Here is a 453,599-nt window from a genome sequence, read left to right as displayed (position 1 = left end):
AATTCTTCGCCACGCTGGCCAGGCGCTCGGCGCAGCGGCTGGCCTGGTCGCCATCGCGTGCCTCCACCATCACGCGCAGCAAAGGCTCGGTGCCGCTGGCGCGGATAAGCACGCGCCCCGTATCGCCCAATTCGGCCTTGACGGCCTCGGTGGCTTCCTCCAGCTGGGTGTTGCGCTTCCAGTCCTGGCCCGGCTGCAGCCGCACGTTGAGCAATACCTGGGGAAACAGCTGGACCGAAGACAGCCACTGCGACAGGCTCTTGCCCGAACGCACGCAGGCCTGCAGCACCTGCAGCGCGCTGACCAGGCCATCGCCAGTGGTGTGCTTGTCCAGCGCCAGCAGATGGCCCGAGCCCTCGCCCCCCAGGGTCCAGCCCTGGCGGTGCAGCTCCTCCAGCACATAGCGGTCGCCGACCTTGGCGCGCACAAAGCCCACCCCCTGGGACTTCAGCGCCACCTCCACGGCCATATTGGTCATCAGTGTGCCCACGGCACCCGGCACGGCCTCGCCACGCGCCAGCCGGTCGGCCGCCATCAGGTACAGCAGTTCGTCGCCGTTGTAGAGCCGGCCAGCCGCATCGACCAGCAGCAGCCGGTCGGCATCACCATCCAGCGCCACACCGAAGTCGGCCTTGTTCGCTCGCACGGCCAGCACCAGGGCCTCGGGATGGGTGGCACCCACGCCTTCGTTGATGTTCAGTCCATCGGGCGCACAGCCAATGGCCACCACATCGGCCCCCAGTTCATGGAAGACCTTGGGGGCGATCTGGTAGGCCGCGCCATGGGCCGCATCGACCACGATCTTCACACCCTTGAGCGTGAGCGCATGGTCGAAGGTGCTCTTGCAGAACTCGATGTAGCGCCCTGCCGCGTCTTCAAGGCGCCGGGCCTTTCCCAGAGCGGCAGAGTCGACCCATACGGGATCTTCGGTCAAGGCCTGCTCGACCTCTTCCTCCCAGGCATCGGGCAGCTTGGTGCCCTGTGCGCTGAAGAACTTGATGCCGTTGTCGTAATAAGGGTTGTGGCTGGCGCTGATGACCACGCCCAGGCTGGCGCGCTGGGCGCGCGTCAGATAGGCCACGCCCGGCGTGGGCAGGGGGCCCAGCAGCATCACGTCCACGCCGGCAGAGTTGAACCCGGACTCCAGCGCGCTCTCCAGCATGTAGCCCGAGATCCGCGTGTCCTTGCCGATCAGCACCATGGGACGGGCTTCCTTGCGCCGCAGCACACGGCCCACGGCATGCGCCAGACGCAGCGCGAAGTCGGGGGTGATGGGCGAACGGCCCACCAGGCCGCGAATTCCATCGGTACCAAAATATGTGCGTGCCATAGTGCTCCTTTGTTGTTCAGTCGTTGTCGTGCATGGTCTGCCAGACCGTCAATGCCGCCACCGTATCGGCCACGTCGTGCACGCGCACCACGCGCGCGCCACGCTCCACCGCCAGCAGTGCCGCCGCCACGCTGGGCACCATGCGCTGGCCCTGTGGACGGCCACTGACCTGCCCGAGCGAGCCCTTGCGCGACCAGCCGGCCAGCAGCGGGAAGTCTAGGCCCAGCAATTCATGCTGGCGTGCAAGCACGGAAAAATTCTGTGCCACGCTTTTGCCGAAGCCGATGCCATAGTCCCAGACGATGCGCTCCCGCGCCACGCCCCGGGCCAGCAGGGCATCGCTGTGCAACTGCAGGAAATCGCGCACGGCGGGCACGGCATCGCCTTGCATGGGCGTGGTCTGCATGTCCTGCGGCGTGCCATGCATGTGCATGAGACAGATGCCGCAGCTCGGGTGCGCGGCCACCACCTGCTGCGCGCCCGGCTGGCGCAGCGCCCAGATGTCGTTGACGATGTCGGCCCCCAGATCCAGCACGGCCTGCATGACCTCGGGCTTGTAGGTATCGACGGAGACAGGCACGCCCAGTTGCACTGCGCCCTGTACAACAGGCAGCACGCGCCGCAACTCCTCATCCAGCGGAACAGCCGGTGAGCCGGGCCTGGTGGACTCGCCGCCAATATCGAGGATGTGCGCGCCCTCACTGACCAGTTGCTCTGCATGCCGCAAGGCCTGCTCCACCGTGTTGTGCCGCCCGCCGTCGGAAAACGAGTCGGGCGTCACATTGACGATGCCCATGACCAGTGGACGCTGAAGGTCTAGAACAAAGCGCGAAGTCTGCCATTGATGCGGCATGGGATTTCCTGAAGGTAGGCGCCTGCCGGACCGGGTTCATCGCTGGCCGTTGCGGGCAATTGAACACATCCTGCAAGCAAAGCAAAAGGGCCCCTCAGGGCCCTTTGCATGGGATTGACCGATTCTGCGGCAAGCAGCTCAGGCCGTGGTGGGCGCAGGGTCGGCATCCACTGCCGGCGTGCCGCCGGACGAGTTGCCACCGTCGGACGACGGCGGGTTGCGCGGCACCCAGTCCTTGGGAGGACGCGGCTCGCGGCCGGCCATGATGTCATCGAGTTGCTCGGCGTCGATGGTTTCCCAGTCGAGCATGGCCTTGGCCATGGCATGCATCTTGTCGGAGTTGTCCTCGATCAGCTTGCGCGCCAGTCCGTACTGCTCGTCGATGATGCGGCGAACCTCCTGGTCCACCTTCTGCATCGTCTGCTCGCTCATGCTGTTGGTCTTGCTCATCGAGCGGCCCAGGAAAGGCTCGCCTTCCTGCTCCGCATAGACCATGGGACCCAGCGCGTCGGTCATGCCGTAGCGGGTGACCATGTCGCGTGCGATCTGCGTGGCCCGCTCGAAGTCGTTGCTCGCGCCCGTGGTCATCTGGTTCATGAACACTTCTTCGGCAATGCGTCCACCGAACAGCATGGCGATCTGGTTGAGCATGAACTCCTTGTCGTAGGAGTAGCGGTCCTTCTCGGGCAGGCTCATGGTCACGCCCAGCGCACGGCCGCGCGGGATAATGGTGACCTTGTGCACGGGATCGCACTTGGGCAGCAGCTTGCCGATCAGTGCGTGGCCTGCCTCGTGGTAGGCCGTGTTGCGGCGCTCTTCCTCGGGCATGACCATGCTCTTGCGCTCGGGGCCCATGATGATCTTGTCCTTGGCCTTCTCGAAATCCTGCATCTCGACGGTACGCGCATTGCGGCGCGCGGCCATCAGGGCTGCTTCGTTGCAGAGGTTGGCCAGATCGGCACCCGACATGCCGGGCGTGCCGCGGGCGATCACGCCCGGATTCACGTCCTGGCCGACAGGGATCTTGCGCATGTGCACATTGAGGATCTGCTCGCGGCCGCGGATATCGGGCAGCGTCACATACACCTGGCGGTCGAAACGGCCGGGGCGCAGCAGCGCCGCATCCAGGATGTCGGGACGGTTGGTCGCAGCCACGACGATCACGCCGAGGTTGGTCTCGAAGCCGTCCATCTCGACCAGCATCTGGTTCAGGGTCTGTTCACGCTCATCGTTGCCACCGCCCAGGCCTGCGCCGCGCTGGCGGCCCACGGCGTCGATTTCATCGATGAAGATGATGCAGGGTGCATTCTTCTTGGCGTTCTCGAACATGTCGCGCACGCGGGCCGCGCCCACGCCGACGAACATTTCCACGAAGTCGGAGCCCGAGATGCTGAAGAACGGGACCTTGGCTTCACCAGCGATGGACTTGGCCAGCAGCGTCTTGCCGGTACCCGGAGGACCGACCAGCAGCAGACCACGCGGAATACGGCCGCCGAGCTTCTGGAACTTGTTGGGGTCCCTCAGGAAGTCCACGACTTCCTTGACCTCTTCCTTGGCTTCGTCGCAGCCTGCAACGTCGGCAAAGGTCACGGTGTTGTTGTTCTCGTCCAGCATGCGCGCCTTGCTCTTGCCGAAGCTGAAGGCACCGCCCTTGCCGCCGCCCTGCATCTGGCGCATGAAGTACACCCACACGCCGATCAACAGCAGCATGGGCCCCCAGCTGACGAGCAGGGTCATGAGGACCGAGCCTTCTTCGCGGGGCTTGACGTCGAACTTGACGTTGTTGTTGATCAGGTCACCCACGAGCCCGCGATCCAGGTAGGTGGCGGTGGTGCGCACCTTGCGGTCATCGTTGGTCGTGGCCACGATCTCGGTGCCGCCGGGGCTTTCCTGGATGGTGGCGCTCTTGATGCGATTGCTTCGCACCTCTTCCAGGAACTCGGAGTAACCGACATGGGACGCGCCAGCGCCGCCACGGGTGTCAAATTGCTTGAACACCGTAAACAGCACCATGGCGATGACCAGCCAGACGGCAATTTTTGAAAACCACTGATTGTTCAAGCGGGGCTCCAATGGGGGATACAGATAAAACGACTTCCAGCGTGCTCGAAGCGTATTTGCGGTCCATTTTAGGTGTTTCAAGCTGGCTGGTCGCCTATATCCCTCTATAGCAGCCATAGCTTGAATACGGTCTTGACCCGGGTCAGGGCAGCGCCGGGCGGCTGCACAGGGCTACTTGAGCCCCATGCCCACCAAAAACGTCTCCGAAGACTTGTCACGCGAGGACTTGGGCTTGATCGGCTTGACCACCTTGAAGGTCTGCCGGAACAGCGCAACCAGGTCATCGTAGGCCCCGCCGTGGAAGAGCTTCACCACCAAGGCGCCTTCAGGTTTCATATGGTGGATGGAAAAATCAACCGCCAGTTCGACCAGCAGCGCAATGCGCGCCGCATCCGTCGTGCCGTTGCCCGACAGGTTGGGAGCCATGTCGGAGACCACCACGTCGGCCTTGCCCCCGCCCAGGGCCTCCTGGAGCTGGGCCAGAACCGGCTCCTCGCGGAAATCGCCCTGGATGTACTGCACGCCCTCAATGGGCTCCATGGGCAGCAGATCCAGCGAGATGATGCGGCCGTTGAGAGCGCCGACGGCCGCCCCGTTGGGCGACAGGCAACGGCGCACATACTGGCTCCAAGCCCCGGGTGCGCAGCCCAGGTCCACCACCGTGGCACCCGGCCGGATGAGCTTGAGCTGCTCGTCGATCTCCTTGAGTTTGTAGGCCGCGCGCGCGCGGTAGCCGTCCTTCTGGGCGGCCTTGACGTAAGGATCGTTGACGTGGCTGTTGAGCCAAGCCTTGTTGACCTTCTTGCTTTTTGTTTGGACTTTCATGCTGGATTCTTTCAGCCTCGATAATACGGCCATGCCCCAAATTCAATTGACTCCCGCCGAGCGCCGGGAACACCGCGCCAACGCACACCACCTGGACCCCGTGGTCCTCATCGGGGGTGACGGCCTGACGGCTGCCGTGCAAAAGGAGGTCAACGCCGGCCTTAACGCACATGGCCTGATCAAGGTCCGTGTCTTCAACGACGACCGCGCCGCACGCGAGCAGATGTATCTGCAGCTGTGCGACGAGCTTGGCGCTGCACCCATTCAGCACATCGGCAAGCTGCTGGTGCTCTGGCGCCCCATGCCGGAAAAGGAAAAAGCCATCGACGAGAACCGCATGCCCGGCCCTCGCGATGTCAAGCTGCTCAAGTTCAGCAAGCGCTCGGGCCAGAAGCCCGAGGTCAAGCAGATCCGCGTGCTGGGCAACCAGCGCCTGACGGCAGGTGGCCAGGTCAAGCGCGCCAAGCCCAAGCAGAAGTCGGTCAAGAAGCGTCAGGCAGACTGAGTCCGCCGCATCCATGACCGTAGCATCCCATGCCGCCAGCGTGGCCCAGGCCGCGCAACCGCCCTCCGCCTCCCCCTCTGCGCAGCAGCGCTTCGTGATCTGCATGAAGTGGGGCAAGAAGTACGGTCCGGAGTATGTCAACAGGCTCTACGCCATGGTGCGTCGGCATCTGAAGGGCGATTTTCGCCTTGTCTGCCTGACCGATGACGGCGTGGGGATTCGCGACGAGGTCGAATGCCTGCCGATTCCTCCGCTGAACCTGCCCGCGGGCATTCCGGAACGCGGCTGGAACAAGCTCGCCACCTTCAGTGCCGACCTGCACGGCCTGCGCGGCACGGCGCTGTTTCTTGACGTGGACGTGGTCATCACCGGGCCGCTGGACGATTTTTTCACCGAGCCCGGCGAGTTCCTGATCATCCACGACTACAAGCGTCCGTGGCGCATCACGGGCAATTCCTCGGTGTACCGCTTCGAGCTGGGTGCCCACCCCGAGGTGCTGGACTACTTCCGCACGCATTTCGAAGAGATACGCCGCAACTTTCGCAATGAGCAGGCCTATCTGTCCGACATGCTGCACAAGCAAGGCAAGCTCAAGTACTGGCCGCAGGCCTGGTGCCCCAGCTTCAAGTACCACTGCATTCCCGCATGGCCGACGAACTACTGGAAGCCGCCCTTCGTGCCGGATGGTGCGCGCGTGGTGATCTTCCACGGCGAATGCAACCCGCCTGACGCGTTGGCCGGCCGGCGCAATCGGCGCTTTCGCTATATCCGGCCTGCCACCTGGGTGGCCGAGCACTGGCACGAGTGAGCAGCTCGACCCACAAAAAACGCCCGCGCTTGCGGGCGTTTTTGTTTGGTATGGTGCCGAACCGGCAGGACCGGGATCAGGCCGTGGCCCGGGTGTTCGCTTGAGACGAACGGCCTATGCGCCACAGCACGACGAGCGCACACAGCCACTGCAGCGCATACATCACCGTGCCCACGCTGTGCCACAGCTTGAGGTTGTCGCGTGCAACGATGCGCGGCGACACGCCGTACTGGACGACAAATGCCAGCAGCATGCCTGCGATCACAAAGCCCAGGCAGGCCTTGGCCCAGGGCTGCAGGACCGACTCCTTGCTGCGCCGGGACAGGACCAGCAGCACGGCCGCGCAGGCGATGGACACCCAGGTCTGCGCGGCAAACAGCTTGGCAGCCATGAAGCCCGCGACAGCCGGCGTGGGCAAGTGGGCGAACAGCATGGGTACGGCCATGAAGCCGATGGCCGACAGGCTGCCCCACCACAGGGCAGCGGCCAGCAGGGGGACGCGCTCGTACAGGTTGCTCATGGGCTTAAGCCTTCCTCAACGATCGAGGCACAGGCACCGACGCATCAGAGGTAGCGCACCGACACCACTTCATAGCGGCGCTCGCCGCCCGGTGCCTGCACGACAGCGGTATCGCCTTCTTCCTTGCCGATCAGCGCGCGTGCGATGGGGCTGGAGACGTTGATCAGGCCCAGCTTGAGATCGGCCTCGTCCTCGCCGACGATCTGGTACTTGACCGTGTCGCCGCTGTCCTCGTCTTCGAGTTCAACCGTTGCACCGAAGACCACGCGGCCGCCGGCATCCACGGCGGAAGGATCGATGATCTGGGCTGCGGACAGCTTGCTCTCTACCTCGGCAATGCGGCCCTCGATGAAGCCTTGGCGGTCCTTGGCGGCCTCGTACTCGGCGTTTTCGCTCAGATCGCCCTGGGCACGGGCCTCGGCGATGGCCTGGATGATGGAAGGACGCTCCACGGTCTTCAGACGGTGCAGCTCGTCCTTGAGTTTCTCGGCTCCGCGCTTGGTGATGGGAATGGTGGCCATTGAAAAGTCTCCATGTGCAGCAAACGCCGCGCGTTGCGCGGCTTCTTTGGCACAGGCGGGCCGGCAGTATGGCGGCAGGGCCTGCGCCCCAAAAGCAAACCGCCGCACGTTGCCGCGCGGCGGTTTCATCAAGTCATGTGGTCCATTATGCCGCGTTTGACCACCAGCTTCGGTGGGAAAACCCGGCGGCACTGTCGGACAGTGCCGCCGGCTGCACCTCGTCAGAAACGAGGGGCGGCAGTGCGGAAGGATCAGGCCGTCTGCAGCTGGGCGTGCAGTTCCTGGACGGAGTGCACATCCATGTTGCCCATGGACTTCATGCCTTCGACGGCGGCTTCGGCACCGAAGATGGTGGTGAAGGTGGTCACGCGCGCCAGCAGGGCGCTGGTGCGGATGGCGCGCGAGTCGGCGATGGCGTTGCGGCGCTCTTCCACCGTGTTGATGACCATGGCGATCTCGCCGTTCTTGATCATGTCCACGATGTGGGGGCGGCCCTCGGTCACCTTGTTGACGAGCTGCACTTCGATACCTGCCTCGGAGATGGCCGCTGCCGTGCCGCGCGTGGCGCACAGCACGAAGCCCATGGCAGCCAGTTCCTTGGCCACGGCCACGGCGCGCGGCTTGTCGGCGTTCTTCACGGTCAGGAAGACCTTGCCCTGGGTGGGCAGTGCCACGCCGGCGCCCAGCTGGCTCTTGACGAAGGCTTCGCCAAAGGTCTTGCCCACGCCCATGACTTCGCCGGTGGACTTCATCTCGGGGCCGAGGATGGTGTCCACGCCCGGGAACTTCACGAACGGGAAGACGGCTTCCTTGACGCTGAAGTACGGCGGCGTGACTTCCTTGGTGATGCCTTGCTGGGCCAGCGTGTCGCCGGCCATGCAGCGCGCAGCCACCTTGGCCAGCTGGATGCCCGTGGCCTTGGAGACGAAGGGCACGGTGCGCGAGGCACGCGGATTGACTTCCAGCACGTAGATCACGTCGCCATCGGCCGTTTCCTTGATGGCGAACTGCACGTTCATCAGGCCGACCACGCTCAGCGCGTTGGCCATGGCAGCCGTCTGGCGCTTGATCTCGGCCACGGTCTCGGGCTTGAGGTAGTAAGGCGGCAGCGAGCAGGCGGAATCGCCCGAATGCACGCCGGCCTGCTCGATGTGCTCCATCACGCCGCCGATGAAGACGGCGCCTTCGCGGTCACGCACGCAGTCCACATCGCACTCGATGGCGTTGGACAGGAAGTGGTCCAGCAGCACGGGCGAGTCATTGCTGACCTTGACGGCTTCGCGCATGTAGCGCTCCAGGTCACGCTGCTCATGCACGATTTCCATGGCACGGCCACCCAGCACATAGCTGGGACGCACGACCAGGGGGTAGCCCAGGCCGGCCGCCTTTTCCAGCGCTTCGGGCTCGGTACGGGCCGTGGCATTGGGCGGCTGGCGCAGGCCCAGCTCATGCAGCAGCTTCTGGAAGCGCTCGCGGTCTTCGGCCGCGTCGATCATGTCGGGCGTGGTGCCGATGATGGGCACGCCTTCCTTTTCCAGGCCCAGGGCGAGCTTCAGGGGCGTCTGGCCACCGTACTGCACGATGACGCCGACCGGCTTCTCGACAGCCACGACTTCGAGCACGTCTTCCAGCGTCAGCGGCTCGAAGTACAGACGGTCCGAGGTGTCGTAGTCGGTGGACACGGTTTCGGGGTTGCAGTTGACCATGATGGTTTCATAGCCGTCCTCGCGCATGGCGAGCGCGGCATGCACGCAGCAGTAGTCGAACTCGATGCCCTGGCCGATGCGGTTCGGGCCACCGCCCAGCACCATGATCTTTTTCTTGTCCGTCGGCTCGGCTTCGCACTCCTCGTCATAGGTGGAGTACATGTAGGCCGTGTCGGTGGCGAACTCGGCAGCGCAGGTGTCCACGCGCTTGAACACGGGGCGCACGCCCAGTGCCTTGCGCGCCTCGCGCACGGCCTTGTCGGTGCTGTGCAGCAGCTTGGCAAGGCGGCGGTCGGAGAAGCCCTTTTGCTTGAGCGTGCGCAGCGTGGTGGCGTCCAATGCAGCCAGCGCGGCATCGCCCTTTTCCTCGTAGACCTTGTCCAGTTCGAGTTCGATCTTGACGATCTCTTCGATCTGCACGAGGAACCACTTGTCGATCTTGGTGATGTTGTGCACTTCGTCCAGCGTCCAGCCGGCAGCAAAGGCGTCACCCACATACCAGATGCGGTCCGGACCTGGTTCGCCGAGTTCCTTTTCGAGGATCTCGCGGTCCTGGGTCTTTTCGTTCATGCCGTCCACGCCGACTTCCAGGCCGCGCAGCGCCTTCTGGAAGGATTCCTGGAAGGTGCGGCCAATGGCCATGACCTCGCCCACGGACTTCATCTGCGTGGTCAGGCGGTTATCGGCAGCCGGGAACTTCTCGAATGCGAAACGCGGGATCTTGGTGACCACGTAGTCGATCGAGGGCTCGAACGACGCAGGCGTCTTGCCGCCCGTGATGTCGTTCTTGAGTTCGTCCAGCGTGTAGCCCACGGCCAGCTTGGCAGCGACCTTGGCGATGGGGAAGCCCGTGGCCTTGGAGGCCAGCGCCGAGGAGCGCGACACGCGCGGGTTCATCTCGATGACGATCATGCGACCGTCCTTCGGATTCACCGAGAACTGCACGTTGGAGCCACCCGTGTCCACACCGATCTCGCGCAGCACCGCCAGCGAGGCGTTGCGCATGATCTGGTATTCCTTGTCGGTCAGCGTCTGCGCGGGCGCCACGGTGATCGAGTCGCCGGTGTGCACGCCCATGGGGTCCAGGTTCTCGATGGAGCAGATGATGATGCAGTTGTCCGCCTTGTCGCGGACGACTTCCATCTCGTACTCCTTCCAGCCGAGCAGCGATTCCTCGATCAGTAGCTCATTGGTCGGCGACGCTTCCAGGCCGCGCTTGCAGATGGTCTCGAACTCTTCGGGGTTGTAGGCAATGCCGCCGCCCGTGCCGCCCAGCGTGAAGCTGGGGCGGATGACGGTGGGAAAGCCCATTTCCTTTTGCACGGCCCAGGCTTCGTCCATCGAATGGGCGATGCCCGAGCGTGCCGAACCCAGGCCGATGCGCGTCATCGCATCCTTGAACTTGAGGCGGTCCTCGGCCTTGTCGATGGCCTCGGGCGTGGCGCCGATCAGCTCGACCTTGTACTTGTGCAGCACGCCGTTGCGCCACAGGTCCAGCGCGCAGTTCAGCGCGGTCTGGCCGCCCATGGTCGGCAGGATGGCGTCGGGACGCTCCTTGGCGATGATCTTCTCGACCGTCTGCCAGGTGATGGGCTCGATGTAGGTGACGTCGGCCGTGGCCGGGTCGGTCATGATCGTGGCAGGGTTGCTGTTGATCAGGATGACCTTGTAGCCCTCTTCGCGCAACGCCTTGCAGGCCTGCACGCCGGAGTAGTCAAACTCGCAGGCCTGGCCGATGACGATGGGACCGGCGCCAATGATCAGGATGCTTTTGAGGTCGGTGCGCTTAGGCATTTTTGTGTTTCTCCATCAGCGCCGTGAAGCGGTCAAACAGGTAGGCGATATCGTGCGGGCCGGGGGAGGCCTCGGGGTGGCCCTGGAAGCAGAACGCAGGCTTGTCCTTGTGCTCAAGGCCTTGCAGCGTGCCGTCGAACAGGCTGATGTGCGTGGCGCGCAGCGTGTCGGGCAGGGACTCCATCTCCACCGCAAACCCGTGGTTCTGGCTGGTGATGCTCACGCGGCCGTTGTCCAGGTCCTTGACGGGGTGGTTGGCGCCGTGGTGGCTGTTGGCCATCTTGAAGGTCTTGGCGCCAGCGGCCAGGGCCATGATCTGGTGACCCAGGCAGATGCCGAAGACGGGCTTGCCGGACTCCACCAGCTCCTTGGTGGCGGCAATGGCGTAGTCGCAGGGCTCCGGGTCGCCAGGGCCGTTGGACAGGAAAACGCCGTCGGGGTTGAGTGCCAGCACATCCTTGGCGGGCGTCTTGGCCGGCACCACGGTCAGCTTGCAGCCGCGCTCGGCCAGCATGCGCAGGATGTTGAACTTCACGCCGAAGTCATAGGCCACCACATGGAAACGCGGGGCCTGCTGCTGGCCGTAGCCTTCGCCCAGCTTCCACTCGGTTTCCGTCCATTCGTACTGTTGGGCAGCGCTCACTACCTGGGCCAGATCCAGGCCCTTCATGCTGGGGGCCGCCTTGGCCGCAGCCAGTGCCTCGTCGATGCGCGCCTGGGTCACTTCTTCGCCAGCGGCCAAACCGACGATGGCGCCGTTTTGTGCGCCCTTGTCGCGCAGCAGCCGTGTGAGCTTGCGCGTGTCGATGTTCGCAATCGCCACCGTGCCGCTGCGCGTTAGGTAGTCGGGCAGGGTCTCGGACTTGCGGAAGTTGCTGGCCAGCAGCGGAAGGTTCTTGATGATCAGGCCCGCCGCATGGACCTTGCCAGCCTCGACATCCTCTGCGTTGACGCCGTAGTTGCCGATGTGCGGATACGTGAGCGTCACGATCTGCTGGCAGTAGCTGGGGTCGGTGAGGATTTCCTGGTAGCCGGTGATTGCCGTGTTGAAAACGACTTCACCAACCGTGGTGCCTTGCGCACCGATCGAGTTGCCAACAAAGACCGTGCCGTCTGCGAGCGCCAGGATGGCGGATGGGAATGCTCCCTTGAGAGACAAAAGCACTGGGTTCTCCGGTTCTAATTACGGTTACGCCCAGCGTGCCGCACGGACGGGTCCGTGCGGTTTACAGCTTGTCTGCAGGGGGTGGCGAGGAAGCGTCGCTAGGCGTATTGTGGAATGCTTGAAAGCCGCCCATTATAGGCTGGTCGCGCTTCAGCCTCCTGACAGGAGGCGGGATTACCCTTGACGTGAGCCGGCACTCACGCTGCTTGCGTGCAGGCATATCGCCGCTGCCGCAGCCACGTTCAGAGACTCTTCACCACCCGGCTGGCCGATGCGCACATGCTGCGCCGCCTGCTGCATCAGCGCCTCGCCAACGCCCTGCCCTTCATGGCCCATGGCCCAGGCACACGGCCAGGGCAGAGCGGCGCTCTGGATCAGTTCACCTTGATGGGAACTGGTCACAATCAGGGGCAAGCCAAGCGCATTCAGATCCTCGGGTGACGCCGACTCCACCAGGTGCAGCCCGAAATGCGCGCCCATTCCGGCGCGCAGCACCTTCTGGCTCCACAGCGCAGCCGTGCCCTTCAAGGCCACGATCTGGCCGAAGCCGAAAGCGGCCGCACTGCGAAGAATGGAGCCCACGTTGCCTGCGTCCTGCACACGGTCGAGCACCACGGTGGCCACGCCGGCACGCACGGCCGCCGACGCCTGCCAGTCCATCAGAAAGCCGATGCGCGCCGGAGACTCCAGTCCGCTGACCTCGGCAAACACGGCATCGGACAGCACCACGCACTTGCCTGCGCCCTGCACCCACTCCAGCGGCACCTGAGGCCAGAAGGACTCGGCCACCACGGCCACGGCGGGCTGCATGCCGCGCGCCAGGGCAGCACGGCACAGATGGTCCCCCTCCAGCCAGACACGTCCTTGTTTGCGGTAGGCCCCGCTGTCCTGGGCAAGCCTTCGCAAATCCTTGACCAGGGCGTTGTCACGGGACTGGATCGATGTAGCGGCAGGTTGTAGGCTCATGGCAAGGCTTCCGGGCAAAGAGAACAGCGAAGAACAGCGCCACGGGCGCAGAAAGCGAAGGCGCTCAGGCCGACAGCAGCAAGGCCTGCGCGCCCTGCGCCGCAGCGGCCACGCGGGCGGCTGCCAGCGGCTCGGCCCTGCGGGCAATGCTCACGACATGGGCCACGGGCGCGAAGGTTCGTCGGTGCTCCTGGCAGGCGCCATGCAGGCGCAGCGCGGCAAGATGGGCCGCCGTGCCATAGCCCTTGTGGCCGTCGAAGCCGTATTCCGGGTATTGCTCATGCAGGCGCTGGCACCACCGATCCCGCGTGACCTTGGCAAGAATGGAGGCCGCCGAGATGGACTGCACCAGGGCGTCGCCCTTGACGATGGCCTCGGCCTGCACATCCAGCACGGGCAACTGGTTGCCATCCACCAGAACCAGTACCGGCTTCAATCGCAGGCCCAGCACCGCGCGGCGCATGGCCAGCAGCGTGGCCTGCAGGATGTTCAGGCGATCGATCTCTTCGACCGAGGCCTCGGCAATGCTGCAGCACAGCGCCTTGGCACGGATCTCGTCATAGAGTGCCTCGCGGCGCGCAGCCGTGAGCTTCTTGGAATCGTTCAGGCCCTCGATGGGATGGAGATCGTCAAGAATGACAGCGGCGGCCACCACGGGGCCGGCCAACGGGCCGCGGCCCGCTTCGTCCACGCCCGCAACCAACCCCGGCGGATGCCAGGGCAGGCACGCCTGTTCAGGCGGCAGTGGGGGCAATGATTTTCTCGATCGCATGGGCGGCCAGTTCGGCAGTATCGCGCCGCAATTCATGGTGCAGCGCTGTGAAGCGCTGTACCAGCGCTTCGACGGTTGAAGGGGAATGCTCGCAGGCCTGCAGCCATTGCAGCACGGCCGCGCTCAGCGCCTGGGGCGTTGCCGCATCCTGGATCAGCTCGGGCACGACGAAATCGCCGCACAGGATGTTGGGCAGGCCCACCCAGGGCTGCAGTTGCTTGCCACGCATCAGACGCCAGCTCCACGGGTGCATGTTGTAGCCGATCACCATGGGCCGCTTGTACAAGGCGGCTTCCAGCGTGGCCGTGCCACTGGCTATCAGCGTCACGTCACAGGCTGCCAATGCGTCATGGGACTGGCCGCACACGATGTGCAGCGACGAAGCCATGCCGGCTTGCGCGGCAATGCGCTGCAGCTCGTCGAATTGCGAAGGCACAGCAGGCACTACTATTTTAATAGCTGGCAGCGCCTTCCGAACCAAAGCTGCCGCCTGAAAGAAGCGGGCAGCCAGGTAACGTATTTCAGAGCGCCGACTGCCGGGCAGCACGGCCAGCACCAGACCATCTTCGGGCAGCCCTAACCGGCGGCGCGCAGCTGCGCGGTCGGGCTGCAGCGGAATCACGCTGGCCAGGGGATGGCCCACGTAGGTCGCGTCTATGCCATGGCGGGCCAGCAACTCGGGCTCAAAGGGGAAGATGCACAGGACATGATCGGCCGCGCGGCGGATCTTGTCGACGCGATCGGCACGCCAGGCCCAGATCGAAGGACAGACGAAATGCACGGTCTTGATGCCCGCAGCACGCAGATCGGTTTCCAGCCCCAGGTTGAAGTCCGGCGCGTCGATGCCGACAAAGACGGCCGGCCGCTGCTGGAGCAGTCGCTGACGCAGCTGGCGTCGGATATTCAGAATCTCGGCCAGCCGGCGAAACACTTCCCAGCTGTATCCATGCACGGCCAAGCGCTCGCTGGACCACCAGGCTTCAAAGCCGCGCTGCTGCATCTGCAGCCCGCCGATGCCAAAGGCCGAGGCCTCTGGCCAGCGGGACTGCAGCCCCCCCAGGAGCAAGGACGCCAGCAGGTCGCCAGAGGTTTCTCCGGCGACCATGGCAATCGATGGACTCAGGCGCGCCGATGGCGCCGCGTTCTCTGTCATGCCGTCCTTTCGCGCGCCAGATCAGCGCGCAATGCCCCGGGTCGAAGCCGCCAGGAAATCCAGCATCAGCGATACATCGGCCGCGGCCTCGGGCAGTTCACCCTCCAGCGAAGCAATGGCTTCTCGCGCAGCTTCAAGGGTCAGTCCCTGGCGGTACAGCAGACGGTGCATCTGCTTGACGGCCTGAATGCGCTGCGGCCCGAAGCCGCGACGGCGCAAGCCTTCGATATTGAAGCCGCGCACGGCCAGCGGATTGCCATCCACCATCATGAAGGGCGGCACATCCTGCGAGATATGGCTGGCAAAGCCGGCCATGGCATGGGCGCCCACCTTGGTGAACTGGTGCACACCCGTCAGGCCGCCCAGGATGACATGGTCGCCCACGTGCACGTGGCCGGCCAGAGTGGCGTTGTTGGCCAGGATGGTGTGGCTGCCGACAACGCAGTCATGGGCCACATGCACATAGGCCATGATCCAGTTGTCGTCGCCGATGGCCGTGACGCCCTGGTCCTGCACGGTACCGGTGTTGAAGGTACAGAACTCCCGCACCGTATTGCGATCGCCGATAACCAGCCGGGTAGGCTCGCCTGCGTACTTCTTGTCCTGGGGCTGCGCGCCCAGGGACGCGAACTGGAAAATCCGGTTGTCGCAGCCAATGCGGGTATGGCCTTCGACAACGCAATGCGCGCCGATGGTGGTGCCGGCGCCGATTTCCACATGCGGTCCGATGACGGCATAGGCGCCGACCGACACCGACGAATCCAGCTGCGCAGCGGAATCTATCAGTGCCGTGGGATGGATGCGTTCAATGCCAGCCATGCGCCCGTCAGCCCACGTTGCGCATGGTGCACATCAGCTCGGCTTCGCAGGCCACTTCGTCTTCGACGCGAGCCACGCCCTTGAACTTCCAGATGCCGCCGCGCACACGGTCGATGGTGATCTCCAGCACCAGCTGGTCGCCCGGCTCCACGGGACGCTTGAAGCGCGCTCCGTCGATGCCCACGAAGTAGTAGATGTTGTTCTCATCCGGAACCTGGCCCATCGCATCGAAGGCCAGAAGGCCGGCCGCCTGCGCCAGCGCCTCCAGGATGAGCACGCCAGGCATGACAGGGCGGCCCGGGAAATGGCCCATGAAATAGGGCTCGTTGAACGTGACGTTCTTGATCGCCTTGATGCGTGTATTGCGCTCAAGCTCCGTGACCTTGTCCACCAGCAGGAAGGGGTAGCGGTGGGGCAGTTGCTTGAGAATTGCGTGAATATCCATCATTGCGTTCCGTTATGGCCTTGATCCGCCGATTGCTGCAGTTGCCGCTCCAGGGCCTTGATGCGATCGCGCATGGAGTGCAGCTGCTTCAGCGTCGCAGCATTTTTTTCCCATTTGGCGTTTTCATCCACGGGAAACATGCCCGTGTAAACACCTGATTGTGTCAGCGAACGGGTCACTACCGTCGCTGCCGAAATATGCACCCGGTCAGCCAGCTGCAGATGGCCCAGCACGATGGCCCCGCCTCCCACGGTGCAATGCGCGCCAATGCGCGCGCTGCCGGCCACCCCCACGCAGCCGGCCATGGCCGTATGCTTGCCGACGTGCACGTTGTGACCGATCTGGATCAGGTTGTCGAGCTTGACCCCATCCTCTATCACCGTGTCGTCCAGCGCACCCCGGTCTATGCAGGTATTGGCGCCGATTTCCACATCGTCGCCGATCCGCACGCCGCCGAGCTGCTCGATCTTCACCCATGCGCCGTTCTCGGGCGCGAACCCAAAGCCGTCCGCCCCCAGCACCACGCCGGAATGCAGCAGACAGCGCGCGCCCACATGGCAGTTCTCGCCAATGGTGACGCGCGACTTGAGCACGGTGTGGGCACCGATCGTGGCACCCTCCTCGACCACGCACAGCGGGCCAATGGTGGCCGATGCATCAACGATGGCGCTCTCGTGCACCACGGCGCTCGGATGGATACCGGCCGGCGCCACGGACCTGCAGTTTCGCTTCCACCACTGCGTGGCCCTGGCGAAATACGCATACGGATCAGGGACCACGATGCAGGCACCCCGCTGCTGCGCCAGCTCGCGCATGGCGGGCGCCACAATAACGCAGGCCGCCTCGGAGGCGGCCAGTTGCTGGCGGTAGCGGGGGTTGCTCAGAAAACTGAGATCCCCGGCCCCGGCAGAGTCCAGCGGTGCGATGCGGGAGATGGACATCTCCCTTTCGCCACCGACCAACTCGCCACCGAGTGCATCGAGGATCTGGCCCAACAATACGCTCACGGCATGCAGCCCTGGACAGCTGGCTTACTTGCCGCCGCCGTTCAGCGCCTTGATCACCTTGTCAGTGATGTCGTACTTGGGGTTGATGTAGACGGCTTCCTGAAGGATGACGTCGTACTTCTCGGATTCAGCCACTTGCTTGACCACCTTGTTGGCGCGTTCCAGCACCTGGGCCAGTTCTTCGTTCTTGCGGGAGTTCAGGTCTTCCTGGAACTCACGGCGCTTGCGCTGGAACTCGCGGTCCTGATCCACCAGTTGGCGCTGGCGCGAGACGCGCTGGCTTTCGGCCATAGTGGGAGCTTCACGCTCGAACTTCTCCGAAGCGCTCTTGAGCGAGTTGCCCTGGTCAATCAGCTCCTTCTCACGCTTGGAGAATTCCTGCTCCAGCTTGGACTGCGCAGCCTTGGCAGTCGATGCTTCACGGAAGATGCGATCCGTATTCACAAAGCCGGCCTTGAACTCCTGGGCGTGCGCGGAAACGGCCATGGCGCCAAGCAGCACAGCCAGGGAAAAATGGCTAGATAGAGATTTCATTAGAAAGAGGTTCCGATTTGGAATTGCAGTCGCTGGATTTTATCCCCGGTCTGCTTGCGGATGGGTTGAGCAAAGGCCAGGCGCAGGGGACCCAGCGGGGAAATCCAGCTGATGCCCAGGCCCGTGGATGCCCGCAGCTCCCCGAGATCGAAGTTCTCGTTGGCTCCGTAGACATTGCCCACATCGAGGAATGTAAAAAGACGCAAAGTCCTGTCATTGCCGGCACCAGGGAACGGAACCATGAACTCGGCGTTCAATGTCACCTTCTTGGAGCCGCCAAGCGCCAGGTTTTCCTTGGTGTCGCGCGGACCCAGCGAGCCCTGCTCGAAGCCACGCACCGAACCCAGGCCGCCCGAGAAGAAATTCTTGAACAGCGGGAACGGACGGCCATTGAGGCCCTTTCCGTAGCCCAGTTCACCGTTCAGTGCCAGCGTGTACTTCTTGCTCAGAGGGATGTACTGCTGGATCTGGTAGTTGGCTCGCACATAGCGGGCCTCGCCACCCACCGACCACTCGGTGTTCAGGCGCTGGTAGAGACCGGAGTTGGGCGCCAGCGCGCTGTCACGGCTGTCGCGCGACCAGCCCAGGGTCAGCGGTATGCCCGTGTTGGAGTAGCCGTACTTGTCGGCATAGTCCTTGTACGCCTGGGGCAGGTAGGTGCCGGGCTTGATTTCGGAGCGTTCAACGCCGCCGCCGAAGTAAACGGTGTCGATCTCGCTGAAGGGAACGCCAAAGCGGACGCTGCCGCCCGAGGTGACGATCTTGTAGGCCGCATCGTCGTAGTAGGGACGGTCAGTGCGGTAGTACAGGTCGTAGGTGCGCGAGATGCCGGTGTCCGTGAAGTACGGGTCCGTGGTCGACAGCACCATGGTGCGGCGGTACTTGCTGGTGTTCACGTCCACGCCCAGGTAGTTGCCCGAGCCGAACACGTTTTCCTGCTTGATGCCGAAGGACAGCGAAACCTTTTCAGCGCTGGAAAAACCAGCGCCCAGCTGCAGCGAGCCGGTGGGCTTTTCAGCCACCGAGATGACCAGATCCACCTGATCAGGCGAACCCGGCACTTCCTGGGTTTCGACGTTGACTTCGGTGAAGAAGCCCAGACGGTCCACCCGGTCGCGCGACAGGCGAATCTTGTCGCCGTCGTACCAGGAAGCCTCGTACTGGCGGAATTCGCGGCGGATCACTTCGTCGCGCGTGCGGTTGTTGCCGCTGAGATTGATGCGTCGCACATAGGCGCGGCGAGAAGGCTCGGCGTGCAGCACCAGGGCCACCCGGTTGGTCGCACGGTCGATGTCCGGCACGGCCTCGACGCGCGCGAAGGCAAAGCCGAAGTTGCCGAAGTGCTCGGTAAAGGCCTTGGTCGTTGCCGTGACCTGATCGGCGTTGTAGGGCTCGCCGGGCTTGATCTTGACCAGGGACTTGAATTCGTCGTCGCGGTCCAGGTAGTTGCCTTCCAGCTTGACGCCGGAGACCACGAAACGCTCGCCTTCATGGATGTTCAGGGTCAGCGAGATGGTCTGCTTGTCGGGCGAGATCGCCACCTGGGTGGAGTCCACGCGGAATTCCAGGTAGCCACGCTGCAGGTAGTAGGAGCGCAGCGTTTCCAGGTCGGCGTTGAGCTTGTTGCGCGCATAGCGGTCCGACTTGGTGTACCAGCTCATCCAGTTGCCGGTGTCCTGGTCAAAAAGGTCCTTGAGCGTGGATTCGCTGAAGGCCTTGTTACCGACGATATGGATCTCGTTGATACGGGCGGGATCACCTTCGGTCACCGTGAAGGTCAGGTTGACGCGGTTGCGCTCGATGGGCGTGACCGTCGTGACGACTTCGGCGCCATACAGGCTGCGGTTGATGTACTGGCGCTTGAGCTCCTGCTCCGCGCGGTCGGCAAGTGCCTTGTCGAACGGACGCCCCTCGGCCAGGCCCACATCGCGCATGGCCTTTTGCAGGGTTTCCTTGTCGAATTCCTTGGTGCCGGCGAAGTTCACTTCGGCGATGGTCGGGCGTTCTTCAACGACGACGACGAGCACGTTGCCGTTGGCTTCCAGGCGGATGTCCTTGAACAGGCCCAGTGCGAACAGCGAGCGGATGGCGGCTGCACCCTTGTCGTCGTCATACTGGTCACCCACGCGCAGGGGGATGGAAGCGAAGACCGTGCCCGGCTCCACGCGCTGAAGACCTTCGATGCGGATGTCCTGTACGCGGAAGGGCTCCAGTGCCCAGGCTGCATTGGCAGCCAAAACCATGGCAGCCAGGGTCGATGCAGCGCGCACGCCCAGGCGATTGATACGTTTAGTCATGAATGGATTTGCCGCCGCTGCGGCTTGCCGAAAACGGCTGAAAAGTTAGCCCCAAAGCCGGTTGATATCGTTGAAAAAGGCGACGGACATCATCATCATCAAAACCGCCACGCCTGCACGCTGCAAGCGTCCGGCCCAGACTTCCGACACGCTTCGGCCAGTCACGCCCTCCCAAAGATAATACATCAGGTGCCCACCATCGAGCACCGGCAGGGGGAGCAAGTTGAGAACCCCCAGGCTGATGCTGATCAGCGCCAGGAACGAGAGATATTGGACCAGGCCCATGCTGGCCGAACGCCCCGCGTAGTCGGCAATGGTCAGGGGCCCGCTGATGTTCTTGAGCGAGGCCTCGCCGATCACCATGCGGCCCATCATGCGCAGTGTCAGCGACGACAGCTCCCAGGTGCGCTGCACGCCGGCCCACAGACCCTCCAGCGGACCGCGCTGCACCAGCGCCATTTCCGGGGCGCTGCCGATGTAGGCGCCGATGCGGGCGATGCTTTCCTTGCCGTCTTCCGATCGGCCCAGGTCGGGCAGCACCGGGATCTGCAACTGCCGCCCCTCGCGCTCCACCAGCCAGATCTGCTGCTGGACCTGGCCCGATGCGCCCATCTTGCGGATGAGATTGCGCAACTGCGTGCCATCGTCCACCGAGGTGCCACCCACGCGCAAAACCAGATCGCCCTGGCGCAGGCCCGCCTTCTCAGCGGCACCACCGGCAATCACCTTGTCCAGCACGGGCTGCGTCCAGGGGCCAAGCAAGCCCAGGCGCTCGAAGAAGGCGGCATCGGGCTCGCCCTGAACCTGACCAGCCAGCGCGAGCCGCAGTTCGGACGGGGCGGTGCGGCGGGCCTGGAGCACCTCCATGCGCACGGACTCGTCATCGAGCGCTGCACGGGTCAGCGTCCAGCGCAGATCATTGATGGAGCGGACCTCTTCCCATTCCTGGTCACCCAAAGCCATGCGCAAAACGCGATCGCCGCCTTGAACACCCGCCATTTGCAGCACCGTGCCTGCTGGCGGTGTTGCCAGCCGTGCAACGGGCTCCTGCATGCCGACCCAATTGACGATGGCCAGCAGCGCAATGGCCAGCACGAGATTGGCCACGGGGCCTGCGGCCACGATGGCTGCACGCGCACGCAGCGGCTGGGTGTTGAATGCCAGATGGCGTTGGTCGGCAGGCACCTCGCCCTCACGCTCATCGAGCATGCGCACATAGCCGCCAAGGGGCAGTGCACCGATGACAAATTCCGTGTCCGAACCCTTGCGCTTCCATCGCAGGATGGGGCGGCCGAATCCGACGGAAAAGCGAAGCACCTTCACGCCGCAAGCCACGGCGACGCGGTAGTGGCCCCACTCATGCACGGCAATCAGCAAGCCCAGTGCGACCACGAATGCGACAACGGTCAGCAACAATTGATACTCCTTTGAATCCAATGCGCCTCTGGATTCCGCCGCAGGCCCATCAAGAAAACCATCCTGACCTGCGAAGCCGGCATCACAGCTGCCACTGCCGCGCCACGGTCTGCGCGATTTCGCGCGCCTGCGCGTCCAGGGCCAGCAGGTCTTCCAGGCTGCCCAGTGTAGGCGGCAGCAAGGTCTCGAGCGTGCGCAAATTCACAGCGTGGATACGGTCAAATGCCAGGCGCCGCTCCAAGAAGGCGGCAACGGCGACTTCGTTGGAAGCGTTGAGAACCGCCGTGGTTCCCTCGCTGGCGTGCAGCGCCTGCCAGGAAAGGTGCAGGCCCGGAAAGCGCACGGCATCCGCCGCCTCGAAGGTCAGGGCCGACAGCTTGGCGAAATCCAGGGGCGCCGCACCGCTGGCGATGCGGCGGGGCCAGGCCAGGCCGCAGGCGATGGGCACGCGCATGTCGGGCGTACCCAGTTGCGCGAGCACCGAAGCATCCTTGAACTGCACCATGGAGTGCACGATCTGCTGCGGATGGATGACGACCTTGATCTTGTCAGGCGCCATGTCGAACAGCCAGCGGGCCTCGATCACCTCCAGCGCCTTGTTCATCATGGTGGCCGAGTCCACGGAGATCTTGCGCCCCATGGAGAAATTCGGGTGCGCGCAGGCCTGCTCCGGCGTGATCTCGGACAGGGTGGACGGATCGCGCAGGCGAAAAGGCCCGCCCGAGGCTGTGAGCAGCAGACTGTCCACGCGATCGGGCCAACTGGTGCGGTCTTCGGGCAGGCACTGGAAGATGGCCGAGTGCTCACTGTCAATGGGCAGCAGCGTTGCGCCGTGGCGCTTGACGGTGTCCATGAACAGTGCACCGCCAACCACCAGCGCCTCCTTGTTGGCCAGCAGCAGACGCTTGCCGGCGCGTGCGGCAGCCAGGCAAGGCGCCAGGCCCGCCGCACCGACGATGGCCGCCATGACGGCATCGGCTTCAGGATGCGAGGCGATCTGCTCCAGCGCGTCAGGCGACTGCAGCACTTCGGTGGCCAATCCATTGCTGCGCAGCTGCTCAGCCAGCAGCCTTGCATGCGGCGCGCTGGCCATGACGGCGTAGCGGGGCTTGAATTCGGCACACTGGCGCAGCATCAGGTCCACCTGCGTGGCCGCGCTGAGCGCAAAGACTTCGTAGTGATCGCGGTGGCGCGCCACCACATCCAGCGTATTGGTACCGATGGAGCCTGTGGAGCCCAGGACGGTGATTTTCTGCTTCATGAATGCGCGAAAGAGGAAAGCATCAGGGCCAGCGGCAGGGTCGGCAGCAGGGCATCGACGCGGTCGAGGACGCCGCCATGACCGGGCAGCAGGCCACTGCTGTCCTTGACGCCGACGCTGCGCTTGACCAGGGATTCGACCAGGTCGCCGACCACGCTCATCGCGGCCATGAAAACAACCGCCAGCAGCAGGAACCAGGCCCCGCGCGCCAGCAGCAATGAATAGAAACTGGGCACGGCCACCGCGTAGTGGCGGTCGGCCCAGACCCAGACCAAGGCCAGCACCAGAACGCCTGCCATGCCGCCCCATACGCCTTCCCAGCTCTTGCCGGGGCTGATCGTGGGAGCCAGCTTGGATTTGGTGAATTTCAGGCCCAGGGTCCGTCCTGCGAAATACGCGAACACATCGGCCACCCAGACCAGCACCAGCACCGACAGCAGGAAGTTGATGCCCATCATGCGCGCCTGCACCACGGCGACCCAGGCCAGCCACAAGGCCAGCACTCCGCCGACCAGGCGCACAGGCGCTGCAATGCGAGGCCAGCCAGCCACGCCGGCACGCAGCAGCGCCCCGCCACCCAGCACCCAGGCAGCACCGGCAACAATCCAGAGCGCTGACAGCGGACGCTCCAGCCAGCCGGCAGCCCAGGCGCCCAGGCACATCGCCGTGCAGATGGCGCCTATGCCGATGGCGCCCGCGGTGCCAAAGCCGTTGAGACGCCCCCATTCCCAGGCACCTGCCGCCATGAGCACGAGCACGACCACGGCGAACGGAATACCCGTGGGATAGAACAGCGCAGGCAACAGGATGGCCAGCAGGATCAGGGCGGTGATGACTCGCTGCTTGAGCATGGCTCCCCCTTGTTCAGGACGTCTGCGGATGGGACGACGTCGGTTGTGATTGTTGTACTTGCGCGGAAGTCTGGCCGAAGCGCCGCTCGCGTGAAGCGAAAGCCGCGATGGCCTCGTCCAGGCAGGCCTCATCGAAATCAGGCCACAAGCTGTCACTGAAGAAAAGCTCGGAATACGCAGCCTGCCACAGCAGGAAGTTGCTGATGCGCATTTCCCCGCCGGTACGGATCAGCAGATCCGGGTCGGGCACATGGGCCAGCGCGAGCGCGCGGTCCAGGCTCTGCGGGGTGATGGGCTCGCCCTTCTCTGCCAGCCGGGCAGCTGCCTGTGCAATGTCCCAGCGTCCGCCGTAGTTGAAGCAGACGTTGAGAACCAGGCGATTGTTGTGCGCAGTGACGGTCTCGGCCTGCGCAAGGCCCGCGCACACTTTATCGCCCAGGCCACTGCGGTCACCGATGAAATGCAGGCGCACGCCGTCGCGGCTCAGTTGCTGCACTTCCTTGGCAAGCGCATTGGCCAGCAGGCCCATGAGACCGGAGACCTCCTCTTCGGGACGGTTCCAGTTCTCGGAAGAGAAAGCGAAGACGGTCAGGACCTGCACGCCGCGCTGAACGCAGGCGCGGGCGCAGCGGCGCAGTGATTCCACGCCCTGCTTGTGGCCGGCCAGTCGCGGCAGAAAGCGGCGATTGGCCCAGCGTCCATTGCCATCCATGATGACGGCAATATGGCGCGGCACCGCGCCGGAGTCTTGTTTGGTCAAAGGTACGGACCCTGAGGCAAATGAGGCAGGACGCCTCAGACCGCCATGATGTCTTGTTCCTTGGCCGCCACCAGCGTATCGATCTCGGCGATGTGCTTGTCGGTCATCTTCTGGACATCGGCTTCGCAACGCTTTTGATCGTCTTCCGAGGCTTCCTTGTCCTTGACCAGCTTCTTGACGGCTTCGTTGGCATCGCGGCGCAGGTTGCGCACGGCGACCTTGGAAGCTTCGCCTTCATTGCGCGCCAGCTTGGTCATTTCCTTGCGGCGCTCCTCGCTCATGGGAGGCATGGGCACGCGGATCAGGTCGCCCAGCGAGGCGGGGTTCAGGCCCAGATCGCTTTCGCGGATGGCCTTCTCCACCTTGGCCGACATGCTCTTTTCCCAGGGCTGGACGCTGATGGTGCGCGCGTCAAGCAGGGTGACGTTGGCCACCTGGGACAGCGGCACCATGGAGCCGTAGTACTCCACATGGATGGAGTCCAGCAGCGATGGATTGGCACGACCGGTGCGCACGCGCGCAAGATTGTTCTTGAGCGCTTCGATGGACTGGCCCATCTTGGACTCGGTGGTCTTCTTGATGTCTGCAATCGTCATGTTCTTGTTCCTTGAAGAGCTGTGTAACGCGGTATCAAAACGCTCAAGCGTACACCAGCGTGCCCTCGTCCTCGCCCATGACCACGCGCTTGAGCGCGCCGGGCTTGACGATGGAGAACACCCGGATCGGCAGCTTCTGATCGCGGCACAGCGCAAAGGCGGTGGCGTCCATGATGCCCAGGTTGCGCGAGATGGCCTCGTCGAAAGCCAGCTTGTGGTAGCGGGTCGCGTCGGGGTTCTTCATCGGGTCGTCGGTGTAGACACCGTCGACCTTGGTGGCCTTGAGCACCACCTCGGCGCCGATTTCAGCGCCACGCAGCGCGGCGGCCGTGTCGGTCGTGAAGAACGGGTTGCCGGTGCCGGCAGCGAACACCACCACCTTGCCCTCCTCGAGGTACTGCAGGGCCTTGGGGCGCACATAGGGCTCCACGACCTGCTCGATGGCAATGGCCGACATCACGCGGGCTGTCAGCCCCTGCTTGTCCATGGCATCGGCCAGGGCCAGGGCATTCATGACCGTGGCCAGCATGCCCATGTAGTCGGCGGTGGCACGGTCCATGCCGACCGAGCCGCCAGCCACGCCGCGAAAGATGTTCCCCCCACCGATCACCACCGCCACCTGGACACCAACCTTGGTGACCTCGGCAATTTCGGAAACCATGCGCTCGATGGTCGCACGGTTGATGCCGAACGAGTCATCCCCCATGAGTGCCTCACCGGACAGCTTGAGCAGGATGCGCTTGTGGGCCGGTGTGGCGTGGGTCATGGTGTTTCTCCGAAGTGGTGGATGATGATGGATGGTGAAGGAAACGGTTCGGTCGCCCGGAAGGATCAGGCGCCGGCCTTGGCGGCAGCCACCTGGGCAGCCACTTCGGCAGCGAAGTCGTCGACCTTCTTTTCAATGCCTTCGCCGACCACGTACAGGGTGAAGCCCTTGACGTTGGTGTTGGCGGCCTTGAGCATCTGGGCCACGGTCTGCTTGCCGTCGGCAGCCTTCACGAAGACCTGGTCGGCCAGCGAGACTTCCTTCAGGTACTTCTGCACCGAGCCTTCGACCATCTTGGCGACGATGTCGGCAGGCTTGCCGGACTCGGCAGCCTTGGCGGCAGCAACGGTACGCTCCTTCTCGATCAGCTCGGCGGGCACGTCGGCGCTGGTCACGGACACGGGCTTCATGGCGGCCACGTGCATGGCGACATCCTTGGCAGCCGTGGCATCGCCGTCGAACTCGACGACCACGCCGATGCGCGAGCCGTGCAGGTAGGAAGCCAGGCTGGAGCCTTCGAAGCGCTTGAAGCGGCGGAAGGACATGTTTTCGCCGATCTTGCCGATCAGGCCCTTGCGCACGTCTTCCAGCGTGGGACCGAAGCCGTCCTGCTCATAGGCCAGTGCGCTCAGCGCGGCCACGTCGGCGGGGTTTTGCTCGGCGACCAGCTTGGCGGCGGCGTTGGCCATCGCGATGAAGCTGTCGTTCTTGGACACGAAGTCGGTTTCGCTGTTGACTTCGATCATGGCACCCTGGTTGCCATTGATGAAGGCAGCGATCACGCCTTCGGCGGTCACGCGCGAGGCAGCCTTGCCAGCCTTGGTGCCGAGCTTGACGCGCAGCAGCTCTTCCGCCTTGACCAGGTCGCCTTCGGCTTCGGTCAGGGCCTTCTTGCACTCCATCATGGGCGCGTCAGTCTTTGCGCGCAGTTCAGCCACCATGCTTGCGGTAATTGCAGCCATCGTATTTCTCCAATGTCAGTTCGATTCGTTACAGGATTTCGGCTTAAAAAAACGGGGCTACCCTGAGCCCCGCTTTTTATTCGGCGACGAGGTCGCTCAGCCGGACAAGCTCAATCAGGCAGCGGATTCTTCCACTTCCACGAACTCGTCACCGCTCTCGCCGGATGCGGCCTTGACCACGTCGGTCAGTGCAGCAGCGCGGCCTTCCAGGATCGCGTCGGCGATGCCTTGGGCGTACAGTTGCACGGCCTTGGCAGAGTCGTCGTTACCGGGGATGACATAGTCGATGCCTTCGGGATTGTGGTTGGAGTCAACCACGCCGACCAGGGGGATGCCCAGCTTCTTGGCTTCGGCCACGGCAATCTTGTGGAAGCCCACGTCGATCACGAAGATGGCGTCGGGCAGGCTGTTCATGTCCTGAATGCCGCCGATGTCCTTTTCCAGCTTTTCCAGTTCGCGAACGAACATCAGCTGTTCCTTCTTGCTCATGGCTTCCAGACCGGCTTCCTGCTGGGCCTTCATTTCCTTCAGACGCTTGATGGACGTCTTGACGGTCTTGAAGTTGGTCAGCATGCCGCCCAGCCAGCGCTGGTCAACGAAAGGAACGCCAGCGCGCTGGGCTTCGGCAGCCACCAGCTCGCGGGCCTGGCGCTTGGTGCCGACCATCAGGATGGTGCCGCCGTTGGAAGCCAGCTGCTTCACGAACTTCTGGGCGTCCTGGAACATCGGCAGCGACTTTTCCAGGTTGATGATGTGGATCTTGTTGCGGTGGCCGAAGATGAAGGGGGCCATCTTGGGGTTCCAGAAACGGGTCTGGTGACCGAAGTGAACGCCTGCTTCCAGCATATCGCGCATAGTGACGGACATATGAATACCTCAAAGGTTAGGTCTAAAATCCAGCCCGACAATTGCCCCCTGGATACAGGAAGCAACACCTTGAAGGGACTGGTTTGCGATTGACTTTGCAACGGGGGTTGCAAGCATGGGCAGGCATTCATGACGAACACCTCGCACCCCAAAGCCATCACCTGATCTCCGGCAATTCCGAAGAAAATCAGGGTGAACCCCTAGCAAAGCCGCAAGATTCTAGCATACGCCATCCCAAGACTGAGGCTTCGCACCCAACGAGCGCTCACACCCCGCATAGCCACGGCTGCCGCATCCGCCACACACTCCTGTAGTGATAGCTACATCCGCTTGATAATTCAGGCACTTCAGCAGATTCCACCCCAAAATGAACATCGCGATTGTGGGCGCCGGCAGCATTGGCGTTGCGACAGCCCACGCACTGGCCCAGGTCGGGCACGAGGTCACCGTCTACGAGCGCCATGGCACGGTGGCCGAGGAAGCCAGCTTCGGACATGCCGGCTGGCTGGGCCCCAGCCTGCTCCAACCGTGGAGCGTCCCCGGCCTCTCCACCACAGAACGCTCACCCACGCTTCCCGGCCGGCAGGCTTTGCCACGCCCCGGCTCCGGAAACCTCGCAGCCCAGCTGCGCTGGCTATGGCAATGGCGCCAGGCTGGGCGGCGCCTGCGCAAAGCCGGCGAACCCACAGCCACGATGGCGGCACTGGAGACACTCACCCAGCGCAGCCAGCAGTTCCAGCAATCGCTGTGGCGGCAGTGGGAGCTGGACCCGGAATATGTCTCCGGCAGCCTGGTGCTGCTGGGCAGCGAGGCCGACCATGAGCAACTGAAACCTGCACTGGCAGCGCTGGCCGAGGCCGGCACGCGCTGCGAGGCACTGGATGCCGCCCAGACCCGCCTGCGTGAGCCCGCGCTGGGCGAGGAGACCGCACTCGCAGGCTCCTTGTATTTCCCGCAGGCTGGCGCCGCCAACGGCCGCCTGGCCACGCTGATGCAAAGGCAGGCCGCACAGTCCGCAGGAGCACGATTCGAGACGCAACGCCTTGTGCAGCGACTGCAGCCCGGCGGCGCCGGGCGCACCGCTCGCCTGCAGCTGCAAGGCGAAGACACGCCCCGGTCGCACGATGCCATCGTCGTCTGCGCTGGCGCCGAGGCCGCAAACCTGCTCGCGCCGCTGAGCCTGCGCCTGCCCATGATCGCCCTGCGCGGCTATGGCATCAGTGCTCCGCTGCGCGAACAAGGCTACGCGCCCCGCCACGCCATCGTCGACTGGAGCGAGCAGATGACCCTGGTGCGCCTTGGCCAGCGCATGCGGGTCGTGGCCGGCGCTGAACTGGGCAGCCACGGCCCCATGCACGAGGCCACGCTGCAGCGCATGTACCACCGACTCAACATGGTCTTTCCCGGCAGCGCCGTGCTGACCTCGGGCGTTCAGATCTGGCATGGCACACGCATGTGCACAGCCGATGGACTGCCGTTGCTGGGCGCCAGCGGTTTGCCCGGCATCTGGCTCAACCTGGGCCATGGCAGCTGTGGTGCCGCCATTGCCCAAGGCTGCGCCAGCATGCTGAGCGACCTGATGGACAACCACACCAGTTTCCTGGACAGCGCATTGCTGGATCCGCGCCGCTTCGGCTGACCGCTGCGGACACCCCGCCCTGCGGCTGGCGGCTATGCTCAGGCCATGCTGCGCATTCCCACATCCACCGCATTGCCACTGTTCGATACGGTGGCCACACGCACCCTGGAACAGCAGGCCGCGGCCCGACTGCCCGAACACTGCCTCATGCAGCGCGCAGGCATGGGGCTGGCACGCCTGGCACGCGCCATCGCCCCTCACGCCAACCGCATCTGGATCGCCTGCGGCCCTGGGAACAACGGCGGAGACGGCTTGCAGGCAGCCGCCTGGCTTCAACAGCACCTGAACACGATGCCGGCACGATCCCGCAATTGCCGCATCCTGGTCAGCTGCGTGCGCGAACGCGACCGCATGCCCGCCGACGCGCGTGCCGCATGGGATGCAGCCCACAAGGCCGGCGTGCAATGGATCGCCCACATGCCCCCTGACATGGGGCCTCAGGATCTGTGCATTGATGCCTTGCTCGGCATCGGCCTGCGCCGACCCGACACGGCAAGCCCACCCACCCGAAAAGATGACCGATTGCTGCCGCTGCTGCGCAACCTGCAGTCCGGCATCAGCCCCGTCCTTTGCGTGGACATCGCATCCGGCCTGGATGCCGACACCGGGCAATACCTGCCTGGATTCGAGCCCATGAACCTCCCGGTCAGCGCACGGCATACGCTGGCTCTGCTGACACTGCATCCCGGCCTGTTCACAGGAAGCGGCCGCGACGCCTGCGGCCAGATATGGTGGGACGATCTGGACACAGGACTGGCAAGCAGCGCGCCACCCTTCGCCATCTCACCGTGCGCACAACTTTTCTCCCCGGAAGCCCGCGCCCCGCGTCCGCATGCCAGCCATAAGGGGAGCTTTGGCGACGTGGCCATTCTGGGCGGAGAGGGGCTGGAACACCGCGGCCTGTCCATGGCCGGCGCCGCCTGGCTGGCCGCACTGGCAGCCTTGCACGGCGGGGCGGGACGCGTGATGCTGGCACTGCTCGATGCCTCGCACGGGTCAGGCCAGGCTATCTCCCCCTGGCCCGAAATCATGTTGCGCAGCCCCGAAGCACAAGACTGGCGCGGCGCCACCGTCGTGTGCGGATGTGGCGGCGGCATGGCGGTGCGCGCCTGGCTGCCCCAAATTCTGGATCAGGCGCCCAGGCTGGTACTGGACGCAGACGCACTGAACGCGGTTGCCGAAGATGAGTCGCTGGCCCTGCTTCTGAAAGAACGCAGCCGACGCAGCCAGCACACGGTGCTGACACCGCACCCGCTGGAGGCCGCCCGACTGCTGAAAATGAGCACTGCCCAGGTCCAGGCCCAGCGACTTTCAGCAGCCAGGCAACTGGCGCTCCAATTCAACTGCACTGCGTTGCTGAAGGGCTCGGGCACCGTGATCGCCGGACCGCAGGGCGACGGCAATGCATCGCCGCCCTGCTGGATCAACCCCACAGGCAACGCCCGGCTGTCCACCGGAGGAACCGGAGATGTTCTCGCCGGGCTGATTGCCGCGCTATGGGCGCAAGGGCTGGACCCCGCGCAGGCCGCAACACTGGCGGCCTGGCTCCACGGCCATGCGGCAGACCAATGGCCTTCGCAAATGCCGTTCAGCGCCAGCGCGCTGGCCCAGCGGCTGGGCCAATAGACGCCCTCAGGGCTTGCGCCGGGGCTTGGATGTCTTGCCTGCCACCTTGGACTTGACGGCCCCCAAGGCCTTCTTACCCAAGGCGCGCAGCGCCTGCACCGGCGATGGCGGCGGCAACTGCGGCAGACCGTGGTCAGCATCGACGGCGACAGACTTGCGCGCTTCAGCCGCCCTGCCCCTGCGGGAGGCGCGTGCCGCAGGTGCGGAGGAACCCGGCACCACGGCCGGCTCACTCACGTCGCTTTGACGCACTGGCGCGGCCGGGCGGGACTGGGCACTCGCATATTCAGCCTCCAGCGCGGCCAGGTTCACGCCCTTGACCATGGCCTTCTTGGACGCCTTGCGCCCCTGCTTGCCGGAAGACACCGCGCCGTCGGATTCAGACCGGGCTCCGCCGGCACCGCCGGAGTTACGCTGCGCACGCTTTTCCTTGGCGTCGCGGCGCCCCCATTTTTCGCCCTGATGGGCTTCCGTGCGCGCCGGCGCCCTGCCGGAACGACCCGAAGCCGGCTGCTCTTCGCCGTCGCGCACCAGGCGGAAATCGATGCGCCGGCCATCCAGGTCCACACGGCTGACCTGAACGCGCAGCCGCGTACCTATGCCGTAGCGGATGCCCGAGCGCTCGCCCCGCAGTTCCTGGCGCGCCTCATCAAAGCGGAAGTAGTCCCCCCCCAGCTCGGTGATGTGGACCAGACCCTCCACATACATGGCATCGAGCGTGACGAAGATGCCGAAGGTGGTGACCGCAGAGACCACGCCTGCGAACTCCTCCCCCAGATGCTCACGCATGTACTTGCACTTGAGCCAGGCCTCGACATCTCGGCTGGCCTCATCGGCGCGGCGCTCGTTCGCGCTGCAGTGCAGGCCTGCAGCCTCCCAGGCCTGGACCTCGGCGGCAGGCGCGCGCTTGCGCGGCTTCTGGCCGGGTGCACTGACACGCGAGGCCAGACGCTTGGCCAACTTGGCTTCGGCCTCTCCAGGCGTGGGCAGCTCGGGCAGGCGATAGTGCGTGCCTTCAAGCTCGGCCTTGATCACGCGGTGCACGAGCAAGTCGGGATAGCGGCGAATCGGACTGGTGAAGTGCGTATAGGCATCGAAGGCCAGCCCGAAGTGGCCCGAATTTTCAGGCGTGTAGAAGGCCTGCATCATCGAGCGCAGCAGCATGGTGTGGATCTGCTGGGCATCAGGCCGGTCCTTGGTGGCATTGGCAATGGCCTGGAATTCGGACGTGGCCGGATTCTCGCCAAGCGCCATACCCACTCCCATGGCCTTGAGGTAGTTGCGCAGGATGTCCTGCTTCTCCAGCGAGGGCTTGTCGTGCACGCGGAACAGGCCAACGCGGCCGCTGTGCTCGATGAAGTCCGCGCTGCAGACGTTGGCGGCCAGCATGGCCTCCTCGATCAGCTTGTGCGCCTCGTTGCGCGTGCGCGGCACGATCTTCTCGATGCGGCCGTTCTCGTCACAGACGATCTGCGTCTCCGTGGTCTCGAAGTCCACGGCGCCGCGTGCTTCGCGCGACTTGAGCAGCGCCTGGTACACCCCATGCAGATTCAGCAAGTCGCCCACGCGATCGGAGCGCTTGGCAGCCTCCGGGCCACGCGTATTGGCCAGGATGGCAGCCACCTCGTTATAGGTGAAGCGCGCATGGCTGTGCATCACCGCGGGGTAGAACTGATAGGCATGGATATCGCCCTTTGCAGTGATCAGCATGTCGCAGACCATGCACAGGCGATCCACATCGGGATTGAGCGAGCACAGGCCATTGCTGAGCTTCTCGGGCAGCATGGGGATCACACGGCGCGGGAAATAGACGCTGGTGGCACGGTCATAGGCATCGATATCGATGGCACTGCCCGTGGTCACGTAGTGACTCACATCGGCAATCGCCACCAGCAGGCGCCAGCCCTTGCCGCGCCCAACCTTGGCAGGCTCGCAGTAGACGGCGTCGTCGAAGTCGCGCGCATCCTCGCCATCGATGGTGACCAGGGGCACATCGGTCAGATCGATGCGATTCTTGCGATCGGCAGGCCGCACCCTGTCCGGCAGGGCCTTGGCCTGTGCCAGGCAGGCATCGGAAAACACATGGGGCACGCCGTACTTGCGCACCGCAATCTCGATCTCCATGCCGGGATCGTCGACCTCACCGAGCACTTCAATGATGCGCCCCACGGGCTGGCCGAACAGTGCAGGCGCCTCGGTCAACTCCACCACGACCACCTGCCCGATCTTGGCCGAACCCGTCGCGTTGGCAGGGATCAGGATGTCCTGGCCATAGCGCTTGTCTTCGGGAGCGACCAGATACACGCCGCTTTCCTGCAAGAAGCGGCCAATGATGTTGTGCGCAGGCCGCTCGATGATCTCGACCACGCGGCCTTCAGGCCTGCCGCGGCGGTCCTGCCGCACGATGCGAACCTTGACACGGTCCTTGTGCAGCACCGCACGCATTTCATTGGGAGGAAGGAAGATGTCGCCTTCGCCGTCATCACGGATGACGAAGCCATGTCCGTCGCGGTGCCCCTGCACACTGCCCCCGATTTCGTCGTTCGCGTCGGCACTTTTTGCGTGAGGGTTCATTTTCTTGGTATACAATCTAAATCTTTCCTGAGATGCCCAGGTGGCGGAATTGGTAGACGCACTAGTTTCAGGTACTAGCGGGTAACTCCGTGGAGGTTCGAGTCCTCTCCTGGGCACCAAGTTTAACGACAACCTGCAGAGGTTGCGGTGAACTGAGGAACTATCTTCGCAAGAAGGTGGCTCCCTGGCTTCATGACTTGGCCGATCACAGTCTCAAGAAAAAAATCGAAGATCAGGACTTCGCTGCAAAAAAATGCAGTAGAATTTCAGCTTCAGCAAGCCCAGGTGGCGGAATTGGTAGACGCACTAGTTTCAGGTACTAGCGGGTAACTCCGTGGAGGTTCGAGTCCTCTCCTGGGCACCAAACATGAAAAGGCCGTTACACATGCAACGGCCTTTTTCTTTGCCGTTTCCGAAAAGCGAGGTCACGCGCCTCTCGCCAGAAAAATTTCACGAAAATCTTTGCAAACCTGCCCGGCACATCGCTTTCGCGCTATATAATTTGCGTACTCTGAAATGCCCAGGTGGCGGAATTGGTAGACGCACTAGTTTCAGGTACTAGCGGGTAACTCCGTGGAGGTTCGAGTCCTCTCCTGGGCACCAAACATGAAAAGGCCGTTGCACATGCAACGGCCTTTTTCTTTGCCGATCCCGATAGTCGACGGGCCCGCGCTTCACACCGCAAAAAGTTCACGAAAATCTTTGCAAGCCGGCCCGGCACGTCGCTTTCGCGCTATATAATTTGCTTACTCTGAAATGCCCAGGTGGCGGAATTGGTAGACGCACTAGTTTCAGGTACTAGCGGGTAACTCCGTGGAGGTTCGAGTCCTCTCCTGGGCACCAAACATGAAAAGGCCGTTGCACATGCAACGGCCTTTTTGCTTGGGTGCGTACACGGATGCCTCCATCCCAAGCACCATCAGGTATCGGCAGGGCCAAAAAAAAAGGGAGCCGACGGCTCCCTTTCTTGACGATGAGGGTCTCAACCCCACCCCGTCACTTGCGCAGCAGTTGCTTGAGCACGTTCTGCAGGCGGCGTGCGGTGGCGTCATCGCGTGCCGATGCCAGCACCCGCGCGGCATCGCTGCCCCAGGTTTCCTGCGGGGCCGGATCGTTGCGGCGCGTCAGCAGTTGCAGCTGCAGGGCACGGCGGGCGCTCAGATGCTCTGCAGGCGTGGGCACGTCGGCAGCCATTTCAAGGCGCAGCAGGGCTTCACCCGCATCACCCTTGGGCGCCTGGGCCAGTGCCTGCGACCAGGCGTTGCGCACTTGCGCAGACACGCGACCGCCGAGCTGCTGGGCCGCCGGAATCTGCGTAGCGTCACGCGATTCCCAGGCCGCCATCAGCTGGGTCAGCGCTTCGCCATGGGCCTGGGCCGCGAGCTTGCGCAGAGCGTCCTGCGCATGCTCCATGGCTTCACGCTGGGCACGGAAGGCCGGATCGGCCAGGCGCGGACCGCGCTCTTCACGCGGTTCGCGGCCAAAGCGGCCATTGTCACGGTTGTCGCGTCCGTCCCTTCCATCGCGGCCACGGCCACCGTCGCGGCGGTCGCCAGGACGGGCAGCGCGCGCACCACCCTCTTCCTTCTTCATGCCGGGACGATCATCCCCGCGCACGGCAACCACGGGGCGCACCGGCGCCGGCTTCGCTTGCGATTCTTCCGAGCCGGCCGCAGCCACTGGCGCCTGTTCCGGCTGGGCAGCGTTGACGGAGGCATCGGCACGGCCGCGCAGCGCCTGCTCCAGAGCCTCCACCGCAGCGCGGATTTGCTGCACGTCACCCGATGTGTTGGCAGCTTCCACGGCCTGCGAAGCCTCCAGTACGCGGCGGTCATGGTCGCTGAGCTGCACGGCTGCGGCCCGGGAACCACGCTCGCTGCCCTTGCGGTTGAAAGCCTCGTCCAGGGGCTTGCGGAAGGCGTCCCACAGCTTTTGCTCGTGCTTGCGATCCAGCGGCACGGCCTGTGCCTCGGCCTGCCAGCGCTGCTGCAGTGCCTTGACGGCATCGATGCGCAGGCTGGGTGCGGCGCCCAGCGCCGTGGCCTCGTCGATCATGGCGTGGCGGCGCTGCAGGCTGGCCTTTTGCGCAGCATGCAGCGGAGCCTCGGCCAGGGCCATGGCCTGCTTGAACTGGGGCTGCAGCTCGGCAAACAGTTTTTCACCGATATGACCGCTCTCGCGCCAGCGTTCAGCGAACTGGCGCAATGCGCGGGCCGCACCCTTGAGATCTTCGCTGGCGGCCTGCTGCGCTGCCCAGGCCTTGATCTCTTCGATCAGCGCCAGGCGCTGTGCCTTGGACTGGGTGGTTTCCGTGCGCAGCTTGTCGTGCCAGGACTCGACCACCTTGTGGGCCGCGTTGCAGGCTTCGTCAAACTTCTTCCAGAGAGCGTGGTTGGCCGCGCTGCCCTGGTCGGCCAGCTTCCACTGCTCACGCAGGCTGCGCAGGGATTCCTGGATCTTGCGACCGCCCAGCGCCTGGCCTTCAGGACGGTTCAGCAGAGCTTCCGCCTTGGCAACCAGCTCCTCACGCAGCTTGTCTGCGTTCTGGCGCGGCCAGCCTTCGGCTTCGCCTGCTGCCAAGAGGGCCTCGTGCACCTTGGTGACCAGTGCGTCGTCCACCAGACGACCATGGGCCTTGATGGCGGCACGCACGGCTTGCACGGCAGCGGAGCCAGCCTTGCTTTCGCCAGCAGCCGTCTCGGCCTGGAGCTGTTCCAGCGCCTGGGTCAGGGCAGCGCTGGCGGCAGCCACCTGCTCAGGCGACGTCTTGGCCTTGGGCTGCGCTGCGCTGCGGCCGGCAGGCGCTGGCTTGGACGGCTCGGCGGCCGCTGCCTCGGGAGGCAGGCCACGCGCCACACGCAGTTCATCGGCCCACACGGGCACGGTGGGCAGCGGGGCTGCTTCGTCCGCTGCGGCGGCCTCGGTCAGCGCAAGGGCAGACTGGAAGGCATCCCAGACAAGGATCAGCTGTGCGCTGGCGGCTTCCAGCTGGGGCGGGAAGCGTCCATCCACGCTGGCCCAGTTGGCATCGCCGGTGAGCTCGCCGGCCTGCTCCTGCCAGCGGGCCACGTCGGCGCGCAGGTTGTCGAGCACAGCCTGGGCGTCGCGCCATGGCTTGGTGGACAGGACTTCGATGCGCTGGGCCAGCAAGACAGCCACTTCGCGCTGGACCTGCACGCGATGCTGCAGTTCCTCGATGGCCTTGACGCGCTCGGCCAGTTGGGCCTTGTACTGCGACAGCGGCTCACGCGACAGCGGGGCGCCTGCCTTGGCGGCGTCGCGCTGCCAGGCGATGGCGTCGGCGGCATTGAAGGGCGATGCGACCAGCAGTGCCTGGGCCTTTTCAGCCCATTCCACTGCGATCTTTTCCTGGTCCTTGGTGCGGCGGATTTCATCCAGACGCTCACGCACGGCGCGGGCCGCGCTCTTGTCGCGCGCGCTCAGCTCCTTGAGGACGTCCTGCAATTGCTCGACCGAAGGCTGGGTTGCCAGCCAGTCGCGGATGCGCGAGGCGCGATCACCCGAGGTTTCGGCGGAGAAGGCACCGCCCGTGAGCACATCCAAGGGGTGTTGTTCAGGATTCTTGGCAGAAGCAGGGCTCACTTCAGGTGCATCGGACATGGTGCTGCGGGGGGAAAGAGAAGACATGAATCAATCGTTGAATGCCTGGCTGCCGCGGGCCGCCAGACGCGGCCGGCCGGGCTGCATGCGGGCATGCTAGCCGGGCCGGGAAAACCATATTCTCGCCGTTATTTGAAGCGGAGCCAAAACCGGGCTACTGTGCGGACAGGCTGAGCAGGGCGCGCGGGCTCCATTCCTGGTCGTCGGAATCCAGTTTCGGGGCCCCGAGAAACAGGCGCTCGAGCGGCAACTGCTGCTGCGCCAGATAGTCGCGAACGGCCACGCCGCGCGCCAGCGCCAGCTCGCGCATGGCATCGTCGGGCACGGTGATCTGCTCCAGCAGCAGGCTGCGCATCTGGTCGGTGGGCAAGTCCTTGGCCATGCCGATGACATTGCGCGGCTTGGCAAAGTCGGCACGGCTGTAAAGCGCCTTGGTCAAAGCCGGCACTTCGGCAGCAGGCAACTCGGTCACCGATTCTGCCGATTTGCCCTCGCGCAGCACCTGGCGGCGTTTCTGGGCCAGCAACAGGCGGTCGAGTTCGGCCTGCTTCCAGGCCTCCTTGTCCTGGGCCTCGCGCGCCTCGCCGATCACGGTGAGCCTGAGGGCCGGGCGCTCCTTGAGGGAGGCGACCACCTTGTCCAGGCTTTCGCGGGCCTTGGCATCGATCTGGGATCGGCCCGGCGCAAAGGCCACCACGCCCGACTCGCTGCTGCCACCAAATGCGCCCGACAGCAGCGAGAACGGCGAGGTGACGGCCTTCATGATCAGGTTGCCGATGATCTTGAAGATGACTGGCGCCAACCTGAATTGCGGGTCGTTGAGCGAGCCGCTGACCGGCAGGTCCAGGTCGATGACGCCGTTGCGGTCGGCCAGCAATGCCACGGCCAGGCGCACGGGCAGCGAGGCCGGCGCACCTTCGACGGCTTCGCCGAAGGTGAGCTGGTGCAGCACCAGCTTGTTGCGCGCCGTGAGCTGGCCATCGGGCTCGATCTTGTAGCTGACATCCATGCTGAGCTTGCCGCGCTCGATGCCATGGCCCGCGTACTTGATGGAGTACGGCGACAGCGGCGGCAGCTCCAGATCGCGCATCTGGGCGCGTATGTCCAGGGCCAGCGGCTTGGCCAGCGGATTGATCTGGCCGGTGATCTCCAGCGAAGCCGTGCCCTGGGCGCGGCCGCGCAGCTCCACATCCGCCAGTTGCGGCCCCTGCTCCCCGGCCGGCTGTTCGGACGAGAAGGCGCTCAGGCGGCCGGCCAGCTCGCTGAGGTCAGCCGAGTAGTTGGGCTGGATGAAGTAGTCGGAGAACTGCACCTTGCCGCCCGTCAGCACGATGGGGCCGATCTTGATGACCGGTGCAGGCCCGGAAGCGGCCTTCGGCGGGACGGGCTCGGCAGGAGCCGCCGCGCCATCCGCAGCCGGCGCGGTGTTTTGCTCCAGGGACTGCTGAGACTGGGCCGACTTGACGATGTCCTGCAGATTGATGCGGCCATTGCGCTGCACGATCACGCGTGCAAAGAAGTCGCTGAGCGCCGTCTCGCGCACGCTCAGGCGCAGTGGCTGGGCGGGCTGCATCTGCAGGTCCAGGCCACGCACGGCCAAGGTTTTCCAGGCGACGAGTTCATCGCGCAGGCCCAGGCCCAAGGCAGCCGATCGAGCCTTGGCCCGGTCGGCCGTGGATTCGCTGAGCACGGCTGCCACGGCGCCTGCGGCCGTGCTGGGTGCGCCCTGCCCCGCAGCCTCACCCCCGGCTTGCACGGGCGAGGCCAGCGCGGAACGCATGCGCAGATCCACCAGTTCGACATCGCCCTGCACCATCAGCTCGGGGCCGGCAGGCTGGCTGGCAAAGCGCAGCTGACCCAGGAAATTGCCATCGGCGCGCACCAGCTCCACATTGAGCATGTCGGCAAAGTAGGGCTCCAGCGCGTGCAGCGGCAGGCTGCGCGCCTGCAGCCTGCCCTGAAGCGACAGTGGCGCCAGTCCCAGATCGCCGCGCAGGCTCAGCGATCCTGCCTGGACACGCCGGCCCGAGCCGACCTGAGCGGACAGCTCCAGCGGCGTGGGCGCGGACTTGGCCGCCAGCGGCTCGATGGCGCCCAGGCGCAGGCGCAGTGAACTCAGATCCAGGGACACGGTGCGCGCCGAATCGGCGTTGCGCACGGGCGCTTCGTCACGCAGCGCAACGGCGCCACCGTCCACTTCCACGGCCTGCAGCCTCAGACCCCAGGGCCTGGGCTTGTCCTTGGCGGGGTCCGGCGTCGCAGGAGCCGAGGATGCGGGTGGCAGCCATTGCTCATACATCCACCGGCCCTGGGCGTCGCGCGACACGCCCAGCTGCGGCTTTTGCAGCGCCAGGCGCCCCACGGAAACCTGCTGGCTGGCCAGATTGACCTGTACCTGCTCCAGCTGCAGGCGCGCGATGTCGACCGGCGCGGCCTTGTCCTTGAGGCTCAACTGCTCCACGCCCAGTTCGGCCACCTGCACCACCATGGCGGAGCCGCTCCAGCCCAGGCCGGCGTCGGTGCTCAGCAGGCCGGTCAGCTCCGGCTTGAGATGGGCAGACAGATACGGCGCCGCCAGTTGCAGAGGCAACTGGCGCGCGGAGACGGCCAGTTGCCCCTGCCTGTCGGTCATGGCGCCGCTCAGCCTCAGTTCGGCGGGTTTTGCACCCTCTCCTGCCGCTGCAGACTGCACCTGCATGCCGGCATCAAATTGCAAAGGCTGCTCCAGCGGCCAGCGGACATCGCGCACTTCCAATGACAGCTGGCGCGCCTGCAGCGCCGCACCCGACTGGCCTGCGCCGGGCGACGCATCGCGCCAATGCACCGTGGCATCGGAAATGGCCAGCCTGTCCAGGCTCACCCTCCAGGGCTGGGGCGCATCGGAGGCAGGCTTTTCCACTGCCGGCCTGGAATCGGAGGCAGAGCGACTGCCCATCGCCATCCAGTTGATGCGGCCTTGCGCATCACGGGCCGCGAAAATCTCTGGAGCGCTCCACTGCACGGACTCCAGCTCCACCACCGACTGCAGGGGCTGCACGTTCTTGAGCACGGCCGCCAGGCGCTCGAAACGCAGCAGGGGCGCCTCATCGCGGTCAAGCAACTCGGCACCGGACAGGCTGACCTCGCCGGTGATCCGCACCACGGCCTGCTCGGCCTGCTCAAAGGAGATGTGCAGATTGGTATCCAGCACGCCGGAGCGCGGCTTGACGGGGGCATTGGCGGGCACATAACCCAGGTAAGGCGTCAGGTCCACGCCCTGCCAGCTCAGATCGACGGCCGTCTGGCGCTGGTCGGTGAAAGGCGTGCTCTGGGCACTGGATTCAAAGCGGCTGCCGTTGAGTGCGAAGGACAGGTGCGGCAGCACCTTGATCTCGCGCTTGGACTCCAGATTGCTGATGAACGGCAGCTTCAGCTGCAGCTGATCCAGCATGTGCTCACGCTGCTGGACATCGTCCTGCAATTGCACGCGGCCGTCGCGCAGCGCAATGTTGTACAGCGCAAAGCCCAAGGGCTTGGCCGGCGGCGTATCGCTGGGCTCGGCCAGCCGGGCCAGCACATCATCCACATCGAAGTGCCCCAGGCTCTGCTGCGTGAGGCGCAGCACCGGCGCATCGACCTCGATGGCATCCAGGACAGGCGCCAGCCTGAAGAGGGACTGGATACTGGCATTCACATAGATGCGGTCGACCTGCAGCTGTGGCGACGACGGCGCGGGTTCTGCCTGCCCTGCGCCCGCCGTCTGGCTTTTGGCAATGCGCAGATCACGCAGGGTCAGCTCCAGCGACCAGGGCCGGAACTCCACTGCCCCCACATGGACCTGGCGACCCAGCTTGGCCGATGCCTGCTTTTCCAGCTGGCTTTTGGCGACAACGGGCACCAGCGCCCACAGCAGCAGCCACAGCAAAAGAAACGCTGCAAAGGCGATGGCCAGCCTGCGCAGCCAGCGGTGCTTGAAGAGAAATTGCATGGGGCTCTAATAACTAGTACGGCGCCATCCTGGACAGAGGACGCAGCGGTGGCTGCATTGCATCAGAAATTGGGCTGGCAGCAAGACCTCAACCCGCATCACCGCACATTTCTTGACGTTGCAGTCACCCTGGAACGACAAAGCCCGGAAGCCTTGAACCGGCTTCCGGGCTTTACGGCAGGCACAAGTCCTGGCCGTTTTCCGCAGTCAAGGAGAGGATGGTCCTTGCTGCTCGGAAGCAAGAGATTGCTTCCAGGAAGGCCGCGGAAGAAGACTTGAACGACTGTGCCCGAACCATCGAACACCACTTTTACCCGTCTTCCACCTTGGCGAGACGACTGCAGGAGCAGTCGCCTCCAATATAGAAGGACGCAGGCCAGGCCTGCCAGTGCTTTTGCATTTCATTGCAATTTCATGAAGCCCTGTACAACCGCCGCAAGCGCCCCACATCGGTAGCACGCAACCTGCTCTCAAACACTCAGAAACTGTGTTTGCATCCATGGTTTATTATTATTCATCGATCTAACAAACACACTTCATAGTGTTGACCGTGTATTTGGTGAACTCCTAGAATCCGCCAGCGCTCGAATAGAGCGTTTTTTGTTTCTGCTGCCTCACGACTGAGCAGATCCCGCAGGCCTACAACGCAATGGTGCACCAAGCGCCAGCCTCCCGGATCCGCAGCACCCAATCCAGGGTGTCAGCCTCACCGGCCTTCGCTTCGGCGAAGGCCGTTTCGGGTTGGTGCCCCTAGAAAGGAAAAAGCTATGCCAGCGTCAGGAAAATTTTTCGCCGCCGCGCGAACGTTCGCCATCGATGTGGCCAACGGTTTTCTTGCCATCATCCACAACAGCTTCGCCCTTCTGGGCCTGGCTGTGGCCTTCCTGGCCATTACCTTGTTCGCCCGTCCCGACCTGCGCGATGCCGGAGAGAGCCAGCTGCGCTCCTGGCTGACCGCTCGCCAGATGGCCGAGCTGGGTGCGCCCGTCGAACTCGCGGCCAGCGACCGCGCGACGGCGACCAACCCGAAGAACCTGCCCAAGGATCAGGCGGCCGTGGCCTTCTGGCTCAGCAAGAAGTACCGCGTGGCGCCCGAGCCCATCGCGGCACTGGTCAGCGAGGCCTACGACCTGGGCAAGGTCAACCGCCTGGACCCGACGCTGATCCTGGCCATCATGGCCATCGAGTCCAGCTTCAATCCGTTCGCGCAAAGTGCTGTCGGCGCGCAGGGCCTGATGCAGGTGATGACCACTGTGCATACCGACAAGTACGAGAACTTCGGCGGCCAGAACGCCGCGTTCGACCCCGTCAGCAATCTGCGCGTGGGCGTGCGCGTGCTCAAGGAGTGCATTGAGCGCGCCGGCTCCATCGAAGGTGGCCTGCGCTACTACGTGGGCGCGGCCAACCTGCCCACCGACGGCGGCTATGCCGCCAAGGTGCTGGCCGAGCACCAGCGCCTGCGCATGGCCGCCGGCCTGCGTGCCGTGCCGCTGATGACCGCCAAGATCGAGCAGCCCAAGCAGGCCGTCCAGATCGCAGCCACCAAGCCGGCCACATCCACGGCCGAGGCAGCCGGACCTGCGGCCTCGGCAGCGTCCGCTGGCACCCCGGCAGTGCCGGTCAGCTCGAGCAGCATGTCCGCGCGCACCGAACAGGTGGCCCTGCAGACACAGGAGCCGGCGCTGTAACCGGAACCACCGACATGGCGCACGAAGCTGGCTAAGGCCAGCTTTTTTCATGCCTGCCTGCACCCGCTGATCTGCCAGGCAGGCGGCTTTGCCAACGCCCCTCGCCTGTCTTCGGCTCCATCAGCTCAGCTACACTAGCGGGGTACGCAACTGGCGATAGGCGCAGCCGCTTCACGCACCGCTGCCGCTGACGTGGAAACCAGCAGAAGGCCTGAAAAGAACCACCTTCTGTGAACCACCGGGGAGCGTACCGCCCAGCCTCCATGCGCACGCGGGATCTGGAGTGTTCCGCCGTTCGCCTGGGCAGCCCTTGGCCTCAAGGGAATTTCAAGTTCACAGGACTGCCATGTTTCAACGCACCAATACCGTCGAGAAGGTCGACGCCGAAGTCTTTGCCGCCATCCAGGCCGAGAACCTGCGTCAACAAGAACATATCGAGCTGATCGCCAGCGAGAACTACTGCTCGCCCGCCGTGATGGAAGCCCAGGGCTCCCAGCTCACCAACAAGTACGCAGAAGGCTATCCAGGCAAGCGCTACTACGGCGGCTGCGAAAACGTCGACGTGGTCGAGCAGCTTGCCATCGACCGTGTCAAGAAGCTGTTCGGCGCCGAGGCAGCCAACGTTCAGCCCAACTCCGGCTCCCAGGCCAACCAGGCCGTGCTGATGGCCTTTGCCAAGCCCGGCGACACCATCATGGGCATGAGCCTGGCCGAAGGCGGCCACCTGACGCACGGCATGCCGCTGAACATGTCGGGCAAGTGGTTCAACGTGGTCTCCTACGGCCTGAACGCCGAAGAAGCCATCGACTACGACAAGATGGAAGCGCTGGCGCGCGAGCACAAGCCCCGCATCATCGTGGCCGGCGCATCGGCCTACGCCCTGGCCATCGACTTCGAGCGCTTCGCCAAGATCGCAAAGGAAGTCGGCGCCATCTTCTGGGTGGACATGGCCCACTACGCCGGCCTGATCGCCGCGGGCGTGTACCCCAACCCCGTGCCCCACGCCGACGTGGTCACCACCACCACGCACAAGAGCCTGCGCGGCCCGCGCGGCGGCGTGATCCTGATGAAGGCCGAGCATGAGAAGGCCATCAACAGCGCCATCTTCCCCGGCCTGCAAGGCGGCCCGCTGATGCACGTCATCGCCGGCAAGGCCGTGGCTTTCAAGGAAGCACTGTCTCCCGAGTTCAAGGCCTACCAGGAGCAGGTCGTGAAGAATGCCAAGGTCGTCGCCGAAACGCTGACGGCCCGCGGCCTGCGCATCGTCTCCGGCCGCACGGAAAGCCACGTCATGCTGGTGGACCTGCGCGCCAAGGGCATCACCGGCAAGGCGGCCGAAGCCGCGCTGGGTGCCGCCCACATGACGATCAACAAGAACTCCATCCCCAACGACCCCGAAAAGCCGATGGTGACCAGCGGCATCCGCGTGGGCACGCCCGCCATGACCACGCGCGGCTTCAAGGAAGAGGAAGCCCGCCTGACGGCCAACCTGCTGGCCGACGTGCTGGAGAACCCCAGCGACGAAGCCAACCTGGCCCGCGTGCGCGCCCAGGTGGCCGAGCTGACGGCCCGCTTCCCGGTCTACGGCGCCTGATTTGAGCGCATAGAGGCCTGCCATGAAGTGCCCGTTCTGCAGCCACCCGGACACCCAGGTCGTGGAGACCCGTGAGGCCGAGGATGGGGGCTTCATCCGCCGCCGCCGCCAATGCGGCGGCTGCGACAAGCGCTTCACCACCTATGAGCGGCCCGAGGTCAGCTTCCCCGCCATCGTCAAGAAGGACGGGCGGCGCATCGAGTACGAGCGCGCCAAGCTGCTGGGTTCGTTCAAGATTGCGCTGCGCAAGCGTCCCGTGAGCACGGAGCAGATCGATGCCGCCATCGAGCGCATCGAGGAACGGCTGCGCAACCTGGGCGAGCGCGAAGTGCTCTCCAGCCGCCTGGGCGAGATGGTGATGCGCGAGCTCAAGCTGCTCGACAAGGTCGGCTACATCCGCTACGCCAGCGTCTACCGCAGCTTCGAGGACGTGGACGACTTCAAGAACGTCATGGATGAAGTCCGCAATCCCGGCTGATCAGGCCGGCAGGACACAAGAAAGCCGCCCTTGGGCGGCTTTCTTTTTGGCGTCCTGGCAGCGCTTTCAGGGCGCCGCGGCAGGAATCGGCGCCAGGCCTGAATCGACGTCGCCGCACTGGGCGCGGTGGCGCAGGGCGTGGTCCATCACCACCAGGGCCAGCAACGCTTCGGCGATGGGCGCGGCGCGGATGCCCACGCAGGGGTCATGGCGACCCTTGGTGATGACTTCGGTGCTCTGGCCCTGGGTGTCGATGGACTCGCGCGGCGTGATGATGGAGCTGGTGGGCTTGATGGCGATGCGCACCTCCAGATCCTGGCCCGTGCTGATGCCGCCCACGATACCACCGGCGTTGTTGCTGCGAAAGCCTTCGGGGCTCAGCGAGTCGCCGTGCGTGGTGCCGCGCTGGACCACGCTGTCGAAGCCCGCGCCGATCTCCACGGCCTTGACGGCGTTCAGGCCCATCATGGCGTAGGCGACGTCGGCATCGAGGCGGTCATACAGCGGCTGGCCCAGGCCCACCGGCATGCCACTGGCCTGCACGCGCAGCGCGGCGCCGCAGGAGTCGCCCGACTTGCGCAGCGCATCCATGTATTCCTCGTAGCGGGACACATCGGCCACCGGCGCAAAGAAGGGATTGTTGCGCACATGCTCCCAGCTCTCGAAGGGCAGCGACAGCTCGCCCACCTGGGTCATGCAGGCGCGGAACTCGGTGCCGAATTTTTCCTTGAGCCACTTCTTGGCCACGGCGCCGGCCGCCACCGTAGGCGCCGTCAGCCGTGCGGAGGAGCGGCCGCCGCCGCGCGGATCACGGATGCCGTACTTCTGGAAGTAGGCGTAGTCGGCATGGCCGGGACGAAAGCTTTGCGCAATGTTGGAGTAGTCCTTGCTGCGCTGGTCGGTATTGCGGATCAGCAAAGCGATCGGCGTGCCCGTGGTACGGCCTTCGTAGACACCCGAGAGGATTTCCACCGCGTCCGGCTCGTTGCGCTGCGTCACGAACTTGCTGGTGCCGGGGCGGCGGCGGTCCAGGTCGTGCTGGATGTCCGCCTCGCTCAGTGCCATGCCAGGCGGGCAACCGTCGATGACGCAGCCGATGGCCGGGCCATGCGATTCGCCGAAGTTGGTGACAGTGAATAGGGTTCCGAAGGTGTTGCCGCTCATAGGCCGATGATTATGCCCGGGTCGCCCCCAGGCGCCGCTCCCGCTGCAGCGGTGCATTGCGCAGGCTGCCATCTCCTGCAAAGAAACAATAAAACTATCAAATTACAAATATTGATAGCTAGAATTGCAGAACATTGTTCTTCAACCGCCTGCGGACCATCCCTCAGGCACCAGCCGCAACTTGCGGGAGATTCGTGAAATGCAGACCTCTTCCGGCTCAACGCAACGCCAGGATCGCAGCGATCCTGCGAGCAGCACTCCACCGCCCTCACCCATCCTTCAACAGGATGCCGGTGACCAGAATCTTCACCCCACCCTGATGACCATGCTGCTGGTCTCAGCCAGGCCCGATGATTTCAGAACCCGCAACCGGCTTGCCCAGGCCAAGCAGTACATGCGGGCCCGGCTGGATGACCCCGAGCTCAAGCCCCTGCAGGTGGCCCAGGGCCTGGGCATGTCGCTGCGCAGCCTGGCGCGCCTGTTCGCCACCGAGGGACTGACTCCCAGCCGCTGGCTCTGGAACGAGCGCCTGGCCCAGGCCCACCTGCTGCTGCAGGCCGACAATGCGCGGCGCGTGACCGATGTGGCGATGGCCTGCGGCTTCACCAGCTTCTCGCACTTCAGCCGCGTCTTCAGGCAGACCTATGCCGTGCCGCCCAGCGCCTTGCTCAAGCCCCGGCGCAGCAGCGTGCATTGAACGGGCTTGCGCCCGGCCGTAAAAAAACCAAGGCCTGCGCCGCGTTCTGCGGTCGCAGGCCTTGCTGCATGGGCAGGGGCGGTCTTGCCGCGACCGGATGATCAGTCCGCGCCCTGGCGCTCGCCTTCGGGCCAGTCGCGGATATAGGCCTTGAGCATGCGGTTCTCGAAGTTCTGGCTGTCCACCACGGCCTTGGCCACGTCGTACAGGCTGATCACGCCCATCAGCATGCGCTTGTCCATCACCGGCATGTAGCGCGCATGGCGGTCCAGCATCATGCGGCGCACCTCGTCCATGTCGGTTTCCATGGTGCAGGTCATGGGAGCGTCGTCCATGGCCGAGCGCACCAGCGTCTCGCCCACGCCGCCGTGTTTGACGAAGCCCTGGATCACTTCGCGGAAGGTCAGCATGCCGACCACGTCGCCGTGCTCCATGACCACGAGGGAGCCTATATCGCGCTCGGACATCACCTGCACCGCGCTGGCCAGGCTTTCGTCCGGCGACACCGTGTAGAGGGTGTTGCCCTTGACGCGCAGGATGTCACTTACTTTCATGCCGTATCTCCAAGATTGTCTGTGTCGCCGTGGTTGCGGCAAGCCCATGTCTGCCGGGAAATATAGCCCACAATGCCCGCTTGCCTTGACAACCATGGAGACAGGAATGCCCGGCTACTCGGATCCCGGCTTTGACACTCTGGCGCTGCACGCGGGCGCACAGCCCGACCCCGCCACCGGTGCGCGCGCGACGCCCATCCACCTCACGACCTCGTTCGTCTTCGAGTCCAGCGACCATGCGGCCTCTTTGTTCAATCTGGAGCGCCCCGGCCACGTCTACAGCCGCATCTCCAATCCCACGAACGCCGTACTGGAGCAGCGCGTCTCGGCCCTGGAAGGGGGCGTGGGCGCCATCGCCGTGGCCAGCGGCCAGGCGGCGCTGCACCTGTCGGTGGCCACGCTCATGGGCGCGGGCAGCCACATCGTGGCCAGCACGGCGCTGTACGGCGGCTCGCAGAACCTGCTGCACTACACGCTGGCGCGCTTCGGCATAGAGACCACCTTCGTCAAGCCCGGCGACATCGACGGCTGGCGCGCCGCCGTGCGGCCCAATACCAAGCTGTTCTTCGGCGAGACCGTGGGCAACCCGGGCCTGGACGTGCTCGACATTCCCACCATCAGCGCCATCGCGCATGAGGCCGGCGTGCCGCTGCTGGTGGACTCCACGCTGACCTCGCCCTGGCTGATGAAGCCTCTGGAGCATGGCGCGGACATCGTCTACCACTCGGCCACCAAGTTCCTGTCGGGCCACGGCACCGTGGTCGGGGGCATCGTGGTGGATGGCGGCAGCTTCGACTGGGAAAAGTCGGGACGCTTCCCGGAGCTGACCGAGCCCTACGACGGCTTCCACAACATGGTGTTCAGCGAGGAAAGCAGCACTGGCGCCTTCCTTCTGCGCGCACGCCGCGAAGGCCTGCGCGACTTCGGCGCCTGCATGAGCCCGCACACGGCCTGGCTGATCCTGCAGGGCATAGAGACGCTGCCGCTGCGCATGGAGCGCCATATCCGCAACACCGAGAAGGTGGTGCAATTCCTGGCCAGCCATCCGCTGGTGGGCCGCGTGGGCCACCCGCTGCTCGATACCCATCCCTCGCACCAGCTCGCCAAGAAGCTGCTGCCGCGCGGCGCAGGCTCGGTGTTCAGCTTCGACATCAAGGGCAACCGCAACCAGGGCCGCAAGTTCATCGAGACGCTCAAGGTCTTCAGCCACCTGGCCAACGTGGGCGACTGCCGCAGCCTGGTCATCCACCCTGCCAGCACCACGCACTTCCGCATGAGCGACGAGGCGCTGGCCCAGGCCGGCATCGGCCAGGGCACGATACGCCTGTCCATCGGGCTGGAAGACGCAGACGACCTGATCGACGACCTCAAGCGCGCCCTCAAGGCGGCCGAGAAGGCCGCGTGAATCGGCAAGGGAGACACCAACAATGAAGATCGATGTTCACGGCCACGCCATCTACGCCTATACCGGCGGCAAGGCCTTCAATCCCGCACAGCCGACGGCCATCCTCATCCACGGCGTGCTGTGCGACCACAGCGTCTGGGCACTGCAAAGCCGTTACCTGGCCAACCACGGCTGGAACGTGCTGGCCATAGACCTGCCGGGCCACTGCCGCAGCGCAGGCGATGCGCCGGCCAGCGTGGAGGCGGCGGCGGATTTCATCGGCCAGCTCATGGATGCGGCAGGCATCGAGAAGGCTGCGCTGGTAGGCCACAGCTGGGGCAGCCTGATCGCCATGGAAGCGGCCGCGCGGCTGGGCGCGCGCGTCAGCCACCTGGTGCTGGTGGGCACGGCCTACCCGATGAAGGTCTCGCCCGCCCTGCTGGACTCCGCACTGAGCGCGCCAGAGCAGGCCATCCGCATGGTCAATGTGTTCTCGCGCGCCACGCTGGCGCCACCCAGCGGCGCAGGCAGCTGGGTGTTCGGCGCCGGCATGGCGCTGGGCCGGCGCGTGCTGGCCAGCAATGACCGCACCAACCTGCTGCACGCCGGCTTCAAGGCCTGCGACAGCTATGCGGGCGGCGAGGCGGCCATGGCGGCGCTGCAATGTCCGGTCCTGTTCGCCCTGGGCGAGCAGGACCAGATGACGCCGCCCAAGGCCGCCAAGGGCCTGATCGAGGCGGCCCGGGCCGCGCAGCGCCAGGTCAGCATCGTGCACCTGCCCAGCGGCCACAACCAGATGACCGAGGCGCCCGACCAGACGCTGTTCGCCATCCGGGATTTCCTGGCGCGCTGAGACCGGCCGGGTCCTGCCCGCAGGGCAGGCAGGCACGCACTCACGCACTCACGCACTCACTCACGCGCCGCGCGCGGGGAAGATGCTCTTTTTCACGAGCGCGTGCACGCCCCAGTTGCCATCCACCACCTGGGTGATGCCGAAGTCCACGGCAATCGACATCAGCGAGATGGCCTCGTCCTCTCCCAGCCCCTGGGTGGTCATGAGGAAGTGGCGCATCTTGTGATAGGCGTCGCGCAGAGCCAGGTCCACGGAAGACTTCTTGAAGATCTGGTTTTGCGCATCCGGCCCCAGCTCCGCCAGGTAGTTGGCGTAGCTGAAGCCGTGCAGCAGCCATTCGTCCTGGGTTTCGAGCAGCGGATAGGCCAGCTCGGCCAGCGGCGTTCCAGGCAGGTCCGCCTTCTTGTGCAGGATCAACTGGAAGGTGCCGGTCAGCGAGCACTCGATGGCCGTGCCGCACAGCTCGGAGTCCCCCTGCGAGGCATGCGGATCGCCCACGGTGAAGTTGGCCCCTGGCACGGCCACGGGGAAATACATGGTCGCCCCCTTGCCGATGCGCCAGTTGTCGATGTTGCCGCCCGTGTGGTTGGGCGGAATGGAGCTGGCCATCTCCACCTCGGCCGGCGCCACGCCGATGGTGCCGAAATGCGGGCGCACGGGAACGCGGATATTGCGCAGCACGTTTTCGTTCTTGCTGATCGTGCGGTGGTCCACGGGCACGCCCGGATAGTCGATGGTCGGGTGGACCACGCCGAAGGGGTCGGTCTGCGGCGTCCAGCGGTAGTTGTAGACGGCGCGGGCCCAGTTGCGCTCGCCGGTCGCATCCACCTCGTAGATGGTGACCACCTCGCGCTTTCGGGGCTCGGTGAGCGTGTCGCCATAGTGAAAGCCCCAGTTCGCCGCCGCATTGCTGCCGAAGGTCCGGCCCTTGAACTGCGGGTTGCCCGAGGGGCGCGGCACCACATCAATGATGCGTACTTCCAGCACATCGCCGGGCTGGGCGCCCTTGATGCGTACCGGCCCCGTGCAGATGTGCACGCCCTGGCCTCCACCTGCGCCGTTCTTGGCATCCATGGGACCGGCGCCCCGGCGATCGACGTTCTTGCGCTGGCTGTCCCAGTGGAACACGCTCTCGGCGCCAGGGTCGCCCCGGACCATGCGTTCGGCATCGTCATTGGCATGGTGGGTCAGCGTCTCCATGGTCACGTAGTCGCCCGATTCGACTTCGACCACCGGCTTGGCCGATCTGCTGAAGTAACCCCAGAGCACGGTGCTGGCAGAGGCGGGAATGTAGTAGTGGCTGGCCATGCCCTGGCCGGCCCGGGCGCCAGGCGCACCCTGGGCAAAGGCCCGGGACGGTGCCATCGCACCGCTGATGGCGCCGGCCGAGACCGCGCCGCCACCGACCACCATGGCGTCGCGCAGGAAGGAACGGCGTGCAACCTGGAATTCCTCGCGGATCAGCGTCTCATCGGCTGGCGAAGCACCGTGCTGGCAGCCCGGGCCGCAGATATGTTCTTGGTGGGGGATGGTCATCGAAAATACTCCTGCTGTTGTGGATCGGTGCCGGCAGCGCCAGTGTCCAGGCGAGCATGTCCAGGCCGGTTGTTCCTGCGCGCACAAAAACTTGTCGCGGCTGCCATCCGGTGCGCCGGGCTTGGACAGGCAGTACGCGGCAGTTCATAGTTCGCCCCTGATGCACGACGATCCAAGACGCTTTTCCACCCACGCATTTCCCGATGCCTTGCGGCAGGCTGCGCTCAATGAGGCGCTGTCCAGGGCAGACATCCATGGCGAAGCGCCCACGCCACCGGCCACCCACCTGGCGCTGCGCAGCTCGCCACTGGGATCGGTATTCATTACGCTGGCCACCTCGCCACTGACGCTGCGGGCCGTGGCCAAGCGGCTGCGCGGCCCGGGCCTGCTGCTGTGCGCCTTGCTGCAAGGCAGCGCCGATGCGGTGGTCGAGGACGCCGCGTTCCCGCTCAAGGCCGGCTCCGCGCTGCTGCTGGAGTCAGACCGGGACTGGCAGCTGCAGTTGCCCGGCGACGGCCGCCTGCTGCTTGCGCGGCTGGAGTCCTCGAGCTTTCTGCTGCGCCTGCTGCGCTCGTGCCCGCCCGAGGCCAGGCACATCGGCGGGACAGGCGGTGTGGGGGCCATGTGCATGGCAATGGCGGCCTCACTGGCAGAGCAGATCGACACACTGGCACAGGACGATCTGCTGTCCGTGGAGGCCACGCTCACCGACATGCTGGTCACCTGCCTGACACCGCGCGCCGGCAATCCCGACCAGGAGCAGGCCGAGGCGACCGAGCCGCCCAGCGCCGTGCAGCTTGGCCATCTGCGCCGCATCTGCCGCGCCATCGAAACCCGGCTGGGCGATGCCGAGCTGTCCATCGATGCCATCGCCGAAGCCGAGGGGCTGTCCACGCGCTATCTGCAAAAGCTGTTCAAGGGAGCGGCCACCAGCTTCAGCACCTACCTGCGCGAACGCCGGCTGGAGCGCTGCCGCATGGATCTGAGCAACCGCTCGCTGCAGCATTGCTCCATCGCCGAGCTGTGCTTTCGCTGGGGCTTTGGCGATGCCGCCAACTTCAGCCGTGCCTTCACGGCCCGCTATGGCCTGTCCCCCAAGGCCTATCGCGCCAGTCCGGCGCGCGTGCAGGATGCGCCGCCCGGCCAGCGCGGACGCCCCTCGCCCGCCGAGAGCGCTGCGCAGGGTGCAGAACCGGCCGCAGCGCGCCTGGCGCACAGCCCGTTCCAGGCCCTGCTGCGCGACCATGCACGCTACGCCCAGGCGCTGGCCCTTGTGCCCAAGCGCTCGGCGCACGCAGACAATGGCGGTGCGTCGCCCCAGCACTACTACCTTCCGGTCTCCGACAAGACCGTGCACTGGGGCTATCTGAGCCGTTCACTCAAGCCCGTGCTTTCGGTGCGCTCGGGTGACGTGGTGACCATGGAGACGCTGACCCAGCATGCCTCGGACGACTGGGAACGCATGATCGAAGGCGATCCGGGCGCCGAAAGCGTGTTCCACTGGACCGCAGCCCAGAAGGCCGTGGACCGGCGCGGCGCGGGCCCGATGGACGCCTCGATCTACGGCCGCGGCGCGGGCGAGGGCTTCGGCGTGCACATCTGCACCGGCCCCGTCTATGTGCATGAGGCCGAACCTGGCGACCTGCTGGAGATACGCATCCTCGACGTGCAGCCACGCCCCAGCTGCAGCCCCGCCCACCACGGCCGTGTCTTCGGCAGCAACGCCGCCGCCTGGTGGGGCTTTCACTACCGCGACCAGATCACGGAGCCCCGCCAGCGCGAAGTGGTCACCATCTACGAAATCGACCACGCACTGCCCGAGGAGCCCACGGCCCGCGCCGTCTACAACTACCGCTGGACGCCGCAGACCGACCCCTTCGGCGTGGTCCATCCGACCATCGACTACCCGGGCGTGCCCGTGGACCCCGCCAGCATCACCCGGCGCTTTGGTGTGCTGGACAAGGCACGCGTGCCGCTGCGTCCGCATTTCGGCATGCTGGCCGTGGCACCGCGAGAGGCCGGCCTGATCGACTCCATACCGCCGAGCTACTTCGGCGGCAACCTGGACAATTGGCGCGCGGGCAAGGGAGCCACCCTCTTCCTGCCCGTATCGGTGCCCGGCGCGCTGTTTTCGGTGGGAGACCCGCATGCATCCCAAGGCGATTCGGAACTGTGCGGCACGGCCATCGAATGCTCGCTGACCGGCAGCTTCGAGCTGCGGGTGCACAAGCGCGCCGCGCTGGACAACCGCTTCCTTGCAGAGCTGGACCACCCTTTCCTGGAGACCGGCTCCGAATGGGTGATACAGGGCTTCAGCTTCACCGACCACCTGGCCGAACTGGGCAGCCAGGCGCAGTCCCAGGTCTATCGCAAATCATCGCTGGAAGGCGCCATGCGTGACGCTTTCCACAAGGCAAGGCGCTATCTGATGCTGGCCCACGGGCTGGACGAGGACGAGGCCGTATCACTGATCTCCGTGGCCGTGGACTTCGCCGTGACGCAGGTGGTGGACGGCAACTGGGGCGTGCACGCCGTGATCAAGAAGAAGCTGTTTCCGCCGGAGCTCTCGGCGTCCGCCCAGGCGGGCCACTGAAGCCCACCCGGGATCAGACCCGTGCCAGGAAGCGGGCGATGCGCTGAGCAATGCGCTCGGGCTGCTCGCGGTGGGGGACGTGGCCGCCACCGGCCACGATCTCCACCTCCACAGGGCCGCGCGCCCGGTCGCGGATGCGCTCGGGGTGGACCAGGGAGCCGAACTCGTCATGCTCGCCGTGGATGGCCAGCACCGGGCAGCGCACGCGCTCCAGCGCCTCGTCCAGCCGGTAGTCGGCAAATGGCTGCGACAGCCAGGTATCGACCCAGGCAGACAGCACCCAGGCGGCCTTGTCGCCGTGGTATTTCTCCAGGCGCGCCAGCTGGCCGGGCCGGGCGAAATCCTGTTGGGCCGCACGAATGCCCTGCAAGGTGCGATCTTCCACGAAGGCCTGGGCGGACTCCGTGACCACCGCCTTGCACTGCGTGCCGTATCGGGCCGCCACCATGGCGGCCATGCCGCCGCCCACGCTGTGGCCCAGCACGATGAAATCCCCAAGGCCCAGCCCCTGGTGCACTGCCGGAAACACGGTCTCTGCCTCCCGGGCCACAAAGCCCGGCCCCAGCGTGCCCGGATAGGGGTCGGACTGGCCAAAGCCCAGCCGGTCGTAGGCCAGCACATCGCGGCGCGTGGCCTCGGCCAGTTGCTGCGGGAAATCACGCCACAGCGCCACCGAGCCCAGCGAGTCGTGCAGCAGCACGATGGGCGCGCGGGCCAGGGACTCTTCGCCGGCCGCCGGCGCCTGCCAGCGCCTGACGTAGATGCTGCCCTGGGGCGTGGAAATGCGGGTTTCGCTCAGGGATGCGGGGATGTCGGTCATGCAGGAGGAAGGCATCGAAAAACTCCATGCCGGTCAGCGCCGGCCCGGCAGACATCATGCGCCCGCATGCCGCCAGAGGGCGACACCGTGGCGACGCGCAGGGCGGAATGCGGCAGCTTTTGTCTCTCTCGGGGCAGCTTTTGCGAACCTGGGCGCGCGGGTTCCTCCGATGGTGAGCGGCAAGGCAGCAGCGTATAAGTTGACCCTACCCCATGCTTGCGAAGGCCTGCCATGTCACACGCTTCCGCTCCCCTGCCCGGCGCCGCACAGGCTGCCGTGGACCCGCGCCAGTTCAAGAGCTTTGCCGAGTTCTATCCGTTCTACCTGCAGGAGCACAGCAACCGCACCTGCCGGCGCCTGCACTTCGTGGGCTCCACGCTGGCGCTGCTGTGCCTGTTCGCGCTGTTCCTGACCGGCAATTTCTGGTTCCTGCTGGGCGGCCTGCTGTTTGGCTACGGCTTTGCCTGGATAGGGCATTTCGGCTTCGAGAAGAACCGGCCCGCCAGCTTCAAGCGCCCGCTCTACAGCTTTCGCGGCGACTGGGTGATGTGGCGCGACATCCTGACGGGCCGCATCCCGCTCTAGACCGGAGCCTGCGGCCTTTGCTCCAGCAGATCGGCCAGCGTCATGCCTGCCAGCCCCGTGCGATCCCACAGCGGCTGCACGGCCGGCGACGGCGCCAGCAGCAGACGCTGCACCAGCGGCTGCAGCGGCGTGCGATGGGGCTCCACCAGCAGCATGTAGCGGGGCTCGGGGCCTTCGCTGGCCGCCACAGTGCCGGGGGCCTGCACCGTGCCCACCCAGTCCAGCACCGACAGCGCCTGCAGCACCGGATCGATCTGCTGCCAGTCCACACGCAGGCGCCGCGCCAGATCGCTGGCGTACAAGCCCTTGGCGGGCGACTCGCGCTCCTGTGCGAGGTACTGCAGGATCTCCACGGCCATCTCGAACTGCCAGCCCTGCTGGCCCGGCATGCGCTGCACGCCCGCCATCACGATGGGCAGGTAGGCCGTGACCACGGCGCCCAGCAGCACGATGACCCAGGCCATGTAGATCCAGATCAGCAGGATGGGCAGCGTGGCGAAGGTGCCGTAGATGACCGAATAGGTAGGCACCGAGGCCAGGTACAGGCCCAGCGCCTTCTTCGCCAGCTCCATGCAGGTGGCCACGAACAGGCCGCCCACCCAGGCATGGCGCCAGCGCACCGCCGTGTTGGGCACGTAGTGGTACAGGCCCGCCATGCCAGCGGCCAGCGCCAGGTACTCGATGGAATCGAAGATGAAGCGCAAGCCTTCGGGCAGCGCATTGACCAGCCCGCGCGAGGCCGACATCACATAGGACGACAGCACCAGGCTCAGGCCCAGCACCAGGGGGCCCAGCGTGATCGCCGCCCAGTAGATCAGCACGCGCTGGCCCAGGGGCCGCAACTGGCGCACGCGCCAGATGTTGTTGAGCGTGCGGTCAATGGTGAGGATCAGCGCCACCGCCGTGATCACCAGAATGGAAAACCCCGCCATGCCCAGCTGGCTGGCCTTGGAGGCGAACTGCGTCAGATAGCCCAGCACCTGGCGCGCGATGGTTTCGGGGATCAGGCTGTCGATCAGCCAGCGCTCCAGCACGATCTGCACGCGGGAGAAGATGGGAAAGGCCGTGAACAGCGCCAGCGCCACCGTGAAGAACGGCACCAGGGCCAGCACCGTGGTGAAGGTCAGGCTGCTGGCGGTCACGCCCAGCCGGTCCTCGCGAAAGCGTTCGCGCAGCGTGTGTGCGGTATTGCGCCATGGAAAGCAGCGCCAGCGTTCGCGCCACGATCTCGGCACCGCAGGCTCGGGCGGCTCGGCCAGGGACAGGCCGCGCTCCCGGGCAGGAACGGGAAGCGCCAGGGAGCCATCCTCCAGGCCATCGACGGGCTCCTTTTCGGGGCCGCCGCTCATCGCCACATCTCCGCCGCAAGGCGCATGTCTGCAGCGGGAGCGGCCATCCAAGCAATCACATGTTCAAAGGTCAAGACCATGGCCGATATGATGCCACCCCGATGACTGATTCCATTTCTAGCCCCGGCGCCGACGTCGCCGCCACCCGCTGGCTGGCGGTCTCCAGCCTCATGGGCCTGATCGTGCTGAGCCTGGCCTGGGAACTGTGGCTGGCGCCCATGCGGCCCGGAGGCTCCTGGCTGGTGCTCAAGGCCCTGCCGCTGGCGATTCCGCTGATCGGCCTGCTCAAGCACCGCATGTACACCTACCGCTGGGTCAGCCTGCTGGTGTGGATCTATTTCACCGAGGGCGTGGTGCGCGCCTGGAGCGACCCCGCGCCCGGGCGCTGGCTGGCGCTGCTCGAAGTTTTCCTGTGCCTGATGCTGTTCACCGCCTGCGCCCTGCATGTGCGCTGGCGCCAGCGCAGCGCGCGCCGCGCGGCCCAGGCGGCCGGCGGCTGAGCCCCCCGTTTTCATGCCTTCACGTCTTTGAAAGAAGTTGCAACATGACTGCACTGCTTGAACGCCTGCGCCAGATCGTCGGCGAAGCCCATGTCCTCACCGAGGGCGACCTTGTGGCCTACGAACAGGATTGGCGCCGCCGCGTGCGCGGCAAGTCCCTGGCCGTGGTGCGCCCGGCCAGCACGGCAGAGGTGGCCGCCGTGGTGCGCGAATGCGCGGCCGCAGGCACCAGCATCATCCCGCAGGGCGGAAACACCGGCCTGTCGGTGGGCTCCACGCCGGACGACAGCGGCACGCAGGTCGTGCTCAGCCTCACGCGCATGAATGCCGTGCGCAACATCGACCGCGACAACCTGAGCTTCACCGTCGAGGCCGGCTGCATCCTGCAAAGCCTGCAGGAGCTTGCCGAGAAAGAGGGCCTGCTGTTCCCGCTGTCGCTGGCCGCCGAAGGCAGCTGCACCATTGGCGGCAACCTGGGAACGAACGCGGGCGGCACCCAGGTGGTGCGCTACGGCAACACGCGCGAGCTGTGCCTGGGCCTGGAAGTGGTCACCCCGCAGGGCGAGATCTGGGACGGCCTCAAGGGCCTGCGCAAGGACAACACCGGCTACGACCTGCGCGACCTGTTCATCGGCAGCGAAGGCACGCTGGGCATCATCACCGCCGCCACCATGAAGCTGTTCCCCCAGCCTGCGGCCCAGCTCACGGCCTTCGCCGCCGTGCCCTCCATGGAAGCGGCCGTGCGCCTGCTGGGCATGGCGCACCAGTACCTGGGCGCGGGCCTGACGGGCTTCGAGGTCATGGGCCAGTTCGCGCTGTCGCTGGTGATCAAGCACATGCCCCAGCTGCGCGTGCCCTTTGCCGGGCTGATCGGCGCGCCGCCCTACTACGTGCTGGTCGAGAATTCGGACAGCGAGTCCGAGCAGCATGCGCGCGAGCGTTTCGAGGCGCTGCTGGAGCTGGCCTTCGAGGACGGCTGCGTGCTCGACGCTGTGGTGGCCGAAAGCCTGTCGCAGGCCCATGAGCTGTGGCACATCCGCGAAAGCATTCCGCTGGCCCAGGCCGAGGAAGGCCTGAACATCAAGCACGACATCTCCATCGCCGCATCGCGCATCCCCGCCTTCGTCGAGCACACCGATGCCGTGCTGCAACGCGAGATCCCTGGCGTGCGCCTGGTCAACTTCGGCCACCTGGGCGACGGCAACCTGCACTACAACGTGCAGGCGCCCGAGGGCGGTGACGCCAAGGCCTTCCTCAACGAGCGAGAGCACTTGGTCAACCACCTCGTCTATGAAGCCGTGGCCGAATTCGGCGGCTCGTTCTCGGCCGAGCACGGCGTGGGTGCGCTCAAGGTGGACAAGCTGCAGAAGTACCAGTCACCCGTGGCGCTGGGCATGATGCGCGCCATCAAGCAGGCGCTGGACCCGCAGGGACTGATGAACCCGGGCTGCATCCTGCCAAGGCAAGCCTCCTGAGCGCAACGCCGCCCCTTCTGGGGCAGCGCCGGGTTTGCACGCGCCGTCCTGAGCCAGGAGCGGCCCGTGCCTGCCTTGTCAGGAAACCGGTTTGGCCTCGATATTGGCCATCGTCTTGTTGACCTGTTCGGGCCAGGCGATGTCGGCGCCGGCCGCATCGGAGAAGTCGGACTGTTTGCCGCCGGTGAGCAGCCACACGCGCAGGGCATTGCGGGCGGGATCGATCACGATGGCGCCCATTTCCTCGCCGCCCTGGTGCGGGCGCAGGCCGACGATGCTCCAGACATCTCCTTCCTTGGTCAGCGGGCCCACGGTACGCATATTGCTCAGCAGGGTCGGGTAGCTGGTGCCCAGCAGCGCCTTGAGCCGGTCGGCCAGCACGCCCTGCTCCAGGTAGTTGGTGCCGTCGTAGGGATACTTGCCCACGTACTCGGCCAGGCTGTCCAGGCCGGGCTCCCCCGCCTTGGCGGTGGAGGGCATGCGCGTGCGCGCGGGAAACGCCAGCACCAATTCCGGGGCTGGTGCAGCCACATCGAGTGCGACGGACTGCGCGGCCTTGGGAGTCGGGACGGAGGGAGAACGCGGATCGCAGGCTGTCAGCGCCAGCATGGCGACACCCAATGCAACGGCGGCCTGCCAGGGGGAGAGCATGGAAGACATGCGCAAGCTCCTTGTCAAAGCGGATGCGAAAAAAGCGGTGACGCCGGTGCGAAAGCCTGGGCAATGCACCGGCACCAGTCTGCGGGCATTTTCGCACCCGGGGCGCCAGACCTTGTTTCAAGGGGCATGGATACCGTCGGACAAGGCGCCGTATTCATCAAGGGATAATCCGGAAGATGAACACGACTCCTGCGCCCCGCCCAGCCCGCTCCCAGTACGAAGATTTCATGCGCCATGTGTACGAGCACGGCGTGTCCAAGACCGACCGTACCGGCACGGGCACGCGCAGCGTGTTCGGCCACCAGATGCGCTTCGACCTGTCCGAAGGCTTTCCGCTGGTCACCACCAAGAAGGTGCACCTCAAGTCCATCATCCTGGAACTGCTGTGGTTCCTGCGCGGCGACAGCAATGTGCGCTGGCTGCAGGAGCGCGGCTGCACCATCTGGGACGAATGGGCCCGCGAGGACGGCGACCTGGGCCCGGTCTATGGCGTGCAATGGCGCAACTGGCCGACGCCGGACGGCGGCCACATCGACCAGATCGCCGAAGTGGTCAAGCAGCTCAAGAGCAACCCGGACAGCCGCCGCATCATCGTCAGCGCCTGGAACGTGGCCGACCTGCCGCAGATGGCGCTCATGCCCTGCCACGCCTTCTTCCAGTTCTACGTGGCCGACGGCAAGCTCAGCTGCCAGCTGTACCAGCGCAGCGCGGACATCTTCCTGGGCGTTCCCTTCAACATCGCCAGCTACGCGCTGCTGACCCACATGCTGGCCCAGCAATGCGACCTGGAGGTGGGCGACTTCATCTGGACCGGCGGCGACTGCCACATCTACAACAACCACTTCACCCAGGTCGAGACCCAGCTGGCGCGCCAGCCCTTCGCCTACCCGACGCTTCAGATCAAGCGCCGGCCCGACTCCATCTTCGGCTACGAGTACGAGGACTTCGAGGTCGTCGGCTACCAGCACCACGAGCCCATCAAGGCCCCCGTGGCCGTCTGAGGCAGCAGAAAGACCCGCCCGATGGCCATCCATCTCATCTACGCACGCGCCGCCAACGGCGTCATCGGCAAGGACAATGCCATGCCCTGGCACCTGCCCGAGGACCTGGTGCACTTCAAGCAATTGACCCAGGGCTCGGCCGTGGTCATGGGCCGCAAGACCTGGGACTCGCTGCCGGCCCGCTTCAGGCCGCTGCCCGGGCGCACCAACATCGTGGTCACGCGCCAGGCGGACTGGGCGCCCGAGCCAGCCGCCCCGGGCGTGCTGCATGCCACCAGCCTGGAGCAGGCCCTGGCGCTGGGCCGCCAGGCATCCGCCGACGTGTGGGTCATGGGCGGTGCCCAGATCTACGCCCAGGCCCTGCCGCTGGCCGACAGCATCGAGGTGACTGAAATCGAACGCGACTACGAAGGCGACGCCTTCGCGCCCACGCCGGGCCCCGAGTGGCAGGAAGTCTCGCGCAGCGGCCATGTGGCAGCCAATGGCCTGCCCTACAGCTTTGTGCGCCTGCAACGGCGCTGACACGGTCCTGTCGCAAACGGGGCTGGCGGGCACGGCGGGTCTGTGCAAATAATGTCGGTTTTCCAAGCCTGCGCCGTCTTTTGCATCTTTCCGCCATGAGCCTCGTCCAGCCCCTGCCCCCCGGTCCGCTCGACATCGTCGGCGACATCCATGGCGAAGCCGAAGCGCTGGAGCATCTGCTGGGGCACCTGGGCTACGACGTGCTGGGCCGCCACCCCCAGGGCAGGCGCCTGGTCTTCGTGGGCGACTTCTGCGACCGGGGTCCAGACAGCCCGGGCGTGCTGGCCCGCGTGGTGCCCATGCTGGAGTCGGGCCATGCGCTGGCCGTGCTCGGCAACCACGAAATCAACCTGCTGCGCGAGGATGCCAAGGACGGCTCCGGCTGGTTCTTCGACAGCCGCGTGGCCTCCGACACACCCAAGTACGCCCCGTTCGCACGCATGCCGCTGTGCGATATCCCCGACACCCTGGCCTTGCTGGAGCGGCTGCCCATCGCCATGGAGCGCGAGGACCTGCGCGTGGTCCACGCGGCCTGGCGCCCGCAGCAGATCGCCATGGCGCGCGAGCTGCCGCCGGGCAGCGCGCGCAGCGCCTATGACCACTTCGAGGCCGTGGCCGCCCAGCAGGCCCAGGTCAACAAGGTGGCCGAGCGCATGCGCGCCGAGCGCCGGCAATGGCCGCATGACCTGGAAGACCGCAACTGGCTGCCGCCCTTCCTGCCCGCGCACAGCGAGAGCGAACTGGCCAAGGCCATGGTCAATCCGCTGAAGGTGCTGACCTCGGGCGTGGAGCGCGAATGCCGCAATCCCTTCTACGCGGGCGGCAAGTGGCGCTTCGTCGAGCGCGTGGCCTGGTGGAACGAATATGAGGATGCCCAGGCCGTGGTCGTGGGCCACTACTGGCGGCGCCTGAATCGCGGCGGCCCGTCCTTCCACGGCGCCCAGGCCGAGAACCTGTTCGGCCAGACGGGCCCACTGTCCTGGCACGGCCGGCGCGGCAATGTGTTTTGCGTGGACTACTCGGTCGGTGGCCGCTGGAATGCCCGCCTGGCGGGCGAGGACCCGCAGCAGCGCTTCAAGCTTGCCGCCATGCGCTGGCCTGAGCGCCGCCTGGTGTTCGACGACGGTGCCCAGGCGGACAGCGAGGAGTTCGGCGTTGCGGCGGCCGCTGCCGCATAGCACGCGCCAGATACGCGGCGCTTAGCGTCAGCAGCAGCGAGCGCGGTGCGCCGTAGCAGTTGTTGCCCGACACCGTGTTGAACGAAGGCACGTAGCAGCGCCTGTCCAGCAGGTTGCTGGCGTTGGGCGCCACGCCCAGAGGGTGTCCGCCCCCCTCCGAAGAGAGGGGGAAGCGGCGCAGCCGCTCAGGGGTGCCTCAGAACGTTCCGCGCAGCGTCAGCATCACATTGCGAGGCTCGCCATACCAGTTGTTGCCGCCGCTGGTGCCCACTGTGCGGTAGTAGACCTTGTCGAACAGGTTGTTCAGGTTGAGCACGGCCTGCCAGTTGCGGTTGATGCGGTACTGCACGCTGGCATTCCACACGGCATAGCCGCCCTGGCTGAACTTGAAGGGCACGGCCGCGCCGTCGAACTTGCCCGTGTCAGGATTGAAGGCATTGGCCGAGCCGCTGACGAAATGCGCGCTCTGGATATTGGCGCCACCGCCAATCGTCCATTGCGACAGCTCGCCGGGCAGGCGGTAGGTGCTCCACAGCTTGAACAGATGCTTGGGCGTGACGGAGTGGTAGATGCCTTCGATGCCCGGCGTCTTGTTGTGGTTGCGGTTGAAGGTGTAGCCGGCAAACAGCTGCCAGCCGCGCGCCAGCTCGCCCGAGATCTCGCCTTCCACGCCCTGGCTGACCACCTTGCCCTTGCTCAGCCAGCAGCAGTTCAGGCCCGCGTCGCCGATGTCGGTGTTGGGGTAGGAGGGATCGGCCACGGCCTCGCCATTGCGCTCTATGCGGTACAGGGCCATGGAGGCCATCAGCCGGCCCTCGTTGAACTCGCCCTTGGCGCCCAGCTCGAAATTGCGGCCCTTGATGGGGTCCAGCGGCGTGCCGGGCAAGGGCCCGCCCAGATTGCTGGCCTGGGACTTGTGGATCTCGGCGACGCTGCCGTAGGCCGTCCAGCGGTCGTCGATGTCGTAGACCAGGCCACCGTAGGGCGTGAAGATGCCGCTCTCGCCATAGGACGACACGATGCGGCTGGTGAGATTGCCGGCCCGGTCGAAGCGCAGCCAGGGCGTCTGCGTGTCGTAGCTGGCGCGGCGCGCGCCGACGATGGCGGTCAGGCGGTCCGTCAGGCTCAGGTTGAGCCGGCCGTACAGGCCCTTCTGCGTGGCGCCATAGCCCGCGAAGCTGCGCGTCTTCCAGACGAAGCTGGGCAGGGGAATGGCGCCCGGGTCGAAGCCGAACACACTGATCCCCCCCGCCGGCGTATCCACCTCGGAGAGAAAGGTGTCCTGCCTGTCGCGGATCTTGACCCAGTCCGCGCCCAAAAGCAGCCGGTGCCTGCGCCCCAGCAAGGAGAACGTTCCGCTGACGTTGGCATCCAGCGCCTTCTTGGTGGAATAGAAATCGTTGGAGAACCCGCTGAGCGCCGCGCCCAGGCCGGTCGAGGGGTCCACCGCCCCGGACATGTCCGCCAAACGGCTGTCGCTGTCGACCTTGACGTAGTTGGCATGGGCACGGACGCGCCAGTCGCCTTGCAGCCGTTGCTCCAGCTGCGCAAACAGTTCCTTGTTGGTTCTGTCGTAGTGGCCCCAGCCGGCCATCAGCGCCGTGCTGCGCGGCAGGTGCAGATCGTCGCCATTGGCCGCGCGCGGCAGGCCGCTGCGCCAGGGCAGGCTGGCCGACTTGTCGTAGCTGCCGCCCAGGGTCAGCTTGGTCGCAGGCGTGAGATCGGCTTCCACGATGCCGTAGAGCAAGGTGTTGCGCGCATCGGCGTAGTCATAGAAGAACTCGCGGTCGCTGTGCGCCAGCACGGCGCGGCCGCGCACCCGGCCATCGGCGGCCAGCGGGCCCGCCACATCAAGTTCGGCACGGCGCTGGTTCCAGCTGCCCACCGAGGCCGAGGCCAGCACCTGCGGCTGTGCCGTGGGGCGCTTTCTCACCAGGTTGATGGAGCCGCCGGGCTCGCCATTGCCGCTGTACAGGCCGTCCGCGCCGCGGATCACCTGCACGCTGTCGTACATGGCCATGTTGGGGTCGAAGGTGCCCTGGCTGAAGGCGTCCACCGCCGCTCCGTCGATCTGGACATTGCTGATCTGGAAGCCCCGCGCATAAAAGCTGTTGGCCGTGCCGCCCAGGCCACCCGAGCCCGCGTAGTCCACCGTCACGCCCGTGGTCTGCTGCATCACGTCGCCCACGGAGACCAGGCCCTGGTCCTCGATGCGCTGGCGCGTGACCACGGAGATGGACTGCGGCGTCTCGCGCACGCTCTGCCCCTTGCCCAGCGACACGCGCGAGGCCGCATAGGAGCCCGAACCCTCCGTGGTATCGCCAGCGTGCGCCTGGGCCGTGACCAGCACCGTGCCCAGCGCAGCATCGGCTGCCGGCGACGGCTCCCTGGCCGGTGCCTTCAGCGTGTAGGCGCCCGGTACGGCGTCGATCACGGTCACGCCGGTGCCGGCCAGCAGCCGGTCCAGCGCCTGGCGCGGCGTGAAGCGGCCCTGCAAGGCCGGCGAAGTGCGGCCTGCAACGATCTGCGGATCGAACAGCACCTGGTGCTGGGCCTGCTGCGTGAACTGGCGCAGCGCGCCGGCCAGCGGCTGGGGCGCAATGCTGAAGGCCAGCTCCCCTGCCTGGCCCGCCTGCCCCGCCTGCACGGACGATGGCTGCTGCGCCTGCACCGCCGGCTGCGCCAGCGCAACCAGGGCTGCGGCCACCAGCGACGGCATCCTTGCCCGCCGCCATGGCCTGCCCCTGTGCTGAAACTCTCCTCCCCAAATGCCCGCGCCCATGGCGGCGCTGCCGTGTTCTTTTCCTGCTTGCATCCCTGCTCCTGCTGCACTGTGTCCATTGCCCGCTGTCGCGGTGTGCGCGGTGGGTGGCAGGCAGACAGTTGAGCGTCCACCCGCCACGCGCGTGCGCGGCCGTCGCGGTTGTTGGCTGAGCTGTGCACTGGGCAGCGGCCTGGCTGGCAACCATGGAGGCGCGAGAAAACCCGGCCTCCATGAAGGTAAAACCCGCCTTCGCGCCAAAGTGGGAATGTGGCGAGACCAGGAAAACGGGTAATTTACATTTATTTACAAAAGAAGAGAAAGAGCACTCAGTGCGCCGAGATCCGCCAGCCGCCTTGCGCATCGCCCTGCACACGCACCGGCAACAAGTGCGGCAGCGAGCGCAGAAACACCTCGGGCTTGCCGGTCAGCGCCACGCCGGACACGGACAGCGCGGCCAGCCGCGCATCGCCATCCACCCGTACGGGCCGGCCCAGGTAGCGGGCCAGATCGGCTGCCACCTGGGTCAGCGGCGCCTGCTGGAACACCAGCTGGCCGCTGCGCCAGTCACCCACGGTGTCCGCGCCCGCGGCCAGCGGCTGCCGTGTGCCGTCGCGGGCATCGACGGACATGCCGGCGCCCGCGCCCAGCAGCAGGCGCCTGCCGTCCGCCGCATGGCGATCGGGGCGCAGCTCCACCTTGCCCTCCAGCACCTTCACCACCAGCGCGGGCGGCCCGGCGCGCACATTGAAGGCCGTGCCCACCACGCGGACCTGGCTGGCGCCGCTGTCCACGGTGAAGGGCCGCGAGCGGTCGGCGGCGACCTGGAAGAAGGCCTCGCCCTGGTCCAGCACCGTCTCGCGGCGGCGCGGGTAGTAGCGCACCTGCAGCCTGGAGGAAAAATTCAGCGTGACCCGCGTGCCATCGGGCAGTTCGGCCTCGCGCACCTCGCCGGGGCCGGTGGCCATCTCGATCACATGGCTTGCGTGGTTGTCCCAGGCATACCAGCCGCCGCCCAGGGCCAGCGTCGTGACCAGAGCCACCGACAGCAACGCCGGCATCAGGCCGCGGCGTGTACGCTGACGTGCCGGCGCGGGCAAGTGGGCCTGTGTCTGCGCACGCGGCCCGCTCGCCCTGGCTTGCGGCGCAGCAGCCGCGTCGCAGGCCAGCACCGGCCTGGGCAACTGCTGCAGGTCCAGCACCGTGCGCCCCAGGCTCTCGAAGATGCTGCGGTGCTGCGGGTCGGCGGCCAGCCAGGCGTCGAGTTCGCGCTCGTCGGCGCCGGTCCAGTCGGCTTCACGGCGGCGGGCGAAGTAGTCGGCGGCGCGGGCGTGCAGTTGCAGGCGTTGCGGGGTCAGCGTCATTCCCGGCCCTCCCCGTCCGTCGCGGCCTGCGCCAGCAGGCCCTGCATCAGGCGCATGTCTTCGGCGCTGCCGTACTGCACGCGCAGCTCGCAATAGGCCATGGCCAGCGTCACATGGTTGTGCACCATGCGGCGCGAAATGCCCATGCGCTGCGCCACCTCGGTCTGCGTGAGCCCGTCGATGCTGTGCAGCACGAAGGCCTCGCGGCGACGCTCGGGCAGCTCGGCCATGGCCTGCTCCAGCCGGCACAGGCGCTCGCGGTGGTGCGCCGCCTGAAGGGGGTCCGACCCCTCGCCGGCCGGCAGTTGCTGCGCCAGTTCCATGTGTTCATCCAGCGAGACCGATTCGCGCCCCGGCGCGCCCGCCGAGCGGCGCCAGGCGTCGTGCGAGACATGGCGGGCGATCACGCGCAGATAGGGCTCCTGCTCCTCGGGCGGCAGGGCCTTGCCCGAGGCCGCATAGCGCACGAAGACCTCCTGCACCGCATCCTCGGCATCCTCGCGGTTGCGCATCTGCCGGCCCAGCAGGCGGCGCAGAGGCTGGTGCCAGCGTGCATACACGCGGGCCAGCAGGGAGGGGGCGGCATCATCGTCCGCGCCAGGCACGCGCGCGCTCACGGGCAGGCTCCCGGCACGGCGGTCAGGACGCAGGCAGGCACGCCAGCATGGGAAACGGACAGGACGAAGAAGAACGGCACGGGCGGCGATTGTACTGAGAATGGTTCTCATCAACACCCTTGCGGCCGGCACGCGCCATGCGATGCGGGTGCTGCGGATGCCTTACCGGCCCGCTGCCCCATGCAGCGCCACCAGCGTGGGCACCACCCAGTGCGGCGCAGGCTGCGCCCCGTCGAAGCACTGGTCCTCGGACGGCACGGCGATGACGGTCATGCCGGCCTGCCGCGCCGCATGTGTTCCCGAGACCGAGTCTTCGAACACCAGGCAGCGCCCGGCCGGCACGCCCAGGCGTTGCGCCGCGAAGTAATAGATGTCGGGCGCGGGCTTGCCGCGCACCACCTGCTCGGCCGAGACGATGGCGTCGAACGCCGGCCGCAGGCCCAGCGCATCCAGGGTGTGGTGGCACAAAGACAAAGGAGAGTTCGAGGCCAGCGCCACGCGCCAGCCCAGGGCGCGGCAGGCGCCCAGTGTTTCGCGCACGCCGGGCAGGGCCTGTCCATGCGCGCTGACCAGGGCCGCCACGCGCGCGACCACGCGGCTCTCCAGCTCGCGCTGGCTGGGCCCCTGCCAGGGCCGGTGGGAATACCAGTGCGCGGCAACCTGCGCCGTGGTCATGGGCGCCGTCACGCGGGACATCTCGGCCGTGATGTCGATGCCGACCTCGGCAAAGGACTCGCGTTCGGCACGCTTCCAGAAGGGCTCGGAGTCTATGAGCAGGCCGTCCATGTCGAAGATGGCGGCGCCGAATCCGGCCTGGCCAAGACCTGCGAACGAGGGAGCGGCTTCAGGGATTTGCATGGCGCGCATGCTAGCGCAGGCGGCAAGTGAAAGCAGTTGCTGTTAGCCTGTGCCGGCTGGCGATGGATGCAGGTGCATGCGATTGCCAGCCCTTCACAATCCTTAGCGAGCCCGCAATGACCAGCCCCCTGTACACCGCCTCCATTCCCGTCCTGCAGCAGATGCTGAAGGCCCTGTCCGACGTGCTCAAAAAGGCCGAGGAACACGCCGCGCAGAAGAACATCGATCCCGACGCCCTGCTGCAGGCCCGCCTGTTCCCCGACATGTTCCCGCTGGTGCGCCAGGTGCAGATTGCTGCGGACTTCGCCAAGGGCATCGCCTCGCGCCTGGCCGGCGCCGAGGTGCCTTTGTGGCCCGACACGCAGACCAGCTTTGCCGACCTGCAGGCGCTGATCGCCAAGGCGCTGGACCATGTGGGCTCGTTCGCGCCCGAGCAGTTCGCGCAAAGCGAGTCCCGCGAGATCGTGCTGCGCCCCGGCACGCCCAAGGAAAAGAAGCTGACCGCCAGCGCCTACTTGCTGCACTACGGCTTGCCGCAGTTCTTCTTCCATGTGACCACCGCCTATGCCCTGCTGCGCCACAACGGTGTCGAGGTCGGCAAGCGCGACTACATGGGCAGCTACTGAGCGTGCCGTGGCCGGTCTGCCCAGCGTTTCACTGCGCCGCCAGATCCCGGCCTCGCGTCTCCGGCAGGCACATGGCAAACAACACCACCATCACGTAGCCCGCCGTGGCGCAGATGCCGATGGCCGTGCCCAGCGACAGGCCCAGCCGGTCGCTGAACACGCCCACCAGCGCAGGGAAGGTGGCCCCGATGCCGCGGCCGAAGTTGTAGCAAAAGCCCTGGCCGGAGCCGCGCAGTTCGTTGGGGAACAGCTCGGCCAGGAAGGCTCCGGCGCCGCTGAAGATGCCCGACATGAAAAAGCCCAGCGGAAAGCCCAGCACCAGCATCCAGGCATCGGTGATGGGCATCAGCGTATAGGCATAGGCCAGGCTGCCGGCGCCGATGGCGAACAGCGTGAAGGCCAGGCGCCGGCCCAGCCGGTCGGAGGCGTAGGCACCGCACAGGTAGCCTGCAAAGGCGCCAAAGATGAACATGAACTGGTAGCCGCCCGAGCCCAGCACCGTCAGGTGGCGCTCGTTCTTCAGGAAGGTGGGCAGCCACACGGCAATGGCGTAGTAGCCGCCCTGCATGCCGGTGAACATCAGGCTGGCCAGCACCGTGGTCTTGAGCATGCCGCCCTTGAAGATGTCCAGGAAGTGCCCGCTGCGCTCGCCCCGGCCCACGGCGGCGCGGGTCTTCAGGTAGACCTCGGGGTCCTTGACGGAACGGCGGATGAACAGGATCAGCAGGGCCGGCAGCAGGCCCAGCAGGAACATGGCCCGCCATGACATCTCGGGCGGCAGAAACGAGAACAGCGCCATGGACACCAGCACGGCCGCCCCCCAGCCTATGGCCCAGCTGCTTTGCACCAGCCCCACCGCCTTGCCACGGAAAGCCGGCCGTATGGTCTCGGCGATCAGCACCGAGCCCACGGCCCATTCGCCGCCAAAGCCCAGCCCCTGCAGCGTGCGGGCCAGCAGCAACTGGCCCGGCGTCTGCGCCAGGCCGCAGGCGAAGGTGAAAAGGGCGAACACGAGGATGGTCCACTGCAGCACGCGCACACGCCCGTAGCGGTCCGCCAGGATGCCGGCCATCCAGCCGCCGATGGCCGAGGCCACCAGCGTCGAGGTGCCGATCAGGCCGACCTCGGTCTTGCTCATGCCCCACAGCGACAGCAGGATCGGGGTGACCAGGGGCAGCGTGTAGTAGTCGAAGGCGTCCACGGCATAGCCGCCGAACGAGGCCGTCAGCGCCCGCTTTTCCTTGGGCTCGAGCTGGCCCAGCCAGTGGCCCCGGGGCTGCTCTGCGGCCAGGGTCCTTGCGTTGTCAAGGCTTGTCATTTGTTGTCTCCTTGCACTTCGGCTGCGCGAAGCGTCTTGCATTCAATGGCACTCCATCGGTTGTGATCCGGGCCTGGCCGGGCGGCCCTCCCCCGCCCGCGCCATGCCCCCTGCTGGCGGCGTGTCAGGCCGCCGTTCCGTAGCCGCCGCCCCCCGGCGTGCAGACTTCGAAGATGTCGCCCGGCTGCATGTGCACGGCGCCGATGTGGTCCAGTTCCTCCACCTGACCATCGGCACGCAGCACACGGTTGATGCCCGGCTGCCCCGGCTGGCCACCTGCCATGCCGAAGGCCGGATTCAGGCGCCCGTTGGACAGGATGCTGGCCGTCATGGGCTCCAGGAAGCGCACGCGCCGCACGCCGCCGTTGCCGCCGTGCCAGCGCCCGCCGCCGCCCGAGCCGTCGCGGATCTCATAGCTGTCCAGCATCACGGGGAAGCGGAACTCCAGCACCTCCGGATCGGTCAGGCGCGAATTGGTCATGTGCGTCTGGACGACGCTGGTGCCGTTGAAGCCGCGCTCCACCCGGCCCTCGGCGTCCAGCACCGCGCCCGCGCCACTGCCGCCGGCAATGGTTTCGTAGTACTGGTGGTGCGCATTGCCGAAGGTGAAGTTGTTCATGGTGGGCTGGCTGCCCGCCATCACGCCCAGCGCGCCGAACAGCGCGTTGGTGATGCAGGTGGAGGTCTCCACATTGCCCGCGACCACCGAAGCGGGCGGGTTGGGGTTGAGCATGCAGCCCTGGGGGATGATGACTTTCAAAGGCTTGAGGCAGCCCGCGTTGAGCGGGATGTCGTCGTCCACCAGCGTGCGGAACACATAGAGCACGGCCGCCATGCACACGGCGCGCGGCGCATTGAAGTTGTTGGTCTGCTGGACGCTGGTGCCCGAGAAATCGATGACGGCACTGCGCTCGGCCGTATCGACGGTGACGGCCACGCGGATCTGCGCGCCGTTGTCCAGTTCCAGCGTGAACTGCCCGTCCCTGAGCCGCGTGATGACGCGGCGCACCGACTCCTCGGCGTTGTCCTGCACATGGCCCATGTAGGCCTGCACCACGGGCAGGCCGAACTGCGCCACCATCTTGTGCAGCTCCTGCACGCCTTTTTCATTGGCCGCGATCTGGGCCTTCAGGTCGGCCAGGTTCTGCTGCGGGTTGCGGCTCGGGTACTCGCCGCCTTGCAGCAGCTCGACCATCTCCTGGGCGCGCAGCACGCCGCGATCGACCAGCTTGAAGTTGTCGATCTGCACGCCCTCTTCCTCGATGCGCGTGGAAAACGGCGGCATGGAGCCCGGCGTGATGCCGCCCACATCGGCATGGTGGCCCCGGCTGCCGACGTAGAAGGTCGGAGATGCCTCGCCGGCGATATGGACCGGCGTGATGACGGTGATGTCCGGCAGATGGGTGCCGCCCTGGTAGGGGTCGTTGAGCACGTAGACATCGCCCTGGGCCATGCGCCCGGCGTTCCTGCGGATCACCGTCTGGATGCTTTCGCCCATGGAGCCCAGATGGACGGGCATGTGCGGCGCGTTGGCGATGAGATGGCCCCGGGCATCGAACAGCGCGCAGCTGAAATCCAGCCGCTCCTTGATGTTCACCGAATAGGCGGTGTTCTGCAGCTGCAGGCCCATCTGCTCGGCAATGTTCATGAACAGGTTGTTGAAGACCTCCAGCAGCACAGGGTCCACCGTCGTGCCGGCCGCGTACTCGACCTTGCGCGGCACCACCCGGTCCAGCACCAGGTGATCCAGCCCGGTGAGCCTGGCCGACCAGCCAGGCTCGATCACGGTGGTGGCGTTGCGCTCGGCGATGATGGCCGGGCCGGCAATGACGTCGCCGGGCCGCAGGTCCTCGCGCACCACCAGGGCCGCGCCATGCCAGGCGCCGCCGGTGTACATGCGCACGGTTTCGCGGCGCGGATGCTCGCGCGGCGGATGCTCCGGCTGCAGCGGCTCGCCGGGCGCATCGCCCGCAATCACGGCTTCGACCGACACGGCTTCCACCACCAGGCCCTTGCCCGCCATCAGAAAGGCGAAACGCTGGCGGTAGGCCGACTCGAAAGCCGACTGAATGCCCGGCAGGGAGCCAAAGGGCACGACCAAGGCGGAATCGGAGCCCTCGTAGCGCACATGCACGTTGTGCCGCACCTGCACAGGGCCTGCGCCGACCTGCCGGCGCTCCAGCTCCGCCTGCGCGCCCGTGCCCAGCGCATCCAGGCATTCGGCGATCAGCGGCAGGGCCTCGGCAGTCAGCGCCAGCTCCATGGCCTGCTCGCGGATCACGGTCTGGTCCGCCAGGCCCATGCCATAGGCGCTGAGCACGCCGGCCAGCGGATGCACGAACACGCGGGACATGCCCAGCGCATCGGCCACCAGGCAGGCATGCTGGCCGCCCGCGCCGCCGAAGCACTGCAGCGTATAGCGCGTGACGTCATAGCCGCGCGCCACGCTGATCTTCTTGATGGCGTTGGCCATCTGCTGCACGGCGATGCGGATGAAGCCCTCGGCCACGTCCTCGGGAGTGCGCCCCGTCTGCCGCGCCAGTTCCTCGAAGCGGACACGCACGGCCTCGCCGTCCAGTCGCTCGTTGGCGGCAGGCCCGAACACGCTGGGAAAGTAGCGCGGCTGGACCTTGCCGACCATCACGTTCGCATCGGTCACGGCCAGGGGGCCGCCGCGGCGATAGCTCGCCGGGCCGGGATGGGCACCCGCGCTCTCGGGTCCCACGCGGAACCGCGAACCGTCGTAGGCCAGCACCGAGCCGCCGCCGGCGGCCACGGTGTGGATGCTCATCATCGGCGCGCGCATGCGCACGCCGGCCACCTGGGTCTCGAACTCGCGCTCGAAGGCGCCTGCATAGTGGCTGACGTCGGTGGATGTGCCACCCATGTCGAAACCGATGACCCTGTCGTGCCCGGCCAGGCCCGCCGTGCGCGCCATGCCCACGATGCCTCCGGCCGGCCCGCTCAGGATGGCGTCCTTGCCCTGAAAACTGCCCGCGTCGGACAGCCCTCCGCAAGACTGCATGAAGAACAGCCGCACTCCCGGCATCTCTGCAGCCACCTGCTGCACATAGCGGCGCAGGATGGGAGACAGGTAGGCATCGACCACCGTGGTATCGCCCCGGCTCACGAACTTCATCAGCGGACTGGTCTCGTGCGAAGTGCTGACCTGCGTGAAACCCAACTGCCGCGCAATGCGCGCCGCCATCTGCTCATGCCGCGTATGGCGGTAGCCATGCATGAAGACGATGGCCACGCTGCGCAGGCCGCGCGCATGGGCTGCGGCCAACGCCGTGTGCAGGTGCAGCCCGTCCAGCTCGCGCAGCACCTTCCCATGGGCATCCACACGTTCCACGGCCTCGACCACCTCGCTGTAGAGCAGTTCGGGCAACTGGATATGGCGGTCGAACAGGCGCGGACGGTTCTGGTAGGCGATGCGCAGCGCATCGCGAAAGCCCCGCGTGGTCACCAGCAGCGTGGGCTCGCCCTTGCGCTCCAGCAGCGCATTGGTGGCCACCGTGGTGCCCATCTTCACGCACTCCACCTGATCGGCGGGGACCGGCTCGCCCGGCGCCAGCCCCAGCAGGTGGCGGATGCCGGCCACGGCCGCGTCCCGGTACTGCTCGGGGTTCTCCGACAGCAGCTTGTGCGTGACCAGGCTGCCATCGGGCCGCTTGCCCACCACATCGGTGAACGTACCGCCACGGTCTATCCAGAATTGCCAGCGCCTGTCATGGGGAATGGAGCGTTCTTGCATGGTGTCGGAACCCGTTTGTCTCGAAGTTGAAGTCAGGAAAACCGTGGCCTGGAGCACGGCCCTCCGCCGGTGCCCACCACTGGCGTCCAATCTAAAAGTGACCCTGGACCGCGTCCATCGAGAAGTTTTCGCCCCCTCTGTTCACGAAAACTGAACAGGAGCGGCCCCTTGCCGGCCAGCGACGCAAAGAAAAAGGCCCGCCGAAGCGGGCCCCAAGCCAGGCAGGCAGGCCGTCAGAACGCGGCCAGATGGCTGTTGCGCAACTCCGTCACCAGCATGTGGCCCGGCTCGTGCGTGATGGCGAATGGCAGGGCCGCCGAGCGTATGGCCTGCTGGGGCGTCACGCCGCAGGCCCAGAACACGGGAATCTCTCCCGGCCTGAGCGCCATGGGCTCGCCGAAGTCCGGCCTGTCGATGTCGGCAATGCCTATCTGCGCGGGATCGCCCAGGTGCACGGGCGCCCCATGCACGCTGGGAAAGCGCGAAGTGACCTGGATGGCGCGGATGGCGTGGGCCGCCGTCATGGGCCGCATGCTGACCACCATGCTGCCGCCGAAGCGGCCGGCCCGGCCGTTGGGAATACTGGAGATGAACATGGGCGCGCCCCGGCCTTCATCGATGTGGCGCACGGGCACGCCCGCCTCGCGCAGCGCATCCTCGAAGGAGTAGGAGCAGCCGATGACAAAGCCCACCAGGTCGTCGCGCCACAGCTCCGTGAGGTCATTCACCTGCTCGGCCCTGTGACCATCGCGAAACACCCAGTACGAGGGCAGGTCGGTCTTCAGATCGATATCGCCCAGTTCGGGCACGCGGCTGCTGCCGGGCTCGGTCACGCCGATCAGCGGGCAGGACTTGGGGTTGAGGCGAGCAAAGCGCAGGAACTCCTCGCTGCACTCGCGCGGCAATATCGCCAGGTTGCCCTGGGTGTAGCCGGGGCACTGCCCTGCCGTCTGCCCGCGAAAGCGGCCGGCGCGCACCTCCTGTCGGAACTCGGTCGGATGGGTCCAGTGCGTCATGGGTGAGCCTCTATTGAGTGGAGATGCCTCCCAATGTAAAAAGCAGCAGGCCACCGGTCCACTCAGGAATTGTGCGCAGCCTCTCCCAGAAAAACTGAACAGCCACCGCAGCCCGCGCAGACCCCCATGAACATCCGCTTTCTGGAAACCTTTGTGCTGCTGGCACGCATCGGCAGCGTGCGCCGCGTGGCCGAACTGGTGCATGCCAGCCCCGGCGCCGTCTCCATGCGCATACGCGGGCTGGAGTCGGACCTGGGCGTGACCCTGTTCCACTGGGACCGCAAGACGCTGCAGATCACCGACGCCGGCGCCCGCTTGCTGCGGCATGCGGAGGCCGTCATTGAAGCCGCACGCACCCTGGAGCGTGCCGCCAGGTCCGACGACGCCATCGGCTGCCGCCTGCGGGTCGGCGTGCTGGAGACGGCGGTACACACCTTCCTGCCCGAATTCGTCAAGGCGATGGGTGCCAGCCTGCCGCATATCGAGCTGGACCTGACCGTCGATCTGAGCACCCACCTGTCGGAGCAGATGATGCGGCGCGACCTGGACCTGATCGTGCGCACCGGCAGCGGCGTGGACCCCCAGTTCGCCGTGGTCGAGAACCTGCTGGAGGTGCCCGTGCACTGGATTGCCAGGCGGGGCCTGGTGCCCAGGAAGGATGGACTGCACAAGGCGCTGGGCAAGCAATTGCTGACACAGATGCGCGGCACCGGCCCCTACGAGCAGGCCGTGGCCATGGCACAGCAACTGGCCGTGCAAAGCGGCATGGTCTCCAGCGATCTGCGCATCTCGGGATCGCCCTCGCTGGCGGCCCTGGTCTCGCTGGTGCGCGAGGGCCTGGGCGTCGCCATCATGCACGGCATGCTGGTGGCGCCGCAGCTGGCAAGCGGGGAGCTGGTGGAACTGGATCTGCCCACGCCACCCTCCTTTCGCATCACCACCTGGTACCCCAAGAGCCCGCCGCCCGGCGTCACCGACACCGCCCAAGTGCTGCGCCGCGTCTGCAAGAGCTACTGCAAGCGGGTCAGCCCGCATCTGGTGCGGTACATCGGCTAGGGCGCGGATGCCGGCGGCGGCTCCTGCCCGTGCAACAGCGCCAGAAAGCTGGCGGCCGCCTGGCTCAGCGGCCGGTCGCGGCGCACCAGGCTGCCGTAGGACTGCAGGTTGCGGCGCATGCGGTAGGGCAGGATGCGGACCATGCCGTGCTCGGCATGGTCGCGGGCCACGGCCTGCGGTATCACGGCCACCAGATCGGAGTTGCGCACCAGGTTCATGGTGGTGAGGATGGAGCCCGTCTCGATCAGGCCGCGCGGCAGCGGCAGGCCGTGGGCCTGGAACTCCTGGTCGATCAGCGCGCGCATGGGACTGCCCGGCGGCTGCAGCACCCAGCCATAGGCCTGCAGCTGCGCAAAGCCCACGCTGCGGGCACGCGCCAGCGGATGGCTGCAGCCCGCGATGATGGACAGGGCCTCATCATCGAGCGAGCAAAACCGGTGATCCGCGTCGGACGGCCCGGCCGGACGGCCCACCACCACCTCCAGCACCCCGTCCTGCAACTGCGCCAGCAGCCGGTCGCTGGTGTCCACGGCCACCTCGATGGACAACAGCGGCCACTGGCGCTTGAGCGCCAGCAGCGCCTGCGTGAGGCGGCCCGGCGAGGCTGCCATGATGCTGCCCACGGCCAGCCGCCCCGCGCTGCCTTCGCGCAGTTCCTGCAGCTCGCGGTTCAGCGCCTCCATGCCGCCGCGCAGGTGGCGGAAGTAGCCCGTCACGCGCTCGCCGGCGGCGTTCAGTTGCAGGCCGCGGCCCACGCGCTCGAACAGCGGCAGGCCCAGCGCGCCTTCCAGCTCATGCAGCATCTTGGTGGCCGCCGGCTGGCTCAGGCCCAGCCGGGCTGCAGCGCCGCGCAGCGTGCCCTGCTCCTCTATGGCCAGCATCAGCGCCACCTGCCGCATGCGCAGGCGGTTGAGCAGTTGCGGCGTGCTGTCCCTGCGGTCGATGGAGCCCATGGAAGTACCTTTGAATTGATTGCCTGGAGTTATCCATTCATCAGCAATTTTCAGTTTACGGCAATCAATTGCCTGCCTAGCATGGACCCACAACAAAAGCACCGGAGACAAGACATGCAACGCCGCATCCTGCTGGCCGCAGCCGCCCTGCTGCCCTCGCTCGCCACCGCTCAAACCCCGCCAACCCCGCCCGACTGGCCCGCGCGGCCCGTGCGCATGCTGGTGGGCTCGGCCCCGGGCGGCGGCACGGATGCCATGGCACGCGCCGTGGCCGACCGGCTCGCGCCGCTGCTGCGCCAGCCCGTGATCGTGGAAAACCGCCCCGGCGTCTCCAACACCCTGGCCGTGGACATGACGGCCAAGTCCACGGACGGGCACACCATGGTGATGGGCGTGGTCACGGCCCATGCCATTGCCCCGCACCTGCTCAAGCTGGGCTACGACAGCAACCGCGACCTGGTGCCCGTGGCCTATGTGGGCGCAGTGCCCAATGTGCTGGTGGTGGGAAACAACCTGCCCGCGAACTCGGTGCAGGAACTGGTCGCCCTGGCCCGCAAGGAGCCCGGCAGGATCAACTTCGCCAGCAGCGGCACGGGCAGCACCCAGCACATCGCGGCCGAGATGTTCAAGGACGCGGCCGGCATTGAACTGACCCACGTGCCCTACAAGGGCAGCGCCGCCGCCCTGGTGGACCTGGTCAGCGGCCAGGTGCAGATGAGCTTCGACACCATGCCTTCGGTGATCGGCCAGATCAAGGCCGGCAAGCTGCGCCCGCTGGGCGTGACGTCGCCGCGCCGCAACGCCCAGCTGCCCCAGGTGCCGACGCTGGCCGAGGCCGGCCTGCCGGGCGTGGAGATAGGCGCCTGGTACGGCATCTACATGCCAGCGGCCACACCCCGCGCCGTGCAGGCACGGGTGCACGACGAGGTCAACAAGGTGCTGGCCATGCCCGAGACGCGCACGCGCCTGGAGGCCGTGGGCGCCGAGCTGCAGCCCATGGGCCAGGCGGAGTTCATTGCCTTGCACAACGCCGAGTACCAGCGCTTTGGCGAAATCATCCGCAAGAACCACATCAAGATCGACTGAGCCGCACATGCCCGCATCCGAACTTCCCGTTGTCGCCCTGACCCTGGGCGATCCCGCCGGCATAGGCGCCGAACTGATCGCACGCCTGCTGGCGCGGCCCGAGGCCATGCAAAAGGCCAACATCGTGCTGGCCGGCGACCCCTGGCTGTGGCAGCAGGGCCAGCGCATCGCGGGCCTGCAGGTGGCCACCACACCCATCGCCAGCATGGCCCATGCACGTGGCCGCACCGATACCGCCCTGCCCGCCTTCCTGGCCCTGGACACGGTGGCCCCCGATGCCGTGCACCAGGGCCGTGCCGAAGCCGCAGGCGGGCGCTCGGTGCTGCAGGTGCTGGACCGGTGCATGGACGCGGCCCAGGCCGGCCAGATCGACGCCATCTGCTTTGCGCCGCTCAACAAGCAGGCCATGAAGCTGGGCGGCCTGCGCCATGAGGACGAGCTGCACCACTTTGCCGAGTACCTGGGTGTGACTGGCTATTTCTGCGAATTCAACACGCTGGGCGATCTGTGGACCTCGCGCATTTCGTCCCATGTGCCGCTCAGGGACGTGGCCGGCTATCTGAGCCAGGAGCGCATCGCCCAGGCGGCCGAGCTGATCTACCGCGCGCTGCTGGCCAGCGGCATGGCGGCCCCCAAGGTGGCGATTGCGGGCTTCAACCCGCACAACGGCGACGGCGGCACCTGCGGGCGCGAGGAGATCGACATCATCGCGCCGGCCGTGCGCGCGCTGCAGGCCCGCGACTGGCCCACGCCCGACCCGTTCCACGGCCCCTTCCCGGCCGACACCATCTTCCTGAAGGCCCAGGCCGGCGAGTACCAGGCCATCGTGACCATGTACCACGACCAGGGCCAGATCGCCATCAAGCTGCTGGGCTTCTCGCGCGGCGTGACCGTGCAGGGCGGCCTGCCGATCCCCATCACCACGCCGGCCCACGGCACGGCCTATGACATCGCGGGCCAGGGCCGGGCCAGCGTGGAGGCCACCTGGCAGGCCTTCCTGATCGCCTGCCGCATGGGCGCCGCGCGCCTGTCCTGACTGACTTCACTCCCCCGCCCTCACCATCATGAAAATCAAATCCGTCCGCGCCCGCGTCTACGAATGGCAAGGCAAGACCGTGCCGCCCCAGGGCAACTTCTGCTCCAACGCCATGGACCTGCTCTATGCGCCGCAGGAGACCATGTCCACCTTCCGCTTCCATTCCTGGACGGTGGTGGAGATCGAGACCGATGACGGCATCGTCGGCCTGGGCAACGTGGCGCTGGCGCCGCGCATCGCCAAGGCCATCATCGACGAGTACCTGGCGCCCCTGGTCATCGGCCACGACCCGTGGGACTACGAATACCTGTGGCAGCGCATGTACCGCGCCACGCACGCCTGGGGCCGCAAGGGCGTGACCATGGCCGCCATCTCGGCCGTGGACCTGGCCATCTGGGACATCCTGGGCAAGAGCGTGAACAAGCCTGTGTTCAAGCTGCTGGGCGGGCGCACCAAGGAAAGGATTCCCTGCTACTACAGCAAGCTCTACCGCACCGACCTCAAGGCCATGCAGCAAGAGGCGCAAAAATTCCTGGACCAGGGCTTCAAGGCCTTCAAGATGCGCTTCGGCTACGGCCCGGCCCATCTGCAGGAAGGCGTGCGCGAGAACCTGCGCTCGGTCGAGGCCGTGCGCGAAGTCATAGGCTACGACTGCGACCTGATGCTGGAGTGCTACATGGGCTGGAACCTGGAGTACGCCAGGCGCATGCTGCCCAAGCTGGAGAAGTTCGAGCCGCGCTGGCTGGAGGAGCCCGTGATCGCCGACGACATCGACGGCTACGCCGAACTCAGCCGCCTCAGCAGCATTCCGATCTCGGGCGGCGAGCACGAGTTCAGCCTCTACGGCTTCAAGCAGCTGCTGGACAAGAAGGCCGTCAGCGTCGTGCAGTACGACACCAACCGCGTGGGCGGCATCACGGCCGCGCACAAGATCAATGCGCTGTGCGAGGCGTTCAGCGTGCCCGTCATCCCGCATGCGGGCCAGATGCACAACTACCACCTGACCATGAGCACGCTGGCCTCGCCCATGGCCGAGTACTTCCCCATCTTCGACGTGGAAGTGGGCAACGAGCTGTTCTGGTACATCTTCGACGGCGAGCCCGTGGCCGAGAACGGCTTCCTGCAGCTCAGGGACGATGTGCCGGGCCTGGGCCTCACGCTCAAGACCGAGTACCTGGACCAGTTCCGCATCGTCGAATGAGGGAGCACGCCATGCCCGGAATTTCTCGGCCGCGCTACAGCGGCATCTTCCCCGTGGTCCCCACCACCTTCCACGAGGACGGCACGCTGGACCTGGCCAGCCAGAAGCGCTGCCTGGATTTCATGATCGACTCGGGCGTGGACGGCCTGTGCATCCTGGCCAACTTCTCCGAGCAGTTCCTGCTGGCCGATGACGAGCGCGAGGTCCTCACGCGCACGGCGCTGGAACATGTGGCGGGCCGTGTGCCCGTGATCGTCACCACCACGCACACCTCATCGCGCGTGTGCGCCGAGCGAAGCCGCCGCGCGCAGGACATGGGTGCGGCCATGGTGATGGTCATGCCGCCCTACCACGGCGCCACCTTCCGCTTCGGCGAGCCCCAGATCCAGGGCTTCTTCCAGGCCGTGTCCGATGCCATCGCCATTCCCATCATGGTGCAGGACGCGCCCGCCGCAGGCACGCCGCTGTCCCCCGCCTTCCTCGCGCGCATGGCCCGCGAGATCGAGCAGGTCTGCTACTTCAAGATGGAAACCGCAGGCGCCGCCGGCAAGCTGCGCGAACTCATCGCCCTGGGTGGCGACGCCATCGAAGGCCCCTGGGATGGCGAGGAAGCCATCACCCTGCTGGCCGACCTGCAGGCCGGCGCCACGGGCTCCATGACGGGCGGCGGCTTTGCCGACGGCATACGCCCCATCATCGAAGCGCACAGAAACGGCGACCCCGACACCGCATTCGCCCTCTACCAGCGCTGGCTGCCCCTGATCAACCACGAAAACCGCCAGGCCGGCTTCCTGGCCGCCAAGGCGCTGATGAAGGCCGGCGGCGTGATCGCCTGCGACGCGCCGCGCGCGCCCTGGCCGCCCATGCACCCCGAGGTGCGCCGCCAGTTGCTGGACATTGCGCGGCGGCTCGATCCGCTGGTGCTGCGCTGGGGGGGTTGAGGCAGTTGAGGTCTCAGCAGAAGAAAACCGCCGCCTGTGCATGGGCTATGCTGCCGCTCTGTGCCTGCCAGCCCCACCGATCAGACTGCCGCCCATGTCCGCAACCTCTTTGTCCCCGTCCAACGTCGAACTGGACGACGCGCTGTATGCCAGAGTCCTGTCCTGGAGCGACGCCCAGGCCCTTGCCCAGCAGACCGTGAGCTTCTTCATGGCGGAGGGCGAGCACACCATCGGCATCGACATGCAAGTGCTCAGCGCAACGCAGACATCGGCCGACACGCCCGGCATGCTGCAGTTCTCCCTGGTGTTTCGCGGTCCGCGCCAGCCGCAGCTGCCGCAGCGCACTTACCGCGTGCGCCATGCGCAGCTCGGTGACTACGCCATCTTCATCACGCCCATTGCGCAGTCGGCAGGCCATGTCGATTACGAGGCCTGCTTTTCCCATGCCGTCTGATCCGTTCGTGCCCGAGTTGCCGCCGCTGTATCTGGAGGATGTGCGGCTGCGCCTGGCCGAAGAAGCCGACTACGCTTTTCTCCGCGCCCTGTACCGCCAGGTACGCGCTGCCGAACTGGCGCCCGTGCCCTGGAGCGAAGCAGAAAAGCATGCCTTCTGCGATTCGCAGTTCGCTTTGCAGGACCAGCACTACCGCAGGCACTACGCACACGGCGCGTTTTTCGTGATCGAGAGGGCAGGTCTGCCTATAGGCCGGCTCTACCTCAATCTCGCACCCGGGCCGTTGGGAGTGATGGACATCTCGCTCGACGCCGCTGTTCAAGGCCAGGGACTGGGCACGGCCCTCATGCAATGGCTGGCCGGCTGGGCAGATCAAGAAGGGCGCGACATGCAGCTGTTCGTGGAAGCCAACAATCCAGCCCGGCGCCTGTATAAGCGCCTGGGCTTTGTCGAGCAGGACCAGGAAGGCATCTACCTGCGCATGCGCAGGACCGCGGCGCTCAGCCGCGGTTGAACACGGCTTCCAGCAGACCGCCTCGCGCGTCGCTGGGGCTCAGGAAGACGGCGTGGCTTCCCAGAGCCGGATGAGAGATTTCCCAGGTGTCCTGCAGCAACGCGCCAGGGCGGGACAACTCGAACAGTGCGCTGAAAGAGCGGTCGCCATGCAGTGTGTGCGGCAGCGCCGCCAACGAAACCAAACGTAACTCGGAAACTTCTCCTGCTATCGAGAAGCTATGGCCCAGCAGCGGCTGAAAGTGGCTGCGGCGCAACTCCATGCCAGCCGCACAGGCGATCACTGGAATCCCGGAAACGGCCGCTGCAGCGGGAAAGGCCCCTGCAACCTGCATGAAAGCACGGCGTCCTGTCTTCATCGTGGCCCTTCCTGCCCAAGCAACAGAAGCAAAATATTTTTGCTGCGAAACAGCTTGCCATACTAAACTATTTTGCAATTATTAACGTTTACTAACCCCACCCTGTCATGGCTCAACCCTTTGTTGGGGAAATCCGCATGTTTGCCGGCAACTTCGCGCCGGCAGGCTGGATGTTCTGCGAAGGGCAGCAAATGCCCATCTCGGAATACGAAACCCTTTTCACTCTGATCGGCACGACATACGGCGGTGATGGCCAAAGCACCTTCGCCCTGCCAGACATGCGTGGCCGCATCCCCCTGCACGCAGGCAACGGATTCCCGCTGGCTCAGGCCGCTGGAGTCGAAGACGTCACGCTGACCGTCAATCAGATTCCAGCCCACACGCACGGCGTTCCCGCGTCCTCGGGCACAGGCTTTCTGGCCTCGCCCGCCGACGCAGTGTTTGCCAAGCACAGGGATCACAAGGCCTTTGTGAACGGCGTCCCCGCCACGCCCATGGCTGCATCGATGGTGAGTTCGGTAGGAGGGTCGCAGCCGCATACCAATATGCCGCCCTTCCTTTGCGTGAACTTCATCATCTCGCTGTTCGGCATCTATCCCTCCCCCACCTGATGTCTACCCCCTTTCTCGGAGAGGTTCGCGTCTTCTCCTTCAACTTCGCCCCCAAAGGCTGGGCTCTTTGCAATGGGCAGTTGCTGCCCATCAACCAGAACCAGGCACTGTTCTCGCTGCTGGGCACCACCTACGGTGGCGACGGGCAGACCAACTTTGCACTGCCCGACCTGCGCGGCCGCATGCCCATGCACATGGGAGCCGGCCATACGCTGGGAGAGAGAGCAGGCGAGCAAACCCACACCCTGACCCTGCCAGAGATACCGCAGCACAGCCACGCCATGGCCGCTTCCGGCACCACGGGCCAGGCGACATCGGGCAACGGCAACCTGCCCGCAGCGGCGCGCGGCCACTATGCGCAAAGCGGCAATACGACCATGCCCGCCCTGTTGGCCAATGTGGGCGGCAGCCAGCCACACCTCAATATGCCGCCCTATCTGGCACTGAGCTTTTGCATGGCCATGCAAGGCCTCTTTCCTTCTCCGACCTGAAGACCATGTCCGATCCCTTCGTCGCCGAAATCCGCCTTGGCGGGTTCAACTTCGCACCCAAGGGCTGGGCCTTTTGCAATGGTCAGCTCATACCGCTTTCTCAGAACACGGCGCTGTTTTCCCTGCTGGGAACGGCATATGGTGGAGATGGCAAGTCCAACTTCGCGCTTCCCGACTTGCAGGGCCGCATGCCCATGCACCCGGGCCAAGGACCTGGACTGTCACTGCGCGATCTGGGCGAATCCGGCGGTGTTGAAACCGTGACGCTGCAGGCATCGGAAATTCCCGTCCACAGCCATCTGGCCCGAGCGGGCACGCCTGCGGATCCCGCTGTAGCAAGCCCGGCAGGCGCCGTCCTGGGCACCGCACCGACGCGCCCCTACATCGCGCCAGCCTCCAACACCTCTGCGGTCACCATGGCTCCCCCTCAAGCTGCGGGCGACAGCCAGCCACACAACAATCTTCCGCCCTACCTGGTCATGAACTTCATCATCGCCTTGCAGGGCATCTTCCCCGCACGGAGCTGAGTACACCTATGCGCAGTTCCATTGCGGCCTTGACCCTGTTGACCTTGACCACGGGGGCTCAGGCCGATCCCCTGGTGCAACGCGAGTTCTCTGGCAGGGACAACCGCTTCATAGAAATGCCCGGGGCCGGCTTTCGCGCCATGGCCACAGGCAAGCGCATCAGTTTCGACGCGCAAGGCATGAGCATCGACCTGCCCGGCCGGGCCACCAGCGTGCAAGGCCGGTCGGTGGCCGCATCCGGCGTGGCCCGGAGCCTGAGCCTGCGCCCGGATTCGCGCCTGCGCTACAGCTTCGAGAACGCATCGATGTCGGCCCCGCAGGGCCTGCACCCTTCGCCCACGCTCTACCACTGGCTGGTCGGCGAAGCCGCGCAATGGCGCACGGGCCTGCGCAGCTTCGGTGCCTTGGGCTACCGCAGTGTCTGGCCCGGCATTGATGCCGTTTTCCAGGGCGAGCCCGGCGGTCTGAAGTACCAGTTTGAACTGGCTCCTGGTGCCGATGCCGCACAGGTCTGGCTGCGCGTGGAAGGTGCGACGGATGCACGCATCCTGCCCACGGGAGCGCTGCAGTGGAGCATAGGCAACGACCTTTTCACCGACGATGCACCGCTGGTCTACCAACCCCGGGGCAATGGCCGCGTGGACGTGCCCGCCCGCTATCGGCTGGAGCAGGTGGACGCCACCACCTGGCGCGTGGGCTTTGAGCTGGGCAGCCATGACAAAGGCCTGCCGCTGGTCATCGATCCGGCCTGGACCGGCTACTCGGGCCTGGTCGGAGGCAACTCGGCCGACCAGGTCAACGCCGTGGCGCGAGACAGCGACGGCAACACCTACGCTTGCGGCGTGACGCAATCGTCCGACCTGCCCAACGCGGGCAGCAGCAAAGGTGGCGAGGATGCCTTCGTCGTCAGATTCGATCCCAAGGGTGTCCCCTTGAGCGTCACTTATGTGGGCGGATCGGGAGACGACGCCTGCAACGGCCTGGCCGTGGACATACAAAACCGCATCCACCTGGCGGGCAGCACGGAATCCACCGGCTTCCCCCTGCTTGGCACAGATGCCAACCAACGCTTTCGGCGCAGCAAGAGCACGACGGATAGGGATGCCTTCGTCATGCGCCTGGCACCAGACGGTGCCGGCATTCTGTATTCGGGCCTGATTGGTGGAACGGGTGACGATCAGGCCAATGCCCTGGCTCTGGACACCCTTGGCCGGGTCTATGTGACCGGATTCACGGAAGGCAAAGGCTTTCCTGCCGTGAACGGGCCGCAGCTCAACCACGGCTTTGGCCCTGCGCAGTCAGAAATGCGGGATGCCTTCGTGGCCCGCATCGACGCTTCAGGCAGCGGGCTGGAGTACGCCGGATACATCGGCGGCGACGGCGGTGCCGACATCGGATATGCCATTGCCGTGGACGGCACCGGCGCGGCCTATGTGGCAGGCGCTACCGACTCTGTCTCGGGACTGCCGGGCGCCACGGGCCTCAGGACACAAATCAATTCGCGCGCCATCGATGGATCAGACGGCTTCGTCGCCAAGATCCGGGCCGACGGCAGCGCCTTCGACTACTTCACGCTGCTGACAGGCTCGGGGGCCGGTGCGGACCGTGCACTGGCACTGAACCTGATGTATGACGGCTCACTGCTCGTGGGCGGGGAGACCGGGTCAGACAACTTTCCTGCCGACAACGGCGGACTGCGCAAGGGCCTAGGGCCGCAGACCGCGCGCAGCACCGGCATGGACGGCTTTGTGCTGCGTCTGAATGCATCAGGAGACCAGGTGCTGGACGCCACCTACCTGGGTGGCAATGGCTACGACAGCGTGGAAGGGCTGGCCGGCGACGGCGTGCAGTGGTTCGCCACGGGCAGCACCAGCAATGGCGCAGGCTTTCCCGTCAAGGCACAAAGCGGCCTGTCCACCACGCCAGGAGGCAAGCAGGACGGCTTCCTGGTCAGCATCGCAACCAGCGATCCGAACAACTGGAACTATGCAGGGTTCCTGGGCACCTCGGAAAACGAGGCCATGCGCAGCCTGGCCGCAACCAATGTGCAGGGCAGGACCCTTCTTTCCGTGGGCGGCGCCACCACCACATCGGGCACCAACGGCCTGACCAACCCTGCGAACAGCGCTCTCAGCGCAAACGAGAGCCTTTCGAATGGTCTGGTATTTCGCATCGATCCTTTCGGCCCACCTGCGGCCATGGCGGTGCTCACTGGCTCTCAACAGTCCACCCGCATCCAGCAGCCTTTTGCCACGCCGTTGTCGGTCAAGGTCACCGACATCGACGACCAGCCGCTTGCCGGCATCATGGTGGACTTCAATGCGCCTGCCGCATCGGGGCCATCCACCACCTTTGCCACAAGAACCTCGGTCACGACCAACGACCAGGGCATCGCATCGCTGAGTGCCACGGCCAACCTGTTCGCCGGCAGCTATACCGTGACAGCGCAGGCAGGGGCGGCCAGCACCTCGTTCTCGCTGACCAATGACAAGAGCCCGCAGGCTGCACTGACGGCAAGTGCAGCACTGCAGACCCTGCCCTATGCCGGCACCACCACGCTGAGCGCCAACGGCGGCTCTGGCGCAGGCGCCATCAGCTACGCCGTAACTGCAGGCGCGGCCTATTGCACCCTGACAGGCAACACGGTCACAGCCACGGCTGTGGGCGATTGCACCGTGACGGCGACCAAGGCGGGAGACGCCAGCTACCTGGCCGCCACGACCACCGTGGACATCTCGGTGATCAAGGCCCAGCAGCCTGCGCTGACGGCGACGGCAACGCCCAGCACGCTGGCGGCCTTCAGCACGGCCGCGCTGTCAACCAGTGGCGGCGCAGGGTCCGGCGCCGTGGGCTTTTCCATCACGGATGGAGCCGCCTTTTGCTCCGTCAACGGCAACACGCTCACTGCGGAAGGCACGGGCTCCTGCACAGTGACCGCCACCAAGCTGGGCGATGCCAACTACCAGGACACGCTGGCCACCACCGTGGTGACCGTGACCCCTGCAGCCCAGGTCACCCTGAGCGTGCAGTCCACGCCTTCGACCCTGACCTTCGGCGCCACGGCAACCCTGGCGACCACTGGGGGTTCGGGCAGCGGCGCCGTCACCTACGCCGTGACGGGTGGTGCCCAGTTCTGCGCGGTGACGGGCAACCAGTTGAGTGCCATTGGCGCCGGCAGTTGCACCATCACGGCCACCAAGGCTGGCGACATCAACCACCAGGCCATCAGCGCCAGCACCACCGTCATCGTGGCCAAGGCTGGACAGACAGCACTGTCGGTGCAGGCCAGTCCTGCAGCCATCAGCTTTGGCGGCATTTCGCAACTGAGCACCACGGGCGGCTCGGGCACCGGCGCCATCGGCTTGAGCGTCGCGGGCCCCTGCAGCATCGCGGGCTCCACGCTCACCGGCCTGGGTGTCGGAACCTGTACGGTCACGGCCACCAAGGCAGCGGATGCCGACCATGAAGAGGCCACGGCCAGCACTTCGGTGACGGTGTCACAGGCAAGCCAGGTGGCCCTGTCCGTGGTGGCATCACCCGCCAGCATTCCCAAAGGCGACTCCAGCACGGTCACCGTCACTGGCGGCAGCGGCAGCGGTGTGCTCACGCTGGCGCTGACGGCAGGCGCTGGCAACTGCACGCTGTTCGGCAACACCGTCACCGGCACGGCCGTAGGCAGCTGCACGGTGACGGCGACCAAGGCGGCCGATGCCAACCATGCACAGGCCACCGGCTCGGTACAGATTGCAGTCGGCAAGGCAATCCAGAACATCACCTTCGATTTCTCGTCCCTGCGTTATCTGAGCCCCCAGGCCCTGTCGCTGGCAAACGCCGCCGCAACCAACTCCAACCTGCCGATCAGCTTCAGCAGCCTCACTCCTCAGACCTGTGTGGTCACGGGCACCTCGCTGCGGCTGATGCGCACGGGAGATTGCACGCTGCAGGCCAGCCAGGCCGGCGATGCCGAGTACGCCGCGGCAACGCCCGTGAACCAGACCTTCACGATCACCCTGCCCCCCCACTCTCTGAGCACCATCACCGGTACCGTGGGCGGAACGACGGTCTCAGCAGAGATTGCTGCGGGAAGCCCATGGGTCTTCACACCCATGGGAACAGGCCCGGCGCAGACTGCGGGCTTCATCCCGCTGCAGGGGCACATCAGGTCACCTGCCGACGCACCGCCTGCCAATCTTCAGTTCCCGCTGGGCCTGTTCGATTTCGCTGTCCACAACGGTGCGCCGGGATCCACGGTGAGCATCAAGCTCACGTTCCCGAACAATCTGCCCCGCAATGCACAGTACTGGAAGTACGGCCCCACGTCCGACAACGCAACGCCGCACTGGTATCACTTCACCGGCGCGCAGTTCAACGCCAGCGACAACAGCGTGACGCTGACGATTGAGGACGGCAGGAACGGCGATGACGACCTGGATGTGAACGCCTTCATCAGTGACCCGGGTGGCGTGGCCGTGCTGGCCGCCGCTGCCGGCGGCAGCCCCGCGGCCATTCCCACGCTTTCGCAATGGGGCCAGTGGACGCTGGCAGCGCTGATGCTGGGCGTCGCAGCCCTGGCCGGACGCCGCACGCGAATGCGCAAGCCGCGCTGAGTCGTATGCTGTAGCCGGGGGCTGCTTACGCGCCCCCGGCTACCCGAGTCAAGCCTGCACGATCCCCGACACATCCAGCGCATACATCTGCCGCTGGTGCTCGTGCACGGAGTCGATGCAGACCTGGCGCCCGTCACGGCTCCAGCGCGGGTGCAGGTCGCAGCGGTTTTCCTTGCTGAGATCGGGCGAGGCGTAGAAGCTGCCCAGGTCGTGGCGCTCGCCCGTGTGCATGTCGTACAGGAACAGGAAGCGCTCGTGCGTTCGGTCGTCGGGATAGGTGTCGCTGAGCAGCCAGCGCGTGTCCACGGGCGAGAAGCTCATGTGGCCGTTCTCCACCAGCACGCCTGCGCCCACCACCTGCACGTCACCGCCGTCCACATCGTCATAGAGGTGATAGTGGATCTCCCCGGCATGCGGGCCCCACACAATGATGTGGCTGTCGTCCTGCCATAGCGGATGCGAGATCTGGTATTCGGACTTTTCGTAGTCGAACGTGCCCACGGCCATCGGGTCGAAGTCGTCGGCCAGCTGGGGCAGCGGATGGTCCGAGCATTCGAGCAGGCGCATGTCGGAGCCGTCGGGCGCCATGGTGATGAGGCGGTGCAGAAAGCAGGTTTCGTCCTTGACGCGTTCGGTCCAGCGGTGCAGGAACAGGATGCGCGATGACGACGGGTTGACCTCGATATGGCTGACCCAGTGGATGGCCTTGTCCATTGATGTGCGGTGATGAAATGCCTTGAGGCGCGCATAGCTGGCCAGCAGCCTTGCCTCGCCCGTCGCGACCTCCATGCGCCAGATGCCGTCGTCCTCGGGCGCCAGGGGCAAGGCGAAGGGACCACCCTCTTCGCTGTAGCCGATGGTTTCGTGCGTGACGTACAGACGACGGTAGTCCACGCACAGCGCCCAGGCACTGCTGGGCGCCACCACATACACAGGCATGGGCAGGGTGCGCCGCGCGCCGCTGTCCACATCGATGACCACGGAGCCGAAGCCCGGATAGCGCCCCCCGGAATCTGCCGTCCTGTCGTTGTGGATCAGCTGGCGGCCCGCCAGCCCGTCAAGCCACTGCAGTTGGCTGCCCATCTGCCAGTTCCAGGCGCCGGTCTCGCCCACGGCGTGGAAGCGGTCACCGTTTTCGGTATCGAAGTAGCCGATGGACGCCCGCGCCTGGGGCGTGAGGTACTGGTCCATCCACGGCGTTTGCTGCGCCAGCACCAGGCGGTTGCTGCGGTCCCAGCTGGACTTGTTGTAGTAGCCGAAGAAGTGGTGCTGGCGGCCATCGCCCAGGCGGCGGCAGGGGACGAAGGATGCGGGGGTGTTCGAAGTCATGGAGCGTTTCATTGGGCGGAGATGTGGCCTTCGGCGATCACGCGGTCCCAGCGCTGCTTTTCGCGGGCAACGAAGGATTGCGCCTCAGGCAGGCTGTTGGCGACGGCGCTCATGCCCTGCTCTTGCAGGCCCTTGCGGAACTCGGGCGTGGCCACGACCTTTCGGATGTCGTCATTGAGCTTTTTGACGATGGCCTCGGGCACCTTGGAGGAGACGGCCACGGTGGTCCAGGAGGTGGCCACAAAGTCCTTGAGCCCGGACTCGGCCGCCGTGGGCACGTCCGGCAGGGCCGGCAGTCGCTGGCTGCCCGTGACGGCCAGCGCCTTGAGCTTGCCGCCGCGTATGTGCGACAGCACCGTGGGCGGGTTCTCGAACATGAGCTGGATCTGGCCGCCCAGCAGGTCGTTGATCGCGGCCGAGCTGCCGCGATAAGGCACGTGCACGATGGGCGCGCCCGCCTGCAGCTTGTACAGCTCACCCATCATGTGCACCGACGAGCCCACGCCGGCCGAGCCGAAGTTGACCGTGCCAGGCGCCTTTTTGGCCAGCGCCGTCAGCTCGGCCAGGTTGCTGGCGGCAAGGCTGGGCGTGGCCACCACCACATGCGGCATCTCGGCCAGCACGGTCACCACGCGCAGATCCTTTGCGGGGTCATAGGCCAGCTTGCTGTATACGCCATAGGCGGCATGCAGGCCGATGGAGCCCACCATCAGCGTGTAGCCGTCGGCCGGCTGATCGGCCACATATCGGCCTCCCAGATGACCGCCCGCGCCGGGCTTGTTTTCCACCACCACCGGCTGGCCCCAGAGCCGGCTCAGGCGGTCGGCCAGCATGCGTGCCTGCACGTCGGAGCTGCCGCCTGCAGTGAACGGCACGATGATGCGCAGCTGGCGCCCCGGCTGGGGAAAGCCATCCTGCGCGATGGCGGCGACTGGTGCCGTGCCAGCCAACGAGGCGGAGATGGCCGCAGCGAGCATGGCGGCTTTGCGGCCTGAGCTTGTCTTGATCATGGAATCCTTTCGATGGCGCTGCTGCGCCTGGGCAAACGATGCAATGAGGCCAGTGTAGAAAGCGGGGCATCTTTGGAAAAATGCATTTTTCCGTGGCCTCTATACAGAAAAGATATACATTGCCAGCCACCCCGAGCAGGACCGAATCGCCATGTCCAGACCCCTGAGCGCCCGAGAGATCGAGGCCTTCCGTGCCGTCATGCAGACCGGCACCACCACGGCCGCCGCGCGGCTGCTGCATACCACGCAGCCTTCGGTCAGCCGGCTGCTGGCCCAGATGCAGGCGGCCGCAGGGCTCAAGCTGTTCGACATGCACAAGGGCCGGCTGCGCCCCACGGCCGAGGCCGTGGAACTGTTCGCCACCGTGCAGCAGCATTTCCTGGGGCGCGAGCGCATAGAGCGCGACCTGGCCGCACTGCGCCAGTCCGGCGCCGGCACGCTGCGCATAGGCTGCACGCCGGCCCTGGGCCTGAGCGTGATCCCGGCCGTGGTGCGCAGCTTCGCGCAGCGCTACCCGGGCACCCACATCAGCCTGCAGACCCTGGGCTCCACGCCCTTGCGCGAGGGCCTGCTGCATGGCCACTTCGACCTGGTGGTCAGCACCATGGCGCTGAGCACGCCCGAGCTGGACGCCACCGTGCTGCACCGCAGCCGCGCCGTCTGCGTCATGCACCCGGACCATGCATTGGCCACGCGCACACGGCTGCATGTGCGCGATCTGCAGGGCCAGCTGCTGCTGACGCTCAACGCCGATGACGACATCTACCTGCAACTGCGCAGCACCATGCAGGAGCAGGGCATAGAGGCCGGCTCCACCATGGAGACCACCTACTCCTCCACCATCTGCACCCTGGCCGCCCAAGGGCTGGGGCTGGGCGTGGTCAACCCCTACGTGGCCTCGGTGTTCGCGCGCGACCTGCGTGTGCTGCCACTGCTGCCAGCCTGTGCGGTGGAGGTGGTGCTGGCCCTGCCGCCCCAATACGCCCCCACCGAAAGGGCTGACTGCTTCGTGCAGTTGCTGCGCGAGCAATTGCACGCCTATCCGCAGGCCCGCACGCCCTAAAATTGCGGCCGATTGGAGACAAGCGGTTTGCAAACGAGTACCCACGAGCCCATGCTCACCCCCGCCGAGCGCGAGGCCATCAATTCCGGCCAGTGGTTCTGCAGCCTTTCGCCCTCGCTGCGCCATGACATCCTGCGCCAGACCACGGTCCGGCGGCTCAAGGACGGGGCACTGATCTATGCACGCGGCGATGTGCCGCACAGGTGGTATGCCTGTGCGCAGGGCGCCGTGCGCATGAGCTCGACCAGCCTGTCGGGTCGGCAGACCACGCTGGCCTATGTGGAGCCGGGTGCCTGGTTCGGTGCCATGTCCACCTTTCTTGACGAGCCCCGCACGCGCGATGCCTATGCCCACGGCGACACCACGCTGCTGTGCGTGGACAAGGAGAGCTTTCACGCCATCCTGGCCACGCATGTGGAGTTCTACGACGCCCTGCTGCGCCTGCAGGCCCACCGCATACGCCAGACCTACGGGCTGGTGGAAGACCTCAACACCCTGCCCCTGCGCGCACGCCTGGCCAAGCAGCTGCTGCACCTGTCGCGCAGCTACGGCACACAGGTGCTGGACGACCCGCGCGAGCTGCGCATAGGCCTGCAACTGGTGCAGGAGGAGCTGGCCCAGTTGCTGGGCGCCTCGCGCCAGCGCGTGAACCAGGAGCTCAAGCGCATGGAGCGCGACGCCTGCATTCGCGTGGAAGCCCAGGGCCTGGTGGTCAGGGACCTGGTGGCCCTGCAGACCATCGTGCGCGAGGCCAGCCTGGCCGGCGCCTGAGGCCGGCGCCGGTTCAGCGCCGCCAGTCGATTCTTGCCGGGCGGCCCGGCAGATGCAGCGCAGCCGTTGCAGCAGGCGCCTCGGCCAGCAACCGGCCCTTGCGGAACACCTTCAGGCGCGTGGCGCGCAGCCGTATCGCCTCGGCCGCATCGCGCGCCTGCAGCAGCACGAAGCTGGCATCGCAGCCGGCCTCGATGCCATAGCAGTCAAGGTGCATCACACGCGCCGCGCGCGTGGTCACGGCGTCGAAGCAGTCGCGCATGCCGTCCTGGCCGGTCATCTGCGCCACATGCAGGCCCATGTGGGCGACCTCCAGCATGTCGCCCGAGCCCATGCCGTACCACGGGTCCATCACGCAGTCATGGCCGAAGGCCACGTTGACGCCTGCGGCCAGCAGCTCGGGCACGCGCGTCATGCCGCGGCGCTTGGGATAGCTGTCCTGGCGGCCCTGCAGCGTGATGTTGATCAGCGGATTGGCAATCACGGCCACGCCGCTTTCGGCGATCAGCGGCAGCAGCTTGCTCACGTAGTAGTTGTCCATGCTGTGCATGGAGGTGCAGTGCGAGCCCGTGACGCGGCCCTGCAGGCCCAGGCGCTGCGCCTCGAAGGCCAGGGTTTCGATGTGGCGCGACAGCGGGTCGTCGGACTCGTCGCAGTGCATGTCCACCAGCAGGCCGCGCTCGGCCGCCAGCTCGCACAGCAGCCTGACGCTGTCGGCACCCTCGGCCATGGTGCGCTCGAAGTGGGGAATGCCACCCACCACGTCCACGCCTTTGTCCAGCGCCCGCCGCAGGTTGGCGACGCCGCCGGGCGAGCGCAGCACGCCGTCCTGCGGAAACGCCACCAGCTGCAGGTCGATATAGGGAGCCACCTGGCGCTTGACCTCCAGCAACGCATCGACGGCCAGCAGGCGGGCATCGCTGGTATCCACATGGCTGCGGATGGCCTGCAGCCCCTTGGCCGCCGCCCAGTCGCAATACTCCAGCGCGCGCGAGATCAGCGCCTCGGCCGTGAGCAGCGGCTTGAGCTCGCCCCACAGCGCTATGCCCTCCAGCAGCGTGCCGCTGCGGTTGACGCGCGGCAGGCCGTGGCTCAGCGTGGCATCCATGTGGAAATGCGGATCGACGAAGGGAGGCGACACCAGCTGGTGCTGTGCATCGACCACCTGGTGGGCAGGCGCTGAAAGGCCCGCCGCGACCTCGACGATGCGCCCGCCCTGCACGGCGATGGACATGTCCTGGCGGCCGTCGGGCAGCGTGGCGTGAATGACGAGTAGATCAAGCATCTGCGTATTCTGCGGGCATGGCCGCGCACCCGCAGACTTGCCTGACCACGCTGAATGGCCTGGCAGCGGTCAGACCGAAAGCGCAAGGGATCAGGGGGAACTACTGGTAGCTGATGGTGAAGGTCGCCGCCGCATTGGCACTGCCTATGGTCACTTTCTCTTCGGTCTTGACATAGCGCGCCGTCAGCGGGATATCCAACCGCTCCTGCCCGTAGGCAACAGACCCTGCAAACCATTGATTCCTGTTGCCGGCGGCATTGGAGTCCGGGCCAAAGCCCAGTATCTGGTCATCCTTGCGGATCTGCACACCCACACCTTTTGCCACCGAGGTTTTCGACAGGGTCAGAGCATTCCCGATATTTCCAGGATTTGCCACATCCGTCAGGGTGACATAGGCGTTGGTCAACGAACCTGGAATGCCGCCCTTGCACAACAACGAGATGAGGAAGGAGCGGGGAGCACCGGTTGAGCCGATTGAGGTGAGTTTTTGAGCGACAGTCTGGGCCATGCGCACGGGCTCCGGCGCCTGTGGGGTACAAGTGGGCACCCTGGGCCGGAGGACGACGGGCGAGGAAAAGCTGTATTGAGCGAGAATCTGGCCAGATGCATCAGTCGCGCGTTCGTACAGGAAATCGCTGTCCAGCACGCCACCTGCAGTGATATCGCCATCTGCGGTCTTGATCAACTCAACTTTGACATCGGAAAATTGATATGCAAAAGATCCGGGGTGATCGTTGCGCGGCGGCCAGCCGGGCCTGGGCGATTCCGATTTCGGCATATGCACGGGGTGCAGGCAGTTGTTGCGCCAGGGCCTGGCGCACTTCAGCGGCATCACCCATGCCTATGGCAATCCAGAGCCAGGCGATCCAGCTGTCCTGGGAGGCGTAGTGGCCGGCCTTCTTCGGCGGGGTGCGCTCCACGCTTTGGCGGGCCAGTGCCACGGCAGCGCCAGTCTGGCCGTGCTCGGCCATGAACCGAGCATGCAGGGTTTCGGCCTGCATCAATGAGAAGATTTTCCATTCACGGCGCTGAGCCGAATCCGCAGTCACGGCATGTGCAGCTTGCGGCGCTGCCTGAAGCGCGGCCTGGAGCGCGATCACATTGGCCTGCAACTGGGCTTGCGCCGCTTCGGGGTGGCCGCTGGCATCCAGCAACCGGGCGAGCTTGATGCGCGCGTGCAGCAGCAGGAAATCGTCCGGCGCATCGGCGTCGGCGCGGCGGATGTCCACGGCTTGCACCATCCGATCAAGCCTTTGCGCCACGGTCTGATCAGGCGGTCCCCAGAACGCAAGAACTTCCTGCACGCTGGCCAGCACCCGGCGTGCAGGGCCTGGCACGTCCTGCAGGTCGGCCACCAGTCGCTGGCGCAAATTCGTTGCCTGCTCGGCGGTATCCGCCGTGTCGGCCATGCCTTTCAATGCAAGGGCACGCTGCAGATCACTCTGTGCCCGGGACTGCGTCATCGCCCAGGCCGATTGGTAAAGTGCTTTGGCGCGCGCCTCGGCCAGAGGATGGTCGTCCATGAGTTGCAGTTCCCCGGCGGCTTCCAGGTAGATCTCCACCCGTTGCTCTTGGGCAGACGGGGGCAGTTGGTCGGCCTGGGCCAGGCGGGCCTCGATCGCGGCCAGGTGCTGCTCCGGTACGTAATCACGGCGGGGAGACAGCTCCACATCCCACAGCGCAGCAAGAACCTGCCGCCCCTGCGGCGCAGCTTGATGAATGCCCATGACCATGGCCACCGGCAGCAGCAGGCAGGCCAGGTAGATTGCCAGGCCCGCTGCGCCTTCGGCCCAACCGGGCGCACGCGATTGCAAGGAGGGCAGCAGTGCGCCTGCAGCGGCCGCGCGCCGGACAAAGGGCCAGCGCGCAAAAGCGGGTTGCTGCAGCACGCCGAATGCGCGGTGTACGGCATCGGCCTCGCTGACCGGGGCCTGGCATGCCTCCTGTTGAGGAAGCGTGTGCAGGGTGCGATGCACGGCCCGCTCCAGTTGCATCACACGCCATTGCCATGGCAGCCCCATCAGCAGCACGCCGGTGAGGATGGAGATCAAGGGGTCCCGGCTGAACCAGGCCAGCCCACCCAGCGCGGCCATGCCCGCCAGTGCAAACACCAGCCGCATTGCGGGCAGGCGAGCGAACAGCAGGCTCTCCACCACGCGGCCGCCATCCAAAGGCGTGAGGGGCAACAGGTTGAATGCGTTGACGACCAGGGTCAGCAGCAGCAATTGCATGGTCCAGGCGGGTGGCTGCGGGAGCAGGCCCCAGCCTACGGCAGCCAGCGCTCCCACAGCCAGCAACAGCCCAGGCATGGGACCGGCCAGATAGACGCCCACTTTTTGCAGCGGCGTGGCATCCGCCTTTTCTCCGGTGGCCATGCCGCCCAGGCCAGGAATGAAGAAGACGGATTGACGCTGGTAGCCCGCCCAGCGCATGGCCAGCCAATGCCCTCCTTCATGCACGGCGATCACCACCAGAAGCATCCACGCCATGTCCCATGAAAACAGCACGGCGCCTGCTGCCAGGAACAGCGCCGCCGTGATCCAGAAACTGCGGTGGCGGTTGTGCGCCATGCCCAGCCCGCGCTGCACGGCTTTCTGGTAGCGAAAGCGCAGCGCCTCGGACACTTGCCGGACCTGCGGCCCATGAAGGCATGCGTCGGCAGATGGGCTGGCGGGCCCCGCCCTGTCTTCCTTGCGCACCTGGCGCAAGGCGCGCCAGGCCAGCCGCAGCGACTCGCGCCAGCTGAGCCGCCAGAACCCGGGCCCGGCAGGCAGCGCACGGCCCTGGGCCACCAGTGCAGGGACTTGGCTCCGGCCCCACTCATCCAGGCGCTGTACCGCCTGGTCAAGGCCCTGGACCACGGGAGCCCGGTCGCCGGACAGGCGCTCGGCGTAGGCGACCCAGGCCGATGCGGTATCGGGCTGGGCATCGTCCAGGTAGGTCCAGCCGGGCGGCGCAGGCAGGCTTGTCTGAGGTAGGCCATTGAAGCCCATCCAATTGCGCCCGTCGGCAAAGAATGTGAGCCAGGTCACGGAGCCCACGGTGCGGCCATGCCTGGCGCTTCCCGCCTGTTCGGCCTGGACCATCGCCCAGGCCCGCCCGTCGGCATGGACGAACAAGTCCACCTCCAGAGGAAGGTCGGGATCCATGGCCTGCGGATGCGTGCCCTGCAGGCTGGCACACCAGGTGAAGCCCAAGGCTTGCAACTCCGGCCGCATGGCATCCAGCACCGCCCGTGATTCGGGCTCCAGTGCCTGGCGCTCCACCACGGCCATGGGCGCAGCACGCAGGCGCAGGCGCATGCAGTTCAAAGTGGCCAGCAGCAGCGAGAGCGCATACAGCAAGGGAATCGCGCCCAGCAGCGCCAGCCAGGGCGCGGCTTGTGAGAGCCAGTTCATCATCTTGAATAGTCTTGTCGATGGAGTGTGACGGTTCTGATGTGCCCTCCCAAAAGCTCCTCCAGGCAGATCAGCATCGGGATCGTAGCCTTGCCACCCGTGATGCGACAATCAAATCAAAGGACCATTCTTCAAATGAAAATCGCCACCTGGAACGTCAATTCCCTGTCCGTGCGCCTGCCGCAGGTGCTGGCCTGGCTGCAGGCCAATCCTGTCGATGCGCTGGCGCTGCAGGAGCTCAAGCTCACCGACGACAAGTTTCCGCTGCAGGCGCTGCAGGAGGCCGGCTACCACGCGGTCAGCCATGGACAGAAGACCTACAACGGCGTGGCCTGGCTGACGCGCACGCCGGTGCACGACGTGGTGCGCAATATCCCGGGCCTGGATGACGAGCAGGCCCGCATCATTGCCGCCACCCTCGATGCCGAAGGCGGCCCGGTGCGCCTGATCAACGGCTACTTCGTCAATGGACAGGCGCCGGGCACCGACAAGTTCGCCTACAAGATGCGCTGGCTGCAGGCGCTGCAGGACTGGGTGAAAAGCGAGATGGCAGCCCATCCGCGCCTGGTGCTGGTGGGCGACTTCAACGTGGCCCCCGAGGACCGCGACTCCTACGATCCCATCGGCCTGAAGGACACGATCCACCACACGGTGGAAGAGCGCACGCATTTCCAGGCGCTGCTGCAGCTGGGCCTGACCGATGCCTTCCGCATGTTCGACCAGCCCGAGAAAAGCTATTCGTGGTGGGACTACCGGATGCTGGGTTTCCAGAAGAACCGGGGCCTGCGCATTGACCATATCCTGGTCAGCGAGGCCTTGCGTCCCAGCGTCACCGCCTGCATCGTGGACCGCGCGCCGCGCAAGAACCCTCAGCCCAGCGACCATGCGCCGGTCGTCGTGACATTGGGCTAGGTTTTCAGACTTGCGCTACAGCATGTACCGGCGCAGCCAGTGGATGGCCTCGATCTGCCCGCGCAGCATCAGGGACTGGCGATGCAGAACTTCGCTGAGTGGCGCCGGCAGACGGGACTGCTCAGCAGCCTCATAGGCGCTCAGCCATTGCTGCTGGCAGGACTCGGCCTGGTCCAGCACGTAGTCCGCGCCCTCTTCCCTGCCCAGCAGCCCGTCCCAGAAGGCGTTGCGACGCAGTGCGGCACGGCTGTCGCGCACGGGCAGCACCACGCCGCCGTTGGCGTCGATGGCGCGTTCCAGGTCATCGACCAGGACCTGGCTGGCATTGAAGTGGCGCGCCAGTACCTGGCCTATCAGTCCCTGGGGCATGGGATCCATGCATTCGCCCAACCGGACATGGGCCTGGCGACCCAGGGCCAGCACGGCATTGAGCAGCGCCGTGGTCTGCAGTTCCAGCGTGGAAGCCGCAGGCTGTGCGGGCGTGCGCCGGCGCGCCTGCAGCCAGGAGGCCTCCACGGCCTCACGCACCTGGTTCCAGTGCAGCAGGCTGCCGCCCCGTTCCTGCTCCCAGCGTTCTTCCAGCCGGGCTTCTGCGGACTCGAAATCCTGCTGCGCGTGTTCCGGCGACAGGGAAGCCTTCCAGCCCAGTGCATAGGCGGGCCGGTATTGGTCGTAGCCGCGCCCCGGCACGAAGTACGGCTCCAGGAAATAGCGGTCATGCCAGTACGCATCGACCGGCTCGCCGAGCTTGCGCGGTGTCGATGGGCACATCACGCCCGGGCGGGCGGGTTTGGCCTTTTGCCAGAGGTTGGAGAGGACTGTGGGCACGATAGGTCGGGACGTAGGCCGTTCCAGCGAAGAGGACTCCATTGTCCCCAGCCCGGGCGGCACGGCCCGTCAGCACCCCGGGCGCCGGCCTGTAGGAGTCGGACCCTTGCCAAGGCAAGGGCCCAGCCGCCCGCCGGCTTGCCTTACTCGAAGGCGTCCTCGTCCATGCCCAGCTCCTGCAACTTGCGGGTGATGGTGTTGCGGCCTATGCCCAGGCGCTGGGCGGCCTCGACCCGGCGGCCGTGGGTGACGGCCAGGGCCGAGCGGATCAGCTGCGCCTCGAAGCGGCGGGACAGCTGGTCCCAGACCTCGCCATGCCCCTGGGCATGGGTGTGCTCCAGCAGCTGGCGCGCCTGCTGCCCCAGCAGATGCACCCAGTCCAGGTCGGACGTGGCCAGTCCCCCGTCATGCGGCTGGGCCAGCGACGGGGCTGGCATGGCGATGCGGCCCACTCCCTCTTCCGCCACGGCCGGCGCATGCGACAGCACCACCGGTGCGGGCACGCCGGCACTGCCGCCGCCCACGGGTGGCGCGGCCTCGCCCAGCACCTCGGGAGGCAGGTCCTTGACCGAGATGACCTGGGCTGGCGCCATGACGGTCAGCCAGTGGCAGATGTTCTCCAGCTGGCGCACGTTGCCGGGAAAGGCGAACGACTGCAGCCGCTGCATGGCATCGACCCCCATGCGCTTGGGCTCCACGCCCAGCTGCCGCGCGCTTTGCTGCAGGAAGTGGCGTGCCAGCATGGGCACGTCTTCGTTGCGCTCGCGCAGCGCGGGCAGGCGCAGGCGGATGACGTTGAGGCGGTGGAACAGATCCTCGCGGAAGGCGCCGTTGCGCACGCGCTGCTCCAGGTCCTGGTGGGTGGCGGCGATGACGCGCACATGTGCCTTGACGGCCTGGTGGCCGCCCACGCGGTAGAAATGCCCGTCCGACAGCACACGCAGCAGGCGCGTCTGCAGGTCGAAAGGCATGTCGCCGATTTCATCGAGAAAGAGCGTGCCGCCCTCGGCCTGCTCGAAGCGGCCGCGCCGCTGGGTCTGTGCGCCCGTGAAGGCGCCGCGCTCGTGGCCGAACAGCTCGGACTCCAGCAGGTCCTTGGGGATGGCGGCGGTGTTGATGGCCACGAAGGGGCCGCCCGCCACGGGCGAGTGCTTGTGCAGCGCGCGCGCCACCAGTTCCTTGCCCGAGCCCGACTCGCCCGTGACCAGCACCGTGACCTGGCTCTGGCTGAGCCGGCCGATGGCGCGAAAGACGTCCTGCATGGCAGGCGCCTGGCCCAGCATCTCGGCCTGCAGCGGGGCCTGTGCCTCGGCCACGTCCTCGCGCAGGCTTTCCTCGACGGCGCGGCGGATGAGTTCCACCGCCTTGGGCAGGTCGAAGGGTTTGGGCAGGTACTCGAAGGCTCCGCGCTGGAAGGCCGAGACGGCACTGTCCAGGTCGGAGTACGCGGTCATGATGATGACGGGCAGGCCGGGCTGCTGGGCGCGGATCTGCTCGAGCAGTTCCAGGCCGGAGCCGCCGGGCATGCGGATATCGCTGACCAGCACCTGTGGTGGCTGGCGCGCCGGGTCGCTGGCATCGACATCGGACAGTGCCGTGAGCACGTCGCGCGCCTGAACGAAGCTGCGCGTTGCCCAGCCTTCCCGGCCCAGTGCCTTTTCCAGCACGAAGCGGATGGAAGGGTCATCATCCACGATCCAGATCGGTTTCATTGGTGGTGCTTCCTTCCCTTGTTGCAGTGTTGACTTCCGTGGGCCTCAAGGCAGGGGAATGAGGATGCGGAAATCCGTGCGGCCCGGCTGGCTTTCACATTCGATCAGCCCCTGGTGGCGCTGCACGAAGGTCTGCGCCAGCGTCAGCCCCAGTCCCGAACCGCCATCCCTTCCCGATACCAGCGGATAGAAGATCCGCTCCTTGATGGCATCGGGAACGCCTGGCCCGTTGTCGATCACATGCAATTCCAATGCCAACCGGTAGCGTTGGCGACCAAAAGTTACCTGGCGCGCCACACGGGTTCTCAAAATGATCTCGGCATCGCCGGCAGCGATGCGTTCGTGCAAGGCCTGCGCCGCGTTCTGGACGATGTTGAGCACGGCCTGGATCAGCTGTGCGCTGTCGCCCCGGAACTCGGGAATGGAGATGTCGTAGTCGCGCGTAATGGTCAGCCCTGCAGGATGCTCGACCAACACCAGCGAACGCACGCGCTCGCAGACTTCGTGGATGTTGACGTCACCGACCTCGTGCGGATGGCGGTGCGGCGCCAGCAGCCGGTCGACCAGCGCCTGCAGACGGTCGGCCTCGTGGATGATGACTTCGGTGTACTCGCGCAGCTCGGGCGCGTCCAGATCCATCTGCAGCAGCTGGGCCGCGCCACGGATGCCGCCCAGCGGGTTCTTGATCTCGTGGGCCAGGTTGCGGATCAGCTCCTTGTGCGCCTGGGCCTGCTCGCGCAAACGCTCCTCGCGGTCCTGGCGTGCCTGCTGCTCCAGCGGCCAGAACTCCACCAGCACATGGCCGGGCCGCTCGGCCAGGGAAACCGTGACGTGCACAGGAAGCGCATCGCCCCCCACGCGGTGCAGGCTGGCCTCGAAGCGCAGGGCGGCGAAGTCGTTGTCCTGGGCGCCGCGCAAGGCCTTGTCCAGCAAGGCCGGCTCGGTGAAGCAGGCAGCCAGCTCGCTGCCTTCGAGCATGCGGCGCGACAGGCCCAGTGCGTTCTCAAGGGCCGCGTTGGCGAAAAGCACGGCGCCTTGCTCGTCGAGCACGGTCATCAGCGTGCACAGCAGATCAAGCGCCTGATAGGAGGCCGGGGGCGCCGGCCGGTCGTCCTGGATCATGGCCGGGCTCGCATGGGCCGCTCGGGCCCGTCAGTTCTTGGGAAGTCGATCCAGTTCGCGGCGGATGCCGGCGACATCGCCTTCCTGCCGCGAGATGCTGCTCTTGAGCTGCTCGACACGTTCCAGATAGCCCTGGGGATTGCGCAACTCCAATGCGGTGCGCTGGGGATTGCCATCGTTGTACTCCTGACGCAGCTGTGTCAGCTTCTCCTGGGCGCGGGCCAGCTCGCTTTCGAGGATGGTCCGCGCATCGGAGTCGCGGGCCTTCTGGGCGCTGCTGTTGACCTTGGCCGGAGCGGGCGATCCTGCCGCAGGAGCGGCGGAGGTGCGCGGCGCTTGGCCGCCGCCCGAGGCCGCCGGCTTGCTGCCGCCATGGATCACCGTCACATGCCCGCCGTCCACCGGCTTGCAGTCCTTGGCCTTGGCCTGGCTGACGTTGTTGGTGTACTCGTTGCCGCAGCGGTAGATCACGTCCTGGGACCAGGCTCCTACCGACAGCAGCGGCAGCAGCAGCGACACAAACAGTTTCTTCATTCCATTCCCTCGGGTAGCCAGATCGGAAGGGCCCGGCTTGTCCGGGCAAGTATCGCTCCATCTTCCGGGCTGGACGTCATTTCTTGAGCGGGACAACCCCTTTTGGTTCCGCGCCCAGCATACCCAGGTCCTGGCCGAAAGCAAAAAAGGCGGCTTGCGCCGCCTTTTTGCCGACCCGCCTTACAGCGAGAAGTACATGTCGTACTCGACCGGGTGCACGGCCTGACGGTAACGGGTCACTTCGCCCATCTTCAGCTCGATGTAGGCATCGAGCATGCTGTCCGAGAACACGCCGCCCTTGGTCAGGAACGAACGGTCTGCGTCCAGTGCTTCCAGGGCCTGGTCCAGGCTGTGGCAGACCGTGGGCACCAGCTTGTCCTCTTCCGGGGGCAGGTGGTACAGATCCTTGGTCGCGGCTTCGCCGGGATGGATCTTGTTTTCCACGCCGTCCAGACCTGCCATCAGCAGGGCCGAGAAGCCCAGGTAGGGGTTCATCAGCGGATCGGGGAAGCGTGCCTCGACGCGGCGGCCCTTGGGGTTGGCCACGTAGGGGATGCGGATCGATGCCGAGCGGTTCTTGGCCGAGTAGGCCAGCTTGACCGGAGCCTCGAAGCCGGGCACCAGGCGCTTGTAGCTGTTGGTGCCGGGGTTGGTGATGGCGTTCAGGGCACGGGCGTGCTTGATGATGCCGCCGATGTAGTACAGCGCGAAGTCGGACAGGCCGGCATAGCCGTCACCTGCGAACAGGTTCTTGCCATCCTTCCAGACGGACTGGTGCACGTGCATGCCGGAGCCGTTGTCGCCCGGATAGGGCTTGGGCATGAAGGTGGCGGTCTTGCCGTAGGTGTTGGCCACGTTCCAGATCACGTACTTCATGACCTGTGTCCAGTCGGCGCGCTCCACCAGGGTCGAGAACTTGGTGCCGATCTCGTTCTGGCCGGCGCCAGCCACTTCGTGGTGGAACACTTCGACGGGAATGCCCAGCTGCTCGAGCAGCAGCACCATCTCGGCGCGCAGGTCCTGGGTGCTGTCCACGGGCGGCACGGGGAAGTAGCCGCCCTTGTTGCGCGGACGGTGGCCGCGGTTGCCGGACTCGAACTTGGCGCCGGAATTCCAGGGGGCTTCGTACTCTTCGATTTCGTAGAAGGTGCTGCCGGGTTCGGTGTTCCAGCGCACGCCGTCGAAGATGAAGAATTCAGGTTCGGGACCGAAGTAGGCGGTATCGCCCAGGCCCGAGGCCTTCAGATAGGCTTCGGCACGCTTGGCCACCGAGCGGGGATCGCGGTCGTAGGCCTTGCCATCGCCGGGTTCGATCACATCGCACTGCAGGAACAGCGTGGTCTCTTCAAAGAAGGGGTCGATGTTCGCGGTGGCGGGATCGGGCATCAGTTGCATGTCCGATGCTTCAATGCCCTTCCAGCCTGCCACCGACGAGCCGTCGAAGGCGTGGCCCGAGGTGAACTTGTCTTCGTCGAAGTGCGACACCGGCACCGTGACGTGCTGCTCCTTGCCACGGGTGTCCGTAAAACGAAGGTCCACGAATTTGACCTCGTTCTCCTTCACCATGTTCAACACGTCTGCAACGGTCTTTGCCATCAGATCTCTCCTGCCAATCTGGCTGATCAAAAAAGATAAATACTCTTAAGCAGTTTGCGTGCCAGGCTGCATCCATTGAGTGCATGCCCGCAGACTGGCACCTGCTTGGCGCGCCAGCCCCGTGATTCTGCCGCCTTGCGTGGGCGTTGTGGATGACATTGCAGCCTGGCCCGGCCCGAGTGCCCACTCACCAAATCGGTGCAGATTTGGATGAAGGGCCGTAAATCAGATATTGCGCACCAATTCAGGGCCAAGACTTGCACCAAATGAGTGCAGACCTTCCAGCAGCGTGGGCCAGGCCTTGGTGACGGCACCAGCTTCGCCCTTGACACCAAGTTCTATGTGCCGGCCGTGCTTGGAATCATCCACGCTGGGCAGGCTGAACACCTTGACGCCCGGGTGGTCGCGCTCTATGGCCACCATCAGCGGCGTCAGCGTGGCTTCCATGCCGCCGTAGACGATGACCGAATGCTCCCGCTGCACCGTGCTGTGGAAATGCTTGGCGTAGCGCTGCTCCAGCACCCACTCGACCATGGGCCAGGCCATGACCGGGAAGCCGGGCACGAAGTGCACCGTGCCGCTGGCGCCCGAACAGGAAAAGCCCGGGATCTTGTTGTAGACGTTGGGGATGATGCGCGCGCCTTCGGGGAAGTTGCCCATCTGCAGCCGGTGCAGGTTGTCGGCGCGCTGGGGCTCGTAGGGCTTGCCTTCCTCGGTGGCCACATCGCGCATGCGTTCGCGGATCAGGGCCACGGCTTCCGGGTGCAGGGCCAGCGGCACGCCCAGGGCCTCGGCTGCGCATTGGCGCGTGTGGTCGTCGGGCGTGGCGCCTATCCCGCCAAAGCTGAAGACCACGGCCTGCGATGCGAAGGCGCGGCGCAGGGCGTCGGTGATGCGTGCCCTATCGTCACCCACGTACTCGGCATGGGCCAGGGACAGGCCACGCGCGCCCAGCAGTTCGATCAGCTTGGGAAGGTGCTTGTCGGCACGCTTGCCCGACAGGATTTCGTCTCCGATGATGAGTGCGCCAACTTGAAGGGTCATGTGGTCTTTTCTTGCGGGGTGGGGGGAACAGGGGCTGTGCCGGAGCCTTGCGGCGCGTCGGGAGCGTAGGGAATGATGGGTGCTTCGGGCAGCGCCGGCTCCTCCTCGCGCATGCGCTGCAGCGCCGCCAGGCAGAAATGGGCAAACCACAGCGAGGAGAAGGCGAAGATCAGCGCATAGATCCAGATGGCCACCGGAATCAGTATCCAGAAGGCTGCAACGAAGACCACGCCCGAGGCCCAGACAATGGCCGGAGCCGCCCCCAGGTAGCCACAGACCACGCCCATGAGCATCAGCGCCAGGCGGTGGCGCAGGAACAGGCTGCGGCGTTCTGGCTTGCTGGCGTGGGCAGACAGCGCGTCGAAGGCCATGACGCGGTAGGTCAGCCAGCCCCAGATCAGCGGGGGGATCACCACCACCAGGGGAGGCACGAACCACAATGGAACCGATACCAGCAACGCGATCAGGGCGATCAGCGAGGAGCCGGCCGACCACAGCAGGCTGCCGATCAGGGTGGCACCCTGCCTGCGCTCGAGTGCCGGAAAGCGCCGTTGCGCCACCAGCTCGACCAGGGCAGGCGTCATGAACAGCGCCACCAGCAGCAGCGAGACCACGACCAGCACCGGCGTGACCGAGAGAACGACCAGCACCGGCGCCACCAGCTCGGGCAGCGATTGCACGCCCATCCAGGACCAGACCGTGTGCAGCCAGCCCACGCCCTGCAGGACTCCTTCCGTCCAGACCACGGCATCGGCCCAGAAGAAGTAACCCAGCAGCCAGGCCGTGATGGCCATGAAGAGCAGGGGAAACAGCGACCATGCAATCACCCGCTTATGCAGGCAATACGCCGTCGCACGCCAGAAGGAATCGAGTAGCAAGCCCATGCCGGCAAGCATACCCCGAGCCCAGCCTCAAGCGCGACCCATCAACCTTAGGAACCCACGCCATTGCTGGGCCCAAAAGCCCTGGCCGTAGTCGCGCAGCTGGCCCTGGGCATTGGGCTGGACCTGGTCGCGCACGCCGGTGGGATCGAAGCGCAGCTCGAAATTGGCGGTGCCGAACAGCATGTCCCACCAGGGCAGCAGCACGCCGAAGTTGTTGCCATGCGCCTTCTTGTTGCGCACGGGCGCCATGGGCTCGTGGCCAATGCCGATGGCGTGGTGGCGGCGGTGAAAGCGCGGGCTGATCCACAGCCGCTCGCCGATGGTGCCGAACCAGACGCGCAGGTTGGCATGCTGGAAGCTCTCGCTGAGCTGGGTGAAGGCCACGATGGCCACGAACTGGCCTGGAGCCACGCCGATGAACTGGGCCACGAGCACGATGATGGTGTCGCGGATCACATCGTCGAGCAGGTGATTGCGGTTGTCGCTCCAGACCGTCATCTGGCGCTGCGAGTGGTGCAGCGCATGCAGCTTCCACCACCAGCCGATGCTGTGCTGGCCCCGGTGTATCCAGTAGTCGAGGAAGTCGAAGGCCAGCAGGTAGATGATCAGGCTGACCCAGGCCAGATCGGTCACGCCGGGCCAGACACCGTCCAGGTGAAAGCTCGGCAGGCCCCAGACATGCAGGCGGCCCATGAGCTCGTCCCACAGCGGGTCCAGCGTGAAGAACAGCGCCAGCCTGAACAGGCCCAGCCGGTGCACCACGGTATAGATGATGTCCACATGGATGGCGCGCCGGTCGGTAACGGGCTCGACGGGCCGCCAGTACTGCAGCGGCGCGATCACGGCCACCATGATGAAGATCTGCAGCAGGCCCACCAGCAGCCAGCCTGTGGCGTCGTAGGCATCCTCCAGCAGGCTGGCCTGTCCCAGCCAAAAGAGCACAGGCTGGACAACGCCCTCGAACAGGCGCTGCTGCGCATTACCGAACCACTGAATCCACCAGTCCACACCACGCTCCCATCGCCCGCCGCGCTGCGCGCGCGGACGTCATGCGAATTTTGCTATCCAATCCCGATAGTCGGGATGCTCCCGCAGCGTGCGGAAACAGAACCCCTGCTTGAGCAGGCCCGTGATCAAAGGTTCCAGCACGGCCGGTGCCCAGGGGTCCTTGCGTGACCAGATGCCCAGATGGGCCAGCAGGATGTCGCCGCTGCGGATGTTCTTGAGCGCCTGGGCCAGCAGCTGCGCATTCGGGTAGCGGTCGCTGGGCAGCTCGTCGCCCAGAAAGCCTGCGCTGGACCAGCCCACATGCATGTAGCCGCCCTGCCGCGCGGCGTCCAGCAGCGCGGGCGAGGTCTTGCCGCCGGGCGCACGGAACAGCGGCAGGGGCTTGCGCCCGGTGATCTGCTGCAGCCGCTGTGCAGCCCTGCGGATCTCGTCGCAATAGCCTGCCGCATCGACCGTGAAGTTCTCGTTGGCGCGTGGCCCGGCCGAGGGGCGCACGCGAAAGCCCGTGACCGGACCGTTCTTCGAGGCACGCAGATCACCGCGCCAGTACATGTGGTCGTAGGTGTGCGAGGCGAACTCATGGCCTTCGGCGGCGCGTGCGCGCCACCAGGGCGCCCAGGTCTCGCCCAGGCTGCCGTCGCCTTGCTGCGTGCGCTCGTTGGCGGCAAAGAAGGTCACTGGCACGCCATGGCGCTTGAGCACCTCGGCCACCAGGTCGGCAATGCCCATGTGGCCCGTGTCGAACGTCAGGTACACGGTCTTGGCGCAGCCCGTGCCCTGCCCTGCGGCCATCGCGGGGCGCAGCAGGCTGAAGGCGGCGGCGCCAGCCAGCGATTGCGCAAAGAGTCTGCGGTCCATCAGCGCTGCGCGTGGGCCAGTGTCCAGACACCGTGGGGCGACTTGCCGACCTTGACCTGCTGGACCACCTTCTTTTCGACGGTGTCGATCACCGACAGCTTGCGCGCCCAGCGCGAGCTGACCAGCAGGTAGCGGCCGTCGGCGGAAACGTCCATGCAGTCCGGGCCTCCCGGGGCCGGGTAGCTGGCCACGACCTGGTTGGTCTGCATGTCGATCTTGCTGATGGTGTTGGCCACGCGGTTGCTCACATACAGGTGGCGGCCATCGCCGGCGGCACGCATGGCGTGGGCGCCAGCGGCTGTCTTGATGCGGGCCACGCTGCGCGGCTCGGGCCCGGTGATGTCGAACACTTCCACGCCATCGCTGCCGGTCAGGCCGATGAACAGCTTGGTGCCGTCCGGGCTGCCATAGAGATCGGCCGGCATGGGGCCGGTGGGCACGCGGGCCTTGATGGTCTGCGTGGCGATGTCGATGGCCACCAGGGCATCGCTGTCCTGCATGGTGGAATAGATGGTCGTGCTCCTGGCATCGATCCAGAGATGGCTGGGCGTCTTGCCCGTGGGCACGCGCTTGACCAACTGCGGGTTCTGGCCATCCCAGCGGTAGATGTCGATGTGGTTGAGGCGGTTGGCCGCCGTGACGAACCACTTCATGTCCGGGCTGAAGCGCAGGTGATAGGGGTCGATGATGTCGCGGATCACGCGCTGCACCTCGCCCGTGCGCGGATCGACCAGGGTCAGGGTATCGCCCAGCGCATTGGCCACGACCAGCGATTTCTCGTCAGGCGTGAGGTAGAGGTGGTGCGGCTCCTTGCCCGTGGGAATGCGGGCCGTCTCCTGCCAGGTGACCGGGTCCACGATGCTGATGTTGGCATCGAGCGAGTTGAGCACGAAAATGGGCGTGGGACCCTGGGTCTGCGGCGGCGGCGTGACACGCGCAACAGGCGCAACTGGCGCTACCGGGGCAGCAGAGGCCGCAGGCACGGAAGGCGCGGCGGGAACGGCAGCGGCCTGAGCCGATGCAGCCTGCGCCTGGACGGCTGCAGGCGTGGCTGAGGCCGCACGGGCCGATTTGGATCCGGGCAGGGACGCCACGGCCAGCCAGGCCAGCGCACCGCCGCCCACAACCAAAGCCACAGCCGCGCCCAAGCGCCCGACGGAAAGACGTTTCACAAAGCACCACCTTCTGAGAATCTGCGCAGTGTAGCCGCGCCATTCAGCCCTCGGACGCTCTAGGGCATCGGCTTTTGAAGCTGTGCAAAAAACCGACATTTACGCGACGTTGGCCCGAGATATCGCGACAAGCGCGCCAACCCATGACTTGCATCAAGGCATGACGACAACGCATGAAAACGCAGGCCACAACGACAAAGGGAGCCGGCTGGCTCCCTTTGCAGGCAAGGACCTTGAAAGCGCAACGGCTCTCAGATCTTCCACTTTTCCATGAGCTTTTCGGGACGCAGCGTGTCGTAGTGCTCGAAAGGCTGGTGGATCCAGGGGTTGGTCGGCAGGTAGTCCACCGAGTAGTCAGGCGTGAACGCGGACAGGCCCTTGGTCCAGATCACGGCGCTGCGCAGCTCGGTGATCGGCGGATAGTTGGTCTTGAGCATGGCGATCACGGCATTCAGCGTGTGGCCCGAATCGGCCAGGTCATCGACCAGCAGCACGCGGCCGGCAATCTCGCCCTTGGGCGTGGTGATGAAGCGCGCGATGTCCAGATGGCCCTGCACCGTGCCGGCCTCGGCGCGGTAGGAGCTGGTGGACATGATGGCCAGCGGCTTGTCGAAGATGCGGCTGAGCATGTCACCGGGGCGCAGGCCGCCACGGGCCAGGCAGAGAATGGTGTCGAATTCCCAGCCGGACTGGTGCACTTTGATCGCGAGCTTTTCGATCAGTCCGTGGTATTCGTCGTAGCTCACATACAGGTGTTGACCGTCTTCCGTCAGCATGGAATGGCTCCTGGTTCAATCTTGGGGTTCAAACGCCAGCAGTTCACTGGGCGGCGTAGGGGTTTTGCATCAGGATGGTGTGATCCCGGTCGGGGCTGGTCGAAACCATGGCGATGGGCACGCCCGTCACTTCCTCGATGCGCTCCAGATAGCGGCGGGCATTGGCCGGCAGCTTGTCGTAGTCGGTCACGCCCACGGTGGAATCGGTCCAGCCGGGGATGGATTCATAGATGGGCTTGCAGCGGGCGATCTCGTCGGCGCCCATGGGCAGCAGGTCGATCTTTTCGCCGTCCAGCTCATAGCCCACGCACAGCAGCAGTTCCTGCAGGCCGTCGAGCACGTCGAGCTTGGTGATGCACAGGCCCGACAGGCCGTTGACCTGGGCGCTGCGCTTGAGCAGCGCGGCGTCGAACCAGCCGCAGCGGCGCGAGCGGCCGGTGGTCACGCCCTTTTCGGCGCCCACGGTGCTCATGTGCCAGCCCGGCGTGCCTTCCTTTTCCCAATCCAGTTCGGTGGGGAAAGGACCGCCGCCCACGCGGGTGCAGTAGGCCTTGGTGATGCCCAGGATGTAGTGCAGCATGCCGGGGCCCACGCCGGAACCGGCAGCCGCATTGCCGGCGACGCAGTTGGACGAGGTGACATAGGGATAGGTGCCGTGGTCCACGTCCAGCAGCGTGCCCTGCGCGCCTTCGAACAGCAGGTTGGCGCCTTCGGCGTGCGCGGCGTTCAGCTCGCGGGAGACATCGGCCATCATGGGCTTGAGCAGCTCCGCATGGCGCATGGCCTCTTCGTACACCGCGTCGAATTGCACTTCGCCATCCTTGATGTACGGCTTGAGCGCGTCACCGAAGGTGAAGTTCTTCGAACCCAGCACGTTGACCAGGATGTGGTTATGCAGGGCCAGCAGTTCGCGCAGCTTGGTGGCGAAGCGCTCGGGGTACTTGAGGTCCTGCACGCGCAGTGCGCGGCGGGCAATCTTGTCTTCGTAGGCGGGGCCGATGCCACGGCCGGTGGTGCCGATCTTCTCGGTGCCGCCCTGCTCGCGCGCCGCTTCGCGCGCCACGTCCAGCGCCGAGTGGAAGGGCAGGATCAGCGGGCAGGCTTCGGACACGCGCAGGCGGTCGCGCACTTGCACGCCGGCCTTCTCCAGGCCTTCGATTTCCTCGAACAGCTTGGCGGCCGACAGCACCACGCCGTTGCCGATATAGCACTTCACGCCGGGGCGCATGATGCCGCTGGGAATCAGGTGCAGCGCGGTCTTCACACCATTGATGACCAGCGTGTGGCCCGCATTGTGGCCACCCTGGAAGCGGACCACGCCCTGGGCGCTTTCGGTCAGCCAGTCCACCAGCTTGCCCTTGCCTTCGTCACCCCACTGGGTGCCGACCACGACCACGTTGCGACCTTTGGTAGCTTTCATATTCAAATCCGATGAAATCCGAAGAAATTGACAAATGCGTCAGATGGCTTGCACGGCCCACTGCCCGGCAACCTGCACGAGCTCACGGTCGCAGTGGAACTCGTCCACTTCGCTTTCATGGCCTGGCAGCACGCAGACCACGGTCTCGCCCTGCCGGCGCAATGCCGCGATGGCGGCTGCCACCTGGGGATCGTCGCCCCAGGGCGCACGGATGGCAGCCTTGAGCGGGCGCTCGGGCACAACGGCCACGAGCTGCTTGATGTCCAGGCTGAAGCCGGCGGCGGGCCGGTTGCGGCCAAAGACCGCGCCCACCTCGTCATAACGGCCGCCGCGCACCAGCGCGTCGCTGGCACCCGGAACATAGATGGCGAAGCGCGTGCCGCTGTAGTAGGCATAGCCGCGCAGATCGGCCAGATCAAAGCTCACGTTCACGCCTTCCAGGCGCTGGGCAAGCCAGCGCAGCTGGTCCAGCAGAGGCTGCACGCCTGCCGTGCGCGCCAGCAGCTTCTCGGCGCGGTCCAGCACCTCGATGCCGCCGTACAGCTGCAGCAAGGCCATCAGGCCTTCGCGCGAGGCGATGGGGAAGTCCCGGGTGAGGCGCTCGAGTTCGCTCGCATCCTTGGCGGCCAGCGCGGCATGCACGCCGCGCAGCACCTGCATGTCCACCATCACGCCAGCCAGCAGGCTGCGCACGATGCGCACATCGGCCAGATCGACGTTGATGTCGGTGACGCCCGCGCTGCGCAGGCAGTCCAGCGCCAGGTGCAGTGCCTCCAGGTCGGCTTCCATGCCCTGGTGGCCGTAGATTTCGGCACCGAACTGCAGCGGCTCGCGCGTGGCGCGGGGGCGGTCAGGGCGGGCATGGACGACGGGGCCGCAGTAGCACAGGCGCGTGAGGCCCTTGCGGTTGAGCAGATGGGCGTCGATGCGAGCCACCTGCTGCGTGGTATCGGCACGCAGGCCCATGGTGCGGCCCGTCAGCTGGTCGATGAGCTTGCAGGTCTGCAGGTCCAGCGCCTCCCCTGTGCCGGTGAGCAGGGATTCGAGGTACTCCAGCATGGGCGGCATGACCAGTTCATAGCCATAGCCACGTGCGGTATCGAGCAGGCCTCGACGCAATTCTTCGATGTGCCGGGCCTCGGAAGGCAAGACATCGGCGATGTGATCCGGCAGGACCCAAGCAGACATGGAAAAAGGGGGAGGCTGTTAAAAACGTGATTCTACCGGCTGTTGCGGGCCAGCCCAAATTGGGGGTGTCCCAAGGCCCGCGAGGAGCGTTCGGTATTCCGAATCGATTCGGTGTGCGGGCGCCAGCGGCAGCGCAAGAAAAAACGGCGCCCCAACAGGGGCGCCGTGCATGGGCCGGGCGGCGTTGCCGCTCAGGCGTTCTTACTTTCCAGAGCTGCCGCCGTTGCGGTAGGCCTTGAAGAAGTCGGTCTGCGAAGGATCGAGCACAAGCACGTCGCTCTTCTTGGCAAAGCTGGACTTGTAGGCCTCCAGGCTGCGGTAGAACTGCGCGAACTGCGGGTCCTTGCCAAAGGCGTCGGCATAGGTGCGGGCGGCTTCCGCATCGCCCTCCCCCTTGAGCTTCTGGGCATCGCGGTAGGCGTTGGCGATGGTGATCTCGCGCTGGCGATCGGCCTCGGCGCGGATCTTCTCGCCTTCGGCGGCGCCGGTGGAGCGCAGCTCGTTGGCCACGCGCTTGCGTTCGGCCTCCATGCGGCGATAGACCGATTCCGTGATGGTCTCGGCATAGTCCACGCGCGTGATGCGCACATCGACCACGTCCACGCCCCAGGGCTTGGCGCCGCGCACGGTCTCCAGCACTTCGCGCTTGACGTCGTTCATCAGCGCGTCGCGCTTGCTGGACAGAAGCTCGCGCACGGTGCGGCGGTTGATTTCCTCCTGGAAGGCGTTGCGCACCACGCGGTTGAGCTGCATGGCACCGGCCGACTCATCCAGGCCCACGTTGCGGATGTACTCCGACGGATCGGAGATGCGCCAGCGCACGTACCAGTCGATGACCACGCGCTGCTTTTCGGCAGTGAGCATGGGCTCGGTGTCGGTGCTGTCCAGTGTGAGCAGGCGCTTGTCGATGTAGCGCACGTTCTGGAACGGCGGCGGCATCTTGATGTTCAGGCCCGGCTCGGTGATCACTTCCTTGATCTGACCCAGGGCATAGACCACGCCGAACTGGCGCTGATCGACGACGAACAGCATGGAGCTGAGCAGCGCCAGCGCCAGAAGAATGCTGGTGATGAAAAATCCAACTCGGTTCACTTGGGCTGCTCCTCAGCGTGCTTCGCGGTCACGGCTGCGACTGCTGTCGCGGCTGCGCGCATCGTTCGAAAGGCCGGGAATGGCGGCAGGCGCAGGCGCCTGGGTGCTGGGGGCAGCCGAGCCATCGGCTGCCGGCACATTGCCGCTCACGCCTTGCATGATCTTGTCCAGCGGCAGGTACAGCAGGTTGGAGCCCTGGCGCGATTCCACCAGCACCTTGGTCACGTTGCCGTAGATCTGCTGCATGGTTTCCAGATACATGCGGTCGCGCGTGACCTGGGGCGCCTTCTGGTACTCGGTGAACACCGAGCTGAAGCGCTGCGCATCACCCTGGGCCTGGGCCACGATGCGGGCCTTGTAGCCATTGGCCTCTTCCAGCAGACGTGCCGCCGAGCCGGCTGCGCGGGGCACCACGTCGTTGGCATAGGCCTGGGCCTCGTTCTTGGCGCGCTCGCGCTCCTGGCCGGCACGCAGCACGTCGTCGAAGGCGGCCTGCACCTGCTCGGGCGGACGCACGCCGCCTTGCTGCAGGTTGATGCCCACGACTTCCACGCCCACCTTGTAGCGGTCCAGGATGGTCTGCATCAGGTCGCGCACGCGCGGCGCGATCTGGTCTCGCTCCTCGGCCAGCGCCGTATCCATCTTCATCTTGCCGACGACTTCGCGCACGGCGGTCTCGGCGGCCTGGACCACGGCCTCGGACGGGTTCTTGCTCTCGAACAGCCAGGCACGCGCGTCGCTCAGACGGTACTGGACGGCGAACTTGATCTCGACGATGTTCTCGTCCTCGGTGAGCATGGCCGACTCGCGCAGGCCCGTGCTCTTGATGATGGTGTCGCGCCCCACGTCGGCCGAGCGGATCTGCGTCACGAACACCAGTTCATGGCGCTGGATCGGGTACGGCAGGCGCCAGTTGATGCCGGCACCCACCGTGCTCTTGTACTTGCCGAACTGGGTGATGACGGCCTGCTGGCCTTCCTGGACGATGAAGATGCCCGTGCCCATCCAGATGATGAAGGCAATGCCGGCAATCAGGCCCACGCCCATGCCGGCACTGCGCATGTCCGGCGGCTGGCTGCCACCGCCATTGCGCACGGGCGGCTGCCCGCGGCCACCGCCCGGCTTGCCCCCGAACAGGCCCGAAAGCTTGCGGTTGAGGTCACGCCACAGCTCGTCCAGATCCGGCGGCTGGCCACCCCCACCCGAGGAGGGACGGTTGTCACGGCTGTCGCGGTTGTCGCGTGCGGGTTCCGCAGGCGGCGGCGCAGCGGGACGGTCGGCATCGGGGCGCGAGGCATCGTCGTTCTTGTCGTCGCCACGTCCCCAGCGCGGATCATTCAGGTTGAACATCCCGCGAAGGCGCTGCGGCAGCATCGCCCAGCGATGGGCGCGTTGTGAAAGATTCATGCGAGAAGTCTCGGTTTCTTCGGTAAAGACAGGGACCCAATCGGCATTTTGCCCAATCAGGGCGCTAGCCCCTAGTATTCGGCGTCCTGCCCAGGGGGCATCGCGCCATCCACCTCCCCTTCGCCCCGCTCTTCACCACCATGCGCTTCGGCGTATTCCGCTTCTGCGCGCAGTGCGTGGTCGGCCAGCAGCTGCCGCAGCTGCGGCAGCCCCTCACCGGAGCGGGCGCTGACAAACACCCGTGAAACAGGTAGCCCGTCAAGCTCGTACTGGTCCTGCAACTGCGCTGGAAGCCGCTCTTCATCGACGGCATCGAGCTTGTTGAAAACCAGTACCAGAGGCACCTCCTGGGCACCGATTTCCTTCAGAACTTTCTGGACTTGTTGGATTTGTTCCGGGAAATTCGGATTGGAGGCGTCAACCACATGCAGCAGAAGATCGGCATCGATCGCCTCCTGCAACGTGGCCTGGAATGCATCGACCAGCCCGTGCGGCAGGTCGCGGATGAAGCCCACGGTGTCCGACAGGGACACCGATTGCCGGGCCTCGTTCAAATACAGCTGGCGCGTGGTCGTGTCCAGCGTGGCGAACAACTGGTCGGCCGCATAGGCCCGCGCCTTCACCAGCGCGTTGAACAGCGTGGATTTGCCGGCATTGGTGTAGCCGACCAGCGAGATGTTGAAGATGCCATGGCGCTCGCGCCGGCGGCGCTGCGTGGCGCGTTGCTTCTTGACCTTCAGCAGCCGTTCCTTGGTGCGCTTGATCGATTCGTCGATCATGCGGCGATCCAGCTCAATCTGCTTTTCGCCAGGGCCGCCGCGCCCGCCGATGCCGCCCATCTGGCGCTCCAGGTGGGTCCAGCGGCGCACGAGGCGCGTGGCCACGTATTGCAGGCGCGCCAGCTCCACCTGCAGCTTGCCTTCATGGCTGCGGGCGCGCTGGGCGAAGATCTCCAGGATCAACAGGGTGCGGTCGTTGACCGGCATCTGCAGATGGCGCTCCAGATTGCGCTGCTGGGCCGGGCTCAGGGCCTGGTCGAACAGCACTTCCTGGGCACCGTGCATCTGGGCGAGCATGCGGATTTCGTCGGCCTTGCCGCTGCCCACGAACAGCGCCGCATCGGGCACCTTGCGCTTGCAGGTCAGGCGTGCAACGGGACGCAGGCCGGCCGTGCCGGCCAGCAGGCCCAGCTCTTCCAACTCGCCATCGAAATGGGGAAAGCCGAAATCCACGCCCACCAGCAGCACTGGCGTTGGCGTGGACCGGTCAAAAGATTCAGAACTCAAGAAAAACCTCTCCCGAAGGGTGAGGAAGCTCCCCGGCTGTGCGGGGAGGCATCAGGGCGCAGCGAGCTCAAGCGCTGGCGTCGCTGCCGGCAGCTTCGGCCGTGGAGAAGTTCACGGCGCGGCCGGGAACAATGGTGGAGATGGCGTGCTTGTAAACCATCTGGGTGACGGTGTTGCGAAGCAGAACCACGTACTGGTCGAAGGATTCGATCTGGCCTTGCAGCTTGATGCCGTTGACGAGGTAGATGGACACCGGCACATGTTCGCGGCGCAGCGCGTTCAGGAACGGGTCTTGGAGGAGTTGGCCTTTGTTGCTCACGATATTCTCCGTGTTCGAAGAGTGTTGTTGTAAACCGACACCTTACCACAGTGTTTTGGGCCCCCTGTCTGCACAAGGGTTTTCCCCAAATTCCGTGGCTTGTTATTTGTCCTTGTCGGCGAAAGGATTATGAGAGGTTTTCAACTCGATCCGCAACGGCGTGCCGACCAAATTGAATTCCTTGCGGAACCGCCCTTCGAGGAAGCGCTTGTAGGCCTCCGTCACATGCTCGAGCGAATTGCCGTGTATGACGATGACCGGCGGGTTCATGCCGCCCTGGTGCGCGTAACGCATCTTGGGTCGGTAGATGCCTGTCTTCTTGGGCGTCTGGAACTGCACGGCTTCCATCAGCAGGCGCGTGAGCACCGGCGTGGGCATCTTGCAGGTGGCTGCCTTGTGCGCCTGGATGATGGAGTTCCACAGCGGACCCAGGCCCTGGCGCTTTTCAGCCGAGATGAAGTGCATGGGAGCGAACTTCAGGAAGGACAGGCGCGTCTCGATCGAGCGCTCCAGCATCTGGCGCTGGTAGTCGTCCACCGCATCCCATTTGTTCACCGCCAGCACCACGGCGCGGCCGCTTTCCAGCACATAGCCGGCAATGTGCGCATCCTGATCGGTCACGCCCTGCGTGGCATCGATGAGCAGCAGCACGACGTTGGCGCTCTCGATGGCCTGCAGCGTCTTGACGACGGAGAACTTCTCGATGGCCTCGAACACCCGCCCCTTGCGGCGCAGGCCTGCCGTGTCGATGAGTTCGAACTTCTGGCCGGCGCGCTCGAAGGGCACGGAGATGGCATCGCGCGTGGTGCCCGGCATGTCGAAGGCGACCAGTCGCTCCTCGCCCAGCCAGGTGTTGATCAGCGTGGACTTGCCGACGTTGGGGCGGCCGGCCACGGTGAGGCGGATGGGCTTCTGGGCCACGTCGTCGAAGGGGTCGTCTTCCTCGGGTTCGGGCAGGTTGAGCTGGCCCAGGGCCAGGTCGACCAGGCCGCGCACACCCTGTCCGTGCGCGGCGGAAACCGGCAGCACTTCGCCCAGGCCCAGTTCGTAGAACTCGGTCAGCTGCACGCCTTCCTTCATGCCCTCGGCCTTGTTGGCCACGAGCACGCAGGGCTTGCCCAGACGGCGCAGGTACTTGGCGATGTCATGGTCCTGGGCAGACATGCCCAGGCGCGCATCGACGACGAAGACCACGACGTCGGCCTCGGCCACGGCCTGCTGCGTCTGGCGCGCCATCTCCTTGAAGATGCCGCTGGATGCATCAGGCTCGAAGCCGCCGGTGTCGATCACGATGTATTCGTGCTTGCCCTGGCGGCCCTGTCCATAGTGGCGGTCACGCGTGAGGCCCGCGAAATCCGCGACGATTGCATCCCTCGACTTGGTCAGCCGATTGAACAGCGTCGATTTGCCCACATTGGGTCGCCCTACCAGGGCAATAACTGGCTTCATTCCCGAAAATACCTATCAATCCGGCCGGAAGCCGTACACAGTTCCGCTGCGGCTTACCACCACCAGCGTATTGGCAGCCGATACCGGGGGCGAGGCCACACCGGAGTCGTCCGTCTTCAATCGTGCCAGCGCCTGTCCGTCCGTCTTGGACAGCAGGTGCACCACACCATAGTCATCACCAAACACCACCGAACGGCCCAGCATCAACGGCGCCGTCAGGCGGCGGTGCTGCAACTGGTCGATGGACCACACGCGCGAGCCGTCGCCGCGGCGCCAGGCCTGGACGGTGCCATTGCTTTCGGCGCCGAACACGGTCTCGCCATCGCCGTCGATGCCGTCGGCACCCTTGGACGACTGGGTCCAGCGCACCGATGCATTTTGCGTATCCACACAGCCCACGGCAGCCTGGAAGGCGCGCGCGCAGACGCTGTCGCCGACACGGCTGACGCGGCCGACGAGGTCCACCAGGCGCTCCACGTCATTGGTGCCGCGCGGGCTGGCCAGCGGGGCCTCCCAGCGCACGGCACCTGTGTCGGGATCGATGCCCACCATGCGGCCCGACAGGCCGGCCACCAGGGTGTTGCCCACGGCGATCAGAACGCCGGGCTGGCGCAGCACCAGGGGCTCGCCCGGGCGCTGTGCGGTCCACAGCTTGCGGCCGTTGGCGGCATCGAATGCGGCCAGCGAGCGGTCGGCCGCCAGCACGAAGACGCGGCCGCCCGCCACCAGCGGCGGCGTGTAGGCGGCTGCGGGCAGCGGCTGATTCCACAGCTGCTTGCCTTGCGAGTAGACGATGACCTGGTTGCTGCGCGTGAGCACGGCCTGGCGCTGGGCGTCGCCACCCACGCCCGCAGTCAGCGGCTCGCCAACGGTGAAGCGCGACAGCTGGCTGCCATTGCGCGCATCGAGGGCCGTGACGCTGCCGTCCTTGGCCGCGATCAGCAGCGTGTCACCCTGCACATGGATGTCGGTGGCCAGCGGCACTTCGGCGCCCAGCTTGGCCGTCCAGGCCTGGTGCACTGCCAGCAGGCCGGGGTTGGCCCCCAGTTCCTTGGGCTTGGGCTTGGTGTCGCTGCTGAACCACGAGGAGACCGTGGAGCAGCCGCCCAGGGCACCGGCCAGCAGGCCCAGAGCCATCCAGCGCGCAACGCCACGCGGGCGCGAGATTGCCATCAGTTGATCTGCCGAAGTTTTCAAGGTTGCTTCTCCGAGGTCGAAGTCTTGGCCTGTGCCAGCACGGTGGGCGTGGCGCCCAGGGCGTTGAGCTTGAATTCGATCAGGCGTCCGTAGTCCACGCCCTTGTCCAGGAGCGCATGGGCGCGCTGGTAGGCGTCGATGGCCTCGGCCGTCTTGCCCTGGGCCGCAAGAATGTCACCGCGGCGGTCGGCCACGATGCCGGCGAAGGATTCGGGCATGCTGCCATCCAGCGCCTTCAGGGCTTCGTCGTACTGCTTTTGCTGCTCCAGCACGGCGCTCAGGCGCAGCTTGGCCAGGGCCTTGTAGCCTTCGTCGCCCTTGTCGGCCACCCAGGTCAGGGCTGCCTTGGCATCATCGAGCCTGCCTTCGTCCACTGCAGCCTTGGCCAGCAGCAGGCCGGCCTGGGCTGCCTGCGTGGTGCCGGCGTACTTGTCCTTGAGATCGGCAAAGGCCTGGCCGGCGCGCGCCGCATCCTTGCCTGACAGCGCCACATCGACGGCATGCGCCAGAGCGGCAGCCTGGGTGGCCTGGCGCTTTTCCCAGTACTGGTAGCCATTCCAGCCGGCAAAGCCGACAAAGATGACCACGAGCACACCCGTGATCAACGTGCCCCAGGTATTCCAGAAATGCTTGAGCTGCTCTATCTGCTCTTGTTCTTCGAGATCGAAATGGTTTGCCATGAATCGCCTGTGTCGCCTTGTGTATGGAGGACGCCGCTGGAGCGGTGGCCTGGAAAGCTGCGGATGACGGTCAAACCGCCGATTGTAGGGTGGCAGCCCATTGGGCCGCATCGGCCAGGGCTTGCTGCACCTGCTGGCCCGTGCCGTCGCGCAGCGACTTGACGGTGACCAGGCCCTGCTGCAGCTCGTCGGAGCCGAAGATCAATGCGAAATGCGCGCCACTGGCGTCGGCCTTCTTGAACTGCGACTTCATGCTGCCCAGGCCTTCGGCGCTGGCCGCATGCATCTGCACGCGCACGCCGGCCTCGCGCAGTTGCTGCAGGGTGCGCAGGGCCACGGGCATGGCCGACACGTCGGGAACGATGGCGTAGGCATGCAGCGTGGGCGCGGGGATGTCGGCGCCCAGCTCCTTGACGAGCTCCAGCACGCGCTCCACGCCCAGTGCCCAGCCCACGGCCGGCGCGCTCTTGCCGCCCACCTGTTCGATCAGGTAGTCGTAGCGGCCGCCGGCGCAGATGGTGCCCTGCGCGCCCAGCATGTCGGTGATGAACTCGAACACCGTGAGGTTGTAGTAGTCCAGGCCGCGCACCAGGCGCGGATTCACGGTCCAGGGCACGCCATTGGCGTCCAGGATGGCCTTGAGTCCATCGAAGTGGGCCAGCGAGCCCTCGCCCAGGAAGTCCAGCAGGCGCGGCGCCCCGTTGACCATGGCCTGCATGGCGGGATTCTTGGTGTCCAGCACGCGCAGCGGGTTGCTGTACATGCGGCGCCTGGCCTCTTCGTCCATCACGTCCTGGTGCTGCTCCAGGTAGGCGATCAGGGCCTGGCGGTGGGCCTGGCGCTCCTCGGGCTGGCCCAGGCTGTTGATTTCCAGGCGCCACTGCGTCAGGCCCAGCTGTTTCCACAGGGAGACGGCCAGCAAAATGAGCTCGGCATCGACATCGGGGCCGGCAAAGCCCAGGGCCTCGGCACCGATCTGGTGGAACTGGCGGTAGCGGCCGCGCTGCGGGCGCTCGTGGCGGAACATGGGGCCCATGTACCACATGCGCTTGCCGCCGTCGTACAGCAGGTTGTTTTCGATGGTGGCGCGCACCAGGCTCGCCGTGCCTTCTGGGCGCAGCGTCAGGCGCTCGCCATTGAGCTTGTCCTCGAAGGAGTACATCTCCTTTTCGACGATGTCCGTCACCTCGCCGATGCCGCGCACGAACAGTTGCGTGTGCTCGACGATGGGCGTGCGCACGTTGCGGTAGGCAAAGCGCGCCATCAGCTCGCGCACCTGCGCCTCCAGCCATTCCCAGCGAGCGGACTCGGCGGGAAGAATGTCGTTCATGCCTTTGACGGCGGAGAGTTTTTCGGGTTTGGCCACGTTGTTCTCGTTCGATGAATGCTCGGAAACAGGAGCAGACCCCGCCTTTTGCGCTCCATGCCCCCACGCGCATTCCGCGTGAGGCCCCATGAAACAAAGCGTGGTGTGCTATCTATTTTGCAATAACTGCAATGCCTGGCGCAGCCGCTCAGGCGGGTGCGGCAGCGGTGGCGCCATAGGTGCGCGCCACATAGTCTTCGACCAGGGTCTGGAATTCCTCGGCAATGCGCTCGCCGCGCAGCGTCAACGCCTTCTCGCCGTCAATGTAGACGGGGGCAGCGGGCGCCTCGCCCGTCCCGGGCAGGCTGATGCCGATGTTGGCGTGCTTGCTCTCGCCAGGGCCGTTGACGATGCAGCCCATCACGGCCACCTTCATGGCCTCGACGCCGGGGTACTTCATGCGCCACAGCGGCATCTGGCCGCGCAGGTAGTCGTCGATGCGCTTGGCCAGCTCCTGGAAGGTGGTGCTGGTGGTGCGGCCGCAGCCAGGGCAGGCCGTGACGCTGGGCACGAAAACGCGCAGGCCCAGGGCCTGCAGGATTTCGGAGGCAACCACCACTTCCTGCGTGCGCGCCTCACCGGGCTGGGGCGTGAGCGAGACGCGGATGGTGTCGCCAATGCCTTCCTGCAGCAGCACGGACAGCGCGGCAGCCGAGGCCACCGTGCCCTTGGTGCCCATGCCGGCCTCGGTCAGGCCCAGGTGCAGCGCATAGTCGCAGCGCTGCGCAAGGGCCCGGTAGACCGAGATCAGGTCCTGCACGCCGCTGACCTTGCACGACAGGATGATGTTGTCGCCGTTCAGCCCCATGGACTCGGCCAGGCGCGCGGAATCGACAGCCGAGGAGATCAGCGCCTCGAACATGACCTGGCGCGTATCCCAGGGCTGGGCGCGGCGCGAGTTCTCGTCCATCAGGCGCGCCATCAGCTCCTGGTCCAGCGAACCCCAGTTGACACCGATGCGCACGGCCTTGTCGTAGCGGGCTGCCGCCTCGATCATCTGGCCGAACTGCTTGTCCTTTTTCTCGCCCTTGCCGACGTTGCCGGGGTTGATGCGGTACTTGGACAGCGCCTCGGCGCAGGCCGGGTATTCGGTGAGCAGGCGGTGGCCGTTGTAGTGGAAGTCGCCCACCAGCGGCACGTACTCGCCCATGCGGTCGAGCTGCTCGCGGATGTAGGGCACGGCAGCGGCTGCCTCGGGCGTGTTGACGGTGATGCGCACCATCTCCGAGCCGGCCTGGGCCAGCTGGCGCACCTGTATGGCCGTCTCGACCGCGTCCACCGTATCGGTGTTGGTCATGGACTGCACGCGCACAGGCGCATCGCCGCCCACGGTGACGACATTGTTGCGCCAGACCACGCGGGCCTGGCGGGACTTGCGCGGCAGCGGCGAGGCAATCGCTATCGGCTGCTGCGTGGATAGGAAATCTTGCACGGTCACTTCACCTCAAAGCGGGCCACGTTGTCACGGGTGGTCTTGGCCACTTCCAGCAGTTCACCACGGACGCGCACTTCGGTGCCGCTGGCATTGCCGACGATGACAGACAGCGGCAGCGCACCTTCGGCGCCAACCGACTCACCTGCCGCCAGCGTCTTTTGCAGCACCACGCGGCCATTGGCATCCTTGACCTGCACCCACGATTGTGCGCTGGCCTTCATGACCAGCACGCCACCAGGCGTTTGCGCGGCCTGGGTTGCAGGAGTCGCCGCTGCGGCATCGGCGGGCACATCGCCAGGCACGCCGGCTGCGGGAGCCGCTGCTGCAGGCGCCTGGACGGCTGGCGTGGTTGCAGGCGCTGCAGGTGCAGGTGCTGCAGGCGCCGCCCCTTCGGAGGCTGGCGCCGTCACTGCGGGCGCCACAGGCTCCTGGGCAGCCACGGGCTCGGACACGGTTGCGGCCGGCGACACCAGGGCAGCGGCGTCGGAAGAGCCGGCCTGCGGCTCCTCGGCATCGCCTTCGTGCTTGGGCAGGAAGTACACGGCGGCGGCGGCCGCCAGCAGCAGCAGCACGATGATGGCGACCTTGCGCGAACCGTTTTCGCGGCCCAGCGGTGTTCCGGTGGCCTTGAAGGAGCGCTCCTTGAACGTGGCATTGATGCTGCCGCGATCATCGGCCAGGCTCTTGAGCTGGGTGCGCGGCAGCAGGGCCAGCACCGAGGCCGAGTCCACGCGCAGCGTGCGGCAGACGCTTTGTGCCAGGGCCCGCATGAAGACATGGTCCTGGAAGGCGGCATAGTCATCCGCCTCCAGGGCCTCCAGCTTGGGGGCCGGCACCTTGAGCGCCGCCGCCAGTCCGGCCAGCGACAGGCCTGCCGCCTCGCGCGCCTGGCGCAGCAGCGTGCCCGCCGTCATGGAAGTTTTGGCGTTCTCGCCTTGCGTACCTGCTTCGTCATGCACCGCCAACACCTCACTCATTGAATGCTCCACGCTCGTAGGCCAGCCATTGGCGGGACTCCGGGAAGCGCTGGTGCAGCTGGTCGGCCAGCTGCCGCATCGCTGCAGATTGCTGCAGCGCCCTCTCTATCTTGATGCCCAGCCACAGGCTTTCCGCGTTGGACTGGGGGCTGCTGTTGAGGCGGCGGATGTAGAACTGCGCCCTCTTGGCGTCGCCCCCCTGCAGCATCACATTGCTCAGGTGGTAGGCTATCACCGGGTTTGCGGCGTCGAGTTCATAGCCCTTGAGCAGCGCCTGCTGGGCCTCGACCAGCAGACCGGCCTGCTGCAGGCACAACCCCTTGGCCATCCATGTCTTGGGACGCTCCAGGTAGCCGGGCTGGGCCAGTGCCTTGTCCAGCCATTCCTGGGCCTGCACATACTGCTTGCGCTGGCACAGCAGCCACCCGTAGTTGTGCTGCAGGTCACCGTCCTGGGGGCGCAGCGACATGGCCTTGCGCAGGCTGGCATCGGCCTGGTCCCAGTCCTGGTTGCGCATGTAGATCAGGGCCAGCAGTCCATAGCCATCGGCGGAACCGGGGTCGGAGGCCAGCGCCTGGTTTACCTCTTCCAGGGCCACATCGATACGGCCGGCCTGGAAGTAGGAAGCCGCCAGCTCCAGGCGAATGGCCGCGCGGCGACGGGGATCGACCTCGGCGGCCGAGGCCATCGAGGCATTGGAGACGGACGAAGCATTGCCGGAGCCTGAATTCGCCGAAGGCACCAAAGGTTGCTTGCCGGCGCAACCGGCCAAGGCAAGGACCAGCACCGGCACTGCCCAGCGCATGCATCCACCGATACCCCCCGATCGCAGCCGCCGAGCCACTGACTTCATGAACTGTCCCTTTGTTCCGTAGGTCCTCTCAAGGCATCTGCTTGAGAACAATGGTGCGCTGCTTTGCCATGCGCTCGGCAGCGCGCGTGCGGTCCTTGACATCGCCAGCCAGCTGTCCGCAGGCTGCGTCGATGTCGTCGCCACGTGTCTTGCGCACCGTGGTCACAATGCCGGCATTGCTCAGCAGGCTGGCGAACTCCGTCACCCGCGCTGCAGGTGAACGCAGCAGGCCCGAGGCCGGGAAGGGGTTGAACGGAATCAGGTTGAACTTGCACCAGCTGCGGCCGTCGCCACGTGCGCGGACCAACTCTATCAGTTGGCGCGCATGCTCGGGCTGATCATTGACGCCATCGAGCATGCAATATTCGAACGTGATGAAATCGCGCGGCGCGAACTCCAGGTAACGCTCGCAGGCATCGAGCAGCTCGTGGATGGGGTACTTGCGGTTCAGCGGCACCAGCGGGTCGCGCAGCTCGTCGTTGGGCGCATGCAGCGACACGGCCATGGCCACGGCGCAGTCCTGCGACAGCCTGTCGATCATCGGGACCACGCCCGAGGTGGACACGGTCACGCGGCGGCGCGAGAGGCCGTAGCCATGGTCATCCAGCATCACGCGCAGCGCCGGCACCAGGGCCGTGTAGTTCTGCAGCGGCTCGCCCATGCCCATCATCACCACGTTGGAGATGACGCGCTCGCCACCCGTGCCCAGGCGCTTGCGCAGCGCATGCTCGGCATACCAGAGCTGGGCCAGGATCTCGCCCGTGCTGAGGTTGCGGCTGAAGCCCTGGTGACCCGTGGAGCAGAAGCGGCAGCCCACGGCACAGCCGGCCTGGGACGACACGCACAGCGTGCCCCGGTCATCTTCGGGAATGAAAACGGATTCGACGGCATTGCCGCCCCCCACGTCGAACAGCCACTTGACCGTTCCATCGGCAGACACATGCTCGGTCAGAACCGGCAGGGCCGTGATGTGGGCACGCGCCTTGAGCTTTTCGCGCAGGGACTTGGCCAGATCGCTCATCTGGTCGAAATCGCTGGCGCCTCGCTGGTGGATCCAGCGGAACAGCTGCGTTGCGCGGAAACGCTTCTCGCCGAGCTGTTCGCAATAAGCGGCCAGTCCGTCGAGATCAAAATCTAGCAAATTGGTATTCATGTCGGCAGGCCGGTGCCACGCCGCTCTCGGCTCTTCCGCGGCAGGCATGGCCTGCACCGGACAGACCATGACGGCCGCGGAAGACGCGGGGATCAGCGCGAGTAGACGTTCATGCCGGGGAAGAAGAATGCCACTTCCACGGCTGCAGTTTCAGCGGCGTCAGAGCCGTGCACGGCGTTGGCGTCGATGCTGTCGGCGAAGTCGGCGCGGATCGTGCCCTTCTCAGCCTTCTTGGGGTCGGTGGCGCCCATCAGTTCACGGTTCTTCAGGATGGCGTTCTCGCCTTCCAGGGCCTGGATCATCACGGGGCCGGAGATCATGAAGTCCACCAGGTCCTTGAAGAAGGGACGCTCCTTGTGGACGCCGTAGAACTGCTCGGCTTCGCCGCGCGACAGGTGCACCATCTTGGCGGCGATGACCTTCAGGCCGGCGGCCTCGAAGCGAGCGTAGATCTGGCCGATCACGTTCTTGGCAACGGCGTCGGGCTTGATGATGGAAAGAGTGCGTTCGATGGCCATTTGAATGGTTCCTAATCAGGGTTACTATGGATTTTTGTCAATTGGACAAAACCGTTGATTCTAGCTGTGCCATCAAAGTCCTTGATGACATGGTGCTGCCAAAGGGGAGGCTGACCGCCGTATTTCAGCGGCGCCCTCCCGGCTTGCGCTTGGCGTTCTGGCGTGCACGCGACAGGCTGTCGGAGCCGATGTAGCCCACCGATGTACGCATCGGATCGGGCTGCTGGCTGCCACCTGTCTTGCCCCGCCCGCCTGCACCGCCCTGCCCTCTGCCCTGGCCGCCGTCCGCCTTGCCACCCTTGGCAGCGGGCTTGGCACGCGGGCCGTCCAGCATGGCATTGGGTGCCGGGCGATTGCCGTCGAAATAGCGGCCGCCGCCTTCGCGGCGAACGGTGTTGCGGTCGGCCGGGCCACCACGGCGGCCTCCGGCCGCGGGCTTGGGTGCAGCAGGCGCACGCGCCTGCATGCCTGCCGCGGAGGCCAGGGACTGGATGTCGGCCTGGTCCAGCTCCACCCAGGCGCCGCGCTTGAGGCCGCGCGGAAGCACCATGGCGCCATAGCGGATGCGGATCAGCCGGCTCACGGCATGGCCCACCGCCTCGAACATGCGGCGCACTTCGCGGTTGCGGCCTTCGGAAATGGTCACGCGGTACCAGCAGTTGGCGCCTTCGCCGCCGCCATCCTCGATGGAGCCGAAGGCGGCCACGCCGTCTTCCAGCTGCACGCCATCGGTCAGGCGCTGCTTTTCTTCCTTGCTGAGCGCGCCCAGCACGCGGGCCGCGTACTCGCGCTCCAGACCGAAGCGCGGGTGCATCAGGGAGTTGGCCAGCTCGCCCGAGCTGGTGAACAGCAGCAGGCCTTCGGTGTTCAGGTCCAGGCGGCCAACGGACTGCCATTTGCCATGCTGCAGGCGCGGCAGCTTGCGGAACACCGTGGGGCGGTTCTGGGGATCGTCGTGCGTGACGACTTCGCCCACGGGCTTGTGATAGGCGATGACACGCGCCGGCGGCGGATCGATGCGAAAGCGGATGGGCTGGCCATTGACCTTGATCTGGTCGCCGAACTGGATGCGCTGGCCCACGTGGGCAGGCTCGTTGTTGACCGAGATGCGGCCTTCAAGAATGAGCTGCTCCATTTCAAGGCGCGATCCCAGCCCGGCCTGGGCCAGCACCTTGTGCAGCTTGGGCGAATCGACCTGGGGCAGCAGCACGCGCTTGGCAGGCGCGGCATCGTCGCGCTCTTCGGCGGCGTCGAGCTCGCCCGAGATGACGTCCGCAAAACCGTAGCCTTCGGCAGACCCTGAGTCGCTTGACTCTGATGCATCAGCCGTCACCAGCTCCTGCACGGTGTCTTCGGCAGGCACCGCCTCGGCGGCCGGGCGCGGCTTGCGCGCAGGCCTGGCGCCAGGCCGGGACTCGGCCTTGGGAGCGCGCGAGCGCGCGGGGCGGGCCTTGCGCTGTGCGCCAGCCTCGTCGGACGCCGGCTGGGCGTCCTGGTCCTTGGAGATATCACTACCCGTCATGGCTTTCCTTCTTCGGCCTGCAGTGCAGCGCCGTCCGTATCCGTTGTGTCTGTCGTATCCGCGGTGTCCGCTTTTTCCGCTGTGTCTGCGGTCTGCGCAGCTTCTGCGGCACTCGCGGCATCTGTCCCATCCGGTGTCTCAGCCTCGCCCGAGGGCGCCTCTGGCAAGAGAGCGGCAAGGGCGTCGTCCTCACCGTCCTCGACCAGATCCGGCAGCTCCGTCTCATCGGCCTGCAACGGCACCTGATCCAGCAATTCCTCGCCCACGTCCTGCTCGCCGATGACCGGTGGCACTTCGTCGGGACCCCAGCCTTCGGTCGGCGGGGCGTCACCGGCTGGCGCACTCTCTTGCACATCAGGCTCGCCCGACTCCTCCAGCGCCTTGAACAGGCTTTGCTGGGATTCGGGCTCCTCAAGCATGGGCAACTGGTCCAGCGACTGCAGGCCCAGGTCGTCCAGAAACTGGCGCGTGGTGGCAAACAAAGAGGGTCGGCCCACGGTTTCCCGGTGGCCAATCACCTCGATCCAGCCCCGGTCTTCCAGTTGCTTGATCAGCAGGCTGTTGACCGTCACACCACGTATGTCCTCGATATCACCGCGCGTCACCGGCTGACGGTAGGCGATGATGGCCAGCGTCTCCAGGGTCGCACGGGTGTAGCGTGGCGGCTTTTCAGGATGCAGCCGGTCCAGGTACACCCGCATCTCGGGCCGGCTCTGGAAGCGCCACCCGGACGCCACCTGTACCAGCTCCACGCCCTTCTGCGCCCAGTCCTTCTGCAGGTCCAGCAGCAGGTCCTTCAGCGTGTCGGAGCCCAGCACGTCATCGAACAGCGAGCGCAGCTCACGCAGCGTGACAGGCTGCGGCGCGCAGATCAATGCAGTTTCCAGGACCCGCTTGGCATCTACCGTATTCATGGCTCAGCGTCTCGGGAACAAAGGCGCGCGTGCCACCAGGGGTGGCAGCCAGGGTGCGCCGAATCAAAGAAGAGGAAGCAAGCGCTCCACAGATGCCATGCGAGAGATGGTCAGAGGCTTTCGGCGGGATTGTAGCTCAGCCCCCAATTTTCCAGCGCCTGCGCCATGTCGGCGGGCAGCGGCGCATGCAGCACCAGGGCCTGGCCCGTCATGGGATGGGTGAAGGCCAGCCGGAAGGCGTGCAGGGCCTGGCGCGTCATGCCGCCAGCGTCCTTGCCGCCGTAGACGGCATCGGCCACCAGCGGATGACCCAGAGAGGCCATGTGCACGCGGATCTGGTGGGTGCGGCCCGTATGCAGCGTGCAGCGCACCAGGCTGACTTCTTCGTTGCCGGCCAGCAGGTCGATGTCGGTGCGCGCGGTCTTGCCCGCATGCTGGGCCAGGTCGACCACGGCCATGCGCAGGCGGTTGCGCGGATCGCGGCCGATGGGCGCATCGACCTCGCGGTGCTTGCGCGGGCCCCAGGCCTTGTGGGCCAGCGCCAGGTACTGCCGGCTGACATCGCGTGCGGCGATCATGGCCACCAGCGCATCCATGGCGGCGCGGCTGCGCGCCACGACCATGAGGCCGCTGGTGTCCTTGTCCAGGCGGTGGACGATGCCGGCGCGCGGCACCTCGCGCGCCTTGGGGTCGCGCCCCAGCAGGCCGTTGAGCAGGGTTCCCGTCCAGTTGCCGGGCGCCGGGTGCACGACCAGGCCAGCCGGCTTGTTGACGACCAGCAGGTGCTCGTCCTCATGCACCACGTCCAGCGCCATGTCCTCGGGCTGGAAGGCCATGCTCTGCTGCGTGGGCCGCATCTCCAGCACCATGCGGTCGCCGGCCGCGACCTTGGCGGAAGGCTTGCCCAGCACACGCCCGTTGAGGGTGACCGCGCCCTGCGCAAGCAGCTGCTGCAGATAGCTGCGCGAGAACTCGGCCACGCATTCGGCCAGCACCTTGTCGGCGCGCAGGCCGTGCTGGGCGGGCGGCACGGTGATTTCGCGCAGCTCGGCGGCGGCGGCCTCGACCTCGCCACCTTCGGCGTCGGCCTCGTCCTGGTCCTCGACCGATTCCGGCCGCGGTTCGCCGGGCGCAGAAGAAACAAGCCCCTGCGGGGCAGGGGCTTGTCCGGTTTGCCTGGTGCTGCGGCTCATCAGCGCGAAGGCAGGTAGCGCGAAGGATCGACAGGCTTGCCCTGGCGACGCACCTCGAAGTGCAGCTTCACGCGGTCGGCGTCGGTGCTGCCCATCTCGGCAATCTTCTGGCCCTTGCGCACGGTCTGGTCCTCCTTGACCAACAGCGTCTGGTTGTGCGCGTAGGCCGTGAGGTAGGTGTTGTTGTGCTTGAGGATGATCAGGTTGCCATAGCCACGCAGGCCGGCGCCGGCATAGACCACGCGGCCATCGGCAGCGGCCATCACGGGGTCGCCGGCCTTGCCTGCGATGTCATAGCCCTTGTTGCGCGCCTCGTCGAAGCCGGCAATCAGGCTGCCCGAGGCAGGCCAGATGAAGTCCACATCGTCGGCGCCCTTGCCGGCTGCGGGTGCAGGAGCCGGCGCCGGGGTCGGCGCGGGTGCAGGCGTTGCGGTGGAGCTGCCAGACGATGCCGAGGATGCCACGGGCGGCAGCGGCGTTGCCACCACCGGCGAGCCGCTGGGCGTGGAAGAGGAGGACGACGACGAAGAACGTGTGCTGCCGCTGTCCGAACTTGCCATGGACGAGCTGGTCGGCGGCACGACGCGAACCACCTGACCGACTTCGATCAGGTTGGGGTTCTCCAGATTGTTCCAGCGCGCGATGTCCTTCCAGCTCTGGCCGGTCTCCAGGCCGATGCGGATCAGCGTGTCACCAGGCTTGATGGTGTAGTAGCCGGGCTTGCCGGCGTTCTCGACGCCGGGCAGCGGCTTGACGGCCGCCGATGGCGAGGAAGAGGTGGAAGTGGAGGTGGATGTTCCGCGGTCCTCCACGGGAGCCCTGTTCACTTGGGATGTGCAGCCTGCCAGAACCATGCCGGCCAGCACCACCGTTCCCCAAGCCCCAAGACTTCGCGATACCAACATAAGTTATTCCCTTCTAGGCGATGCCCGATTTTAGGGGGACAAAGTTCACGGCCTCCAAAATCGATTGCGTAAACCCGTGTGAACTCTTGTCAATCACCAGCAGTGCCTGCTTACCCCCCGTAACCACCATGGGCGCGACAAGCCGCCCGCCCACGGCCAGCTGGTCGCACCAGGCCGAGGGCATGCTCTCGCCGCCGGCGGCCGAGATGATGCCCGCGTACGGAGCGCCGCTGCCATAGCCTTCCATGCCGTCTCCAAAGATCAGATGGACATTGGTCAGGCGCCAGGGCCGCAGGTTGCTGCGCGCTTTCTCGTGCAGGCCGCGCAGGCGCTCGATCGAATAGACCTCGCGTGCCACGCGCGCCAGCACGGCCGCCTGGTAGCCGCAGCCGGTGCCGATCTCCAGCACGCGGCCCAGGCCCGACTTCGCGGCCTCCGAACCCAGCAGCAGCTCGGTCATGCGGGCAACCACGCTGGGCTTGGAGATCGTCTGGCCCAGACCGATGGGCAGGCTGGTGTCCTCATAGGCCTGGTTGACCAGGGCGCTGTCCACGAAGCGGTGGCGCTCCACCGCTCCCATGGCAGCGAGTACGGCCGGCGACTGGATGCCGGTGGCGGCCAGCCGTTGAACCATGCGCGCGCGCACGGCGGCCGAATCCATGCCGATGCCCGAGGGCTGTTGCGGGGCACGGGCGGCGGCGGTGGCCAGCGCGGAGCGCGCGGGCACCGCGCGCGAGGCCGGCGCAGGGTTCTGCACCGAGCGCGCCACCCACGAGGGAACTCCGGGACGGCGCTCGCTCACGGTTGCACCGCCCCGCCCTGGGCAGGCAGCACGGCCTGACTGGCCGATGCCAGCCTGGCCGCCGTCTGCGCCCAGTAGCCCAGGTTGTCATGGTCGGTCAGGTCCACCTTCAGCGGCGTGACAGACATGTGGCCGTGGGACGTGGCGTGGAAGTCCGTGCCCTCCGAGTCATCCATGGCCGCGCCTGCGCTGCCTATCCAATACATCATTTCGCCGCGCGGGCTCTCCTGGGTGATGACGCGCTCGGCCGCATGGCGGCGGCCCAGCCGGCACAGCTTGAGCGGCTTGAGCGCGGACAGCGGCATGTTGGGAATGTTCACGTTGAGCAGCCAGGGCGACAGGCCGATCAGTTCCTGCGACTGCATGTCCATGACCAGCTGGCGCGCGGCGGCGGCGGCAGCCTCGATCTCGGACCAGCCCTTGTCCACCTGGGAGAAGGCAATGGCGGGAATGCCGAAAAGAAAGCCCTCCATGGCCGCGCCGACGGTGCCCGAGTAGATGGTGTCGTCGCCCATGTTGGCGCCGTTGTTGATGCCGGAGACCACCAGGTCGGGCCGGTAGCCCAGCAGGCCGGTCAGGGCGATGTGCACGCAGTCTGCCGGCGTGCCGTTGACATAGCGGAAACCGTTGTGGGCCTGGTGCACGTACAGCGGTGCATTCAGCGTCAGGGCGTTGGACTTGGCACTGTTGTTGTGCTCCGGCGCCACCACCTCGACGTCTGCCACCGTGCGCAGCGCCTCGTACAAGGCCTGGATGCCGGGCGCCTGGTAGCCGTCGTCGTTACAAATGAGAATCTTCATGGATACAGCAGGGATTGCGGGCGATTGTAGGCGGGCGTCTCGTCGCCCGAGGGACAGGAGGCATTCCCGCCACACTCCTATCATCGGCCAGGCATTCAATCACAGGAGACAACCACCATGCACGCTTGGCTTTGCACAACGCCCACGGGCGTCGATCAACTGCAGTGGACGCAGCTGCCCACACCCGCGCCGGGCCCTGGACAGGTACTGCTCGAAGTGAAGGCGGCCAGCCTGAACTTCCCCGATCTGCTGATCGTGCAGAACAAGTACCAGATGAAGCCTGAGCTGCCGTTCGTGCCGGGTTCGGAATACGCGGGCGTGGTCCAGGCCGTGGGCGAAGGCGTGAGCCACCTGGCCGTGGGCCAGCGCGTGGCCTGCCTGTCGGGCACCGGGGGCTTTGGCACCCATACGCTGGCACCGGCCGCGCTGTGCATGCCGCTGCCCGATGGATTCAGCTTCGTCGATGCAGCGGCCTTCATCATGACCTATGCCACCTCGCACCATGCGCTGATCGACCGTGGCCAGCTGCGCGAGGGCGAGACCGTGCTGGTGCTGGGCGCGGCAGGCGGCGTGGGCACGGCCGCCATCCAGATCGCCAAGGCGGCAGGCGCACGCGTGATCGCGGCAGCCTCCACCGACGAAAAGTGCGCGCTGTGCAAGGCCCAGGGCGCCGATGCCACCATCAACTACAGCCAGGGCGACCTGCGCGCGGCCATCAAGGAGGCCACCGACGGCAAGGGCCCCGACGTGGTCTACGACCCCGTGGGCGGCGACTTCGCCGAGCCCGCCTTCCGCTCCATCGCCTGGCGCGGCCGCTATCTGATCGTGGGCTTTGCCGCAGGCCCCATCCCGGCCCTGCCGCTGAACCTGCCGCTGCTCAAGGGCGCATCGCTGGTGGGCGTCTTCTGGGGCGAGTTCTCCCGGCGCGAGCCCAAGGCCAACGCGGCCATGATGCAGGAGCTGGCCCAGTGGTACGGCCAGGGAAAGATCAAGCCCGTGATCGACCGCACCATGCCCATGGCTGAGCTGCACGCGGCCTATGCACGCATGGGATCGCGCCAGGTCCAGGGCAAGCTGGTCATGGTCAACGAGCAGTGAACCGGGCGCCGGCCATGCCACACTGGAGGGCATTGCATTCTGAAACAACTGCCCACCCATGGCCGAGCGCTCCGCTTCCGAACTGGCACGCGAAACCCTGCGGCAACTGGCGCTGAACCGCCTGCCGCCCACCCCGGAAAACTACACCCGCCTCTATGAGCAGGCAGCCGGCGAGCCCGGCCCCGCCAGCTTTCCCCAGGGGCCGCTGCGCCACGTCCATGCGCTTTTGCCTGCGCAGACGCCCGGACAGAAGCGCCTGCGCGACCAGTTGGGCGCCGCCATAGAACGCAGCGACTGGCAGGGCCTGCAGCAGGTCATCACCGCCTATGCCAACGCGGCCCTGCAGCCGCCAACCCATGAGGCCAGGCCCGTGGAATTGCCCGTGCCGCCGCCCCTGCAGGCTTTGCCCGAGGATCTGACGCAGCAGCTGGCGCGGCGCTTCGAGGCCTTCTTTGCGCTGCTGAACACCCAGGAAGCCAAGACCCGGCAACTGCATCAGCAGCTCATGGAACAGCTGCAGGCACCGCCCGTGGACGCCAAGGCCCTGGCGCGGCGCCTGCATGACCAGCACTACCAGCTGTCGTTCTCCATTGCCGACCAGCTCCAGGTCCTGCAGCTGGTGCAGGAGCTGCTGCAGACCCTGATCCAGCATCTGGCCCAGGACCCCACGCACGGCAGCTGGCTGGTGCCGCAGCTCACGGCCATCGAGCAGGCCATCACGCCGCCGCTGTCACCCGCGCCCCTGGTGGATGCGCGGCGCGAGCTGCAGACCGTGATCCACCGGCGCATGCAGCTGCAGGACGGCATGGCCGCCGCGCAGCAGGCGCTCAAGGACATGCTGGGCGGCTTCGTCCAGCATCTGGCAAAGATCACGAGCAGCAACGAAACACTGGGCTCCCGCATGGAGGAAGCCGCGCGCCAGCTGGACGGCATCCAGCGCCTGGAGGATGCCGCCCCGCTGCTGCAACAGGTGCTGGAGGCCACCCGCACCATGGCCGCCGGCAGCCGCGTGGCCCAGGAAGAGCTGCAATCGCTGCGCAGCCATGTCGATGCCTGCGAGGCGCGCATAGAGGCCCTGCAGCAGGAACTGGACGAGGCCGCGCGCCGTGCACGCCACGATCCGCTGACCGGCCAGCTCAACCGCCTGGGTGTGAGCGAGGCGCTGGACCGCGAGGTGGCGCGCGCCCAGCGCCATGGCCAGCCGCTGAGCGTTGCCCTGCTCGACATGGACGGCATGCAGGCCCTCAATGCCGAGCTGGGGCATGCCATGGGCGATGCCGCCCTCATCCATGTGGCCCAGCTGGCACGCCAGGGACTGCGTCCCGAGGACGTGGTGGGCCGATACGAGGGCCAGGCCTTCGTGCTGCTGCTGCCCCAAACACCGGAGACTGCGGGCGCCCAGGCGCTGCAGCGCCTGCTGCAGCTGCTGGAGCAGACGCCTTTGCCAGCCTCTTCGCAGACGCCAGGCCAGCCGGCCCCCCGGCCATTGAGCTTCAGTGCGGGCGTGGCCCAGCTGCAAAGCCACGAAAACGGCATGGACGTACTGCGCCGCGCGGATACCGCCATGCTGCAGGCCAAGGAGCGCGGCAAGCACAGCATTGCCACGGCATCAGGCGCACAATGGCAGCCAGTTGGAAATGCAGGCGCCGGCCTTTGATCCACCGAGGCCACGCTCCGTATCTCCCCGCTTTCTTGCGCCACCTGCCCCCGAACCGCCATGCCCCTGCCCTTCAGCGCCCCCGTCCCTGCACCGCGGCGCCAGTTTCTGGTCGCAGCGGGCCTGGCCACGGCGCTGGGCCAGCTGCCCGCATGGGCTCGCCTGGGCGAGCGGCCTGCGCACAACCCCTTCACGCTGGGCGTGGCCAGCGGCGACCCCGAACCCGACAACGTGCTGCTGTGGACGCGGCTGACGCCGCCGCTTGCACAGCTGGGCGAGACCGACACCACAGCCATGCCTGCGCTCAAGATCCGCTGGGAGCTGGCGCACGACCCGCTGTTCCGCCAGATCGTGCGCAGCGGCGAGGCCATGGCCCAGCCCGAATGGGGCCACGGCGTGCATGTGCAGGTGGGAGGGCTGGCGCCTGACCGCTGGTACCACTACCGCTTCATGCTGGGCCAGGCCGTGAGCAGCACGGGCCGCTGCCGCACGGCGCCCGCGCCCGGCAGCCTGCCCCAGCGGCTGCGCCTGGCCTATGCCTCCTGCCAGCGCTGGGAGCACGGCTACTACGCGGCCTGGCGCCAGGTGGTGCAGGACGCGCCGGACCTGGTGCTCTTCCTGGGCGACTACATCTACGAGTACGCCACGCCCGCCATGACGCTGGGCCTGGCCCGCACCCACAACCTGCGGGCCGCGCAAAGCCTGCAGGACTACCGGGACCGCTACGCCCTGCACAAGAGCGACCCGCTGCTGCAGGCAGCGCACGCCATGTGCAACTGGTCCGTGGGCTGGGACGACCATGAGGTGGAGAACAACTACGCCGGCGACCAGGGCCAGGGCGATGCCGGGCGCTTCCTGGCCCGGCGCATGGCTGCCTGGCAGGCCTTCTACGAGAACATGCCGCTGCGCGCCAGCGCACTGACCGGCGCGGGCGCCCAGCATGGCGGCGGCGGGCTGCAGCTGTACCGCAGCCTGCAGTGGGGCCGGCTGGCCCGGCTGCATTTTCTGGACGGCCGCCAGTACCGCAGCGCCCAGGCCTGCCGCGCCGAGGGAGCGGCAGACAAGGGCAGCGTGCGCCCTGCGCAATGCGCAGCCCTGTCGGATACGGCGCGCAGCTTCCTGGGCTGGACGCAGGAGCAGTGGCTGTACCGCCAGCTGGCCGAAGATGCCCGCCAGCATGCAAGCGAGGGGCCGCGCTGGAGCATCCTGGCCCAGCCCACCCTGGTGTCCACGCACCGGCCGCCCTCGGGATCGCAGGCCACGGACAGCTGGGACGGCTACCCTGCCGCGCGCCAGCGCCTGGTGCGCCACCTCACGCCGGGCGCCCAGCCCACGCCGCGCAACAGCGTGCTGCTGGGCGGCGACCTGCACCAGAACTATGTCTGCGCCGTGCACGCAGACCCCGAGGCCGCGCCCGAGCGGCGCAATCCCGTCGTGGCCAGCGAGTTCTGCAGCACCTCCATCACCTCGCGCAGCGGCACCACCCAGGCCAAGGTCGATGCCATCGTCGACCACAACCCTCAGGTGCTGTACGCACGCTGCGAGGAACGCGGCTACGGGCTGGCCGACATCACACCCGAGCGCTGGACCAGCGAGCTGCGCGCCGTGGCCAACCCGATGCGAGCCGACAGCCGCATCTACACGCTGGCCCGCTTCACCGTCGAGGACAGGCGGCCCGGCCCCGTAGCCAGCTGACAGGGCACTGACGCAGGGCACGACCAAAGGGCACTTTCAGCAGGCCTGGCAATCAGTGGCTATCCTGACATCGCCCCCCGGCATGCCGCCTATCGTATGGTGCGCTGCCTTGCCCCGCCCACCGGAAAACGGAAGCCATGCACCTGACTTTCAGCGCCTACTACACCCTGATCTTCGCCGCCCTCGTCCTTTTGCTGGGCAAATGGCTGGTACGGCATCTGCGCCTGCTGCGCGAATTCAACATCCCCGAGCCCGTGGCCGGCGGCCTGGTCGTGGCCGTCGCCCTGTTCGTGCTCAACCAGACCCTGGGCTGCACCTTCAGCTTCAGCAGCGAGCTGCAGATGGCCTTCATGCTGGTGTTTTTCTCGTCCATCGGGCTGAGCGCCAATTTCGCCAAGCTGCGCGAAGGCGGCCGTTCGCTGCTGCTGTTCCTGGCCGTGGTCGCCGTCTTCATCAGCCTGCAGGATCTGGTCGGCGTGAGCCTGGCCAAGATGCTCGGGCTCGATCCGCTGTTCGGGCTGATCGCAGGCTCCGTCACCCTGACGGGCGGCCATGGCACGGCAGGTGCCTGGGGCCAGGTTTTCGAGCGCGAATACGGCATCCAGGGCGCGGTCACCCTGGGCATTGCCTGTGCCACCTTCGGACTGGTGATCGGCGGCCTGATCGGCGGCCCGCTGGCCAAGGCCCTGATCACGCGCCGCAGGCTTGCCGTGCATGACCCCGCAGCCGCCCCCGAAAAACAGCCCCCGCTGGGCGAAAGCGCAAGCCACGGCGGCTTCGAGAACCCCGAGCAGACGCGCCTGATCACCACCAGCGCGGCCATAGAAACACTGGCCCTGTTCGCGGGCTGCCTGGGCTTTGCCGAGTTCATGACGCAGTTCACCGCCGGCACCCTGTTCTCCCTGCCCACCTTCGTCTGGGCGCTGGCCGGTGGCGTCCTGATCCGCAACACGCTGGACTATGTCTTTCACTTCCAGGTATTCGACCGGGCCATCGACGTCTTCGGCAATGCCTCGCTGTCCATCTACCTGGCCATGGCCCTGCTGTCGCTCAAGCTGTGGGAGCTGGCAGGGCTGGCGGCACCGCTGATGGTGATACTGGCGGCCCAGACGCTGGTCATGGGCCTGTATGCCGCGCTGGTGACCTTCCGCATCATGGGCAGCAACTACGATGCAGCCGTGCTGGCCGCCGGCCACTGCGGTTTCGGCATGGGTGCCACGCCCACGGCCGTGGCCAATATGCAGGCCATCACCAACCAGTACGGCCCATCGCACAAGGCCTTTCTCATCGTCCCTATGGTGGGCGCCTTCTTCGTCGACATCGTCAATGCCACCGTGATCCAGCTGTTCATACGCTGGCTGCACTGACCACCACGAACACCGAACGCACCATGCCCCTGCTGCGCCGTGCCCTTGCCGCCACCCAGGCGCTCGTCCTGACCCTGCTGCTGGCAGGCTGCAGCCTGCCGCCCCTGGCCGGCCGCAGCGAATCCGCGGCACTGCCGCCCGAGGCCGCCCAGGCCACGCTGCTGGGCCAGGCGCTGGCACCGCTGCTGGACCAGCATCCGGGGCTCACCGCAATCCACGCGCTGTCCGACGCAAGCAATGCCTACGCCGCGCGCGCCCTGCTGGCCCGCGTGGCACAGCGCACGCTGGATGTGCAGTACTACATCTGGCGCGGCGACACCACGGGCCATCTGCTGCTCGACGAACTGCGCCGCGCCGCCGACCGGGGCGTGCGCGTTCGCCTGCTGCTGGACGACGGCGGCACGGCAGGACTGGACACCCAGCTCGGCGCCCTGGACCAGCATCCGCAGATCGAGGTGCGGCTGTTCAACCCCTTTGCGCAGCGCACGCCCAAGGCGCTGGGCTATGTCACGGATTTCTCGCGCACGCAGCGGCGCATGCACAACAAGAGCTTCACGGCCGACAGCCAGGCCAGCATCGTGGGTGGACGCAACATCGGCGACGAGTACTTCGCGGCCACCGACGGCGTGCTGTTCGCCGACCTGGACGTGGTGGCCATGGGGCCGGTGGTGGCCGACATTTCACATGCTTTCGACCAGTACTGGGCCAGCGCGTCGGCCTATCCCGCGGCCAGCCTGCTGCCGCCGCTGCCCGACTATGCGGTGGCGCGCGCCTACGAGGCCCTGGCCACCGAAGTGCAGCGCCCCGAAGCCCAGGCCTATGTGCGCGCCGTGGCGCAAAGCCCGTTCACGCGCGAGCTGCTGGCCGGCCGCCTGCCACTGCAATGGGCCCGCGCCACCCTGGTCAGCGACGACCCGGCCAAGGTGCTGGGCCAGGTGCCCAAGGAGGGCCTGCTGATCACCCAGCTGACCCCGGCCATCGGCCAGCCACAGCGCCAGCTGGACCTGGTCTCACCCTACTTCGTGCCCACCGAGGCCGGCGTGCGCGCCCTGGCCGGCCTGCGCCGCCAGGGCATTGCCGTGCGCGTGCTCACCAACAGCCTGGAGGCGACCGACGTGGCCGTGGTCCATGCCGGCTATGCCCGCTACCGGCGCCCGCTGATCGAGGAAGGCGTGCAGCTGTACGAGCTGCGCCGGCAGATCGGCAGGCAGGACGACGAACCCAGCCCAGGCCCGCGTTCGCCCGCAGCGGCATCGGCAGGGAAAGCGGGGGTGGGTTCCGGCAGCCGCCCCGGCAGCTCGGGCTCAAGCCTGCATGCGAAGACTTTTGCGGTCGATGGCGAGCGCATCTTCGTGGGCTCGTTCAACTTCGACCCGCGCTCGGCCCACCTCAACACCGAGATGGGCCTGCTGATCGACAGCCCCGAGATGGCTTCGCAGATGAGCCGCATGCTTGACCAGAGCCTGCCGTCCGCCGCCTACCACGTGCAGATCGATGCACAGGGCCGCCTGAGCTGGACCACGGAAAGCGGCACGCCGCCTGCGCCACTCACCACCACCACCGAGCCCGGCAGCAGTGCATTCAAGCGCCTGATGCTGCGCGTGCTGGGCTGGCTGCCCATCGAGGGGCTGCTTTGATGCCGGGCCCGGCCGCTCAGTCCAGCCGGATCGACGGGCGCAGGCGCGAATTCATCAGATCAATCAGCCACAGCAGCCCGCCGCGCCAAAAGCCGTAGATGCGGGCCTGGTGCGAGCGGTACAGCATGATGTGGCTCAGCATGGCCATGCGCCCGCGGATCACGCCGCCGTTGAACAGGCCGAATTTGCCCAGCGATCCATAGGCGTCGTAATGGGCCAGCGACACCAGGGCGCCAAAGTCGCGGTAGGCAAAGCCTTCGGGACGGAAACCCGGCTCCTTCAGCAGGCGCGGCAGCGTCTCCACCAGATAGCGGGCCTGCTGGTGCGCCACCTGGGCGGTGGGCGGCAGCGGCACGCTGGCCCCGGGCAGGGTAAAGCTGGCGCAGTCCCCCACGGCGTAGACATGGGGGTCGCTGGTCTGCAACTGGCCGTTGACCTTGAGCTGGTTGCCTTGCGTGGTCTCCAGTCCCAGCTGCGCCAGGAAGGCCGGGGCCTTCACGCCCGCTGCCCAGACACGCAGGCCTGCGGGGACGAACTCGCCGCTGGCCAGCACGAACCCCTCTTCGCTGGCCGACTGCACGCGGCCGTTGACGATCACCGAAACGCCCAGGGCCTGCAGGCGCAGGCGCGTGGCTTCGGAAATCTCTTCAGGAAAACCGGGCAGCAGGCGCGGCCCGGCCTCGATCAGCACGATGCCGAAGCGCGCGGCCTCGCCCAGCGCGCCATAGGCGCGGGCGCTCTCGGCCAGCTGCACCAGCTCGGCCGCCAGCTCCACGCCCGTGGCGCCGCCGCCCACGATGGCCACGCGCAGCTGCTCGCCGCTGGTCATGCAGCGCACCATGCGCAGGCGGATCTCGCTGTTGAAGGCATCGGCCTTGCGGCGCGAGTCGATCATGAAGCAGTGCTCGTCCACGCCCGGCGTGCCGAAATCATTGGCGCCGCTGCCCACGGCGATCACCAGCCTGTCGTAGGCAATGCGCCGGCCCGGCACGATCTCGCGGCCATCAGGCGCCTCGATGGGGGCCAGCAGCACCTCGCGGGCCTCGCGGTCCAGGCCGCACATTTCGCCGGGCTGGTAGGCAAAGCTGGCGTCGCTGGCCTGGGCCAGGTAGGTGGTCTGCTGCTGGGCCAGGTCGCGCGTGCCGGCGGCAATGGTGTGCAGCATGGGCTTCCAGACATGGGCCGAATCGCTGTCCACCAGGGTCACGGAGCCGATGGCGTCCGTGCGCCCCTTGCCCAGCGCCGTCGCAATCTCCAGCCCCGCCACGCCACCGCCCACGACGACGATGCGCGCCCCGCCCGATCCCGTTGCCGAACCCGCTTCTTGTTCCTTGCCCATTGCTGCTCCCTGCCGGAAGGCCCGGCCGGCCGCACCATGCGCCGGCTTGCAGGACATTCGCTTCCAGACAGTCTTGATTCTTGTCAGTTTGGGTAGCAGGCGACTTGCTAGGGGTAAGCCCCAGATCTGCAACAGATATCTGATAGAAGACCGCCGATCGCGCAAGGCCCAGTCTTGTGCAGGACCGCGCTGCAGGAAAAACATCATCCTTGCCGGATGGCCAGCCGGACCTGATCATTACGCTATCAACACAAGAGCATTCACACCGTACTTCGCGCAGTCTTGCCGACGACATGGCGGCCTGCATCTGAAGACCTGCACGAATGTCCCGCCGCAGAGCCCGCGATTTGCGATTGTCAATATACGAAACGTATATTCCCCGTATGATCGCCACCCCATGGGAATCGTCAAAATATCCGACCAATTGCACGACCAGATCCGCCTGTCCAGCGCGGCCCTGGGTCGATCCATCAACGCCCAGGCCGAGCATTGGCTGCGTGTCGGCCAGCTGGCCGAACACCATCCCCATCTCGACTACGCAGGCATCTGCGCCCTGCTGCTGCAAGAGGCCGCGGCCACGCTGAAGCTGGGCGAGCCCGAAGCGGCGCCGGCTCCCGCCGATACGGCAGCACGCCGCCCGCGCCCCGTGCGCCTTTCGGGAGGCCTGCAATGAGGGGCGCCAAGCTGCGCAGCGTTCCGCTGCACGATGCCCTCGATATCGGGCAATCACGCAAGGCCGGTGGCCTGGCCGCCCGCGTCCTGCAGATGCTGGTGCCCCACGTGCAGCCGGGCGTCAGCACCGAGCACCTGGACAAGCTCTGCCATGACTTCATCGTCGATGAACTGCGCTGCGTGCCCACCAACGTGGGCTACCACGGCTTTCCGAAGACGGTCTGCACCTCGCCCAACCACGTGGTCTGCCACGGCATCCCCGACGCCCGTCAGATCCTGCGCGAGGGCGACATCCTCAATGTCGATGTGGCCGTGACCACGCCCGAGGGCTGGATCGGCGACACCAGCCGCATGTACTACGTGGGCCAGCCCTCCAACCAGGCGCGCCGCCTGGTGGAGACCACCTACGAGGCCCTGCTGGCCGGTATCCGCGCCGTGCGCCCCGGCGCCACGCTGGGCGACATCGGCCATGCCATCCAGACCGTGGCCCAGCGCGAGCGCTTCAGCGTGGTGCGCGAGTACTGCGGCCACGGCATCGGCAAGGTCTACCACGACGACCCTCAGGTGCTGCATTACGGCCAGCCCGGCCAGGGCATGGTGCTGGAGGCCGGCATGATCTTCACCATCGAGCCCATGCTCAACGCCGGCAAGGCGGCCACGCGCGAACTGGCCGACGGCTGGACGGTGATCACCAACGACAAGTCGCTGTCCGCCCAGTGGGAGCACATGGTGGTGGTGACCGACACGGGTTTCGACGTGCTCACGCGCTGGCCCGAGGGCACGGGCAGCTACGCGGCCATCTGAGCATGGCGTCCAACTACCTGTACCTGGGCCTGGCCATCGTCGCCGAGGTGGCGGCCACCTCCTGCCTCAAGCAGTCCGAAGGCTTCACGCGGCTGTGGCCCAGCGTGGTCACGGTCCTGGGCTACGCGCTGGCCTTCTACTTCCTGTCGCTGACGCTGCGCACCGTGCCCACGGGCGTGGCCTATGCGATCTGGTCGGGCGCGGGCATCGTGCTGATCTCCCTGGTCGGATGGCTCTGGCAGGGCCAGACGCTGGACCTGCCCGCGCTGGCGGGCATGGGCCTGATCGTGGCGGGCGTGCTGGTCATCCAGCTGTTTTCCAAGACGGCCGGACACTGAGCCGCTGCCCGCCCTGCGGCCTGGCCATCAGCCCGTGATGGCCTGGACCGATCCGGCCTGGCGGCGCAGCTCGAACTTCTGGATCTTGCCCGTGCTGGTCTTGGGCAGCTCGCCAAAGACCACGGCGCGCGGCACCTTGTAGCCGGCCAGGTGCTTCTTGCAGTGGGCCACGATGTCTTCGGCCGTGGTCTGCGCGCCGGCCTTCAGCTCGATGAAGGCGCAGGGCGTCTCGCCCCACTTGGGATCGGGCTTGGCCACCACGGCGGCGGCCATCACGGCCGGGTGGCGGTAGAGCACGTCCTCGACCTCGATGGACGAGATGTTCTCGCCACCCGAGATGATGATGTCCTTGCTGCGGTCCTTGATCTGTATATAGCCGTCCGGATGCTGCACGGCCAGGTCGCCCGTGTGGAACCAGCCGCCGCGGAAGGCCTCGTCCGTGGCCTGCGGGTTCTTCAGGTAGCCCTTCATGGCGATGTTGCCCTGGAACATGATCTCGCCCATGGTCTGGCCGTCATGGGGCACGGGCTCCATGGTCTCGGGATCGAGCACGCTGGCCGAGCGCTGCAGGTGGTAGCGCACGCCCTGGCGTGAATTGAGGCGCGCGCGTTCGCCGATGTCCAGCCCATCCCAGGCTGCGTGCTTGGCGCAGACCGTGGCCGGGCCGTAGACCTCGGTCAGGCCGTAGACATGGGTGATGTCGAAGCCCAGCTGCTCCATGCCCTCGATCATCGACGCCGGCGGCGCCGCGCCCGCCACCATGGCCTTGACTCCGGCGGGCACGCCCTCCTTCATGGCGGCCGGCGCGTTGACCAGCAGGCCGTGCACGATGGGCGCGCCGCAGTAATGCGTGACGCCGTGGTTGCGGATGGCGTCGAAGATGGCCTGGGCCTCCACCCGGCGCAGGCAGACATTGACCCCCGCCCGTGCCGCCACCGTCCACGGAAAGCACCAGCCGTTGCAATGGAACATGGGCAGGGTCCACAGGTAGACGGCGTGCTTGGGCATGTCCCACTCCAGCACATTGCTGATGGCATTGATGGCCGCCCCCCGGTGGTGGTAGACCACGCCCTTGGGGTTGCCCGTGGTGCCGCTGGTGTAGTTCAGCGCAATGGCGTCCCACTCGTCGGCGGGCAGCTGCCAGTCGAAACCGGCATCGCCGCCGGCCACGAAATCGTCGTAGTCCAGGCTGCCCACCTGCTCGGCGGCCGGGCCGTACAGCGCGTCCTCGACCTGGATCACCAGCAGCGGCGCGCTGCGCTGGCGCAGCTTCAGCGCCTTGGCCACCACGCCCGTGAACTCCGGGTCCACGATCAGCACCTTGGCCTCGCCATGGTCCAGCATGAAGGCGATGGTTTCCGCATCCAGCCGCGTGTTCAGCGCATTGAGCACGGCCCCCGCCATGGGCACGCCGAAATGCGCCTCCACCATGGGCGGCGTATTGGGCAGCATTACGGCCACGGTGTCGTTCTTGCCCACGCCCGCCTTGTGCAGGCTGCTGGCCAGTTGGCGGCAGCGCGCATAGGTCTCGCCCCAGTTGCGGCGCAGCGTGCCGTGGACCACGGCCAGCCGCTCGGGATAGACCTCGGCCGTGCGGGCGATGAAGCCCAAGGGGCTGAGCGGCGCATGGTTGGCGCTGTTGCGGTCCAGGTGCTGGTCGTAAATGTGGGTCATCGTGGTCTCCGGTTCGCTGGGGTTCTTGGTGTGATGCAGGTCTGCCATTGCAGACTGGCGAAACCTGAAGATATAGCAAGACAGGCTTACACAAGCTTGATGCGAGACCACCGGGCGCGCCACCGCACAGGCCCGGATAACCAAAGCGGCATGCATGGTCTTTGCAGGGCATCACAACTTTCAGAATTTCATGGAAATTGAAAATACTCATGCAAAACAATCACTTGACCAGCCTGCAGACGCACCTCCGACTGTCCCCCAGGCGACTACACAACCACAGTCCTCTATAAGACATCATTTATCAGATGACTCGGCCGCACGGCCCCGGCTTCACTCGTAGAATCGCCGCTTGGATTCGCCGGCCAGCGCCGCTGGAAGGCGAACAAGGAGTTCCTAGAGGAGTCGCCTGGCAACGCTCCAGGCATCGTTGGAGACGAGCCTGCACCCCACCGGTGCAGGCTTTTTTTTGCTTCAGCGCAGGCTCAGGGACTGGCGCTTCCAGGCCGGGTCCTGCCAGCGCTGGAACAGCGGCAGGGCGGACACATCGCCGGTCACGCGCTCGGTGGCCAGGCCGTCCAGCCGCACCACTTCGAAGCTCTTGCGGTAGCGGCCCTGGCCACGGGCCTCGCGCGCCACCAGCATCAGCTGGCCGCCAGGCACCCAGCCCGCCCATTCGGCCACGCCGGTCTCCGGCGCGGTGGCGGCGGGGGGAAGCACATCGGCCAGCCAGCCGCCTTCGGTCTTGCGCAGCACCCACAGTTCGCGCCAGCCTTCCAGCGGCTGCACGGCCAGGGCCACGGCCGTGCCCTCGCGGTTGGTGCTGGCCGATGCAGCCCACACCAGGCCATAGGTGCAGCGGCGCAGCAAAGGGGCCTTGGCGCCGTGCTGGGCGTCCACCAGCAGCACGCAGGTTTCGCCGGCAGCACCGGGCTCGGTCAGCAGCGTCGGGCGGGCTCCGGCAGCAGGAGCCGCAGCAGCAACAGGCGCCAGCGCCCAGCGCACGGCGCTCACCCGCATGGCCGCGTCGTTGTAGGCGCTCTGGTCTTCATCGGGCAGCTCGGACTTGCTGACGCCCGTGAACTCGGCCAGCGCCCGGGCGGCCGATGCAGCCACGGCAGGGTCGGCCATGCGTTTGCGCGCCTGCTGAAAGGCCAGCGCGCCCCACACGCTGGCGCGGCGCATCTGCACGCGGCCGCGCAGGTAGGGCGGCAGGCCGGTCACATCCACGCGCTCCAGCACATCGGCCTGCCAGGCGTACAGGCGGGCGCGCTCATGGGCCGGCAGATCGGGGTCCACGCATTCGGGCCGTGTCAGCGCCAGGGCGGCGCGGGCGCGCTGCGGCGCGTCGGCGGCCGGCATGGCGAGCACGCGGCGGAAGAATTCCCCTTCGTAGCAGACCTGCATGCGGCCTTCGACCTCATGGGTCGCAAAGCGCAGGCCGTAGCCGCTGGCCACATCCAGGTGGGCCGACAGCGTGGCGCCCGAGGTCTTGCCGGGCGCAGCGGCGGAGGCGCGCCGCGCCAGCCGGTCGGCAAAGCCGCCCAGTGCGTCGAAGGCCTGCGCGCCTTCGGCGCCAGCCAGGGTCCTGGCGGGCGCGGCCTGCAGGTAGGCGGCCGCCAGGCCGATGCCCAGCGCCTCGGCACCGGGCGTATCCTGCACGAAGCGCAGCACGGCCAGCAGCGCGGGGGCATCGGCCTCGGTCAGGGCCACACGGCGCACATCGCTGGCGCGGATGAAGCCGCCGCGCTCGCGCTTGTGGTCCCAGACCTGGAGGTAGTCCAGGCGTTCGCCCCTGATCTCCAGCACCTCGCCCTGCCACAGGCTGGCCTGCTGCTGGGCGCCATCGCGCGGCGCGGCGCGCAGGCTGGCCTGGTCCTGCACCACGATGGCGCTGCCCATGCCGGTGGCCAGCGCTGCGGCGGCCAAGGTCGATACGGTCAGCATGGCTTATTGCTCCTGAACGGCTGCGTTGGCATCTTCGGCCGCCACGGAGGCTGCGCCGGCCTGTGCATTGCGGCTGCCGCCCAGCAGGGCCGCGCCGATGAAGTCGCCATTGGTCGGCGGGGGCGCGATGATGACCTGGATCTTGTCCGAGAGCTTGTCGGCCAGCGTCTTCTGGATGAGCAGCGGGTAGCGCGTGACCAGGGTGCCTTCGCGCGCCATCTGCTCGGCGTTGACCTTGCCCAGGCGGTCCATGCGGAAGGCCTCGGCCTCGGCCAGCTTCTGGCGTGCATCGGCTTCGCCATTGGCCTCGATGCGGCGGGCCTGGGCGCTGCCCTCGGCAGCTTTCACGCGGGCCACGCGCTCGGCCTCGGCCTCCAGCTGGCGCTGCTCGATCTGGCGCTGCTTGAAGGGCAGCACATGCTTCATGGCCTCTTCCTGGGCACGCGCCGCAATCACCTGCTCGCGTGCGGCGGCTTCGGCGGCCACTTCGCGGCGCACCTTGTCGGCATTGGCATCCAGCTCGGTTTCCTTGACGCGCTTGTCCTTGAGCTCCAGCGTGTAGCGCATCTTCTCGGAGGCCAGCTCCTCGGCCAGCAGGCTGTCCATGCCGCGGCGGTACTCGGCGGGCAGGTCCACCTTGCCGATCTGGATGCTGCGCAGCGTCACGCCGTCGGCCGCCAGGCGCGTGCGCAGTTCGGTTTCCATGATCTGGGCGATCTCGGCGCGCTTGGTCGAGAAGATCTCGCGCACGGTGTAGCGTGCGAACACCTTGTAGACCAGGCCCTGCACGGCGGGCTCCACGATGTCGCCGCCTATGTCCAGAGGCAGGTTGCCGGCCTTGACGGCGGGCGATGCGGGATCAAGCGCATAGCGCACGTTCAGGTCCAGACCCAGGGACAGGCCCTCGACCGACTGCAGGGGTGCGCTGCCATTGGCCTGGCGCATGGCCTCCGGACGGTAGCTCTGGTCGCGCAGGGAGAACACGCGCACCGTGTGCAGGCCCGGAACCACCCACACGCTGCCATCGCGCCACAGGCTGACGGAGCCCGTGAACTGGTTCAGGCGCACGCCCAGCGTGCCCTGCTCCAGGTGCTGCACGGGCGGGTTGCGCACCACCACCAGGCCGGTCGCCACCACCACGGCGCCGATGGCCAGCCAGCGCACGGTACGTGCCGTGGGCAGCAGGACTGCCCAGTCCACGGGCTGGCGGCGGGGCGCGTTGCCCGGCAGCGTGCCGGCGTCGGCTGCAGGCTCGGAGGAATCGGCGGTGCCGGCTCCGTCCAGGCGGGCGGACTTGCGGCCCGTCAGGGCCTGCATGATGCGGTTCCAGGTGGCTTTCATGGTGTTCTCTCTCTCGGCTGTGATGGCTGTTGTTGGCTGTTGTTGGTTGTTTCTGAGGCACCGGAAACAGGGGTGGCTCATTGAGGACCGATTGTTCGGATCCACCCCGGAAGCAACAACGCAGCGCACGGACCAAAGCGCTCACACCGGCGGCGCAAACGCTCCGGCCCCGGAAGAAAAACTCACACCCGGGCCGGCGCAGGGCCGAGATAATCCCGCGAACACCGCCACGGCGGCCTCCCCCGACCCCACCCCTGCACAGCCCCATGACCCGTATCGCCGTGATCGAAGACGACCTGCCCACCAGCAACCAGTTGGCGGGATGGATACGCAGTGCGCGCAGCGGCATCGTGATCGACCAGTGGTTCACGCGCGACGAGGCCGAGGCCGCCCTGGCGCGCGAGCACTACGACGCCGTGGTGCTGGACATCGAGCTGGGCCGCGAGCGCCATGCCGGCGTGGCCCTGATCAACGCCATCAACAAGCTGGGCCAGGGCACGCCGGTGCTGGTGGTGTCGGCCATGCCGGCCGCCATCTACCGCAGCATCATGAAAGCGCTGGACGCCTGGGACTACCTGCAAAAGACCACCTTCGAGGAGGCGGACTTCATCGAGACTTTCCTCGACATCCTGCGCACCACGCAGCGCGCGGCGCCCGTGGCCGCGCAGGCCGCCGCAGCGCCCGCAGGCGATGCCCTGGTGCTGGACCCGCTGTGGCAGCGCACGCCCACCTGGCGCGGCGAGCGCATCAACCTGCCGCTGACGGCCCAGCGCATCCTGGCCACGCTGCACCAGCGCAGCGGCGAAGTGGTGTCCTACGACGAGCTGTTCGAGGTGGTCAAAAGCGGCCGCAACCGCGACAACGTGCGCAAGCACGTCAGCACCATCCGCGAGGCCCTGCGCGAGGTGGACCCGGGCTTCGAAGGCATAGAGAACGTGCCCATGCGCGGCTTTCGCTGGGTGGGCCAGGCCGGCGCCGCCGCCCGCGCATGAAGCGCCTGCTCAACCCCAAACTGGAGCTGCCCCGGCTGGAAGTTCCGCGCCTGGGCCTGGCCGCCTTCCGCCAGCGCATCCTGCTGCGCGGCGTGTTCGTGCTGCTGGCCGTGGCCACGGTGGCGCTGAGCGTGGTGGTGCTCAAGGACGAGAAGGAACGCGCCTGGCAGGCCTACCAGCACGGCTTTGTGCGCAGCCAGGCCGAGGTCATGGCGCGGCTGCGCCATCCTTCGGGACGCTTGGCCCTGCTCAATGCCGGACACCTGGGCCAGGGCGTGACGCCGCTGGCGCCGCTGCTGCTGCCCTACGCGGCCATCGACTTCGACGATCCGCAAAAGTCCCAGCAGGCCGTGGAGATGGCCGGCTGCTCGGTGCAGTATCCCGATGGCGCCTCGCTGTGCGCGGCCATCGGCAACAATCCCTACGCAGGCGGCTTCATCTATCTGGTGGGCAGCTTCTTCGCAGGCGAGCTGACACCGCGCGAGCGCGGCTCGCGCGAGCCCGCCCAGGCGCACCGCGCCCGCATCACGCTGGACATGCGCGGCAGCACCTACCGCTGGATCGCCCCCTATGAGGCCATGCCGCAGCAGGGCAGCAGGGCCGGCAACGGCGAGCACGGCCGGCTCACCGGCTTTGTGGACAACGGCACGCCCCAGCTTGACGCCCGCGCGCGGCCCGTGCGCGATTTCCGTGGCTGGCTCTGGCAGAACGGCCATTGCCGCGACCTGCCGCCTGGCGTGCAGGGCCATGCGGGCAATGACAAGACGCCCCCTGCAGCCGATTGCCTGCGCCGCACGCACTACTCCATCCGCCTGCCGGTCGAGCTGTTCCGCGAGGCCCTGTTTCGCAGGGACGTGCGCCCCGTCTGGCCGCCCGAAGACCTGGGCAGCATGCGTGTGCGCGTGGAAATGCTGGCCCCGGGCGAGGCGGCCGCGCCCCTGTTCGACAGCAATGCGCCGGGGGCGCAGCTGGCCGCCTCGCTCAACGACATCTCGCGCAGCCTGCTGCCCGGCGAGCGCGTGCAGATCCGCAAGGTGGGTGCCGACGAGGCCAGCGCCATCACCCTCAAGGGCGTGGATGTGCAGGCCGCGCCGTCGGCGCCCTGGCTGCTGCGCCTGATCAGCTGGCTGCCGCTGCATGCGGCCGGCGTCTCCGCCGCCACCATGACCCCGGCCGTGCCCACGGGCCAGGACATTCTGGACACGCCCACGGGCAACTACACCGTCAGCTTCACCGGCCACCCGCGCGATGTGGAGCAGGGCCTGGCCGCCGTGGCCACGCGCCTGTCCTGGTACCTGGGCGCCATGCTGGCCGCCATTGCGCTGGCCTGGCTGATCGTCGAGCTGGGGCTGATCCGCCGCGTGACCGCCCTCACCCGGCGCGCCGCCGCCGTGTCGTACAACGTGCAGGACGGCCATGTCGGCCCACGCCTGGGCGACCTCGAAGTGTCGGACCTGCGTGGTTCCGACGAGCTGGGCATTCTGGCCGGCGGCCTGGCCGACCTGCTGCAGCGCGTGAAGGACGACCTGCAGCGCGAGCAGCTGCGCGCCCAGCAGGAGCGGGACATGTGGCATGCCGTGGGCCACGAGATCATGTCGCCCCTGCAATCGCTGATGGTGCTGTACGGCCCCGACGACCCCGGCCACCGCTATGTGCAGCGCATGCAGCAGGCCGTGCATGTGCTCTACGGCACGGCATCGCCGGCCGAGGCGCTGCAGGCCGCCACCGTGCCGGAGGGCCGGCTGGACCTGGACGCCTTCCTCAGCCACGTGGCGGCCAACGCGCACTATGCGGGCATTGCCGATGTGGTCTACGAAGGCGGGAACAAGAGCGGGAGCGCGGGAGCCGCCGGCGCCGTGATCGTGCGCGCCGACGAATTTGCCCTGGAGGACGTGGTCACCCACATCCTGCGCAATGCCGACAGCTACCGTCCGGCCGGCACGGCCATCACGCTGTCGCTGTCGGCCTCCGAGTCCACCGCCAGCGCCACGCTGCACAACCAGGGCGCCACCATTGCGGAGGACCTGCTGGAGCGCATCTTCGAGCTGGGGGTGTCCGCGCCCCAGGAGCCTTCTGCCGCCAGCGGCGCCGAGCACCGGGGACAGGGCCTGTTCGTGGCCAGGACCTACATGGCCAAGATGGGCGGCACGATCAGGGCCCACAACACGCGCGATGGCGTGGCCTTCACGCTGACCTTCCAGCGCCTGGGCTGAGGGCCGGGCGCTGCCGGCCAGTGCCCCCGGGGCACGGCCGGATGGCCCCGCGAAGGCACAATACGCGGGTGTCCATTCCCCAATCGTTCATCCAGGAGTTGCTCGCGCGCGTCGACGTGGTCGACATCGTGGGCCGTTACGTACAGCTCAGGAAGGGCGGCGCCAACTTCATGGGCCTGTGCCCTTTCCACAGCGAGAAGTCGCCTTCCTTCACCGTCAGCCCCAGCAAGCAGTTCTATCACTGCTTCGGCTGCGGCAAGAACGGCAACGCCATCGGTTTTCTGATGGACCATGCCGGCATGGGCTTCGTCGAAGCGGTTCAGGATCTTGCCGGCCAGGTCGGCCTGCAGGTGCCGCAGGACGACATCAGCCCGGCCGAGCGCGAGCGCCAGGCCGCCCAGAAGCAGAAACAGGCCACTCTCACCGACGTGCTGGAAAAGGCCGGCGAATCTTTCCGCAAGCACCTGAAGGCCTCCCCCCAGGCCATCGAATACCTCAAGCGCCGCGGTGTCTCGGGCGAGACCGCCAGGCGCTTCGGCCTGGGCTACGCGCCCGCCGGCTGGCGCAACCTGGCCAGCGTCTTTGCGCATTACGACGATCCGCAGCTCGAAGAATCGGGCCTGGTCATCGTCGGCGAGGACGACGGCAAGCGCTACGACCGCTTCCGCGACCGGCTGATGTTTCCCATCCGCAACGTCAAGGGCGAGTGCATAGGCTTCGGCGGCCGCGTCTTCGGCGACGAGAAGCCCAAATACCTGAATTCGCCCGAAACCCCGGTGTTTCACAAGGGGCGCGAACTCTACGGCCTGTTCGAGGCCCGCACCGCCCTGCGCGACATGGGCTATGCGCTGGTCACCGAAGGCTATATGGACGTGGTGGCCCTGGCCCAGCTGGGCTTTGCCAACGCCGTCGCCACGCTGGGCACGGCCTGCACGCCCGATCACATTCACAAACTGTTTCGATTTACTGACGCCGTCGTTTTCAGCTTCGACGGCGACGGGGCGGGCCGGCGCGCCGCGCGCAAGGCGCTCGATGCGGCCCTGCCCTATGCCAGCGACACGCGCAGCGTCAAATTCCTCTTCCTGCCCGCCGAACACGACCCGGACAGCTTCATCCGCGAATACGGCAGCGAAGCCTTTGCCCGCTACGTGGGCGACGCGCTGCCGCTGAGCCGCTTTCTCATCGAGGCGGCCAGCGAAGGCTGCGACCTGGGCCAGGCCGAAGGCCGTGCCCACATGGCCAGCAATGCCCGCCCCCTGTGGACGGCCCTGCCTGACGGCGCGCTCAAGCGCCAGCTGCTGGGCGAGATCGCCGAACTCGTGCAGCTCGATGCGCGCGACCTCTCCGACCTGTGGTCGCAGGAAGCCGCTCGCAGCGGCCCGGCGCGGGGCTCCATGGCCGGCGGTGCTTCCCATCCGGGCCAGCAGGCCGGCCATGCACCGGCCGCGCCCGACTGGGGCCAGCCTGTCGAATACGGCGCGCCTTCGGGCTGGCACGAGCGTGGCGGCCATGGAAGCGGCGCGGGCGGCTGGCGCAGCGGCGAGCCCGGGCGCGGCGGCAAAAAGCCCTGGCCGCGCAAACCCTGGGACAAGAATGGCCGGGCCGACTTCAACCCGCCCCCCATGGGCCCGCGTGGCGCGCCAGCCACACGCACCGACCAGGCGGCACGCCTGCTCATGGCGCACATGGAATTCATGGAAGAACTCACCCACGAGGACTTCGAGGCACTGGCGCACTGCTCAGGCGAACATGGCGCCATGTTCCGCTGGATGGAGGCACAGTTCCAGGAATCCGGGGCCCGGCCCTTTGCCGTGCTGCGCGAACAACTGCGCGGCCTGCCTCACGAAACGCTGGCAGACAGGCTCATGAGCGGCCCCCACGCGCATCCCGAGGGCGAACTGCCCGAGCTGCGCCGTGAGTTGCGTGATGTCCTCAATCGCATGGTCATCGTCCACATCAAGGCCCAGATCGACGAAGCCTTGCGCGACATGGCACGGGACCCCAGCGCCGCCCAGCGCTATCGCGATCTCTTTGCCCGACAGCAGGCCCTGGAAAACCAGATGCGCACTTCCTCTTGAAATCGAGGTAAGCAGATATAATTGGGGGCTATCGGCAAGAGCGACAGCAGCACCTCCGGACCGGGCCCCGTGACGAACTCACGTGATTGCAGCAACTGCACGGCCCAATTTCCCGCAAGGACTGCACACCAAATGATCGCCCAGACATCTTGCCTGGAATATGTACGCTTCCCTGGCGGGCCTAGTCCGTCCGCGCGCGCTTAGGCGGCGCTTGTTTGAGTTTCCCTTTGTGTGTGTTCGCTCCCGACCGTGAGGTGCTCATGCCCGTTTCAAAGTCCGTGAAGTCCAAGCAGGCCCCCGAAGCTCCAGCGAAGCCCAAGACTTCGACAACCTCTTCAGCCCCGGCCGTCAAGGCCGGTGCCGGCAAAGCCGCTGCAGGACCGAAGAGCGCCGCATCTGCGGCCAAAGCAAAGAAAGATACCGACGTGGTAACCAAGTCCCAAGCCGAACTCAAAGCCATGGCCGACGAACTGCTCGCCGCCGCGACGCCCAAGCGTGGCCGCAAGAAGGCAGCCGAAGGCGACGACGCCCCCGCCCAGACAGAAAAGAAGCCTGCTGCCGCCAAGAAGGCGCCGGCCAAGGCCGCCACCTCCACCGCTGCAGCCAAGACTCCCGCCAAGCGCGGCCGCAAGCCCAAGGCCAAGGAAGCGGGCGACGACATGGACGACGCCGACCTGTCGGACATCGATGGCGACATCGATGGCGAAGTGGAAGGCGAAGTCGAGACCGAAGTGGAAGTCGAGGTCGAGGCCTCCTCGGCCCCGGCTGAAAAGGTCAAGCCCCTGCGCATGAAGATCAGCAAGGCCAAGGAACGTGCCTTGATGAAGGAATTCGGCCTGGACGAAACCGTCCTGACCGAAGAGGAAATGTCCACCCGCCGCCAGCGCCTGAAGGCGCTGATCAAGCTGGGCAAGACGCGCGGCTACCTGACGCACAGCGAAATCAACGACCACCTGCCCGACAAGCTGGTCGATGCCGAGACGCTGGAAGTCGTGATCTCCATGCTCAACGACATGGGCGTGGCCGTCTACGAGCAGACTCCCGACGCGGAAACCCTGCTGCTGAACAACACGGGCCAGTCCGCCACCACCGAAGAGGAAGCCGAGGAAGAGGCCGAAGCCGCCCTGTCCACGGTGGACTCCGAATTCGGCCGCACCACCGACCCCGTGCGCATGTACATGCGCGAAATGGGCACGGTGGAGCTGCTGACGCGCGAAGGCGAGATCGAAATCGCCAAGCGCATCGAAGGCGGCCTGATGGACATGATGGAGGCCATCTCGGCCTCGCCCGCCACCATCGCAGAAATCCTGGCCATGTCCGAGGAAATCCGCGAAGGCAAGGTCGTCATCTCCACCATCGTCGACGGTTTCGTCAACGCCAATGAGAACGACGACTACGTGGCCGAAGAAGACTTCGACGAATACGACGAAGAGGACGACGACGACGGCAAGGGCGGCTCCAAGGCACTGACCAAGAAGCTCGAAGAACTCAAGAACGAGGCGCTGCGCCGCTTCGACGCCATGCGCGAGAACTTCGACAAGATGCACAAGGTGTACGACAAGGAAGGCTACGGCACGCCCACGTACATCAAGGTGCAGAAGGCCCTGACCGAAGAGCTGATGACCATCCGCTTCACGGCCAAGACCATCGAGAAGCTGTGCGACCTCGTGCGTGCCCAGGTCGATGACGTGCGCAAGAAGGAACGCGAGCTGCGCAAGATCATCGTGGACAAGTGCGGCATGCCGCAGGAAACCTTCATCGCCCAGTTCCCGCCCAACCTGCTGAACCTGCAGTGGGTGGTGGAGCAGGTCGCGGCGGGCAAGCCCTGGAGCAGCGTGCTGGAGCGCAATGTCCCGCCCGTGCAGGAACTGCAGCAGAACCTGATCGACCTGCAATCGCGCGTGGTCGTGCCGCTGGACGAGCTCAAGCGCATCAACAAGCGCATGAACGACGGCGAGCGCGCCAGCCGTGACGCCAAGAAGGAGATGATCGAGGCCAACCTGCGCCTGGTGATCTCCATCGCCAAGAAGTACACGAACCGCGGCCTGCAGTTCCTGGACCTGATCCAGGAAGGCAACATCGGCCTGATGAAGGCCGTGGACAAGTTCGAATACCGTCGCGGCTACAAGTTCTCGACCTATGCCACGTGGTGGATCCGCCAGGCCATCACGCGCTCGATCGCCGACCAGGCGCGCACCATCCGCATCCCGGTGCACATGATCGAGACCATCAACAAGATGAACCGCATCTCGCGCCAGCATCTGCAGGAGTTCGGCTTCGAGCCCGATGCGTCCATCCTGGCGGCCAAGATGGAGATCCCGGAAGACAAGATCCGCAAGATCATGAAGATCGCCAAGGAGCCGATCTCCATGGAAACGCCGATCGGCGACGACGACGATTCGCACCTGGGCGACTTCATCGAGGACACCAACAACACCGCTCCCGTGGACGCCGCCATGCAGGCCGGCCTGCGCGACGTGGTCAAGGACATCCTCGACGGCCTCACCCCGCGCGAAGCCAAGGTGCTGCGCATGCGCTTCGGCATCGAAATGTCCACCGACCACACGCTGGAAGAAGTGGGCAAGCAGTTCGACGTCACGCGCGAACGCATCCGCCAGATCGAGGCCAAGGCCCTGCGCAAGCTCAAGCATCCGAGCCGCTCGGACAAGCTGCGCAGCTTCATCGACTCGCTGTAAGGCGCTGTGGATGCCGCCCCCCGGGCCGGCAACCGCCCCCCCCTGGAAAGCCCCGCACTCCCCTACGGGGCTTTTTGTTTGTGGCCGGCCATCTGCCGGGCAGGGCGATGGTGGCGCGATAGACTGCCGCCTTTGTCTGCAAGGGCATCAGCATGGCTCTCGAAATCGAACGCAAATACCTTGTGGCCGACCCCGGCGTCGTGACCGGCCTGACCGGCGTGCGCATGGCGCAGGGATACATCGCCGACAACGGCATGTGGGTGCGGGTGCGCATCGCCGGGGACGCCGGATTTCTCACGCTCAAGGGGCCGGCACGCGGCATGAGCCGCGCCGAATTCGAATACCGGATTCCGCTGGCCGACGCCGAGACGCTGCTGGCCCAGCACTGCGCGCATGGCGCACTCGAAAAGGTGCGCTACATCGTGACGGTGGACGGCTTCGACTTCGAGGTCGATGTATTCGAAGGCCCGCTGGCCGGGCTGGTCACGGCCGAGATCGAACTGGCCAGCGAGGATATCCAGCCGCCCTCGCCCGCCTGGCTGGGAGCGGAGGTCACCGCTGATCTTCGCTACAGCAACGCGCAACTGGCCAAGACCCGGCAGGTGCCTTCACCGGCCGTGCTGCCGGGCTGATGCAGGACGGCCTTGTGGACGCCCCGGGGCTACGGGGGGGGCTACACGGGGGCCACCAGGGGGCGACAGAGGCCGCAGGGACTGACTGCCGGAACTTCCTGCGCTGTGCAGCGGTTCAGCCGCCGGCCCGGTCCAGGGCCATCGTCTGCACGCGCAGTTCGCAGCCCTCGCGCAGCGGCTGCAGCCCGCCCACAGGCCGGAAGCCGTTCGCCAGGTACAGGCGCATGGCGGGAGAGTCGGCATCGGTCACACCCAGCCGCACACGCTGCATGCCCTTGTGCCAGGCCCAGGCGACGGCCTGGGCCAGCAGGGCTTGGCCCGCACCCCGGCCACGCACGGCGGGATCGACCCACATCTGGAAGAGATCGGCCACGCCGGGCTCGGGGGCACACAGCTTGCACCAGAGCAGGCCGCAGGCCTGGCCGCCGTTGACGGCGAAGAGCACCCTGTCCCAGCCGCCGGCAACGGCGGCCTGCAGCCGCACAGCCCAGTCCGCGTCAACCCTTGCGGCCTCCGACTCCCAGGTGCTGCCGAAGGCGTCGGGCGCATCGCGCAGGGCACGCAGGCGGATATCCCGGTACTGCGGCCATTCATGGGGTTCAACGGGGCGGATGGAGATCATGGTGCATCCTTAGGCAGACAAAAAAGGGTTGGCGTCGGGAGCCAAGGCGGCGCCCGGCCGGATGGTCCGGCCCGGGCCTCAGCGCCGGCCATGCCGGGCTCCGAGCACTGCCAGCATGCGGAAGAAGGCTGCGCCTATCTCTTCCTCGGAAACGCAGGCGTACCCCAGCAGCAGGCCACGCCGCCGGTGCGGACCCGCGTAGTAGCGCGACAGCGGCTTGACGAAGATGCCGGCCTGCCGGAGGTCCTCGGCGAGCACGACATCATCGTCCTGCCCGGGCAGCTGCATCACGAAATGCAGCCCCGCGCCGCTGTCCACCCAGGGCAGGTGGTCGGCGCCCAGATAGCGCTCGATCAAGGCCATCAGCATGCGGCGGCGCTTGCCGTAGAGCAGGCGCATCTTGCGGATGTGGGCGGCGTAGTGGCCTTCCACGATCAGTTCGGCGATGACCTGCTGCGGCAGCTGGTGACCCTCTCGGTACAGCTCTGAATGGATGCGGCGCAGCGGCTCGGCCAGGGTCGGGGGCAGCACCATGTAGCCCATGCGCAGTCCCGGGTAGAGGGTCTTGCTGAAGGTGCCTATGTAGATGACGGGCGCGTCCTCCTCCATGCCCTGCATGCTGGGCACGGGGCTGCCGGAGAACCGGAATTCGCTGTCGTAGTCGTCCTCGACGATCCAGGCACCCACCCGGCGCGCGTAGGCGATCAGCGCGCGGCGCCGCGCCATGCTCATGACGGCGCCCAGCGGGTACTGGTGCGAGGGAGTGACGAAGATCAGCCGCGGCACGGGCAGGCCGTCCGGCAGATGCATGCCCTCCTCGTCCACTGGCACGCTGTGCAGGCTCAGCCCGTGCTGCATGCGCAACACGTTGGCGATGCCCCAGTAGCCCGGCTCCTCCATCCAGACGCAGTCGCCAGGGTCGGCAAGGCTGCGCACCACCAGGTCGATGGCCTGGTGCACGCCTTCTGTGATCAGCACCTGGTCGGCTGCGCAGTTCACCGAGCGCGCCACGCGCAGGTGCTCGGCCAGCGCCTGCTTGAGCGCCTCCACGCCGCCGCGCGTGCCATAGGTGAGCAGCTGCGGCCCGGCGTGTCGCAGCAGGCGGTTGTGGATGCGCGCGTAGGCGGCGCGCGGGAACTGCGTCACGTCGGGCACGCCAGGCATGAAGGCGCCCCATTGCTGCTCCGAAGCCTGGGCGGTTTTCAGCAAGGCCTGTGCCTGCACGGACAGGCCGCCGCCAGGCGCAGGCGCTGCGGCGGCAGCGCGGCGGGCGGGTGCACGTCCGCCGCTCAGCAGCATGGCCGCAGGCAGGGTGTCGACCACCTGCGTGCCGCGCCCGACCTGGCTGCGCACATAGCCCTCCACCTGCAGCTGCTCATAGGCATGGTTGACGGTGTTGCGCGACACATCCAGCTCGCGGGCCAGGTCGCGCGAGGCCGGCAGGCGGCTGCCCGGCAACAGGGCCCCGCTGTCCACGGCCTGGCGCAGCGCCAGGTACAGGGCCCGGTTCAGGCGGACGCGGTCCCCGCCCAGCCCGCGCCAGTCCATCTGGAGGATGAGGTCCGCGCACACGGAGGGTTTTGCCATATCTGCGTTGCCTGCGTTGCCTGCGTTGCCTGCGTTGTGGAAGCGATGGTGGCGAACTCGATTGGCACCATCATCTTTTCAAAAGATGGCTCCATTCATGGAACCAATCGCCACTATAACCGTAAGCATTGCAGCCACCTCAACGGAGACCTTCCCATGTCCAGCGCCGCCACCAACGACACCACCAGAGCCTCGTCCGTCAACCAGCAACTCCAGAGCCGGCGCACCGCCGCCATGCCGCGCGGCGTGGGCGTGATGTGCGGCTTCCACGCCGTGCAGGCCGACAACGCCTTGCTGACCGATGCCGAGGGCCGCCAGTACATCGACTTCGCGGCCGGCATTGCCGTGCTCAACACGGGCCACCGCCATCCGCGCGTGGTGCAGGCCGTGCAGCGCCAGCTGGAGTGCTTCACGCACACGGCCTTCCAGATCGTTCCCTATGAAAGCGCGATTGCGCTGGCCGAGCGCATCAATGCACTGGCGCCCATCGACGGCCCGGCCAAGACCGCCTTCTTCACCACGGGCGCCGAGGCGGTGGAAAACGCCGTCAAGATCGCCCGCCATGCCACGGGCCGCTCGGCCGTGATCGCCTTCCAGGGCGCCTTCCACGGCCGCACCCAACTGGGCATGGCGCTGACGGGCAAGGTGGCGCCCTACAAGCAGGGCTTCGGCCCCATGCCGGGCGAAGTCTTCCACGCGCCCTTTCCCAGCGATGTGCAGGGCATCAGCGTGCAGCAGTCGCTGGACGCCATTGCCATGCTGCTCAAGACCTCGGTGGACCCGCAGCGCGTGGCAGCCATCATCGTGGAGCCCGTACAGGGCGAAGGCGGCTTCAACCCCGTGCCTGCCGCGCTGTTCACGGGCCTGCGCCAGCTGTGCGACCAGCACGGCATGCTGCTGATCGCCGACGAGGTGCAGACCGGCTTTGCACGCACGGGCAAGCTGTTTGCCATGGAGCACTACAGCGTGCGGCCCGACCTGATCACCATGGCCAAGAGCCTGGGCGGCGGTCTGCCGATCTCGGGCGTGGTCGGCCGCGCGGCCATCATGGACGCCCCCCATCCCGGCGGCCTGGGCGGCACCTATGCCGCCAACCCGCTGGCCGTGGCCGCGGCCCATGCCGTGCTCGACGTGATCGATGAAGAACGGCTGTGCGAGCGCGCCCTGGCACTGGGCAGCCAGCTGCGCTCGCGCCTGCAGGCATTGCAGACGCAGGATGCCGGCATCGCCGAAGTGCGCGGCCTGGGCTCGATGCTGGCCGTGGAATTCCACATTCCCGGCAGCGGTGCGCCGGACGCGCAGCGCGTGGCCGCCATCGTCCAGCGTGCGCAGCAGCAAGGCCTGCTGCTGCTGACCTGCGGCCTGTACGGCAACGCCATCCGCTTCCTCTATCCGCTGACGATTCCAGAGCCGCTGTTCGGCAAGGCGCTGGACATCATCGCCAACGCCATCACCCAGACCGCGCCCCAGCCGGTCGCGGCCTGAATCCATTCCACAGCCTGAGCCTTCCCGCACCATGAGTCTTTCACTGCAACGCCCCGATCTGTTCCGCCAGGCCTGCCTGCTTGCCCAGGGCTGGCACCCCGTGGGCTCCGGCCCCGCCATCGATGTCTTCAACCCCGCCACAGGCGAGCGCCTGGGCCAGGTACCCGCCCTGCAGGCCGGCGAGGCCGAGGCCGCCATTGCCGCCGCACAGCGCGCCCTGCCCGCCTGGGCCGCGCTGACGGGCAAGCAGCGCGCCGGCATCCTGCGCCGCTGGTTCGACCTGATGCTGGCGCACCAGGACGATCTGGCGCGGCTGATGACGCTGGAGCAGGGCAAGCCCCTGGCCGAGGCGCGCGGCGAGATCGCCTATGCGGCCTCCTTCATCGAATGGTTTGCCGAGGAAGGCAAGCGCGTGGACGGCGAGCTGCTGCAGTCGCCCAACGCAGGCCAGCAGCTGCTCACGCTGCGCGAGCCCATTGGCGTGTGCGCCGCCATCACGCCCTGGAATTTCCCGGCCGCCATGATCACGCGCAAGGCCGGCCCGGCGCTGGCCGCCGGCTGCACCATGCTGGTCAAGCCGGCCGAAAGCACGCCCTTCACGGCCCTGGCCCTGGCCGTGCTGGCCGAGGAGGCCGGCATTCCCGCCGGCGTCTTCCAGGTGCTGACCGGCCATCCGCAGGACATCGGCCAGGCGCTGACGCAAAGCCCCGTGGTGCGCAAGCTCAGCTTCACGGGCTCCACGGCCACCGGGCGGCTGCTGATGCGCCAGTGCAGCGACACGGTCAAGAAGCTGTCGCTGGAGCTGGGCGGCAATGCACCGTTGATCGTGTTTGACGATGCCGACATCGACCAGGCCGTGGCCGGCATCGTGGCCTCCAAGTTCCGCAACGCCGGCCAGACCTGCGTGTGCGCCAACCGCATCTATGTGCAGGATGGCATCCACGACGAACTGGCTCGCCGCCTGGCCCGTGCCATGGCGGGCTTCAAGGTCGGCAATGGGCTGGAGCCCGGCGTGACCCATGGCCCGCTGATCAACGAGGCGGCCGTGCAGAAGGTGGAAAGCCATGTGGCCGATGCGCTGTCCAAGGGCGCGCGCCTGCTGGCGGGCGGCAGGCGCCCGGTGCCGGGCCAGCTGTTCTTCGAGCCCACGCTGCTGGTCGATGTGAACGACAGCATGCAAGTCTGCGAGGAAGAGACCTTCGGCCCGCTGGCGCCGCTGTTCCGCTTCCATGACGAGGACGAGGTGGTGCGCCGCGCCAACGACACCATCTACGGCCTGGCCGCCTATCTGTTCACCAACGACAACCGCCGCATCTGGCGCGTGTCGCGCGCGCTGGAGTACGGCATGGTGGGCATCAACACCGGCCTGATCTCCAACGAGGTCGCGCCCTTCGGCGGCGTCAAGCAGTCCGGCCTGGGCCGCGAGGGCTCGCGCCACGGCATCGAGGAATACCTGGAGACCAAGTACCTGTGCCTGCAGACGGCATGAGGGCTGCCTGACGTCTGCAATGGCACCCGGCAGGGAAGACGGCATGGGCCTTCGACGGCAGCCTGGCTAGACTGGGCGCCATCAAAGGCCCATCCGATCTGCACCATGGACGCTTCTTCCGCCCGCCTCCCCTCTCCTTCCGAACCGCTGCGCATCGCCGTCATGGGCGCAGGCGCCGTGGGCTGCTATTTCGGCGCGCTGCTGGCGCGCGCCGGCCACCAGGTCACGCTGATCGGCCGTCCCGCCCATGTGCAGGCCGTGCAGCAGCATGGCCTGCGGCTGGAGACGGCGGCGCTGGACATCCAGGTGCCCATGCAGGCATCGACCGAGGCCAGCGCCGTGCGCGATGCCGATGTGGTGATGTTCTGCGTCAAGTCCACGGCCACCGAGGAGGCAGCCCGCGAGATGCAGCCGCACCTGGCGCCGGGCACCCTGGTGCTGACCATGCAAAACGGCGTGGACAACGACGAGCGCGTGCGCGCCGTGCTGGGCCCGTCCGTGGCCGTGGCCGCCGCCGTGGTCTACGTGGCCACGGCCATGGCCGGCCCCGGCCATGTGCGCCATTTCGGCCGCGGCGAGCTGGTCATTGCGCCGTCCGCACTCAGTGAACAGGTGGCCCTGCAGTTTGGCAAGGCAGGCATTGCCGTGCAGGTATCGCCCGACGTGCGCGGCGCGCTGTGGGCCAAGCTGGTGATCAACTGCGCCTACAACGCGCTGTCGGCGCTGTGCCAGCTGCCCTACGGCCCGCTGGTGCAGTCGCCCGGCGTGACGGACGTGGTGGACGACGTGGTGGCCGAATGCCTGGCCGTGGCCAGGGCCGACGGCGTGGCCCTGCCCGGCGACGTGCCCGCTGCCGTGCGCGGCCTGCCGGCCACCATGCCGGGCCAGTTTTCGTCCACCGCCCAGGACCTGGCGCTGGGCAAGCCCAGCGAAATCGATCACCTCAACGGCTACGTGGTGCGGCGCGGCGAGGCCCTGGGCGTGCCCGTGCCGCTGAACCGCACGCTGCAGGTGCTGGTCAGGCTGGCCCCTTCACGCATGCAGGCCAGCCAGGCGCCCCGGAACCCGCCTCAGAACTCGTAGTTGGCAGACACCCACAGGCGGCGGCCTTCCTGGTTGTTCGCGTAGCGGTTGCCAAAGATCACGGTGCCCTGGACCTGGCCCGGTACGTTGTAGGGCTGGTAGTCCACGAAATCCTTGTTGAACAGGTTGTAGATGGCCGCGTTGATGGTGAACTGCTTGCTCACGCGGTAGCTGCCGCCCAGGTGGAACTGGGTATAGGCCTTGTAGTTGCCCAGCGCGGCCTTGGCGGCCTGGGAGCTGGCGCTGGTGCCGGGGTCACGGTAGCGCTCGCTGCGGTACTCGGCGCGCAGCCACAGGTTCCACTGGGCACCCGGCTCCCAGTTCAGGCGGGCGTTGAGCGCGTGCCTGGGTGTGTCGCTCAGCGGGTTGCCACGGTTGGGGCCGCTCTTTTGCTCGCTCTTGGTGAAGGTGTAGTTGGCGCTGGCGTTCCAGCCGCGCGCCAGCGGCATGCGCGCACTCAGCTCCAGGCCGCGCGTGACGGCCTCGTCCACGTTGATGGACTGGCCGAAGGCATCCACCAGCGGCCAGTCGCCGAAGCTCACGCAGCCGGGGCGATTGGGCGCTGCCGCAAAGTCGCAGTTGATCAGGCCCGGGCCGCTGGTGATCTTGTCCTTGAACTCGTTGTTGAACACCGTGGCGCTGCCCGCAAAGCCCGTGGGGCTGTCGAAATAGACGCCCAGTTCGGTGGTGCGGCTGGTTTCGGGCTTGAGGTTGGGGCTGCCCACCAGCGGCAGGCGGCCCTGCTGGCCGAAGCCGTTGATGCCGGGCGCCAGCTGCTCCACGCGCGGCGTCTTGTAGCCGTTGCTGACGCCGCCCTTCACGGTCCACTGCGGCGCGGCATTCCACACGCCGTAGATGCGCGGGCTGAGCTTGCCGCCGAAGAGGCTGTGGCGGTCATAGCGCGCGCCCATGGTGAGCTTGAAGGCGTCGGTCAGGCTCCATTCGTCCTCGGCAAACAGGGCCTTCTGCGTGAAGGCGAACTTGTTCGGCGCCACGCCGTCCTTCATCTCGGCATCCCACCACTGGCCGCCCAGCGTGGTCAGGTGGGCACCCCAGGGCAGGACCAGCTTGCTGTCCAGCACCTTGCTTTCCACCTCCAGCGTGCGCGCGGCACCTGGCGTCGCGCCCGGGGTTCCCCGGGGAATGGTCCGGCCGATGGTCTCGGTCCGGTTGACCATGAAGCTGGTGTCCCAGGTTCCGAAGCCGTAGCGACCGGTATGGGCCAGCGTGAGCTGGTCACGGTTGTATTTCTGCTCGGGGCTGTAGCCTCCCGTGCCCAGCGTGCCCAACTGGCCCTGCGAGTTGTCATAGGTCTGGCGGCCCGAGTCCAGGTCCAGCGTGATGTCGTGGTACCTGTTGGGCGTGAGCGCCAGGCGCAGGCCCAGGTTGTTGATCTCGGACTTGACGGGGTTGCCGCCCATGATGGGAACGGCTGGCTGGCCGTTGGCGCCCGCATAGGTGATGTCCGAAGCGGCCCGGCGCTGGGTGCTGCCGCGGATCGACAGGCCCAGCAGGTCCTCCTTGATGGGGTCGCTCAGGTAGAACTTGCCGGACTTGATATCACCGAACTCCGACTCTTGCTGCAGCGTGTAGTCGGCGCTGACGCTGCCCGTCCAGGTCTTGCCGACCTTGCGCGTGATGATGTTGATCACGCCGCCCATGGCGTCGGAGCCGTAGAGCGTGGACATGGGGCCGCGGATGACCTCGATGCGCTCGATGGCACCGATGGGCGGCATGAAGCTGGTCTGCGTCTCGCCAAAGCCGTTGGGCGTGACATTGCCGGCCGAGTTCTGGCGGCGCCCGTCGATCAGCACCAGCGTGTAGTCGCTGGGCATGCCACGGATGCTGATGTTCAGGCCGCCGGTCTTGCCCGCGGGGGCGCCTACGTCGATGCCTTCCACGCTCTCCAGCGCGTCGGTCAGGCTGCCGAAGCGGCCCTTGGCCAGTTCCTCGCGCGGAATGACGGTGATGGAGGCCGGCGCCTCCTTGATGTCCTGCTCGAAGCCCGAGGCAGAGACCACGACTTCGCGCAACTCGGTGGCGGCAGCCGCATTGCTTTGCGATGGGGTCTGTGCCGATGCGGCACCCGAAGCACAGATGGCGGCCACCAGGAGGGCCAGAGGGGAAGGACGCGACGGAAGAACGCCGCGCAGATCGCGATACGACATGCAAACACTCCAGAAACGGAAAACGGGCTGTGAGGCCCGTGCAACTCGCTTTGAAATCTTTGGTTATGCGATGGGATGGGGATATGTAACGAAATTATATGAACATTGAGAATCATTTCCATTCTCATGATCACAATAGGATTTATCTGTCGCACGGATGCTACGTTCCTAGGAGCAGAAAGCGCTGACGGCACCAATGCTTGCGCTGGCGCAAGCTGCTCTCACCACCTCAATACACGTCACGCCGGTAGCGGCCGCTGCGCAGCAGCTGGTCCATTTGCGCCTCACCCAGCACGGCGTGCAACGCCTGGTCCACGCCCTGGGCCATGCCCTGCAGGCTGCCGCACACATAGATGGCGGCGCCCTGCGCCACCCATTGGCGCAGCACATCGCCGGACTGCGCCAGCAGGTCCTGCACATAGGCGCGCGGCGCGCCTTCGCTGCGATCGCGCGAGAAAGCCAGGTCCAGGCGCTGCAGCACGCCGCCCTCGCACCAGGCCTGAAGCTCGTCGCCATAGAGCCGGTCATGCGCGGCATTGCGCTCGCCGAACAGCAGCCAGTTGGGCCCCAGGCCTGCTGCGGCACGCGCACGCAGGTGGCTGCGCAGGCCGGCCAGACCCGTGCCGTTGCCGATCAGCACCAGCGGGCGCTGCAGGTTGTCTTCCAGCCGGAAATTGCGGTGCGCACGCAGCCGCAGGGTGATGGCTGCCCCCAGGGGCGCGCCCTGCGTGAGCCAGCCCGAGGCCAGGCCCGGCGAGCCGTCCTCGCGCCGCGCCTGGCGCACCAGCAGGTGCACGCAGCCGTCCTGGGCGATGGAGGCGATGGAGTACTCGCGCGGATGCCGCGGGTCCGCAGGAATGCAGACCTGCGCCAGGTCGCCGGACTCCCACAGCGCGGCCTCCGTTGCAGGGGGCTGCAGCTCGATGTGGAACACCGGCTCGCCTGCGCTGCCCGGGTTCATATGCCGGCGCGCGGCCAGCGTCCATTCGCTGAAGACCGGCGTCTCCCACGCAGGCATGTCGCCCAGGCTGCTGATCTGGGTCAGCTGGTGCTGCCAGGCGGTGAGCGCCTGGGGCGCGCCGTTGTCCATTTCGATGCGCTCGAACCAGGGGCTGGCGCCTGCGGCGCGCAGCCAGCCGTCCAGCGCGCGGCCAAAGCCGCAGAACTGCGCGTACTGCCGGTCGCCCAGCGCCAGCAGGCCGTATTGCAGATGGGACAGGCCCTGCGCCTGCGCCATGGAGTGCGCCAGGAACAGCGCTGCGTTGTCGGGCGGATCGCCCTCGCCATAGGTGCTGGCGATGAACAGCGCCCTTTGGGTCTGCGCCAGCAGCTTCACATCAACGGCATCGAGGGCGCACAGATGCACGCTCTCACCGGCCGTATGCAGCAGCCGCGCAGTCTCGCGTGCCAGCTCCTCTGCCTGGCCCGTCTGGCTGGCATAGGCCACAAGCAGGGGGAGCGCGCCCTCGCGCGCCGAGGCCAGCGCCGCGGCTTCGTGCTGCGCCCGCACGCGCTGGCGGCGCTCGCGCCACCAGATGGCGGCGCACATGGCCACATACAGCAGTACCAGGACAGCGGCTGCGAGTATGCGCAGCCCGGATTCGGACAGGGACATGGCGTGACCGGAAAATCTACACGGCGCAGAAAAGGATAGGGGCGCTCACGGCGCCAGCGCGGCAAACGCCGTGGTCATCGCCATGGCAGGGCCCTGCGCCGTGCGCTCGCACAGCAGTGCGGCCACTCCGTGCTGCTCGGCAAAGTCCAGGCCCGCACGCGGCCCCAGCACGGTGAGCACGGTGGCCAGGGCGTCGGCCTGCATGCATTCGGCATGCAGCACGGTGACGCTGGTCAGGCCGTGCGCCACGGGCTCGCCGCTGCGCGGATCGATGGTGTGGGAGTAGCGGCGCCCGCCCTGCTCGAAGGCATGCCAGTGGTCGCCCGAGGTGGCGATGGCCATGTCGCGCAACGGCAGCGCCAGCGGCGTGGACTGGTCCGCCATGCTGGCCACGGCCACGCGCCAGGGCTGGTTGCCAGGGCGCTGACCGCAGGCACGCAGCTCGCCGCCCACCTCGACGAGGAAATCGGTATGGCCCAGCGCCTGCAGGTGCTCGGTGACCAGGTCCACCGAATAGCCTTTGGCAATGCCGCTGAAGTCCACATGCACGGCGCCGGGCTGCAGCGCGCGCCGGCCCTCCAGGTCCAGCACGATGCGCTGGTAGCCCACGCGCTCGCGCACCCGCCGCAGTGCATCGGCATCGGGGATGCCGGCGCCCTGCGCCTTTTCCGCACGCGGGCCGAAGCCCCACAGCTCGACCAGCGGCCCCACGGTGGGGTCCCAGGCGCCGCCACTGGCCTGCGCCCAATCGAGTGCGCAGGTCAGCACGGTGAAGAATTCGGCAGGCAGCACATGCCAGCTGCCCGCCTCTGCGCGGTTGAAGCGCGAGATGTCGGAATCAGCCTCCCAGTTGCTCATCTGGCGCACGACCAGGGCCAGCGCAACCTCTATGGCCTGGCGCGCCTCATCGAGCGGGCGGAAACCCGGGTTATGCAGGCGCACGCTCCAGGTCGTGCCCATGGCCTCGCCGGTGAGTGTTTGCAGCGCGGCGGGGTCTGCCCGCCGCACGGCCTGCGGCGCGTAGCCGGAGACGGCAAAGGACGCCACGCCCGTGGACACAGGCGCGGCGAGGCCCCGGCCTGCGCTGCCCTGCAACAGGGCGGGCGCGAAGCTCACGCGCACGGGCGCAGGCGCGGGCGGGGCCCCGGGTGGGGACGCAAGGCTCAGGGCAGCACCTCGAACGTGCCCACATAGGACAGGCGGCGCTCCTTGGCCTGGGGCAGCGAGGTCTTGTTGTCCTGGGCGTCGGCATCCACCCAGTACATGCCGGCGGTGGGCCAGGTCACGCTGAACTCGCCCTTGGCGTCGGTCGTGGCCTTGATCTCGCCCTTGCTGTCGCGGTAGCGCGTGGCGCCGGGCACCAGCACGACTTCCAGGTTGGCGGCGGGCTTGCCGTCCACATGGAAGGCGAAGGTGGCCTTCTCGCCCTTGACCAGGTCGTTGGGATGGGTCACGGGCACCAGCTCCAGCCCCTTGCCCGAAGCCTTGACGGCGCTGGGCTTGCCCACGGTCACGAAGGTCTCGATGCGGCCCACGGACTGGGTCACCTTCAGGTCCTGCGCGTCGGCGGGCACATCGGCGGCGAACTTCTCGGGCGAGCCGCGCCAGCGGCGGTTCTGGCCCGTGGCCTTGTCCTTCCAGGAGGCGAACAGGCCGTCGTTGACGATGGTCAGGCGGTAGGTCCCGCTTTGCTGCAGGTCCAGGTCGAACACGCTGCGCAGCTTGCCGCGATGGGCATTCTGCGGCGCGACGGCCGAGCCGTCCGGTGCCGAGACAACGAGGTTGTCCAGGCCCAGCGGCACGTGGTTGAAGAAGAACAGGTCGTTGGAGACGGCGGCATCCACCGTGATCCATTCGGCCTTGGACAGCACCGTGGTCGAGGGCAGCAGCCACAGGTTGTGGGCCTGGGCGGACTGGAAGGCGCCGCAGGCAATGGCGAGGCTGGCCGCCAGACGGATGGCAAAGCGGGTCTTGGACTTCATGAAGATTCTCCTTGGTTCGTGGATGGGGCTGGCACATGGGTGCCCCGCAAGATGCGTGGCCCGCCCACATGCAGGGCCCAGTTCAGGGATGCCGGGCAAGGGCCTGGCCGGCCGCGCCGCCCCGCAGCAATGGCGTCACCCGCCTCGTGAGGGGGAAGACGCGCAAGGCCTCAGGGGGTTTCAATTTCAAGGCTTGAGCTCGACGCTGATCTCGCCCAGCTCGCTGCTGCCCTTGGCGCTCAGTTGCTCGGCCTTGGCGGCAGGCCACTTGAAGGGCACGGTGACCACTTCGCGGCCGCCGACTTCGCGCGCGGCCTCGACCACGAGCTTGTACTCGCCGGGCGGCAGCTTGGCGAGGGGGTTGGCGCCTTCGGTGAAGCTCAGCTGGTGCTTGCCCACGGGACGCGTGGGGCTGGTCACGCCATCGATGGGCAGCGTCAGGTCGCGGCCCGTGCGGCGCCACCACTGGCGCATGTCCTTGAGCCACTTCGTGCCTTCGGCATTGCGCATCTTCACGTCGTACCAGACCGACAGCGTGGCGGCCACCGAGGCGTCGGCGCGCTCGATCCACACGGCCACATAGGGGCGGTGGTACTCGGCGACATCCAGGCGCGGGACCTCCACGCCCACGTTCAGGCCGGCGGCAAAGGCCGGGGCCGCGCCCAGGCAGGCGCCAAGCGCCATGGTGTAGCGCAGAGAGAAGTGCGGATTCATAGGCAAGGCTCTTTCGGTTCTCAGTGGATCAACAGGAGGGCCAGCAGCATGGGAATCACCAGCCCCATGCCGACCATGGGCCAGGTGAAGGGACGGTTGCCCGCGTGCATCTTCAGGATGAACAGCCCGGTGACGGTGAACACCAGGCAGGCTGCGGCAAAGATATCGATGAACCAGCTCCAGGCAGCGCCCGTGTTGCGGCCCTTGTGCAGATCGTTCAGATAGGCGATCCAGCCCCGGTCGGTGCGCTCGTATTCGGCCTCGCCATCGGCCAGGGCCACGCGCACCCAGGCATCGCCGCCGGGGCGAGGCAGGGACACATACAGCTCGTCGGCCGTCCATTCGGCTTCGCGGCCCTCGGCCTCAAGCCCCCACTGGCCGCGCACCCAGTCCGCAAATGGCGCAGGCACGGGAGCACGGTCGCGCGACTGGCTGGCCTGCTGCCGGACCAGCTGCACGCGCAGCGCGTCCGGCAATGCCGCCTCGCCGCGCACGATGCGCGGCTTGGACTCGATCTGCCCCGCATGGTTGAGCGTGAACCCCGTGACGGCGAACAGCAGCATGCCGATCAGGCACAGCGCAGAGCTGACCCAATGCCACTCGTGAAGTGTCTTGAGCCAGTAGGAACGGCGCCGAGGGTCCGGTTTGGGGGATGTCATCGCAACAGAGGCAGGCGGCAGCACCACGCGGCCACAACCATCACGGCGGCGGCCACGGGGAGCACAGGAAAGAAAAAGGCCGGGGGATTCTACCGCCCACGAATAAGAATTGATCGCATTTACACAAGCTTTACCGGCTTAATCGACATCTGTGTCACGGCGCTCCATCTCCGCTCCTTGCCCCCGGGGCGCGCATGCCCCCATGCATCCCGGGACAGCGATGCACCGTCAGTGGGCCCTCGCCTGAAGCATCTGGCACCCATGCCGCCAGACAGCCTGCGTTATGTCAACTAGCTGACGCACATGCTTACATAATCTGCTTTTCTGATTCATTTGCGCCCACAATGGCGCGCGAACCCGATTGGAGACTGCATGCGCCTTCCGAGCTTTTCGCAAACCACTGCCAACGCCGCCCACTCCGGTGACGGCACGCGCCAGAACCGCCGCCAGCTGCTGGCACAGGGCGCAGCCCTGGCCATGCTGTGCTCCCCGCTGGCCCATGCCGCGCCGCCCGCTGCAACGCCTGCGGCCCATGCGCCGCGCGCTGCCGCCGGGGGCCAGCGCGTGGCCGCCAGCCTGCGCATCGTCATTCCGGCCAATGCCGGGGGCGGCTGGGACCAGACCGGCCGCGCACTGGGCGCGGCCCTGGTGGCCTGCGGCGCGGCAGATCGCGTGGAGTATGAAAACCTGGGCGGCAAGGGCGGCACCATCGGCCTGGCACAGTTTGTCGAACGCCATGGCCAGGACCCCGATGCGCTGCTGATCGGCGGCATGGTCATGGTCGGTGCCGTGGCGCTGCAAAAGCCGGCCGTGAACATGTCGCACGTGCAGCCGATTGCCCGCCTGACCAGCGACTATCTGGTAGTGGCCGTGCCTGCCGACTCCCCCATCCGCAATGCCAAGGACCTGGTCGCCGCGCTGCGCAGCGATCTGGCCCACCAGTCGTTTGCGGGCGGCTCGGCCGGCGGCGTGGACCACATGTTTGCCGGCCTGCTCACGCGCGCCGCCAAGGCGGCGCCCGAGCAACTGGTCTACAAGCCCTTTCCGGGCGGCGCCCAGGTGGTAGAGGCCTTGCTCAAGGGCGATGCGCGCATGGGCGTGTCCGGCTACAGCGAGTTCAGCGAAGCCCTGGCCAGCGGCAGGCTGCGCGCCATTGGCGTGTCTTCGCGCCGCAGCCTGTTCGGCCTGCCCTCGTTCCGCGAACAGGGACTGGATGCCGACATGGCCAACTGGCGCGCCGTCTTCACGGGCAAGCAGGTCAGCGCCGCACGCGCCCAGGCCCTGCTGGGCGCCGTGGAGCAGGCGACCCAGCACGAAAGCTGGCAGCGCGCCCTGCGGCAGAACCGCTGGGAGCCTTCGTGGCAGGCAGGCCGCGATTTCAGCGGCTTTCTGGAGCTGGAGCACACCACGGCCAGCGTCATGACCTATCTGCTCAAACTCAAGAGCTGAGAAACCGAAGTCCAGCGGGCAGGTTGCGTGGCGGGCCTGCAACACTGGTACGGAGATTCGCGTATTCCTCTAGCGAAGCGCATTGCCGCTGTGGGTTTTGAGCTACCAAACTTGTAGCAGAATGGATCCAGAGCTATAGTTCCCCGGGACTTGGCTCGGCGCGCGTCCCACCCGGATGCCCCCGCCGGCTCACACACACCATTGCGCAAGGAGAAGCGTCATGAGCTCCAAGGAAAACGCCGCCATCAACCAGCTGTTCGAGAAACTCGAATGCCGCTACGCGTTGCGCGTGCTGTGGGCTTTGCGTGACGGCCATCCTCAGACCTTTCGACTGCTGCAAGACAGCGTGGGCGGCATCACGCCCAACACGCTGAACACCCGCATCAAGGAACTGCGCGAATGCGGGCTGCTGGAGCATGGCTCCGACGGCTATACCGTGACGCTGGCCGGCCAGGACCTGCTCAAGCGCCTGTCCGATGTGCAGGCATTCGCCAACCGCTGGGTGGCCGCGCGCGCCAAGAAGTGATTCTTGCGGCCAGGCCCTTCGCCCTCTTGCCGCCGGACAGTCTTTTTCCCCCACCGTTTCTCTCTCAAGGAATACCACCATGGCTTTCACCACCACCGCATCCGGCCTGCAGTATGAAGACACCGTCGTGGGTGACGGCGCCGAGGCCCAGCGCGGCCGCAGCGTGACCGTGCACTACACGGGCTGGCTCTACAACAACGGCGTGCAAGGCGCGAAGTTCGACTCCAGCAAGGACCGCAACGATCCCTTCGTCTTCCCCCTGGGCGGCGGCATGGTGATCAAGGGCTGGGACGAAGGCGTGCAAGGCATGAAGGTGGGCGGCCAGCGCACCCTGATCATCCCGGCCGAACTGGGCTACGGCGCACGCGGCGCTGGCGGCGTGATCCCGCCCAACGCCACGCTGAAGTTCGACGTGGAGCTGCTGGCCGTCTGAGCCTGCACCCGCTGGCCCACGCAAGGGCAAGGCGCGAAGGCGCCTTGCCTTTTTTCATTTCCGGAGCGTCCAAAGAGCCCCCAGGAGCATCTGACCTTGCGCGGCAAGGACAGCGTGGGGGCGGCTTCTCGCTCAGGGGGCTTTGCCGAACAGCGCCTCGTGCAGCGGCACATAGCTGGCGGGGCTGGCAGCCTCGCGCAGGCGCGGGGCCAGCGCCACGAGCTGGTCGTAGCCCATGGCCGCCTCCACGGCCAGGTTGAGCCGGAATCCCTTGAGCCCCATATTGGCCGTGATGGCCACCGCCAGCGGATAGGCGTTGCGGTAGCGCACGGCCAGCGAAGGCTCGGATGGCGCAGACGCATCGCCGGCAGGCTGGGCCGGCGATGCGGCGGCAGCAGTGACGGCAGGCGCCGCAACGGCCACCACGCCCAGCCGGGGTTCGGCTGCATCGCGGGGCGCCAGCCATTCACGCTCCACCAGCGCCAGGATTTCGTCCTGGGTCACGCCCATGCCGGCAACGGCCTGCAGCACCTGCGCCACGCTGCGTTGGCCGTCAAACAGCAAAAAGGCCGAGCGCAGCCGGGGAGAGAGATCGGCATGGCGTTCCTTGAATGCCTGTTGGCCGGCGGACGTTTTCGCAAGATGCATGGCGGACGCAATTTTCTGCAGGGGATCGGATCGGACACGGCTCGCAGCGTGTCATGAGCCTCCGGCTCCCAAAAGCGGGTTTTCCAGCACGCGCGGGCTTCAGTTGGGCCGGGACTGATCCAGATCTGCCATCAAGACAAAAATTGGCAATTTCGTTGGCAATGTCGTCGGCCCATGGAGCCCATGCCGCGTCAGGCCACGCGCCCTGGCACGGAGCGCGCCGCAGCGCGCCGGCGCGGGTCCAGGCAGCTGACCAGCCAGGTCACCAGCAGGCCCGCCGGCACGCCGAAGACACCCGAGGAAATCGGCTGTATGCCCCACCACAGGCGGGCATGCAGCGCCTCGGGCAACACAGGCTGCAGCGCGGGCACGTGCGAGACCATGTAGTAGACGGTGATGCCCAGGCCGGCCAGCATGCCGGCCACCGCCCCGCGACGCGTGGTGCCGCGCCAGAAGATGCCCAGCACCATGGCCGGAACAAAGGCCGATGCCGCCAGCGAGAACGAGGCCGTGACCATGGGCAGGATGTCCGAGGAACGGCGCGAGGCCACGAAGGCGGCCGACAGCGCCACCACCAGCAGCGCGAACTTGGACAGGATCACGCGCTGCTCGGGCGAGGCGCGGCGCCGCCGCGCGCGAAAGTACAAGTCGCGCACCAGCGCATTGCTGATGGTCAGCAGCAGGCCATCGGCCGTGGACAGCGCGGCGGCCAGGCCGCCCGCCGCGACCAGGCCCGAGACCACGTAGGGCATGCCACCCAGCTCGGGCGTGGCCAGCATGATGAGGTCGGCGCCCATGCGGATCTCGCCGAACTGCAGGACACCGTCGCCATTGACGTCTTCCACGGCCAGCAACGAGGCATCGACCCGGGCCCACTGCGCCATCCAGGTGGGCAATTCGTCGAAGCGTATGCCCACCAGGTTGTTCATGACCTCGAACTTGACCAGCACGGCCAGGGCCGGCGCGCTCATGTACAGCACGCCGATGAAGAACAGCGTCCAGCCCACCGAGGCCCGCGCCCCCGACACCGAGGGCGCCGTGTAGTAGCGCGTGAGCAAATGCGGCAGGCCTGCCGTGCCGGCCATGAGACAGAACATCAGCGCCAGGAAGTTGCGCCGGCTGTCCTCGTAGACCTGACGCTCCTCGGCCGATCCATCGGGGTTGCCGGCAAAGGGCAGGCTGTGCAGCGGAATGCCGCCCAGCGGCTTCTCGCGCTCGCGCATCTCCTGCAGCTGGCGTGTCCACAGGGCGCGCGCAGTCGCTTCGTCGCGCGGCATGGCGGCCAGTTCGCGGCTGGCCGCCATGATGGCGCCAATGTCGCCGCTGCGCGTGCGCAGATCGCGTATGCGCTCGGACAGCTGCTGGCGCTCGGCGGCCAGCACGCGCGGCACGTCCTTGAGCTTGTCCTCCAGCACCTCGGCGCGCAGGCGGTAGGCGGCGACCACTTCCTGTTCGGCCGGCGAGTCCAGCAGGCGCTGCTCCATCTCCGCGATCTGGCCGAGCTGGGCCGTATAGGCCAGCGGCGCCACGGGATTGCCCATCTGCCGGTAGGCCAGCCAGGACACGGGGATCAGAAAGGCCAGCAGGATGACCACGTACTGCGCGACCTGGGTCCAGGTGATGGCACGCATGCCGCCCAGGAAGGAGCACAGCAGCACACCGCCCAGGCCCAGCATGATGCCGATCTCGAACTGCACGCCCGTCAGCCGCGAGGCAATGAGCCCCACGCCGTAGATCTGGGCCACCACGTAGGTGAACGAGCAGGTCACGGCAGCCAGCGCCGCGATCACGCGCGGCCAGCGCCCGCCGTAGCGCTGCTGGAAGAAGTCGGGAATGGTGTAGAGCTTCATCGCCCGCAGGTGCGGCGCGATCAGCATGGCGACCAGGCAAAAGCCGCCCGTCCAGCCCAGCAGGTAGGCCAGTCCGCCGGCCTGCCCCGGCACGCCGGCAAAGCCCTGCAGGTACAGCGCCCCCGACAGGCTGATGAAGGACGCCGCGCTGACCCAGTCCGCCGCTGCCGCCATGCCGTTGTAGAAGGGCGGGATGCGCCGGCCCGCGACGTAGTACTCCTCGGGATCGCTGGTGCGCAGGTACACGCCGATGGCCGCGTAGACCATGACGGTGAAGAACAGGAAGATGGGGCCTATCCAGTGGCGCGACAGGCCTTGCTGCTCGGCCCAGAACATGAGGGCCAGAAAGCCGAGCACGCCCAGCGTGTACAGGGCCACGATGCGGTGCAGCCGCCAGCGGGAGGCGGCCGTCAGCAGCGAGCGCTCAGCCATGGCCGGGAGGCGACGGCGGGGCGGCGGGTTCAGACGGGGCAGCGGCCCGGGCCTCGCGGCGCTCGAAATGGTCCATGGACAGACAATAGACGATGACGATGGCCAGGAACATCAGGACTGCCCCCTGGGCCGCGAACCAGTAGGCCAGCGGCCAGTCGGGGACCAGCGCCTGCAGGTCGCGTGCGTAGTAGCAGGCACCGAAGGAGACCGCGACCCAGACCGCGAGCAGCACGGCCTTGAGCCACAGATGGTGGATGTCGTGCAGGTCGGGGGCGAAGGTCTCGCCTTCGGACGGTCCCCCGACTGCGTCGTCATGCAAGTGCGCGTCCGGCGTATGCATGGCGACGCTGCCAGCCCTTACTGCACCAGGCGCTGCCAGGTGGCGACCACGCTGTCGGGATTCAGCGAGATGGAGGCAATGCCTTCGTCAGCCAGCCATTGGGCGAAGTCAGGGTGGTCGGATGGGCCCTGGCCGCAGATGCCCACGTACTTGCCCTGGTCCAGGCAGGCCTTGATGGCGCGCGACAGCATCTTGCGCACGGCGGGGTCGCGCTCGTCGAAGTCGGCGGCCAGCAGCTCCAGGCCGGAGTCGCGGTCCAGGCCCAGCGTGAGCTGGGTCAGGTCGTTGGAGCCGATGGAGAAGCCGTCGAAGAACTCGAGGAACTCGTCCGCCAGGATGGCGTTGGAGGGCACCTCGCACATCATGATGAGCTTGAGTTCGTTGTCGCCGCGCTTGAGGCCGTTGGCCGCCAGCAGCTGGGTGACGCGCTCGGCCTGCTTGAGCGTGCGCACGAAGGGAATCATGATCTGCACGTTGGTCAGGCCCATGTCCTCGCGCACGCGGCGCAGTGCCTCGCACTCCATGCGGAAGGCCTCGCCGAAGTCCTCGGAGATGTAGCGCGCCGCGCCACGGAAGCCCAGCATGGGGTTCTCTTCCTCGGGCTCGTAGCGGCTGCCGCCGATGAGCTTGCGGTACTCGTTGGACTTGAAGTCCGACATGCGCACGATCACGGGCTTGGGCCAGAAGGCGGCGGCAATCGTCGCCACGCCTTCGGCGACCTTGTCCACGTAGAAGGCGCGCGGCGAGGCATGGCCACGGGCCACGGACTCCACGGCCTTCTTGAGGTCGGCATCCACGGCGGGATAGTCCAGGATGGCCTTGGGGTGCACGCCGATGTTGTTGTTGATGATGAACTCCAGGCGGGCCAGGCCCACGCCCTCGTTGGGCAGTTGGGCGAAGTCGAAGGCCAGCTGGGGGTTGCCCACGTTCATCATGATCTTGGTCTTGATGGCGGGCATCTCGCCGCGCTGCACCTCGGTGACCTCGGTCTCGATCAGGCCGTCATAGATCTTGCCGGTATCGCCTTCGGCGCAGCTGACGGTGACCAGGGTGCCGTCCTTGAGCAGATCGGTGGCGTTGCCGCAGCCGACCACGGCCGGAATGCCCAGCTCGCGCGCAATGATGGCCGCGTGGCAGGTGCGGCCGCCACGGTTGGTGACGATGGCCGAGGCGCGCTTCATCACCGGCTCCCAGTTGGGATCGGTCATGTCGGTCACCAGCACGTCGCCGGGCTGGACCTGGTCCATGTTGGCGATGTCATTGACCAGGCGCACCGGGCCCGTGCCGATCTTCTGGCCGATGGCGCGGCCTTCGGCCAGCACATTGCCCGTGCCCTTGAGCGCGTAGCGCTGCTCGGCCTGGCCCTTGGCCTGGCTCTTCACGGTCTCGGGGCGGGCCTGCAGGATGTAGAGCTGGCCGTCCGTGCCGTCCTTGCCCCACTCGATGTCCATGGGGCGGCCATAATGCTGCTCGATGACCAGGGCATAGTGGGCCAGCTGCTGCACGTCCTCGTCGGACAGCGAGTAGCGGTTGCGCAGCTCATGGGCCACGTCGGTGGTCTTGACAAGCTTGCCGCTGGCGGCCTTTTCCTCGGGCGAGGCAAAGACCATCTGGATCAGCTTGGAGCCCAGGTTGCGGCGGATCAGGGCCTTCTTGCCGGCCTTGAGCATGGGCTTGTGCACATAGAACTCGTCAGGATTGACGGCGCCCTGCACCACGGTCTCGCCCAGGCCGTAGCTGGAGGTGATGAAGACCACGTCCTCGAAGCCCGATTCGGTGTCGATGGTGAACATCACGCCGGCCGCGCCCAGGTCGGAACGCACCATGCGCTGCACGCCGGCCGACAGGGCCACCACGTCGTGGGCAAAGCCCTTGTGCACGCGGTAGGAGATGGCGCGGTCGTTGTACAGGGAGGCGAACACCTCCTTCATCTTGTGCAGCACCGACTCGATGCCCACCACGTTCAGGAAGGTTTCCTGCTGGCCGGCGAACGAGGCGTCGGGCAGGTCTTCGGCCGTGGCCGAGGAACGCACGGCGAACGAGGCCGCCTCGTTGCCGCCCTGCAGGCGCACGAATTCCTCGCGGATGGCCTGCTCCAGATCGGCCGGGAAGGGCTGGTTCTCGACCAGGGCACGGATCTCGGCACCGACCTGGGCCAGGGCGCGGACATCCTCCACGTCGAGGGCGGCCAGCTTGGCACTGATCTTGTCGGCCAGGCCGTCGTGGGCCAGGAACTGGCGGAAGGCATGGGCCGTGGTGGCAAAGCCCGTGGGCACGCGCACGCCCTGCGGCAGCTGCGAGATCATTTCGCCGAGCGAGGCGTTCTTGCCGCCTACGGACTCGACATCGGTCATCCTCAGTTGTTCAAACGGAACGACGAGGGCGGTGGCCTCGAACAGTTGAGACATGGGAAAGCTCCAGAAGTTGAAAACCGTAGTGCGCCGCCCCGGCTGCCAAAGCCGGGCACGGCCGATCCACCCACGCAGGCGTGCGCGAGGCTTTGCTGTTCTGGTTGGAGGCCGGCAGCGAGCATGGATGGGAAATTGGGAATAATGGGCGCCATTGTAGGCGTTTGCCGTGAACCGACGGCAGCCCCCTGTCCAGAGCCCGACCACCATGCACACCCACACCATCTTCGTCATCTCCGATGGCACTGGCATTACAGCCGAGACCTTTGGCACGGCCATCATGGCCCAGTTCGACACCAAGTCGCGCCTGGTCCGCATCCCCTTCGTGGACACCATGGACAAGGTCCACCAGGCCGTGCGGCAGATCAACCATGTGGCCGAGTCGGAAAGCCACAAGCCCATCGTCTTCACCACCCTGGTCAACCAGGACATGCTCGACCTGATCGAGAGCCAATGCAAGGGCAAGGTATTCGACATGTTCGGCACCTTCGTGCGGCCGCTGGAGCTGGAGCTGGGCCAGAAGTCGCTGCACCGCGTGGGCCGCTTCGCCGACATCAGCGAAAGCAAGGAATACCTGGAGCGCATGGAGGCCATCAACTACACGCTGGCCCATGACGACGGCCAGACCCACCAGGACCTGACGGGCGCCGACGTGATCCTGGTGGGCGTCTCGCGCAGCGGCAAGACGCCCACCAGCCTGTACCTGGCCATGCAGTTCGGTCTCAAGGTGGCCAACTACCCGCTGATTCCCGAGGATTTCGAGCGCAAGCAGCTGCCGCCCGCCCTGGTGCCCTACCGCAAGAAGCTGTTCGGCCTGACCATCGACCCCCAGCGCCTGTCCAGCATCCGCAACGAGCGCCGGCCCGACTCCAAGTACGCCAGCCTTGCCAACTGCCGCTACGAGGTGGCCGAGGCCGAGTCCATGATGCGCCGCAGCGGCATCCAGTGGCTGTCCAGCACCACCAAGTCCATCGAGGAAATCGCCACCACGATCCTGCAGGAAGTCCTGCCCCAGCACCTGGGGCACTGAACCCGGTCTCAGGCCGAGGCGTTCCAGCGCAGCATGGGCTGCTGCGGCAGCGTCTCGACCAGGTAGTCCACCAGGGCACGCACCTTGGTAGGCACGTACTGGCGGTCGCGAAAGCATGCGAAGAAATCCAGCGTGGTGTCATCGAAGTGCAGCTGCCCCTTGCGCGCCGGGCCCAGGGCCAGCGGCTGCAGCAGCCCTTCGCGCATGTACCGGTGGGCGATGAAGCTGCCGATCCAGACGATGCCGCCACCGGCCACGGCCATTTCGGTGAGTGCATCGACATCGCTGGCGATGGCGGTCACGCGCAGCTGCGGGTCCACGCGCTTGCCGTCGCGCAAAAACGGCCAGCGCATGAAGCGGCCATCGGCCTCGCGCCGGTACAGCAGGCAGGCATGGTCGAGCAGGTCCTGCGCGGTCTGCGGCCTGCCGTGGGCCTGCAGGTAGGCCGGCGAGGCGCACAGCACGCGCGGCACGGCCGCCAGCTGGCGCACGGCCATGCCGGGCTCCAGCACATCGCGGTAGCGCACGCTGATGTCCACGTCTTCCTTGAGCACATCCACCTGCCGGTCCACCACCAGCAACTCCAGCTCCAGCCGGGGATGCCGCGCGGCAAAGGCCGGCAGCAGCGGCGCCAGCACATGGCGGCCAAAGGCGGCCATGCAGGCGATGCGCAGCCGGCCCTGCAGTTCGCCATGCAGCTGCGACAGGTCGGACTGCGCTTTTTCCAGCTCCTGCAGCACAGGGCCCACACGTGCCAGATAGCGCTCGCCGGCTTCGGTCAACGCCATGGAGCGCGTGGTGCGCGTGATCAGGCGCGTGCCCAGTTCGCGCTCCAGCCGGGCGATGTTCTGGCTGGCCGCTGCAGGAGAAATACCCAGCTGGCGCGCGGCCGACGCGATGGAGCCGCCTTCCAGGGCTTTGACGAAGGTCTCGATGGAGCGCAGATTAGGCACAAAAACCTATGGATGAAAAATCAATTCATCAATATAGCTTACGAGTGCACCAAGCTGCAGCCCTCTACACGGCGGCCCGGGCCTTGCCTACAGTTGCGCACTTGCCGCGCCGAATCGACAAGCGGCCTGACCGGATACGCCTTCATGCCCGATACCTCTGCCTCCATCGCTCCCGCAACCCCTGCGGCGCCGCGCAGCCGCAAGCTGCACCGCCGCTTCGCGCCCATCGTCTTTGCCTTCTACATGTCGGCCATCATGGCGTTTCTGATGTGCTGCGCCATCGTCGGCGCCAACAGCGGCCTGGGCGCCGACTACCTGCGGCGCGTGATGCAGACCTATGTGCTGGCCATGCCCGTGGCCTTTGTCTGCGTGATGGTGGTGCGTCCGCTGGTGGGCAGGCTGGTGGCCGCCACCGTGCATCTCTGAGGCGGCCCGGCCGGCTCTTTCCAGGGCCTGGGCCGCTCAGGCCAGTGTCTGCACTGCCAAGCGCGGCAAGCCCGCCACCAGCTCGCGCCATCCCGGCAGTTCGGCCAGGCCCGGTTTGCGCTCGCCAAAGAACATGGCCATCAGATCGCCCTGCGCGTCGAAGGCCTCGACCGAGGTGACCACGCCATCGGCCGTGGGCTTTTGCACGGCCCAGACGCTGGCGATCATGTCGCAGCGCAGATGCAGGTTGAAGCCCGGGTCCAGCACATTGATCCATTGCGCGCCGCCGGGCGTGCCCATGGGCTGGATATTGTGCACGGGGCCGGTATGGATCTGGATGCAGCCGCCGCTGTCCACGAAGACCATGATGGGCAGCCCGTCCACCGTCGCATCACCCAGCAACTGGGCCACGGACTCGGGTGCCAGCCGCGCGCAATGGCCGGGGACCAGACGGAAGGCTTGCTGGCGCTCCACGCCGAACCGGCGCAGCAGGTCGAAGAATTCATGCGTGTCCTGAAGGGCATCCCAGGCGGCGCTCAGGCCGTGCACGTCGATGACCTTGTCGGACTGCGGCAGCGCTCTGGGCCGGGCATGGCGAAACAGGTAGCCCGCGCTGGGCTCGGCAAAGCGCCGTACCAGCGCATCCCACGCTGCCATGTCGGTGGACTCGCGCGCATGGACCTTGTGCACGGCGCGGCCGTGGGCATTGAAGAACTGCAGGCTGTGCGTGGCCGGCCTTCCAGCCTGGGCGGGCTGCTCGGTCACGGCATAGCCGGCATGCCATTGGGCAAAGAACAGGCGCAGGTCGATCTCGCGGCCCAGCGCCAATCCCACGCCGCCGCTGGCCGAGAGCTTCTGGTACACGCCCGTCTTCTCATGCACCGTGGACTCATTGCGCGTGAGCGCCATCACGGTGCCGCAGTCCTGCAGCGCGCGCAGCACCTGCAGCCACTGCGCGCGCAGCGGCACGACCTGCAGGCCGCCGTCATGCAGGCCCGCGTGGGCGCCGATGGCGGCACCTTCGGGCAGGCCCATGGATTCGGCGGCCTCCTTGGCTCGCAGGCCGCTCTGGCGTGCCTGGGCAAAGCGCTGGCGCACGTCGGGCGCATTGACGGGAATCAGCAGGTCATCGCAGGCTGCGGCGGCGGTGGTGATCATTGCAGGGTCTCCAAAGGGGCATGCCAGAGCGCGTGGGCAACGGAGGGATGGCGGGTCTCGGCCGCCGCCTCGGCCCGGGGTGCGCGCTGCGCGGCGCTGGCCTCGGAGACCGCCTGCCAGCGCCGCTGCAGGCGTTGCAGCAAGGCCCGCATGTCCGGCGAAAAGCTGCTGTCGCCGGACAGGCCCTGCAGTTGATCGGCCACCTTGCCGGCAATGGCGGGCCGGTGGGCCTCGCAGCAACCGTGGCCGAAGCCGGTCATCAGCGCCAGCGTGGCGGCCAGCTGGGCCTCGCCTTCGGCCAGCAGGTATTCCTCGTCACGGGCAAGGCTTTCACTCTCGGTACGGTGCATGGGGCTCTCCTTGCGTTGCAAAACATCGTTGGGACACGGGTCGCGGCGCCTGGCCTTCAGGCGCCGGGCTTCAGAAATCCTTGATCAGCGAGACGCGCGCATGGCGCCCCGGCTGGCTGTAGGCGTCGGCAATCGCCGTGGTGGCCAGCAGGCCGCGCACATCGGACCAGCGCCAGTACTTCTTGTCGGTCAGGTTGTAGATGCCGGCGTTCAGGCGCAGGTCGGGACGGATGCGCCATTGCGCGCTCAGGTCCAGCACCGTGGCCGAGGGGCTGAGCCAGGCCGTGCTGCCGTTGGACACGTCGCCGGCCTTCTTGCCGCTCCAGTGCGAGACGTTGAACTGCACGCCCACGACAGAGCGCTCGTAGCGCACGCCCAGCACCAGTTGCTGGGGCGAGATGGTGTCCAGCGGCTTGTCGGACTGCGTGTCCTTGCCATCGGTGTAGCCGTAGGCCAGGCGCGTTTGCCAGTCGCCGCCGGCCCAGCGGCCCCAGTCGTAGTCGGCCTTGAGTTCGAAGCCGCTGATGCGGGCGCGGCCCACGTTGATGGACTGGTAGATGGCGGGGTTGGCCGCGTTGCCGGGCTGGCCCGCAACCAGTTGCTGGTCGACGATGAAGTCCTTGTAGCGTCCCGTGAACACGGCGGCGTCCAGGCGCAGCCTGTCCATGCGCCCGCGCAGGCCCAGCTCGAAGGTCTGGCTCTTTTCGGGCCGCAGGTCGGGATTCGGAATGTTGCGGTAGAACGCCACCGGGTTCTCGAAGAAGGCGTTGATCTGCCCGGCATTGGGCGCCCGGAAACCTGCCGCATAGTTGCCATAGACGGACCAGACCGGGCTGGCCTGCAGCATCACGCCCAGCTTGGGCGAGAGCGCGGAGTCCGAGTTGCTGACCACGGTGGGCACAAAGCCGTTCTGCCGGGGCTTGATGCTGTAGTGCTCGGCGCGCAGGCCCGGGGTCACGCTCCAGGGGCCGTTGTGCAGTTCGGCCTGGGCGAACAGGGCGGTGGCGCTTTCGGTGGTGTCGGGGAAGCGCTTGAGCGGGAAGCTCTCGCCCACGGGCGGCGTGATGCCGCTTTGCACGTTGACCACCTTGTTGCGGAGGTAGTCCAGCCCGTACGTGAACTTGCCGCTGGCCGAGGAACTCCAGCGCAGCAGGCGGCTGGCCTGGGCGTGCAGCTGGATCGCGTCCTCGTCATAGGTCACGTCGCGCTCGCGGTACGGCAGACCGATGCGCGTCTCGGTGACGAATTCGCGCGCGTCGGACTTCTGGTAGCTGGCCATCAGCTGCAGTTCGTCGGCCAGCGCCGTGCCCAGCTGCTGCCACTGGCCCTGCCAGCTGGCCCGCCAGCGCTTCATGTCGGTGCGCGAGTCGGAATTGGCCACGGTGGCCGAGCGCGCGGACAGCAGGGCGTAGTCGGCGCGCTTGTCCACGTTCTCGAAGGTGAAGACATGCTTGTGCACGGCGCTGGGCGTGAAGACCAGGCGGCCCATCAGCGATTCGCTGCGGTCTTTCTCGGGATTGGGCGTGGTGCGCGCCGCGCCCGTCACGTTGTTCGTGCCCATGTTCTCCAGCGCACGGGAGCGGCCCAGGCCCGCCGACAGCAGCCAGGCCCATTCGGGGCTGACTCGGCCCGCCACGGTGGCGCCCAGCTTGCGGCCGTTGTCCGAGCCGTCATAGCCGGCAGCCACGCGGCCGGCGATGCGCTTGTCCCTGCCCAGCAGATCGTCCGGCTGCACGGTCACGAAGTTGACCAGGCCGCCCATGCCGTCCGATCCATACAGCGCGGGCGTGGAGCCGCGCAGGATTTCCACGCGCTGCACCAGGCCCAGGTCCAGGTAGTCGCGGCCGAAGCTGTTGGCGCTGAAGCTGTAGCTGCGCGGCAGGCGCACGCCATCGACCAGCATGAGCACGCGGTTGCCATCCAGGCCACGGATGTTGAAGCCGCTGTTCTGGTCACGCCCGGCCGACGAGGCCGCCAGCGAGAAGCGCGCCGGGGCGCGCGGCACATCGATATTGGGCAGCAGGTTGACCATCTCGCGGATGTCGCTGGCCTGCTCGCGCTCCATGCGGCCGGCGTCGATCACGTCGATGCTCATGGGCAGGGTGTCAGGGTCCTGCACCTCGCGCGAGGCGCTGATCACCATCTCCTTGAGGGCCGGGGCACGGGTCCGTGCCCCGGACGCGGCCTGCGCCAGCAATTGCGTGTCGGCATCTCCGGCGTTTGCGGCATTTGCCGCGTCTGCGGCGGCCTGCCCCGGCCCCTGGGCCAGGGCAGCGGAGGCGCACAGCACCGCGCAGGCGGCGGCCAGGGGATGGCGCGCCCGCCGGGCGCATGATTGCATTGCGAAGTCGTAAGCCATTGCGAAGCCCTCTCTCTCTGATCAACATGGATGTGCGAGAGCTGGCTTCTGGTTGCAGCGGCTGGCGGTTGGCCCGCCAGCCGTTGGCGCGTCATGTGCTGGCTGGATGGAGAAAAATTATATGCGAATAGTTCTCATTCATTGATTTGATCTGGCGCATAGGCCCTGGAGCAATCCCTGCTGGCATACCGGGCTGCTGGACAGCCATCTGTGTGCCACCTGCGCCGGCAAGGCACGCGCCTGACAGCGCCGGAATGAAAAAAAGGCCCGGATGCCGAGGCATCCGGGCCCTTTCTCACGCCTGTTCAGCTCAGTGGCGGATCAGGTGGTCGAAGGCCGACAGCGCAGCCGTGGAGCCGGCACCGGCAGCGATGATGATCTGCTTGTACGGCACGTTGGTGCAGTCGCCTGCGGCGAACACGCCGGGCACGCTGGTGTGGCCCTTGGCATCGATCACGATCTCGCCGAAGCGGGTCAGCTCCACCGTGCCCTTGAGCCAGTCGGTGTTGGGCAGCAGGCCGATCTGCACGAAGATGCCTTCCAGCGCCACGGTCTTGACCTCTTCCGTCGTGCGGTCCTTGTAGGTCAGGCCGGTGACCTTCTTGCCGTCGCCGTTGACCTCGGTGGTCTGGGCGTTGAGGATGACGGTCACATTGGGCAGGCTCTTGAGCTTCTTTTGCAGCACGGCATCGGCCTTGAGCTCGCTGGCGAACTCCAGCAGCGTCACGCTGCGCACGATGCCGGCCAGGTCGATGGCCGCTTCCACGCCCGAGTTGCCGCCGCCGATGACGGCCACATTCTTGCCCTTGAACAGCGGTCCGTCGCAGTGCGGGCAGTAGGTCACGCCCTTGGTGCGGTACTTGTCCTCGCCGGGCACGTTCATGTTGCGCCAGCGCGCGCCGGTCGAGAGGATGACGGTCTTGGCCTTGAGGCTGGCGCCCGAGGCGGTCTGCACCTCGATCAGCCCGCCTTCCGTGGCAGCCGGAATCAGTTTGGACGCCGTCTGCAGGTTCATGATGTCCACCTCGTAGTCGCGCACATGGCGCTCCATGGCGGCGGCCAGCTGAGGGCCTTCGGTCTTGGAGACCGAGATGAAGTTCTCGATGTCCACGGTGTCCAGCACCTGGCCGCCGAAGCGCTCGGCGGCAATGCCGGTGCGGATGCCCTTGCGTGCCGCATAGATGGCAGCGGCCGCGCCGGCGGGGCCGCCACCGACGATCAGCACGTCGAAGGCGTCCTTGGCGGAAATCCTGGCCGCTTCACGCGAAGCGGCGCCGGTGTCGACCTTGGCGACGATCTCGGCCAGCTCCATGCGGCCCTGGCCGAAGCGCTCGCCATTGACGAAGACCGTGGGCACGCCCATGACTTCGCGCTGCTCGACTTCCTTCTGGAACAGCCCGCCGTCGATGGCGGTGTGGCTGATCTTGGGATTGAGCACGGACATCAGGTTCAGCGCCTGCACCACGTCGGGACAGTTGTGGCAGGACAGCGAGTAATAGGTCTCGAAGTGCAGCGGCACGTCGATATTGCGCACCTGCTCCAGCAACTCGGCCGATTCCTTGGACGGATGGCCGCCGACCTGCAGCAGGGCCAGCACCAGCGAGGTGAATTCATGGCCCAGGGGGACGCCTGCGAAACGCACGCCGCTGTCCACGCCGGGATTGGTGATCAGGAAGGAGGGCTTGCGCACCTGGGCATCGTTGTGCTCGACAACGGTGATCTTGTCGCTCAGCTCGCGGATCTCCAGCAGCAGCTCCTTCAGCTCGCGCGCACCCTGGCTGTCATCCAGCGAAGCCACCAGCTCCACCGGACGCTGCAGGCGCTCCAGGTAGGCCTGCAATTGGGCTTTCAGGTTGTTGTCAAGCATGTCGGACTCCTCTGGAAATACGAAATTCTGGGAAAAAAAAGCCCGGGCGCCAGGCACCCGGGCGTCTTCAACAGTTCAACTGTGAACAGGAAGCGGTGTACCGCTTAGATCTTGCCGACCAGGTCGAGCGAAGGAGCCAGGGTCTTGTCGCCTTCTTCCCACTTGGCGGGGCAGACTTCACCGGGGTGGTTGCGGACATACTGGGCAGCCTTGACCTTGCGCAGCAGGTCGACGGCGTTGCGGCCGATGCCTTCGGCGGTGATTTCCACGGCCTGGATCACGCCATCGGGGTCGACGATGAAGGTGCCGCGGTCAGCCAGGCCCTGGCCGGGACGCAGGACTTCGAAGTTGTTGCTGATTTCCCAGGTGGGATCGCCCAGCATCGTGTACTTGATCTTGCGGATGGTGTCCGACGCGTCGTGCCATGCCTTGTGCACGAAGTGGGTGTCGGTGGACACGGAGAACACTTCCACGCCCAGCTTTTGCAGTTCGTCGTAGTGGTCGGCCACGTCGCCCAGCTCGGTGGGGCACACGAAGGTGAAGTCAGCGGGGTAGAAGAAGAACACGGCCCACTTGCCCAGGACGTCCTTTTCGGTCACTTCGATGAACTTGCCATTCTTGAAGGCCTGCGTCTTGAAGGGCTTGATTTGGGTGTTGATCACGGACATTGCTGTTTCCTTTGTGGTTGGTGAGTGAACACAGGACGAAGTCTAGGCCCAGGCCATCGATTGATCCAATGAATTGATTGAATTCATCCGATTGCCAAAAACTATGTGAACATCCTTGTCTCCAGGCCTGCGGGCTTGACCAGCCCGCCACCGGCCTGAAGAGGCTATTTTGGGCCGAAATATGACAACGCAATGCAGCAACCCCGCAGCCGCGTCAGCATGCCGGCCCGCAAACGAGAACGCGCCTCATAAGCAGCCAATGCGTGATAACAGGGGTTTGCTTGATCTGACGCAGAAACCCTAGACAATCCACCCCTATAGCGGCCGCCGATCGGCGCGGTCCCCCACGTACAACAAAGGAGTTCCCCATGCAAGGCGACGCCCAAGTCATCACCTGGCTGCAAGCCCAGCTCAAGAACGAGCTGACGGCCATCAACCAGTACTTCCTGCACTACCGCATGTACAAGCACTGGGGCTTCGACAAGCTGGCCAAGAAGGAATACAAGGAGTCCATCGGCGAGATGAAGCACGCCGACTGGCTCATGGACCGCATCTTCGTGCTCGACGGCCTGCCCAACCTGCAGGATCTGGGCAAGCTGCAAGTCGGCGAGGACGTGCCCGAAGCCCTGGCTTGCGACCTGAGCAGCGAGAAAACCGCGCAGCAGACCATCAAGGACGGCATCGCCCACTGCGAAAGCGTGCGCGACTACGTCTCGCGCGACCTGCTGCAAAAGATCCTGGACGATACCGAGGAGCACATCGACTACCTCGAAACCCAGCTGGACCTGATCGACAAGGTCGGCATCCAGAACTATCTGCAGTCGCAGATGGACGAAGAGTCCTGAGCACCGGACTCAGGGGCGGCGGCACAGGCTGCGCCCCGCACGCGAAACGACGGGCCTGTGTGCCCGTTTTTTCATCTCCTGGCCCAGCTATCGGTCACTCGTCGGCGTATCGCAGCGGAAACAGAAGCAGAAAGGTCGTGCCGGTCTGCGCGGCCGACTGCACCTCGATCGTGGCGTCCAGCAATTCCGCCAGCCGCTTGACGATGGACAGGCCTATCCCCTCGCCTGCGCCGCTGCGGTAGCGGGCCGCCGCGACGCCGGGCCGTGGCTCGCCCCCGGCGCGGACCTCTGCGGAGGCCGCCGACGTCAGATGGCCCGAAGGGTCCAGGTCCGTGGCGTGCTTGAGGGCGGCAACCAGGGGCGCCGCCGGCTCCATGCCGGGGCCCGTATCCCCGATGGAGAGCATCCAGCGGCGCTGGTCCTCCCCATCACCAAGGGCCCACTTCACCGTGACGCCGCCCTCCTGGGTGTACTTGAGCGCGTTGAGCACCAGGTTCTGCGCGATGCGGCGCAGTTTCAAGGCATCCCCCTCCACCGGCATCGTCCCCGGCCCCTGCAGGTGCAGGTACAGGCCGCGCTCGTTGGCCAGGGCCTGCAGTCCCTCGCACAGATGGGTGATCACCTGGGCTGCGTCAAAGGAGGTCAGCTGGCGATGCTCGCGCCCGGCGTGCAGCTTGGCCAGCTCCGTCACGTCATCCAGCAGATGTCGCAGCGACTGGACGTTGCGGTCCAGCATGCGCAGGAGTTTCTCGCGCGACTGCGCCGGCGCATGCTGCATGCCCAGGCCATGCGTCACATTGGCCACCACGCCGACGTTGCTGCGCAGGTCATGCGCAACCTGCTCCCACAGTTGCGAGCGCTGCAGGTCCAGCGCGCTCAGGTCATGCAGCGCCGCTTCCAGGTCCCGGACATGGCCTTCGGCCTCCTGCTGCTGCAGGCGGAAATACTGGGTGCTGCTGTCCTGAACGTCGCGGGTATAGGTGGCGGCCCAGGCCTTGCGCGCAACGGGCATGGCGACGTGCGCATCAGGGCGCCCCTGGGCATAGTCCTCCAGCTGCGCCACCATGACTTCGTTGAGCAGCCCCAGCTCGCGCACGACTTCATGCAGGTCATAGCCCTGCTGCCAGCGGTGCAGGCCGTGGGCGGCGGCCTGCTCGCCATCGCCCGGCAGCTCGGCGGTGTCTGCCGGTGCACCACCCAGGGTCCGCAGTTGCTGCTCGAACGCGGCCAGCACGGCCGGGATGTGATCGTTCAGCTGGGTTCGGGGAAGCGCCTCACCAGCGGTCAGCGCCGGGTCCCGCCTGACGGCCTTGCGCCATGTCTGCAAGAGTCCTTCGCGCTGCGCCTCTAGGGCGTCTGCCAGTATGCAGAGTTCATTTCCTTGGCTTGTCATGGATCGGCATCCGGGCGGTCTGTGGATAGGGAAAAAATGCGCTGCGCCGATGATGGTAAGGCCAAAAACCCGGCCGATCAGGCACGGGCTGGCGTGCCTACAGGCCGGTGGGAAAGTGCACGCCCGCGCGCTGGGCCGCCTGCACGATGTGGGTGGCCATGGCCTGCTGGGCCAGCTCGGGATGGCCGCGGGACAGGGCATCGATGATGGCCGCATGCTCCTCGGTGGTCGCATGCCGTGCGCCCCGCTTGTAGAACGGCAGGCGCTGGCTTTCCTGCATGACCTCGCCGCTGCCGCGCAGCACGTCGGCGATGGCATGGTTGCCCGAGATAGTGGCGATCTGCAGGTGGAACTCGAAATCCAGTCGCGTGGCCTGCACGAAATCGGCCCGCTCTATGCTCTGCTGCATGGCCTGCAGATTGGCCTGCAGGGCCTGCACATCCTCAGGCAGCACCACCAGGGCCGCCAGGCGCGCCACAAAGCCCTCCAGCGCGTAGCGCAGCTGATAGACATCGGTGAGCGCATGCGAGTCGGCAAAGCGCCATGCGTCTGCGGCCGCAGCCTCGGGCGCCTCGGTCACGTACATGCCCTTGCCGGGCCGGGCCACGACCAGGCCCAGCCCCTGCAGCGTGGACAGCGCCTCGCGCAGCGAGGTGCGGCTGATGCCCAACTGCTCCGACAGGTCGCGCTGCGAAGGCAGGAGCGAGCCCACCGGATACACGCCGCCCTCGATCCACTCGCGGATCACGCGGGCGGCATTGCCGGCAACGGCGGTGCTGGCAGGGTTGCCGGCGGGTGTGCTGATGGCGGTGCTGGGTTCCATGCGTTGGCGGATCTCTGGCCCGGGGGCGGTGCGCCGATCTTAGCGACTGCGCGCCTCGCCCGCCGGTTCACGCGCCCTGTCCGGCGCTACTTGTTGACCAGTTTGGCGGGCACGGTATAGGTCAGGAAGGCCCCGAACAGCAGCACGCCGGCCAGCACGAACATGGCCGCATTGGTGCTCTGCGTCGCATCCTTGATGAGGCCGATCATGTAGGGGCTGATGAAGCCGGCCAGGTTGGCGAAGGAGTTGATCAGCGCAATGCCGGCCGCAGCGCCTGCGCTGGACAGGATGGCCGTGGGCAGGCTCCAGAACAGTGGCGAGGTTGCCAAGCTGCCGCCCGCGGCCAGCGCCAGGGCGGCCAGCGACAGGTAGACGTTGCCGCTGAAGATGGCCGACAGCATCAGGCCCGCCGCGCCCACGCAGAACGGAACGATCAGGTGCCAGCGGCGCTCGCGCATGCGGTCCGAGCTGCGGCTGACAAGGTTCATGGACACCACGGCCACCGAAAACGGCACGGCCGTCAGCAGGCCGATCTGGAAGGCACCCTCCACGCCCGACTGGCGGATCAGGCTGGGCAGCCAGAACGTGAGCCCGTACTGGCCCATGACGGTGCAAAAGCAGATCATGGCCATCTTGATGATGCGCGGGTCGGAAAACAGTGCGCGCAGCGTGACGTGGCTGTCGCTCTTGCTGGCGTTCTCGCGGGCGATGTTGCGCTCCAGCAGGGTCTTTTCCGCCTCGGTCAGCCAGCGCGCTGCGCGGATGCTGTTGTCCAGGTACCAGAGCACGGCCAGGCCCAGGATCAGCGAGGGAATGGCCTCGATCAGGAACAGCCATTGCCAGCCGCGCAGCCCCGCCACGCCCTGCATCAGGTCCATGATGCCGCCCGACAGCGGTCCGCCCAGGATGCCCGAGACCGGGATCGCGCACATGAACAGCGCCACCATGCGGGCGCGCCGGTACGAGGGAAACCAGTAGGTCATGTACAGGATCATGCCGGGGTAGAAACCGGCCTCGGCCGCGCCCAGCAGGAAGCGCAGCACGTAGAACTGCGTGGGCGTGGTCACGAACATCATGGCCGCCGAGATCAGGCTCCACATGATCATGATCCGCGAGATGGTGGCCTTGGCTCCTATGCGGTGCATCAGCATGTTGCTGGGCACCTCGAAGAAGAAATAGCCGATGAAGAACAGCCCCGCGCCCAGGCCGTACATGGCCTCGCTGAACTGCAGGTCGGCCAGCATGTGCAGCTTGGCAAAGCCCACGTTCACCCGGTCCAGATAGGCCGCCACGTAGCAGGCCATGATGAAGGGAAGCAGGCGCCAGGCCACCTTGCGGTAGACGGCTGCCTCGGCCGGCGTTTCGCTGGACAGCGCCGGGGCCGCGCCGGCGGCCTCGGCGGATGCGGGAAGTGATGACATCAGGAAGTCCTTGGTTGAAGGGTTGCGATCAACTGGTATGACCGGTCTGAAAATACGGAGCGAATGTTGCCCTTCCCGCCGGCCAATGCACACTCGCATTTACCCGAACCACCGCAAATGACGCGCAGGACATAGGCTGGCGTCACTCAGATTTGACAAAATCCCCAGGCAACAGCAAACTGGTAATACCAGTATGAAAACAAGAGGCAATACTTCGTGAGTACCTTGTCAGAGACCCGCCCCGCCCGCCTTCGCCTGCGCGTCCAACCGCTGACCGCCGAAGCCTTTGCCGAGTTTGGCGAGGTCATCGACAGTGCAGGCCACACGCCGCTGCTGATCAATGACGGCATGACCGAGCGCTACCATGCCCTGGCCCGCGTGGACACGGGCGGCAGCGAGGGCCACGCGCTGATCAACCTGTTCCACGCCCGCCCCTATGCGCTGCCCCTGCAGCTGACGAGCATGGAGCGCCATCCCCTGGGCAGCCAGGCCTTCATGCCGCTGGACGCCCAGCCCTTCATCGTGGTGGTTGCGCCCCTGGGCGAGCAGGTGGCGCCCGGCGACCTGCGCGCCTTCATCACCAACGGACGCCAGGGCGTGAACTACCGCCGCGGCGTCTGGCACCACTCGCTGATTGCCCTGAACGCGCCCGCGCGCTTCATCGTGGTGGACCGGGGAGGCCCTGGCGACAACTGCGACGTGGTGCCCATCGGCGATGCCGAAGGCGTTGTGCTGGAGCTGGACAGCGCGCAGGACTGAATGGCCCTGCCCCAATGAACAAAGCCGCCCGAGGGCGGCTTTGTTCATTGGGCGACGGCGGCTCAGGCAGGCACCAGGAAGTCGCGGCTGATGCCCTGACCCAGGTCGTGCACGCGATCCAGGAACTGCGTGAGATAGGCGTGCAGGCCCGTGGCCAGGATTTCGTCGATGCGCGCATAGCGCAGGTCAGCCAGCAGGCGGCCCGCCTTGCGCTGGGTCTCGCGCGACTGGTCGTTGGCCACGCTTTCCAGGTTGGCCACCACTTCCAGCATGCTGGCCAGCAGCGAGCGCGGCATGTCGCTGCGCAGCATCAGCAGCTCGGCCACGCGCTCGGGCGTGATCACGTCGCGGTAGACCTTGCGGTAGACCTCGAAGGCCGAGACGCTGCGCAGCAGCGCGCTCCAGTGGTAGAAGTCGAAGGGCGTGGCCCCTTTGCCCGACGCTCCGTTGCGCGCGCTGCCATGGTAGTCGCGCTCGATGGCGTGGAATTTCACGTCCAGCAGGCGCGCCGTGTTGTCGGCGCGCTCGATGAAGGTGCCCAGGCGCAGGAAGTGGAAGGCCTCGTCCTGCAGCATGGTGCCCAGTGTCACGCCGCGCGACAGGTGCGAGCGGTGCTTGACCCATTCGAAGAACTGGCCCGGATCGCGCTCCCAGTCCCCCTCGGCCAGCAGGCGCTTGAGTTCCAGCCAGGTCTGGTTCTGGGTCTCCCAGGCCTCGGTGGTCAGCGCCCCGCGCACGGCACGCGCATTCTCCCGCGCAGCGCGCAGGCAGGAGGCGATGGACGATGAGTTGCTCTCGTCGCGCACCATGAAGTGCAGCACGGCCTCTCGCTGCACCTCGCCGTGGCGGGAGGCATAGGCGGGGATCAGCTCGCTGATGGACAGCACGCCCTGCCAGGCCTTGCGCGCCGCCTGAGGCGCCTGGGGCAGCATGGAAGTGTCATAGGAGACGTTGAGCATGCGGGCAGTGTTCTCCGCACGCTCCGTGTAGCGGGACATCCAGTACAGATGATCGGCAGTACGGCTGAGCATTCAATGTCCTCCCTCGTTTGACTCACCGGCCCCGAGCACCCAGGTGTCCTTGGTGCCGCCGCCCTGTGATGAATTGACCACCAGCGAGCCTTCCTTGAGCGCCACGCGCGTGAGGCCGCCGGCCACCATGCGTACCTGATTGCCGCTGAGCACGAAGGGACGCAGGTCGATATGCCTTGGAGCGATGCCCTGCTCCACCAGGGTGGGGCAGGTGGACAGCGCCAGCGTGGGCTGCGCGATGTAGCCGCCGGGATTGGCGATGAGCGCGCGGCGGAAATCCTCTATCTCGCCGCGCGAGGCGGCAGGCCCGATCAGCATGCCGTAGCCACCGGCGCCATGGACTTCCTTGACCACCAGCTCATCCAGGTGGTCGAGCACGTAGCGCAGGTCGTCGGGCTTGCGGCACAGCCAGGTCGGCACGTTCTGCAGAATGGGTTCCTCGCCCAGGTAGAAGCGGATCATCTCCGGCACATAGGGATAGACCGATTTGTCGTCGGCCACCCCCGTGCCCGCCGCATTGCAGATGCTGACGTTGCCCGCGCGGTAGGCGCGCATGAGGCCGGGGCAGCCCAGCGTGGAGGTGGGACGGAAGACTTCGGGGTCCAGAAAATCATCGTCCACGCGCCGGTAGATCACGTCCACGCGCTGCAGGCCGCGCGTGGTGCGCATGTAGACCACGTCCTTGTCCACCACCAGGTCCTGGCCCTCGACCAGCTCCACGCCCATCTGCTGGGCCAGGAAGGCGTGCTCGAAGTAGGCGCTGTTGTACATGCCGGGCGTGAGCACCACCACCGTGGGCTCGGGCGTGCCGGCCGGAGCGCTGGCGCGCAGCGTCTCCAGCAGCATGTCGGGATAGTGGGCCACGGGCTCCACGGGATGACGGGAGAACAGGTCGGGGAACAGCCGCATCATCATGCGGCGGTTCTCCAGCATGTAAGACACGCCCGAAGGCACGCGCAGGTTGTCCTCCAGCACGTAGTACACGCCCTCGCCCTGGGCATTGGCGGCACGCACGATGTCGATGCCGGCGATGTGGGCGTAGATGCCGCCCTGCACGGCAAGGCCCCGCATCTCGGGGCGGTACTGGCTGTTGTTCAGCACCAGCTCGCGCGGCAGCAGGCCCGCGCGCAGGATTTCCTGGTCGTGGTAGACGTCGTGCAGAAAGCGGTTGAGCGCCGTCACGCGCTGCACCAGGCCTGCCTGCATGCGCTCCCATTCATGGGACGGGATGACGCGCGGAATCAGGTCGAAGGGAATGAGGCGCTCGGTGCCGGCGCCACTTTCATCCTTGTCGCCGTAGACGGCGAACGTGATGCCTACGCGCCGGAAGATGATCTCGGCCTCGGCGCTGCGCGCTCGCAGCGTCTGTTCGGACTGGCGCGCAAGCCATTGCGCATAGTCCTTGTAGTGCAGGCGCACATCGCTGCCGTCGAACGGCGTCATCGTGTACATCTCGTCAAATGGATGCATTCGTCACCTCCTGTCGCTGCATGTGTACGAGGTAAAGCAAGCTGCGGGCCAGCCCTCGTATCGCACCAGTGTAGCGATAGGTAACCTCAATCCGGACAAGCGGTATCCAGCATATGCCGGCTGCGCGGCCATCGGCACCCGTCCTATCCGCCCTGCCTCTGCGTGATGTGCCTGACGTGCGTGACATGCATGTCCCAGTAACGGCGCGCCCGCTCCCGCTCGCAGACCAGCTGTGCGGGATCGGCAGAGCGCCAATGCGCTGCGCCGCAGCGGGCCGACTGCACCACGCTGGAGCCGTTGGCCTCATAGCGCCGCACCACCTCGGGGACCGGGTGTCCATAACGGCTGCGGTATCCCGCCTGCACCATGGCCCAGCGCGGTGCCAGAGCCTGCACCAGAGCGGTGCTCGATGAGGTGCGGCTGCCGTGGTGCGGCACCAGCAGCCACTGCACGGGCGTGAAGGCGCCGGCCTGCGCCAGCGCCCTTTCCTGTGCAGCCTCGATATCGCCGGCCAGCAAGGCCTGCACCCCGGATGCCGAACGCAGCAGCAGCACGCAGCTGCCCGCATTGGCGTGGGCCAGGGCCTGCGCGGCCGGCAGCGGTTCGCCCGCGGGTGGATGCAGCACCTGCATCTGCACGCCATCCCACTCCCACTGCTGGCCGGCCTCGCAGCGGCGCACGGCGCCCAGGCCGGCCAGAGCGGGGTCCAGGATCACGGAGTCCGATCCCCAGACCTCGGCCTGCGGCTGCGCGGCATGCACGGCCAAGGCACCGCCCGTATGGTCGCCGTCGCGGTGGCTGAGCCACAGCGCATCCAGGCGCAGCCCCAGGGCCTGCAGCAGCGGCACCAGCACCCGTTCGCCGGCATTGCTATCCATGCCGTACTGCGGACCCGTGTCATACAGCAGGGCGTGCCGGGCCGTGCGCAGCAGCACGGCATTGCCCTGGCCTATGTCCACGGCCATCAAATCGAACTCGCCATGCGCCGGTGCGGCCGGCGGCCACCACAGGGCCGGCAGGCACATGGCCAGGCCCCAGCAACGCCATCCGGCCGGCACCGGAGCCACCAGCGCCAGGCCTGCACCCAGCGCAGCCAACCCCGCCCACAGCGGCGGCTGCGGCAGTTGCAACACGGCCCAGCCCCACCGGTCCAGCCACTGCAGCAGTTCCAGCAGCGGCGCCAGCGCCAGCGCCGCGCCCGTCCAGAACGGGGGCCACAAGGCCCCCAGCAAGGCCAGTGGCGTGACCACGAAAGTCACCCAGGGAATCGCGGCCAGATTGGCCAGCAGCCCCGACAGCGACAGCTGGCCAAACAGCATCAGCCCCAGCGGCGCCAGCGCCAGAGTGATGCGCCACTGCTCACCCCACAACGCCAGGGCACGGGCGGGCAGCGACGGCCGCACCGCGCCCTGCATGCGTGCATCGGTCGCCAGCAGCACGCCCACGGCGACAAAACTCAGCCAGAAGCCCGCCTGCCACAGGGCCCAGGGATCGAGCACGACAACCACGGCCAGCGCCAGGCACCACACGGCGGGCCAGGGCCAGCGCAGCCCTGTGACGCGCAACGCGGCCACCGTTGCCAGCATGCACACCGTGCGCTGCGCCGGCAGACCCCAGCTGAACAGGGCATAGCCGCCCGCCAGCAGCACGCCAGCCAGCAGGGCCGCCTGCGGCGCCGGGCACCACAGGCAGGCCCGGGCACTGCAACGCCACAGTCGCCCCACGACCAGCGCAGCCAGCCATGCGAACAGGGTGATATGCAGTCCGGAAATACTCATCAAATGGGCCACGCCGGTATGGCGGAACAGCGTCCAATCGTCACGCGCAATGGCCTGCTGATCGCCCATGGCCAGGGCGGCCACCACGCCCAGCATGCGCGGCGACTGCGCGGGGTCCATGCCTACGCGCTGCATGGCTTGCGCGAGTGCGGCTGCCCGGTTCACGATGGCCTCGCGCATCTGCTGGCGCCAGCGCTGCAGGGCGTAGGCGCCGGTGTCGGCCAGCAGGCTCGCCGCTGGCTGTTCGCGCACATAGCCCGTGGCCTGCACGCCCTGCTCCCACTGCCACAGCTCATAGTCGAAACCGTGGGGATTGCGCGCGCCATGCGGGCGCTTGAGCCGCACGGTCAGGTCCCAGCGCTGACCCGGGCGCAAGACGGGCAGCGACGCTGCGGCGCCCTTGGACGCCCGGCCCCGGGCTGCGTACCAGGACAGCTCGATCAACCCGGGAAACGGCGCCAGGGCCTCTTCGCTGCCCGCGATCTGCGCCTGCTCCACGGCCATGCGCCAGCGCACGCCCTGGGCCATGTTCTGGGGCAGCGATGCCACGACGCCGACGATGCGCAGGTCACGCCCTTCCAGCTGCGGCGACAGCGCGTGGCCCGCAAAGTCCTGGGCACGCCAGCCTGTCAGGCCGGCCGCCAGCGAGGCTGCGCAAGCGGCGACCCACAGGCCGCTGACCGCGCCGCGGCGGCCGCCGGCCCGGGCCCGCCGGACCTGTCCTGACAGACACAGCAAGGCCAGGCCCATCATCAGCAGATACATCCACAGCGGCCACAGCTGCGGCTGCGTGACCTGCCAGGCGGCACCGACCACGCAGCCGAGCAGCCACGGCGTCCACGAAGACGATGAAGGAGTGGGTGCAGGGGCCACAGCGCGCATCCAGGCATGCTAAAAGCAGGTGCCTCGAAGCCACCGTGCTCCGACTCAGATTCGGACAAGAATCAGACTGGCGCATGCCCAGCCCCTGACATGCCAAGGTGCACGGGGGCTGTGTCACACTGTCCGCCACCCCGGCACTGGCGCCGGATTTTTCTTGTCTCGAAGGAATCAACGATGAGCGTTTACGAACAACTGAAGGCCCTGAACATCGAACTGCCGTCGCCTGCCATCCCGGCGGCAGCCTACGTGCCCTATGTGCAGACGGGCAATCTGGTGTTCCTGAGCGGACATATCGCACGCAAGGACGGCAAGGTCTGGGCAGGCCAGCTGGGCCGTGATCTGCAGACTGCCGACGGCCAGCAGGCCGCGCGCGCCATCGCCATCGACCTGATGGGCACGCTCCAGCACGCCGCCGGCGGCGACCTGGGCCGCGTGCGCCGCATCGTCAAGCTGATGTGCCTGGTCAACTCCACGGGCGACTACACCGAGCAGCATTTGGTGGCCAACGGCTGCAGCGAGCTGCTGGGCCAGGTCTTCGGCGATGCCGGCACTCATGCGCGCAGCGCTTTCGGCGTGGCCCAGATCCCGCTGGGCTCCTGCGTGGAAATCGAGCTGATCGCCGAACTGGCCTGATCGGCATGCCGCCGCACGGCGCCGCCGTGCTCGCAGGCGGCTAGAAACTCTCCCATTGGCCATCCTCGGCTGCCGGTGCGGCGGGCCGGGGCGCCGAGGCCAACTTGGGCGCCGCCTCCCTTGCTGCGGCAGGCCGCGCGGCAACCGGCCCGACAGCCGCAGGCGCCACGGCTGCTGCCGGCCGCCTTGGCGCTGCGGCCGCGCTGTGCGCAGTGCGCACCGCCGGCGCAGCCTGCCTTGCGAGCGTCGTCGGCGAGGGCGCCAGGTGCGCCACCTTGAACACCGCCACCGTGCGCGACAGCTGCTCGGCCTGCTCACGCAGGCTTTGCGCCGCGGCCGCGCTTTGCTCGACCAGGGCCGCGTTCTGCTGCGTCATCTGGTCCAGCTGTCCCACGGCCTGATTGACCTGGGCCACGCCCGCGCTTTGCTCCGAAGAGGCCGCCGTGATCTCGCCGATGGTGTCGGCCACGCGCTGCACGGACTGCACGATGCCCTCCATGGTGGTGCCGGCATCGCCCACCAGGCGGGCGCCGTCCTCCACCCGTTCCACCGAAGCGCCGATGAGCTGGCGTATCTCCTTGGCAGCCGCCGCGCTGCGCTGGGCCAGCGTGCGCACCTCGCTGGCCACCACGGCAAAGCCCCGGCCCTGCTCGCCGGCGCGGGCCGCCTCCACGGCGGCGTTCAGCGCCAGGATATTGGTCTGGAAGGCAATGGAGTCGATGACGCCGACGATGTCGGCAATCTGCCGGCTGCTGTCGTTGATGCCTTTCATGGTCTCGACCACCCGGGCCACGACCTCACCGCCGCGCTGGGCCACCTGTGACGCGCCCGCCGCCAGGCTGCTGGCCTGCTGCGCACTGCTGGCGCTTTGCTGCAGCGTGCTGGTGAACTGCTCCATGGCGGCCGCGGTCTCCTGCAGGTTGCTGGAGGTCTGCTCGGTGCGCACGGACAGGTCGTGGTTGCCGGTGGCAATCTCGGCACTGGCGATGGCAATGCTGTCCGTGCTCTGGCGCACCTGCTGCACCATGCCCGACAGCGATTCGCTCATGGCCTGCAGCGAGCGCAGCAGGTCGCCGAATTCGTCAGCGCGCTGTGTCTGCCCCTGCGCGGCTGCGCTCAGGTCGCCTGCGGCAATGCGTTCGGCCAGTTCCCTGGCCTGGGCCAGGGGACGGCGGATGCTGGCAATCAGGAAATGGGCGCCGATGACGATGCACAGCAGCAGCACGCCCACGGCCGCAGCGGCAAAACCCACGGTGAGCCTGCGCGAGGCTGCCGTCTCTTCCTGGCTGCTGCGCACCACCTGCTCCTGCATCTGCACGAAGTCGCGCAGCGTCTGCAGATAGGCATCCACGGCAGGGTTGTAGGACTGCTTGACCAGGGCCAACGCCTGCTCCTGCCGGCCGTCGGCCTTGAGCTGGCGTGCCTGGGCACGCAGTTCGATCATGGTCTTGCGGGCTGCCGCAATCCTGGCCATCTGCGCCTTGTCTGCGTCGGACAGGGGCATGGCTTCCAGTGATTTCTGCACCTCGGTGATCCGCGCCGAGGTGGCGCTGATCACGTCCTTGAACTCGGCCTCGACGGCAGCATCACTGCTGACCACCAGGGCCTGGGTGCGGGCCGCATTGGTTTCGGTCAGCCCCATCCAGCGCACGGCGGCCTGGACCCGCGCCTGCATCTCCTGGGTGACAACCTCGGACCGGGCCTGGACCTGGGCCGAGCGATAACCCGACAAGCCGACCACGCCCACCAGCGCCACCACGATGGCGGCCACGGCAAGCCACAGCTTGTGTGCCATGCGAAGTCGCAGCATATCCAGTCTCCCTCATGTTGGAAGACTCCATGTTGAGGCCTGCAGCAGGGCCCGGAGGTCGGAAAAACCCAGAGAAAACCCCTGATCCACCCCTTTCGCGGAAGGCATTGCAGGGGCAGATGCGCTCTTTACTCCACGCGCGTCACGCTTTGCGGCTTGAAGCCCAGGTCGGCCGACTTGCCCTTGCGGCCGCGCGTGCCACGGGCATTGTTGAGACTGCGGATCTCCAGCGTCTCGCTGCGCTCCTTGCCGCCGCGGCCCAGGCCATCGATGCGGATGCTGCGCGTGTAGGCGGCAGCGCCCGCCAGGGTGTCCTTGTCCTCCAGGTCGAGCAGCATCAGCCCGCGGCCGCCCTTGGCCATGTGCTTGAGGCTGGCGATCTCGAAGGTGAGGATGCGGCCGCCCGTGGAGGCGCAGATCACATGCGTGGCCGGCAGCAGCAGGCCCGCGCCCTGCTCGCCTTCCTGCGGCTCGGCGCGTGCACCCATGGGCACGCCGTAGGCCGTGGACGGGGCGCACAGCGTCTCGCCGTCGGCCAGCGTCACGAAGGCCTTGCCCGCCTTCTGGCGCGAGACCATGTCGCCCACCATGGCCACGAAGCCGTAGCCGCCCGACCCCGACAGCAGCAGCGCCGTTCCTTCGGCTCCCGCGAAGTAGTACAGGATCTGGGTGCCGGCCTCCAGCTCGATGAGCGTGGTCACGGGCTGGCCATCGCCGCGCCCGCCGGGCAGCTGCGACACCGGCACCGAATAGACCCGGCCATTGCTGCCGAAGGCCAGCAGCTGGTCCACCGTGCGGCACTCGAAGGTGCCGTGCAGGCTGTCGCCGGCCTTGAAGCTGAGCGTGCCCGCATCGACGCCATGGCCCTGGCGCGTGCGCACCCAGCCCTTGTCCGAGATGATGACCGTCACGGGCTCATCGACCACCTTGACTTCGGCGACCACCTTCTTTTCTTCCTGGATCAGCGTGCGGCGCGCATCGGCGAACTGCTTGGCGTCGGCCTCGATCTCCTTGCAGATCAGGCGGCGCATGACGCTCTCGCTGCCCAGGATGTCTTCGAGCTTGCCCTGCTCGACGCGCAGTTCCTTGAGTTCCTGCTCGATCTTGATGGCCTCCAGCCGCGCCAGCTGGCGCAGGCGGATTTCCAGAATGTCGTCGGCCTGGCGCTCGGACAGCGCAAAGGCATCGATCAGCGCCTGCCTGGGCTCGTCGCTGGCCCGGATGATGGCGATGACCTTGTCGATGTTCAACAGCACGGCCTGGCGGCCTTCGAGGATGTGGATGCGGTCCAGCACCTTGGCCAGCCGGTGCTGGCTGCGCCGCGTGACCGTGGTCTGGCGGAAGGCGATCCATTCCTCGAGCATCAGGCGCAGGCTTTTCTGCACCGGCCGGCCATCGAGGCCGATCATGGTCAGGTTGATGGAGCTGGACGACTCCAGGCTGGTATGCGCCAGCAGCGCCGTGACCAGCTCCTGCTGCGGCACCTTGCCGGTCTTGGGCTCGAAGACCAGGCGCACGGGCGCATCCTTGCTGGACTCGTCGCGCACGCCATCGAGCACCGCCAGCATGCTGGCCTTGAGCTGGGTCTGTTCCTGGCTCAGCGCCTTCTTGCCGGTCTTGACCTTGGGGTTGGTGATGTCCTCGATCTCTTCGAGCACCTTCTGCGCAGAGACGCCGGGCGGCAGCTCGGTCACCACCATCTGCCACTGGCCGCGCGCCAGCTCCTCGATCTTCCAGCGCGCGCGCAGCTTGAGGCTGCCGCGCCCCGTGCGGTAGGCATCCTGGATGTCGGAGGCGCTGCTGATGATCTGCCCGCCGCCCGGATAGTCGGGGCCGGGGATGATCTGGAACAGTTCCTCGTCGCTGAGCTGCGGCCGCTTGATCAGGGCCACGCAGGCGTCGGCCACCTCGCGCAGGTTGTGGCTGGGGATTTCCGTGGCCAGGCCCACGGCAATGCCGCTGGCGCCGTTGAGCAGGGCGAACGGCAGGCGCGCGGGCAGCTGCTGCGGCTCCTGCGTGCTGCCGTCGTAGTTGGGCACGAAGTCCACCGTGCCCATGTCGATCTCGTCGAGCAGCAGGCCCGTGATCTTGGACAGGCGCGCCTCGGTGTAGCGCATGGCCGCTGCGCCGTCGCCGTCGCGGCTGCCGAAATTGCCCTGGCCATCGACCAGCGGATAGCGCTGGTTGAAGTCCTGGGCCATGCGCACCAGCGCGTCGTAGGCCGACTGGTCGCCGTGCGGGTGAAAGCGACCCAGCACATCGCCGACCACGCGCGCGCTTTTGACGGGCTTGGCCGCCGTGTTGTGGTTGGGGCCGCTGTAGCTCAGGCCCATGCGGTCCATGGCATACAGAATGCGCCGCTGCACGGGCTTGAGGCCGTCGGTGACATCGGGCAGTGCCCGGCCCTTGACGACCGACAGTGCGTATTCAAGGTAGGCGCGCTGTGCGTACTGGCCCAGGTCCAGGGCATCGCCGGCCGCCTGTTGGGCCAGATCCAGAGTGTTTTGATCGCTCATGAAGAAATTCGTGATCTCAATAAATGCAGTGAAGGCCGCTCATCGCGGCGATGGCAGCCCTGTGGACAAGGTCATCCGTATCCGGGGCGCTGTGCCAGGCTGTGCCGCCACCGCAGGCGCTGCCTGGCCCGCACGCTGGCGCCCGCCCTGCAGCTGCTCGTAGATACCGAGCACGGCCTTCACGTAATTGCGGGTTTCCTGATAGGGAGGAATGGCCTGCCCCGCACGCCGCACGGCACCCTCGCCCGCGTTGTAGGCGGCCAGCACCAGGTCCAGCCGCCCGGGGAACAGCCCCATCAGATGGTTGAGGTAGCGCGCGCCGGCCGGCACGTTGACGGCCGGGTCGGCCAGTTGCTGCTGCACGCTGCGCTGGCGGCTGGCCTCCACGCCGAAGCGCTGGGCCGTGGCCGGCATCAGCTGCATCAGGCCGACTGCGCCCTTGGGCGAGATGGCCTGCGCGTCAAAGCCCGACTCGACGGCAATCACGGCCTTGAGCAAGTCGTAGTCCACCCCCGTGTGGTCCGCCGCCTTGCGCAGATGGCCGCGCACGCTCTTGTAGCGCGGCGAGATGTCGAAGAAGCTTTGCATCCGCGTGCTCGCCTGCAGCCTGCGCCCGGCATCGCTGCCGCCGTCATCGTCGGCAGCGGCCTCGGCTTCCACCAGCGGGGGCTTGAGTCCCTGCTCGGTGCTGTCATACAGCGAGCCGCGGAAGTAGAGCTTGTAGCGCTCGTCCAGCGCCTGCGCGGCGAAGTGCGTGATGCCGCGCTCGTCCACGAAGGCCCAGAGATCGGCATGCGCGGGCTGCGCCCCCCCCCACAGCGCCAGGGCCGCGCCCAGCGCTGCAAGCGCACGCGCGGCAGCGGCGCGCGCAGGGTGCGGGCGGTGCGGAAGGTGCTGTGGGGCAGCCGGGCGCAGGGGCATGGGGATCAGATATCCACTTCGATGGCGTCGCCGTGCAACTCCATCAGCTCGCGGCGCGCCGCAGCCTCGCCCTTGCCCATCAGCTTGGTGACGACCTGCTCGGCCGCCGCAAAGTCCAGATTCATGAACTGCACGGGCAGCAGGCGGCGCGTGTCGGGGTTGAGCGTGGTTTCCCACAGCTGCTCGGCATTCATCTCGCCCAGGCCCTTGAAGCGGCTGATCTGGCATTTCTCGCGCGGCACGCCATCCTTCGCGGACTTGTCGAGGATGGCGGTCAGCTCGCCCTCGTCCAGCGCGTACATCTTGGCTGCTGGCTTCTTGCCGCGCGCAGGCACATCGACGCGGAACAGCGGCGGCAGCGCCACATGGATGTGGCCGGCCTCGATGAGCTTGGGGAAGTGGCGGAAGAACAGCGTGAGCAGCAGCACCTGGATGTGCGAGCCGTCCACGTCGGCATCCGAAAGAATGCAGATCTTGCCGTAGCGCAGGCCGGACAGGTCGGGCGTGTCATGGGGGCCATGCGGGTCCACGCCGATGGCCACCGAGATGTCGTGGATCTCGTTGTTGGCGAACAGGCGGTCACGGTCGACTTCCCAGGTGTTGAGCACCTTGCCGCGCAGGGGCAGCACGGCCTGGGTTTCCTTGTCGCGTCCCATCTTGGCGCTGCCGCCGGCCGAGTCGCCCTCGACCAGGAAGACCTCGTTCAGGCTCAGGTCGCGGCTTTCGCAATCGGTGAGCTTGCCGGGCAGCACGGCCACGCCCGAGCCCTTGCGCTTTTCGACCTTCTGGCCCGCCTTCTGGCGGGTCTGGGCGGCCTTGATGGCGATCTCGGCCAGCTTGCGGCCCCATTCCACATGCTCGTTGAGCCACAGCTCCAGCGCAGGGCGAACGTAGCCGCTGACCAGGCGCACGGCATCGCGCGAGTTCAGGCGCTCCTTGATCTGGCCCTGGAACTGCGGGTCCAGCACCTTGGCATTGAGCACGTAGCTGGCGCGCGCGAAGACGTCGTCAGGCATGAGCTTGACGCCCTTGGGCAGCAGCGAATGCATCTCGATGAAGGCCTTGACCGCCTGGAACAGGCCGTCGCGCAGGCCGCTGTCGTGCGTGCCGCCGGCCGTGGTGGGGATCAGGTTGACATAGCTTTCGCGCAGCGGCGCGCCATCCTCGGTGAAGGCCACGCACCAGGCGGCGCCCTCGCCTTCGGCAAAGCTGTCGTGGTTGCGGTCGGCAAAGCCCTCGCCTTCGAACAGGGGGATGACGGCCTCGCCATGCAGGCTTTGCTGCAGATAGTCGCGCAGGCCGCCCTTGAACTGCCAGGTCTGGGTGTCGCGCGTCTTCTCGTTGACCAGGGTCACCGACACGCCGGGCATGAGCACGGCCTTGCTGCGCAGCAGATGCATCAGCTCGCCCATGGGCAGCTGGGAGGATTCGAAGTAGCGGGCATCGGGCCACACGCGCACGGTCGTGCCCTGCTTGCGTTCGCCCGCGGCCAGCGGCCGCGATTGCAGGGGCTCGACCACGTCGCCGCCCGAGAAGGCGATGGTGGCCACCTTGCCCTCGCGGTGGATGCAGGCCTCAAGGCGCGTGGCCAGCGCATTCGTGACCGAGACGCCCACGCCATGCAGGCCGCCCGAGAAGCTGTAGGCGCCGCCCTTGCCCTTGTCGAACTTGCCGCCCGCATGCAGGCGGGTGAAGACCAGCTCCACCACGGGCGCCTTTTCCTCGGGGTGCATGCCGAAGGGGATGCCCCGGCCGTCGTCCTCGACGCTGTAGGAGCCGTCGGAATGCAGGGTGAAGCGGATTTTCTTGCCGAAGCCGGCCAGCGCCTCGTCGGCCGCGTTGTCGATCACCTCCTGCAGCACATGCAGGGGGTTGTCGGTGCGTGTGTACATGCCGGGACGCTGCTTGACGGGCTCCAGGCCCTTGAGCACGCGTATCGAGCCTTCGGAGTATTCGCTGGCGGAAGTGGGAGATGGTTTGACTGCCATGGGGGCGGATTGTAGTGCGCAGCCCGGCTCAGTGCTGGATACATTCACAGTCATTGACATTGACTATCCCGAAAAGGCCAGTGCCGCCAAGGGCTACGAAGTGCCGCGCTGGCGCATGGGCGACCCATGCGTCGCAGCGCAAAACCCGGAGTTTCGCTAAAGTTTGCCGCATGCACAAAAACAACCAACCCATGTCCATGGTGCAGATACTGCTGTGCGGGGGCGCAGTCGTGACGCTGTCCATGGGAATCCGGCACGGCTTCGGCCTGTGGCTGCAGCCTATCACCCAGGAGATGGGCTGGACGCGCGAGTCCTTCGCGCTGGCCATTGCCATCCAGAACCTGTCCTGGGGCGTGCTCGGCATCTTCGGCGGCATGCTGGCCGACCGCTTCGGCGCCTTCCGCGTGCTCCTGGTGGGCGCGCTGCTGTATGCGCTGGGCCTGGCCGGCATGGCCATGGCGCCCACGACAACCTGGTTCGCCCTGACGGCCGGCGTGGTGATAGGCGCAGCCCAGGCCGGCACCACCTATGCCGTGATCTACGGCGTGCTGGGCCGCCAGATTCCCGTGGCGCGGCGCAGCTGGGCCATGGGCGTGACGGCGGCGGCGGGCTCCTTCGGCCAGTTCTTCATGGTGCCCGTGGAAGGCAGCCTGATCTCGAACTTCGGCTGGTCCAACGCCCTGCTGCTGCTGTCGCTGTGTGCCCTGATGATCATTCCGCTGGCCTTCGGCCTGCGCGAGCCGGGCTTCACGGCCGGCAATACCCGGCCCGTGCGCGACCAGAGCGCAGCCCAGGCCGTGGCCGAGGCCCTGCGCACACCCAGCTTCGTGCTGCTGACGGCTGGCTACTTCGTCTGCGGCTTCCAGGTGATGTTCATCGGCGTGCACATGCCCAGCTACCTCAAGGACTACGGCCTGGCACCGCAGGTGGCCAGCATCTCGCTGGCGCTGGTGGGGCTGTTCAACATCGTCGGCACCTATGTGGCCGGCAACCTGGGCCAGCGCCTGCCCAAGCGCTACCTGCTGTCCACCATCTACTTCACGCGCTCGGTGGTGATCGTGCTCTTCCTGCTCGCGCCGCTGACGCCCTGGTCGGTCTACATCTTCTCGGCCGCCATGGGACTGCTGTGGCTGTCCACCGTGCCGCTGACCAATGCCACCGTGGCCCAGATCTTCGGCGTGCAGCATCTGTCCATGTTGAGCGGAATGGTGTTCTTCAGCCACCAGGTCGGCAGCTTCCTGGGTGTCTGGCTGGGCGGCTATCTGTATGACCACACCGGCAGCTACCAGGTGGTCTGGTACCTGGCCATCGGCCTGGGCGTGGCCGCCGGCCTGCTGAACCTGCCGATACGCGAAGCCCCGGTGGCAAGGCCGCGTGCGGCGCAGGCGGCGGCCTGACATGACGACAGCCACCACGCCCCGCCCACAGCTGCTGCGCAGGCTGGCGCTGTGGGCCGCCGTGCTGCTGGTGCTGGGCCTGGTCTTCATGCTCTATCTGCAGCCCGAGTTCATGCTGGGCATGGCCGACCAGCTCTGGGCCTGCTTCTGAAATTGAAGCGCGGCAAAGGCCTGGCGGCACAATGGCGGCCGCTTTCAATTCATTTCCGAGATTTCACATGCACGCAGCCACGCCGCCTTCGCCCTGGATCCAACGCTGGTCGCATCTTCTGGCACCCGAGGCCACCGTGCTCGACGTGGCCTGCGGCCCTGGCCGCCACATGCGCTGGTTCCATGCACGCGGCCATGCAGTGACGGGCGTGGACCGCGACGCCCAGGCCCTGGCCGGCCTGCAGGGCGTGGGCGAGCTGCTGTGCGCCGACATTGAAAACGGCCCCTGGCCCCTGCCCGGCAGGCAGTTCGGCGCCGTGGTCGTGACCCACTATCTGTGGCGCCCGCTGTGGCCGGCGCTGCTGGGCAGCGTGGCACCCGGCGGCGTGCTGCTGTACGAAACCTTTGCCCAGGGCAACGAGGCCTTCGGCAAGCCTTCCCGGCCCGATTTCCTGCTGGCGCCCGGCGAGCTGCTGCAGGCCTGCGCGGGCTGGCACATCGTGGCCTACGAGCACGGCCAGCTGGGCGAGCCCGATCGCATGGTCCAGCGCATCGCGGCACTGCGCCCCGATGCAACAGGCCGGGAACCCGTGGCCATGCTGGCGCATCAGAAGGCGTCAGGCTCTGCAATCGCCTGAATCCCTACAGGCGACCGCCTTGGGCCTGCCTCCGACACTCGTTAGAATGATCCTTTCCCGTTTTTTCTTGCGGACATGACATCCTCCTCCGTCGCTCTCACTGGCAGCATCGTTGCCCTCATCACGCCCATGCACGAGGACGGTAGTGTTGACTACCCGGCGCTGCGAAAACTCATCGACTGGCATGTGGCCGAGGGCACGGACTGCATCGGCGTGGTGGGAACGACAGGCGAATCCCCCACCGTCAACGTGGAGGAACACTGCGAAATCATCCGCGTGTCCGTCGAGCAGGCTGCGGGCCGCGTTCCCGTGATGGCAGGCTGCGGCGCCAACAGCACGCACGAGGCCATCGAGCTGGCCCGCTACGCCAAGAAGGTCGGTGCCGACAGCCAGCTGCAGGTCGTGCCCTACTACAACAAGCCCACGCAGGAAGGCCAGTACCAGCATTTCAAGGCCATTGCCGAAGCGGTGGGCGACCTGCCTGTGGTGCTCTACAACGTGCCCGGCCGCTCGGTGGCCGACATGCAGCACGACACCGTGCTGCGCCTGGCGCAGATTCCCGCCATCATCGGCATCAAGGAAGCCACGGGCAACATCGAACGCGCCCAGTGGCTGATCCGTGAAGTGCCCGAAGGCTTCGGCGTGTACTCCGGCGATGATCCGACCGCTGTGGCACTGATGCTGTGCGGCGGCCACGGCAACATCAGCGTCACGGCCAACGTGGCGCCGCGCCTGATGAGCGATCTGTGCAAGGCGGCCCTGGCCGGCGACGTGCGCACCGCCATGGACATCCAGATGCGCCTGATGCCTGTGCACAAGAACCTCTTCGTCGAGGCCAACCCCATTCCCGTCAAGTGGGCCGCAGCCCGCCTGGGCCTTTGCGGCCCGGCCATGCGCCTGCCAATGACACCCCTGAGCAAGAATCTGGAAGCCACCGTGGAAGCCGCCCTGAGCTCCGCTGGCCTGCTGTGAGGCGCCCCGCCCCACCGACCGAACGCACCAAGGATATTCGCGTGAAACAGCCCATTGCACGTCTGAGCCTGCTGAGCCTGGCCATCGGCCTGACAGCCTGCACGACCACGTTCCAAGAGAGCAAGATCGACTACAAGAGCGCCGGCAAGCAGCAGGCGCCCACCCTGGAAGTCCCGCCAGACCTGACACAGCTGTCCACGGACTCCCGCTACGCCGTGCCCGGCGGCGTGGTCTCCGCCGCCGCCATGGAAGCCAACTCCAAGGCGCAAAAGCCGGCAGAGGGCCGAACGGCCACCGCCGCCCTGGGCGATGTGCGCATCGAGCGCAATGGCGAGCAGCGCTGGCTGGTGATCAAGCGTCCGGCCGACCAGCTGTGGGAGCCCGTGCGCGACTTCTGGCTGGAAAACGGCTTCATCTTCACCACCGAAGACCGCCAGCTCGGCATCATCGAAACCGATTGGGCCGAGAACCGCGCCAAGATCCCGCAGGACGTGATCCGCAAGACGCTGGGCAAGGTCTTCGACGGCCTGTACTCCACCAGCGAGCGCGACAGGTTCCGCACCCGCCTGGAGCGCTCGGCCGACGGCTCCACCGAGGTCTACATCACGCACCGCGGCATGCAGGAGGTGTACACCAGCGCCCAGAAGGACCAGACCATCTGGCAGCCGCGCCCCTCCGATCCGGAACTGGAAACCGAATTCCTGCGCCGCCTGATGGTCAAGCTCGGCGTGAGCCAGGAGCAGGCCGACGCCGTGGCCAAGGCCAACACCACCACGGCAGCCGCCACCGGCAGCGTGCGCATGGAATCCGCCAACGGACAGCCCGTGCTGCAGATCGACGAAGGCTTTGACCGCGCATGGCGCCGTGTCGGCGTGGCCCTGGACCGCACGGGCTTCACCGTGGAAGACCGCGACCGCAGCCGCGGCATCTACTTCGTGCGCTATGTGGCGCCCGATGCCAAGGTCGAGCCCAAGGGATTCTTCAGCAAGCTGTTCAGCCGCTCGCCCGACGCGGCCGCGCCGGTCAAGTACCAGATCCAGGTGCGCAGCGAGGGCGACAAGTCCACGGTCACCGTGCTCAACACCCAGGGCCAGCCAGAGACCTCGGCCAATGCCCAGCGCATCGTGCGCGTCATCACCGACGACATGAAGTAGGCGATCCTCACGTCGGGATTGAGGCGGCAGCCGCCGCCCTCGCCTGCAGCCACCGCGCATTCACTTGCCGGTGGCTTTTTTGCATCCGGGCCGTCGTGCATAGACCATGGATATGCATGACCGGGCCCTGGTGGACGAAAAAAAACCGCAGCCCGAAGGATGCGGTTTTTTCGCAGCACAAGCCTAAGCCTGTGCCACCGGCGAAGGCCGGATTACTGCTTGGTGGCTTCCTTGGCGGCAGCGTCGGCAGCAGCCTTGGCGGCGTCTGCAGCAGCAGCGTCAGCAGCGGGAGCGGCAGGTGCAGCTGCGTCAGCGGCGGGCGCTGCGGGAGCAGCTGCGTCGGCGGCGGGAGCAGCAGGAGCGGCTTCTGCGGGAGCGGGAGCTGCCGGTGCAGGAGCTTCAACAGCAGGAGCGGGAGCGGGGGCCGGAGCCTCTTCCTTCTTGCCGCAAGCGGCCAGAGCTGCAGCAGCGATCACGGTAGCCAGGATCAGAGAGTTCTTCATCACAGTTTCCTAGAGAGTAGGTAAGAAGACAGTAAACAGGAGGCCCCGCCGTTGCGACACCGGATGCAGGCAACCGGAGCGCTACGGCCAAGCCGCGTCAAAACATTCATTCGACTCGCGTCAGATTATAGGGAGGTTTTCCCGAAGCTGACCGAAACTGACAGCCTCAGAACAATTCCGCACAAATCCTCTTGCAAAGTCCGGATGGGGCAGTGGATTGACTGCCTTGACATGCACTGTGTAACAAAAGCAGGTGGCTGTCAATTTACTGACGGACTCAAGACAATTCTTTACAAATCTAACGAAGTCCGCCCTTGTTCAGCAGCACGCTGTCAACAGTGAATGCCCGAACTTAGCATGCCTGTGGCGCAGCGTCTACCCGGTTCAGGACAGCTTGCCGCCACGCACCCAGCCTGCGTCAAACCACGAGGACAGCAGCTCCAGCGCATCGTCGCTGGCCTTGGCCAGATCGGTGCGCGACAGCGCGCGCGTGTCGGCCAGCTTGCGCATCAGCGTGGCATCGCGGCCACCGGCCAGATAGCTTTCTCCGTTGATGAAGATGTGCCTGGCGTCATACATCATGCGGGTGCGGCGGTCCAGGACCACGCTCTCGAACATGCCGTTTTCCTCGCCATGCTCGAACCACACATTGGCCTTGGGCTCGGTCATGTACTCGCCCAGAGCGCGCTCCAGCGCCAGCGGCTCGGCCAGCGCGCGTTCCAGCGACTTGCGGGCGAAATCGTGCAGGCTGGCGGGAATCTCGCCCGGGGCTTCGACGGCCGGCTGGTCGGGATCGCGGTAGACGACCGGCACTTCGGGCTCATCGGGCTCGTCGGACATGCGCAGCAGCAGCTCGCGGGCCAGCTCGTCGCGCGCGGGCGAGCGAAAGCCGATGGAGTACGTCATGCACTCGCCTTCGGCGATGCCGTCATGGGCCCACTTCGGGGGCAGGTAGAGCATGTCGCCGGGCTCGAGCACGAACTCCTCTTCCGGCTCGAAATGCGAGAGCACCTTCAGCGGCACATCGGGCTGCAGCGACAGGTCCTTCTGGCGGCCGATGCGCCAGCGCCGGCGGCCATGGGCCTGCAGCAGGAAGACGTCGTAGCTGTCGAAATGCGGGCCGACGCCGCCCTGGTCGGTGGCAAAGCTGATCATCAGGTCGTCCAGCCGCGCCTCGGGCACGAAGCGGAACTGCTGCATCAACTGGTGCACGCCGTCGTCGTGCAGGTCCACGCCCTGCACAAGCACGGTCCAGCCGGGCTTTTGCAGCGAAGGCAGGCTGCGGCGCGACAGCGGGCCGTGGCTGAGCTTCCAGCTGCCGCCGTCGTGCTGCTGGATCAGGCGCGATTCCACCCCGTCCTCGCCTGCCATGGCCAGCAGCCTGGCGCGCGGAATCAGGGGCTTGAAGCCCGGGATTGCCTGGCGCACCAGCAAGGGCTTCTTGTGCCAGTGGCGGCGCATGAATTGGGAAGCGGTAAGCCCGCCCAGCAGGGCAAGCGGGGTGTTGGTGTCCATGGAATGGTCCGAAATGAGCAGAAAGACAGGGCGGCATTGTCCTATGCGGCCATTGCCCTGTCCTGGCGCCAGCGCAAGCCGGCCCGAAATGGCCGGACGACGCTCAGCCCGCAGCCTTGCGCATGGCCCTGAAATCCGAGGGCGCCAGGCCCGTATAGGCCTTGAAGGCCCGGCTGAAATGCGCGCTGCTGCCAAAGCCGCAGTCCATGGCGACTTCGGTGATGGTGCGCTGCGCGTGCTCGGGCAGCAGCAGCTCGCGCATGCACAGCTCCAGCCGGCTGTGCTGTATGAAGGCGCCCAGGCTGGTCTGGCTGTCCGCAAAGGCGTTGTGCAAATGGCGCTTGCTGCAGTTGAGCGCGGCGGCCACGGACTCCACCGACAGGCCCGGATCGCGCAGATGGGCCACCACATGGGCGCGTATGCGGTCCTGCAGCGCCAGTTGCTGGGTGCCTGCCGTGCCCTGCCCGGCCAGCTCCTGCAGCGAAAGATGGACCATGTCCACCAGCAGCTCGCCCGCGCGGCGCGCCAGGTGCGGTGCCATGCCGGGCAGCTCCTGGTACGTGCTGCGCATGGTTTCCAGCGCGATGCGGGCAATGCCCGAGCTGCCGCCCACATTGCGCCCCATCAGCCCTTCCAGCCGGATGCCCCGTTCCACGATGGCCTGGCGCGGCAGCATCACGATGAGGTGTTCGGACCATTCGGGGTTGGTGACCTCGTACTCCTGCGCCGTGTCATAGATCACCCAGCTGCCCTTGCGCACGCTGGCCTCGCGGTTGTGCTGGCGCACGCTGGCCACGCCCTCCCAGGGCGCGACGATCTTCAGATAGGGGGACTCATGGGCGCGCAGGCCCTGCATGCTGCGCATGACGCGGTGGCGGCCCGCCTCCAGCCGGGTCAGCACCACATCGCCGGCATTGGCCACGCGCACATGGCCTTCGAACAGGCGATCGCCATAGACATCGGTATCCAGGCCAGCAAACAGGCGCGACATCCAGGCGTGCCAGGCCGACGCTGTCTCGCCGGGCGGCAGTCCGTCGGTGCTCAACACCATGGCATCGGTCATGTGCGGTCTCTCCTGCTCGCCGCACGGGTGAAGGATCTGTGTGCGGCCATGGACGTGATTATGGGAAAGTGCAGGCCCGTCGCGCCCCATGGCTTTCCCCGCGGACAGCCAGGACAAGGGTAAACCCCGGAGCCCGTGCACGATCCGTCATGCGCTTTGTGCGCCCAGCGGGCTGCCTGCGCCATCGCCTGCTTCTACGATGACCGGCACGCCCGGCTGCGCCAACGCCCAGGCCACAACCGCATACCAAGGAGACAGTCATGATCGAACAAACCATGCTCATCGCAGGCCAGGCCGCACAGGCCGGCAACGGCGCCACCTTCGAGCGCCGCAATCCGCTGGACGGATCGGTGGCCACGCGCGCCCCGGCCGCGACGCCGCAGGATGCCGTGCGCGCCGTCGAAGCCGCGCAACAGGCCTTCCCCGCCTGGGCCGCGCTGGGCCCGACCGAACGCCGCCAGATGCTGATGAAGGCATCGCAGGCGCTGGAGGCCAAGACCGAGGCCTTTGCCGCCGCCATGGCCGCCGAGACGGGCGCCTCTGGCATCTGGGCCGGCTTCAACGTGCACCTGGCCGCCAACATGTTCCTGGAGGCCGCATCGCTGACCACCCAGATCAACGGCCAGATCATTCCCTCTGACGTGCCCGGCAGCCTGGCCATGGCCGTGCGCCAGCCCGCTGGCGTGGTGCTGGGCATTGCGCCCTGGAATGCGCCCGTCATCCTGGCCGTGCGCGCCATCGCCACGCCGCTGGCCTGCGGCAACACCGTGGTGCTCAAGGGCTCGGAGCTGTGCCCTGCCACGCACGGCCTGATCATCGAGGCCCTGCAGGAAGGCGGCCTGCCGCCCGGCGTGGTCAACTTCGTGACCAATGCGCCCGAAGATGCCGGCGCCGTGGTCGAGGCCATGGTGGCCCACCCGGCCGTGCGCCGCGTGAACTTCACAGGCTCCACGCGCGTGGGCCGCATCATCGGCCAGACCTGCGCCAAGTACCTCAAGCCCGCCATTCTGGAGCTGGGCGGCAAGGCGCCCTTCGTGGTGCTGGACGATGCAGACATCGACGCCGCCGTGGCCGGCTGCACCTTCGGTGCCTTCGCCAACTCGGGCCAGATCTGCATGTCCACCGAACGCATCATCGTGGACGAGTCCGTGGCCGGGGATTTCCTGGACAAGCTCGTGGCCCGTGCCACCTCGCTGCCGCTGGGCGATCCGCGCAAGGGCCCCGTGGTGCTGGGCTCGGTGGTGGACATGGCCACCGTGGAGCGCGCCAACCGCCTGATCGACGACGCGCTGGCCAAGGGCGCAAAACTGCTGTGCGGCGGCAAGGCCACCAACACCCTGATGGCGGCCACGCTGATCGACGGCGTCACGCCCGAGATGGAGATCTTCCGCGAGGAAACCTTCGCCCCCGTCAAGGCCATCGTGCGCGTACGCGGCGAGGAGCAGGCCATCGCCATGGCCAACGACAACGAGTTCGGCCTGTCCTCGTCCGTCTACACCCGCGACACCGCACGCGGCTGGCGCGTGGCCGCGCGCATCGAGGCCGGCATCTGCCACGTCAACGGCCCCACCGTGCATGACGAGGCACAGATGCCCTTTGGCGGCGTGAAGAACTCGGGCTACGGCCACTTCGGCGGCCAGGCAGGCATCGACGCCTTCACCGAGACGCGCTGGATCACCATGCAGACCGCGCCCCGCCACTACCCGTTCTGATCGGCAGGACTCGCCGCCCGGCCTGCGCAGCAGCCGGGCCGCCGTGGGAAAATCGCGCCAACGCGGCCGCCGGCACGCCTTCGTCAAACAAGGGCGCGCGCGGCGGTCTTTCTTTTTCCCCACCGCGGCATGGGCCGCACAAGCTGCACACCATGGAAATCACAGAACAATGCGTGGTCGCTCTGACCTGGACCCTCAAGGACACCCTGGGCGAGGAACTGGACGTGCTCGATGAGCCCGTGGAGTTCCTGGTCGGCGGCGACGACCTGCTCAAGCGCATCGAGGAGGCTCTGCAGGGCCACGGCCAGGGCAAGGTCCTGAACCTGCACCTGGAGCCCGAGGAAGCCTTCGGCGACTACAACGAAAGCCTGATCTTCCTGGAGCCGCGCGCCCTGTTCCCGGCAGAGCTGGAAGAAGGCATGAGCTTCGAGGCCAGCGCCCTGCCCAAGGGCTGCAGCGCCGTGCCGCCCGACCTGCTCTACACGGTGACCGAAATCTATCCCGAGCATGTGGTGCTGGACGGCAACCATCCGCTGGCCGGCATCGCGCTGCGCCTGCACCTGAAGGTCGAAGGCGTGCGCGAAGCCACCGAGGAGGAAATCGGCCGCGGCTCGGCCGGCACCGGTTTCTTCCGCATCCAGCCCATGGCACCGGGCAACGACACGCTGCACTGAAATTGCCGCGCTGAAATGGCAAAGGGCTCCCTTCGGGGAGCCCTTTTGCATGGAGCGAGCCTGGTACTCAGCGCAGAAGCTGGTTGTTGTCCACGCGCACGCTCTCGCCTACGCGCAGCTGCGGATTGCTCTGGTAGTCGAACACGCGCGTGCTGCCGTCGTTCAACTGCACGGTGACACGGTAGACATCGCGCAGGTCGCCAGGGCCGGTGTTCTTCTCGATGGCATTGCCCGCCATGGCACCGCCCACCACGCCCGCAATGGTGGCGATGTCGCGCCCGCTGCCCTTGCCCACCTGACGGCCCAGCACGCCGCCGACCACGCCACCCACCACTGCCCCGGCACCTATGCCCGAGCCACCGATGCCGCTGGGCTGCTGGATCTGAACCAGTTGCACATTGGTCACGCGCCCCTGCTGCACATAGCCACCGCCGCCCGGATAGGCCGTGCCGGGCTGGCCGCTGCCGGGATAGCCCCCGCTGGGGTAGCCCCCGGCGGGATATCCGCCAGCGGGATAGCCACCTGCAGGGTAGCCGCCACCCGGATATCCGCCCTGCTGTGGATAGCCCGCGCAGGCGCTGAGCATCAGCGCTGCAATGCAGCTGGTGCCGATGGCGCCCAAGCGATGAATGGAAGGGGGCATGGAAATCTCCTGTGTACTGTCCGTGGATCGATCAAGGGCAGCCGCCGACCCGGCCTGCGGCTGCATACCACTGCAACGCCCCAGGCTGCATGTGCGCCGACCGGACTGAACACTTGCTGACAAAAATCAGCCCGCCGGCCCGGCCTCAATTGCGTGCGCGAATGCTGAGCACGTTGCCGTTGTTGCCATCGACATAGAGCTTCACGGGACGGCCATCGCTGGTCTGGCCCTTGACCTGGTAGAGGCCGTCTTCCCACTCGATCTCGCGCAGGTCGCGGTAGCCCAGGCCTTCCATGCGCTCGAAGACTTCGCGAATGCTCAGGCCCGGCCCCTGGAAGGCGCCGCGCACGGAGGCCACCGTGGTGGCCACGGCTTCGCCGGCCTGCACGGTCACCGAAGGACCGCCCGTGGCGGCGGCCTGGGCCTGCATCTGGGCGACCAGCCCGGCAGTGGCGATCAGAACAATGCCCAGGCCCGTCAGGCCATGGCGTGCAGCGCGGGAAATCAGTTGTCGGATGGAAGGCATGAGGTTCTCCTTGGCATGTGAAGGTCGGCGTCTGGGCCGGCGTCTGGGCCGGCGATTGGGTCGGCGATTGGGCTGGCGATGCATCTGAAAAGGCCGCATCTGCCGGCTGCTGCGCCTTCGTTTCCGGTGGATTGCGACGGCGTGCAGCCATTGTTCGATGCAGGCCATGAACGCAAGCTGAAGCAGCCGTTCATCCGAGGTTCATCCACGCTGGGCTATAAAGTTTTCCATGCCCACTCCATCCTTCTCCATTCCTCGCAGGTCCTGGATGCTGCTGGCCTCGCTGCTGCTGATGGCGGCGGCACTGGCCTCCTGGACCACGCCCTCGGATGCCGGCGACAGCGACCATGAACTCGCTCGCCAGGCCCTGCAGCAAGGCCGCGTGCTGCCGCTGCGCACCGTGCTCGACCAGGTCGAGCGCGACTACCAGGGCCAGGTCATCAAGGTCGAGTTCGAGCATGACGACGGCCGCTTCATCTACGAGATCCGGCTGCTGCAATCGGGCGGCCGCGTGGCCAAGCTCAAGATCGATGCACGCGATGGCAAGGTGCTGAGCTTCAAGCGCAAGGACTAGACGCAGATGCGAATCCTCGTGGTGGAAGACGAACCCACGCTGAGCAGCCAGCTCGTGCAGGCGCTGCAGCAGGCCGGGCATACGGTGGAGACGGCGGCCGACGGCGCAACGGCCCAGTACCTGGGCGAGGTCGAGGAGTTCGATGCCGCCGTGCTGGACCTGGGCCTGCCCGTGCGCGATGGCCTGACGGTGTTGCGCGCCTGGCGCGAACAAGGGCGGGTCATGCCGGTGATGATCCTCACGGCGCGCGGCGCCTGGCATGAGAAGGTGGCCGGCATGGATGCCGGCGCCGACGACTATCTGGCCAAGCCCTTCCACATGGAAGAGCTGATGGCCCGCCTGCGCGCCCTGCTGCGCCGGCTCAGCCCGCACGCCAGCGCCCAGTGGCAATGCGGCCCCATCGTGCTGGACTCGCGCCAGGCGCGTGTGAGCGTGGCGGGCCAGCCGCTCACGCTGACCAGCCATGAATTCAAGGTGCTGGCCCTGCTGATGCAGCGCGTGGGCCAGGTGATATCGCGCACCGAGCTGTCCGAACACATCTACCCGCAGGACAGCGACCGCGACTCCAACACCATCGAGGTCTTCGTCGGCCGCCTGCGCAAGAAACTGCCGGCCGGAAGCATAGAAACCGTGCGCGGAATGGGCTACCGGCTGGTGGAAGGCGCGCCCGCTGCATGAACGCACCACAGGAAAGACAGGTATCCCGGCTCGGTGATTCGCTGCGCCTGCGCCTGCTGGCCGGCACGCTGGCCTGGGTGCTGGCGGCCGTGCTGCTGGCCGGCTGGGGACTGCGCGGACTGTTCCGCGATCACATCGCGCAGCAGTTGCAGGCGCAGCTGGTGCTGCAGCTCGACCAGCTCAGCGCAGCCGTCAACAGCCTGCCCGGCGGGCGCATCGAAGTCGGACTGGCCGTGGGCGATCCGCGCCTGGCGCAACCGCTGTCGGGCCTGTACTGGCAGATCGACCAGGTGAGCGATGGGGCGGGCCCACCCGAGAAGGCCGGCCTGCTGCGCTCTCGTTCGCTGTGGGACCAGACACTGGACTGGCGCCAGTTCCGTGCCGATGCCGGTCGCCCGGATGAGCACCACGAGGACACGGCGTTGAGCACGGGCATGCTGCCCGATGGCCAGGGCCACCCGCTCGTGGCCGTGGCACGCCCCCTGCAATTGCCCGAAGCCGAGGCGCCGCCGTTGCGCCTGATCGTTGCGGCCGACAGCGCCCTGCTGGCCGAGCCCATGCAGCGCTTCACCACCATGCTGATCGCCGCACTGGGCACGCTGGCGGCCGGGCTGGCTCTGGCCGTGGTGCTGCAGCTGCGCCTGGCGCTGCGGCCGCTGCAGTTACTGCGCACAGGCCTGGCCGACGTGCGCAAGGGCGCCACGCCGCGCCTTGAAGGCCGGTTTCCGCAGGAACTGCGCCCCCTGGTGCAGGAGTTCAATCATGTGCTGGATGTGAACGCCGACATGGTCCAGCGCGCGCGCACGCAGGCCGGCAATCTGGCCCATGCCGTGAACACGCCCCTGTCGATTCTTGGCAACGCCGCCGCGCAGGAAAGCGGAGCGCTGGCCGAACTGGTGCGCGAGCAGGTGACCAGCGCCAGCCGCCAGGTGGACCACCATCTGGCCCGGGCCCGCGCCGCAGCGCGCCAGGCGACCGGCTTGCGCACGCCCTTGGAGCCGCCACTGGCCTCGCTGGTGCGGACCATGGAGCGCCTGCATGCCGGACGCGGCATCCGCTTCACGCTGAAGAGGGATGCGCAGCCTTGGGACTTTCTGGGCGACGGCCAGGACCTGATGGAAATCCTGGGCAACCTGCTGGACAACGCCGGCAAATGGGCAGCCCAGGCCGTGAGCCTGGAAGTCCAGGGCCTGGAGCACGATCAGGCCGGCGGCCCCTTGCTGCTGACGGTGGACGATGACGGCCCTGGCATCGAAGACGCCGACCTCGACCGCATCTTCGAGCGCGGCGAGCGCCTGGACGAGCGCAGGCCCGGCGCAGGCCTGGGCCTGGATATCGTGCGTGACCTGGTGCAGACCTATGGCGGCAGCATTGCAGCCAGCCGCTCGCCGCTGGGCGGCCTGCGCATGCAGCTGCACCTGCCCGGAGCGCGACGAGAGGCATGAGCGCGGGAGGCCGCAGGACAGCGGCTCACCCCCCTCTCAGCGCTCGCAGCACCTGCACCAGGGTGTCTGCCTGGGGAAACAGCCAGTCGGCCGCAGCACCCAGCGCCACGGCGCCCACCAGCGCGCCCAGCACCGGCTTCCAGCTCAGGCGCAGCGCGGCCAGCAGCCAGCCTTCGCGCTCCACCACGTAGAGCGTGCGCGCCATCAGCAGCGCAAAGGCCACCTCCACCGCCACAGCCAGGAACAGGTCGGCCCCAAAGACCAGCCACAGCAGCGACCCGGCGCCCGTGACCGCGACCAGCAGCGCCGCAAACACCAGCAGCACGGGCACCAGGACGACAGCACCTTCGTCCAGCCCATCGATGCCGGGCACGTCAAAGCCTTGCGACGCCGAGGAAGCGGCCTCGGACATGGCACCGCCGTCGTCCCAGCTGCCGCTGGAGCCACCGCCGCCATAAGAGCCGCCCTGCCCGCTCTCGAATCCGCCAGCCTCGGGCGTGCGGGCCGGTGAAGAACCGCTGCCGCCGGGCGCGGCATCGGGCACATCCGGCCCATCCCAGTCGCGGCGCAGCATGCACTCGGCCCACAGGCGTACCAGCAGCAGATACAGCAGATAGCCGCAGACCAGGGCCACGCCGTAGCGCAGCGCCATGCTGTGCACGCCCGCATGCAGCAAGGCCAGGCTCAGCAGCGACATGCCGGCCAGGCTGAGGCCGCCCGTCAACGCCGCATGCAGTCGCAGCCAGTGGCGCTGCTGCAGGCGGCGGCGCATGCGGTCTTCCTGCGTGAGCACCACGCGCGTCCACGACGCGGATGGGCGATGGCGCGTGCGCCGGGATGGCCTGGCCATGCGGACTCCTCCCTGAAGCGATGCCCTGGCAGCGCAGCTGCGGGCGATGTCTGGCGGAAAGCCTTATTGCTTGCCGGTGGAGCCGTAGCCGCCCGCACCGCGCTCGGAAGCCGACTCGAACTCCTCGACCACATTGAAGCTGGGCTGCACCACGGGCACGATGATCAGCTGGGCCAGGCGGTCCATGGGCTGCAGCGTGAAGGCCGTGGCCGAGCGGTTCCAGGCGCTGACCATGAGCTGGCCCTGGTAGTCGCTGTCGATCAGGCCGACCAGGTTGCCCAGCACGATGCCGTGCTTGTGGCCCATGCCCGAGCGCGGCAGGATCATGGCGGCGTAGCCGGGGTCCTTGAGGTACATGGCCATGCCCATGGGCACCAGTTGCCATTGGCCGGGCTCCAGCGTCAGCGGCGCATCGATGCAGGCGCGCAGGTCCAGGCCCGCGCTTCCCGGCGTGGCGTAGGCGGGCATGTTCTCGCGCAGGCGCGCGTCAAGGATCTTGATATCAACGTTCATGGAAACAATCTGGGGAGCGCCTCACGGCAGGCTCTCTTGAAAAGCAAAGCGCGCATTGTGCCCCGCGCCGTCACCCGGACGACTTGAGCCCGCTGCGAAAGCCTTTGACGATGGCATTGATGATGGTGAGCAGCAGGATGAAGGGGCCGATGCCCGGAATCACCACGGCCAGGATCAGGCCGATCACGATACCCAGCAACTGGCCCGGACCTATCTTGAAGACCGTCTTCTTGACGGCCTTGGCGGCGGAGGAGGCCTGGGCTTGCTGTGCCCGGGCCGCCTGCCGGCCGCGATCGGCCCTGCCACCATTTCTATCGCCGTTCCTGTCGCCATGCCTGTCGCCTGCAGACGGCTGGCGTCCCGGCAAGGCGGGCACCGAAGCCTGCTGCGCGGCGATGCGCGCCTTCTCGGCCGCAGCCTGCACCTGCTCGCGCACGCGCTCGACCACGGACTGGGACTGCGCGCCCGGCGTGGCCACCGCATCGGTGAAATCGCTGCGTCCCTGCGCCATCCAGCCGTGGGCCGCAGAGCGGTACAGGGGGCTGGCGCGCAGCAGCTCATCCACATAGCGCACATAGTCGCCGTGGCGGGGACCTTCGTAGGTGTTCTGTGACATGCGGGCCTTCGATGGTGTCAAGGGGCGGGTGGCAGGCGCCGGGCGATCTCGGCCACCAGCTGGCGCGCCAGCAGGGACTTGGAGGCGTGCGGCAGCTCCTGGGTGCCGGACTCGTCGATCAGCAGCAGGGCATTGTCATCCCGCCCAAAGGTTGCGGGACCGATATTGCCCACCAGCAGCGGCACCTGCTTGCGCAGGCGCTTGGCGCTGGCGTGCTGCAGCAGGTCATGGCTTTCGGCGGCGAAGCCCACGCAGTACAGCCGTCCGCTGCGTGCGGGCTCGGACTGCGCGGCGGCCGCCAGGATGTCGGGGTTCTCGACGAAGGTCAGCGTGGGGGTCTGGCCCGAGCCGTCCTTCTTGATCTTCTGGTCTGACGCCGTGGCCGGGCGCCAGTCGGCCACGGCCGCCGTGGCGATGAACACGCCAGCCTGGGGCAGTTGCTGCTGCACGGCATCGAACATCTGCTGCGCCGACTGCACGTCGATGCGCTGCACGCCACGCGGCGTGCGCAGGTGCACGGGCCCGGCCACCAGGGTCACCTGGGCGCCCGCCTCGCGTGCGGCGCGCGCAATGGCAAAGCCCATCTTTCCGCTGGAATGGTTGGTAATGCCGCGCACGGGGTCGATGGCCTCGAAGGTCGGGCCCGCCGTGACCAGCACCTGGCGGCCCTGCAGCAGCTTGGGCGTGAAGAAGGCGGCCAGCTCCTCCATGATTTCCTCGGGCTCGAGCATGCGGCCGTCGCCCACCTCGCCACAGGCCTGGTCGCCCGTTCCCACGCCCAGCACCAGTGCGCCGTCGGCGGCCACCTGCGCCAGGTTGCGCTGCGTGGCCGGGTGTGCCCACATCTCGCGGTTCATGGCCGGAGCCAACAGCAGGGGCACGCGGTCCATGGGGCGCGCCAGGCACATCAGGCTCAGCAACTCGTCGGAGCGGCCCTGCACCAGGCGCGCGATGAAGTCGGCGCTGCAGGGCGCGATCAGCATCGCGTCGGCCTCGCGGCTGAGGTTGATGTGGGGCATGTTGTTGGGCTCGCGCGCGTCCCACTGCGATCCGTAGACAGGGCGGCCCGACAGCGCCTGCATGGTCACCGGCGTGATGAACTGCTCGGCCGCCTCGGTCATCACCACCTGCACGGTGGCCCCGGCCTGTACCAGCAGGCGCACCAGCTGGGCAGATTTGTAACAAGCCACGCCTCCGGAGAGGCCGAGCACCAGATGTTTACCAGCGAACACTTCAGTCATGGCGCGCAATTTAGCAGAGCCGCAACGTCCGAGCAGCCCCGCGCGGCGCGGCGAATTCGGCGGCGCATCTATAATCCTGCTTTACCACCACCAATAAAAGACATGACCAAATTTGTCTTCGTCACAGGCGGTGTGGTGTCTTCCCTGGGCAAGGGAATCGCCTCAGCCTCCCTTGCTGCGATCCTCGAATCGCGCGGCCTCAAAGTCACTCTCATCAAGCTGGACCCGTACATCAACGTGGACCCGGGCACCATGTCGCCCTTCCAGCACGGTGAAGTGTTCGTGACCGACGATGGCGCAGAGACCGATCTGGACCTGGGCCACTACGAGCGTTTCATCGAAACGCGCATGAAGCAGTCCAACAACTTCACCACCGGCCGCATCTACCAGAGCGTTCTGGAGAAGGAGCGCCGCGGCGACTACCTGGGCAAGACCGTGCAGGTGATCCCTCACGTGACCAATGAAATCCAGGAGTACATCAAGCGCGGCGCCGGCATCGGCACGCCGGATGCCGTGGACGTGGCCATCTGCGAAGTCGGCGGCACGGTGGGCGATATCGAGTCCCTGCCCTTCCTCGAAGCCGTGCGCCAGCTGGCCCTCAAGCAGGGCCCCAACAACACGGCCTTCGTGCACCTGACCTACCTGCCCTGGATCGCCACGGCTGGCGAGCTCAAGACCAAGCCTACGCAGCACACCGTGCAGAAGCTGCGCGAGATCGGCATCCAGCCCGACGCCCTGCTGTGCCGCGCCCAGCACCGCGTGCCGGACGAGGAAAAGGAAAAGATCTCGCTGTTCACCAACGTTCCCGAATGGGGCGTGATCTCCATGTGGGACGTGGACACCATCTACAAGGTGCCCCGCATGCTGCACGAGCAGGGCCTGGACGGCCTGATCTGCGACAAGCTGCGCCTGAACACGCCGCCCACCAACCTCAAGCGCTGGGATGACCTGGTCCACGAGACCGAGCACCCGCAGGGCGAGGTCAAGATCGCCATGGTCGGCAAGTACGTCGAGCTGTCGGACGCCTACAAGTCCGTCAACGAGGCGCTCAAGCACGCCGGCATGCAAAGCCATGTGGCCGTGAAGATCACCCATGTGGACTCCGAGACCATCAGCGACGCCAATGCGCGCGACAAGCTCTCGCAGTACGACGCCATCCTCGTGCCCGGCGGCTTCGGCTCTCGCGGCGTGGAAGGCAAGATCTCCACGGCCCGCTACGCCCGCGAAAACAAGGTGCCCTACCTGGGCATCTGCCTGGGCATGCAGGTGGCCACCATCGAATACGCCCGCCATGTGGCCGGCCTCGAAGGCGCCAACTCCACCGAGTTCGACCCCAAGTCCGCCAACCCCGTGATCGCCCTGATCACCGAGTGGAAGGATGCCGACGGCACGGTCAAGACCCGCGACGAGAACTCCGACCTGGGCGGCACCATGCGCCTGGGCGCGCAGTCCTCCGACGTGCAGGCCGGCACGCTGGCCCACAGCATCTACGGTGACGTGGTCACCGAGCGCCACCGCCATCGCTATGAAGCCAACGTCCAGTATCTGGACCAGCTGCGCGAAGCGGGCCTGGTGATCTCGGCGCTGACCCAGCGTGAGCAGCTGACCGAGATCGTCGAACTTCCCAAGGAAGTTCACCCCTGGTACATCGGCGTGCAGTTCCACCCCGAGTTCAAGTCCACGCCGTGGAGCGGCCACCCGCTGTTCAATGCCTTCGTGAAGGCTGCGATCGAGCGCCAGAAGGCACCGCGCAAGTCCTGAGCCCCGCAACGCCGCCCACCATTTCCCAAGGAATCCCCACCATGAAACTCTGCGGCTTCGACGTCGGCCTCGACCGGCGCTTCTTTCTCATTGCAGGCCCCTGCGTCGTCGAGTCCGAACAGCTGCAGATGGACGTGGCGGGGCAGCTCAAGGAAATCACGGCGGCCCTGGGCATCCACTTCATCTTCAAGAGCAGCTACGACAAGGCCAACCGCAGCTCGGGCGCCAGCTTTCGCGGCCCGGGCATGGACAAGGGCCTGGAGATCCTCGCCAAGGTGAAGAAGGACCTGCAGGTCCCCATCCTGACCGACGTCCACACCGAGGCCGAGATACCGGCCGTGTCCCAGGTCGTGGACGTGCTGCAGACGCCGGCCTTCCTGTGCCGCCAGACCGACTTCATCCGTGCCGTGGCCCAGTCGGGCCGGCCGGTGAACATCAAGAAGGGCCAGTTCCTGGCCCCGCATGACATGAAGAATGTCATCGACAAGGCCCGCGCCGCCGCCAAGGAGGCCGGCCTGCCCGAGGACAGCTTCATGGCCTGCGAGCGCGGCGCCAGCTTCGGCTACAACAATCTGGTCTCGGACATGCGCAGCCTGTCCATCATGCGCGAGACCGGTGCGCCCGTTGTCTTCGATGCCACGCACAGCGTGCAGCTGCCCGGCGGCAACGGCACCAGCAGCGGCGGCATGCGCGAGATGGTGCCCGTGCTCTCACGTGCGGCCGTGGCCGTGGGCGTGGCGGGCCTGTTCATGGAAACCCATCCCAATCCTCCCTGCGCCCTCAGCGACGGCCCCAACGCCGTGCCGCTCAAGCACATGAAGGCCCTGCTCGAAACCCTGGTCGCGCTCGACGACGTGACCAAGAAGAACGGCTTCCTCGAAAACGACTTTGGAGTCTGACCCATGGCCAGCGGCTACATCATTGCGTCCGTCACCGTCACCAAGCCCGAGCAGTACGAGGAGTACCGCAAGTGGAGCACCGAGGCCATGCGCGCGCATGGCGCCGAAGTCTGCGTGCGCGGCGGCAAGGTCGAAGTGCTCGAAGGCGACTGGAATCCCGGCCGCACCGTGATCCTCAAGTTCACCAGCTTCGAAGCCGCCAAGGCTTTCTACGACACGCCCGAGTACCTGCGTGCCCGCGAAGCCCGCGAAGGCGCGGCCATCATGCGCATGGTCTGCGTCGAGGGCGTCTGACCGCGGCCAGCGATACCCGGCCCGTCAAGAGCGCAGCGCATACAAAGCCATCCACCCAATTTGTGCACAATGGCCGCCGCCCGATCGCAGATACTGCGCCGCGGAGCATGGCCGTGCACGGTGGCGCGGCAGCCTGCCACGCCACCGACCACCCATACCGCTTGCCCGGCAAGCACCAGGGCGCAACCTCACCGGAACCCGCCTGCACACCGATTTCAAAAACCGCAAAGGAAATGCCATGAGTGCAATCGTTGACATCGTAGGCCGCGAAGTGCTGGACAGCCGCGGCAACCCCACCGTCGAGTGCGACGTGCTGCTGGAATCGGGCGTGATGGGCCGCGCGGCCGTGCCTTCGGGCGCGTCCACCGGCTCGCGCGAAGCCATCGAGCTGCGTGACGGCGACAAGAGCCGCTACCTGGGCAAGGGCGTGCTCAAGGCCGTCGAGCACATCAACACCGAGATCTCCGAAGCCGTGCTGGGCCTGGACGCCTCCGAGCAGGCCTTCCTGGACAAGACCCTGATCGACCTGGACGGCACGGACAACAAGGGCCGCCTGGGCGCCAACGCCATGCTGGCCGTCTCCATGGCCGTGGCCCGCGCCGCCGCCGAAGAGGCCGGCCTGCCGCTGTACCGCTACCTGGGCGGCATGGGCGGCATGCAGCTGCCCGTGCCGATGATGAACGTCATCAACGGCGGCGCACACGCCAACAACAGCCTGGACCTGCAGGAATTCATGATCATCCCCGTGGGCGCGCCTTCGTTCCGCGAAGCCGTGCGCTGGGGCGCCGAAGTCTTCCACGCGCTCAAGAAGATCATCCACGACAAGGGCATGAGCACGGCCGTGGGCGACGAAGGCGGTTTTGCGCCTTCCGTGGAAAACCACGAAGCCGCCATCCAGCTGATCCTGCAGGCCATCGAGAACGCAGGCTACAAGGCCGGCGAACAGATCGCCCTGGGCCTGGACTGCGCCGCCAGCGAGTTCTACAAGGACGGCATGTACGTGCTGGCCGGTGAAGGCAACCTGACGCTGACCGCCACCCAGTGGACCGACATGCTGGCCGGCTGGTGCGACAAGTACCCCATCATCTCCATCGAGGACGGCATGGCCGAAGGCGACTGGGATGGCTGGAAGATCCTGACCGACCGCCTGGCCGCCAAGGTCCAGCTGGTGGGCGACGACCTGTTCGTCACCAACACCAAGATCCTGAAGGAAGGCATCGACAAGAAGATCGCCAACTCCATCCTGATCAAGATCAACCAGATCGGCACGCTGACCGAAACCTTCGCCGCCATCGAAATGGCCAAGCGCGCAGGCTACACGGCCGTGATCTCGCACCGCTCCGGTGAAACCGAGGATTCGACGATTGCCGACATCTCGGTGGGCACCAATGCCGGCCAGATCAAGACCGGCTCGCTGAGCCGTTCGGACCGCATCGCCAAGTACAACCAGCTGCTGCGCATCGAGGAAGACCTGGGTGACATCGCCCACTACCCCGGCCGCGAGGCTTTCTACAACCTGCGCTGAAAAGCGTTAGGCTTGCAAGCCATCGGGCCTGCAAGCCTTTTTCCTTTCCGCAACATCTGCTGCCATGGTCAACCGCGTCGTCCCCCTTGTCCTGCTCGCCCTGCTCGCCGCCGTGCACGCGCAGTTGTGGCTGGGCCACGGCAGCGTGGCCTACGTCAAGGAACTGCAGCAGCAGATCCACGACCAGAACGTGGCCAACGCGCTGGAAAAAGCCGAGAATGACCGCCTGGCCTCCGAGGTCAACGACCTCAAGGACGGCCTGGCCATGGTCGAGGAAAAGGCCCGCAGCGAACTGGGCATGGTCAAGCCCAACGAGATCTTCGTGCAGATCGTGCGGCGCTGAGGATTGGGATTTCCTGCACCAAGGCCGGCTTCATGCCGGCCTTGTGCTTTTGCAACAAGGCGCCTGCGCCCCTTGCCCGGGCCTGCGCGCAAGCCGAGACAGGTACTTGGACACAGACCGCTTGCCCCCGCCCCCGGTGATTCTTCTGGGATCGCCACCCGCGCTCGCGCTTTCCATGGCCCATGCACTGCGCCAGGCCTGGCGGCACCACGGAGCATCTCCTGCCGACTGGCAATGCCTGGCGGCCGAGCCGGGGCAGTCTCTGCCGGAACATGGGGCCGTCTACCTGCTGGGACTGGATTGGAGAGCCTCCGTCACCGAGCACGAAGGGGTGAGCGATGGCCCTGCCGCACAGCTCCAGCATTGGCGCGACCAATTGCAAAGCCAGTCACGCGACTACGTGGTGCTCTACGGCAATACCGCCCGGCAATGGCAACAGCTGGCCGAGTCGCTCAGGCTCAAGGCTCCGCAAATGGACTGGTCCTGGCTGCCCGCAAGCCCCGCGCAAGGCAGCGCGCGCCTTCGCCCCTACGGCTGCGAGCAATGCAGCGACCCGGACTGCGAGCGGCGATTGTTCGACGCGCTGCGCAGCGGGCGAGACTGAAGCCGGGCGTATTTACTGGACGTTCGTCGAGGTCGGCGGCTGCTTGCCGGCCTCGGTGAACAGCTGGGCTGCGTCGATGGGATCGAATTCGTACTGCTTGCCGCAGAAGTCACAGCCCACCTCGATGCTGCCGCGCTCCTCCAGGATGCTCTCCACCTCTTCGGAGCCCAGCGACACCAGCATGGACGCCACACGGTCACGGCTGCAGGTGCACGCAAAGCGCGGATGCTCCTCGTCCTGCTGGGGCACGAAGCGCATCAGCTTCTCTTCCCAGAACAGGCGGCGCAGTATGGTCTCCACATCCAGCGTGAGCAGCTCGTCGCGCGTGAGGCTGGAGGCCAGCGTGGCGATACGGTTGTAGTCCTCGTTCAGCCCGATGGCATCCTGACCCGACTGCTCGCTTTCGGTGGCAGCGGCCAGGTTGGCCTCACCCTTGACCGGCATGCGCTGGATCAGCAGGCCGGCGGCCACCTGGTCGTCGGCCGCCAGCACCAGCACGGTGTCCAGCTGTTCCGACTGCAGCATGTAGTGCTGCAGCGCGTCGGACACCTTGGTGAAGCGCCGGCCCTGCGCATCCTGCAGCGGCACCACGCCCTGGTAGGGCTGCTGGCCCGGCTGGCGCCCCTTGGGGTCCAGCGTGATGGCGCAGCGGCCGCCGCCGTGCACATTGAGCAGTTGTTCCAGCGTGGCGCCTTCGGGAGGGTCGCCGATCAGGGTGGCGGTGGCGCGCAGGCCGAAATCGGACTGCACCTCGGCCACAGCCAGCTTGACCGGGCCATCGCCCATGACCTGGAAGACCAGGGCGCCGTTGAACTTGATATTGGACTGCATGAGCACGCCCGCAGCCGCCATTTCTCCCAGCAGTTCGCTCACGGCAGCGGGGTAGGCGCCGGTCTCGCCGTTGCCCGCGCGGCGCTGCAGGATTTCCTGCCAGGCATCGGTGAGGCGAACGATGGAGCCGCGCACGGGCAGGCCTTCGAAGATGAATTTATGCAGTTCAGACACGCTGATGGATTCCGTAAAAAAGTGCCGGGCCTCGCTCAGCCCAGCTTGCGCAGCCCGGTCTTGAACCGGCGCGCATTGTCGACATAGTGTTGGGCGCTGCGGCGCAAGCCCTCGATCTGCTCGGGCGTCAATTGGCGCACGGCCTTGGCCGGGCTGCCGATGATCATCGAGCCATCGGGAAATTCCTTGCCTTCGGTGATGAGGGCGCCTGCGCCGACCAGGCAGTTGCGGCCGATCTTCGCGCCGTTGAGCACCACGGCACCGATGCCTATCAGCGACTCGTCGCCAATGGTGCAGCCATGCAGCATGACCTGGTGGCCCACGGTCACGTGGCGCCCCACGACCAGCGGCTGGCCCAGGTCGGCATGCAGCACGCTCGCGTCCTGGATGTTGCTGCCCTCACCGATGGTGATGCTCTCGCAGTCGCCGCGCAGCACGGCGCCGAACCAGATGCTGGCGTCTTCGGCCAGCTGCACATTGCCCATCACTTCGGCGCTGTCGGCCACCCAGGCCGACGCCGCCACTTCAGGGGCCACTCCATCCAGTTCATAGATCGCCATGGGTCTTTGTCTCCGTCAATTATTGGTGATGGCAGGAAACCTAGAATTGTAGGGATGGAGTTACGTCACCGCGCCCTTGAGGTCTTGTGCCTCACGGACCCCGAAGAAAAGGCCGCCGCCGCGTTGGACATGTATGCGCGGCAGGCGCTTTATTCAATAGCACCGCAGGCACCGGCCCTGCCGGATCCCGCGCCGGACCTGCCGGGCCGCCCGCTGCGGCCCGAGCTGCGCCACCACACCGCCGTTGCAAGGCGTTCGCCGGCGACGCCGGAAGGCCGGGCCGTGCTGATGCACGCCATAGCCCACATCGAGTTCAACGCCATCAATCTGGCGCTGGACGCCGTCTGGCGCTTTGACGGCATGCCGCAGCAGTACTACCTGGACTGGCTGCAGGTGGCCGCCGAGGAGGCCAGGCACTTTCGCCTGCTGCGCGAGCATCTGCGTGCGCACCTGGGCCACGACTACGGCGATTTCCCGGCCCACCAGGGCCTGTGGACCATGTGCGAGAAGACCGCCCATGACGTGGTGGCCCGCATGGCCCTGGTGCCGCGCACGCTGGAGGCGCGCGGCCTGGACGCCACGCCCCAGATCCAGAACAAGCTGCGCAACACGCGCGCGCCCGATGCGCTGGCGGCGGTGGACATCCTCGACATCATCCTGCGCGAGGAAGTGGGCCACGTGGCCATAGGCAATCATTGGTACCGCTGGCTGTGCGAGCGCGAAGGCCTGGAGCCCGAGGCCCACTACCAGGCGCTGACCCTGCGCTACGAGGCGCCGCGCCTGCGCCCGCCCTTCAACGAACGCGCACGCCGCGCCGCAGGCTTCACCGATACTGAACTGGCCTGGTTGCAGCAGGTCTGAAGAAAGCCTGCCTGCGCCGTGCGGACAGGCCCAGGCCGCTCGTGAAGCCACACAATGGTTTACAAACTAGGATGGGTCCGACTCCGCAATCGGACTTGTCCCAGCAGACACTGCCTGTCGGCATATTTATTCAGAACATTCCTACAATTAGATCTGCTGCTTCCCGTGTCCCTTCGACCGAACACTCCATGACCGAATTGCCTGTCCATCTCTTCAACGATGCCCCTGTGGCCAGCCCCGCGTCCACGGATCGGGGAATGATTGCGCGCCAGGCCATCGTCAACGGGGTGCAGCAGATCATCGGCTATGAGCTTTTCAACCGTTCGCGCGCCTACCCGGACCATACGGCGGCCTCGGATGTGTCCCTGGTGTTCACGGCCCTGTCGCATGCGGGCGAAGAAGATCTGGTTGGCACCAAGCTGATGTTCGTCAACTGCACGCATGAAAGCCTGGCCGGCGGGCATCTGGAGCTGCTCAACCCCGACAAGGTGGTGCTGGAGATACCGCCGCTGGGCCTGGCCGCCCAGCAGGAGGTACAGGCCCGCCTGCCCATCCTCAGCAATCTGCGCGCACGCGGTTTCAACCTGGCCTTCAATCACACGGTGCTGGAGTCCGCCTATGCAGCCTGGCTGCCCCTGGCCGACTACATCAAGTTCGACCTGTCCGTGCTGGCCCCTGACCAGTTGGCCGTGCTGGTCAATTTTGCCGGCCGCCACACGCGCGCCGAGCTGATCGCCGAGAAGGTGGAAAGCGCCCAGCAGCATGAGCAGGTGGGCCGCCTGGGCATACAGCTGTTCCAGGGCTTCTGGTTCGCGCGGCCCACGGTGGTGCGCACCAAGCTGCTGTCGCCCTCGCAGCAAAGCATTGTCCAGCTGCTGAATCTGGTGCGCCAGCAGGCCAGCACCGATGCCATCGAGGATGTGCTCAAGAAAGATGCGGGCCTGGCCTTCAACCTGATGCGCCTGATCAATTCCGTGGGCTTCGGCGTGCAGCGCGAGATCACCTCGTTCCGCCAGGCCGTGATGCTCATGGGCCTCAAGAAGCTGTTCCGCTGGGCGGCCATGCTGCTGACCGCATCGCGCAACGGCGGCCCGCCGCCGGCCATCGGCCAGACCGCCGTGATCCGAGGGCGGCTGATGGAGCTGCTGGCCCAGGAATCGCTGAGCGAGGAAGACTCCGACCAGGCCTTCGTCGTCGGCATCTTCTCGCTGCTGGGCAGCATGCTGGACCTGCCGCAGGACGTGGCCATGAGCCTGATCCCCGTGCCCGACGCCGTCTCCGCCGCCGTGCTGCGCCACGAAGGCGTGCTGGGCGAGCTGCTGATCCTGGCCCAGGCCTGCGAAGCCAGCGACGATGCAGCCTTCCACCGCAGCGCAGGCGCGCTGCGCCTGAGCAGCCAGCAGATCAACTGGGCCCATCTGCAGGCCCTGGCCTGGACCGACCAACTGGCAGACAGCTCGCTATAGCTATAAGCTATAGAACGCCATCGAAAGCCATCGCTCATCCATCTTTCTCAGCTTCCAAATGACTACCAACGACAACTCCTCCGCTCCGCCGCCCCCCCTGCCAGCCGGGGTGGAGGACGGGCAGGTGGCCGTCATTGCGCGCCAGGCCATCGTCAACGAGGCGCGCGATGTCTTCGGCTATGAGCTTTTCGACCGCTCCACGGCCCAGCATGCGCACACGGCGGCCTCCGATGCCGCCCTGCTCTTCAACGCGCTGTCGTATGCGGGCGCCGAAGCGCTGGTGGGCAAGAAGACAGTCTTCATCAACTGCACGCATGACAGCCTGGCCGGCGGCCACCTGGAACTGATCCACCCCGACAAGGTGGTGCTGGAGGTGCCCACGCTGGGCGAGAACGCCACGGCTGCCGATATCGAGGAACGCCTGCCCACCTTCCAGGCCCTGCGCCAGCGCGGCTTCCGCCTGGCCTTCAACCAGCACCTGCTGCGCCGCGCCTATGCCAGCTGGCTGCCTGCGGCCGCCTTCATCAAGCTGGACATGCAGACCTTCGCACTGGCCGATGCCGAGACCCTGGTGAAGTTCGCGCGCGCCCATACCAATGCCCAGATCGTGGCCGAAAAGGTCGAGACCTCCGAGCAGTTCGAGCGCATGCGCGACCTGGGCGTGCGGCTGTTCCAGGGCTTTTGGTTCGCCCAGCCGCAACTCGTGCAGGCGCGCACCATCCGCCCCACGCAGGCCACAATCATCCAGCTGATCAATCTGGTGCGCCAGCAGGCCAGCACGGACGAGATCGAAGCCCTGCTCAAGAAGGATCCCACGCTGTCCTTCAACCTGCTGCGCTTCATCAACTCCTCGGGCTTCGGCCTGTCGTGCGAGATCACCTCGTTCCGCCACGCGGTGATGATCCTGGGCCTCAAGAAGCTGTTCCGCTGGGCGGCCCTGCTTTTGACCACTTCGCGCGCGGGCGGCACGCCGCCGGCCGTGGGCCAGACCGCCGTGGTCCGCGGGCGCCTGATGGAGTTGCTGACGGCCGAGCTGCTCTCGCCCGAGGAGTGCGACAACGCCTTCGTGGTCGGCGTGTTCTCGCTGCTGGACGTGATGCTGGGCCAGCCCATGGAAAAGGCGCTGGAGTCCATCGCCCTGCCCCAGCCCGTGATCGATGCGCTGGTGCACAACAAGGGCGTGTTCGCGCCCTTCCTGGAGTTGACGCGTGCCTGCGAAAGCGGCGATGACGAAGGCTTCGCGCGCGCAGCCAATGCACTGCAGCTGTCCAACCACCAGGTCAACTGGGCGCATCTGCAGGCCCTGGCCTGGGCCGACAATCTCACGGCGGACGAGCCCATGGCATAGGCGGGCCCCGCACATCCGGCACCAAAGACAAAGGGCTTGCGGCCATGACGGCTGCAAGCCCTTTTTGCATGGGCGCCGGTGGCGCCCTGCGCTCCATCAATTGAGCTTGATGCCGGCTGCGCGAATGATGCGCGCGTTGGACTGGGACTCGGCCTCGATCTGGCGTGCAAAGTCCTCGGCCTTGCCGCCCATGGCCACGTTGTCGGTGGCCTCCAGCTTGGCGCGCATGTCCGGCTGGGCCAGCACCTGGTTGATCTCGGCATTGAGCTTTTGCAGCACGGGCGCAGGCGTTCCAGCGGGCGCGAAGATGCCGAACACCGAGGTCATGTTGGCGCTCTTGTAGCCCAGTTCGGCCAGCGTGGGAACGCCGGGCAGCGACTCCAGGCGCTGGGGTGCACCCACGGCCAGGGCCTTGAACTTGCCCGCCTTGATGTGCTGCAAAACGGCCGGGCCGGCATTGGTGGACAGCACTTCGAACTGCGCGCTCAGGCCGTCATTGAGCTGCTGCCCGCCGCCCTTGTAGGGAATGTGCGTGATCCGGACCTGCGAGGCATGCATGATCTGCTCGAGCATGATGTGGCCCAGCGAGGCCAGGCCGGCCGTGGCCCAGCGCACTTCGCCGGGCTGCGCCTTGGCCTGGGCCACCAGCGCATTGAAGTCGGCCGCCGTGGAGCGGGCCGTGCCCAGCAGCAGCACGGGCGAGTACATCACGCTGGTCACGGGCACCAGGTCGCGCTGCGGATCGAACAGGGGCTTGCCCAGGTGCGGGCTCAGCGTCAGCGGGCTGATGGAGGAAAAGCCCAGCGTGTAGCCATCGGGTGCGGCCTTGGCCACCAGGTCCAGGCCGATGGCGCCGCCGGCGCCGGCCTTGTTGTCCACCACCACAGGTTGGCCCAGGCGGGCGGCCAGCTTCTCGCCCAGGGCGCGGGCCACCACATCGCTGACGCCGCCGGCCGGGTAGGAAACCACCACGCGGATGGGCCGGCTGGGCCATGCCGCATCGGCAGCCGACGCAGACATCGGCAGGGCCGCGGCAGCCACCGTCGCCGCCAGCATGGAAGTCACCAGCACATGCCGGCGCAGGAAATCAGTCATCGAGAACTCCGCAGAAACACATCGAACACGGCGGTGATTGTTGTGCAAAGCACATATCCCCGAGGCGGGCTTTGCCACTTCGACGGTTTCAACGCCAGAAATAGGCAATCCGGCGAACCAACCACATCCAATCAACCACGCGGATGGTGCAAAGCGTGCAGGGCCTTGAGCCGCTCGCGCGCCACATGGGTGTAGATGGTGGTGGTGGAGATATCGGCATGGCCCAGCAGCATCTGCACCACGCGCAGGTCAGCGCCGTGGTTGAGCAAATGCGTGGCGAAGGCATGGCGCAGCGTGTGCGGCGACAGCGGTGCCGTAATGCCGGCTATCTGCGCACAGCGCTTGACGATGACCCAGAACATCACGCGGCTCATGGCAGCCCCGCGCTGGGTCACGAAGACCGCATCGCTGCGCTGCCCGCCCAGGATGGCGCCGCGCGCCGTGGCCAGGTAGCGTTCCAGCCACCAATGTGCCTCCTGGCCGAAAGGCACCAGTCTTTCCTTTTGCCCCTTGCCGGTCACGCGCAGCACGCCCGAGCGCAGATCGATGCCATGCATCGGCAGATCCACCAACTCGCTCACGCGCAGGCCGCTGGCGTACATCAGCTCCAGCATGGCGCGGTCACGCAGGCCCAGCGGCGTATCGACATCGGGCGCCTTGAGCAGCGCCTCCACCTGAGCCTGCGTCAGCGTATGCGGCACGCGCGGCGGCTGCCGTGCCGCCAGCATGCGCACCGTGGGATCGGCCGCAATGCGCTGCTCGCGCAGCGCCCAGTGGTAGTAGCGGCGCAGCACCGTCAACCGCCGGTTCGACGAGCTGGCCTTGGTCTGCTCCACGCGCACCGCGAAATAGCCCTGCAGCTCCAGCTCGCCCGCCGCATCCAGCGCCAGCGGCGGCCGCTGGTGCGCCAGCCACCGCCCCCAGGCCGTCAGATCCCGGCGATAGGCCGCCAGCGTATTGCGCGACAGCCCGTCTTCCAGCAGCAGCGCATCCATGAAAAGGTCCAGCGCATCCAGGCTGGCCGGCAGCGGCGCGGGCCAGGATGCAGGATCGGCAGCAGGTTCGGCTTCGGCAACCGAGGGGGACATGATGGAAGCGGCAGGCACTTGGGACATCCCATCAAGCCTACAACGAAAAAACCCGAGGTCCGCAAGGAACCTCGGGCTCTGATCCAACCGCTCAGGGCGGTGCTTACTCCAGCGTGAGTTTTTGCTGGGCAACCACCTTCTTGTAGGTCTCGTACTCTTCCTTGATCTGCTTGGCGAACTCTTCAGGCGAGTTGCCGATGACCAGGGAGCCCGTGTCCTCGATGCGCTTGCGCACGGCCGGGTCCTGCAGCACCTTGCGCACGGCGGCGTTGATCTTGTCCACCACGTCCTTGGGCATGTTCTTGGGGCCCAGGATGCCGTAGTAGGCCATGCGGTTCACCGGCTCCAGGCCCACTTCCTTGAAGGTGGGCACATTGGGCAGCACGGCCAGGCGCTGGGGCGCGGCCACCACGATGGGCACCAGGCGGTTGTCCTTGATGAAGGGCAGGGCCGAGGGCAGGTTGTCCAGCACCATGGGCACCTGGCCCGCCACCACGTCGTTGAGCGCGGGGCCCGCGCCGCGGTAGGGGATGTGGGTGACGAAGGTGTTGGTCAGGCTCTTGTACAGCTCCATCAGCATGTGCTGGATGCCGCCCGTGCCCGAGGACGCATAGGAGTACTTGCCCTGGGACTTCTTGAGTTCGGCCTCGAAGCTCTTGTAGTCCTTGGCAGGGAACTTGGGGTTCACCGCGATCACGTTGGGCGTGGCCGCCACATTGATGATGGGCGTGAAGTCCGTCAGCGTGTTGTACGAGATCTTGGGATTGATCGCGGGGTTGGTCGCCGTGGTCGAGACCGTGGCGATGCCCAGGCTGTAGCCATCGGGCTGCGAGCGCGCGGTTTCCATGGCGCCGATGACGCCACCGCCGCCGCCGCGGTTGTCCACCACCACGGGCTGGCCCAGTTCCTTGGTCAGGGGTTCGGCGATCACGCGGGCGATGATGTCGGTCGTGCCACCGGGGGCGAAGGGCACCACCAGCTTGATCGGCTTGGTGGGATAGGCCTGGGCCAGGGCTCCGGTGCTTGCGAGGACCAGGGTCAGTCCCATCCAGCTGCGACGATTCATACAGGATCTCCTTTTGGGGGTCGTGTTGACGAAGAGGTTTTCATGGACATCCGCAAGGCCGTGCCTGCGGATGGATGGTCTGCGAAACGAAGGCTCGCAAACGCTGCCACGGAACAGCCATGGTGGGGCCTGGAGCCCGCTGCGCGCTTGACGGTCGTCAGGACCTGCGCTTTCGGATCGGCTGTGTGGACCCCAGCGATGCTAAGGCCCGGGGCCCGGTTGTCACAGTTTGTCGCAGCACTGATTTCCCGGTGTTTACCCCTAGCCTCGCGCCATGGTTTCTCGGGAGACGCGGCGACTGCGGGGTTGCGCTTATGCTCTGCCCCCGTGAACTACGCCGTGCTGCTCTTCCCCGATTTTTCGCTCATCGTGCTTGGCTACGTGCTGTGCCGCTTCACACAGCTCAATCGCACGGTCTGGCAGGCGGTGGAGGCGCTGGTGTACTACCTGCTGTTCCCGGTGCTGCTGTTCCACTCCATCGTCAAGAGCCCGGTGGACTGGGGTGCCACCTCCCACTTGCTGGCCGCTGGCGTGTGTGCGGCCCTGGTCGGCATCGGCCTGGCCTACAGCCTGCCCTGGTGGCCGGGCCTGCGCGGCCGCATCGATGTGCGCGAGCATGCCGGCGCCGTGCAGGTGGCGTTTCGCTTCAACTCCTTCATCGGCCTGGCGCTGGCCAGCCGTCTGGCGGGGCCTGAGGGCCTGCTGTTCATCTCGGTGCTGATCGGCGTGAGCGTGCCGCTGTGCAATATCGCGGCCGTCTGGCCCATGGCGCGCGGCAGCAACCAGCACTTCCTGGGGCAACTGGTGCGCAATCCGCTGATCGTGGGCACGCTGTCGGGCCTGGTGTTCAGCGCGCTGGGGCTGAAGCTGCCCGCGCTGCTCGAGCCGTCGATCTCCCGCATAGGCGCAGCCTCCATCGCGCTGGGCCTGATGTCGGCCGGCGCCGGCATGCAGTTCGGCGCGCTGGCCGCCGGCAAGCTGCTGGCCGTGTGCCTGCTGGCCGTGCGGCATCTGGTGCAGCCGCTGATCGCCTATGCCATGGTGCGGGCATTTGGCCTCAGCGGTGCGCAGGCGCTGATCCTCATGGCCTTCTCGGCCCTGCCCACCGCATCGTCATGCTATGTGCTGGCCGCGCGCATGGGCTACAACGGCTCGTATGTGGCGGGGCTGGTCACGCTGTCCACGCTGCTGGGCGTGCTCAGCCTGCCCTTTGCGCTGAGCCTGCTGCAGTTCTGATGCCGCTGTGCCACGGCGCCCCTACAGCACGGCACGCATGTCGTCCGTGAAGGCGGCCGTGATGTCGTCCTGGCGTGCGCGCTTCCTGGCCACCATGGTGATGTCCACGTCATAGCTGAAGAGGGATTCGTCCAGCGCGTGCAGCAGGCCGGCAGCCACATAGGGCGCCGTGTAGTGCTCGGGCAGGTAGCCCAGGTGGGCGCCTGACAGGATGAGGATGGCGGCCGCCTCCATGTTGTCCGCCTCCGAGGTGACATGGCGCGGGCGCCCCGTCAGCGGCGCCTGCGGCAGTGGATAGGTGCGCCAGGTCCAGTCGGCTTCGCCAGCCTCCTGCGCGCCGATGCGGCCCGCGCGCGCGGCAAAGGGATGGCTGGCGCTGCAATAGGCCACCTGCCTTTCGCTGAACAGCCGCGTGTATTCCAGCGCCGGGGCGCGGTGCAGGAAATAGCCCACGGCGACCTGCAGCTCATCGCGCAGCAGCATTTCCTCCAGCTCGCGCGGCCCGCGCACCAGCACCGACAGGCGCACGGCCTCGTCGCGCTGGCGAAAGCGCTGTATGGCCCGCCCCATCAACGCGTTGTATTCCGTGGGTGCATTGCCGATCAGGCCGATGGCCAGGCTGCCGACCAGCTGCCGGTGCATGTTGCGCGCCTGCGCGCTGAATCCTTCCAGGCCCTGCAGCGCAGCGCGGGCCAGGTCGACGAAGCGCCGGCCCTTGGCCGTCAGGCGAAAGCCGCCGCGCCCGCGCTCGCACAGGCTGAACCCCAGGCGTGTCTCCAGCGTGGACAGCTGGCTGCTGAGCGTGGACTGCCCCACGCCAAGAATGGCCTGCGCAGCCGATACACCGCCCGCGTCGACGATGGCCAGAAACACGCGCAGCAGCCGCAGGTCGAGATCTGAAACGGTATGGAGCATGGGGTTTTCACTCAGCAAAGATCGATGTTCATCGATGTTTGTAGATGGAACTTGAAATGGATGCAAGCCCGGCTGCTGTCTAGCATTCACGGCTGTTGCGGCGCGCTTCGGTTCACCGGAGCACGCCGCCAGCGCAGAACAAGAGGGGCGGTCCGTGACATTCACTTGCGTGAATACCGCTGTTTCAGAAGGACCCTGCACACGGGGTCGGAACAAAAGGGGAGAGAGACCATGGTGCTTGATATCTCGGTGGTAGTGATCTACGCGGCAGCCATGCTGCTGCTGGGCTGGTACGGCATGCGCCGCGCGAAGACGCAGGAGGATTTTCTCGTGGCGGGCCGCAACCTCGGGCCGGGCCTGTACATGGGCACCATGGCTGCCACGGTGATCGGCGGGGCCAGCACGGTGGGCACGGTACGCCTGGGCTACGTGTACGGCATCTCGGGCTTGTGGCTGTGCGCGGCTCTGGGTGCGGGCCTGCTGGTGCTGAACCTGTTCCTGGCCAAGCCCCTGCTCAGGCTGCGCATCTGCACCGTGACCCAGGTGCTGGAGCGGCGCTACAGCGCCCGCACCCAGCAGGCCAGCGCACTGGTGATGCTGGCCTATGCGCTGATGCTGGCGGCCACGTCGGTGATCGCCATCGGCACCGTGATGCAGGTGCTGTTCGACCTGCCTCTGTGGATCTCCATCCTGGTGGGCGGGGGCGTCGTGGTCATCTACTCGGCCGTGGGCGGCATGTGGTCGCTGACGCTGACGGACATCGTGCAGTTCGTGATCAAGACCGCGGGCCTGATGCTGATCCTGCTGCCCATCTGCCTGTACCGCGTGGGCGGCTGGGACCAGCTGGTTGCACGGCTGCCTGCGTCCAGCTTCGATGTCACATACATCGGCTGGGACACCATCGCCACCTACTTCGTCATCTATTTCTTCGGAATCATGATCGGCCAGGACGTGTGGCAGCGCGTGTTCACGGCCCGCAGCGAACGCGTGGCCGCCGTGGCGGGCAGCCTCGCCGGCCTGTACTGCGTGGTCTACGGGCTGGTCGGCGCCCTGGTGGGCATGGCGGCGCGGGTGCTGCTCCCGGAACTGGACAATCCCAACAACGCCTTTGCCGCCATCGTGCAGGCCAGCCTGCCGGACGGCGTCCGCGGCCTGGTGATCGCTGCCGCGCTGGCCGCCATGATGTCCACCGCCAGCGCGGCCGTGCTGGCGGGCTCCACCGTGCTGGCCGAAGACCTCGTGCCCCTGCTGCGGCAAGGCAAGCCGCTGGCCGATGTGCGCTGGCACCGGCTGCTGACGCTGCTGGTGGGCCTTGCCGTGCTGGGCATCGCCCTGGTGGTGGACGACGTGCTCAACGCCCTGACCACCGCCTACAACCTGCTCGTGGGCGGCATGCTGGTGCCGCTGATCGGCGCCATCTACTGGCGCCGGGCCACCACGGCGGGCGCCATCGCCAGCATGCTGCTGGGCTGCGCCACGGCAGTGGTCTTCATGGTCCGCGACGGATTGGCCGCCAACACGCCGATCTACGCCAGCCTGGCCATGAGCACGGCCAGTTTCATCCTCATCAGCCTGGCGCAGCGCTCGCAGCAGCGCTCCCTGTCGGGCATCCAATCCTGAACCAAGGGACACCCATGACCCTCTTTACTGCAGACAGGCTGGCGGCGCTGCGTGCGCGCTTCGGCGGAGACAACGAGTCCGTCATCCACGATCCGCATTTCCGCACCGTGGCCGCCCACATCATCGACGCCAGCGGCACGCGCAGCGCACCCTACGCAGGCATTCCCACGCTGCTGGATACCCCCATGCACCCCATGGACTGGAGCCGCCCGGACTTCGGCGAACTGCAGGCCGCGCTGATCGGCGTGCCCATGGACCTGGGCATCAGCAACCGCAGCGGCTGCCGCTTCGGGCCCAGGGCGCTGCGCGCGATAGAGCGCGTGGGCCCCTACAACCATGTGCTCAGATCCGCGCCCACGCGCGAGCTGCGCGTGGCGGACATCGGCGACGTGCCGCTGTCCAGCCGCTACAGCCTGGAGCAGTCGCACCGCGACATAGAGTCAGCCTTCGCGAAGATCCATGCGGCCGGCGTGATTCCGCTGTCTGCGGGCGGAGACCACTCCATCACCCTGCCCATACTGCGCGCGCTGGGCCGCGACCGGCCACTGGCCCTGGTCCACTTCGATGCCCACTGCGATACTGGCGGCCCCTTCGACGGCAGCCGCTTCCACCACGGCGGCCCCTTTCGCCAGGCCGTGCTGGATGGCGTGCTCGACCCCACGCGGACCATACAGATCGGCATACGCGGTGCGGCCGAATATCTCTGGGAGTTCTCCTATGAGTCGGGCATGACGGTGATCCACGCAGAGGACCTTCCCGCGCTGGGCGTGGACGGCGTCATTGCCCGCGCACGCGAGGTGGTGGGCGATGCGCCCGTCTACGTCTCCTTCGACGTCGACTGCCTGGACCCGGCCTTTGCGCCCGGCACGGGCACGCCCGAGGTGGGAGGCCTGACGGTGCGCGAAGCCCAGGCCATGGTGCGCGGCCTGGCCGGCATCCACATCGTGGGCGGTGACGTGGTCGAGGTCTCGCCCGCCTACGACGCCACCACCAACACCGCCCATGCGGGCGCGCAGATGCTGTTCGAAATCCTCAGCCTGATCTGCGCACGCCACGCCGACCGAGGCGCCGCAAGCCCTGTCTAGGTGCCCGCCCCGTCCCCGTGCCAGATGGACGACCCCATGCCCTCCGCCCCCGGCTCACGCAGCAGCTCCAGCGGCGTGCTGCCGTAGCGTGCCCTGAAGCGCCGGGAAAAATGCGCGAGCGAGTTGAAGCCGCAGCGCTGCGAGATTTCCGTGACGCCCAGCGTTCCCGGCTTCGCTGCGCGCAGCAGCGCATGGGCGCGCTCCAGTCGATAGTCCATGAGTTCGGCGCTGAGGCTGGTGCCTTCGCGCGACAGCCGCGATTGCAGCGAGCGCACGGAAAGTCCCAGCCTCGATGCCACGCGCTCCGGCCCCAGCGCCGGGTCCGGATATTGGCGGGCGATCAATTGGCGCACCCGGCACAACAGCACGTGCATGGGCGCGTCAGGCCGGGCTGCAGCCCTTTCGGCCCCCGCCTGCAGCACGGTCTTCAATGTGTTGATGACCAGATCGGACAGCTGCGCGGACTCGCCCTCGGGCAGGGGAGCCTGCCATGCATGGATCAGTTGCATCTGCTGGACGAGCAGCTGCAACGACGCGCAGTCAGGCAGGCTGCGTGCCAGCAGTTGCGAAGCCATGCCTGCGCACGAATCGATCAGCGCCAGCGGCACGGCCAGCACGAGCAGGTCCACGGCTTCGTCCTGCCAGATGCGGTAGCCGCACCGCTCGTCCAGCAGGAACAGTTGGCCGGGCTGCGCATGCGACTCGCCGCCCGCAACCGCCGCGCCCGGCCCATCGAGCGCAGACACCCGGGCGCGGCCCTTGAGGTAGAGCAGGCACAGCAGGCTGGCCGGGCTCGCGCGCTGGCAACCCGCCTGCAGGCGCTGCATGCCGTGGCCCGCCGCCATCTGGATGCGGTTGAACACCACCGCGCCCACGCCACGCGATGTGAGCACGGCCTCGAAGCGCTCGGGCCGCGCCACCAGGGGCGTGTGCGGCATCTGCGCCTCACGGCTGGCATCGCTCCAGAATTGCGCTCGCCCCAGGGGAGCGACATGCATCGTGGACCACCGGTTGTATGTCATACATTCCTCGCCCGGCGCGCAGCGCGCGGACTGTTTTTGTGAGGGGCTGTGCGGGGAAGTCGATCGCGCCCCGGGGACTCGGGCAGACGGACCGACGACAGGGCCACGCGGCAGCATGAACCCTGGATTTTCGGGATTCCGGCGCCATCAGGCCATTGGACCATTCTGAAAATCGGCAGTCGACCGGGATGAATTCCTAGGCCGTTGCGCCGAAGCGGCCCGGATCACCGCGCGATGGCTGGCAGCCGCTCGCTCCACAGCGTGGACTGGTTGCGGCCATTGCGCTTGGAGTAGTACAGCGCCGCATCGGCCCGCTCCAGGCAGCCCTGGGCCGATGCATCGCTGCGCTGCAGCTCGTACACGCCCAGGCTGATGGTGATGTGCAGGTCTCCGGCCTTGCCCGCATCGATGGCCTGCCCGGCAATGGCTTCGCGCAGGCTTTCGGCGCGCCGCAGGCCCACCTCCGCATTGGTGTCGGACAGCAGCACGGCGAATTCCTCGCCGCCCAGCCGGCCCACCATGTCTTCCCTGCGCATCTCCTGCGCCACCGAGGCCAGCAGTTCCTTGAGCACGATGTCGCCCACCGCGTGGCCATAGCCGTCGTTCACCTGCTTGAAGTGGTCTATGTCCAGCATGATCAGCGTGGAATGCGCGACCAGGCCGCTGCGCAGATGGTCCAGCTCCATCGCCAGCCGCTCCAGGAAGGCGCGGCGGTTGGGAATGCCCGTCAGCGCGTCGGTCAGCGCCAGCGTTTCCAGCTGGGATTCGCGCTGCTGCCGCTCCGTCGCATCGTGGAAGACCCAGCAATGGCCGATGGAGCGGTCACCGTCGCGCAGCTGCATGCCCTCGATCTCCACATAATGGCCATCGGGCAGCGCATGCAGGGAGCGGCCGGCCACGGGCCCTGCGCTGAGCACGCCCGCCACCGACGCCGGCAGCAGCTGGATCAGCGCCGGCATGCCCAGCCCCACAAGGGCGGCAGGCGCCATGTCCAGTTGCAGGGCAGCGGCCAGCATGCGGTTGGCCGCCAGCACATGGCGGCCCTGCGCGTCGGTGACCAGGATGCCTGCGGGAAAGCGGTCGATGATGGCCTCCAGCCGGTGCTGGGTCTCGGCCAGCGCGGTCTCGGCGCGCCGGCGCGCATCGGTGTCGATCATGGTCCAGATGACGCGGCCATCGTCCTCGTCGGGGTCCAGCAGCGAGCCCTGCATGTCGAACCAGTGGTCCGAGCCCGACGGCATGCGCAGGATCCATTCCGTGCGCACCGTGCCGCGTGCGTTGAGCTGCCCGTACAGCTGGCCGAAGCGTTCGAAACTCTCGTCGCTGACATGCAGCGAGCGCAGGTTCACGCCACCGGGCAGCCGCTCCGTCTCGATCTGGAAGGTCTGCGCCGCGCGCTCGTTGGCATAGAGGATTTCGCGCTGGGGACCGGCCATCACGATGAGGGCGCTGCCCCGGTCCAGCAAGGCCTTGATCAGGCGGGACTGCTCCACGCGCTGCTGTATGTCGGTGTGCGTGCCCAGCATGCGCACGGGCTTGCCGTCGGCATCGCGCTGGGTGATCTCGCCGCGCGACTCCACCCACAGCCAGCTGTCGGCCGAGCCGCGCAGCCGCATCTCCACACGGAAGTCGGCACCGGCCTCGGCATGGCGCTGCAGCCGCGCCAGCACGCGCGCCCTGTCCGAGGGATGGACCATCGCGCAGAAGGCGTCGTAGTTCATGGGGAACTGGCCTGCCTCGAAGCCCAGCATCTGGTAGCAGCGCGCATCCCACTCCACATGGCCGCTGCGGCAGTCCCACTCCCACAGGCCGTCACGCACGGCGCCCACCGTCAGGCGCAGGCGCTCCTCGCTGTGGCGTATGGATTCCTGTATGGCCTGGTCCTGCGTGACGTCGTGCACATAGCCATGCCACAGCAGCGAGCCGTCTTCCTCCTGCTGCGGCCGGGCGTGGCCGTGCAGCCAGCGCAGCTCGCCTCCAGGCCCGTAGACGCGGTATTTGTGCTCCCAGACATCCTTGCGCCCCACGCTGTCCTGCACCGAGGTCGCCAGGGCGGGCAGATCCTCGGGGTGCACGCGCTTGAGCAGTTCATGGTCGGCGAACCGGACGACGTCGGCCCTTGCGCCATGCAGCTCGAAGAACCCCGGGCTGGTGAAGGGAAACTGGAACTGGCCATCCGCGCCGATGCGGAACTGGAACAGCCCCCCGGGCACCTCCTGCGCCAGCCGCGCGAAGCGCCGCTCGCCCTGCAGCCGCATGCGCTCGCTGAGCTGGCGCTGGCGCGCCAGCCACAGCGTCAGCAGTACGGCCAGCAGCAGCACCGCCGTGCCTATGCCATTGCGCAGCAGGCCGCGCTCCAGCGATTCCTCCAGCGATTCGAAGATGGCCTTCTTGTCCAGCCCTGCGCTGACGATCAGCGGATAGCCCTCCACCCTGCTCCAGGCATACATGCGCAGCACGCCATCGACCGAGGACTCGGCCTCGTAGGTGCCGCGCTCCATGGCCGGCGCGAACTGTGACACGCGCACATCGGAGACCGAACGCCCCATCACCTCGTCCTGTCCCTGAGAGCGCGCCAGATAGACACCGTCGGTGCGCAGCAGCAAGATCACGTCCTTGGCGCCATCGAAGATGGACTGGAAATACCCCGAGATGTAGTCGGGCGACAGCGACAGCACCAGCACGCCCGAGAAGCGCCCCTGGCGGTACAGCGCGCGGCTCAGCTGTATGGTCCATTTATGGGAGACGCGCCCCTGCACGGGCCGGCCGATGAACATCCCCATGGTCTCGCGGTTGGCATGGACCTGGAAATGCTCCCGGTCGCGGATCGAGACCTTGGCGGCCCGGGTCTGCGCATCCTGCTGCAGATTGGAGTAGACGATGTCCCCGCTCTCGTCGGCCACGGCGATCTGCAGGAAGGTGCCGGCCGGATAGGCATCGAAGGTGGTCTGCACGGCATGCTGAAAGACGTCGGCCTCGCCATCGGCAAAGTCGGACTCCAGGCCGCGCATGGTGTAGTCCAGGCCGGACAGCAGGGTCTGCACCTGCACCGAAACCGCATGCGACATCTGCCCCACGCGCAGCCAGGACTGGGCTTCGGTGAAGTTTCGCTGCGTGCGATGGCTGTCCACCAGCACCGTCCAGTACGCCACCGTGGCCAGCAGCACGCAGCACAGGCCTACCCAGACGGCCACGGCGGTCTGGGTGAGAGGTTCGGCGTTCAGCAGACGGAAAGGCTTTGCGCGCATATCGAACACCATGTTGAGTCACACAGACCCCGCGCCCTCAGGGGCGGTGGCCCGCAACAGGCCGCCGGGGAGCCCTCAGACTGAGCGCAACAATTCTTTCACACACCAGCGCCCCGGCTTATCAGCTCAATCCGATCTTTGCGACAGTGCCCAGGCCACATGCTCGCGCACCATGGCGTCGGGATGTTCGGCGCGGCTGGCCAGCGCCTGGCGCAGTGCCGTATCGCCGGTTTCACGCCAGGCGTTTCCCAGCGCCACGGCCACGTTGCGCAGCCAGCGCGCATGGCCTATGCGCCGGATGGGACTGCCTTCGGTCAGGCGCAGGAAGGTCGCCTCGTCCCAGGCGAAGAAGTGCACCAGCTGCCCGCCAGCCAGGATCTCGCGCGCATCGAAATCAGGCAGGCGGCTGGGCTGGGCAAACTTGTTCCAGGGGCAGGCCAGCTGGCAGTCGTCGCAGCCATAGATGCGATTGGCCATCAGCGGCCGCAACTCCTCGGGAATGGCGCCCGCATGCTCGATGGTCAGGTAGGAGATGCAGCGCCGCGCATCCACCCGGTGCGGCGCCACGATGGCGCCCGTGGGGCAGGCCGTGATGCAGGCTGCGCAGCTGCCGCAGTGCGCGGTCACCGGCGCCGTGGGCTCCAGCGCCAGATCCACATAGATCTCGCCCAGGAAGAACATGGAGCCCGCCTCGCGGTTGAGCACCAGCGTGTGCTTGCCACGCCAGCCCTGGCCGCTGCGCCGGGCCAGCTCGGCCTCCAGCACGGGAGCGGAATCGGTGAAGGCGCGGTGGCCGAAGGGGCCGACCTCCTGGGCGATGCGCTCTGCCAGCTTCTGCAGCCGGTTGCGCAGCACCTTGTGGTAGTCGCGGCCCCGGGCATAGACGGAGACGATGCCCTCGGCAGGCCGCTGCAGCCTCTCCCACTCCATGGCCTGCCAGGCGCCGGGCGCGTCGGCGGGCGTGTCGCGCGGCAGGTAGTCCATGCGGGCCGTGATCACGCTCACGGTGCCTGGCACCAGCTCGGCAGGCCGCGCGCGGCGCAGTCCGTGGGCCTGCATATAGTCCATCTCGCCATGGAACCCCTGGGCCAGCCACTGCATCAAACCCGGCTCCGCAGACGACAAATCCACGCCAGCCACGCCAATTTGGGAAAATCCCAGTTCGCGGGCCCAGCCTTGCATCAAAGGAACCAATTGACTGCTGCACAACATACTCCCTCGATTGTAGAAAGCGCCCGGCCGCAGGATGCGGAAACTGCGGGCCATCGCTGGATATGGGGCAGCGAGGAAGACACGCAGCGGTTTGCGCAGCAGCTCGCGGACCATCCGGCGCTGCGCAATGCCTACGTCACGCTGCACGGCGACCTGGGCGCCGGCAAGACCACGCTGGTGCGGCACTGGCTGCGCGCACTGGGCGTGCAGGGCCGCATCAAAAGCCCCACCTATGCCGTGGTGGAGCCGCACGAGGCGCCGGGCCTGTCCATCTGGCATTTCGACTTCTACCGCTTCGACGATCCGCGCGAGTGGGAGGATGCAGGATTTCGCGATATTTTCGCCAGCCCCGGTCTCAAGCTGGCAGAATGGCCCGAAAAGGCCGCAGCGCTTACGCCTGCGGCAGATATAGCTATTCATATCGAAGCAATCGACGAGACGCAGCGCCAGGTGAGCCTGATCGCCGGCACGCCCGTCGGACGCGCCGTGATCGAAGCACTCAAGGCATGAGCGACGCCCAATCCTTCTCCTATCCGTCCGGCCTGTCGCGCCGCAACCTGCTGCAGGCGGGCTCCATCGTGCTGCTGCTGGGCCGCCAGCACATTGCGCACGGCGCCACCATCGTGGCCGTGCGCGTCTGGCCTGCGCCAGAGTACACGCGCGTGACCATCGAGTCCGACCGGCCGCTGGCTGCCAAGCAGTTCTTCGTGGACCAGCCGCCTCGGCTGGCCGTGGACATCGAAGGCATCGACCTCAATCCCGCGCTGCGTGAGCTGGTCGCCAAGGTGCGCTCCGACGACCCCAACATCGCATCCATCCGCGTGGGCCAGAACTCGCCCAGCGTGGTGCGCCTGGTGATCGATCTCAAGCAGCCCGCCAAGCCCCAGGTCTTCACCCTGCAGCCGGTGGCGGCCTACAAGCACCGGCTGGTGTTCGACCTGTACCCGGCCAAGGCCGTGGACCCGCTGGAGGCGCTGATCAGCGAGCGCCTGCGCGATGCCTCCGGCGACGACACCGCCGTGGCGTCGGCACCTCCACCACCTCCTGCACCCGCAATGCCCCGCCCCCCAGGCGCCGCGGCGCCGGCCCCCGACCCCCTGGGCGACCTGATCGCCCAGCACAGCGGCGGCCCGGGCGGCAAGACGCCTGCGCCGCCGCCTGCCGTGATCGCGCAGGCGCCGGCTCCCGCGGCTGCGCCGCGTCCTCCTGCCCCAGCGCCTGCGCCCGTTCCGGCCCCTGCCCCCATTGCCGCGCCCAACATCGCCACCTCGCGCCAGACCGACCGCATCATCATCGTGGCGCTGGACCCGGGCCACGGCGGCGAGGACCCCGGCGCCACCGGCCCCAGCGGCACGCGCGAGAAGGATGTGGTGCTCAAGATCGCCCACCTGCTGCGCGACCGCATCAACAACACCCGCATCGGCGGCAGCCCCATGCGCGCCTTCATGACGCGCGACGCCGACTTCTTCGTGCCGCTGGCCACCCGCGTCGAAAAAGCCCGGCGCGTTCAGGCCGACCTTTTCATCAGCATCCATGCCGATGCCTTCACCACGCCAGCTGCGCGTGGCGCCAGCGTCTTTGCGCTCAGCGACAAGGGCGCCTCCAGCACGGCCGCGCGCTGGCTGGCCAACAAGGAAAACCAGTCCGACCTCGTGGGCGGGCTGAACATGGGCTCGCAGGACCAGCACGTGCAGCGCATGCTGCTGGACATGAGCACCACGGCCCAGATCAAGGACAGCCTCAAGCTCGGCGGCGCCCTGCTGGGCGAGATCGGCAACATGGCCAAGCTGCACAAGCCGCGCGTGGAGCAGGCCGGCTTTGCCGTGCTCAAGGCGCCCGACATCCCCAGCGTGCTGGTGGAGACCGCCTTCATCAGCAACCCCGAGGAAGAAGCCCGGCTGCGCAGCAGCGCCTACCAGGTGCAGCTGGCCGACGCGCTGATGCGCGGCATCCGCAACTACTTCGCGCACAACCCGCCGCTGGCCCGCAGCCGCTCCGTCTGAGCCGCGAGGGTCGCCACAGGCACGGCGGCATGCCGTCCGCCGCCGCTGTCGGACAGGCAGGACCGGACGCTTCCAAACCGCCCGGCCCCAGCTCGGGCAACTCTCCTACCACGGCCGCAGGCCGTGAATGAGAGCATGCCAACATGTTCCACACAATGCTTGCGCCACCATCCATCCGCCGAAGCAACGCAGGCCACGACAGGAGATGAACATGAAGACACGCCTTTATTCCATTGCCGCCGCTGCCGCCATTGCCTTGTTCTCTGCCGGCTGTTCCACCAACCCCAGCAACGCCCAGATCGGTACCGGCGTCGGCGCCGTGGCCGGTGGTGTGGTGGGTGACGCACTGTTCGGCAGCACGCTGGGCACCGTGGGCGGCGCAGCCGCCGGCGCACTCATCGGCAACGAGGTGGGCAAGCGCAACGACCGCCGCTGACCCCTGCCGCCGCCGTTCGGCCACTGAACGAAAAAGCCCCTTGCGCCATCACGGCGCAAGGGGCTTTTTGCTGGGCGCTGAAGGCTCAGGAAGCCGTCTTGGGCGCGCGGCCCGCGCGCCATGCGCCGAAGATGGCGATCAGGCCCGGCACCAGGATCAGGCCCCAGATGATCTTCTCCAGGTTCTCGCGCACCCAGGGCAGGTTGCCGAAGAAATAGCCGGCGGCGCTGATGCCGAACACCCAGACAATGGCTCCGCCCACGTTGAAGGCCGTGAACTTGCCCCGGTCCATGGCAGCCACACCGGCCACGAAGGGGGCAAAGGTGCGGATGAACGGCATGAAGCGCGCCAGCACGATGGTGATGCCGCCGTAGCGCTCGTAGAACGCATGGGCCTGGTCGAAGGCACGCCGGTTGAACCAGCGCGAATCCTCCCACTGGAACACCTTGGGCCCTATGTAGCGGCCTATGGTGTAGTTGCACTGGTCGCCCAGCACGGCCGCCACCAGCAGCACGGTGCAGGCGATCGAATAGTCCATCAGCCCCACGCCGCACAGCGCGCCGACGATGAACAGCAGCGAGTCGCCGGGCAGAAAGGGCATGACCACCACGCCCGTCTCCACGAAGACGATGAGAAACAGCAGCGCGTACACCCAGGGTCCATAGGCCACGACGAAGGCCTCCAGGTGCTTGTCTATGTGCAGGATGAAGTCGATCAGGAACTGAATGATTTCCAAAAGAAGGTCCTCCGCGGCGGGCGCCGCACCGGCCCGTACTGTACTTCGCCGGCATGCCCCCACAGCCGAGCCAGAGCCGATCGCACCGCCGCGCACACCGGCGCTTGCATGGAACTACAAATGCTTGGAATCGCGCCTGTTTTGTTACACAACTTGATAAAACTCTACGAAAAACTCACGAGTTCGTCAGCTTTTTGCAGGCAAAGTCCTTGCATGCCGTCGGCACCGCCGGCCCGGCCTCACCACCATCATCAGGACAAAAGGAAGCAAGCCATGAACAAGACCCTTCGCACCTTCGAGCGCATGACTGAACGCAAGTCGGGCACCACCATGGGCCGCAGCCTGGCCGTCGCCGCCCTTGTGGCCGGCGCGCTGGCCCTGGGCGGCTGCGCCCACCGTCCCAACAACGCGCAGCTGGGCACGGGCGTGGGTGCCGTGGCCGGTGGCGTGCTGGGCAGTGCCCTGTTCGGCACCACGCTGGGAACCGTGGGCGGCGCGGCCGCCGGTGCGCTGGTCGGCAACCAGATGGGCAGCAACAGCGACCGTGCCGGCCGCCGCCGCTGAGGCCGCGCGGCCCCGGCCGCTCTCATCAAAGAGTGCCCCCGGCTCTGGCCTTTGTGGCCGGGGACGCCTCTTGGAGTCGCCTGTGCGGCTCCTTTTTTTGCGCGTGCCCAAGGCACTCCGACCCCATTCCCACAGGCCTCAAGCGGTGGATGCGAGCCCCTAGAATTGCCCTGTGAACGCATCCACCCCCTCCCCAGACACCCTTCCCCGCCGCCCCATCCGCGACCTGCCCGACGAGCTGATCAGCCAGATCGCGGCCGGCGAAGTCGTCGAGCGTCCTGCCTCGGTGGTGCGCGAACTCGTGGACAACGCCCTGGATGCCGGTGCCCGCCAGATCAACGTGCGGCTGCTGGCCGGCGGCGTGCGGCTGATCTCGGTGGAGGACGACGGCGGCGGCATCCCGCGCGATGAGCTGCCCGTGGCATTGCGCCGCCATGCCACCAGCAAGATCACCGATCTGCACGACCTGGAGACCGTGGCCACCATGGGCTTTCGCGGCGAGGCGCTGGCGGCCATCTGCTCGGTGTCGGAGGCGTCCATTCTCTCGCGCCCTGCGGGCCAGGAATCGGCCTATCTGCTCGATGCGCGCAGCGGCGAGCTGCGCCCCGCCGCCCGCAACCAGGGCACGACGGTCGAGGTCAAGGAGCTGTTCTTCTCCACGCCGGCCCGCCGCAAATTCCTCAAGAGCGATGCCACGGAGCTGGCCCACTGCATAGAGTCCGTGCGCCGCCATGCCCTGGCCCGGCCCGACGTGGGCTTTGCCATCTGGCACGAAGGCAAGCTGGTCGAGCAGTGGCGTGCCGCCGGCAGCATGTCGGACGAAGCCCTTGCGCGCCGCCTGGGCGATGTGCTGGGCGACGCCTTCGTGCAGAACTCCGTGACCGTGGAGCACTGGTCGGGCGCCGTCCATGTCACGGGCCGCGCGGGCATTCCCGATGCGGCGCGCTCCCGGCCCGACCACCAGTTCTGCTACGTCAATGGCCGCTTCGTGCGCGACAAGGTGCTGACCCACGCCTCGCGCAGCGCCTACGAGGATGTGCTGCACGGCCACAAGCAGCCCGTCTATGCGCTGTATGTGGAGATCGACCCCGCGCGCGTGGACGTGAACGTGCACCCCACCAAGATCGAAGTACGCTTTCGCGACAGCCGCGAGGTGCACCAGGCCGTGCGCCACGCCATAGAGAACGCGCTGGCCGCACCGCGTGCCGCCGCAGCAGCCGCTGCGGCTGCCGAAGAGGCCGCGCGCACGCCCGAGCTTGCGCCCGCCGCTGCGGCAGCGCCGGCCACGGCGCCCAAGGCATCCATGCCCGCCTGGCCCCAGGCCCGCATGAGCTTTGGCGATGAGCAAGGCGGCCACAAGGTCAGCAATATGGCGGGGCTGTGGGCCCCCATGCGCGAGGCCGCAGCCGCAACGGTTGAAAGTCCGGCCCAGGCCTTGGCCGCCGAGCAGCCAGCCGTGCTCGCTGTACCCGCTGTGCCCACTGCTGCCCTGGCCCCCGTCAGCTACGCGCCCCCGGCTTACGCGCCGGCCGTCCAGTCCCCGACTGTTGCCGTTGCCGAGCCTGCTCCTGCGGATTTCTCTGCGCCCCGCACATCATCCGCAGCGGCCCCGGCAGCGTCCGACGAGCCCGTCTGGCCCATGGGCCGCGCCGTCGCCCAGATCCACGGCGTCTACATCCTGGCCGAGAATGCCCAGGGCATGGTCGTGGTGGACATGCATGCGGCGCACGAGCGCATCGTCTACGAGCAGCTCAAGAATGCCGTCAATGCGGCAGAACAGATCCCCAGCCAGCCGCTGCTGATTCCCGCCACCTTCGCCGCCACGCCCGAGGAAGTGGCCACGGCCGAGGCCCATGGCGACACGCTGCAGGCGCTGGGCATGGAAGTCTCGCCCTTCTCTCCCAAGACCCTGGCCGTGCGTGCCGTGCCCGCCACCCTGGCCCAGGGCGATGCCGTGGAGCTGGCGCGCAGCGTGCTGGCCGAGCTGGCCCAGCACGACGCCAGCACCGTGGTGCAGCGCGCGCGCAATGAGATCCTGGCCACCATGGCCTGCCACGGCGCCGTGCGCGCCAACCGCCGCCTGACGCTGGACGAGATGAACGCCCTGCTGCGCCAGATGGAAGTCACCGAGCGCTCCGACCAATGCAACCACGGCCGCCCCACCTGGCGGCAGATGAGCATGAAGGAGCTGGACGCGCTGTTCCTGCGCGGCCGGTAAACCGCCCCGGCAACACTCAGTCGCGCATTTTTGCGAAGGCCGCGAGCTGCTCGTACTTGCGGTCTTCCTCGGCGATCAGGCGCGCCAGGTCCTCGCGGCCCGTGGCCGGCACCATGCCGGCATCTTCCAGGCGCTTGCGCACGGCGGGCTCGGCCAGCGCCTCCTGCAGCGCAGCGGTGATGCGCTGGGCCGTGTCCGCAGGCAGGGCGCGCGGCGCCATCAGCGCAAACCAGCCCACCAATTCATAGCCGCGCAGCGGTGCCAGCTCGGCCATGGCCGGAACCTGGGGCAAGGCGGACAGACGCTGCGCGCTGGTGACCGCCAGCGGCACGATGCGCCCGCTCTGCAGGAACGGTTGCGCCGCCGTGGGCGAGAGCACGGCCAGGTCCAGGCTGCCGCCCGCCAGGTCGCTGGTCAGCGGCGCCACGCCCCGGTAGGGCACATGGGCGATGGAGATGCCCGCGCGCTGGTTGAGCAGCTCTCCCGCGAAATGCAGGGTCGATCCCACGCCCGAGCTGCCGTAGCTGAGCTTGCCGGGCTGGCGCTTCGCCAGCTCCAGCAGGTCGGCCAGGGTCTTCACGCCCAGGCCGGGGCGTGCGGCCAGGATCAGCGGGCTGGTGGCCACCAGGCCCAGCGGCGTGAAATCGCGGCGCCCGTCATAGCGCTGCGCGGGGTTGACGATGCGCGTGGCCACCAGCTCGTTGCTGGCCCCCACCAGCAGCGTGTAGCCATCGGCCGGTGCCGAGGCCACGCGCTGGGCCGCAATGGCGCCGGCCGCCCCGCCCACGTTGTCCACCACCACCGTGCCGCGCAGCCGCGCGGCCAGCGCATCGCCCACCACGCGCGCCGCCAGGTCCACCGATCCACCGGCCGGGTATCCGACGACCAGCTTCAAGGGCTTGGCAGGAAAGCTGCCCTGAGCAGCGGCCGGCAGGACCAGCCCCAGCGCGGCTGCGCCCAGGAGGCTGCGGCGGCTCAGGACCTGGCGGGCCTCGGAGGAGAGAGGAAATGCAGTGCGCATGGTGGCAATCGCAGTTGAAGTCGTGAAAGGAATCCGGTGCGGGCGCGGCGCCTCAGGCGGCGGACAGAAAGCGCCGGGCCAGCTTCACCCAGTAGGTGGCGGCCAACGGCAGGATGCGGTCGTTGAAGTCGTAGCCGGGGTTGTGGACCATGCAGCCGCCCGTGCCATGGGTGTCGCCCACGCCGTTGCCCACGATCAGGTAGCTGCCCGGGCATTGTTCGAGCATGAAGGAGAAGTCCTCGCTGCCCGTCAGCGGCTGCAGGTCGGGGATCAGCGCCTGCTCGCCCAGCCAGTCGCGCGCCACCTCGCGGGCGAAGGCCGTACTGGCCGCATCGTTGACCAGGGCCGGATAGCGCCAGCGGTAGTCCACCACGGCCTCGGCCCCCAGCGTGGCGGCCTGGGCATGGGCCAGCGCGGTGATGCGTTCGCGCAGCAGGGCACGCACCTCGGGCCGGTAGGCGCGCACGGACAGGCGCAGCTCCACCTCGCCGGGGATGACATTCGGTGCATCGCCGCCATGGATGGCGCCCACGCTGACCACGGCCATGTCGCGCGGATCGACATTGCGCGAGACCACGGTCTGCAGCGCCAGCACCAGGTGGGCCGCCGCCACCACCGGGTCGGCCGACAGGTGGGGCGCCGAGCCATGGCCGCCCTTGCCGCGCACGGTGATGATCACCGTGTCCGACGAGGCCATGAACGAGCCCTCGCGAAAGCCGAACTGCCCCTCGGCAAAGCCCGGCATGTTGTGCAGCGCAAAGATGGCATCGCAGGGGAAGCGCTCGAACAGGCCGTCCTCCACCATCTTGCGGCCGCCGCCCAGGCCCTCCTCGGCCGGCTGGAAGATCAAGTGCAGCGTGCCGTCGAAGCCGCGTGCCTGGGCCAGCTCCCGCGCGGCGGCCAGCAGGATGGCGGTATGGCCGTCGTGCCCGCAGGCATGCATGCGGCCCGCATGGCGGCTGGCGTAGGGCAGGCCGGTCTGCTCGTGGATGGGCAGCGCATCCATGTCGGCGCGCAGGCCCAGCCGACGCGTGCCCGAACCGCAGCGCAGCGTGCCGACCACGCCCGTGCCTCCCAGCCCTCGATGCACTTCATAGCCCCAGGAGGCCAGGCGCTCGGCCACCAAGTCGCTGGTGGCGAACTCCTCGAAGGCCAGTTCGGGATGGGCATGCAGGTGATGGCGCAGGGCCACCATCTCGGCCTGCGTGGCACGAATGCCGGCAAGCACCGGATCGGCGGCTTCGGCCGTGGTGGAAACGGGCGGGTCAATGTTCATGCCCGCAGTCTAGGAAGCGTGGGCAGCGGGCGGAAGACCGCCAGCGCCTGCCCTGCCAGGCATTGCCTGTCATCCCCCGGCATGCGCCGATCACAGCAATGGCAGGGATGGCGGCCATGGCACGAAACCTGCAAGATCGGCCCATGCATTCCCAGCCCCACCTCGATGCCGGTCCCGCCATGAAGCTGCACCAGATGCGCTACCTCGTCGCCGTGGCTGGCTGCGGCAGCGTGCGCGCCGCGTCACGCGCGCTGGGCATCACCCAGTCGGCCATCACCCAGGCCCTGCGCGAGCTGGAGGAAGGCCACCGCCTTGCGCTGTTCGAGCGCCAAAGCAGCGGCATCGTCCTCACGCCGGCCGGGCGCACGCTGCTGCGCCATGCCCAGCTGATCACCGGGCAGATGGCCCAGGCCGAGGATGAAATGGCCCGCCTGCGCGACACCTGCGCCGTGGCGCGCCTGTGCGTGGGCGTGACGCCCTGGGTGGGCCAGAGCCTGCTGCCCCATGTGCTGCGCGCCTTCCGCGCCGAACTGCCCCAGGTGCGGCTGGAGCTGTTCGAGGGCCTGTCGGCCGTGGCCCATCCGCGCCTGCGCGAAGGCACGCTGGACCTGCTGATCGGCCGCGTGCCCTCGGGCCCCTCGGGCGGCGACCTGCACGGCACGCCGCTGTTCCGCTATGACGCCACCGTCGTGGCCCGCACGGGCCATCCGCTGGCAGGCGCCCGCTCGCTGGCCGAGCTGATGGACTGCGACTGGCTGCTCAACTACACGCCGCCTGAAGAAGACGACCTGGTGCGGCGCCTGTTCCTGCGCCACGGCCTGCCCGTGCCAGTGGGCCACATCCACCTGGTGCATTCGGCATCGCTGCTGCTGCACCTGATCGCGCACAGCGACATGCTCTCGTTCTGCCCCTGGCCGCTGATCGAATCGGGCGTGCCCCAGGGCACCCTGGTGCCGCTGTCCCTGCGCGAGCAGTTCGAGCCCCACACGGTGGGCGTGGTCCAGCGCGGCCACGGCCCCCTGCCCTGGGTGGCCGAGCGCTTCGTGCACCACCTCATGGAGCAGGTCCACGCCTGCCGCCACAGCCCGGACCCGGTGCTGCAGCGCGTGTTCCGCTCCATTGACGTGCTGGCCTGAGGGTGCCTCAGCGCAACGTGGCCTGGGCCACCGGCACGTTCGCCGATTCACCGGCCGGCACGTCAGCCGGCACATCCCAGCCCCCGCCCAGCGCGCGGATCAGGCCCACGGCGGCCTGGTACTGCGCGGACTTCACCTGCAGCGCCTGGCGGCGGTTGCGCAGTTCGCTGCGGCGGGCATCCAGCAGGTCCAGCTGGCTGACGTAGCCATTGCGGTAGCGCGTGTCCGACAGGCTGGTGGCGCGCTGGGCGGCCACCACGGCCTGGCCCTGCACGGTGGACTGCTCCTGCAGGATGCGGATGGACGACAGCTGGTCCTCCACCTCCTGGAAGGCCACCAGCGCCTGCTGGCGGTAGGCGGCCAGCGCGGCATCGAGCTGTGCGCCTGCGGCCTGCACGCCGGCCTCGCGCAGGCCGCCATCGAACAGCGGCAGCGACAGCAGGGCACCCACGCCCCAGGAGCGCATGGACCACTTGAACAGGTCACCGACCTCGGGCGAGGCGTGGCCGGCCGCGCCGGTCAGCGAGATGCTGGGGAACCATGCCGTCTTCGCCACGCCCACGCGCGACTGCGCGGCGAACACGGCGCGCTGCGCGGCCGAGATGTCGGGCCGGCGCATCAGCACCGTGGCCGGCACGCCGGCTGGGATGGAGGGCAGAGCCGTGGTCCAGGCGCCTTCGCCCAGGCCGAAGCGCGAGGCCGAGTCGCCCACCAGCACGGCCAGCGCATGCTCGACCTGGGCGCGCTGGCGGTCCAGCGCCAGCGCGTCCGATTCGGTGGCCGACAGCTCGGCCTGGATGCGCGCCACGTCCAGCTCGGCAATGTCGCCGGCCTGCAGCCTTCGCTCCGACAGGCGCAGCGTGTCGCGGTAGGCCTCCACGGTCTCGCGCATCAGGGCGCGCTCGGCGTCCAGTGCGCGCAGTTGCAGATAGGTCTGCGCGACCTCGGCCTGCACGGCCAGCCGCGTGCTTTGCAGCAGGGCCTCGCGGCCCTCGGCATCCAGCCGCGATGCGTCGGCCGCCTGGGAAATGCGGCCGAACAGATCGACCTCGTACGACAGGTTCAGCCCCGCATTGACCAGGGTGGCAGGCCGTGTGCCCGAGGCCTTGTCCAGCCCCGCGCCGCGCGTGGCCCCTGCGCCCAGGCCCAGTTGCGGCATGCGCTCGGCATTGGCGCTGCGCGCCAGGGCGCGGGCCTCGGCCAGGCGTGCGGCCGCGGCCTGGATGCTCTGGTTGTTCAGCGTGGCCTTGTCCACCAGCGCGTCCAGCGCCGGGTCGGCAAAGGCCAGCCACCATTGGCCGCGTGCCTGGGCTTCGGCGGGCAGGGCCTGGGTCCAGCCCGCCTGCGGCGCGGCGCCCTGCTCCTTGAAGGCGGGGGCGGCCGGCAGCTCGGGCAGGCTCTGGGACACGCTGGCGCAGCCGGCCAGGGCCAGCGCCGCCACCAGGGGCAGCAGACGCCTGGACAGTTTCGAAAGCGATGGGATCTTCATGATCGGTTCCTGTTCTTGTGGTGTGGGCTCATTCATGCTCGCCACGCGCGGCAGAGGGCATGGGCAGCGCGCCGCCACCCGAGGCATGGCCGTGGGCGGGTGCCTGTGCAGGGGCCTCTTCCTCCATCTCTGGACCATGCTGCTTGAGCGGCCGGTTGCCTGCCAGGCGGCGCATCAGCACGTAGAACACGGGCGTCAGGAACAGGCCGAAGGCCGTCACCCCGATCATTCCCGAGAACACGGCCACGCCCATGGCGCGGCGCATTTCCGAGCCCGCGCCCGTGGACAGCACCAGGGGCAGCACGCCCATGACGAAGGCCAGCGAGGTCATCAGGATGGGGCGCAGGCGCAGCCGGCTCGCCTCGATGGCGGCCTGTATGGGCGTGCGGCCCTCGAACTCCAGCTCCCGCGCGAACTCCACGATCAGGATGGCGTTCTTCGCACTCAGCCCCACCAGCACGATGAGCCCGATCTGCGTGAAGACATTGCTGTCGCCGCCCGACAGCCAGACGCCGGTCATGGCCGCCAGCAGGCCCATGGGAACGATCAGGATGATGGCAATCGGCAGGGTCAGGCTTTCGTACTGCGCGGCCAGCACCAGGAAGACCAGCAGCAGGGCCAGCGGGAACACGATCACCGCCGAATTGCCGGCCAGGATTTCCTGGTAGGTCAGGTCGGTCCATTCGAAGTCGATGCCCTTGGGCAGGGTCTCGGCCGCGATGCGCTTGATGGCATCCTGCGCCTGGCCCGAAGAGAAGCCCGGTGCGGCACCGCCGTTGATGTCGGCCGTGAGGTAGCCGTTGTAGCGCATGGCGCGCTCGGGGCCGAAGCTGGAGTCCACCTTCATCAGCGCCGACAGCGGAATCATCTCGCCCGAGCTGGAGCGCACCTTGAGCATGCCCACGTCCTCGGCACGTGCGCGGTAGGGCGCGTCGGCCTGCACGCGGACGCTGTAGGTGCGGCCGAACTTGTTGAAGTCGTTCGCATACAGGCTGCCCAGGTAGATCTGCATGGTGTCGAAGATGTCCGTCACCGGCACGCCGAGCTGGCGCGCCTTGGTGCGGTCGATGTCGGCATACAGCTGGGGCACGTTGACCTGCCAGCTGGTGAACATGCCGGTCAGCTCGGGCGTCTGGTAGGCCTTGGCCATGAAAGCCTTCACGGCCGCGTCCATCTGGTCATAGCCCAGGGAGGCGCGGTCTTCCAGCTGCAGCTTGAAGCCGCCCGTCGTGCCCAGGCCCGCCACGGGTGGCGGCGGGAACATGACGATGAAGGCGTCCTGGATGCCTGCGAAGGCCTGGTTGAGCTGGCCGGCCACGGCGCCGCCGCTCTGGTCGGCGCGCTTGCGCTCGTCGAAGGGCTTGAGCGTGGCGAAGACGATGCCCGAGTTGGAGCTGTTGGTGAAGCCGTTGATGGACAGGCCCGGGAAGGCGATGGTGTCCTCCACGTTGGGGTTGTCCTTCATGATCTCGCCCATGCGGCGGATCACCTCGTCCGTGCGGTCCAGCGTGGCGCCGTCGGGCAACTGGGCAAAGCCGATCAGGTACTGCTTGTCCTGCGCGGGCACGAAGCCCGAAGGCACGGCCTTGAACAGGCCGAAGGTCACGGCGATCAGCGCCAGGTAGATGGCCAGCATCAGGGCCTTGCGGGAGATCACGCGGCCCACGCCGCCGCTGTAGGCCTCGGAGCCCCGGTGGAACATGCGGTTGAAGCCGCGGAACAGCCAGCCGAAGGCCCGGTCCATGCCGCGCGTCAGCGCGTCCTTGGGCGCATCGTGGCCGCGCAGCAGCAGGGCCGCCAGCGCGGGCGACAGCGTCAGCGAGTTGATGGCCGAGATCACCGTGGAGATGGCGATCGTCACCGCGAACTGCTTGTAGAACTGGCCCGTGAGGCCGCTGATGAAGGCCAGCGGCACGAACACCGCCACCAGCACCAGGGCGATGGCGATGATGGGCCCGGACACCTCGCGCATGGCACGGTAGGTGGCGTTGCGCGGCGTGAGACCCGCCTCGATGTTGCGCTCCACGTTCTCGACCACGACGATGGCGTCATCCACCACGATGCCGATGGCCAGCACCAGGCCGAACAGGCTCAGCGCGTTGATGGAAAAGCCCAGCAGATGCAGCACGGCGAAGGTGCCGATCACCGACACCGGCACGGCCAGCAGCGGGATGATGGAGGCGCGCCAGGTCTGCAGGAACAGGATCACCACCAGCACCACGAGCACGATGGCCTCCAGCAGCGTGTGCACCACCGATTCGATGGAGGCGCGCACGAACTGCGTGGGGTCGTAGGCAATGCGGTACTCCAGGCCCTCGGGCATGTTCTTGTTCAGGGCCTCCATGGTCTTGCGCACGTTGGCCGAGATCTCCAGCGCATTGGAGCCCGGCGCCTGGAACACGCCCATGCCCACGGCCGGGTCGTTGTTCAGCAGCGAGCGCAGCGAATAGTCGGCCGCGCCCATCTCCAGGCGGCCGATGTCGCGCAGGCGGGTCACGGCGCCGTCGGAGCCGCTCTTGACGATGATGTCGCCGAAGTCCTCCTCGCTTTGCAGGCGGCCCTGGGCGTTGATGGACAACTGCATGTCCACGCCCGGCAGTCCCGGCGAGGCGCCGACCACGCCGGCCGCAGCCTGCACGTTCTGGCCACGGATGGCGGCCACCACATCGCTGGCCGACAGGCCGCGCTGCGCCACCTTCTGCGGGTCCAGCCACACGCGCATGGCGTAGTCGCCGCCGCCGAAGATCTGGATCTGGCCCACGCCCTCGATGCGCGCCAGCGGATCCTTCACGTTCAGCACCGCGTAGTTGCGCAGGTAGTTGATGTCATAGCGCTGGTTGGGCGAGACCAGGTGCACCACCATGGTCAGGTCGGGTGCGCTCTTGACCGTGGTGATGCCCAGGCGGCGCACCTCTTCCGGCAGGCGCGGCTCGGCCTGCGAGACGCGGTTTTGCACCATCTGCTGCGCCTTGTCGGGGTCGGTGCCCAGGCGGAAGGTGACGGTCAGCGTCATCACGCCGTCGCTGGTGGCCTGGCTGCCCATGTAGAGCATGCCTTCGACGCCGTTGATCTGCTCTTCCAGCGGCGTGGCCACGGTCTCGGCGATCACCTTGGGATTGGCGCCCGGGTACTGGGCGCGCACCACCACGGATGGCGGCGCGACCTCGGGGTATTCCGAGATCGGCAGCCCGCCCATGGCGATCAGGCCGGCGATCAGCATCAGCAGCGAAAGCACGCCCGCGAAGATCGGCCGGTCAATGAAGAATTTGGATAGGTTCATGGTGTTTGGCTCCGCCACGGCAAAGCGCGGCCCATGCCGCCTGCGGTCAGGCGGCATTTCAGAGGCAGGAAAGGTGTGCGGCTAGATCAGGACTTGGTTGCGTCAGCCACTTGTTCGGCTGCCTGCCGGGTGCCCGGCTGGCGGGCATCGGCCCGCGCATCCATGGACACCTCCTTGGGCGCGACCAGGGCGCCGGGGCGGATGTGCTGCAGGCCGTTGACCACCACGCGCTCGCCAGGCTGCAGGCCCTGGGTCACGTTGCGCAGGCCGTTGACCGAGGCGCCCAGCACCACCTCGCGGTAGACGGCCTTGTTGTCGCCGCCCACCACCATCACGTACTTCTTGCTCTGGTCCGTGCCGATGGCGCGCTCGCTGACCAGCAGCATGCTGCTGTCGCGCGCCTGGCCCATGCGGATGCGGGCGAACTGGCCGGGCATGAGGGCGCCGTCCTTGTTGTCGAAGGCCGCGCGCACGCGCACCGTGCCGCTTCGGGCATCGACCTGGTTGTCGATCAGCTGCAGCCGGCCCTCGAAGGGCGTGCTGCCGGCCGTGGCCGTGCCCATCTGCACGGGAATGCTGTCGATCCTGGCGCGGTTGCCCGCGCCGCCGCCCAGCTCCTTGAGCGCGCGCGTGATGACCTGCTCATCGGCATCGAAGCTCGCATAGATGGGGCTGACCGAGACCAGCGTGGTCAGCACCGGCGCGCCCGGGCCTGCGGCCACCAGGTTGCCCACGGTGATCTCGCGCTTGCCGATGCGGCCCGACACGGGGGCGCGCACCTGGGTGTAGCCCAGGTTCAGCCGCGCCGATTGCAGGGACGCCTGGGCCGCGCGCAGATTGGCCTCGGCCTCGCTGCCTGCGTTGATGCGCTCGTCCAGCTCGCGCTGGGCAATCGCCCGCTCGTCCCACAGGCGGCGTGCGCGCTCCTGCTCGCTGCGTGCATAGGACTGGCGTGCCTGGGCCGAGGCCACCTGGGCTTCGGCACGCTCGACCTCGGCCGCATACGGTGCGGGGTCGATGGTGATCAGCAGATCGCCCTGCTTGACCAGCGCGCCCTCGCGAAAGTGCACGGCCTGCACGGCGCCAGCCACGCGGGAGCGGATGTCCACGCGCTCCACGGCTTCAAGGCGGCCCGAGAACTCGTCCCAGGCGGTGACCTCGCTTTCGGCGACCGTGGCCACCGACACAGGCGTGGCGGCGGGCTGGGCGCTGGCGGGCGCGTCATCGGCCTTGGCATCGAAGCCGTGCAGGCCGAACAGGCCGGCGCTGACGGCGAGGATGGCCGCAGCGGCGGCCGGCAGCTTCCAGCCCTTGCGCTGGGCCGAGGCGGAAGAAGAGGGTGAGGAGGATGAGGTGGATTGGGTGGACATGGTGTTTTTTTGCGTAATTCAGGGAACACGATGCCCGCCCGGCGCCTGAACGCGCCGGGAAGGCGGAATCGAAATGGAAAAACGGGGGCAGCAAGGTTCGCCGGCTGCGGCGGCGCGGGGCCTAGCCCGGTGCTGCGGGCTTGTTCATGGTGGCCTCGAAGAAGTCATGCACATGCTGGAACACGGCGGCGCTGCAGGCCGTACAGGCCTCGGCCTCGGACAGGGCCTGCGGCCAGTTCGACGCGCTGGGCAGCACATGGCTGCTGGCCGTCACGCCGGCCGCGCGCAGGCGGGCCGCATAGGCCTGGGCCTCGTCGCGCAGCGGGTCGTCACCGCCCACCAGCACCAGAGCCGGCGGCAGCTGGGCCAGGCGCAGCGAGCTGCCGGGTACGGCATAGGGATGCATGGCGTCCTTGGGGCAGCTCAGGTACTCGCGCCAGCCCGTGGCCCAGCGGCATTCGCCGGCCTCGGGCGTGGCCTCGCGCTGCGAGGCGGTGCCGGTGCAGGGATCGAGCATGGGCGACACCAGGATCTGGCCTGCCAGCGGAGGGTGGCCCCGGTCGCGCGAGATCACGGCCACGGCGGCGGCCAGGTTGCCGCCGGCTTCTTCACCCGCGAGGAACAGCGGCGCGCCCTTGCCCGCCATCTTCACGCGGTGCTTGTACAGCCACTGCAGCACGGCGTAGCCCACCTCGATGGGCTGGGGAAACGGATGCTCGGGCGCCAGCGGATAGGCCAGCGACACCACGACGGCGCCCGCCTCGGCCAGCAGCCGGCCGATGTAGCGCCCGTTGTCCAGCGTGCCGCAGACAAAGGTGCCGCCATGGAAATGCAGCACCAGAGGCGAGACCGTACCGGGCCTGCGCTGGCCATAGGCGCGCGCAGCCACGGTGCCGTGCTCGGGCAGCTCGATGGAGAATTCTGTTTCGGCAATCTGCGCCCCGACGGCGGGGCCGTTCGGAGGCGACGAGGAAGTGGACATGGCGCGAACCTGCGGCAATGGTCGATGGTTGGAATATAGGCGGCGCCGGCCATGTCTGAAATAGCAACGCAGCCATCGCTCTGTTTCCGTTTCACGAACAATCGCCCGACACGGCGCGTGTGAGAATTCCGCCGAGCCGGCATTCCCTTGCCGGGCGCTGCAGGAGCAACTTTCCATGGACCAGATCCAGGCCATGCGTGTCTTCGTTCGCGTGGTGGAAGCCGGCAACTTCACCCGCGCCGCCGATTCGCTGGACCTGCCCAAGGGCACGGTCACCAAACAGATCCAGGCGCTGGAGGCGCGCGTGCGCGTCAAGCTGCTCAACCGCACGACGCGGCGCGTCACCGTCACGCCCGATGGCGCCGCCTACTACGAACGCGCGGCACGCCTGCTCAACGACTTCGACGATCTCGAAGCCAGCATGGTCAACACCCAGACCGCGCCCAGCGGGCGGCTGCGGCTGGACGTGGGCAGTTCCATGGCCCGGCTGATCATCATTCCGGCGCTGACCGAATTCTGCGAACGCTATCCCGACATACAGATCGACCTGGGCGTGGGCGACCGCCTGGTGGACCTGATCAGCGACAACGTGGACTGCGTGATCCGCGGGGGCGAGCTCAGCGACCAGTCCCTGGTGGCGCGCCGCATCGGCTCGATGAACTGGGTCACCGTGGCCTCGCCCGCCTACCTGGCACGCCATGGCGTGCCCCAGCATCCGTCCGAACTGGATACGAAGCACCAGATCGTCGCCTTCTTCTCGGGCCATACGCGGCGCATGTACCCGCTGGAATTCCAGCGGGGCGATGAATCCATCGAGGTGGCGGGCAACTACCGCATCGCGGCCAACGACAGCAATGCCTACACGGCCGCCGTGCTGGCGGGCTTTGGCATCGCGCAGCTGGTCACGGCCTTTGCCCAGCCGCTGATCGACAGCGGCGAACTGGTCGAGGTCCTGCCGGAATGGACCCAGCCGCCGCTGCCCATTCACGTGGTCTATCCGCCCAACCGCCACCTCAGCGCCAAGGTGCGGGCCTTCGTGGACTGGGTGGCCGACCTGTTCGCACGCCATCCCCAGCTGCAGCGCAGCTGAAAGGCCGTCGATGGGATGGCCGGGCGGGCCCAAGCCCCGTCCGGCTGCAAGGCCTTCCTAGCCATTCTTCATGTCAGCGGGCATGGCGCCAGCCATTCCCATTCGCCATGACCATGCACGCCACCGGATACGGCCGATCCAGGGGCCTGCCTGCCCGCCTACTGCTGCACGCAGCTTTCTGCCATGCACCAAATACCGTCAACCTCCTCTGAAGATGCACCGAAACACGGCACGAAGGCACCAAGCTCGGGCGCAGTTCACCAAAACGATGCATGACGGCATAACTTTTAGGCATAATCTTGGTTTGCACTCACCCCTTCCCGCAGCCGTTTTTAGTCAGAGGTTTTTTCCATGAAGTACGAGTCCGTCGGACAGTTCCTTGATGAAGTCGCGCAACGCAATCCCGGCCAGCCCGAATTCCTGCAAGCCGTCACCGAAGTGATGGAAAGCCTGTGGCCCTTCATCGAGAAGAACCCCAAGTACGCCGAGCACGGACTGCTGGAGCGCCTGGTCGAGCCCGAGCGCGTGGTCATGTTCCGCGTGAGCTGGACCGACGACAAGGGCCAGGTGCAGGTCAACCGCGGCTTCCGCATCCAGCACAGCATGGCCATCGGCCCCTACAAGGGCGGCCTGCGTTTCCACCCCTCGGTCACGCTGTCCGTGCTCAAGTTCCTGGCGTTCGAGCAGACCTTCAAGAACGCGCTGACCACGCTGCCCATGGGCGGCGGCAAGGGCGGCTCGGACTTCGATCCCAAGGGCAAGAGCCCCGCTGAAGTCATGCGCTTTTGCCAGGCCTTCGTCACCGAGCTGTTCCGCCACGTGGGCCCGGACACCGACGTGCCGGCAGGCGACATCGGCGTGGGCGGCCGCGAAGTGGGCTTCATGGCCGGCATGTACAAGAAGCTGTCCAACAGCGCCGCCAGCGTGTTCACGGGCAAGGGCCTGTCCTTCGGCGGCTCGCTGATCCGCCCCGAAGCCACCGGCTACGGCACCGTCTACTTCGCCCAGGAAATGCTGGCCACGCGCGGCCAGTCCTTCGCAGGCAAGACCGTCTCCATCTCCGGCTCGGGCAATGTGGCCCAGTACGCCGTGGAGAAGGCCATGCAGCTGGGCGCCAAGGTGGTGTCGGTCTCCGACTCCTCGGGCACCGTGTATGACCAGGACGGCTTCACCACCGAGAAGCTGGCCATCCTGATGGACGTGAAGAACCACCGCTACGGCCGCGTGGACGAGTACGCCAAGCTGGTGGGCGCTGAGTTCCTGCGCGGCAAGACGCCGTGGCACCTGAAGGTGGACGTGGCCCTGCCCTGCGCCACGCAGAACGAACTGACCGAGGAAGATGCCAAGGTGCTGATCGCCAACGGCGTGGTCTGCGTGGCCGAAGGCGCCAACATGCCCTCGACCATCGAAGCCGCCAAGGCCTTCGAGAAGGCCGGCGTGCTGTACGCACCGGGCAAGGCCAGCAATGCCGGTGGCGTGGCCACCTCCGGCCTGGAGATGAGCCAGAACGCGGCCCGCCTGTCCTGGCCAGCCGAGGAAGTCGATGCCCGCCTGCTGCAGATCATGCAAGGCATCCACGCCGCCTGCCTGAAGTACGGCAAGCGCGAGGACGGCACGGTCAGCTACATCGACGGCGCCAACATCGCCGGCTTCGTCAAGGTGGCCGATGCCATGCTGGCCCAGGGCGTGATCTGAGCGTCAGCGCTCCCCACCCCTGACGAAAGCCCATGCAGCTTGCTGCATGGGCTTTTTTCATGGAAAGAGATGGATTCGCGCGCCTTACCTGTCGCGCACCGCATCGGCCAGCGCCGCCCAGGCCTTGAGCGTCAGCGCATGCGTGAGGGCCGCGCCCGCCACCGGGTGCGATGACAGCTTGACCACCACCATCTGCGCGGCCGGGTTCACGTGGATGAACTGGCCGTGAATGCCGGCGGCCTCGTAGGCGCCATCGGCGTTGTGCAGTACCCACCATTGGTTGCGGTAGCTGTAGCCAGGCCGCGCGGCCTGGATGCCGCGGAACTTGAACTGCTCGCGGTCGCCGCCGCGCGCAATGTCGTCCAGCACCGCCTTGTCGAAGATCTTGTGGCCGTTGAAGCTGCCGCCCAGGCGCAGCATCTCGCCCACGCGCGCCAGGTCACGCGCCGTGGCGTTCAGGCCCGCGCCCTGCAGCGGCGTGCCGGTGCTGTCCACCATCACATAGGCGTCTTCCTGCATGCCCAGCTTCTGCCAGATGTTCTCGCTCATGAGATCGCTCCAGCGCCGGCCCGTGACGCGCGAGACGATCCAGCCCAGCACCTCGGAATGCACGGTGCGGTAGACAAAGCCCTCGCCATGCGTGCCTTCCTTGGGCAGCGTCTTGAGGAAGTCGTACACATTGGTCGGCCCCGCGTAGCCGGGCGGGCGCGGCAGCATGCCCGAGGCCCATGAGTAGCCGAAGATCTCGGTCTTGGGGTCGGTGTAGTCCTCGCGAAAGCGCACGGCCCCGGTCATGTCCATGACCTGGCGCACCGTCATGTCGCCCCAGGCCGAGCCTTCCAGCTCGGGCACGTATTTCGTGACCAGGGCCTGGGGGTCGATGCGCCCCTCGTGGGCCAGTTGCGCGGCCATCAGGCCGGTGAACGATTTGGTGACCGAGAACAGCAGGTGGGGCGAGCTGGCCTGCATCTGGTTCTGGTAGCGCTCGAAGACCACCCGCCCCTTGTGCAGCACCACGATGGCATCGGTATAGGTGCGGTCCAGCCACTGGTCCACGGTGATGGGCTGGCCCTTGTCGTCGTCAAAGCGCAGGCCGCCCAGGGCCATGGGCGCTTCGGGCAGTGCCGAGGGCGCCGCCGCGCCGCGCCGGATGTTCTGCGTGGGCTGGATTTCGCGCAGGTGCTGCACCACCCAGCGCAGCTGTGGATAGCGGTAGCCGTTGGACACGTCCACGCGCTTGTCGGCGGCCGGCGGAAAGCCCTGCATCAGCCCCAGTTGCTCCAGGCGCACGCTGTCGGGCGGCGGCAGCGCGGGCGCTGCGGGGGCCTGTGCCTGGGCCGCCACCCAGCCGGGCAGTAGCACCAGCAGGGCCAGCAAGGCCATGGCATGCCGGGAACGCCGAAAGAGCGGACTGACCATCGTTGTCTCCTTGGTTTTGGAAACGGCCAGTCTTGCAGAAAGCCCTCGGCCGGTCACGGGTGTTCGCCCGCCCGCAGGCCGGCGGGCTGTCGTCTGCGTGACGAAGGTTTCAGCGGCGCATCAAGGCCGCATCGCACCAGCGCTGCGCCACGGCCGGAGAAGTGGTGCAGACCGTGTCGTGCGTCACCGTGGTCACGGCGCGCTCCAGCAGCTGGATGTCGGCCTCGTGCTGGCGCGCCACATGCGGGTCCTCGAAGAAGATCACGCGCTGGCAGCGGCGGTCCAGCACCAGGTCGGCGATCTGCGCATCGCCGCCCAGCGGGCCGCTGTTGTAGCGGTCCACCCAGGGCCGGTCCTCGGGCCAGCCACGGCTCCAGGCCATTTCGTTGAGCCTCTGTCCCGTGGTGCCCGTGCCCACGCGCCGGCCAAAGCGCGACAGCAGCTCGAAGTTGCGCGCCGCGAAATCCAGCATGGTGGGCTTGAGCGCATCGTGGGCGATCAGCGCCAGCGTCTGCTGTGCGTAGTCGTGAAAGCGCTGCGCACCGGCATCCTTGGGCAGACCTGCCTGGATGCGCTCCATCTCGACCCAGTCCCGCGCCGAGGCCACGGTGGACAGGAAGGGCTTGCCATGGATCACGCACTGGCGCTTGAGCGCCACGGCCTCGGGAAAGATGGAGGACGGATCCACCGGGTCGGTGAAATAGATGGCCCCGTCGATGGTGCGCTCGTCACCTTCCACGCCCACCACCTCGGCCACCAGTTTCATCAGCCCGCCTTCGCGGCCATAGGGATAGCGGCGCAGGCCCCGGTAGGACGCCAGCATGCCGGCCGCCTGGATGGCATCGAAGGTGCGGCCCACGGCATGCAGGCCCAGCTGCAGCTCGCGGATGCCGGACTCGCAGGCGCGCAGCCAGCCGAACAGTGCGGCATCCTCGGTTTGGTGGTGGATTCGGTTGGCGGCCAGGCCCAGGCGTATCGGCATACAGGTTCACTCATCAACAGTGGGGAGAGGCCCGTGCAGCCAGGACAGCCTGCGGACCAGCGGCAAGAATAGCGCCAATCCATGACAGCGCCTGCCGGCACGGCGGCGGCGCTGAACTTTTGGCCGGCCCGTGCATCCATTGTTGCGTCATGCCCTCACTGCTTTCCCACCTGTGGCCCCGACGGCGCCTGCACCGGCTCACGGCAGCGCTGGGCGTGGCCGCGCTGCTGGCGGCCAGCGGCTGCTCCGTGCTGGACACCAAGCAGCGCGAATGGATCTTCCAGCCCAGCGACCGCAGCTGGCCCGGCGCCAACACGGCCGGCATGGAAGATGTCTGGATCGACATGCCAACGCAGGACGGCGCCCGCCTGCATGCGCTGTGGCTGCCCCAGCCGGCCACGGCCGGCAACGCCCCCGTGCTGCTGTACCTGCATGGCGCGCGCTGGAACGTTGCCGGTTCCTCGCCGCGCATCCGGCGGCTGCACGAACTGGGCTTTTCGGTGCTGGCCATCGACTACCGGGGCTTCGGCAAGAGCAGCGCCGGCCTGCCGTCCGAGGAATCGGCCGCCGAGGATGCCCGCGCAGGCTGGGACTGGCTGGGCCGGCACGCTCCGAACCGGCCGCGCTTCATCTTCGGCCATTCGCTGGGCGGCGCCATCGCCATCGACCTGGCGCGCAGCGTCCAGGATGAGGCCGGCGTCATGGTCGAGGCCACCTTCACCAGCATTCCCGACGTGGTCCGCAGCTTCCGCTGGGGCTGGCTGCCCGTGGGGCCGCTGATCACCCAGCGCTTTGCCTCCGTCGACAAGGTGGCCGGCATAGGCTCGCCGCTGCTGGTCGTGCACGGCAGCGCCGACCCGCTGATCCCCGCCACGCTGGGCCGCCAGCTGTTCGACGCGGCCAGCGAGCCCAAGCGCTTCGTGCTCATCGAAGGCGGCAACCACCACAACACCCAGTCGCGCGCCATGGAGCAATACCGGCAGGCGCTGGACGAGCTGTTCGGGCTGCGCCTGCTCGCACAGGCGCCCACCGCGCCTCCAAGCCCGCGCTGAGCGGCGCAGCCTGCGCCGCCTTCCGCGCTACGGGCAGCTTGCCGCGTTCTGCGAGATCACGGCACGCAACTGCCGCGTGGTGGTGCTGTCATCCGGGCCCAGGGTGTTGCGCGTGTAACGGCAGCCATAGGTCGGCGCGGCCACCGTGGCGGCCGTCTGCACATCGTCACCGCCCGGCTTGGCGCCGCCCTGCTCCCACTGCACCATGGCATCGAAGGCCTCCACCTGCTCGGCCACGGTGAAGTCGCAGTGCGATGCGCCGCGGATGGCGCGCTGCACCAGCCAACGGTCCTTGCCCTTGTCGGCCACGCGTCGCTGGTAGATCTGCTGCATGCTGAACGGCACATACAGGTCGCCCAGCGTGTGCAGCGTCACCACGGGAATGCCGATGTCGCCTGGGCTCACGGGAATCCAGCGCAGGCCGTCGCGGCGCAGCCGGTTGGCATCGGGCGCGGCCGTGCGCTTTTGCGCGGCGGCATTGAGCGCGGCCGAGGCCGCTGCATCCCCATCGATGCGGTAGGTGAAGCGGTTGGTATCGGTCACGTTGCGGTTCAGGATGCCGTTGACCGAGCCGTCGCTGCCGAACACGCCCCAGACCGGAGCGAACGAGCCGCCCACGGCCACACCCAGGTCGAACAGCGGGCGCGGACCGCCCGTGAGATTCTGGATCACCGACAGATAGGCGCGGCCCGTCGCGGTAGGTGCAGACGGGAAGGTCGTGAACAGGGCCGATGTCACCTTGCCCTGGATGGCCGCCCAGTCGGTGACGGCATGCTGGGCCTCGCCCGCCAGGGCCTGGGCAGTGACCTGGGCTGCCGCGAAGTAGTCGAACAGTTGGGTATCGCCCATCACGCCGCACATGGGCACGGCGCCCTGGTAGCGCACCTTGTTGCGGGCCGTTGACTGGGCTTCGGCCTCGATGGCCGCCGCCGTGACATGGCCGCCCATGGAATGGCCGGTGATGTACAGGCGCTGCGGCTGCGCCAGCGGCCGGCCGTGGGATGCGGCCAGGCGGTTGAAGGCCAGCGCCAGCGCGTTCGTGTCCTCCACGCCGGCGCGCACGTCGTAGTAGTTCTTGCTGTAGCTGGACGCCGCCCAGGCATAGCCGTTCTGGATCAGGTAGCGGCGTATGGACGGATTGCTGACGTTGAGCGCACTGCCCTCGCCCGCATAGCCGTGGGCATACATCACCAGGCGGCCATTCCAGTTGGCGGGCACCTCGATGCGGTAGGCCGCGCCTTCCAGCACTCCGGCCCAGCGGCTGGTGCTGGCGTTGTCCACCGTGTCGCCAGCGGCAGCCGCCAGCGCATCGAACGTGGTGGCAGAAGGATTGGCCGGCGCAAAGCTGCGGCTATCCTGGGCCCGGGTTTCCTCGGGCGCATCACCGTCCCCCCCGCCGCAGGCCGCAAGGCCCGTGACCGCCAGCAGACCGAGATACTTCCAACGATTCCAACGCAGGGCTCGCATAAGACTGTCTCCTTGGGATGAAGGTTTGAAGGGGAACGCGCGCAAAAAATCCGTTTCAAGGGGGAGTGCCGACGCAGCCTATGCCAGACAACTGGCCCGCCATGCGGGTAGGAACCCGCAAGCAGGGGCTGCCGGCTGTCACCCAGATGACTGTCGCCTTGCGATAACATCCGCGCTTGCGGTGCAGGCCGCACCCGGACCTGCGGGAAGGGTTGAACCCACCTGTATGCGCCTCTCGGCGTTTTTCTCTTGCCACATGCCTTTGTGCGCCAAGCTGCAGGTCATTGGCCTTCGTGCACGGAGGTATCCCTGTGAAACGCATCCCCGCCCGGCCCGACATGGGCCATCTCAAGAAACAGGCCAAGCAACTGCTGGCCGCCTATCGCGCAGGCTCGGCCCAGGCCATGGAGCAATTGCGCGCCCACCTGCCCGCTGCCCGGGGCCGCACGGATGAGGCGCTGGCCGCCATGGACCTGCGGCTGCACGACGCCCAGTCCGCCGTGGCGCGCGAGCACGGTTTCGCCTCATGGAGCGAGCTGTCAGGCTACGTCGAGGCATGCCAGCGCCTGGCAGCGGACCCCGAGACATCCCGGCTGCACTGGCTGGCCCTGGTCTATGCCGGCGATGTGGCGGGCGGCACGCACCGCGCGCAGCCCGCGCTGGCCCGGCGCCTGCTGGACGAGCGGCCGGAGCTGCCGGGCAATGATCCCTGGATGGCCTGCGCCATCGGCAACCTGGCCGCGCTGCGCGAAGCCACGCACAGAGATCCCGGCTGGCTGCAGCGCGCAGGCGGGCCGCTGGGACTGCCGCCGCTGGTCGCCGTCACGCACTCGTGCCTGCTGCGCCTGCCCGAGTTCGCCGAGCCGCTGCGCGCCTGCGCGCGCTGGCTGCTGGACGCGGGAGCCGACCCGCTGCAGACCGTGGGCAATCGCTGGCCGCCGGCCTCGCTGCAGGCGCCCTCCGAGACCGAGCGGCTGTCAGCACTCTATGGCGCAGCAGGCCAGAACCATGATGCGCAACTGACGCAGATGCTGCTGCAGGCCGGGGCCGACCCCAACGACGGCGAATCGCTCTACCACTCTCTGGAAGGCACGCCGGCCAGCCGCGAATGCACGCGGCTGCTGCTGCAGGCGGGCGCGCGCGCGGAGGGCAGCAATGCCCTGTTCCGCGTGCTGGACCTGGACGATGTGCAGGCCCTGCGCCTGCTGCTGGACCACGGCGCCGATCCGAACGAGGACAACGGCCAGGGCGAATGGGGCCGCCCGCTGCTGTGGGCCATACGCCGGCTGCGCTCGCCCGCCCACGTGCAGGCCTTGCTGGATGCAGGAGCCGACCCGGCCACCCGCACACCGCAAGGCCTGGGCGCCGCCCGCCTGGCACGGCGCTTTGGCCTGGCCGACGTGGCCGTCCTGCTGGAACAGGCCACGGGCGCTGAACCCGCCACGCCCGAAGAACAGTTCGTTGCCGCCTGCGCCATGGGCGACCGGGCCCGGGCCGGAGGGCTTCTCGCGTCCCACCCGGGTCTGCTGCAAGGACTGTCTCACGAGCAGCTGCGCATGCTGCCCGAACTGGCAGCCCTGGGCCGCATGGAGGCCGTGCGCTGCATGGTGGAACTGGGCTGGCCCATCGCTGCGCGCGGCGGCGACTGGGATGCATCCGCACTGAACCAGGCCGTTTTCCGTGGCGATGCCGCCATGGCGCGCTTCCTGCTGGAGCACGGCGCACAGTGGACCGAACGCCACGCCTATGGCGACAACTGCGCAGGAACCCTGTGCTGGGCATCGCTGAACCGGCCCGAATCCACGGAACCCGGCGGCGGCGACTGGCTGGGCTGCGCCCAGGCCCTGCTGGACCACGGTATGCCCATGGCCCGGCCCGACCCCGAAGTACCCGGCTGCGTGCTCATCGACGGCAACCGGCAGCGGTATCCGGACGAGATCACGGATTTGCTGCTAGGGGTTGACGCGGACTAGGTCCGCCCGACCCGAAAACCCGTCCTGCCGGCTGGCCCGGCAGGATTCAGCTGCAGTGCCTGCATGGGTCAGAACAGATCAAACCGGCTCATGTAGGCATCGCATGCCAGCAGCCACGCATGTTCATCATTGGACCCCGAAGGCGGCGGGCCGATGAAGTTGTTGAGCCGGGATCTGGCGCGCAAAGGCTTGAGCAGGCGTGCCGCCTCGCCAAAGGCGGGCAGCGTCAGCCCCTGGTCCATATCCCCCAGTCCTGGGAAATCTCCTGCCCGTATCCCCAGACAGTTGCCTACATCCCCAGCCGAAAGATACTGGCTGGCCTGAACCTGCTTGCGCACCGCATCCCGACCACCCAGCTTTTCCAGCAAGGCATCACTCACAAAACTCAGCCAGTTGATGCTGTACATGGCGTTGTTGAAGTCATGGCTCATCAACGCAAGACTGCCCAGGGCATTCAAACCCGGGAAACGCTGCAGGTAGGGATACAGTATTTGCTGCCCTTTGCCGTCGGGTCCGATATTGCGTTCTTCCACTGCGGGCATGACGCCCCAACCTGCAATGGCCCAATAGGGCTGCATCAACTCCACAATCTGGGTGGTGAGGCGGCCCACATTGCGCTCTGGCGGTTGATCCATAATCCACCACGCGGGAAATGCCATGCGAATGAAAGACATGGCCGGGCCCTTTTTTATCGACCCATATCTCTCACGATACCAAATACCCTCATCATTCTCAATACGGCAATAAAGGCGAAAGTCTTGCGCATTATTCTCCCACACCTCAGGAGGATTTGGCTTACCCGAAGCCATATGAAATATCAGGGCATAACCTTTTGGGTTATCAAAGCTTTTCTGCTTCTTTGCAGCCAACTTTCTTTGTGCTATCGCGCTGGTCAGCATGGCAGGCATTCCGTCGTACCAATAAACCAGTTTCTCCTTCCCTACAGCCTCACAAAAAAGTTCCACCACTTCCCATGCACGCTCACGCACGGCCAATGAATCCCCGTCATGGAACACCATCTCGATCGTCCAGCCTGCTCTTGCACAAATACGTCCAAATTGATTCTGCAATACCAGCGCCTTGAGAATATCCATCGTCGCCACGGTGGCTTTTTGAAGTTCTCTGGTGCTCAAAGGTTTGTTGAAGTCTTTTGCCATATCCATCCTCCATATTTCACTCAATCCAATCCATCAACTTCAGAATGACAACCCGAGGAATCTCGCCAGTGCGCTCCCTACCGCACCAACACCTCGCAGTGCCCTCCCCAGTGCGGATGCACCGGCCGCAGCCCCGACGGCCGCCGCCGTATCCTTGTTCACCCGCTCTGCCAAAAAGATGGCCTTTTCCCTGTTGGCCTGCCATCGCGCTGCCTGGTTCAACACGCCTTCGTTCGCACTTTCTCCATCGCTGTCGCAAGCGCAGCTTCCGGCGTCCAAGGCATCCTTGAGAAACTTGTCTTCAAAAATATGTGAATAGGCCTGATGCTGTGTCCTGCCGTCTGTCCCTTCCGCATTGGAAAAGCCATCCCCCGGAAACTTCATCTCATAGACCCGCTGCACGTTGTCCAGCGCAGGCGGCAGGCGCGGGTTCTTCACCACGACCACATCCGGAATGCGCGAGCCCGCAGGCCGGCTGCGCGTGGGGCGCACGGGCTCGTTGCGCGACATGACAGGTGCTCTGTTCAGGTACGGCACTTCCTGCTTGTAGTAGCCCCGGTAGCCTTCAAACCCATCGGCCTGCATGACCACGCCGGCCACGCAGCGCTGGCCCAGGCCGCCGGTCATGCAGCAGCAAAACAGCTCGCACAGCGCCCTGCGGTCCAGTTCGTTGTCGAAGTCCCGGGTGCCGCATACCTTGTTGAAGCCCACAAGCACGACAGCCTTGCACAGGTCCCTGGACCGCTTCAGGCGATTGAGGGCAATGAAGGCGGGAACCAGTTGCCCGCAGCTCATGTATCCGAGCGGATGGCCGGTGGCCGCTCCACTGCCCCATTCAACTCGTGGAAACGCCCTGCGCGGCTCAATGGCGCATGGATGTCTATCCTGAATGTCATTGGCTCCTTCGCCTGTGAAAGGCGCTCCCTTCCTTCTGAAAGGAAAATAATAGGAGCAATGAATTGGGCACGTAAATCCTATTTTCCGGAGATTTCCAGGACTGAGCTGCCCGCAATTGGCAGCGGTCTCCTCTGAAAACTGGCAGAAAAAAGCCTAGGACAAGCAATGGCCAGAAAGCCTGTTTCAGGCGCCGCTCTCGCCTGTCACTCGGCAATCACCTCCTGCTGCAGGTCAAAGCCCCTGCGCTCCCGCACGCTCGTGCAGCCAGCGCCGCAACGCAAATCCCAGCCACAGCGCCGTGAACACGGCCGCGCCAAAGACCCAGCCCGACAGCGCGCCCGCCATGCTGCCCGACAGCAGCGTGCCGATGGTGCAGCCCAGCCCCGTCATGGCGCCCCAGCCCAGCAAGGCGCCACCGGCCAGGCCGCGAGCCGCATCGCGCCAGGTGGGGCGGCGTGGCGTCCACTGGCGGCTGGCCACGGCGGCGCCCCAGGCGCCGGCCACCAGGCCCAGCAGCAGCACGGCATGGGGCGTGAGCAGGCTGTTGAGCACGGCCGTGGCGCATCCGCCCAGGGTGTCCAGGCCGTGCAGGCGCTCGGGCACCCAGCCGCCCGCCTGGGCCCAGCCACGCACGGTGCTGCCCAGCGTGGTGGTCACTCCCAGCGGCCGCATGCGCACGATGGCGGCGGCCGCGATCAGGCCCACGGCCAGGCCGCCCAGCGCGGCGTTCCAGCGGCCTTGCCACAGTGACAGCCACAGCTGGCGCAGGCCCGGTGGCTGCGCCGGTTCTGCCGCAGGCCGGGGCCGTGCGCGGCCCGAGCGCCCATGAATGCGCCAGACCCAGGCTGCCAGCAGGCCCAGCACGGCCAGTTGCAGCGCCAGCGCGCCGCCATAGCCCAGATGGGCCGGCAGCCAGATGACGGGCGCATCGGCAATGGCCAGGCTGTACAGCGGGTTCCAGCTGCGAAACCCCAGCACGAAGCCCAGGCCGGTGCCGACCAGGGCAAACGGCGCCACGGGCGAGCCCTCGCCCAGCCGGTACCAGTGGGCGCTGATGCACGAGCCCGAGACCGACATGCCCGCTCCAAAGGCCAGGCCCGCAAGGACCAGCACCCAGCTCACGGGACCTATGTGCATGTCGGGCGGCAGCTGCCCGGGCTGGGGCACGGCCACCCAGCTGCCCAGCACCACGGTCATGCCCGCCGAGCCCACGGCCAGCGCCAGCAGGATGGAGAGCACGCCGCGCGGGTCGCCGAACTCGAACCAGTCGCGCGCATGGCAGTAAAAGCAAAAGCGCGAGCGCTGCAGCACCAGCCCCAGCAGCAGGCCCAGCGCCAGCGCAAAGACCAGGGTGCGCCCGCCGCCTTGCAGCTGCAGCTGCGCCGCCACAGGCCAGGCTGCGGCCAGCACGGCGGCCAAGGGCAGCCATCTGGTCCAGTCCCTTGCCCTGTGCCTGCCATTCACGTTCTGCGTGTGCTCACCGGTCACGCTTGTCATTGCTGCCCCCCTTTTGTTGCCATCCACGCATAAAAAAGGGGCCCGCAGCCTGCGGGCCCCAAAGGAGCCGAGCTTTTGCCAAAGCCACACGTCACGCACCTGATCCGTCGAACCAAGAGCACCGACACCCCTCGCCCGGCCCCCGCCTTCAAGACAGGTTGATCGACGGCGGGATCATTTCGCGGCCCAGACCGTACCGGCCGGGTTGTTGATGGGCACGCCCACGGAGTTGCCGTATTCGGTCCACGAACCGTCGTAGTTGCGCACCTGGTAGCCGAGGATCTTGGACAGCGCAAACCAGGTGTGGCTGGAGCGCTCGCCGATGCGGCAGTAAGTGATGACGGGCTTGCTGCCGTCGATGCCCACGCCCGCATAGAGCTTCTTGAGTTCTTCGGCGGACTTGAAGCTGCCGTCCTCGCGCACTGCCTGGCCCCAGGGCACGTTGACGGCACCGGGGATGTGGCCGGCGCGGATGGCCAGCTCCGGCACGCCGGCCGGGGCGAAGACCTTGCCCTGGTATTCGTCGGCCGAGCGGATGTCGACGAGCCTGGCGTCGCTGCGACCTTCGGCCGAGGCCAGCGCATCGGTCAGGCGCGCGCGCAGCGCGGTGTTGACCTTGCCCACGCGGTAGGTGGTGGCCGCATATTCCGGGGCGCGGTTGTTGAGGGGGCGGTTTTCGGCCTCCCACTTCTTGCGGCCGCCGTCCAGCAGCTTGACGTTCTGCACGCCATAGATGTCAAAGACCCAGGCCCCCCAGGCTGCAAACCAGTTGTTGGTATCGCCGTACAGCACGACCGTGGTGCCGTCCTTCACGCCGGCCTGCGACAGCAGTTTCTCGAACTGCTCCTTGCCCACGATGTCGCGGCGCACCTTGTCGTTGAGATCGTTGTGCCACGAGAAATTGACCGCGCCCGGCACATGGGAGCGCTCGTACAGGCCGGGGTTGACGCTGACTTCGACGATGCGCACGTCGGCGCGGTTGAGGTTGGCCGCCAGCCATTCGGTGCTGACCAGCGGACCTTCGGGAACGGGCGCATTGGCATGGGCCGTGCCGCCGATCAGGGCCGCGACGTACAGCACGGTGCAGGCACCCTGGCGCAGGGTGGCGGGGATGGTGGAGAAAGCGGTCGGCGTTGCCATCACGGTCCTTTGTTCGCAGTTGCGTTGATTGCTCGGTTGGGGTCGGGTTGCTCTGCAATGCAATGTAGGCAGGGGCGGGCAGGTTCCCAACTGCGCAATCCGCAGATGGATATGCGCCGCCAAGGCATGGACAGCGGCACCCCGGGTTCTCTGCTACCCTCGGGCGCCTATGTCAGCGCCCCTGTCTCCCGCCGTCGCGCAAGCGCAGCCGGCCATGTCCCCCGTCCTGGTCGTCATCCTGCTCGGCCTGCTGCTGGGGCTTCAGCCGCTGGCCACAGATCTGTACCTGCCCGCCCTGCCCTCGATACAGGCAGCCTTCTCCACCCAGGTGTCCCAGGTGCAGCTCACGCTGACGGCCTTCCTGCTGGCCTTCGGCTGCTCGCAGCTGGCCTGGGGGCCGCTGTCCGACCGCTTCGGGCGCAGGCCCATCCTGCTGGCCGGCATGTCCATCTATGTGCTGGCCGCGCTGGGCAGCGCCAGCGCCGAGACCATGGAATCGCTGATTGCCTGGCGCGCGCTGCAGGGGGCATCGCTGGGCGCCGGCGTGATGTGCGCGCGCGCCATGGTGCGCGACCTGTTCGCGCCGCACCTGGGTGCCCAGGTCATGTCCAAGGCGCTGACCGGGCTGGGCGTGATCGCCTTCCTGAGCCCCGTCAGCGGCAGCCTGCTGGTGGATTCGCTGGGTTGGCGCGCCACCATGCTGGCCCAGGCGGTGATGGGTGCGCTGGCCCTCCTGCTGGTGGCCCTGCGCTTCACGGAGACACTGGCCCGCACCAATCCCACGGCGCTGCAGCCGCTGGCCCTGGCGCGCAACTGGATCACCATCGTGCGCCACCCGGGATTCCAGTCCTACCAGTTGCTGACCTGCTGCACCTATGCGGCCCTGTTCACCAACCTGGCCGCATCTTCCTTCACCTATATCCATGTGCTGGGCGTGAGCCGCACGGGCTACGGCCTGCTGATGGGCAGCAATGCGCTGTGCTACATCGCGGGCACCTTCCTGTGCCGCTGGCTGCTGCAGCGCATGGATGTGCGGCGCGCCGTGCAGATTGCCGGGCTGGCCAGCCTGCTGTCGGCCACGGCCATCGGCATTGCGGCGCTGGCCGATGCGCGCAGCCTCTGGGCCTATGCCCTGCCCTTCTATATCTTCCAGATCGCCCATGGCGTGCACATGCCCTGCGGCCAGAGCAATGCCATCGCGCCCTTCCCGCAGTCGGCGGGCACGGCCTCGGCGCTCAACGGCTTCACCATGATGCTCATCGCCTTTGCCATGGGACACTGGCTGGGCCTGCACCTGGACGGCCAGTCCACCCGGCCCATGGCCTTCGGCATCTGGTTCTGGGGCGTGTGCACGGCCCTGGTCGCCTGGGGGCTGGTGCGCCGCCACGGCGGGGTCGATGGCCACCGCTGATTTTCATTTCCTGCGTTTGCGTTTTTTGAATGTCCACCGCTTCCCCGCTCCCCTGCCTGGCCATCGCCGGCCCCACCGCTTCCGGCAAGACCGCTGCCGCCCTGGCCCTGGCCAGGCTGCTGGCCGAACGCGGCCAGGCCGCAGAAATCATCAGCGTGGACTCGGCCCTGGTCTATCGCGGCATGGACATCGGCACGGCCAAGCCTACGCCCGAAGAACTGGCTGCCTGCCCCCATCACCTGATCGATATCCGCGACCCGCTGCAGGCCTACAGCGCGGCCGAATTCGTGCAGGACACGCAGCGCCTGGTGGCCGAGATCCACGCGCGCGGCGCCCTGCCGCTGCTGGTGGGCGGCACCATGCTGTATTTCAAGGCCCTGCAGGATGGCATTGACGACATGCCGGCCGCCGACCCCGCCGTGCGCGAGCGGCTGGACGCCCAGGCCACCGAGATCGGCTGGCCCGCCATGCATGCGCTGCTGGCCCAGGTCGATCCCGCCACGGCCGCACGCCTGGCGCCGGCCGACAGCCAGCGCATACAGCGCGCGCTGGAGGTCTGGCAGGTGTCGGGCAAGCCGCTGTCCAGCTTTCATACACGAGCGGGCAAGGGTGCGGCACAGGGCCTGATCAGCCCCGGCGGCTTCTTCTCGCTGGAGCCGCAGGACCGCGCCTGGCTGCATGCGCGCATCGCCCAGCGGTTCGACGCCATGCTGAGCGCCGGCTTCATCGACGAGGTGCAGCAACTGCGCGCGCGCGGCGACCTGCACCTGGACCTGCCCTCCATCCGCTGCGTGGGCTACCGCCAGGCCTGGGAATCGCTGGACGGCCTGTACTCCATGGACTCGCTGCGCGAACGCGGCATTGCCGCCACGCGCCAGCTGGCCAAGCGACAGATCACCTGGCTGCGCAGCATGCCCGCCCGCCATGCCATTGCCTGCGATATGCCCGATGCCCAGCAGCAACTGCTGCAGGCAGCGATGGCCGTGGTGGCCGCAGCAACCCAGGCTCGCAACGGCTGAACAGGAAACCGCCTTCATGACTGCCGTGCCCCAGGACAACACGCCGCTGACTCAGCCGCCGCTGCTTCAGGTCCAGGGCCTGGCGCGGCGCTACCGCAACGACGGCGGCACGGAAACCGCCGTCTTCGAGAACGTGGACTGCAGCGTGGCGCGCGGCGAGTTCGTGGCCATCGTGGGTGACTCGGGCGTGGGCAAGTCCACCTTTCTCAACTGCCTGGCCGGGCTCGATGAGTGGCAGCAGGGCCGCGTGCTGCACGAAGGCCAGGACCTGTCGGCCCTGGATGAAACCGGCCGTGCGCTGTGGCGGCGCAGCCATGTGGGCTTCGTGTTCCAGGCCTTCCATGTGCTGCCGCACCTGGATGTCTGGCACAACGTGGCCCTGCCGCTGATGCTGCTGCAGCGGCTGGATGCAGCGGGCCGCCAGCGCGTGCAGCAACTGCTGCAGGCCGTCGGGCTGCAGGGGCTGGAGCAGCGCCTGCCCTGGCAGCTCAGCGGCGGCCAGCTGCAGCGCGTGGCCATTGCACGCGCCCTGGTCCACGGCCCGGCCCTGCTGCTGGCCGACGAGCCCACCGGCAACCTGGACCCCGGCACGGCCGCACAGGTCATGGAGCTGCTGCTGCAGCAGACCCGCGAGCACCAGGCCGCCCTGGTGCTGGTCACGCACTCCATCGAGGCCGCTCGCCGTGCCGACCGCCTGCTGCGCCTGACCGCACAGGGCATGCAGCCCGCCTAGCGCCAGAGACCATCCGCCCATGCTCGCCCTGCTTCGCACCTTTTCCTGGCAGGAGCTGCGCCAGCATCCCTGGCGCACGGCCACCGCCCTGGTGGCCATCATGCTGGGCGTGGCCCTGGGCTTTGCCGTGCACGTGATCAACCAGTCCGCGCTCGATGAGTTCTCGCGCGCCGTGCGCACGGTCAGCGGCCAGCCGGACCTGGAGCTGCGTGCCATGCAGGGCGGCTTGCCCGAATCGCTGTATGGCCGTGTTGCGCAGCAGCCCCAGGTCAGCCTGGCCGCACCCTGGATCGAAGCCACGGCCCTGGCCGGCACCGCCACGCCGGTGCAGTTGCGCGTGCTGGGCGGCGATGCGCTGCGGCTGGCGCCCGTGGCGCCTGCGCTCATGCCCCGGCTGTTCGATGGCGGCGGGCGGCTGGACCTGTTCGCGCCCGATGCGGTCTTCCTCAATGCAACGGCACTCGAAGCCCTGGGCCTGACGCCGGAGCAGGCGCGGCACACGCCCCTGCCATGGCAACTGGGCGGGCGCGCGCAGACCCTGCGCATCGCGGGCACGGTGGCCGCATCCGGCCCGCCGCTGGCCGTGATGGACATCGGTGCGCTGCAGGACAGCCTGCAGCGCTGGGGCCAGGTGGACCGCATCGATGTGCTGCTGGCCGAAGGCGCCACGCGCGAGTCCCTGCTGGCCGAACTGCGCCGCCTGCCCGACTGGCCCGCCCAGGCCCTGGCCAGCCGCCCCGGCGACGACCAGCAGCGCATTGCCGAGATGTCGCGCGCCTACCGCGTCAACCTCACGGTGCTGGCCCTGGTGGCGCTGTTCACGGGGGCGTTCCTGGTGTTCTCGGTGCTGGCGCTCAGCGTGGCCCAGCGCGCGCCGCAGTTCGCCCTGCTGGCCGTGCTGGGACTGACACCGCGCCAGCGCCTGGGCCTGGTGCTGCTGGAATCGCTGCTGCTGGGACTGTTGGGCAGCGCGGCCGGCATTGCCCTGGGCGCGGGATTGGCCTGGCTGGCCCTGCACCTGCTGGGCGGTGACCTGGGCGGCGGCTACTTTGCCGGCGTGCAGCCCGCGCTGCAGTGGAGCGCCAGCGCCGCGCTGACCTTTGGCCTGCTGGGCGTGGCCGCCACCGTGGCTGGCGGCTGGTGGCCGGCGCGCCAGGCGATGGAGTTGCCGCCCGCCGCCACGCTCAAGGGCCAGGGCGCGGGCTCCGAACGCGCGGCGCGCGGCCTGCCGGCCCTGCTGCTGATGGCAGCCAGCGTGGCCCTGGCCTTTGTGCCGCCCGTGGCCGGCATTCCCCTGGCCGCCTATGCCGCCGTGGCCCTGCTGCTGCTGGGCGGCATGGCCGCCCTGCCCTGGCTGTTGGGCCAGCTGTTGCGCCTGGTGCCGCAATCGCTGCTGCGCCAGCCGCTGGCCCTGCTGCCCGTGGAGCGCGCACGGCGCATGCGCCGCAGCACCACGGTGGCCGTGGGCGGCGTGGTGGCCAGCCTGAGCCTGGCCGTGGCGCTGACCGTGATGGTGGCCAGCTTCAGGGACAGCATGATCGCCTGGCTGGATGCCGTGCTGCCCGCCCCGCTGTACCTGCGCACGGCCGGCAGCGCAGGCCGTGCCGATGCCGCGCCCCTGCCCGCCGATCTGGCCCCGCGCATTGCCGCCCTGCCTGGCGTGCAGCGCGCCCAGCCCATGCGCAGCACCAGCCTGTGGCTCAGCCCGGATCGCCCCGCCGTCAGCCTGCTGCTGCGTCCGCTGCATGGCCCCCAGGGCCAGCAATTGCCGTGGATACAAGGCCCCGTGCAAGTGCCCGCTGGCAGCACGCCCGTCTATGTCAGTGAAGCCGTGGCCCAACTCTATGGCGTGCGGCCGGGCCAGGAGTGGCCGCTGCTGGCCCAGGCCCTGCCGTCGGAAGATTCCCGCGTGTTTGTGGCCGGCATCTGGCGCGACTATGTGCGCCAGTTCGGCGCCATCGCCATGGACTGGGATGACTACCAACGGCTTGCCGACGGCAGCGCCACCACGGCAGGCCCCACCGAAATCGCCATCTGGCCGGACGGCGACGACACGGCCACGGCGCAGCAGTTGCAGGCGCGCATCCAGTCGCTGATGGCCGGGCCGGGCGCCGCGCAGGCACTGGAGTTCGCCAGCAGCGGCGCGCTGCGCGAGCGCTCCATGCGCATCTTCGACCGCAGCTTTGCCGTGACCTACTGGCTGCAGGCCGTGGCCATCGGCATCGGCCTGTTCGGCATCGCGGCCAGCTTCAGCGCCCAGGTGCTGGCACGGCGCAAGGAATTCGGCCTGCTCGCCCACCTGGGCCTGACGCGGCGCGACATCCTGGCCGTGGTGGCCGGCGAAGGCATGGCCTGGACCACGGCCGGCGCCATCGCCGGCAGCCTGCTGGGCCTGGGCGTTGCCGTGATCCTGGTGCATGTGGTGAATCCGCAAAGCTTTCACTGGACCATGGAGCTGTCCCTGCCCTGGCCCCGCCTTTTGGCGCTGGCTGCCAGCGTGATCGCGGCAGGCACGCTGACGGCCTGGCTGGCAGGGCGTGCAGCTGCAGGGCGCGAGGCAGTGCTGGCGGTCAAGGAGGATTGGTAAGAGGCGGCCTGCGACAATGGCCGCCATGCCGCACACCACCTCCCCCTGGCTGCATGAGGCCATCAACCGCATCGAGGCCGACTACCAGCGCAGTGCCGACACGCACCTGATACCGCTGCCCCTGCCCGGCTTTGCCGGCCTGGGGATCGATCTCTACCTCAAGGACGAATCCACCCATCCCACGGGCAGCCTCAAGCACCGGCTGGCGCGCTCGCTGTTTCTCTATGCGCTGTGCAATGGCTGGGTGCACGAGGGCTCGACCATCGTGGAGGCATCGAGCGGCTCCACGGCCGTGAGCGAGGCCTACTTCGCGCGCCTGCTGGGCCTGCCCTTCGTGGCCGTGATGCCGCGCAGCACCTCGGTGGAGAAGATTGCACTGATCGAGTTCTACGGCGGCCGCTGCCATCTGGTGGACAGCGCCGCCCAGGTCTATGACGAGGCACGCGCCGTGGCCGCGCAGGCCGGCGGCCACTACATGGACCAGTTCACCTATGCCGAGCGCGCCACCGACTGGCGTGGCAACAACAATATTGCGGAGAGCATGTTCACCCAGATGCGGCGCGAGCGCCATGCCGTGCCGCGCTGGATCGTGGTGGGCGCGGGCACGGGCGGCACCAGTGCCACCATCGGCCGCTACGTGCGTTTCCAGCGCCATGCCACGGGCATCTGCGTGGCCGACCCCGAGGGCTCGGTGTTCGCCGCCCACCACCGCACGGGCGATGCCACCCTCACCGCGCCGGGCTCGCGCATCGAGGGCATAGGCCGCCCGCGCGTGGAGCCCAGCTTCGTGCGCACGCTGGTGGACCGCATGGAGGAAGTGGCGGACTGCGATTCCCTGGCCGCCATGCGCAGCCTGTCCGCACTGCTGGGCCGGCGCGTGGGGCCGTCCACCGGCACCAACTACGTGGCCATGCTCAGGCTGGCCAGCGAGATGCGCCAGCGCGGCGAGCAGGGCTCCATTCTTTCGCTGCTGTGCGATGCGGGCGAGCGCTACCTGCCCACCTACCATGATGCGGACTGGGTGATGCAGCGCATCGGCGACTGCGGGCCGGCCCAGGCGCGCATCGCGCAGTTGCAAGGCTGATCCATGATGCCCCTGCCCCGCCGCCATCTGCTGGGCCTGGCTGCCGGCCTGGGCCTGGGGGCGGCAGGACTGCCCGCCCAGGCACTGCCGCCACGCACGCTGGTCTTCCCGCGCGACCACGGCAACCACCCCGGGCTGCGCACCGAGTGGTGGTACATCACCGGCCAGGCACGCGCAGCGGGCCGGGCCTGGGGTTTCCAGATCACCTTCTTCCGGTCGCGCGTGCAGGCCACGCAGGAGCTGCGCTCCGCCTTTGCGGCGCGCCAGTTGCTGTTTGCCCATGCGGCGCTGTGCGATGTGCAGGGCGCTCGCCTGCACCACGACCAGCGCATTGCGCGCGCAGGCTTTGGCATTGCCCAGGCCAGCGAGGCCGATGCCGACGTGCGGCTGCAGGACTGGTCGCTGGCCCGCACCGATGAAGGCGCTGCCGAGCGCTATACCACGCGCCTGCGCAGCAGCACATTCGCCCTGGACCTGCGCTTTGACACCCGCCTGCCCCCCTTGCTGCAGGGCCGCGCCGGCCTGTCGCGCAAGGGTCCCGAACCCGATCAGGCCAGCTACTACTACAGCCGCCCGCAGCTGCAGGTGAGCGGCACGCTGGAGCTGGCAGGCCAGCGCATGGCGATAGAAGCCGCACGCGAGCCCGGCGACAACCGCGCCTGGCTGGACCATGAATGGAGCCAGGCCCTGCTGCACCCCGAGGCCGTGGGCTGGGACTGGATAGGCATGAACCTGTTCGACGGCGGCGCGCTCACGGCCTTTCGCGTGCGACGGGCGGATGGCAGCGCGTTGTGGGCCGGCGGCTCGCTGCGCGGTGTGGATGGCACGCTGCAGGTCTTCGCCCACGATGCAGTGCAGTTCACGCCGCTGCGCCACTGGAGCAGCCCTGCCAGCGGAGCGCGCTACCCCGTGCAATGGCAGGTGGACACGCCCGCTGGCCGCTTCACCGTGAACGCCCTGGTCGATGACCAGGAGCTGGACAGCAGCGCCTCCACCGGTGCCATCTACTGGGAGGGCCTGTGCAGCCTGCAAAAGCCCACCGGCCCGGGCCAGGAGGCGCGAGCCGGTCAGGGATACCTGGAGATGACGGGCTACGCCCGGCCGCTGCAGTTGTAGCTATGGCAGTCAACAGCATGGGCACGTAGCCCACCCCCTTGAAACCGTCCCAACCCGGCTCTCAAGGGGTACGCTTTTTCTGCAGACGGACGATCAGCTCGCCCATGATGCCCTTGCGGAACAGCAGCACGCAGACCACGAAGATCAGGCCCGTGACGATGGTCACCGACTCTCCCAGCGTGGAGAACCACTCCACGCCCGTGAGGCGCTGCAGGAAGAGGCCGAACTCGCCGATCTTGTTCTCCAGCATGACCACCACGGCCGAGCCCAGGATGGGGCCGGACAACGTGCCCAGGCCGCCCATCAGCGTCATCAGGATCACGTGGCCGGAGGTGGTCCAGTGCACATCCGACAGCGTGGCAAAGCCCAGCACCACGGTCTTGAGCGAACCGGCCAGGCCCGTGAGCGCGGCCGAGATCACGAAGGCCAGCAGCTTGAAGCGCGCCACGTCGTAGCCCAGCGAGGTCGCGCGCGGCTCGTTCTCCTTGATGGCCTTGAGCACCTGGCCGAAGGGCGAGTGGATGGTGCGCACGATCAGCAGGAAGGCCAGGACCACGATGACCAGCGTGACGTAGTACATGGTCATGTCGCTGGCCAGGTCGATGAGGCCGAACAGCTTGCCGCGCGGCACGCCCTGCAGCCCGTCCTCGCCGCCCGTGAAGGGCGCCTGCAGGCACACGAAGAACAGCATCTGGGCCAGCGCCAGCGTGATCATGGAAAAGTAGATGCCCTGGCGGCGGATGGCCAGCCAGCCGAAGATCAGCCCCAGCAGCGCGCCGCCGGCCGTGCCGGCCAGCATGGCCAGCTCGGGCGTGAAGCCCCAGCCCTTGATGGCGTAGCCCGTCACATAGGCCGCGCCGCCCAGGAAGGCCGCGTGGCCGAAGGACAGCAGGCCCGTGTAGCCCAGCAGCAAGTTGAAGGCCGAGGCGAACAGTGCGAAGCACATGAGCTTCATCACGAACACCGGATACGCGCCCAGCAGGGGCGCCGCCAGCAGGCCCAGCAGCAGCAGGCCATAGCCCCAGGGGGCAATGCGTTGAACGAGAGTCTTGGATTTCATGTGGTCGGCCCCTTGTCCTCGTTCTTGTTATTTCTCTTTGCCGAACAGGCCGGCGGGGCGGATGAGCAAAACGATGACCATGATGAAGAACACCACGGTGGACGATGCCTCGGGCCAGAAGACCTTGGTCAGGCCCTCGATCACCCCCAGGCCCAGGCCGGTGAGGATGGAGCCCATGATGGAGCCCATGCCCCCGATCACCACCACGGCGAAGACCACGATGATGAGGTTCTGCCCCATCAGCGGCGTGACCTGGTAGACGGGCGCAGCCAGCACGCCGGCAAACGCCGCCAGCGCCGCGCCGAAGGCATAGGTCAGCGTGATCATCACGGGGACATTGACGCCGAAGGCCTCGACCAGGCGCGGGTTCTCGGTGCCGGCCCGCAGGTAGGCGCCGATGCGCGTCTTCTCGATCATGAACCAGGTAGCCACGCAGACCACGATGGAGGCGAGCACCACCCATGCGCGGTAGTTGGGCAGGATCATGAAGCCCAGGTTGGTCGCGCCCTCCAGCAGCTCGGGCGTGTCATAGCCCAGCCCCGAGACGCCGTAGACCGAGCGGAACAGGCCCTCGATCAGCAGCGACAGGCCCAGCGTCAGCAACAGGCCGTAGAGATGGTCGAGCTTGTAGATCCAGCGCAACAGGAAGCGCTCGATCAGCACCCCCAGCAGGCCCACCAGCAGCGGCGACAGCACCAGCATCACCCAGTAGTTGATGTTGAAGTAGCTCATGGCCATCCAGGTGACCATGGCGCCCAGCATGAACAACGCGCCGTGGGCGAAGTTGATCACGTTGAGCAGGCCGAAGATCACCGCCAGCCCCAGGCTGAGGATGGCGTAGAACGAGCCGTTGACCAGCCCCAGAAGGAGCTGGCTCATCAGGCCTGGCAGGGAAACACCAAAGATTTCCATGGGATGCAGCTGTCGTGGTTGGCCGGGTGGCGGTTGGGGGTCAGTGGCGGCGCGGCGTTACTTCCACAGCGCGCACTTGGTCTCGGCCTTGGTGGTCCAGACCTGGTCGGCGGGCAGCGTGGCCACGACCTTCAGGTAGTCCCAGGGCTTCTTGGACTCGGCGGGCTTCTTGACCTCGACCAGGTACATGTCGTGGGCAAAGGTGCCGTCGGGACGGATCGAGCCCTTGCCGTAGAAGTCGTCGATGGGCGTGCTCTTGAGATGGGCCATGACCTTGTCGGCATCCGTGGACTTCACGGCCTGCACGGCCTTGAGGTAGCTGGTCACGGCCGAGTAGTCGGCGGCCTGGATGGAGGTAGGCATGCGCTTGGTCTTGGCAAAGAAGCGCTCGGCGAACTTGCGCGCCGCGTCGTTCTGGTCCCAGTACCAGCTGGTGGTGAACTGCATGCCTTCGGTGTTCTTCAGGCCCAGGCTGTGGATGTCGGTCAGGAACACCAGCAGGCCCACGGTCTTCATGCTCTTGTTGATGCCGAATTCCTTGGCCGCCTTGATGGCGTTGATGGTGTCGCCACCGGCATTGGCCAGGCCCAGGATCTGGGCCTTGGAGGCCTGCGCCTGCAGCAGGAAGGACGAGAAGTCCGAGGCGTTGAGCGGATGCTTGACGCCGCCCACCACCTTGCCGCCCTTGGCCTTGATCACCGCCGTGGTGTCGTTCTCCAGCGCGTGGCCGAAGGCGTAGTCTGCCGTCAGGAAGAACCAGTCCTTGCCGCCGCGCTCCACCACGGCCGTGCCCGTGCCCTTGGCCAGGGCCACGGTGTCATAGGCGTAGTGCACGGTGTAGGGATTGCACTGCTCGTTGGTCAGCGCCGACGAGCCTGCGCCGCTGTTGAAGTGCACGCGCTTTTTCTCATTGGCCACCTGCGACACCGCCAGGGCCGTGCCGGAGTTGGTGCCGCTGAACACCAGCGAGATACCCTGCGTGTCCACCCACTCGCGCACCTTGGAGGCGGCGATGTCGGCCTTGTTCTGGTGGTCGGCGCTCAGCAGCTCGATGGGCTGGCCCAGCACCTTGCCGCCGAAGTCATCGATGGCCATCTGCATGGCGGTGACGGCGTTCTTGCCTTCCACGTCCGCATAGAGGCTGGACATGTCGGTCACGAAGCCGATCTTCACCTTCTCCTGTGCCATGGCAAGCGGGCTGGCCAGGCCGGCGGCGGCCAGCATGCACGACAGTGCGGTCAGTTTTGCTTTCATTGGTGTCTCCTTCGCGTTGATGTCTTGGGTTTTTTGTCACAGGGCCATGGCAGGAATGCAGCCGGCGAGCCCCAGGCGCCAGCCACGATGGATATCCGGGTCAGACTCCGAGCAGTTCGTTGAGCACGGGCATCTTGGCCTGCAGCTCGGCCGCGCCGAAACGCTCGACCACATGGCCGTGCTCGACCACGTAGAAGCGGTCGGCCAGCGGCGCCGCGAAGTGGAAGTTCTGCTCCACCATCACCACGGTGTAGCCCTTGGTGCGCAGCATGGTGATCATGCGGGCCAGCGCCTGCACGATGACGGGGGCCAGGCCTTCGGAGATCTCGTCGAGCAGCAACAGCCGCGCGCCGGTACGCAAAATGCGCGCCACCGCCAGCATCTGCTGCTCGCCGCCCGACAGGCGCGTGCCCTGGCTGTGGCGGCGCTCGGCCAGGTTGGGGAACATGGCGTAGATCTCGTCCACGCTCATGCCCTGCTGGCCGGTCTTGAGCGGTGGCGGCAGCATCAGGTTCTCCTCGCACGAGAGGCTGGAGAAGATGCCGCGCTCTTCCGGGCAGTAGCCCACGCCCAGGTGGGCAATGCGGTGCGTGGGCAGGTGGATGGCCTCCACGCCATTGATCCTGATCGAGCCCTTGCGTGCGCCCGTCAGCCCCATGATGGCGCGCAGCGTGGACGTGCGGCCCGCGCCGTTGCGCCCCAGCAGCGTGACTACCTCGCCGGGCTGGACCACCAGGTCCATGCCGTGCAGCACATGGGATTCGCCATACCAGGCCTGCAGGCCCTTGATTTCCAATGCCGGTGCAGTCATCTCAATGCGCTCCCTGCAACTGGCCGTCGGTGGTGCCCATATACGCTTCCATCACTTGCGGGTTGCGCGAAACTTCCTCGTATGGCCCCTCGGCCAGCACGGCGCCGCGCTGCAGCACCGTGATGCGGTCGGCGATGGTGGAGATCACCTTCATGTTGTGCTCCACCATGAGAATCGTGCGGCCTGCCGAGACCTTCTTGATCAGCTGGGTCACGCGGTCCACGTCTTCGTGGCCCATGCCCTGGGTGGGCTCGTCCAGCAGCATCAGCTCGGGCTCCATGGCCAGCGTGGTGGCGATCTCCAGCGCGCGCTTGCGGCCATAGGGCAGGTTGACGGTGACCTCGTCGGCCAGGTCCTGCAGGCCGACTTCGGACAGCAGCTGCATGGCGCGGTCATTGAGCATGGACAGGCTTTTTTCGCTGCGCCAGAAATGGAACTCGGTGCCCAGCTTGCGCTGCAGGCCGATGCGCACGTTCTCCAGCAGCGTGCAATGCGGGAAGACGGCCGAGATCTGGAAGGACCGGATCACGCCACGGCGCGCGATCTGCGCCGGCGCCTCCTGCGTGATGTCCTCGCCGTTGAAACGGATGGTGCCGGAGGTGGGCTCCAGGAACTTGGTCAGCAGATTGAAGCAGGTGGTCTTGCCTGCGCCATTGGGGCCGATCAAGGCATGGATGGAGCCGCGGCGCACCGAAAGGTCCACCTTGCTCACCGCCGTAAATCCCTTGAACTCTTTGGTCAGGTTCCGGGTTTCGAGAATAACGTCGCTCATGTGCGCTTCGCCTGCTCCGTTGATGCTGCCAGCCGCCAACGCGTCGCCAGAGGCTCTGGTGGGCGTTGTGCAGGGTCGGACGCATCGTAGGCTTGCCGACGTTGTGCACCGCAGCGGGAAAACGCCTACGTAGGTGCTCCTAAGCACAGGCCCTGCCCCGCACTGCAGCATGGCGCATCAAGACGAGTCGCCGCAAAAACAAGAAGCAACCACTCACACTTGAAATAATCAAGCAGTCACGGGGCTGCAAGGCGCCGCGGCTGCAGGCGGGCCCTAGGGTTCTCCATCACCTCGGCCCGGCGACGCCCACGCGGAAGGCCAGAGCGCTTCCAAAGAGATAGCAAACTACCCTTTTTGCGGCTTGGCAGACAGCGACCAATGTCTGCTGCCTTACGGGAAACACCCAGGTGGGCAATCTCCCTGTGGCCTACTCAGTCACTATGCGAAAAGCCGCGGATATGCTTGGGTTTGTCGCCCCATCAATTGAATGGCGACAAAGCGACTCAAAGCGCTATTCAATTAATAGCACCAGGTGATTGCCTGGCATGGGAATTGGCGATCGATCGCCATGAGCGCAATTGTCGCCGCCAAGACAGCATGTGCCCGGAGCAAGTTACTGCAGCGTTTCCTTGCTGCCTTGCGGCAAGGCCAATGGAACCACGGCAATGCCTTCGTCCAGCAATTGCATGGCCTGCTCGGGACTGGCCTTGCCGCGGATGGCGCGCTCTTCGGTCTCGCCATAGTGCATGCGGCGGGCTTCATCGGCAAAGCGTTCGCCCACGTCCTCGGTCTGCTGCGCGACCTTGCGCGACCACTGCAGCCAGGCGGCCTGCATGGCCTGCAATTGCTCACGCGCCTGGGGCGGCATGGCCGTTGAAGCAGCGGCTGCCGCGCTGGCGGCGGAGGCGGCTGCAGCAGGCTCTGCCGCCGCAGCCGGGGGCAAACTTGCAGGCTTGGCGCCAAGATTGATGCGGGGGGCGCTCAGGCGCTTGGTGATGTCGCTGTGGCCGCAGACGGGGCACAGCACCAGCTGGCGCTGCAGCTGGCTCTGGAAATCCTCTTCCGAGGCGAACCAGCCCTCGAAGAGGTGGCCCTGCGGGCAATGGAGGTCGAGCACTTTCATCGCGCACCCTCATCCATGAAGCAACCGGCACCGCGGCCTCAGCCGCGGCGGTGAATCAGGAAACGATAGACGAAACCCGGGAATGCCAGTGTCAGGAACAACGCCCCCGTGATGGCATAGAACTCCCAGCCCTGGGGTGCAATCTGCCCCACGCGGCGCTCCAGCAGCAGCGCCACGCCGCCGACGATGAAGTACAGCAGCACCATCTCCAGCAGGCACAGGGCCAGCGGCTTGCGCTGGGTGCGCAGCGGCCCCAGCTGCAGCCAGCGGGGGTTGAAGAAAGGCAAATTGGCTGCCACAAGGGCAGCCAATATCACGAGCCAGATCGAAGCGGTTTGCGACAAGCCGATGTCCTCACCGCAGGGCCTTGCGCGCAAGGCCCTGCACAGGGAAAGTGGATCAGGAAGCCAGGGCGCGCACGACGGCGTCGGCGCACAGGGCCATCAGGCCGCCGGGCAGGATGCCCAGACCCAGCACCAGGGCGCCATTGAGGGTCAGCACCACGCGCACGTCCAGCGAAGCGGAAACGCTGGTGGCGGTGATGGGCTCATCAAAGTACATGACCTTGACGACGCGCAGGTAGTAGAAGGCGCCGATCAGCGACATGACCACGGCGAACACGGCCAGGGCGATGTACAGGCTGTGGCCCGAAGCCACCAGCGCCTGCAGCACCGACAGCTTGGCGTAGAAGCCGACCAGGGGCGGAATGCCGGCCATGGAGAACAGGCAGATCGCCATCACGCCGGCATACAGCGGGCTGCGCTGGTTCAGGCCGGCAAAGTCGGCGACCTCTTCGCTCTCGAAGCCTTCGCGGGCCAGCAGCTGGATCACGCCGAAGGCGGCCAGCGTGGTCAGCACATAGGTCACCACGTAGAACATGGCCGAGCTGTAGGCGTTCTCGACGGTGGCCGGATCGACCTTGCCGTCGACCACACCCGACATCAGGCCCAGCAGCACGAAGCCCATCTGCGAGATGGTCGAGTAGGCCAGCATGCGCTTGAGGTTGGTCTGCTGCAGGCCGGCCAGGTTGCCGACCAGCAGAGAGGCAATGGCAAGCACGGCCAGCATCTGCTGCCAGTCGATGGCCAGCGGCAGCAGGCCGTCCACCAGCAGGCGGATGACGATGGCGAAGGCCGCCAGCTTGGGCGCGCCACCGATCATGGTGGTGATGGCCGTGGGAGCGCCCTGGTACACGTCGGGGACCCACATGTGGAAGGGAACCACGCCCAGCTTGAAGGCCAGGCCGGAGACCACGAAGACCAGGCCGAACACCAGCACCTGGTGCTTGATTTCGCCCGAGTTGATGGCCTTGAACACCTGGCCGATGTCCAGCGAACCGGTCGCGCCGTAGAGCATGGACATGCCGTACAGCAGGAAGCCGCTGGCCATGGCGCCAAGCACGAAGTACTTCATCGCGGCCTCGACCGAAGCCGTGTGGTCGCGGCGCAGCGCCACCAGGGCGTAGCTGGACAGCGTCAACAGCTCCAGGCCCAGGTAGATGACCAGGAAGTTGTTGCCCGAGATCATGATGAACATGCCCAGCAGCGCGAGCATGGCCAGCGTGAACAGCTCGCCGCCGCGCAGCATGTCGCGGTCAGCGGCATAGGGTCGGCCGTAGACCAGGGTGACCATCATGGCCACGGTGGCGAAACACTTGAGCCAGTTGCCCATGGCGTCGGAGACGACCATGTTGCCCCAGCCATAGAACGTGTTGCCACTGGAGGCATACATGCCTTGCAGCACGGCCACCACGCCCAGGGTCAGCAGTGTCAGAACATAGGTGCCCGTGCGGCGCGGGCTTTTGACGCCCAGGTCCACCAGGGCGATCACGCAGGCCATGACCAGGAGAAGGATCTCCGGATAGATGGCCAGCCAGCTGATGTTGTCAATCATCTCGATTCTCTCGTTTCAGTCTGGTCACTGCAGCTTGCTCATGGCCACATGCTTGAGCAGCTCGGCCACGGACACATCCATCACGTCAGTGAAGGGCTTGGGATACAGGCCCATGTACAGCACGGCGATGGCCAGCAGACCCAGCACCAGGAACTCGCGGTTGCCGATGTCGGTCAGGCCGCGCACATTGTCATTGGTGACAGGACCCAGGTAGACGCGCTTGTACATCCACAGCGTGTAGGCCGCGCCGAAGATCAGCGCCGTGGCAGCGCCCAGGCCGATCCAGAAGTTGTATTGCACGGCGCCCAGGATCACCATCCACTCGCCGACGAAGCCGGCCGTCGCGGGCAGGCCGCAGTTGGCCATGGCGAACAGCAGCGCGAAGGCCGCGAACTTGGGCATGGTGTTGACCACGCCGCCGTAGGAAGCGATTTCACGCGAGTGCACGCGGTCGTAGAGCACGCCGATGCACAGGAACATGGCGCCCGACACGAAGCCGTGGGCAATCATCTGCACGATGCCGCCAGCAATGCCCAGCGGATTGAAGATGAAGAAGCCCAGGGTCACGAAGCCCATGTGGGCCACGGACGAGTAGGCCACCAGCTTCTTCATGTCCTTTTGCACCAGGGCGACCACGCCCACGTAGATCACGGCGATCAGCGACAGGGCGATGACCAGCCAGGCCCACTTGTGCGAGGCATCGGGTGCGATGGGCATGGAAAAGCGCAGGAAACCGTAGGCGCCCAGCTTCAGCATGATGGCGGCCAGCACGGCGGAGCCGCCGGTGGGCGCTTCCACGTGCACGTCGGGCAGCCAGGTGTGGACCGGCCACATCGGCACCTTCACGGCAAAGGCCGCGAAGAAGGCGAAGAAGATCAGCGTCTGGGCCGTCATGGACAGCGGCAGCTTGTGCCAGTCGAGGATCTCGAAGCTGCCACCCGACTGGGTGTACAGGTAGATCACGGCGACCAGGGTCAGCAGCGAACCCATCAGCGTGTACAGGAAGAACTTGAAGGCCGCATAGATGCGGTTGGGACCGCCCCAGATGCCGATGATCAGGTACATCGGGATCAGCGTGGCCTCGAAGAACACGTAGAACAGCAGGCCGTCCAGCGCGCTGAACACGCCGACCATCAGGCCGGACAGGATCAGGAAGGCGCCCATGTACTGGTTCACGCGCTCGGTGATGTTCTCCCACGACGCGATCACGACGATCACGGTGATGAAGGCGGTCAGCGGCACGAACCAGAACGAGATGCCATCCACGCCCAGGTGGTAGTGGATGTTGAAGCGCTCGATCCACAGCGCCTTCTCCACGAACTGCATGGCAGCCGTGCTGTTGTCGAACTGCTGTATCAGCGGCAGCGTGACGGCCAGGCCTGCCAGCGCGCCGACCAGGGCCAGCCAGCGCACTGCCTTGACCTGATCCTCGCGGCCCAGGGCCAGCAGGAGGGCGCCGAAGGCGATCGGCACCCAGATTGAAAGACTCAACCAATGCATTTTTGTTCTTCCCCTACTACTTGTTGAGCCACACGAAATACGTCATGAGAGCGAACACGCCCAGCAGCATGACCAACGCGTAGTGATAGAGATAGCCCGACTGCAGCTTGCGCACCCACTGGCCGATGCGGCCGATGAGCTTCCACGAGCCGTTGACGATGCCGCCATCGATGATGGCCTGGTCGCCGACCTTCCAGAAGAAGCTGCCGAAGGCGCGTGCGCCGCGGGCGAAGATGTTCTCGTAGACCCAGTCCACGCCGTACTTGCCTTCCAGTGCCTGGTAGACACCGATCTTCTGCATGGACGACTTGATGGCGGCAGGCACTTCGGGCTTGACCATGTAGAACAGGTAGGAGACGACGACGCCTGCCAGTGCAAGCCAGAACGGCGCGGCCGTGAAGCCGTGCAGCGCCATGGGCACCCAGCCGTGGATCTTCTCGGCCAGCTCGGCCATGGCGCCGTGCTTGCTGCCATCGACGTGGATCACACCCTTGAAGAAATCACCGAACAGCATGGGCATCAGTGCCAGGGCACCGATCACCACCGAGGGGATGGCCAGCAGCATCAGCGGGCCGGTCACGACCAGTGGCGACTCATGCGGCTTGGCATCGTGGCCATGGCCGTGGTGGTCGTCATGGGCGTGGTGGTCATCGTGGCCATGGTGGTGCGCATCGGGATTCTGGTCGTAGCGCTCCTTGCCGTGGAAGACGATGAAGTACAGGCGGAAGGAGTAGAAGGCCGTGATGAACACGCCGGCCAGCACCGCGAAATTGGCGAAGCCAGCACCCGGCAGGTTGGTGGCATGCACGGCCTCGATGATGGCGTCCTTCGAGTAGAAGCCCGAGAAGAACGGCGTGCCGATCAGCGCCAGGTTGCCCAGCAGGAACGTGATCCAGGTGATGGGCATGTACTTGCGCACGCCGCCCATCCAGCGGATGTCCTGGTTGTGGTGCATGCCCATGATCACCGAGCCGGCGCCAAGGAACAGCAGGGCCTTGAAGAAGGCGTGGGTCATCAGGTGGAACACGGCCACCGAGTAGGCCGAGGCGCCCAGGGCCACGGTCATGTAGCCCAGCTGCGACAGCGTGGAGTACGCGATCACGCGCTTGATGTCGTTCTGGATGATGCCCAGCACGCCCATGAACAGCGCCGTGATGGAGCCGATCACCAGGATGAAGCTCAGCGCGGTGTCCGACAGCTCGTACAGCGGCGACATGCGCGAGACCATGAAGATGCCTGCCGTCACCATGGTGGCGGCGTGGATCAGTGCCGAGATGGGGGTCGGGCCTTCCATCGAATCGGGCAGCCAGGCATGCAGCGGGAACTGGGCCGACTTGCCCATGGCGCCGATGAACAGGCAGATGGCCGTCACCGTCACCAGCAGCCAGCCGGTGCCCGGCAGCAGGGTGTTCTGGATCTCGGGCAGCTTGGCGAAGATCTCGCCGTAGTTCATGGTGCCCGTGTAGGCAGCGATCAGGCCGATGCCCAGGATGAAGCCGAAGTCGCCCACGCGGTTGACCAGGAAGGCCTTCATGTTGGCGAAGATGGCCGAGGGCTTGTTGTAGTAGAAGCCGATCAGCAGGTACGACACCAGGCCCACGGCTTCCCAGCCGAAGAACAGCTGCAGCAGGTTGTTGCTCATGACGAGCATCAACATGGAGAAGGTGAACAGCGATATGTAGGAGAAGAAACGGTTGTAGCCGTCATCTTCCTGCATGTAGCCGATGGTGTAGATGTGCACCATCAGCGACACGAAGGTCACCACGCACATCATCATGGCCGTGATGCTGTCGATCAGGAAACCGACTTCCATCTTCAGCCCGCCGATTTCCATCCAGGTGTAGATGGACTGGTCGAAGCGCGCCCCGTCGAAGATCACGCTGTTGAAGGTGATGGCCGACAGGATGAAGGCGATCAGCACGCCCAAAATCGTAAGGGAATGGCTGCCGCCGCGACCGATCTTGTTGCCGCCGAAGGCCGTGCCCCAGATACCCGCGAGCGCGGAACCCGCCAGCGGTGCCAGCGGCACCGCCAGGAGCATGGATGCAGAGAGTGTTTGACTCATTCTTAAGAACCTTGCAAGTTACGGCGGACTCAACCCTTGAGGGAGTTGAGATCTTCCGCATTGATGCTGGTCTTGTTGCGGAACAGAAGCACCAGGATCGCCAGACCGATGGCCGACTCGGCCGCTGCCACTGTCAGGATGAAGAACACGAACACCTGTCCGTGCATGTCACCCAGATAGCTGGAGAAGGCCACGAAGTTCATATTGACGGCCAGGAGCATCAGCTCGATGGCCATCAGCAGCACGATCAGGTTCTTGCGGTTCAGAAAGATGCCAACGACGGAGAGCGCGAACAGCATGGCGCCCAGCGTCAAGTAATGGCCCAAAGTCAGCGTCATGCTTTTGTCTCCACGGCGGGGGTTGCCTCGGCGGCCGGTGCCTGCGGCGCCTGGGTGACCGGCACCTTGACCAGCTCGAGGCGATCCTTTGCGCGCACGCGGATCTGCTGGGCCGGGTTCACTGCCTTGCTGTCCTTGCGCTTGCGCAGGGTCAGGGCGATGGCGGCGATCATCGCCACCAGCAGGATCACGGCAGCGATCTCGACGGGGTACAGGTATTCGGTGTACAGCAGCTTGCCCAGGGCCTGGGTGTTGGAGTACTGCACGGTCTGGCCGGCAGCGTTGACCGTGGCCGCAATGGCCTTGGGCTCCTCGACACCGCTGAAGCCGCCCATCAGCACCATGCCCATTTCAAAGGCGATCAGTGCGCCGATCAGGGCAGCGAAGGGGAAATGCTTCCAGAAGCCCTGGCGCACGGCGTCGATGCGGATGTCCAGCATCATCACCACGAACAGGAACAGCACCATCACGGCGCCCAGGTAGACCAGCACCAGGGTCACGCCCAGGAACTCGGCCTTGAGCAAAAGCCAGATGCCGGCAGCCTGCGAGAAGGCCAGGATCAGGTTGAGCACGGCGTGCACGGGGTTGCGCGCCGTGACGACCCGGAAGGCTGCAAACAGCAGCACGACCGAGAACAGATAGAAGAAACCAGTTTTGGCGTCCATGGATCGAATCTTTTCAAGTGATCAAGGAGCCGCTTCAGCGGTACTTGGCGTCCGCAGCCTTGGCGGCGGCAATCTCGGGTTCGTAGCGATCGCCAACGGCCAGCAGCATGTCCTTGGTGAAGTACAGGTCGCCGCGCTTTTCTCCGTGGTATTCGAAGATATGCGTCTCGACGATGGAATCCACCGGGCAGCTTTCCTCGCAGAAGCCGCAGAAGATGCACTTGGTCAGGTCGATGTCGTAGCGCGTGGTGCGGCGCGAGCCGTCGTCACGCACATCGGACTCGATGGTGATGGCCATGGCCGGGCAGACCGCTTCGCACAGCTTGCAGGCGATGCAGCGCTCTTCGCCGTTGTCATAACGGCGCAGGGCGTGCAGTCCGCGAAAACGCGGCGACAGAGGTGTCTTTTCTTCGGGGAACTGCACCGTGACCTTGCGGCGGAAGGTGTAGCGGCCAGTCAGGGCCATGCCCTTGGCCAGTTCCCAGAGCATGAAGCTCTTGAAGAAATCTTTGATCGAAAATGGGGTAGCAGCAACCGCAGACATTCTTGCTCCGCTCAGTTCCAGATGTTCCAAGGCGAGTGCATCCAGCCACCCACGATGACCAGCCACACCAGGGTGACGGGAATGAAGATCTTCCAGCCCAGACGCATGATCTGGTCATAGCGAAAGCGCGGGAAGGTGGCACGGATCCAGATGAACATGGACACGACCAGGAAAGTCTTCGCCGCCAGCCAGATCCATCCGGGGATGAACGACAGGAAGTCGAACGGAGGCAGCCAGCCGCCCAGGAACATGATCACGGCCAGGATGGACACCAGCCACATGCTGGCGTACTCGGCCAGGAAGAAGATGGCAAAGCCCATGCCCGAGTACTCGACCATGTGGCCGGCCACGATTTCGGCTTCGCCTTCGACCACGTCGAAGGGGTGGCGGTTGGTCTCGGCCACGGCCGAGATCAGGTACACCACGAAGATCGGCAGCAGCGGCAGCCAGTTCCACGACAGGACGCTGGCACCCATGCTGGCGAACTGGCCCTGGCCCTGGCTCAGCACGATCTGCGTCAGATTCATGCTGCCCGTGACCATGATCACCACCAGGAAGCAGAAGCCCAGCGCGATCTCGTAGCTGACCATCTGCGCCGAGGCGCGCAGCGCGCCCAGGAAGGCGTACTTGGAGTTGGAGGCCCAGCCGGCAATGATCACGCCATAGACTTCAATGGACGTGATGGCCATGATCAGCAGCAGGCCGGCGTTGACGTTGGCCAGCGCCACTTCGGGGCCGAAGGGGATCGCCACCCATGCCGCCAGGGCGGGCATGATGGCCATCACGGGACCCACGTAGAACAGGCCCTTGGCGGCGGCCGTGGGCTGGATCAGTTCCTTGGTCAGCAGCTTCAGGCCATCGGCCAGGGGCTGCAGCAGGCCGAAGGGACCCACGCGGTTGGGACCCATGCGAACCTGCATGAAGCCCAGCAGCTTGCGCTCCCACAGCGTCAGGTAGGCCACTGCGCCCATCAGCGGGGCGACGATGGCGACGATGCCCAGCAGGATCCAGAGCACGGGCCAGGCCACGTCGGTCCACCAGGAGGCGGCGATCAGGCCGGCACCGGCCGTCTTGAGTGCGTCAATCATGCGGCGCCTCCCTCACGAGCCTGACGTGCATCTGCCGTCAGTTGCAGCGACGTCGCGCGGCGCACGATGCTGTCGAGCTGATAAATGCTGGCCACCACGGGCGCGGCATGGCCAGCGCCGTTGGCGATGGAATTCACGGCAAGCGCACCATTGCCCAGCAGGTTGGCCGGCACGCTGGTGGCGCCGGCGGTGGCGGCTGCGAGCACATCCTGCGACGTCTCGTAGTCCACGCCCTGCACGCCCAGCAGGTTGGCCAGAACGCGCAGCACCTTCCAGCCCGGACGGGCTTCGGCCAGCGGCTTGACCACGGCATGGAAGCTTTGCAGGCGGCCTTCGGCGTTGACGAAGCTGCCCGAGGTTTCCGTGAACGGGGCGATGGGCAGCAGCACGTCGCTGAATTCCATGTTGGCCTTGAACGGGCTCAGGGTCACGACCATCTCGGCCTTGCCCAGTGCCTCTGCGGCGCGGGCGCCGGCAGCGGAGTCGAACACGGGTTCGTTGTTCAGCAGCAGCACGGCCTTGAGGCCGCCGGCCAGCATCTGGCCTGCGTTCAGGCCCGAAGCGGCAGGCTGTGCGCCCACCCACTGCGCGCCCACCGTGTTGGCGGCTTCGGTCAGGTAGCCGACCGAGGCGCCGGTCTGCTCGGCAATCCAGTTGGCCAGCGACAGCAGGGTCGATGCCTGTGAGTGGTGCGCAGCGGCATTGCCCAGCAAGATGGCCTTGCGCTCGCCGCGCAGCAGCGCGGTGGCAATGGCCTGGGCCTCGGCATGCACGTCGGCGGCGGCCACGGGAGCGGCAACACCCTTTTCCTGCGCCACGGCGGCGGCCACATCGGCCAGCGCCTGGGCCCAGTCCGGGGCTGCCACGATGGACGCCGTCACCGGCATGGCCCAGTCGTAGACACGCTCATTGATGGCGAGCACGGTGCAGCCCTGCTTGGCCGCCTGGCGGATGCGCTGCGCGAACAGCGGATGGTCCTTGCGCAGGTTGGAGCCGAGCACCAGGACGCCTTGCAGCTTGGACAGCGAGGCGATGGGCGTGCCCAGCCACTGCACGCCCTGGGCGGCGGTGAACTCGGCATTGCGCAGGCGATGGTCGATGTTCTCGCTGCCCAGGCCGCGCACCAGCTTGCCTGCCAGGAACAGCTCTTCCAGCGTGCTGTGCGGGCTGACCAGCGCGCCGATGGCGGAGGCGCCATGGTCGTTCTTGATCTGGCGCAGGCCGTTGGCCACGTATTCGAGGGCCGTCTGCCAGTCGACTTCCTTCCACTCACCGCCCTGCTTGAGCATGGGGCGGGTCAGGCGTTCGTCACTGTTCAGGGCTTCATAGGAGAAGCGGTCGCGGTCGGCGATCCAGCACTCGTTGACCTCTTCGTTCTCGAAGGGCACGACGCGCAGGACCTTGTGGTTCTTGACCTGGACGATGAGGTTGGCACCCGTGGAATCATGGGGCGAGACCGACTTGCGGCGCGACAGCTCCCAGGTGCGGGCGCTGTAGCGGAAGGGCTTGCTGGTCAGCGCGCCCACGGGGCAGATGTCGATCATGTTGCCCGACAGCTCGGAGTCCACCGTATCGCCCACCACCGTGGTGATCTCGGAGTGCTCGCCGCGGTTGATCATGCCCAGCTCCATCACGCCGGACACTTCCTGTCCGAAGCGCACGCAGCGGGTGCAGTGGATGCAGCGGCTCATCTCCTGCATGGAGATCAGCGGGCCCACGTCCTTGTGGAAGACCACGCGCTTTTCTTCCTCGTAGCGCGAGGCGGAGCTGCCGTAGCCCACGGCCAGATCCTGCAGCTGACATTCGCCGCCCTGGTCGCAGATCGGGCAGTCCAGCGGGTGATTGATGAGCAGGAACTCCATCACCGATTGCTGTGCCTTGATCGCCTTCTCGCTCTTGGTGCGCACGATCATGCCCTGCGTCACGGGCGTGGCGCAGGCGGGCATGGGCTTGGGGGCCTTTTCCACGTCCACCAGGCACATGCGGCAGTTGGCGGCGATGGAAAGTTTCTTGTGGTAGCAGAAATGCGGGATGTAGGTGCCTGCCTTCTCGGCTGCATGCATGACCATGCAGCCCTCGGCGACCTCCACCTTCTTTCCGTCCAGTTCAATTTCAACCATATGCTTTTCTCGCGATCAGGCGGCGTGGACCGTCTGCTTGGAAGCGTTCTGGATCTTCGCTTCAAACTCGTGGCGGAAGTGCTTGATCATGGCGCGCACCGGCATCGCTGCCGCATCGCCCAGCGCACAGATCGTGCGCCCCATGATGTTCACGGACACCGAGTCCAACAGCTCGATGTCTTCAGGACGGCCTTCGCCGTGCTCGATTCGGTTGACCACGCGCCACAGCCAGCCCGTGCCTTCGCGGCAGGGAGTGCACTGGCCGCAGGACTCGTGCTGGTAGAAGTAGGACAGGCGCAGCAGGCTCTCGACCATGTCGCGCGAGTCGTCCATCACGATCACGGCGCCCGAGCCCAGCATGGAGCCGGCCTTGGCGATGGAGTCGTAGTCCATCGTGCATTCCATGATGATGTCGGCCGGCAACACGGGCGAGGACGATCCGCCGGGGATCACGGCCTTGAGCTTGCGGCCCGTGCGCACGCCGCCCGCCAGCTCCAGCAGCTTGCTGAAAGGCGTGCCCAGCGGCACTTCGTAGTTGCCGGGCAGGTTGACGTCGCCGCTGACCGAGAAGATCTTGGTGCCGCCATTGTTGGGCTTGCCGCACTCCAGGTACGCAGCACCGCCGTTGCGGATGATCCAGGGAACGGCCGCAAAGGTTTCGGTGTTGTTGATGGTGGTGGGCTTGCCGTACAGGCCGAAGCTGGCCGGGAACGGCGGCTTGAAGCGCGGCTGGCCCTTCTTGCCTTCCAGCGACTCCAGCAGCGCAGTCTCTTCGCCGCAGATGTAGGCGCCGAAGCCATGGTGCGCGTGCAGCTGGAAGCTGAAGCTGCTGCCCATGATGTTGTCACCCAGGTAGCCGGCAGCGCGGGCTTCCTCCAGCGCGGCCTCGAAGCGCTCATAGGCCTCGAAGATTTCGCCGTGGATGTAGTTGTAGCCCAGGGAGATGCCCATCGCGTAGGCCGCGATGATCATGCCCTCGATCACGATGTGGGGGTTGTGCACCAGGATGTCCCGGTCCTTGCAGGTGCCCGGCTCGCCTTCGTCCGAGTTGCACACCAGATGCTTCTGGCCCGGGAACTGGCGGGGCATGAAGCTCCACTTCAGGCCCGTGGGGAAACCTGCGCCGCCGCGGCCGCGCAGCCCCGACTCCTTGACGGTGGCGATCACCTGATCCTGCGTCAGGCCTTCGCTGCCGTCCTTGCCCAGGATCTTGCGCAGCGCCTGGTAGCCGCCGCGTGCCTCGTAGTCCTTGATGGACCAGTTGGCGCCGGTCAGATCGGCATAGATCTGGGGATTGATGTGGCGGTCGTGGAAGCAGGTCTCGCTGCCCGAGGCGGCAAACCTGGCCAGGACCGATTGTGCGGCGGCGTTCATGCCTTGCCCTCCGCGGCGCGCAGGCCGTCGATCAGTTCGTCGAGCTTTTCATTGCTCATGAAGCTGCACATGCAGCGGTCGTTCACCAGCATCACCGGCGAATCCGCGCAGGCACCCAGGCACTCGGACTGCTGCAGCGTGAACATGCCGTCGGGCGTGGTCTCGCCCATCTTGATGCCCAGGCGGGATTCCAGATGGTGCAGCGCCTTGTAGCCGTCGCGCAGCTGGCAGGGCAGGTTGGTGCAGACGTTCAGCTTGAACTTGCCCACCGGCCGCTGGTTGTACATGTTGTAGAACGTGGTGACTTCGTGCACCGCGATCTCGGCCATGCCCAGGAACTCGGCGATCACGGCCTCGCTCTCGGGACTGACCCAGCCCTGTTCCTGCTGCACGATGGACAGGCAGGCCATCACGGCCGACTGCTTCTGGTCGGCCGGGTACTTGGCCACCTCGCGCGCAAAGCGCTCCTTGGTCGCTTCGGTAATCATCGGTCAACGTCTCCAAACACGATGTCCAGGGTACTCAGCACCATCACGGCGTCGGCCAGCATGTGGCCTCGGCACAGTTCGTCCATGGCGGACAGATTGGCGAATCCCGGCGGACGGATCTTCAGGCGGTAGGGCTTGTTGGCCCCGTCGCTCACGATGTAGATGCCGAACTCCCCCTTGGGGTGTTCGATGGCCGCGTAAGCCTCGCCTTCGGGCACGCGGAAACCTTCGGTGAAGAGCTTGAAGTGGTGGATCAGCTCTTCCATGTTGGACTTCATGCCTTCGCGCGGCGGCGGGGCGATCTTGTGGTTGTCCACGATCACCGGGCCCGGGTTGGCACGCAGCCAGTCCACGCACTGCTTGATGATGCGGTTGGACTGGCGCATTTCGGCCACGCGCACCAGGTAGCGGTCGTAGCAGTCGCCGGTCTTGCCCACGGGCACGTCGAAGTCCATGCGGTCATAGACCTCGTAGGGCTGCGACTTGCGCATGTCCCAGGCCACGCCGGAGGCACGCAGCATGGGGCCGGTCAGGCCCAGGTTCATGGCACGCTCGGCCGTCACCACGCCGATGTCCACGTTGCGCTGCTTCCAGATGCGGTTGTCGGTCAGCAGGGTCTCGTACTCGTCGGCGCACTTGGGGAAGCGCTGCGTGAAGTCGTCGATGAAGTCCAGCAGCGAGCCCTGGCGGTTGCGGTTCATGACCTCGACCGAGCGCGCATTGCGCACCTTGCTGGCCTTGTACTGCGGCATGGTGTCGGGCAGGTCGCGGTAGACGCCGCCCGGACGGAAATAGGCCGCGTGCATGCGCGCGCCGGAGACCGCCTCGTACATGTCCATGAGGTCTTCGCGCTCACGGAAGGTATAGATCAGCGTCGTGGAGCTGCCTGCATCGTTGCCGCTGGAGCCCAGCCACATCAGGTGATTCATGATGCGGGTGATCTCCGAATACATCACGCGGATGTACTGGGCGCGAATGGGCACTTCGATGCCCAGCAGCTTCTCGATGGCCAGGCAGTAGGCGTGCTCGTTGCACATCATGGACACGTAGTCCAGCCGGTCCATATAGGGCAGCGACTGGATGTAGGTCTTGCTCTCTGCCAGTTTTTCCGTCGCGCGGTGCAGCAGACCGATGTGCGGGTCTGCACGCTGCACCACTTCACCGTCGAGCTCCAGCACCAGGCGCAGCACGCCGTGCGCTGCCGGGTGCTGCGGACCAAAGTTCAGGGAATAGTTCTTGATTTCAGCCATGGTCGTCCATCAAAAAGGCGCCTGCAGCGCCTTCAGTGCAGGCCCCCGTAGTTGTCTTCGCGGATGATCCGCGGCGTGATCTCGCGGGGCTCGATGGTGACCGGCTGGTACACCACGCGCTGCTGTTCGGGGTCATAGCGCATCTCCACATGGCCCGACAGCGGGAAGTCCTTGCGGAAGGGATGGCCGATGAAGCCGTAGTCGGTCAGGATGCGGCGCAGGTCGTCATGGCCATCGAAGACAATGCCGAACAGGTCGAACGCCTCGCGCTCGAACCAGTTGGCGCCGGCCCAGATGGGAGTGACCGAAGCCACCACCGGAAAATCGTCGTCGGTACAGAAGACGCGAACGCGCAGGCGCTGGTTCAGGCTGATCGACAGCAGGTGGGACACCACGGCAAAGCGCGGCCCTTCGCGGCCGACTTCCGCATAGGTGGAATAGTCCACGCCACACAGGTCCACCAGAACCTCGAACCGGCAATCCGGGGCGCTGTGCAGAACCTGCATGGCCTCCAGATAGTTGGCAGCGGACACTTCGACCGTCACCTCGCCCAGGGCCACGGTCACGCTGCGCGCCTTGTCGCCCAAGGCAGCAGCCACCACATCCCGAAGCACTTCGGGGTGAATCGCAATAGCAGTCATCATCTAGCCCTTAGACGCGAGCGATGGTATGGGTGCGGCGGATCTTCTGCTGCAGCTGGATGATGCCGTAGATCAGGGCTTCCGCCGTGGGGGGGCAGCCAGGCACATAGACATCGACCGGCACGATGCGGTCGCAGCCACGCACCACGGAATAGCTGTAGTGGTAGTAGCCGCCGCCATTGGCGCACGAGCCCATGGAGATGACCCAGCGCGGCTCGGACATCTGGTCATAGACCTTGCGCATGGCGGGCGCCATCTTGTTGCACAGGGTGCCGGCCACAATCATCAGGTCCGACTGGCGGGGGCTGGCACGGAAGACCTCCGAGCCAAAGCGGCCAATGTCGTAACGCGCCGCCGCAGCGTGCATCATCTCGACCGCGCAGCAGGCCAGACCAAATGTCATGGGCCACAGCGAGCCCGTCTTGGCCCAATTCACCACCGAGTCGTAACTCGTGGTGATGAAGCCTTCCTTCATCACGCCTTCGATCATCGTGTTTCCTTAGTGAACCCGCATCAGTCCCAGTCCAACGCACCCTTCTTCCATTCGTAGACAAAGCCCACGACGAGAACGGTCAGGAAAATCAGGACAGCGGCGAAACCAGCCCCACCCACGTCCCGAAGCGCAACGGCCCAGGGCAGCAGAAAGGCGATTTCCAAATCAAATAGGATGAACAGGATGGCGACGAGGTAGTAGCGCACATCGAATTTCATGCGCGCGTCTTCGAAGGCCTCGAAGCCACATTCGTAGGGAGAGTTCTTGGCGGCATCGGGCCGGTTCGGACCCAGCACATACCCCAGTACCAGGGGGACTACGCCGACACCCATGCCGACGAGAATGAACAAGAGAACGGGAAGATACTGGTCGATGTTCATCGTGTGCGGCTACCTTGAAAGGCATGCCCGCACCGATCAGCCTGATCAGCAGGGCAGGCTCTTAGTTATATCTTGGTGCCGTCGGCGAGACTCGAACTCGCACAGCTTTCGCCACTACCCCCTCAAGATAGCGTGTCTACCAATTTCACCACGACGGCTACGTCTCGATTTCGGCTGGCTCTTTATCTTCGTTGCAAAGATTCCGCCTACCGAACAATCTCTAGATTCTACTCTGAAAAACCCTCAGACCAGGAGGACCGAGGGCTTTGTTCGAAATTATTTCGTGGGGATCTGGGCCGCACCTTCAGCACCGGCAGCAGGCGCCTGACCTGCCGCAGGAGCAGGCACTTCGCCAGCAGCGCCAGGGACGGCGGGAGCCGGTGCCGTGATGGGGGCCGCGCCTTCCAGCACGCTGCCCGAGCTGACGGGGCGCGCATTGCTCAGATAGGCCAGCGCCAGCGTGGTCACGAAGAACACCGTGGCCAGGCCTGCCGTGGAGCGCGACAGAAAGTTCGCGCTGCCCGAGGCACCGAACAGGCTGCCGGAGCTGCCGCTGCCGAACGAGGCGCCCATGTCGGCGCCCTTTCCGTGCTGGATCAGGATCAGGCCGATCATGCCGAGTGCCGACAGCATCTGGACGGCGAGGATCACGCTTGCGAATGCATTCATTGGTTGTACCTGCTAGTAACGCGAGAGCTAAAAAAGCGAATGGAGAAACTGCTCCGGCTCACTGGGCCGCAGCGATGATGGTCAGGAAATCCGGCGCCTTGAGCGACGCCCCACCCACAAGACCACCGTCAATGTCGGCCTGGGCCAGAAGCTGGGCTGCATTGGAGGCATTCATGCTGCCGCCGTAGAGCAAGGGGATGCGGTCAGCCTGCCGGCTGGCAGCCGCCAGCTGGGCGCGCAGCACGGCATGCACCTGCTGCGCCTGCTCGGGTGTTGCGGTCCTGCCGGTGCCGATGGCCCAGACAGGCTCGTAGGCCACGACCAGCTCACTGATGCACTGCCCCACCTGATGGATCACGGCTGCCAGCTGGCGCTTGACGACTTCCTCGGTCTGCCCCGCCTCGCGCTCTGCCAGCGTTTCGCCCACACAGACGATGGGCGTGACGCCCTTGGCCAGCGCAGCCTGCGCCTTCAAGGCCACCACGGCATCGGTTTCACCATGGTATTGGCGACGCTCCGAGTGCCCCACCAAGGTGTAGCGCACGTCAAAATCCTGGAGCATGGCAGCCGAAAGCTCGCCCGTGTAGGCGCCCGAGTCATGCTGCGACACATCCTGCGCAGCCACGCCAATGGACGACCCTGCAAGCTCGGCCTGGGCCTGGGCCAGATAGGCGGCCGGCACAGCCACCGCCACACCCGCATTTCCACCTTCGGGCAGCCCCTGCTTGAGGGCCTTGAGCAACACGGCATTGGCAGCCAGGCTGCCATTCATCTTCCAGTTGCCGACGATGAGTTTCTTCTTCATGGTTACCACGTCAAAACGATTTTGCCGGTGTGCTGACTCGACTCCATCAGCGCGTGCGCCTTGTCGGCATCAGCGGCAGCAAAGGTGCTGTGAATCACAGGGCGGATACCGCCTGCCTCGATGAGCGGCCAGACCTCGCGCCGCAGCGCCTGGGCGATGGCCGCCTTGAAGGCGACAGGACGCGGACGCAGCGTGGAGCCCGTCACCAGCAGGCGACGGCGCAGGACCAGGCCCGCATCGAACTCCGCCTTGATGCCGCCCTGCACCGCAATGATGACCAGACGGCCATCCTCGGCCAGGCTCTGCACTTCGCGCGCCACATAGCTGCCCGCCACCATGTCCAGGATCACGTCCACGCCCTTGCCGTCGGTGATGCGCTGCACCTCCGCGGCAAAGTCCTGGGTACGGTAGTTGATGGCATGGTCGGCGCCCAGCTTCAGGCAGTCGGCGCATTTGGCATCGGAGCCAGCCGTCACGATGACCGTGGCGCCACGCGCCTTGGCCAACTGGATGGCCGTCACGCCAATGCCGCTGCTGCCGCCCTGCACCAGCAGGGTTTCGCCCGCCTGCAAGGCGCCGCGATCGAACACATTGCTCCAGACGGTGAAGAAGGTTTCGGGCAATGCCGAAGCCTCCACCTCGCTGAGCCCCGCCGGGATGGGCAGGCACTGGGCCACTGGCGCAACGCAGTACTCCGCATAGCCACCACCGGCCAGCAGCGCGCACACGCGGTCGCCCACACGCAGGCCTGCCAGCCGCATGGCGTCGTCGTCACCCGACACGATCACCCCGGCCACTTCCAGCCCGGGCAGATCCGAGGCACCGGGCGGCGGGGCGTAGTGCCCCTTGCGCTGCAACACATCAGGACGATTGACACCGCTGGCCGAGACCTGGATCAGCAACTCCTGCGCGCCGGCCACGGGCAGCGGACGCTCGCCCAGGCGCAAGACCTCGGGACCACCAAAGTCCGTGAGTTCCACGGCACGCATGATTTGCTTTTCCATTTTTCGACCTCGCAATCCCTGTCAAAAATGCCACAAGCGCTGAACAGGTCAGCGCTTTTTCCAGACACCGCATGCACCTGCAAGGCCACCCCCCCTTTTTGGGGAACGGCCTTGCCAGGCATTACTGCTGCTGTTGCTGTTGCTGCTCGCCCTCGGCAGCCGGACGACCGCCTTCACGGGGCTCGCGAGGTTCACGCGGCTCGCGGTACTCGCGTTGCTGGCGGGGCTCACGCGGCTGGCGGAACTCACGCTCGGCAGGAGCGGGGCGCTCGCTGCGCTCCATGCCGGCAGGACGCTCGGTCAACGCCTTCAGCGACAGCTTGACACGACCCTTTTCGTCGGTCTCCATGACCTTGACCTTGATGATCTGGCCTTCCTGCAGGTAGTCGGCGACGCGCTCCACGCGCTCGTGCGCAATCTGGCTGATGTGCAGCAGACCGTCCTTGCCTGGCAGCAGGTTCACGAGAGCACCGAAGTCCAGGATCTTGGTGACCGGGCCTTCGTAGATCTTGCCGATTTCGACTTCGGCAGTGATCTCTTCGATGCGACGCTTGGCTTCGTCGGCCTTGGCGGCATCGCTGGAAGCGATGGTGATGGTGCCGTCTTCGCCGATGTCGATCTGCGTGCCGGTCTCTTCGGTCAGTGCACGGATGGTGGAGCCGCCCTTGCCGATCACGTCACGGATCTTCTCGGGGTTGATCTTCATCGTGTACAGCTTGGGAGCGAAGGACGAGATCTCGGCCTTGGCTTCGCCCATGGCTTCCTGCATCTTGCCCAGGATGTGCATGCGCGCTTCCTTGGCCTGGGCCAGGGCAACCTGCATGATTTCCTTGGTGATGCCCTGGATCTTGATGTCCATCTGCAGCGCGGTGATGCCGCTGGTGGTGCCAGCCACCTTGAAGTCCATGTCGCCCAGATGATCTTCATCACCCAGGATGTCGGTCAGCACGGCGAAGCGGTTGTCTTCCTTGATCAGGCCCATGGCGATACCGGCCACGTGGGCCTTCATCGGAACGCCTGCATCCATCATCGACAGGCAGCCGCCGCAGACCGAGGCCATGGACGAGGAGCCGTTGGACTCGGTGATTTCCGACACCACGCGGATGGTGTAGGGGAATTCTTCCTTGCTGGGCAGGCAGGCCGCCAGGGCGCGCTTGGCCAGACGGCCGTGGCCGATTTCGCGGCGCTTGGTCGAGCCCATGCGGCCCACTTCGCCGGTGGCAAAGGGAGGCATGTTGTAGTGGAACAGGAAGCGGTCCTCGAACTCGCCAGCCAGCGCGTCGATGCGTTGTGCATCGCGCTCGGTGCCCAGCGTGGACACGACCAGGGCCTGCGTCTCGCCGCGCGTGAACAGGGCCGAGCCGTGCGTGCGGGGCAGCACGGAGTTGCGGATTTCGATGGGACGCACGGTGCGCGTGTCGCGGCCGTCGATGCGCGGCTCGCCGGCCAGGATCTGGCTGCGAACGATGCGTGCCTCGATGTCGAACAGCATGCCTTCGACCTTGACGCCGTCGAACTCCACGCCCTGGGCCGTCAGGCCGGCCTTCACGGCGGCGTAGGCTTCGCGGCAGGCCTGCGTGCGGCTTTGCTTGTTGCGGATCTGGTAGGCTGCGCGCAGGGCTTCGTCACCCAGTGCGGCCACCTTGGCGATCAGCTCTTCATCCTTGGCGGGAGCGACCCAGTCCCAGACGGGCTTGCCGGCTTCGCGCACCAGTTCATGGATGGCGTCAATGGCGATGCGACCTTGCTCGTGGCCGAAGACCACGGCGCCCAGCATCACGTCTTCAGGCAGTTGCTGCGCCTCGGACTCCACCATCAGCACGGCAGCTTCAGTACCGGCCACGACCAGATCCATCTGCGAATCCTTGCGCTGGGTCTGGCCGGGGTTGAGCACGTACTCGCCATTGATGTAGCCCACGCGGGCGGCACCGATGGGACCGTTGAACGGAATGCCCGACACGGACAGGGCGGCCGACGTGGCGATCAGGGCGGCGATGTCGGCATCGACTTCGGGGTTCAGCGACACGGTGTGGATGACCACATGCACGTCGTTGTAGAAGCCTTCGGGGAACAGCGGGCGGATCGGACGGTCGATCAGGCGGCTGGTCAGGGTTTCGAGTTCGCTGGGCTTGGCTTCGCGCTTGAAGAAGCTGCCGGGGATCTTGCCTGCGGCGTAGGTCTTCTCGATGTAATCGACGGTCAGCGGGAAGAAGTCCTGGCCGGACTTGGCCTGCTTGGACGCCACCACGGTGGCCAGCACCACGGTGTCATCGATGTTGACCAGCACGGCGCCGGAAGCCTGGCGGGCGATCTCGCCGGTTTCCATGGTGACCGTGTGCTGGCCCCACTGGAAGGTCTTGGTGACTTTGTTGAAGATGGACATTGTTGCTCCTAGGGAATGTTGGCCAGATGCACTCATCCGGCCATGATGGAGAGCAATTCAGAACACGATGCCATTCCATTGCTGGATTTCTTGCTATCAAATCCGCAGCAATGGAATGACACAGCTTCGCTCTGTCTTGCTTTCTCCGAAGTAAAAAACGCCTGAGCTAGACAGGCTAACTCAGGCGTTTCGATCTCCCACCGTGCTTACTTGCGCAGGCCCAGCTTGGCGATCAGTGCGGTGTAGCGATCAGCGTCCTTGGACTTGAGGTAGTCCAGCAGCTTGCGACGGCGGCTCACCATGCGCAGCAGGCCACGGCGACCGTGGTGGTCCTTGGCGTGTTGCTTGAAGTGAGGGGTCAGCTCGTTGATGCGTGCGGTCAGCAGGGCCACTTGCACTTCTGGGCTACCAGTGTCGTTGGCAGAGCGTGCGTTGGACTTGACGACTTCAGCCTTCACGGAAGATGCGATCATTTTTTTTCCTTGGAAATTGGCGCCTCAAAGACAAAAGCAAGGAGGCAGCCTTGGTTACTTGCGCCGGGACTGGAAAGGCCCCGACGTGCGTCTTGCACCATGCAAAACTCTGGGATTATAACAAGCACGCCCGGACCGGCATCCACACCTGATTTGCGCCCTTTGCCACTTCGGCCTGCTGGCCGCCCAGAATCCCGCAAAGCCCGCGCCAAAGGCATGCCGTCACGAAGCACGGATATGTGGTGCGCAGGCATTCCATACACCAAGGGAGGGCCACGCCATGGCAGTGCGTTTTTCATTCATTCCATCGACCCGACAAGCGCAGCTGCGGCAATGCACCCTGCTCTGCCTGGTCGCGGCCCTGGGCCTGGCCCTGCCTGCCCAGGCTGCGTCCCATCGCGCCGACGCATCGGCTGCGCAAGGCTCCAAGCGCAAAAAGGGCGGGCAGCGGGTCCGGGTGCCGACGCAGCGCAGCAGCTCAGACGAGTCGCCCGAGCAACGCGACAAGCGGCTTTACCGCGAATGCCAGGGCAGGCACAACGCCGGAGCATGCGCCGGATACACCGGGCAGCCGCCGGGCAGACGCCAGCGCTGACACGCTCCCAGAAACAGTCCTAGGCCGGCCTCGAATACCCAAAAATCCGGCAAAGCCTTGCCATCATTGGATTTTTTCGCACCTCTGCACGCCTGAATTCAGCCCCATTCACTGCACAACTCCTATTTTTTGACCAAAGAAACAGATTGGTCTGAAAGACATGCACGAACAACCCCAATAGATTGAGCGGCGCACGAAACAAGCAGCAACAACCAGCGTTGCGCAAGCCAATCGACGGGGAGGGATTCAAGACATGTCATCGACCAGGCCTCAGGCTCGCCCGGGCGCCGAAGGCTTCACTGCCATCGAGTTGATGGTGGTCGTCGCCATCCTCGCCGTGCTCACCACGCTGGCAGCTCCCAGCTTCAACCTCATCATCGAGCGCTGGCGTGTTCGCCAGACCGTCGAGGCCCTGCAATCGACGCTGCAGTACGCGCGCTCCGAAGCCGTGCGTCGGGGTGGGGGCGTTTTCATCCAGAAACTGCCCCAAGGCACCAAGGGCTGCACCCTGGCGGCGCAGCACGCCGACTGGGGCTGCGGCTGGGTGGTGTTCGCCGACCGCAATGGCAACAGGCACTGGGATCCCAAGGAGGAGCTGCAGCGCTTCGACACGCCCGCCCGCACCCTCGTCACCCGCTCCCGGTCTGCCTCCATCATCAGTGTGGACCGCTGGGGTCAGTTGGGCGGACTCACCGCCATGGGTTTCGCCATTGCGCCATCTCCGGCCGGAATCACTTCCGCCGCAACCCAAGGCATTTGCGTTTCGTCCGGCGGACGCATCCGGGTGGTCGGCCAGGAGGGTATTCCATGCGCCTGACTCGTACCCGCAATCGGCATCCCAATGGCTTTACCCTGATCGAAACCCTGGTCGCCACCGTCATCACGGCCCTGGGTGTTCTGGGAATCCTGGGACTGCAGATGCGCACCCTGGCCGACAACCAAAGCGGCGTGCGCCGCGCCCAGGCCATCCGGCTGATCGAGGACCTCAGCGAGCGCACGCACGCCAACCCCAACTCCCTCGGACAGATCGGCCGCTACGTTTCCGACTGGAATCACACCCCCGAATCCGTCGCCGACTGCAGTGCCGCCGCATGCGGCCCGGACGCAATGGCCAGCTACCACCTCGCACGATGGAAGGCATCCGTTCGCCAACTACTGCCAGGCGGGGCCGCCAAGGTCTTCCTCGCAGGAGACGAGGCAGCCGCCAGCGCCGGCAACGGGCGCCAGCTGGGGATCATGATCAGTTGGCGCGAGAACGAAAAGTCCGGCAAGGCCGACTACAAGGACCCCATCGGGCTTGATGGCGATGGCGATCGCATGCACAGCGATCAGGCCATGGCCTGTCCTGCAGGCAGAACCTGCCACCTGCAATACATCGCACTCAGCGCTCGCTGCGCTCCCTACCTTGCAAACAACGCAGTCCAGCTCTTCTGCGCAGGCCCATGAATCCCCATCGCATCGCCACCGCCATTGCGGCCAGACCGCGTCAACGCGGGCTGAGCCTCGTCGAACTGCTGGTCGGACTTTTCCTGGGACTGCTGATCATCGGCGTGGCCATGGGCGCACTCATGGCGTCACGCGCCGTGTCCGCCACCATCAGCGATGCCAGTCAGTTGCAACAGCAGGCTTCCCATCTCTTCCGTGTCATGGGCCGGCAGATCCGGCAGGCGGGGTCCCTGCGGCTGCTTCTTGCATCACACAAGAAGGCAACAGAAGCCATTGACGTGGCAGACCCCGTTGCATTCGAGGCGGGCGCACTGGACTTCAACCCCACGCACGACACCATCCAGGGCCTCGATGCACCCGGGCGCTCCCAATACAAGCTCGCCGTGGGCTACAGCAACTACACGCAGCCGCTGCACACATCGGCCATCGAGACCTCACTGCAGCGCAATTGCCTGGGGCAAACCAACAGCGACAGCCTCATCCTGAGCCGCTTTGTCCTGGACGCCAGTAAAAACACCCTGCGCTGCGCCGGAGCGCCCTCCGCGGGTGCCCAGCCCCTTGCCAGGAACGTCGCCAACTTCCAGGTGCGCTACCTGATCCAGGCGCCGGGGGGCTCCGCCCGCATCCAGTATGTCAACGCAGCCGCCGTAGGCCAGGACTGGCCTCGCGTCGTCGGCGCCGAGGTCTGCCTGGTGCTCTTCGGCAACGAGGCCATCGACATGCCCGCCAACAGCAGCTATACCGACTGCGCCGACAGCGACGGTACGGCCGAATCCATCCACATGGCCACGCTGCCTGCGCCCAGGACGCGGCGCCTGCACATGGTCTTTCGCAGCGTGTACCAGTTGCGCAGCCAGGGGTTGGCCGGATGACGCACAAGGCTGCAGGCATGCGACATGCCCACACCTGCGCAGCGCAGCGCCAAAAAGGCATCGCCCTGTTCATCGTGGTGGTCCTGGTCATGCTGTCCATGCTGCTCGCCCTGTGGGCGTCGCGCAGCGCACTGTTCAACGAAATGTTCGTGGGCAACGATGCCGACTACCAGCGTGCCCTGGAGGCTGCACAGGCCTTGCTGCAGGATGCCGAACTGGATATTCGGGGCGAACAGGCCAGCGGCGCCGCCTGCGCCGCCAGCAGCAGCCAGCCATCCGTCTGCCGCAGCGGTGCAGGCATCGCACAGTTCCCCCGGGAAACCGGGGAAGTCGGCCTGCTGCTGGCCAGCCTCGCTGAGGCCACACCCACTGGATGCCGCGATGGCCTGTGCACCAAGCGCACGGGACCTCAGGACTTCTGGAACAACGCGGACGAAGGCCAAGGGATCACGCTGGGCCAGATGACTGCCGCTGACGTCGGCGCACGCTACGGCCAGTTCACGGGCGCCATCGCTGGCGGAAAAAGCGACTCCATCCTGGCAAATCGTGAGGCAGGAAAGGGAGGCTGGTACTGGATAGAGATCCTGCCCTATGACGTCAACGCAGGGAACTCGGGCGTCATCGCCAACGGCTCACCCCGACTGGCCCTTTACATGCAGCCCCAGGTGATTTATCGCATCACGGCCATTGCCCATGGCCGCAAGAGCAACACCCAGGTGGTGATGCAGCAGACCTACGCCCGGCAGAAACGCCGCGACTGACTCAGGACACCTGACATGCCCCACCTCTGCCATCCCTGGCTCCGGCGCATCCTGCTGCCAGCGCCGACAGCCGCAGCCATGGCCGCTGCAGTCCTGGCCGCGCAAAACAGCCAGGCAATGGACATGATTCAGTCGTCGCTTGGGCCCCGAGTCAAGGTCACGATAAAGCCTGGCCTGCCGGCACCCATCCAGGTCCAGCAGGTCTCGGAGGCAGACACTCCAGTTGCCAGGGTTCAGGCAGATGGCACCGAATTCGCCGCGCCCATTGAAGACTGCCCGGTCGGACAACAGGCAGATGCCAAGGGCCGCAGCAGCTCCATGGCCTCCAGCGGCAGCGTGATTACGCGGGCCGGCGTGGACATATTCAGCGCCCGCTACAGCGCAAAAGCGGCCTGGAGCGGCTGGATCAGCGCAGAAACCGTCCAGGCCGATGGCAGCCTCACCGCAACAGCCGGCTGGCAAGGCAAAACCACGGCCGGCCACCTGGATGCACTCAGCGACGAACAGGCAATCAATGACCGTCTGATCCTGACCTGGAGCGACAGACTGCAAAGAGGCGTGTCCTTCAAGTGGAATGAACTCGACCACCGGCAGAAAGCCTCCCTGGGCATCGATGCCGAAGGAAGAGCAGACAACCTGGGCAAGCACAGGCTCAACTTCATACGCGGCGACCGCCGCATGGAAGCGCCGGGACAACCGCCGCGCGTTGGCCCCACCCGTCCTTTTCGCCAGCGCAGCTCGCGCCAGGGCGACATCGTCAACTCCCAGATCTGGCATACCGGTCATCCCGTGGACAACTGGCCCCTGCCGGGCTATGCCGCCTATACCCTCGCCCAGCAGAACCGCCAGCCCATGATCTATGCAGGCGGCAATGACGGCATGCTGCATGGCTTTTCGGCCACCGAAGGCAGGGAAAAGATCGCCTACATCCCACGAGGCGTGATCTCCGGACTGGCAAGACTTTCCGACCCCGACTATGACGCCCGGCATCGCTACTTTGTGGACGGCTCCGCCATGAGCGGCGACATCCCCTCGGGCAGCGTTGCGTCCTCGCAGTGGCGCACTGTGCTGGCTGGCATGGCGGGCGCCGGAGCCAAGGGCTACTTCGTGCTGGACATCACCCATCCGGAGGCTTTCAGCGAGTCCGGTGCCAGCTCGCTGGTCCTGCTTGACCGAACCCAGACACGCAACAGCGATCCCGGCGACTGCACCAGCCTGGATGACATGCGCCAGCGCGCCACTTGCCAGGAAAACAAGGACCTGGGCCATATTTTGGCGGCGCCCGTGCTGGACGATGCCAACCCGCAACGCAGCACTCAGATCACGCAGTTGAACAACAACCGCTGGGCACTGGTGACGGGCAACGGCTACCACAGCACCAACCAGCGGCCCGTGTTGCTGATCCAGTATCTCGATGGCAACCAGGAGCTGTTGCGCCTCGTTGCCACGGGCAATACCCCAACCGGCACCACCCCCGAGACTACCCGCAACGGACTCTCCGCCCCGCGCCTCGTGGACATCAATGGAGACGGCCGGCCCGATGTGGTCTACGCAGGTGACATCCAGGGCAATCTGTGGAAATTCCTCATCGCCAGCGGTGCCTCCTCCCGCTGGGGCGTAGCCTTCGACGGCCGGCCGCTGTACACAGCCTGGGGTGGCAGTTCTCCATCGGCCACTCGCAACCTGCGTCAAGCCATCACCGCCCCTCCTTCCGTACGCGCCAATGACCGGCGCAGGGCCAGCAAAAATGCCAAAGAAGGGCGCGAGCGCTTGACGGCAGGCGGCATGCTGGTGGCATTCGGTACCGGACGCCACATCACGCGGCAGGATTCTGGCAACACAGCGGTCCAGAGCATCTATTCCATCCTCGACAGCACCCGCTACAGGCTGCTCGCGGACGGCAGAGTGCAAGCTTGCCTCGATGGCAAGGATTCGGACTGCAGGCAGCCTGACGGACAGCGAGCGGCACCCGTTTCAGGCATCGGAGAACTGGCCAGGCGCTCGGTGAACCATCAGCCGGCAGGGGCGGCCGGCCAAGGCTTCTGGCGCGTTGACTCCACGACCGACCTCGACTGGACGCGGCACAAAGGCTGGTACATGGACCTGCCCCTGCCGGGCGAGCGCCTGCTCAAGCCAATGGGCTTCTACGACGGCAGCAACATCCTCGCGATCTACAGCCAGATACCTGCCGGATCCCCCAGGCGCCCCGGCGAAAGCGCAAGCCCGCCCGACGCCTGCAATGCGAGCGAGGAGCGCCAATTCCTGACATTCATGAACATCATGGATGGCAAGCGACCCGGCGTCCCGTTGATGGACAGCAACGGCGATGGGGTCTACGGCACGGCAGATGAGGAGGTCTCGCGCGCAAGCGTCGCCAGGGGATCCCAGGCCTTGCTCCACAAGGGCCATCACGCCATCGGCTACGACGCCGAAGGCCGCCGCAATGTACTCGCCCGCATGCCGGAGCAATCCCTGCGCCCCAGCTGGCGCCAAATGAAATGAGGCACCACATGCGCCGCCCTCGATCCCCAGGATTCACGCTCATCGAACTCATGATCGTCGTGGCCGTCATCGTCATCCTCGGCACGGTCGCCGTCCCCAGCTACAACGAGTACATCCGCGCAGTCCACCGCGCCGACGCCCGCGCCGGCCTGCTCCAGGCCCAGCAATGGCTGGAGCGCGCCGCCACCGCCAACGGCACCTACCCCACCGAGCTGCCTGCAGACCTGACCTGGGCCCACGACTCCAGCAAGCGCTACACCATCGACTTCCTGTCAACCAGCGGCCACGACGACGACACCTACACCCTGATCGCCACACGCCGCGGCTCCCAGTTCGGTGACCGATGTGGCGATTTCACGCTGACCCATACCGGAGAGCGCAGTGGTGCGAATGTGGCCTCCAGCACCACAGCCGCTGAATGCTGGGGCAGATAACCCTGCGCATACCAGCCCTGTTTCCCAGGCAATCACCCAGGGTCCATTGCGATCAACGGGCCCCATGCACCCTCGTGATGCGGGAACTACCCGCAGTTCCGCCAGCCACTCATCCCGAGGTTGCATCCATTCATCCGGCTCCTTCGCCTGCCTCTGGACACAATGCCTAGCATCCGGGTATGCATGCATTGTCTCCACGACGGCCACCACGAACCAGGTCTCCCAAACAGGGCTCCAGAGGGTTCACCACCCTGGAACTGATGGTGGTGGTAGCCATCCTGGCCATACTCACAGCGCTTGCTGTGCCCAGCTTCACCTTGATCATTGAACGCTGGCGCGCGCGCGGAGTGGTTGAGGACCTGCAAGCAACGATCTACCTTGCGCGTTCTGAGGCCATCAAGCGCGGCGGCAACGTCCTCATCGACAAACTAGCCAGCGGCAATGGTTGCACCAGCACCGTCGGCAACACCTCCTGGGACTGCGGCTGGCGCGTAGTAACCAGCGGCGGCACCGTGGTACAGCAAAGCTCTGCGCCCAACCGCGTAGAAGTCAATCTGACCAACCTCACGGGCAGCATTGCCGTGGACCGCTGGGGCATGCTGACTAGCGGTGGCGCAGACGCCACGGCCATGGCCATGGAGTTCGTCATCGTCCCCAAAGGCAAAGATGTCAGCGACAACAGCGCGATCCGCCTGTGTGCAGGCATGGGCGGACGAATCGTTCAGGCAAAGGGCAGCGAAGCATGTCCCTGAATTCAACCCGAGACCATCCCATGCACCAGCCGAAACACACCCGGCCAACCCCGCACCGCCGACAGAGTGGCATCACTTTGGTCGAGTCACTGGTGGCCATCGTGGTGGCTGCCCTGGGCATTCTTGGCATTCTAGGCACACAGATGCGTACGCTGACCGATACGCAAACCACCCTACGCCGCGCGCAGGCCATTCGTCTGATAGAAGACCTGAGCGAGCGGATGAGGGTCAACCCCAACGCATTGGCCAGTCTTGACGCCTACGTTTCCGACTTCTCCAGCAGCCCTTCGCCCGGTGACTGCCGCAACACTGCGTGTACTCAGGATCTGCTGTCCACCTACGACATAGGCTCATGGAAGCAGTCCGTCAGAGACACACTTCCGCTGGGCCGGGCCAATGTGTTCATTGCACCAGCAGATACTTCCGCCACGAATCGTCGGCAACTGGGCGTTATGGTCGGCTGGCGTGAAAACGAGCGGGACATTGCCAACGCAGCCGACAAGAAAACCTACAAGGACAACATAGACGCCACCCAGGTGCGGGCAGCCGACGGCACCCTCAGTTCCGGGGCAGGCACAGCTGCCACCTGCCCGGATGGATTCACCTGCCATCTGCAATACATCCCCATCGCAGCCCGCTGCGCGCCTTACCAACCTCTAGGCAATCCAGTCCAGTTCTACTGCCCGGGAGCCTAACCATGGCCACACGAATCCAATTCTTTAAAACCCCGCGGCCCGGCGCACTAAGTGCTAAGCCCGCGCTTGCAAGCCCTCGGCGCGCCATGGCGCAACGCGGCGTCACCCTGATTGAATTGATGGTGGGCATTGCTATAGGCCTGCTGGTCGTGGCTGTGTCCATGGCGGCACTGATGGTGTCGCGCGGTGTCTCCGGCACAGTGAGCGATGCCAGCGGCCTGCAGCAGCAGGCCGCCTACGCCTTACGCGTCATCGGCCTACAGCTGCGCCAGTCCGGCTCTCTGTATCTCAACCTCAACCCGACCAGCGCGATCGCGGCCAACAGTTCCGCCGCTCCGGTGGCATTCGAGACCAAGGCGGAGTCAGTGAACAAGGGAAATACCTTCGATCCGGTCACCAATGCCATTCTGGGCACAGCCAGCCCGACCACACTCGCGGTGGGCTATCGCCGCTACAAGGAGCCTGTCTACAGCAGTGCCGACGAGCAATCGCTGGCGCGCAATTGCCTGGGAGGCCCTGCCAATGCCAGCACCGATCAGCGCGTGGAAAGTGTGTTCCAGCTCAGTGGCAGCCAACTCCAATGTCAGGGTAATGGGTCACCCCCTCAGACCCTGGCGCAGAACGTCGCCAGCTTCCAGGTTCGCTACTCGTTGCAGGACAACACGACCTTGGGCAAACCCAAGATCCAGTATGTGACTGCCACGAACGTGGACAACTGGGGCAAGGTGCAAGCGGTAGAGGTATGCCTGGAGATCTATGGCAACGAGCCCGTGGACATGCCCGCCGGAAGCACCTATGTGAACTGCAACGGTGCGGCCGTCGACATGACGACGCTGGCCGCCCCTCGGACCCGACGCATGCACCTGACGTTCCGCAGTGTCTACCAGCTCCGCAGCCAAGGGCTGGTGGGGACCGTGCTGTGACCCTTTTTGCCAACTCCTCCATGCACCTGCGCATGCAACTCTATTCAAAGGACCGCCGGCAGCGTGGCGTGGCGCTGTTCGTCGTCCTCGTGTTCGTCATGCTCTCTATGCTCCTGGCATTGTGGGCCACCCGCACCTCGCTGTTCAATGAGATGGTGGTCGGCAACGATGCCGATTACCAGCGCGCCTATGAGGCCGCCCAGGCACTGCTGCAGGATGCCGAGTTGGATATACGCGGCGAACAGTCCAACGGCGCGGAATGCAGTGGCAGCGGCGATGTCTGCCGCAAGACGACCGCAGACAAGATCCCTCTGGAGGCACAGGACGTCACTCCTTTGCTGGGCCAACTGGAAGCACAGCCCACCCGATGCCGCAATGGCCTTTGCGCCAAGCGCACGGGCAAGCAGGATTTCTGGAACAACTCGGACGAATCTCAGGGGCCCACGTTGGCACAGATGACGGCCAGTACGGTTGGTGCGCGCTATGGCCAGTACACGGGCGCAGCGAAAGGCTCCAGTTCCCAGCCCGCCAACCCCATCCTGACGGACACAGGCAGCGCCAATCGGGGAGGCTGGTACTGGATGGAGGTTCTTCCCTACCAGGACAACAAGAATTCCAGCCTCATCATGGGCGGCCCGCACAACCTGCTGCCGCTGAACCTCAAGCCCTTCGTGGTGTATCGCGTCACGGCGCTGGCCTATGGGCGCAAGCCGAACACCATGGTGGTCCTGCAGCAGACCTACGCACAGCAAAAACGCAAAAACTAGGCCAACACGCCTTGCCATCCGCCAAGGCATGCAAACCCTTCCACATTCACCATATTGACACTAAGAGGAGCAAGCGCCATGAAATGCAAGCCCCCCGTTTCGCTGCACACCTTCCGCCGGACCTTGCTTTCGCTGGCCGCGGCAGCCGCGCTGCTGCCGCAAGGCGCCATGGCGCTGGATCTTTCGCAGTCGCCGCCCGGCACTAAGGAACCTTACGTTTCACCCAACGTCATCATCTCCATTGACGATTCGGGAAGTATGAATTTCCGGCTCGACAGCGAAAGCACCAGCGGCGCGAGCAACCAGACCACACCCAACTCGGATGGTACTTGGCCCATGAGCAGCCGCCGTGTCAACGTACTCAAGTACGCACTCATCGGAAACAATGGATCCGGCGGTATCTTCCGAGACACCACGCTGCTGCCCGACAAGAAAATCCGGCTGGCCTGGCAGGCCATGTGGAACAACGGTCGCTCTTCCGATGCCGGCAATGTGGACAGCGGCAGTGGCAGAAGCGCCGTCCAGATGAATACGAACTCCATGCGCCCGCTGCAAGGTTCGCATCGCACGAACTTTATCTCCTTCATCAACAACCTGAGCCCCAGCAACGGCACACCGTCGCACCTGATGTTCAGTCAGGCGGACAGTTACATGCGCCGCGCAGTCAGCAAGGACGGACCGTGGGCCAGCGATCCAGGCAATACCGGCGCGCCTTACCTTGCCTGCCGACGCAATTACCACATCATGATGACCGATGGCCGCTGGAATGGCACAGCTACCAATGTCCCCAATACGAATTGGAGAGACAATGCGACCAACCTGAAGTTCAGCGACAACATGGTGTACGGCGGCAGCACGGCGGACCAAAAGAAATCCGCCCTCTACCGTGACGAATCCAAAGGTACGACCTTGGCCGACTGGGCGTTCTACAGCTGGGCCAATCCGCTGCAGACTTCGGGGTTGACAGGGACCATGCAGCCTACCGCCGACTACCGCAAGGCCTCCTCCACCGAAACCTTCACCAATGCCAGCGGCACCTCTGCCACGCTGGATCGCTATTGGAATCCACGCTACAACCCGGCCACCTGGCCCCACATGGTGACCTACACCATCGGCTTCAGCAAGATGGCGTTCGAATGGAGCTATTCATCCATCACGCGTCCGACACAAATGGTACCGTTTGGCTACGACGGAAGTTTCCCAGGCTTGGCCAACGGCACCATCGGCTGGCCTGACCTGACCGCCAACACGGAGTCGCGCAATGCCCTGGATCTGTGGCATGCGGCACTCAATGGTCGCGGACGCTTTTATGCCGTGGAAAAAGGCGAGGATCTGGAAAAGGCCTTCCGTGAGATCTTTGGTCAGATCAACACGCAGACCGAACCCGACCTGACATCCACTGCCACCAGTGGCTCCAACGCCTCACGCAACGATGTCGGCAAATTCACCGGTGCCTATGAGCCGCAGAACGCCTGGAAGGGCTTCGTGACGGCAGAGACCGTGCAAAAGGATGGCACGACGATTTCCGCCCCCGGATGGGGCGGAAAAAATACGGCAGACAAGCTCGATGCGCTGACCAGCGTGGCCAGCCGTCTGATCCTGAGCTGGAGCGACAAATGGGACACCACCAAATACAAAGGAGGCACGTCCTTCAAATGGGCCAACGATGAGGCCAATCTGAGCACGGCGCAAAAGGCAATGCTGGGGCTCAACCCCAGCGACACCAGTGTCACCGTGGCAACGAACGGACAGAACCGGCTCAACTTCATCCGGGGTGACCGCAGCCTGGAAGGCTCCGACAACAATGGCTACACCACATCCCAACCATTCCGCGAACGCAAGAGCCGCCAGGGCGATATTATCAATTCCGTGGTGTGGTATCTCGGCAAACCTTCGAGCAGCTATGCCCTGACCGGCTATGCCGAATTCACACGCAACAATGCCGATCGCCCCCCCATGATCTATGTGGGCGGCAACGATGGCATGCTGCACGGTTTTTCGGCCGCCGACGGCAGCGAGAAAATTGCCTATGTCCCCCGCGGCGTGATTCCCAACCTCAAGCTGCTGACATCTCCCGATTACAACAGCACGCACAAATACTTCGTGGATGGCTCGCCAATGACTGGCGATGTGGACCTGGGCACTGGCATCCAGGCGACCGACGATCCTAACTATGCGATCAACTACGCGGCCAAATGGCGTACGCTGCTGGTAGGAGCCCTTGGCGCCGGAGGCAAGGGCTACTTCGTGCTGGATGTCACCAATCCAAACTCAGCCACCACCACGGATGGCGCTCTGGGCTTCACCGAAGCCAATGCCTCGCAACTGGTGAGACTCGACCGTACCCGCGGCGCTGGGGAGACGGTGCTTGACTGCGCAAGAACGGGTATAGGCGTGTCCGAGAAGGCCGCATGCCTGAAAGCCGTGGAAGAGGACAGGGATATCGGCCATATCACCGCCCGCCCCGTGCTCGACGAAAACGACCCCATGCGCACCACGCAGATCACACGCATGAACAACAACCGCTGGGCAGTGGTGATGGGCAATGGCTACAACAGTGCCAATCAACGCCCCGTGCTGCTGGTCCAGTATCTGGATGGCGCACAGGAATTGGTGCGTATCCCCGTCACCACGGAAACGGCTGGCACAGGCAAGGCGGCAGACAACGGCCTGTCGGCCCCGCGCCTGGTGGACATCGACGGCGATGGCCGACCCGACGTCATCTATGCCGGAGACAACCTGGGCAATCTCTGGAAGTTCGATGTAACCAGCATCAACGATTCCAACTGGAACGTGGCCTTCAGAGGTCAGCCCTTATTCACGGCAAAGGGGCCGACCGCACTGAACTCGTCCGCACGCACCAATGTACAGCCCATCACGGTCGCACCTACGGTGCGCACCAATGACCGCACCATGACGATAGGCACGGGAACAAATGCCAAGACGGTCCCCGTGACCGGCATGATGATCGCGTTCGGCACGGGCCGCAACGTCACCCAGGACGATCCCAACAGCGTACAGGTGCAAAGCCTTTACTCAGTTCTTGACAACACACGCTACCGCATCATCGACACCGCCAAAGGCAAGCGCCTGGAGGTGCACCCTGGCGACGGGGTCTGCGCGCCATCAGCAACCACCTGCGTGCCTTCACCGTTGGCCTTGGGCGAAGGCGTAGCCAATGCCAAGCTGGCCGAACAGAAAATCAGCGAACTCGGCAACGGCGAATACGGCACGGTGGATGCAAGGAATGCGGAAAACGAACTTAAGAAGGAAACCTGGGCCAACTACAACGGCTGGTTCATGGACATGCCCGCCATTGGGGAACGCCTGCTCAAGCCAATGGAGTTCTATGACGGAAGCAACATCCTGACGGTGTACTCGCAGGTGCCGGCCAAAGGTTCGAACGTGGATCTCAGCGTAGAAAGCTGCGAGTCCACTTCCGTGGATGAGGAGCGCCAGTACCGCACGCTGATCAACATCATGGACGGCAAGCGGCCGACCGTGCAGATCGTGGACAAGAACAAGGATGGCTTCTTCAATGTCAATGATGGCGGTGTCTCGCGCGCACAGGTCAGCAAGGGATCGCATACCGTGCTCTCCAGCAGCAAGATAAATATCGATATTGATTCGAAAAACGAGAAGGAGAAGCTCGCACCCATGCCTGAAGAATCCCTGCGCCCCAGTTGGCGCCACATCAAGTAGGCTTGCGGATGTTATCTTTCATCCCAGTTGAGCAGCCATATATGAAACGCAAGAACCAAGGCTTCACCTTAATCGAGATGATGATCGTGGTGGCGGTCGTCGGCATCCTCACGGCCATTGCCATACCAAGCTACTCCGAGTACATACGCCGCGGACACAGGGCCGATGCCCGTGCGGGGCTGCTGCAGGCCCAGCAGTGGCTGGAAAGGGCTTCTACCGCCACGGGCGTCTATCCCACTGCACTGCCGGCCGCCCTCACCTGGGCAGGCGACAACAGCAAGCGCTACACCATCGGATTCGCAGCAAACAATAGCAACGCAAGCTACACCTTGACGGCAGTGCCCCGTGGCCCGCAGACAGGCGACAAATGCGGAACCTATACGCTGAGCAACACCGGGCTGCGCGGCGCCGATGGAAAGGTCTCGTCGGACTCGGCATTCAACGCCGATTGCTGGGGCAAGTAAGACACACAGCCAAGCTGCCTTACCATGCTGGCCATGGCAGATTCCCCTCGACACATGCACCAAGCGCTTGGGCTCGCCGCCCAGGCGCTTTTTCTTTCCTCCCCCAATCCGCGCGTGGGCTGCGTACTGGTGGCACCCGATGGCCGGGTCGTTGGCCAGGGGTTCACCCAGCAGGCTGGTGGCCCACATGCCGAAGTGATGGCGCTGCGCGATGCCGCAGCACAGGGCGGGGATGTGCGCGGAGCCACCGCCTATGTGACGCTGGAGCCTTGCTCGCACCAGGGCCGTACAGGTCCCTGCTGCGATGCCCTGATCGCTGCAGGCGTTGCCAAGGTGGTAGGCGCACTCACCGATCCCAATCCCCAGGTAGCTGGCCAAGGTTTTGCGCGGCTGCGTGCTGCAGGTGTACAGGTGGAGGTGGGACCAGGTGCAGCCGAATCGCGCGAACTGAACATCGGCTTCTTCAGCCGCATGCTGCGCGGCATACCGTGGGTGCGCATGAAGGCCGCCAGTTCCCTTGACGGCGCAACCGCATTGCACAACGGTGTCAGCCAATGGATCACCTCGCCCGAGGCACGTGCCGACGGCCATGCCTGGCGCGCGAGGGCCTGCACCCTGCTGACGGGCATAGGCACGGTGCTGGAAGACGATCCGCGTCTGAACGTGCGTGAAGTGCCTACCCAGCGCCAACCGCGCATCGCGGTGGTGGATAGCCGGCTGGACACGCCGCTCACCGCCCAGGTGCTGAAAACGCCCGGCGGCTGCCTTATCTACACCAGCAGTCAGGATACTTTGCGGTCCGAAGATTTGCAGGCGGCTGGCGCGACGATCATCCACATGCCCAACGCGCACGGCAAGGTGGACTTGGCCGCCATGCTGCGTGACCTGGCCGCGCGCGGTACGAACGAGCTGCATGTGGAAGCAGGCTTCAAGCTCAATGGCTCGCTGATACGCGAAGGGCTGGTCGATGAACTGCTGCTGTACCTGGCCCCCAAGCTGCTGGGCACGGGTGGCATGGGCATTGCCAGTTTCGGGCCGCTGGACGCGCTGTCCGAGGCCCTTGCGCTGGAGTTGCACGATGTGCAGCGTATAGGGCCGGATCTGCGCGTTGTCGCTCGTGTTGAAGGGCGCGCCAGCTTCTGACGCGGACAGCAGCTTCCTGGACCAGCGGCTGGCGCAGCCGTCCGACACCCGATTGACCGATCCTTGGGCCAAATCTTCGAATCATGTCCGGCGCTCGCAACCTACAGCCTCTTCCATCCGTCAGCCTCTTCCGAGGCCTGCGGACCACGCTTGTCCTGCTGGTGTCCGCCGTGGTCTGCGGCTGCGCCAGCAGCTTGCCCTCTCAGGTCGATCGCCCCGTCACTGCCGCCTTGGAAGCCCCGCAAAGCACGCCATTGGGCTCTTTGGTGCAGCAATTGCGGCCAGCCAGCGTCAGGCCTCAAACCTCCGCCTTCACCCTCCTGTCCGGCGCCCAGGCCGCCTACGGCGCACGGCTGGCCCTGGTCGAGGGAGCGCAGCAGACGCTGGACCTGCAGTACTACGCCATCCATGCCGACGAGAGCACGCAGCGCCTGCTGCGCGGCGTGGTGGAGGCGGCGCGGCGTGGCGTGCGGGTGCGGGTGTTGCTGGACGACTTCCACAGCACGGGTGCGAATGCGCAGGTCATGCGGCTGGCCTTTGTGCCGGGCATAGAGATGCGCATGTTCAACCCGCTGGCGGGCGCACGCAGTTCCGTGCTGGGGCGGGCCTATACGCTGTTGACGGATTTCCAGCGGGCGCAGCAGCGCATGCACAACAAGCTCTTCATTGCCGACAACGCCATGGGCGTGATCGGGGGGCGCAATCTGGGCGATGCGTATTTCGACGCGGACAGCGCCAGCAATTTCGTGGACCTCGACGTGCTGGCTGCGGGGCCGGTGGTCGGCGATCTGTCACGCAGCTTCGACAGCTATTGGAACAACCCGCGCGCCTATCCGGTTCAGTCGCTCATCAGTCTCAAGGAGCTCAAGCAGCTGCGCGAGCGCTTTGCCGATGATGGCGATCAGGCGCAGGATGAGGACCCTACGCCTGCCGTTGCCGCCAAAGAGGCAAAGACGGCTGAGCAGGCCGCCGAACACAGCCGCATCATCTGGGACCAGCAGCCCATGGATTTGCGCAAGGCGCCATGGACCTGGGCCTCGGCCGCCGTGCTGGTGGACCAGCCGGCCAAGATCCCGCTGGACAGGGATGACAGCCCGAGCACCAGTGCGGACGCGTCTGCGCCAGCCACACCCGCCCCGAACAGCCCGCAGGCCAAGCCTGCTGGCACGCTGCCCATGGGCCAGCCAACTCCGGCCTTGCGCCAGGCGGCGCGCCCAGTGCTGGAGGCCGATTCGGTAGTGGACGGCCTGCTGGCCCTGGTCCGCAAGACGCGGCGCGATCTGCTGGTGGTCTCGCCCTATTTCGTGCCCGGTCCGGACATGATGGAGGCGTTTCGCGGCGCGCGGCAACGCGGGGTGCGCGTGCGCATCCTGACCAATTCACTGGCCTCCAATGACGCGCCCCTGGCCCATGCCGGCTATGCACGCCACCGCAAGGCGCTGCTGGAGATGGGCGTTGAACTCTATGAGATGCGCAGCACGGCGGCCAGTGTCCGCTCTGCGTTTGGCTCGGGCAGCAGTGGCGGTGGCGGTCCTTCAGGCGCCACGGGTGCCTCGCGCGCCATGCTGCATTCCAAGCTGCTGGTGGTGGATGGTCACCTGGTGGCAGTCGGCTCGATGAATCTGGACCTGCGCTCGCAACTGCAGAACACCGAGATCGCCCTGCTCATCGCCAGCCGCGAGTTCGGCAGGCTGGCCACGCAAAGTATTGACGAGGGCCTGCAGGACGGCAGCTGGCGCGTGGAGATCGACAAGGATGGAGGACTGGTCTGGCGGGCCTCGGAAGACAGCGACCGCGCCGACGAGCACAGCGAGCCCGATGCCAGCTGGGGCCTGCGCCTGATGCTCAAGCTCCTGGGCCCGCTGGCTCCGGACCACCTGCTGTAGGCGGGCGACAGCGCTACAACCCCGCCCACTCCTGGCGCCGAGCCAGCGCCTGGACCCAGAGGGTGATCTCGCGCTGATCGGTCTGGGTGCGCACCTCCTGATAGGCCTGCTCGGCCTCGGGAAAGCGGCGGCGCAGCAGGTTCAGCCATTGCTTGAGACGGCCTGCGCGCTGGCGCGGCTCCAAGTCCTCGCAGACCATGTCCCAGAAGCGCTGAACCTGGGGCACGAGGTCGCTCCAGCACACCTCGGCGGCCGGGGTCTGCTCACCTTCAACGGCGGCGCGAATGGCCAGCGCCAGGCCCGGGTCGGCAACGATTCCCCGCCCCAGCATCAGGTCGCTGCAACCCGATTGCTCGCGGCAGCGCAGCGCCTCCTGCACCGTCCATATCTCGCCGTTGGCCACCACGGGCACGGTCACGGATTCGCGGATGCGCGGGATCATCTCCCAGTAGGCGGGCGGGCGGTAGCCATCGAGCTTGGTGCGGGCATGAACGACGATTTCGCAGGCACCGCCGGCCTGCATGGCCTGGGCGCATTCGGTCATCAGGGCGGTGTCGTTGAAGCCCAGCCGCATCTTGGCCGACACGGGCATGGCCGCTGGCACGGCGGCACGCACGGCGCCCACCACGCGCGCAATCTGTTCCGGGTCCTGCAGCAGCGCAGCGCCGCCGCCGTGGCGGTTGACCACCTTGGCCGGGCAGCCGAAGTTCAGGTCGATGCCCTCCGGCCCCAGGCGCGCCAGATTGGCCGCGTTGGCCGCCATGCTGTCCGGGTCCGATCCCAGCAACTGGGCCCGCACGGGCACCCCCGCCAGCGTCCGGCTGCCATTGTTCAATTCCGGCATGGTGCGCAGGAATACCTTGTCGGGCAGCAGCGTCCCCGTGACGCGGATGAACTCAGAGACGCAGCGGTCCGCACCGCCCACGCGCGTGAGCACATCGCGCAGCACGAAATCAAGCAAGCCCTCCATGGGCGCCAGCAACAGTCTCATCAGCTGTGTTCCGGGGCCTGCAGCCCCGTCTTCCTGTTACAGATCAAACAATATTCCTGCGGCCCGTACTGGCCGCCTGCCCCTTCGAATCGCCCCTCATCAAGGCGGCGGCAGGCGATTGTGCCCTTGCCGCAGCAAGTTGCACCGGACCAGTTGTCATGGCTTTTTCACGCCACGGTCATTCATGTAACGTGCAATCGGGGCTTGTCGGACTCCCCTGCCCCAACCATGCTGCTGCAAAAAACCGCCAAGGCCCTTGAAGAGCTGCAGCCCGGCCGGCGCAGCCTGCCGCTGCGCGAGCGCTCGGTGCTGCTGATGGCCGATGGCCGCACCGAGGAGCAGCTGCAGCAGGTGCTGGGTGCCCAGGCCAGGGAGCTGGTACAGCAGCTGATAGACAGCGGCCATCTTCAGCGCCTGGCCGGCAATGCCATCGAAACATCGCCCCAGCCGCAGCCCCCCGCGATGGCGCCAGCCGCTGCCAGGCAACCCGCTTCACCAGGCCCTGCCGCCACGCTGAATCTGGCCGGCACACGCATGTATCTGTTCGACCTGTGCGAGCGCATGTTCGCCAACCGCCATGAGGACAAGGCCCAGGTGCTGCGCCATCTGCTGCGCGAAGCGCGCGACCTGGCGGCCCTGCAGGCCGCCGCCTTGCAGCTGCTGCAGACCGTGCAGGAGCATGCCGGCAACGAGCGCGCGGATGCGCTGCGCGAGCGGCTGCAGCATCTGCTGCCCCAGGAGGCAAGCGAGTCAATGGCAGCGCAAGGCGCCTGACCGGGATGAAAGCGTGGGTGCCGGCGATCAGCGAGGCGCCAGGCGCCACAGCGAGGTGACTTCGGCAGCGCGTGCGGCGTGCAGAGGATCGGCAGCGTCCGCTGCCTTCCCATGGCGTGGGCGGATGTCCTCTCGGCCCAGGACCTGCAGGCCAGCGGCCTCGATCCACTCCAGCAATTGCTCGCGCGAGCGCAGTTGCAGATGCTCGGCCAGATCCGACAGGATCAGCCAGCCTTCGCCGCCCGGCAGCAGATGCGCTGCAAGGCCTTGCACAAAGCCGCGCAGCATGCGGCTGCCTTCGTCGTAGACGGCCTGCTCCAGCAGGGAGCTGGCCTTGCCCGGCAACCACGGTGGATTGCAGACCACCAGGGCGGCCCGGCCTTCGGGGAACAGGTCTGCCTTGCGCAGGCTCACGCGCTGCGCCAATCCCAGTCGCTGCAGGTTGTCCTGCGCACAGGCCAGGGCCCGGTCGCTCAGGTCGGTGGCCACCACCTGCCGCACGCCACGGTGCAGCAAGAGAGCGGAAAGCACACCCGTGCCCGTGCCGATATCCCAGACCGCGGCATCGGCCTGCTGGGCTGCGGCCGGCAGGGGCGCCTGCGCCACCAGATCCAGGTACTCGCCGCGCACCGGGGAGAACACGCCGTAGTGCGGATGAATGCTGAACTCCGGCATGCCCGGCACAGCCAGGGCCACGCCCTTCTTGCGCCACTCATGCGCGCCCAGCGCGCCCAGCAGTTCACGCAAGGGAACGATGACGCTGCGCGCACCCTGATCGGCGGGAATGTCGCCCCAGGCCTCGCGGCAGGCCTCGCTCCAGTCCGGGGCGCGGCGCAGGGCGCAATGCCAGCTGGCATCGAGCTCGATCATCACGCTGGACAGAATGCGTGCCCGCTGCGCCAGCGCCTGGCGGTGCAGGTGGAAGGCATGGGGAAAGACAGGCTTGGCGTCTTCCTTGCCGGCCCGCCGATGGCGAGCCTTGGCGGACGTCTCACGTGCAGGCTTGTCCAGGCGGCGGCCCAGCGCCGACAGCAATTGCCTGGCATTCTGGAAATCGCCGCGCCACAGCATCGCCTGGCCTTCGCAGGCCAAGCGGTAGGCGCTGTCGGCAGACAGGCTGTCGTCGGCGATGACGATGCGGCGCGGTGCGGTCATGGTGCTGTCCGCGCGCCACAGCGCTGCCTGCGTGGCCTCGTTCTCCTGCCATTGCAGCAGGGACCAGTTCTGGGAAGAGGACAAGGCCTGCTGCTCCGTGAGTGATTTAGGGGGAAAGCGGGTCGGAGACCCGATCAGTTCAGTGCGCGCTTGAGCCGCACTTCCTCGATCTTGAGACCGCCCACCTGGGCCGTCTTGGCGGTGGACATTTCGCGCTTGAAGCCGGCGAGCTCGTGAAAGCGCAGCGCGCGTTCATTGCGCAGCGGCACCCACGACGTGACATTGGTGCAGCCTTCTTCAAGCAGGCCGTCGCGTGCGGCGTCCCACAGGGCCACGCCCACACCCTGATTCCAGTGGGTAGGTGCAGCATAGATGGCCCAGATTTCACCGGTGGTCTGGCGCGACTTCTCATCGCGCGAGCGGTCGAAGCCGACAAAGCCGACGATCTTGTCGCCATCGATGGCGACCTGAACCTGGGGCTCGCAAAATTCAATGGCTTCGCGCCAATAGGCCTGGCGTTTTTCTACCGACGACATGCTCTTGAGCTGGTCATCGGGAACCAGACCTCGGTAAGCCTCCATGGCGGAAGCAGTATGGATCTGGGCAATCGCTTTTGCATCGCGGAGAGTGGCTGGACGAACCTGGATACTAGACATGGAAAAACCGAAACGAAAACAGGTGAAAATAGAAGGGCGTGATTTTCACCGGAATCGCGCTTTTTGCGTGCATCGAGCCCCTTAGCCATGCACGCAAGTACGGCTGTGCTCGTTTTCTTGCCCTCGGCTATCGGATGTGCTATGTGCTCTTCAAAAAAGAGCAGCTAGTGCATGCAACACAAGGCTCGCCAAGGAATCAGTTGACAATTCCTCACGATGCAGGCATGCCCGGCAACACGCCCGATCGAGCCCTTGCTCACAGCCAGCGGCGCATCAGTTCCATGATGCGATCGAACTTCGCACCATAGGGCGGATACAGCATGGCGGCCCCTGACCAGCGCGACTGCACGAACACCGCCTTCTGATGGCTCAGCCGCGCAAAGCCCTGCTCCGAATGATAGGCACCCCAACCGCTGTCGCCCACGCCACCGAAGGGCAGGTTCTCGTGCGCGAAGTGCAGCAGGGTGTCATTGACCGTCACCCCGCCGCTGATGGTGCGTGACAGCACCGCATCACGCACCTTCTCGTCGCGGCCGAACCAGTACAGCGCCAGCGGCCTGGGCCCGGCATTGATGGCCGAGACCACGTCGTCCAGCCTGTCGTAGCTGATCACGGGCAGGATGGGGCCGAAGATCTCCTCCTGCATGAGCTGCATCTGGCTGGTGGCATTGAAGACCAGGGCCGGTGCCATCTGGCGCTCCACGGCATCACCCCAGGCCATGTCCGCCCCCTCCTGGCTGGCGCCGCCGTCCTCCATCCATTCGACATGGGCGCCCATGCCCTGGGCCTGGCGCAGCATCTGCCGCAGGCGGGCCAGGTGGCGCTTGGTGAGGATGGCGGCATAGTCCGGGTTGCCGGCAAAGCGCGGGAACAGCCGCTGCGCGGCGGCGCGAAAGGCCTCGGCGAATTCGGCCTCCTGTCCACGCGGCAGCAGCACGTAGTCGGGGGCAATGCAGGTCTGGCCTGCGTTGACGAGCTTGCCATGTGCGATCTTGAGCGCCGCCTCCTTCAGGTCGCAGTCGGTGGAGACGATGCAGGGCGACTTGCCGCCCAGCTCCAGCGTGGTCGGCGTCAGGTGCGCTGCGGCCGCCTGGGCCACGCGCCGGCCCACGGCCGTCGATCCGGTGAACAGCAGATGGTCGAAGTGCAGGCCCGAAAACTGCGTGGCCACGCTCACATCGCCCTCGATCACGGCGAACTCCTCGGGCGCAAAGAACTGCCCCACCAGCGCGGCCAGTTGCGCCGACGTGTGCGGCGTGAGTTCGCTGGGCTTGAGCATGACGCGGTTGCCCGCGGCCAGGGCCGTGATGGCAGGCCCCAGCGCCAGCTGCACCGGATAGTTCCACGGAGAGATCACCCCCACCACGCCCAGCGGCTGGCGCTCTATCCACCCACGGCCCGGCATGAGCATCAGCGGCGTGCGCACCCGCTGGCGCCCCGACCAGCGCGCCAGATGGCGCAGCGTGTGCTTGAGCAGGTTGCGCAGCACGAACAGCTCCACCATCTCGGTCAACCGTGGCGAGCGCATGCCGAAGTCGGCCTGCACTGCGGCAGCCAGCACGGGGCCGTGCTCGTCCAGCAGCTTTTGCATGCGCAGCAGCCTCTCGCGGCGCACCAGCAGCGGCACGTCCACCTGCGCCCGGCTGGCCTGGTACTGAAGTTCGAAGACGCGATGAAGATCCATCTGGGTCATAGGGCTCAATGGTAAGAAGACGCGGCAGACGCTCTCATGCTGCACAGGCCGCCTGCGGGTTGGCTGGATACGGCGGCAAGCAGCCAGAACGGCTCGGAGAAAAAAAAGGGAGCCTTGCACGGGCTCCCGAGGGTTACAGACTATACGGGCCGATATGCGCGGCCTGGGCGCGAAGATGCGCAGGCCGCGTAAAGGCTGCAGCAAGACGCTTCAGGGCTCGCGCACTTCACGGGGCTGAACGTCGGTCACCTCGCCCGCTCCCGGCAGCACGCCTGCGCCTGCACCTGCGCGACGGCCACCGCCTTCAGCCGCGCCGTAGGCGCGCTGCGGGCGCTGGGCCATCCACTCGGAGCCGGAGCGGTAGACGGTCTGCCAGCCAGCCCGCGGGCTCATGCGCATGGCCCAGGGCATGACCGGCTGGCCGGTGAGCCTGGCCCACAGCGCCCGCACGGCCCAGACCAGGGCCAGCAGCGCCGCTGCGGTGAGCAGGCTGACAAAGAAGACCAGGCCCACAAGCATCAGCAGGATGCGAACGGCCCAGCGGGTCAGGGTGGCGACGAAATCGTTCAAAGCAAAGCCTTTCTTGGCTGGCCCGGTGCGTCAGGCGGAGTCTGCCGCATCGAACCGGAATACGCCCGGTTCCTGTACCGGGTCCACATGCACCGCAATCGTGCTCTTGGGCGGGAAGCGCCCTTCGAGCAGCAGTTTCGACAACGGATTCTCGATCCGCTGCTGTATCGCGCGCTTGAGCGGCCGGGCCCCGAAAACGGGATCGAAGCCCACCTTGGCCAGTTCGGCCAGTGCCTGGTCGGACACCTGCAGCGCAAGGTCCATTTTCTCCAAACGCCGCTCCAGCAGCTTGAGCTGAATCCTTGCGATCGATTCGATATTCTTCGCGTCGAGCGCGTGGAACACCACGGTCTCGTCGATGCGGTTGAGGAATTCGGGTCGGAAATGGTTCTTGAGTTCCCCCCAGACCGCGTCTTTCACATCATCGTAATCCTCGCCGACCATGGCCTGGATCAGCAAAGAGCCTATGTTGCTCGTCATCACGATGACCGTATTCTTGAAGTCCACGGTGCGGCCCTGGCCGTCGGTCAGCCGGCCGTCGTCCAGTACCTGCAGCAGCACGTTGAAGACGTCGGGATGGGCCTTCTCCACCTCGTCGAGCAGCAGCACGCTGTAGGGCTTGCGGCGAACGGCCTCGGTCAGGTAGCCGCCTTCCTCGTAGCCCACGTAGCCGGGCGGCGCGCCGATCAGGCGGGCCACGGAATGCTTTTCCATGAACTCGCTCATGTCGATGCGCACCAGATGGTCTTCGCTGTCGAACAGGAAGCCGGCCAGCGCCTTGCACAGTTCCGTCTTGCCCACGCCCGTGGGGCCCAGGAACAGGAAGGAACCGGTGGGCCGGTTGGGATCGGACAGGCCCGAGCGCGAACGGCGTATGGCGTTGGCCACGGCCGAGATGGCCTCGTCCTGGCCGACGACGCGGTCATGCAGCCGGTCTTCCATGCGCAGCAGCTTGTCCTTCTCGCCCTGCATCATCTTGGCCACGGGAATGCCCGTGGCACGGCTGACCACCTCGGCAATCTCCTCGGCGCCCACATGGGTGCGCAGCAATCTGTGGGCGGGCGCACCGCCCTGCCCTTGCTCGCTGGCCTGGGCTTCATTGAGCTGCTTTTCCAGCGAGGGCAGCTTGCCGTACTGCAGCTCGGCCACCTTGTTGAAGTCGCCCTTGCGCTTGAGCTCCTCGATCTGGATACGGATCTGGTCGATCTCCTTGCGGATCTGCTCGGAGCCCTGGGCGCTGGCCTTCTCGCTCTTCCACACGTCTTCGAGGTCGGCGTACTCGCGCTCCAGGCTGCCGAGTTCCTCCTCGATCAGTTGCAGGCGCTTTTGCGAGGCCTCGTCCTTTTCCTTCTTCATGGCCTCGCGCTCGATCTTGAGCTGGATCATGCGGCGCTCGAGCTTGTCCATGACCTCGGGCTTGGAGTCGATCTCGATCTTGATCTTGGCCGCAGCCTCGTCGATCAGGTCGATGGCCTTGTCGGGCAGGAAGCGGTCGGTGATGTAGCGGTGGCTCAGCTCGGCCGCGGCCACAATGGCCGGGTCGGTGATGTCCACGCCGTGGTGGGCCTCGTAGCGCACCTGCAGGCCGCGCAGGATGGCGATGGTGTCCTCGACCGAGGGCTCCTCGACCAGCACCTTCTGGAAGCGCCGCTCCAGCGCCGCATCCTTTTCGATGTACTTGCGGTATTCATCGAGCGTGGTCGCGCCGATGCAGTGCAGCTCGCCGCGCGCCAGCGCGGGCTTGAGCATGTTGCCCGCATCCATGGCGCCATCGGCCTTGCCGGCGCCGACCATGGTGTGGATCTCGTCGATGAACAGGATGATGCGCCCCTCTTCCTGGGCCACTTCCTTGAGCACGGACTTCAGGCGTTCCTCGAAGTCGCCGCGGTACTTGGCGCCGGCCAGCAGGCCCGCCATGTCCAGCGACAGCACGCGCTTGTTCTTGAGGCTTTCGGGCACCTCGCCGGCCACGATGCGCTGGGCCAGGCCCTCGACAATGGCGGTCTTGCCCACGCCAGGCTCGCCGATGAGCACGGGGTTGTTCTTGCTGCGGCGCTGCAGCACCTGGATGGAGCGGCGGATTTCGTCGTCGCGGCCGATCACCGGATCGAGCTTGCCGATGCGCGCGCGCTCGGTCAGGTCCAGGGTGTATTTCTTGAGGGCCTCGCGCTGGCCTTCGCCTTCGGCGCTGTCCATGGTCTGGCCGCCGCGCACGGCGTTGATAGCGGACTCCAGCGTGGAGCGCGTCACGCCGCTTTCCTTGAGCAATTGGCCCGCACGCGTGGAGGCGCCGCTGCTATCGGTCAGCGCCAGCAGGAACAGCTCGCTGGCAATGAACTGGTCGCCCCGCTTGAGGGCTTCCTTCTCGGTCACCTGCAGCAGGCGGCCCAGCTCGGAGCCGACCTGCACCTGGTCCTGATGCTGCACGCGCGGCAGATCGGCCAGGGCCTTCTCGGCCGCGGCCTGCAACTGCCCCACGTTGGCGCCGGCACGCTGCAAGAGCGAGCGCGGACCGTCGTCCTGGCGCAGCAGTGCCACGAGCAGGTGCAGGGGTTCGATGTTGGATTGGTCACCGCCCAGGGCCAGCGTTTGCGCGTCGGCCAGGGCTTCCTGGAACTTGGTTGTCAGTTTGTCGATTCGCATGGTGTTTCTTTTCGCTCCTGAAACAGGGTCATTGCGATTTATCTGATACCGGCAGGGCAAATTTCAAGCCATGCCCGGCCCGCAAGGACAGACGCTTGCGCCAGATCAAGGCCGGCGAGGCCGGCCATCCTTCTCAAGCATTGCGCTGAAAGATCGAGAACTGCGTAGGCGTAACGCCCAAATGCGCCCGGAAGCTGCGCACCAGGTGGCTGGCGCTGGAAAAGCCGCAATCCAGCGCCAGCTCGGCCAGCGGCGGCACGTTGCGCGCAGACAGGGCACGCCGTGCCCGGGCCAGGCGCTGCTGCAGCACCCATTCGTGCACCGTGCAGCCCATGCTCTGGCGGAACATGCGTGCGAAATGGAATTCCGAAAGGCAGGCCTGTCTCGCCAGTGCCGGCAGCGACACGGCCTTGGAGTCATGCAGATGCGCCTCGATATGGGCAAGCACCCTGCGCCGCACGGCCGCAGAGAGCCCGCCCAGCGGCCGCTGCAGCGCCTGCACCTGGCGCGGCGTGGCGGACTGCAGCACCAGCCGGTCCACCAGCTGCTGGCCAATGGCATCGGCCGCCAGTTGCTGCTGCGGGTCCTGCCAGTCCAGCTGCATCAGCGCACGGGCACCGGCGTGGAAGGCCTGATCGTCCCCGTAGATCTGCGCACGCAAGGTGCGCGAGCGGGGCTCGGCATCCAGCATGCGGACCACGCGCCCCGCCCAGGCCAGGTCGGACACATACAGGTGCAGGAACTGCACGGGCGATCGCACCAGCCAGTGCGATTCGTCCTCTGGCGTGAAGATGCAGATGCGCCCCGGCGCCCCCATGGCCTCGGGCCGCGCCTTGAGCTGCGAGCCCTCGCCGCCGGCCAGGTAGACCGACAGCGTGTGGTGACCGGGCTGGCAGTAGCGCACCTCGTCGTCCACATTGGCCCAGACGGCCAGCTCCACCCCCTCGCTCAGGCGCACGCGCCGCTGCAGCCGGGCCTTGGAGCGTGACAGCACCTGGCACAGGTGGCTGGAGGGCAGCTCGGGCAGCGGCGTGGGCGTCATGGCAGCGATTGTGGTCCCGCAGCCATACCGACGCATGGCGCCAGGCCATCAAACCGCAGGAATCTGCCATGCCCGCCCAGCCTGCGGCGCCATCATCACCGGCCATGACTGCCACCCTCTATGCCCTGGTCGTGCTGATCTGGGGTTCGACCTGGATCGCCCTGAAGCTGCAGCTGGGCACCGTGCCCGTGGAGCTGTCCATTGCCTACCGCTTTGCGCTGGCCGCCGTGCTGATGTTCGCCTGGCTGGCCTGGTCGCGCCAGCTGCGCGTGCCCCGCGGCCCGGCGCTGCCGCGCGTGCTGGCCCAGGGCCTGTGCCTGTTCAGCTTCAACTTCGTGTGCTTCATGCATGCCAGCGAGACGCTGGCCAGCGGCCTGGCCGCCGTGGTGTTCTCCAGCGCCAATCTCTGGAACGCGCTGCTGGCGCGCATCATCCACGGCCGCAGGCTGGCGCCCCATGTGCTGGCCGGCAGCCTCTTCGGCCTTGCAGGCCTGGTGGCGCTGTTCTGGCCCGAGCTGCGCGCAGGCCGGCATGCCAGCCTGCCCGGCCTGGCCTGGGCGGTGCTGGGCACGCTGTGCTTTTCCTGCGGGAACATGCTGTCGGCCTCGCTGCAGTCCATGGGCTGGCGGCCCGCACAGACCAATGCCTGGGGCATGCTGGCCGGCACGCTGCTGCTGACCGGCTATGCGCTGGTGGCAGGCCTGCCCTGGCGCTTCGATGCCAGCTGGACCTATGTGGGCTCCTGGCTGTACCTGGCCATTCCGGGCTCGGTGATCGCGTTCACGGCCTACCTGACCCTGGTCGGACGCCTGGGCCCCGAGAAGGCGGCGTATGCGACGGTGCTGTTCCCCATCGTTGCGCTCAGTATCTCGGCCCTTTTCGAAGGCTATGTGTGGACGCCGCTGGCCGTGGGTGGCCTGCTGCTGGTGATGTTCGGCAACCTGCTGGTGTTCCGGCCGCCGCAATGGTTGCGGGGTGCCGCACTGCGCAGGGCCTGAAGCGTCAGCTCACTGGCGCCAGCGCGCCAGCGCCTCTTCGTCGCTGACGCGCGCATCCACCCAGCGCGCGCCCTCGGGCGTCTGTTCCTTTTTCCAGAAAGGCGCCAGCGACTTGAGGTAGTCCATGATGTATTCGCAGGCCTGGAAAGCCATGCCCCGGTGCGATGCGGTGACGGCCACGAGCACGATCTGGTCCATGGGCTGCAGCGGGCCGATGCGGTGGATGACGCGCGCGCCATGGATGCCGAAGCGCTGCACGGCCTCGTCGATGATGGCCTCGATGGATTTCTCGGTCATGCCCGGGTAGTGCTCCAGCTCCATGCTGGCCACGGCGGCGCCCTCGTTGCGGTCACGCACCGTGCCTATGAAGCTGCATACCGCCCCCACGCGGGCGTCGCCGGAGCGCAGGGCGGCGAGTTCGGCCGATACGTCGAAATCCTCGGTCTGGATGGATACACGGGCTGCTTGCATGCCCGCATTGTCGCAGGGCGGCGGCGCGCCAGAAGGCGATGAACGCGGTAGCATTGCCCTCCCCCGCCCCCAGCGCTTTTTTGCTGCGGCGGGCCACGCATGGCCACACTCACGATCACCACCCCCGAATACACGCTCTATCCCTCGCCGCGCAACGAGCAGCGCGTGGTCTACGAGCACCAGCTGTTCGTGCCCCATCCCTACACCATCATCCACCTGCCCGACTACGGCTTTCGCGGCAAGGCCACTCTGTTTGCAGCCCACCGGCTGGGCGACGGCAAGATGGGCCAGCTGGTGAGCTGCGAGCTGGCCGAAGACATCGCACGCTTCGAACGCCTGTTCGAACCCGATTGAGGCGCGCCATGGACGAGACCAGCCAGATACAGCCGCCGCCGAGCTTTGCCGCCCTGTATGCCGACCGGCACGGCCGGCTCAAGGCATCGATTGCAGATGTGGTCGGGCGCTATGAACTGTGCGAGGACCTGGCCAGCCACCTGGTCGAGCAGGCACAGACGCTTTACCACTCGGGCAATTCTTCGGAGCAAGGCGTGCTGCTGGGCATGCACGCCGGCCTGGCTGCCGAAGGCTCCATCGTCAGCCCCGGCGAGGCACGCTGGATCGTGCAGCGCCTGGCCGAGCTGCTGGAGTGGCAGGCACCGCTGCTGCCCGATGCATCAACCCCTCCCGGCGCCGAAGGCGCAGCCTGAAGGTCACCACCGAGGCGCTCAGGCGCGCTACACTGCGCGCCATGCCTGCAATCTTTGCCTTCCCCACATGCCACGGCGATGCCGTGTGCCTGTGCCTGGGCAAAGCCTGCAAACCCCAGCTCGTCTGACCGGAGCTGAGGTTCCGTCCAGATGAGCGACGGAACCGGCCCGGCAGCCTCCATCTCCCCTTCCCGCATCCCTTCAGGCGCCTGCCTTTCCGCCCTCGGTCTGGCCGGTGGCTGCGTCCGGTCGTTCATTGTTTGAATCACCCGAAGGGATCTTCCATGTCTTTGCCTTCCACCACCTCGCCGCAAGCCCGATTCCAGGGGCTGTGGCTTCCGCTGGTCACGCCCTTTCTTCCTGGAGATGAGGCGGCGGTGGACCACGGGGCGCTGCGCGCCCTGGTGCAGCACTACAACGCCAGCGGCATCGCCGGCTACGTGGCCTGCGGCTCGACCGCCGAGGCCGCCGCGCTGAGCGAAGCGGAGCACGATGCCGCCCTGTCCACCATCCTCTCAGCGGCCCAGGGCATGCCCGTGGTCATGGGCGTTTCGGACTGCCACCTGGGGCATGCGCTGGCCCGCGTTCAGGCACTGAACGCCCTGCCGCTGGCAGGCATTCTGGTGCCCGCGCCGCATTACATACGCCCGTCGCAGGCAGGCCTGCTGCAGTGGTTCACGGCGATTGCCGAGCGCAGCGCCCATCCGGTCATCGTCTACGACATTCCCTACCGCACCGGCGTGGTGCTGGAGCTGGCCACGCTGCGTGCGCTGGCCGCCCATGAGCGCATCGTGGCCATCAAGGATTGCGGGGGCGATGCCGCCAAGACCCAGGCACTGATCGCCGATGGGCAACTGCAGGTGCTGGCCGGCGAAGACGCGCAGATCTTTTCCACGCTGGCCCTGGGCGGCGCGGGAGCGATTGCTGCCAGCGCGCACGCGCATACAGGGCACTTCGTCGAGCTGATGCAATGCCTGGAGCGCGGCGACCTGCCCGCTGCCCGTGCGCTGTGGCAGCCGCTGCAGCCACACATCGCCGCCTGCTTTGCCGAGCCCAACCCCGCCCCCATCAAGGCCTTGCTGGCGCAGCAGGGCCGAATGCGGGCAACGCTGCGGGCGCCCATGCAGCCGGCATCGGCCGCGCTGGCGCAGCGGCTGGCCGGGATTCAGCTGCCGCTGCTGCCGTCCGCAGACAGTGTTGCCGAACGCAGGTCGGCATAGCGGTTCAGGATGCGCTGCACCTGACCGTGCGTCCACTCGCCGCCCCGGGCCGCGGCAATGCCGCGCGCATTGAGTTCGGCGGCCATGGCGCGGTGCGTCAGGCCGCGCGCCTGCAGTTCGGCGAACAGCGCCTCATGCTGCTGGGCAAAGGCATCGGCCGTGGATTTGCGCTTTTCCACGGTGGCGCGCAGGTTGTCTGCGCCTGCGCGGCCCAGTTGCACGCCGCGCGCCTTGGCTTCGGACAAGGCCTTGCGCGTGCGCGCGCTGATGGCCTGGTCCACGGGCTTGTCGGTGGTCATTTGGGTCAACCTCCGGTCACGGGAGGGAAGAAAGCCACCTCGTCCCCCTGGCGAATGGCGGCACCGGCATCGCACAGGACCTGGTTCAGCGCCATGCGCACGGCCTTGCCAGGGGCCAGCGCTTCGGCGGCTGCACCGCCACGCGCAATCAGTTCCTCACGCAGCGCGCCCACGGTGGCGGCCTCGGTGGACAGGGTTTCGCTGCCCGTGCCCAGGGCTTCGCGGATGGAGGCGAAATAGCGCACGGTGATGGTGATGGCGATGGGGACGGCCTGGCTCATGACAGCAGCTCCGAAAAGGCGATGAAGCGCACCCGGTCGCCCGGCGCAATGGCCTGGCCCGGCGGGTTGTCCACCACGCCATCGCCCCAGGCCGCCGAGGTCAGCACGCCCGAACTCTGGTTGCGGAACAGCTCCAGCCCGCCGCTGTCGTTGTAGCGCACGCGCAGGAATTCGCGGCGCTTGTCCCCGCGCGGCCAATGGAAGTCGGCGCGCACCTCGACCGAGCGTGGCAGCGCCTGCTGCACGCCCTGCAGGCGCAGCACGAAGGGGCGCACCAGCAGGAGAAAGGTAACGAAGCTGGAGACCGGGTTGCCGGGCAGGCCGATGAAGTGGGCAAAGCCTTCGCCCTCGCAGTTCACGCGGCCATAGGCGAAGGGCTTGCCGGGCTTGACGGCGATCTGCCAGAGGTCGAGCTGGCCCAGCGCCTGCACGGCGGGCTTGACATGGTCCTCTTCGCCGACAGACACCCCGCCGCTGGTCAGGATCAGGTCATGCGCGCGGGCCGCCTCGCGCAAAGCATCCACAGTGGCCTCGCGCCGGTCGGGGACGATGCCGAAGTCGGTGACCTCGCAGCCCATGCGCTGCAGCAGGGCGCGAAGGAAGAATCGGTTGCTGTTGTAGATGCTGCCGGGCGGCATCTGCTCGGGCGCGACCGTGCCCGGCATGACCAGCTCGTCGCCCGTGGAGAACAGGGCCACGCGCGGCTTGCGTGCCACGCGCAAAGAGGCCAGGCCGATGCTGGCGGCCAGGCCCAGCTCGGCCGGCGACAGGCGCGTGCCGGCCGCGATGACGGTGGCGCCGCGCCGGATGTCCTCGCCCGAGCGGCGTATCCATTGCCCGGCCTCGGGCCGCGCCTTGATGCGCACGCGGCCGTCTTCCAGGACTTCGCAGTCTTCCTGCATGACGATGGCATCGGCACCTTCGGGCACCGGAGCCCCCGTGAAGATGCGCGCCACCGTGCCCACGGCCAGCGGCTGGCCCACGGCGCCTGCGGGGATGCGCTGCGAGACGGGCAGCTCGGCATTGCCCTGCGTGCATTCGGCGCTGCGCACGGCGTAGCCGTCCATGGCGCTGTTGTCCTGGGGCGGCACCTGCAGCGGCGAGACGGCGTCGACCCGCAGCACGCGGCCATCGGCGTCAAAGCAGTCCACGGTGTCATCGCCAGCCAGCGGCAGTGCCTGGGCCAGCAGTTCGGCCAGCGCTTCATCGAGGGGCTTGAGCGGGGCTCGCATGGTTTTTCTCCTAGTCTTGGCCGCTGTCAGGTGCACGGTAGCGCAGGCGCTCCCCCTGATCCAGCAGCCATTGCAGTATCTGCGCTGGCGCGTTGAGGTCCAGCACGGGCTGGCGCGGCGGCTCGGGCAGGCGGGCCGGCGCATCGGTCGCCACGGCCAGCACATGGGGATCGTGCGGGAACAAAGGCGCCTGGGTCTTGCCGGCGCTGGTGCGCTCGGGCTGCTCGCGCCAGATTTCTATCTTGGGCAGGTCGGCGTGCTTGAAACCCTCTACCAGCACCCAGTCCACGAGGGGGTCCAGCTCGGCCAGCATGTCGTGCACCGACAGCTCCGTGGGCCGGGGGAATTCGCGCATCAGCGCCAGACGGCGATCGGAAGCCAGCACCACCTCATAGGCACCCGCCTTGCGGTGGCGCCAGCTGTCCTTGCCCTCGTGATCGACATCGAAATGGTGGTGGGCATGCTTGACCACCGAAACGCTGAGCCCCTGCGCACGCATCAGCGTGATCAGGGGCTCCACCAGGCTGGTCTTGCCCGAGCCGGAGTAGCCGGCAAAGCCGATGACCTTCATCGCCATGCACTCCAGCTGCGGACCTGCGGACAGCCCGGCCGTGGCATCAGTCGCAATGCCGGGCGATGTAGGCCTTGACCTGCTCGGCGTCGGCCGGCAAGTCGGTCACGCGCTTGGGCAGGTCCTCGATGCCTTCGAACTTGGCCGGGCGATCGGGCAGGCGGCCCAGGGCCTCCTCGATGGTGGCGGCGAACTTGATGGGCAGTGCCGTCTCCAGCACGATCATGGGCACGCCGGCCTGCAGCTGCTCGCGCGCCACCTTGACGCCGTCGGCCGTGTGCGTGTCGATCATGGTGCCGAAGCGCTCGAAGGTATCGCGGATGGTGGCCAGGCGGTCGGCATGCGTGCTCTTGCCGCTGACGAAGCCGTAGCGGGCAGCAGCTTCCTGGAACAGCGGGTTGCCGCCCAGGTCGAAGCGGCCCTGGCGTGCCACGCCCTCGGCGAACAATTCGCGCGTGGCCTGTCCATCGCGACCCAGCAGGTCGAACACGAAGCGCTCGAAGTTGCTGGCCTTGGAGATGTCCATCGAGGGGCTCGATGTCTCGTAGGTGTGCTCGCTGCCGCGCACCACGTAGGCGCCCGTGCGGAAGAACTCGTCGAGCACGTCGTTCTCGTTGGTCGCCACCACCAAGCGTTCGATCGGCAGGCCCATCTGGCGCGCCACATGGCCGGCGCAGATATTGCCGAAGTTGCCGCTGGGCACCGTGAAGCTGACCTTCTGGTCATTGCTCTGCGTGGCCTGCAGGTAGCCGGCGAAGTAGTAGACGACCTGGGCCAGCAGGCGGGCCCAGTTGATCGAGTTGACCGTGCCGATCTTGTACTTCGCCTTGAAGGCGTGGTCGTTGGAGACGGCCTTGACGATGTCCTGGCAGTCGTCGAACACGCCTTCGATGGCGATGTTGTGGATGTTGGCGTCCTGCAGGCTGAACATCTGGGCCTGCTGGAAGGGGCTCATGCGGCCGCGCGGGCTGGTCATGAACAGGCGCACGCCCTTTTTGCCGCGCATGGCGTACTCGGCGGCGCTGCCGGTGTCGCCGCTGGTGGCGCCCAGGATGTTCAGCTCCTCGCCACGGCGGCCCAGTTCGTACTCGAACAGGTTGCCCAGCAGCTGCATGGCCATGTCCTTGAAGGCCAGCGTGGGGCCGTTGGACAGGGCTTCGAGCCACAGGCCGTCTTCCAGCGGGCGCAGCGGCGTGATCTCGGCCGTGCCGAACACCTGCTGCGTATAGGTCTTGGCGCACAGGGCGCGCAGATCCTCGGCCGGGATGTCGTCGATGTACAGGCTCAGGATCTCGAAGGCCAGGGCCGCGTAGCCCTGCTCCTTGTAGATGCTGCGCAGCTCGCCCAGGCGGGCGGCATCGATCTGCGGATAGCGCTCGGGCAGGTACAGCCCGCCATCGGGCGCCAGGCCCTCGAGCAGGATGTCGCAAAAGCGCTTGCGGTCCGCGTGGCCGCGCGTGGAAAGATAAAGCATGTCGCTTCCTCGTCAGTATTCTGTGAGACGGGGCGCGGCCGATGCCAGGGATGCCGAGCAAGGGCCGCCCCGCAGCGAGGGCGTCGTCCCCCTCCCGCGTGCGAGAGAGGGGGAAGCGGCGCAGCCGCTCAGGGGGTGTCTTAGTTCAACTCTTCCTTGCGGATGCGGTTGATAGGGGCCAGCACCGTGGGCAACTGCTGGATCTGCGCCAGGGCAGCATCCATGTCGCCTTCGCGCGTGGCGTGGGTCAGGATGATCAGGTCGGTCTGCGGCACGCCCTGGCTGCCTTCGCTGTCGCCGCTCACCTCGCCAGCCTCGCGCTGCAGCAGGGCATCGATGCTGATGCCGGCACCGGCGAGGATGCTGGTGATCTTGGCCAGCACGCCGGCTTCGTCGGCCACGCGGATGCGCAGGTAGTAGCTGGTGACCACCTCGCTCATGGGCAGCACGGGCAGCTCGCCACCTGCGGCGACCAGCGTGTTCGACTGGAAGGCCAGCGGGGGCACGCGGTGCTCGGGGTCGGCCGTGTGCAGGCGGGCAATGTCCACCAGGTCGGCAATCACGGCGCTGGCCGTGGGCTCGGAGCCCGCGCCCTTGCCGTAGTACAGCGTCGTGCCCACGGCGTCGCCATGGACGACGACGGCGTTCATCGCGCCTTCCACGTTGGCGATCAGGCGCTTGGTCGGCACCAGGCTGGGGTGCACGCGCAGCTCGATGCCCTTGTCCGTGCGCTTGGTGATGCCCAGCAGCTTGATGCGGTAGCCCAGTTGCTCGGCGTACTTGATGTCGGCCGCAGACAGCTTGGTGATGCCTTCCACATGCGCCTTGTCGAACTGCACGGGAATGCCGAAGGCGATGGCGCTCATCAGCGTGACCTTGTGGGCGGCGTCCACGCCTTCGATGTCGAAGGTCGGATCGGCTTCGGCATAGCCCAGGCGCTGGGCCTCCTTGAGCACCACGTCGAAGTCCAGGCCCTTGTCGCGCATCTCGGACAGGATGAAGTTGGTCGTGCCGTTGATGATGCCGGCCACCCACTGGATCTGGTTGGCCGTCAGGCCTTCGCGCAGCGCCTTGATGATGGGGATGCCACCGGCCACCGCCGCTTCGTAGGCCACCATCACGCCCTTCTCGGCGGCGGCCTTGAAGATTTCGCTGCCATGCACGGCCAGCAGGGCCTTGTTGGCCGTGACCACATGCTTGCCGGCGGCAATGGCCTCCAGCACCAGGGCCTTGGCAATGCCGTAGCCGCCGATCAGCTCGATCACCACGTCGATCTCGGGGTTGGCGATGATCTCGCGCGCATCGCCGACCACCTTGGCCGTGTCGCCCACGACGGAGCGTGCGCGTTCCGTATCCAGGTCGGCCACCATGGCAATCTCAATACCGCGGCCCGCGCGGCGGCGGATCTCTTCCTGGTTGCGCTGCAGCACGTTGAAGGTGCCACTGCCCACGGTGCCAATGCCCAGAAGGCCTACTTGGATCGGTTTCATAAACTACTTGCCAGTCAAAAAATGCTGCGGCGCCCAGAGGGTGCGCGCCGGCAGCCGGTAAAAAGCGATGGTCGGCGCAAGGCCCTCTCCCCCGCCGGCCCCCGCACAGCTCAGCCGCGGTCCGTGCCGTGGCGCTTGCGGTATTTCTCGAGGAACACGGCCAGGCGGCGGATGGCCTCGCGCAGGTCGGTGTCGTGCGGCAGGAAGACGATGCGGAAATGGTCGGGGTGCGGCCAGTTGAAGCCTGTTCCCTGCACCAGCATGACCTTGGTCTCCTGCAGCACTTCCAGGAAGAACGCCTGGTCATCCTTGATCGGGTAGATCTCGGGGTCCAGGCGCGGGAACATGTACAGCGCGGCCTGCGGCTTGACGCAGCTCACGCCGGGGATTTCGGTGATCAGTTGGTAGGCCAGGTCGCGCTGCACGCGCAGCCGGCCGCCTTCCTGCACCAGCTCGTCGATGCTCTGATGCCCGCCCAGCGCCGTCTGCACGGCCCATTGGCCGGGCACATTGGCGCACAGGCGCATGTTGGAGAGCATGTTCAGGCCCTCGATATAGTCCTTGGCCGCCTTCTTGTCGCCCGAGACCACCATCCAGCCGGCGCGGTAGCCGCAGCTGCGATAGGCCTTGGACAGCGAGTTGAAGGTCAGCGTCAGCACATCGGTGGACAGGCTGGCCAGCGGCGTATGCACGACGTCGTCGTAGAGCACCTTGTCATAGACCTCGTCGGCGAAGATCACCAGGCCATGCTCGCGGGCCAGCGCCACGATGCTTTGCAGCAGCTGCTTGCTGTACAGGGCACCTGTCGGATTGTTGGGGTTGATGACGACGATGCCCTTGGTGCGCGGCGTGATCTTGGCGCGGATGTCGTCCAGGTCGGGCATCCAGCCGTTGGACTCGTCGCACATATAGTGCACGGGCGTGCCGCCGGACAGGCTGGTCACGGCGGTCCACAGCGGATAGTCGGGCGCCGGCAGCAGCATCTCGTCGCCGTCGTCCAGCAGCGCGTTCGTGGCCAGGCTGATCAGCTCGGATGCGCCATTGCCCAGGTAGATATCGTCCAGCGTCACGCCCAGGATGCCCTGGCGCTGGGTTTCGTGCATCACGGCCTTGCGCGCCGCGAAGATGCCCTTGCTGTCCGAGTAGCCTGCCGAATTGGGCAGGTTGCGGATCATGTCCTGCTGCACTTCCTCAGGAGCGTCGAAGCCGAACACGGCCAGATTGCCGATATTGAGCTTGATGATCTTCTGGCCGTCCTCTTCCATCTTCTTGGCCGCGTCCATGATGGGCCCGCGGATGTCATAACAGACGTTGGCTAGTTTTGCGGATTTGAGAACGGTTTTCATGCTGAGAATATGAAAGTGGCCGGCGCGGGCTTGCGGCCTTCATGCACGCCAAAGTGCCCCATGCACCCTGGTGAAACCTATAATTTGACCACAGTTCCGCAATGCAGCATCGCCCTGGCCCCGACCCATGTGGCGGCCACCCCCATCGCGCAGACCGCGCCACCCTCATCCATGAAATTCCACGCCGACAAATCCGAAGCACAGAGCATCACAGGCTATGGCCCCGGCTGGGTCGCCGTGGACCGGGAAAAGTTCGAACACAGCCTGCTTGTCGGCGCCAAAGGCCTGCGCCAGGCCTGGGACTGCGCCCGCTTCGAAGACCTGACGCCTGAGCATTTCGAGGCCCTGTCCCAGCTGGATGCAGAGGTCATCATCCTGGGCAGCGGCCAGCGCAACCGCTTCCCGCCAGCGGCCTGGCTGCGCCCGCTCATGGCCCGACGCATCGGCCTGGAAAGCATGGATACGCAGGCCGCGTGTCGCACCTACAACATCCTTGCCAGCGAAGGCCGTAACGTCGTCGCGGCCCTACTCTTGGAGTAGACTCCTGCCCCCCTGATTGGGAGAAATTCCGTTTTCAGGGTAAAATTGCAGGTTGCGGTTGGGGGCATTTCCGATAAAAGCAAAAACACAAACACGGCCCTCGGCATTTCAACGACTACACCCGAGAGATATAAGCGCATGGCGATCGTTGTCAACAAACCCCTTCCCGAATTTGAAGCCAACGCTACCGGCGGGATCAAGGTGACCAACACCTCCCACACGGGCCAGATTCTGATCCTGTATTTCTACCCCAAGGACAATACGCCTGGCTGCACCACCGAAGCCATGCAGTTCCGCGACAAGTACAAGGACTTCGTGAAAGCTGGCGCCACCGTGTTTGGCGTCTCGCGCGACAACATGAAGTCGCACGACGACTTCAAGGAAAAGCTGGAACTGCCGTTCGAGCTGATCGCCGATACGGAAGAGAAGATGTGCCACATGTTCGGCGTGGTCAAGAACAAGATCATGTACGGCAAGAAGGTGAAGGGCATCGAGCGCTCCACCTTCCTGGTCGGAGCCGATGGCCTGCTGGTGCAGGAATGGCGCGGCCTGAAGGTTCCCGGCCACGTTGACGAGGTCCTCAAGGCTGTCAAGACCCTGAAGGCATTGAAGCAGGCTGCCTGATAGCAACAATCCGACAGGTGACAGAGTGCCGGCCGACATATTCAGGCCGTCCGCCTATGCATAATGGGGCAATGCTTCTTAGCAAAGACGCTTTTCCCTGTCACCCCTCCAAAGCCGCCTCGGTTTCCAGGCGGCTTTGTGCTTTTTGATCCTTGTTGAGGAACGGTTCGTCCACCATGCCCCTGCCCCCCGCACCCGGCCGCCGTGCCGCCAAGCTCTCCCCCGAAGCCTTTCTTCCCGTGCGCGGTGCCCAGCACGCAGACCCCCTGCCCGCTGACGATCTTCCCGATGCAGTCGAGGCCGTAGCTGCCGCCGCGCCACGCAAGCGCAAGCCGGCCCCGGCCTCCGCCACAACCACCACCACCACCACAGCTGCAAAGCCCGCACCGGCGCGCGGCCGCAACACCAAGGCCGCATCACCGGCTCCTGCGCCCGCGACTGCAGCCCCTGCCAATCGGCAGCGCCGCGCAACCGACAAATCCAACGCAACGGCAGCGCCGTCCAGCGCCCGGTCGACCAACAGGTCGGCCACGGAAGCCAAGCCGGCAGCACTGCTGGCAGCGCCGGTTCGCCCACGCCGCACGCGCACAGGCCCGAAGACGCTGTTCGTGCTCGACACCAACGTGCTGCTGCACGACCCGACCAGCCTGTTCCGCTTCGAGGAGCACGACATCTTCCTGCCCATGGTGGTGCTGGAAGAGCTCGACGGCCACAAGAAGGGAATGACCGAAGTGGCGCGCAACGGCCGCCAGGTCAGCCGCACGCTGGATTCACTGGTCGCCTCCCAGCCCTCCGAGACGCTGGACAAGGGCCTGCCGCTGAATGCCACGGGCCAGCGCAGCGCCACCGGCATGCTGTATTTCCAGACCGAACCACTGGAGACAGCGCTGCCCGACAGCCTGCCCCAGGGCAAGGCGGACAACCAGATCCTGGGTGTTGTCGCCGCGCTGCGCAAGAAGTTCAGCGAGCGTGAAGTCGTGCTGGTGTCCAAGGACATCAACATGCGCGTCAAGGCACGCGCCCTGGGCCTTGCGGCCGAGGACTACCAGAACGACAAGGTACTGGACGACGGCGACCTGCTGTACGCAGGCGCCCTGGCCCTGCCCCAGGACTTCTGGGCCAAGGCCGGCAAGAACGTCGAAAGCTGGCAGGAAGGCGCCATCACCTACTACCGCATCAGCGGCGCCATCGTCGACCAGCTGATGATCAACCAGTTCGTCTACCACGAGGCACCGGGCGAGCCCAGCCTGTTCATGCGCGTGACCGAGATCCGCGACAAGACGGCCGTGCTCAAGACGCTCAAGGACTTCGGCAATCCCAAGTACGCCGTCTGGGGCGTCACGGCGCGCAACCGCGAACAGAACTTCGCGATGAACCTGTTGATGAACCCGGACATCGACCTGGTCACGCTGACCGGCACGGCCGGCACGGGCAAGACCCTGCTGGCCCTGGCCGCCGGCCTGTCCCAGGTGCTGGACGACCGCCGCTACACCGAGATCATCATGACGCGCGCCACAGTCAGCGTGGGTGAGGACATCGGCTTCCTGCCCGGCACCGAGGAAGAGAAGATGGGCCCCTGGATGGGCGCCCTCGACGACAACCTCGAATTCCTGGCCAAGGGCGATGGCGGCAATGCCGGCGAATGGGGCCGCGCCGCCACCAACGAGCTGATCCGCAGCCGCATCAAGATCAAGAGCATGAACTTCATGCGCGGCCGCACCTTCCTGAACAAGTACGTCATCATCGACGAGGCCCAGAACCTGACGCCCAAGCAGATGAAGACCCTGATCACGCGCGCCGGCCCCGGCACCAAGATCATCTGCATGGGCAATCTGGCGCAGATCGACACGCCCTACCTGACCGAGGGATCGTCGGGACTGACCTACGCCGTGGACCGCTTCAAGGGCTGGCCCCACAGCGGCCACATCACGCTGGCGCGCGGCGAACGCTCGCGCCTGGCCGACTTCGCCAGCGAGGTGCTGTAAGCCATGGCGATCAGCTGGATCACGGCGCTGAAGCTGGTGCCCTGGGGCGATGTCATCGAGGCCACCCCCCAGGTCGTCAAGGCAGCCAAGAGCCTGCTGCGCAAAAAGGATGCGGAGCAGGCGGTCGGCGCGCAGCCGGCTGCAGCCGGCGAGCCGCTGGCAGCTCCGCGCTCGGCTGGCGAACAGGCTCTGCTGCTGATCCAGGCCCAGGAAGCCCGCATCACGCAGCTGGAGCAGTCACAGCGCCAGTCGCTGGAACTGATCGAGAAGCTGGCCGAGCAGAATGCCCAGATCGTGGCCACCGTGGGTGCGCTGCGCACGGGCGCCCAGCGGCTGGCCTGGGCCTGCGCCATCCTCGGCGCCTGCGTGGCAGGTCTGCTGATCCATGCCTGGCGTACATAGACCGCCCACTGCAAAAAACCAAACGGCCCCTCGGGGCCGTTTTTCATGGAAAGCCTGAAAGCCAAGCGCTGCAATCAGTACTCGTCGCCACCACCGTAGCCCACGGCCAGGTTCTCGAAGCGCGTCTGGTTTTTCTGGAAGAACAGCTTGACCGTGCCGGTCGGGCCGTTACGCTGCTTGCCGATGATGACTTCGGCGATGTTGGGCTCCTTGCTGTCCTTGTTGTAGTAGTCATCGCGGTAGATGAACATGATGATGTCGGCATCCTGCTCGATGGCGCCCGATTCGCGCAGGTCGGACATCATGGGGCGCTTGTCGGTGCGCTGCTCCACCGAACGGTTGAGCTGGGACAGGGCAATCACCGGGCACTGCAACTCCTTGGCCAGCATCTTCAAGCCCCGCGAAATCTCGCCCAGCTCGGTCGCACGGTTGTCGGAACTGGCGGCCGAACCCGAGCCGCTCATCAGCTGCAGATAGTCGACCACGATCAGGCCCAGCTTGCCGCAGGTACGCGCCAGGCGCCGCGCATTGGCGCGCAGCTCCGTAGGCGACAGGCCGGGCGTCTCGTCGATGTGCAGGGACACCGTGCGCAGCCGCTCGATGGCTTCCGTCAGGCGCGGCCACTCGTCATCGTTGAGCTTGCCCGTGCGCAGATTGCCCTGGTTGACGCGGCCGATAGAGCCGACGATACGCACCGCCAGCTGGGCCGCGCCCATTTCCATGGAGAAAATGGCGACCGGCAGGCCTTCGTTGAGCGCCACGTGCTCGGCGATATTCACCGCAAACGAGGTCTTGCCCATCGAGGGGCGTGCGGCCAGCACCACCAGGTCGCCAGCCTGCAGGCCACTGGTCATGCGGTCAAGATCGACAAAGCCCGTTGGCACGCCGGTCACGTCCATGGGGTTGTCGGCCATCTCCTGGACACGGTCCAGCAGGTCCACCACCAGCGTGTCGAGCGACTGGAAGCCCTGCTTGTTGCGCGCCCCCTCCTCGCCGATGGCCAGGATCTTCTGCTCGGCCTCGTCAAGGATGCGGTCCACCGTCTTGCCCTGCGGATTGAAGGCATTGGTGGCGATGTCATCACTGGCCGTCACCAGCTTGCGCAGGATGGAGCGCTCGCGCACGATCTCCGCGTAGCGCCGGATGTTGGTGGCACTGGGCACGTACTGCGCCAGCTGGTTCAGGTACAGCAGGCCGCCAATTTCCTCGGCCTTGCCCATGCCCTGCAAATGCTCGTACACCGTGATCACGTCGGCCGGCTTGCTGGCATTGATCAGCTTGCCGATGGCCTCGTAAATCAGCTTGTGCTCATGGCGGTAGAAATCACCATCCACCAGCAGATCGCCCACGCGGTCCCAGGCACTGTTGTCCAGAAGCAGGCCACCCAGCACGCTGGACTCGGACTCCATCGAATGCGGCGGCACGCGCAACTGCGCGACCTGCTGGTCGCCAGCGGGCAGCAGCGGTGCGAACGCATCATCGAGATCGAGCGGGGGCATTACGGACGACATGGAATTCCTGGAGATGAGCCCGCCATCGTAGCGGCTGGCAAAAGGCCGCGCCACCCGGCGTCATCACCCGGGCGCGGCAAAGCAAAAAGCCGCCCGAAGGCGGCTTTTTGGTGATACGGAACAAGCCCCGGATCAGGAGTGGTCGCCGTAGACCGACACCGACACTTCGACGCTGACGTCGGTGTGCAGTGCCACGACCACGGTGGCGTCGCCCACGGTCTTGATGGGACCGTTGACCAGGCGAACTTGCGACTTGGCAACGGCGAAACCGGCCTTGGTCAGTTCTTCGGCGATGTCGGCATTGGTCACCGAACCGAACAGGCGGCCGTCAACGCCAGCCTTCTGGGTCAGCTTGACGTTCACGCCGTTGAGCTTTTCGCCCAGTTGCTGGGCAGCAGCCAGCTTTTCAGCCGCTTGCTTTTCCAGTTCGGCGCGCTTGGCTTCGAACTCGGCCTTGGCGGAAGCCGTGGCGCGACGGGCAGCGCCCGTGGGGATCAGGAAGTTGCGGGCGTAGCCGTCCTTGACCTTGACGATATCGCCGAGGCCACCGAGGTTCACAACCTTGTCGAGCAGAATGACTTGCATGGGTTGTATTCCTTAGATCTTGTGCTGGTCAGAGTAAGGAACCAGAGCCAGGAAGCGGGCGCGCTTGATGGCAGTGTTCAACTGACGCTGGTAGATGGCGCGCGTGCCGGTCAGGCGAGCGGGGACGATCTTGCCGTTTTCACCGATGAAGTCACGCAGGGTGTCCACATCCTTGTAGTCGATTTCTTCGACGCCGGCGACGGTGAAGCGGCAGAAGCGCTTGCGCTTGAACAGCAGCGACTGCGTGTTGCGCTTGGGGCGCTTGTCCTTGTTGAATTTCTTGAACGTGGCCATTTCTGGACCTCTTGAAAATTAGTTTTGTTGAATGTCCTGGATGTGAAGAACCAGCAATTTGCCGTTGCGGGGCGTTGCCAGGAAGCCTTGGAACTTCCACTGGCTGCCGAGCGCCTGGCGGGCCAGCTTTTCAGCCAGCGCGCCAAAGGCCACCGCCTTGACAGATGCCGTCACGCTGCGCTCGCTTCCCGCCTCTTTCTGCCGCGACGCATGCTCGAGTCGCAGTTCAAGGGCTGGCAGCCCTGCCGGCGTGTAGCGCAGTGCTTGAAGCTCTGCGATGGCGGCCGTCAGTACAACGTGGTTCTCCACTCCTTCAGGTTCTGACAGGGCTGGGCTCAGGCCTGTTCGGTCTGGCTGGCCTTGCGGGCCTCTTCACGCTCGACGGTCTTCATCATCGAGGAAGGAGCCGTATCGGCCTTCTTCTTCTGAACCGTCAGGTGACGCAGCACGGCATCGTTGAACTTGAAGGCATGCTCCAGCTCAGCCATCACAGCCTGGTCGGCTTCGATGTTCAGGCACAGGTAGTGGGCCTTGGCGAGCTTGTTGATCATGTAAGCCAGTTGGCGACGGCCCCAGTCTTCTTCGCGATGGACCTTGCCACCGCCAGCGGTGATCATGCCCTTGTAGCGTTCCAGCATGGCGGGAACCTGCTCGCTCTGATCCGGGTGGATCAACAAAACGATTTCGTAATGACGCATATCGACTCCTTTTGGGAAAACGCCGCCCACTGCGTCTTGTAGCGGTGCGGCAAGGCAAAGCATTGGATTCTAGCGCAGCCCTCTTCCATCTGTACACTTCGCACTGCCCGAGACCCCGGATCTGTGTGGGGCTTTTGCCCCGTCGCCCGGCTTTTGCCCTCACCGTGTACCTCTGCCGCGCGGATGCACATGCACAAAGCCCTTGAAAATACACCGATCCGCTCGCATCTCGATTCAAGATCGTGCAATCGCCTGGCCTCCAGTCTGGCGACCGCTTTGTTTTGTAGCTGAAGTCTCTATCCATGTCTGAACAAAACTCCAACCCCTTGCAAGACGCAGCCCCGGAAGAAATCGAAGCCGCCATGGCGGCCAATGCAGCCGACGAGCTGCAGCGCCTGCAGGCCGAGCTGGCCGAACTCAAGGCCAAGAGCGCCGAGCTGGCAGACCAGTTCCTGCGCGCCAAGGCCGAGGCCGAGAATGTGCGCCGCCGCGCAGAAGACGAAGTCTCCAAGGCGCGCAAATTCGGCATCGAGAGCTTTGCCGAAAGCCTTCTGCCTGTCTGCGACAGCCTGGATGCCGCCCTGGCCATTCAACAGGCCACGCCGGAACAGCTGCGCGAAGGCGCCGACGCCACGCTGCGCCAGCTGACCTCGGCCCTTGAGCGCAACAAGGTCGTGACCATCAATCCGGCTGCCGGCGAGAAATTCGACCCCAACCTGCACCAGGCGATCAGCATGGTGCCTGCACAGCAGGAAGCCAACACCGTGGTATCGGTGCTGCAAAAGGGCTACCTGATCGCCGACCGCATCCTGCGCCCGGCCCTCGTGACCGTGGCCCAGCCCCAGTAAGCGGGCACTCACGGCAGCACTGACAAAAAAGGGGACAAGCCCCTTGAAGCTGCGCGAGCCGGCCACAAGTTAGCAGTCATTCAAACATTTCACAGAACGCGGAGAGAACTCAAAATGGGAAAAATCATCGGTATTGACCTGGGCACCACCAATAGCTGCGTGGCCATCATGGACGGCAACACCACGCGCGTGATCGAGAACAGCGAAGGTGCGCGCACCACGCCGTCGATCATTGCGTACCAGGAAGACGGCGAGATCCTCGTCGGCGCCTCGGCCAAGCGCCAGGCGGTCACCAACCCCCGCAACACCATCTATGCCGCCAAGCGCCTGATCGGCCGCAAGTTCGACGAGAAGGAAGTGCAAAAGGACATCGACCTGATGCCCTACACCATCTCGCGCGCCGACAACGGCGACGCCTGGGTGGAAGTGCGCGGCCAGAAGCTGGCCCCGCCGCAGATTTCCGCCGAAGTGCTGCGCAAGATGAAGAAGACCGCCGAGGACTACCTGGGCGAGCCCGTGACCGAGGCCGTGATCACCGTGCCCGCTTACTTCAACGACGCCCAGCGCCAGGCCACCAAGGACGCCGGCCGCATCGCCGGCCTGGAAGTCAAGCGCATCATCAACGAACCCACGGCGGCGGCCCTGGCCTTCGGCCTGGACAAGACCGACAAGGGCGACCGCAAGATCGCCGTGTATGACCTGGGCGGCGGCACCTTCGACGTGTCCATCATCGAAATCGCCGATGTGGACGGCGAAAAGCAGTTCGAAGTGCTGTCGACCAACGGCGACACCTTCCTGGGCGGCGAAGACTTCGACCAGCGCATCATCGACTACATCATCACCGAGTTCAAGAAGGAACAGGGCGTCGATCTGTCCAAGGACGTGCTGGCGCTGCAGCGCCTGAAGGAAGCCGCCGAGAAGGCCAAGATCGAGCTGTCGAACTCGGCCCAGACCGACATCAACCTGCCCTACATCACGGCCGATGCCTCGGGTCCCAAGCACCTGAACATCAAGCTGACCCGCGCCAAGCTGGAAAGCCTGGTCGAGGACCTGATCGAGCGCACCATTGCGCCCTGCCGCACGGCCATCAAGGACGCAGGCGTGTCCGTGTCCGACATCGATGACGTCATCCTGGTCGGCGGCATGACCCGCATGCCCAAGGTGCAGGAAAAGGTCAAGGAATTCTTCGGCAAGGATCCCCGCAAGGACGTGAACCCCGACGAAGCCGTGGCCGTGGGCGCCGCCGTGCAGGGCCAGGTTCTGTCGGGTGACCGCAAGGACGTGCTGCTGCTGGACGTGACACCGCTGTCGCTGGGCATCGAGACGCTGGGTGGCGTGATGACCAAGATGATCACCAAGAACACCACCATCCCGACGAAGTTCGCACAGACCTTCTCGACGGCCGACGACAACCAGCCTGCCGTGACGATCAAGGTGTTCCAGGGCGAGCGCGAAATGGCTTCGGGCAACAAGATGCTGGGCGAGTTCAACCTCGAAGGCATCCCGCCGGCCGCGCGTGGCGTGCCCCAGATCGAAGTGGCCTTTGACATCGACGCCAACGGCATCCTGAACGTGTCCGCCAAGGACAAGGCATCGGGCAAGGAAAACAAGATCACCATCAAGGCGAACTCCGGCCTGTCCGAGGAAGAGATCCAGAAAATGGTCAAGGACGCCGAGCTGAACGCCGCCGACGACAAGAAGAAGCTGGAACTGGTCCAGGCCCGCAACCAGGGCGAAGCTGCCGTGCACAGCGTCAAGAAGAGCCTGGGCGAGCATGGCGACAAGCTCGACGCTGGCGAGAAGACCGCCATCGAGAGCGCCGTCAAGGACCTGGAAGAAGCGCTCAAGGGCGAGGACAAGGACGCCATCGACGCCAAGACCACGGCGCTGATGACAGTCAGCCAGAAGCTCGGCGAGAAGATGTACGCCGATGCACAGGCAGCGGGCGCCCCCGAGGCAGCCGCCGCCGCAGCAGCCGCCGGTGCTGCAGGCGCCTCGGCCGGTGCTGCAGCCGCTGACGACAACGTCGTCGACGCCGAAGTCAAGGAAGTCAAGAAGGACTGAACCCAGCGCGTGGTCCCTTGACGACCGCTTGCCGCCGCGCTCGGCCCTGCCAAGGGGCTGACGCGGCGTTCCTGTTCTCACTGACTGGCTAGCAAACACCATGTCCAAACGCGATTTTTACGAGGTCCTCGGCGTTGCCAAGAACGCCTCGGACGACGACATCAAGAAGGCTTATCGCAAGCTGGCGATGAAGTACCACCCTGACCGCAACCAGGGGGATGCCGCACGCGAGGCGGAAGAGAAATTCAAGGAGGCCAAGGAGGCCTACGAGATGCTCTCCGACAGCAACAAACGCGCGGCCTACGATCAGTACGGCCACGCAGGCGTGGACCCCAACCGCGGTATGGGCGGCGGCGCAGAAGGCTTTGGCGGCTTTGCCGAAGCCTTTGGCGACATCTTCGGCGACATGTTCACCCAGGGCGGGCGGCGCGGCGGCGCAGGTGGCGGCCGCCAGGTCTACCGTGGCAACGACCTCAGCTATGCCATGGAGATCACGCTGGAGGAAGCCGCCCACGGCAAGGATGCGCAGATACGCATCCCCAGCTGGGACAGCTGCGACACCTGCCACGGCAGCGGCGCCAAGCCCGGCACCAGCGCCAAGACCTGCACCACCTGCAACGGCATGGGCAGCGTGCAGATGCGCCAGGGCTTCTTCAGCGTGCAGCAGACCTGCCCGCACTGCCGAGGCACCGGCAAGATCATTCCCGAACCCTGCACCAGCTGCGGCGGCCAGGGCAAGGTCAAGCGCCAGAAGACGCTGGAAGTGAAGATTCCCGCAGGCATCGACGACGGCATGCGCATCCGCTCCTCGGGCAATGGCGAACCCGGCACCAATGGCGGGCCTGCAGGCGATCTCTACATCGAGATCCGCATCAAGGACCACGACATCTTCGAGCGCGATGGCGACGATCTGCACTGCAACGTGCCCGTGAGCTTCATCACGGCGGCGCTGGGTGGCGAGATCGAGGTACCCACCCTCTCGGGCAAGGCGGCCATCGACATCCCCGAAGGCACCCAGGCCGGCAAGCAGTTCCGCCTGCGCGGCAAGGGCATCAAGGGCGTGCGCTCCAGCTACCCCGGTGACCTGTACTGCCACATCGTGGTCGAGACGCCCGTCAAGCTGACCGAGTACCAGCGCAAGCTGCTGCGCGAGCTGGAGGAATCGCTCAAGAAGGGCGGCGCCAAGCATTCGCCCAGCGGCGAGAGCTGGACCGACAGGCTCAAGAGCTTCTTCAGCTGATGCAGCACTGAGCCCCCAACAAAAACGCCTCTTCCGAGGCGTTTTTCATTGGTGCATCCTCAACAGGACTCAGGGAGCGGGTTTGGCCTTCCAGGCCGCCGCCTGCCGCTCGGCACGTGCGCGCTCTGCCGCGCTCAGCGGCTGGGCCATGCTGTCGCGCTTGGCCGCCAGAGAGCTGTCCTTGCCCGCTGCCAGCAGCATCCAGAAATAGGCCTGCGACGGGCTGCGCTCCACGCCCTTGCCCGAGGAATAGAGGCTGGCCAGATTGGACTGCGCCAGCGCGTCGCCCTGCTGGGCGGCACGCTCCAGCCAGCGCGCGGCCTGCTTGTCGCTGGCAGGCACGCCCTGGCCATTGGCATACAGAACGCCCAGGTTGGACTGGGCTGCGGCACTGCCCTGCTCGGCCGCCTTCTCCAGCCAGTGTGCGGCCTGCGCCATGTCGCGATCGACCACGCCACCCTCGGCATAGAGCATGCCGGCGTTGAATTGCGCATCGACATGGCCCTGGCCTGCCGCCGCCACAAACCAGCGCAGCGCCTGCGCCACATCCTCGGCCACGCCCCGGCCCGTGGCATACATCACGCCCAGGCTGTACTGGCCGGCCGCCTCCCCCTGTTCGGCAGAGCGCTGGAACCATTGCACGGCCTGGACGGGATCCTTGGCGGCTCCGCGCCCCTCGGCCAGCATCAGGCCCAGGTTGTTCTGTGCCACGGCGTCACCCTGCTCGGCAGCCTTGCGATACCACTGCACAGCCTGCGCATCGTCGCGCACCACGCCACGGCCATTGGCGTACATCAAACCCAGGTCGGACTGAGCCGGCGCATAGCCTTGCTGGGCCGATTTCTCATACCACCGGGCGGCAGTCTCCGCATCCAGGGCAACGCCCTGGCCGCGCTTGTACAGCGAGCCCAGCGCGTACTGGGCGCTGGCCTCCCCCTGCTCGGCATGCTGCTGCAGCGCTGCAAGCTCGGCAGCGCTCAGGCCGGACTCACCCTTGGACACGCCGCCACCTGCGGCTGCAGCTGCAGCCCCCGCTGCGGCAGCGCCGCCCACCACGCCTGCAGCGGCGGCCGCCTTGGCAGGTGCGCTGCGGGTGGTGGCAGGTGCCGGCTTGCCCTTGGATTTGACGGCGATCTTGCCTGTCGGCCTCGCAGCTGCCTTGGCCGCAGGCTTGGCGGGGGCCTTCGCGCCGCTCTTGGCCGTGTTCTTCGCTGGTGGCTGCGGCTTGGCAGACGCCGGGACGGCCATGCAGGACAGGGCTGCGGCCAGCAGCAATGACAGGCCTGCAGGCAGGGCTCGCAGGCCCGTCGGGTATCGATCGTTCATATGCTCTTATTTTTGCAGCAATCCATGCAGGCGACTGGCGCAAAGATTGACAAATTCTTTCAGTATGCAACCGGCGTTCCGGCGGGCATGGCTGCCCGCAGCCATCGCCACGAGGCATGACCCCCATCTCCATGAAATCGCACGACATCACCAAAGACATCGCGCTTGAAGATGACAGATCGATGACTTGTGCGAGAAAATCCATTCAACTTCTCCTAATGAGAAGCCTGAACCCCACCACATGAAGAATTCAGAGCGCAGTTTTGCACGGCGCATAGACCTTACCTCCTTGCAGCTGTTCGTGGCTGTCTGCGAACTTGGCAGCATCGGACGAGCGGCAGAGCGTGAGTTCATCGCCGCTTCGGCGGTGAGCAAGCGCCTGTCCGACCTCGAGGCCACCGTGGACACGGCCCTGCTGTATCGCCACAGCCGTGGCGTGACACTCACTCCTGCCGGCGAAAGCCTGCTGCACCACGCGCGCAACGTGCTGTATGGCCTGGAGCGCATGCAGGGCGAGCTGTCCGAGTACGCCGATGGCGTGCGCGGCCATGTACGCATCCACGCCAATATGTCGGCCATCGTGCAGTTCCTGCCGGAAGACCTGGGCGTCTTCGCGCGCAAGCATGGCCAGGTCAAGATCGACCTGCAGGAGCAGCTCAGCCCCGCCGTGCTGGCGGCGGTGCAGGAAGGCACGGCCGACATCGGCATCTGCTCCATGGCATACATGCCGCTGGGCAATGGCCAGGCCACTCCCGCGCTGCAGCACCGCCCCTACCGCGAGGACCGGCTGGTCGTCGTGGTGCCCGAGCAGCACGCGCTGGCGCACAGCGACAGCGTGGCCTTTGCCGATGTGCTCGAATGGGACATCGTCAGCCTGCAGGCCGGCTCCTCCATCAGCCTGGCCATGCGTGCGGCTGCGGCCCAGGCCGGGCATGCGCTGCACCAGCGCATCCAGGTCACCAGCCTGGATGCCATGTGCCGCATGATCGACAACGGCCTGGGCGTGGGACTGATCCCCGACCGCGCCTTCGAGCTCATGCACGGCGTGGGCCATCTGCGCGCCCTGGAGCTCAGCGACGACTGGGCACGGCGCGAGCTGAGCATCGTGGCGCGCGACTTCGACGCGCTACCCGTTACGGCCCGCCTGCTGGTGGAGCACCTGAGCCCGCCGGCCAGCGCATCCTGAAGGCCCCTTGCCCGCCGGATGCACATCCAAGAATTTCCCCACGACACCAACCATTCGAGAACGCCATGGGACGCACCCTCTACGACAAGATCTTCGACGAGCATGTCATCCACACCGAGGATGACGGCACCGCCGTCCTCTACATCGACCGCCACCTGGTGCACGAAGTCACCAGCCCCCAGGCCTTCGAAGGCCTGCGCATGGCCGGCCGCAAGCTGTGGCGCATCAGCTCGGTGGTGGCCACGGCCGACCACAACACACCCACCGACGGCTGGGAGCGCGGCTATGACGGCATTGCCGACCCCATCAGCAAGGAACAGATCACCACGCTGAACACCAACATCGGCGAGTTCGGCTCTGCGGCCTTCTTTCCCTTCATGGACAAGGGCCAGGGCATCGTCCACGTCATGGGTCCCGAGCAAGGCGCCACCCTGCCCGGCATGACCGTGGTCTGCGGCGACAGCCACACGTCCACGCATGGGGCCTTCGGCGCACTGGCCCACGGCATCGGCACCTCCGAAGTCGAGCACGTGATGGCCACCCAGACCCTGCTGGCCAAGAAGGCCAAGAACATGCTGATCAACGTCAGCGGCAAGGCGGCGCCCGGCATCACGGCCAAGGACATCGTGCTGGCCATCATCGGCAAGATCGGCACGGCCGGCGGCACGGGCTACACCATCGAGTTCGCAGGCGAGGCCATCCGCGACCTGAGCATGGAAGGTCGCATGACGGTCTGCAACATGGCCATCGAAGGCGGCGCACGCGCCGGTCTGGTGGCCGTGGACGACAAGACCATCGCCTACGTCAAGGGCCGCCCGCTGGCGCCCACGGGCGCCGAGTGGGACGCCGCCGTCGCCTACTGGAAGACGCTGCACTCGGACCCCGACGCAAAGTTCGACCGCGTGGTCGAGCTGCAGGCCAGCGACATCGTGCCGCAGGTCACCTGGGGCACCTCGCCCGAAATGGTGCTGGGCGTGGATGCCCGCGTGCCGGACCCCGACAAGGAAAAGGATGCCAGCAAGCGCGGCGCCATCGAGCGCGCGCTGACCTACATGGCGCTGGAACCCGGCAAGGCCATCGACGACATCTTCGTGGACAAGGTCTTCATCGGCTCGTGCACCAACAGCCGCATCGAAGACATGCGCGAAGCCGCCGCCGTGGTCAAGAAGCTGGGCCAGAAGGTGGCACGCAACATCAAGCTGGCCATGGTGGTGCCCGGATCGGGCCTGGTCAAGGAGCAGGCCGAGCGCGAAGGCCTGGACCAGATCTTCAAGGCGGCAGGCTTTGAATGGCGCGAACCCGGCTGCTCCATGTGCTTGGCCATGAACGCCGACCGCCTGGAGCCCGGCGAGCGCTGCGCCTCCACCAGCAACCGCAACTTCGAAGGCCGCCAGGGCGCGGGCGGACGCACCCACCTGGTGAGCCCCGCCATGGCTGCAGCCGCCGCCATCCACGGCCACTTCGTGGACATCCGCAGATTCTCCTGAACCCGCAACTGCCCCGCCAGCACACCATGAAGCCTTCCTTCTCGATCCTCCTGATCGGCCTGGCCTTCACCCTGGCCGCCTGCAATACCGTCAAGGGCATTGGCCAGGACGTGCAAAGCGCGGGCAGCGCCATCGAACGCGCCGCCCGCTGAACCCTGAATTCGATACTGCCATGCAACAATTCACCGTGCACAAGGGCCTTGTCGCCCCCATGGACCGCGAGAACGTCGACACCGACGCCATCATTCCCAAGCAGTTCCTCAAGTCGATCAAGAAGACCGGCTTCGGTGTGAACCTGTTCGACGAGTGGCGCTACCTGGACCATGGCGAACCCGGCCAGGACCCGGCCTCGCGCAAGCCCAACCCCGACTTCGTGCTCAATCAGCCGCGCTATGCGGGCGCCTCCATCCTGGTCGCACGCAAGAACTTCGGCTGCGGCTCCAGCCGCGAGCACGCGCCCTGGGCCCTGGACCAGTACGGCTTTCGCGCCATCCTGGCACCCAGCTTCGCCGACATCTTCTTCAACAACTGCTTCAAGAACGGCCTGCTGCCCATCGTGCTGCCCGAAGCCACGATCGACATGCTGTTCAACGAGATCGCGGCCTTCCCCGGCTACGAGCTGACCATCGACCTGGACCGCCAGGTGATCGTGCGCCCGCAGGGCGAGGAGATCCCCTTCGACGTCATTGCCTTCCGCAAGTACTGCCTGCTCAACGGTTTTGACGACATCGGCCTGACCCTGCGCCATGCCGACAAGATCCGCGCCTACGAGGCCGAGCGCCTGGCCACCAAGCCCTGGCTGGCCCACACGCTGGTGCAGCGCTGATCGATCTCCACTTGCGCGCATCAATGGGCCGCAGGCGTTGCTGAACCAGCCGCCGGCGGCCTTCCACCATCCGAACAGTCTCTCAAAAGGAACACCATGAAAATCGCAGTCTTGCCCGGTGATGGCATCGGCCCCGAAATCGTTGCGGAAGCCGTGAAGGTGCTGGGCGCCCTGGGCCTGGACTTCGACATGCAGACGGCCCCCGTGGGCGGCGCTGCCTACGAAGCTGCCGGCCACCCGTTGCCCGAATCCACGCTGAAGCTGGCCATGGAGTCCGACGCCGTGCTGTTCGGCGCCGTGGGCGACTGGAAGTACGACACGCTGGACCGCCCGCTGCGCCCCGAGCAGGCCATCCTGGGCCTGCGCAAGCACATGGGCCTGTTTGCCAACTTCCGCCCGGCCATCTGCTATGCGGAGCTGACCCATGCCTCCAGCCTCAAGCCCGAACTGGTCGCAGGCCTGGACATCCTCATCATCCGCGAGCTGACCGGCGACATCTACTTCGGCCAGCCGCGCGGCCGCCGCGTGGCCACCGACGGCCACTTCCCCGGCGCCGAGGAAGCCTTCGACACCATGCGCTACTCCAAGCCCGAGATCGAGCGCATCGCCCACGTGGCCTTCCAGGCCGCGCAAAAGCGCAGCAAGCGCGTGACCAGCGTGGACAAGGCCAACGTGCTGGAAACCTTCCAGTTCTGGAAGGACGTGGTCACCGAGGTGGGCCAGCAGTACCCCGACGTGCAACTGGACCACATGTACGTGGACAACGCCGCCATGCAACTGGTCAAGGAGCCCAAGCGCTTCGACGTGGTGGTCACGGGCAATATGTTTGGCGACATCCTGTCCGATGAAGCCTCCATGCTCACCGGCTCCATCGGCATGCTGCCCTCCGCCTCGCTCAACGCCAAGGGCCAGGGTCTGTACGAGCCCAGCCATGGCTCGGCCCCCGACATTGCGGGCAAGGGCATTGCCAATCCGCTGGCCACCATCCTGTCGGCTGCGATGATGCTGCGCTTCTCGCTGAACCAGGAGGCTGCTGCACAGCGTATCGAAGCCGCCGTGCAAAAGGTCCTGGCCCAGGGCCTGCGCACGGCCGACATCCACAGCGAAGGCACGACCAAGGTCTCCACCCGCGAGATGGGCGATGCCGTGGTGGCCGCGCTGGCCTGACGTCCACGACAGCCGCGAGCCTCCGGGCTTGCGGCTGCCCTGCCTGACCAGGATTTTCCAGAACTTGGCAAAGCGTCAAAACAGACGTCTGCTTTTCGCCATTTCGACGAAGATATTCATCAAACAGACATTCTCTTTCCTGGCGTATTCGCTAGAATGACTGCTCTTATGTTTGCCGCCCGCCCGTTCCTCCTGCTGAACATTGCACCCGCCGCCCAGGCTGGTGTGGCCGTGCGCGCAATCACATCCACAACCATTACGACAATCAAAGGCTGACCCAGCCCGGTTCGTCGTGCGCCCTCACCTGGCCCAGACGAGCCGGGCGACAACAGTCTTGATCCAGCACTGTTTTCACACTGAAAGGGCGTTTCAAAAATGAGCAAGCAATTGGTAGGCCTGGTGGGCTGGCGCGGCATGGTCGGCTCCGTGCTGATGGACCGCATGCAGGCAGAGGGCGATTTCGACCTGATCGAGCCCGTTTTCTTCTCCACCTCCAACGCCGGCGGCAAGGCCCCGGCCATGGCGAAGACCCACACCGAGCTGCGCAATGCCAACGACATTGCCGAGCTGTCCAAGTGCGACATCATCATCACCTGCCAGGGCGGTGACTACACCAAGGAAGTCTTCCCCCAGCTGCGCGCCTCGGGCTGGAACGGCCACTGGATCGATGCCGCATCGTCGCTGCGCATGGAAGGCGATGCCGTCATCGTGCTCGACCCCGTCAATGAAGGCCTGATCCAGTCCAAGCTCGCCGCGGGCGGCAAGAACTGGATTGGCGGCAACTGCACCAACTCCATCCTGCTGATGGGGCTGGGCGGCCTGTTCAAGGCCGGTCTCGTGGAATGGGTCAGCTCCATGACCTACCAGGCAGCCTCCGGTGGCGGCGCCAACCACATGCGCGAACTGCTCAAGGGCATGGGCGTGGTGCATGCGGCCGTGTCCGACGAGCTGGCCACGCCCGCCTCCGCCATCCTGGATATCGACCGCAAGGTGGCCCAGACCATCCGCACCGATGTGCCCACCGAATTCTTCGGCGCGCCTCTGGCCGGCGGCCTGATCCCCTGGATCGACGCACAGCTGGACAACGGCCAGTCCAAGGAAGAGTGGAAGGGCCAGGCCGAGGTCAACAAGATCCTGGGCACGGAGCAGACCATTCCCGTCGACGGCCTGTGCGTGCGCATCGGCGCCATGCGCTGCCACAGCCTGGCGCTGACCCTCAAGCTCAAGAAGGACCTGCCCCTGCAGGAGCTGGAAGCCATCATCAAGTCCGGCAACCCCTGGGTGAAGTGGGTGCCCAATGAACGCGCCATTACCGTCAAGGAACTGACGCCCGCCGCCATCACCGGCGGCCTGGAAGTCGGCGTGGGCCGCGTGCGCAAGCTGAACATGGGCCCCGAATACCTGTCGGCCTTCGTGATCGGCGACCAACTGCTGTGGGGCGCCGCCGAGCCGCTGCGCCGCATGCTGCGCATCCTGCTGGCCGCCTGAGCACCGCCGGCTTGAGCCAACACAAAAAGCGCCATGTCCTGGCCCGGGACATGGCGCTTTTTTCGGCTTTAAACCCTGTGCGATTGGGCACAATGCCCAAGTCTCTTGTCCCCTGACTGTAAGCGGTTGCCTACAATCACCGAAGATACATTGTGTTTCTTCTCGTTGCCGTTCGACAACAACTGGCAGCGTTCACCGGCAACCAGACGCTTGCGATCCTATAGCGTGGCCGACAATGCGACCCAAGCACCTTGGTATATGGCGTGCCATCTATCCCCGGGTAAATTTCAATTACATGTGCAAACGCGGGCATCCTCACAATAACAATAGTGCCCGCCCAATTGCATCCACACAGGTTTGACGCTTTATGCATCGTTGGAAACTCTCTGTGCTGGCCGCTGCGGCCGTCGTCTCGGTCGCACTGCCCGCCTCCGAGGCCTGGGCACTGGCTCTGGGCCGGGTGAACGTGCAATCGGCCCTGGGCGAGCCCCTGCGTGCCGAAGTCGAAATCCCCCAGATCACGGCGGCTGAAGCCGAAGGCCTGCGCGTGGGCGTGGCCTCTCCCGGCGTCTTCCGCACCCAGGGCATGGAGTACAACGCCACGGCCAGCCAGGTGCGCGTCAGCGTGCAGCGTCGCGCGGACGGATCGGCCGTGCTGCGACTCACAAGCACCCAGCCCGTCAACGAGCCCTTTGTCGATCTGGTGATCGACGCCAGCTGGGCCTCGGGCAACCTGCAGCGCAACTACACCCTGCTGCTGGATCCGCCCACCCTGCAAAAGCTGCCGCCTGCCGTGACGGCTGCGGCCCAGGCCTCCGCCCCCGAACCGGGCGCCGCACCGCGCCGCGCCGCGCCGGCCCCCTCGCCAGCTGCCGCAGGCAACACCGAGGAAAGCCGTCCAGCCCCTGCTCCGGCAGCCCCGCGCCGGAGCACCGCATCAGCCCGCGAGCGCGCTGCTGCAGCGCCGGCACCGTCCGAAGCATCCGAGGTCCGCATCAAGACCGGAGACACGGCCGGCCGCATTGCCGCCGCCCACCTGCCCGCAGGCGTTTCGCTGGACCAGATGCTGGTGGCCATGCTGCGCTCCAACCCCAAGGCCTTCATCAACGGCAATGTGAACCGCATGCGCTCCGGCGCCGTGCTCACCGTGCCTGACGAGGCCACGGCACAGGCCACCTCGCCGCGCGAGGCGCGCCAGATCGTTGCAGCCCAGTCCCGGGATTTCAACCAGTTCCGCCGCCAGCTGGCCAGCGCCGCACCGGCCGCGCCCGTGGCATCGGCCAATCGTGAAGCATCGGGCAGCGTCCAGGCCCAGGTCGAAGACCGCAAGCCCTCCACCGCCGCACCCGACAAGCTCACCCTGTCCAAAGGTGCTGTCAAGGGCGCGGAGGCAGACGAGCGCCTGGCCAAGCAAAAGCAGTCCGACGACCAGGCATCGCGCACGGCCGAACTGCAGCGCAACATGTCCGAGCTGAGCCAGATCGCCGCCGCCACCAAGCCCGCCGAAGGTGCTGCTGCAGCACCTGCCTCGGCAGCCGGCGGCACGGCAAACGGCGTGGCTGTGCCGGGCGCGCCGACCGTGCCTGCAGCGCCTGAAGCTGCAGCGCCCCAGACAACGCCCCCGGCCCCGGCGGCGCCTGCCGATGCAGCCGCTGCGGCCGCTGCCGCCACCGCTGCTGCTCCAGACGCCGCAGCCAATGCTGCCGGCCCGGCAGCGCCCGCGGCAGAAGCCGTGCCCGCCACGCCCGCTCCTGCCGAGCCGCCGAAGCCCAAGCCGGCACCCGCCCCCGTCGCACCGATCGCCGAGCCCAGCTTCATCGATACGCTGATGGAAGATCCCACCATCCCGCTGGCCGGCGCCGCCTTGCTGGCCCTGCTGCTGGGCTATGGTGGCTACCGCGTCATGCAGCGCCGCCGCGCTGCCGCAGCCTCCAGCGAAAGCGCCTTTGGCGACAGCCAGCTCGCCGCCGATTCCTTCTTTGGAGCCAGTGGCGGCCAACGCGTGGATACCGGCACATCGAGCCAGCTGTCGGGCACCTCCATGCACTACTCGCCCAGTCAGCTCGATGCCGGCGATGTGGACCCCGTGGCCGAGGCCGATGTCTACCTGGCCTATGGCCGCGACCTGCAGGCAGAGGAAATCCTCAAGGAAGCCCTGCGCACCGATCCCAGCCGCACCGCACTGCACCAGAAGCTGGCCGACATCTACGCCAAGCGCCATGACCGCAAGGCCTTCGAGGCCGTCGCGCAGACCCTGCACGGCCTGACCCAGGGCAAGGGCGTGGACTGGCAGCGCCTGGCCGACCAGGGCCGCATCCTGGACCCGGAAAACGCCCTCTACCAGCCTGCCGGCGCCGCGCCCCTGTCTGCTGCCGCCGTTGCCGGCGGCGCCGCAGCGGCAGCTGCCGGACTGGCGGCCGCCTCGCTGGCCAGCCGCCCCCTGGACATGGAGGCGCACCGCGAAGGCCCTGCCACCCTGCCCATGGACCTGGACATGGACCTCAACATGGACCTGCCCGGCGGCCTGGCCGACGCCAGCCTGCCCGCGCAGCACGCCAGCCCGCTGCCCGCACCGGCCCCCATGCCCAGCGAACAGGACTTCGCTGCGCTGGAGCCCACGCTGCGCGCACCACTGGAGCCCATGCAGCCAGCAGCAAGCGAGGCGCCTCGCATGGATCCCCGCGTGGAGCCGCCTGCTGCATCGCTGGACATGCCCGGCTTCCAGCCCACGGCCCACGCCTCGCTGACGGATGCCCTGAACCACAGCAGCGCCATGAGCGACATGCAGCCGACCGAGATGCTGCCGCTGGACATGCCCGTCACACGGCAGGTCACGGACAGCTTCCCGGCCACGGAACCTTCGCCCCTGACCGGCTCCACCACGGACGACAGCCACGCCAGTACCGATCTGCTGTCGCTGGACGCCATGGAGTTCAACCTGGAAGACCTGGGCACCGAGGCGCCAGCCCAAGCGCCGGCAGCAGCGCATTCGGGCGGCGTGCTGGAAACGGCGGCCAAGGCCAAGCCAGAACCGGCCGAATCGCTGGAATTCGACCTGGGCAGCCTGTCCCTGGACCTGGGCAATGACACTCCCACGGCCGCAACGCCGCCTTCGGCGCCCGAGGACCCGCTGGCCACCAAGCTCGCCCTGGCCCAGGAATTCAATGCCATCGGCGACAGCGACGGAGCCCGTACACTCATCGAGGAAGTGATCTCCGAGGCCCACGGCGATCTCAAGGCCAAAGCCCAGCGCCTCCTTGCCGAGATAGACTGAAGCCCGACGGCGCCTGCCCAGGCGCCGCGTGCCGGTTTCGCGTGACAGGGTGGTACATGCCACCATGGAAAACTGACAACTTGATGCACACCCAACCCATGCCGGAGGCCTCGCCATGCGCGTAGCCCTCGGCGTCGCCTACAACGGCCAGCGCTACAGCGGCTGGCAAAGCCAGCTGTCTGGCAACACCATTCAAGACCATCTCGAAGCGGCCCTGGGCCGCTTTGCCGCTCAGGAGGTCCACACCCTCTGTGCGGGCCGCACCGATGCCGGAGTGCACGGCCTCATGCAGGTCGTCCACTTCGACACGCCGCTGGACAGGGCCCCGTTCTCCTGGGTCCGTGGCACCAACACCTTCCTGCCGCCGGACATCGCCGTGCAATGGGCCCAGCCCGTACCCGACTCCTTCCATTCACGGGCCTGCGCCACAGCCAGGCGCTATGCCTATGTGCTGCTGCAGTCGCCCGTGCGGCCCAGCGTGGAGGCCGGGCGTGTGGGCTGGGTGTTCCATGCACTCAACGGTGACGCCATGCAGGCCGCCGCCCAGCACCTGCTGGGAGAGCACGATTTCAGCTCATTCCGCGCATCGGGTTGCCAGGCCAAATCCCCCGTCAAGACACTGCACCGCCTGTCCATCACCCGCCGCATGGCAGGCGACGGCGCCCAGATGGCCGCGGCCAGCTCCATGCGTCCCGGGGATGCAGCCATGGAATGCTGCTACTGGCGATTCGAGTTCGAGGGCAGCGCCTTCCTCCACCACATGGTGCGCAACATCATGGGCTGCCTGCTCGCCGTAGGCCAGGGCACACACGCGCCGCAGTGGATGCAACAGGTGCTGGAGGCGCGCTCCCGCGATGCCGCCGCGCCCACCTTCTCGCCGGACGGCCTGTACTTTCTGGGTCCCGTATACGATCCTTCATGGGGCCTTCCTTCGCGCAGCCCGGCCTATGATTGGCTCCCGTGAACGAGCAGGCCTTCCCCCATTCTTCAGCCCCCATGCAGCGCACCCGAATCAAGATCTGCGGACTCACCCGCGAACAGGATGTGGACGCAGCCGTGGCCGCCGGCGCCGACGCCGTGGGCTTTGTCCTCTACGCCCCCAGCCCGCGCGCCGTGACGGTGCAGCGTGCCGCCGAGCTGGCGCGGCGCCTGCCGCCCTTCGTGACACCGGTGCTGCTGTTCGTCAATGAAAGCGCCGCCAACGTGATGGCCGCCTGCGCCGCCATCCCGGGCGCCTGCGTGCAGTTCCACGGCGACGAGTCGCCCGAGGACTGCCTTGCCGCCACATCGGGCGGCACCCGCGCCTTCCTGCGCGCCGCACGCATTCCCCTTGGTCCCGACGCCGCGCGCTTCGACCTCGTAGAATATGCCCAGCGTTACTCGAAAGCCCAGGCCATACTGCTCGACGCCCATGTCGACGGCTATGGTGGTGGCGGAAAAGCATTCAATTGGTCACTCCTTCCACCAAACGTCGCCTCTCACCTCGTTTTGTCTGGTGGACTCACGCCTGCAAACGTGACCGATGGCATCTTGCAAGTGCGCCCGCGAGGACTCTCGCTGGCCGTTGATGTCAGTTCCGGCGTCGAGGCCGATGGTCCCGACGGCAAGCCCCTCAGGGGCATCAAGGACGCCGGCAAGATACACCGATTCATCGCCGCCGTGCGCGCGGCCGATGACCAACTTTTGCAGACAAGCCATGTTCGAATACCAGTACCCTGACGCATCTGGCCACTTTGGCCGCTTCGGCGGCAGCTTTGCCAGCGAAACCCTGACACACGCTCTGACCGAGCTGCGCGACGCCTACGCCAAGTACCAGAACGACCCGGAATTCGTTGCCGAATTCCAGTCCGAGCTGGCCCACTTCGTCGGCCGCCCCTCGCCCGTCTACCACGCGGCACGCATGTCGCGCGAGATGGGCGGCGCGCAGATCTACCTCAAGCGCGAAGACCTCAACCACACGGGCGCGCACAAGATCAACAACGTGATCGGCCAGGCCATGCTCGCCCGGCGCATGGGCAAGCCCCGCATCATTGCCGAGACGGGCGCCGGCCAGCACGGCGTGGCCACGGCCACCATCTGCGCGCGCTACGGCCTCGAGTGCATCGTCTACATGGGCTCCGAGGACGTGAAGCGCCAAAGCCCCAACGTCTACCGCATGCGCCTGCTGGGCGCCACCGTGGTGCCGGTGGAATCGGGCAGCCGCACGCTCAAGGATGCGCTCAACGAGGCCATGCGCGACTGGGTGGCCAACGTGGACAACACCTTCTACATCATCGGCACCGTGGCCGGCCCCCACCCCTATCCCGCGATGGTGCGCGACTTCCAGAAGGTCATCGGCGAGGAATGCCTCACGCAGATGCCCGAGTTCCTGGGCGCCGACCGCCAGCCCGACGCCGTGGTCGCCTGCGTAGGCGGCGGCAGCAATGCCATGGGCATCTTCCACCCCTATATCCCGTTCGAGAACACGCGCCTGATCGGCGTCGAGGCTGCGGGCGAGGGCCTGGACAGCGGCAAGCACTCGGCCTCGCTGCAGCGCGGCAGCAGCGGCGTGCTGCACGGCAACCGCACCTTCATCCTGCAGGACGAGAACGGCCAGATCACCGAGACGCACAGCATCAGCGCCGGCCTTGACTATCCCGGCGTCGGCCCCGAGCACGCCTGGCTGCAGGAACTGGGCCGCGCCCAATACGTGGGCATCACGGACCAGGAGGCCTTGGACGCCTTCCACTACCTGTGCCGCACCGAAGGCATCATTCCCGCCCTGGAGTCCAGCCATGCCGTGGCCTATGCCATGCAACTGGCCAAGACCATGCGCGCCGACCAGTCCATCCTCGTGAACCTGTCCGGTCGCGGCGACAAGGACATCGGCACCGTGGCCGATCTCTCGGGCGCCGACTATTACGACCGTCCCTCCATGCGCGGGCTCACGGTCAAGGGAGGAGCAGCTCAATGAGCCGCATCACCACGACTTTCACCAAACTTCAGGAAGATGGCCGCAAGGCCCTGATCCCCTACATCACCGCGGGCTTCCCGTTCGCGGCCATCACGCCGTCGCTGATGCACGGCATGGTGGAGGCTGGCGCCGATGTGATCGAGCTGGGCGTGCCCTTCTCGGACCCCATGGCCGACGGCCCCACCATCCAGAAGGCTGGCGACCGTGCCATCGCCAACGGCGTGGGCCTGGTGCAGGTGCTGGCCTATGTGCGCGAGTTCCGCCAGAAGAACCAGACCACGCCCGTGGTGCTGATGGGCTATGCCAACCCGGTGGAGCGCTACGACCAGATCCACGGCAAGGACCGCTTCGTGGACGATGCGGCCGAAGCCGGCGTCGACGGCCTGCTCATCGTGGACTACCCGCCCGAGGAGTGCGAGGCATTCGCCGCGCAACTGCGTGCGCGCGACATGGACCTCATCTTCCTGCTGGCACCCACGTCCACCACCGAGCGCATGCAGCAGGTGGCGCGCGTGGCCAGCGGCTATGTCTACTACGTCTCGCTCAAGGGCGTGACCGGCTCGGGCGCGCTCGACACGGCAGCCGTGGAAGCCATGCTGCCGCGCATCCGCGAGCATGTGAGCATTCCCGTGGGCGTGGGCTTCGGCATCCGCGACGCGGCCACGGCACAGGCCATCGGCCGCGTGGCCGATGCGGTGGTGATCGGCAGCCGCATCATCGAGATGCTGGACGGCCAGCCCCACGAAAAGATCGTCCCCCTGACCATCGACTTCCTGCGCGGCGTGCGCAAGGCACTCGACGCGTAGGTCGCATAATGCAGCCCTTGCATGCGGCCCGGTGCCGCATGCCCTGCGCCTGAAAAGGAAACACCATGTCCTGGCTTGAAAAACTCCTGCCTGCCAAAATCCAGCAAACCAACCCTACGGATCGCCTCCAGCAGATCCCCGAAGGTCTGTGGATCAAGTGCCCGAGCTGCGAGACCGTGCTCTACAAGGCCGATCTGGAGAAAAACCAGAACGTCTGCCCCAGCTGCAGCCACCATCACCGCATCGGCGCGCGCGCCCGCCTGAACCATTTCCTGGATGCCGAAGGCCGCTATGAGATCGGCCAGGAAGTCATTCCTGTCGACGCCCTGAAGTTCAAGGACAGCCGCAAGTACCCCGAGCGCCTCAAGGAAGCGCTGGAGAACACCGGCGAGACCGATGCCCTGGTCGTCATGGGCGGCGCCATCAAGAGCGTCAACGTGGTCGCAGCCTGCTTCGAGTTCGAATTCATGGGCGGCTCCATGGGCTCCGTGGTCGGCGAGCGCTTCGTGCGTGGCGTCGAGACCGCCATCGAGCAGAAGGTCCCCTTCATCTGCTTCACCGCCACCGGCGGCGCGCGCATGCAGGAAGGCCTGCTGAGCCTGATGCAGATGGCCAAGGCCAACGCCGCGCTCACACGCCTGGCCAAGAAGGGCCTGCCCTACGTCTCGGTGCTGACCGACCCCACCTTCGGCGGCGTCTCCGCCAGCTTCGCCTTCGTGGGAGACATCGTCATTGCCGAGCCCAAGACCCTGGTCGGCTTCGCCGGCCCGCGCGTGATCGAAACCACGGTGCGCGTGAAGCTGCCCGAAGGCTTCCAGCGCGCCGAGTTCCTGCAGGACAAGGGCGCCGTGGACATGATCGTGGATCGCCGCGAGCTGCGCGACCGCATCGCCGCATCGCTTGCCATGCTGCAGCGCCTGCCGGCCGACGCTGTTCAGTAAAGCCTCGCGCAAACACAAAAAAGCCGCCGCAGGTGGGTGCCTGCGGCGGCTTTTTCACGTCCGGGAAACTGGGGAAATCAGGCCAGCAGCATCAGGCCCGAGCCCTGGATATAGCCCAGCACCATCAGCGCAATCTGCAGCAGCACCAGGGCCACCAGTGCCGACAGATCGATACCGCCGATCAGGGGCACGATGCGGCGAATGGGCCGCAGCATGGGCTCGGACAGGCGCTGCAGCACGCCGTACATCGGCGACTGCGGCTGCACCCACGACAAGATGACATAGATCAGCAGCACGCCCACCATGCCCGACAGCGCCACGCGCGCCAGGCCGCACAGGGCCAGCCACGGCAGGGCGACCACATTGGACTGCCCGCCCATCAGCAGCCACAGCAGCACGAACTGCAGCATCTGCAGCAGGAAGGCCGCGATCAGGCTGGACATGTCCCAGCGCCCGGCCGGCTTGATGACGCGGCGCAGCGGCATCACGATCCAGTCGGACAGCGCAAACACCAGCTGGCCGACCGGGTTGCCGAAGGGAATGCGCTGGGCCTGCATGTACATGCGCAACAGGCAGACGCCGGTCAGCAGGCCAACGACCACGTCGAGCAAAAAGGAAACGATCTGAAAAAGCATGGCGTTGTAGGACTGCGAGAGGAAGATCGGACCACGGCCAGCCGGCCTTGGCACAGCATGGGATGATAGCTGCCGCATCCCGCCCATCACATGACCGCCCATACCGCACTGCACTCCCTGCCGCTTTTCCCCCTGGGCAGCGTCCTTTTTCCCCAAGGCCTGCTGAGCCTTCGCGTCTTCGAGGTCCGCTACCTCGACATGATCCGCAAGTGCGAGCGCACGGGAGCCCCCTTCGGCGTGGTGGCATTGCAGGCCGGCAGCGAAGTGCGCAAGGCCGGTGCGGCCGCCGAGCAGCTGCATGCCGTGGGCACGCTGGCACGCATCGTCCAGCTGCAGCAGCCCCAGCCCGGCCTGCTGCACCTGCAGTGCGAGGGCACGCAGCGCTTTCGCATGCAGGATCACCGGCAGCTGCCCCACGGCCTGTGGGTGGCCGATGTGCAGTTGCTGCCTGCCGACACCGCCGTCCCCGTCCCCGATCACCTGCTCGCCACGGCCCAGGCCCTGGCCCAGGTGCTGATGCAGCTGCACGCACGATCCACCGACGCCGACCATGCCCGGCTGCCCAGCGCCGAACAGATGGGCGACTGCGGCTGGGTGGCCAACCGCTGGACCGAGCTGCTGCCCCTGCCCGTGTCCATCAAGCAGCAACTGATGGCCTTGGACAGCCCGCTGGTGCGGCTGGAGCTGGTGGCGGATGTGCTGGAACGCAGCGGCATAGGCAATTCGCAGGGGACGGCGCCCGGCCCCCCGCCCGCCGCGCACTGACGAATTGGCGGTCCTGCGGCGTCATACCGCAGCAAGGTCCGGCACATTGACGGCACCACGCACCGAAAGCGCGGCAAAAAACTTAAAATCGCGGATTCAGCCCGCCAGCTGCGGGGCCTGCCGGTGGCATTTGCTGCTGCCGCTGCATTTTCCAGCCCTTCCCGCCTGGCTTTTTTTCGGCTTTCCCCGATTTCCCCCTCCGGCTTTTTTCCGGCCCCTCGGCGTTTTGCGCTGGCGCTCATTGTCATGACCGAACACAACACACCATCTGCAGCGGACCAGACCGCTCCCCAGGACGAAAACCAACTCATCGCCGAGCGCCGCGAAAAACTCAAGGCCCTGCGCGAACAGGTGCGTGAACAGGGCGGCGTGGCCTTCCCCAACGACTTCAAGCCGGCCGACCGCGCCGAGGCCCTGCAGCAGGCCCATGCCGACAAGAGCGCCGAGCAGCTCGACGCCGAATCCGTGCAGGTCAGCCTGGGCGGCCGCATGATGCTCAAGCGCGTCATGGGCAAGGCCAGCTTCGCCACCATCCAGGACGGATCGCTGGGCCCCACGCACGGCCGCATCCAGCTGTACATCACGCGCGACACCGTGGGCGAGGAGGTCTATGCGGCCTTCAAGCGCTGGGACCTGGGCGACATCCTGGGCGCCGAAGGCACGCTGATGAAGACCAAGACCGGCGAGCTGTCGGTCAAGGTGCAGACGCTGCGCCTGCTCACCAAGAGCCTGCGCCCCATGCCCGACAAGTTCCACGGCATGGCCGATCTGGAGCAGAAGGTGCGCCAGCGCTACGTGGACCTGATGATGGACGAGCAGGCCCGCCGCCGCTTCATCGCGCGCAGCAAGGCCGTCTCGGGCATCCGCGAATTCATGGTGGAGCATGGCTTCCTGGAAGTGGAGACGCCCATGCTGCATCCCATTCCCGGCGGCGCCAACGCCAAGCCCTTCGTCACCCACCACAACGCGCTGGACCAGGAGATGTACCTGCGCATCGCGCCCGAGCTGTACCTCAAGCGCCTGGTGGTCGGCGGCTTCGAGCGCGTGTTCGAAATCAACCGCAACTTCCGCAACGAAGGCATCTCGGTGCGCCATAACCCCGAGTTCACCATGATGGAGTTCTACGCGGCCTACTGGAACTACCGCGACCTGATGGACTACACCGAGGCACTGGTGCGCGACGCCGCGCAAAAGGCCGCGGGCACGCTGCAGCTGACCTACGGCGGCAAGCCCGTGGACCTGTCCCAGCCCTTCCAGCGCCTGACCATTCCCGAGGCCATCGTCAAGTTCACCGAAGCCGGTGACAAGGTGGCCGACCGCGAATGGCTGACCAATGCCCTGCGCAAGCTGGGCATGACGGAAGAAAAGGACCGCCTGTCCACCCGTACCCTGGCCAGCCTGCAGGTGCTGTACTTCGAGGAAGTGGTCGAGGAAAAGCTCTGGCAGCCCACCTTCATCATGGAGCACCCCACCGAGATCTCGCCGCTGGCACGCGCCAATGACGAGCGCCCCGAAGTCACCGAGCGCTTCGAGCTGTACATCACGGGCCGTGAATTCGGCAACGGCTTCTCCGAACTCAACGACGCCGAGGACCAGGCCGCGCGCTTCAACGCCCAGGTCCAGGCCAAGGACGGCGGCGACGACGAAGCCATGTACTTCGACCACGACTTCGTGCGTGCCCTCGAGTACGGCATGCCCCCCACGGGCGGCTGCGGCATCGGCATCGACCGCCTGATGATGCTGCTGACCGACAGCGCCAGCATCCGCGACGTGATCCTGTTCCCCGCCCTGCGCCGCGAACAGTAAACCCCCGGCATCCAGCGCCTGCGCGCATGGCCAACTGAAGCCGCCTGCGTTCCCTTGGGAGCCAGGCGGCTTTTCCCTATACTGGCTCGCCATGCACATCCCCACCTACTGGGCGCAGGCGCGCCTGCGGCATGAAAGCCGCCCCACCCACGGCATCACCGTCCAGCGCTGGGGATGGTCCGACACCAGCCAGGAGGCTGCCCAGGCCCACGCCCAGGAGCGTGCCGCCAAGGCCCTGCAAGACGCCCGCAATGCGGCGCTACCCCCAGGCGAGCCGCGCATGGAATGGAAGAACGAGTACGCGCTCGACGGCGTCACCACCCCCATACGCGAAGAAGTCCTGCAGCGCCGCGACGGCACGGTGATGACGCGCAACAGCTACGGCGCCCACTGCCTGAACACCGAGCGCGTGGCCATCGCCGATATCGACCTGCCCGAGCCGCCCAGCGCTGTGCGCTTTCCCGTCGTGACCCTGCTTTTGCTGGCTTCGGCCGCCACCTGGCTGGCCCGGCTGGCACCGCACAAGAACAATTCGAGGATGGTGGCCACGGCGCTGGTCGTGCTGCTGCTGTTCCTGGCCATGCGGCGCGTGCAGCGCTGGTGGGAGGCGCGGCAGGCGCGCCGGCGCGCGGCCACGGACTCGCCGTCCGCACGCGCCATGGAGCGCGTACAGGCCTTCCACCAAAGCCATGCCGACTGGGGGCTGCGCGTCTATGAAACGCCCAAGGGCCTGCGTGTCATCGTCACGCATACCGATTTCGCACCCGACGACCCTGCCGTCGCGCAGTTGTTCGACGCCTTGCAGGTGGACCCGCTCTATGCCCTGCTGTGCGAGCGCCAGCAGTGCTTTCGCGCCCGCGTATCGGGCAAGCCCTGGCGCATGGGCCTGACCGGACTGTCCACCTCGCTGCGCCGCTGGCCCCAGCCCGAGCAGACGCGGCAAGAGCGCCGCCAGTGGGCGCTTGCCTATGACGAAAAAGCCCAGGGCTTTGCAGCTTGCAGGCTGCTGCAGCAACTGGGCAACCCACGCCTGTGTGCGGCCGCCGACGCCTTCGTGCAATGGCACGACGAAGCCAGCCGGGCCCGCACGGACCTGCCCCTGGCCTGAAGAAAGCCGGGCATCCACAATCGCACACGAATACAACGACCGACTTACACTGGCGCCACCCCCATGCCGCGTACTGCGCAGCCCCCTGACCCATTTCTGGTCTCACAACCCTGAAGGCCATGCCCGCTGCCCCACCACCTTCGCCCACCGACAGCACCGACTCTCCCGCCATCGAGCCCACCGGAGCGCGCTTCGCCAAGCCGACGGACGAGGCATCGCCGTTTTGCGTGCTGGTCGTGGAAGACCAGGCCTCGGTACGCACCAGTCTGGTCAGCGAGCTGCTGCATGCGGGCGTGACCCGCGTGCTGGAGGCTGCCGATGGCCCCAGCGCCCTGGCACTGTTCCGCGAGCAGCGCCCCGACCTCGTGCTGCTCGACATCCGTTTGCCGGGCGAGGACGGCTACTGGGTGGCCCGCCAGCTGCGCGAGGCCGAGCCGGGCGAGTGGACGCCCGTCATCTTCCTGTCCGGACTGGACAATGACCTGGACGTGTGGCGCGGCATCGAGGCCGGAGGCGACGACTACCTGGTCAAGCCCGTCAAGCCCATCGTGCTCGTGGCCAAGCTGCGCGCCATGCGCCGCCTGCTGGACATGCGCCGGCGCCTGGTATCGCTGTCGGCCGAGCTGCATGAGGCCAACCAGAAGCTCAACGAAATGGTCGAGCTCGACCAGCTCACGGGCCTGGTCAACCGCCGAGGCTTCGACCGCATCCTGCATGCCGAGATCGCCTCGGCCCGCCGCGAGGGCCAGCCGCTGACGCTGATGCTCTGCGACCTGGACCATTTCAAGCGCTACAACGACACCTATGGCCATGTGCATGGCGATGAATGCCTGAAACAGATAGGACGCCTGCTGCGCGAGGTCTGCGTGCGCCCGCGTGACGTGGCGGCGCGCTATGGCGGCGAGGAATTCGCGCTCATCCTGCCGCGCACGCCACGCTCGGGGGCCATGACGTTCGCGCGTGCCGTGGGCCAGATGCTGCGCGTGCTGCGCATACGCCACCCCGACTCACCCCATGAATCGGGCCTCACGCTGTCGGGCGGCATCACCACCTGCGTCCCCGACGAATACACCAGCGCCGAAGCCATGCTCATGCGCGCCGACCAGGCCCTGTACGCGGCCAAGGCGCAGGGGCGCGACCGCTTCTTCAGCTTCGAGATGCAGATGGACACGGTGGAGCAGCGCCGCACCTGACTGCCGGGCCTTGCGCCTGCGCTTACGATCGCAGCTCAATGCCGGGCGCGCGCAAGCCGCGCATCCGGGTCCCGAAAGCGGATTCCTGTTTCCTGAATGTTTGAAGTTATGCGTCGTTTTCAAGCGCACCTGCCCACCTGGATGCAGGATTGGCTGGAGTTCATCATCCCCGGTGCCCAGATCCTGCTGATCATCGGCGCGGCCTGGCTGCTCAATCGCCTGGTTCGCCGGCTGATCGCACGCGCGGGCCGGCACTACGGCCTGCCGCCGGAGCTGCTGGTGCCGCTGCGCGGCGTGTTCCGCTGGATTCTGATTGCCGCCACCGTGCCGCTGGTACTGGAGCGCCTGGGCGTCTCGGCCACCGTGCTGTGGACGGCCTTCACCGGCTTTGCCACCGTGGGCGCCGTGGCCTTCTTTGCGGCCTGGAGCGTGCTGTCCAACCTGTTCTGCGCCCTGCTCATCGTCATCGTCGGGCCCTTTCGCCTGGGCGACTACATCGAGGTGCTGGACACGGCCGAAAAGCCCGGTGCCAAGGGCCGCGTGATCGACATCAACATGCTCTACACCACCTTGCAGGATGCCCATGCGCCCGATGGCTCGCCCAATCTGCTGCAGATCCCCAACTCGCTGATCTTCCAGCGCGTGGTCCGGCGCTGGAAGGGGGGCCTGGGCGCGGATGGCGAGCATGCCAGCCATGGCGAGGAGGAGCGCGCCATCCGGCTGACCACGCCGCATGATGCCCAGCCCTCGCAGCCTCCCATGCACACGACCAACTAAGGCCGGCACCCCATGAAAAAAGCCGCCGCCCGGCAAAGGGACGGCGGCTTTGTCATTGGGCAGCGCCTCAGGGCTTGCGCGGCCGGACCTTGCTGGCGGCCAGCTTGGCGTTGGTGCGCGCCTGCTCCACATCCTGGGCGCGCGCCAGGGCCACGCCCATGCGGCGCTTGACGAAGCTCTCTGGCTTGCCAAACAGGCGCAGGTCCGTGCCCGGCACGGCCAGGGCCTCGTCCACGCCGTCGAACACCAGGCCTTCGGCATCCTGCCCGCCATAGATCACGGCGCTGGCGCCGGGGTTGCGCAGCGAGGCATCCACGGGCAGGCCCAGAATGGCGCGCGCATGCAGCTCGAACTCGCTTTGCCACTGCGTGGCCAGCGTGACCAGCCCCGTGTCGTGCGGGCGTGGCGAGACTTCGCTGAACCAGACCTGCTCGCCCTTGACGAACAGCTCCACGCCAAACAGGCCCAGGCCGCCCAGGTCATCGGTCACCGCCTTGGCGATGTCGCGCGACTTCTGCAGCGCCGCCGGGTGCATGGGATGGGGCTGCCAGCTTTCCACATAGTCGCCGGACTGCTGGATGTGGCCGATGGGATCGCAGAAATGCGTCTGCACCTGGCCGTCCGCACCCTTGGCGCGCACCGTGAGCTGGGTGATTTCGTAGTCGAAGTCGATGAAGCCTTCGACGATCACACGGCCATGGCTCACGCGGCCGCCGGCCATGGCGTAGTCCCAGGCCTTGGCCACGTCGTCCGGGCCGTCCAGCTTGCTCTGGCCCTTGCCCGAGCTGCTCATCACGGGCTTGACCACGCAGGGAAAGCCGATGGCGGGCTGGCCATCCGTGCCGTCGATGGCAGCCTGCAGTTCCTGCTGCGAATCACAGAAGCGGTAAGGGCTGGTGGCCAGGCCCAGCGTCTCGGCGGCCAGGCGGCGAATGCCTTCGCGGTCCATGGTCAGGCGCGCGGCGCGGGCCGTGGGGATCACGGTGACCACGCCTGCCGCTTCCAGCTCTTCGAGCATGGGCGTGGCAATGGCCTCGATCTCGGGCACGACCAGGCCGGGTTTCTCGGCCTCGATCAAGGCCTTGAGCTGGGCCGGATCGCTCATGGTGATGGTGCGTGCGTGGTGGGCCACCTGCTGACCGGGCGCGTTCTCGTAACGGTCCACGGCAATGGTTTCCACGCCCAGGCGCTGCAGCGCGATCAGCACTTCCTTGCCGAGTTCGCCGCTGCCCAGCAGCATGACTTTGGTGGCATGGGGGGAGTAAGGGGTTCCAAGGGTGGTCATCTGCGCGTCCGGTGAGCCAGGCAGAGCCTGGGCAAGATAAGAAAGAGAGGGAGGCAGGCCTGCACGGCCCGCAGCAGCCCCCGATCATAGGATGCCGACACAGGCGCCGCCTACAAACCCAGCGCCTGCGCGAGGTTGCACCGCGCCCGCGCCTCCAGCCGTTGCCGGAACCAGTCAGTGCAGTAGATGGCCTCGCGCTGCATGAAGCCCTGCAGCACCTCGCGGCGCTTGGCGCGGTACAGCGGCAAGGGCACCCATTCGTACTCGGCCCGCACCTGCAGCTCGTATTCGGAAAACCGCAGAGGGTCGGCCGCCAGAATGCCCAGGTCGGTATCCACCAGCAGTTGGGCGTCGATTCCGGACGGCTGTGCCGCGTGGCAGGTCGCCATGATCAGGCCGTGCACGCGCCCGGCCACCTCCGCCGGCAGGCCCTGCCCGCGCACCACGGCCACGGCCCAGTCGGCGCTGCGCGCCTCGTTGTCCTTGGCCTGGGTTTCGTAGACGGCATCATGGAACCAAAGCGCCAGCGCCACCTCGCCGGGGTGCGCGGCCAGGCCCAGCGCCGGCTGCAGCAGGCCCAGGGCCTCGCCCAGATGCTGCAGCGTGTGGTAGTGGCGCTGGGGCTCGCTGTAGCTTTGCAGCAACTCGGCCAGCACAGGCGGCGGAGCGCTGGCACCCAGTGCGGACCAGGCGCTATCCCAGGACGCCTGCCAGGTCTGCAGCGATGCATCGTTTGCGCTGGGCATTTCGGCCCCTGGTCCAACCTGGGTCATCGCCTGCTCCTTGGGTCTTCAGAAGATGCCGGGTGCCAGAGCCCGCAACGGCGCACCCGCCGGTGACAGCAGCCAGGCCAGCAGGCCGCAGTTGATCCCCACGGTGATCCAGAACACCAACTGGAACGAGGCCTTGCTGGACTTGTGCCGCAGCAGCCCTTGCGCGAGCAGCGCGCCAGGCCAGCCGCCCAGCAGCGCCAGCAGGTGCAGACGGCCTTCGCTGGTACGCCAGCGGTCGTGCACGGCGGCGGACTTGTCGAATCCGTAGACCATGAAGGTCACCAGGCTTGCCGCCGCATACAGGCCGAACAGTGCCCAGGGCATGCGGCCAATCCAGGCAACGGCCATCAGCACGCAGAAGAAGGCAGCGGCCAGCCCCACTGCCACCTGGCCTCGCACAGTTGACTGAGGCCGCGAGGACATGCCGGCACGGCGTCGCCGCGCAGGCTGCGGATGGCCGCTCCTGGACTCGCCAATGAAGGCGACATCCTGGGCGCGCCATTTCCCCTGGGCGTTGCGGCCGGGCACGTAGCTGACGCGCTCGCCGCCCTCGGGCCTGCGGCGGCGATCGGTGAAGGACTTGATGTGGACAAAGACCGGCGCCCCGCCGCCATCGGGCTCGATGAAGCCGAAGCCCTGCTCGTCCTTCCAGCCGGTGATGCGCCCCTGTTGCCGCATGGCGGGCTCAGTGGCGGCCAGCGGCGGCCGGCGACGCAGCAGGCTTGCGGGGCTCGCCCAGGCAAATGCCTATGTCGCGCGCCATGGTGAGCAGGCCGTGGTCCAGCGGCACGGTGCGCTGGGTGTTGGCCACGCGTGAGATTTCCACGCTGCCGATCTGCCCGCCCTGCAGCGTGACCATGCGCCCAAAGCCGCCGGACAGCACCAGCTGCGCCGCATGGTGGCCGTACTGCGTGGCCAGCACGCGGTCAAAGGGAGTGGGGTCGCCCCCGCGTTGCACATGGCCCAGCACCGTGGTGCGCACCTCGCTCCTGAGATGGGGCTGCAGGCGCTCGCGCAGCACATGGCCGACGCCACCCAGGCGTACGGGGTCCGGGCTTTGCTCTATGCGCTCACGCACCGTGAGGCTGGCACCGCTTTCCTTGGCGCCCTCGCCGATGCAGATGATGGTGTAGCGCTGGCGCTGCTCGCGCATGCGGCAGAAATCCACGATGGCCTGCAGGTCGTAGTCGATCTCGGGCAGCAGGATGACGTCGGCCGCACCGGCAATGCCGGCCTCCAGCGCCAGCCATCCGGCATGGCGCCCCATGGTCTCGACGATCATCACGCGGTGGTGGCTGTTGGCTGTGCTCTCGATGCGGCGCAGCGCCTCGGTGGCCGTGGCCACGGCGGTGTCGAAACCAAAGCTGCGCTCGCAGTTGGCAATGTCGTTGTCGATGGTCTTGGGCACGCCCACGCAGGTCAGGCCCACCTGTTCGGCCAGGCCATGCGCCAGGCTCATGGTGCCGTCGCCGCCGATGGCCACCACCACGTCCAGTCCCAGCGCCCGGACGTTGCGACCCACATGCTCCAGCGTGGTCTCATCGCGCAGAGGATTGGCGCTGTTGCTGGTGCCCAGGATGGTGCCGCCCACATGCAGGATGCCCGAGACCTCGTCCCAGCCCAGGGGCTTGACGCCGGGCGGGTCGAGCATCAGGCCCTCGAAGCCGTCGGCAATGCCCAGCACCTCGCACTGGCCGTGGTTGATCAGGGACTTGGTGACCGCACGGATCACCGCATTCAGGCCGGGGCAGTCGCCACCTCCGGTCAGCACGCCAACGCGCATGGGAAAACTCTCCTGTGAAAACACTTGGCGTGCGCGTCCTCCATGGCCCGCACAGCCTTTGCAAAGCCCGCCAGGCCTCAGCCGGCCAGCCGCTGCGCTCGTCAATCCATCAAGGCAGCAGGTCCAGCGCCTGGAGGTAGGCCGGCTGGCGCATGAGGTCGTCCCAGGGCTGGGGCACGGTCTCCGGCAGCAGGGCCAGGCGGCGCGATTCGCTGTCGGCATCGGGCTGCCAGCGGCCACTGCGCTGCGCGGCCTCCATGCCGGCCAGCAGCTCGTCCACATGCTCGCCCAGGCCCAGGCTCTGGTTGCACAGCAGCACCATGTCGCAGCCGGCCTCCAGCGCGGCCAGGGCTGCGTCGGTGTAGCCGATGAGTTGCCCGTCGATGCGGCGCGCGCCCTCCATGCTCAGGTCATCGCTGAAGATGGCGCCGTCGTAGCGCAGGCGGCTGCGCAGGATGTCCTTGAGCCACTTGGCGGAAAAACCGGCCGGGCGCCTGTCGACCTTGGGGTAGATCACATGGGCCGGCATCACGGCCGTGAGCACGCTGGACAGCCAGGGATAGGGCGCGGCGTCCTCGCCCAGGATGGCGGCGAGGCTGCGGCCATCGACCGGAATGTCCACATGCGAGTCGGCCTTGACGAAGCCGTGGCCGGGAAAGTGTTTGCCGCAGTTGCCCATGCCGGCCTGCAGCAGGCCGTGCATGAGGCTGCGGGCCAGCGCCGCCACCACGCGCGGGTCGCGGTGGAAGCTGCGGTCGCCGATGACGCTGCTGGCACCGTAGTCAAGGTCCAGCACCGGGGTGAAGCTGAAATCCACGCCGCAGGCACGCAGCTCGGTGCCCAGCACGTAGCCGGCCGCCGTGGCGGCGTTCATGGCAGCCAGGGCGCCGCTGCCTTCGCGCTGCTTGCTGCCCTTGCCGTCGTCCATCCACATCTGGCCGAAGGCGCGCATGGGCGGCAGATGCGTGAATCCGTCGGCACGAAAACGCTGCACGCGCCCGCCCTCGTGGTCCACGCAGATCAGCAGGTCGGCTTTGACGCCCTTGATATCGGCGCACAGCTGCACCAGTTGCTCGCGGCTTTCCCAGTTGCGGGCGAAGAGGATGATGCCGCCGACCAGCGGATGCGCAAGACGCCGGCGGTCCGCGTCGGTGAGCGCCTTGCCGGCGATGTCGATGATCAGGGGTGCGTGCTCGGTCATGCTATGAATCCTGTGGAGTCAAAAAAGCCAGCGCTGCGCCGGCCGGGTGTCAGGCGCGGCGCTCGACCACGCAGAAGCTGGCCGCGTAGTCGCTCTCGTCGGTCACGGACAGGTGAACCTGCAGGTTCCGTGCCTCGAACCATTCCTTGAGCGCGCCGTGCAGCACGATGGCTGGCTGGCCACTGGGCAGCTTGACGACCTCGCAGCTGCGCCAGGTCATGGGCATGACCATGCCCATGCCTATGGCCTTGGAAAAGGCCTCCTTGGCGGAAAAGCGCGTGGCGACGAAGCGGATGCCGCGCTCGGGCCAGCGCGCGCGGCGGGCTCGCCAGGTGGACAGTTCGCCTTCGGCCAGCACCTTCTCGGCGAAACGGTCGCCATGGCGCTCCAGGCTGGCGCGGATGCGGCGCACGTCGCAGATGTCGGTACCGATGCCGTAGATCATGGATTCGCTCCGCGAAAGCTTCAGGCGCGCGCCGCCATGCCCTGGTCTATGCACTGCTGGTAGGCGCGCACGGTTTGGGCGTAGCCCAGCTCCAGCGCGTCGGCGATCAGCGCATGGCCGATGGAGACTTCGAGCAGGCCCGGCACGCGCGCCACGAAGGCGGCCAGGTTGTCGCGGCTGAGGTCATGGCCGGCATTGATGCCCAGCCCGGCGTCCAGCGCAGCCTGGGCCGCCGCCGCGTAGGCCTGCAGTTGAACTTCCTGGTCTGCCGTGCCCCAGGCGGCCGCATAGGGCTCGGTGTACAGCTCGACCCGGTCGGCGCCTGCGGCGCGCGCAGCGGCCATCTGTGCGGGAACCGGGTCCATGAACAGGCTGACGCGCACGCCGAGTTGGCGGCATTCGGCGATCAGCGGCTTCAGGCGCTCGGCATCCTGCGGGAAGTTCCAGCCATGGTCGCTGGTGAACTGGTCCTCGCTGTCGGGCACGAAGGTGGCCTGGTGCGGGCGCGTGGCCCGGATGAAGTCCATCAGGTTCTGCGTCGGGTTGCCCTCGATGTTGAACTCCGCCTGCGGCCAATGCTTCATCAGCGCATGCAGTTCATAGACATCTTCGCTGCGGATATGGCGCTGGTCGGGACGCGGATGGATGGTGATGCCCTGGGCACCGGCCTCCAGGCAGATGCGCGCGGCGCGCGTCACGCTGGGAATGCCCAGATGGCGCGTGTTGCGCAGCAGCGCAACCTTGTTGACATTGACCGACAGCGCCGTGCGCTGCGAAGCGTGGGAAAGATTCATAGCGATTGCAGATCCATCATCAGCTGGCGGGTGCGCAGCATGGGACTGCCGCAATGGTATTGCAGCAAGGCCCTCAGTTGGGGCTTGAGGGCCAGCGCCGCCTCGGGCTGGGCCACCACATGCAGTGTGGCGTTGAAGGCCTGCCGTGCCTGCAGCGCGCTTTCAATGGCCTGCCACTGCGCAGCGCCCAGCACGGCGCGCTCGCCCTGCAGCGCCGGGCGCAGGCCGCCTTCGGCCACCAGCGCATAGCGACGCCCCTCGGCCAGCGGCGCCAGCGTGGCGCTTTCCTCATTCAAGGCAGGCAGATGGCCCAATTCGCGCAGCAGCAGCAGCTCGAAGGTGCGCAGCACGGGCTCGATGGCATCGCCATGCTGGCCTGCCAGCACGCGCACCACGCCGGCATAGATGTCGAACAGCGCCGCGTAGGGATCGTCGCGCGCCAGCAGGCGCATCAGCAGCTCGTTGAGGTACAGGCCCGACAGCAGGGCGTCACCCTGGGGCATGACATGCCCGCCCACCCACTCTGCGCCCTTGAGGGTATGGATCTCGCCATTGCCCTCGCCGCCCAGGCTGTAGCTCAGGCTCAGCGGCTGCAGCGGCAGCAGCACGGGGCGAAAGTTCGAGGTCGGCCGCTTGACGCCCTTGGCCGCCAGCGCCACGCGGCCCCGGTGACGCGTGAAGACCTCAAGGATCAGGCTGGACTCGCTCCAGTCGTAGCTGTGCAGGACGAAGGCCGGCTCGTCCGAGACACGCTTGGCGCTAGCCATGGACCCAGGGCCTTGCGGTAAGGGTGCTCACTCGTAGCCGAACGAACGCACGCGGGCTTCGTCGTCGGCCCAGCCGGAGCGGACCTTGACCCAGACTTCGAGGAAGACCTTGGCATCCATGAGCTTTTCCAGCTCCTGGCGCGCCTCGGTGCTGATGCGCTTGAGGCGCTCGCCCTTCTCTCCGATGATCATGGCCTTGTGGCCGTCGCGCTCGACCACGATGGTGGCCGCCACGCGGATGAAACGCTTGTGCTGCTTGCTGGCCTCTTCCTCGAACTTGTCGATGACCACCGTGGAGGTGTAGGGCAGCTCGTCGCCCGTGAATCGGAACAGCTTCTCGCGCACGGTCTCCGAGGCGAGGAACTTCTCGCTGCGGTCGGTCAGCTCGTCGGCGGCGTACATCCAGTCCTGCTCGGGCAGGTACTTCTCGCAGATGCCGAACAGGCGCTCGATGTCTCCCCTGTTCTTGGCCGACATGGGCACGAACTCGGCGAACGGATGGCGCTCCTGCATGCCCTTGAGCCAGGGGGCGATCTCGGCACGGCGGCCCACGGTGTCCAGCTTGTTGGCAATCAGCAGCGTGGGGATGCCAGGCTTGAACAGCGACAGCACCTTGGCATCGGCCAGCGTGAACTGGCCGGCTTCCACGACGAACAGGATCAGGTCCACGTCGCCGATGGCGCCCATCACGGTCTTGTTGAGCGACTTGTTCAGTGCCGTGCTGTGCTTGGTCTGGAAACCCGGCGTATCGACAAAGATGAACTGCGTCGCGGCGCGCGTGCGAATGCCCGTGATGCGGTGGCGCGTGGTCTGCGCCTTGCGCGAGGTGATGCTGATCTTCTGGCCCACCAGCGCATTCATCAGCGTGGACTTGCCCACATTGGGCTTGCCGACGATGGCGATCAGGCCGCAGCGCTGCGGGCCGGTCGGCACCTCGGGTGTCGGGGTGTCATCAGCAGCGGATGCCGTGCGAGCTGCGCCAGCGCCGGGCTTGGCCGCAGCCAGCAGGGCGTCGAGTTCGGCGGCGGTCTGTGCCGGCGCCGGGGGTTTGTCTTGGTTCATGCGTGTCTTGCTTTCAATAGTTCCAGCATGGCTGTGGCAGCCGTCTGCTCGGCGGCCCTGCGCGAGGCACCCGTTCCCCTGGCCTGCAGTTGCAACTCGGCAATCGCGCAGGCCACCTCGAAGGTCTGACGATGGGCGGCGCCCGTGGTGGCAACCACTTCGTACTGCGGCAGCTTCATGCGCCGCCCCTGCAGCCATTCCTGCAGGGCCGTCTTCGCATCCTTTTCGGCTGCGCGCATGTGGGGGTTGATGTCCACGCCCTCGAAGAGATGGTGTACCACCTTCTCGCCCGCAGCGTAGCCGGCGTCCAGATACACTGCGCCGATCAGGGCCTCGACCGCATCGGCCAGGATGGAGGGGCGTTGCTTGCCGCCCGACTTGGATTCGCCTTCGCCCAGGCGCAGCAGATCGGGCAACTGCAGCCTCAGCGCGATCTGGTGCAGCGTGCCTTCCTTGACCAGGTTGGCGCGCACGCGGGACAGATCGCCCTCGGGCATGGAACTGAGCCGCTGGTAGAGCAGGCTGGAAATGGCAAGATTCAGCACCGAGTCACCGAGGAATTCCAGGCGCTCGTTGTTGTCTGCCGAGAAACTGCGGTGCGTGACGGCACGCTGCAGCAATGCAGGCTCGGCAAATTGATGCTGCAGCCTCAGCTGCAGCGCATTCAGTAAGGGAGGCACCTATTGGGTCTGCTTCTTAAAACGGTAAGTCAGGTAGGCGGGGCCCACGAGATGGATCTCGCGCGAATATTCGAACCCCACCACCACACGGTCATTGATTTTGGTCACTTCGAGGTCCTCCCCCGTAATCGATTTGATGTCGTCGATCTGGGCTGAGCGATTGAAGCCGGCTTTAACGTCAGCCACGGAATTGCCTTCGCGGGCCGCCTTGTTGGCGGCCTTGACGATGGCCTGATACTCCAGGAAGACCGGCACGGATTGTGCGCCCACGGCCACCACACCCACGCCCAGGGCAATCACAAACACCAGTCCCAGAAAGGACAGACCGCGCTGGCGCGAACGCCGGTTGTTCGATGTCAACATGCTTTTTCCTCCTCCGATGTGAATCCCTCGCGCATGCCTGGGGGCACCCGGCCCTCAGGCATGCATGTGATCAATGGAAGCCGCCGATGCGCTTGAAATCCCCGAAGTTCATCCAGACGAAGAAGGCCCGGCCCACGATGTTCTTGTCGGGCACAAAGCCCCAGTAGCGGGAATCCAGCGAATTGTCGCGGTTGTCTCCCATCATGAAGTACTGGCCCTCGGGCACCTTGCAGGTGATGCCTTCGACGCTGTAGCGGCAGTTCTCGCGGAACTCGAAGCCGCTGGCGCCCTGGATGAAGGCGGGCACGTCCTGGTTCACGATCATGCGGTGCGGCTTGTCGCCCAGCGACTCCTCGTACTGCTTGAAGTAGCGCATCGCGTCCTTGTCGAAGAAGTCCGGCAGTTCGCTGACCGGGACTTCCTTGCCATTGACCGTCAGCCGCTTGTTCAGATAGGAGATCTCGTCACCCGGCAGGCCCACCACGCGCTTGATGTAGTCCAGGCTGGGTTGCGGAGGATAGCGGAACACCACCACATCGCCGCGCTGCAGCGGCTGGCCCTGGGTGATCTTGGTGTTGATCACCGGCAGGCGCACTCCGTAGGTGAACTTGTTCACCAGGATCAGGTCGCCCACGAGCAGCGTGGGGATCATGGAGCCCGAGGGAATCTTGAACGGCTCGAACAGGAACGAGCGCAGGACAAAGACGATGGCGATCACGGGGAACAGGCCCGCGGTCCAGTCCAGCCACCAGGGCTGCATGAGGATGCGGCCCCTGGCCTCTTCCGACACCTCGATGTCGGTCTTGGCGATGCCCATGCGGTCGAGTTCTGCGCGGCGCGCCACGGCAGCCTCCTCGATGGCCACGGCGGCGCGGCGGCGGCGGGGCAGGAAATACAGCCGTTCGGCCACCCAGTACAGGCCAGTGACCACGGTGGCCAGGAACAGCAGCAACGCGAAGTTGCCCTCGATGACGCCCGTGTACCAGGCGCCGATATAGCCCACGAAAGCCGCCAGCACGACGGCCGTAATCCATTGCATGGCTTGCATCAATCCTCCACTTGCAAGATGGCCAGGAAGGCCTCCTGAGGCACTTCCACCGAACCGATCTGCTTCATGCGCTTCTTGCCAGCCTTTTGCTTCTCCAGCAGCTTGCGCTTGCGGGTGATGTCGCCGCCATAGCACTTGGCCAGCACGTTCTTGCGCATGGCCTTGACGGTTTCCCGAGCAATGATGTTGGCGCCGACGGCGGCCTGGATGGCCACGTCGAACATCTGGCGGCTGATGATCTCGCGCATCTTCGCCACCACGGCCCGGCCGCGGTACGTGGCCTGGGAGCGGTGCACGATGATGGACAGCGCATCGACCTTCTCGCCGTTGAGCAGGATGTCCACCTTGACCACGTCGGAGGCGCGGTACTCCTTGAACTCGTAGTCCATGGAGGCATAGCCGCGCGAGACCGACTTGAGCTTGTCGAAGAAGTCCAGCACGATCTCGCCCAGCGGCATCTCATAGGTGAGCATCACCTGGCGACCGTGGTACTGCATGTTGATCTGCACGCCGCGCTTCTGGTTGGCCAGCGTCATCACCGGGCCCACATAGTCCTGCGGCATGTACAGGTGCACGGTCACGATGGGCTCGCGCACCTCCTCGATACGGCCGGCATCGGGCATCTTGGACGGGTTCTCGACCTGGATGACCTCGCCATCGCCCTTGACCACTTCGTAGACCACGCTGGGCGCGGTGGTGATCAGGTCCTGGTCGAATTCGCGCTCCAGGCGCTCCTGCACGATTTCCATGTGCAGCAGGCCCAGGAAGCCGCAGCGAAAGCCGAAGCCCAGCGCCTGCGAGACTTCAGGCTCGAACTGCAGGGACGAATCGTTGAGCTGCAGCTTTTCCAGCGCATCGCGCAGCTGGTCATATTCGCTGGCTTCGGTGGGGTACAGACCCGCGAACACCTGGGGCTTGATTTCCTTGAAGCCGGGCAGGGCCTCGGTGGCAGGGCCCAGATTGTTGGGAAGCTTCTTTTCCAGCGTGATGGTGTCGCCCACCTTGGCTGCCTTGAGTTCCTTGATGCCGGCGATGATGTAACCCACCTCGCCGGCGCGCAGCGCGTCGCGCGGCACGTCGGCCGGAGTGAACACGCCCAGGTTGTTGGCTTCGTAGGCAGCGCCCGAAGCCATCATCTTGAAGCGCTCGCCACGCTTGAGTTCACCATCGACCACGCGCACCAGCATCACGACGCCCACGTAAGTGTCGAACCAGCTGTCGATGATCATGGCGCGCAGTTGGCCATTGGGATTGCCCTTGGGCGGCGGCACCTTGGCAACCACGGCCTCCAGGATCTCGTCGATGCCCATGCCGGTCTTGGCCGAGCAGGGAATGGCATCGCTGGCATCGATGCCGATGACGTCCTCGATCTCGGCCTTGGCGTTGTCGGGGTCGGCCTGCGGCAGATCCATCTTGTTGAGAACGGCCGTCACCTCCACGCCGAGATCCAGCGCGGTATAGCAGTTGGCCACGGTCTGTGCCTCTACGCCCTGAGAGGCGTCCACCACCAGCAGCGCTCCCTCGCAGGCCGACAGGGAACGCGAGACTTCGTACGAGAAGTCCACGTGGCCGGGCGTGTCGATGAGGTTGAGGTTGTAGACCTGACCATCCTTGGCCTTGTACTGCAGGGCAGCCGTCTGCGCCTTGATGGTGATGCCGCGCTCTTTCTCGATATCCATCGAGTCCAGCACCTGGGCTTCCATGTCACGGTCAGCCAGGCCTCCGCAACGCTGGATCAGGCGGTCGGCCAGCGTCGACTTGCCATGGTCGATGTGCGCAATGATGGAAAAATTTCTGATGTGGTTCATCAACGAGAAGGACTGCTAGTGAAAGTGGAAAACGACAGGGTCGGCGCGCAAGAAAAAAGGGCGCGTCCATGAACGACGCGCCCCGAACCAACAATCTCTGGCAACTGCGATAGTTGGGACTTTATTGTAGGCAAAAAGGGCTGGAAACCAAGCCCTGACAAGGCCTGCAAAGCTCCGGGCTTGATCTGTCACAATTATTTATCAACAGTTTATCAACAGACCCGACAAGCCATTTCTAGCCCGTCGATCACCGGATAGTGCGGTGCTTTTGCACCGCAACAATCCTCTTTGAAAACAGGTTTCTGACGCCTTGAGCCGTCACGCTTTGGTGGGGCATTTTACCCAATGCCCCAAGGGGCATGGGCAGGCCTTGGTCCGGATTCCGAGGGTATTCCCCAGGACCCCGAAAAACCGACCTGCCCCAGCCCCTCAGCGGGCAGGACGGATGAGCACGTACTGAGCCCATTCGCCGCGGCGCACCAGAAGGTTCACCGGCTTGCTCTTGTCCACCTTGGCCAGCGTGGCCTCGAAGCTCTTGAGCCCCGTGATCTCGACATTGGCCAGTTGCAGGATCACATCACCTTCGCGCAGGCCTGCGCGTGCTGCCGCCTCGACAGCGGCCGTCACGCGGACACCGCCCTTGATGCCCAATTCCCTTTTCTGGGCATCCGTGAGTTCGGCCAGCGTCAGGCCCAGCGACTGGGAGACCAGGGTGCTGCCCTTGCCTGCAGCCTTTGCCTGGGGAGCGCCATCGGGCTCGACTTCGGCGATCACCATGGTCAGATCCTTGGCGGCTCCGCGGCGGAATACCGTGATGGTGCTGCGCGTTCCGGGCTTGGTATTGCCCACCAGACGCGGCAGGTCGGCGACCTTCTCAATGGCCTTCCCATCGAACTTGATGATCACGTCACCCGCCTCGACGCCGGCCTTGGCGGCTGGGGAATCGGGTTCCACGGCAGAGACCAGCGCACCCTGAGCCTTGCCCAGGCCGATGGATTCGGCAATGTCCTTGGTGACCTGCCCGATTTGCACGCCGATGCGCCCTCGCGTGACCTTGCCGGTGGCGCGCAGTTGGTCGCTGACGCGCACGGCCTCGTCGATCGGAATCGCGAAGCTGATCCCCATGAAACCGCCGGAACGCGAATAGATCTGGCTATTGATGCCCACGACCTCGCCGCGCATGTTCAGCAACGGGCCGCCCGAGTTGCCGGGATTGATGGCCACATCGGTCTGGATGAAGGGCAGATAGTCTCCCGTGTCGCGCTGCTTGGCGCTGACGATGCCTGCGGTGACCGAGTTGTCGAGGCCGAAGGGCGATCCGATGGCCATCACCCACTCACCGACCTTGAGACGGTTCACGTCGCCGATCTTCACGGCGGGCAGTCCGGTGGCATCGATCTTGACCACAGCCACGTCGGTGCGCTTGTCGCTGCCCACGATCTTGGCCTTGAACTCACGCTTGTCGGTCAGCGTGACGATGACCTCGTCAGCACCTTCGACCACGTGGGCATTGGTCATCACAAAGCCGTCCGCCGTCAGGATGAAGCCCGACCCCACGCCACGCGGCTGTTCCTCGTCAGGCTGTGAACGCGGCTGGGGGCGTTGGCGCGGCACATTGGGCACGGGCAGGCCGAAGCGGCGGAAGAACTCGAGCATGTCCTCATCCATGCCCAGCGCCTCGGCAGAGTTGGCCGACGCCTTCTCCAACGTGCGGATGTTGACCACGGAAGGCCCTACCTGCTCGACCAGGTCGGTGAAGTCCGGCAGACCCCGCACCACGGCACCGCTTTGCGCATGAGCGGCACTCACCGGCACCAGCATTGAGGCGCTGCCAGCAGCCAGCGCCAGAACGCCTGCCAGTGTGCAGGACTGCAGCGTCTTCCATCGAACTGTGGTCATGGTGATCCTTTCCTTCTCAATCATTGTGTTGCCCCCGTGCCCATTGCGCCCGGGCGGCCTGTTCAGATACGCGGTGCCGACTTGCATCTCGGACGAACGCCACATTCTGGCGCAGTCCCGGCATCCACCGGCCAGACGATGGCTCAGAAGCCTGAAAGACGCTGTTAGTTCCCGAATCGGCAGCATGCATGCGGCGCGAACCGCCGTGCATGGGCCACAAATGACTGCACCCGCGTCCATTTCAATGCCGAACGGCTGGACGCGGGTGCAAAAGAAGGCAGGAGAGTCATGCTCTCCTGCGGGATTCAGCGCTGGTTCGCGCGCGGTGCCGAGGCGAAGTTGGCATTGCGCAGGAAGCTGGCCGGCATCTGCAACGTGGCCGGACCACTGTATTGCGGATGGGAGGCCAGCAGCGCATCCAGGCGCGGATCACGCAGCATGACGCTTTGGCCGTAAGGGCCTGCCACAGCCACCACCGAAGAGGATTGGGCCGTATCTCCGAGAGGGAAGTCCTGGGCATTTCCAGCGACAGCAGCCGCTGCAGGCGCCCCCGTTTCAAGGGCGGCCAATGCCCGGCCCGGCGCCGCGCCGGGGCCTGCAGGCGCGCCGAGCATCACGCTCCAGCCAATGGCAGCCACGGCCGCCACGGAAGCAAAACCCGCAGCCATCTTCCAGCGGAATACCGACGCATTGGCTGCATCGTGCAGCGGCGCGCCATTGACGACGGCCCTGCCGTGCGCCGGGCGCGCGACCTGCTCCAGCTCGTCTGCGGCGACGGGAACCAGGGGGCGGCGCGGCTCGTTGGCCAACTGGGAGCGGATTCCGGAAAGCAGATCGTGCCGGCTGTGGTGCGCCAGCTCAGGGGAGCGCAGCACATCGCCCACCAGGTGGTACATGCGCCATTCCTGCTGGCCTGCATCGCTTTGCGCATAGGCCAGCGCGGCCTGCAGCTCCGCGGCAGAGAGTTCGCCATCAGCCAATGCCGACAATTGTTCGCGCTTCGTCAGATCGTCATTCATGATCAATCACCTGCCTGTCTGCTCTGAGACCCTGTACCCAAAAAATGCGCCACCCGATGGCCATCACCCGTTGCTACCACCGCTTGCCAGACTGGCGCTCCAGCAAAGGCTTGACTCTCGCTGAAATCGCTTCGCGTGCACGGAAGATGCGTGAACGCACGGTGCCTATGGGACAACCCATGGCGTTCGAGATTTCCTCGTAGCTCAGGCCTTCGATTTCCCGCAACGTGACGGCTTGACGGAGATCTTCGGGCAAGGCCTCCATGGCGGCGTTGACTGCCTGGGCAATTTCCTGGGCCGCCAGGATCGTTTCGGGTGTTTCTTCGGTGGTTAGTTCCTGGCTGAGCCGGGAAGTTTCATCATCGTCATCCCCGTTGTGTAACGCGCTTTCGGTGATCAGCGGCGAGCGCTTCATGTCCAGCAGCGCCTTCTTGGCGGTATTCACGGCGATGCGATACAGCCAGGTGTAGAACTGGGCATCACCCCGGAACTGGTGCAGCGCCCGATAGGCCCGGATGAAGGTTTCCTGCGCAATGTCAGGCACCAGGTCCACGTCGCGCACCATGCGGCCAATGAGGCGCTCGATGCGGCGCTGGTACTTGATGACCAGCAGCTCGAAGGCCCGCATGTCTCCTGCGTTGGTGCGCTCGACCAGAGCCAGGTCGCTGTCGGCAGAAGAAGGCGGGAATTCGGGAGGCGTCATGAAATCGGTGAAGACGGGCCGTGGCGGCCCTGGCGCAGTCACTGCGCGCGTTCTGTAGGTCTGGGCGGGAAATATACAGCACGCCGCAAATCACCCCAGGTTTCAGGACTCTGCCTGTAAGACAGCAGCAGCCAGCGGGAGCTTCGCCAGCGCAAAGACCCCGTCGTAACGGGTCTGGCCTGCGCCCATAGCCATTGACCACCGTCAGCGCGCACCTGCAGCAGCACCGGCTGCGCATCGTGGGCAGCGGCTGCCTCACCAAGCCACCACTGCGCGCCATCCCATGCAACAAAGCCTCTGCCCAGGGCGCGCCATCCATGCCACATGCCTGAAGCTGCAACCAGAGAACCCGTGACAGCCACGACGGCAGGCCCCCATCCGGACTGTAGATCAAGCGCCCACGCCAGCAAAAGCATGGCCGCCAGCAGCCAAAGCGCGCACAGGCATGCGACCGACCCCCGTGGTGGATTCAGCGGATGGCGGACTGCGGGCGGGGCATGGCGTGACGTCATGCCTGCAGTGTCGCAAAACCGCAGCATGTCTGACATGCATCCCACCCCTGCCGGACGCGCCCTGACCCATGGGAGAAATAAAAAAGCCCGCTCCCTTGCGGGGCGGGCTTTTCATGGTGAGGCGTGCAGGCCTCAGATTCGCTTGAACACCAGCGTTCCGTTGGTGCCGCCGAACCCGAAGTTGTTTTTCACTGCCACTTCGATCTTCGCATCCCGTGCCGTGTTGGCGCAGTAGTCGAGATCGCACTCGGGATCCTGGTTGTCCAGATTGATGGTCGGGGGAATCTTCTGCTCGTGCAATGCCAGCACGGTGAAGACGCTCTCGATGCCGCCAGCGCCACCCAGCAGGTGACCGGTCATGGACTTGGTCGAGCTGACAACGATTTTCTTGGCGTGATCGCCCAGAGCCGCCTTGATGGCATTGGTCTCGTTGAGGTCGCCCAGCGGCGTGGATGTGCCGTGCGCATTCAGATAATCGATCTGGTCGGCGTTGATGCCGGCGTTGCGCAGAGCTGACAGCATGGCGCGGCGCGGGCCGTCCATGTTGGGCGCCGTCATGTGGCCGGCATCGGCACTCATGCCGTAGCCGCACAGTTCAGCATAGATCTTGGCACCGCGGGCCTTGGCATGCTCGTACTCTTCCAGCACCAGCACGCCTGCACCTTCACCCAGCACAAAGCCGTCGCGGTCCTTGTCCCAGGGACGCGAGGCGGCCTTGGGATCATCATTGCGCGTGGACAGTGCGCGCATGGCGGCAAAGCCGCCGACGCCCAGCGGGGAGACCGTGGCTTCCGTGCCACCAGCCACCACCACATCGGCATCGCCGTATTCGATCATGCGTCCTGCTTCGCCTATGCAGTGCAGCCCGGTCGTGCAGGCAGTCACCACGGCGAGATTCGGCCCCTTGAAGCCAAACCGCATGGACACATGGCCAGCCACCATGTTGATGATGGAGGCAGGCACGAAGAACGGCGTGATGCGGCGCGGTCCGCGCGCAGCCAGTTCTGCGTGGGTGTTCTCGATCAGCGGCAAGCCGCCGATGCCCGAACCGATCACACAGCCGATGCGCGTAGCCAGATCATCCGACAAGGCCTCGCCCGTGGGCAGACCTGAGTCCTGCACGGCTTGCGCCGCAGCAGCGATGCCGTAATGGATGAAGGTGTCCATGGAGCGCGCATCCTTGGCGCTCATGTACGACTCCACATCGAATCCCTTGACCTCGCCCGCAATCTTGCAGGCAAAGTTCGAGGCATCGAACTTGGTGATGAGGTCAATGCCGGACTGGCCGGCCAAAAGATTGGCCCAGGCGTCGCCCACCGTGTTACCCACGGGGGAGATGCAACCCAGGCCGGTCACGACAACGCGACGACGGCTCATGCGTAAAACCTTCTGCTGATCGCTCGGGTCAGGGCCCTGTCAGGCCTTCTGGTGGGTGTTGGCGTAGTCGATGGCGTTTTGCACCGTCGTGATCTTTTCCGCGTCTTCGTCGGGGATCTCGATGCCGAATTCATCTTCCAGGGCCATCACCAGCTCCACCGTGTCCAGGGAGTCAGCACCCAGATCAGCCACGAAGGCCTTTTCGTTGGTGACTTGAGACTCTTCAACGCCGAGTTGTTCGGCAATGATTTTTTTGACACGTGCTTCGATATCGCTCATGGTTTCCCTCTGGGGGTTGTGAATGAACCCGCGATTCTAGCCGTTTCGGACCTTACGCCCTCTTCAGCCGGCCGTCGCGAGGAAACGGCCTCTTCGGTTGCAAGCAACGGCGGCTTCTGGCAGGGATCTGCCCGCAGCCGCCGCAGCGCTTACATGTACATGCCGCCGTTGACGTGCAATTCCTGGCCGGTGACGTAGCCTGCGCCCGCCGATGCGAGATAGGCCACGGCATGGGCGATGTCGCTGGGCTGGCCCAGATCACCCATGGCGATCTGCGATTTCAGGGCATTTTTCTGCTCTTCAGGCAGCTCCGCCGTCATGTCGGTGGCGATGAAGCCCGGAGCCACGCAATTGACCGTGATGCCGCGGCTGCCCAGTTCACGGGCCAGCGCACGCGTCATGCCGGCAACGCCGGCCTTGGCAGCTGCATAGTTGGCTTGACCGGGGTTTCCGGAGGCACCAACGACGCTGGTGATGTTGATGATGCGTCCGAAGCGCTGCTTCATCATGGGCCGAATGGCCGTACGGCTGACTCGGAAAACCGCCTTGAGATTGGTGTCGATCACCGCATCCCAGTCATCGTCCTTCATGCGCATGGCCAGGGTGTCGCGCGTGATGCCGGCATTGTTGACCAGCACATGCAGGCCACCGTCATTCTTGACGATGCTGTCGATCAGGGCATCGACGGCGGTCACGTCCGTGACATTGAGGTTCACGCCACGGCAGCCTTCATGGGCCGACAGGGCCTGGCTGATCTTCTCGGCACCACCATCGGTGGTGGCCGTGCCGATCACGCGGTAGCCGCGTGCTGCCAGCTCCTGGGCAATGGCGGCACCGATGCCGCGCGAGGCACCCGTCACCAGGGCAACCTGGGGCTTGTTCTGGTTGTCAGTCATGCGAGGGATTCTTTCACGTCGGCCAGCGTGGCCGGGTCATAGAGGGCAGCGGCCGTCAGGTCCGCGTCAATCCGCTTGGTCAGGCCCATCAGCACCTTGCCGGGACCGCACTCGACGAGGTGGACGACGCCGCGGGCCTTCATGGCCTGAACGCATTCCACCCAGCGCACCGGGCCGAAGGCCTGGCGATACAGCGCATCGCGAATGGCGTCGGCATCCTGCTGCACAGTCACGTCGATGTTGTTGAGCACTGGGATGCGCGGCGCAGCCAGCACGGTGGCAGCCAGCGCCGCCTTGAGCTTTTCGGCCGCAGGCTTCATCAGGCTGGAATGGAAAGGCGCCGACACCGGCAGCGGCAGCGCACGTTTGGCGCCTGCGGCCTTGAGGGCCTCGCAGGCCTTCTCGACAGCCGCCTTGCTGCCGGCAATCACGGTCTGCGAGGGGTCGTTGAAATTCACGGCCTCGACGACTTCCGCACCACCCAATGCCGCCGTGACTTCTGCGCAGCCTGCGCGCACCTTGTCGGCATCCAGCCCCAGGATGGCAGCCATGGCACCGGTTCCCACGGGAACGGCCTCCTGCATGGCAGCCGCGCGCAGCCGCACCAGCGGCGCAGCCTGGGCCAGGGTCAGCACACCTGACGCGACCAGGGCCGAGTACTCACCCAGCGAGTGGCCCGCCACAACGTCGGGCAGCGCGCCGCCTTCGGCCTGCCAGACGCGCCAGGCAGCCACACCGGCCACCAGCATCACGGGCTGGGTATTGGTGGTGAGCGCCAGAGCTTCCTTCGGCCCCTGCTGGATCAGCTGGCCGATGTTTTCGCCGAGGGCATCGGAGGCTTCGACCAAGGTCTGGGCCACGACGGGATGGTCACCCCATCCGTCGAGCATGCCTACCGATTGCGAACCCTGACCAGGAAAGACGAATGCAAACTTCTTCATGATTTTCAAAAATAAAGGCCGCGCCATGGGCACCTGCCCTCAGGCAGGCATCCCGCATCACATCTTGAGAAGTACCGCGCCCCAGGTGAAGCCGCCGCCAACACCTTCCAGCAGCACGGTCTGACCGGGCTTGACCTGGCCACTGCGCACGCCGTGGTCCAGCGCCAGGGGGATCGAGGCAGCCGACGTGTTGCCATGCTGGTCCACCGTCACCACCACCTTGTCCATGGACAGCTTGAGCTTGCGCGCCGTGCTTTGCATGATGCGGATATTGGCCTGATGGGGGATCAGCCAGTCGATGTCGGCATCGGTGAGCCCTGCCTTGTCCAGCGTGGCGCGAGCAGCCTTCTCCAGCACGCCGACCGCCAGCTTGAACACGGCCTGCCCATCCATCTTCAGCAGCGGATCACCGAGGATCTGGCCACCGGAGACATTGCCTGGCACGCACAGGATGCCGACATGCTTGCCGTCGGCATGCAGGTCGGAAGCCAGGATGCCTGGCTGCTCGGACGCCTCCAGCACCACGGCTCCGGCACCGTCACCGAACAGCACGCAGGTCGTCCGGTCGTTGAAGTCCAGGATGCGGCTGAATACTTCGGAGCCCACCACCAGCGCGCGGCTCGCAGCGCCGGACTGGATCATGGCGTCGGCCACGGTGAGGGCGTAGACAAAGCCGCTGCATACGGCTTGCACATCAAAGGCCGCACAGCCATTGGCGCCGAGCTTGTTTTGCAGGATGCATGCCGTGGACGGGAAGACCATGTCCGGCGTCGATGTGGCGACGATGATCAAATCGATATCCTGCGGCTGGCAGCCGGCGGCTTCCAGCGCCTTCTTCGATGCCTCCAAGGCCAGATCGCTGCTGGCCACTTCTGGCGCGGCAAAGTGTCGGGCATGGATGCCGGTGCGCTCGACGATCCACTCGTCCGAGGTCTCGATTCCGCGCTGGGCCAGTTCGGCTGCCAGATCGTGATTGGTGAGTCGGCGGGGTGGCAGGTAACTGCCCGTGCCGGTGATGCGTGCGTAGCGTCTCATCTGTATTAGGGCGCCGACGGTCCCGATTCCGACTGCGCAGCCAGCAACAGAGGCAGGGCTGCGGAGATACGGGTACGGACACGGTCGAGCAGGTTGTTGCGGGCCGCATCATACGCGCGCTTCAGCGCGTGCTCGAAAGCCAAGGCATCGGCCGATCCATGGCTTTTGAAGACCAGCCCGCGAAGGCCCAGCAGCGCCGCGCCGTTGTAGCGGCGATGATCCACGCGCCTCATCAAAGCAGTTAGCACCGGATAGGCAACGATGGCCGCCATTTTGGTGAAGATGTTGCGCTTGAACTCCTGCTTGAGGGCATTGGAGATCATGGACGCCACGCCCTCGGAAGACTTGAGAGCCACGTTGCCCACAAAGCCATCACAGACCACGACCTGGGTCGTGCCCTTGAAGATGTCGTTGCCTTCGACGTTGCCGTAGAAATTCAGATGACCGGCCTTGCCGGCCGCGCGCAGCAGTTCGCCAGCGCGCTTGATGACCTCGCTGCCCTTGATCTGCTCCTCGCCAATGTTGAGCAGACCCACCGAGGGTGCCTCTTCGTTGTTCAGGGCAGACACCAGGGCCGAGCCCATGACGGCGAACTGCAGCAGATGCTCGGCCGAGCAGTCCACATTGGCACCCAGGTCCAGCACCGTGGTGGCCTCGCCCTTGGCATTGGGCAACTGGGGCGCGATGGCAGGGCGATCAATGCCATCGAGTGTCTTGAGCAGGTAGCGCGAGATGGCCATCAGCGCACCCGTGTTTCCAGCCGACACAGCAGCGGCAGCCGCGCCATCCTTGACTTGCTGGATGGCGATGCGCATGGAGGAATCCTTCTTCCTGCGCAGCGCCATCTCGATCGGATCATCCATGCCGACCACTTCCGAGGCCGGCACCACACTGGCGCGCTCATGCGCAAAGCCAGCCAGCGCATCGGGCTGGCCAACCAGCAGCAGCCGGGCATCGGGGTGGGAATCGAGGAACTGGCGGCACGCCGCAAGCGTGACGCGGGGGCCGTGATCACCCCCCATGCAGTCAACGGCCAAAGTGATCATGTGCGACTGGCAAGCCTGTTGCAAGGCCTGGAAAGATAGGAGCAACCATCAGAAAAAACAAAAGCCCGCGCTACGAAAACTGTAGCCGCGGGCCCTGCGGGAACGGTCGAAGATCAGGCTTCGGACTTGTTCTTCAGCACTTGACGGCCGCGGTACACGCCGTTGGGGCTGATGTGGTGACGCAGATGGGTTTCACCGGTGGTGGGTTCCACGGCAATGCCAGGCACATTCAGTGCGTTGTGCGAACGGTGCATACCGCGCTTGGAGGGGGACTTCTTGTTCTGCTGAACAGCCATGATGGCTCCTGTGTATCTGAAAAGGGTTGGTAAAAAACGCGATCAGCCCATTAAAGACACGAGGGGGTTTCGCGCGAAGCCCTTGATTATAGCGCAATCGCTTTTCCCGGCCTCGGCCTTTTTTCCGGACATCGCAATCAGTCGGCTGACTTGCCCACATCCAGCCCGCGCAGCACGGCAAATGGATTGGGCTTGTCCTCGATGGCCTGCTCGAAGTCTGCGTCGCTGGACTGCATGCTCACCGGCTCGGGGCAGCTGTCGTGGCGTGGCACCACGGGCAACTCCATGAGCAGCTCATCCTCTATGAGTTCAAGCAGGTTGAATTCGCGGCTGAGCACCAGCAGGTCCTCGTCGCTCTCGTCATCCTCGGACTCGGCCGTGGTCTCGTCCGCAACAAAGCGGAAAGACCTATCGACCTGGAGGGAGATGGGTGCCACAGTGAGGCAGCGTTGGCACACCATCGGAACGACAGCATCGGCCTGCAGATGCAGCCAGACCTGGCCCGAACCGCCGGTTTGCTCGACCAGTTCGCCGTCAGCCTGCCAGTGCACCTCGCCGTGCCCATCAGCGGCATCCGGCTGCGCATCCTCGGCCAGACGAGGAAAGGCCGAAAGCGCCGACTGACCCTGGAGATGGCCCGCCGATTGCGCAAAAGCGCGAACATCGAGGCGGGCCGCAGAAAATTCCTTGCTCATGCGGGCAGTGTAAGAGAATCCGGGCATGCAAGCTTCCCACCTCGCCTTAGCCCAGGCTCCCGGCCTGGCACGCCCCCTGATCCTTGGTTCCACCTCACGCTACCGCCGCGAACTTCTGGAGCGGCTGCAACTACCATTCCAGACCGTGCCCCCGGAAGTCGATGAGACACCGCTGACCGGCGAAACACCGCATGCACTTTCGTTGCGACTGGCCCTGGCCAAGGCACAGGCCGTGGCGGCGCTGCACCCGGGCGCCGTCGTCATCGGCTCCGACCAGGTACCCGAGCTGGATGGCATGCCACTGTCCAAGCCCGGCACCCACGAGCGCGCCACCGAACAACTGCGCCAGATGAGCGGGCGCCAGATGAATTTCCACACCGCCGTGAGCGTGGTCTGCCGGGAAAGCGGCTTTGCCGAGACCGATGTGGTCACCGTCCAGGTCCGGTTTCGTGATCTCAACGACGCGGAGATCGAACGCTACCTGCGCGCCGAACAGCCCTATGACTGCGCAGGCAGCGCCAAGAGCGAAGGACTGGGCATCGCCCTGCTGGATGCCATCGTCAGCGACGACCCCACGGCGCTGATCGGCCTGCCGCTGATCCGCACCTGCCAGTTGCTGCGCGCCGCAGGAGCCGTGCTGCCATGAACGATGCTGCAACCCAACCCACCAGAGGAACGCTCTATCTGGTGCCCGCGCCGCTGGACTTCGGCTGCGACGAGCAAACGCCGCTGACGCAGGTCCTGCCCGATGGAACACTGCGCACCGCTGCACGCCTGACCCACTGGATCTGCGAAAACGCCAAAAGCACGCGCGCCTACCTGAAGCGCATTGACGCACTGCACGCCCTGGCCCAACCCTTGCAAGCCCAGCAGATCACAGAACTGCCGCGCGAGGCCCACAAGAAGGGCGACCACGGCGACAAGGGCGCAGCGGTCTTCGATGCCAAGCCACTGCTCGCCCCCTTGCTGCTGGGCCACGACATGGGACTGGTCAGCGAGGCCGGAATGCCCGCCGTGGCCGACCCCGGCAGCTCCATCGTGCGCGCCGCGCATGATCTGGGCATACGGGTCGTGCCCCTGATCGGTCCGGTGTCGTTGCTGCTGGCCCTGGCCGCCAGCGGACTCAACGGACAGAACTATGCCTTTGTGGGGTACCTGCCGCAGGACGCTGGCGGGCGGGTTCAGCGCATCAAGGAGCTTGAAACCCTGGCATTGCGCCAAGGCCAGACCCAGCAGTTCATAGAGACGCCCTACCGCAACGCCGCGCTGTGGCAGGCCCTGCTGCAGACGCTGCAACCCCATACCCGTTTGGCGCTGGCCTGCGGCCTGACACTGGAGAGCGCCCGCATCGAAAGCCGTCTGGTGCGCGAATGGCGCCAGCACAAGGAAGTGCCGGACAACCGCACGCCGGTGGTGTTTTCCATCGGTCGCTGAGACTGTCTTACTCGATGAGCAAAAAAAGCCCGCCTTCCACAAGAAGGCGGGCTTTTTGCATCTTGGCAGACGCCAGGGAAATCAGCGCAGAGACGGAAGGCTGGAGCGCAGCGCCTGAACGGCACCTCCACCGAAGGCCGCGCCAAAACGCTTGGCCAGGCGCTCGGCCACGTTGTCGCGGCGCGTGTAATCCACCACCTCTTCCGCCTTGACCACCTCACGGGCCACGTAGTCAAGACTGCCCAGCTTGTCGGCCAGGCCCATCTCCACGGCCTGCTGACCCGTCCAGAACAGGCCGCTGAACGTCTCGGGCGTCTCGTGCAGGCGATCGCCACGGCCGGCCTTGACCACATTGATGAACTGCGAGTGGATCTGACCCAGCATCTGATGGGCATGGGCGCGCTGTGCTTCGGACATGGGACTGAACGGGTCCAGGAAGCCCTTGTTCTCGCCAGCCGTCAGCAGGCGGCGCTCCACGCCCAGCTTTTCCATGGCGCCCGTGAAGCCGAAGCCATCCATGAGCACGCCGATGCTGCCCACGATACTGGCCTTGTCGACAAAGATCTCGTCGGCCGCGGCAGCAATGTAATAAGCAGCCGAAGCGCAGGTTTCCTCCACCACGGCATACAGGGGCTTGTCGTACTTGCCCTTGAGCCGCACGATTTCGTCATTGATGATGCCGGCCTGCACCGGGCTGCCGCCTGGCGAGTTGATCAGCAGCACGACGGCACGCGAGCCCGAGTCCTCGAAGGCGCTGCGCATGGCGGCCACCACGAATTCCGCGCTGGCGTCGGCGCCTGCAGCGATCTCGCCCTTGACCTCGACCACTGCGGTATGCGGAGAGGAGCTGGTCGTGGTCGCCGTGTCCTTGGCAAACAGCACCCACAGGACCACCAGGATGAGTGCCGTCCACAGCAGGCGGCCGAAGAGGCGCCAGCGGCGCGAGGCGCGCTGCTCGTTGATGGTGGCGAAGACCAGCTTTTCCAGAACGTCCCGCTCCCAGCCGCTCGATGCCGCCGTTCGCGCATCGGCAGCCGCCGCGGCGGGCGTGGCCCGGGCCCACAGGTCCGCACCCGGGGAAGGGTGCGATGCGGAGCCAGGATTTTCCGGGGGTATGGGGGAAGTCATGTCAGAACTCGACGGGTTTCAGGTTATCGGCAGTATGCCAGTGCACCACCCCCGCGCTTTCGCTCAGGGAGATTTTCACCAGGCCGCCACGGCAGGGGCCGCCAGCGCAGGCGCCGCTGTCCGGCGCATAGACCGCACCATGGGTTGCGCACAGCAACCAACGCCCGGAATCATCGAAAAAGCGGTCTGGCTGGTAGTCCATCTCCATGGCCACGTGCGTGCAGCGGTTCAGATAGGCATGCGCCTGTCCCTCGAAGCGGATGGCGAATGCGCGGCAGGCATGCCCCGCGTAGACCACGTCGAAAGGCACGGCATTCGCACCTTCCTGCAAGGCCTCGCTGGCACACAAAACGATGCGATCAACGGTCACCAGCGCACCTCACAAGCATGGATTCCCGCGCTGACGCGGGCATGACGACTCAACCATGGGCCAGCAGCCACTGATGCAAATCCGCAACACTCTGCGCCACATGCAACGGCTGCAGCACGCCAAAGCCGTCGGTGGGATGCGCGCCATAGCCCACGCCCACACTGGCACAGCCAGCATTGCGGGCCAGTTCCAGGTCGTGCGTGGTGTCGCCGATCATCAGCACGCGGCCAGGCTCCACGCCGAATTCGGCCATCAGCTCCTGCAGCATCAGCGGGTTGGGCTTGCCGGCGGTTTCGTCCGCCGTGCGCGAGCTGTCGAACATGCCGCGCAGTTGCGGGTCCTGCAGCGCATCGTTCAGACCGCGCCGGCTTTTGCCCGTGGCCACGGCCAGCAGGTGGCCGCGCTCGCGCAGCGCCGCCAGCATGGGCAGCACGCCGGCGAACAGGCTGATGTCGTCCTGGTGCTTGATGAAATGGTGGCGATAGCGGTTGCCCAGCTCCGGGTATTTCTCGGGCGACACATCGGGCGCCGCACGCGCCAATGCCGGCATCAGCGCCATGCCGATCACATAGGAGGCCGCCTCATTGCTGGGGGGCGTGCCTCCCACATCGGCCACGGCCGCCTGAATGCACTTGACGATCACCGCGGTGGAATCCGACAGCGTCCCATCCCAGTCGAAGGCAATGAGGTCGAAGCGGCGCGCACGGTATATCTCGGAAGAACCAGGAGTTGTCATGTCTGCAAGGAGTCAAATCCGGCGTCAGCCGGCGAAACGGGCCAGCTCCTCGGGAAGCTCGGCGCGCAATTCCACCCGCTCACCACTGGACGGGTGTGTGAACTGTAGCCGCCATGCGTGCAGGAACATGCGTTTGAGCCCCTGTTTCTGCAACCGGCGGTTCAGGTCGAAGTCCCCGTACTTGTCATCCCCCGCAATCGGGTGCCCCTGGCTGGACAGGTGCACGCGGATCTGGTGCGTGCGCCCGGTCTTGATGGTCACCTCCAGCAGGCTCATGGCCGGCAGACCCAGCAGGGGCTGGGGCGCCAGCGTGCTGCGAACGCGCACCAGCGTGACGGAGCGCATGCCGTCAGGATCATCGGCCGTGGTCACCCGCACGCGGCGCTCGCCGTCGGCCTGCAGGTATTTGTGCAGCGGCAGATCAATCACCTTGCGATTGGCAGGCCAGGTGCCCTGGACCAGCGCCAGATAGGTCTTGCCGGTTTCGCGCTCGCGGAACTGGTCCTGCAGATGCGTCAGCGCCGAGCGCTTCTTGGCCACCAGCAAGATGCCGGATGTCTCGCGGTCGAGCCGATGCACCAACTCCAGAAAGCGGCTTTGCGGCCGCGCCTGGCGCAATTGCTCGATGACGCCAAAACTCACGCCCGAGCCCCCGTGCACGGCCACACCGGCAGGCTTGTCGATGGCTATCAGATGCTCGTCTTCCAGCAGACTGGGGAAATCCCTGGCGGGTGCAGGCCGCTCGGCCTTTTCGGCGGCTTTTTCGGAAATGCGCACGGGCGGCACGCGAACGACATCGCCGGTCGAGACGCGGGTTTCCGCACTGACGCGCCCCTTGTTGATGCGCACTTCTCCACTGCGGATGATGCGATAGACATGGGTTTTGGGAACGCCCTTGAGATGGCGTATGAGAAAGTTGTCCAACCGCTGTCCGGCCGAATCGTCATCGACTTCGATCAGCCGCACTGCGGCAGTGGCTGCGTTCAGGGAACGGTCGTCTGCCGGTTTGCCCTCTATAATGTGTTTCACCTGTGCCGAACTATTTATAAGTGGTTGATTCTCATGGAGTTTAGTCCAAACAACCATTTCCCCGCACAGGCAGGTCGATGCCATCCGGTGTCATGCACGCGAAACAGCAGGAAAAGATGGCCTGCGAAGTTCGTCGTTGCATCGGTTGTGGCTGACGAATTGAAACACTGATACGGAATCTCAAGCTGGCAGAAGGGGTCGGACCCGGCGTCCGCCGCTGCCAGCGGATCAAAAGCGAGCATGTGGATCTTTTGGGCATGGATGGTCACGCTGTGGAGCAGGAAAACGCCTGCGCCCAGGATCATTGCCGCCCCCAAGCCTCCCGCCTGCCCTGCACGTGCAGCAGCTTCGCTTGAAGCTGGACGGCGTGCCTCTCTCATCGCTCTCGTCCCCCTGCCCTTGCCCCCATTGCTGACTTGAGCCAGGTCTCAAGAAGCAAGGCATTCGGCGATTCCTTTCGTTTCAATGCGTCAGTCCGGCATCTCGGCTCCCTCGCGAGCCTGTCTTTGATTACAAGTCAAAGGCGTGACGGTCTGGCAGCAGAGGCTGCACCCCGGCGCGCCCCAGAGAAAACGAATAAAGGAAACGCATCATGAAACGGATGCTCATCAACGCCACGCAGTCGGAAGAGCGGCGCCTTGCCATCGTCGATGGACAAAAGCTCCTCGACTACGAGATCGAGATCGAAGGACGCGAGCAGCGCAAGGGCAACATCTACAAGGCCGTGGTCACGCGCGTGGAGCCCAGCCTTGAGGCCTGCTTCGTCGACTACGGCGAAGACCGCCACGGCTTTCTGCCCTTCAAGGAAATCTCCAAGCAGTATTTCGCCGAAGGCGTCTCGCCCAGCCAGGCCCGCATCAACGAAGTCATCCGTGAAGGCCAGGAACTGATCGTCCAGGTCGAGAAGGAAGAGCGCGGCAACAAGGGCGCGGCCCTGACCACCTTCATCTCGCTGGCCGGCCGCTATGTGGTGCTGATGCCCAACAACCCGCGCGGCGGTGGCGTCTCGCGCCGCATCGAGGGCGAGGACCGTGCCGAACTCAAGGAGGCGATGGACCAGCTCGAGTACCCCAAGGGCATGTCCATCATTGCGCGCACCGCCGGCATCGGCCGCACCGCGCCCGAGCTGCAGTGGGACCTGAACTACCTGCTCAAGCTGTGGAACGCCATCGATGGCGCAGCCAAGTCGGCCAAGGGCGCCTTCCTGATCTACCAGGAATCGAGCCTGGTGATCCGCGCCATCCGCGACTACTTCAACGGCGACATCGGCGACATCCTCATCGACACCGACGACATCTACGAGCAGGCGCAGCAGTTCATGCAGCACGTCATGCCCGAGCATGCCGCCCGCGTCAAACGCTACCGTGACGATGCCCCCCTGTTCAGCCGTTTCCAAATCGAGCACCAGATCGAATCGGCCTACGCGCGCACCGTGACCCTGCCCTCGGGCGGCGCCATCGTCATCGATCACACCGAAGCCCTGGTCTCCATCGACGTGAACTCGGCCCGCGCCATCAAGGGCGGCGACATCGAGGAAACCGCCACCCGCACCAATCTGGAAGCCGCCGACGAAGTCGCGCGCCAGATGCGCCTGCGCGACCTGGGCGGCCTGATCGTCATCGACTTCATCGACATGGAGGAGAGCAAGAACCGCCGCGAAGTCGAGAATCGCCTGCGCGACGCGCTGCGCCAGGACCGTGCGCGCGTGCAGTTCGGCACCATCAGCAAGTTCGGTCTCATGGAAATGAGCCGCCAGCGCCTCAAGCCCGCCCTGTCCGAAGGCGCGCACATCAACTGCCCGCGCTGCGGCGGCTCCGGTCATATCCGCGATACGGAAAGCTCTGCGCTGCAGATCCTGCGCATCATCCAGGAAGAGTCCATGAAGGACAACACGGCCGCCGTGCACTGCCAGGTGCCCGTGGAAGTGGCCAGCTTCCTGCTCAACGAAAAGCGCGGCGAGATCACCAAGATCGAACTCAAGCAGCGCGTCAACGTGATCATGGTCCCCAACAAGTCCATGGACACGCCGCACTACAAGCTCGAGCGCCTCAAGCACGACGATGCGCGCCTGGAAAGCATGGAAGCCAGCTACAAGCTGGCCGAAGAGCTGGACACCGAAACCACGGTGACACGCCGCTCGCAGGAGCCCACCAACAAGCAGACACCCATGATCAAGGGTGTGCTGCCGGACATGCCGGCTCCCATTGCCGAGCCTCGCCCCGAAGGCAGCCGCAACCGCCCGGCCAACGGCCAGCAGCGCGACGCCAAGCCTGCAGCCACGGCGGCAGCGCCCGCACCGGCCGCCGCCCCCGTCGTGGTCCGCGAACAAGGCTTCTTTGCTTGGCTCAAGAGCCTGTTCGGCTTTGGCGCGGCACCTGCGCCGGTCGCAGCGCCCGTGCCGGCTGCCGAAGCCCCCGCACGCGAAGGTCGCCGTGACGGCCGCAACGACAGCCGTGGCCGCCGCAACGAACGCAATGGCGAGCGTGGTGGTGAGCGCACCGAGCGCAGCGGTGAGCGCGCAGGCGCCCCCAACGCCGAGCGCCAGGCTGGCGGTGGCGATCGCAACCGCCGCAATGCCGAGCGTGGCGAGCGCACGGAACGCGGTGAACGTGGTGAGCGCCCGGATCGTGGCGAGCGCGGTGAACGCACCGACCGCGGCGAACGCCGCGGCCGTGGCGAGCGCAGCCGCGACGGCGAAAACCGCCAGCCGCTGGAGGCCGTGAACGCCTCCGCAGCCCTGGCGGCAGATGGCAGCACCCTCGAGCAGCGTCCCGAGCGCGCGCCGCGTGGCGACCGCCAGGAGCGCGGCGAAGGCCGCCGCGAGCGCGGTGAACGAGGCGAGCGTGGAGATCGCGCCGAACGCGGTGAACGCAGCGAGCGCCAGCCCCGTCAGTTCGAAGTCGCGCCCGAGTCCGAAGAAAAGCTGGACAACCAGGCCCAGCAGCAGGACCAGTCCCTGGACAACGCTGCTCCCGCCTCCGGCGAAGAGCAGCCGCGCCAGCGTCGTTCGCGCGACCGCTACGGCCGTGACCGCCGCGAGCGTGGCGATCGCGGTGACCGTGCAGAGCGCGCGCCGCGTGAAGCCGAAGGCGAAGCCGTGCAGTCCTTCGAGGCCTCCGTGCCCGAGCAGGACCAGCAGCCAGCCCGTCGCAGCTACTTCAACGCCGCCAACTCTGCTGCCGAAGTCCAGGCCCCCGAAGCCGTGGCCGAAGCCACAGTGGCCGCACAGCCTGCGGCAGTTGTGGAAGTGCAGCAACCCGTCGCGGTGCCCGAGCAGCAGAGCGCGGCCTTCGCGCCGGTCGCACCGGCCCCTGTGGCGGCCCCTGCCGTGACGGCAGACGTGCCAGCACCTGCTGCACCTGCCGCTTCTGCTGCTTCTGCCGCAGCCGAGCCCGCTGCAGCCAAGGCCTCTGAGGCAACCGCAGAACGCGGCCTGCCCAAGGTCCAGGCCTACCAGTTGCCCGTGTCCGAGCTGCAGGCGCTGGCCGCCGCCTCGGGCCTGCAATGGGTGGGCTCCGATGCCGACAAGGTGGCCGCTGCGCAGGCAGCCATCGCGGCCGAACCGCAGCCCGAGCGCGTCGTGCGCGAGCGCCCGCCCATGGTCGTGCTGGATGATGGTCCTCTGATCCTCGTGGAAACACGCAAGGACCTGAGCGACCTGCAGCTGCCATTCGAGCAGCAACCGCAGGGCGTGGCCCATGTCTGACCACAGACAGTGACGACACAGGGGCCCTCGCGGCCCCTGTTTGTTTCTGCCGCCACCCCCGTCCATCTGTCTTTCCTCCCTCTCTATCCTGGAGCTTGCGTCCCGCCATGCTGTTGCTGCTCTCCCCCGCCAAATCGCTGGACTACGACACACCGCTGCCGCCGAAGCTGCCACACACGCTTCCCGTCTTCTCCGAACAGCCGCTGGAGCTGATCGAAGTGCTGCGCCGCCAATCGCCGCAGCAACTGTCGGAACTCATGGGCATCAGCGACAAGCTGGCTGCGCTCAACGTGGCGCGCTACGAGGCCTTCAGCCCTCGCTTCACGGCCACCAATGCCCGCCAGGCGCTGCTGGCCTTCAACGGTGATGTCTATGAAGGCCTGCAGGCGCGCAGCCTGGACGCCGAAGACCTGGACTGGGCGCAGCAGCACATCGCCATCCTCAGCGGCCTGTACGGCGTGCTGCGTCCGCTGGACCGCATGCAGCCCTACCGCCTGGAAATGGGCACCCGGCTGGAGACCGCGCATGGCAGCAACCTCTACCAGTTCTGGGGCAGCCGCATTGCCGAGTACCTGAACCAGCGCGCGGCCCGGCAGCCGGCGGGCGAGCGCGTCGTCGTCAACCTGGCTTCGCAGGAATACTTCAAATCGGTAGACTTGAAGCACCTCAAGCCCCCGGTGGTGGAATGCGCGTTCGAGGATTACAAGAACGGCGCCTACAAGATCATCAGCTTCCATGCCAAACGCGCGCGCGGGCTGATGGCACGATTTGCCATACAGCAACGCGCTCGCAGCGCGGCTGAACTCGAAGCCTTCGATCTGGAAGGCTACGCACTGGCGCCAGCTTCCTCGACGCCTGCGCGCCTGGTGTTCCGCCGCAAGACCGCTGACTGAGCCTCGCCGGCCACCGGCCGGCCCCGGCCTCGATGCCTTTGGAGTCCATTCACTGCGGCAAGGGCCGCACTGCACGCCATGAGCCTCAAATCCTCACCAGATTCCCCGAGCACCGCGCAGGACCTGCCGGCGGGTCTCACGCCTGAACTCATGCAATGGGTACGCGACCAGCGCGCATCCGGCATAGGGCCTGCGGCCCTGCTGCGCTCCATGCGCGACGTGGGCTGGAGCGAAGAACTGGCCCGGCGGGCGTTGGACCTGCCCCACCAAGGCGAAGCGGCGCCACCGGCCGTCGTCGTCTCGGCCTCCTCGCTGCCCGAGCCGGACCTCTCCCAGGACCCCACCAGCATCGATGTCGGCGACCGCAAGGTCCAGGTACTGGTCAGCATGCGCAACCCGCGCATCGTGGTCTTCGGCAACCTGCTCTCGCATGAGGAGTGCGACGCCATCATCGCCGCCGCGCGTCCGCGCATGGCGCGCTCGCTCACCGTGGCCACGCAAAGCGGCGGTGAAGAGATCAATGACGACCGCACCAGCAACGGCATGTTCTTCCAGCGCGGGGAAACCGGCATCGTCCGCCAGCTGGAAGAACGCATCGCCCGCCTGCTGCGCTGGCCGCTGGACCACGGCGAAGGCCTGCAGGTGCTGCACTACGGCCCGGGCGCCGAGTACAAGCCCCACCACGACTACTTCGCGCCCGGCGAACCCGGCACGCCCACCATCCTCAAGCGCGGCGGCCAGCGCGTGGGCACGCTGGTCATCTACCTGAACGAGCCCGAGCGCGGCGGCGCCACCATCTTCCCCGAAGTGCCGCTTCAAGTGGTTCCGCGCCGGGGCAACGCCGTCTTCTTCAGCTATGAGCGCCCCGACCCCTCCACGCGCACCCTGCACGGCGGCGCGCCCGTGCTGGCCGGCGAAAAATGGATCGCCACCAAATGGCTGCGCGAGCGCGAATTCCACTGAAGAGCCAGCGAACCCGGGCGTACCCACCCTTATTGACCTTATATGGCCGCCCATGCCTGCGGGCATGGAAATTCAGTTAGCTTCAAAGCCTGGGTCCACGCGCTCCGCGCGGACCGTCCAGGCCTGACCAGCGCCGGCACGGCCGGCCCTTTTTCCATGAACACTCCCGAACAATCCCAGCTGGGCAAAAGCTCTGCCTACATCGACCAGTACGCCCCCTCGCTGCTGTTCCCCCTGCCCCGCGCGCCCAAGCGCGAGGAAATCGGCATTCAGGGCAGCCAGATGCCCTTCTTCGGCGCCGACCTGTGGACAGCGTTCGAACTGTCCTGGCTCAACCTGCGCGGCAAGCCGCAGGTGGCGCTCGTGCATTTCACGATTCCCTGCGAGACTCCCAATCTCATCGAAAGCAAGTCGTTCAAGCTCTACCTCAACAGCTTCAACAACACCCGCCTGGCCGACGCGGCCGAAGTCCAGGCACGCCTTCGCACCGACCTGGCCGAAGCACTATGGCGAGGCAGCGAGCAAAAGGGCAGCATCGGCGTGAAGATCATCGGCCTGGACCGCTTCGACCAGGAAATGGTGCAGGAACTGGACGGCCTGCTGCTGGACCGCCTGGACGTGGAATGCACGCAGTACCAGCCCGCCCCAGAGCTGCTGCACGCCAACCACGAGGAAGCGCCCGTCACCGAGACCCTCGTCAGCCACCTGCTCAAGAGCAACTGCCTGGTCACGGGCCAACCCGACTGGGGCAGCGTGCAGATCCGCTACAGCGGCGCGCAGATCGACCAGGAAGGCCTGCTGCAATACCTGGTGAGCTTCCGCAACCACAACGAATTCCATGAGCAATGCGTGGAACGCATCTTCATGGACATCTGGACCCGCTGCCGCCCCATCAAGCTCTCGGTGTACGCACGCTACACGCGCCGTGGCGGCCTGGACATCAACCCGTTCCGCACCAGCCATCCTGGCGCGCTGCCGGCCAACGTGCGCTCTGCACGGCAGTAAAAGAGGCGGCCGGCCATCCTCAAGCCGGCCGTCATTTCAAGCTTTTCACCGGCATGCAGACGCCGCAGCGGCATGCACGCACTCCTGCCCATCGAGCCCCGCGCCCAGGCTCCTGTCGGCGGCCCGCACCTGAATTCTGAAAAACAGGAATCGTCCTGCATCGATTCAGATTGACTTTTCAGATCACCCTATTTGAGCCTATTTCGCCTCGATTTATCTGCCACGGATGGATCGTCGAAAACACGGAATTCACTAAATAGCTTGCTATTGAAATGGCAGCAAAAATCTCCGTCGATGCATTCAGAAACATCGTCAGGAGTTGTCTTAGAGACAAGCGAGAAAAAAATTCATAGGCTTGGCGGCACAAGAAATGACTTCAGGCAGCAATGAATCGCCGCCTGAAAGTCAGGCATAGGCAGGTGCCTTTTTCCTGCCAATGCCCCACGCAGAACTGTCCTGGCGCACAGCGCCAAAGCGGCAGTCCACCGCCAACCTTGAGGGAGAGACCATCCATGCATCGCTTTCATTCAGCGCCTTGACGCAGTGCGCTGACGCCAAGGCCCTGTGCCTGGGCAAGGCTGATTCCCTGCACATGCGCAATTCGGAAGAACCGCCAGCCACCGCCCTGGTGCCCGCTTATTCATGAATTGCGTTTTCCCTTTTTCCCGTTTTCTGCGATGCACGGCTGCGGCCCTGCGTCTGCCTGCTCACGTCCCTACAGATTTCTTCCACCAGCACAGGAGCTTTTGCATGACCACCTTCAATACATCACTGCAATCTCGCAAGCAACGCGGCCAAGGCATGACCGAGTACATCATCATCGTGGCCCTGATTGGTGTGGCCGCCATTGCCGTCTACCAATACTTTGGCCAAACCATCCGCGCCCAGACATCGGGCATCGCCAACGAAGTCGCGGGCAAGTCCGCCAAGGAGGCCATCAAGGACGCAAAAGCCGCCGCCGGCAATGCCGATATAGAGCGCAAGGAAAAAGGCCTCGACGCCTACGAGAACAAGTAAGCGGGCCTGCCCATGTGCACCATCACCACCCTGCGCGGCGGTCGGATACGGAGGCGGGACGGGCAACGCGGGCAGGCACTGATCTACGGCATCTTTGTCCTGATCGGTGCACTGGCCTCGCTGTTCTTTCTGTTCAACACCGGCCAGCTCTCCCAGGAAAAAACCAAGCTCGTCAGCACGGCCGATGCCGTGGCCTACAGCGCCGGCGTGATGCACGCGCGGGCGATGAATTTCAAGGCCTACGGCAATCGCGCCCTGATCGCCAACGAGGTGCTGGTGGCGCAGATGGTGAGCCTGTCCTCGTGGGCGCAATACGCACAGACCCACGCGGAGAACCTGCCCACGCAGTTCCCCGAATGTGCTGACTACACCGGTTGGGGCGCATTGATCGGTGCTGCATTCCACTACAACGAGATGTACGCGATCATGTGCTACGCCACCGTGCAGTACGCGGGCCAGTACATCCAGCAGATGGCCAAGATGGTGCCGTCGCTGGCATTCGATACGGTCACAGCCGTGGAGGCCAACAAACAGGCAATACAGAAGGCGCACAACCTGCTGCACGCCCGCTCCTACCTGCAGAGCATTCGCCGCAGCGTTATGCAGGACGTGGCCCAGGCCAACTACGCGGGCGACGGCAGCGTGAAGGTGCTGCCCCTGGGCCCTGGCATCGCCGTGGCGCTGACTGACGACCTGGATGGATTTACCCAAAGCTATACCGGCAAGGACCGGGGCCGCATGGCAGAGCTGGCCGTGTATGCGGCCCACAGCGACAGATTCACCAAGGAACGCGTCTGGACGGCCGAGGCAGAAGTGCCCGGCCCAGACGAGATCTGCATTGCGAGAGAGCGCAAAAGCGAGGTGCGCCGACGCGGCGGCACCGAACTGGTCAACTACGACGAGTGGATCGCCGAAGACACTGAGTCCTTCTGGCGCGCCCAGCGAAGGGGTGGACTCATCCCACGCTGCCGGCTCAGGGAGGAGCCCATTGCCTGGGGCGAACAGCAGGCCCATCCCGAGGATCAGGATGATTCAGGCGCCTGGTTGGGAGGTGCGCGCACCAACGCAAAGGCGTCCAGCCAGGCCTCATCCAACAAGTGGCGCCAATACACCGGCCTGCCCAGCTACTACGACCTGAGCCAGCCGCAACTGGACAAGAACGACCCCACGCTGCGGTTCAGCGTGCGCCTGTCGCGGGCGCACAGCCAATTGCGCACCTCCGATAGCGCCAGCCAGATAACCAGCACTTCAGACAGCCGCATCAACGCCTATCAGAGCCAGGTCGCCCAAGGCGAAATGGTCGCCGTTGCCACGTCCGAAGTGTTCTTCGAACGCCCTTTGGCACAGCGTCATAACCGCTATGGCGCAAGCCAGGGGCTCCCGCTGGAGCTGCCCAGCCTGTTCAACCCCTACTGGCAGGTACGCCTTATCCACTCCCAAACCGATGTACTTGGCCAGCAGATACGCCAGGGAGGGCAGATCCCATGAACCTCCTGAACCGCGCCCGCTACCCAAGGCGGCAGGCAGGCCAGGCCCTGGTCGAATTCCTGGCCATGGCAGCGCCCCTGCTGGGCCTGTTCCTGCTGATGCCCATGATCGGCAAGTACCAGGACATTGCCCATGCCACCCAGATGGCCAGCCGCTATGCGGCCTTCGATGCCACGGTGCACAACGACGCGGCAGGCAGCTCCAAGCAGCCTGACCAACTGGCAGCCGAAGTGCGCAGGCGCTACTTCAGCCGCCCCGATGCCCCCATCAAGACGGGCGACACGGCAGGTGATTTCGACGCGCACCGCAATCCGCTGTGGACGGACCCTGCAGGCAATCCGCTGATCCCGCGTTTTTCAACCATCTCGGTCAGCTTTGGCGAAAGCCAGTCCACAGCGCACAGCAATGCCTTCAAGGCCAGCAGGGACGGCGTGCCATTTCGCATAGTCCCCCTGGCCAGCCACACACAGCTTGACCTGCGCGCCCAGGGCATATACCGCGCCAACATCTCCGTGCCCCTGGCCAACCTGCCCGCAGGCATCCAAAGCTACCCCCCCTTCGACCAACTGAACCTGCGCGTCACACGCCACACCAGCGTGCTTATCGAGCCCTGGGCCTCGCGCTCCGTGGAGCAGACCATGGATCGGTTCGGCCGGCTGGCGCCGCTCAACAGCCTGTTCTCCCCGGTGGAGACACTGCTGGATGTGGCCATACCGGTCTTCGAGTTGATGGAAGTGCCGGCCCCCAAGTTCGGACGCCTGGACCGGTGGCAGGACATCGTTCCGGCAGACAGGCTGAGGGCCGAATGATGACAACGGCCCGCATGCTCCGCTCCATCTGCCTGGGCCTGCTGACGCCAGGGCTCACCCATGCCTTGGCCCAGGCCAACTGGCCCGAGATCCCGCTGCCCGAACACGCCAGGAGCTACCACATCGGCCAGCAGATGGACCTGGACGGCCTGCCCATGCGGCTGACCGGCTTCGCCACCCGCAGCACACCCCGGCAGACCGGCGACTGGTTTGTTCGCACCCTGGGCCAGCCCCTGATGGACGACCAGCGCGATGGCCAGCGCATTCTGGGCCGCGCCCAGGGCGAGCACTACCTCACCATCCGACTGGAACCCACCCCCGACGGCGGCACGCGCGGCCTTGTCGCTGTCACCCACCTGCGCGCAGCCTTGCGCAGTAAGGCCCGCAGCCAGGAGGAAAGAGCCCGATGGCGGCGCCTGCTGCCAGCGGGAACCGAGATCGCCAGCCTGCTGAACACCCAGGACGGTGGCCAGCTGTCCACCCATCTCGTTGCCACGAACAGGCACGGCGAAGCGCTCAATGCGCAACGCCTCACTGCGGCGCTGCAGGAGCAGGGCTATGCGCTGGAACGCCGCTTCGACGCCGCCACAGACACCAAGGCCCACGCGTTCGGCTCTGAGACCGGCGCCATCACGGTGCTGATGCGCGGCCCGGGCAAAGAGGCGACGGCCGTCATTTCCCGCAATGCGCTGGGCCTCACCAGCATCGTTCTCGTCACCAGCGTGGCGGTGGAGACCACGCCATGAAGCTTGCCCATCGCCTGCGCGGCCAGTCCTCGGTGGAGTACGCCGTGGTCTGCGCGGCCCTGGCCTTCGCGCTGGGCGTCGGCATGGTGGACAGCAACAGCGTGCTGCACCAGTTGCTGCACGCCCTGCAGGCTGCCTACCAGAAGTTCAGCTTCGCCCTCTCCCTGCCCATTTGACCCGTCAGCCATGAACTCCGCACTCGCCCGAATCACCGCCCTGCGTCCCAACAAAACCTGGGTCGCTCTTGCCATGGCCCTGGCCATCGGCCTGGGCGCAGCCGTCATTGCACGCAGTTACCTGCATCGCCAGATGGAGACCATAGAAGCGCGCGGAAAAAGCAAAACCCGGCAGCTGATCGTTGCCAAGCGCAATCTCAGCAAAGGCGAGCCCATCTCCAAGGAGACCATTGCCGTGCGCGACGTTCCCCACGACTACGCGCACTCGCTGGCCATCGGCCCCGAGGATTTTTCCCGCATTGCAGGCCGCGCGCTGGAGCATGGCATGCAGCACGGCGACATCCTGCTGTGGAACCTGCTCGAAGGCGACAAGGTGCCGACCTTCTCGGCCCGTATCGAGGTAGGGCGGCGCGCCATCACCGTGCATGTGGACGAGATCAACTCCATCTCGGGCCTGCTGGAGCCGGGGGATGCCATCGACCTGATGCTCACCCTGGATCAGAAAGGCCGCAAGACCACCTTTCCACTGCTGCAGAACGTCCAGGTCATGGCCACCGGCCAGCGGTCCGTGGATGACCCCAGAAGCGGTGAGCGGCGCCAGTATTCCACCGTCACGCTGGACACCACCCAGGCGCAGGCCCGCAGCGTGATCATCGCGCGCGAGGCGGGAAAGATCACCGCCTTGCTGCGCAACCCCAAGGACTCGGAGGTTGTCGAAGGAGACAGCGCGGCCATGGCCGCCCTGCTGGGCCTGGCAGGCGACGTGCAGTCCCTGATTCAGACAGCGGGCGCAGCGCAATCGCCGGGCCGAACCGTTCCCGTGCTCTATGGCGGGCGCCGCCTGGACTTCAAGCCCGAAGACCTGCTGCTGCGCCAGGACAAGGCCCCCGATGCCGGCGAAGGCCCGCCCGAGGCAGCCGCAGCCCCCACGCCTGTGCAGCCAGCCCCGCAAGCCGCATTGCAACCAGGCCAGGCTCCCCTTTTTCCCGCGTCCTTCCCGATCCAGCCAGGCGCGTTGCCTCGCTGACGGCGCCTCACCTGCTCCTGCCTTTTTCTTCGCTCCATGCGCCTGATCCCAATGTCCATCCGTTCAGCCCCCACTGCATCCCTGTCCGCCCGCTCCAGTCCAACGCCCTTTCTGCATGCCTTGCGCTGCGGCTTCGTGCTGGCACTGGGCTGGAGCCTGGCCGGCCCGGCAACAGCCCAGATACCAGAGGATGCAACAGGCTCTGCGCAATCCCTCGGCATGCCGGGTGGATTCGCGCCCACGCTGCAGGGCGTGCCCAGCCGCGAGGCTGCGGCGGGCCAGCCGTACCGCCCCATACAGAAACCGGACGACCAGGCTCAGGTGCCGGAAATCGAGATGTTCGTGGGCGAATCGCGCGTCTTCCCCAGCCCCGGCGTGGCGCGCATTGCCGTGGGCAATGGCCGGGTGCTGACGGCCGCCGCGCTGGACGAGCGCGAGGTCATCATCTTCGCCAACGAGGTTGGCACCTCCTCGCTGTTCGTGTGGAACGCCGACGGCCGATATCAGCGCGTCAAGATCCATGTGGTGCGCGGCGACACAAGCCGCCATGCGCGCGAGATCGCAGCCTTTCTCAGCACCATCCCCAACGCACGGGCCTCCATCATCGGTGACAAGGTCGTGGTCGAAGGGGACCATCTCAGCGATGTCGATCTCAAGAAGATCGAAGACCTCAGAAAGCACTACCCGCAGATCATCAACTTCACCAACCAGATCGGCTGGGAGCAGATGGTGCTCATGGACGTGAAGGTGGTCGAATTCCCGGTCAATGAGCTGCGCGAATTCGGCTTGCGCTGGACCTCCCAGGGCGGGGCCAGCGTGGGAGGCATCTGGGCGCCGGCGCGGCGCGGCCATCAGCCCGGTCTGGTCATCGGCGTCCAGAACCCGCCAATCACCCCGGACAGCGGTGACAAAGGCCCGCTGCCCCGAGGCCTGAACATCCTCACCGCCGTCAACATGGGCCTGACCGCAAAGCTGGACCTGCTGGCCCGCGACGGAAAGGCCAGCATTCTTGCCCAGCCCCAGCTGTCGGCGCGCAATGGCTCCAAGGCCGAGTTCCTGGCCGGTGGCGAATATCCGTACTCCGTGGCCACGATCTACGGCCCCGTGGTCATGTTCAAGCCCTACGGCGTCAAGCTGCGCATCACGCCGCGCGTGGACCGCAACGGCGTCATCAGGGCCGAGATCGACAGCGAGGTCAGCAACATCGACCCATCGTTCTCCACGCCCTCGGGGCCCGGGTTGAGCACTCGGCGCACCTTCACCGAATTCAACGTCCAGGACGGCGAGACCATGGTGCTGGCCGGCTTGCTGTCGCGCAAGGGTGGCGACAACGTCGACAAGGTTCCCTTCCTGGGAGACCTGCCCGTGCTGGGTGCCCTGTTCCGGTCCCAGCGATTCCAGAACGAAGAGACCGAATTGGTGGTCTTCGTCACGCCCACGGTGATCAACAGCCGCTCGCCGGGCCTGCTGCAGCGCGTGGAAGACGCCGGTGCGCGCCTGGGCCAGCGCTACGGTCCCCAGCCCTACCTGACCGAACCCGGCCCTGCGCCCGAGCATCCTCCCCGGCTGGCGCCCCTGCCTGTGGCCAGCGCAAGCGCCAGCATCGCGGCGCCTGTGCAGGAACTCCCCGCGCCAGTGCGGCCCCTGCCCGCACCGGCCACCGCGACCCTGCCCGAACACTGGCCCGCCCTGCCGCACACCGGCAACCCGCTGGCCTCCGCGGCAGCAGCGGACCAGCCGCTGGTCAACCACTGGCGCGTGGTGCATGACGGGCTGGCCTTGCATGCCGAACCTCGGGCGCAAAGCGACACCCTGCTGCAACTGGGCCAAGGCAGTTTCGTGCGTGCCGCACCCGGTTCATCTGCCGCCCACAACCCGCACTCCGGCTGGCGCGCGGTGGCGGTCGCAGCCCTGACGGGCTGGGTGCGCGATGAAAGCCTGCAGCCCGTCGCGCACGTCCCCGGCATGAAGCCCGCACCCGACGGACCCCATGCGCGCCAGGCGCGGCAAGGCCGGGCTCTCACGCCCCATGAATCCGGCGCCACCACGGGCCACTCCGCACCAGGCACCTACCGCGTGGGCCTTGATCGGCTTGCCCTTCGCGTGTCCCCCGACATCAACGCCCCCGTCCTCCAGAACCTGCCCGTGGGCAGCCTTGTGCAGGTGCTGCCCCAGGCCCCGCAGGCCCAGTTCTCGGCCGTGCGCATCAATGACCGGCTGGGCTGGGCCGAGACCCAGTGGCTTTCTCCCCTGACCTCCGCAACCGGCAGCCCCCCATGATCGACCTTGAAATCATCCACCCCGACGGCCGGCGCCAGCCGTTGAGCGTGCCCGATATGTGCTCCATCGGCAAAGGCTCCCAGTGCGAAGTCCGCCTGGACAACTGGCGCCTTGCCAAGGAGCATGCACGCCTTTTCACCAGCCCCTCGGGCGTGCTGATCGACGACGCAGGCAGCTTCGGCGGCGTGCTGGTCAACGGTCAGCGCATCACCGCCCAATACGGCCCGCTGCAAAACGGCGACCTCATCGGCATTGGCCCGTTCCAGTTGCGCATCCTGAACAGCGGTGAAGAGCCGCAAGCCGCGCCTTTTCCTGTACCGGCCGCAGCGCATGCCGCCACCACAGCGCCCATGCAGAGCACACAGGACACGGCGCTGGCAGCGCCTGCCGACGCGCCCGAGCCTGCGGCAGCCGAGCCCGGGGAAGCCCACTTTCAGGCGCTGCAATTCGAATGGCGCAAGCGCCTGCACACCAAGCTCATCGACACCATGGACCTGCGCCGCCATGACGTCTCCAGCATGTCCGACGAACACCTGCGCGCCGAGGCGGACCGGCTCATCGCCAGAACGCTGCAGGACATGGACGACGAGATACCGGCCCAGCTGGACCGCAACGCGCTGCGCAGGCAGGTTCTGGACGAGGCCGTGGGGCTGGGGCCGCTGGAGGAATTGCTGGCCGACGAAACGGTCAGCGAAATCATGGTCAACCGCTTCGACGAAATCTATGTCGAGCGCGCGGGGCGCCTGCAAAAGCATGCCCTGAGCTTCACCAGCGATCGCGCCGTCATGGGCGTGATCGAGCGCATCGTGGCACCGCTGGGCCGGCGCATCGACGAATCCTCGCCCATGGTCGATGCACGGCTCAAGGACGGCTCGCGCGTCAACGCCATCATCGCGCCGCTGGCGCTCAAGGGCTCCACGCTGACCATCCGCAAGTTCGCCAGGCGCAAGCTCAATGCCGCCGACCTTGTGCAGTTCGGCGCGCTCAGCCCGGCCATGGCCGACTTCCTGCGCATCTGCGTGGAGGCCCGCAAGAACATCATCGTCTCGGGCGGCACGGGGTCTGGCAAGACCACGCTGCTCAACATCCTGTCCAACTTCATCCCGTCCGGCGAACGCGTGATCACCGTCGAGGACGCCGCCGAACTCAAGCTGGCCCACGAGCACCTGATCAGCCTGGAGTCGCGCCCCGCGAATGTCGAAGGCAAGGGCGGCGTGCCCATCCGAGAACTGGTGCGCAACACCCTGCGCATGCGCCCGGACCGCATCGTGGTCGGCGAATGCCGCGGCGCCGAGGCGCTGGACATGCTCCAGGCCATGAACACGGGCCATGAGGGATCTCTGACCACGCTGCACGCCAACACCCCGCGCGACGGGCTCGCCCGGCTGGAGACCATGGTGCTGATGGCCGGCATGGAACTGCCCTTGGCAGCCATACGCGAGCAGATCGCCAGCGCCGTGGACATCATCGTGCAGCAGACCCGCTTTGCCTGCGGCACACGCCTGGTCACCCACATCTGCGAAGTCAGCGGCATGGAAAGCGGAAAGATCCAGCTGCAGGAGCTGTTCCGCTTTGCCAACAAAGGCTACGCCGCCCAGGCCAACGGCCTGGCCAAGGTGCAGGGCCTGTTCACCGGCTGCGACGTCGTTCCCCACTTCTACGACGAACTGCGCGCCAGCGGCCATGCGCTGGACCTGGACATCTTCCGTCCGGGCGCCGAGAGCGCGGACCTGCATGCCGGAGAGCGGCCATGAGCGGGCTCTCGCCAGACACCGTCCTGGCCCTGATCACGGCCGTGGTCGCCCTCTGCGTCGGTCTGCTGACATGGCTGACCTTGGACCTGGGAGGCTCCACGCTCAGGCGCTACCGGGCCGGCTTCACGGAGCGCGCCGGCTTTCAGGCCGCGGAATTCTTCCTCTTCATCGACCCGCGCAAACTCTTCCTGGCCAACCTGGCAGTCATGTCGCTGGGCGGCGTGCTGGTGTGGCTGGTCAGCGGCAGCCATCTGCTGGCTGTGCCCGCCTTCTTCGCGCTGGGGCTGCTGCCCCGGCTGCTGTACCGGCACATGCGCAAGCGCCGGCTGCGCAAGTTTGAAGAGCAGTTGCCCGATGCGCTGATGATGCTCAGCGGCGGCCTGCGCGCCGGCATTGGCCTGAGCAGCGCCATCGCCCAGCTTGTAGCCGAATCCCGCCCGCCGCTGAGCCAGGAGTTCTCGCTGATGCTGCGCGAGCAGCGCCTGGGCGTATCCCTGGAACAGGCACTCAATCACCTGAGCCTGCGCGTGCCCACCCAGAGCACCGTGCTCATCACCTCGGCCATGCGCATCGCCAGCGAAACCGGAGGCGGCCTGGCCGAGACCATGGAACGCACGGCCTCCACCGTGCGCAGCCGGCTGCAAATGGAAGCCAAGATCGGCTCCCTCACCGCCCAGGGAAAACTGCAGGCCTGGGTCGTCGGCGCCCTGCCCCTCGTCCTCATGCTCATCCTCGACCGGATGGAGCCTGAAGCCATGTCCATGCTCTGGCACTCCCGCGTGGGCTGGGGGGCGCTGGCCGTGATCGCCTGCTTCGAGGCCATGGGCATCTATGTCATCCGAAAGATCGTCGCCATCGACGTCTGAAGGCCGCACCATGGACTCCAACACCGTGATACTCGCCCTGATCGCTGTGGCAGCCGGACTCAGTGCTGCCCTGGTGGCCTGGCTCCTGGGCCACTCGATGAGCAGCGTTCCCGCCGAGGACCGCAGCTACAAGGATCCGCCGCCACTGGCCCTGCGCATGGTCTGGTGGCCCATCCAGTGGATCAGCCACCACCTGTCGCCCCGGCTCGGAACGGGCAGAACCGCGCAAGCCGTGCAACTGCGGCTGCGACAGGCGGGACTGGACTACGCGCTCAGCCCTGCGCAATTCATCGCCAGCCGCATCGTCGGCGCCGGGGTGGCCGCGCTGGCGGCCTGGTGGCTGGTCTCCAGCTTCGACGGCCTGCCCCGGGGCGCCGATGGCGGTGCACGCCACATCGCCCTGCCCATCTATCTGCAGGCCATGGCCGCAGGCGCACTGCTGGGCTGGGCCTACCCCGCCATCTGGCTCAGGGATCGCATCGCCGTGCGCCGGCGCGAACTGCTGCGCATGCTGCCCTTCTTCCTGGACATCATCACGCTGTGCGTGGAAGCCGGCCTGAACATGCAGGGCGCCATGACCCAGGCCGTGGCCAAAGGCCCCCAGGGACTGGTGCGCGACGAATTCCAGCGCGTGCTGCGCGACATACGCGCCGGCAAGGCGCGTGCCGAAGCACTGCGCGGCATGGCCGAGCGCCTGAACGAGCCGAGCGTCGCCAACTTCACCTCCGCCGTGATCCAGGCAGAGAGCATGGGCATGAACCTCGGCCCCGTGCTGCGGGCACAGGCTGATCAGCGCCGCTCCGAACGCTTCATGCGCGCGGAAAAACTCGCGATGGAAGCGCCCGTGAAGATGCTGTTTCCGCTGATCGCCTTCATCTTTCCCTGCACCTTCATCGTCTTGCTGTTCCCCATAGCGATGAAGCTGCTGAACTCGGGACTGTGATGCAGATGCCGCCCTCCCCCTTCCTGGTGCGCCAGGCCTGCGGCTTCTGGCAGCGCCTTGCCGGCCTCATGGGCCAGGCCCAACCCGCCGCCCGCTGCGCATTGCTCATCGCGCGCTGCACCAGCGTGCACACATGCTTCATGCGGCAGGCCATCGACATCGTCTACCTCGACCGGCAGGGCCGCATCACCGGCCTGCGCCCTGGCGTTGACCCCTGGCGCTTCAGCCGGGGCGGACGCGGCAGCGCCCATGTGCTGGAGATGCGTGCAGGTGCCATCGCCTGCCAGGGCCTGGTGCCGGGCATGCAGTTGCAGCCCTGGCCCATCGAAGGTGCCGGGGCTGCGCTGAACGTCTGCGCCTTCACCCCTGACGGGTCCAACTCCTAATGCAACGCCGAGGAGGTGCCCACACAACGCATTGCCCAGAACACACCAAAGTGAATTGCCAGCCGGCCCTGCCGGCCTTCCTCCACTACGCATTGAAAAACCGACGGACATGCACCATCCATCCATCACCTCTCCCACAGACCACGGTGCCACGCACATGCGGCTGACACACCCTTCATCCTGGCTACTGGCCTGCGCCGCTGGCCTGGCCCTGACCGCCTGCGGTGGCGGCTCCGGCAACGAAGGCGGCGCGGGAGACCCAGGCCCCGGAGGCACCGCCAGTTCCGGCGTCTTCATCGCCCCCTCAGGCCCGCTGTGCACCAAACTCAGCAGCACGGGCAACTGTCTGCAACCCACCTCATCGGCCATTGAGGAGTCTGACCTGATCAAACTCATCACCGATCCCGATGCACAAACGTCGTTAATCGATTTCAGCGGCATGGGTGTGATCCACAACACCACACTCACCTACAGCCAGCAGCCGGGCCAGGCCATCGAAAGCAGTTTCATCTACAGCTCCTACGGCATGGCAAGGCGCGACTTCCAGGTAGGGCGCAACACCTTCATCGTGCAGGGCAGGCAGTACCCGCAGGTCACGCACTACCCGGAGGCAGGCCAGAGCCACTACAAGAACATCAGCGGCGATGCAGGCGTCATCTTCCTCGTAGGACCACCGGAACAGCACGAGGAAGGCATCTGGGGCACCACCTTCTCGGAAGGCCAGAACCTCAGCATGGTCGGCCGCATGCCCAACATGCGCAGCGAAAACACCAACTGGATTTCCGCCATCAGACTGCTCACCGACCAGAGCCAGGCGCCGAGCGAGCCGACCGTGACCTATATCGGCAGTGTCAGCACGCTGGCCGGCACGGCACAACGGCTGGACCCGTACACCACCGACATACTGGACACCGGCGTCAACTACGAGGCGGAATTCAATACGGCCACGGGCAAGCTCACTGGCGTAAAGATCGACTACACAGACCCCAAAAGCCAGAGGCGCACAGTGATGGAAGTGCCAGAGCTGACGTTTGTGAACTCGCAGTTGATCCCTGACTCGCGCAGCCAACGCATCAACGTCGTGCTGGAAGGCCCTGCGAGCGACGTCCGCGCAGATGCTCCACGGCCCGACACACCCCTCACCCGGCAGGACTACACCCTCGATGGCCTCGAAGGCGAAATCACCGGCAAGCAGGCCGAGATCATCCACATCCTCGGCGCCGGCCCCCAGGGCACCATGCAATTGATGCTGATGCGCAAGGACAAGGCCGGACCGGACGTGCCCATCCACATCCCCCTGCCACACCCAAACAGGCCCTGAAGCATGGCCAGCGGGTGGATACAAGCCCGTCCGCCGGCCGCAAACCTGCAGGCATCCTCATGCGCCAGAGCACCTCATTCCGCAGGCCGCGCCAGCGCGGCAGCGCCATGGTCGAGTTCACCGTGGTCGGCCCCATCATCACCCTGCTGGGGCTGGCCCTGCTGCAGTACGGCCTGGTTTTCTTCAACAAGAACCAGATCAATCACGCCAGCTTCATGGCCGCCCGCGCGGGCACCATGGCCCATGCGCGCATGGACGATATCCGCGAGGCCTATCTGCGCGCCATAGTTCCGCTGTATGGCGGTGGCAGCAACAGCACCGAACTGGCGGATGCCAAGGCCAAGGCCAAGGCCGACCTTAAAGACCACCTGCGCATCGACCTCATCAACCCCACGCGCGAGAGCTTCGAGGACTGGAGCGAGCCCCACCTGAAAGAGAAATATGGCGTGCCCGCCATCCCCAACGCCGGCCTGGCGCACCGGGACAAAAAAGACATTGGCAGCAAGTCGGGCCAGAGCGTGCAGGACGCCAACCTGCTCAAGATCCGCGTCACCCACGGCTACGAACTCAAGATCCCGCTGGTGCGCGGCATCTACCAGCACTACCTGCGCTGGCTGGACGACGGCAGCGACCCCTTCCACACCGAACTCATCCAGCACGGTCGACTGCCCATCGTCGCGCAGGCCACCTTGCACATGCAAAGCGACGCCATGCAAAGCGATGCCACGGTATCCATCCCCGACACAGGCAACAAGGGCAATCCGCAGGACCCAGGCCAGCCCGATACATCGGAACCCGGTGAACCGCCCGATTGCGAAACCGTGGGCTGCACCACGGTCGGGCCGCCGGGGCCGGGCGATGAGGGCGATGAAGACGACGGCGGCGATGGCACCGGAGATGGAGGAGATGGAAATGGAGATGGAGGCAATGGAGATGGAAACGACAACGACTGTAAAGGGGCTGACTGCCCCAACTGCACGGGAGACGCATGATGTTGAATAGACCCCATCTCACCCCCCTGCTGGGCAGCGCCCTGCTGTGCATCGCCTCACTGCTGGCCCAGGCCTCCCCCGCAGCCGCCACCCCCAACCTGGGCGGCGGCTCCAGCAAATGCGACCCCACCGTGCAAAGCTGCGCCCCCGGCACGGGCGGCGGCATCGACCTCGGCGGTGGCGGTGGCGGCTCGGGCGGCGGCACCTGCACCCCCACGCCCGGCGGCAGCCCCTGCGGCGGCGCCGGCCCCGCCACCCAGGGCAACTCCAGCAGCACCCACCAGGGCGCAGGCAACCCCATCCACCTCATCAACGGCAACAAATACCAGCGCGAAGTGGACATGCCCGCCTTGCCCGGCCTGCTCGGCCTGGAAGTCGTGCGCCACTACAACAGCAGCTACAGCCGGGCCTACGTGCCGCCAGGCCTGCTCGGCCGCGGCTGGCTGCTCAGCTACGAGGCCCGCCTGTACGACCACCCCACCAACCTGCAGATCGTGCAGGCCGACGGCACCCGCATCATCTTCAGCAAGCTGCGCGAGCACCCCAGCCTGTGCGCCAGCGAGCAGCCGGGCAACGGCATCGTGCGCATCGAAGGCCCGGATACAAAGGGCACCAAGGAAACCAAGCCCGGCCAGGAACGGCACTACACCTGGCAATGGATGGACGGGCGCGAGCTGCGCTTCAACCACCGGGGGCGCCTGACCCGCATCAGCCTGCCCTCGGGCGAACAGGTCCGCCTGGACTACAACGCCAAGGGCAACCGCCTGCTCAAGGTCACCGACCCGCAGGGCCGCAGCCTGCGCCTGCACTACGCCCAAGCTTCGGGCGAGGGCAGCTTCACCGGCGTGCAGGCCATCGACACCCCGCTGGGCCGCATCGACTACCGCCACGGCAGCGCACCGTTGCCCGGCAGCACCCAGCCCCAGGCCAAGCTGAACGCCAGCCTCGTGCAGGTCAGCCTCCCATCGGCCGATGGCCAAGCCCCGGTCCAGCGCCACTACCACTATGAGGACCCGCGCCACCCCACCTTGCTCACGGGCATCAGCGTCCAGGGCCAGGGCAGCGACGGCAAGCCCATGGACGAGCGCATCGCCAGCTACGCCTACGGCGACACCGGCCGCGCCATCTTGAGCGTGCGCGGCCCGCCGGACAGCCAGCAGGAAAAAGTCACCCTGGACCTCAGCCAGCCCTGGAAGAACACCCTCACCAACAGCCTTGGGCAAACAACCACCTACCACTACGACACCATTGGCGGGCAATGGCGATTGCTTGAAGTGCGCGGCCCGGGCTGCGCCAGCTGCGGCCCCGGCGACATGCGCTACCGGTACGACGCGCAAGGGCGCCTGACCGACGCCACGCGGCTCGATCCCGCAGGCCGCCCGCTGGAAGGCACGCGCACCGAGCTGGACCCCTTCGGCCGCCCGCTGGCCGTGTACCGCATCGCCTACACACAAGGCCAAGCCCGGGCCCCGCAGCTGCAGGTGCGCTACGGCTACGGCAAGGACCCCTGGAAGCAATACGCGCCCGAACTCATCGCCCGGCCCAGCGTCGTGCCCGGGCGCGAACACCAGATCCGCATCCGCTACAACAGCAGCCGCCAGCCGCTGCAGATCACCGAGACGGGCTTCAGCCCATTGGATGCCCAGGGCCAGCCCGCAGGCAATGCGGACGGCGCCACGCCCATCGAACGCAGCACGCGCTACCGCTACACCGAGATCAACGGCCGCAGCGTGCTGGTGGACATCGACGGGCCGCTGCCCACCTCGCTGGCAGGCTATGACGACGGAAGCCCGGCGCAGAACGACCTCACGCGGCTGCGCTGGGACCGCAGCGGCAGCCACGTCACGCGCGTGCTGCAGCCCGATGGCACCGCCGTGGCGCTGGAGCATGACAAGGCCGGGCGCATCATCCAGATGCACAGCCGGGATCCCTCGGCCAAGGAGGACGAAACGGGCTGGCGCACCGAACTGCGCCACGACGCCCAGGCCCGACTGGTGGCCATGCGCAGCCTGGCCCCCGACGCCAGCGTGCTGCAAGAGCAAAGCTGGCGCTACGACGCGCTGGGCCACCTCACGGAAACCGGCACCGGCGGCTGGCCCGGCAACGGGGACAAGACGGGCAATGCCGCCTATGCGGCCCAGACCCGCCAGCACCATGACGCCCTGGGCCGCCTGCTGTGGAGCGCCGATGTCCGAGGCAGCTTCACACAGCACCGCTACGACACGGAAAGCCGCCTGCTGCAGTCCGGTCGCTACGGTGGCCGCGCCGATGACGGCAGCCGCCTCATGGCCCAGGTGCAGACCTACCAGCCCGGCGCGCCAGAGCAGCCGCCATCCGCCGCAGACAAGGCCGGCACTGAAACTGCACCGCAGGCACGCCAGTTCTACGACGACTTCGGCCGCAGCGTCGCCACCCTCAGCCCCGACAGCGGCCTGAGCATTCGCGGCTACGACGCCACCGACCGGTTGGTCTCGGGCCGCGACGCCCTGGGCCAGCAGGCGCGCTACGAATACGACCTGCGCGGCCGCATCCTGCGCCAAACCATCACGCAACTGCCGCAAGATGGCACGCGGCCACGCACCACCACCACCCGCTGGCGCTACCAGGGCCCCAGGCTGGTGGCGCTGGAGCATCCCGAGCAAAGCGAGGCCTACGAATACAACGACAGGGGCCTGCGCGTGCGCAAGCGCATCACCCGCCATGAAGAAAGCGGTGCAAACGGTGAAAGCGGGGAGAGCAGCCAGCACCACACCCTCCACTACGAATACGACAGCCACGGCAGACTCTCCGCCGCCAGCCTTCCCGACGGCAGCTGGCTGCACTACCTGCGCGACGGCCATGGCCAGATCACCGGCCTGCAGCGGCAGCGCGTGCGCACTCCCTGGCTGCGCTGGCTCAGCCCGGCGCAAACCATTGCCACCGGATTCGAGCGCGACCTGGTGGGACTGCGCAGCTGGCAGGCAGGCAACGGCATCGAGGCCCGCTATCAGCGCAGCCGCGAAGGCCTGCTGGCGCGCATCGTCTACCGCCAGACCGGCAAGAACAACACACGCACTGCCTCTGGCACATCCCATGACTGGATGCTGGGTGCCCGGCCCACCGACATTGCAGAGCAACTGCTAGGCCTGACCCCGGCCCATGCGGCCGAGCCCATGCAAGCCAAGGCACAGGCCACTGCAGCAACTGCCGCGCAAACGACAGCCGAACCGGCGCCCGACCAGCCGGGAGCCCTGGGCCAGCCCACCGACCCCCAAGCCCTGCTGGACAAGCGCTACCTGTGGGACAGCCAAGGCAACCTGCTGCTGCGCCAGGACCACTACAGCCAAGCCCCGCAGACTTTGCACCAGGACAGCCATGCCTACGACATGCACGACCGCCTGATCGTCCAGGTCCAGCGCACTGGCCAGGAACTGCGCTCCAGCCGCTACCACTATGACGAGGCCGGCAGGCGCACCCTGGACCAGCAGAACGTGGCCTCCGGCGATCTGCAGGCGGGCACGCGGGCCATCGCCTACCTGCCAGGCAGCCACCGCTGGAGTGCCGAGCGTGCAGCGGACCAGAAAGACACAACCACGCAACGCACCCAGTACAACGCCAACGGCCAGCCCCTGCAGGCAGGCCCGCGCAGCTACCGCTGGGACGCATTGGGGCGGCTGGAACAGGTCAGCGAACAGGGCGCCTCGCTGGCCCGCTACCGCTACAACCACCGGGGCGAGCGCATTACCAAGCACACCGGCAAGGCCCAAGGAGGCAGCCGGGCGTACCTCTACGAATCCGGCCAACTCAGCGCCGAACTCGATGCCCAGGGCCACATCACGCGCCAGTACATCCACCTAGGCCAGTGGCCCCTGGCCGTCATCGACACGCCCCAAGGCCGCAAGCCTGCGGATGGCCCCGGCACGCTGGGGCGCATCGTGCAGGACCTGGGCACCATCGCGGGCCGCTGGGTGGGCGGCGGCGAACGCCTGGCCTGGCTGCACACCAACCACCTGGGTGCCGTGGAAGCGGCCACCGACACGCAAGGCCAGTTGATCTGGCGTGCACGCTACACGGCGTTTGGCCGGCAGCAGGTGCTGTCCAAGGCATCGGAGCCCGGCTTTGAAATGCCGCTGCGCCTGCCGGGCCAGTACCACGATGCCGAAACCGGGCTGCACTACAACCTGCACCGCTACTACGACCCGGACCGGGGCCAATACCTCACACCCGACCCGCTGGGCACGCCGGATGGGCCCAATCCCTACAGCTATGTGCGGGGCAATCCGCTGCGGTATGTGGATCCGGAGGGGTTGATTCTGTTTGCGTTTGATGGGACCAATAATTCCAATCCACCGCCCGAGGGCGATACTTTGTCCAACGTCTACAAGTTTTATTTGGCGTATGACGAAAAATCAAACGGGGAGAAATGGTACATGAACGGAGTGGGCCGCGATGACAAGGAGGGAAAAATCATCGCACCAAAAAATGACTACAAAGTGGCAACTACCGCACGTGCGCGTGTGGACCATATGCTGAAAAATCTGGATGAATTCCTGGAGGAGCATACGTTTGCAGATGGCAAAAAGGTCAGCATCGATATCGTGGGTTTCAGCCGTGGTGCAGCCATGGGCCGGGACTTTGCGAACCGGGTTGCCACCCGCATCAAAGAACAGCATTGGAAAGAGAAATCCGAGTGCATGGAGCTAAATTTTTTGGGATTGTGGGACACAGTGGCGCAATTTGGCGCAAATGGACTGCACAATGATCAATGGCAACTGGCCATTCCTTCTGAAGTGCGGCATGTTTTCCACGCAGTAGCACTCAATGAGCATCGCTACCTGTTCCCAGGAGAGGGCATAAACCGAGGAACTCAACTCGGATTCATAGGCAGCCATGCGGATATTGGCGGCAGCTTTGGGACTGGAGACTTATCTAATGTGGCGTTGAACTGGATCGCTGAGAAGGCAAAGGAAAGCGGTTTGAAAATGAAAAAATGGGATGAAATTGGCAATGAGGCTTGGGGAAAGGTAACAGAGCCAGTTCTCCACGATAAAAGCTACATCTACTCAGATCCACCAGATGACAGCGCCTTTTGCACAAGAGATAACAATGGAAGATCAAAAGACTGTATCCCCAGGAAAAAGCTTAGCCCTGGCGGCATGAGTCATGAAGAAAGTCAACGATTCATCATTTACAGAACCAGACCGGGAATGGATTCAGATGGAGTTTCCCGAATCACCGGAGACATCAACATGAAGGAGTACACCCAATGGCTCAAAGAAAACTATGGTCTTACCGTCGCACTGCAATAGTCTATTTCTGCTCGACAATCGCATCCTCTCTGATTGGTTGTGCGCATCGGAAGCCAGGCTTCGGCTTATCGCTGAAATTTTACAATAAAGGCTCTCGCCCGCTGGTAACCAGAAGATTTGATTTTGACGAAAAACGAGGACCAATACCTGGCTATCTTGGCCCTGGTGGAGGTGGCGCAAATATGAGCTTCATGCCAGGAGACATTAAAGGCGGAGTGCCGAAATCTGTAGAGGCAGAATGGGTTCTTCATAGTGAGGAGTTTCTAGCTTGGTCAAAAAATACTCCAGACAATGAAAGATATTCAAAGGAAAATCGTGAAATCTATAGAAAACTCTGGGCCACCAATCCCCATTACGTACAGCGCGTAGACCTGACTCCCATTCTGACCCCAGAGCTCATCGCAAAAGTCCAAGCAGACCGGGAGAACACTCAGTTAAAAATGATTGTCATATTTCGAGATGACAAGGTGGAAATCACCGTTGAACCTTATAAGTGGCGCTAAACAGAAGCAATTACTCAGAACATTCAACAAGGGACATATGCAGGAAAATAAACTCCAGCCCATCCATGACGATATGGATGCAAACCCCGTAAGACAGGCCTGCAACAGCCATGTCAGAGCCAGCTCGGACAACGGTATGCTCGAGACTGCAGCAGAGCCACCCACCATGCATCGTCGCCCCATCGCCGCCCGGGAGCATGGCTGGGCGCGGGCATTGAGCTCTGCGCTGGCGCGGTGTGCGATCACGCCCAACCAGATCTCTGTGTTCAGTGTTCTGTTTGCAGGAGCAGGCGCTGCCATGCTGGTGTGGATGCCGACGCCCATGGGGTGGCTTGGCTGCGCAGCCTGTGTGCAATTGCGTCTGCTGTGCAATCTGCTGGATGGCATGGTGGCCGTGGAAGGGGGCAAGCAAACCCCAACCGGCACGCTCTACAACGAGTTTCCCGATCGGATAGCAGATTCGCTGCTGCTGCTGGGCCTGGGCACTGCAGCTGGGCAGTCCTGGCTGGGATGGTTGGGCGCCCTGCTAGCTGCATTGACCGCCTATGTGCGGTTAACGGGCGCCAGCCTGGGTCTGGAACAGGATTTTCGCGGCCCGATGGCCAAGCAGCATCGCATGGCGGTGCTGACAGCGGCCTGCCTTTTGGCCGCAGGCCTGGGCCTGCTGGGCCACGAAGTTGCTAGCCTCATTCTGGGCACTGCAGCCTGGGGCATAGCACTCGGAGCGCTCTTGACCTGTGTGGCCCGCACCCAGGCGATCGCCAGGCTGTTGAAAGGGGACTGAGATGCTGCCGCACCTGCTTGCCGCATCGGCACGGATTTTCATTGGCGCCTATCCGCGCTGGCAGGGCTCAAGCCCACAGTCGCGCCAACGCGTCTACTTTGCCAATCACGCCAGCCATCTGGACACGGTAGCACTATGGGCAGCACTGCCACGCCATTTGCGCGCCCGTACCCGGCCGGTAGCCGCCCGGGACTACTGGGGACGTGGATTGCACAGCCTGCTGGCCTTGCGCGGCTTCAATGCCGTGCTGATAGACCGCCACCGCGCCCAACCCGAGCAAGATCCGTTGCAGCCGCTGTATGAGGCACTGGAGCGTGGTGATTCACTGATCCTCTTTCCCGAAGGCACGCGCCATCAGGAGACCATGCCCCAGCCATTCAAGTCCGGCCTCTACCACCTGGCCCGACGTTTTCCTCAAGTGGAGTTCATTGCCGTCTATCTGGACAATGCGCGCCGCTGCCTGCCCAAAGGCAGTGTGGTGCCTCTGCCGCTGATCTGCACCGCATGGTTCGGGCCACCCGTTGAACTGCAGCCTGGCGAGAGCCGGCTGGATTTTCTGGAACGCGCCCGCGCCGCAGTGGAGAGCATGGCATGAGCACTCCATTCCAGGACTACCTTCCCGCCTCTTTGGTGGTCGCCACCAACGCACGTGTGCCCGACAGCTTCTGGTGGATCTTCGTTTCCCTGCTGGGGCTGCTTTCCGTGGCCAGCGCCACAGGCGCGGCCTTGTCGCTTTACCGCCCCGGGCCAGTGGTCCAGAACCTCAACGCACGCATACGGTCTTGGTGGCTGATGGTCGCGATTCTGGTCATCAGCTTCTTGCTGGGCAAACCCGTCACGCTGGCGCTATACGGAATGCTCTCGTTTTTTGCGCTGCGCGAATTCATCTCGCTGACGCCGACGCGGCACGGAGACCATCTTGCCTTGTGTCTTTGCTTTTATGTAGCGATCCCGTTGCAGTACTGGCTGATCGGCACGGACTGGTATGGCCTGTTCTCCATCTGCATTCCTGTCTATGCCTTTTTGCTGCTGCCTGCGGTGTCTGCACTGTCAGGCGATACCACGGATTTTCTGGCGCGCAGTGCCAAGGTCCAATGGGGCCTGATGCTCACGGTGTATTGCCTGAGCCATGCTCCGGCGCTGATGCTCTTGCAGATCCCTGGTTACGAAGGCAAGAGCCTGATGCTGCTGCTTTATCTGCTGCTGGTCGTGCAGTTGAGCGATGTCCTGCAATATGTGTTTGGCAAGCTGTTTGGCAAGCACCTGCTCGCCCCCCAGGTCAGCCCGTCGAAAACCGTGGAAGGCCTGATAGGAGGTGGCCTGAGTGCGGCATTGGTGGGAATGGGATTGTGGTGGATCACGCCTTTCACACCGGTTGAATCAGGACTGCTCTCCCTATTGATCGTGCTGTGCGGTTTTCTGGGAGGTCTGGCCCTGTCAGCCGTCAAGCGCAGCCTGAAAGCGAAAGATTGGGGCGAGATGATTCAAGGCCATGGGGGCATGCTGGATCGCCTGGATTCAGTGGTGTTCTCTGCCCCCGTCTTCTTTCATGTTGTGCGCTATGCCTATGCATGAATTCGACAGACCATCGATCTATATATCATCATCTTAATTGTTTATACTCATTTCAAAAAACACATATCAATTATGAGAAATATTATTGCCCAAAAATTAATTTCCTATGCTATAGCGATATTTTCTTCTGCGCTGGTTTCCGGCTGTGGAATCTGGAGACCTTATGATGGATTCAAGGACCCACCCTACGCAAAGGGACAGCTTGTAGAAGCGCAGCATAAAATCAACCAATGTCATTGGTGCAAGTCTGGAGGCTATGGTGACTCAGCATATTTTTCAAAGGAAAACTGTTCCAACGGAATGTCATCTTCAAGCCAGATGTATGACATTGAAAAAATATTTAAAGATGCAGATAAACTGCTGGCTCAAGCCATACCAAAAGAAAAATGGATTTTCACCAGAAAGACATTTGTTGGCACTGATAGATATTTTTATCCAGCAAGAGTGTTCATACCCAGCATAGACCCCTTGACACTTATCATTATCCCTTGGGATAAATATGACTTAAAGCGAATACTCGATCATTCGTCACACATATTAGACATTACACAGAAATACTATGAATTTGAATATATCGATAAAAGTAAATCAAATTTACAAAAAAGAATCGTCATTGGATGGCCATCCGAACTATTCATTCCACTTGAAGTAAGAGGTAGCTTACCGGTGATTCCAGAGCAACTAAGAGTTATTGCCAAGGGCTTCGATAAGACAATAACCATCCCGGCAGTCCACAAAAATCAAGAATTTACCTTGGACGTTGCAGATCAGAAAATTAAATTCACTCCATCAGGTGAAAAATTAAATATCGCGTTCACAAGTAAAGGCATAAATTGCCGATAGACTCAAAAAAGCATCATTCAATGCGGGGGCCCTCGCTTTCGAACCACCAAAATATTGCAGGGCCTACATGCAACGGCCACAGCGTTGACCGTGGGCTGCCCAAGCAGGCCCCCTCCTACCGGCCCCTCCCCCTCACCTCAACGTAAACACCTCCAGCGACCGCTCCAGCGACTGGGCGCTGGCGCGCAGCGAGCCCGCCGCGCCGGCCGATTGCTCGACCAGGGCGGCGTTTTGCTGGGTGACGGAGTCGAGCTGGGCCACGGCGTCGTTGACCTGGGCGATGCCTACGGATTGTTCGCGCGTGGCGATGCTGATCTGGTGGACCAGGTCGCTGACGCGGCCCACGGCGTCGACCATGCCGTCGATGGTGCGGCCTGCGGCGTCCATGCGGGCGTTGCCATCGTTGATGCCGTCCACGGTGCGGTTGATGAGGCCGCTGATTTCCTTGGCGGCCGAGGCGCTGCGCTGGGCGAGGGCCCGCACTTCGCCGGCCACGACGGCAAAGCCGCGGCCCTGCTCGCCTGCGCGTGCCGCTTCGACGGCGGCATTCAGGGCCAGCAGGTTGGTCTGGAAGGCAATGCTCTCGATCACGCCGATGATCTCGCCCATGCGGCGCGAGGAGCCGCGGATGTGCTCCATGGCAGCGCCCACTTCCTGGATGGCGGCGCCGCTCTTGCCGGCGACCTGGCGGCTCTGGTCGCTTTCATGGGCCATGAGCTGGGCCGTGTCGGCGGTCTGTGCGACGGTGCCCGATATCTCTTCCATCGAGGCCGCCGTCTGCTGCAGGCTGGTGGCCTGGGATTCTGTGCGCTGCGCGAGGTCGAAGCTGCCCTGGGCGATCTCGTGGGCCGTCGTGGCAAAGCCGCGCATTTCGGTGCGCACGTCGCCGACCACGGCGCGCAGGTTGATCTGGATCTGCTGCAGCCGCTGCATCAGGGCGCCCATGGGGCCGCTGTAGTCGTGCTGCATGTCAGTGCCCAGCTGGCAGCTGGCAATGTCGGCGGCAAAGCCGCTGGCCTGCTCCAGGCCCGCCACGCAGCGCTGCTGGAAGCGCCACAGCACAAAGCTGCCACCCGCCAGCAAGGCGGCCAGGCGCGTGCCCCAGGCTGCGGCGCCCTGCCAGCCCAGCAGGTCGGGCAGCATGGCCGCCAGGCCCACGCCGCCCAGCATCAGTGCCATGCGGGCTGTCAGGCCCAGGTCGCTGCGGCGGTCCCACAGCCCGGCCAGGCCCAGGCGGCGCAGTTCGCCGCCGCGCAGTCGCAGGGTTTCCTGGCCGGCATCGGCTTCGGCGCGCATGCGGGCATAGAGGGCTTCGGCGGCCTCGATCTCGTCCGGCCGGGGCTTGGTTCGCACCGACAGGTAGCCGCGCGGCCGGCCGCCTTCCATGATGGGCGTGACGTTGGCGCGCACCCAGTAGTGGTCGCCGTTCTTGCGCCGGTTCTTGACCAGGGCAGTCCACGGGTAGCCGTGGGCGATGGTGCGCCACATGTCCTTGAAGGCGGCGGCCGGCATGTCCGGGTGGCGGATGAGGTTGTGCGGCTGGTCGATCAGTTCCTCGTAGGTATAGCCGCTGACCCGCACGAAGGCAGGGTTGCAATGGGTGATCTCGCCCTTGGTGTTGGTGACGGATACCAGCAGCTCATCGCCCGGAAAGTCGTAGTTGAGCTGGCTGACGGGCAAATTCACGCGCATGGGTACCACTCCTTTGGGATGTCTCTTGTTCTTGTGAAATGGCAAGGCGAAGCGCTCTGAAGCCACCGGAATCCATCAAACGGAAACACAAATTCACATTTCCAAATCATCTCACAGCACGGCAACCTCAGTCCCATGCTCGGAACTGGTGCATGGTTTTACAGCGTGTGCGCCAGATTTGTGGTGATGATTCAGAACAGTTGAGGTGTAAAGGGATCGCTGTCCGGCGCGGGCTGGGCCGGTCCCCTGAGCAGTTGCTCGCGCGCCAGCGGGTCGTGGGCGGTGGCGTTCCAGTCGGCCGTGCGAACGAGGTTGCCCACGCGCACGCCCAGCAGGCGCAGCCGCTTGGCCAGGGGCACGCGCTTGAGGCATTGGCCTGCGGCGCGGCGCAGGGTGGCGGCATCGGCCATGGGCAGCTCCAGCGTGTGGTCGCGCGTGGCGGTCTTGAAGTCGTCGTAGCGCAGCTTGATGCCCACGGTGCGGCCCATGTAGCCCTTGCGCTGCAGGTCCTGGGCCAGGCGTTCGCACAGGTCGGTGAAGATGGCGCTCAGTTCGGCCCGGTCGCGCACGGCGTGCAGGTCGCGCTCGAAGGTGGTCTCGCGGCTCATGGAGACGGGCTCGCTGTGCGTGACCACGGGCCGGTCGTCACGGCCCCAGGAGGCACCATGCAGCCAGTTGCCGTAGGCGCGGCCAAACCATTGCACGAGCTGGGGCAGGCTTTGCGCGGCCAGCTCGCCGATGGTCCGTATGCCCAGCGCCTGCAGCTTGGCGTCGGCCTTGGGGCCTATGCCATTGATCTTGCGGCAGGCCAGCGGCCAGATGACGGTCTGCAGGTCCTCGGGCTGGACGATGGAGATGCCGTTGGGCTTGTTGAATTCGCTGGCCATCTTGGCCAGCAGCTTGTTGGGGGCCACGCCGATGGAGCAGGTCAGGCCCGTGGCGTCGGTGATGGTTTTCTGGATCAGCCGAGCCAGCACGCGCCCGCCTTCGCGCTGGCCGCCAGGCACGTCGGTGAAGTCGATGTAGACCTCGTCCACGCCGCGGTCCTCCATCAGCGGGGCGATGGAGACGATGATCTCCTTGAACATGCGCGAGAAGCGCCGCACCTCGGCAAAGTCCACGGGCAGCATGATGGCCTGGGGGCACAGGCGCGCGGCCTTCATCATGCCCATGGCCGACCCCACGCCGAACTGGCGCGCCGGGTAGGTGGCCGTGGTGATCACGCCCCGGCCGACGTAGTCCTTGAGGCGCGAGAACTCGTCCACCGGAATCTCGTGCAGCCGCCCGGCGTAGCGCGCATCCAGCGCCTCGTCATGCGCGCGGCGCCCGCCGCCGATGACCACGGGCAGTCCCTTGAGCTGCGGATAGCGCAGCAGCTCCACCGAGGCATAGAAGGCGTCCATGTCCAGGTGGGCGATGCGGCGCGCAGGCGCAGCATCGGCAGGGCTTGCGGGTGTCGTGGGTGTCGTTTCAGGCACGCCGCCATTATTGCGGCAACTGTGCATTCATACAGCCTGCAGGGCTTGTTCCCACAGGCCCTGGACCATTCATCCCTGCAGGCAGATGAGGACCAGTCCCAGCACCATCAGAGCCATGCCGATCTTCTCCTGGCGGCTCAGGCTTTCGCTGAGCACGCGGCGCGAGACGATGTAGCTGAACACCACCTCGACCATGCCCAGCGTGCGCACGGGCGCGGCGCCTTGCAGGGCGTAGGCGGTGAACCAGGCCAGCGAGGCGGCCGCGCCCATGCCGCCGGCCAGCAGCGACACGCGCCAGGCGCGGAAGATGGGGCGCAGGCCCTGCGCGTGGGTGCGCGCAATCCAAGCGCCCAGGCCCAGGGTCTGCATGAGCTGGGCAATCAGCACGCCCCAGGCGCCCGACAGCCAGGGAGATATCTCGCCCAGGCGCGCCAGTTCCACGGCGCCGCCCCGGTAGCCCACGGTGGCGATGGCAAAGCAGGCACCGCAGGCCAGGCCGTAGAGCGCCGAGCGGCTGGCCCAGGCCGACAGCGACAGCATCTGGCCGCGCGGCGGCAGCGACAGGATGAGCACGCCCAAGGTGGCCAGCGCCATGGCCAGCAGGGCCACGGCCGTGGGCAGCTCGTGCAGGAAGAGGCCTGCGAACAGGGCGACCTGCAGCACCTCGGTCTTGGACAGGGTGACGGCCACGGCGAAGTTGCGCTCCTTCATGGCCAGCAGCAAGGCCGCCGTGGCCGCTACCTGGAAGAAGGCGCCCAGCGCGATCCAGCCCAGGTAGGCCCAGGAGAACCGGGGCAGCGCCCAGGCCCCGTCCCCTCCCAGGTACAGCGCCAGCAGGTAGATGCCGGCAAACGGCAGGCCGTAGAGAAAGCGCACCAGGGTGGCCGGCAGGGTGCCGAGTTCGGAGGTCAGCGAGCGCTGGGCCGTATTGCGCACAGTCTGGGCGGCTGCGGCGAACAGCACCACGGGCACCCACAGCCAGGTCAGGTCTTGGAGGGAAGAAAGCATGTCGGCAAAAAAGGGAAGGCACCGCCGGCATGGCGCGGGCGACTGAGTGCCGGCCAGCATAGCCGCCGGTCGGGCACCAGGCGCACGCACTTGGAGAAGGCTGCCGCGCCCGGCAGCGAAACAGAGGCCGGCCAGCCAACGCTGCACGCGCGCCCTGCTCTGGCCAGGGCAAGCAGGCTGCGTTGTGCAGCAGCACGGCCGTCGCCAATGGCGAGCGGGCCTGCGCGGCGCGCTACAGGTCGCGCCGGATCAGCGCGCCCTTGAACAGCACCGGTCCCGTGGGCCCGGTCTGGCTGGGCACGCCGCCCTTGGGCTCCAGGCTGATGGCCAAGGCAGGCACGCCCTGGACTTCGGCGGCCGCTGCCGTCAGCTTCACGAGCTTGTCGCGTCCCAGCACGCCCAGCGATTGCGGGCCGCCCTGGGGCGGCAGGGCCCACAGCTGCAGCGATTTGTCTGCGGCCTCGTGGAAGTCGCCCACGCGCTGCAGCACCAGGCTGTTCTTGCCGGGGTCGAAGGTCACGAGCATGGAGGCATCGGCCTTGTCGTCGGCCAGCACGGCCACGTACTGGATCTGGGGCGTTGCCTGCAGCGCGACCTGGGCGGCCTGCAGCTGGTTGCGCAGCACGGCCAGCTGGCGCTCACCGCTTTGGCGCAGGTCCTGGTGCGACCACAGCCCCACGGCCACGGCCGCCACGGTGGCGCAGGCGCCCACCAGGGCCGCGCCGCGCCACCAGGCCAGGGCACGGCCCACGCCGGATTTCGCGCGTTCGTCCAGGCCTTGCCCATCAACGGCGCGCCGCCGGTGCGGCTGGGCGGCGCGGGCTTTTTCGGCCTGCAGCAGGTTGTCGATGCGGACCCAGACCGCATCGTCGGGGCGCACGGGAGCCTGCATTTCGGACAGGGCCGACCAGCGGCCCTGCCACAGCAGGGCGGCGGCGCGCACCGGGGCCTGGTCACGGGCCAGTTGCTCGAAGCGGCGGCGTGCCGCACCGCGCAGCGTGCCCAGGGCGTATGCGGCGGCCAGCCGGTCCAGCAGTTCGGGGTGTCGGGAAATATTCATGGCAAATCCTTGGGCCGCTCAGAGCATGTCATCTGCATCACGCATGGCGCGAGAGGCAGCGGCGCAACTGCTCCAGGCCGCGCCGGATCCAGGTTTTGACCGTGCCCAGCGGCAACTGCAGCTGGCCGGCCAGTTCGCCGTGGCTGAGGTCACGCAGGTAGGCCAGGCTGACCACCTCGCGCTGGCGGCCTTCCAGCCGCTCCAGGCACTGGTACAGCGCCACCGCCTGCTCGCTGGCCTCGGCCAGTTGCAGCGGGCCCTGGCTTTCATCGCTACCGCCGCCATGGGCCGCCAGTTGCGCCTCATCGAACTCCTCGTTCAGGTGCAGGCGTTCGGCGCGGCGCCGGCGCAGGAAGTCCAGCGCCCTGCTGCGCACCACCAGGCCCATCCAGGCCAGCGGCGGGCTCAGCGAGCCCCGGTAGCCTGAGGCGCTGCGCCAGATGTGCAGGTAGCTGTCCTGCAGCACGTCTTCGGCCCAGTCCTTGTGCCGCAGGATGCGCAGCGCAAGCCCGTACAGCCGGGACGAGGTGGCCTCGTACAGGCTGCGGAGCGCGGGCTCGTCCTGCGCTGCGATGCGGTCCAGAAGGTCCATCAGCTCTTGGTCGGTTGGTGTAGTGCCCATGCACGCATTGTGGGCGAGCGGGCGGCCCCGTGGCCCGCACTGTTGCGTCGCCGCCCCGGGGGGCTTGTCGTGTCCTTCAATCGGCTGCAGGGGTCATATCGGTGGCCTGCAGGGGGTCTGGTACCGGTCTGCCGGCCTGCGCCGGCTCTCACTGGGCAATACGCAGCACATTGCGAACCGGATGCGGATAAATTTTTTTTGCACCCAGGTGAATCCAACCTCACCCATGCTGCGTATTCCGTGTGTCGCGCCCCGGACAGCGGTCCAAGGCGACATCCCTCAACCCCTCGACCTGGAGAACCTCATGAGCTACATCCTCCCCCTCGGCCTGGCCACCATGGCTGCACTGACGCTTGGCGCCTGCTCCTCCATGGACATGAGCAAGAGCTATTCCCAGTCCGGCCTGCCGGCCGCCGTGCAGGTGCCCGCAGGCCACAAGGTCGCCATGGAAACCGTCGGCATCGGTCAGATCACCTACGAGTGCCGCGCCAAGAAGGACCAGGCGATGGAGCAGGAGTGGGCCTTCGTCGGCCCCGATGCCCGCCTGACGGACCGCCAGGGCCGCGTCATCGGCCGCTACTTCGGCCCGCCCGCCACCTGGGCGCACCAGGACGGCTCCAAGGTCACGGCCACCCAGGTCGCGGTGGCGCCGTCCAGCGCAGGCAACATCCCCCTGCAACTGGTCAAGGCCGAACCTGCCACCGGCATGGGCGCCATGCAGGGCGTGACCTATATCCAGCGCGTGGCCACGCGCGGCGGCGTGGCGCCGGCCATGGCCTGCAACAGCTCCACGCTGGGCCAAAAGCAGGTGGTGCAGTACCAGGCCGACTACATCATCTGGAAGGCTTCCTGATCCGCCGCCACCGGTGCCGCTACGGCTGCCCGCCCCCTGCCCCGAAGGCCGAGGGCGGCATGCCGAACTGGCGCCTGAAGGCCAGCGAATAGGCGCTGTGGCTTTCATAGCCGGCCTCCAGCGCCACCTGCACGATGGGCCGGCCGGCCAGCAGGGCCTGCATGGACGACAGCAGCCGCGCGCGCTGCCGCCAGCGGCCGAAACTCAGGCCGGTGGCCTGCAGGAAATGGCGGTGGAAAGTCTTCTCGCCCATGGCCAGCCGTGCGGCCCAGTCGGCGGCCGTGGCGGCCAGGTTTTCAGCCCGTTCACCGCCCTGGCCCACGGCCTGGCCGCCTTCGGCCAGCGCGCGGCAGACAGCCGCCATGCGCGCATCCTGCGGCCAGGGCAGGTGAAATGGCACGACAGGCGGCTGGCGCAATTCCTGCAGCAGCAGTTCGACGACCAGCCGGTTCCTCGTTTCATCCTGTCCACGCTGCGGCGCCGCCGGCCAGCGCGCGACCTCGCTGATCAGCTCGCGCAATAGCGGCGAGACCTCGATCACGCAGTCCGCCACCGGCAGCCCCTGCGCCGCCTGGGCATCCACGAACAGGCTGCGCACCTGCACGGCACCACGCATGCGCAGGCTGTGCGGCACGCCCGAGCACAGCCAGACGCCGCGCGTGGGCGGCACCACCCAGCGCCCGCTGCGCGCGCGCACCTCCAGCACGCCCTGCACGGCATAGAGCAGTTGGCAGCATTCGTGGGAGTGCTCCTGCACTTCCATCCCGGCCGGATAGTCACCGGCCACGCCCGTGACGGGCAAGGGCGCGGCAGCCTGCAGCTCAGGCAGGCCGGCATGGCCACAGGGCACGGCGGGAAGTTCAGCGGCAGTGCGCATGTTTGTCCAGATCCATGGAGAAAATGAGAAATTCTATAAAGACAGACAAATGCCCTGCCCGCAAACTGGCACCCGTTCCCTGTGATTCACCGCCATCGCACCATGCACCGCCTGCCCTCGCCCTCCCTACCATCCCTGGCCCATGGCCGGGGTCCGGGCGCCTGCGCAGGCGCCGCATTTCGCACCGACTCTCCCTGATCCCGGCCTGGCGCAGCTTCCCCACACCGGGAAGCCAGGAGAGCGGGGCTGCCGGCCGATCCGGTGGCTGCATACCCAGCGTTTCCTGCGAGGCCCGCATGCTGAAGAATCCCGCGTCCAGATACCTTCCCTTCCCCGCCGTCGACCTGCCCGACCGCCAATGGCCTTCGCGCCAGCTGAGCCAGGCGCCCGTGTGGCTGTCCACCGACCTGCGCGACGGCAACCAAGCCCTGTTCGAGCCCATGAACCGCGAGCGCAAGCTGCGCCTGTTCCACGAGCTGGTGCGCATAGGCTTCAAGGAGATCGAGGTGGGCTTTCCCTCTGCCTCGCAGACCGACTACGCCATCGTGCGCCACCTGATCGACGAAGGGCTGATCCCCGCCGACGTGACGCCCATGGTCATCACCCAGCTGCGCGAGGACCTGATCCGCGCCACGGTGGACAGCGTGGCCGGCGCGCGGCGCGCCATCGTGCACTTCTACAACGCCGTGGCACCGGCCTGGCGCGAGATCGTCTTCGGCATGCAGGTGCCCGAGATCATCGCCATGGTGGAGCACCACATCGCCCTGCTGCGCGAACTGACCGATGCCCACCCCGAGACCGAGTGGGTGCTGCAGTACTCGCCCGAGACGTTCTGCATGGCCGAGCTGGAGGTATCGCTGGCCGTGTGCAACGCGGCCATCCGCGCCTGGGATGCAGGCCCCGCGCGGCCCATGATCATCAACCTGCCGACCACGGTGGAGGTGAGCACGGCCAATGTCTTCGCCGACCAGATCGAGTGGATGCACCGCCGCCTGGAGCGGCGCGAGCACATCGTGCTGTCCGTGCACCCGCACAACGACCGGGGCACGGGCGTGGCCTGCGCCGAGCAGGCGCTGCTGGCCGGCGCCCAGCGCGTGGAAGGCTGCCTGTTCGGCAATGGCGAGCGCAGCGGCAACCTCGATGTGGTGACGCTGGCGCTCAACCTGTACACGCAAGGCATCGCGCCGGGACTGGACTTCTCGGACATCGCCGCCGTGGCGCGCATTGCGGAGGAATGCACGGCCCTGCCCATCCACCCGCGCCACCCCTATGTGGGCGACCTGGTGTTCACGGCGTTTTCGGGCTCGCACCAGGACGCCATCGCCAAGGGCTTTGCGGCGCAACGGCCCGATGCGCCCTGGCGCGTCCCCTACCTGCCCATCGACCCGCAGGACCTGGGCCGCACCTACGACAGCATCGTGCGCGTCAACAGCCAGTCAGGCAAGGGCGGCATCGCCTTCCTGCTGCAGCGCGACCATGGCGTGACCATGCCCCGGCGCATGCAGGTGGAATTCAGCGCCGTGGTGCAGCGCCAGGCCGACGCCAGCGAGGCCGAGCTGGCCAGTGAAGACCTGTGGGAGCTGTTCGAGTCCACCTACCTCGCACCCCGGCAGCTTCCCTGGCGCTACCACAGCCACCATCTGTTCGACAGCGCCAAGGGCCAGGGCATTGCGCTGGAAGTGGTGCGGACGGACGGGCTTCGAATGCAGCTGCATGGCGATGGCAGCGGTCCCATCGACGCCGTGGCCGCTGCCATCGGCCAGCACCTGGGCGTGGCGCTGCGCATAGACCACTACGAGGAGCGCAGCCTGGGCCAGGGCGCCGGCGCCACGGCGCTGGCCATCGTCGAGGCCGCCCTGCCCGGCGTGGCGGGCACGCGCTTCGGTGCGGGGCGCCATGCCAACATCGTGACCGCCTCCATCCTGGCGGTGCTGCATGCGGCGGGCCGGCTGGTGGTGGCGCAGCCGGAAAACCGGCGCGTACCTGCCCAAGCCTGAGGCGCAGCCTGAAAGGAAAAAAGGACCGCCGAGGCGGTCCTTTTCTCGTGCAGCTTTTGCCGGTTCAGCGCATGGCGCCCGGATAGGTTCCGGGCAGCAGGATGCTGCGGTCCACGGTATCGATCTGCGTGTGGCCGCAGAAGGCCATGGTGGTCTCCAGCTCCTTCTGGATGATCTGCAGGGCGCGCGTCACGCCATGCTCGCCGTAGGCACCCAGGCCGTAGAGGAAGCTGCGGCCGATCATGGTGCCCTGGGCGCCCAGGGCACGCGCCTTGAGCACGTCCTGCCCGCTGCGGATGCCGCCGTCCATCCAGACCTCGATGTCCTTGCCCGCCGCCTCGGCAATGCCCGGCAGCGCCTCGATGGACGAGGGTGCGCCGTCGAGCTGGCGCCCGCCGTGGTTGCTGACGACGAGCGCGTCGGCGCCGCTGTCGGCCGCCAGGCGCGCGTCCTCGGCGTCCATGATGCCCTTGAGGATGAGCTTGCCGCCCCAGAGCTTCTTGATGCGCTCCACGTCGCCCCAGTTCAGGCTGGGATCGAACTGGCTGGCGGTCCACGACGACAGCGAACTCATGTCGGCCACGCCATCCACATGTCCGACGATGTTGCCGAAGGTGCGGCGCTTGGTGCCCAGCATGCCCAGGCACCAGTGCGGCTTGGTCGCCAGGTTGGCCAGGTTGCGCAGCGTGGGCTTCGGTGGCGTGGACAGGCCGTTCTTGATGTCCTTGTGGCGCTGGCCCAGGATCTGCAGGTCCAGCGTCAGCACCAGGGCCGAGCAGTTGGCCGCGCGGGCACGCTCGATCAGGCGCTCCATGAACCGGCGGTCGCGCATCACATAGAGCTGGAACCAGAACGGATGGCGGCCCGTGTGCTCGGCAATGTCCTCGATGGAGCAGATGCTCATGGTGGACAGCGTGAACGGAATGCCGAAGGCCTTGGCCGCGCGCGCGCCCAGGATCTCGCCGTCGGCATGCTGCATGCCGGTCAGGCCCGTGGGCGCGATGGCCACGGGCATGGCGACCTGCTCGCCGATCATGGTGGTGCGCGTGCTGCGCCCCTCCATGTTCACGGCCACGCGCTGGCGCAGCTTGATCCGGTGGAAGTCGTCCTCGTTGGCGCGGTAGGTGCCCTGGGTGTAGGAACCCGAATCGGCGTAGTCATAGAACATGCGCGGCACGCGGCGCTGGGCCACGACGCGCAGGTCTTCGATGCAGGTGATTTTGGAAAGGTCGGTGGACACGTTTTCTGGCTTTCTGGAACCCGCATGCCGCGGGACTGCCGAGCATGGTAGTGCCGTGCGCGGGCTCCGGCCACCCGTTCGGGTTTGAAGTGATTTGTGCGCCGATTGAAATTTTCTCTCTCGCAGCCCAACCCAGGGCTAACGCTAGTGCGCCAAACCGCCATGGGAGTAACGATCCGCCCCGCACAACATCCTAAAAACTCTTCAGGAGAAGCTCCTATGGTTTGGCAACAGGTCTACGACCCTCTTTCCAACATGTGGCTGTCCACACTGCTTGCGGCCATTCCGGTCGTGGTCATGCTGGTGGGACTGGGCTTTTTGCACATGAAGGCCCATCTGGCGGCCGGCGCCGGGCTGGTTGCCGCGCTGGTGATCGCGGTCTTCGTCTACAACATGCCGGCCGGCATGGCCGGGCGCGCGGCGCTGTTCGGCGGCTTCACGGGGCTGCTGCCCATCGGCTGGATCGTTCTGAACATCATCTTCCTGCACCAGCTGACCGAGAAGAACGGCAGCTTCAAGATCCTGCAGGACTCCATTGCCGGCATCACCGAGGACAGGCGCATCCAGCTGCTGCTGATCGCCTTCGCCTTCGGCGCCTTCTTCGAGGGCGCGGCCGGCTTCGGCACGCCCGTGGCCGTGACGGCGGCCATCCTCATCGGCCTGGGCTTTTCGCCGCTGGCCGCCTCGGGCCTGTCGCTGATCGCCAATACCGCGCCCGTGGCCTTCGGCGCGCTGGGCACGCCGGTGATCACGCTGGCCAAGGTCCATGGCTACGACCTGATGGAGGTCACGGCCATGGTCGGCCGCCAGCTGCCGTTCTTCTCGGTGCTGGTGCCGTTCTGGCTGATCTGGGCCTTTGCCGGGCGCAAGGCCATGATGGAGATCTGGCCCATCATTTTGGTGACCGGCGTGTCCTTCGCCATTCCGCAGTACCTGGTGTCCAACTTCATCGGACCCGAGCTGGTGGACATCATCGCGGCCATCGTCTCCATGGTCTGCACGGTCGGCTTCCTGCGCATATGGCAGCCCAGGACCATCTGGCGCTCGACCTCGCTCAAGGGCCATGAGAGCAGCGGCGGCGAGGCCCAGGCGCCCCGCGCCGTGACCCAGCACCCGCGCGCCGACGTGATCCGCGCCTGGACGCCCTGGGCCATCCTCACGGTCTTCGTCTTCATCTGGGGCCTGCCCTCGGTCAAGGCAGCGCTCAATGGCCTGTTCGCACCGGCCTTTCCCATGGAAGGCCTGCACAACATGGTCGAGAAGGTGCCGCCCGTCGTGCGCCAGCCCACCAAGGAAGGCGCCATCTACACGCTGAACCTGCTGTCGGCCACGGGCACGGGCATCCTGCTGTCGGCCATCGTGGGCGGCCTGGTCATGAAGTACAACCCCGTGCAACTGGTCAGCCAGTTCGTGCGCACCCTCTGGCTGGTGCGTTATTCGCTCATCACCATCGTGCTGATGCTGGCGCTGGGCACGCTGACGCGCTACTCGGGCACCGACACCACGCTGGGCCTGGCCTTCGCCAACACGGGCGTGTTCTACCCCTTCTTCGGCACGCTGATGGGCTGGCTGGGCGTGGCGCTCACGGGTTCGGACACGGCATCGAACGTGCTGTTCGGCGGCATGCAGAAGGTGGCGGCCGAGCAGCTCGGCCTGTCGCCCAACCTCATGGGCGCGGCCAACAGCTCGGGCGGCGTGATGGGCAAGATGATCGATGCGCAGTCCATCGTCGTCGCCTCCACGGCCACGCGCTGGTTCAACCACGAGGGCGACATCCTGCGCTACGTGTTCTTCCACTCCGTCGCCCTGGCCTGCCTGATGGGCATCTTCGTGACGCTGCAGGCCTATGTCTGGCCGTTCCGCCTGATGGTCAATTGAGCCTTGCGCATCTGCGCCAGGCCTCAGCCGCCCGCATGCGCCGGGCGGCTTTTTTGCGCCTGGGGTATGCATCGCTGCATCAACAGATGCGCAGCGGCATTTATGGTTGTACCATGCAACCATATTCAAACCCTGCACGGCCCCAAGGAGCACCCATGCCGCAGCACGATCTTTCCCTGGTGGACGACATCCGCGCCGCCTCGCGCCAGATGGTGCGCGAGCTGGGCTTCATGCAGGCCACGCTGGCGGCCACGGACTATCCGCCCTCGGCCGTGCACGCCATCCTGGAGATCGGCGCGCAGGGGTCCATGGCGGCCTCGCAGCTGGCCCAGGCGCTGGGGCTGGAGAAATCCAGCGTCAGCCGCATGGTGCGCAAGCTGGTGGAGGCCGGCGAGCTGAAGGAAACCGCCGATGGCGAGGACGGCCGCGTCAAGCGGCTGGCCCTCACCGCCAAGGGCCGGCGCACGCTGGCCGCCATCGAGGCCTTCGGGCGCCAGCAGGTGACGGCCGCGCTGGACCGCATGCAGCCGCCGCAACAACAGGCGGTCTCGCGCGGGCTGGCCCTCTACGCCCAGGCACTGCAGGCGCATCGGCAGGAGGAGCCCCTGCCCGCACCCGCGCAGATACAGGTCCTGCCCGGATACCGGCCCGGCTGCATCGGCCGCATCGTGGAAATGCATGCGCGCTTCTATGCACGCCACGCAGGTTTCGGCGTCTTCTTCGAAAGCCGCGTGGCCAGCGGCCTGGCCGAGTTCGCTAGCCGGCTGGACAAGCCCTGCAACCAGCTGTGGACGGCGCTGGACGGCGACCGCGTCGTGGGCTCCGTGGCCATCGATGGCGAGGACCTGGCCAAGCACCCCGAGGACCGCCAGGCGCACCTGCGCTGGTTCATCCTGGACGACGGCCTGCGCGGCGCCGGCACGGGGCGCCAGCTGCTGCAGCAGGCCCTGGCGTTCTGCGACCAGCAGGCCTTCGAGGCCACCCAGCTGTGGACGTTCAGCGGCCTGGATGCGGCACGCCGGCTCTACGAATCGTCAGGCTTCACCCTGGCCGAGGAATGGCCGGGCCAGCAATGGGGCGAGACCGTGACCGAGCAGCGCTTCGTGCGGGCTCGGCCCTGATGCTGCCCTGAGGCTGCCCTGGGGCCGCACTGCGGCGTTCAGCGCCCGCCCGCGCGCGAAGCCACCACGCCGGCGCCGCGCACCTCCACCTGCACGCTGTCCAGCACCTGCCCCTTGGCATCGACCAGTTCCAGCCGGTGGCGGCCGGGCCAGGGCATCCAGGCGGCGGCAGCACCCCGGCCGATCTCCTTGGGCGGCGGCTCGGCCGCGCCGGGCGCGGCAGTACTGACCATGCGCCAGCGCAGGCTGGCGTCCTGCCATTCCTGCGTGGCGGCCGTGCCTGCCGGGCGGGCCGACAGCTGCACGCGCTGGCGGTCTGGCGGAATGTCGGGGTCCAGCGCGAGGATGGTGCCGTTGGCCGGGCGCGCAATGCGCACGGGCGAGGCGGCCGAAGTCCCGCGTGTTGATGCGGATGCGGCAGGCAGGCCGCTGCCCGCCATGGCGAACAGGCTCTGCTGCGTGCCCGCCACGAACCACTCGCTGCGCGCGCTCTCCAGCGGCAGGCCCGACGCATCGGGACCGAAGCGCACGGCCTGCTGCAGCACGCCCGCCGGCGCCTTGGGCGCGCGGCTGGGCGTGCGGGCATGCAGGAAGCCCATCACGGCGGCCCAGACAGGTGCCGCGCCGCTGGTGCCGCTGACCGAGTGCATGGCCTCGCCGCGCGCATTGCCCACCCACACGCCCACGGTGTAGCGCTGCGACCAGCCCACGGCCCAGTTGTCGCGCATGTCCTTGCTGGTGCCGGTCTTGACGGCCGTCCAGAAGCGCGTGGCCAGCACGCTGTCGGTGCCGAAGGTGGGCGCGCGCGCCATGGGATCGGACAGGATGTCGCCCACGATGAAGGCCGCGCGTGCATCGATGGCCTGCACGGGCGCAGCCGGCTTTTGCGCTGCGGACCCCGCGCCCGTGGGCTGCGCCGCCCAGCGCACGGGCGTCAGCTGCCCGCCGTTGGCCAGGGCGCGGTAGGCGTTGGTGAGCTGCAGCAGCGGCACCTCGGCACTGCCCAGCGCCAGGCTGAAGCCGTGGTAGCCGCCGCTTTCGCGCAGCGGCAGGCCCAGGCGCTGCAGTTGCGAGAAGAAGGCATCGGGCGTGACCATGACCAGGGTGCGCACGGCCGGCACGTTGAGCGACGACGCCAGCGCCGTGCGCGCCGAGACCCAGCCCTTGAAGCGCCGGTCGTAGTTCTGCGGGATGTAGAGCCCGTTCTGCGTGGGAATGTGGGCCGATGAATCCTCGATCAGCGAGGCCGCCGTCAGCCGCCGCTCGGCAATGGCCTGGGCATAGAGAAAGGGCTTGAGGGTGGAGCCGGGCTGGCGCATGGCCGTGACACCATCCACCTCGGCCGCCTGGCTCAATTCGCCCGACGAGCCCACCCAGGCCAGCACCTCGCCCGTGGCGTTGTCCAGCACGACGATGGCGCCGTCCTCCACGTTGCGGCCCTGCAGCTCGCGCAGTTGCTGCTGCAGGCTTTGCACGGCAAAACGCTGCACGGGCGCGCTCAGCGTGGAGCGCACGCGGGCCTGGCCTTTGGACTGCGGCTCGGCCAGCAGGCGGCGCGCCAGGTGGGGGGCCTGGCCTTCGCTGGCCGCCCATTGCCGGCGCAGCAGCACGCTGGCGGTGAGCAGTTCCATGGCCGTGCAGTCGCGCGCCGCCGCATCCTCGGGCGCCAGCGACTGCAGCACGCCGCAGGCGCGCCGGCCCACGCGCTCGGGCGAGGCGTTGGGCGCGCGCACCAGGGCGGCGGCAATGGCGGCCTCGCGCGCGTCCAGCCCGTGCGCGGCCTTGCCGAACAGGGTGCGCGACAGCGCATCGATGCCCACGATCTCGCCCCGGAAGGGCACCAGGTTCAGGTAGGCCTCCAGGATCTGGTCCTTGCGCCAGCGCCGGTCCAGCACCTGGGCCGACACGGTCTGGCCCAGTTTCTGCACCACGCTGCGCCCGCCCGGGCCCTGGCGCCAGTCGCCGTCCAGCAGGCCCGCCAACTGCATGGTGATGGTGCTGGCGCCGCGCGTGCGCTGGTTCCAGAGGTTGCCCCAGGCGGCGGCGGACACGGCCGCCCAGTCCACGCCGCTGTGCTCGTAGAAGCGCTTGTCCTCGCTGAGCACCAGGGCCGTGCGCAGCGCGGGAGAGATGTCGGCCAGGGCCACCCAGTCGCCACGGCGCACGCTGGCGTCGGTGCGCTGGCGCTGCAGCACCTCGCCCTCGCGCGAGAGCAGTTCGGTCTCGGAGGAGCGGTGGCCTTCGCGGACTTCGGAAAAGCTGGGCAGCGCCTGGGCGGCACCGGCCGCCGCGAACAGCAGCGCGGCCGCCAGGGCCGCGCGGGGAAGACGCATGAAGGGGGAAGGTCGCCGGGATTCGATCATGGAGCCGGCATTGTCCGCCTTTGGGCCAGCGGCTCAGGAAGAATGGCGTATGCCCTTCTTGAGCTTGAAGGACAGCAGCACCATGAGCACGCCGAAGACCACCGCATACGTGGCCAGCACCCAGAGCATGGCCATCATGCCCGCGCCCAGCTGGGCCAGCACAAAGGCGCCGAACAGCACGGACAGCACGCCGCCCAGGATCAGCAGCCACTCGCCCGTGATCTCCTTGCGCAGCCGCACGGCCGCCACGATCTGCAGCAGGCCCGTGACCAGGGCCCAGGCGCCGATGTACAGCGTCATCACCAGGGCCGTGACGCCGGGCGCGACCACGGTGAGCACGCCCACCACCACGCCGGCCAGGCCCCACAGCAGCAGCACCCACCAATGGCGCATCTGGTCGCGCCCCTGGATGGCCGAATACACGCCCAGCAGGCCATCGACGAAGGTGAAGGCACCGAAGGTCAGCACCAGCGCCGCCAGCGATACCGCCGGCTGCGCCCAGGTCAGCACGCCGAAGGCGATGGCGACCAGGCCGCGCAGCAGCAGCACCCACCAGGTGCGGTGAAGAATCGTGGACAGCGGATTGGGGCTCATGGATGCTCCTTCAAAACAGTCCCCATGACCTTGGAGCAGGCCTGCGGCACTGTCTGTAGGCCAAGGCCGGCTTGGCGGCGGTCCGTGACCTGGATCAATCCAGCTGCAGCAGCACGGGCTGGTGGTCGGAGAGCCTTGTGTCGCTGTCCACGGCCCAGCCGCGCACATGGCCGCGCAGGCTGTCGCTGACCCAGGCGAAGTCGCAGGCGCCGGGCTCGGGGCCCCACTGGCGGTCGAACAACCGGAAGGTGGGCGGCTGGGGCTGGTCCGGGTGCAGCACGCTCCAGCTGTTGTGCCATTGGCCTGCGCTCAGGGCGCCCTGCTCGCCGGCCGCCCAGGGGGCGGACAGGCCGGCGTATTCATCCTCGTGCGGCTCGAAGTTGAAGTCGCCGCAGAGCACGGCATGCGGCGTGTGCGGCTTGGTCTGCTGGGGCGAGCCGTCGCTGGCGGGCTGGGGCGGCGCCTCGGCCTGGCCCAGGGCCTCGATCTGCAGGGAACGCAGCGCCAGCGCCTGGGCCATGCGCTGGCGGCGCGAGAAATATTCGAGGTGGGTGCTCATCACCCGCACGGGGCCCAGCGCGGCATCCATCACCGTGGCCGCCGTGCAGCAGCGCG

Annotated in this window: 395 protein-coding genes, 5 tRNA genes and 1 riboswitch (2 of these 401 only partly in view); of the genes, 170 read left to right on the top strand and 230 right to left on the bottom strand. The window is 66.3% G+C overall.

The features are described from left to right. From glmM to ACRSCF_RS08725, 4 genes are all read right to left on the bottom strand, one after another. Positions 1–1,330 carry the 5' portion of a phosphoglucosamine mutase gene (gene glmM / locus ACRSCF_RS08740; RefSeq protein ID WP_016447467.1) on the bottom strand. The gene continues 14 nt to the left of window position 1, outside the view, so 1,330 of the gene's 1,344 nt are visible here — the first part of the coding sequence; it begins with the start codon at positions 1,328–1,330; the stop codon falls past the left edge of the window. Positions 1,331–1,346: 16 nt separating this feature from the next. After that, positions 1,347–2,183, bottom strand: a complete 837-nt coding sequence (gene folP / locus ACRSCF_RS08735; RefSeq protein ID WP_034365552.1) for a dihydropteroate synthase — start codon at positions 2,181–2,183, stop codon at positions 1,347–1,349. A gap of 138 nt (positions 2,184–2,321) precedes the next feature. Then, positions 2,322–4,244 (bottom strand): ATP-dependent zinc metalloprotease FtsH, encoded by a 1,923-nt coding sequence (gene ftsH / locus ACRSCF_RS08730; protein ID WP_432675555.1) that lies wholly within the window; start codon positions 4,242–4,244, stop codon positions 2,322–2,324. 171 nt (positions 4,245–4,415) lie between these two features. After that, complete coding sequence (locus ACRSCF_RS08725; protein WP_026062160.1) at positions 4,416–5,069, bottom strand: RlmE family RNA methyltransferase; 654 nt, start codon at positions 5,067–5,069, stop codon at positions 4,416–4,418. Positions 5,070–5,100: 31 nt separating this feature from the next. On the opposite strand from ACRSCF_RS08725, the gene ACRSCF_RS08720 reads away from it, so the two are divergent. Both ACRSCF_RS08720 and ACRSCF_RS08715 read left to right on the top strand, forming a co-directional pair. After that, positions 5,101–5,574 carry a YhbY family RNA-binding protein gene (locus tag ACRSCF_RS08720; protein WP_012206726.1) on the top strand — a complete coding sequence of 158 codons (474 nt, stop codon included), beginning with the start codon at positions 5,101–5,103 and terminating at the stop codon, positions 5,572–5,574. A 13-nt stretch (positions 5,575–5,587) separates the two neighbouring features. Next, positions 5,588–6,382, top strand: a complete 795-nt coding sequence (locus tag ACRSCF_RS08715; RefSeq protein WP_016447471.1) for a hypothetical protein — start codon at positions 5,588–5,590, stop codon at positions 6,380–6,382. A gap of 76 nt (positions 6,383–6,458) precedes the next feature. Here the strand turns inward: ACRSCF_RS08715 and ACRSCF_RS08710 are convergent, their stop codons facing one another. The 20 genes from ACRSCF_RS08710 to rpsB all read right to left on the bottom strand — a co-directional run bounded on the left by ACRSCF_RS08710 (position 6,459) and on the right by rpsB (position 27,560). Beyond that, positions 6,459–6,902: a DUF4149 domain-containing protein gene (locus tag ACRSCF_RS08710; RefSeq protein ID WP_016447472.1), complete on the bottom strand. Its 444-nt coding sequence runs from the start codon at positions 6,900–6,902 to the stop codon at positions 6,459–6,461. A 44-nt stretch (positions 6,903–6,946) separates the two neighbouring features. Then, positions 6,947–7,423: a transcription elongation factor GreA gene (greA, locus tag ACRSCF_RS08705; RefSeq protein ID WP_016447473.1), complete on the bottom strand. Its 477-nt coding sequence runs from the start codon at positions 7,421–7,423 to the stop codon at positions 6,947–6,949. A gap of 251 nt (positions 7,424–7,674) precedes the next feature. Then, positions 7,675–10,923, bottom strand: coding sequence for a carbamoyl-phosphate synthase large subunit (gene carB / locus ACRSCF_RS08700; RefSeq protein ID WP_016447474.1), 3,249 nt, complete (start codon positions 10,921–10,923; stop codon positions 7,675–7,677). Continuing rightward, positions 10,916–12,088, bottom strand: coding sequence for a glutamine-hydrolyzing carbamoyl-phosphate synthase small subunit (gene carA, locus ACRSCF_RS08695; protein WP_016447475.1), 1,173 nt, complete (start codon positions 12,086–12,088; stop codon positions 10,916–10,918). The genes carB and carA overlap by 8 nt, the downstream gene beginning before the upstream one ends. 174 nt (positions 12,089–12,262) lie before the next feature. Then, positions 12,263–13,054, bottom strand: coding sequence for a TrmH family RNA methyltransferase (locus tag ACRSCF_RS08690; protein ID WP_034365554.1), 792 nt, complete (start codon positions 13,052–13,054; stop codon positions 12,263–12,265). 64 nt (positions 13,055–13,118) lie between these two features. After that, positions 13,119–13,826 (bottom strand): ribonuclease HII, encoded by a 708-nt coding sequence (gene rnhB / locus ACRSCF_RS08685; RefSeq protein ID WP_016447477.1) that lies wholly within the window; start codon positions 13,824–13,826, stop codon positions 13,119–13,121. Next, the gene (gene lpxB, locus ACRSCF_RS08680; RefSeq protein ID WP_034365557.1) at positions 13,789–14,979 is read right to left on the bottom strand and encodes a lipid-A-disaccharide synthase; all 1,191 of its coding nucleotides are present in this window, start codon (positions 14,977–14,979) and stop codon (positions 13,789–13,791) included. Before lpxB ends, rnhB begins: the two co-directional genes overlap by 38 nt. Before the next feature lie 21 nt (positions 14,980–15,000). Beyond that, positions 15,001–15,798 (bottom strand): acyl-ACP--UDP-N-acetylglucosamine O-acyltransferase, encoded by a 798-nt coding sequence (gene lpxA / locus ACRSCF_RS08675; RefSeq protein ID WP_017404505.1) that lies wholly within the window; start codon positions 15,796–15,798, stop codon positions 15,001–15,003. 7 nt (positions 15,799–15,805) lie between these two features. Continuing rightward, positions 15,806–16,246 carry a 3-hydroxyacyl-ACP dehydratase FabZ gene (gene fabZ / locus ACRSCF_RS08670; protein ID WP_012206736.1) on the bottom strand — a complete coding sequence of 147 codons (441 nt, stop codon included), beginning with the start codon at positions 16,244–16,246 and terminating at the stop codon, positions 15,806–15,808. Further along, the gene (lpxD, locus tag ACRSCF_RS08665) at positions 16,243–17,250 is read right to left on the bottom strand and encodes a UDP-3-O-(3-hydroxymyristoyl)glucosamine N-acyltransferase (protein ID WP_034365561.1); all 1,008 of its coding nucleotides are present in this window, start codon (positions 17,248–17,250) and stop codon (positions 16,243–16,245) included. The genes fabZ and lpxD overlap by 4 nt, the downstream gene beginning before the upstream one ends. A gap of 24 nt (positions 17,251–17,274) precedes the next feature. Beyond that, complete coding sequence (locus ACRSCF_RS08660; protein WP_016447481.1) at positions 17,275–17,784, bottom strand: OmpH family outer membrane protein; 510 nt, start codon at positions 17,782–17,784, stop codon at positions 17,275–17,277. Then, entirely contained in the window at positions 17,784–20,081 is a 2,298-nt protein-coding gene (gene bamA, locus ACRSCF_RS08655) for an outer membrane protein assembly factor BamA (protein WP_016447482.1), read from the bottom strand. The genes ACRSCF_RS08660 and bamA overlap by 1 nt, the downstream gene beginning before the upstream one ends. Before the next feature lie 45 nt (positions 20,082–20,126). Continuing rightward, complete coding sequence (gene rseP, locus ACRSCF_RS08650; RefSeq protein ID WP_026062158.1) at positions 20,127–21,497, bottom strand: RIP metalloprotease RseP; 1,371 nt, start codon at positions 21,495–21,497, stop codon at positions 20,127–20,129. Between the two features lie 82 nt (positions 21,498–21,579). Further along, complete coding sequence (gene ispC, locus ACRSCF_RS08645) at positions 21,580–22,758, bottom strand: 1-deoxy-D-xylulose-5-phosphate reductoisomerase (protein ID WP_046238471.1); 1,179 nt, start codon at positions 22,756–22,758, stop codon at positions 21,580–21,582. Continuing rightward, on the bottom strand, positions 22,755–23,609 hold the full coding sequence (locus ACRSCF_RS08640) for a phosphatidate cytidylyltransferase (RefSeq protein ID WP_034365565.1): 855 nt from the start codon (positions 23,607–23,609) through the stop codon (positions 22,755–22,757). Before ACRSCF_RS08640 ends, ispC begins: the two co-directional genes overlap by 4 nt. 13 nt (positions 23,610–23,622) lie before the next feature. Further along, positions 23,623–24,369, bottom strand: coding sequence for a polyprenyl diphosphate synthase (gene uppS, locus ACRSCF_RS08635; protein WP_016447486.1), 747 nt, complete (start codon positions 24,367–24,369; stop codon positions 23,623–23,625). Positions 24,370–24,404: 35 nt separating this feature from the next. After that, positions 24,405–24,965, bottom strand: a complete 561-nt coding sequence (frr, locus tag ACRSCF_RS08630) for a ribosome recycling factor (RefSeq protein ID WP_016447487.1) — start codon at positions 24,963–24,965, stop codon at positions 24,405–24,407. A 43-nt stretch (positions 24,966–25,008) separates the two neighbouring features. Beyond that, the gene (gene pyrH, locus ACRSCF_RS08625) at positions 25,009–25,731 is read right to left on the bottom strand and encodes a UMP kinase (RefSeq protein ID WP_016447488.1); all 723 of its coding nucleotides are present in this window, start codon (positions 25,729–25,731) and stop codon (positions 25,009–25,011) included. A 65-nt stretch (positions 25,732–25,796) separates the two neighbouring features. Continuing rightward, the gene (gene tsf, locus ACRSCF_RS08620; protein ID WP_016447489.1) at positions 25,797–26,693 is read right to left on the bottom strand and encodes a translation elongation factor Ts; all 897 of its coding nucleotides are present in this window, start codon (positions 26,691–26,693) and stop codon (positions 25,797–25,799) included. Positions 26,694–26,807: 114 nt separating this feature from the next. Further along, entirely contained in the window at positions 26,808–27,560 is a 753-nt protein-coding gene (gene rpsB / locus ACRSCF_RS08615) for a 30S ribosomal protein S2 (RefSeq protein WP_016447490.1), read from the bottom strand. Positions 27,561–27,927: 367 nt separating this feature from the next. Between rpsB and ACRSCF_RS08610 the strand changes: the two genes are divergently transcribed. Both ACRSCF_RS08610 and ACRSCF_RS08605 read left to right on the top strand, forming a co-directional pair. Continuing rightward, on the top strand, positions 27,928–29,199 hold the full coding sequence (locus ACRSCF_RS08610) for an FAD-dependent oxidoreductase (protein ID WP_034365567.1): 1,272 nt from the start codon (positions 27,928–27,930) through the stop codon (positions 29,197–29,199). Between the two features lie 45 nt (positions 29,200–29,244). Beyond that, positions 29,245–30,825, top strand: a complete 1,581-nt coding sequence (locus ACRSCF_RS08605) for an NAD(P)H-hydrate dehydratase (protein WP_432675544.1) — start codon at positions 29,245–29,247, stop codon at positions 30,823–30,825. A 6-nt stretch (positions 30,826–30,831) separates the two neighbouring features. Here the strand turns inward: ACRSCF_RS08605 and rnr are convergent, their stop codons facing one another. Then, complete coding sequence (rnr, locus tag ACRSCF_RS08600) at positions 30,832–33,399, bottom strand: ribonuclease R (RefSeq protein ID WP_017404495.1); 2,568 nt, start codon at positions 33,397–33,399, stop codon at positions 30,832–30,834. A 34-nt stretch (positions 33,400–33,433) separates the two neighbouring features. On the opposite strand from rnr, the gene ACRSCF_RS08595 reads away from it, so the two are divergent. The 4 genes from ACRSCF_RS08595 to ACRSCF_RS08580 all read left to right on the top strand — a co-directional run bounded on the left by ACRSCF_RS08595 (position 33,434) and on the right by ACRSCF_RS08580 (position 34,242). Beyond that, positions 33,434–33,518: transfer RNA gene (locus ACRSCF_RS08595), tRNA-Leu, on the top strand. Between the two features lie 160 nt (positions 33,519–33,678). Further along, positions 33,679–33,763: transfer RNA gene (locus ACRSCF_RS08590), tRNA-Leu, on the top strand. 154 nt (positions 33,764–33,917) lie between these two features. Continuing rightward, positions 33,918–34,002: transfer RNA gene (locus tag ACRSCF_RS08585), tRNA-Leu, on the top strand. Positions 34,003–34,157: 155 nt separating this feature from the next. Continuing rightward, positions 34,158–34,242, top strand: a tRNA-Leu gene (locus tag ACRSCF_RS08580). 153 nt (positions 34,243–34,395) lie between these two features. Here the strand turns inward: ACRSCF_RS08580 and ACRSCF_RS08575 are convergent. Both ACRSCF_RS08575 and ACRSCF_RS08570 read right to left on the bottom strand, forming a co-directional pair. Continuing rightward, positions 34,396–37,020, bottom strand: a complete 2,625-nt coding sequence (locus tag ACRSCF_RS08575; RefSeq protein WP_043792014.1) for a DUF349 domain-containing protein — start codon at positions 37,018–37,020, stop codon at positions 34,396–34,398. 154 nt (positions 37,021–37,174) lie between these two features. Further along, positions 37,175–40,987, bottom strand: a complete 3,813-nt coding sequence (locus tag ACRSCF_RS08570) for a DUF748 domain-containing protein (RefSeq protein WP_324623017.1) — start codon at positions 40,985–40,987, stop codon at positions 37,175–37,177. A 767-nt stretch (positions 40,988–41,754) separates the two neighbouring features. Here ACRSCF_RS08570 and ACRSCF_RS08565 point away from each other — a divergent pair. From ACRSCF_RS08565 to nrdR, 3 genes are all read left to right on the top strand, one after another. After that, complete coding sequence (locus tag ACRSCF_RS08565) at positions 41,755–42,675, top strand: lytic transglycosylase domain-containing protein (RefSeq protein ID WP_016447496.1); 921 nt, start codon at positions 41,755–41,757, stop codon at positions 42,673–42,675. A gap of 136 nt (positions 42,676–42,811) precedes the next feature. Beyond that, positions 42,812–42,987, top strand: a riboswitch (ZMP/ZTP riboswitch). Positions 42,988–43,021: 34 nt separating this feature from the next. Then, positions 43,022–44,269 (top strand): serine hydroxymethyltransferase, encoded by a 1,248-nt coding sequence (glyA, locus tag ACRSCF_RS08560; protein ID WP_016447497.1) that lies wholly within the window; start codon positions 43,022–43,024, stop codon positions 44,267–44,269. 22 nt (positions 44,270–44,291) lie between these two features. Continuing rightward, positions 44,292–44,747, top strand: coding sequence for a transcriptional regulator NrdR (gene nrdR, locus ACRSCF_RS08555; protein ID WP_012206755.1), 456 nt, complete (start codon positions 44,292–44,294; stop codon positions 44,745–44,747). A 66-nt stretch (positions 44,748–44,813) separates the two neighbouring features. Here nrdR and aroC read toward each other — a convergent pair whose 3' ends face one another. Further along, on the bottom strand, positions 44,814–45,911 hold the full coding sequence (gene aroC, locus ACRSCF_RS08550) for a chorismate synthase (protein ID WP_016447498.1): 1,098 nt from the start codon (positions 45,909–45,911) through the stop codon (positions 44,814–44,816). Positions 45,912–46,230: 319 nt separating this feature from the next. Between aroC and ACRSCF_RS08545 the strand changes: the two genes are divergently transcribed. Next, complete coding sequence (locus ACRSCF_RS08545) at positions 46,231–46,608, top strand: helix-turn-helix domain-containing protein (protein ID WP_017406116.1); 378 nt, start codon at positions 46,231–46,233, stop codon at positions 46,606–46,608. A 101-nt stretch (positions 46,609–46,709) separates the two neighbouring features. Here the strand turns inward: ACRSCF_RS08545 and ACRSCF_RS08540 are convergent, their stop codons facing one another. Then, positions 46,710–47,162: a CBS domain-containing protein gene (locus tag ACRSCF_RS08540; protein ID WP_012206758.1), complete on the bottom strand. Its 453-nt coding sequence runs from the start codon at positions 47,160–47,162 to the stop codon at positions 46,710–46,712. A 106-nt stretch (positions 47,163–47,268) separates the two neighbouring features. Here ACRSCF_RS08540 and ACRSCF_RS08535 point away from each other — a divergent pair, with 106 nt between their 5' ends. Together ACRSCF_RS08535 and ACRSCF_RS08530 are read left to right on the top strand one after the other, a co-directional pair. Next, entirely contained in the window at positions 47,269–48,567 is a 1,299-nt protein-coding gene (locus tag ACRSCF_RS08535) for an O-acetylhomoserine aminocarboxypropyltransferase (RefSeq protein WP_017406117.1), read from the top strand. Between the two features lie 22 nt (positions 48,568–48,589). Beyond that, positions 48,590–49,399, top strand: a complete 810-nt coding sequence (locus ACRSCF_RS08530; RefSeq protein ID WP_034367322.1) for an alpha/beta fold hydrolase — start codon at positions 48,590–48,592, stop codon at positions 49,397–49,399. Positions 49,400–49,459: 60 nt separating this feature from the next. Here the strand turns inward: ACRSCF_RS08530 and ACRSCF_RS08525 are convergent, their stop codons facing one another. Next, positions 49,460–50,935 carry an acetamidase/formamidase family protein gene (locus ACRSCF_RS08525; RefSeq protein ID WP_034367320.1) on the bottom strand — a complete coding sequence of 492 codons (1,476 nt, stop codon included), beginning with the start codon at positions 50,933–50,935 and terminating at the stop codon, positions 49,460–49,462. Between the two features lie 160 nt (positions 50,936–51,095). Here ACRSCF_RS08525 and ACRSCF_RS08520 point away from each other — a divergent pair, with 160 nt between their 5' ends. Next, entirely contained in the window at positions 51,096–53,528 is a 2,433-nt protein-coding gene (locus ACRSCF_RS08520) for an acetamidase/formamidase family protein (protein ID WP_046239075.1), read from the top strand. 13 nt (positions 53,529–53,541) lie between these two features. Here ACRSCF_RS08520 and ACRSCF_RS08515 read toward each other — a convergent pair whose 3' ends face one another. Next, on the bottom strand, positions 53,542–54,363 hold the full coding sequence (locus ACRSCF_RS08515; RefSeq protein WP_016447504.1) for an alpha/beta fold hydrolase: 822 nt from the start codon (positions 54,361–54,363) through the stop codon (positions 53,542–53,544). Between the two features lie 216 nt (positions 54,364–54,579). Here ACRSCF_RS08515 and ACRSCF_RS08510 point away from each other — a divergent pair, with 216 nt between their 5' ends. Beyond that, positions 54,580–54,933, top strand: a complete 354-nt coding sequence (locus ACRSCF_RS08510) for an Mpo1-like protein (protein WP_016447505.1) — start codon at positions 54,580–54,582, stop codon at positions 54,931–54,933. Here ACRSCF_RS08510 and ACRSCF_RS08505 read toward each other — a convergent pair. Next, entirely contained in the window at positions 54,930–56,282 is a 1,353-nt protein-coding gene (locus ACRSCF_RS08505) for a YihY family inner membrane protein (RefSeq protein ID WP_034367315.1), read from the bottom strand. The two genes, ACRSCF_RS08510 and ACRSCF_RS08505, sit on opposite strands and share 4 nt — an antisense overlap. Positions 56,283–56,383: 101 nt before the next feature. Between ACRSCF_RS08505 and ACRSCF_RS08500 the strand changes: the two genes are divergently transcribed. Together ACRSCF_RS08500 and ACRSCF_RS08495 are read left to right on the top strand one after the other, a co-directional pair. Further along, positions 56,384–56,782: a DUF2069 domain-containing protein gene (locus ACRSCF_RS08500; RefSeq protein ID WP_034367312.1), complete on the top strand. Its 399-nt coding sequence runs from the start codon at positions 56,384–56,386 to the stop codon at positions 56,780–56,782. A 44-nt stretch (positions 56,783–56,826) separates the two neighbouring features. Then, positions 56,827–58,257 (top strand): FAD-binding oxidoreductase, encoded by a 1,431-nt coding sequence (locus ACRSCF_RS08495; protein WP_017406726.1) that lies wholly within the window; start codon positions 56,827–56,829, stop codon positions 58,255–58,257. Positions 58,258–58,335: 78 nt separating this feature from the next. On the opposite strand, the gene ACRSCF_RS08490 is transcribed toward ACRSCF_RS08495, so the two are convergent. Beyond that, on the bottom strand, positions 58,336–58,917 hold the full coding sequence (locus tag ACRSCF_RS08490; RefSeq protein ID WP_016447509.1) for a hypothetical protein: 582 nt from the start codon (positions 58,915–58,917) through the stop codon (positions 58,336–58,338). Between the two features lie 176 nt (positions 58,918–59,093). On the opposite strand from ACRSCF_RS08490, the gene ACRSCF_RS08485 reads away from it, so the two are divergent. From ACRSCF_RS08485 to ACRSCF_RS08475, 3 genes are all read left to right on the top strand, one after another. Next, positions 59,094–59,918, top strand: a complete 825-nt coding sequence (locus ACRSCF_RS08485) for a thymidylate synthase (protein ID WP_034367309.1) — start codon at positions 59,094–59,096, stop codon at positions 59,916–59,918. 21 nt (positions 59,919–59,939) lie between these two features. Further along, a complete protein-coding gene (locus ACRSCF_RS08480) occupies positions 59,940–60,440 on the top strand; it encodes a dihydrofolate reductase (RefSeq protein ID WP_034367306.1) in 501 nt (166 codons plus the stop codon). 95 nt (positions 60,441–60,535) lie between these two features. Next, on the top strand, positions 60,536–61,618 hold the full coding sequence (locus tag ACRSCF_RS08475; protein ID WP_154833820.1) for a metallophosphoesterase: 1,083 nt from the start codon (positions 60,536–60,538) through the stop codon (positions 61,616–61,618). A 196-nt stretch (positions 61,619–61,814) separates the two neighbouring features. On the opposite strand, the gene ACRSCF_RS08470 is transcribed toward ACRSCF_RS08475, so the two are convergent. The 4 genes from ACRSCF_RS08470 to hxpB all read right to left on the bottom strand — a co-directional run bounded on the left by ACRSCF_RS08470 (position 61,815) and on the right by hxpB (position 67,218). Then, positions 61,815–64,433, bottom strand: a complete 2,619-nt coding sequence (locus ACRSCF_RS08470) for a TonB-dependent siderophore receptor (RefSeq protein ID WP_034367304.1) — start codon at positions 64,431–64,433, stop codon at positions 61,815–61,817. A gap of 275 nt (positions 64,434–64,708) precedes the next feature. Continuing rightward, complete coding sequence (locus ACRSCF_RS08465; RefSeq protein ID WP_034367301.1) at positions 64,709–65,743, bottom strand: FecR family protein; 1,035 nt, start codon at positions 65,741–65,743, stop codon at positions 64,709–64,711. Then, complete coding sequence (locus ACRSCF_RS08460; protein WP_034367296.1) at positions 65,740–66,360, bottom strand: RNA polymerase sigma factor; 621 nt, start codon at positions 66,358–66,360, stop codon at positions 65,740–65,742. Before ACRSCF_RS08460 ends, ACRSCF_RS08465 begins: the two co-directional genes overlap by 4 nt. Before the next feature lie 162 nt (positions 66,361–66,522). Continuing rightward, complete coding sequence (gene hxpB / locus ACRSCF_RS08455) at positions 66,523–67,218, bottom strand: hexitol phosphatase HxpB (protein WP_244387927.1); 696 nt, start codon at positions 67,216–67,218, stop codon at positions 66,523–66,525. A 116-nt stretch (positions 67,219–67,334) separates the two neighbouring features. Here hxpB and ACRSCF_RS08450 point away from each other — a divergent pair, with 116 nt between their 5' ends. Further along, positions 67,335–67,844 (top strand): DUF1993 domain-containing protein, encoded by a 510-nt coding sequence (locus tag ACRSCF_RS08450; protein ID WP_034367289.1) that lies wholly within the window; start codon positions 67,335–67,337, stop codon positions 67,842–67,844. Positions 67,845–67,872: 28 nt separating this feature from the next. Here the strand turns inward: ACRSCF_RS08450 and ACRSCF_RS08445 are convergent, their stop codons facing one another. The 3 genes from ACRSCF_RS08445 to ACRSCF_RS08435 form a co-directional block, all read right to left on the bottom strand. Beyond that, positions 67,873–69,162, bottom strand: a complete 1,290-nt coding sequence (locus tag ACRSCF_RS08445) for an MFS transporter (protein WP_244387926.1) — start codon at positions 69,160–69,162, stop codon at positions 67,873–67,875. A 124-nt stretch (positions 69,163–69,286) separates the two neighbouring features. Then, on the bottom strand, positions 69,287–72,919 hold the full coding sequence (locus tag ACRSCF_RS08440; RefSeq protein WP_244387925.1) for a hydantoinase B/oxoprolinase family protein: 3,633 nt from the start codon (positions 72,917–72,919) through the stop codon (positions 69,287–69,289). A gap of 233 nt (positions 72,920–73,152) precedes the next feature. Beyond that, positions 73,153–73,935, bottom strand: a complete 783-nt coding sequence (locus ACRSCF_RS08435) for a putative hydro-lyase (protein ID WP_034367286.1) — start codon at positions 73,933–73,935, stop codon at positions 73,153–73,155. A 126-nt stretch (positions 73,936–74,061) separates the two neighbouring features. Between ACRSCF_RS08435 and ACRSCF_RS08430 the strand changes: the two genes are divergently transcribed. Beyond that, positions 74,062–74,991: a LysR family transcriptional regulator gene (locus ACRSCF_RS08430; RefSeq protein ID WP_016447520.1), complete on the top strand. Its 930-nt coding sequence runs from the start codon at positions 74,062–74,064 to the stop codon at positions 74,989–74,991. On the opposite strand, the gene ACRSCF_RS08425 is transcribed toward ACRSCF_RS08430, so the two are convergent. Continuing rightward, the gene (locus ACRSCF_RS08425; RefSeq protein ID WP_034367284.1) at positions 74,988–75,944 is read right to left on the bottom strand and encodes a LysR family transcriptional regulator; all 957 of its coding nucleotides are present in this window, start codon (positions 75,942–75,944) and stop codon (positions 74,988–74,990) included. The genes ACRSCF_RS08430 and ACRSCF_RS08425 overlap by 4 nt on opposite strands. Before the next feature lie 114 nt (positions 75,945–76,058). Here ACRSCF_RS08425 and ACRSCF_RS08420 point away from each other — a divergent pair, with 114 nt between their 5' ends. The 6 genes from ACRSCF_RS08420 (at position 76,059) to ACRSCF_RS08395 (ending at position 81,176) form a co-directional block, all read left to right on the top strand. After that, entirely contained in the window at positions 76,059–77,030 is a 972-nt protein-coding gene (locus tag ACRSCF_RS08420; protein ID WP_034367281.1) for a Bug family tripartite tricarboxylate transporter substrate binding protein, read from the top strand. A gap of 7 nt (positions 77,031–77,037) precedes the next feature. Next, positions 77,038–78,066, top strand: coding sequence for a 4-hydroxythreonine-4-phosphate dehydrogenase PdxA (locus ACRSCF_RS08415; RefSeq protein WP_244387924.1), 1,029 nt, complete (start codon positions 77,038–77,040; stop codon positions 78,064–78,066). Positions 78,067–78,094: 28 nt separating this feature from the next. Further along, on the top strand, positions 78,095–79,267 hold the full coding sequence (locus ACRSCF_RS08410; protein ID WP_016451314.1) for an L-rhamnonate dehydratase: 1,173 nt from the start codon (positions 78,095–78,097) through the stop codon (positions 79,265–79,267). Between the two features lie 11 nt (positions 79,268–79,278). Next, the gene (locus ACRSCF_RS08405; protein ID WP_016451313.1) at positions 79,279–80,208 is read left to right on the top strand and encodes a dihydrodipicolinate synthase family protein; all 930 of its coding nucleotides are present in this window, start codon (positions 79,279–79,281) and stop codon (positions 80,206–80,208) included. 94 nt (positions 80,209–80,302) lie between these two features. Further along, on the top strand, positions 80,303–80,662 hold the full coding sequence (locus ACRSCF_RS08400; RefSeq protein WP_026062124.1) for a DUF6916 family protein: 360 nt from the start codon (positions 80,303–80,305) through the stop codon (positions 80,660–80,662). Beyond that, positions 80,652–81,176: a GNAT family N-acetyltransferase gene (locus ACRSCF_RS08395; protein ID WP_244387923.1), complete on the top strand. Its 525-nt coding sequence runs from the start codon at positions 80,652–80,654 to the stop codon at positions 81,174–81,176. The genes ACRSCF_RS08400 and ACRSCF_RS08395 overlap by 11 nt, the downstream gene beginning before the upstream one ends. On the opposite strand, the gene ACRSCF_RS08390 is transcribed toward ACRSCF_RS08395, so the two are convergent. Beyond that, the gene (locus tag ACRSCF_RS08390) at positions 81,163–81,534 is read right to left on the bottom strand and encodes a DUF6916 family protein (RefSeq protein ID WP_026062123.1); all 372 of its coding nucleotides are present in this window, start codon (positions 81,532–81,534) and stop codon (positions 81,163–81,165) included. The two genes, ACRSCF_RS08395 and ACRSCF_RS08390, sit on opposite strands and share 14 nt — an antisense overlap. A 137-nt stretch (positions 81,535–81,671) precedes the next feature. Here ACRSCF_RS08390 and ACRSCF_RS08385 point away from each other — a divergent pair, with 137 nt between their 5' ends. From ACRSCF_RS08385 to ACRSCF_RS08370, 4 genes are read left to right on the top strand one after another with little or no spacing between them, the layout of a single operon-like run. After that, the gene (locus tag ACRSCF_RS08385; protein WP_016447529.1) at positions 81,672–82,145 is read left to right on the top strand and encodes a phage tail protein; all 474 of its coding nucleotides are present in this window, start codon (positions 81,672–81,674) and stop codon (positions 82,143–82,145) included. Beyond that, positions 82,145–82,636, top strand: coding sequence for a phage tail protein (locus tag ACRSCF_RS08380; RefSeq protein WP_034367277.1), 492 nt, complete (start codon positions 82,145–82,147; stop codon positions 82,634–82,636). The genes ACRSCF_RS08385 and ACRSCF_RS08380 overlap by 1 nt, the downstream gene beginning before the upstream one ends. A 5-nt stretch (positions 82,637–82,641) precedes the next feature. After that, positions 82,642–83,163, top strand: a complete 522-nt coding sequence (locus ACRSCF_RS08375) for a phage tail protein (protein ID WP_244387922.1) — start codon at positions 82,642–82,644, stop codon at positions 83,161–83,163. Positions 83,164–83,171: 8 nt separating this feature from the next. Beyond that, a complete protein-coding gene (locus tag ACRSCF_RS08370) occupies positions 83,172–87,770 on the top strand; it encodes an IPTL-CTERM sorting domain-containing protein (RefSeq protein ID WP_244387921.1) in 4,599 nt (1,532 codons plus the stop codon). A gap of 48 nt (positions 87,771–87,818) precedes the next feature. Here ACRSCF_RS08370 and ACRSCF_RS08365 read toward each other — a convergent pair whose 3' ends face one another. Then, on the bottom strand, positions 87,819–89,111 hold the full coding sequence (locus ACRSCF_RS08365) for a hypothetical protein (protein ID WP_432675526.1): 1,293 nt from the start codon (positions 89,109–89,111) through the stop codon (positions 87,819–87,821). After that, positions 89,108–90,109, bottom strand: coding sequence for a Bug family tripartite tricarboxylate transporter substrate binding protein (locus ACRSCF_RS08360; protein ID WP_034364137.1), 1,002 nt, complete (start codon positions 90,107–90,109; stop codon positions 89,108–89,110). Before ACRSCF_RS08360 ends, ACRSCF_RS08365 begins: the two co-directional genes overlap by 4 nt. Before the next feature lie 151 nt (positions 90,110–90,260). On the opposite strand from ACRSCF_RS08360, the gene ACRSCF_RS08355 reads away from it, so the two are divergent. Together ACRSCF_RS08355 and ACRSCF_RS08350 are read left to right on the top strand one after the other, a co-directional pair. Next, positions 90,261–91,172, top strand: a complete 912-nt coding sequence (locus tag ACRSCF_RS08355; protein WP_034364140.1) for a LysR family transcriptional regulator — start codon at positions 90,261–90,263, stop codon at positions 91,170–91,172. A gap of 51 nt (positions 91,173–91,223) precedes the next feature. Continuing rightward, positions 91,224–91,943 carry a Crp/Fnr family transcriptional regulator gene (locus tag ACRSCF_RS08350; protein WP_016451304.1) on the top strand — a complete coding sequence of 240 codons (720 nt, stop codon included), beginning with the start codon at positions 91,224–91,226 and terminating at the stop codon, positions 91,941–91,943. A gap of 13 nt (positions 91,944–91,956) precedes the next feature. Here ACRSCF_RS08350 and ACRSCF_RS08345 read toward each other — a convergent pair whose 3' ends face one another. The 3 genes from ACRSCF_RS08345 to ACRSCF_RS08335 all read right to left on the bottom strand — a co-directional run bounded on the left by ACRSCF_RS08345 (position 91,957) and on the right by ACRSCF_RS08335 (position 96,629). Further along, positions 91,957–93,228, bottom strand: a complete 1,272-nt coding sequence (locus tag ACRSCF_RS08345) for an amidohydrolase family protein (RefSeq protein ID WP_034364142.1) — start codon at positions 93,226–93,228, stop codon at positions 91,957–91,959. Positions 93,229–93,328: 100 nt separating this feature from the next. Beyond that, the gene (locus ACRSCF_RS08340; RefSeq protein WP_432675523.1) at positions 93,329–93,913 is read right to left on the bottom strand and encodes a fimbrial protein; all 585 of its coding nucleotides are present in this window, start codon (positions 93,911–93,913) and stop codon (positions 93,329–93,331) included. 1 nt (position 93,914) lies between these two features. Beyond that, positions 93,915–96,629 carry a site-2 protease family protein gene (locus ACRSCF_RS08335; protein WP_432675521.1) on the bottom strand — a complete coding sequence of 905 codons (2,715 nt, stop codon included), beginning with the start codon at positions 96,627–96,629 and terminating at the stop codon, positions 93,915–93,917. 132 nt (positions 96,630–96,761) lie between these two features. On the opposite strand from ACRSCF_RS08335, the gene xth reads away from it, so the two are divergent. After that, positions 96,762–97,538 (top strand): exodeoxyribonuclease III, encoded by a 777-nt coding sequence (xth, locus tag ACRSCF_RS08330; RefSeq protein ID WP_016451300.1) that lies wholly within the window; start codon positions 96,762–96,764, stop codon positions 97,536–97,538. A gap of 15 nt (positions 97,539–97,553) precedes the next feature. Here the strand turns inward: xth and ACRSCF_RS08325 are convergent, their stop codons facing one another. From ACRSCF_RS08325 to surE, 32 genes are all read right to left on the bottom strand, one after another. Further along, a complete protein-coding gene (locus ACRSCF_RS08325) occupies positions 97,554–98,366 on the bottom strand; it encodes a hypothetical protein (protein ID WP_239009652.1) in 813 nt (270 codons plus the stop codon). 143 nt (positions 98,367–98,509) lie between these two features. Further along, positions 98,510–100,078, bottom strand: coding sequence for a nitrogen regulation protein NR(I) (gene ntrC / locus ACRSCF_RS08320; RefSeq protein WP_160851831.1), 1,569 nt, complete (start codon positions 100,076–100,078; stop codon positions 98,510–98,512). Positions 100,079–100,123: 45 nt separating this feature from the next. Continuing rightward, complete coding sequence (gene glnL / locus ACRSCF_RS08315) at positions 100,124–101,200, bottom strand: nitrogen regulation protein NR(II) (RefSeq protein ID WP_016447543.1); 1,077 nt, start codon at positions 101,198–101,200, stop codon at positions 100,124–100,126. Between the two features lie 30 nt (positions 101,201–101,230). Beyond that, complete coding sequence (locus tag ACRSCF_RS08310) at positions 101,231–101,734, bottom strand: hypothetical protein (protein WP_209671913.1); 504 nt, start codon at positions 101,732–101,734, stop codon at positions 101,231–101,233. A 180-nt stretch (positions 101,735–101,914) separates the two neighbouring features. Then, a complete protein-coding gene (gene glnA / locus ACRSCF_RS08305; RefSeq protein WP_016447544.1) occupies positions 101,915–103,330 on the bottom strand; it encodes a type I glutamate--ammonia ligase in 1,416 nt (471 codons plus the stop codon). 225 nt (positions 103,331–103,555) lie between these two features. Then, positions 103,556–104,374 (bottom strand): competence/damage-inducible protein A, encoded by an 819-nt coding sequence (locus ACRSCF_RS08300; RefSeq protein WP_016447545.1) that lies wholly within the window; start codon positions 104,372–104,374, stop codon positions 103,556–103,558. After that, positions 104,371–105,270, bottom strand: a complete 900-nt coding sequence (locus tag ACRSCF_RS08295) for an EI24 domain-containing protein (RefSeq protein WP_016447546.1) — start codon at positions 105,268–105,270, stop codon at positions 104,371–104,373. The genes ACRSCF_RS08300 and ACRSCF_RS08295 overlap by 4 nt, the downstream gene beginning before the upstream one ends. Before the next feature lie 15 nt (positions 105,271–105,285). Next, a complete protein-coding gene (locus ACRSCF_RS08290) occupies positions 105,286–106,266 on the bottom strand; it encodes a sterol desaturase family protein (protein WP_016447547.1) in 981 nt (326 codons plus the stop codon). A 39-nt stretch (positions 106,267–106,305) separates the two neighbouring features. After that, positions 106,306–107,124 (bottom strand): polysaccharide deacetylase family protein, encoded by an 819-nt coding sequence (locus tag ACRSCF_RS08285; protein WP_034364146.1) that lies wholly within the window; start codon positions 107,122–107,124, stop codon positions 106,306–106,308. Continuing rightward, a complete protein-coding gene (locus tag ACRSCF_RS08280; protein WP_047326700.1) occupies positions 107,124–108,395 on the bottom strand; it encodes a YncE family protein in 1,272 nt (423 codons plus the stop codon). The genes ACRSCF_RS08285 and ACRSCF_RS08280 overlap by 1 nt, the downstream gene beginning before the upstream one ends. Positions 108,396–108,547: 152 nt before the next feature. After that, the gene (locus tag ACRSCF_RS08275; protein ID WP_012206807.1) at positions 108,548–109,072 is read right to left on the bottom strand and encodes a phosphoribosyltransferase; all 525 of its coding nucleotides are present in this window, start codon (positions 109,070–109,072) and stop codon (positions 108,548–108,550) included. Positions 109,073–109,115: 43 nt separating this feature from the next. Further along, positions 109,116–110,492, bottom strand: coding sequence for an adenylosuccinate synthase (locus tag ACRSCF_RS08270; protein WP_012206808.1), 1,377 nt, complete (start codon positions 110,490–110,492; stop codon positions 109,116–109,118). A 39-nt stretch (positions 110,493–110,531) separates the two neighbouring features. Then, a complete protein-coding gene (locus ACRSCF_RS08265) occupies positions 110,532–111,680 on the bottom strand; it encodes an ATP phosphoribosyltransferase regulatory subunit (RefSeq protein WP_034364148.1) in 1,149 nt (382 codons plus the stop codon). A gap of 201 nt (positions 111,681–111,881) precedes the next feature. Next, positions 111,882–112,772: a protease modulator HflC gene (gene hflC / locus ACRSCF_RS08260; RefSeq protein ID WP_016447552.1), complete on the bottom strand. Its 891-nt coding sequence runs from the start codon at positions 112,770–112,772 to the stop codon at positions 111,882–111,884. A 12-nt stretch (positions 112,773–112,784) separates the two neighbouring features. Continuing rightward, positions 112,785–114,179 (bottom strand): FtsH protease activity modulator HflK, encoded by a 1,395-nt coding sequence (hflK, locus tag ACRSCF_RS08255; RefSeq protein ID WP_016447553.1) that lies wholly within the window; start codon positions 114,177–114,179, stop codon positions 112,785–112,787. A gap of 71 nt (positions 114,180–114,250) precedes the next feature. Beyond that, positions 114,251–115,465 (bottom strand): GTPase HflX, encoded by a 1,215-nt coding sequence (gene hflX / locus ACRSCF_RS08250; protein WP_016447554.1) that lies wholly within the window; start codon positions 115,463–115,465, stop codon positions 114,251–114,253. A gap of 67 nt (positions 115,466–115,532) precedes the next feature. Then, positions 115,533–115,784: an RNA chaperone Hfq gene (gene hfq / locus ACRSCF_RS08245; protein WP_012206813.1), complete on the bottom strand. Its 252-nt coding sequence runs from the start codon at positions 115,782–115,784 to the stop codon at positions 115,533–115,535. 102 nt (positions 115,785–115,886) lie between these two features. Beyond that, positions 115,887–117,233: a ribosome biogenesis GTPase Der gene (gene der, locus ACRSCF_RS08240; protein ID WP_016447555.1), complete on the bottom strand. Its 1,347-nt coding sequence runs from the start codon at positions 117,231–117,233 to the stop codon at positions 115,887–115,889. Between the two features lie 15 nt (positions 117,234–117,248). Next, complete coding sequence (gene bamB, locus ACRSCF_RS08235; protein ID WP_244387918.1) at positions 117,249–118,406, bottom strand: outer membrane protein assembly factor BamB; 1,158 nt, start codon at positions 118,404–118,406, stop codon at positions 117,249–117,251. 20 nt (positions 118,407–118,426) lie between these two features. Continuing rightward, positions 118,427–119,110, bottom strand: a complete 684-nt coding sequence (locus tag ACRSCF_RS08230; protein WP_016447557.1) for a YfgM family protein — start codon at positions 119,108–119,110, stop codon at positions 118,427–118,429. 70 nt (positions 119,111–119,180) lie between these two features. Then, positions 119,181–120,440, bottom strand: a complete 1,260-nt coding sequence (hisS, locus tag ACRSCF_RS08225) for a histidine--tRNA ligase (RefSeq protein ID WP_212646543.1) — start codon at positions 120,438–120,440, stop codon at positions 119,181–119,183. 184 nt (positions 120,441–120,624) lie between these two features. Further along, positions 120,625–121,908 (bottom strand): flavodoxin-dependent (E)-4-hydroxy-3-methylbut-2-enyl-diphosphate synthase, encoded by a 1,284-nt coding sequence (gene ispG / locus ACRSCF_RS08220; RefSeq protein WP_034364209.1) that lies wholly within the window; start codon positions 121,906–121,908, stop codon positions 120,625–120,627. A 2-nt stretch (positions 121,909–121,910) separates the two neighbouring features. Then, positions 121,911–122,888, bottom strand: a complete 978-nt coding sequence (locus tag ACRSCF_RS08215; protein ID WP_017404145.1) for a RodZ domain-containing protein — start codon at positions 122,886–122,888, stop codon at positions 121,911–121,913. Continuing rightward, the gene (gene pilW, locus ACRSCF_RS08210) at positions 122,881–123,741 is read right to left on the bottom strand and encodes a type IV pilus biogenesis/stability protein PilW (RefSeq protein WP_174538864.1); all 861 of its coding nucleotides are present in this window, start codon (positions 123,739–123,741) and stop codon (positions 122,881–122,883) included. Before pilW ends, ACRSCF_RS08215 begins: the two co-directional genes overlap by 8 nt. A 28-nt stretch (positions 123,742–123,769) precedes the next feature. Next, complete coding sequence (rlmN, locus tag ACRSCF_RS08205; protein WP_017404144.1) at positions 123,770–124,894, bottom strand: 23S rRNA (adenine(2503)-C(2))-methyltransferase RlmN; 1,125 nt, start codon at positions 124,892–124,894, stop codon at positions 123,770–123,772. Between the two features lie 92 nt (positions 124,895–124,986). Then, positions 124,987–125,412 carry a nucleoside-diphosphate kinase gene (ndk, locus tag ACRSCF_RS08200; protein WP_016447563.1) on the bottom strand — a complete coding sequence of 142 codons (426 nt, stop codon included), beginning with the start codon at positions 125,410–125,412 and terminating at the stop codon, positions 124,987–124,989. Between the two features lie 124 nt (positions 125,413–125,536). Beyond that, positions 125,537–126,934 carry a pseudouridine synthase gene (locus tag ACRSCF_RS08195; RefSeq protein WP_017404143.1) on the bottom strand — a complete coding sequence of 466 codons (1,398 nt, stop codon included), beginning with the start codon at positions 126,932–126,934 and terminating at the stop codon, positions 125,537–125,539. Next, positions 126,931–127,848 carry an SMC-Scp complex subunit ScpB gene (gene scpB, locus ACRSCF_RS08190; protein WP_034364154.1) on the bottom strand — a complete coding sequence of 306 codons (918 nt, stop codon included), beginning with the start codon at positions 127,846–127,848 and terminating at the stop codon, positions 126,931–126,933. Before scpB ends, ACRSCF_RS08195 begins: the two co-directional genes overlap by 4 nt. Positions 127,849–127,958: 110 nt before the next feature. Continuing rightward, on the bottom strand, positions 127,959–129,041 hold the full coding sequence (locus ACRSCF_RS08185; protein ID WP_034364156.1) for an RluA family pseudouridine synthase: 1,083 nt from the start codon (positions 129,039–129,041) through the stop codon (positions 127,959–127,961). Further along, a complete protein-coding gene (locus ACRSCF_RS08180; RefSeq protein WP_034364158.1) occupies positions 129,041–129,946 on the bottom strand; it encodes a peptidoglycan DD-metalloendopeptidase family protein in 906 nt (301 codons plus the stop codon). Before ACRSCF_RS08180 ends, ACRSCF_RS08185 begins: the two co-directional genes overlap by 1 nt. A gap of 13 nt (positions 129,947–129,959) precedes the next feature. Then, positions 129,960–130,748, bottom strand: a complete 789-nt coding sequence (locus ACRSCF_RS08175; protein WP_016447568.1) for a protein-L-isoaspartate(D-aspartate) O-methyltransferase — start codon at positions 130,746–130,748, stop codon at positions 129,960–129,962. Further along, positions 130,745–131,548: a 5'/3'-nucleotidase SurE gene (gene surE / locus ACRSCF_RS08170; RefSeq protein ID WP_016447569.1), complete on the bottom strand. Its 804-nt coding sequence runs from the start codon at positions 131,546–131,548 to the stop codon at positions 130,745–130,747. Before surE ends, ACRSCF_RS08175 begins: the two co-directional genes overlap by 4 nt. 117 nt (positions 131,549–131,665) lie before the next feature. Here surE and ACRSCF_RS08165 point away from each other — a divergent pair, with 117 nt between their 5' ends. The 5 genes from ACRSCF_RS08165 to ACRSCF_RS08145 all read left to right on the top strand — a co-directional run bounded on the left by ACRSCF_RS08165 (position 131,666) and on the right by ACRSCF_RS08145 (position 139,002). Then, positions 131,666–132,646, top strand: a complete 981-nt coding sequence (locus tag ACRSCF_RS08165; protein WP_074920967.1) for an NADPH:quinone oxidoreductase family protein — start codon at positions 131,666–131,668, stop codon at positions 132,644–132,646. A 58-nt stretch (positions 132,647–132,704) separates the two neighbouring features. Further along, positions 132,705–134,303 (top strand): GGDEF domain-containing protein, encoded by a 1,599-nt coding sequence (locus tag ACRSCF_RS08160; RefSeq protein WP_244387917.1) that lies wholly within the window; start codon positions 132,705–132,707, stop codon positions 134,301–134,303. A 60-nt stretch (positions 134,304–134,363) separates the two neighbouring features. Continuing rightward, positions 134,364–135,998 (top strand): alkaline phosphatase D family protein, encoded by a 1,635-nt coding sequence (locus tag ACRSCF_RS08155; RefSeq protein ID WP_017404138.1) that lies wholly within the window; start codon positions 134,364–134,366, stop codon positions 135,996–135,998. 137 nt (positions 135,999–136,135) lie between these two features. Next, entirely contained in the window at positions 136,136–137,365 is a 1,230-nt protein-coding gene (gene gltS / locus ACRSCF_RS08150) for a sodium/glutamate symporter (RefSeq protein ID WP_016447573.1), read from the top strand. A gap of 23 nt (positions 137,366–137,388) precedes the next feature. Next, entirely contained in the window at positions 137,389–139,002 is a 1,614-nt protein-coding gene (locus ACRSCF_RS08145; RefSeq protein WP_244387916.1) for a phospholipase D family protein, read from the top strand. A 16-nt stretch (positions 139,003–139,018) separates the two neighbouring features. Here ACRSCF_RS08145 and ACRSCF_RS08140 read toward each other — a convergent pair whose 3' ends face one another. Continuing rightward, positions 139,019–140,341 carry an NAD(P)/FAD-dependent oxidoreductase gene (locus ACRSCF_RS08140; protein ID WP_013801159.1) on the bottom strand — a complete coding sequence of 441 codons (1,323 nt, stop codon included), beginning with the start codon at positions 140,339–140,341 and terminating at the stop codon, positions 139,019–139,021. 397 nt (positions 140,342–140,738) lie between these two features. Between ACRSCF_RS08140 and ACRSCF_RS08135 the strand changes: the two genes are divergently transcribed. Genes ACRSCF_RS08135 through ACRSCF_RS08125 form a run of 3 tightly spaced genes read left to right on the top strand, consistent with a single transcriptional unit; the run spans position 140,739 to position 142,155 of the window. Further along, positions 140,739–141,014 carry a ParD-like family protein gene (locus ACRSCF_RS08135; RefSeq protein ID WP_012206835.1) on the top strand — a complete coding sequence of 92 codons (276 nt, stop codon included), beginning with the start codon at positions 140,739–140,741 and terminating at the stop codon, positions 141,012–141,014. Next, the gene (gene map / locus ACRSCF_RS08130; RefSeq protein ID WP_034396318.1) at positions 141,011–141,817 is read left to right on the top strand and encodes a type I methionyl aminopeptidase; all 807 of its coding nucleotides are present in this window, start codon (positions 141,011–141,013) and stop codon (positions 141,815–141,817) included. The genes ACRSCF_RS08135 and map overlap by 4 nt, the downstream gene beginning before the upstream one ends. Positions 141,818–141,819: 2 nt before the next feature. After that, on the top strand, positions 141,820–142,155 hold the full coding sequence (locus ACRSCF_RS08125; RefSeq protein ID WP_012206837.1) for an SMR family transporter: 336 nt from the start codon (positions 141,820–141,822) through the stop codon (positions 142,153–142,155). Positions 142,156–142,182: 27 nt separating this feature from the next. Here the strand turns inward: ACRSCF_RS08125 and ACRSCF_RS08120 are convergent, their stop codons facing one another. From ACRSCF_RS08120 to ACRSCF_RS08110, 3 genes are all read right to left on the bottom strand, one after another. Beyond that, positions 142,183–143,829: an acyl-CoA synthetase gene (locus ACRSCF_RS08120; protein WP_034364211.1), complete on the bottom strand. Its 1,647-nt coding sequence runs from the start codon at positions 143,827–143,829 to the stop codon at positions 142,183–142,185. 471 nt (positions 143,830–144,300) lie between these two features. Then, entirely contained in the window at positions 144,301–145,773 is a 1,473-nt protein-coding gene (locus tag ACRSCF_RS08115) for a hypothetical protein (RefSeq protein WP_034364160.1), read from the bottom strand. A 3-nt stretch (positions 145,774–145,776) separates the two neighbouring features. Further along, positions 145,777–147,114, bottom strand: a complete 1,338-nt coding sequence (locus ACRSCF_RS08110) for an SPFH domain-containing protein (protein ID WP_034364162.1) — start codon at positions 147,112–147,114, stop codon at positions 145,777–145,779. Between the two features lie 266 nt (positions 147,115–147,380). Here ACRSCF_RS08110 and ACRSCF_RS08105 point away from each other — a divergent pair, with 266 nt between their 5' ends. The 5 genes from ACRSCF_RS08105 (at position 147,381) to ACRSCF_RS08085 (ending at position 155,725) form a co-directional block, all read left to right on the top strand. Beyond that, the gene (locus ACRSCF_RS08105) at positions 147,381–148,106 is read left to right on the top strand and encodes a response regulator transcription factor (RefSeq protein WP_016447581.1); all 726 of its coding nucleotides are present in this window, start codon (positions 147,381–147,383) and stop codon (positions 148,104–148,106) included. Then, positions 148,103–150,319: a sensor histidine kinase gene (locus ACRSCF_RS08100; RefSeq protein WP_212646512.1), complete on the top strand. Its 2,217-nt coding sequence runs from the start codon at positions 148,103–148,105 to the stop codon at positions 150,317–150,319. Before ACRSCF_RS08105 ends, ACRSCF_RS08100 begins: the two co-directional genes overlap by 4 nt. A 41-nt stretch (positions 150,320–150,360) precedes the next feature. Then, entirely contained in the window at positions 150,361–152,397 is a 2,037-nt protein-coding gene (gene dnaG / locus ACRSCF_RS08095; protein ID WP_016447583.1) for a DNA primase, read from the top strand. A 260-nt stretch (positions 152,398–152,657) separates the two neighbouring features. Further along, the gene (gene rpoD, locus ACRSCF_RS08090) at positions 152,658–155,093 is read left to right on the top strand and encodes an RNA polymerase sigma factor RpoD (RefSeq protein WP_016447584.1); all 2,436 of its coding nucleotides are present in this window, start codon (positions 152,658–152,660) and stop codon (positions 155,091–155,093) included. A 152-nt stretch (positions 155,094–155,245) separates the two neighbouring features. Beyond that, positions 155,246–155,725 (top strand): CYTH domain-containing protein, encoded by a 480-nt coding sequence (locus ACRSCF_RS08085; RefSeq protein WP_016447585.1) that lies wholly within the window; start codon positions 155,246–155,248, stop codon positions 155,723–155,725. A gap of 115 nt (positions 155,726–155,840) precedes the next feature. Here the strand turns inward: ACRSCF_RS08085 and ACRSCF_RS08080 are convergent, their stop codons facing one another. Both ACRSCF_RS08080 and ACRSCF_RS08075 read right to left on the bottom strand, forming a co-directional pair. Then, the gene (locus ACRSCF_RS08080; protein ID WP_244387914.1) at positions 155,841–156,347 is read right to left on the bottom strand and encodes a GNAT family N-acetyltransferase; all 507 of its coding nucleotides are present in this window, start codon (positions 156,345–156,347) and stop codon (positions 155,841–155,843) included. A gap of 78 nt (positions 156,348–156,425) precedes the next feature. Further along, positions 156,426–157,934 (bottom strand): PLP-dependent aminotransferase family protein, encoded by a 1,509-nt coding sequence (locus ACRSCF_RS08075; RefSeq protein ID WP_016447587.1) that lies wholly within the window; start codon positions 157,932–157,934, stop codon positions 156,426–156,428. A 156-nt stretch (positions 157,935–158,090) separates the two neighbouring features. Here ACRSCF_RS08075 and gabT point away from each other — a divergent pair, with 156 nt between their 5' ends. The 3 genes from gabT to ACRSCF_RS08060 all read left to right on the top strand — a co-directional run bounded on the left by gabT (position 158,091) and on the right by ACRSCF_RS08060 (position 161,991). After that, positions 158,091–159,419: a 4-aminobutyrate--2-oxoglutarate transaminase gene (gabT, locus tag ACRSCF_RS08070; protein ID WP_034364165.1), complete on the top strand. Its 1,329-nt coding sequence runs from the start codon at positions 158,091–158,093 to the stop codon at positions 159,417–159,419. 31 nt (positions 159,420–159,450) lie between these two features. Then, positions 159,451–160,908: an NAD-dependent succinate-semialdehyde dehydrogenase gene (locus tag ACRSCF_RS08065; protein WP_203400547.1), complete on the top strand. Its 1,458-nt coding sequence runs from the start codon at positions 159,451–159,453 to the stop codon at positions 160,906–160,908. Positions 160,909–161,013: 105 nt separating this feature from the next. Further along, positions 161,014–161,991 carry a ketopantoate reductase family protein gene (locus tag ACRSCF_RS08060; RefSeq protein WP_244387913.1) on the top strand — a complete coding sequence of 326 codons (978 nt, stop codon included), beginning with the start codon at positions 161,014–161,016 and terminating at the stop codon, positions 161,989–161,991. Here ACRSCF_RS08060 and ACRSCF_RS08055 read toward each other — a convergent pair. The 6 genes from ACRSCF_RS08055 to ACRSCF_RS08030 form a co-directional block, all read right to left on the bottom strand. Continuing rightward, a complete protein-coding gene (locus tag ACRSCF_RS08055; protein ID WP_244387912.1) occupies positions 161,979–164,159 on the bottom strand; it encodes a TonB-dependent receptor domain-containing protein in 2,181 nt (726 codons plus the stop codon). The two genes, ACRSCF_RS08060 and ACRSCF_RS08055, sit on opposite strands and share 13 nt — an antisense overlap. A 229-nt stretch (positions 164,160–164,388) precedes the next feature. After that, positions 164,389–165,774 carry a sulfite reductase subunit alpha gene (locus ACRSCF_RS08050; RefSeq protein WP_244387911.1) on the bottom strand — a complete coding sequence of 462 codons (1,386 nt, stop codon included), beginning with the start codon at positions 165,772–165,774 and terminating at the stop codon, positions 164,389–164,391. A gap of 45 nt (positions 165,775–165,819) precedes the next feature. Then, complete coding sequence (locus ACRSCF_RS08045; protein ID WP_244387910.1) at positions 165,820–166,896, bottom strand: FAD:protein FMN transferase; 1,077 nt, start codon at positions 166,894–166,896, stop codon at positions 165,820–165,822. Positions 166,897–166,937: 41 nt separating this feature from the next. Next, positions 166,938–167,756 (bottom strand): DUF4198 domain-containing protein, encoded by an 819-nt coding sequence (locus tag ACRSCF_RS08040; protein WP_034364167.1) that lies wholly within the window; start codon positions 167,754–167,756, stop codon positions 166,938–166,940. Positions 167,757–167,942: 186 nt separating this feature from the next. Then, on the bottom strand, positions 167,943–168,470 hold the full coding sequence (locus ACRSCF_RS08035) for a DUF2271 domain-containing protein (RefSeq protein WP_432675498.1): 528 nt from the start codon (positions 168,468–168,470) through the stop codon (positions 167,943–167,945). A gap of 20 nt (positions 168,471–168,490) precedes the next feature. Next, entirely contained in the window at positions 168,491–169,129 is a 639-nt protein-coding gene (locus tag ACRSCF_RS08030) for a PepSY-associated TM helix domain-containing protein (protein WP_016447596.1), read from the bottom strand. Positions 169,130–169,501: 372 nt separating this feature from the next. Between ACRSCF_RS08030 and ACRSCF_RS08025 the strand changes: the two genes are divergently transcribed. The 3 genes from ACRSCF_RS08025 to ACRSCF_RS08015 all read left to right on the top strand — a co-directional run bounded on the left by ACRSCF_RS08025 (position 169,502) and on the right by ACRSCF_RS08015 (position 171,537). Continuing rightward, on the top strand, positions 169,502–170,578 hold the full coding sequence (locus tag ACRSCF_RS08025) for a Bug family tripartite tricarboxylate transporter substrate binding protein (RefSeq protein WP_016451269.1): 1,077 nt from the start codon (positions 169,502–169,504) through the stop codon (positions 170,576–170,578). A gap of 220 nt (positions 170,579–170,798) precedes the next feature. Continuing rightward, on the top strand, positions 170,799–171,104 hold the full coding sequence (locus ACRSCF_RS08020) for a winged helix-turn-helix transcriptional regulator (protein WP_012206858.1): 306 nt from the start codon (positions 170,799–170,801) through the stop codon (positions 171,102–171,104). A 79-nt stretch (positions 171,105–171,183) separates the two neighbouring features. After that, a complete protein-coding gene (locus tag ACRSCF_RS08015) occupies positions 171,184–171,537 on the top strand; it encodes an FKBP-type peptidyl-prolyl cis-trans isomerase (RefSeq protein ID WP_012206859.1) in 354 nt (117 codons plus the stop codon). A gap of 132 nt (positions 171,538–171,669) precedes the next feature. On the opposite strand, the gene ACRSCF_RS08010 is transcribed toward ACRSCF_RS08015, so the two are convergent. The 4 genes from ACRSCF_RS08010 to ppsA form a co-directional block, all read right to left on the bottom strand. Continuing rightward, entirely contained in the window at positions 171,670–172,185 is a 516-nt protein-coding gene (locus ACRSCF_RS08010; RefSeq protein ID WP_034364171.1) for a hypothetical protein, read from the bottom strand. Positions 172,186–172,376: 191 nt separating this feature from the next. Further along, positions 172,377–174,467 carry a VC_2705 family sodium/solute symporter gene (locus ACRSCF_RS08005; RefSeq protein WP_016447599.1) on the bottom strand — a complete coding sequence of 697 codons (2,091 nt, stop codon included), beginning with the start codon at positions 174,465–174,467 and terminating at the stop codon, positions 172,377–172,379. After that, positions 174,460–174,807 (bottom strand): DUF4212 domain-containing protein, encoded by a 348-nt coding sequence (locus ACRSCF_RS08000; RefSeq protein ID WP_034364173.1) that lies wholly within the window; start codon positions 174,805–174,807, stop codon positions 174,460–174,462. The genes ACRSCF_RS08005 and ACRSCF_RS08000 overlap by 8 nt, the downstream gene beginning before the upstream one ends. A 17-nt stretch (positions 174,808–174,824) precedes the next feature. Continuing rightward, complete coding sequence (gene ppsA / locus ACRSCF_RS07995; protein ID WP_034364213.1) at positions 174,825–177,215, bottom strand: phosphoenolpyruvate synthase; 2,391 nt, start codon at positions 177,213–177,215, stop codon at positions 174,825–174,827. A 208-nt stretch (positions 177,216–177,423) separates the two neighbouring features. Between ppsA and ppsR the strand changes: the two genes are divergently transcribed. Continuing rightward, complete coding sequence (gene ppsR / locus ACRSCF_RS07990; protein WP_016447602.1) at positions 177,424–178,245, top strand: posphoenolpyruvate synthetase regulatory kinase/phosphorylase PpsR; 822 nt, start codon at positions 177,424–177,426, stop codon at positions 178,243–178,245. Positions 178,246–178,253: 8 nt separating this feature from the next. Here the strand turns inward: ppsR and ACRSCF_RS07985 are convergent, their stop codons facing one another. After that, positions 178,254–179,198 carry a LysR family transcriptional regulator gene (locus ACRSCF_RS07985; RefSeq protein ID WP_034364175.1) on the bottom strand — a complete coding sequence of 315 codons (945 nt, stop codon included), beginning with the start codon at positions 179,196–179,198 and terminating at the stop codon, positions 178,254–178,256. A gap of 144 nt (positions 179,199–179,342) precedes the next feature. On the opposite strand from ACRSCF_RS07985, the gene ACRSCF_RS07980 reads away from it, so the two are divergent. Further along, positions 179,343–179,624, top strand: a complete 282-nt coding sequence (locus ACRSCF_RS07980; protein WP_016447604.1) for a DUF2798 domain-containing protein — start codon at positions 179,343–179,345, stop codon at positions 179,622–179,624. A gap of 36 nt (positions 179,625–179,660) precedes the next feature. On the opposite strand, the gene ACRSCF_RS07975 is transcribed toward ACRSCF_RS07980, so the two are convergent. The 5 genes from ACRSCF_RS07975 to ahpC all read right to left on the bottom strand — a co-directional run bounded on the left by ACRSCF_RS07975 (position 179,661) and on the right by ahpC (position 186,026). After that, positions 179,661–180,782, bottom strand: a complete 1,122-nt coding sequence (locus ACRSCF_RS07975; RefSeq protein WP_034364177.1) for a hemin-degrading factor — start codon at positions 180,780–180,782, stop codon at positions 179,661–179,663. Continuing rightward, on the bottom strand, positions 180,779–181,132 hold the full coding sequence (locus ACRSCF_RS07970; protein WP_016447606.1) for a hypothetical protein: 354 nt from the start codon (positions 181,130–181,132) through the stop codon (positions 180,779–180,781). The genes ACRSCF_RS07975 and ACRSCF_RS07970 overlap by 4 nt, the downstream gene beginning before the upstream one ends. A gap of 70 nt (positions 181,133–181,202) precedes the next feature. After that, positions 181,203–183,491: a TonB-dependent hemoglobin/transferrin/lactoferrin family receptor gene (locus ACRSCF_RS07965; RefSeq protein WP_034364179.1), complete on the bottom strand. Its 2,289-nt coding sequence runs from the start codon at positions 183,489–183,491 to the stop codon at positions 181,203–181,205. A gap of 310 nt (positions 183,492–183,801) precedes the next feature. Continuing rightward, complete coding sequence (ahpF, locus tag ACRSCF_RS07960) at positions 183,802–185,358, bottom strand: alkyl hydroperoxide reductase subunit F (RefSeq protein WP_016447609.1); 1,557 nt, start codon at positions 185,356–185,358, stop codon at positions 183,802–183,804. 104 nt (positions 185,359–185,462) lie between these two features. Next, positions 185,463–186,026 (bottom strand): alkyl hydroperoxide reductase subunit C, encoded by a 564-nt coding sequence (ahpC, locus tag ACRSCF_RS07955; protein ID WP_016447610.1) that lies wholly within the window; start codon positions 186,024–186,026, stop codon positions 185,463–185,465. Between the two features lie 368 nt (positions 186,027–186,394). Between ahpC and bfr the strand changes: the two genes are divergently transcribed. Continuing rightward, positions 186,395–186,871, top strand: coding sequence for a bacterioferritin (gene bfr, locus ACRSCF_RS07950; RefSeq protein WP_016447611.1), 477 nt, complete (start codon positions 186,395–186,397; stop codon positions 186,869–186,871). 94 nt (positions 186,872–186,965) lie between these two features. Here the strand turns inward: bfr and ACRSCF_RS07945 are convergent, their stop codons facing one another. From ACRSCF_RS07945 to ACRSCF_RS07935, 3 genes are all read right to left on the bottom strand, one after another. After that, positions 186,966–188,264 (bottom strand): sensor histidine kinase, encoded by a 1,299-nt coding sequence (locus tag ACRSCF_RS07945; protein WP_034364181.1) that lies wholly within the window; start codon positions 188,262–188,264, stop codon positions 186,966–186,968. 97 nt (positions 188,265–188,361) lie between these two features. After that, positions 188,362–189,087, bottom strand: coding sequence for a FadR/GntR family transcriptional regulator (locus ACRSCF_RS07940; RefSeq protein ID WP_432675489.1), 726 nt, complete (start codon positions 189,085–189,087; stop codon positions 188,362–188,364). Positions 189,088–189,173: 86 nt separating this feature from the next. Further along, positions 189,174–190,508: an MFS transporter gene (locus tag ACRSCF_RS07935; RefSeq protein WP_016447614.1), complete on the bottom strand. Its 1,335-nt coding sequence runs from the start codon at positions 190,506–190,508 to the stop codon at positions 189,174–189,176. Positions 190,509–190,724: 216 nt separating this feature from the next. On the opposite strand from ACRSCF_RS07935, the gene ACRSCF_RS07930 reads away from it, so the two are divergent. Further along, positions 190,725–191,267 carry an ureidoglycolate lyase gene (locus tag ACRSCF_RS07930; RefSeq protein WP_016451261.1) on the top strand — a complete coding sequence of 181 codons (543 nt, stop codon included), beginning with the start codon at positions 190,725–190,727 and terminating at the stop codon, positions 191,265–191,267. A 62-nt stretch (positions 191,268–191,329) separates the two neighbouring features. Here ACRSCF_RS07930 and ACRSCF_RS07925 read toward each other — a convergent pair whose 3' ends face one another. The 3 genes from ACRSCF_RS07925 to ACRSCF_RS07915 form a co-directional block, all read right to left on the bottom strand. Further along, the gene (locus ACRSCF_RS07925; RefSeq protein WP_016447616.1) at positions 191,330–192,298 is read right to left on the bottom strand and encodes an alpha-E domain-containing protein; all 969 of its coding nucleotides are present in this window, start codon (positions 192,296–192,298) and stop codon (positions 191,330–191,332) included. Further along, on the bottom strand, positions 192,299–193,768 hold the full coding sequence (locus ACRSCF_RS07920; RefSeq protein WP_016447617.1) for a circularly permuted type 2 ATP-grasp protein: 1,470 nt from the start codon (positions 193,766–193,768) through the stop codon (positions 192,299–192,301). It abuts the gene before it with no gap. A gap of 143 nt (positions 193,769–193,911) precedes the next feature. After that, positions 193,912–196,428 (bottom strand): DNA internalization-related competence protein ComEC/Rec2, encoded by a 2,517-nt coding sequence (locus ACRSCF_RS07915; RefSeq protein ID WP_244387907.1) that lies wholly within the window; start codon positions 196,426–196,428, stop codon positions 193,912–193,914. Between the two features lie 174 nt (positions 196,429–196,602). On the opposite strand from ACRSCF_RS07915, the gene ACRSCF_RS07910 reads away from it, so the two are divergent. Continuing rightward, the gene (locus ACRSCF_RS07910; protein WP_012206880.1) at positions 196,603–197,061 is read left to right on the top strand and encodes a RidA family protein; all 459 of its coding nucleotides are present in this window, start codon (positions 196,603–196,605) and stop codon (positions 197,059–197,061) included. Between the two features lie 40 nt (positions 197,062–197,101). Here the strand turns inward: ACRSCF_RS07910 and ACRSCF_RS07905 are convergent, their stop codons facing one another. From ACRSCF_RS07905 to ACRSCF_RS07890, 4 genes are all read right to left on the bottom strand, one after another. Then, positions 197,102–198,871, bottom strand: a complete 1,770-nt coding sequence (locus ACRSCF_RS07905) for a methyl-accepting chemotaxis protein (protein ID WP_034364183.1) — start codon at positions 198,869–198,871, stop codon at positions 197,102–197,104. 128 nt (positions 198,872–198,999) lie between these two features. Further along, positions 199,000–201,387 (bottom strand): DNA topoisomerase IV subunit A, encoded by a 2,388-nt coding sequence (parC, locus tag ACRSCF_RS07900; RefSeq protein ID WP_016447621.1) that lies wholly within the window; start codon positions 201,385–201,387, stop codon positions 199,000–199,002. Between the two features lie 39 nt (positions 201,388–201,426). Then, a complete protein-coding gene (locus tag ACRSCF_RS07895) occupies positions 201,427–202,308 on the bottom strand; it encodes a lytic transglycosylase domain-containing protein (protein ID WP_209801606.1) in 882 nt (293 codons plus the stop codon). A 5-nt stretch (positions 202,309–202,313) separates the two neighbouring features. Further along, positions 202,314–204,296 (bottom strand): DNA topoisomerase IV subunit B, encoded by a 1,983-nt coding sequence (locus ACRSCF_RS07890; protein ID WP_016447623.1) that lies wholly within the window; start codon positions 204,294–204,296, stop codon positions 202,314–202,316. 170 nt (positions 204,297–204,466) lie between these two features. Here ACRSCF_RS07890 and ACRSCF_RS07885 point away from each other — a divergent pair, with 170 nt between their 5' ends. From ACRSCF_RS07885 to bamC, 5 genes are all read left to right on the top strand, one after another. Further along, positions 204,467–205,693 carry an MFS transporter gene (locus ACRSCF_RS07885; RefSeq protein ID WP_034364186.1) on the top strand — a complete coding sequence of 409 codons (1,227 nt, stop codon included), beginning with the start codon at positions 204,467–204,469 and terminating at the stop codon, positions 205,691–205,693. A 1-nt stretch (position 205,694) separates the two neighbouring features. After that, positions 205,695–205,844, top strand: coding sequence for a hypothetical protein (locus ACRSCF_RS07880; RefSeq protein WP_016447625.1), 150 nt, complete (start codon positions 205,695–205,697; stop codon positions 205,842–205,844). Positions 205,845–205,911: 67 nt separating this feature from the next. Next, positions 205,912–206,481, top strand: a complete 570-nt coding sequence (locus ACRSCF_RS07875; RefSeq protein ID WP_034364188.1) for a class I SAM-dependent methyltransferase — start codon at positions 205,912–205,914, stop codon at positions 206,479–206,481. Between the two features lie 75 nt (positions 206,482–206,556). Next, complete coding sequence (gene dapA / locus ACRSCF_RS07870; RefSeq protein WP_016447627.1) at positions 206,557–207,453, top strand: 4-hydroxy-tetrahydrodipicolinate synthase; 897 nt, start codon at positions 206,557–206,559, stop codon at positions 207,451–207,453. Between the two features lie 41 nt (positions 207,454–207,494). Then, positions 207,495–208,607 carry an outer membrane protein assembly factor BamC gene (bamC, locus tag ACRSCF_RS07865; RefSeq protein WP_016447628.1) on the top strand — a complete coding sequence of 371 codons (1,113 nt, stop codon included), beginning with the start codon at positions 207,495–207,497 and terminating at the stop codon, positions 208,605–208,607. Between the two features lie 212 nt (positions 208,608–208,819). Here bamC and ACRSCF_RS07860 read toward each other — a convergent pair whose 3' ends face one another. The 3 genes from ACRSCF_RS07860 to ACRSCF_RS07850 all read right to left on the bottom strand — a co-directional run bounded on the left by ACRSCF_RS07860 (position 208,820) and on the right by ACRSCF_RS07850 (position 211,688). Beyond that, complete coding sequence (locus ACRSCF_RS07860) at positions 208,820–209,110, bottom strand: hypothetical protein (RefSeq protein ID WP_074920994.1); 291 nt, start codon at positions 209,108–209,110, stop codon at positions 208,820–208,822. A 384-nt stretch (positions 209,111–209,494) separates the two neighbouring features. Continuing rightward, entirely contained in the window at positions 209,495–210,625 is a 1,131-nt protein-coding gene (locus ACRSCF_RS07855; protein WP_016447629.1) for a cupin domain-containing protein, read from the bottom strand. Positions 210,626–210,728: 103 nt separating this feature from the next. Further along, positions 210,729–211,688 (bottom strand): helix-turn-helix domain-containing protein, encoded by a 960-nt coding sequence (locus ACRSCF_RS07850; RefSeq protein ID WP_244387906.1) that lies wholly within the window; start codon positions 211,686–211,688, stop codon positions 210,729–210,731. Between the two features lie 260 nt (positions 211,689–211,948). Between ACRSCF_RS07850 and ACRSCF_RS07845 the strand changes: the two genes are divergently transcribed. Both ACRSCF_RS07845 and ACRSCF_RS07840 read left to right on the top strand, forming a co-directional pair. Further along, positions 211,949–213,400 (top strand): aldehyde dehydrogenase, encoded by a 1,452-nt coding sequence (locus tag ACRSCF_RS07845; protein ID WP_016447631.1) that lies wholly within the window; start codon positions 211,949–211,951, stop codon positions 213,398–213,400. 152 nt (positions 213,401–213,552) lie between these two features. Next, positions 213,553–214,074, top strand: coding sequence for an FKBP-type peptidyl-prolyl cis-trans isomerase (locus ACRSCF_RS07840; protein WP_016447632.1), 522 nt, complete (start codon positions 213,553–213,555; stop codon positions 214,072–214,074). Positions 214,075–214,141: 67 nt separating this feature from the next. On the opposite strand, the gene ACRSCF_RS07835 is transcribed toward ACRSCF_RS07840, so the two are convergent. Both ACRSCF_RS07835 and ACRSCF_RS07830 read right to left on the bottom strand, forming a co-directional pair. Beyond that, positions 214,142–214,717 (bottom strand): glycine zipper 2TM domain-containing protein, encoded by a 576-nt coding sequence (locus tag ACRSCF_RS07835; RefSeq protein ID WP_016447633.1) that lies wholly within the window; start codon positions 214,715–214,717, stop codon positions 214,142–214,144. Positions 214,718–214,862: 145 nt separating this feature from the next. Continuing rightward, a complete protein-coding gene (locus ACRSCF_RS07830) occupies positions 214,863–215,243 on the bottom strand; it encodes a PepSY domain-containing protein (RefSeq protein WP_016447634.1) in 381 nt (126 codons plus the stop codon). 268 nt (positions 215,244–215,511) lie between these two features. Here ACRSCF_RS07830 and ACRSCF_RS07825 point away from each other — a divergent pair, with 268 nt between their 5' ends. From ACRSCF_RS07825 to ACRSCF_RS07815, 3 genes are read left to right on the top strand one after another with little or no spacing between them, the layout of a single operon-like run. Then, positions 215,512–215,817: a PepSY domain-containing protein gene (locus ACRSCF_RS07825; RefSeq protein WP_016447635.1), complete on the top strand. Its 306-nt coding sequence runs from the start codon at positions 215,512–215,514 to the stop codon at positions 215,815–215,817. Between the two features lie 6 nt (positions 215,818–215,823). Beyond that, the gene (locus ACRSCF_RS07820) at positions 215,824–216,495 is read left to right on the top strand and encodes a response regulator transcription factor (RefSeq protein ID WP_016447636.1); all 672 of its coding nucleotides are present in this window, start codon (positions 215,824–215,826) and stop codon (positions 216,493–216,495) included. Beyond that, positions 216,492–217,940, top strand: coding sequence for an ATP-binding protein (locus ACRSCF_RS07815; protein WP_244387905.1), 1,449 nt, complete (start codon positions 216,492–216,494; stop codon positions 217,938–217,940). The genes ACRSCF_RS07820 and ACRSCF_RS07815 overlap by 4 nt, the downstream gene beginning before the upstream one ends. Before the next feature lie 25 nt (positions 217,941–217,965). Here the strand turns inward: ACRSCF_RS07815 and ACRSCF_RS07810 are convergent, their stop codons facing one another. The 4 genes from ACRSCF_RS07810 to coaBC all read right to left on the bottom strand — a co-directional run bounded on the left by ACRSCF_RS07810 (position 217,966) and on the right by coaBC (position 221,160). Next, positions 217,966–218,790 carry a hypothetical protein gene (locus ACRSCF_RS07810; protein WP_203400537.1) on the bottom strand — a complete coding sequence of 275 codons (825 nt, stop codon included), beginning with the start codon at positions 218,788–218,790 and terminating at the stop codon, positions 217,966–217,968. A 63-nt stretch (positions 218,791–218,853) separates the two neighbouring features. Continuing rightward, positions 218,854–219,303, bottom strand: a complete 450-nt coding sequence (dut, locus tag ACRSCF_RS07805) for a dUTP diphosphatase (protein WP_034364193.1) — start codon at positions 219,301–219,303, stop codon at positions 218,854–218,856. Positions 219,304–219,373: 70 nt separating this feature from the next. Next, on the bottom strand, positions 219,374–219,919 hold the full coding sequence (locus ACRSCF_RS07800) for a hypothetical protein (RefSeq protein ID WP_013801107.1): 546 nt from the start codon (positions 219,917–219,919) through the stop codon (positions 219,374–219,376). 17 nt (positions 219,920–219,936) lie between these two features. Further along, positions 219,937–221,160: a bifunctional phosphopantothenoylcysteine decarboxylase/phosphopantothenate--cysteine ligase CoaBC gene (gene coaBC / locus ACRSCF_RS07795; RefSeq protein ID WP_026062130.1), complete on the bottom strand. Its 1,224-nt coding sequence runs from the start codon at positions 221,158–221,160 to the stop codon at positions 219,937–219,939. Between the two features lie 102 nt (positions 221,161–221,262). On the opposite strand from coaBC, the gene ACRSCF_RS07790 reads away from it, so the two are divergent. The 6 genes from ACRSCF_RS07790 to ACRSCF_RS07765 all read left to right on the top strand — a co-directional run bounded on the left by ACRSCF_RS07790 (position 221,263) and on the right by ACRSCF_RS07765 (position 226,586). Continuing rightward, positions 221,263–222,921 (top strand): CTP synthase, encoded by a 1,659-nt coding sequence (locus ACRSCF_RS07790; RefSeq protein WP_016447642.1) that lies wholly within the window; start codon positions 221,263–221,265, stop codon positions 222,919–222,921. Between the two features lie 41 nt (positions 222,922–222,962). Beyond that, positions 222,963–223,820, top strand: coding sequence for a 3-deoxy-8-phosphooctulonate synthase (gene kdsA / locus ACRSCF_RS07785; protein WP_017404374.1), 858 nt, complete (start codon positions 222,963–222,965; stop codon positions 223,818–223,820). Positions 223,821–223,823: 3 nt separating this feature from the next. Then, positions 223,824–224,114, top strand: coding sequence for a DUF1330 domain-containing protein (locus tag ACRSCF_RS07780; RefSeq protein WP_046240927.1), 291 nt, complete (start codon positions 223,824–223,826; stop codon positions 224,112–224,114). A 238-nt stretch (positions 224,115–224,352) separates the two neighbouring features. Next, positions 224,353–225,639 (top strand): phosphopyruvate hydratase, encoded by a 1,287-nt coding sequence (gene eno, locus ACRSCF_RS07775; protein ID WP_012206907.1) that lies wholly within the window; start codon positions 224,353–224,355, stop codon positions 225,637–225,639. Between the two features lie 64 nt (positions 225,640–225,703). Continuing rightward, positions 225,704–225,982, top strand: coding sequence for a cell division protein FtsB (gene ftsB / locus ACRSCF_RS07770; RefSeq protein ID WP_012206908.1), 279 nt, complete (start codon positions 225,704–225,706; stop codon positions 225,980–225,982). A gap of 175 nt (positions 225,983–226,157) precedes the next feature. Continuing rightward, on the top strand, positions 226,158–226,586 hold the full coding sequence (locus ACRSCF_RS07765) for a hypothetical protein (protein ID WP_017404371.1): 429 nt from the start codon (positions 226,158–226,160) through the stop codon (positions 226,584–226,586). A 12-nt stretch (positions 226,587–226,598) separates the two neighbouring features. Here the strand turns inward: ACRSCF_RS07765 and ACRSCF_RS07760 are convergent, their stop codons facing one another. Both ACRSCF_RS07760 and ACRSCF_RS07755 read right to left on the bottom strand, forming a co-directional pair. After that, the gene (locus ACRSCF_RS07760) at positions 226,599–227,591 is read right to left on the bottom strand and encodes an Hsp33 family molecular chaperone HslO (RefSeq protein ID WP_017404370.1); all 993 of its coding nucleotides are present in this window, start codon (positions 227,589–227,591) and stop codon (positions 226,599–226,601) included. Between the two features lie 35 nt (positions 227,592–227,626). Beyond that, complete coding sequence (locus ACRSCF_RS07755) at positions 227,627–228,151, bottom strand: gamma carbonic anhydrase family protein (RefSeq protein ID WP_016447648.1); 525 nt, start codon at positions 228,149–228,151, stop codon at positions 227,627–227,629. Between the two features lie 54 nt (positions 228,152–228,205). On the opposite strand from ACRSCF_RS07755, the gene ACRSCF_RS07750 reads away from it, so the two are divergent. The 3 genes from ACRSCF_RS07750 to ACRSCF_RS07740 all read left to right on the top strand — a co-directional run bounded on the left by ACRSCF_RS07750 (position 228,206) and on the right by ACRSCF_RS07740 (position 231,826). Then, a complete protein-coding gene (locus ACRSCF_RS07750) occupies positions 228,206–229,012 on the top strand; it encodes a ferritin-like domain-containing protein (RefSeq protein ID WP_016447649.1) in 807 nt (268 codons plus the stop codon). A 188-nt stretch (positions 229,013–229,200) separates the two neighbouring features. Then, a complete protein-coding gene (locus tag ACRSCF_RS07745) occupies positions 229,201–230,478 on the top strand; it encodes an EAL and HDOD domain-containing protein (RefSeq protein WP_016451246.1) in 1,278 nt (425 codons plus the stop codon). 58 nt (positions 230,479–230,536) lie between these two features. Next, the gene (locus ACRSCF_RS07740; RefSeq protein WP_016447651.1) at positions 230,537–231,826 is read left to right on the top strand and encodes an EAL and HDOD domain-containing protein; all 1,290 of its coding nucleotides are present in this window, start codon (positions 230,537–230,539) and stop codon (positions 231,824–231,826) included. Positions 231,827–231,922: 96 nt separating this feature from the next. Here the strand turns inward: ACRSCF_RS07740 and ACRSCF_RS07735 are convergent, their stop codons facing one another. From ACRSCF_RS07735 to ACRSCF_RS07725, 3 genes are all read right to left on the bottom strand, one after another. Further along, complete coding sequence (locus ACRSCF_RS07735; protein ID WP_016447652.1) at positions 231,923–232,921, bottom strand: Bug family tripartite tricarboxylate transporter substrate binding protein; 999 nt, start codon at positions 232,919–232,921, stop codon at positions 231,923–231,925. Positions 232,922–233,052: 131 nt separating this feature from the next. Beyond that, positions 233,053–234,009, bottom strand: a complete 957-nt coding sequence (xerD, locus tag ACRSCF_RS07730; protein WP_052151639.1) for a site-specific tyrosine recombinase XerD — start codon at positions 234,007–234,009, stop codon at positions 233,053–233,055. A gap of 103 nt (positions 234,010–234,112) precedes the next feature. Continuing rightward, positions 234,113–235,075, bottom strand: a complete 963-nt coding sequence (locus ACRSCF_RS07725; protein ID WP_016447654.1) for a tripartite tricarboxylate transporter substrate binding protein BugE — start codon at positions 235,073–235,075, stop codon at positions 234,113–234,115. Between the two features lie 327 nt (positions 235,076–235,402). Between ACRSCF_RS07725 and ACRSCF_RS07720 the strand changes: the two genes are divergently transcribed. Continuing rightward, positions 235,403–236,311 (top strand): AEC family transporter, encoded by a 909-nt coding sequence (locus ACRSCF_RS07720; protein ID WP_034364200.1) that lies wholly within the window; start codon positions 235,403–235,405, stop codon positions 236,309–236,311. A 21-nt stretch (positions 236,312–236,332) separates the two neighbouring features. Here ACRSCF_RS07720 and ACRSCF_RS07715 read toward each other — a convergent pair whose 3' ends face one another. Beyond that, positions 236,333–237,226 (bottom strand): LysR family transcriptional regulator, encoded by an 894-nt coding sequence (locus ACRSCF_RS07715; protein ID WP_432675470.1) that lies wholly within the window; start codon positions 237,224–237,226, stop codon positions 236,333–236,335. Positions 237,227–237,457: 231 nt separating this feature from the next. Here ACRSCF_RS07715 and ACRSCF_RS07710 point away from each other — a divergent pair, with 231 nt between their 5' ends. Then, entirely contained in the window at positions 237,458–238,846 is a 1,389-nt protein-coding gene (locus tag ACRSCF_RS07710) for a sodium:solute symporter (RefSeq protein ID WP_244387904.1), read from the top strand. Positions 238,847–238,860: 14 nt separating this feature from the next. After that, positions 238,861–239,931, top strand: a complete 1,071-nt coding sequence (speB, locus tag ACRSCF_RS07705) for an agmatinase (RefSeq protein ID WP_016447658.1) — start codon at positions 238,861–238,863, stop codon at positions 239,929–239,931. Here speB and ACRSCF_RS07700 read toward each other — a convergent pair. From ACRSCF_RS07700 to queG, 3 genes are all read right to left on the bottom strand, one after another. Beyond that, the gene (locus ACRSCF_RS07700; protein ID WP_198818635.1) at positions 239,928–240,953 is read right to left on the bottom strand and encodes a helix-turn-helix transcriptional regulator; all 1,026 of its coding nucleotides are present in this window, start codon (positions 240,951–240,953) and stop codon (positions 239,928–239,930) included. The two genes, speB and ACRSCF_RS07700, sit on opposite strands and share 4 nt — an antisense overlap. 224 nt (positions 240,954–241,177) lie before the next feature. Continuing rightward, a complete protein-coding gene (locus tag ACRSCF_RS07695) occupies positions 241,178–244,213 on the bottom strand; it encodes a diguanylate cyclase (RefSeq protein ID WP_034364203.1) in 3,036 nt (1,011 codons plus the stop codon). Between the two features lie 114 nt (positions 244,214–244,327). After that, positions 244,328–245,383, bottom strand: a complete 1,056-nt coding sequence (gene queG, locus ACRSCF_RS07690) for a tRNA epoxyqueuosine(34) reductase QueG (protein ID WP_034399415.1) — start codon at positions 245,381–245,383, stop codon at positions 244,328–244,330. Between the two features lie 12 nt (positions 245,384–245,395). Between queG and tsaE the strand changes: the two genes are divergently transcribed. The 3 genes from tsaE to ACRSCF_RS07675 all read left to right on the top strand — a co-directional run bounded on the left by tsaE (position 245,396) and on the right by ACRSCF_RS07675 (position 247,852). Continuing rightward, positions 245,396–245,923, top strand: a complete 528-nt coding sequence (tsaE, locus tag ACRSCF_RS07685; RefSeq protein ID WP_016447663.1) for a tRNA (adenosine(37)-N6)-threonylcarbamoyltransferase complex ATPase subunit type 1 TsaE — start codon at positions 245,396–245,398, stop codon at positions 245,921–245,923. After that, entirely contained in the window at positions 245,920–247,416 is a 1,497-nt protein-coding gene (locus ACRSCF_RS07680) for an N-acetylmuramoyl-L-alanine amidase (RefSeq protein WP_061287429.1), read from the top strand. Before tsaE ends, ACRSCF_RS07680 begins: the two co-directional genes overlap by 4 nt. Positions 247,417–247,627: 211 nt before the next feature. Continuing rightward, positions 247,628–247,852, top strand: a complete 225-nt coding sequence (locus ACRSCF_RS07675; protein ID WP_016447665.1) for a glycine zipper domain-containing protein — start codon at positions 247,628–247,630, stop codon at positions 247,850–247,852. An 85-nt stretch (positions 247,853–247,937) separates the two neighbouring features. Here ACRSCF_RS07675 and ACRSCF_RS07670 read toward each other — a convergent pair whose 3' ends face one another. Further along, positions 247,938–248,588, bottom strand: a complete 651-nt coding sequence (locus ACRSCF_RS07670; protein WP_016447666.1) for a DedA family protein — start codon at positions 248,586–248,588, stop codon at positions 247,938–247,940. Between the two features lie 273 nt (positions 248,589–248,861). Here ACRSCF_RS07670 and ACRSCF_RS07665 point away from each other — a divergent pair, with 273 nt between their 5' ends. Together ACRSCF_RS07665 and mutL are read left to right on the top strand one after the other, a co-directional pair. After that, complete coding sequence (locus tag ACRSCF_RS07665) at positions 248,862–249,152, top strand: glycine zipper 2TM domain-containing protein (protein ID WP_016451238.1); 291 nt, start codon at positions 248,862–248,864, stop codon at positions 249,150–249,152. A 172-nt stretch (positions 249,153–249,324) separates the two neighbouring features. Continuing rightward, a complete protein-coding gene (mutL, locus tag ACRSCF_RS07660) occupies positions 249,325–251,370 on the top strand; it encodes a DNA mismatch repair endonuclease MutL (RefSeq protein WP_244387902.1) in 2,046 nt (681 codons plus the stop codon). A gap of 16 nt (positions 251,371–251,386) precedes the next feature. Here mutL and ACRSCF_RS07655 read toward each other — a convergent pair whose 3' ends face one another. Then, complete coding sequence (locus ACRSCF_RS07655) at positions 251,387–252,391, bottom strand: Bug family tripartite tricarboxylate transporter substrate binding protein (protein WP_016447669.1); 1,005 nt, start codon at positions 252,389–252,391, stop codon at positions 251,387–251,389. A gap of 52 nt (positions 252,392–252,443) precedes the next feature. Next, entirely contained in the window at positions 252,444–253,667 is a 1,224-nt protein-coding gene (locus ACRSCF_RS07650; protein ID WP_070080928.1) for a M20 aminoacylase family protein, read from the bottom strand. 116 nt (positions 253,668–253,783) lie between these two features. Here ACRSCF_RS07650 and ACRSCF_RS07645 point away from each other — a divergent pair, with 116 nt between their 5' ends. Then, positions 253,784–254,803 carry a LysR family transcriptional regulator gene (locus ACRSCF_RS07645; RefSeq protein WP_016451234.1) on the top strand — a complete coding sequence of 340 codons (1,020 nt, stop codon included), beginning with the start codon at positions 253,784–253,786 and terminating at the stop codon, positions 254,801–254,803. A gap of 7 nt (positions 254,804–254,810) precedes the next feature. Here the strand turns inward: ACRSCF_RS07645 and ACRSCF_RS07640 are convergent, their stop codons facing one another. The 4 genes from ACRSCF_RS07640 to ACRSCF_RS07625 all read right to left on the bottom strand — a co-directional run bounded on the left by ACRSCF_RS07640 (position 254,811) and on the right by ACRSCF_RS07625 (position 261,924). Then, complete coding sequence (locus tag ACRSCF_RS07640) at positions 254,811–256,292, bottom strand: efflux transporter outer membrane subunit (protein ID WP_034363764.1); 1,482 nt, start codon at positions 256,290–256,292, stop codon at positions 254,811–254,813. A gap of 28 nt (positions 256,293–256,320) precedes the next feature. Further along, the gene (locus ACRSCF_RS07635; protein WP_097205036.1) at positions 256,321–259,572 is read right to left on the bottom strand and encodes an efflux RND transporter permease subunit; all 3,252 of its coding nucleotides are present in this window, start codon (positions 259,570–259,572) and stop codon (positions 256,321–256,323) included. Between the two features lie 86 nt (positions 259,573–259,658). Next, entirely contained in the window at positions 259,659–260,942 is a 1,284-nt protein-coding gene (locus tag ACRSCF_RS07630) for an efflux RND transporter periplasmic adaptor subunit (RefSeq protein WP_016447674.1), read from the bottom strand. Positions 260,943–261,063: 121 nt separating this feature from the next. Further along, entirely contained in the window at positions 261,064–261,924 is an 861-nt protein-coding gene (locus ACRSCF_RS07625; RefSeq protein ID WP_244387901.1) for an alpha/beta hydrolase, read from the bottom strand. A gap of 175 nt (positions 261,925–262,099) precedes the next feature. Here ACRSCF_RS07625 and ACRSCF_RS07620 point away from each other — a divergent pair, with 175 nt between their 5' ends. Then, positions 262,100–263,014, top strand: coding sequence for a LysR family transcriptional regulator (locus tag ACRSCF_RS07620; protein ID WP_432675462.1), 915 nt, complete (start codon positions 262,100–262,102; stop codon positions 263,012–263,014). A 351-nt stretch (positions 263,015–263,365) separates the two neighbouring features. Next, on the top strand, positions 263,366–264,709 hold the full coding sequence (gene gdhA / locus ACRSCF_RS07615) for an NADP-specific glutamate dehydrogenase (RefSeq protein WP_016447677.1): 1,344 nt from the start codon (positions 263,366–263,368) through the stop codon (positions 264,707–264,709). 84 nt (positions 264,710–264,793) lie between these two features. Here the strand turns inward: gdhA and ACRSCF_RS07610 are convergent, their stop codons facing one another. Both ACRSCF_RS07610 and ACRSCF_RS07605 read right to left on the bottom strand, forming a co-directional pair. Then, positions 264,794–266,128 (bottom strand): serine hydrolase domain-containing protein, encoded by a 1,335-nt coding sequence (locus ACRSCF_RS07610; RefSeq protein ID WP_034363766.1) that lies wholly within the window; start codon positions 266,126–266,128, stop codon positions 264,794–264,796. Between the two features lie 109 nt (positions 266,129–266,237). Next, complete coding sequence (locus ACRSCF_RS07605; RefSeq protein ID WP_016447679.1) at positions 266,238–267,110, bottom strand: methylglyoxal synthase; 873 nt, start codon at positions 267,108–267,110, stop codon at positions 266,238–266,240. 149 nt (positions 267,111–267,259) lie between these two features. Between ACRSCF_RS07605 and ACRSCF_RS07600 the strand changes: the two genes are divergently transcribed. Beyond that, positions 267,260–268,162, top strand: a complete 903-nt coding sequence (locus ACRSCF_RS07600; RefSeq protein WP_209801630.1) for an alpha/beta hydrolase — start codon at positions 267,260–267,262, stop codon at positions 268,160–268,162. Between the two features lie 27 nt (positions 268,163–268,189). Here ACRSCF_RS07600 and ACRSCF_RS07595 read toward each other — a convergent pair whose 3' ends face one another. Next, positions 268,190–269,629 carry an alpha/beta hydrolase family protein gene (locus ACRSCF_RS07595; protein ID WP_034363770.1) on the bottom strand — a complete coding sequence of 480 codons (1,440 nt, stop codon included), beginning with the start codon at positions 269,627–269,629 and terminating at the stop codon, positions 268,190–268,192. A gap of 311 nt (positions 269,630–269,940) precedes the next feature. On the opposite strand from ACRSCF_RS07595, the gene ACRSCF_RS07590 reads away from it, so the two are divergent. Continuing rightward, entirely contained in the window at positions 269,941–271,602 is a 1,662-nt protein-coding gene (locus tag ACRSCF_RS07590) for an ankyrin repeat domain-containing protein (RefSeq protein WP_034363774.1), read from the top strand. Positions 271,603–271,670: 68 nt separating this feature from the next. Here the strand turns inward: ACRSCF_RS07590 and ACRSCF_RS07585 are convergent, their stop codons facing one another. The 4 genes from ACRSCF_RS07585 to ACRSCF_RS07570 form a co-directional block, all read right to left on the bottom strand. Further along, positions 271,671–272,759, bottom strand: coding sequence for a type VI immunity family protein (locus tag ACRSCF_RS07585; protein ID WP_034363844.1), 1,089 nt, complete (start codon positions 272,757–272,759; stop codon positions 271,671–271,673). Positions 272,760–272,798: 39 nt separating this feature from the next. Beyond that, positions 272,799–273,554 carry a hypothetical protein gene (locus tag ACRSCF_RS07580; protein ID WP_034363777.1) on the bottom strand — a complete coding sequence of 252 codons (756 nt, stop codon included), beginning with the start codon at positions 273,552–273,554 and terminating at the stop codon, positions 272,799–272,801. Between the two features lie 333 nt (positions 273,555–273,887). Beyond that, positions 273,888–275,153 carry a YeeE/YedE family protein gene (locus ACRSCF_RS07575; RefSeq protein WP_034363780.1) on the bottom strand — a complete coding sequence of 422 codons (1,266 nt, stop codon included), beginning with the start codon at positions 275,151–275,153 and terminating at the stop codon, positions 273,888–273,890. A 174-nt stretch (positions 275,154–275,327) separates the two neighbouring features. Continuing rightward, positions 275,328–276,293, bottom strand: coding sequence for a sulfurtransferase (locus ACRSCF_RS07570; protein WP_017407485.1), 966 nt, complete (start codon positions 276,291–276,293; stop codon positions 275,328–275,330). Between the two features lie 214 nt (positions 276,294–276,507). Here ACRSCF_RS07570 and ACRSCF_RS07565 point away from each other — a divergent pair, with 214 nt between their 5' ends. The 6 genes from ACRSCF_RS07565 to ACRSCF_RS07540 are packed head-to-tail and all read left to right on the top strand — an operon-like array spanning position 276,508 to position 284,243. Then, entirely contained in the window at positions 276,508–277,704 is a 1,197-nt protein-coding gene (locus ACRSCF_RS07565) for a multidrug effflux MFS transporter (protein WP_047472926.1), read from the top strand. A 29-nt stretch (positions 277,705–277,733) separates the two neighbouring features. After that, entirely contained in the window at positions 277,734–278,723 is a 990-nt protein-coding gene (gene miaA, locus ACRSCF_RS07560) for a tRNA (adenosine(37)-N6)-dimethylallyltransferase MiaA (protein ID WP_034363781.1), read from the top strand. A gap of 16 nt (positions 278,724–278,739) precedes the next feature. After that, positions 278,740–279,456 (top strand): ABC transporter ATP-binding protein, encoded by a 717-nt coding sequence (locus tag ACRSCF_RS07555; protein WP_047472928.1) that lies wholly within the window; start codon positions 278,740–278,742, stop codon positions 279,454–279,456. 19 nt (positions 279,457–279,475) lie between these two features. Further along, a complete protein-coding gene (locus tag ACRSCF_RS07550) occupies positions 279,476–282,043 on the top strand; it encodes an FtsX-like permease family protein (protein WP_034363782.1) in 2,568 nt (855 codons plus the stop codon). A gap of 16 nt (positions 282,044–282,059) precedes the next feature. Beyond that, on the top strand, positions 282,060–283,127 hold the full coding sequence (locus tag ACRSCF_RS07545; protein ID WP_034363784.1) for a PLP-dependent cysteine synthase family protein: 1,068 nt from the start codon (positions 282,060–282,062) through the stop codon (positions 283,125–283,127). A gap of 3 nt (positions 283,128–283,130) precedes the next feature. Next, positions 283,131–284,243 (top strand): lipocalin-like domain-containing protein, encoded by a 1,113-nt coding sequence (locus ACRSCF_RS07540; RefSeq protein ID WP_034363785.1) that lies wholly within the window; start codon positions 283,131–283,133, stop codon positions 284,241–284,243. Between the two features lie 61 nt (positions 284,244–284,304). Here ACRSCF_RS07540 and ACRSCF_RS07535 read toward each other — a convergent pair whose 3' ends face one another. The 27 genes from ACRSCF_RS07535 to rpsO all read right to left on the bottom strand — a co-directional run bounded on the left by ACRSCF_RS07535 (position 284,305) and on the right by rpsO (position 310,348). Continuing rightward, entirely contained in the window at positions 284,305–285,303 is a 999-nt protein-coding gene (locus tag ACRSCF_RS07535) for a branched-chain amino acid ABC transporter permease (protein WP_016447695.1), read from the bottom strand. Between the two features lie 27 nt (positions 285,304–285,330). After that, positions 285,331–286,215 (bottom strand): branched-chain amino acid ABC transporter permease, encoded by an 885-nt coding sequence (locus ACRSCF_RS07530; protein ID WP_012206960.1) that lies wholly within the window; start codon positions 286,213–286,215, stop codon positions 285,331–285,333. A 57-nt stretch (positions 286,216–286,272) separates the two neighbouring features. Further along, positions 286,273–287,469 carry an ABC transporter substrate-binding protein gene (locus tag ACRSCF_RS07525; protein WP_016447696.1) on the bottom strand — a complete coding sequence of 399 codons (1,197 nt, stop codon included), beginning with the start codon at positions 287,467–287,469 and terminating at the stop codon, positions 286,273–286,275. 100 nt (positions 287,470–287,569) lie between these two features. Then, positions 287,570–288,280: an ABC transporter ATP-binding protein gene (locus ACRSCF_RS07520; RefSeq protein ID WP_016447697.1), complete on the bottom strand. Its 711-nt coding sequence runs from the start codon at positions 288,278–288,280 to the stop codon at positions 287,570–287,572. 1 nt (position 288,281) lies between these two features. Then, the gene (locus tag ACRSCF_RS07515; RefSeq protein ID WP_016447698.1) at positions 288,282–289,052 is read right to left on the bottom strand and encodes an ABC transporter ATP-binding protein; all 771 of its coding nucleotides are present in this window, start codon (positions 289,050–289,052) and stop codon (positions 288,282–288,284) included. 613 nt (positions 289,053–289,665) lie between these two features. Beyond that, complete coding sequence (locus tag ACRSCF_RS07510) at positions 289,666–290,175, bottom strand: DUF1178 family protein (protein ID WP_034363788.1); 510 nt, start codon at positions 290,173–290,175, stop codon at positions 289,666–289,668. A 38-nt stretch (positions 290,176–290,213) separates the two neighbouring features. Continuing rightward, positions 290,214–290,519, bottom strand: a complete 306-nt coding sequence (locus ACRSCF_RS07505) for a DUF2818 family protein (RefSeq protein WP_016447700.1) — start codon at positions 290,517–290,519, stop codon at positions 290,214–290,216. 55 nt (positions 290,520–290,574) lie between these two features. Then, entirely contained in the window at positions 290,575–292,068 is a 1,494-nt protein-coding gene (gene nuoN / locus ACRSCF_RS07500; protein WP_016447701.1) for an NADH-quinone oxidoreductase subunit NuoN, read from the bottom strand. Positions 292,069–292,092: 24 nt separating this feature from the next. Continuing rightward, positions 292,093–293,568, bottom strand: coding sequence for an NADH-quinone oxidoreductase subunit M (locus ACRSCF_RS07495; RefSeq protein WP_046239124.1), 1,476 nt, complete (start codon positions 293,566–293,568; stop codon positions 292,093–292,095). Between the two features lie 16 nt (positions 293,569–293,584). Beyond that, positions 293,585–295,633: an NADH-quinone oxidoreductase subunit L gene (gene nuoL, locus ACRSCF_RS07490; RefSeq protein ID WP_026062052.1), complete on the bottom strand. Its 2,049-nt coding sequence runs from the start codon at positions 295,631–295,633 to the stop codon at positions 293,585–293,587. 29 nt (positions 295,634–295,662) lie between these two features. Then, on the bottom strand, positions 295,663–295,971 hold the full coding sequence (nuoK, locus tag ACRSCF_RS07485; protein ID WP_016447704.1) for an NADH-quinone oxidoreductase subunit NuoK: 309 nt from the start codon (positions 295,969–295,971) through the stop codon (positions 295,663–295,665). After that, on the bottom strand, positions 295,968–296,636 hold the full coding sequence (locus ACRSCF_RS07480; protein ID WP_012206970.1) for an NADH-quinone oxidoreductase subunit J: 669 nt from the start codon (positions 296,634–296,636) through the stop codon (positions 295,968–295,970). Before ACRSCF_RS07480 ends, nuoK begins: the two co-directional genes overlap by 4 nt. 34 nt (positions 296,637–296,670) lie before the next feature. Next, positions 296,671–297,180 carry an NADH-quinone oxidoreductase subunit NuoI gene (nuoI, locus tag ACRSCF_RS07475; protein ID WP_016447705.1) on the bottom strand — a complete coding sequence of 170 codons (510 nt, stop codon included), beginning with the start codon at positions 297,178–297,180 and terminating at the stop codon, positions 296,671–296,673. A gap of 11 nt (positions 297,181–297,191) precedes the next feature. Beyond that, a complete protein-coding gene (gene nuoH, locus ACRSCF_RS07470) occupies positions 297,192–298,268 on the bottom strand; it encodes an NADH-quinone oxidoreductase subunit NuoH (protein WP_034363791.1) in 1,077 nt (358 codons plus the stop codon). Then, positions 298,265–300,388, bottom strand: coding sequence for an NADH-quinone oxidoreductase subunit NuoG (gene nuoG / locus ACRSCF_RS07465; protein ID WP_203400513.1), 2,124 nt, complete (start codon positions 300,386–300,388; stop codon positions 298,265–298,267). Before nuoG ends, nuoH begins: the two co-directional genes overlap by 4 nt. Positions 300,389–300,403: 15 nt before the next feature. Next, a complete protein-coding gene (gene nuoF, locus ACRSCF_RS07460) occupies positions 300,404–301,762 on the bottom strand; it encodes an NADH-quinone oxidoreductase subunit NuoF (protein WP_016447708.1) in 1,359 nt (452 codons plus the stop codon). Continuing rightward, positions 301,759–302,250, bottom strand: coding sequence for an NADH-quinone oxidoreductase subunit NuoE (gene nuoE / locus ACRSCF_RS07455; RefSeq protein WP_016447709.1), 492 nt, complete (start codon positions 302,248–302,250; stop codon positions 301,759–301,761). Before nuoE ends, nuoF begins: the two co-directional genes overlap by 4 nt. Next, positions 302,247–303,500 carry an NADH-quinone oxidoreductase subunit D gene (locus ACRSCF_RS07450; RefSeq protein WP_016447710.1) on the bottom strand — a complete coding sequence of 418 codons (1,254 nt, stop codon included), beginning with the start codon at positions 303,498–303,500 and terminating at the stop codon, positions 302,247–302,249. Before ACRSCF_RS07450 ends, nuoE begins: the two co-directional genes overlap by 4 nt. A 32-nt stretch (positions 303,501–303,532) precedes the next feature. Continuing rightward, positions 303,533–304,141 carry an NADH-quinone oxidoreductase subunit C gene (locus ACRSCF_RS07445; protein WP_026062051.1) on the bottom strand — a complete coding sequence of 203 codons (609 nt, stop codon included), beginning with the start codon at positions 304,139–304,141 and terminating at the stop codon, positions 303,533–303,535. A 10-nt stretch (positions 304,142–304,151) separates the two neighbouring features. Then, positions 304,152–304,631, bottom strand: a complete 480-nt coding sequence (locus ACRSCF_RS07440; protein WP_012206978.1) for a NuoB/complex I 20 kDa subunit family protein — start codon at positions 304,629–304,631, stop codon at positions 304,152–304,154. A gap of 23 nt (positions 304,632–304,654) precedes the next feature. Next, complete coding sequence (locus ACRSCF_RS07435) at positions 304,655–305,014, bottom strand: NADH-quinone oxidoreductase subunit A (RefSeq protein ID WP_012206979.1); 360 nt, start codon at positions 305,012–305,014, stop codon at positions 304,655–304,657. A 73-nt stretch (positions 305,015–305,087) separates the two neighbouring features. Continuing rightward, positions 305,088–305,172: transfer RNA gene (locus ACRSCF_RS07430), tRNA-Leu, on the bottom strand. Positions 305,173–305,290: 118 nt separating this feature from the next. Then, a complete protein-coding gene (secG, locus tag ACRSCF_RS07425) occupies positions 305,291–305,683 on the bottom strand; it encodes a preprotein translocase subunit SecG (RefSeq protein WP_016447712.1) in 393 nt (130 codons plus the stop codon). Positions 305,684–305,741: 58 nt separating this feature from the next. Then, complete coding sequence (gene tpiA, locus ACRSCF_RS07420) at positions 305,742–306,488, bottom strand: triose-phosphate isomerase (RefSeq protein WP_017404094.1); 747 nt, start codon at positions 306,486–306,488, stop codon at positions 305,742–305,744. 2 nt (positions 306,489–306,490) lie between these two features. Beyond that, the gene (locus tag ACRSCF_RS07415) at positions 306,491–307,492 is read right to left on the bottom strand and encodes an NAD(P)H-quinone oxidoreductase (protein WP_016447714.1); all 1,002 of its coding nucleotides are present in this window, start codon (positions 307,490–307,492) and stop codon (positions 306,491–306,493) included. Between the two features lie 121 nt (positions 307,493–307,613). Further along, positions 307,614–309,875 (bottom strand): polyribonucleotide nucleotidyltransferase, encoded by a 2,262-nt coding sequence (gene pnp / locus ACRSCF_RS07410; RefSeq protein WP_017404092.1) that lies wholly within the window; start codon positions 309,873–309,875, stop codon positions 307,614–307,616. 206 nt (positions 309,876–310,081) lie between these two features. Further along, complete coding sequence (gene rpsO, locus ACRSCF_RS07405; RefSeq protein ID WP_012206984.1) at positions 310,082–310,348, bottom strand: 30S ribosomal protein S15; 267 nt, start codon at positions 310,346–310,348, stop codon at positions 310,082–310,084. Between the two features lie 848 nt (positions 310,349–311,196). On the opposite strand from rpsO, the gene ACRSCF_RS07400 reads away from it, so the two are divergent. The 14 genes from ACRSCF_RS07400 (at position 311,197) to ACRSCF_RS07335 (ending at position 327,290) form a co-directional block, all read left to right on the top strand. Further along, complete coding sequence (locus tag ACRSCF_RS07400) at positions 311,197–311,760, top strand: GspH/FimT family pseudopilin (protein WP_016447717.1); 564 nt, start codon at positions 311,197–311,199, stop codon at positions 311,758–311,760. Next, positions 311,751–312,389: a type IV pilus modification protein PilV gene (gene pilV / locus ACRSCF_RS07395; RefSeq protein ID WP_016447718.1), complete on the top strand. Its 639-nt coding sequence runs from the start codon at positions 311,751–311,753 to the stop codon at positions 312,387–312,389. The genes ACRSCF_RS07400 and pilV (ACRSCF_RS07395) overlap by 10 nt, the downstream gene beginning before the upstream one ends. Beyond that, a complete protein-coding gene (locus ACRSCF_RS07390; RefSeq protein WP_126310778.1) occupies positions 312,386–313,261 on the top strand; it encodes a PilW family protein in 876 nt (291 codons plus the stop codon). Before pilV (ACRSCF_RS07395) ends, ACRSCF_RS07390 begins: the two co-directional genes overlap by 4 nt. Next, positions 313,258–314,022, top strand: a complete 765-nt coding sequence (locus ACRSCF_RS07385) for a pilus assembly PilX family protein (RefSeq protein ID WP_016447720.1) — start codon at positions 313,258–313,260, stop codon at positions 314,020–314,022. The genes ACRSCF_RS07390 and ACRSCF_RS07385 overlap by 4 nt, the downstream gene beginning before the upstream one ends. Before the next feature lie 78 nt (positions 314,023–314,100). Then, complete coding sequence (locus tag ACRSCF_RS07380) at positions 314,101–316,524, top strand: pilus assembly protein (protein WP_244387900.1); 2,424 nt, start codon at positions 314,101–314,103, stop codon at positions 316,522–316,524. An 8-nt stretch (positions 316,525–316,532) separates the two neighbouring features. Then, the gene (locus ACRSCF_RS07375; protein ID WP_016447722.1) at positions 316,533–316,958 is read left to right on the top strand and encodes a type IV pilin protein; all 426 of its coding nucleotides are present in this window, start codon (positions 316,533–316,535) and stop codon (positions 316,956–316,958) included. A gap of 179 nt (positions 316,959–317,137) precedes the next feature. After that, positions 317,138–317,710, top strand: coding sequence for a GspH/FimT family pseudopilin (locus ACRSCF_RS07370; RefSeq protein WP_080649845.1), 573 nt, complete (start codon positions 317,138–317,140; stop codon positions 317,708–317,710). 20 nt (positions 317,711–317,730) lie between these two features. Then, positions 317,731–318,405, top strand: coding sequence for a type IV pilus modification protein PilV (gene pilV / locus ACRSCF_RS07365; RefSeq protein ID WP_016447724.1), 675 nt, complete (start codon positions 317,731–317,733; stop codon positions 318,403–318,405). A gap of 2 nt (positions 318,406–318,407) precedes the next feature. After that, positions 318,408–319,328 (top strand): PilW family protein, encoded by a 921-nt coding sequence (locus tag ACRSCF_RS07360; RefSeq protein ID WP_082254115.1) that lies wholly within the window; start codon positions 318,408–318,410, stop codon positions 319,326–319,328. Between the two features lie 20 nt (positions 319,329–319,348). Next, positions 319,349–320,095, top strand: coding sequence for a pilus assembly PilX family protein (locus ACRSCF_RS07355; RefSeq protein ID WP_034363848.1), 747 nt, complete (start codon positions 319,349–319,351; stop codon positions 320,093–320,095). Between the two features lie 78 nt (positions 320,096–320,173). Next, the gene (locus ACRSCF_RS07350; protein WP_016451204.1) at positions 320,174–323,797 is read left to right on the top strand and encodes a pilus assembly protein; all 3,624 of its coding nucleotides are present in this window, start codon (positions 320,174–320,176) and stop codon (positions 323,795–323,797) included. A gap of 41 nt (positions 323,798–323,838) precedes the next feature. After that, entirely contained in the window at positions 323,839–324,261 is a 423-nt protein-coding gene (locus ACRSCF_RS07345; RefSeq protein ID WP_016447728.1) for a type IV pilin protein, read from the top strand. Between the two features lie 24 nt (positions 324,262–324,285). After that, a complete protein-coding gene (ribD, locus tag ACRSCF_RS07340; protein ID WP_016447729.1) occupies positions 324,286–325,404 on the top strand; it encodes a bifunctional diaminohydroxyphosphoribosylaminopyrimidine deaminase/5-amino-6-(5-phosphoribosylamino)uracil reductase RibD in 1,119 nt (372 codons plus the stop codon). A gap of 83 nt (positions 325,405–325,487) precedes the next feature. Further along, a complete protein-coding gene (locus ACRSCF_RS07335; protein WP_046239133.1) occupies positions 325,488–327,290 on the top strand; it encodes a phospholipase D family protein in 1,803 nt (600 codons plus the stop codon). A 13-nt stretch (positions 327,291–327,303) separates the two neighbouring features. Here ACRSCF_RS07335 and ACRSCF_RS07330 read toward each other — a convergent pair whose 3' ends face one another. After that, complete coding sequence (locus tag ACRSCF_RS07330; RefSeq protein ID WP_016447731.1) at positions 327,304–328,281, bottom strand: tRNA dihydrouridine synthase; 978 nt, start codon at positions 328,279–328,281, stop codon at positions 327,304–327,306. A 228-nt stretch (positions 328,282–328,509) separates the two neighbouring features. Here ACRSCF_RS07330 and ACRSCF_RS07325 point away from each other — a divergent pair, with 228 nt between their 5' ends. Beyond that, positions 328,510–329,055 carry a hypothetical protein gene (locus ACRSCF_RS07325; RefSeq protein WP_016447732.1) on the top strand — a complete coding sequence of 182 codons (546 nt, stop codon included), beginning with the start codon at positions 328,510–328,512 and terminating at the stop codon, positions 329,053–329,055. 27 nt (positions 329,056–329,082) lie between these two features. Here ACRSCF_RS07325 and ACRSCF_RS07320 read toward each other — a convergent pair whose 3' ends face one another. The 6 genes from ACRSCF_RS07320 to ACRSCF_RS07295 all read right to left on the bottom strand — a co-directional run bounded on the left by ACRSCF_RS07320 (position 329,083) and on the right by ACRSCF_RS07295 (position 336,814). Continuing rightward, positions 329,083–330,294, bottom strand: a complete 1,212-nt coding sequence (locus ACRSCF_RS07320; RefSeq protein ID WP_047326630.1) for a N5-glutamine methyltransferase family protein — start codon at positions 330,292–330,294, stop codon at positions 329,083–329,085. Positions 330,295–330,344: 50 nt separating this feature from the next. Next, entirely contained in the window at positions 330,345–330,866 is a 522-nt protein-coding gene (locus tag ACRSCF_RS07315; protein WP_026062042.1) for a GNAT family N-acetyltransferase, read from the bottom strand. 256 nt (positions 330,867–331,122) lie between these two features. Next, complete coding sequence (locus ACRSCF_RS07310) at positions 331,123–332,559, bottom strand: aldehyde dehydrogenase family protein (protein WP_016447735.1); 1,437 nt, start codon at positions 332,557–332,559, stop codon at positions 331,123–331,125. Between the two features lie 210 nt (positions 332,560–332,769). Then, positions 332,770–333,129: a hypothetical protein gene (locus ACRSCF_RS07305; RefSeq protein ID WP_016447736.1), complete on the bottom strand. Its 360-nt coding sequence runs from the start codon at positions 333,127–333,129 to the stop codon at positions 332,770–332,772. 30 nt (positions 333,130–333,159) lie between these two features. Continuing rightward, complete coding sequence (gene clpB / locus ACRSCF_RS07300; protein ID WP_034363795.1) at positions 333,160–335,772, bottom strand: ATP-dependent chaperone ClpB; 2,613 nt, start codon at positions 335,770–335,772, stop codon at positions 333,160–333,162. A 133-nt stretch (positions 335,773–335,905) separates the two neighbouring features. Beyond that, complete coding sequence (locus ACRSCF_RS07295) at positions 335,906–336,814, bottom strand: AraC family transcriptional regulator (RefSeq protein WP_017404082.1); 909 nt, start codon at positions 336,812–336,814, stop codon at positions 335,906–335,908. Positions 336,815–336,918: 104 nt separating this feature from the next. On the opposite strand from ACRSCF_RS07295, the gene ACRSCF_RS07290 reads away from it, so the two are divergent. Then, complete coding sequence (locus ACRSCF_RS07290; RefSeq protein ID WP_241150317.1) at positions 336,919–337,812, top strand: DMT family transporter; 894 nt, start codon at positions 336,919–336,921, stop codon at positions 337,810–337,812. Positions 337,813–337,821: 9 nt separating this feature from the next. Here the strand turns inward: ACRSCF_RS07290 and moaE are convergent, their stop codons facing one another. Further along, positions 337,822–338,283, bottom strand: coding sequence for a molybdopterin synthase catalytic subunit MoaE (moaE, locus tag ACRSCF_RS07285; RefSeq protein ID WP_016447740.1), 462 nt, complete (start codon positions 338,281–338,283; stop codon positions 337,822–337,824). Positions 338,284–338,382: 99 nt separating this feature from the next. Here moaE and ACRSCF_RS07280 point away from each other — a divergent pair, with 99 nt between their 5' ends. From ACRSCF_RS07280 to dapA (ACRSCF_RS07270), 3 genes are all read left to right on the top strand, one after another. Next, a complete protein-coding gene (locus tag ACRSCF_RS07280; protein WP_016447741.1) occupies positions 338,383–338,637 on the top strand; it encodes a hypothetical protein in 255 nt (84 codons plus the stop codon). Between the two features lie 8 nt (positions 338,638–338,645). Continuing rightward, positions 338,646–338,990, top strand: coding sequence for a hypothetical protein (locus ACRSCF_RS07275; protein WP_034363797.1), 345 nt, complete (start codon positions 338,646–338,648; stop codon positions 338,988–338,990). Positions 338,991–339,274: 284 nt separating this feature from the next. After that, entirely contained in the window at positions 339,275–340,210 is a 936-nt protein-coding gene (gene dapA / locus ACRSCF_RS07270; RefSeq protein ID WP_016451198.1) for a 4-hydroxy-tetrahydrodipicolinate synthase, read from the top strand. On the opposite strand, the gene ACRSCF_RS07265 is transcribed toward dapA (ACRSCF_RS07270), so the two are convergent. From ACRSCF_RS07265 to ACRSCF_RS07235, 7 genes are all read right to left on the bottom strand, one after another. Then, entirely contained in the window at positions 340,156–340,509 is a 354-nt protein-coding gene (locus ACRSCF_RS07265; protein ID WP_017404077.1) for a recombinase family protein, read from the bottom strand. The genes dapA (ACRSCF_RS07270) and ACRSCF_RS07265 overlap by 55 nt on opposite strands. Positions 340,510–340,514: 5 nt before the next feature. Beyond that, on the bottom strand, positions 340,515–340,790 hold the full coding sequence (gene moaD, locus ACRSCF_RS07260; RefSeq protein WP_013801032.1) for a molybdopterin converting factor subunit 1: 276 nt from the start codon (positions 340,788–340,790) through the stop codon (positions 340,515–340,517). Continuing rightward, positions 340,787–342,022 carry a molybdopterin molybdotransferase MoeA gene (locus ACRSCF_RS07255; protein WP_244387899.1) on the bottom strand — a complete coding sequence of 412 codons (1,236 nt, stop codon included), beginning with the start codon at positions 342,020–342,022 and terminating at the stop codon, positions 340,787–340,789. Before ACRSCF_RS07255 ends, moaD begins: the two co-directional genes overlap by 4 nt. A gap of 10 nt (positions 342,023–342,032) precedes the next feature. Next, entirely contained in the window at positions 342,033–342,593 is a 561-nt protein-coding gene (mobB, locus tag ACRSCF_RS07250; protein WP_016447747.1) for a molybdopterin-guanine dinucleotide biosynthesis protein B, read from the bottom strand. 46 nt (positions 342,594–342,639) lie between these two features. Further along, a complete protein-coding gene (gene thrC / locus ACRSCF_RS07245) occupies positions 342,640–344,067 on the bottom strand; it encodes a threonine synthase (protein WP_244387898.1) in 1,428 nt (475 codons plus the stop codon). A gap of 140 nt (positions 344,068–344,207) precedes the next feature. After that, positions 344,208–345,557 carry a homoserine dehydrogenase gene (locus ACRSCF_RS07240; protein ID WP_016447749.1) on the bottom strand — a complete coding sequence of 450 codons (1,350 nt, stop codon included), beginning with the start codon at positions 345,555–345,557 and terminating at the stop codon, positions 344,208–344,210. A 110-nt stretch (positions 345,558–345,667) separates the two neighbouring features. Continuing rightward, positions 345,668–346,903 carry a pyridoxal phosphate-dependent aminotransferase gene (locus ACRSCF_RS07235; protein WP_016447750.1) on the bottom strand — a complete coding sequence of 412 codons (1,236 nt, stop codon included), beginning with the start codon at positions 346,901–346,903 and terminating at the stop codon, positions 345,668–345,670. A 171-nt stretch (positions 346,904–347,074) separates the two neighbouring features. Here ACRSCF_RS07235 and ACRSCF_RS07230 point away from each other — a divergent pair, with 171 nt between their 5' ends. The 4 genes from ACRSCF_RS07230 (at position 347,075) to ACRSCF_RS07215 (ending at position 350,454) form a co-directional block, all read left to right on the top strand. Continuing rightward, entirely contained in the window at positions 347,075–347,443 is a 369-nt protein-coding gene (locus ACRSCF_RS07230) for an Mth938-like domain-containing protein (RefSeq protein ID WP_017407848.1), read from the top strand. Positions 347,444–347,581: 138 nt separating this feature from the next. Then, complete coding sequence (locus tag ACRSCF_RS07225) at positions 347,582–348,067, top strand: peroxiredoxin (RefSeq protein WP_012207021.1); 486 nt, start codon at positions 347,582–347,584, stop codon at positions 348,065–348,067. A gap of 176 nt (positions 348,068–348,243) precedes the next feature. Further along, entirely contained in the window at positions 348,244–350,052 is a 1,809-nt protein-coding gene (locus tag ACRSCF_RS07220) for a PhoH family protein (RefSeq protein WP_244387897.1), read from the top strand. Positions 350,053–350,055: 3 nt separating this feature from the next. Next, positions 350,056–350,454, top strand: a complete 399-nt coding sequence (locus ACRSCF_RS07215) for a hypothetical protein (protein ID WP_016447753.1) — start codon at positions 350,056–350,058, stop codon at positions 350,452–350,454. Between the two features lie 74 nt (positions 350,455–350,528). Here the strand turns inward: ACRSCF_RS07215 and dnaB are convergent, their stop codons facing one another. From dnaB to rpsF, 5 genes are all read right to left on the bottom strand, one after another. Next, positions 350,529–351,965, bottom strand: coding sequence for a replicative DNA helicase (gene dnaB / locus ACRSCF_RS07210; RefSeq protein WP_016447754.1), 1,437 nt, complete (start codon positions 351,963–351,965; stop codon positions 350,529–350,531). A gap of 132 nt (positions 351,966–352,097) precedes the next feature. Continuing rightward, positions 352,098–352,550: a 50S ribosomal protein L9 gene (gene rplI, locus ACRSCF_RS07205; RefSeq protein ID WP_016447755.1), complete on the bottom strand. Its 453-nt coding sequence runs from the start codon at positions 352,548–352,550 to the stop codon at positions 352,098–352,100. A gap of 12 nt (positions 352,551–352,562) precedes the next feature. Then, positions 352,563–352,844 (bottom strand): 30S ribosomal protein S18, encoded by a 282-nt coding sequence (rpsR, locus tag ACRSCF_RS07200; RefSeq protein WP_012207026.1) that lies wholly within the window; start codon positions 352,842–352,844, stop codon positions 352,563–352,565. Between the two features lie 18 nt (positions 352,845–352,862). Beyond that, on the bottom strand, positions 352,863–353,153 hold the full coding sequence (gene priB, locus ACRSCF_RS07195; protein ID WP_016451191.1) for a primosomal replication protein N: 291 nt from the start codon (positions 353,151–353,153) through the stop codon (positions 352,863–352,865). A 26-nt stretch (positions 353,154–353,179) separates the two neighbouring features. Further along, entirely contained in the window at positions 353,180–353,542 is a 363-nt protein-coding gene (rpsF, locus tag ACRSCF_RS07190) for a 30S ribosomal protein S6 (RefSeq protein WP_012207028.1), read from the bottom strand. Positions 353,543–353,844: 302 nt separating this feature from the next. Here rpsF and grpE point away from each other — a divergent pair, with 302 nt between their 5' ends. From grpE to dnaJ, 3 genes are all read left to right on the top strand, one after another. Next, positions 353,845–354,390, top strand: a complete 546-nt coding sequence (grpE, locus tag ACRSCF_RS07185; RefSeq protein WP_016447757.1) for a nucleotide exchange factor GrpE — start codon at positions 353,845–353,847, stop codon at positions 354,388–354,390. 114 nt (positions 354,391–354,504) lie between these two features. Then, on the top strand, positions 354,505–356,454 hold the full coding sequence (dnaK, locus tag ACRSCF_RS07180) for a molecular chaperone DnaK (protein WP_016447758.1): 1,950 nt from the start codon (positions 354,505–354,507) through the stop codon (positions 356,452–356,454). Positions 356,455–356,554: 100 nt separating this feature from the next. Beyond that, positions 356,555–357,694: a molecular chaperone DnaJ gene (gene dnaJ, locus ACRSCF_RS07175; RefSeq protein WP_432675428.1), complete on the top strand. Its 1,140-nt coding sequence runs from the start codon at positions 356,555–356,557 to the stop codon at positions 357,692–357,694. 69 nt (positions 357,695–357,763) lie between these two features. On the opposite strand, the gene ACRSCF_RS07170 is transcribed toward dnaJ, so the two are convergent. Then, a complete protein-coding gene (locus ACRSCF_RS07170; RefSeq protein ID WP_227468439.1) occupies positions 357,764–359,020 on the bottom strand; it encodes a tetratricopeptide repeat protein in 1,257 nt (418 codons plus the stop codon). Positions 359,021–359,261: 241 nt separating this feature from the next. Between ACRSCF_RS07170 and ACRSCF_RS07165 the strand changes: the two genes are divergently transcribed. The 12 genes from ACRSCF_RS07165 to accD all read left to right on the top strand — a co-directional run bounded on the left by ACRSCF_RS07165 (position 359,262) and on the right by accD (position 373,148). Continuing rightward, a complete protein-coding gene (locus ACRSCF_RS07165) occupies positions 359,262–360,206 on the top strand; it encodes a LysR substrate-binding domain-containing protein (RefSeq protein WP_016447761.1) in 945 nt (314 codons plus the stop codon). Between the two features lie 65 nt (positions 360,207–360,271). Next, positions 360,272–361,693 (top strand): 3-isopropylmalate dehydratase large subunit, encoded by a 1,422-nt coding sequence (gene leuC, locus ACRSCF_RS07160; protein WP_209801667.1) that lies wholly within the window; start codon positions 360,272–360,274, stop codon positions 361,691–361,693. 26 nt (positions 361,694–361,719) lie between these two features. Next, a complete protein-coding gene (locus tag ACRSCF_RS07155) occupies positions 361,720–361,845 on the top strand; it encodes an entericidin A/B family lipoprotein (RefSeq protein WP_012207035.1) in 126 nt (41 codons plus the stop codon). A 20-nt stretch (positions 361,846–361,865) separates the two neighbouring features. Further along, positions 361,866–362,519, top strand: coding sequence for a 3-isopropylmalate dehydratase small subunit (gene leuD, locus ACRSCF_RS07150; protein ID WP_016447763.1), 654 nt, complete (start codon positions 361,866–361,868; stop codon positions 362,517–362,519). A gap of 96 nt (positions 362,520–362,615) precedes the next feature. Then, a complete protein-coding gene (leuB, locus tag ACRSCF_RS07145) occupies positions 362,616–363,686 on the top strand; it encodes a 3-isopropylmalate dehydrogenase (protein ID WP_016447764.1) in 1,071 nt (356 codons plus the stop codon). A 375-nt stretch (positions 363,687–364,061) separates the two neighbouring features. Continuing rightward, positions 364,062–365,174 carry an aspartate-semialdehyde dehydrogenase gene (asd, locus tag ACRSCF_RS07140; protein WP_034363802.1) on the top strand — a complete coding sequence of 371 codons (1,113 nt, stop codon included), beginning with the start codon at positions 364,062–364,064 and terminating at the stop codon, positions 365,172–365,174. Positions 365,175–365,541: 367 nt separating this feature from the next. Next, positions 365,542–368,448 (top strand): FimV/HubP family polar landmark protein, encoded by a 2,907-nt coding sequence (locus ACRSCF_RS07135; protein ID WP_244387895.1) that lies wholly within the window; start codon positions 365,542–365,544, stop codon positions 368,446–368,448. Between the two features lie 115 nt (positions 368,449–368,563). Continuing rightward, positions 368,564–369,412, top strand: a complete 849-nt coding sequence (gene truA, locus ACRSCF_RS07130) for a tRNA pseudouridine(38-40) synthase TruA (RefSeq protein ID WP_016447767.1) — start codon at positions 368,564–368,566, stop codon at positions 369,410–369,412. A gap of 32 nt (positions 369,413–369,444) precedes the next feature. Then, positions 369,445–370,167 (top strand): phosphoribosylanthranilate isomerase, encoded by a 723-nt coding sequence (locus tag ACRSCF_RS07125; RefSeq protein ID WP_016447768.1) that lies wholly within the window; start codon positions 369,445–369,447, stop codon positions 370,165–370,167. After that, a complete protein-coding gene (gene trpB, locus ACRSCF_RS07120; RefSeq protein ID WP_016447769.1) occupies positions 370,145–371,401 on the top strand; it encodes a tryptophan synthase subunit beta in 1,257 nt (418 codons plus the stop codon). Before ACRSCF_RS07125 ends, trpB begins: the two co-directional genes overlap by 23 nt. Further along, positions 371,398–372,207, top strand: coding sequence for a tryptophan synthase subunit alpha (trpA, locus tag ACRSCF_RS07115; RefSeq protein WP_016447770.1), 810 nt, complete (start codon positions 371,398–371,400; stop codon positions 372,205–372,207). Before trpB ends, trpA begins: the two co-directional genes overlap by 4 nt. A gap of 65 nt (positions 372,208–372,272) precedes the next feature. Then, on the top strand, positions 372,273–373,148 hold the full coding sequence (gene accD / locus ACRSCF_RS07110; RefSeq protein ID WP_016447771.1) for an acetyl-CoA carboxylase, carboxyltransferase subunit beta: 876 nt from the start codon (positions 372,273–372,275) through the stop codon (positions 373,146–373,148). Positions 373,149–373,225: 77 nt separating this feature from the next. Here accD and ACRSCF_RS07105 read toward each other — a convergent pair whose 3' ends face one another. Then, positions 373,226–373,783 carry a YggT family protein gene (locus ACRSCF_RS07105; RefSeq protein WP_016451188.1) on the bottom strand — a complete coding sequence of 186 codons (558 nt, stop codon included), beginning with the start codon at positions 373,781–373,783 and terminating at the stop codon, positions 373,226–373,228. Between the two features lie 90 nt (positions 373,784–373,873). Here ACRSCF_RS07105 and ACRSCF_RS07100 point away from each other — a divergent pair, with 90 nt between their 5' ends. From ACRSCF_RS07100 to ACRSCF_RS07080, 5 genes are all read left to right on the top strand, one after another. Then, positions 373,874–374,548 carry an LON peptidase substrate-binding domain-containing protein gene (locus ACRSCF_RS07100; protein WP_017405349.1) on the top strand — a complete coding sequence of 225 codons (675 nt, stop codon included), beginning with the start codon at positions 373,874–373,876 and terminating at the stop codon, positions 374,546–374,548. A 246-nt stretch (positions 374,549–374,794) separates the two neighbouring features. Next, a complete protein-coding gene (gene lysS, locus ACRSCF_RS07095; RefSeq protein ID WP_034363804.1) occupies positions 374,795–376,354 on the top strand; it encodes a lysine--tRNA ligase in 1,560 nt (519 codons plus the stop codon). A gap of 91 nt (positions 376,355–376,445) precedes the next feature. Then, entirely contained in the window at positions 376,446–377,462 is a 1,017-nt protein-coding gene (locus ACRSCF_RS07090; protein ID WP_126310807.1) for a hypothetical protein, read from the top strand. Between the two features lie 119 nt (positions 377,463–377,581). Next, on the top strand, positions 377,582–378,655 hold the full coding sequence (locus ACRSCF_RS07085) for a GGDEF domain-containing response regulator (RefSeq protein WP_016447776.1): 1,074 nt from the start codon (positions 377,582–377,584) through the stop codon (positions 378,653–378,655). 108 nt (positions 378,656–378,763) lie between these two features. After that, the gene (locus tag ACRSCF_RS07080) at positions 378,764–379,432 is read left to right on the top strand and encodes a mechanosensitive ion channel family protein (protein ID WP_170962006.1); all 669 of its coding nucleotides are present in this window, start codon (positions 378,764–378,766) and stop codon (positions 379,430–379,432) included. A gap of 67 nt (positions 379,433–379,499) precedes the next feature. On the opposite strand, the gene purT is transcribed toward ACRSCF_RS07080, so the two are convergent. The 24 genes from purT to ACRSCF_RS06960 form a co-directional block, all read right to left on the bottom strand. Then, on the bottom strand, positions 379,500–380,717 hold the full coding sequence (gene purT / locus ACRSCF_RS07075) for a formate-dependent phosphoribosylglycinamide formyltransferase (RefSeq protein ID WP_046239857.1): 1,218 nt from the start codon (positions 380,715–380,717) through the stop codon (positions 379,500–379,502). A gap of 110 nt (positions 380,718–380,827) precedes the next feature. Then, a complete protein-coding gene (locus ACRSCF_RS07070) occupies positions 380,828–381,490 on the bottom strand; it encodes an HD domain-containing protein (protein ID WP_244387894.1) in 663 nt (220 codons plus the stop codon). A gap of 18 nt (positions 381,491–381,508) precedes the next feature. Further along, a complete protein-coding gene (locus ACRSCF_RS07065; RefSeq protein ID WP_046239855.1) occupies positions 381,509–382,168 on the bottom strand; it encodes a DUF1294 domain-containing protein in 660 nt (219 codons plus the stop codon). 7 nt (positions 382,169–382,175) lie between these two features. Further along, the gene (locus tag ACRSCF_RS07060; protein ID WP_034363808.1) at positions 382,176–383,273 is read right to left on the bottom strand and encodes a 6-phosphofructokinase; all 1,098 of its coding nucleotides are present in this window, start codon (positions 383,271–383,273) and stop codon (positions 382,176–382,178) included. 109 nt (positions 383,274–383,382) lie between these two features. Beyond that, complete coding sequence (gene nagZ / locus ACRSCF_RS07055) at positions 383,383–384,474, bottom strand: beta-N-acetylhexosaminidase (protein WP_034363810.1); 1,092 nt, start codon at positions 384,472–384,474, stop codon at positions 383,383–383,385. 49 nt (positions 384,475–384,523) lie between these two features. After that, positions 384,524–384,919: a holo-ACP synthase gene (gene acpS / locus ACRSCF_RS07050; RefSeq protein ID WP_016447783.1), complete on the bottom strand. Its 396-nt coding sequence runs from the start codon at positions 384,917–384,919 to the stop codon at positions 384,524–384,526. A 20-nt stretch (positions 384,920–384,939) separates the two neighbouring features. After that, positions 384,940–385,713, bottom strand: coding sequence for a pyridoxine 5'-phosphate synthase (locus ACRSCF_RS07045; protein ID WP_016447784.1), 774 nt, complete (start codon positions 385,711–385,713; stop codon positions 384,940–384,942). Further along, positions 385,710–386,480, bottom strand: coding sequence for a DNA repair protein RecO (gene recO, locus ACRSCF_RS07040; protein WP_016451180.1), 771 nt, complete (start codon positions 386,478–386,480; stop codon positions 385,710–385,712). The genes ACRSCF_RS07045 and recO overlap by 4 nt, the downstream gene beginning before the upstream one ends. A 27-nt stretch (positions 386,481–386,507) precedes the next feature. Beyond that, positions 386,508–387,542 (bottom strand): GTPase Era, encoded by a 1,035-nt coding sequence (era, locus tag ACRSCF_RS07035; protein WP_432675416.1) that lies wholly within the window; start codon positions 387,540–387,542, stop codon positions 386,508–386,510. Next, positions 387,539–388,222: a ribonuclease III gene (gene rnc, locus ACRSCF_RS07030; RefSeq protein ID WP_012207060.1), complete on the bottom strand. Its 684-nt coding sequence runs from the start codon at positions 388,220–388,222 to the stop codon at positions 387,539–387,541. The genes era and rnc overlap by 4 nt, the downstream gene beginning before the upstream one ends. After that, on the bottom strand, positions 388,223–388,585 hold the full coding sequence (locus tag ACRSCF_RS07025; RefSeq protein ID WP_016447787.1) for a DUF4845 domain-containing protein: 363 nt from the start codon (positions 388,583–388,585) through the stop codon (positions 388,223–388,225). A 70-nt stretch (positions 388,586–388,655) separates the two neighbouring features. Beyond that, on the bottom strand, positions 388,656–389,633 hold the full coding sequence (lepB, locus tag ACRSCF_RS07020; RefSeq protein WP_034363815.1) for a signal peptidase I: 978 nt from the start codon (positions 389,631–389,633) through the stop codon (positions 388,656–388,658). Then, a complete protein-coding gene (lepA, locus tag ACRSCF_RS07015; RefSeq protein WP_244387893.1) occupies positions 389,633–391,441 on the bottom strand; it encodes a translation elongation factor 4 in 1,809 nt (602 codons plus the stop codon). Before lepA ends, lepB begins: the two co-directional genes overlap by 1 nt. A 429-nt stretch (positions 391,442–391,870) precedes the next feature. After that, positions 391,871–393,340, bottom strand: coding sequence for a DegQ family serine endoprotease (locus tag ACRSCF_RS07010; protein WP_026062374.1), 1,470 nt, complete (start codon positions 393,338–393,340; stop codon positions 391,871–391,873). A gap of 305 nt (positions 393,341–393,645) precedes the next feature. Continuing rightward, entirely contained in the window at positions 393,646–394,359 is a 714-nt protein-coding gene (locus ACRSCF_RS07005; protein ID WP_016447791.1) for a sigma-E factor negative regulatory protein, read from the bottom strand. 73 nt (positions 394,360–394,432) lie between these two features. Continuing rightward, positions 394,433–395,062, bottom strand: a complete 630-nt coding sequence (gene rpoE, locus ACRSCF_RS07000) for an RNA polymerase sigma factor RpoE (RefSeq protein ID WP_016447792.1) — start codon at positions 395,060–395,062, stop codon at positions 394,433–394,435. Between the two features lie 644 nt (positions 395,063–395,706). After that, a complete protein-coding gene (gene fabF, locus ACRSCF_RS06995; protein ID WP_016447793.1) occupies positions 395,707–396,951 on the bottom strand; it encodes a beta-ketoacyl-ACP synthase II in 1,245 nt (414 codons plus the stop codon). A 39-nt stretch (positions 396,952–396,990) separates the two neighbouring features. Further along, positions 396,991–397,230 carry an acyl carrier protein gene (acpP, locus tag ACRSCF_RS06990; protein WP_003058049.1) on the bottom strand — a complete coding sequence of 80 codons (240 nt, stop codon included), beginning with the start codon at positions 397,228–397,230 and terminating at the stop codon, positions 396,991–396,993. Positions 397,231–397,379: 149 nt separating this feature from the next. After that, the gene (gene fabG, locus ACRSCF_RS06985) at positions 397,380–398,126 is read right to left on the bottom strand and encodes a 3-oxoacyl-ACP reductase FabG (protein WP_016447794.1); all 747 of its coding nucleotides are present in this window, start codon (positions 398,124–398,126) and stop codon (positions 397,380–397,382) included. Beyond that, positions 398,123–399,067 carry an ACP S-malonyltransferase gene (gene fabD / locus ACRSCF_RS06980; protein WP_026062373.1) on the bottom strand — a complete coding sequence of 315 codons (945 nt, stop codon included), beginning with the start codon at positions 399,065–399,067 and terminating at the stop codon, positions 398,123–398,125. Before fabD ends, fabG begins: the two co-directional genes overlap by 4 nt. A 57-nt stretch (positions 399,068–399,124) precedes the next feature. Further along, complete coding sequence (locus ACRSCF_RS06975) at positions 399,125–400,102, bottom strand: beta-ketoacyl-ACP synthase III (protein WP_016447796.1); 978 nt, start codon at positions 400,100–400,102, stop codon at positions 399,125–399,127. Positions 400,103–400,107: 5 nt separating this feature from the next. Beyond that, the gene (gene plsX, locus ACRSCF_RS06970; RefSeq protein ID WP_016451174.1) at positions 400,108–401,148 is read right to left on the bottom strand and encodes a phosphate acyltransferase PlsX; all 1,041 of its coding nucleotides are present in this window, start codon (positions 401,146–401,148) and stop codon (positions 400,108–400,110) included. A 113-nt stretch (positions 401,149–401,261) separates the two neighbouring features. Further along, entirely contained in the window at positions 401,262–401,444 is a 183-nt protein-coding gene (gene rpmF / locus ACRSCF_RS06965) for a 50S ribosomal protein L32 (protein WP_012207072.1), read from the bottom strand. Positions 401,445–401,581: 137 nt separating this feature from the next. Next, complete coding sequence (locus tag ACRSCF_RS06960) at positions 401,582–402,139, bottom strand: YceD family protein (RefSeq protein ID WP_034363818.1); 558 nt, start codon at positions 402,137–402,139, stop codon at positions 401,582–401,584. A gap of 25 nt (positions 402,140–402,164) precedes the next feature. Between ACRSCF_RS06960 and ACRSCF_RS06955 the strand changes: the two genes are divergently transcribed. After that, positions 402,165–402,785 (top strand): Maf family nucleotide pyrophosphatase, encoded by a 621-nt coding sequence (locus ACRSCF_RS06955; RefSeq protein ID WP_034363821.1) that lies wholly within the window; start codon positions 402,165–402,167, stop codon positions 402,783–402,785. Continuing rightward, positions 402,782–403,573: an SAM-dependent methyltransferase gene (locus tag ACRSCF_RS06950; protein WP_034363822.1), complete on the top strand. Its 792-nt coding sequence runs from the start codon at positions 402,782–402,784 to the stop codon at positions 403,571–403,573. Before ACRSCF_RS06955 ends, ACRSCF_RS06950 begins: the two co-directional genes overlap by 4 nt. A gap of 81 nt (positions 403,574–403,654) precedes the next feature. Here the strand turns inward: ACRSCF_RS06950 and ACRSCF_RS06945 are convergent, their stop codons facing one another. From ACRSCF_RS06945 to ACRSCF_RS06930, 4 genes are read right to left on the bottom strand one after another with little or no spacing between them, the layout of a single operon-like run. After that, entirely contained in the window at positions 403,655–404,701 is a 1,047-nt protein-coding gene (locus tag ACRSCF_RS06945) for a S49 family peptidase (protein ID WP_016451171.1), read from the bottom strand. A 1-nt stretch (position 404,702) separates the two neighbouring features. Continuing rightward, positions 404,703–405,071, bottom strand: coding sequence for a Rieske (2Fe-2S) protein (locus ACRSCF_RS06940; protein WP_016451170.1), 369 nt, complete (start codon positions 405,069–405,071; stop codon positions 404,703–404,705). 49 nt (positions 405,072–405,120) lie between these two features. Further along, positions 405,121–405,807 carry an HAD family hydrolase gene (locus ACRSCF_RS06935; RefSeq protein WP_016451169.1) on the bottom strand — a complete coding sequence of 229 codons (687 nt, stop codon included), beginning with the start codon at positions 405,805–405,807 and terminating at the stop codon, positions 405,121–405,123. A gap of 24 nt (positions 405,808–405,831) precedes the next feature. Continuing rightward, positions 405,832–406,893 (bottom strand): RluA family pseudouridine synthase, encoded by a 1,062-nt coding sequence (locus ACRSCF_RS06930; RefSeq protein ID WP_026062977.1) that lies wholly within the window; start codon positions 406,891–406,893, stop codon positions 405,832–405,834. Between the two features lie 535 nt (positions 406,894–407,428). Between ACRSCF_RS06930 and ACRSCF_RS06925 the strand changes: the two genes are divergently transcribed. From ACRSCF_RS06925 to ACRSCF_RS06815, 23 genes are all read left to right on the top strand, one after another. Then, positions 407,429–410,542, top strand: a complete 3,114-nt coding sequence (locus ACRSCF_RS06925; protein WP_034363825.1) for an Rne/Rng family ribonuclease — start codon at positions 407,429–407,431, stop codon at positions 410,540–410,542. A gap of 107 nt (positions 410,543–410,649) precedes the next feature. Beyond that, a complete protein-coding gene (yaaA, locus tag ACRSCF_RS06920) occupies positions 410,650–411,435 on the top strand; it encodes a peroxide stress protein YaaA (protein ID WP_016447806.1) in 786 nt (261 codons plus the stop codon). A 78-nt stretch (positions 411,436–411,513) separates the two neighbouring features. Continuing rightward, on the top strand, positions 411,514–412,398 hold the full coding sequence (locus ACRSCF_RS06915; RefSeq protein ID WP_016447807.1) for a 2OG-Fe(II) oxygenase: 885 nt from the start codon (positions 411,514–411,516) through the stop codon (positions 412,396–412,398). A gap of 156 nt (positions 412,399–412,554) precedes the next feature. Next, the gene (gene queF, locus ACRSCF_RS06910) at positions 412,555–413,403 is read left to right on the top strand and encodes an NADPH-dependent 7-cyano-7-deazaguanine reductase QueF (RefSeq protein WP_016447808.1); all 849 of its coding nucleotides are present in this window, start codon (positions 412,555–412,557) and stop codon (positions 413,401–413,403) included. 750 nt (positions 413,404–414,153) lie between these two features. Next, on the top strand, positions 414,154–414,420 hold the full coding sequence (locus ACRSCF_RS06905; RefSeq protein WP_034363829.1) for a Flp family type IVb pilin: 267 nt from the start codon (positions 414,154–414,156) through the stop codon (positions 414,418–414,420). 12 nt (positions 414,421–414,432) lie between these two features. Next, positions 414,433–415,908, top strand: a complete 1,476-nt coding sequence (locus tag ACRSCF_RS06900; RefSeq protein ID WP_244387892.1) for a pilus assembly protein TadG-related protein — start codon at positions 414,433–414,435, stop codon at positions 415,906–415,908. Continuing rightward, positions 415,905–416,717, top strand: coding sequence for a hypothetical protein (locus tag ACRSCF_RS06895; protein WP_034363832.1), 813 nt, complete (start codon positions 415,905–415,907; stop codon positions 416,715–416,717). Before ACRSCF_RS06900 ends, ACRSCF_RS06895 begins: the two co-directional genes overlap by 4 nt. A 14-nt stretch (positions 416,718–416,731) precedes the next feature. Beyond that, positions 416,732–417,463, top strand: coding sequence for a hypothetical protein (locus tag ACRSCF_RS06890; protein ID WP_223275335.1), 732 nt, complete (start codon positions 416,732–416,734; stop codon positions 417,461–417,463). Continuing rightward, a complete protein-coding gene (locus ACRSCF_RS06885) occupies positions 417,460–417,639 on the top strand; it encodes a hypothetical protein (protein WP_016451162.1) in 180 nt (59 codons plus the stop codon). The genes ACRSCF_RS06890 and ACRSCF_RS06885 overlap by 4 nt, the downstream gene beginning before the upstream one ends. A 10-nt stretch (positions 417,640–417,649) precedes the next feature. Next, positions 417,650–418,666 carry a Flp pilus assembly protein CpaB gene (gene cpaB, locus ACRSCF_RS06880; RefSeq protein ID WP_244387891.1) on the top strand — a complete coding sequence of 339 codons (1,017 nt, stop codon included), beginning with the start codon at positions 417,650–417,652 and terminating at the stop codon, positions 418,664–418,666. 51 nt (positions 418,667–418,717) lie between these two features. After that, entirely contained in the window at positions 418,718–420,946 is a 2,229-nt protein-coding gene (locus tag ACRSCF_RS06875; protein WP_244387890.1) for a pilus assembly protein N-terminal domain-containing protein, read from the top strand. Then, a complete protein-coding gene (locus ACRSCF_RS06870; protein ID WP_034363833.1) occupies positions 420,943–422,700 on the top strand; it encodes an ATPase, T2SS/T4P/T4SS family in 1,758 nt (585 codons plus the stop codon). Before ACRSCF_RS06875 ends, ACRSCF_RS06870 begins: the two co-directional genes overlap by 4 nt. After that, the gene (locus ACRSCF_RS06865) at positions 422,697–423,566 is read left to right on the top strand and encodes a type II secretion system F family protein (protein WP_034363835.1); all 870 of its coding nucleotides are present in this window, start codon (positions 422,697–422,699) and stop codon (positions 423,564–423,566) included. The genes ACRSCF_RS06870 and ACRSCF_RS06865 overlap by 4 nt, the downstream gene beginning before the upstream one ends. 10 nt (positions 423,567–423,576) lie before the next feature. Next, positions 423,577–424,509, top strand: a complete 933-nt coding sequence (locus tag ACRSCF_RS06860; RefSeq protein ID WP_034363837.1) for a type II secretion system F family protein — start codon at positions 423,577–423,579, stop codon at positions 424,507–424,509. 5 nt (positions 424,510–424,514) lie between these two features. Next, positions 424,515–424,895, top strand: coding sequence for a DUF192 domain-containing protein (locus tag ACRSCF_RS06855; protein WP_227469496.1), 381 nt, complete (start codon positions 424,515–424,517; stop codon positions 424,893–424,895). A 157-nt stretch (positions 424,896–425,052) separates the two neighbouring features. Further along, positions 425,053–426,216, top strand: coding sequence for a hypothetical protein (locus ACRSCF_RS06850; RefSeq protein ID WP_034363852.1), 1,164 nt, complete (start codon positions 425,053–425,055; stop codon positions 426,214–426,216). Positions 426,217–426,275: 59 nt separating this feature from the next. Continuing rightward, positions 426,276–427,208 carry a TadE/TadG family type IV pilus assembly protein gene (locus ACRSCF_RS06845; RefSeq protein WP_034363840.1) on the top strand — a complete coding sequence of 311 codons (933 nt, stop codon included), beginning with the start codon at positions 426,276–426,278 and terminating at the stop codon, positions 427,206–427,208. Next, positions 427,208–432,496 carry an RHS repeat-associated core domain-containing protein gene (locus ACRSCF_RS06840; RefSeq protein WP_279613722.1) on the top strand — a complete coding sequence of 1,763 codons (5,289 nt, stop codon included), beginning with the start codon at positions 427,208–427,210 and terminating at the stop codon, positions 432,494–432,496. The genes ACRSCF_RS06845 and ACRSCF_RS06840 overlap by 1 nt, the downstream gene beginning before the upstream one ends. Continuing rightward, positions 432,454–432,999, top strand: coding sequence for a hypothetical protein (locus tag ACRSCF_RS06835; protein ID WP_223275191.1), 546 nt, complete (start codon positions 432,454–432,456; stop codon positions 432,997–432,999). Before ACRSCF_RS06840 ends, ACRSCF_RS06835 begins: the two co-directional genes overlap by 43 nt. Beyond that, positions 432,977–433,783, top strand: a complete 807-nt coding sequence (locus ACRSCF_RS06830) for a CDP-alcohol phosphatidyltransferase family protein (RefSeq protein ID WP_244387888.1) — start codon at positions 432,977–432,979, stop codon at positions 433,781–433,783. Before ACRSCF_RS06835 ends, ACRSCF_RS06830 begins: the two co-directional genes overlap by 23 nt. A 1-nt stretch (position 433,784) precedes the next feature. Then, entirely contained in the window at positions 433,785–434,378 is a 594-nt protein-coding gene (locus ACRSCF_RS06825; RefSeq protein ID WP_016451146.1) for a lysophospholipid acyltransferase family protein, read from the top strand. Beyond that, positions 434,375–435,358, top strand: coding sequence for a phosphatidate cytidylyltransferase (locus ACRSCF_RS06820; protein WP_052151694.1), 984 nt, complete (start codon positions 434,375–434,377; stop codon positions 435,356–435,358). Before ACRSCF_RS06825 ends, ACRSCF_RS06820 begins: the two co-directional genes overlap by 4 nt. Positions 435,359–435,430: 72 nt before the next feature. After that, positions 435,431–436,201: a hypothetical protein gene (locus tag ACRSCF_RS06815; RefSeq protein ID WP_016451144.1), complete on the top strand. Its 771-nt coding sequence runs from the start codon at positions 435,431–435,433 to the stop codon at positions 436,199–436,201. A 132-nt stretch (positions 436,202–436,333) separates the two neighbouring features. Here the strand turns inward: ACRSCF_RS06815 and ACRSCF_RS06810 are convergent, their stop codons facing one another. The 5 genes from ACRSCF_RS06810 to ACRSCF_RS06790 all read right to left on the bottom strand — a co-directional run bounded on the left by ACRSCF_RS06810 (position 436,334) and on the right by ACRSCF_RS06790 (position 442,061). Then, entirely contained in the window at positions 436,334–437,893 is a 1,560-nt protein-coding gene (locus tag ACRSCF_RS06810) for a methyl-accepting chemotaxis protein (protein WP_046239606.1), read from the bottom strand. 191 nt (positions 437,894–438,084) lie between these two features. Beyond that, positions 438,085–439,398: a Y-family DNA polymerase gene (locus ACRSCF_RS06805; protein ID WP_016447830.1), complete on the bottom strand. Its 1,314-nt coding sequence runs from the start codon at positions 439,396–439,398 to the stop codon at positions 438,085–438,087. Between the two features lie 42 nt (positions 439,399–439,440). Then, entirely contained in the window at positions 439,441–440,379 is a 939-nt protein-coding gene (locus tag ACRSCF_RS06800) for a DMT family transporter (RefSeq protein ID WP_017404187.1), read from the bottom strand. A gap of 232 nt (positions 440,380–440,611) precedes the next feature. Next, on the bottom strand, positions 440,612–441,439 hold the full coding sequence (locus tag ACRSCF_RS06795; RefSeq protein ID WP_432675394.1) for an anti-sigma factor: 828 nt from the start codon (positions 441,437–441,439) through the stop codon (positions 440,612–440,614). Positions 441,440–441,476: 37 nt separating this feature from the next. Beyond that, a complete protein-coding gene (locus ACRSCF_RS06790; protein ID WP_016447833.1) occupies positions 441,477–442,061 on the bottom strand; it encodes an RNA polymerase sigma factor in 585 nt (194 codons plus the stop codon). A 304-nt stretch (positions 442,062–442,365) separates the two neighbouring features. On the opposite strand from ACRSCF_RS06790, the gene ACRSCF_RS06785 reads away from it, so the two are divergent. Continuing rightward, positions 442,366–442,914, top strand: coding sequence for a DUF3455 domain-containing protein (locus ACRSCF_RS06785; protein WP_016447834.1), 549 nt, complete (start codon positions 442,366–442,368; stop codon positions 442,912–442,914). Positions 442,915–442,933: 19 nt separating this feature from the next. Here the strand turns inward: ACRSCF_RS06785 and ACRSCF_RS06780 are convergent, their stop codons facing one another. Next, on the bottom strand, positions 442,934–443,791 hold the full coding sequence (locus ACRSCF_RS06780; protein WP_034366348.1) for an AraC family transcriptional regulator: 858 nt from the start codon (positions 443,789–443,791) through the stop codon (positions 442,934–442,936). A gap of 296 nt (positions 443,792–444,087) precedes the next feature. Here ACRSCF_RS06780 and ACRSCF_RS06775 point away from each other — a divergent pair, with 296 nt between their 5' ends. Then, complete coding sequence (locus ACRSCF_RS06775; protein WP_034366346.1) at positions 444,088–445,788, top strand: 2-isopropylmalate synthase; 1,701 nt, start codon at positions 444,088–444,090, stop codon at positions 445,786–445,788. A 64-nt stretch (positions 445,789–445,852) separates the two neighbouring features. Here ACRSCF_RS06775 and ACRSCF_RS06770 read toward each other — a convergent pair whose 3' ends face one another. Further along, complete coding sequence (locus ACRSCF_RS06770) at positions 445,853–447,028, bottom strand: alpha-hydroxy acid oxidase (RefSeq protein ID WP_279613721.1); 1,176 nt, start codon at positions 447,026–447,028, stop codon at positions 445,853–445,855. Positions 447,029–447,247: 219 nt separating this feature from the next. Here ACRSCF_RS06770 and ACRSCF_RS06765 point away from each other — a divergent pair, with 219 nt between their 5' ends. Beyond that, a complete protein-coding gene (locus ACRSCF_RS06765; RefSeq protein ID WP_016447838.1) occupies positions 447,248–448,906 on the top strand; it encodes an L-lactate permease in 1,659 nt (552 codons plus the stop codon). A gap of 155 nt (positions 448,907–449,061) precedes the next feature. Then, positions 449,062–450,027, top strand: coding sequence for a bifunctional helix-turn-helix transcriptional regulator/GNAT family N-acetyltransferase (locus ACRSCF_RS06760; RefSeq protein ID WP_016447839.1), 966 nt, complete (start codon positions 449,062–449,064; stop codon positions 450,025–450,027). Between the two features lie 38 nt (positions 450,028–450,065). Here the strand turns inward: ACRSCF_RS06760 and pbpC are convergent, their stop codons facing one another. From pbpC to ACRSCF_RS06745, 3 genes are all read right to left on the bottom strand, one after another. Further along, positions 450,066–452,390, bottom strand: a complete 2,325-nt coding sequence (gene pbpC, locus ACRSCF_RS06755; protein WP_411165093.1) for a penicillin-binding protein 1C — start codon at positions 452,388–452,390, stop codon at positions 450,066–450,068. 33 nt (positions 452,391–452,423) lie between these two features. Continuing rightward, entirely contained in the window at positions 452,424–452,984 is a 561-nt protein-coding gene (locus ACRSCF_RS06750) for an HdeD family acid-resistance protein (RefSeq protein ID WP_244387886.1), read from the bottom strand. A gap of 94 nt (positions 452,985–453,078) precedes the next feature. Next, a protein-coding gene (locus ACRSCF_RS06745; RefSeq protein ID WP_016451137.1) for an endonuclease/exonuclease/phosphatase family protein crosses the window boundary here: on the bottom strand, positions 453,079–453,599 show its 3' portion. Its footprint extends 349 nt past the window's final position; the window shows 521 of its 870 coding nt (coding positions 350–870); its start codon lies beyond the right edge, outside the window — the gene reads right to left on this strand; the stop codon is at positions 453,079–453,081.

Origin of the sequence: Delftia sp. 11MD, assembly GCF_050907895.1 — a bacterium.
GTDB lineage: Bacteria > Pseudomonadota > Gammaproteobacteria > Burkholderiales > Burkholderiaceae_C > Comamonas > Comamonas tsuruhatensis.
This window is presented reverse-complemented; position numbering and strand designations above follow the sequence as displayed.

Excerpts from the sequence above, each read along its gene's own strand:
- ACRSCF_RS06845 (WP_034363840.1), top strand. The coding sequence starts at position 426,276 with ATGCGCCAGAGCACCTCATTCCGCAGGCCGCGCCAGCGCGGCAGCGCC.
- ACRSCF_RS07350 (WP_016451204.1), top strand. The coding sequence starts at position 320,174 with ATGAAATGCAAGCCCCCCGTTTCGCTGCACACCTTCCGCCGGACCTTG.
- ACRSCF_RS07650 (WP_070080928.1), bottom strand. The coding sequence starts at position 253,667 with ATGAACATTGACCCGCCCGTTTCCACCACGGCCGAAGCCGCCGATCCG.
- dnaJ (WP_432675428.1), top strand. The coding sequence starts at position 356,555 with ATGTCCAAACGCGATTTTTACGAGGTCCTCGGCGTTGCCAAGAACGCC.
- ACRSCF_RS08055 (WP_244387912.1), bottom strand. The coding sequence starts at position 164,159 with ATGTCGTATCGCGATCTGCGCGGCGTTCTTCCGTCGCGTCCTTCCCCT.
- fabZ (WP_012206736.1), bottom strand. The coding sequence starts at position 16,246 with ATGATGGATATTCACGCAATTCTCAAGCAACTGCCCCACCGCTACCCC.
- ACRSCF_RS06855 (WP_227469496.1), top strand. The coding sequence starts at position 424,515 with ATGCCGCCCTCCCCCTTCCTGGTGCGCCAGGCCTGCGGCTTCTGGCAG.
- ACRSCF_RS07215 (WP_016447753.1), top strand. The coding sequence starts at position 350,056 with ATGGCGATCAGCTGGATCACGGCGCTGAAGCTGGTGCCCTGGGGCGAT.
- secG (WP_016447712.1), bottom strand. The coding sequence starts at position 305,683 with ATGAATGCATTCGCAAGCGTGATCCTCGCCGTCCAGATGCTGTCGGCA.
- ACRSCF_RS08015 (WP_012206859.1), top strand. The coding sequence starts at position 171,184 with ATGGCTTTCACCACCACCGCATCCGGCCTGCAGTATGAAGACACCGTC.
- ACRSCF_RS07700 (WP_198818635.1), bottom strand. The coding sequence starts at position 240,953 with ATGACATACAACCGGTGGTCCACGATGCATGTCGCTCCCCTGGGGCGA.
- ACRSCF_RS06775 (WP_034366346.1), top strand. The coding sequence starts at position 444,088 with ATGCTGAAGAATCCCGCGTCCAGATACCTTCCCTTCCCCGCCGTCGAC.
- ACRSCF_RS07235 (WP_016447750.1), bottom strand. The coding sequence starts at position 346,903 with ATGAAAACCGTTCTCAAATCCGCAAAACTAGCCAACGTCTGTTATGAC.
- ACRSCF_RS07980 (WP_016447604.1), top strand. The coding sequence starts at position 179,343 with ATGCCCGATACCTCTGCCTCCATCGCTCCCGCAACCCCTGCGGCGCCG.
- ACRSCF_RS08410 (WP_016451314.1), top strand. The coding sequence starts at position 78,095 with ATGAAAATCAAATCCGTCCGCGCCCGCGTCTACGAATGGCAAGGCAAG.
- tpiA (WP_017404094.1), bottom strand. The coding sequence starts at position 306,488 with ATGAAGAAGAAACTCATCGTCGGCAACTGGAAGATGAATGGCAGCCTG.
- ACRSCF_RS07645 (WP_016451234.1), top strand. The coding sequence starts at position 253,784 with ATGGCACGAAACCTGCAAGATCGGCCCATGCATTCCCAGCCCCACCTC.
- nagZ (WP_034363810.1), bottom strand. The coding sequence starts at position 384,474 with ATGACCGAGCACGCACCCCTGATCATCGACATCGCCGGCAAGGCGCTC.
- ACRSCF_RS07885 (WP_034364186.1), top strand. The coding sequence starts at position 204,467 with ATGCACAAAAACAACCAACCCATGTCCATGGTGCAGATACTGCTGTGC.
- ACRSCF_RS07105 (WP_016451188.1), bottom strand. The coding sequence starts at position 373,783 with ATGCTTTTTCAGATCGTTTCCTTTTTGCTCGACGTGGTCGTTGGCCTG.
- ACRSCF_RS07840 (WP_016447632.1), top strand. The coding sequence starts at position 213,553 with ATGGAAATCACAGAACAATGCGTGGTCGCTCTGACCTGGACCCTCAAG.
- dut (WP_034364193.1), bottom strand. The coding sequence starts at position 219,303 with ATGAACGTTGATATCAAGATCCTTGACGCGCGCCTGCGCGAGAACATG.
- ACRSCF_RS08370 (WP_244387921.1), top strand. The coding sequence starts at position 83,172 with ATGCGCAGTTCCATTGCGGCCTTGACCCTGTTGACCTTGACCACGGGG.
- ACRSCF_RS07585 (WP_034363844.1), bottom strand. The coding sequence starts at position 272,759 with ATGGCAAAAGACTTCAACAAACCTTTGAGCACCAGAGAACTTCAAAAA.
- ACRSCF_RS07780 (WP_046240927.1), top strand. The coding sequence starts at position 223,824 with ATGGCCAGCGGCTACATCATTGCGTCCGTCACCGTCACCAAGCCCGAG.
- ACRSCF_RS07525 (WP_016447696.1), bottom strand. The coding sequence starts at position 287,469 with ATGAAAGCAAAACTGACCGCACTGTCGTGCATGCTGGCCGCCGCCGGC.
- ACRSCF_RS07510 (WP_034363788.1), bottom strand. The coding sequence starts at position 290,175 with ATGAAAGTGCTCGACCTCCATTGCCCGCAGGGCCACCTCTTCGAGGGC.
- ACRSCF_RS07655 (WP_016447669.1), bottom strand. The coding sequence starts at position 252,391 with ATGCGCACTGCATTTCCTCTCTCCTCCGAGGCCCGCCAGGTCCTGAGC.
- ACRSCF_RS07605 (WP_016447679.1), bottom strand. The coding sequence starts at position 267,110 with ATGCCGATACGCCTGGGCCTGGCCGCCAACCGAATCCACCACCAAACC.
- ACRSCF_RS06960 (WP_034363818.1), bottom strand. The coding sequence starts at position 402,139 with ATGAGCAAGGAATTTTCTGCGGCCCGCCTCGATGTTCGCGCTTTTGCG.
- ACRSCF_RS08485 (WP_034367309.1), top strand. The coding sequence starts at position 59,094 with ATGAACACGACTCCTGCGCCCCGCCCAGCCCGCTCCCAGTACGAAGAT.
- ACRSCF_RS06915 (WP_016447807.1), top strand. The coding sequence starts at position 411,514 with ATGAGCCTCAAATCCTCACCAGATTCCCCGAGCACCGCGCAGGACCTG.
- ACRSCF_RS07550 (WP_034363782.1), top strand. The coding sequence starts at position 279,476 with ATGCTCGCCCTGCTTCGCACCTTTTCCTGGCAGGAGCTGCGCCAGCAT.
- nuoN (WP_016447701.1), bottom strand. The coding sequence starts at position 292,068 with ATGATTGACAACATCAGCTGGCTGGCCATCTATCCGGAGATCCTTCTC.
- dnaB (WP_016447754.1), bottom strand. The coding sequence starts at position 351,965 with ATGTCGTCCGTAATGCCCCCGCTCGATCTCGATGATGCGTTCGCACCG.
- ACRSCF_RS07820 (WP_016447636.1), top strand. The coding sequence starts at position 215,824 with ATGCGAATCCTCGTGGTGGAAGACGAACCCACGCTGAGCAGCCAGCTC.
- gdhA (WP_016447677.1), top strand. The coding sequence starts at position 263,366 with ATGAAGTACGAGTCCGTCGGACAGTTCCTTGATGAAGTCGCGCAACGC.
- ACRSCF_RS07580 (WP_034363777.1), bottom strand. The coding sequence starts at position 273,554 with ATGAGCTGCGGGCAACTGGTTCCCGCCTTCATTGCCCTCAATCGCCTG.
- ACRSCF_RS07545 (WP_034363784.1), top strand. The coding sequence starts at position 282,060 with ATGGCCGCCATGCCGCACACCACCTCCCCCTGGCTGCATGAGGCCATC.
- rpmF (WP_012207072.1), bottom strand. The coding sequence starts at position 401,444 with ATGGCTGTTCAGCAGAACAAGAAGTCCCCCTCCAAGCGCGGTATGCAC.
- rpsF (WP_012207028.1), bottom strand. The coding sequence starts at position 353,542 with ATGCGTCATTACGAAATCGTTTTGTTGATCCACCCGGATCAGAGCGAG.
- ACRSCF_RS06815 (WP_016451144.1), top strand. The coding sequence starts at position 435,431 with ATGAGAAATATTATTGCCCAAAAATTAATTTCCTATGCTATAGCGATA.
- ACRSCF_RS08395 (WP_244387923.1), top strand. The coding sequence starts at position 80,652 with ATGCCGTCTGATCCGTTCGTGCCCGAGTTGCCGCCGCTGTATCTGGAG.
- ACRSCF_RS07225 (WP_012207021.1), top strand. The coding sequence starts at position 347,582 with ATGGCGATCGTTGTCAACAAACCCCTTCCCGAATTTGAAGCCAACGCT.
- ACRSCF_RS07565 (WP_047472926.1), top strand. The coding sequence starts at position 276,508 with ATGTCCCCCGTCCTGGTCGTCATCCTGCTCGGCCTGCTGCTGGGGCTT.
- ndk (WP_016447563.1), bottom strand. The coding sequence starts at position 125,412 with ATGGCCATCGAACGCACTCTTTCCATCATCAAGCCCGACGCCGTTGCC.
- ACRSCF_RS06875 (WP_244387890.1), top strand. The coding sequence starts at position 418,718 with ATGTCCATCCGTTCAGCCCCCACTGCATCCCTGTCCGCCCGCTCCAGT.
- ACRSCF_RS08535 (WP_017406117.1), top strand. The coding sequence starts at position 47,269 with ATGCCCGGCTACTCGGATCCCGGCTTTGACACTCTGGCGCTGCACGCG.
- ACRSCF_RS07920 (WP_016447617.1), bottom strand. The coding sequence starts at position 193,768 with ATGCATCCATTTGACGAGATGTACACGATGACGCCGTTCGACGGCAGC.
- ACRSCF_RS06925 (WP_034363825.1), top strand. The coding sequence starts at position 407,429 with ATGAAACGGATGCTCATCAACGCCACGCAGTCGGAAGAGCGGCGCCTT.
- nuoG (WP_203400513.1), bottom strand. The coding sequence starts at position 300,388 with ATGGTTGAAATTGAACTGGACGGAAAGAAGGTGGAGGTCGCCGAGGGC.
- ACRSCF_RS07810 (WP_203400537.1), bottom strand. The coding sequence starts at position 218,790 with ATGGCCAGGCCATCCCGGCGCACGCGCCATCGCCCATCCGCGTCGTGG.
- ACRSCF_RS06765 (WP_016447838.1), top strand. The coding sequence starts at position 447,248 with ATGGTTTGGCAACAGGTCTACGACCCTCTTTCCAACATGTGGCTGTCC.
- ACRSCF_RS06750 (WP_244387886.1), bottom strand. The coding sequence starts at position 452,984 with ATGAGCCCCAATCCGCTGTCCACGATTCTTCACCGCACCTGGTGGGTG.
- surE (WP_016447569.1), bottom strand. The coding sequence starts at position 131,548 with ATGAAGATTCTCATTTGTAACGACGACGGCTACCAGGCGCCCGGCATC.
- ACRSCF_RS07275 (WP_034363797.1), top strand. The coding sequence starts at position 338,646 with ATGGACGAGACCAGCCAGATACAGCCGCCGCCGAGCTTTGCCGCCCTG.
- ACRSCF_RS08065 (WP_203400547.1), top strand. The coding sequence starts at position 159,451 with ATGAGTCTTTCACTGCAACGCCCCGATCTGTTCCGCCAGGCCTGCCTG.
- ACRSCF_RS07295 (WP_017404082.1), bottom strand. The coding sequence starts at position 336,814 with ATGACGCCCACGCCGCTGCCCGAGCTGCCCTCCAGCCACCTGTGCCAG.
- ACRSCF_RS07860 (WP_074920994.1), bottom strand. The coding sequence starts at position 209,110 with ATGAAGAACTCTCTGATCCTGGCTACCGTGATCGCTGCTGCAGCTCTG.
- bamA (WP_016447482.1), bottom strand. The coding sequence starts at position 20,081 with ATGACTAAACGTATCAATCGCCTGGGCGTGCGCGCTGCATCGACCCTG.
- ACRSCF_RS07515 (WP_016447698.1), bottom strand. The coding sequence starts at position 289,052 with ATGAGCGACGTTATTCTCGAAACCCGGAACCTGACCAAAGAGTTCAAG.
- ACRSCF_RS08275 (WP_012206807.1), bottom strand. The coding sequence starts at position 109,072 with ATGCTGACGGAAGACGGTCAACACCTGTATGTGAGCTACGACGAATAC.
- coaBC (WP_026062130.1), bottom strand. The coding sequence starts at position 221,160 with ATGACTGAAGTGTTCGCTGGTAAACATCTGGTGCTCGGCCTCTCCGGA.
- ispC (WP_046238471.1), bottom strand. The coding sequence starts at position 22,758 with ATGAAGCAGAAAATCACCGTCCTGGGCTCCACAGGCTCCATCGGTACC.
- ACRSCF_RS08080 (WP_244387914.1), bottom strand. The coding sequence starts at position 156,347 with ATGATCTCCATCCGCCCCGTTGAACCCCATGAATGGCCGCAGTACCGG.
- ACRSCF_RS08195 (WP_017404143.1), bottom strand. The coding sequence starts at position 126,934 with ATGACGGGTAGTGATATCTCCAAGGACCAGGACGCCCAGCCGGCGTCC.
- ACRSCF_RS08350 (WP_016451304.1), top strand. The coding sequence starts at position 91,224 with ATGCTCACCCCCGCCGAGCGCGAGGCCATCAATTCCGGCCAGTGGTTC.
- ACRSCF_RS07935 (WP_016447614.1), bottom strand. The coding sequence starts at position 190,508 with ATGTCATCACTTCCCGCATCCGCCGAGGCCGCCGGCGCGGCCCCGGCG.
- cpaB (WP_244387891.1), top strand. The coding sequence starts at position 417,650 with ATGAACTCCGCACTCGCCCGAATCACCGCCCTGCGTCCCAACAAAACC.
- lepA (WP_244387893.1), bottom strand. The coding sequence starts at position 391,441 with ATGAACCACATCAGAAATTTTTCCATCATTGCGCACATCGACCATGGC.
- ACRSCF_RS08035 (WP_432675498.1), bottom strand. The coding sequence starts at position 168,470 with ATGAATCCGCACTTCTCTCTGCGCTACACCATGGCGCTTGGCGCCTGC.
- ACRSCF_RS06790 (WP_016447833.1), bottom strand. The coding sequence starts at position 442,061 with ATGGGCACTACACCAACCGACCAAGAGCTGATGGACCTTCTGGACCGC.
- trpB (WP_016447769.1), top strand. The coding sequence starts at position 370,145 with ATGTTCGAATACCAGTACCCTGACGCATCTGGCCACTTTGGCCGCTTC.
- ACRSCF_RS06800 (WP_017404187.1), bottom strand. The coding sequence starts at position 440,379 with ATGCTTTCTTCCCTCCAAGACCTGACCTGGCTGTGGGTGCCCGTGGTG.
- nuoE (WP_016447709.1), bottom strand. The coding sequence starts at position 302,250 with ATGATTACCGAAGCGACCAAGGAGCGCTTTGCGCGCGAGGTGGCCAAG.
- ACRSCF_RS07875 (WP_034364188.1), top strand. The coding sequence starts at position 205,912 with ATGCACGCAGCCACGCCGCCTTCGCCCTGGATCCAACGCTGGTCGCAT.
- ACRSCF_RS07610 (WP_034363766.1), bottom strand. The coding sequence starts at position 266,128 with ATGGTCAGTCCGCTCTTTCGGCGTTCCCGGCATGCCATGGCCTTGCTG.
- ACRSCF_RS08565 (WP_016447496.1), top strand. The coding sequence starts at position 41,755 with ATGCCAGCGTCAGGAAAATTTTTCGCCGCCGCGCGAACGTTCGCCATC.
- bamB (WP_244387918.1), bottom strand. The coding sequence starts at position 118,406 with ATGGCAATCTCGCGCCCGCGTGGCGTTGCGCGCTGGATGGCTCTGGGC.
- fabF (WP_016447793.1), bottom strand. The coding sequence starts at position 396,951 with ATGAGCCGTCGTCGCGTTGTCGTGACCGGCCTGGGTTGCATCTCCCCC.
- ACRSCF_RS07815 (WP_244387905.1), top strand. The coding sequence starts at position 216,492 with ATGAACGCACCACAGGAAAGACAGGTATCCCGGCTCGGTGATTCGCTG.
- ACRSCF_RS07630 (WP_016447674.1), bottom strand. The coding sequence starts at position 260,942 with ATGTCCACCCAATCCACCTCATCCTCCTCACCCTCTTCTTCCGCCTCG.
- ACRSCF_RS08490 (WP_016447509.1), bottom strand. The coding sequence starts at position 58,917 with ATGTCTTCCATGCTCTCCCCCTGGCAGGCCGCCGTTGCATTGGGTGTC.
- ACRSCF_RS08545 (WP_017406116.1), top strand. The coding sequence starts at position 46,231 with ATGACCATGCTGCTGGTCTCAGCCAGGCCCGATGATTTCAGAACCCGC.
- parC (WP_016447621.1), bottom strand. The coding sequence starts at position 201,387 with ATGAGCGATCAAAACACTCTGGATCTGGCCCAACAGGCGGCCGGCGAT.
- miaA (WP_034363781.1), top strand. The coding sequence starts at position 277,734 with ATGTCCACCGCTTCCCCGCTCCCCTGCCTGGCCATCGCCGGCCCCACC.
- ACRSCF_RS07335 (WP_046239133.1), top strand. The coding sequence starts at position 325,488 with ATGTCCGGCGCTCGCAACCTACAGCCTCTTCCATCCGTCAGCCTCTTC.
- ACRSCF_RS07370 (WP_080649845.1), top strand. The coding sequence starts at position 317,138 with ATGCATGCATTGTCTCCACGACGGCCACCACGAACCAGGTCTCCCAAA.
- leuD (WP_016447763.1), top strand. The coding sequence starts at position 361,866 with ATGCAACAATTCACCGTGCACAAGGGCCTTGTCGCCCCCATGGACCGC.
- map (WP_034396318.1), top strand. The coding sequence starts at position 141,011 with ATGAGGGGCGCCAAGCTGCGCAGCGTTCCGCTGCACGATGCCCTCGAT.
- ACRSCF_RS07495 (WP_046239124.1), bottom strand. The coding sequence starts at position 293,568 with ATGCATTGGTTGAGTCTTTCAATCTGGGTGCCGATCGCCTTCGGCGCC.
- ACRSCF_RS07890 (WP_016447623.1), bottom strand. The coding sequence starts at position 204,296 with ATGGCAGTCAAACCATCTCCCACTTCCGCCAGCGAATACTCCGAAGGC.
- ACRSCF_RS08570 (WP_324623017.1), bottom strand. The coding sequence starts at position 40,987 with ATGCAATTTCTCTTCAAGCACCGCTGGCTGCGCAGGCTGGCCATCGCC.
- nuoI (WP_016447705.1), bottom strand. The coding sequence starts at position 297,180 with ATGTCTGCGGTTGCTGCTACCCCATTTTCGATCAAAGATTTCTTCAAG.
- ACRSCF_RS07850 (WP_244387906.1), bottom strand. The coding sequence starts at position 211,688 with ATGACCGATGCCATGGTGTTGAGCACCGACGGACTGCCGCCCGGCGAG.
- ACRSCF_RS07715 (WP_432675470.1), bottom strand. The coding sequence starts at position 237,226 with ATGCTCCATACCGTTTCAGATCTCGACCTGCGGCTGCTGCGCGTGTTT.
- lpxA (WP_017404505.1), bottom strand. The coding sequence starts at position 15,798 with ATGGCTGGCATTGAACGCATCCATCCCACGGCACTGATAGATTCCGCT.
- fabD (WP_026062373.1), bottom strand. The coding sequence starts at position 399,067 with ATGAAGAAGTTTGCATTCGTCTTTCCTGGTCAGGGTTCGCAATCGGTA.
- ACRSCF_RS07375 (WP_016447722.1), top strand. The coding sequence starts at position 316,533 with ATGCGCCGCCCTCGATCCCCAGGATTCACGCTCATCGAACTCATGATC.
- ACRSCF_RS08040 (WP_034364167.1), bottom strand. The coding sequence starts at position 167,756 with ATGAAGTCCAAGACCCGCTTTGCCATCCGTCTGGCGGCCAGCCTCGCC.
- ACRSCF_RS07540 (WP_034363785.1), top strand. The coding sequence starts at position 283,131 with ATGATGCCCCTGCCCCGCCGCCATCTGCTGGGCCTGGCTGCCGGCCTG.
- ACRSCF_RS07310 (WP_016447735.1), bottom strand. The coding sequence starts at position 332,559 with ATGACCCAGATGGATCTTCATCGCGTCTTCGAACTTCAGTACCAGGCC.
- ppsA (WP_034364213.1), bottom strand. The coding sequence starts at position 177,215 with ATGTCTCAACTGTTCGAGGCCACCGCCCTCGTCGTTCCGTTTGAACAA.
- speB (WP_016447658.1), top strand. The coding sequence starts at position 238,861 with ATGACCCTCTTTACTGCAGACAGGCTGGCGGCGCTGCGTGCGCGCTTC.
- ACRSCF_RS08110 (WP_034364162.1), bottom strand. The coding sequence starts at position 147,114 with ATGAAAGCCACCTGGAACCGCATCATGCAGGCCCTGACGGGCCGCAAG.
- glnL (WP_016447543.1), bottom strand. The coding sequence starts at position 101,200 with ATGATCCAGGACGACCGGCCGGCGCCCCCGGCCTCCTATCAGGCGCTT.
- ACRSCF_RS08125 (WP_012206837.1), top strand. The coding sequence starts at position 141,820 with ATGGCGTCCAACTACCTGTACCTGGGCCTGGCCATCGTCGCCGAGGTG.
- ACRSCF_RS07435 (WP_012206979.1), bottom strand. The coding sequence starts at position 305,014 with ATGAACATCGACCAGTATCTTCCCGTTCTCTTGTTCATTCTCGTCGGC.
- ACRSCF_RS08010 (WP_034364171.1), bottom strand. The coding sequence starts at position 172,185 with ATGCATCTTGCGAAAACGTCCGCCGGCCAACAGGCATTCAAGGAACGC.
- ACRSCF_RS08165 (WP_074920967.1), top strand. The coding sequence starts at position 131,666 with ATGCACGCTTGGCTTTGCACAACGCCCACGGGCGTCGATCAACTGCAG.
- ACRSCF_RS07830 (WP_016447634.1), bottom strand. The coding sequence starts at position 215,243 with ATGCCTTCCATCCGACAACTGATTTCCCGCGCTGCACGCCATGGCCTG.
- ACRSCF_RS07220 (WP_244387897.1), top strand. The coding sequence starts at position 348,244 with ATGCCCCTGCCCCCCGCACCCGGCCGCCGTGCCGCCAAGCTCTCCCCC.
- ACRSCF_RS08100 (WP_212646512.1), top strand. The coding sequence starts at position 148,103 with ATGAAGCGCCTGCTCAACCCCAAACTGGAGCTGCCCCGGCTGGAAGTT.
- ACRSCF_RS07735 (WP_016447652.1), bottom strand. The coding sequence starts at position 232,921 with ATGACTGATTTCCTGCGCCGGCATGTGCTGGTGACTTCCATGCTGGCG.
- ACRSCF_RS08515 (WP_016447504.1), bottom strand. The coding sequence starts at position 54,363 with ATGCCTTCCTCCTGCATGACCGACATCCCCGCATCCCTGAGCGAAACC.
- ACRSCF_RS07620 (WP_432675462.1), top strand. The coding sequence starts at position 262,100 with ATGGACCAGATCCAGGCCATGCGTGTCTTCGTTCGCGTGGTGGAAGCC.
- ACRSCF_RS07385 (WP_016447720.1), top strand. The coding sequence starts at position 313,258 with ATGACGCACAAGGCTGCAGGCATGCGACATGCCCACACCTGCGCAGCG.
- ACRSCF_RS08160 (WP_244387917.1), top strand. The coding sequence starts at position 132,705 with ATGGCCGAGCGCTCCGCTTCCGAACTGGCACGCGAAACCCTGCGGCAA.
- ACRSCF_RS07290 (WP_241150317.1), top strand. The coding sequence starts at position 336,919 with ATGACTGCCACCCTCTATGCCCTGGTCGTGCTGATCTGGGGTTCGACC.
- rpoE (WP_016447792.1), bottom strand. The coding sequence starts at position 395,062 with ATGACGCCTCCCGAATTCCCGCCTTCTTCTGCCGACAGCGACCTGGCT.
- ACRSCF_RS08310 (WP_209671913.1), bottom strand. The coding sequence starts at position 101,734 with ATGAAGAAACTGTTTGTGTCGCTGCTGCTGCCGCTGCTGTCGGTAGGA.
- ftsB (WP_012206908.1), top strand. The coding sequence starts at position 225,704 with ATGGTCAACCGCGTCGTCCCCCTTGTCCTGCTCGCCCTGCTCGCCGCC.
- ACRSCF_RS07790 (WP_016447642.1), top strand. The coding sequence starts at position 221,263 with ATGACCAAATTTGTCTTCGTCACAGGCGGTGTGGTGTCTTCCCTGGGC.
- ACRSCF_RS07165 (WP_016447761.1), top strand. The coding sequence starts at position 359,262 with ATGAAGAATTCAGAGCGCAGTTTTGCACGGCGCATAGACCTTACCTCC.
- ACRSCF_RS08000 (WP_034364173.1), bottom strand. The coding sequence starts at position 174,807 with ATGCATACGCCGGACGCGCACTTGCATGACGACGCAGTCGGGGGACCG.
- ACRSCF_RS08390 (WP_026062123.1), bottom strand. The coding sequence starts at position 81,534 with ATGAAGACAGGACGCCGTGCTTTCATGCAGGTTGCAGGGGCCTTTCCC.
- ACRSCF_RS06865 (WP_034363835.1), top strand. The coding sequence starts at position 422,697 with ATGAGCGGGCTCTCGCCAGACACCGTCCTGGCCCTGATCACGGCCGTG.
- ACRSCF_RS06950 (WP_034363822.1), top strand. The coding sequence starts at position 402,782 with ATGAACGATGCTGCAACCCAACCCACCAGAGGAACGCTCTATCTGGTG.
- rlmN (WP_017404144.1), bottom strand. The coding sequence starts at position 124,894 with ATGAATACCAATTTGCTAGATTTTGATCTCGACGGACTGGCCGCTTAT.
- ACRSCF_RS07065 (WP_046239855.1), bottom strand. The coding sequence starts at position 382,168 with ATGCGGCAACAGGGGCGCATCACCGGCTGGAAGGACGAGCAGGGCTTC.
- ACRSCF_RS08180 (WP_034364158.1), bottom strand. The coding sequence starts at position 129,946 with ATGTTGGTATCGCGAAGTCTTGGGGCTTGGGGAACGGTGGTGCTGGCC.
- ACRSCF_RS07535 (WP_016447695.1), bottom strand. The coding sequence starts at position 285,303 with ATGAAATCCAAGACTCTCGTTCAACGCATTGCCCCCTGGGGCTATGGC.
- hflK (WP_016447553.1), bottom strand. The coding sequence starts at position 114,179 with ATGAATCTTTCACAACGCGCCCATCGCTGGGCGATGCTGCCGCAGCGC.
- ahpC (WP_016447610.1), bottom strand. The coding sequence starts at position 186,026 with ATGTCCGTGATCAACACCCAAATCAAGCCCTTCAAGACGCAGGCCTTC.
- tsf (WP_016447489.1), bottom strand. The coding sequence starts at position 26,693 with ATGGCTGCAATTACCGCAAGCATGGTGGCTGAACTGCGCGCAAAGACT.
- lysS (WP_034363804.1), top strand. The coding sequence starts at position 374,795 with ATGACCGAACACAACACACCATCTGCAGCGGACCAGACCGCTCCCCAG.
- ACRSCF_RS07740 (WP_016447651.1), top strand. The coding sequence starts at position 230,537 with ATGACTACCAACGACAACTCCTCCGCTCCGCCGCCCCCCCTGCCAGCC.
- ACRSCF_RS08355 (WP_034364140.1), top strand. The coding sequence starts at position 90,261 with ATGTCCAGACCCCTGAGCGCCCGAGAGATCGAGGCCTTCCGTGCCGTC.
- plsX (WP_016451174.1), bottom strand. The coding sequence starts at position 401,148 with ATGATCACTTTGGCCGTTGACTGCATGGGGGGTGATCACGGCCCCCGC.
- rnr (WP_017404495.1), bottom strand. The coding sequence starts at position 33,399 with ATGAACCCTCACGCAAAAAGTGCCGACGCGAACGACGAAATCGGGGGC.
- ACRSCF_RS07045 (WP_016447784.1), bottom strand. The coding sequence starts at position 385,713 with ATGAATCTTTCCCACGCTTCGCAGCGCACGGCGCTGTCGGTCAATGTC.
- ACRSCF_RS07125 (WP_016447768.1), top strand. The coding sequence starts at position 369,445 with ATGCAGCGCACCCGAATCAAGATCTGCGGACTCACCCGCGAACAGGAT.
- ACRSCF_RS08505 (WP_034367315.1), bottom strand. The coding sequence starts at position 56,282 with ATGAGCGGCGGCCCCGAAAAGGAGCCCGTCGATGGCCTGGAGGATGGC.
- ACRSCF_RS08285 (WP_034364146.1), bottom strand. The coding sequence starts at position 107,124 with ATGGACCGCAGACTCTTTGCGCAATCGCTGGCTGGCGCCGCCGCCTTC.
- ACRSCF_RS07835 (WP_016447633.1), bottom strand. The coding sequence starts at position 214,717 with ATGCCCCCTTCCATTCATCGCTTGGGCGCCATCGGCACCAGCTGCATT.
- rpsO (WP_012206984.1), bottom strand. The coding sequence starts at position 310,348 with ATGATCGCATCTTCCGTGAAGGCTGAAGTCGTCAAGTCCAACGCACGC.
- nuoL (WP_026062052.1), bottom strand. The coding sequence starts at position 295,633 with ATGAGTCAAACACTCTCTGCATCCATGCTCCTGGCGGTGCCGCTGGCA.
- dnaG (WP_016447583.1), top strand. The coding sequence starts at position 150,361 with ATGGCCCCGCGAAGGCACAATACGCGGGTGTCCATTCCCCAATCGTTC.
- ACRSCF_RS08710 (WP_016447472.1), bottom strand. The coding sequence starts at position 6,902 with ATGAGCAACCTGTACGAGCGCGTCCCCCTGCTGGCCGCTGCCCTGTGG.
- nuoF (WP_016447708.1), bottom strand. The coding sequence starts at position 301,762 with ATGAACGCCGCCGCACAATCGGTCCTGGCCAGGTTTGCCGCCTCGGGC.
- ACRSCF_RS08380 (WP_034367277.1), top strand. The coding sequence starts at position 82,145 with ATGTCTACCCCCTTTCTCGGAGAGGTTCGCGTCTTCTCCTTCAACTTC.
- ACRSCF_RS07255 (WP_244387899.1), bottom strand. The coding sequence starts at position 342,022 with ATGCGAGCCCCGCTCAAGCCCCTCGATGAAGCGCTGGCCGAACTGCTG.
- aroC (WP_016447498.1), bottom strand. The coding sequence starts at position 45,911 with ATGAGCGGCAACACCTTCGGAACCCTATTCACTGTCACCAACTTCGGC.
- ACRSCF_RS08470 (WP_034367304.1), bottom strand. The coding sequence starts at position 64,433 with ATGCAAGCAGGAAAAGAACACGGCAGCGCCGCCATGGGCGCGGGCATT.
- ACRSCF_RS08030 (WP_016447596.1), bottom strand. The coding sequence starts at position 169,129 with ATGACATCCCCCAAACCGGACCCTCGGCGCCGTTCCTACTGGCTCAAG.
- ACRSCF_RS06820 (WP_052151694.1), top strand. The coding sequence starts at position 434,375 with ATGAGCACTCCATTCCAGGACTACCTTCCCGCCTCTTTGGTGGTCGCC.
- ACRSCF_RS08215 (WP_017404145.1), bottom strand. The coding sequence starts at position 122,888 with ATGAGTGAGGTGTTGGCGGTGCATGACGAAGCAGGTACGCAAGGCGAG.
- ACRSCF_RS08135 (WP_012206835.1), top strand. The coding sequence starts at position 140,739 with ATGGGAATCGTCAAAATATCCGACCAATTGCACGACCAGATCCGCCTG.
- ACRSCF_RS06840 (WP_279613722.1), top strand. The coding sequence starts at position 427,208 with ATGTTGAATAGACCCCATCTCACCCCCCTGCTGGGCAGCGCCCTGCTG.
- ACRSCF_RS08230 (WP_016447557.1), bottom strand. The coding sequence starts at position 119,110 with ATGGCAAACCATTTCGATCTCGAAGAACAAGAGCAGATAGAGCAGCTC.
- ACRSCF_RS07080 (WP_170962006.1), top strand. The coding sequence starts at position 378,764 with ATGCGTCGTTTTCAAGCGCACCTGCCCACCTGGATGCAGGATTGGCTG.
- ACRSCF_RS08295 (WP_016447546.1), bottom strand. The coding sequence starts at position 105,270 with ATGCTTGCCGGCATGGGCTTGCTACTCGATTCCTTCTGGCGTGCGACG.
- ACRSCF_RS06760 (WP_016447839.1), top strand. The coding sequence starts at position 449,062 with ATGCCGCAGCACGATCTTTCCCTGGTGGACGACATCCGCGCCGCCTCG.
- ACRSCF_RS07925 (WP_016447616.1), bottom strand. The coding sequence starts at position 192,298 with ATGCTCAGCCGTACTGCCGATCATCTGTACTGGATGTCCCGCTACACG.
- ACRSCF_RS08445 (WP_244387926.1), bottom strand. The coding sequence starts at position 69,162 with ATGACAAGCCTTGACAACGCAAGGACCCTGGCCGCAGAGCAGCCCCGG.
- pilV (WP_016447718.1), top strand. The coding sequence starts at position 311,751 with ATGCGCCTGACTCGTACCCGCAATCGGCATCCCAATGGCTTTACCCTG.
- ACRSCF_RS08660 (WP_016447481.1), bottom strand. The coding sequence starts at position 17,784 with ATGAAATCTCTATCTAGCCATTTTTCCCTGGCTGTGCTGCTTGGCGCC.
- moaD (WP_013801032.1), bottom strand. The coding sequence starts at position 340,790 with ATGAGCCAGGCCGTCCCCATCGCCATCACCATCACCGTGCGCTATTTC.
- ACRSCF_RS08085 (WP_016447585.1), top strand. The coding sequence starts at position 155,246 with ATGGCTCTCGAAATCGAACGCAAATACCTTGTGGCCGACCCCGGCGTC.
- ACRSCF_RS08020 (WP_012206858.1), top strand. The coding sequence starts at position 170,799 with ATGAGCTCCAAGGAAAACGCCGCCATCAACCAGCTGTTCGAGAAACTC.
- greA (WP_016447473.1), bottom strand. The coding sequence starts at position 7,423 with ATGGCCACCATTCCCATCACCAAGCGCGGAGCCGAGAAACTCAAGGAC.
- ACRSCF_RS07675 (WP_016447665.1), top strand. The coding sequence starts at position 247,628 with ATGAAGACACGCCTTTATTCCATTGCCGCCGCTGCCGCCATTGCCTTG.
- leuC (WP_209801667.1), top strand. The coding sequence starts at position 360,272 with ATGGGACGCACCCTCTACGACAAGATCTTCGACGAGCATGTCATCCAC.
- ACRSCF_RS08605 (WP_432675544.1), top strand. The coding sequence starts at position 29,245 with ATGCTGCGCATTCCCACATCCACCGCATTGCCACTGTTCGATACGGTG.
- ACRSCF_RS07765 (WP_017404371.1), top strand. The coding sequence starts at position 226,158 with ATGGCCCATGCACTGCGCCAGGCCTGGCGGCACCACGGAGCATCTCCT.
- ACRSCF_RS07390 (WP_126310778.1), top strand. The coding sequence starts at position 312,386 with ATGAATCCCCATCGCATCGCCACCGCCATTGCGGCCAGACCGCGTCAA.
- ACRSCF_RS08185 (WP_034364156.1), bottom strand. The coding sequence starts at position 129,041 with ATGAGCCGCAGCACCAGGCAAACCGGACAAGCCCCTGCCCCGCAGGGG.
- ACRSCF_RS08530 (WP_034367322.1), top strand. The coding sequence starts at position 48,590 with ATGAAGATCGATGTTCACGGCCACGCCATCTACGCCTATACCGGCGGC.
- ACRSCF_RS07010 (WP_026062374.1), bottom strand. The coding sequence starts at position 393,340 with ATGACCACAGTTCGATGGAAGACGCTGCAGTCCTGCACACTGGCAGGC.
- ACRSCF_RS07450 (WP_016447710.1), bottom strand. The coding sequence starts at position 303,500 with ATGGCTGAAATCAAGAACTATTCCCTGAACTTTGGTCCGCAGCACCCG.
- ACRSCF_RS07710 (WP_244387904.1), top strand. The coding sequence starts at position 237,458 with ATGGTGCTTGATATCTCGGTGGTAGTGATCTACGCGGCAGCCATGCTG.
- asd (WP_034363802.1), top strand. The coding sequence starts at position 364,062 with ATGAGCAAGCAATTGGTAGGCCTGGTGGGCTGGCGCGGCATGGTCGGC.
- ACRSCF_RS07415 (WP_016447714.1), bottom strand. The coding sequence starts at position 307,492 with ATGGAAAAGCAAATCATGCGTGCCGTGGAACTCACGGACTTTGGTGGT.
- rnhB (WP_016447477.1), bottom strand. The coding sequence starts at position 13,826 with ATGCGATCGAGAAAATCATTGCCCCCACTGCCGCCTGAACAGGCGTGC.
- ntrC (WP_160851831.1), bottom strand. The coding sequence starts at position 100,078 with ATGAAACCGATCTGGATCGTGGATGATGACCCTTCCATCCGCTTCGTG.
- ACRSCF_RS08510 (WP_016447505.1), top strand. The coding sequence starts at position 54,580 with ATGTCACACGCTTCCGCTCCCCTGCCCGGCGCCGCACAGGCTGCCGTG.
- ACRSCF_RS07380 (WP_244387900.1), top strand. The coding sequence starts at position 314,101 with ATGGCCGCTGCAGTCCTGGCCGCGCAAAACAGCCAGGCAATGGACATG.
- ACRSCF_RS07695 (WP_034364203.1), bottom strand. The coding sequence starts at position 244,213 with ATGGTGTTCGATATGCGCGCAAAGCCTTTCCGTCTGCTGAACGCCGAA.
- ACRSCF_RS08520 (WP_046239075.1), top strand. The coding sequence starts at position 51,096 with ATGCACGACGATCCAAGACGCTTTTCCACCCACGCATTTCCCGATGCC.
- ACRSCF_RS06945 (WP_016451171.1), bottom strand. The coding sequence starts at position 404,701 with ATGACTTCCCCCATACCCCCGGAAAATCCTGGCTCCGCATCGCACCCT.
- kdsA (WP_017404374.1), top strand. The coding sequence starts at position 222,963 with ATGAAACTCTGCGGCTTCGACGTCGGCCTCGACCGGCGCTTCTTTCTC.
- ACRSCF_RS07800 (WP_013801107.1), bottom strand. The coding sequence starts at position 219,919 with ATGTCACAGAACACCTACGAAGGTCCCCGCCACGGCGACTATGTGCGC.
- ACRSCF_RS08575 (WP_043792014.1), bottom strand. The coding sequence starts at position 37,020 with ATGTCCGATGCACCTGAAGTGAGCCCTGCTTCTGCCAAGAATCCTGAA.
- ACRSCF_RS06885 (WP_016451162.1), top strand. The coding sequence starts at position 417,460 with ATGAAGCTTGCCCATCGCCTGCGCGGCCAGTCCTCGGTGGAGTACGCC.
- ACRSCF_RS08720 (WP_012206726.1), top strand. The coding sequence starts at position 5,101 with ATGCCCCAAATTCAATTGACTCCCGCCGAGCGCCGGGAACACCGCGCC.
- ACRSCF_RS08300 (WP_016447545.1), bottom strand. The coding sequence starts at position 104,374 with ATGACCCTTCAAGTTGGCGCACTCATCATCGGAGACGAAATCCTGTCG.
- ACRSCF_RS07595 (WP_034363770.1), bottom strand. The coding sequence starts at position 269,629 with ATGCGAGCCCTGCGTTGGAATCGTTGGAAGTATCTCGGTCTGCTGGCG.
- ACRSCF_RS07440 (WP_012206978.1), bottom strand. The coding sequence starts at position 304,631 with ATGATCGAAGGCGTGATGAAGGAAGGCTTCATCACCACGAGTTACGAC.
- ACRSCF_RS07230 (WP_017407848.1), top strand. The coding sequence starts at position 347,075 with ATGAAATTCCACGCCGACAAATCCGAAGCACAGAGCATCACAGGCTAT.
- dnaK (WP_016447758.1), top strand. The coding sequence starts at position 354,505 with ATGGGAAAAATCATCGGTATTGACCTGGGCACCACCAATAGCTGCGTG.
- ACRSCF_RS07825 (WP_016447635.1), top strand. The coding sequence starts at position 215,512 with ATGCTGCTGGCCTCGCTGCTGCTGATGGCGGCGGCACTGGCCTCCTGG.
- ACRSCF_RS07570 (WP_017407485.1), bottom strand. The coding sequence starts at position 276,293 with ATGGCAACGCCGACCGCTTTCTCCACCATCCCCGCCACCCTGCGCCAG.
- grpE (WP_016447757.1), top strand. The coding sequence starts at position 353,845 with ATGTCTGAACAAAACTCCAACCCCTTGCAAGACGCAGCCCCGGAAGAA.
- ACRSCF_RS08155 (WP_017404138.1), top strand. The coding sequence starts at position 134,364 with ATGCCCCTGCCCTTCAGCGCCCCCGTCCCTGCACCGCGGCGCCAGTTT.
- ACRSCF_RS08610 (WP_034365567.1), top strand. The coding sequence starts at position 27,928 with ATGAACATCGCGATTGTGGGCGCCGGCAGCATTGGCGTTGCGACAGCC.
- ACRSCF_RS08500 (WP_034367312.1), top strand. The coding sequence starts at position 56,384 with ATGACTGATTCCATTTCTAGCCCCGGCGCCGACGTCGCCGCCACCCGC.
- ACRSCF_RS07330 (WP_016447731.1), bottom strand. The coding sequence starts at position 328,281 with ATGAGACTGTTGCTGGCGCCCATGGAGGGCTTGCTTGATTTCGTGCTG.
- ACRSCF_RS08465 (WP_034367301.1), bottom strand. The coding sequence starts at position 65,743 with ATGACGCTGACCCCGCAACGCCTGCAACTGCACGCCCGCGCCGCCGAC.
- ribD (WP_016447729.1), top strand. The coding sequence starts at position 324,286 with ATGCTGGCCATGGCAGATTCCCCTCGACACATGCACCAAGCGCTTGGG.
- ACRSCF_RS07240 (WP_016447749.1), bottom strand. The coding sequence starts at position 345,557 with ATGAAACCGATCCAAGTAGGCCTTCTGGGCATTGGCACCGTGGGCAGT.
- pilV (WP_016447724.1), top strand. The coding sequence starts at position 317,731 with ATGCACCAGCCGAAACACACCCGGCCAACCCCGCACCGCCGACAGAGT.
- ACRSCF_RS07315 (WP_026062042.1), bottom strand. The coding sequence starts at position 330,866 with ATGTCTAGTATCCAGGTTCGTCCAGCCACTCTCCGCGATGCAAAAGCG.
- ACRSCF_RS07965 (WP_034364179.1), bottom strand. The coding sequence starts at position 183,491 with ATGGCTTACGACTTCGCAATGCAATCATGCGCCCGGCGGGCGCGCCAT.
- ACRSCF_RS08690 (WP_034365554.1), bottom strand. The coding sequence starts at position 13,054 with ATGAGCCTACAACCTGCCGCTACATCGATCCAGTCCCGTGACAACGCC.
- ACRSCF_RS07970 (WP_016447606.1), bottom strand. The coding sequence starts at position 181,132 with ATGCACCGTACCGAGAGTGAAAGCCTTGCCCGTGACGAGGAATACCTG.
- ACRSCF_RS08120 (WP_034364211.1), bottom strand. The coding sequence starts at position 143,829 with ATGACCCACATTTACGACCAGCACCTGGACCGCAACAGCGCCAACCAT.
- ACRSCF_RS06890 (WP_223275335.1), top strand. The coding sequence starts at position 416,732 with ATGCTCCGCTCCATCTGCCTGGGCCTGCTGACGCCAGGGCTCACCCAT.
- ACRSCF_RS08385 (WP_016447529.1), top strand. The coding sequence starts at position 81,672 with ATGTTTGCCGGCAACTTCGCGCCGGCAGGCTGGATGTTCTGCGAAGGG.
- ACRSCF_RS06975 (WP_016447796.1), bottom strand. The coding sequence starts at position 400,102 with ATGAGACGCTACGCACGCATCACCGGCACGGGCAGTTACCTGCCACCC.
- fabG (WP_016447794.1), bottom strand. The coding sequence starts at position 398,126 with ATGACTGACAACCAGAACAAGCCCCAGGTTGCCCTGGTGACGGGTGCC.
- ACRSCF_RS07910 (WP_012206880.1), top strand. The coding sequence starts at position 196,603 with ATGAGCGTTTACGAACAACTGAAGGCCCTGAACATCGAACTGCCGTCG.
- ACRSCF_RS08060 (WP_244387913.1), top strand. The coding sequence starts at position 161,014 with ATGGACGCTTCTTCCGCCCGCCTCCCCTCTCCTTCCGAACCGCTGCGC.
- ACRSCF_RS08425 (WP_034367284.1), bottom strand. The coding sequence starts at position 75,944 with ATGGGCTCCATCGACCGCAGGGACAGCACGCCGCAACTGCTCAACCGC.
- ACRSCF_RS07895 (WP_209801606.1), bottom strand. The coding sequence starts at position 202,308 with ATGCCCCTGCGCCCGGCTGCCCCACAGCACCTTCCGCACCGCCCGCAC.
- purT (WP_046239857.1), bottom strand. The coding sequence starts at position 380,717 with ATGACCACCCTTGGAACCCCTTACTCCCCCCATGCCACCAAAGTCATG.
- ACRSCF_RS06955 (WP_034363821.1), top strand. The coding sequence starts at position 402,165 with ATGCAAGCTTCCCACCTCGCCTTAGCCCAGGCTCCCGGCCTGGCACGC.
- ACRSCF_RS06805 (WP_016447830.1), bottom strand. The coding sequence starts at position 439,398 with ATGCACAGTTGCCGCAATAATGGCGGCGTGCCTGAAACGACACCCACG.
- ACRSCF_RS07940 (WP_432675489.1), bottom strand. The coding sequence starts at position 189,087 with ATGGAACCCAGCACCGCCATCAGCACACCCGCCGGCAACCCTGCCAGC.
- nuoK (WP_016447704.1), bottom strand. The coding sequence starts at position 295,971 with ATGACGCTGACTTTGGGCCATTACTTGACGCTGGGCGCCATGCTGTTC.
- ACRSCF_RS07135 (WP_244387895.1), top strand. The coding sequence starts at position 365,542 with ATGCATCGTTGGAAACTCTCTGTGCTGGCCGCTGCGGCCGTCGTCTCG.
- nuoH (WP_034363791.1), bottom strand. The coding sequence starts at position 298,268 with ATGATTGACGCACTCAAGACGGCCGGTGCCGGCCTGATCGCCGCCTCC.
- ACRSCF_RS08115 (WP_034364160.1), bottom strand. The coding sequence starts at position 145,773 with ATGCTGACCGTATCGACCTTGGCCGCCGCAGCGCTGGCCACCGGCATG.
- ACRSCF_RS07355 (WP_034363848.1), top strand. The coding sequence starts at position 319,349 with ATGCACCTGCGCATGCAACTCTATTCAAAGGACCGCCGGCAGCGTGGC.
- ACRSCF_RS08640 (WP_034365565.1), bottom strand. The coding sequence starts at position 23,609 with ATGCTCAAGCAGCGAGTCATCACCGCCCTGATCCTGCTGGCCATCCTG.
- ACRSCF_RS07325 (WP_016447732.1), top strand. The coding sequence starts at position 328,510 with ATGCTGCTGCAAAAAACCGCCAAGGCCCTTGAAGAGCTGCAGCCCGGC.
- gltS (WP_016447573.1), top strand. The coding sequence starts at position 136,136 with ATGCACCTGACTTTCAGCGCCTACTACACCCTGATCTTCGCCGCCCTC.
- ACRSCF_RS08005 (WP_016447599.1), bottom strand. The coding sequence starts at position 174,467 with ATGGCTGAGCGCTCGCTGCTGACGGCCGCCTCCCGCTGGCGGCTGCAC.
- leuB (WP_016447764.1), top strand. The coding sequence starts at position 362,616 with ATGAAAATCGCAGTCTTGCCCGGTGATGGCATCGGCCCCGAAATCGTT.
- ACRSCF_RS07880 (WP_016447625.1), top strand. The coding sequence starts at position 205,695 with ATGACGACAGCCACCACGCCCCGCCCACAGCTGCTGCGCAGGCTGGCG.
- pilW (WP_174538864.1), bottom strand. The coding sequence starts at position 123,741 with ATGAAGTCAGTGGCTCGGCGGCTGCGATCGGGGGGTATCGGTGGATGC.
- ACRSCF_RS08430 (WP_016447520.1), top strand. The coding sequence starts at position 74,062 with ATGAACATCCGCTTTCTGGAAACCTTTGTGCTGCTGGCACGCATCGGC.
- truA (WP_016447767.1), top strand. The coding sequence starts at position 368,564 with ATGCGCGTAGCCCTCGGCGTCGCCTACAACGGCCAGCGCTACAGCGGC.
- ACRSCF_RS06905 (WP_034363829.1), top strand. The coding sequence starts at position 414,154 with ATGACCACCTTCAATACATCACTGCAATCTCGCAAGCAACGCGGCCAA.
- rpoD (WP_016447584.1), top strand. The coding sequence starts at position 152,658 with ATGCCCGTTTCAAAGTCCGTGAAGTCCAAGCAGGCCCCCGAAGCTCCA.
- ACRSCF_RS08345 (WP_034364142.1), bottom strand. The coding sequence starts at position 93,228 with ATGCTTGATCTACTCGTCATTCACGCCACGCTGCCCGACGGCCGCCAG.
- ACRSCF_RS07530 (WP_012206960.1), bottom strand. The coding sequence starts at position 286,215 with ATGGAAATCTTTGGTGTTTCCCTGCCAGGCCTGATGAGCCAGCTCCTT.
- ACRSCF_RS06870 (WP_034363833.1), top strand. The coding sequence starts at position 420,943 with ATGATCGACCTTGAAATCATCCACCCCGACGGCCGGCGCCAGCCGTTG.
- ACRSCF_RS08335 (WP_432675521.1), bottom strand. The coding sequence starts at position 96,629 with ATGATGAACTGGCTCTCACAAGCCGCGCCCTGGCTGGCGCTGCTGGGC.
- ACRSCF_RS08375 (WP_244387922.1), top strand. The coding sequence starts at position 82,642 with ATGTCCGATCCCTTCGTCGCCGAAATCCGCCTTGGCGGGTTCAACTTC.
- frr (WP_016447487.1), bottom strand. The coding sequence starts at position 24,965 with ATGACGATTGCAGACATCAAGAAGACCACCGAGTCCAAGATGGGCCAG.
- pyrH (WP_016447488.1), bottom strand. The coding sequence starts at position 25,731 with ATGACCCACGCCACACCGGCCCACAAGCGCATCCTGCTCAAGCTGTCC.
- ACRSCF_RS07170 (WP_227468439.1), bottom strand. The coding sequence starts at position 359,020 with ATGAACGATCGATACCCGACGGGCCTGCGAGCCCTGCCTGCAGGCCTG.
- folP (WP_034365552.1), bottom strand. The coding sequence starts at position 2,183 with ATGCCGCATCAATGGCAGACTTCGCGCTTTGTTCTAGACCTTCAGCGT.
- ACRSCF_RS07400 (WP_016447717.1), top strand. The coding sequence starts at position 311,197 with ATGTCATCGACCAGGCCTCAGGCTCGCCCGGGCGCCGAAGGCTTCACT.
- ACRSCF_RS08495 (WP_017406726.1), top strand. The coding sequence starts at position 56,827 with ATGACTGCACTGCTTGAACGCCTGCGCCAGATCGTCGGCGAAGCCCAT.
- ACRSCF_RS08450 (WP_034367289.1), top strand. The coding sequence starts at position 67,335 with ATGACCAGCCCCCTGTACACCGCCTCCATTCCCGTCCTGCAGCAGATG.
- scpB (WP_034364154.1), bottom strand. The coding sequence starts at position 127,848 with ATGAATACGGTAGATGCCAAGCGGGTCCTGGAAACTGCATTGATCTGC.
- rpsR (WP_012207026.1), bottom strand. The coding sequence starts at position 352,844 with ATGGCCACGTTCAAGAAATTCAACAAGGACAAGCGCCCCAAGCGCAAC.
- ACRSCF_RS08025 (WP_016451269.1), top strand. The coding sequence starts at position 169,502 with ATGCGCCTTCCGAGCTTTTCGCAAACCACTGCCAACGCCGCCCACTCC.
- ACRSCF_RS08270 (WP_012206808.1), bottom strand. The coding sequence starts at position 110,492 with ATGAAAGCTACCAAAGGTCGCAACGTGGTCGTGGTCGGCACCCAGTGG.
- ACRSCF_RS07345 (WP_016447728.1), top strand. The coding sequence starts at position 323,839 with ATGAAACGCAAGAACCAAGGCTTCACCTTAATCGAGATGATGATCGTG.
- ACRSCF_RS08475 (WP_154833820.1), top strand. The coding sequence starts at position 60,536 with ATGAGCCTCGTCCAGCCCCTGCCCCCCGGTCCGCTCGACATCGTCGGC.
- ACRSCF_RS06895 (WP_034363832.1), top strand. The coding sequence starts at position 415,905 with ATGAACCTCCTGAACCGCGCCCGCTACCCAAGGCGGCAGGCAGGCCAG.
- glnA (WP_016447544.1), bottom strand. The coding sequence starts at position 103,330 with ATGGCAAAGACCGTTGCAGACGTGTTGAACATGGTGAAGGAGAACGAG.
- ACRSCF_RS07905 (WP_034364183.1), bottom strand. The coding sequence starts at position 198,871 with ATGCTGCGACTTCGCATGGCACACAAGCTGTGGCTTGCCGTGGCCGCC.
- ACRSCF_RS07280 (WP_016447741.1), top strand. The coding sequence starts at position 338,383 with ATGGCCACACTCACGATCACCACCCCCGAATACACGCTCTATCCCTCG.
- ACRSCF_RS07750 (WP_016447649.1), top strand. The coding sequence starts at position 228,206 with ATGGAGTTACGTCACCGCGCCCTTGAGGTCTTGTGCCTCACGGACCCC.
- acpP (WP_003058049.1), bottom strand. The coding sequence starts at position 397,230 with ATGAGCGATATCGAAGCACGTGTCAAAAAAATCATTGCCGAACAACTC.
- ACRSCF_RS08050 (WP_244387911.1), bottom strand. The coding sequence starts at position 165,774 with ATGTCCCTGTCCGAATCCGGGCTGCGCATACTCGCAGCCGCTGTCCTG.
- ACRSCF_RS07725 (WP_016447654.1), bottom strand. The coding sequence starts at position 235,075 with ATGAATCGTCGCAGCTGGATGGGACTGACCCTGGTCCTCGCAAGCACC.
- ACRSCF_RS08725 (WP_026062160.1), bottom strand. The coding sequence starts at position 5,069 with ATGAAAGTCCAAACAAAAAGCAAGAAGGTCAACAAGGCTTGGCTCAAC.
- ACRSCF_RS08075 (WP_016447587.1), bottom strand. The coding sequence starts at position 157,934 with ATGGCAAAACCCTCCGTGTGCGCGGACCTCATCCTCCAGATGGACTGG.
- ACRSCF_RS07945 (WP_034364181.1), bottom strand. The coding sequence starts at position 188,264 with ATGACAAGCCAAGGAAATGAACTCTGCATACTGGCAGACGCCCTAGAG.
- xth (WP_016451300.1), top strand. The coding sequence starts at position 96,762 with ATGAAAATCGCCACCTGGAACGTCAATTCCCTGTCCGTGCGCCTGCCG.
- ACRSCF_RS07625 (WP_244387901.1), bottom strand. The coding sequence starts at position 261,924 with ATGTCCACTTCCTCGTCGCCTCCGAACGGCCCCGCCGTCGGGGCGCAG.
- era (WP_432675416.1), bottom strand. The coding sequence starts at position 387,542 with ATGAACCAAGACAAACCCCCGGCGCCGGCACAGACCGCCGCCGAACTC.
- ACRSCF_RS08360 (WP_034364137.1), bottom strand. The coding sequence starts at position 90,109 with ATGATCAAGACAAGCTCAGGCCGCAAAGCCGCCATGCTCGCTGCGGCC.
- ACRSCF_RS08400 (WP_026062124.1), top strand. The coding sequence starts at position 80,303 with ATGTCCGCAACCTCTTTGTCCCCGTCCAACGTCGAACTGGACGACGCG.
- recO (WP_016451180.1), bottom strand. The coding sequence starts at position 386,480 with ATGGCTAGCGCCAAGCGTGTCTCGGACGAGCCGGCCTTCGTCCTGCAC.
- ACRSCF_RS07755 (WP_016447648.1), bottom strand. The coding sequence starts at position 228,151 with ATGGCGATCTATGAACTGGATGGAGTGGCCCCTGAAGTGGCGGCGTCG.
- ACRSCF_RS07915 (WP_244387907.1), bottom strand. The coding sequence starts at position 196,428 with ATGCGCGCTGTGGCCCCTGCACCCACTCCTTCATCGTCTTCGTGGACG.
- bfr (WP_016447611.1), top strand. The coding sequence starts at position 186,395 with ATGCAAGGCGACGCCCAAGTCATCACCTGGCTGCAAGCCCAGCTCAAG.
- ACRSCF_RS07070 (WP_244387894.1), bottom strand. The coding sequence starts at position 381,490 with ATGACCCAGGTTGGACCAGGGGCCGAAATGCCCAGCGCAAACGATGCA.
- ACRSCF_RS08480 (WP_034367306.1), top strand. The coding sequence starts at position 59,940 with ATGGCCATCCATCTCATCTACGCACGCGCCGCCAACGGCGTCATCGGC.
- ppsR (WP_016447602.1), top strand. The coding sequence starts at position 177,424 with ATGCACACCCACACCATCTTCGTCATCTCCGATGGCACTGGCATTACA.
- queF (WP_016447808.1), top strand. The coding sequence starts at position 412,555 with ATGAACACTCCCGAACAATCCCAGCTGGGCAAAAGCTCTGCCTACATC.
- queG (WP_034399415.1), bottom strand. The coding sequence starts at position 245,383 with ATGCAAGGCTGGGCCCGCGAACTGGGATTTTCCCAAATTGGCGTGGCT.
- ACRSCF_RS08715 (WP_016447471.1), top strand. The coding sequence starts at position 5,588 with ATGACCGTAGCATCCCATGCCGCCAGCGTGGCCCAGGCCGCGCAACCG.
- glyA (WP_016447497.1), top strand. The coding sequence starts at position 43,022 with ATGTTTCAACGCACCAATACCGTCGAGAAGGTCGACGCCGAAGTCTTT.
- ACRSCF_RS07445 (WP_026062051.1), bottom strand. The coding sequence starts at position 304,141 with ATGACTGCTATTGCGATTCACCCCGAAGTGCTTCGGGATGTGGTGGCT.
- ACRSCF_RS06850 (WP_034363852.1), top strand. The coding sequence starts at position 425,053 with ATGCGGCTGACACACCCTTCATCCTGGCTACTGGCCTGCGCCGCTGGC.
- ACRSCF_RS08440 (WP_244387925.1), bottom strand. The coding sequence starts at position 72,919 with ATGCAAGAACGCTCCATTCCCCATGACAGGCGCTGGCAATTCTGGATA.
- pnp (WP_017404092.1), bottom strand. The coding sequence starts at position 309,875 with ATGTCCATCTTCAACAAAGTCACCAAGACCTTCCAGTGGGGCCAGCAC.
- ACRSCF_RS07600 (WP_209801630.1), top strand. The coding sequence starts at position 267,260 with ATGCCCTCACTGCTTTCCCACCTGTGGCCCCGACGGCGCCTGCACCGG.
- moaE (WP_016447740.1), bottom strand. The coding sequence starts at position 338,283 with ATGCAAGCAGCCCGTGTATCCATCCAGACCGAGGATTTCGACGTATCG.
- ACRSCF_RS07265 (WP_017404077.1), bottom strand. The coding sequence starts at position 340,509 with ATGACCACCGACAAGCCCGTGGACCAGGCCATCAGCGCGCGCACGCGC.
- dapA (WP_016451198.1), top strand. The coding sequence starts at position 339,275 with ATGTCTTTGCCTTCCACCACCTCGCCGCAAGCCCGATTCCAGGGGCTG.
- yaaA (WP_016447806.1), top strand. The coding sequence starts at position 410,650 with ATGCTGTTGCTGCTCTCCCCCGCCAAATCGCTGGACTACGACACACCG.
- lepB (WP_034363815.1), bottom strand. The coding sequence starts at position 389,633 with ATGCAAGCCATGCAATGGATTACGGCCGTCGTGCTGGCGGCTTTCGTG.
- lpxB (WP_034365557.1), bottom strand. The coding sequence starts at position 14,979 with ATGACAGAGAACGCGGCGCCATCGGCGCGCCTGAGTCCATCGATTGCC.
- ACRSCF_RS08145 (WP_244387916.1), top strand. The coding sequence starts at position 137,389 with ATGCCCCTGCTGCGCCGTGCCCTTGCCGCCACCCAGGCGCTCGTCCTG.
- ACRSCF_RS06795 (WP_432675394.1), bottom strand. The coding sequence starts at position 441,439 with ATGAATATTTCCCGACACCCCGAACTGCTGGACCGGCTGGCCGCCGCA.
- ACRSCF_RS07520 (WP_016447697.1), bottom strand. The coding sequence starts at position 288,280 with ATGACTGCACCGGCATTGGAAATCAAGGGCCTGCAGGCCTGGTATGGC.
- ACRSCF_RS07680 (WP_061287429.1), top strand. The coding sequence starts at position 245,920 with ATGAGCGACGCCCAATCCTTCTCCTATCCGTCCGGCCTGTCGCGCCGC.
- der (WP_016447555.1), bottom strand. The coding sequence starts at position 117,233 with ATGAAGCCAGTTATTGCCCTGGTAGGGCGACCCAATGTGGGCAAATCG.
- ACRSCF_RS07025 (WP_016447787.1), bottom strand. The coding sequence starts at position 388,585 with ATGTTGACATCGAACAACCGGCGTTCGCGCCAGCGCGGTCTGTCCTTT.
- trpA (WP_016447770.1), top strand. The coding sequence starts at position 371,398 with ATGAGCCGCATCACCACGACTTTCACCAAACTTCAGGAAGATGGCCGC.
- dapA (WP_016447627.1), top strand. The coding sequence starts at position 206,557 with ATGACATCCTCCTCCGTCGCTCTCACTGGCAGCATCGTTGCCCTCATC.
- ACRSCF_RS08365 (WP_432675526.1), bottom strand. The coding sequence starts at position 89,111 with ATGAAACGCTCCATGACTTCGAACACCCCCGCATCCTTCGTCCCCTGC.
- ACRSCF_RS07100 (WP_017405349.1), top strand. The coding sequence starts at position 373,874 with ATGACCGCCCATACCGCACTGCACTCCCTGCCGCTTTTCCCCCTGGGC.
- clpB (WP_034363795.1), bottom strand. The coding sequence starts at position 335,772 with ATGCGAATCGACAAACTGACAACCAAGTTCCAGGAAGCCCTGGCCGAC.
- ACRSCF_RS06780 (WP_034366348.1), bottom strand. The coding sequence starts at position 443,791 with ATGCGCACTGCCGCTGAACTTCCCGCCGTGCCCTGTGGCCATGCCGGC.
- ACRSCF_RS06825 (WP_016451146.1), top strand. The coding sequence starts at position 433,785 with ATGCTGCCGCACCTGCTTGCCGCATCGGCACGGATTTTCATTGGCGCC.
- accD (WP_016447771.1), top strand. The coding sequence starts at position 372,273 with ATGTCCTGGCTTGAAAAACTCCTGCCTGCCAAAATCCAGCAAACCAAC.
- ACRSCF_RS06900 (WP_244387892.1), top strand. The coding sequence starts at position 414,433 with ATGTGCACCATCACCACCCTGCGCGGCGGTCGGATACGGAGGCGGGAC.
- ACRSCF_RS07085 (WP_016447776.1), top strand. The coding sequence starts at position 377,582 with ATGCCCGCTGCCCCACCACCTTCGCCCACCGACAGCACCGACTCTCCC.
- ACRSCF_RS07975 (WP_034364177.1), bottom strand. The coding sequence starts at position 180,782 with ATGATCACCACCGCCGCCGCAGCCTGCGATGACCTGCTGATTCCCGTC.
- ACRSCF_RS06930 (WP_026062977.1), bottom strand. The coding sequence starts at position 406,893 with ATGGTTGTTTGGACTAAACTCCATGAGAATCAACCACTTATAAATAGT.
- ACRSCF_RS08525 (WP_034367320.1), bottom strand. The coding sequence starts at position 50,935 with ATGACCATCCCCCACCAAGAACATATCTGCGGCCCGGGCTGCCAGCAC.
- ACRSCF_RS08280 (WP_047326700.1), bottom strand. The coding sequence starts at position 108,395 with ATGTCGGTTTTTTGCACAGCTTCAAAAGCCGATGCCCTAGAGCGTCCG.
- ACRSCF_RS06835 (WP_223275191.1), top strand. The coding sequence starts at position 432,454 with ATGGCTCAAAGAAAACTATGGTCTTACCGTCGCACTGCAATAGTCTAT.
- hxpB (WP_244387927.1), bottom strand. The coding sequence starts at position 67,218 with ATGCAAATCCCTGAAGCCGCTCCCTCGTTCGCAGGTCTTGGCCAGGCC.
- carB (WP_016447474.1), bottom strand. The coding sequence starts at position 10,923 with ATGCCTAAGCGCACCGACCTCAAAAGCATCCTGATCATTGGCGCCGGT.
- ACRSCF_RS08540 (WP_012206758.1), bottom strand. The coding sequence starts at position 47,162 with ATGAAAGTAAGTGACATCCTGCGCGTCAAGGGCAACACCCTCTACACG.
- ACRSCF_RS07855 (WP_016447629.1), bottom strand. The coding sequence starts at position 210,625 with ATGGACACCAACACCCCGCTTGCCCTGCTGGGCGGGCTTACCGCTTCC.
- hisS (WP_212646543.1), bottom strand. The coding sequence starts at position 120,440 with ATGAACGACATTCTTCCCGCCGAGTCCGCTCGCTGGGAATGGCTGGAG.
- ACRSCF_RS07360 (WP_082254115.1), top strand. The coding sequence starts at position 318,408 with ATGGCCACACGAATCCAATTCTTTAAAACCCCGCGGCCCGGCGCACTA.
- ACRSCF_RS08265 (WP_034364148.1), bottom strand. The coding sequence starts at position 111,680 with ATGTCTGCTTGGGTCCTGCCGGATCACATCGCCGATGTCTTGCCTTCC.
- ACRSCF_RS07090 (WP_126310807.1), top strand. The coding sequence starts at position 376,446 with ATGCACATCCCCACCTACTGGGCGCAGGCGCGCCTGCGGCATGAAAGC.
- ACRSCF_RS07745 (WP_016451246.1), top strand. The coding sequence starts at position 229,201 with ATGACCGAATTGCCTGTCCATCTCTTCAACGATGCCCCTGTGGCCAGC.
- ACRSCF_RS06860 (WP_034363837.1), top strand. The coding sequence starts at position 423,577 with ATGGACTCCAACACCGTGATACTCGCCCTGATCGCTGTGGCAGCCGGA.
- ACRSCF_RS07640 (WP_034363764.1), bottom strand. The coding sequence starts at position 256,292 with ATGAAGATCCCATCGCTTTCGAAACTGTCCAGGCGTCTGCTGCCCCTG.
- ACRSCF_RS07845 (WP_016447631.1), top strand. The coding sequence starts at position 211,949 with ATGATCGAACAAACCATGCTCATCGCAGGCCAGGCCGCACAGGCCGGC.
- rpsB (WP_016447490.1), bottom strand. The coding sequence starts at position 27,560 with ATGTCCGTCACTATGCGCGATATGCTGGAAGCAGGCGTTCACTTCGGT.
- ACRSCF_RS08405 (WP_016451313.1), top strand. The coding sequence starts at position 79,279 with ATGCCCGGAATTTCTCGGCCGCGCTACAGCGGCATCTTCCCCGTGGTC.
- ACRSCF_RS08420 (WP_034367281.1), top strand. The coding sequence starts at position 76,059 with ATGCAACGCCGCATCCTGCTGGCCGCAGCCGCCCTGCTGCCCTCGCTC.
- thrC (WP_244387898.1), bottom strand. The coding sequence starts at position 344,067 with ATGCTTTATCTTTCCACGCGCGGCCACGCGGACCGCAAGCGCTTTTGC.
- ACRSCF_RS06935 (WP_016451169.1), bottom strand. The coding sequence starts at position 405,807 with ATGACAACTCCTGGTTCTTCCGAGATATACCGTGCGCGCCGCTTCGAC.
- ACRSCF_RS07555 (WP_047472928.1), top strand. The coding sequence starts at position 278,740 with ATGACTGCCGTGCCCCAGGACAACACGCCGCTGACTCAGCCGCCGCTG.
- pbpC (WP_411165093.1), bottom strand. The coding sequence starts at position 452,390 with ATGATCGAATCCCGGCGACCTTCCCCCTTCATGCGTCTTCCCCGCGCG.
- xerD (WP_052151639.1), bottom strand. The coding sequence starts at position 234,009 with ATGTCCCCCTCGGTTGCCGAAGCCGAACCTGCTGCCGATCCTGCATCC.
- mobB (WP_016447747.1), bottom strand. The coding sequence starts at position 342,593 with ATGAAGGTCATCGGCTTTGCCGGCTACTCCGGCTCGGGCAAGACCAGC.
- ACRSCF_RS07155 (WP_012207035.1), top strand. The coding sequence starts at position 361,720 with ATGAAGCCTTCCTTCTCGATCCTCCTGATCGGCCTGGCCTTCACCCTG.
- ACRSCF_RS07060 (WP_034363808.1), bottom strand. The coding sequence starts at position 383,273 with ATGCGCGTTGGCGTGCTGACCGGAGGTGGCGACTGCCCCGGCCTGAAT.
- ACRSCF_RS07635 (WP_097205036.1), bottom strand. The coding sequence starts at position 259,572 with ATGAACCTATCCAAATTCTTCATTGACCGGCCGATCTTCGCGGGCGTG.
- ahpF (WP_016447609.1), bottom strand. The coding sequence starts at position 185,358 with ATGCTTGACAACAACCTGAAAGCCCAATTGCAGGCCTACCTGGAGCGC.
- ACRSCF_RS07480 (WP_012206970.1), bottom strand. The coding sequence starts at position 296,636 with ATGGACGCCAAAACTGGTTTCTTCTATCTGTTCTCGGTCGTGCTGCTG.
- ACRSCF_RS08140 (WP_013801159.1), bottom strand. The coding sequence starts at position 140,341 with ATGGGCAAGGAACAAGAAGCGGGTTCGGCAACGGGATCGGGCGGGGCG.
- ACRSCF_RS07575 (WP_034363780.1), bottom strand. The coding sequence starts at position 275,153 with ATGACAAGCGTGACCGGTGAGCACACGCAGAACGTGAATGGCAGGCAC.
- ACRSCF_RS07665 (WP_016451238.1), top strand. The coding sequence starts at position 248,862 with ATGAACAAGACCCTTCGCACCTTCGAGCGCATGACTGAACGCAAGTCG.
- gabT (WP_034364165.1), top strand. The coding sequence starts at position 158,091 with ATGTCCAGCGCCGCCACCAACGACACCACCAGAGCCTCGTCCGTCAAC.
- ACRSCF_RS08435 (WP_034367286.1), bottom strand. The coding sequence starts at position 73,935 with ATGACGCACTGGACCCATCCGACCGAGTTCCGACAGGAGGTGCGCGCC.
- nrdR (WP_012206755.1), top strand. The coding sequence starts at position 44,292 with ATGAAGTGCCCGTTCTGCAGCCACCCGGACACCCAGGTCGTGGAGACC.
- rplI (WP_016447755.1), bottom strand. The coding sequence starts at position 352,550 with ATGCAAGTCATTCTGCTCGACAAGGTTGTGAACCTCGGTGGCCTCGGC.
- ACRSCF_RS08415 (WP_244387924.1), top strand. The coding sequence starts at position 77,038 with ATGCCCGCATCCGAACTTCCCGTTGTCGCCCTGACCCTGGGCGATCCC.
- acpS (WP_016447783.1), bottom strand. The coding sequence starts at position 384,919 with ATGATCTACGGCATCGGTACCGACATCTGCGACGTGCGCCGCATCCGC.
- ACRSCF_RS06785 (WP_016447834.1), top strand. The coding sequence starts at position 442,366 with ATGAGCTACATCCTCCCCCTCGGCCTGGCCACCATGGCTGCACTGACG.
- ACRSCF_RS06810 (WP_046239606.1), bottom strand. The coding sequence starts at position 437,893 with ATGCGCGTGAATTTGCCCGTCAGCCAGCTCAACTACGACTTTCCGGGC.
- ACRSCF_RS07005 (WP_016447791.1), bottom strand. The coding sequence starts at position 394,359 with ATGAATGACGATCTGACGAAGCGCGAACAATTGTCGGCATTGGCTGAT.
- eno (WP_012206907.1), top strand. The coding sequence starts at position 224,353 with ATGAGTGCAATCGTTGACATCGTAGGCCGCGAAGTGCTGGACAGCCGC.
- ACRSCF_RS08105 (WP_016447581.1), top strand. The coding sequence starts at position 147,381 with ATGACCCGTATCGCCGTGATCGAAGACGACCTGCCCACCAGCAACCAG.